Annotated in this window: 419 protein-coding genes, 9 tRNA genes, 3 pseudogenes and 1 riboswitch (1 of these 432 only partly in view); of the genes and pseudogenes, 248 read left to right on the top strand and 183 right to left on the bottom strand. The window is 72.4% G+C overall.

What is annotated here, in order from left to right; translation table 11 throughout:
* Positions 1 to 860 carry the 3' portion of a serine hydrolase domain-containing protein gene (locus tag ABD340_RS17460; RefSeq protein ID WP_344590027.1) on the top strand. Its footprint begins 529 nt before the window's first position, so 860 of the gene's 1,389 nt are visible here — the last part of the coding sequence; the start codon falls outside the window, past its left edge; it ends in the stop codon at positions 858 to 860.
* A gap of 214 nt (positions 861 to 1,074) precedes the next feature.
* Here ABD340_RS17460 and ABD340_RS17455 read toward each other — a convergent pair whose 3' ends face one another.
* Positions 1,075 to 1,209 (bottom strand): hypothetical protein, encoded by a 135-nt coding sequence (locus tag ABD340_RS17455; RefSeq protein WP_344590026.1) that lies wholly within the window; start codon positions 1,207 to 1,209, stop codon positions 1,075 to 1,077.
* Between the two features lie 129 nt (positions 1,210 to 1,338).
* A complete protein-coding gene (locus ABD340_RS17450) occupies positions 1,339 to 1,473 on the bottom strand; it encodes a hypothetical protein (protein ID WP_344590025.1) in 135 nt (44 codons plus the stop codon).
* Between the two features lie 395 nt (positions 1,474 to 1,868).
* Between ABD340_RS17450 and ABD340_RS47980 the strand changes: the two genes are divergently transcribed.
* Positions 1,869 to 2,057 (top strand): DUF397 domain-containing protein, encoded by a 189-nt coding sequence (locus tag ABD340_RS47980; RefSeq protein WP_425547384.1) that lies wholly within the window; start codon positions 1,869 to 1,871, stop codon positions 2,055 to 2,057.
* Here the strand turns inward: ABD340_RS47980 and ABD340_RS17445 are convergent.
* From ABD340_RS17445 to ABD340_RS17425, 5 genes are all read right to left on the bottom strand, one after another.
* Complete coding sequence (locus ABD340_RS17445) at positions 1,988 to 3,250, bottom strand: cytochrome P450 family protein (protein WP_344590024.1); 1,263 nt, start codon at positions 3,248 to 3,250, stop codon at positions 1,988 to 1,990. The two genes, ABD340_RS47980 and ABD340_RS17445, sit on opposite strands and share 70 nt — an antisense overlap.
* Positions 3,251 to 3,704: 454 nt before the next feature.
* The gene (locus ABD340_RS17440) at positions 3,705 to 4,322 is read right to left on the bottom strand and encodes a GTP-binding protein (RefSeq protein WP_344590023.1); all 618 of its coding nucleotides are present in this window, start codon (positions 4,320 to 4,322) and stop codon (positions 3,705 to 3,707) included.
* A complete protein-coding gene (locus ABD340_RS17435; RefSeq protein ID WP_344590022.1) occupies positions 4,303 to 4,665 on the bottom strand; it encodes a DUF742 domain-containing protein in 363 nt (120 codons plus the stop codon). The genes ABD340_RS17440 and ABD340_RS17435 overlap by 20 nt, the downstream gene beginning before the upstream one ends.
* Before the next feature lie 13 nt (positions 4,666 to 4,678).
* Positions 4,679 to 5,095, bottom strand: coding sequence for a roadblock/LC7 domain-containing protein (locus ABD340_RS17430; RefSeq protein WP_344590021.1), 417 nt, complete (start codon positions 5,093 to 5,095; stop codon positions 4,679 to 4,681).
* Positions 5,092 to 7,431, bottom strand: a complete 2,340-nt coding sequence (locus ABD340_RS17425; RefSeq protein ID WP_344590020.1) for a sensor histidine kinase — start codon at positions 7,429 to 7,431, stop codon at positions 5,092 to 5,094. Before ABD340_RS17425 ends, ABD340_RS17430 begins: the two co-directional genes overlap by 4 nt.
* A 284-nt stretch (positions 7,432 to 7,715) precedes the next feature.
* Here ABD340_RS17425 and ABD340_RS17420 point away from each other — a divergent pair, with 284 nt between their 5' ends.
* Positions 7,716 to 8,117 (top strand): roadblock/LC7 domain-containing protein, encoded by a 402-nt coding sequence (locus tag ABD340_RS17420; RefSeq protein ID WP_425547383.1) that lies wholly within the window; start codon positions 7,716 to 7,718, stop codon positions 8,115 to 8,117.
* 443 nt (positions 8,118 to 8,560) lie between these two features.
* Here the strand turns inward: ABD340_RS17420 and ABD340_RS17415 are convergent, their stop codons facing one another.
* The 3 genes from ABD340_RS17415 to ABD340_RS17405 form a co-directional block, all read right to left on the bottom strand.
* On the bottom strand, positions 8,561 to 9,388 hold the full coding sequence (locus ABD340_RS17415) for an SAM-dependent methyltransferase (RefSeq protein ID WP_344590019.1): 828 nt from the start codon (positions 9,386 to 9,388) through the stop codon (positions 8,561 to 8,563).
* 46 nt (positions 9,389 to 9,434) lie between these two features.
* Entirely contained in the window at positions 9,435 to 10,538 is a 1,104-nt protein-coding gene (locus ABD340_RS17410) for a DUF5753 domain-containing protein (protein ID WP_344590018.1), read from the bottom strand.
* A gap of 388 nt (positions 10,539 to 10,926) precedes the next feature.
* Positions 10,927 to 12,561, bottom strand: a complete 1,635-nt coding sequence (locus ABD340_RS17405) for a GMC oxidoreductase (protein ID WP_344590017.1) — start codon at positions 12,559 to 12,561, stop codon at positions 10,927 to 10,929.
* A gap of 169 nt (positions 12,562 to 12,730) precedes the next feature.
* Between ABD340_RS17405 and ABD340_RS17400 the strand changes: the two genes are divergently transcribed.
* Positions 12,731 to 13,807: an NAD(P)H-dependent amine dehydrogenase family protein gene (locus ABD340_RS17400; RefSeq protein ID WP_344590016.1), complete on the top strand. Its 1,077-nt coding sequence runs from the start codon at positions 12,731 to 12,733 to the stop codon at positions 13,805 to 13,807.
* Positions 13,804 to 14,286 carry a carboxymuconolactone decarboxylase family protein gene (locus ABD340_RS17395; protein ID WP_344590015.1) on the top strand — a complete coding sequence of 161 codons (483 nt, stop codon included), beginning with the start codon at positions 13,804 to 13,806 and terminating at the stop codon, positions 14,284 to 14,286. Before ABD340_RS17400 ends, ABD340_RS17395 begins: the two co-directional genes overlap by 4 nt.
* 1 nt (position 14,287) lies before the next feature.
* Here the strand turns inward: ABD340_RS17395 and ABD340_RS17390 are convergent, their stop codons facing one another.
* Entirely contained in the window at positions 14,288 to 14,794 is a 507-nt protein-coding gene (locus ABD340_RS17390) for a nucleoside/nucleotide kinase family protein (RefSeq protein ID WP_344590014.1), read from the bottom strand.
* A gap of 196 nt (positions 14,795 to 14,990) precedes the next feature.
* On the bottom strand, positions 14,991 to 15,335 hold the full coding sequence (locus ABD340_RS17385; RefSeq protein WP_344590013.1) for a hypothetical protein: 345 nt from the start codon (positions 15,333 to 15,335) through the stop codon (positions 14,991 to 14,993).
* Positions 15,336 to 15,427: 92 nt separating this feature from the next.
* Here ABD340_RS17385 and ABD340_RS17380 point away from each other — a divergent pair, with 92 nt between their 5' ends.
* Together ABD340_RS17380 and ABD340_RS17375 are read left to right on the top strand one after the other, a co-directional pair.
* On the top strand, positions 15,428 to 15,772 hold the full coding sequence (locus ABD340_RS17380) for a DUF397 domain-containing protein (RefSeq protein ID WP_344590012.1): 345 nt from the start codon (positions 15,428 to 15,430) through the stop codon (positions 15,770 to 15,772).
* A complete protein-coding gene (locus ABD340_RS17375) occupies positions 15,697 to 16,050 on the top strand; it encodes an MmcQ/YjbR family DNA-binding protein (RefSeq protein ID WP_344590011.1) in 354 nt (117 codons plus the stop codon). Before ABD340_RS17380 ends, ABD340_RS17375 begins: the two co-directional genes overlap by 76 nt.
* Here the strand turns inward: ABD340_RS17375 and ABD340_RS17370 are convergent.
* Genes ABD340_RS17370 through ABD340_RS17360 form a run of 3 tightly spaced genes read right to left on the bottom strand, consistent with a single transcriptional unit; the run spans position 16,040 to position 17,666 of the window.
* Positions 16,040 to 16,453, bottom strand: a complete 414-nt coding sequence (locus tag ABD340_RS17370) for a PIN domain-containing protein (RefSeq protein ID WP_344590010.1) — start codon at positions 16,451 to 16,453, stop codon at positions 16,040 to 16,042. The genes ABD340_RS17375 and ABD340_RS17370 overlap by 11 nt on opposite strands.
* Positions 16,450 to 16,707, bottom strand: coding sequence for a CopG family transcriptional regulator (locus ABD340_RS17365; RefSeq protein WP_344590009.1), 258 nt, complete (start codon positions 16,705 to 16,707; stop codon positions 16,450 to 16,452). Before ABD340_RS17365 ends, ABD340_RS17370 begins: the two co-directional genes overlap by 4 nt.
* A 29-nt stretch (positions 16,708 to 16,736) precedes the next feature.
* On the bottom strand, positions 16,737 to 17,666 hold the full coding sequence (locus ABD340_RS17360) for a hypothetical protein (RefSeq protein WP_344590008.1): 930 nt from the start codon (positions 17,664 to 17,666) through the stop codon (positions 16,737 to 16,739).
* Positions 17,667 to 17,710: 44 nt separating this feature from the next.
* Here ABD340_RS17360 and ABD340_RS17355 point away from each other — a divergent pair, with 44 nt between their 5' ends.
* Positions 17,711 to 18,547 (top strand): 2,3,4,5-tetrahydropyridine-2,6-dicarboxylate N-succinyltransferase, encoded by an 837-nt coding sequence (locus ABD340_RS17355; protein ID WP_344590007.1) that lies wholly within the window; start codon positions 17,711 to 17,713, stop codon positions 18,545 to 18,547.
* 45 nt (positions 18,548 to 18,592) lie between these two features.
* Here ABD340_RS17355 and ABD340_RS17350 read toward each other — a convergent pair whose 3' ends face one another.
* On the bottom strand, positions 18,593 to 18,970 hold the full coding sequence (locus ABD340_RS17350; protein WP_344590006.1) for a cupin domain-containing protein: 378 nt from the start codon (positions 18,968 to 18,970) through the stop codon (positions 18,593 to 18,595).
* A 294-nt stretch (positions 18,971 to 19,264) separates the two neighbouring features.
* Between ABD340_RS17350 and dapE the strand changes: the two genes are divergently transcribed.
* The 3 genes from dapE (at position 19,265) to ABD340_RS17335 (ending at position 22,258) form a co-directional block, all read left to right on the top strand.
* Positions 19,265 to 20,320: a succinyl-diaminopimelate desuccinylase gene (gene dapE / locus ABD340_RS17345; RefSeq protein WP_344590005.1), complete on the top strand. Its 1,056-nt coding sequence runs from the start codon at positions 19,265 to 19,267 to the stop codon at positions 20,318 to 20,320.
* A gap of 65 nt (positions 20,321 to 20,385) precedes the next feature.
* Positions 20,386 to 21,435 (top strand): hypothetical protein, encoded by a 1,050-nt coding sequence (locus tag ABD340_RS17340; protein WP_344590004.1) that lies wholly within the window; start codon positions 20,386 to 20,388, stop codon positions 21,433 to 21,435.
* Positions 21,410 to 22,258: a hypothetical protein gene (locus ABD340_RS17335; protein ID WP_344590003.1), complete on the top strand. Its 849-nt coding sequence runs from the start codon at positions 21,410 to 21,412 to the stop codon at positions 22,256 to 22,258. Before ABD340_RS17340 ends, ABD340_RS17335 begins: the two co-directional genes overlap by 26 nt.
* Positions 22,259 to 22,315: 57 nt before the next feature.
* On the opposite strand, the gene ABD340_RS17330 is transcribed toward ABD340_RS17335, so the two are convergent.
* Together ABD340_RS17330 and ABD340_RS17325 are read right to left on the bottom strand one after the other, a co-directional pair.
* On the bottom strand, positions 22,316 to 24,460 hold the full coding sequence (locus ABD340_RS17330) for a bifunctional polysaccharide deacetylase/glycosyltransferase family 2 protein (protein ID WP_344590002.1): 2,145 nt from the start codon (positions 24,458 to 24,460) through the stop codon (positions 22,316 to 22,318).
* Positions 24,461 to 24,462: 2 nt separating this feature from the next.
* On the bottom strand, positions 24,463 to 25,077 hold the full coding sequence (locus ABD340_RS17325; RefSeq protein ID WP_344590001.1) for a hypothetical protein: 615 nt from the start codon (positions 25,075 to 25,077) through the stop codon (positions 24,463 to 24,465).
* 92 nt (positions 25,078 to 25,169) lie between these two features.
* Between ABD340_RS17325 and ABD340_RS17320 the strand changes: the two genes are divergently transcribed.
* The 3 genes from ABD340_RS17320 to ABD340_RS17310 all read left to right on the top strand — a co-directional run bounded on the left by ABD340_RS17320 (position 25,170) and on the right by ABD340_RS17310 (position 28,066).
* Positions 25,170 to 25,976 (top strand): LOG family protein, encoded by an 807-nt coding sequence (locus ABD340_RS17320; RefSeq protein WP_344590000.1) that lies wholly within the window; start codon positions 25,170 to 25,172, stop codon positions 25,974 to 25,976.
* Positions 25,976 to 26,566: an LOG family protein gene (locus ABD340_RS17315; RefSeq protein ID WP_344589999.1), complete on the top strand. Its 591-nt coding sequence runs from the start codon at positions 25,976 to 25,978 to the stop codon at positions 26,564 to 26,566. Before ABD340_RS17320 ends, ABD340_RS17315 begins: the two co-directional genes overlap by 1 nt.
* 180 nt (positions 26,567 to 26,746) lie before the next feature.
* A complete protein-coding gene (locus tag ABD340_RS17310; protein ID WP_344589998.1) occupies positions 26,747 to 28,066 on the top strand; it encodes an alkaline phosphatase PhoX in 1,320 nt (439 codons plus the stop codon).
* A gap of 259 nt (positions 28,067 to 28,325) precedes the next feature.
* Here the strand turns inward: ABD340_RS17310 and ABD340_RS17305 are convergent, their stop codons facing one another.
* Entirely contained in the window at positions 28,326 to 28,652 is a 327-nt protein-coding gene (locus tag ABD340_RS17305; RefSeq protein ID WP_344589997.1) for a hypothetical protein, read from the bottom strand.
* A gap of 128 nt (positions 28,653 to 28,780) precedes the next feature.
* Between ABD340_RS17305 and ABD340_RS17300 the strand changes: the two genes are divergently transcribed.
* Together ABD340_RS17300 and ABD340_RS17295 are read left to right on the top strand one after the other, a co-directional pair.
* A complete protein-coding gene (locus ABD340_RS17300) occupies positions 28,781 to 29,206 on the top strand; it encodes a hypothetical protein (RefSeq protein WP_344589996.1) in 426 nt (141 codons plus the stop codon).
* Positions 29,207 to 29,235: 29 nt separating this feature from the next.
* Entirely contained in the window at positions 29,236 to 29,811 is a 576-nt protein-coding gene (locus tag ABD340_RS17295) for a DNA-3-methyladenine glycosylase I (RefSeq protein WP_344589995.1), read from the top strand.
* A gap of 7 nt (positions 29,812 to 29,818) precedes the next feature.
* Here the strand turns inward: ABD340_RS17295 and ABD340_RS17290 are convergent, their stop codons facing one another.
* Both ABD340_RS17290 and ABD340_RS17285 read right to left on the bottom strand, forming a co-directional pair.
* Complete coding sequence (locus tag ABD340_RS17290) at positions 29,819 to 32,395, bottom strand: FtsX-like permease family protein (RefSeq protein ID WP_344589994.1); 2,577 nt, start codon at positions 32,393 to 32,395, stop codon at positions 29,819 to 29,821.
* A gap of 5 nt (positions 32,396 to 32,400) precedes the next feature.
* Positions 32,401 to 33,168 (bottom strand): ABC transporter ATP-binding protein, encoded by a 768-nt coding sequence (locus ABD340_RS17285; protein ID WP_344589993.1) that lies wholly within the window; start codon positions 33,166 to 33,168, stop codon positions 32,401 to 32,403.
* Positions 33,169 to 33,512: 344 nt separating this feature from the next.
* Here ABD340_RS17285 and ABD340_RS17280 point away from each other — a divergent pair, with 344 nt between their 5' ends.
* The 4 genes from ABD340_RS17280 to ABD340_RS17265 are packed head-to-tail and all read left to right on the top strand — an operon-like array spanning position 33,513 to position 37,598.
* A complete protein-coding gene (locus ABD340_RS17280; protein ID WP_344589992.1) occupies positions 33,513 to 34,583 on the top strand; it encodes a glycosyltransferase 87 family protein in 1,071 nt (356 codons plus the stop codon).
* The gene (locus ABD340_RS17275; protein WP_344589991.1) at positions 34,568 to 35,683 is read left to right on the top strand and encodes a glycosyltransferase family 4 protein; all 1,116 of its coding nucleotides are present in this window, start codon (positions 34,568 to 34,570) and stop codon (positions 35,681 to 35,683) included. Before ABD340_RS17280 ends, ABD340_RS17275 begins: the two co-directional genes overlap by 16 nt.
* The gene (locus tag ABD340_RS17270) at positions 35,680 to 36,960 is read left to right on the top strand and encodes a sensor histidine kinase (RefSeq protein ID WP_344589990.1); all 1,281 of its coding nucleotides are present in this window, start codon (positions 35,680 to 35,682) and stop codon (positions 36,958 to 36,960) included. The genes ABD340_RS17275 and ABD340_RS17270 overlap by 4 nt, the downstream gene beginning before the upstream one ends.
* Positions 36,948 to 37,598, top strand: a complete 651-nt coding sequence (locus ABD340_RS17265) for a response regulator (RefSeq protein WP_344589989.1) — start codon at positions 36,948 to 36,950, stop codon at positions 37,596 to 37,598. The genes ABD340_RS17270 and ABD340_RS17265 overlap by 13 nt, the downstream gene beginning before the upstream one ends.
* On the opposite strand, the gene ABD340_RS17260 is transcribed toward ABD340_RS17265, so the two are convergent.
* Together ABD340_RS17260 and ABD340_RS17255 are read right to left on the bottom strand one after the other, a co-directional pair.
* Positions 37,595 to 38,380, bottom strand: a complete 786-nt coding sequence (locus tag ABD340_RS17260; RefSeq protein ID WP_344589988.1) for an enoyl-CoA hydratase-related protein — start codon at positions 38,378 to 38,380, stop codon at positions 37,595 to 37,597. The two genes, ABD340_RS17265 and ABD340_RS17260, sit on opposite strands and share 4 nt — an antisense overlap.
* A complete protein-coding gene (locus ABD340_RS17255) occupies positions 38,373 to 39,215 on the bottom strand; it encodes a PaaX family transcriptional regulator (protein ID WP_344589987.1) in 843 nt (280 codons plus the stop codon). The genes ABD340_RS17260 and ABD340_RS17255 overlap by 8 nt, the downstream gene beginning before the upstream one ends.
* A 158-nt stretch (positions 39,216 to 39,373) precedes the next feature.
* On the opposite strand from ABD340_RS17255, the gene ABD340_RS17250 reads away from it, so the two are divergent.
* Together ABD340_RS17250 and ABD340_RS17245 are read left to right on the top strand one after the other, a co-directional pair.
* Positions 39,374 to 39,541 carry a DUF3117 domain-containing protein gene (locus tag ABD340_RS17250; RefSeq protein WP_083952185.1) on the top strand — a complete coding sequence of 56 codons (168 nt, stop codon included), beginning with the start codon at positions 39,374 to 39,376 and terminating at the stop codon, positions 39,539 to 39,541.
* Between the two features lie 98 nt (positions 39,542 to 39,639).
* Positions 39,640 to 41,127: a leucyl aminopeptidase family protein gene (locus tag ABD340_RS17245; protein WP_344589986.1), complete on the top strand. Its 1,488-nt coding sequence runs from the start codon at positions 39,640 to 39,642 to the stop codon at positions 41,125 to 41,127.
* 19 nt (positions 41,128 to 41,146) lie between these two features.
* Here the strand turns inward: ABD340_RS17245 and ABD340_RS17240 are convergent, their stop codons facing one another.
* A complete protein-coding gene (locus tag ABD340_RS17240; RefSeq protein WP_344589985.1) occupies positions 41,147 to 41,752 on the bottom strand; it encodes a hypothetical protein in 606 nt (201 codons plus the stop codon).
* A 34-nt stretch (positions 41,753 to 41,786) separates the two neighbouring features.
* Positions 41,787 to 42,389, bottom strand: coding sequence for an O-methyltransferase (locus ABD340_RS17235; RefSeq protein WP_344589984.1), 603 nt, complete (start codon positions 42,387 to 42,389; stop codon positions 41,787 to 41,789).
* Between the two features lie 255 nt (positions 42,390 to 42,644).
* Between ABD340_RS17235 and sigE the strand changes: the two are divergent.
* From sigE to ABD340_RS17210, 5 genes and pseudogenes are all read left to right on the top strand, one after another.
* Positions 42,645 to 43,298, top strand: a pseudogene (gene sigE / locus ABD340_RS17230) (RNA polymerase sigma factor SigE); the annotation flags it as partial.
* A gap of 195 nt (positions 43,299 to 43,493) precedes the next feature.
* Positions 43,494 to 44,240, top strand: coding sequence for an anti-sigma factor family protein (locus ABD340_RS17225; RefSeq protein WP_344589982.1), 747 nt, complete (start codon positions 43,494 to 43,496; stop codon positions 44,238 to 44,240).
* The gene (locus ABD340_RS17220; protein ID WP_344589981.1) at positions 44,237 to 45,529 is read left to right on the top strand and encodes a sigma-E factor regulatory protein RseB domain-containing protein; all 1,293 of its coding nucleotides are present in this window, start codon (positions 44,237 to 44,239) and stop codon (positions 45,527 to 45,529) included. Before ABD340_RS17225 ends, ABD340_RS17220 begins: the two co-directional genes overlap by 4 nt.
* 193 nt (positions 45,530 to 45,722) lie before the next feature.
* Complete coding sequence (locus tag ABD340_RS17215) at positions 45,723 to 47,684, top strand: S1C family serine protease (protein WP_344589980.1); 1,962 nt, start codon at positions 45,723 to 45,725, stop codon at positions 47,682 to 47,684.
* Between the two features lie 105 nt (positions 47,685 to 47,789).
* Positions 47,790 to 48,149 carry a sec-independent translocase gene (locus tag ABD340_RS17210; RefSeq protein ID WP_344589979.1) on the top strand — a complete coding sequence of 120 codons (360 nt, stop codon included), beginning with the start codon at positions 47,790 to 47,792 and terminating at the stop codon, positions 48,147 to 48,149.
* 127 nt (positions 48,150 to 48,276) lie between these two features.
* Here the strand turns inward: ABD340_RS17210 and ABD340_RS17205 are convergent, their stop codons facing one another.
* On the bottom strand, positions 48,277 to 49,416 hold the full coding sequence (locus ABD340_RS17205; RefSeq protein ID WP_344589978.1) for an Mrp/NBP35 family ATP-binding protein: 1,140 nt from the start codon (positions 49,414 to 49,416) through the stop codon (positions 48,277 to 48,279).
* 59 nt (positions 49,417 to 49,475) lie between these two features.
* Between ABD340_RS17205 and ABD340_RS17200 the strand changes: the two genes are divergently transcribed.
* Positions 49,476 to 49,961 (top strand): MarR family winged helix-turn-helix transcriptional regulator, encoded by a 486-nt coding sequence (locus ABD340_RS17200; RefSeq protein ID WP_344589977.1) that lies wholly within the window; start codon positions 49,476 to 49,478, stop codon positions 49,959 to 49,961.
* Positions 49,962 to 50,000: 39 nt separating this feature from the next.
* Here ABD340_RS17200 and ABD340_RS17195 read toward each other — a convergent pair whose 3' ends face one another.
* Complete coding sequence (locus ABD340_RS17195; protein WP_344589976.1) at positions 50,001 to 50,498, bottom strand: DUF1003 domain-containing protein; 498 nt, start codon at positions 50,496 to 50,498, stop codon at positions 50,001 to 50,003.
* 44 nt (positions 50,499 to 50,542) lie between these two features.
* Positions 50,543 to 51,919 (bottom strand): magnesium transporter MgtE N-terminal domain-containing protein, encoded by a 1,377-nt coding sequence (locus ABD340_RS17190; protein ID WP_344589975.1) that lies wholly within the window; start codon positions 51,917 to 51,919, stop codon positions 50,543 to 50,545.
* A gap of 143 nt (positions 51,920 to 52,062) precedes the next feature.
* Between ABD340_RS17190 and ABD340_RS17185 the strand changes: the two genes are divergently transcribed.
* Together ABD340_RS17185 and ABD340_RS17180 are read left to right on the top strand one after the other, a co-directional pair.
* Positions 52,063 to 52,638 (top strand): carboxymuconolactone decarboxylase family protein, encoded by a 576-nt coding sequence (locus tag ABD340_RS17185; protein WP_344589974.1) that lies wholly within the window; start codon positions 52,063 to 52,065, stop codon positions 52,636 to 52,638.
* Entirely contained in the window at positions 52,635 to 53,600 is a 966-nt protein-coding gene (locus tag ABD340_RS17180) for an RNA polymerase sigma-70 factor (protein WP_344589973.1), read from the top strand. The genes ABD340_RS17185 and ABD340_RS17180 overlap by 4 nt, the downstream gene beginning before the upstream one ends.
* 16 nt (positions 53,601 to 53,616) lie before the next feature.
* On the opposite strand, the gene ABD340_RS17175 is transcribed toward ABD340_RS17180, so the two are convergent.
* Positions 53,617 to 54,156 carry a hypothetical protein gene (locus ABD340_RS17175; protein WP_344589972.1) on the bottom strand — a complete coding sequence of 180 codons (540 nt, stop codon included), beginning with the start codon at positions 54,154 to 54,156 and terminating at the stop codon, positions 53,617 to 53,619.
* Positions 54,157 to 54,199: 43 nt separating this feature from the next.
* Between ABD340_RS17175 and ABD340_RS17170 the strand changes: the two genes are divergently transcribed.
* Both ABD340_RS17170 and ABD340_RS17165 read left to right on the top strand, forming a co-directional pair.
* On the top strand, positions 54,200 to 55,141 hold the full coding sequence (locus ABD340_RS17170) for an HpcH/HpaI aldolase/citrate lyase family protein (RefSeq protein ID WP_344589971.1): 942 nt from the start codon (positions 54,200 to 54,202) through the stop codon (positions 55,139 to 55,141).
* A gap of 179 nt (positions 55,142 to 55,320) precedes the next feature.
* Positions 55,321 to 56,754, top strand: coding sequence for a CPBP family intramembrane glutamic endopeptidase (locus ABD340_RS17165; RefSeq protein ID WP_344589970.1), 1,434 nt, complete (start codon positions 55,321 to 55,323; stop codon positions 56,752 to 56,754).
* Positions 56,755 to 56,770: 16 nt separating this feature from the next.
* Here ABD340_RS17165 and ABD340_RS17160 read toward each other — a convergent pair whose 3' ends face one another.
* Together ABD340_RS17160 and ABD340_RS17155 are read right to left on the bottom strand one after the other, a co-directional pair.
* Complete coding sequence (locus ABD340_RS17160; RefSeq protein WP_344589969.1) at positions 56,771 to 57,430, bottom strand: hypothetical protein; 660 nt, start codon at positions 57,428 to 57,430, stop codon at positions 56,771 to 56,773.
* Positions 57,431 to 57,551: 121 nt separating this feature from the next.
* Complete coding sequence (locus ABD340_RS17155) at positions 57,552 to 57,926, bottom strand: NUDIX hydrolase (RefSeq protein WP_344589968.1); 375 nt, start codon at positions 57,924 to 57,926, stop codon at positions 57,552 to 57,554.
* Positions 57,927 to 58,023: 97 nt separating this feature from the next.
* Here ABD340_RS17155 and ABD340_RS17150 point away from each other — a divergent pair, with 97 nt between their 5' ends.
* Genes ABD340_RS17150 through ABD340_RS17135 form a run of 4 tightly spaced genes read left to right on the top strand, consistent with a single transcriptional unit; the run spans position 58,024 to position 61,247 of the window.
* Positions 58,024 to 58,671: a DUF6758 family protein gene (locus ABD340_RS17150; RefSeq protein ID WP_344589967.1), complete on the top strand. Its 648-nt coding sequence runs from the start codon at positions 58,024 to 58,026 to the stop codon at positions 58,669 to 58,671.
* Positions 58,672 to 58,709: 38 nt separating this feature from the next.
* Positions 58,710 to 59,561, top strand: coding sequence for a PHP domain-containing protein (locus ABD340_RS17145; protein WP_344589966.1), 852 nt, complete (start codon positions 58,710 to 58,712; stop codon positions 59,559 to 59,561).
* A gap of 55 nt (positions 59,562 to 59,616) precedes the next feature.
* Complete coding sequence (locus ABD340_RS17140; RefSeq protein ID WP_344589965.1) at positions 59,617 to 60,327, top strand: MBL fold metallo-hydrolase; 711 nt, start codon at positions 59,617 to 59,619, stop codon at positions 60,325 to 60,327.
* A 26-nt stretch (positions 60,328 to 60,353) separates the two neighbouring features.
* A complete protein-coding gene (locus ABD340_RS17135; protein WP_344589964.1) occupies positions 60,354 to 61,247 on the top strand; it encodes a RecB family exonuclease in 894 nt (297 codons plus the stop codon).
* A 295-nt stretch (positions 61,248 to 61,542) separates the two neighbouring features.
* On the opposite strand, the gene ABD340_RS17130 is transcribed toward ABD340_RS17135, so the two are convergent.
* Both ABD340_RS17130 and ABD340_RS17125 read right to left on the bottom strand, forming a co-directional pair.
* A complete protein-coding gene (locus ABD340_RS17130) occupies positions 61,543 to 62,517 on the bottom strand; it encodes an oxygenase MpaB family protein (RefSeq protein ID WP_344589963.1) in 975 nt (324 codons plus the stop codon).
* Positions 62,518 to 62,613: 96 nt separating this feature from the next.
* A complete protein-coding gene (locus tag ABD340_RS17125; protein WP_344589962.1) occupies positions 62,614 to 63,492 on the bottom strand; it encodes an alpha/beta fold hydrolase in 879 nt (292 codons plus the stop codon).
* A 69-nt stretch (positions 63,493 to 63,561) separates the two neighbouring features.
* Between ABD340_RS17125 and ABD340_RS17120 the strand changes: the two genes are divergently transcribed.
* On the top strand, positions 63,562 to 64,275 hold the full coding sequence (locus ABD340_RS17120; RefSeq protein ID WP_344589961.1) for a glycerophosphodiester phosphodiesterase: 714 nt from the start codon (positions 63,562 to 63,564) through the stop codon (positions 64,273 to 64,275).
* 98 nt (positions 64,276 to 64,373) lie between these two features.
* Here the strand turns inward: ABD340_RS17120 and ABD340_RS17115 are convergent, their stop codons facing one another.
* Positions 64,374 to 65,879, bottom strand: a complete 1,506-nt coding sequence (locus tag ABD340_RS17115) for a DEAD/DEAH box helicase (protein ID WP_344590709.1) — start codon at positions 65,877 to 65,879, stop codon at positions 64,374 to 64,376.
* Positions 65,880 to 66,496: 617 nt separating this feature from the next.
* Here ABD340_RS17115 and ABD340_RS17110 point away from each other — a divergent pair.
* Entirely contained in the window at positions 66,497 to 68,305 is a 1,809-nt protein-coding gene (locus ABD340_RS17110; RefSeq protein ID WP_344589960.1) for a serine/threonine-protein kinase, read from the top strand.
* Positions 68,302 to 70,131, top strand: a complete 1,830-nt coding sequence (locus ABD340_RS17105) for a serine/threonine-protein kinase (RefSeq protein WP_344589959.1) — start codon at positions 68,302 to 68,304, stop codon at positions 70,129 to 70,131. The genes ABD340_RS17110 and ABD340_RS17105 overlap by 4 nt, the downstream gene beginning before the upstream one ends.
* 253 nt (positions 70,132 to 70,384) lie before the next feature.
* Here the strand turns inward: ABD340_RS17105 and ABD340_RS17100 are convergent, their stop codons facing one another.
* From ABD340_RS17100 to ligD (ABD340_RS17065), 8 genes are all read right to left on the bottom strand, one after another.
* Positions 70,385 to 70,669, bottom strand: coding sequence for a GlsB/YeaQ/YmgE family stress response membrane protein (locus ABD340_RS17100; protein WP_344589958.1), 285 nt, complete (start codon positions 70,667 to 70,669; stop codon positions 70,385 to 70,387).
* 159 nt (positions 70,670 to 70,828) lie between these two features.
* Positions 70,829 to 71,068, bottom strand: coding sequence for a DUF3107 domain-containing protein (locus ABD340_RS17095; RefSeq protein ID WP_344589957.1), 240 nt, complete (start codon positions 71,066 to 71,068; stop codon positions 70,829 to 70,831).
* A gap of 145 nt (positions 71,069 to 71,213) precedes the next feature.
* Positions 71,214 to 71,840 (bottom strand): TetR/AcrR family transcriptional regulator, encoded by a 627-nt coding sequence (locus tag ABD340_RS17090; RefSeq protein ID WP_344589956.1) that lies wholly within the window; start codon positions 71,838 to 71,840, stop codon positions 71,214 to 71,216.
* Between the two features lie 161 nt (positions 71,841 to 72,001).
* A complete protein-coding gene (locus tag ABD340_RS17085) occupies positions 72,002 to 72,223 on the bottom strand; it encodes a hypothetical protein (protein ID WP_344589955.1) in 222 nt (73 codons plus the stop codon).
* Positions 72,220 to 72,615: a hypothetical protein gene (locus ABD340_RS17080; RefSeq protein WP_344589954.1), complete on the bottom strand. Its 396-nt coding sequence runs from the start codon at positions 72,613 to 72,615 to the stop codon at positions 72,220 to 72,222. The genes ABD340_RS17085 and ABD340_RS17080 overlap by 4 nt, the downstream gene beginning before the upstream one ends.
* A complete protein-coding gene (locus tag ABD340_RS17075) occupies positions 72,602 to 73,627 on the bottom strand; it encodes an FAD-dependent oxidoreductase (protein ID WP_344589953.1) in 1,026 nt (341 codons plus the stop codon). Before ABD340_RS17075 ends, ABD340_RS17080 begins: the two co-directional genes overlap by 14 nt.
* Before the next feature lie 89 nt (positions 73,628 to 73,716).
* Positions 73,717 to 74,619 (bottom strand): non-homologous end-joining DNA ligase, encoded by a 903-nt coding sequence (gene ligD / locus ABD340_RS17070; protein ID WP_344589952.1) that lies wholly within the window; start codon positions 74,617 to 74,619, stop codon positions 73,717 to 73,719.
* Positions 74,609 to 75,583 carry a non-homologous end-joining DNA ligase gene (ligD, locus tag ABD340_RS17065; RefSeq protein WP_344589951.1) on the bottom strand — a complete coding sequence of 325 codons (975 nt, stop codon included), beginning with the start codon at positions 75,581 to 75,583 and terminating at the stop codon, positions 74,609 to 74,611. The genes ligD (ABD340_RS17070) and ligD (ABD340_RS17065) overlap by 11 nt, the downstream gene beginning before the upstream one ends.
* A 115-nt stretch (positions 75,584 to 75,698) precedes the next feature.
* Here ligD (ABD340_RS17065) and ku point away from each other — a divergent pair, with 115 nt between their 5' ends.
* From ku to ABD340_RS17050, 3 genes are read left to right on the top strand one after another with little or no spacing between them, the layout of a single operon-like run.
* Positions 75,699 to 76,541: a non-homologous end joining protein Ku gene (gene ku, locus ABD340_RS17060; protein WP_344589950.1), complete on the top strand. Its 843-nt coding sequence runs from the start codon at positions 75,699 to 75,701 to the stop codon at positions 76,539 to 76,541.
* A gap of 34 nt (positions 76,542 to 76,575) precedes the next feature.
* The gene (locus tag ABD340_RS17055) at positions 76,576 to 77,112 is read left to right on the top strand and encodes a HEAT repeat domain-containing protein (protein ID WP_344589949.1); all 537 of its coding nucleotides are present in this window, start codon (positions 76,576 to 76,578) and stop codon (positions 77,110 to 77,112) included.
* A 50-nt stretch (positions 77,113 to 77,162) separates the two neighbouring features.
* A complete protein-coding gene (locus tag ABD340_RS17050) occupies positions 77,163 to 77,909 on the top strand; it encodes a hypothetical protein (RefSeq protein WP_344589948.1) in 747 nt (248 codons plus the stop codon).
* A 177-nt stretch (positions 77,910 to 78,086) separates the two neighbouring features.
* Here the strand turns inward: ABD340_RS17050 and ABD340_RS17045 are convergent, their stop codons facing one another.
* Positions 78,087 to 78,995, bottom strand: a complete 909-nt coding sequence (locus ABD340_RS17045; protein ID WP_344589947.1) for a PaaX family transcriptional regulator C-terminal domain-containing protein — start codon at positions 78,993 to 78,995, stop codon at positions 78,087 to 78,089.
* 78 nt (positions 78,996 to 79,073) lie between these two features.
* On the opposite strand from ABD340_RS17045, the gene ABD340_RS17040 reads away from it, so the two are divergent.
* The gene (locus ABD340_RS17040; protein WP_344589946.1) at positions 79,074 to 80,135 is read left to right on the top strand and encodes an alpha/beta hydrolase family protein; all 1,062 of its coding nucleotides are present in this window, start codon (positions 79,074 to 79,076) and stop codon (positions 80,133 to 80,135) included.
* Between the two features lie 82 nt (positions 80,136 to 80,217).
* Here ABD340_RS17040 and ABD340_RS17035 read toward each other — a convergent pair whose 3' ends face one another.
* Both ABD340_RS17035 and ABD340_RS17030 read right to left on the bottom strand, forming a co-directional pair.
* On the bottom strand, positions 80,218 to 80,736 hold the full coding sequence (locus tag ABD340_RS17035; RefSeq protein ID WP_344589945.1) for a hypothetical protein: 519 nt from the start codon (positions 80,734 to 80,736) through the stop codon (positions 80,218 to 80,220).
* 351 nt (positions 80,737 to 81,087) lie between these two features.
* A complete protein-coding gene (locus ABD340_RS17030; RefSeq protein WP_344589944.1) occupies positions 81,088 to 83,232 on the bottom strand; it encodes an MMPL family transporter in 2,145 nt (714 codons plus the stop codon).
* Between the two features lie 140 nt (positions 83,233 to 83,372).
* On the opposite strand from ABD340_RS17030, the gene ABD340_RS17025 reads away from it, so the two are divergent.
* The 10 genes and pseudogenes from ABD340_RS17025 to ABD340_RS16985 all read left to right on the top strand — a co-directional run bounded on the left by ABD340_RS17025 (position 83,373) and on the right by ABD340_RS16985 (position 89,602).
* Positions 83,373 to 84,098 (top strand): TetR/AcrR family transcriptional regulator, encoded by a 726-nt coding sequence (locus ABD340_RS17025; protein ID WP_344589943.1) that lies wholly within the window; start codon positions 83,373 to 83,375, stop codon positions 84,096 to 84,098.
* A gap of 203 nt (positions 84,099 to 84,301) precedes the next feature.
* Complete coding sequence (locus ABD340_RS17020; RefSeq protein WP_344589942.1) at positions 84,302 to 84,637, top strand: hypothetical protein; 336 nt, start codon at positions 84,302 to 84,304, stop codon at positions 84,635 to 84,637.
* A gap of 7 nt (positions 84,638 to 84,644) precedes the next feature.
* Positions 84,645 to 84,956: pseudogene (locus ABD340_RS47975) on the top strand (WXG100 family type VII secretion target); the annotation flags it as partial.
* A 579-nt stretch (positions 84,957 to 85,535) separates the two neighbouring features.
* Positions 85,536 to 86,027: a hypothetical protein gene (locus ABD340_RS17015; RefSeq protein ID WP_344589941.1), complete on the top strand. Its 492-nt coding sequence runs from the start codon at positions 85,536 to 85,538 to the stop codon at positions 86,025 to 86,027.
* Positions 85,924 to 87,183, top strand: a complete 1,260-nt coding sequence (gene mycP, locus ABD340_RS17010) for a type VII secretion-associated serine protease mycosin (protein WP_344589940.1) — start codon at positions 85,924 to 85,926, stop codon at positions 87,181 to 87,183. The genes ABD340_RS17015 and mycP overlap by 104 nt, the downstream gene beginning before the upstream one ends.
* Positions 87,180 to 87,560, top strand: a complete 381-nt coding sequence (locus tag ABD340_RS17005; protein WP_344589939.1) for a YbaB/EbfC family nucleoid-associated protein — start codon at positions 87,180 to 87,182, stop codon at positions 87,558 to 87,560. The genes mycP and ABD340_RS17005 overlap by 4 nt, the downstream gene beginning before the upstream one ends.
* 37 nt (positions 87,561 to 87,597) lie before the next feature.
* Positions 87,598 to 87,942 (top strand): YbaB/EbfC family nucleoid-associated protein, encoded by a 345-nt coding sequence (locus ABD340_RS47970; RefSeq protein WP_425547382.1) that lies wholly within the window; start codon positions 87,598 to 87,600, stop codon positions 87,940 to 87,942.
* Positions 87,943 to 87,949: 7 nt separating this feature from the next.
* Positions 87,950 to 88,612: a hypothetical protein gene (locus ABD340_RS16995; protein ID WP_344589937.1), complete on the top strand. Its 663-nt coding sequence runs from the start codon at positions 87,950 to 87,952 to the stop codon at positions 88,610 to 88,612.
* Positions 88,599 to 89,204 (top strand): hypothetical protein, encoded by a 606-nt coding sequence (locus tag ABD340_RS16990; RefSeq protein ID WP_344589936.1) that lies wholly within the window; start codon positions 88,599 to 88,601, stop codon positions 89,202 to 89,204. Before ABD340_RS16995 ends, ABD340_RS16990 begins: the two co-directional genes overlap by 14 nt.
* Positions 89,205 to 89,248: 44 nt before the next feature.
* On the top strand, positions 89,249 to 89,602 hold the full coding sequence (locus ABD340_RS16985; protein WP_344589935.1) for a hypothetical protein: 354 nt from the start codon (positions 89,249 to 89,251) through the stop codon (positions 89,600 to 89,602).
* 301 nt (positions 89,603 to 89,903) lie between these two features.
* Here ABD340_RS16985 and ABD340_RS16980 read toward each other — a convergent pair whose 3' ends face one another.
* From ABD340_RS16980 to ABD340_RS16970, 4 genes are all read right to left on the bottom strand, one after another.
* Positions 89,904 to 91,022, bottom strand: a complete 1,119-nt coding sequence (locus ABD340_RS16980; RefSeq protein WP_344589934.1) for a hypothetical protein — start codon at positions 91,020 to 91,022, stop codon at positions 89,904 to 89,906.
* A 184-nt stretch (positions 91,023 to 91,206) separates the two neighbouring features.
* Positions 91,207 to 91,401 (bottom strand): DUF397 domain-containing protein, encoded by a 195-nt coding sequence (locus ABD340_RS16975; protein WP_344590707.1) that lies wholly within the window; start codon positions 91,399 to 91,401, stop codon positions 91,207 to 91,209.
* A 3-nt stretch (positions 91,402 to 91,404) separates the two neighbouring features.
* Entirely contained in the window at positions 91,405 to 91,752 is a 348-nt protein-coding gene (locus ABD340_RS47965) for a Scr1 family TA system antitoxin-like transcriptional regulator (RefSeq protein WP_425547380.1), read from the bottom strand.
* Positions 91,753 to 92,129: 377 nt separating this feature from the next.
* Positions 92,130 to 92,519: a hypothetical protein gene (locus tag ABD340_RS16970; RefSeq protein WP_344589933.1), complete on the bottom strand. Its 390-nt coding sequence runs from the start codon at positions 92,517 to 92,519 to the stop codon at positions 92,130 to 92,132.
* A gap of 407 nt (positions 92,520 to 92,926) precedes the next feature.
* On the opposite strand from ABD340_RS16970, the gene ABD340_RS16965 reads away from it, so the two are divergent.
* Complete coding sequence (locus tag ABD340_RS16965) at positions 92,927 to 93,313, top strand: hypothetical protein (protein ID WP_344589932.1); 387 nt, start codon at positions 92,927 to 92,929, stop codon at positions 93,311 to 93,313.
* Here ABD340_RS16965 and ABD340_RS16960 read toward each other — a convergent pair.
* Positions 93,260 to 93,514 carry a DUF397 domain-containing protein gene (locus ABD340_RS16960; protein WP_344589931.1) on the bottom strand — a complete coding sequence of 85 codons (255 nt, stop codon included), beginning with the start codon at positions 93,512 to 93,514 and terminating at the stop codon, positions 93,260 to 93,262. The two genes, ABD340_RS16965 and ABD340_RS16960, sit on opposite strands and share 54 nt — an antisense overlap.
* A gap of 2 nt (positions 93,515 to 93,516) precedes the next feature.
* Positions 93,517 to 94,374: a helix-turn-helix domain-containing protein gene (locus ABD340_RS16955; RefSeq protein WP_344589930.1), complete on the bottom strand. Its 858-nt coding sequence runs from the start codon at positions 94,372 to 94,374 to the stop codon at positions 93,517 to 93,519.
* A 196-nt stretch (positions 94,375 to 94,570) separates the two neighbouring features.
* On the opposite strand from ABD340_RS16955, the gene ABD340_RS16950 reads away from it, so the two are divergent.
* The 3 genes from ABD340_RS16950 (at position 94,571) to ABD340_RS16940 (ending at position 95,749) form a co-directional block, all read left to right on the top strand.
* Positions 94,571 to 94,870, top strand: a complete 300-nt coding sequence (locus tag ABD340_RS16950) for a hypothetical protein (RefSeq protein WP_344589929.1) — start codon at positions 94,571 to 94,573, stop codon at positions 94,868 to 94,870.
* Positions 94,871 to 94,978: 108 nt separating this feature from the next.
* On the top strand, positions 94,979 to 95,236 hold the full coding sequence (locus tag ABD340_RS16945; RefSeq protein WP_344589928.1) for a hypothetical protein: 258 nt from the start codon (positions 94,979 to 94,981) through the stop codon (positions 95,234 to 95,236).
* Positions 95,237 to 95,272: 36 nt separating this feature from the next.
* Positions 95,273 to 95,749, top strand: a complete 477-nt coding sequence (locus ABD340_RS16940; RefSeq protein WP_344589927.1) for a Fic family protein — start codon at positions 95,273 to 95,275, stop codon at positions 95,747 to 95,749.
* A gap of 54 nt (positions 95,750 to 95,803) precedes the next feature.
* Here ABD340_RS16940 and moeZ read toward each other — a convergent pair whose 3' ends face one another.
* The gene (moeZ, locus tag ABD340_RS16935; RefSeq protein ID WP_344589926.1) at positions 95,804 to 96,985 is read right to left on the bottom strand and encodes an adenylyltransferase/sulfurtransferase MoeZ; all 1,182 of its coding nucleotides are present in this window, start codon (positions 96,983 to 96,985) and stop codon (positions 95,804 to 95,806) included.
* Positions 96,986 to 97,255: 270 nt separating this feature from the next.
* Between moeZ and ABD340_RS16930 the strand changes: the two genes are divergently transcribed.
* The 7 genes from ABD340_RS16930 to ABD340_RS16900 all read left to right on the top strand — a co-directional run bounded on the left by ABD340_RS16930 (position 97,256) and on the right by ABD340_RS16900 (position 108,015).
* Positions 97,256 to 98,035: a hypothetical protein gene (locus ABD340_RS16930; RefSeq protein WP_344589925.1), complete on the top strand. Its 780-nt coding sequence runs from the start codon at positions 97,256 to 97,258 to the stop codon at positions 98,033 to 98,035.
* A gap of 1 nt (position 98,036) precedes the next feature.
* Positions 98,037 to 99,401, top strand: a complete 1,365-nt coding sequence (locus tag ABD340_RS16925; RefSeq protein ID WP_344589924.1) for a S8 family serine peptidase — start codon at positions 98,037 to 98,039, stop codon at positions 99,399 to 99,401.
* A gap of 165 nt (positions 99,402 to 99,566) precedes the next feature.
* On the top strand, positions 99,567 to 99,875 hold the full coding sequence (locus ABD340_RS16920) for an MGMT family protein (protein ID WP_344589923.1): 309 nt from the start codon (positions 99,567 to 99,569) through the stop codon (positions 99,873 to 99,875).
* A gap of 261 nt (positions 99,876 to 100,136) precedes the next feature.
* Entirely contained in the window at positions 100,137 to 103,364 is a 3,228-nt protein-coding gene (locus ABD340_RS16915) for an ATP-dependent helicase (RefSeq protein ID WP_344589922.1), read from the top strand.
* 40 nt (positions 103,365 to 103,404) lie between these two features.
* Positions 103,405 to 106,779: an ATP-dependent helicase gene (locus tag ABD340_RS16910; RefSeq protein WP_344589921.1), complete on the top strand. Its 3,375-nt coding sequence runs from the start codon at positions 103,405 to 103,407 to the stop codon at positions 106,777 to 106,779.
* A 76-nt stretch (positions 106,780 to 106,855) separates the two neighbouring features.
* On the top strand, positions 106,856 to 107,647 hold the full coding sequence (locus ABD340_RS16905) for a class I SAM-dependent methyltransferase (RefSeq protein ID WP_344589920.1): 792 nt from the start codon (positions 106,856 to 106,858) through the stop codon (positions 107,645 to 107,647).
* 56 nt (positions 107,648 to 107,703) lie between these two features.
* Positions 107,704 to 108,015: a hypothetical protein gene (locus ABD340_RS16900; RefSeq protein WP_344589919.1), complete on the top strand. Its 312-nt coding sequence runs from the start codon at positions 107,704 to 107,706 to the stop codon at positions 108,013 to 108,015.
* A 6-nt stretch (positions 108,016 to 108,021) separates the two neighbouring features.
* On the opposite strand, the gene ABD340_RS16895 is transcribed toward ABD340_RS16900, so the two are convergent.
* Entirely contained in the window at positions 108,022 to 109,599 is a 1,578-nt protein-coding gene (locus ABD340_RS16895; protein ID WP_344589918.1) for an AMP-binding protein, read from the bottom strand.
* A 207-nt stretch (positions 109,600 to 109,806) separates the two neighbouring features.
* Between ABD340_RS16895 and ABD340_RS16890 the strand changes: the two genes are divergently transcribed.
* Complete coding sequence (locus ABD340_RS16890) at positions 109,807 to 110,283, top strand: hypothetical protein (RefSeq protein ID WP_344589917.1); 477 nt, start codon at positions 109,807 to 109,809, stop codon at positions 110,281 to 110,283.
* 22 nt (positions 110,284 to 110,305) lie between these two features.
* Here the strand turns inward: ABD340_RS16890 and ABD340_RS16885 are convergent, their stop codons facing one another.
* The 4 genes from ABD340_RS16885 to ABD340_RS16870 are packed head-to-tail and all read right to left on the bottom strand — an operon-like array spanning position 110,306 to position 115,849.
* Positions 110,306 to 111,442 carry a type III PLP-dependent enzyme gene (locus ABD340_RS16885; protein WP_344589916.1) on the bottom strand — a complete coding sequence of 379 codons (1,137 nt, stop codon included), beginning with the start codon at positions 111,440 to 111,442 and terminating at the stop codon, positions 110,306 to 110,308.
* Positions 111,443 to 111,456: 14 nt separating this feature from the next.
* The gene (locus tag ABD340_RS16880; RefSeq protein ID WP_344589915.1) at positions 111,457 to 113,094 is read right to left on the bottom strand and encodes an IucA/IucC family protein; all 1,638 of its coding nucleotides are present in this window, start codon (positions 113,092 to 113,094) and stop codon (positions 111,457 to 111,459) included.
* On the bottom strand, positions 113,085 to 114,656 hold the full coding sequence (locus ABD340_RS16875; RefSeq protein WP_344589914.1) for an IucA/IucC family protein: 1,572 nt from the start codon (positions 114,654 to 114,656) through the stop codon (positions 113,085 to 113,087). The genes ABD340_RS16880 and ABD340_RS16875 overlap by 10 nt, the downstream gene beginning before the upstream one ends.
* Complete coding sequence (locus ABD340_RS16870) at positions 114,653 to 115,849, bottom strand: ATP-grasp domain-containing protein (RefSeq protein ID WP_344589913.1); 1,197 nt, start codon at positions 115,847 to 115,849, stop codon at positions 114,653 to 114,655. The genes ABD340_RS16875 and ABD340_RS16870 overlap by 4 nt, the downstream gene beginning before the upstream one ends.
* A 124-nt stretch (positions 115,850 to 115,973) precedes the next feature.
* Here ABD340_RS16870 and ABD340_RS16865 point away from each other — a divergent pair, with 124 nt between their 5' ends.
* Complete coding sequence (locus tag ABD340_RS16865; RefSeq protein WP_344589912.1) at positions 115,974 to 116,606, top strand: HD domain-containing protein; 633 nt, start codon at positions 115,974 to 115,976, stop codon at positions 116,604 to 116,606.
* Positions 116,607 to 116,632: 26 nt separating this feature from the next.
* Here ABD340_RS16865 and ABD340_RS16860 read toward each other — a convergent pair whose 3' ends face one another.
* Entirely contained in the window at positions 116,633 to 116,902 is a 270-nt protein-coding gene (locus tag ABD340_RS16860; RefSeq protein ID WP_344589911.1) for a DUF4031 domain-containing protein, read from the bottom strand.
* Between the two features lie 88 nt (positions 116,903 to 116,990).
* On the opposite strand from ABD340_RS16860, the gene ABD340_RS16855 reads away from it, so the two are divergent.
* Complete coding sequence (locus ABD340_RS16855) at positions 116,991 to 118,379, top strand: dipeptidase (RefSeq protein ID WP_344589910.1); 1,389 nt, start codon at positions 116,991 to 116,993, stop codon at positions 118,377 to 118,379.
* A 67-nt stretch (positions 118,380 to 118,446) separates the two neighbouring features.
* Positions 118,447 to 119,346 (top strand): NAD(+) diphosphatase, encoded by a 900-nt coding sequence (gene nudC, locus ABD340_RS16850; protein ID WP_344590706.1) that lies wholly within the window; start codon positions 118,447 to 118,449, stop codon positions 119,344 to 119,346.
* A gap of 7 nt (positions 119,347 to 119,353) precedes the next feature.
* On the opposite strand, the gene ABD340_RS16845 is transcribed toward nudC, so the two are convergent.
* Entirely contained in the window at positions 119,354 to 119,641 is a 288-nt protein-coding gene (locus ABD340_RS16845) for a mycoredoxin (protein ID WP_344589909.1), read from the bottom strand.
* 149 nt (positions 119,642 to 119,790) lie between these two features.
* Between ABD340_RS16845 and ABD340_RS16840 the strand changes: the two genes are divergently transcribed.
* The 4 genes from ABD340_RS16840 to ABD340_RS16825 all read left to right on the top strand — a co-directional run bounded on the left by ABD340_RS16840 (position 119,791) and on the right by ABD340_RS16825 (position 124,838).
* Entirely contained in the window at positions 119,791 to 121,875 is a 2,085-nt protein-coding gene (locus ABD340_RS16840; protein WP_344589908.1) for an ATP-dependent DNA helicase UvrD2, read from the top strand.
* 281 nt (positions 121,876 to 122,156) lie between these two features.
* Positions 122,157 to 123,032, top strand: a complete 876-nt coding sequence (tesB, locus tag ABD340_RS16835) for an acyl-CoA thioesterase II (RefSeq protein WP_344589907.1) — start codon at positions 122,157 to 122,159, stop codon at positions 123,030 to 123,032.
* Between the two features lie 1,231 nt (positions 123,033 to 124,263).
* Positions 124,264 to 124,542 carry a WhiB family transcriptional regulator gene (locus ABD340_RS16830; RefSeq protein ID WP_344590704.1) on the top strand — a complete coding sequence of 93 codons (279 nt, stop codon included), beginning with the start codon at positions 124,264 to 124,266 and terminating at the stop codon, positions 124,540 to 124,542.
* 5 nt (positions 124,543 to 124,547) lie between these two features.
* Positions 124,548 to 124,838 (top strand): hypothetical protein, encoded by a 291-nt coding sequence (locus ABD340_RS16825; protein ID WP_344589906.1) that lies wholly within the window; start codon positions 124,548 to 124,550, stop codon positions 124,836 to 124,838.
* Positions 124,839 to 125,006: 168 nt separating this feature from the next.
* Here ABD340_RS16825 and ABD340_RS16820 read toward each other — a convergent pair whose 3' ends face one another.
* Entirely contained in the window at positions 125,007 to 126,359 is a 1,353-nt protein-coding gene (locus tag ABD340_RS16820; RefSeq protein ID WP_344589905.1) for an ABC1 kinase family protein, read from the bottom strand.
* A 203-nt stretch (positions 126,360 to 126,562) separates the two neighbouring features.
* On the opposite strand from ABD340_RS16820, the gene ABD340_RS16815 reads away from it, so the two are divergent.
* A complete protein-coding gene (locus ABD340_RS16815) occupies positions 126,563 to 127,351 on the top strand; it encodes an enoyl-CoA hydratase/isomerase family protein (protein WP_344589904.1) in 789 nt (262 codons plus the stop codon).
* Between the two features lie 7 nt (positions 127,352 to 127,358).
* Here ABD340_RS16815 and ABD340_RS16810 read toward each other — a convergent pair whose 3' ends face one another.
* Positions 127,359 to 127,727, bottom strand: coding sequence for a hypothetical protein (locus tag ABD340_RS16810; protein WP_344589903.1), 369 nt, complete (start codon positions 127,725 to 127,727; stop codon positions 127,359 to 127,361).
* Positions 127,728 to 127,943: 216 nt separating this feature from the next.
* Here ABD340_RS16810 and ABD340_RS16805 point away from each other — a divergent pair, with 216 nt between their 5' ends.
* Positions 127,944 to 128,681 carry a M48 metallopeptidase family protein gene (locus tag ABD340_RS16805; RefSeq protein WP_344589902.1) on the top strand — a complete coding sequence of 246 codons (738 nt, stop codon included), beginning with the start codon at positions 127,944 to 127,946 and terminating at the stop codon, positions 128,679 to 128,681.
* The gene (locus ABD340_RS16800; RefSeq protein WP_344589901.1) at positions 128,678 to 129,397 is read left to right on the top strand and encodes a hypothetical protein; all 720 of its coding nucleotides are present in this window, start codon (positions 128,678 to 128,680) and stop codon (positions 129,395 to 129,397) included. Before ABD340_RS16805 ends, ABD340_RS16800 begins: the two co-directional genes overlap by 4 nt.
* Here ABD340_RS16800 and ABD340_RS16795 read toward each other — a convergent pair.
* Genes ABD340_RS16795 through ABD340_RS16785 form a run of 3 tightly spaced genes read right to left on the bottom strand, consistent with a single transcriptional unit; the run spans position 129,387 to position 131,508 of the window.
* Positions 129,387 to 129,953, bottom strand: a complete 567-nt coding sequence (locus tag ABD340_RS16795) for an NUDIX hydrolase (protein ID WP_344589900.1) — start codon at positions 129,951 to 129,953, stop codon at positions 129,387 to 129,389. The genes ABD340_RS16800 and ABD340_RS16795 overlap by 11 nt on opposite strands.
* Complete coding sequence (locus tag ABD340_RS16790) at positions 129,950 to 130,132, bottom strand: hypothetical protein (protein ID WP_344589899.1); 183 nt, start codon at positions 130,130 to 130,132, stop codon at positions 129,950 to 129,952. The genes ABD340_RS16795 and ABD340_RS16790 overlap by 4 nt, the downstream gene beginning before the upstream one ends.
* On the bottom strand, positions 130,129 to 131,508 hold the full coding sequence (locus tag ABD340_RS16785; protein ID WP_344589898.1) for a zinc-dependent metalloprotease: 1,380 nt from the start codon (positions 131,506 to 131,508) through the stop codon (positions 130,129 to 130,131). The genes ABD340_RS16790 and ABD340_RS16785 overlap by 4 nt, the downstream gene beginning before the upstream one ends.
* A gap of 89 nt (positions 131,509 to 131,597) precedes the next feature.
* On the opposite strand from ABD340_RS16785, the gene ABD340_RS16780 reads away from it, so the two are divergent.
* Positions 131,598 to 132,680 (top strand): NAD-dependent epimerase/dehydratase family protein, encoded by a 1,083-nt coding sequence (locus tag ABD340_RS16780; protein WP_344589897.1) that lies wholly within the window; start codon positions 131,598 to 131,600, stop codon positions 132,678 to 132,680.
* A 64-nt stretch (positions 132,681 to 132,744) separates the two neighbouring features.
* Here ABD340_RS16780 and ABD340_RS16775 read toward each other — a convergent pair whose 3' ends face one another.
* A complete protein-coding gene (locus ABD340_RS16775) occupies positions 132,745 to 135,675 on the bottom strand; it encodes a UPF0182 family membrane protein (RefSeq protein ID WP_344589896.1) in 2,931 nt (976 codons plus the stop codon).
* 119 nt (positions 135,676 to 135,794) lie between these two features.
* Between ABD340_RS16775 and ABD340_RS16770 the strand changes: the two genes are divergently transcribed.
* The 4 genes from ABD340_RS16770 to ABD340_RS16755 all read left to right on the top strand — a co-directional run bounded on the left by ABD340_RS16770 (position 135,795) and on the right by ABD340_RS16755 (position 137,977).
* Positions 135,795 to 136,331: a PPA1309 family protein gene (locus tag ABD340_RS16770; protein WP_344589895.1), complete on the top strand. Its 537-nt coding sequence runs from the start codon at positions 135,795 to 135,797 to the stop codon at positions 136,329 to 136,331.
* Between the two features lie 9 nt (positions 136,332 to 136,340).
* On the top strand, positions 136,341 to 136,781 hold the full coding sequence (locus tag ABD340_RS16765; RefSeq protein ID WP_344589894.1) for a molybdenum cofactor biosynthesis protein MoaE: 441 nt from the start codon (positions 136,341 to 136,343) through the stop codon (positions 136,779 to 136,781).
* A gap of 27 nt (positions 136,782 to 136,808) precedes the next feature.
* On the top strand, positions 136,809 to 137,861 hold the full coding sequence (locus ABD340_RS16760) for a YlbL family protein (protein ID WP_344589893.1): 1,053 nt from the start codon (positions 136,809 to 136,811) through the stop codon (positions 137,859 to 137,861).
* A 42-nt stretch (positions 137,862 to 137,903) separates the two neighbouring features.
* A tRNA-Met gene (locus ABD340_RS16755) sits at positions 137,904 to 137,977 on the top strand.
* A gap of 440 nt (positions 137,978 to 138,417) precedes the next feature.
* On the opposite strand, the gene ABD340_RS16750 is transcribed toward ABD340_RS16755, so the two are convergent.
* Positions 138,418 to 139,416: an ArsR family transcriptional regulator gene (locus ABD340_RS16750; RefSeq protein ID WP_344589892.1), complete on the bottom strand. Its 999-nt coding sequence runs from the start codon at positions 139,414 to 139,416 to the stop codon at positions 138,418 to 138,420.
* 90 nt (positions 139,417 to 139,506) lie between these two features.
* On the opposite strand from ABD340_RS16750, the gene ABD340_RS16745 reads away from it, so the two are divergent.
* The gene (locus ABD340_RS16745; protein ID WP_344589891.1) at positions 139,507 to 143,358 is read left to right on the top strand and encodes a S8 family peptidase; all 3,852 of its coding nucleotides are present in this window, start codon (positions 139,507 to 139,509) and stop codon (positions 143,356 to 143,358) included.
* Here ABD340_RS16745 and ABD340_RS16740 read toward each other — a convergent pair whose 3' ends face one another.
* The 3 genes from ABD340_RS16740 to ABD340_RS16730 are packed head-to-tail and all read right to left on the bottom strand — an operon-like array spanning position 143,359 to position 145,831.
* A complete protein-coding gene (locus tag ABD340_RS16740) occupies positions 143,359 to 144,111 on the bottom strand; it encodes an SDR family NAD(P)-dependent oxidoreductase (RefSeq protein ID WP_344589890.1) in 753 nt (250 codons plus the stop codon).
* Between the two features lie 26 nt (positions 144,112 to 144,137).
* Positions 144,138 to 144,704, bottom strand: coding sequence for a TetR/AcrR family transcriptional regulator (locus ABD340_RS16735; protein WP_344589889.1), 567 nt, complete (start codon positions 144,702 to 144,704; stop codon positions 144,138 to 144,140).
* A gap of 32 nt (positions 144,705 to 144,736) precedes the next feature.
* On the bottom strand, positions 144,737 to 145,831 hold the full coding sequence (locus ABD340_RS16730) for a PucR family transcriptional regulator (protein WP_344589888.1): 1,095 nt from the start codon (positions 145,829 to 145,831) through the stop codon (positions 144,737 to 144,739).
* A 76-nt stretch (positions 145,832 to 145,907) separates the two neighbouring features.
* Here ABD340_RS16730 and ABD340_RS16725 point away from each other — a divergent pair, with 76 nt between their 5' ends.
* The 7 genes from ABD340_RS16725 (at position 145,908) to ABD340_RS16695 (ending at position 153,612) form a co-directional block, all read left to right on the top strand.
* Positions 145,908 to 146,798, top strand: coding sequence for a proline dehydrogenase family protein (locus ABD340_RS16725; protein ID WP_344589887.1), 891 nt, complete (start codon positions 145,908 to 145,910; stop codon positions 146,796 to 146,798).
* Between the two features lie 11 nt (positions 146,799 to 146,809).
* Complete coding sequence (pruA, locus tag ABD340_RS16720; RefSeq protein ID WP_344589886.1) at positions 146,810 to 148,438, top strand: L-glutamate gamma-semialdehyde dehydrogenase; 1,629 nt, start codon at positions 146,810 to 146,812, stop codon at positions 148,436 to 148,438.
* Positions 148,439 to 148,497: 59 nt separating this feature from the next.
* A tRNA-Met gene (locus tag ABD340_RS16715) sits at positions 148,498 to 148,571 on the top strand.
* A 558-nt stretch (positions 148,572 to 149,129) separates the two neighbouring features.
* On the top strand, positions 149,130 to 149,483 hold the full coding sequence (locus ABD340_RS16710; RefSeq protein ID WP_344589885.1) for a DUF3054 domain-containing protein: 354 nt from the start codon (positions 149,130 to 149,132) through the stop codon (positions 149,481 to 149,483).
* A gap of 296 nt (positions 149,484 to 149,779) precedes the next feature.
* On the top strand, positions 149,780 to 151,423 hold the full coding sequence (locus ABD340_RS16705) for an AMP-binding protein (protein ID WP_344589884.1): 1,644 nt from the start codon (positions 149,780 to 149,782) through the stop codon (positions 151,421 to 151,423).
* A 48-nt stretch (positions 151,424 to 151,471) separates the two neighbouring features.
* Entirely contained in the window at positions 151,472 to 152,830 is a 1,359-nt protein-coding gene (locus ABD340_RS16700) for a cytochrome P450 (protein WP_344589883.1), read from the top strand.
* Positions 152,827 to 153,612, top strand: coding sequence for an SDR family oxidoreductase (locus ABD340_RS16695; RefSeq protein WP_344589882.1), 786 nt, complete (start codon positions 152,827 to 152,829; stop codon positions 153,610 to 153,612). Before ABD340_RS16700 ends, ABD340_RS16695 begins: the two co-directional genes overlap by 4 nt.
* Here ABD340_RS16695 and ABD340_RS16690 read toward each other — a convergent pair.
* Complete coding sequence (locus ABD340_RS16690) at positions 153,588 to 154,412, bottom strand: oxygenase MpaB family protein (RefSeq protein ID WP_344589881.1); 825 nt, start codon at positions 154,410 to 154,412, stop codon at positions 153,588 to 153,590. The two genes, ABD340_RS16695 and ABD340_RS16690, sit on opposite strands and share 25 nt — an antisense overlap.
* A gap of 80 nt (positions 154,413 to 154,492) precedes the next feature.
* Between ABD340_RS16690 and ABD340_RS16685 the strand changes: the two genes are divergently transcribed.
* Positions 154,493 to 155,095, top strand: coding sequence for a TetR/AcrR family transcriptional regulator (locus tag ABD340_RS16685; RefSeq protein WP_344589880.1), 603 nt, complete (start codon positions 154,493 to 154,495; stop codon positions 155,093 to 155,095).
* 47 nt (positions 155,096 to 155,142) lie between these two features.
* Positions 155,143 to 155,217: transfer RNA gene (locus tag ABD340_RS16680), tRNA-Met, on the top strand.
* Here the strand turns inward: ABD340_RS16680 and lhgO are convergent.
* From lhgO to hisN, 3 genes are all read right to left on the bottom strand, one after another.
* On the bottom strand, positions 155,218 to 156,414 hold the full coding sequence (lhgO, locus tag ABD340_RS16675) for an L-2-hydroxyglutarate oxidase (protein WP_344589879.1): 1,197 nt from the start codon (positions 156,412 to 156,414) through the stop codon (positions 155,218 to 155,220). It abuts the tRNA gene before it with no gap.
* Positions 156,415 to 156,441: 27 nt separating this feature from the next.
* Positions 156,442 to 156,630 carry a hypothetical protein gene (locus ABD340_RS16670; RefSeq protein ID WP_344589878.1) on the bottom strand — a complete coding sequence of 63 codons (189 nt, stop codon included), beginning with the start codon at positions 156,628 to 156,630 and terminating at the stop codon, positions 156,442 to 156,444.
* 94 nt (positions 156,631 to 156,724) lie between these two features.
* On the bottom strand, positions 156,725 to 157,528 hold the full coding sequence (hisN, locus tag ABD340_RS16665; RefSeq protein WP_344590702.1) for a histidinol-phosphatase: 804 nt from the start codon (positions 157,526 to 157,528) through the stop codon (positions 156,725 to 156,727).
* A 125-nt stretch (positions 157,529 to 157,653) separates the two neighbouring features.
* Between hisN and ABD340_RS16660 the strand changes: the two genes are divergently transcribed.
* On the top strand, positions 157,654 to 158,490 hold the full coding sequence (locus ABD340_RS16660; RefSeq protein ID WP_344589877.1) for a hypothetical protein: 837 nt from the start codon (positions 157,654 to 157,656) through the stop codon (positions 158,488 to 158,490).
* Here ABD340_RS16660 and ABD340_RS16655 read toward each other — a convergent pair.
* The 8 genes from ABD340_RS16655 to ABD340_RS16620 all read right to left on the bottom strand — a co-directional run bounded on the left by ABD340_RS16655 (position 158,487) and on the right by ABD340_RS16620 (position 167,979).
* Complete coding sequence (locus ABD340_RS16655) at positions 158,487 to 160,031, bottom strand: FAD-binding oxidoreductase (RefSeq protein WP_344589876.1); 1,545 nt, start codon at positions 160,029 to 160,031, stop codon at positions 158,487 to 158,489. The genes ABD340_RS16660 and ABD340_RS16655 overlap by 4 nt on opposite strands.
* 57 nt (positions 160,032 to 160,088) lie before the next feature.
* Positions 160,089 to 161,603, bottom strand: a complete 1,515-nt coding sequence (locus ABD340_RS16650) for a serine/threonine-protein kinase (RefSeq protein WP_344589875.1) — start codon at positions 161,601 to 161,603, stop codon at positions 160,089 to 160,091.
* Between the two features lie 9 nt (positions 161,604 to 161,612).
* The gene (rsgA, locus tag ABD340_RS16645) at positions 161,613 to 162,575 is read right to left on the bottom strand and encodes a ribosome small subunit-dependent GTPase A (RefSeq protein WP_344589874.1); all 963 of its coding nucleotides are present in this window, start codon (positions 162,573 to 162,575) and stop codon (positions 161,613 to 161,615) included.
* 48 nt (positions 162,576 to 162,623) lie between these two features.
* Positions 162,624 to 163,916, bottom strand: coding sequence for a 3-phosphoshikimate 1-carboxyvinyltransferase (aroA, locus tag ABD340_RS16640; RefSeq protein WP_344589873.1), 1,293 nt, complete (start codon positions 163,914 to 163,916; stop codon positions 162,624 to 162,626).
* 112 nt (positions 163,917 to 164,028) lie between these two features.
* Entirely contained in the window at positions 164,029 to 165,501 is a 1,473-nt protein-coding gene (locus ABD340_RS16635) for a CHRD domain-containing protein (RefSeq protein WP_344589872.1), read from the bottom strand.
* Positions 165,502 to 165,759: 258 nt separating this feature from the next.
* Positions 165,760 to 166,563: an anti-sigma factor family protein gene (locus ABD340_RS16630; protein ID WP_344589871.1), complete on the bottom strand. Its 804-nt coding sequence runs from the start codon at positions 166,561 to 166,563 to the stop codon at positions 165,760 to 165,762.
* Positions 166,560 to 167,144: a sigma-70 family RNA polymerase sigma factor gene (locus ABD340_RS16625; RefSeq protein WP_425547375.1), complete on the bottom strand. Its 585-nt coding sequence runs from the start codon at positions 167,142 to 167,144 to the stop codon at positions 166,560 to 166,562. Before ABD340_RS16625 ends, ABD340_RS16630 begins: the two co-directional genes overlap by 4 nt.
* A 199-nt stretch (positions 167,145 to 167,343) precedes the next feature.
* Positions 167,344 to 167,979 carry a DoxX family protein gene (locus ABD340_RS16620; protein WP_344589870.1) on the bottom strand — a complete coding sequence of 212 codons (636 nt, stop codon included), beginning with the start codon at positions 167,977 to 167,979 and terminating at the stop codon, positions 167,344 to 167,346.
* A 71-nt stretch (positions 167,980 to 168,050) separates the two neighbouring features.
* Here ABD340_RS16620 and ABD340_RS16615 point away from each other — a divergent pair, with 71 nt between their 5' ends.
* On the top strand, positions 168,051 to 168,884 hold the full coding sequence (locus ABD340_RS16615) for an SOS response-associated peptidase (protein ID WP_344589869.1): 834 nt from the start codon (positions 168,051 to 168,053) through the stop codon (positions 168,882 to 168,884).
* Positions 168,885 to 168,963: 79 nt separating this feature from the next.
* Positions 168,964 to 169,296: a TraR/DksA family transcriptional regulator gene (locus tag ABD340_RS16610; RefSeq protein ID WP_344589868.1), complete on the top strand. Its 333-nt coding sequence runs from the start codon at positions 168,964 to 168,966 to the stop codon at positions 169,294 to 169,296.
* Between the two features lie 42 nt (positions 169,297 to 169,338).
* Here ABD340_RS16610 and ABD340_RS16605 read toward each other — a convergent pair whose 3' ends face one another.
* Complete coding sequence (locus ABD340_RS16605; protein WP_344589867.1) at positions 169,339 to 170,364, bottom strand: methyltransferase; 1,026 nt, start codon at positions 170,362 to 170,364, stop codon at positions 169,339 to 169,341.
* 424 nt (positions 170,365 to 170,788) lie between these two features.
* On the opposite strand from ABD340_RS16605, the gene ABD340_RS16600 reads away from it, so the two are divergent.
* From ABD340_RS16600 to bsaP, 8 genes are all read left to right on the top strand, one after another.
* A complete protein-coding gene (locus ABD340_RS16600) occupies positions 170,789 to 171,394 on the top strand; it encodes a sigma-70 family RNA polymerase sigma factor (protein ID WP_344589866.1) in 606 nt (201 codons plus the stop codon).
* Between the two features lie 3 nt (positions 171,395 to 171,397).
* Positions 171,398 to 171,709 (top strand): mycothiol system anti-sigma-R factor, encoded by a 312-nt coding sequence (rsrA, locus tag ABD340_RS16595; protein ID WP_344589865.1) that lies wholly within the window; start codon positions 171,398 to 171,400, stop codon positions 171,707 to 171,709.
* 216 nt (positions 171,710 to 171,925) lie between these two features.
* Entirely contained in the window at positions 171,926 to 172,867 is a 942-nt protein-coding gene (locus ABD340_RS16590; RefSeq protein WP_344589864.1) for an NAD-dependent epimerase/dehydratase family protein, read from the top strand.
* A 380-nt stretch (positions 172,868 to 173,247) separates the two neighbouring features.
* The gene (locus tag ABD340_RS16585) at positions 173,248 to 174,759 is read left to right on the top strand and encodes an HD-GYP domain-containing protein (protein WP_344589863.1); all 1,512 of its coding nucleotides are present in this window, start codon (positions 173,248 to 173,250) and stop codon (positions 174,757 to 174,759) included.
* A 57-nt stretch (positions 174,760 to 174,816) separates the two neighbouring features.
* Positions 174,817 to 176,193, top strand: a complete 1,377-nt coding sequence (locus tag ABD340_RS16580; RefSeq protein WP_344589862.1) for an HD-GYP domain-containing protein — start codon at positions 174,817 to 174,819, stop codon at positions 176,191 to 176,193.
* Positions 176,194 to 176,329: 136 nt separating this feature from the next.
* A complete protein-coding gene (locus ABD340_RS16575) occupies positions 176,330 to 177,703 on the top strand; it encodes an acetyl-CoA carboxylase biotin carboxylase subunit (protein ID WP_344589861.1) in 1,374 nt (457 codons plus the stop codon).
* Positions 177,704 to 177,765: 62 nt separating this feature from the next.
* Positions 177,766 to 177,978 carry a biotin/lipoyl-binding carrier protein gene (locus ABD340_RS16570; protein WP_344589860.1) on the top strand — a complete coding sequence of 71 codons (213 nt, stop codon included), beginning with the start codon at positions 177,766 to 177,768 and terminating at the stop codon, positions 177,976 to 177,978.
* A 2-nt stretch (positions 177,979 to 177,980) separates the two neighbouring features.
* Positions 177,981 to 178,196 (top strand): biotin synthase auxiliary protein BsaP, encoded by a 216-nt coding sequence (gene bsaP, locus ABD340_RS16565; protein WP_344589859.1) that lies wholly within the window; start codon positions 177,981 to 177,983, stop codon positions 178,194 to 178,196.
* Here the strand turns inward: bsaP and ABD340_RS16560 are convergent.
* Together ABD340_RS16560 and ABD340_RS16555 are read right to left on the bottom strand one after the other, a co-directional pair.
* The gene (locus tag ABD340_RS16560; RefSeq protein WP_344589858.1) at positions 178,165 to 178,743 is read right to left on the bottom strand and encodes a GNAT family N-acetyltransferase; all 579 of its coding nucleotides are present in this window, start codon (positions 178,741 to 178,743) and stop codon (positions 178,165 to 178,167) included. The two genes, bsaP and ABD340_RS16560, sit on opposite strands and share 32 nt — an antisense overlap.
* A 19-nt stretch (positions 178,744 to 178,762) precedes the next feature.
* On the bottom strand, positions 178,763 to 179,557 hold the full coding sequence (locus ABD340_RS16555; RefSeq protein WP_344589857.1) for a hypothetical protein: 795 nt from the start codon (positions 179,555 to 179,557) through the stop codon (positions 178,763 to 178,765).
* A 170-nt stretch (positions 179,558 to 179,727) separates the two neighbouring features.
* On the opposite strand from ABD340_RS16555, the gene bioD reads away from it, so the two are divergent.
* Positions 179,728 to 180,450: a dethiobiotin synthase gene (gene bioD / locus ABD340_RS16550; RefSeq protein WP_344589856.1), complete on the top strand. Its 723-nt coding sequence runs from the start codon at positions 179,728 to 179,730 to the stop codon at positions 180,448 to 180,450.
* 24 nt (positions 180,451 to 180,474) lie between these two features.
* Entirely contained in the window at positions 180,475 to 181,470 is a 996-nt protein-coding gene (bioB, locus tag ABD340_RS16545; RefSeq protein WP_344589855.1) for a biotin synthase BioB, read from the top strand.
* Positions 181,471 to 181,476: 6 nt separating this feature from the next.
* On the opposite strand, the gene ABD340_RS16540 is transcribed toward bioB, so the two are convergent.
* The 3 genes from ABD340_RS16540 to ABD340_RS16530 form a co-directional block, all read right to left on the bottom strand.
* Entirely contained in the window at positions 181,477 to 182,136 is a 660-nt protein-coding gene (locus ABD340_RS16540) for a Uma2 family endonuclease (protein WP_344589854.1), read from the bottom strand.
* A gap of 151 nt (positions 182,137 to 182,287) precedes the next feature.
* Positions 182,288 to 183,082: a GntR family transcriptional regulator gene (locus ABD340_RS16535; RefSeq protein WP_425547373.1), complete on the bottom strand. Its 795-nt coding sequence runs from the start codon at positions 183,080 to 183,082 to the stop codon at positions 182,288 to 182,290.
* A gap of 18 nt (positions 183,083 to 183,100) precedes the next feature.
* Entirely contained in the window at positions 183,101 to 184,294 is a 1,194-nt protein-coding gene (locus ABD340_RS16530) for an 8-amino-7-oxononanoate synthase (protein WP_344589853.1), read from the bottom strand.
* A gap of 64 nt (positions 184,295 to 184,358) precedes the next feature.
* Between ABD340_RS16530 and ABD340_RS16525 the strand changes: the two genes are divergently transcribed.
* Positions 184,359 to 185,954, top strand: coding sequence for a sensor histidine kinase (locus tag ABD340_RS16525; RefSeq protein ID WP_344589852.1), 1,596 nt, complete (start codon positions 184,359 to 184,361; stop codon positions 185,952 to 185,954).
* A 172-nt stretch (positions 185,955 to 186,126) separates the two neighbouring features.
* Here the strand turns inward: ABD340_RS16525 and ABD340_RS16520 are convergent, their stop codons facing one another.
* Complete coding sequence (locus ABD340_RS16520; protein WP_344589851.1) at positions 186,127 to 186,393, bottom strand: WhiB family transcriptional regulator; 267 nt, start codon at positions 186,391 to 186,393, stop codon at positions 186,127 to 186,129.
* 296 nt (positions 186,394 to 186,689) lie between these two features.
* Positions 186,690 to 187,622 (bottom strand): diacylglycerol/lipid kinase family protein, encoded by a 933-nt coding sequence (locus ABD340_RS16515; RefSeq protein WP_344590698.1) that lies wholly within the window; start codon positions 187,620 to 187,622, stop codon positions 186,690 to 186,692.
* Between the two features lie 115 nt (positions 187,623 to 187,737).
* On the opposite strand from ABD340_RS16515, the gene ABD340_RS16510 reads away from it, so the two are divergent.
* Entirely contained in the window at positions 187,738 to 188,187 is a 450-nt protein-coding gene (locus ABD340_RS16510) for a hypothetical protein (protein WP_344589850.1), read from the top strand.
* A gap of 20 nt (positions 188,188 to 188,207) precedes the next feature.
* On the opposite strand, the gene ABD340_RS16505 is transcribed toward ABD340_RS16510, so the two are convergent.
* The 4 genes from ABD340_RS16505 to sodN all read right to left on the bottom strand — a co-directional run bounded on the left by ABD340_RS16505 (position 188,208) and on the right by sodN (position 190,489).
* Entirely contained in the window at positions 188,208 to 189,023 is an 816-nt protein-coding gene (locus ABD340_RS16505; protein ID WP_425547372.1) for an RNA polymerase sigma factor SigF, read from the bottom strand.
* The gene (locus tag ABD340_RS16500) at positions 189,020 to 189,448 is read right to left on the bottom strand and encodes an ATP-binding protein (protein WP_344589848.1); all 429 of its coding nucleotides are present in this window, start codon (positions 189,446 to 189,448) and stop codon (positions 189,020 to 189,022) included. The genes ABD340_RS16505 and ABD340_RS16500 overlap by 4 nt, the downstream gene beginning before the upstream one ends.
* 114 nt (positions 189,449 to 189,562) lie before the next feature.
* Positions 189,563 to 190,033: a GNAT family N-acetyltransferase gene (locus ABD340_RS16495; RefSeq protein WP_344589847.1), complete on the bottom strand. Its 471-nt coding sequence runs from the start codon at positions 190,031 to 190,033 to the stop codon at positions 189,563 to 189,565.
* A 54-nt stretch (positions 190,034 to 190,087) separates the two neighbouring features.
* Positions 190,088 to 190,489 carry a superoxide dismutase, Ni gene (gene sodN / locus ABD340_RS16490; RefSeq protein WP_344589846.1) on the bottom strand — a complete coding sequence of 134 codons (402 nt, stop codon included), beginning with the start codon at positions 190,487 to 190,489 and terminating at the stop codon, positions 190,088 to 190,090.
* A gap of 193 nt (positions 190,490 to 190,682) precedes the next feature.
* On the opposite strand from sodN, the gene sodX reads away from it, so the two are divergent.
* Positions 190,683 to 191,081 (top strand): nickel-type superoxide dismutase maturation protease, encoded by a 399-nt coding sequence (gene sodX / locus ABD340_RS16485; protein ID WP_425547371.1) that lies wholly within the window; start codon positions 190,683 to 190,685, stop codon positions 191,079 to 191,081.
* Here the strand turns inward: sodX and ABD340_RS16480 are convergent.
* Together ABD340_RS16480 and ABD340_RS16475 are read right to left on the bottom strand one after the other, a co-directional pair.
* Positions 191,045 to 191,599: a CGNR zinc finger domain-containing protein gene (locus ABD340_RS16480; RefSeq protein ID WP_344589844.1), complete on the bottom strand. Its 555-nt coding sequence runs from the start codon at positions 191,597 to 191,599 to the stop codon at positions 191,045 to 191,047. The genes sodX and ABD340_RS16480 overlap by 37 nt on opposite strands.
* A gap of 222 nt (positions 191,600 to 191,821) precedes the next feature.
* Positions 191,822 to 193,015 carry an NAD(P)-dependent malic enzyme gene (locus tag ABD340_RS16475; protein ID WP_344589843.1) on the bottom strand — a complete coding sequence of 398 codons (1,194 nt, stop codon included), beginning with the start codon at positions 193,013 to 193,015 and terminating at the stop codon, positions 191,822 to 191,824.
* A gap of 348 nt (positions 193,016 to 193,363) precedes the next feature.
* Here ABD340_RS16475 and ABD340_RS16470 point away from each other — a divergent pair, with 348 nt between their 5' ends.
* From ABD340_RS16470 to ABD340_RS16455, 4 genes are read left to right on the top strand one after another with little or no spacing between them, the layout of a single operon-like run.
* Positions 193,364 to 194,269 carry an ABC transporter substrate-binding protein gene (locus tag ABD340_RS16470; RefSeq protein ID WP_344589842.1) on the top strand — a complete coding sequence of 302 codons (906 nt, stop codon included), beginning with the start codon at positions 193,364 to 193,366 and terminating at the stop codon, positions 194,267 to 194,269.
* A gap of 4 nt (positions 194,270 to 194,273) precedes the next feature.
* Positions 194,274 to 195,278, top strand: a complete 1,005-nt coding sequence (locus tag ABD340_RS16465) for an amino acid ABC transporter permease (protein WP_344589841.1) — start codon at positions 194,274 to 194,276, stop codon at positions 195,276 to 195,278.
* On the top strand, positions 195,275 to 196,081 hold the full coding sequence (locus ABD340_RS16460; protein WP_425547370.1) for an amino acid ABC transporter ATP-binding protein: 807 nt from the start codon (positions 195,275 to 195,277) through the stop codon (positions 196,079 to 196,081). Before ABD340_RS16465 ends, ABD340_RS16460 begins: the two co-directional genes overlap by 4 nt.
* A 47-nt stretch (positions 196,082 to 196,128) precedes the next feature.
* Positions 196,129 to 197,097 (top strand): zinc-binding dehydrogenase, encoded by a 969-nt coding sequence (locus ABD340_RS16455; RefSeq protein WP_344589840.1) that lies wholly within the window; start codon positions 196,129 to 196,131, stop codon positions 197,095 to 197,097.
* Positions 197,098 to 197,103: 6 nt separating this feature from the next.
* On the opposite strand, the gene ABD340_RS16450 is transcribed toward ABD340_RS16455, so the two are convergent.
* The 5 genes from ABD340_RS16450 to ABD340_RS16430 form a co-directional block, all read right to left on the bottom strand.
* Complete coding sequence (locus tag ABD340_RS16450) at positions 197,104 to 197,829, bottom strand: PadR family transcriptional regulator (RefSeq protein ID WP_344589839.1); 726 nt, start codon at positions 197,827 to 197,829, stop codon at positions 197,104 to 197,106.
* 1 nt (position 197,830) lies between these two features.
* Positions 197,831 to 198,658, bottom strand: a complete 828-nt coding sequence (locus ABD340_RS16445) for a DUF4097 family beta strand repeat-containing protein (protein ID WP_344589838.1) — start codon at positions 198,656 to 198,658, stop codon at positions 197,831 to 197,833.
* 472 nt (positions 198,659 to 199,130) lie between these two features.
* The gene (locus ABD340_RS16440) at positions 199,131 to 199,310 is read right to left on the bottom strand and encodes a DUF6104 family protein (RefSeq protein WP_344589837.1); all 180 of its coding nucleotides are present in this window, start codon (positions 199,308 to 199,310) and stop codon (positions 199,131 to 199,133) included.
* A 72-nt stretch (positions 199,311 to 199,382) separates the two neighbouring features.
* Positions 199,383 to 203,033: a multifunctional oxoglutarate decarboxylase/oxoglutarate dehydrogenase thiamine pyrophosphate-binding subunit/dihydrolipoyllysine-residue succinyltransferase subunit gene (locus tag ABD340_RS16435; protein WP_425547369.1), complete on the bottom strand. Its 3,651-nt coding sequence runs from the start codon at positions 203,031 to 203,033 to the stop codon at positions 199,383 to 199,385.
* Positions 203,034 to 203,247: 214 nt separating this feature from the next.
* Entirely contained in the window at positions 203,248 to 203,919 is a 672-nt protein-coding gene (locus ABD340_RS16430; protein WP_344589835.1) for an AIM24 family protein, read from the bottom strand.
* A 147-nt stretch (positions 203,920 to 204,066) separates the two neighbouring features.
* Here ABD340_RS16430 and ABD340_RS16425 point away from each other — a divergent pair, with 147 nt between their 5' ends.
* The gene (locus ABD340_RS16425; protein ID WP_344589834.1) at positions 204,067 to 205,221 is read left to right on the top strand and encodes a serine/threonine-protein kinase; all 1,155 of its coding nucleotides are present in this window, start codon (positions 204,067 to 204,069) and stop codon (positions 205,219 to 205,221) included.
* Here the strand turns inward: ABD340_RS16425 and ABD340_RS16420 are convergent.
* Together ABD340_RS16420 and ABD340_RS16415 are read right to left on the bottom strand one after the other, a co-directional pair.
* Positions 205,208 to 206,134, bottom strand: a complete 927-nt coding sequence (locus tag ABD340_RS16420) for a glutathione S-transferase family protein (RefSeq protein ID WP_344589833.1) — start codon at positions 206,132 to 206,134, stop codon at positions 205,208 to 205,210. The two genes, ABD340_RS16425 and ABD340_RS16420, sit on opposite strands and share 14 nt — an antisense overlap.
* 10 nt (positions 206,135 to 206,144) lie before the next feature.
* Positions 206,145 to 207,248: an NAD(P)H-dependent amine dehydrogenase family protein gene (locus ABD340_RS16415; RefSeq protein WP_344589832.1), complete on the bottom strand. Its 1,104-nt coding sequence runs from the start codon at positions 207,246 to 207,248 to the stop codon at positions 206,145 to 206,147.
* A gap of 279 nt (positions 207,249 to 207,527) precedes the next feature.
* Between ABD340_RS16415 and ABD340_RS16410 the strand changes: the two genes are divergently transcribed.
* The gene (locus ABD340_RS16410; RefSeq protein ID WP_344589831.1) at positions 207,528 to 208,430 is read left to right on the top strand and encodes an SDR family oxidoreductase; all 903 of its coding nucleotides are present in this window, start codon (positions 207,528 to 207,530) and stop codon (positions 208,428 to 208,430) included.
* Positions 208,431 to 208,439: 9 nt separating this feature from the next.
* Positions 208,440 to 209,249 (top strand): enoyl-CoA hydratase/isomerase family protein, encoded by an 810-nt coding sequence (locus ABD340_RS16405; protein WP_344589830.1) that lies wholly within the window; start codon positions 208,440 to 208,442, stop codon positions 209,247 to 209,249.
* Between the two features lie 307 nt (positions 209,250 to 209,556).
* Here ABD340_RS16405 and ABD340_RS16400 read toward each other — a convergent pair whose 3' ends face one another.
* A complete protein-coding gene (locus ABD340_RS16400) occupies positions 209,557 to 210,399 on the bottom strand; it encodes a sirohydrochlorin chelatase (protein WP_344589829.1) in 843 nt (280 codons plus the stop codon).
* Between the two features lie 197 nt (positions 210,400 to 210,596).
* Here ABD340_RS16400 and ABD340_RS16395 point away from each other — a divergent pair, with 197 nt between their 5' ends.
* The 13 genes from ABD340_RS16395 (at position 210,597) to ABD340_RS16335 (ending at position 226,275) form a co-directional block, all read left to right on the top strand.
* On the top strand, positions 210,597 to 213,143 hold the full coding sequence (locus tag ABD340_RS16395; RefSeq protein WP_344589828.1) for a sensor histidine kinase: 2,547 nt from the start codon (positions 210,597 to 210,599) through the stop codon (positions 213,141 to 213,143).
* Complete coding sequence (locus ABD340_RS16390; protein ID WP_425547402.1) at positions 213,143 to 213,559, top strand: roadblock/LC7 domain-containing protein; 417 nt, start codon at positions 213,143 to 213,145, stop codon at positions 213,557 to 213,559. Before ABD340_RS16395 ends, ABD340_RS16390 begins: the two co-directional genes overlap by 1 nt.
* Positions 213,560 to 213,639: 80 nt before the next feature.
* Complete coding sequence (locus ABD340_RS16385) at positions 213,640 to 214,236, top strand: GTP-binding protein (RefSeq protein ID WP_344589826.1); 597 nt, start codon at positions 213,640 to 213,642, stop codon at positions 214,234 to 214,236.
* A gap of 130 nt (positions 214,237 to 214,366) precedes the next feature.
* The gene (locus ABD340_RS16380) at positions 214,367 to 217,060 is read left to right on the top strand and encodes a sensor histidine kinase (RefSeq protein ID WP_344590696.1); all 2,694 of its coding nucleotides are present in this window, start codon (positions 214,367 to 214,369) and stop codon (positions 217,058 to 217,060) included.
* Complete coding sequence (locus tag ABD340_RS16375) at positions 217,057 to 217,497, top strand: roadblock/LC7 domain-containing protein (protein ID WP_344589825.1); 441 nt, start codon at positions 217,057 to 217,059, stop codon at positions 217,495 to 217,497. The genes ABD340_RS16380 and ABD340_RS16375 overlap by 4 nt, the downstream gene beginning before the upstream one ends.
* A gap of 1 nt (position 217,498) precedes the next feature.
* Complete coding sequence (locus ABD340_RS16370) at positions 217,499 to 217,930, top strand: DUF742 domain-containing protein (RefSeq protein ID WP_344589824.1); 432 nt, start codon at positions 217,499 to 217,501, stop codon at positions 217,928 to 217,930.
* The gene (locus ABD340_RS16365; RefSeq protein WP_344589823.1) at positions 217,911 to 218,525 is read left to right on the top strand and encodes a GTP-binding protein; all 615 of its coding nucleotides are present in this window, start codon (positions 217,911 to 217,913) and stop codon (positions 218,523 to 218,525) included. The genes ABD340_RS16370 and ABD340_RS16365 overlap by 20 nt, the downstream gene beginning before the upstream one ends.
* A 410-nt stretch (positions 218,526 to 218,935) precedes the next feature.
* Positions 218,936 to 220,117, top strand: coding sequence for an ROK family transcriptional regulator (locus ABD340_RS16360; protein WP_344589822.1), 1,182 nt, complete (start codon positions 218,936 to 218,938; stop codon positions 220,115 to 220,117).
* A gap of 25 nt (positions 220,118 to 220,142) precedes the next feature.
* The gene (locus ABD340_RS16355) at positions 220,143 to 221,768 is read left to right on the top strand and encodes a sugar ABC transporter ATP-binding protein (protein ID WP_344589821.1); all 1,626 of its coding nucleotides are present in this window, start codon (positions 220,143 to 220,145) and stop codon (positions 221,766 to 221,768) included.
* Positions 221,765 to 222,853: an ABC transporter permease gene (locus ABD340_RS16350; RefSeq protein ID WP_344589820.1), complete on the top strand. Its 1,089-nt coding sequence runs from the start codon at positions 221,765 to 221,767 to the stop codon at positions 222,851 to 222,853. Before ABD340_RS16355 ends, ABD340_RS16350 begins: the two co-directional genes overlap by 4 nt.
* A gap of 89 nt (positions 222,854 to 222,942) precedes the next feature.
* Positions 222,943 to 224,001 (top strand): ABC transporter substrate-binding protein, encoded by a 1,059-nt coding sequence (locus ABD340_RS16345; protein ID WP_344589819.1) that lies wholly within the window; start codon positions 222,943 to 222,945, stop codon positions 223,999 to 224,001.
* 100 nt (positions 224,002 to 224,101) lie between these two features.
* Positions 224,102 to 225,268 carry a Gfo/Idh/MocA family protein gene (locus tag ABD340_RS16340; RefSeq protein WP_344589818.1) on the top strand — a complete coding sequence of 389 codons (1,167 nt, stop codon included), beginning with the start codon at positions 224,102 to 224,104 and terminating at the stop codon, positions 225,266 to 225,268.
* Positions 225,268 to 226,275, top strand: coding sequence for a sugar phosphate isomerase/epimerase family protein (locus ABD340_RS16335; RefSeq protein WP_344589817.1), 1,008 nt, complete (start codon positions 225,268 to 225,270; stop codon positions 226,273 to 226,275). The genes ABD340_RS16340 and ABD340_RS16335 overlap by 1 nt, the downstream gene beginning before the upstream one ends.
* A 226-nt stretch (positions 226,276 to 226,501) precedes the next feature.
* Here the strand turns inward: ABD340_RS16335 and ABD340_RS16330 are convergent, their stop codons facing one another.
* On the bottom strand, positions 226,502 to 227,092 hold the full coding sequence (locus tag ABD340_RS16330) for a Uma2 family endonuclease (protein WP_344589816.1): 591 nt from the start codon (positions 227,090 to 227,092) through the stop codon (positions 226,502 to 226,504).
* A 202-nt stretch (positions 227,093 to 227,294) separates the two neighbouring features.
* Between ABD340_RS16330 and ABD340_RS16325 the strand changes: the two genes are divergently transcribed.
* Both ABD340_RS16325 and ABD340_RS16320 read left to right on the top strand, forming a co-directional pair.
* A complete protein-coding gene (locus ABD340_RS16325; RefSeq protein ID WP_344589815.1) occupies positions 227,295 to 227,867 on the top strand; it encodes a DUF1707 SHOCT-like domain-containing protein in 573 nt (190 codons plus the stop codon).
* Positions 227,868 to 228,012: 145 nt separating this feature from the next.
* Positions 228,013 to 231,174, top strand: coding sequence for a hypothetical protein (locus ABD340_RS16320; protein ID WP_344589814.1), 3,162 nt, complete (start codon positions 228,013 to 228,015; stop codon positions 231,172 to 231,174).
* A 204-nt stretch (positions 231,175 to 231,378) separates the two neighbouring features.
* Here ABD340_RS16320 and ABD340_RS16315 read toward each other — a convergent pair whose 3' ends face one another.
* The 4 genes from ABD340_RS16315 to ABD340_RS16300 form a co-directional block, all read right to left on the bottom strand.
* The gene (locus ABD340_RS16315; RefSeq protein ID WP_344589813.1) at positions 231,379 to 231,564 is read right to left on the bottom strand and encodes a hypothetical protein; all 186 of its coding nucleotides are present in this window, start codon (positions 231,562 to 231,564) and stop codon (positions 231,379 to 231,381) included.
* Positions 231,565 to 231,779: 215 nt separating this feature from the next.
* Positions 231,780 to 233,693, bottom strand: coding sequence for an endonuclease/exonuclease/phosphatase family protein (locus tag ABD340_RS16310; protein WP_344589812.1), 1,914 nt, complete (start codon positions 233,691 to 233,693; stop codon positions 231,780 to 231,782).
* 144 nt (positions 233,694 to 233,837) lie between these two features.
* Positions 233,838 to 234,926, bottom strand: coding sequence for an alcohol dehydrogenase catalytic domain-containing protein (locus ABD340_RS16305; protein ID WP_344589811.1), 1,089 nt, complete (start codon positions 234,924 to 234,926; stop codon positions 233,838 to 233,840).
* 82 nt (positions 234,927 to 235,008) lie between these two features.
* Positions 235,009 to 235,200, bottom strand: coding sequence for a ferredoxin (locus ABD340_RS16300; protein ID WP_344589810.1), 192 nt, complete (start codon positions 235,198 to 235,200; stop codon positions 235,009 to 235,011).
* 434 nt (positions 235,201 to 235,634) lie between these two features.
* On the opposite strand from ABD340_RS16300, the gene ABD340_RS16295 reads away from it, so the two are divergent.
* Entirely contained in the window at positions 235,635 to 236,282 is a 648-nt protein-coding gene (locus ABD340_RS16295; protein ID WP_344590695.1) for a class I SAM-dependent methyltransferase, read from the top strand.
* A 97-nt stretch (positions 236,283 to 236,379) separates the two neighbouring features.
* On the opposite strand, the gene ABD340_RS16290 is transcribed toward ABD340_RS16295, so the two are convergent.
* The 8 genes from ABD340_RS16290 to ABD340_RS16255 form a co-directional block, all read right to left on the bottom strand.
* Complete coding sequence (locus ABD340_RS16290) at positions 236,380 to 237,480, bottom strand: prenyltransferase/squalene oxidase repeat-containing protein (protein ID WP_344589809.1); 1,101 nt, start codon at positions 237,478 to 237,480, stop codon at positions 236,380 to 236,382.
* Positions 237,470 to 238,231 carry a class I SAM-dependent methyltransferase gene (locus ABD340_RS16285; protein WP_344590694.1) on the bottom strand — a complete coding sequence of 254 codons (762 nt, stop codon included), beginning with the start codon at positions 238,229 to 238,231 and terminating at the stop codon, positions 237,470 to 237,472. Before ABD340_RS16285 ends, ABD340_RS16290 begins: the two co-directional genes overlap by 11 nt.
* 64 nt (positions 238,232 to 238,295) lie before the next feature.
* A complete protein-coding gene (locus ABD340_RS16280) occupies positions 238,296 to 239,579 on the bottom strand; it encodes a glycosyltransferase family 4 protein (protein ID WP_344589808.1) in 1,284 nt (427 codons plus the stop codon).
* A gap of 28 nt (positions 239,580 to 239,607) precedes the next feature.
* Positions 239,608 to 240,855, bottom strand: coding sequence for a cytochrome P450 (locus tag ABD340_RS16275; RefSeq protein WP_344589807.1), 1,248 nt, complete (start codon positions 240,853 to 240,855; stop codon positions 239,608 to 239,610).
* Positions 240,856 to 240,922: 67 nt separating this feature from the next.
* The gene (locus tag ABD340_RS16270) at positions 240,923 to 242,167 is read right to left on the bottom strand and encodes a cytochrome P450 (RefSeq protein WP_344589806.1); all 1,245 of its coding nucleotides are present in this window, start codon (positions 242,165 to 242,167) and stop codon (positions 240,923 to 240,925) included.
* Positions 242,168 to 242,396: 229 nt separating this feature from the next.
* Positions 242,397 to 243,392, bottom strand: coding sequence for an MBL fold metallo-hydrolase (locus ABD340_RS16265; protein ID WP_344589805.1), 996 nt, complete (start codon positions 243,390 to 243,392; stop codon positions 242,397 to 242,399).
* A gap of 4 nt (positions 243,393 to 243,396) precedes the next feature.
* Complete coding sequence (locus tag ABD340_RS16260) at positions 243,397 to 244,557, bottom strand: steroid 3-ketoacyl-CoA thiolase (protein WP_344589804.1); 1,161 nt, start codon at positions 244,555 to 244,557, stop codon at positions 243,397 to 243,399.
* 106 nt (positions 244,558 to 244,663) lie between these two features.
* Positions 244,664 to 245,851 carry a cytochrome P450 gene (locus tag ABD340_RS16255; protein ID WP_344589803.1) on the bottom strand — a complete coding sequence of 396 codons (1,188 nt, stop codon included), beginning with the start codon at positions 245,849 to 245,851 and terminating at the stop codon, positions 244,664 to 244,666.
* Between the two features lie 192 nt (positions 245,852 to 246,043).
* Here ABD340_RS16255 and ABD340_RS16250 point away from each other — a divergent pair, with 192 nt between their 5' ends.
* From ABD340_RS16250 to ABD340_RS16225, 6 genes are read left to right on the top strand one after another with little or no spacing between them, the layout of a single operon-like run.
* The gene (locus tag ABD340_RS16250) at positions 246,044 to 247,045 is read left to right on the top strand and encodes a 3-oxoacyl-ACP synthase III family protein (RefSeq protein ID WP_344589802.1); all 1,002 of its coding nucleotides are present in this window, start codon (positions 246,044 to 246,046) and stop codon (positions 247,043 to 247,045) included.
* Between the two features lie 5 nt (positions 247,046 to 247,050).
* Positions 247,051 to 247,860 carry a glycosyltransferase family 2 protein gene (locus tag ABD340_RS16245; RefSeq protein WP_344589801.1) on the top strand — a complete coding sequence of 270 codons (810 nt, stop codon included), beginning with the start codon at positions 247,051 to 247,053 and terminating at the stop codon, positions 247,858 to 247,860.
* On the top strand, positions 247,857 to 249,023 hold the full coding sequence (locus ABD340_RS16240) for a cytochrome P450 (RefSeq protein ID WP_344589800.1): 1,167 nt from the start codon (positions 247,857 to 247,859) through the stop codon (positions 249,021 to 249,023). Before ABD340_RS16245 ends, ABD340_RS16240 begins: the two co-directional genes overlap by 4 nt.
* The gene (locus tag ABD340_RS16235) at positions 249,020 to 250,540 is read left to right on the top strand and encodes a class I adenylate-forming enzyme family protein (protein ID WP_344589799.1); all 1,521 of its coding nucleotides are present in this window, start codon (positions 249,020 to 249,022) and stop codon (positions 250,538 to 250,540) included. Before ABD340_RS16240 ends, ABD340_RS16235 begins: the two co-directional genes overlap by 4 nt.
* Positions 250,537 to 251,508, top strand: a complete 972-nt coding sequence (locus ABD340_RS16230) for an NAD-dependent epimerase/dehydratase family protein (RefSeq protein WP_344589798.1) — start codon at positions 250,537 to 250,539, stop codon at positions 251,506 to 251,508. Before ABD340_RS16235 ends, ABD340_RS16230 begins: the two co-directional genes overlap by 4 nt.
* Positions 251,509 to 251,540: 32 nt before the next feature.
* The gene (locus tag ABD340_RS16225) at positions 251,541 to 252,335 is read left to right on the top strand and encodes an SDR family NAD(P)-dependent oxidoreductase (RefSeq protein WP_344589797.1); all 795 of its coding nucleotides are present in this window, start codon (positions 251,541 to 251,543) and stop codon (positions 252,333 to 252,335) included.
* Here the strand turns inward: ABD340_RS16225 and ABD340_RS16220 are convergent.
* From ABD340_RS16220 to ABD340_RS16210, 3 genes are all read right to left on the bottom strand, one after another.
* The gene (locus ABD340_RS16220) at positions 252,311 to 253,519 is read right to left on the bottom strand and encodes an FAD-dependent oxidoreductase (protein WP_344589796.1); all 1,209 of its coding nucleotides are present in this window, start codon (positions 253,517 to 253,519) and stop codon (positions 252,311 to 252,313) included. The genes ABD340_RS16225 and ABD340_RS16220 overlap by 25 nt on opposite strands.
* Positions 253,516 to 254,118: a PadR family transcriptional regulator gene (locus ABD340_RS16215; RefSeq protein WP_344589795.1), complete on the bottom strand. Its 603-nt coding sequence runs from the start codon at positions 254,116 to 254,118 to the stop codon at positions 253,516 to 253,518. The genes ABD340_RS16220 and ABD340_RS16215 overlap by 4 nt, the downstream gene beginning before the upstream one ends.
* A 94-nt stretch (positions 254,119 to 254,212) precedes the next feature.
* Entirely contained in the window at positions 254,213 to 255,427 is a 1,215-nt protein-coding gene (locus ABD340_RS16210) for a lipase family protein (protein WP_344589794.1), read from the bottom strand.
* Positions 255,428 to 255,759: 332 nt separating this feature from the next.
* Between ABD340_RS16210 and ABD340_RS16205 the strand changes: the two genes are divergently transcribed.
* Entirely contained in the window at positions 255,760 to 257,169 is a 1,410-nt protein-coding gene (locus tag ABD340_RS16205; protein ID WP_344589793.1) for a tetratricopeptide repeat protein, read from the top strand.
* Here the strand turns inward: ABD340_RS16205 and ABD340_RS16200 are convergent.
* The gene (locus ABD340_RS16200) at positions 257,155 to 258,636 is read right to left on the bottom strand and encodes a PucR family transcriptional regulator (RefSeq protein ID WP_344589792.1); all 1,482 of its coding nucleotides are present in this window, start codon (positions 258,634 to 258,636) and stop codon (positions 257,155 to 257,157) included. The genes ABD340_RS16205 and ABD340_RS16200 overlap by 15 nt on opposite strands.
* Positions 258,637 to 258,741: 105 nt before the next feature.
* Here ABD340_RS16200 and uraD point away from each other — a divergent pair, with 105 nt between their 5' ends.
* Genes uraD through allB form a run of 7 tightly spaced genes read left to right on the top strand, consistent with a single transcriptional unit; the run spans position 258,742 to position 266,475 of the window.
* Positions 258,742 to 259,251 carry a 2-oxo-4-hydroxy-4-carboxy-5-ureidoimidazoline decarboxylase gene (gene uraD / locus ABD340_RS16195; protein ID WP_344589791.1) on the top strand — a complete coding sequence of 170 codons (510 nt, stop codon included), beginning with the start codon at positions 258,742 to 258,744 and terminating at the stop codon, positions 259,249 to 259,251.
* Positions 259,252 to 259,255: 4 nt separating this feature from the next.
* A complete protein-coding gene (gene pucL / locus ABD340_RS16190) occupies positions 259,256 to 260,131 on the top strand; it encodes a factor-independent urate hydroxylase (protein ID WP_344589790.1) in 876 nt (291 codons plus the stop codon).
* A 15-nt stretch (positions 260,132 to 260,146) separates the two neighbouring features.
* A complete protein-coding gene (locus ABD340_RS16185) occupies positions 260,147 to 261,013 on the top strand; it encodes an FAD binding domain-containing protein (RefSeq protein WP_344589789.1) in 867 nt (288 codons plus the stop codon).
* Entirely contained in the window at positions 261,013 to 261,486 is a 474-nt protein-coding gene (locus ABD340_RS16180) for a (2Fe-2S)-binding protein (RefSeq protein WP_344589788.1), read from the top strand. The genes ABD340_RS16185 and ABD340_RS16180 overlap by 1 nt, the downstream gene beginning before the upstream one ends.
* A complete protein-coding gene (locus ABD340_RS16175) occupies positions 261,483 to 262,850 on the top strand; it encodes an 8-oxoguanine deaminase (RefSeq protein WP_344589787.1) in 1,368 nt (455 codons plus the stop codon). The genes ABD340_RS16180 and ABD340_RS16175 overlap by 4 nt, the downstream gene beginning before the upstream one ends.
* Positions 262,850 to 265,159 carry a xanthine dehydrogenase subunit D gene (pucD, locus tag ABD340_RS16170; protein ID WP_344589786.1) on the top strand — a complete coding sequence of 770 codons (2,310 nt, stop codon included), beginning with the start codon at positions 262,850 to 262,852 and terminating at the stop codon, positions 265,157 to 265,159. Before ABD340_RS16175 ends, pucD begins: the two co-directional genes overlap by 1 nt.
* Positions 265,156 to 266,475, top strand: a complete 1,320-nt coding sequence (gene allB, locus ABD340_RS16165) for an allantoinase AllB (RefSeq protein WP_344589785.1) — start codon at positions 265,156 to 265,158, stop codon at positions 266,473 to 266,475. The genes pucD and allB overlap by 4 nt, the downstream gene beginning before the upstream one ends.
* Positions 266,476 to 266,547: 72 nt before the next feature.
* Here allB and ABD340_RS16160 read toward each other — a convergent pair whose 3' ends face one another.
* Both ABD340_RS16160 and ABD340_RS16155 read right to left on the bottom strand, forming a co-directional pair.
* Positions 266,548 to 266,784, bottom strand: coding sequence for a DUF397 domain-containing protein (locus tag ABD340_RS16160; RefSeq protein WP_344589784.1), 237 nt, complete (start codon positions 266,782 to 266,784; stop codon positions 266,548 to 266,550).
* Positions 266,785 to 267,072: 288 nt separating this feature from the next.
* Positions 267,073 to 267,669: a TetR family transcriptional regulator gene (locus ABD340_RS16155; protein WP_344589783.1), complete on the bottom strand. Its 597-nt coding sequence runs from the start codon at positions 267,667 to 267,669 to the stop codon at positions 267,073 to 267,075.
* A 262-nt stretch (positions 267,670 to 267,931) separates the two neighbouring features.
* On the opposite strand from ABD340_RS16155, the gene ABD340_RS16150 reads away from it, so the two are divergent.
* From ABD340_RS16150 to ABD340_RS16130, 5 genes are read left to right on the top strand one after another with little or no spacing between them, the layout of a single operon-like run.
* Positions 267,932 to 269,569, top strand: a complete 1,638-nt coding sequence (locus ABD340_RS16150; RefSeq protein WP_344589782.1) for an AMP-binding protein — start codon at positions 267,932 to 267,934, stop codon at positions 269,567 to 269,569.
* Complete coding sequence (locus ABD340_RS16145; protein ID WP_344589781.1) at positions 269,570 to 270,676, top strand: acyl-CoA dehydrogenase family protein; 1,107 nt, start codon at positions 269,570 to 269,572, stop codon at positions 270,674 to 270,676.
* A 1-nt stretch (position 270,677) separates the two neighbouring features.
* Entirely contained in the window at positions 270,678 to 271,850 is a 1,173-nt protein-coding gene (locus tag ABD340_RS16140; protein WP_344589780.1) for an acyl-CoA dehydrogenase family protein, read from the top strand.
* Complete coding sequence (locus ABD340_RS16135) at positions 271,847 to 273,166, top strand: OB-fold domain-containing protein (RefSeq protein ID WP_344589779.1); 1,320 nt, start codon at positions 271,847 to 271,849, stop codon at positions 273,164 to 273,166. The genes ABD340_RS16140 and ABD340_RS16135 overlap by 4 nt, the downstream gene beginning before the upstream one ends.
* The gene (locus ABD340_RS16130; RefSeq protein WP_344589778.1) at positions 273,163 to 274,326 is read left to right on the top strand and encodes a lipid-transfer protein; all 1,164 of its coding nucleotides are present in this window, start codon (positions 273,163 to 273,165) and stop codon (positions 274,324 to 274,326) included. The genes ABD340_RS16135 and ABD340_RS16130 overlap by 4 nt, the downstream gene beginning before the upstream one ends.
* Before the next feature lie 16 nt (positions 274,327 to 274,342).
* Here the strand turns inward: ABD340_RS16130 and ABD340_RS16125 are convergent, their stop codons facing one another.
* Positions 274,343 to 275,020 carry a TetR family transcriptional regulator gene (locus ABD340_RS16125; RefSeq protein ID WP_344589777.1) on the bottom strand — a complete coding sequence of 226 codons (678 nt, stop codon included), beginning with the start codon at positions 275,018 to 275,020 and terminating at the stop codon, positions 274,343 to 274,345.
* A 168-nt stretch (positions 275,021 to 275,188) separates the two neighbouring features.
* Here ABD340_RS16125 and ABD340_RS16120 point away from each other — a divergent pair, with 168 nt between their 5' ends.
* Positions 275,189 to 276,817, top strand: a complete 1,629-nt coding sequence (locus tag ABD340_RS16120; protein ID WP_344589776.1) for an MFS transporter — start codon at positions 275,189 to 275,191, stop codon at positions 276,815 to 276,817.
* 293 nt (positions 276,818 to 277,110) lie between these two features.
* Positions 277,111 to 277,404 carry a hypothetical protein gene (locus tag ABD340_RS16115; RefSeq protein WP_344589775.1) on the top strand — a complete coding sequence of 98 codons (294 nt, stop codon included), beginning with the start codon at positions 277,111 to 277,113 and terminating at the stop codon, positions 277,402 to 277,404.
* 13 nt (positions 277,405 to 277,417) lie between these two features.
* On the opposite strand, the gene ABD340_RS16110 is transcribed toward ABD340_RS16115, so the two are convergent.
* Positions 277,418 to 278,797, bottom strand: a complete 1,380-nt coding sequence (locus tag ABD340_RS16110) for a hypothetical protein (RefSeq protein WP_344589774.1) — start codon at positions 278,795 to 278,797, stop codon at positions 277,418 to 277,420.
* A 256-nt stretch (positions 278,798 to 279,053) separates the two neighbouring features.
* Between ABD340_RS16110 and egtA the strand changes: the two genes are divergently transcribed.
* The 4 genes from egtA to egtD are packed head-to-tail and all read left to right on the top strand — an operon-like array spanning position 279,054 to position 283,427.
* Positions 279,054 to 280,301 carry an ergothioneine biosynthesis glutamate--cysteine ligase EgtA gene (egtA, locus tag ABD340_RS16105; RefSeq protein ID WP_344589773.1) on the top strand — a complete coding sequence of 416 codons (1,248 nt, stop codon included), beginning with the start codon at positions 279,054 to 279,056 and terminating at the stop codon, positions 280,299 to 280,301.
* Positions 280,292 to 281,647: an ergothioneine biosynthesis protein EgtB gene (gene egtB / locus ABD340_RS16100; protein ID WP_344589772.1), complete on the top strand. Its 1,356-nt coding sequence runs from the start codon at positions 280,292 to 280,294 to the stop codon at positions 281,645 to 281,647. Before egtA ends, egtB begins: the two co-directional genes overlap by 10 nt.
* The gene (gene egtC, locus ABD340_RS16095; protein ID WP_344589771.1) at positions 281,647 to 282,453 is read left to right on the top strand and encodes an ergothioneine biosynthesis protein EgtC; all 807 of its coding nucleotides are present in this window, start codon (positions 281,647 to 281,649) and stop codon (positions 282,451 to 282,453) included. The genes egtB and egtC overlap by 1 nt, the downstream gene beginning before the upstream one ends.
* 23 nt (positions 282,454 to 282,476) lie before the next feature.
* Positions 282,477 to 283,427, top strand: coding sequence for an L-histidine N(alpha)-methyltransferase (egtD, locus tag ABD340_RS16090; protein WP_344589770.1), 951 nt, complete (start codon positions 282,477 to 282,479; stop codon positions 283,425 to 283,427).
* A 171-nt stretch (positions 283,428 to 283,598) separates the two neighbouring features.
* On the opposite strand, the gene ABD340_RS16085 is transcribed toward egtD, so the two are convergent.
* Positions 283,599 to 284,351 carry an SGNH/GDSL hydrolase family protein gene (locus ABD340_RS16085; protein WP_344589769.1) on the bottom strand — a complete coding sequence of 251 codons (753 nt, stop codon included), beginning with the start codon at positions 284,349 to 284,351 and terminating at the stop codon, positions 283,599 to 283,601.
* 173 nt (positions 284,352 to 284,524) lie between these two features.
* On the opposite strand from ABD340_RS16085, the gene ABD340_RS16080 reads away from it, so the two are divergent.
* Positions 284,525 to 285,703, top strand: coding sequence for an acyltransferase family protein (locus tag ABD340_RS16080; RefSeq protein ID WP_344589768.1), 1,179 nt, complete (start codon positions 284,525 to 284,527; stop codon positions 285,701 to 285,703).
* Between the two features lie 429 nt (positions 285,704 to 286,132).
* Here ABD340_RS16080 and ABD340_RS16075 read toward each other — a convergent pair whose 3' ends face one another.
* Entirely contained in the window at positions 286,133 to 286,687 is a 555-nt protein-coding gene (locus tag ABD340_RS16075; protein ID WP_344589767.1) for a cysteine dioxygenase, read from the bottom strand.
* 134 nt (positions 286,688 to 286,821) lie between these two features.
* On the opposite strand from ABD340_RS16075, the gene ABD340_RS16070 reads away from it, so the two are divergent.
* Positions 286,822 to 287,823, top strand: coding sequence for a LacI family DNA-binding transcriptional regulator (locus tag ABD340_RS16070; RefSeq protein WP_344589766.1), 1,002 nt, complete (start codon positions 286,822 to 286,824; stop codon positions 287,821 to 287,823).
* 153 nt (positions 287,824 to 287,976) lie between these two features.
* On the opposite strand, the gene ABD340_RS16065 is transcribed toward ABD340_RS16070, so the two are convergent.
* Complete coding sequence (locus ABD340_RS16065; protein WP_344589765.1) at positions 287,977 to 289,440, bottom strand: aromatic amino acid ammonia-lyase; 1,464 nt, start codon at positions 289,438 to 289,440, stop codon at positions 287,977 to 287,979.
* 193 nt (positions 289,441 to 289,633) lie between these two features.
* Here ABD340_RS16065 and ABD340_RS16060 point away from each other — a divergent pair.
* From ABD340_RS16060 to ABD340_RS16040, 5 genes and pseudogenes are all read left to right on the top strand, one after another.
* Positions 289,634 to 290,422: pseudogene (locus ABD340_RS16060) on the top strand (ABC transporter ATP-binding protein); the annotation flags it as partial.
* Between the two features lie 20 nt (positions 290,423 to 290,442).
* Positions 290,443 to 291,183, top strand: coding sequence for an ABC transporter permease (locus ABD340_RS16055; RefSeq protein WP_344589764.1), 741 nt, complete (start codon positions 290,443 to 290,445; stop codon positions 291,181 to 291,183).
* Complete coding sequence (locus ABD340_RS16050; RefSeq protein WP_344589763.1) at positions 291,180 to 291,878, top strand: ABC transporter permease; 699 nt, start codon at positions 291,180 to 291,182, stop codon at positions 291,876 to 291,878. Before ABD340_RS16055 ends, ABD340_RS16050 begins: the two co-directional genes overlap by 4 nt.
* Positions 291,879 to 291,955: 77 nt before the next feature.
* Entirely contained in the window at positions 291,956 to 292,867 is a 912-nt protein-coding gene (locus ABD340_RS16045) for an ABC transporter substrate-binding protein (protein ID WP_344589762.1), read from the top strand.
* Between the two features lie 169 nt (positions 292,868 to 293,036).
* Positions 293,037 to 293,516, top strand: a complete 480-nt coding sequence (locus ABD340_RS16040) for a MarR family winged helix-turn-helix transcriptional regulator (protein ID WP_344589761.1) — start codon at positions 293,037 to 293,039, stop codon at positions 293,514 to 293,516.
* 40 nt (positions 293,517 to 293,556) lie between these two features.
* Here ABD340_RS16040 and ABD340_RS16035 read toward each other — a convergent pair whose 3' ends face one another.
* Entirely contained in the window at positions 293,557 to 294,333 is a 777-nt protein-coding gene (locus ABD340_RS16035) for an IclR family transcriptional regulator (protein WP_344589760.1), read from the bottom strand.
* A gap of 107 nt (positions 294,334 to 294,440) precedes the next feature.
* Here ABD340_RS16035 and hutH point away from each other — a divergent pair, with 107 nt between their 5' ends.
* From hutH to ABD340_RS16000, 7 genes are all read left to right on the top strand, one after another.
* On the top strand, positions 294,441 to 295,991 hold the full coding sequence (hutH, locus tag ABD340_RS16030) for a histidine ammonia-lyase (protein ID WP_344589759.1): 1,551 nt from the start codon (positions 294,441 to 294,443) through the stop codon (positions 295,989 to 295,991).
* A gap of 12 nt (positions 295,992 to 296,003) precedes the next feature.
* Positions 296,004 to 297,662 (top strand): urocanate hydratase, encoded by a 1,659-nt coding sequence (hutU, locus tag ABD340_RS16025; protein ID WP_344589758.1) that lies wholly within the window; start codon positions 296,004 to 296,006, stop codon positions 297,660 to 297,662.
* On the top strand, positions 297,659 to 298,855 hold the full coding sequence (locus ABD340_RS16020; RefSeq protein ID WP_344589757.1) for an allantoate amidohydrolase: 1,197 nt from the start codon (positions 297,659 to 297,661) through the stop codon (positions 298,853 to 298,855). The genes hutU and ABD340_RS16020 overlap by 4 nt, the downstream gene beginning before the upstream one ends.
* Before the next feature lie 10 nt (positions 298,856 to 298,865).
* Positions 298,866 to 300,227, top strand: a complete 1,362-nt coding sequence (locus ABD340_RS16015; RefSeq protein WP_344589756.1) for a formimidoylglutamate deiminase — start codon at positions 298,866 to 298,868, stop codon at positions 300,225 to 300,227.
* 156 nt (positions 300,228 to 300,383) lie between these two features.
* Positions 300,384 to 301,256, top strand: a complete 873-nt coding sequence (locus ABD340_RS16010; protein ID WP_344589755.1) for a hypothetical protein — start codon at positions 300,384 to 300,386, stop codon at positions 301,254 to 301,256.
* An 85-nt stretch (positions 301,257 to 301,341) separates the two neighbouring features.
* Positions 301,342 to 302,505 carry an imidazolonepropionase gene (gene hutI, locus ABD340_RS16005; RefSeq protein ID WP_344589754.1) on the top strand — a complete coding sequence of 388 codons (1,164 nt, stop codon included), beginning with the start codon at positions 301,342 to 301,344 and terminating at the stop codon, positions 302,503 to 302,505.
* A gap of 46 nt (positions 302,506 to 302,551) precedes the next feature.
* Positions 302,552 to 303,097 (top strand): ferritin-like domain-containing protein, encoded by a 546-nt coding sequence (locus ABD340_RS16000; RefSeq protein ID WP_344589753.1) that lies wholly within the window; start codon positions 302,552 to 302,554, stop codon positions 303,095 to 303,097.
* On the opposite strand, the gene ABD340_RS15995 is transcribed toward ABD340_RS16000, so the two are convergent.
* The 3 genes from ABD340_RS15995 to ABD340_RS15985 are packed head-to-tail and all read right to left on the bottom strand — an operon-like array spanning position 303,087 to position 305,817.
* Entirely contained in the window at positions 303,087 to 303,590 is a 504-nt protein-coding gene (locus tag ABD340_RS15995; RefSeq protein WP_344589752.1) for a flavin reductase family protein, read from the bottom strand. The two genes, ABD340_RS16000 and ABD340_RS15995, sit on opposite strands and share 11 nt — an antisense overlap.
* Positions 303,575 to 305,290, bottom strand: a complete 1,716-nt coding sequence (sppA, locus tag ABD340_RS15990; protein ID WP_344589751.1) for a signal peptide peptidase SppA — start codon at positions 305,288 to 305,290, stop codon at positions 303,575 to 303,577. The genes ABD340_RS15995 and sppA overlap by 16 nt, the downstream gene beginning before the upstream one ends.
* Positions 305,291 to 305,307: 17 nt before the next feature.
* Positions 305,308 to 305,817, bottom strand: coding sequence for a PaaI family thioesterase (locus ABD340_RS15985; protein ID WP_344589750.1), 510 nt, complete (start codon positions 305,815 to 305,817; stop codon positions 305,308 to 305,310).
* Positions 305,818 to 305,920: 103 nt separating this feature from the next.
* On the opposite strand from ABD340_RS15985, the gene ABD340_RS15980 reads away from it, so the two are divergent.
* Positions 305,921 to 306,784 (top strand): NUDIX domain-containing protein, encoded by an 864-nt coding sequence (locus tag ABD340_RS15980; protein ID WP_344589749.1) that lies wholly within the window; start codon positions 305,921 to 305,923, stop codon positions 306,782 to 306,784.
* Here the strand turns inward: ABD340_RS15980 and ABD340_RS15975 are convergent.
* Complete coding sequence (locus ABD340_RS15975; protein ID WP_344589748.1) at positions 306,768 to 307,475, bottom strand: phosphotransferase; 708 nt, start codon at positions 307,473 to 307,475, stop codon at positions 306,768 to 306,770. The genes ABD340_RS15980 and ABD340_RS15975 overlap by 17 nt on opposite strands.
* A gap of 304 nt (positions 307,476 to 307,779) precedes the next feature.
* On the opposite strand from ABD340_RS15975, the gene ABD340_RS48290 reads away from it, so the two are divergent.
* Positions 307,780 to 308,202 carry a hypothetical protein gene (locus ABD340_RS48290; RefSeq protein WP_344589747.1) on the top strand — a complete coding sequence of 141 codons (423 nt, stop codon included), beginning with the start codon at positions 307,780 to 307,782 and terminating at the stop codon, positions 308,200 to 308,202.
* 256 nt (positions 308,203 to 308,458) lie between these two features.
* Here ABD340_RS48290 and ABD340_RS15965 read toward each other — a convergent pair whose 3' ends face one another.
* Positions 308,459 to 308,662, bottom strand: a complete 204-nt coding sequence (locus ABD340_RS15965; RefSeq protein WP_344589746.1) for a DUF397 domain-containing protein — start codon at positions 308,660 to 308,662, stop codon at positions 308,459 to 308,461.
* Positions 308,649 to 309,251 (bottom strand): DUF5753 domain-containing protein, encoded by a 603-nt coding sequence (locus ABD340_RS15960; RefSeq protein ID WP_344589745.1) that lies wholly within the window; start codon positions 309,249 to 309,251, stop codon positions 308,649 to 308,651. The genes ABD340_RS15965 and ABD340_RS15960 overlap by 14 nt, the downstream gene beginning before the upstream one ends.
* A 51-nt stretch (positions 309,252 to 309,302) precedes the next feature.
* Here ABD340_RS15960 and ABD340_RS15955 point away from each other — a divergent pair, with 51 nt between their 5' ends.
* Positions 309,303 to 309,557 carry a hypothetical protein gene (locus ABD340_RS15955; RefSeq protein WP_344589744.1) on the top strand — a complete coding sequence of 85 codons (255 nt, stop codon included), beginning with the start codon at positions 309,303 to 309,305 and terminating at the stop codon, positions 309,555 to 309,557.
* Positions 309,558 to 309,695: 138 nt separating this feature from the next.
* Here ABD340_RS15955 and ABD340_RS15950 read toward each other — a convergent pair whose 3' ends face one another.
* The 8 genes from ABD340_RS15950 to ABD340_RS15915 form a co-directional block, all read right to left on the bottom strand.
* On the bottom strand, positions 309,696 to 310,202 hold the full coding sequence (locus tag ABD340_RS15950) for a hypothetical protein (RefSeq protein ID WP_344589743.1): 507 nt from the start codon (positions 310,200 to 310,202) through the stop codon (positions 309,696 to 309,698).
* Between the two features lie 130 nt (positions 310,203 to 310,332).
* Positions 310,333 to 310,836 (bottom strand): DUF6879 family protein, encoded by a 504-nt coding sequence (locus ABD340_RS15945; protein WP_344590693.1) that lies wholly within the window; start codon positions 310,834 to 310,836, stop codon positions 310,333 to 310,335.
* Positions 310,837 to 311,143: 307 nt separating this feature from the next.
* The gene (locus ABD340_RS15940) at positions 311,144 to 311,506 is read right to left on the bottom strand and encodes an ACT domain-containing protein (protein ID WP_344589742.1); all 363 of its coding nucleotides are present in this window, start codon (positions 311,504 to 311,506) and stop codon (positions 311,144 to 311,146) included.
* 9 nt (positions 311,507 to 311,515) lie between these two features.
* Positions 311,516 to 313,774 carry a 1,4-alpha-glucan branching protein GlgB gene (glgB, locus tag ABD340_RS15935; protein WP_344589741.1) on the bottom strand — a complete coding sequence of 753 codons (2,259 nt, stop codon included), beginning with the start codon at positions 313,772 to 313,774 and terminating at the stop codon, positions 311,516 to 311,518.
* A 102-nt stretch (positions 313,775 to 313,876) separates the two neighbouring features.
* Positions 313,877 to 314,971 carry a GNAT family N-acetyltransferase gene (locus tag ABD340_RS15930; protein WP_344589740.1) on the bottom strand — a complete coding sequence of 365 codons (1,095 nt, stop codon included), beginning with the start codon at positions 314,969 to 314,971 and terminating at the stop codon, positions 313,877 to 313,879.
* Between the two features lie 6 nt (positions 314,972 to 314,977).
* Complete coding sequence (locus ABD340_RS15925) at positions 314,978 to 316,270, bottom strand: cytochrome P450 (protein ID WP_344589739.1); 1,293 nt, start codon at positions 316,268 to 316,270, stop codon at positions 314,978 to 314,980.
* Positions 316,271 to 316,367: 97 nt separating this feature from the next.
* Positions 316,368 to 317,783 (bottom strand): xylan 1,4-beta-xylosidase, encoded by a 1,416-nt coding sequence (locus tag ABD340_RS15920; protein WP_344589738.1) that lies wholly within the window; start codon positions 317,781 to 317,783, stop codon positions 316,368 to 316,370.
* Between the two features lie 496 nt (positions 317,784 to 318,279).
* Entirely contained in the window at positions 318,280 to 318,507 is a 228-nt protein-coding gene (locus ABD340_RS15915; protein WP_344589737.1) for a hypothetical protein, read from the bottom strand.
* Positions 318,508 to 318,699: 192 nt separating this feature from the next.
* Here ABD340_RS15915 and ABD340_RS15910 point away from each other — a divergent pair, with 192 nt between their 5' ends.
* Positions 318,700 to 319,464 carry a GntR family transcriptional regulator gene (locus ABD340_RS15910; RefSeq protein ID WP_344589736.1) on the top strand — a complete coding sequence of 255 codons (765 nt, stop codon included), beginning with the start codon at positions 318,700 to 318,702 and terminating at the stop codon, positions 319,462 to 319,464.
* Positions 319,465 to 319,640: 176 nt separating this feature from the next.
* Here ABD340_RS15910 and ABD340_RS15905 read toward each other — a convergent pair whose 3' ends face one another.
* From ABD340_RS15905 to ABD340_RS15860, 10 genes are all read right to left on the bottom strand, one after another.
* Positions 319,641 to 319,997 (bottom strand): hypothetical protein, encoded by a 357-nt coding sequence (locus tag ABD340_RS15905; protein ID WP_344589735.1) that lies wholly within the window; start codon positions 319,995 to 319,997, stop codon positions 319,641 to 319,643.
* Entirely contained in the window at positions 319,994 to 322,186 is a 2,193-nt protein-coding gene (locus ABD340_RS15900; protein ID WP_344589734.1) for a hypothetical protein, read from the bottom strand. The genes ABD340_RS15905 and ABD340_RS15900 overlap by 4 nt, the downstream gene beginning before the upstream one ends.
* Positions 322,183 to 323,514 (bottom strand): lipopolysaccharide biosynthesis protein, encoded by a 1,332-nt coding sequence (locus tag ABD340_RS15895; RefSeq protein ID WP_344589733.1) that lies wholly within the window; start codon positions 323,512 to 323,514, stop codon positions 322,183 to 322,185. Before ABD340_RS15895 ends, ABD340_RS15900 begins: the two co-directional genes overlap by 4 nt.
* Positions 323,507 to 324,328, bottom strand: a complete 822-nt coding sequence (locus ABD340_RS15890; protein WP_344589732.1) for a polysaccharide deacetylase family protein — start codon at positions 324,326 to 324,328, stop codon at positions 323,507 to 323,509. The genes ABD340_RS15895 and ABD340_RS15890 overlap by 8 nt, the downstream gene beginning before the upstream one ends.
* The gene (locus tag ABD340_RS15885) at positions 324,325 to 325,347 is read right to left on the bottom strand and encodes a glycosyltransferase family 2 protein (protein WP_344589731.1); all 1,023 of its coding nucleotides are present in this window, start codon (positions 325,345 to 325,347) and stop codon (positions 324,325 to 324,327) included. The genes ABD340_RS15890 and ABD340_RS15885 overlap by 4 nt, the downstream gene beginning before the upstream one ends.
* Complete coding sequence (locus ABD340_RS15880; RefSeq protein WP_344589730.1) at positions 325,344 to 326,414, bottom strand: GNAT family N-acetyltransferase; 1,071 nt, start codon at positions 326,412 to 326,414, stop codon at positions 325,344 to 325,346. The genes ABD340_RS15885 and ABD340_RS15880 overlap by 4 nt, the downstream gene beginning before the upstream one ends.
* A gap of 16 nt (positions 326,415 to 326,430) precedes the next feature.
* Positions 326,431 to 327,276, bottom strand: a complete 846-nt coding sequence (locus ABD340_RS15875; RefSeq protein WP_344589729.1) for a glycosyltransferase family 2 protein — start codon at positions 327,274 to 327,276, stop codon at positions 326,431 to 326,433.
* 537 nt (positions 327,277 to 327,813) lie between these two features.
* Positions 327,814 to 329,316 carry a maltokinase N-terminal cap-like domain-containing protein gene (locus ABD340_RS15870; protein WP_344589728.1) on the bottom strand — a complete coding sequence of 501 codons (1,503 nt, stop codon included), beginning with the start codon at positions 329,314 to 329,316 and terminating at the stop codon, positions 327,814 to 327,816.
* A 7-nt stretch (positions 329,317 to 329,323) separates the two neighbouring features.
* Positions 329,324 to 331,126 carry a maltose alpha-D-glucosyltransferase gene (gene treS / locus ABD340_RS15865; protein ID WP_344590691.1) on the bottom strand — a complete coding sequence of 601 codons (1,803 nt, stop codon included), beginning with the start codon at positions 331,124 to 331,126 and terminating at the stop codon, positions 329,324 to 329,326.
* A 50-nt stretch (positions 331,127 to 331,176) separates the two neighbouring features.
* Positions 331,177 to 333,363 carry an alpha-1,4-glucan--maltose-1-phosphate maltosyltransferase gene (locus tag ABD340_RS15860; RefSeq protein WP_344589727.1) on the bottom strand — a complete coding sequence of 729 codons (2,187 nt, stop codon included), beginning with the start codon at positions 333,361 to 333,363 and terminating at the stop codon, positions 331,177 to 331,179.
* Between the two features lie 352 nt (positions 333,364 to 333,715).
* Here ABD340_RS15860 and glgP point away from each other — a divergent pair, with 352 nt between their 5' ends.
* Complete coding sequence (gene glgP, locus ABD340_RS15855) at positions 333,716 to 336,400, top strand: alpha-glucan family phosphorylase (RefSeq protein ID WP_344589726.1); 2,685 nt, start codon at positions 333,716 to 333,718, stop codon at positions 336,398 to 336,400.
* 35 nt (positions 336,401 to 336,435) lie between these two features.
* Here glgP and ABD340_RS15850 read toward each other — a convergent pair whose 3' ends face one another.
* From ABD340_RS15850 to ABD340_RS15835, 4 genes are read right to left on the bottom strand one after another with little or no spacing between them, the layout of a single operon-like run.
* On the bottom strand, positions 336,436 to 336,996 hold the full coding sequence (locus ABD340_RS15850; protein WP_344589725.1) for a hypothetical protein: 561 nt from the start codon (positions 336,994 to 336,996) through the stop codon (positions 336,436 to 336,438).
* Between the two features lie 40 nt (positions 336,997 to 337,036).
* Positions 337,037 to 337,282, bottom strand: a complete 246-nt coding sequence (locus ABD340_RS15845; RefSeq protein ID WP_344589724.1) for a helix-turn-helix transcriptional regulator — start codon at positions 337,280 to 337,282, stop codon at positions 337,037 to 337,039.
* Between the two features lie 16 nt (positions 337,283 to 337,298).
* Positions 337,299 to 338,144, bottom strand: a complete 846-nt coding sequence (locus tag ABD340_RS15840) for an ABC transporter permease (protein ID WP_344589723.1) — start codon at positions 338,142 to 338,144, stop codon at positions 337,299 to 337,301.
* Positions 338,141 to 339,016, bottom strand: coding sequence for an ABC transporter ATP-binding protein (locus tag ABD340_RS15835; protein WP_344589722.1), 876 nt, complete (start codon positions 339,014 to 339,016; stop codon positions 338,141 to 338,143). The genes ABD340_RS15840 and ABD340_RS15835 overlap by 4 nt, the downstream gene beginning before the upstream one ends.
* Positions 339,017 to 339,116: 100 nt before the next feature.
* On the opposite strand from ABD340_RS15835, the gene ABD340_RS15830 reads away from it, so the two are divergent.
* The gene (locus ABD340_RS15830) at positions 339,117 to 340,322 is read left to right on the top strand and encodes a sensor histidine kinase (protein ID WP_344589721.1); all 1,206 of its coding nucleotides are present in this window, start codon (positions 339,117 to 339,119) and stop codon (positions 340,320 to 340,322) included.
* Between the two features lie 205 nt (positions 340,323 to 340,527).
* Here ABD340_RS15830 and ABD340_RS15825 read toward each other — a convergent pair whose 3' ends face one another.
* A complete protein-coding gene (locus ABD340_RS15825) occupies positions 340,528 to 341,325 on the bottom strand; it encodes an SWIM zinc finger family protein (protein WP_344589720.1) in 798 nt (265 codons plus the stop codon).
* Positions 341,325 to 344,324 (bottom strand): DEAD/DEAH box helicase, encoded by a 3,000-nt coding sequence (locus ABD340_RS15820; protein ID WP_344589719.1) that lies wholly within the window; start codon positions 344,322 to 344,324, stop codon positions 341,325 to 341,327. The genes ABD340_RS15825 and ABD340_RS15820 overlap by 1 nt, the downstream gene beginning before the upstream one ends.
* A 158-nt stretch (positions 344,325 to 344,482) precedes the next feature.
* Between ABD340_RS15820 and ABD340_RS15815 the strand changes: the two genes are divergently transcribed.
* The 11 genes from ABD340_RS15815 to ABD340_RS15765 all read left to right on the top strand — a co-directional run bounded on the left by ABD340_RS15815 (position 344,483) and on the right by ABD340_RS15765 (position 358,474).
* Entirely contained in the window at positions 344,483 to 345,265 is a 783-nt protein-coding gene (locus ABD340_RS15815; RefSeq protein ID WP_344590689.1) for an enoyl-CoA hydratase/isomerase family protein, read from the top strand.
* Between the two features lie 256 nt (positions 345,266 to 345,521).
* A complete protein-coding gene (locus tag ABD340_RS15810) occupies positions 345,522 to 346,463 on the top strand; it encodes an acyl-ACP desaturase (protein ID WP_344589718.1) in 942 nt (313 codons plus the stop codon).
* Positions 346,464 to 346,577: 114 nt separating this feature from the next.
* Positions 346,578 to 347,402, top strand: a complete 825-nt coding sequence (locus ABD340_RS15805; protein ID WP_344589717.1) for a serine/threonine-protein kinase — start codon at positions 346,578 to 346,580, stop codon at positions 347,400 to 347,402.
* A gap of 61 nt (positions 347,403 to 347,463) precedes the next feature.
* Entirely contained in the window at positions 347,464 to 349,416 is a 1,953-nt protein-coding gene (locus ABD340_RS15800) for a serine/threonine-protein kinase (RefSeq protein WP_344589716.1), read from the top strand.
* A gap of 39 nt (positions 349,417 to 349,455) precedes the next feature.
* Complete coding sequence (locus tag ABD340_RS15795) at positions 349,456 to 350,847, top strand: protein kinase domain-containing protein (protein ID WP_344589715.1); 1,392 nt, start codon at positions 349,456 to 349,458, stop codon at positions 350,845 to 350,847.
* Between the two features lie 221 nt (positions 350,848 to 351,068).
* Positions 351,069 to 351,848: an electron transfer flavoprotein subunit beta/FixA family protein gene (locus ABD340_RS15790; RefSeq protein ID WP_344589714.1), complete on the top strand. Its 780-nt coding sequence runs from the start codon at positions 351,069 to 351,071 to the stop codon at positions 351,846 to 351,848.
* 21 nt (positions 351,849 to 351,869) lie between these two features.
* Positions 351,870 to 352,820 (top strand): electron transfer flavoprotein subunit alpha/FixB family protein, encoded by a 951-nt coding sequence (locus ABD340_RS15785; RefSeq protein ID WP_344589713.1) that lies wholly within the window; start codon positions 351,870 to 351,872, stop codon positions 352,818 to 352,820.
* Positions 352,821 to 353,131: 311 nt separating this feature from the next.
* Positions 353,132 to 354,160: an AAA family ATPase gene (locus tag ABD340_RS15780; RefSeq protein WP_344589712.1), complete on the top strand. Its 1,029-nt coding sequence runs from the start codon at positions 353,132 to 353,134 to the stop codon at positions 354,158 to 354,160.
* The gene (locus tag ABD340_RS15775; protein ID WP_344589711.1) at positions 354,157 to 355,278 is read left to right on the top strand and encodes a DUF58 domain-containing protein; all 1,122 of its coding nucleotides are present in this window, start codon (positions 354,157 to 354,159) and stop codon (positions 355,276 to 355,278) included. The genes ABD340_RS15780 and ABD340_RS15775 overlap by 4 nt, the downstream gene beginning before the upstream one ends.
* Positions 355,278 to 357,269 (top strand): transglutaminase-like domain-containing protein, encoded by a 1,992-nt coding sequence (locus ABD340_RS15770; RefSeq protein WP_344589710.1) that lies wholly within the window; start codon positions 355,278 to 355,280, stop codon positions 357,267 to 357,269. The genes ABD340_RS15775 and ABD340_RS15770 overlap by 1 nt, the downstream gene beginning before the upstream one ends.
* 50 nt (positions 357,270 to 357,319) lie before the next feature.
* Positions 357,320 to 358,474, top strand: a complete 1,155-nt coding sequence (locus ABD340_RS15765; protein ID WP_344590688.1) for a cysteine desulfurase family protein — start codon at positions 357,320 to 357,322, stop codon at positions 358,472 to 358,474.
* 20 nt (positions 358,475 to 358,494) lie between these two features.
* Here ABD340_RS15765 and ABD340_RS15760 read toward each other — a convergent pair whose 3' ends face one another.
* Positions 358,495 to 359,613 (bottom strand): DUF695 domain-containing protein, encoded by a 1,119-nt coding sequence (locus ABD340_RS15760; RefSeq protein ID WP_344589709.1) that lies wholly within the window; start codon positions 359,611 to 359,613, stop codon positions 358,495 to 358,497.
* Between the two features lie 78 nt (positions 359,614 to 359,691).
* Between ABD340_RS15760 and mnmA the strand changes: the two genes are divergently transcribed.
* The 9 genes from mnmA (at position 359,692) to ABD340_RS15715 (ending at position 371,399) form a co-directional block, all read left to right on the top strand.
* The gene (mnmA, locus tag ABD340_RS15755; protein WP_344589708.1) at positions 359,692 to 360,768 is read left to right on the top strand and encodes a tRNA 2-thiouridine(34) synthase MnmA; all 1,077 of its coding nucleotides are present in this window, start codon (positions 359,692 to 359,694) and stop codon (positions 360,766 to 360,768) included.
* A 62-nt stretch (positions 360,769 to 360,830) separates the two neighbouring features.
* Positions 360,831 to 361,649 (top strand): LLM class F420-dependent oxidoreductase, encoded by an 819-nt coding sequence (locus tag ABD340_RS15750; RefSeq protein ID WP_344589707.1) that lies wholly within the window; start codon positions 360,831 to 360,833, stop codon positions 361,647 to 361,649.
* Entirely contained in the window at positions 361,646 to 362,656 is a 1,011-nt protein-coding gene (locus ABD340_RS15745) for a methionine synthase (protein ID WP_344589706.1), read from the top strand. The genes ABD340_RS15750 and ABD340_RS15745 overlap by 4 nt, the downstream gene beginning before the upstream one ends.
* A 102-nt stretch (positions 362,657 to 362,758) precedes the next feature.
* Positions 362,759 to 364,927 (top strand): NAD-dependent DNA ligase LigA, encoded by a 2,169-nt coding sequence (gene ligA, locus ABD340_RS15740; RefSeq protein WP_344589705.1) that lies wholly within the window; start codon positions 362,759 to 362,761, stop codon positions 364,925 to 364,927.
* Positions 364,928 to 365,186: 259 nt separating this feature from the next.
* Positions 365,187 to 367,322 (top strand): putative bifunctional diguanylate cyclase/phosphodiesterase, encoded by a 2,136-nt coding sequence (locus tag ABD340_RS15735; RefSeq protein WP_344589704.1) that lies wholly within the window; start codon positions 365,187 to 365,189, stop codon positions 367,320 to 367,322.
* A gap of 123 nt (positions 367,323 to 367,445) precedes the next feature.
* A complete protein-coding gene (gatC, locus tag ABD340_RS15730; protein ID WP_344589703.1) occupies positions 367,446 to 367,745 on the top strand; it encodes an Asp-tRNA(Asn)/Glu-tRNA(Gln) amidotransferase subunit GatC in 300 nt (99 codons plus the stop codon).
* 2 nt (positions 367,746 to 367,747) lie between these two features.
* A complete protein-coding gene (gene gatA, locus ABD340_RS15725; RefSeq protein WP_344589702.1) occupies positions 367,748 to 369,283 on the top strand; it encodes an Asp-tRNA(Asn)/Glu-tRNA(Gln) amidotransferase subunit GatA in 1,536 nt (511 codons plus the stop codon).
* A gap of 14 nt (positions 369,284 to 369,297) precedes the next feature.
* Complete coding sequence (gene gatB, locus ABD340_RS15720) at positions 369,298 to 370,779, top strand: Asp-tRNA(Asn)/Glu-tRNA(Gln) amidotransferase subunit GatB (protein WP_344590687.1); 1,482 nt, start codon at positions 369,298 to 369,300, stop codon at positions 370,777 to 370,779.
* A gap of 155 nt (positions 370,780 to 370,934) precedes the next feature.
* Complete coding sequence (locus ABD340_RS15715; protein WP_344589701.1) at positions 370,935 to 371,399, top strand: hypothetical protein; 465 nt, start codon at positions 370,935 to 370,937, stop codon at positions 371,397 to 371,399.
* Here the strand turns inward: ABD340_RS15715 and ABD340_RS15710 are convergent.
* Positions 371,396 to 372,514 carry a PQQ-dependent sugar dehydrogenase gene (locus ABD340_RS15710; RefSeq protein WP_344589700.1) on the bottom strand — a complete coding sequence of 373 codons (1,119 nt, stop codon included), beginning with the start codon at positions 372,512 to 372,514 and terminating at the stop codon, positions 371,396 to 371,398. The two genes, ABD340_RS15715 and ABD340_RS15710, sit on opposite strands and share 4 nt — an antisense overlap.
* A gap of 505 nt (positions 372,515 to 373,019) precedes the next feature.
* On the opposite strand from ABD340_RS15710, the gene ABD340_RS15705 reads away from it, so the two are divergent.
* From ABD340_RS15705 to ilvC, 4 genes are all read left to right on the top strand, one after another.
* The gene (locus ABD340_RS15705; protein WP_344589699.1) at positions 373,020 to 376,160 is read left to right on the top strand and encodes a putative bifunctional diguanylate cyclase/phosphodiesterase; all 3,141 of its coding nucleotides are present in this window, start codon (positions 373,020 to 373,022) and stop codon (positions 376,158 to 376,160) included.
* Between the two features lie 96 nt (positions 376,161 to 376,256).
* Positions 376,257 to 378,158 carry an acetolactate synthase large subunit gene (locus ABD340_RS15700; RefSeq protein ID WP_344590686.1) on the top strand — a complete coding sequence of 634 codons (1,902 nt, stop codon included), beginning with the start codon at positions 376,257 to 376,259 and terminating at the stop codon, positions 378,156 to 378,158.
* 5 nt (positions 378,159 to 378,163) lie between these two features.
* Positions 378,164 to 378,688 (top strand): acetolactate synthase small subunit, encoded by a 525-nt coding sequence (ilvN, locus tag ABD340_RS15695; RefSeq protein WP_344589698.1) that lies wholly within the window; start codon positions 378,164 to 378,166, stop codon positions 378,686 to 378,688.
* A gap of 81 nt (positions 378,689 to 378,769) precedes the next feature.
* Complete coding sequence (gene ilvC, locus ABD340_RS15690) at positions 378,770 to 379,753, top strand: ketol-acid reductoisomerase (RefSeq protein ID WP_344589697.1); 984 nt, start codon at positions 378,770 to 378,772, stop codon at positions 379,751 to 379,753.
* A gap of 58 nt (positions 379,754 to 379,811) precedes the next feature.
* Here the strand turns inward: ilvC and ABD340_RS15685 are convergent, their stop codons facing one another.
* Complete coding sequence (locus ABD340_RS15685) at positions 379,812 to 380,627, bottom strand: hypothetical protein (RefSeq protein ID WP_344589696.1); 816 nt, start codon at positions 380,625 to 380,627, stop codon at positions 379,812 to 379,814.
* Between the two features lie 165 nt (positions 380,628 to 380,792).
* On the opposite strand from ABD340_RS15685, the gene ABD340_RS15680 reads away from it, so the two are divergent.
* The 5 genes from ABD340_RS15680 to ABD340_RS15660 all read left to right on the top strand — a co-directional run bounded on the left by ABD340_RS15680 (position 380,793) and on the right by ABD340_RS15660 (position 386,857).
* The gene (locus tag ABD340_RS15680) at positions 380,793 to 382,001 is read left to right on the top strand and encodes an RNA-guided endonuclease InsQ/TnpB family protein (protein ID WP_344589695.1); all 1,209 of its coding nucleotides are present in this window, start codon (positions 380,793 to 380,795) and stop codon (positions 381,999 to 382,001) included.
* A gap of 214 nt (positions 382,002 to 382,215) precedes the next feature.
* Positions 382,216 to 383,736 (top strand): DUF2079 domain-containing protein, encoded by a 1,521-nt coding sequence (locus ABD340_RS15675; protein ID WP_344589694.1) that lies wholly within the window; start codon positions 382,216 to 382,218, stop codon positions 383,734 to 383,736.
* A 426-nt stretch (positions 383,737 to 384,162) separates the two neighbouring features.
* Entirely contained in the window at positions 384,163 to 385,752 is a 1,590-nt protein-coding gene (gene serA, locus ABD340_RS15670; protein WP_344589693.1) for a phosphoglycerate dehydrogenase, read from the top strand.
* A gap of 234 nt (positions 385,753 to 385,986) precedes the next feature.
* Positions 385,987 to 386,109, top strand: coding sequence for a hypothetical protein (locus tag ABD340_RS15665; protein ID WP_344589692.1), 123 nt, complete (start codon positions 385,987 to 385,989; stop codon positions 386,107 to 386,109).
* Positions 386,110 to 386,143: 34 nt separating this feature from the next.
* Entirely contained in the window at positions 386,144 to 386,857 is a 714-nt protein-coding gene (locus ABD340_RS15660) for a (2Fe-2S)-binding protein (protein ID WP_344589691.1), read from the top strand.
* A gap of 10 nt (positions 386,858 to 386,867) precedes the next feature.
* Here ABD340_RS15660 and ABD340_RS15655 read toward each other — a convergent pair whose 3' ends face one another.
* Together ABD340_RS15655 and ABD340_RS15650 are read right to left on the bottom strand one after the other, a co-directional pair.
* Entirely contained in the window at positions 386,868 to 387,632 is a 765-nt protein-coding gene (locus ABD340_RS15655) for a CbtA family protein (protein WP_344589690.1), read from the bottom strand.
* A gap of 23 nt (positions 387,633 to 387,655) precedes the next feature.
* On the bottom strand, positions 387,656 to 387,889 hold the full coding sequence (locus ABD340_RS15650; protein WP_344589689.1) for a CbtB domain-containing protein: 234 nt from the start codon (positions 387,887 to 387,889) through the stop codon (positions 387,656 to 387,658).
* 31 nt (positions 387,890 to 387,920) lie between these two features.
* A riboswitch (cobalamin riboswitch) is annotated at positions 387,921 to 388,105 on the bottom strand.
* 268 nt (positions 388,106 to 388,373) lie between these two features.
* Here ABD340_RS15650 and ABD340_RS15645 point away from each other — a divergent pair.
* Positions 388,374 to 391,025, top strand: a complete 2,652-nt coding sequence (locus ABD340_RS15645) for an AAA family ATPase (RefSeq protein WP_344589688.1) — start codon at positions 388,374 to 388,376, stop codon at positions 391,023 to 391,025.
* A gap of 213 nt (positions 391,026 to 391,238) precedes the next feature.
* On the opposite strand, the gene ABD340_RS15640 is transcribed toward ABD340_RS15645, so the two are convergent.
* Both ABD340_RS15640 and ABD340_RS15635 read right to left on the bottom strand, forming a co-directional pair.
* On the bottom strand, positions 391,239 to 393,926 hold the full coding sequence (locus ABD340_RS15640; protein WP_344589687.1) for a LuxR C-terminal-related transcriptional regulator: 2,688 nt from the start codon (positions 393,924 to 393,926) through the stop codon (positions 391,239 to 391,241).
* Between the two features lie 89 nt (positions 393,927 to 394,015).
* On the bottom strand, positions 394,016 to 394,636 hold the full coding sequence (locus tag ABD340_RS15635; RefSeq protein WP_344589686.1) for a hypothetical protein: 621 nt from the start codon (positions 394,634 to 394,636) through the stop codon (positions 394,016 to 394,018).
* A 193-nt stretch (positions 394,637 to 394,829) separates the two neighbouring features.
* Here ABD340_RS15635 and ABD340_RS15630 point away from each other — a divergent pair, with 193 nt between their 5' ends.
* The 4 genes from ABD340_RS15630 to ABD340_RS15615 all read left to right on the top strand — a co-directional run bounded on the left by ABD340_RS15630 (position 394,830) and on the right by ABD340_RS15615 (position 399,372).
* Positions 394,830 to 395,885: a 3-isopropylmalate dehydrogenase gene (locus ABD340_RS15630; RefSeq protein ID WP_344589685.1), complete on the top strand. Its 1,056-nt coding sequence runs from the start codon at positions 394,830 to 394,832 to the stop codon at positions 395,883 to 395,885.
* 160 nt (positions 395,886 to 396,045) lie between these two features.
* Positions 396,046 to 397,146: a branched-chain amino acid aminotransferase gene (locus ABD340_RS15625; RefSeq protein ID WP_344589684.1), complete on the top strand. Its 1,101-nt coding sequence runs from the start codon at positions 396,046 to 396,048 to the stop codon at positions 397,144 to 397,146.
* Positions 397,147 to 397,446: 300 nt separating this feature from the next.
* The gene (gene cimA / locus ABD340_RS15620; protein ID WP_344589683.1) at positions 397,447 to 399,024 is read left to right on the top strand and encodes a citramalate synthase; all 1,578 of its coding nucleotides are present in this window, start codon (positions 397,447 to 397,449) and stop codon (positions 399,022 to 399,024) included.
* Positions 399,025 to 399,090: 66 nt separating this feature from the next.
* The gene (locus tag ABD340_RS15615) at positions 399,091 to 399,372 is read left to right on the top strand and encodes a GNAT family N-acetyltransferase (protein ID WP_344589682.1); all 282 of its coding nucleotides are present in this window, start codon (positions 399,091 to 399,093) and stop codon (positions 399,370 to 399,372) included.
* 70 nt (positions 399,373 to 399,442) lie between these two features.
* On the opposite strand, the gene ABD340_RS15610 is transcribed toward ABD340_RS15615, so the two are convergent.
* Positions 399,443 to 399,796, bottom strand: coding sequence for an antibiotic biosynthesis monooxygenase family protein (locus ABD340_RS15610; RefSeq protein ID WP_344589681.1), 354 nt, complete (start codon positions 399,794 to 399,796; stop codon positions 399,443 to 399,445).
* Positions 399,797 to 400,083: 287 nt separating this feature from the next.
* On the opposite strand from ABD340_RS15610, the gene ABD340_RS15605 reads away from it, so the two are divergent.
* The 7 genes from ABD340_RS15605 to ABD340_RS15575 all read left to right on the top strand — a co-directional run bounded on the left by ABD340_RS15605 (position 400,084) and on the right by ABD340_RS15575 (position 403,976).
* Positions 400,084 to 400,476, top strand: a complete 393-nt coding sequence (locus tag ABD340_RS15605; protein WP_344589680.1) for a hypothetical protein — start codon at positions 400,084 to 400,086, stop codon at positions 400,474 to 400,476.
* A gap of 78 nt (positions 400,477 to 400,554) precedes the next feature.
* The gene (locus ABD340_RS15600) at positions 400,555 to 401,904 is read left to right on the top strand and encodes a cellulose binding domain-containing protein (RefSeq protein ID WP_344589679.1); all 1,350 of its coding nucleotides are present in this window, start codon (positions 400,555 to 400,557) and stop codon (positions 401,902 to 401,904) included.
* Positions 401,905 to 401,951: 47 nt separating this feature from the next.
* Positions 401,952 to 402,719 (top strand): fumarylacetoacetate hydrolase family protein, encoded by a 768-nt coding sequence (locus tag ABD340_RS15595; protein ID WP_344589678.1) that lies wholly within the window; start codon positions 401,952 to 401,954, stop codon positions 402,717 to 402,719.
* A gap of 67 nt (positions 402,720 to 402,786) precedes the next feature.
* Positions 402,787 to 403,422: a DUF2461 domain-containing protein gene (locus tag ABD340_RS15590; protein ID WP_344589677.1), complete on the top strand. Its 636-nt coding sequence runs from the start codon at positions 402,787 to 402,789 to the stop codon at positions 403,420 to 403,422.
* 112 nt (positions 403,423 to 403,534) lie between these two features.
* Positions 403,535 to 403,606: transfer RNA gene (locus tag ABD340_RS15585), tRNA-Gln, on the top strand.
* A 34-nt stretch (positions 403,607 to 403,640) separates the two neighbouring features.
* Positions 403,641 to 403,713, top strand: a tRNA-Glu gene (locus tag ABD340_RS15580).
* A 190-nt stretch (positions 403,714 to 403,903) separates the two neighbouring features.
* A tRNA-Glu gene (locus tag ABD340_RS15575) sits at positions 403,904 to 403,976 on the top strand.
* Between the two features lie 197 nt (positions 403,977 to 404,173).
* Here the strand turns inward: ABD340_RS15575 and ABD340_RS15570 are convergent.
* From ABD340_RS15570 to ABD340_RS15550, 5 genes are all read right to left on the bottom strand, one after another.
* Positions 404,174 to 404,572 (bottom strand): NUDIX hydrolase, encoded by a 399-nt coding sequence (locus tag ABD340_RS15570; protein ID WP_344589676.1) that lies wholly within the window; start codon positions 404,570 to 404,572, stop codon positions 404,174 to 404,176.
* 5 nt (positions 404,573 to 404,577) lie between these two features.
* The gene (locus ABD340_RS15565; protein WP_344589675.1) at positions 404,578 to 405,411 is read right to left on the bottom strand and encodes an SAM hydrolase/SAM-dependent halogenase family protein; all 834 of its coding nucleotides are present in this window, start codon (positions 405,409 to 405,411) and stop codon (positions 404,578 to 404,580) included.
* Between the two features lie 17 nt (positions 405,412 to 405,428).
* Positions 405,429 to 405,737, bottom strand: coding sequence for a DUF202 domain-containing protein (locus ABD340_RS15560; RefSeq protein WP_344589674.1), 309 nt, complete (start codon positions 405,735 to 405,737; stop codon positions 405,429 to 405,431).
* A complete protein-coding gene (locus ABD340_RS15555) occupies positions 405,734 to 406,129 on the bottom strand; it encodes a YidH family protein (protein ID WP_344589673.1) in 396 nt (131 codons plus the stop codon). Before ABD340_RS15555 ends, ABD340_RS15560 begins: the two co-directional genes overlap by 4 nt.
* 67 nt (positions 406,130 to 406,196) lie before the next feature.
* On the bottom strand, positions 406,197 to 406,832 hold the full coding sequence (locus tag ABD340_RS15550; protein WP_344589672.1) for a MerR family transcriptional regulator: 636 nt from the start codon (positions 406,830 to 406,832) through the stop codon (positions 406,197 to 406,199).
* A 74-nt stretch (positions 406,833 to 406,906) separates the two neighbouring features.
* Here ABD340_RS15550 and ABD340_RS15545 point away from each other — a divergent pair, with 74 nt between their 5' ends.
* Complete coding sequence (locus tag ABD340_RS15545) at positions 406,907 to 407,920, top strand: redoxin domain-containing protein (protein WP_344589671.1); 1,014 nt, start codon at positions 406,907 to 406,909, stop codon at positions 407,918 to 407,920.
* Between the two features lie 6 nt (positions 407,921 to 407,926).
* Here ABD340_RS15545 and ABD340_RS15540 read toward each other — a convergent pair whose 3' ends face one another.
* Positions 407,927 to 408,646, bottom strand: coding sequence for an IclR family transcriptional regulator (locus tag ABD340_RS15540; protein ID WP_344589670.1), 720 nt, complete (start codon positions 408,644 to 408,646; stop codon positions 407,927 to 407,929).
* A gap of 189 nt (positions 408,647 to 408,835) precedes the next feature.
* On the opposite strand from ABD340_RS15540, the gene leuC reads away from it, so the two are divergent.
* The 4 genes from leuC (at position 408,836) to ABD340_RS15520 (ending at position 411,795) form a co-directional block, all read left to right on the top strand.
* Complete coding sequence (gene leuC, locus ABD340_RS15535; protein ID WP_344589669.1) at positions 408,836 to 410,233, top strand: 3-isopropylmalate dehydratase large subunit; 1,398 nt, start codon at positions 408,836 to 408,838, stop codon at positions 410,231 to 410,233.
* A gap of 14 nt (positions 410,234 to 410,247) precedes the next feature.
* The gene (leuD, locus tag ABD340_RS15530) at positions 410,248 to 410,835 is read left to right on the top strand and encodes a 3-isopropylmalate dehydratase small subunit (RefSeq protein WP_344589668.1); all 588 of its coding nucleotides are present in this window, start codon (positions 410,248 to 410,250) and stop codon (positions 410,833 to 410,835) included.
* Between the two features lie 271 nt (positions 410,836 to 411,106).
* Complete coding sequence (locus ABD340_RS15525) at positions 411,107 to 411,358, top strand: SCO5555 family protein (protein WP_344589667.1); 252 nt, start codon at positions 411,107 to 411,109, stop codon at positions 411,356 to 411,358.
* A gap of 158 nt (positions 411,359 to 411,516) precedes the next feature.
* Positions 411,517 to 411,795: an HU family DNA-binding protein gene (locus tag ABD340_RS15520; protein WP_131900547.1), complete on the top strand. Its 279-nt coding sequence runs from the start codon at positions 411,517 to 411,519 to the stop codon at positions 411,793 to 411,795.
* A gap of 183 nt (positions 411,796 to 411,978) precedes the next feature.
* On the opposite strand, the gene ABD340_RS15515 is transcribed toward ABD340_RS15520, so the two are convergent.
* Both ABD340_RS15515 and cofC read right to left on the bottom strand, forming a co-directional pair.
* A complete protein-coding gene (locus ABD340_RS15515) occupies positions 411,979 to 412,185 on the bottom strand; it encodes a cold-shock protein (RefSeq protein WP_344589666.1) in 207 nt (68 codons plus the stop codon).
* Positions 412,186 to 412,202: 17 nt separating this feature from the next.
* Positions 412,203 to 412,868: a 2-phospho-L-lactate guanylyltransferase gene (cofC, locus tag ABD340_RS15510; RefSeq protein ID WP_344589665.1), complete on the bottom strand. Its 666-nt coding sequence runs from the start codon at positions 412,866 to 412,868 to the stop codon at positions 412,203 to 412,205.
* A gap of 65 nt (positions 412,869 to 412,933) precedes the next feature.
* Here cofC and ABD340_RS15505 point away from each other — a divergent pair, with 65 nt between their 5' ends.
* Together ABD340_RS15505 and ABD340_RS15500 are read left to right on the top strand one after the other, a co-directional pair.
* Positions 412,934 to 413,722, top strand: a complete 789-nt coding sequence (locus ABD340_RS15505; RefSeq protein WP_344589664.1) for a lysophospholipid acyltransferase family protein — start codon at positions 412,934 to 412,936, stop codon at positions 413,720 to 413,722.
* A gap of 49 nt (positions 413,723 to 413,771) precedes the next feature.
* Entirely contained in the window at positions 413,772 to 414,761 is a 990-nt protein-coding gene (locus ABD340_RS15500; protein ID WP_344590684.1) for an NAD(P)H-dependent glycerol-3-phosphate dehydrogenase, read from the top strand.
* On the opposite strand, the gene ABD340_RS15495 is transcribed toward ABD340_RS15500, so the two are convergent.
* On the bottom strand, positions 414,758 to 415,207 hold the full coding sequence (locus ABD340_RS15495) for a hypothetical protein (RefSeq protein WP_344589663.1): 450 nt from the start codon (positions 415,205 to 415,207) through the stop codon (positions 414,758 to 414,760). The genes ABD340_RS15500 and ABD340_RS15495 overlap by 4 nt on opposite strands.
* Between ABD340_RS15495 and ABD340_RS15490 the strand changes: the two genes are divergently transcribed.
* The 3 genes from ABD340_RS15490 to ABD340_RS15480 all read left to right on the top strand — a co-directional run bounded on the left by ABD340_RS15490 (position 415,197) and on the right by ABD340_RS15480 (position 419,083).
* Positions 415,197 to 416,468: a hypothetical protein gene (locus ABD340_RS15490; RefSeq protein ID WP_344589662.1), complete on the top strand. Its 1,272-nt coding sequence runs from the start codon at positions 415,197 to 415,199 to the stop codon at positions 416,466 to 416,468. The two genes, ABD340_RS15495 and ABD340_RS15490, sit on opposite strands and share 11 nt — an antisense overlap.
* Before the next feature lie 225 nt (positions 416,469 to 416,693).
* The gene (locus ABD340_RS15485) at positions 416,694 to 417,845 is read left to right on the top strand and encodes a substrate-binding domain-containing protein (RefSeq protein ID WP_344589661.1); all 1,152 of its coding nucleotides are present in this window, start codon (positions 416,694 to 416,696) and stop codon (positions 417,843 to 417,845) included.
* 122 nt (positions 417,846 to 417,967) lie between these two features.
* Positions 417,968 to 419,083, top strand: a complete 1,116-nt coding sequence (locus ABD340_RS15480) for a D-alanine--D-alanine ligase family protein (protein ID WP_344589660.1) — start codon at positions 417,968 to 417,970, stop codon at positions 419,081 to 419,083.
* 203 nt (positions 419,084 to 419,286) lie between these two features.
* On the opposite strand, the gene ABD340_RS15475 is transcribed toward ABD340_RS15480, so the two are convergent.
* A complete protein-coding gene (locus tag ABD340_RS15475; protein WP_344589659.1) occupies positions 419,287 to 421,149 on the bottom strand; it encodes a beta-propeller domain-containing protein in 1,863 nt (620 codons plus the stop codon).
* A 147-nt stretch (positions 421,150 to 421,296) separates the two neighbouring features.
* Between ABD340_RS15475 and ABD340_RS15470 the strand changes: the two genes are divergently transcribed.
* The 10 genes from ABD340_RS15470 to ABD340_RS15425 all read left to right on the top strand — a co-directional run bounded on the left by ABD340_RS15470 (position 421,297) and on the right by ABD340_RS15425 (position 428,840).
* The gene (locus ABD340_RS15470) at positions 421,297 to 421,971 is read left to right on the top strand and encodes an acetamidase/formamidase family protein (protein WP_344589658.1); all 675 of its coding nucleotides are present in this window, start codon (positions 421,297 to 421,299) and stop codon (positions 421,969 to 421,971) included.
* A 42-nt stretch (positions 421,972 to 422,013) separates the two neighbouring features.
* The gene (locus ABD340_RS15465) at positions 422,014 to 422,400 is read left to right on the top strand and encodes a winged helix-turn-helix transcriptional regulator (RefSeq protein WP_344589657.1); all 387 of its coding nucleotides are present in this window, start codon (positions 422,014 to 422,016) and stop codon (positions 422,398 to 422,400) included.
* A gap of 139 nt (positions 422,401 to 422,539) precedes the next feature.
* A complete protein-coding gene (locus ABD340_RS15460; protein ID WP_344589656.1) occupies positions 422,540 to 423,442 on the top strand; it encodes a metal-dependent hydrolase in 903 nt (300 codons plus the stop codon).
* Positions 423,439 to 424,494 carry a PDR/VanB family oxidoreductase gene (locus tag ABD340_RS15455; protein WP_344589655.1) on the top strand — a complete coding sequence of 352 codons (1,056 nt, stop codon included), beginning with the start codon at positions 423,439 to 423,441 and terminating at the stop codon, positions 424,492 to 424,494. Before ABD340_RS15460 ends, ABD340_RS15455 begins: the two co-directional genes overlap by 4 nt.
* A 47-nt stretch (positions 424,495 to 424,541) precedes the next feature.
* On the top strand, positions 424,542 to 425,681 hold the full coding sequence (locus ABD340_RS15450; RefSeq protein WP_344589654.1) for an NAD(P)/FAD-dependent oxidoreductase: 1,140 nt from the start codon (positions 424,542 to 424,544) through the stop codon (positions 425,679 to 425,681).
* A 65-nt stretch (positions 425,682 to 425,746) separates the two neighbouring features.
* Entirely contained in the window at positions 425,747 to 427,183 is a 1,437-nt protein-coding gene (locus tag ABD340_RS15445) for a protein kinase domain-containing protein (RefSeq protein WP_344589653.1), read from the top strand.
* Positions 427,184 to 427,412: 229 nt separating this feature from the next.
* Positions 427,413 to 427,486, top strand: a tRNA-Leu gene (locus ABD340_RS15440).
* Between the two features lie 4 nt (positions 427,487 to 427,490).
* Positions 427,491 to 427,565, top strand: a tRNA-Leu gene (locus tag ABD340_RS15435).
* A gap of 20 nt (positions 427,566 to 427,585) precedes the next feature.
* Positions 427,586 to 427,668: transfer RNA gene (locus tag ABD340_RS15430), tRNA-Tyr, on the top strand.
* A 191-nt stretch (positions 427,669 to 427,859) separates the two neighbouring features.
* Positions 427,860 to 428,840, top strand: coding sequence for a glycosyltransferase family 2 protein (locus tag ABD340_RS15425; RefSeq protein WP_344589652.1), 981 nt, complete (start codon positions 427,860 to 427,862; stop codon positions 428,838 to 428,840).
* Between the two features lie 12 nt (positions 428,841 to 428,852).
* On the opposite strand, the gene ABD340_RS15420 is transcribed toward ABD340_RS15425, so the two are convergent.
* On the bottom strand, positions 428,853 to 429,683 hold the full coding sequence (locus ABD340_RS15420) for a glycosyltransferase family 2 protein (RefSeq protein WP_344589651.1): 831 nt from the start codon (positions 429,681 to 429,683) through the stop codon (positions 428,853 to 428,855).
* Positions 429,684 to 429,714: 31 nt separating this feature from the next.
* On the opposite strand from ABD340_RS15420, the gene ABD340_RS15415 reads away from it, so the two are divergent.
* From ABD340_RS15415 to ABD340_RS15365, 11 genes are all read left to right on the top strand, one after another.
* Positions 429,715 to 430,311: an acyltransferase gene (locus ABD340_RS15415; RefSeq protein WP_344589650.1), complete on the top strand. Its 597-nt coding sequence runs from the start codon at positions 429,715 to 429,717 to the stop codon at positions 430,309 to 430,311.
* A gap of 204 nt (positions 430,312 to 430,515) precedes the next feature.
* A complete protein-coding gene (locus ABD340_RS15410; protein WP_344589649.1) occupies positions 430,516 to 435,375 on the top strand; it encodes a DUF4082 domain-containing protein in 4,860 nt (1,619 codons plus the stop codon).
* Positions 435,376 to 435,385: 10 nt separating this feature from the next.
* Positions 435,386 to 436,462 (top strand): Gfo/Idh/MocA family protein, encoded by a 1,077-nt coding sequence (locus ABD340_RS15405; protein ID WP_344589648.1) that lies wholly within the window; start codon positions 435,386 to 435,388, stop codon positions 436,460 to 436,462.
* Positions 436,459 to 437,430 (top strand): SDR family NAD(P)-dependent oxidoreductase, encoded by a 972-nt coding sequence (locus ABD340_RS15400; protein ID WP_344589647.1) that lies wholly within the window; start codon positions 436,459 to 436,461, stop codon positions 437,428 to 437,430. Before ABD340_RS15405 ends, ABD340_RS15400 begins: the two co-directional genes overlap by 4 nt.
* The gene (locus ABD340_RS15395) at positions 437,403 to 438,599 is read left to right on the top strand and encodes a glycosyltransferase (protein ID WP_344589646.1); all 1,197 of its coding nucleotides are present in this window, start codon (positions 437,403 to 437,405) and stop codon (positions 438,597 to 438,599) included. The genes ABD340_RS15400 and ABD340_RS15395 overlap by 28 nt, the downstream gene beginning before the upstream one ends.
* 5 nt (positions 438,600 to 438,604) lie before the next feature.
* Positions 438,605 to 439,714, top strand: coding sequence for a DegT/DnrJ/EryC1/StrS family aminotransferase (locus tag ABD340_RS15390; RefSeq protein WP_344589645.1), 1,110 nt, complete (start codon positions 438,605 to 438,607; stop codon positions 439,712 to 439,714).
* Positions 439,711 to 440,964 (top strand): glycosyltransferase family 4 protein, encoded by a 1,254-nt coding sequence (locus tag ABD340_RS15385; RefSeq protein ID WP_344589644.1) that lies wholly within the window; start codon positions 439,711 to 439,713, stop codon positions 440,962 to 440,964. The genes ABD340_RS15390 and ABD340_RS15385 overlap by 4 nt, the downstream gene beginning before the upstream one ends.
* Positions 440,961 to 442,496, top strand: coding sequence for an oligosaccharide flippase family protein (locus tag ABD340_RS15380; protein WP_344589643.1), 1,536 nt, complete (start codon positions 440,961 to 440,963; stop codon positions 442,494 to 442,496). The genes ABD340_RS15385 and ABD340_RS15380 overlap by 4 nt, the downstream gene beginning before the upstream one ends.
* Positions 442,480 to 443,154, top strand: coding sequence for an acetyltransferase (locus ABD340_RS15375; RefSeq protein WP_344589642.1), 675 nt, complete (start codon positions 442,480 to 442,482; stop codon positions 443,152 to 443,154). Before ABD340_RS15380 ends, ABD340_RS15375 begins: the two co-directional genes overlap by 17 nt.
* The gene (locus tag ABD340_RS15370; protein ID WP_344589641.1) at positions 443,151 to 444,248 is read left to right on the top strand and encodes a DegT/DnrJ/EryC1/StrS family aminotransferase; all 1,098 of its coding nucleotides are present in this window, start codon (positions 443,151 to 443,153) and stop codon (positions 444,246 to 444,248) included. The genes ABD340_RS15375 and ABD340_RS15370 overlap by 4 nt, the downstream gene beginning before the upstream one ends.
* A 17-nt stretch (positions 444,249 to 444,265) precedes the next feature.
* Positions 444,266 to 445,249 (top strand): right-handed parallel beta-helix repeat-containing protein, encoded by a 984-nt coding sequence (locus tag ABD340_RS15365; protein ID WP_344589640.1) that lies wholly within the window; start codon positions 444,266 to 444,268, stop codon positions 445,247 to 445,249.
* A 15-nt stretch (positions 445,250 to 445,264) separates the two neighbouring features.
* Here the strand turns inward: ABD340_RS15365 and ABD340_RS15360 are convergent, their stop codons facing one another.
* Together ABD340_RS15360 and ABD340_RS15355 are read right to left on the bottom strand one after the other, a co-directional pair.
* Positions 445,265 to 446,581: an O-antigen ligase family protein gene (locus ABD340_RS15360; protein WP_344589639.1), complete on the bottom strand. Its 1,317-nt coding sequence runs from the start codon at positions 446,579 to 446,581 to the stop codon at positions 445,265 to 445,267.
* Between the two features lie 11 nt (positions 446,582 to 446,592).
* A complete protein-coding gene (locus ABD340_RS15355; protein ID WP_344589638.1) occupies positions 446,593 to 447,348 on the bottom strand; it encodes a hypothetical protein in 756 nt (251 codons plus the stop codon).
* 122 nt (positions 447,349 to 447,470) lie between these two features.
* Here ABD340_RS15355 and ABD340_RS15350 point away from each other — a divergent pair, with 122 nt between their 5' ends.
* Positions 447,471 to 448,118, top strand: coding sequence for a hypothetical protein (locus ABD340_RS15350; RefSeq protein WP_344589637.1), 648 nt, complete (start codon positions 447,471 to 447,473; stop codon positions 448,116 to 448,118).
* On the opposite strand, the gene ABD340_RS15345 is transcribed toward ABD340_RS15350, so the two are convergent.
* The 4 genes from ABD340_RS15345 to ABD340_RS15330 form a co-directional block, all read right to left on the bottom strand.
* On the bottom strand, positions 448,081 to 448,923 hold the full coding sequence (locus ABD340_RS15345) for a WecB/TagA/CpsF family glycosyltransferase (protein ID WP_344589636.1): 843 nt from the start codon (positions 448,921 to 448,923) through the stop codon (positions 448,081 to 448,083). The genes ABD340_RS15350 and ABD340_RS15345 overlap by 38 nt on opposite strands.
* On the bottom strand, positions 448,920 to 450,155 hold the full coding sequence (locus ABD340_RS15340) for a hypothetical protein (protein WP_344589635.1): 1,236 nt from the start codon (positions 450,153 to 450,155) through the stop codon (positions 448,920 to 448,922). Before ABD340_RS15340 ends, ABD340_RS15345 begins: the two co-directional genes overlap by 4 nt.
* Complete coding sequence (locus ABD340_RS15335; RefSeq protein ID WP_344589634.1) at positions 450,152 to 450,778, bottom strand: class I SAM-dependent methyltransferase; 627 nt, start codon at positions 450,776 to 450,778, stop codon at positions 450,152 to 450,154. Before ABD340_RS15335 ends, ABD340_RS15340 begins: the two co-directional genes overlap by 4 nt.
* A gap of 278 nt (positions 450,779 to 451,056) precedes the next feature.
* Entirely contained in the window at positions 451,057 to 452,103 is a 1,047-nt protein-coding gene (locus tag ABD340_RS15330; RefSeq protein WP_344589633.1) for a TolB-like translocation protein, read from the bottom strand.
* Between the two features lie 347 nt (positions 452,104 to 452,450).
* On the opposite strand from ABD340_RS15330, the gene ABD340_RS15325 reads away from it, so the two are divergent.
* The gene (locus tag ABD340_RS15325) at positions 452,451 to 453,803 is read left to right on the top strand and encodes a sugar transferase (protein ID WP_344589632.1); all 1,353 of its coding nucleotides are present in this window, start codon (positions 452,451 to 452,453) and stop codon (positions 453,801 to 453,803) included.
* The last annotated feature ends 88 nt before the right edge of the window (positions 453,804 to 453,891 follow it).

Here is a 453,891-nt window from a genome sequence, read left to right as displayed (position 1 = left end):
TGCTGTTCGAGCCGCTGGGGATGTCGAACACCACCTACTCGCTCGACGAGGCGCTCACCCTGGGTTTCGCGGCCTCGCACCACCGCGACGAGGACGGCACGCTGTCGGCCCTGGCGTCGTGGAAGGAGAACCGCGCCAACAACCCCGGCGGCGGTGCCATCTCCTCGATGAGCGACCTGCTCCGCTGGGCCCGGTTCCACCTCTGGCACGGCCGCTCCGACACCGGCGCTCGCGTGATGCCTTCTCAGGTGCTGCGCCAGATGCGGCAGCAGACGGTCGAACTGCGGGGCACCTCGCTCGGCGACGGCATGGGCATCGGCTGGTTCCTGCGTGACACCGACGGCGTCCGCATCGTCGAACACGGCGGCTCGGCCAGCGGCCAGTTCGCCGATCTGCGCCTGGTCCCCGAACGCAACTTCGCCATCGCCGTCGCCTCCAACGAGGGCCCCGACGGCGGCCTCGCCCTCAACCAGGCCATCGTCCGCTGGGCGCTGGAACACTACCTGGGGGTGATCGACCGCGACCCCGAACCGCTTCCCTACGACCCGGCGCGCGCCCGCGAGGTCGCCGGGAACTACGAGAACGAAATGATGACGATCACCATCGACACCGAGGAGTCCGGGCTGACGATCGCTTGCGCGATCAAGCCGGAGATCCGCGCGGCGTCCGACGCCGAGATGCCCGCCGACCTGCCGGCGGCCGGTCTCGGCCTGCTGTCCGGCGACGGCGACGAGTACATCGTCACCAGCGGCGGCCTCCAAGGCCAGCGCGGCTTCTTCACCCGCGACGACAGTGGCACCATCACCGGGGCCGACCTCGCCGGCCGATTGTTCACCCGGGTTCTATCCACCGCCGAATGAGTCCGCGTATCCGATCTCGCACGAACCCCCTCATTGACCGCCACGTCCACACCGAGGACCTCGTCATGGGCCTTCCAGACCCGGCCGAATCCGCCGGGCCTCAGCTCCTCGACCAGCCGGTAACGGCCGCCGATCAGCTCCAGCACCGCTTCTGGGGCAACGGTCCCTCCGTATTCGGTTGGTGCGACGGCCGCAGGTGAAGGAGAGAAGCCGATCACGCTGAGATGGACCTGAGCGCCCAGACGATCTTCCCCTCGCCCGTCGCGGACCGACGGACACCCGTCTCCTCGGCATAGGCGACGATGGCCAGACCCCGCCCGTGCTCGTCCATCGCGAAGGCGTCGCGCACGACGGGAAGCGCAGGCGAGGGATCCCAGCACTCCAGAAGCACCGCCTGATCCCGCACGGCGCAACGAGCCGGATTCGCGCGCCCCGCGCGGCGGCGACGGAGTCGGTGACGCTCATCACCAGCATCGAGTCATGGACGAGATCTCTCCGATGACCCCACCCGGTAGAGGGCGTAGCGGACCAGCTCGCGAGCCAGAACCACCGAAGACGGTTCGGCCAACAACGTCAGCCGGATTTCCTGCGCGATCACTTCTTGATCGTTCATGGAGAGCCGTCCTGAAGTCGGGAAACGTGCCCTCACTCTGAGTGCTTTTGCGCGCTAACGTGAAGTGTATTGGAGGCCGTGCAAGACACTTGGGGGAATGATGAGCGTGAGAGGGTCCATCGACCCGAACTCCTCCCTGTGGTCCCGGTCGGCCTTTGACCTGGTTTTACCGGACCCGGCGGGGGCCCGTCGCTGGCGCAGATGGCCTTGATCGTCAAGGCGACGCGAGGAACCGTATCGAACTGGGAGGCGGGGCGGTTCCGCCCGACCGAAGCGTGCCTAAAGCGCCTGGACAAGGCGTGGAACACGGGTGGTCACTTCGAGCGGTTGCACATAATGGCTTTCCCCAAATCCGCTTCGAAGGACCTGATTGAACGGACGATGAGGAGGTACGAATGATCACCTGGCGTAAGAGTTCCTACACCGGTGGCGGAAACGATGAGGCATGCGTTGAGTCGGCGAAGCAGGCCTCGGTTCGGCCCGGCGGCCGGAGCCGCCGGGCCGGGGAGACGCATCAGGGCTTGACGGTGCCGAGGGTGACCGGAAGGGAGAGCGGGCCGACAGTGAAGAACGACGGGGAGTAGGGGATGTCGTCCGGGTCGATGGCGAGGGTGAGCTCCGGCAGCCGCCGGTACAGCGCGGCGAGTGCCAGCCGGCCCTCTAAGCGGGCCAGTGACGCGCCGACGCAGTACCGGGGGCCGTGGCCGAAGCCGAGACGTGCGCTCTGTTCCCGGGTGATGTCGAACCGGTCCGCGCTCTCGCCGTACTCCGCCGGGTCGATGCCGCTCGCCTGGTAGACCACGCCGACCGCCTGGCCCTTGGGGATGTGCACCCCGGCGACGGTCACGTTCTCCGCGGTGAAACGGAAGCTGGTCATCATCACCGAGTGGCGGTAGCGCAGGGTCTCCTCGACCACGTCGGCCCACCGATCCTCGGCCTTGGCCAGTGCGAGCTGGTCGGGGTTCTGAGCCAGCGCCACGATGGCGTGGCCGAGCAGGTGGACGGTGGTCTCATGGCCGGCGATGAGCATCAGCCACAGCACGCCGACCAGTTCTTCGGTGGTGAGCCTGTCGCCTTCGTCGCGTGCCTGCACCAGGCCGGACGTGATGTCGTCGCCAGGCGTCCGCCGTTTGCGCTCCACCAGTTCGTGCAGGTAGGCCTGAAGGGCGTCCTGCGTCGCGAACGCCTCCTCCGGCGGAGTCGTGTGCGCCAGCAACGCGGCGGTCCAGTTGCGCATCTGGAGCCGTTCCTCGGCAGGCACGCCGAACAGTTCGCAGATCACCCACATCGGCATCGCCTCGGTGAAGGCGGGAACCAGGTCGACGCCGTCACCGGCGGCGATCACATTGTCGAGCAGGCCGTCCACGATCTGTTGTACACGCGGCTCCAGCGCCTGTACCCGTGCAGGCGTGAAGGCCTTGCCGACCAGGCCGCGCAGGCGCCTGTGGTCGCCGCCGTCCTTGGTGGCCATGTGGCCGCCCTCGACGATGGCTCGCAGCGGCCAATCCTCAGGGATCGATCCGTCGTGCAGGGCGGGCCAATGTTTCGGATCCCGCAGGAAGGTCTTGTTGTCCCCGGCGAGGATCTCTCGTACGGCATTGTGGGTCAGTGCCAGGTAGGCGGGGACGCCGCCGGGGAACTCCACTTCGACCACGGGAGCGATCTCCCGCAGCCGGACGCAGGTATCGAGCGGCGTTTCGTCTGCGGCGGGGAAGGAGGGCAGGCTCGTTGACATCTGGTCCAAACAATTTGGCGGCGAGTGAGTGGTATGCGACATGCGGAACCATTGATATCTCCCTAGATCACCTCTAGGCAAGTCATTCAAAGAATCAATGTTGTGACGTGCCGCCTTGAACTTTCCGGGTCGTAGGTGCGTAAGCCCGTTTCCTGCTCGGCGACCACTGCCCTCAGCAGTGCCCGGCGGCCGGGTGGCAGCCGACTCCATTGAGGCCGGTCACAAACTTCTGAACGCGCTGCAGGCCGTCAGCCCGCCGCATGCGCAACCACAAAGAGGAAATCGCTGATGGGCCGGCGATCCCTCGGCGGCAGGAAAAGGAGTTCGATGGCGAGGGACGGGTTCGGCGCGTCCGGCCCCTGGCGGGAATGCCGGGGGCGGACTTCTCCAGGATCTTGGCCCGGCCGTACGCGCGATGTTCCCGTCGCGGGGCCGATCGTCCGCCAGGAGGATCCGGTGCGCCGGGCGCCGCGGCGGCGCCCGGCGGCGGATCCGCTCAGCGCCGGGACGTGGTCTTGGTGAGGACGTACTCGATCATGGTGATCAGCACCCGCTTGGCCGACTCCCGGTTGCGCACGTCGCACAGCACCAGCGGCACGTCCTCGTCCAGGTCCAGCGCGATCCGCACGTCCTCGGGATCCTTTCGCTCGCTGCCGTCGAAGCAGTTCACCGCGACCATGAACGGGGTGCGGCGGTCCTCGAAGTAGTCGACGGCGGCGAAGCAGTCGGCGAGGCGGCGCACGTCGGCGAGCACCACCGCGCCGATGGCGCCCAGCGCCAGTTCGTCCCACATGAACCAGAAACGCTGCTGGCCCGGAGTCCCGAACAGGTACAGCACCAGGTCGTCCGGGAGCGTGATCCGGCCGAAGTCCATGGCCACGGTGGTGCTGTTCTTGCCGTCGACGCCTGTGGTGTCGTCGACGCCCACACTCCGGTCGGTGAGGAGCTCCTCGGTGCGCAGCGGGCGGATCTCGCTGATCGAGCCCACCATGGTCGTCTTGCCGACCCCGAACCCGCCGGCGATGAGGATCTTCGCGGCGATCAGCTTGCCGCCGCCTCCGGTGGCGGCCGGGCCCGGTTCGTGGACGGCGGTGTCAGAGTGCACGTAGTCCATTCAGCAGCTTCCTTAGTACGAGCTCGTCCGGGACGTCGCCGGTGGGGGTCGCTTTCAGCACCCTGAGCAGGTTCTCGTCGCGCAGGTCGTCGACCAGGACGCGCACGACGCCGACGGGCAGGTTGATCTCGGACGCCAGGTCGGCGAAGGTGATCGGCCGCAGACAGATCGCCAGCAGCCTGCGGTGCTCAGGGTCGAGCCGCACCCGCCGGGGAACCGGCACACCGGTCGCCTCCAGCACCGAGATCAGGTCGAGGCTGTCGTCGCGGAGCCGCGTCCTGCCCCGCGTGACCGTGTAGGGACGGACGACCGGTCCCGCGTCCCCGTCAAGCCATTCGGTCATCGCTTACCCGGCCTCACCTGACGCTCGACCCCGACAGCCGGGGCATGACCGGCGGTCGCTCGGCGAGCCGCTCGGCGAGTTCGGTCATCGCGTAGACGACCGCGCCCGCGTCCGAGTCCGGGGGGCTCAGCACGGCGAGGCACGCGTGCTCCCCGGACGGCACCATGAACACCAGCATCGAGTCCATCTCGATGACGCTCTGCATCAGCTCGCCGCCGTCGAACCGCCGGCACGCGCCGCGGGCGAGCCCCTGCACGCCCGCCACCAGCGCGGACAGATGCTCGGAGTCCTCACGGCCGAGACCGGAGGAGCAGGCCACGACCAGCCCGTCCCTGGACAGGAGGACCGCACCGCCCACCCTCTCCGCGCTGCCGACCAAGCCGTCGAGGAGCCGGCGCACGCCCTCGGCCGTGATCGGTGATTCCGTCATCGCTCATCCCTGTCGTTCCGTTCGGCGGGCGGGACCTGCGGCGGCTCGGTACGCCCGCGCCGCCATCCGCTCTGCATCGAGGACATGACCGAACGGGCCCGCTCCGGCGAGCGCTCCACCCGTCCAGACGACTGCGTCTCGTCCGGGGCGGGCGGTGCGGCGTCGCGCAGCTGCGGGGCCAGATTCGCCCGGCGTACGCGGCGCGGCATCCCCGCGTGGGTACCCGCGGTCGTGGACGCCGTCTCCGCCGGTGCCGGCGCGGGCGCCGGCGCCGGCGGCTCGGGCGGCGGTGGCATGCCGAGCGGGGCGTGGTCGGCGCGGGGCTCGGTGCTGCCGCCGCGGTGCCGTCCAACGGAGTCCATCGCATACTCCTGCACGTCGTGGCCGGCGATGTCCCTGGGGTCGGAGCCCGCCGGCGGCGCGGTCTCGTTCGGAGCGGTGGCAGTCGGGGCGTTCGGGGGGACGCCCGCCGAATCGGTGCCGGTGTCGTTCGCACGGCCGACCTGGTCCGCTGACACGACGATCGAGTGCGGCAGGAGCACGACGGTCTTGATACCGCCGTAGGAGTTCGGCTCCAGCGCCACCTTGATCCCGTGCCGGTGCGCGAGGGTCCCGACGACGAACAGCCCGAGCTGGTCGCCGTGGGTCAGGTCGAACTCCGGCCTGCGGCTGAGCTGCTCGTTGATGGCCGCCAGCCTGTCCGGGCCCATGCCCAGGCCGCGGTCCTGGATCTCCACCACGAACCCCTGGCCCACCAACCCGGCGTCGATCTCGACCGGCGTGTTCGGCGGCGACAGGACGGTCGCGTTCTCGATCAGCTCGGCCAGCAGATGGATCACGTCGGCGACGGCCGGGCCGACGATGCCCTCCTCCGCGGTGCTGACCACCTCGACACGGGCGTAGTCCTCGATCTCGCCGATGGCGCCGCGCAGCACGTCCAGGACGCCGACCGGGTGGCGCCAGCCGCGACCGGGCGCGGCGCCGGACAGGATGATCAGACCCTCGGCGTGCCGCCGCATGCGGGTGGTGAGGTGGTCGATGGCGAACAGGTCGGCCAGGGCGTCCGGGTCGGAGGCCTTGCGCTCCAGCGTGTCCAGCATCGCCAGCTGGCGGTGCAGCAGCGACTGGTTGCGCCGGGCCAGGTTCTGGAACACCTGGTTGACCGCCGCGCGCAGCTCGGCCTGGCCGACGGCGGCCTCGACGGCGGTGCGCTGGACTGACGAGAACGCGGCCGCGACGTTGAACACCTCGGCCGTCCTGCCGACCTCCAGCGGCGGCGCCTCCGCCGCCACATCGACCTTGTCCCCGTGGCTCAGCCGCCGCACCACGTCGGGCAGCCGCTCCTCGGCCAGGGTGTGCGCGGTGGCCTGCAGGCCGAGCAGGTCGCGGCTGATGCGGCGGCCGAACCGGAGCATGAGGAACGCTGTCAGGACGATCGCGACCAGGCCGGTGGCGCCGATGAGGGCGAGGCGCAGCAGGGTGTCGTCGGAGGCCTTCTTGGCGCCGGCGCCCAGTATCGCCCGGGACTTTCCGAGCGCGCTGTCCATCTCCCCGATGGAGGCCGCCACGGCGGTCTTCCAGCCGGCCGGGTTGGTCCGCAGCCTGGCTCCGGGACGGGTCGCCAGGATGTCGTCCTCCACCGCGGTGAAGGACTTCACGGCGGAGGACGACAGCGCCTGCTGGTAGGGAGCGGCGAGGGCCGGTTCGAGCTCGGCGAGGCTCGAGGTCTCCAGGTACCGCCGTTCGAACACCAGCTTGGTGACCGCGGTGTACTCGGCGGCGGTCATCCGGCCCCCGCGGGCGAGCACGCCGCCCACCAGCGCCGCCTCGCGTCCGAGCAACTCGGCGGCGCGCGTCATGTTGGACAGGTGGAACGCCTGCTGGAGGCCGTCGCCGGCCACCAGCAGGTTGACGTACCGGAAGTGGGCTTCGAGGACTTCGTTGTAGGCGTTGAACGCCGCCAGCCCCGTCATGGCGCGGGAGTCGACCTGGCCCCGGAGTTCGTTGATCCGGTTGAGTTTCTCCATCAGCACCGACAGCCGCTGCTTCAACGGGCCGTTCAGGGTGGCCTGGAACCTGTCGGAGCGCACGTCTTTGTTCAACTGGACGATCGTGCCGTCCATCTTCTTGCGGACGGCGTCCATCGACGTGCGCGGGACGGCGCCGTCGCGGCTCAGCCAGACCACCGACTCCTGCCGCTCCTGCGCCAGGGTGATCAGCATCGGCTGCCCGGCGTTGCCGTAGATCTCGTTGGTGATGTCGAGGTTGCGCTGGTTGATGGCCTTGGACGCGGTGCTCTGCGCCGCGAAGGCCCACAACGTGACCAGTGAGATCATCGGGACGATGATCAGGCCGAAGAGCGAGAACCGAATCGAGCGCCGGCGTGAGCCCCTCACCAGACGAAACAGCCGAGGTCGGCGTGGATATGGCTGATGAGGTTGTGCATGGTGTCCTCTCTCAAGCTTGGTGTGCACCAGGCGGCCGAACTCGTGCCACCGTAGCCACAGATTTGATCATTTGTCTGGAATTCTGTGGATCTTGTCGGGTGTGAATGGAATCATGTGGCGGCGTTCGGCAAACCCCGGACTCTTACCCCCTGTCTCGGAAGAGGAGAACACACGTGACGCCGCTGCAGGGCGAATCGACCGACCGGCTGGACTGGCTGATCGACGGGCTCGTCGAACGCGTGCCCCAGGTGACCAGGGCGGTGGTGCAGTCGGCGGACGGGATCCTCATGGGGGCGTCCGCCGGCCTGAGCCGGGAGGACGCGGAGTACCTGTCCGCGCTGGCCGCCGGCCTGCAGAGCCTCGCGCAGGGCGCGCGAAGCCAGTTCGACGCGGGGGAGGTGCATCAGACGATCATCGAGATGCGCGACGTGTTCCTGTTCGTCACCGCGGCGGGCGAGGGCGCCTCGCTGACCGTGCTCAGCGACGCCGACGTCGACCCGGCGCAGATCAGCTACGAGATGACCCTCCTCGTCGGGCGGGTCGGCGAGCACCTCGCGTCCCACCCTCGGGACTGAGCCGGCCTTTGAAGCCGGTCTCGCCGACCGGCGCGGGAGGGGCGGTTGACGCTCCCTCCTCCGCGCCCCGCCTCCGAGACGTGCAGCTATCCGAGGAGGATGCGGTGGCGCAGGAGGCGAAAGCCTGCCCGGCCGTACATCTGTTCTCTTAATCAGTTTGATCTTGGTGCGAGCTTCGCCCATGTGCGTGAACGCCGAATGTCAAGCCAGGCCCCGCTTCCATTGAGTCCTCATATGATCACAAGCCGCCTGTGCGGGTTATCGGGTCTTGTGAGTCCGAGTCCGCGCGAGGTGTTTCTCCGGCTTGTTCATGGGGTCGCCGGCGAGAACTTCGACGCTTTGCCTGACCTGTTTGGCGAGGTCACCGATGTCCGGCATCCGATGCGTCGCTGCGGAAGGATGTTTCCTAAGGTCCCAGTGGCGATCCCCGGCAGGTGGCCGGCTCAGGGCTTGCGGGCTACGCCGCCGTAGGCGTGGGCTTCGGCGGGTGGGCCGAGTGGGCTGGGGTCGGGCTTCCAGCGCGGGAGCGAGACCACGCCCGGATCCAGCAGTTCCAGCCCCTCGAAGAAGCCGGCGATCTGGGCCGGGCTACGCAGCCGGTACGGGACGGCGCCGGTGTCGTCATAGCCTTTCTGGGCCTCCAGGAAGGCTTCGTCGGTGTCCGAGCCGTCCTCCAGGACCAGGTAGCCGCCGGACGGCAGGCCCTCGACGAGCCGGCGGACGATTGACAGGGCCTCCTCGTCGTCGGCCACGTGCCCCATGATGCCCATCAGCATGAGCGCGACGGGTTCGTTGAAATCCAGGTGGCGGCCCGCGAGTTCGAGGATGTTCGCGGGGTCGTGCAGGTCGGCCTCCACATAGTGGGTGGAGCCTTCGGGACGGCCGGTGAGCAGCGCCCGGGCGTGGACCAGTACGAGCGGGTCGTTGTCGACGTAGACGACGCGGGATTCGGGGGCGGCCCGCTGGGCGACCTGGTGGGTGTTGTCCTCGGTGGGCAGGCCGGTGCCGACGTCCAGGAACTGCAGGACGCCCCGCTCGGTGGCCAGGTGGCGCACGGCGCGTCCCAGGAATTCCCGGGAGACCCGGGCGACCTCCACGATTCCTGGGAAGACCTCCGTGTAACGGTCCCCGGCCTCCTGGTCGACCTGGAAGTTGTCCCGGCCGCCCAGCCAGTAGTTCCAGATCCGTGCCGAATGGGGGACGCTGGTATCGATGCCGGCCATCAGGTCCCTCTCCGCGGAGTGCCAAAATCCCTGCTCGTCGCTGGTCATGCCCCCTATGAGAGCAGACAATTCGCCCATAACCCAGGACGAAAGGTCATTGTGACCAAGCGGAGCGGATCGCGCGCAGGAACTCGGCGCTCTCCTTGGGCCGCAGCGCTTCGATCGCCAGGCGGACGAGCACTTGGTGGTAGTGGCTGACATCGGTGCTCTTCGGGGGGCAGAGGCCGTAGTCGTGCTGCTCGATGAAGGCGACGTCGGGAAAACCGCGCTCGGGGAAGCGCAGGAGGCTGACCGGCCCGCCGGTGGAGTCATGGCCGTGCGCGTGGCTCGGCATCACCTGGACGGTGATGTGCTGCATGCCGGAGACCTTCACGAGATGGTCGAGCTGGGCGCGCATCGTCGTGTGGCCGCGGGACTCGTCCCGGAGCACGCTCTCGTCGATCACGGCCCAGACCCGCAGCGCGTCCCGCCGCCACAGCGGCTCCTGGCGCCGCATCCGCAGGTGGACGAGACCGTGCAGCTCGGCCGGGTCGGCCTTCGGGCGGTCGCGCCGGATCGCGGACCAGGCATATCCCTCGGTCTGGAGCAGCGCCGGGATGGCGTGCGGCGCGTAGGTGCGGACCTCGCCGGCCCGGTGTTCGAGGGTGAGATGGTCCCCCAGCCATTCCGGGACCAGGTGGCTCCCGGAGTGCCACCAGGCCGTCGCCCGCGTCGCCGCGGCGGCGTCGAGCAGCCATCGGCGGTCGGCGTCCTCGTCCCGGCCGGGTGGAGCCCCGCCGAACGGGTCGTCGAGCATGGCGATCCCCGCGGACTCCGCGGGCCCGGTGGGGCTTGCCACGCGCACCCGTTCCGGGAGGTTGATCGCCTCGAGGCGGTTGCGCAGCTCGTCCAGCGCGTTCAGGCTCGGCGGGCGGGGCGTCCGCCCCTTCTCGGCGGCGATGTGGTGCAGGACGGCCCAGAGCGACTCGACCAGGTCCGGGCGGAGCGGTGGCGTACGGTCGTGCCGGAGCAGGTCGTGCACCGTCGACACGGGAAGCCTGGTGATCTTCACCCCTGACAGCACGGCCCGGGCGGCCGCGTGCTTCTCGGATTCCCTCTCGATGGTGACGAAGGACGGCTGTCCCGCCGATGATCGCAGTATCTCCAGATCGCTGATCAGGGCGGCGGCGAGTCGCCGGCGATCAGCGGGCACGATCATCGCCGGTCGCCGTGGTGCGGTGTTTCATGACACGGCACGATATCCCATGGAATCTCGCTTACTCCCGTTGTTCGTGGGGCCGCATTCAATACCAATTGGTATCCAAGCCCGCTCCGGGGTGAGGTCGAAGCGGAACCCCGGTGCGACGTACTGGTCGAACAGCATGCTGGACAGCACGGTCGCGAACGGCGCGGGATTCCGATCATGACTCCGGCGGCGGCCATCGGCACGGAGGCGACCCGCATTTTCTACAGCGGGCCCGTCGTTCTCTTCGAGCGCCACCGCCACACGCTGGCGGCGCTAGGGGGTCTTTGTATTCCGGCTGTTCCCCTGGAAGATCCGCATGGCCGGACGGCCGGCCACACGCGCCCGTGGCCGGGGTCCTGGGCTACAGATCGGTGTCGATGATCTTCTCGATGTTGCGTTCGGCGAGCGCCGTGATGGTGACGAACGGGTTGACGCTGGTGTTGCCCGGGATCAGCGCGCCGTCGATGACGTACAGGCCCTGGTAGCCGTGCAGGCGGCCGTAGTTGTCGGTGGCCTTGTTCAGGACCGCGCCGCCGAGCGGGTGGTAGGTGAGGTGGTCGCCCCAGATCTTGTACGTCCCGAAGAGGTCGGTCCGGTAGATCGTGCCCTCGGTGGAGTTGATCTTGTCGAAGATGGTCTTGGCGGCGTCGATGGACGGCTGCTTCCAGGCCGTCTGCCAGTTCAGGTCGACCCGGCCGGCCGCCGCGTTCCAGGAGAACTGGGCGCGGTTGGGGTTCTTGGTGATCGACAGGTAGAACGAGGCGAAGGTCTCGATGCCGGTGGGCAGCGGCGCGACCTCGGCGAACGCGCCGCCGGCGTCCCAGTTGTCGATGCCGCCGGTGGGCATGGACGACTGGAGCTGCCCGGTCGGGTCCCACGCGTGGTTGGCGCGGCCGCACATGACGTTGCCGTTGTCGCCCCAGCCCTTGCCGATCTCGCCGTTCAGGCTGGGCAGCGCGCCGGTCGCCTTGAGTTTGACCAGCAGCTTGGACGTGCCGACGCTGCCGGCCGCGAAGAAGACCCGGTCCGCGGTGACGGTCTTGGTGGCGGTGGTGCCTCCGGTGGTGTTGATCTGCTCGATGGTGACCGTGTAGCGGCCGCCGGACGCCGCCGCGACCGAAGTGACCTTGTGCATGGGCGAGATCGCGACCCGGCCGGTGGCCTTGGCCTGCGCCAGATAGGTCTTCTGCAGTGTCTTCTTGCCGTAGTTGTTGCCGTAGAGGACCTCGGCGTTCAGTGCCGACCTGGTGGCCGTCCCAGCGGCCTCCCGCTCCATGTAGCCGAAGTCGTACACGTTGGGCACGAAGACGAACGAGAAGCCGGAGCGTTGCGCGTGCTTACGGCCGACCCGGGCGTACTGGTAGCAGTCGGTGCTGTCGAACCAGGCCGGGTCGATGTTGTTGACGCCGAGGGCGGCGTTGGCGCGCGGGTAGTAGACGTTGTACATCTCGTTCACGTTCACCGACGGCAGGATGGCGCCGAACCGCTGCCGCAGGGGCGTGACCGCCATCCCGCCGTTGACGAGCGAGCCGCCGCCGACGCCGCGGCCCTGGTAGACGGTGATGCCGCTGAAGTCCTCGGCGTCCAGGATCCCGGTGTACCGGGGGACGTCCTTGTCGATCGGGAAGCCGAGGAAGTTGCTGATGGGCTGCTTGGTCCTGGTGCGGAGCCAGTAGGACCGGACGTCCGGGGTCCGGGTGCTCGCGAAGATCTTCCCGTCCGATCCGGGGGTGTCCCAGGCCATGCCCATCTCGACCATGTGGACGTCGACCCCCGCCTGGGCGAGCCGGAGCGCGGCGACCGAGCCGCCGTACCCGGTGCCGATCACCAGTACCGGGACGTGCGCCCCATGCGGGATCGGGGCCGGTACGGGTGCGGCGGCGGCACGGTCCGCGTGGGACAGTGCCCCCAGCGCCAGGATAGAACTCGTTCCAGCGATGAACCCACGGCGCGAGATGTCCGTGGAGCTGGTTCTTCGCCTGGCTGTCTCGTTCATATGACGATCCTCACTCGTGGCGCGATGTAGAACGAGTTCTACATCGCGATAGAGAGTACGTCACTACTTACTTACGAGTAGCTTTTCCGGAAAACGCCAGGTCATCGTGCATTCACATAAAGCAACCAAATGCTTGCTAGGGAAGCGTCGGGCTGTTAGCCTCCAGCGCATGATCCCCACGATCGTCTGGGGTACCGGAAACGTCGGCCGCCTGGCCATCCGCGCCGTGCACGCCCACCCGGCGCTGGAACTGGCCGCCGTGCTCGTCCACGACCCCGCCAAGGTGGGCCGGGACGCGGGCGAGCTCGGCGGCCTCGGGCACGACCTGGGCATCGCCGCGACCGGCGACCCCCGCGCCGCGCTGGCCGCCGGGCCCCGCGCCGTGGTGTACGCGGCGTCCGGCGACATCCGCCCCGACGAGGCCCTCGCCGACATCGTCGGGGCCATCCGCGCCGGGGCCGTGGTCGTCACACCCGCCCTCTACGCGTTCTACGACCAGCGCAACGCTCCGCCCGACCAGCGCGCAGCGGTGCTGGCGGCGGTCGAGGAGGGCGGCGGCGCGCTGTTCGTCTCCGGCGTCGACCCGGGCTGGGGCAACGACGTCCTGCCACTGCTGATCAGCGGCCTCGGCACCGACGTGGCCGCCGTCCGCTGCCAGGAGATCTTCGACTACTCCGCCTACGACCAGCCCGACTCCGTCCGCTACCTGGTCGGCATGGGCCAGCCGATGGACTACGAGCCGCCGATGCTCGCGCCGACCGTCCCGGCCATGGTGTGGGGCGGGCAGGTACGGCTCATGGCCCGCGCCCTCGGCGTCGAACTCGACGAGATCCGCGAGACGCTCGACCGCCGTCCGCTGGAGACCACGGTGACCACCCGCACGATGGGCGAGTTCGGCAAGGGGACCCAGGGCGCGGTGCGGTTCGAGGTGCAGGGCGTCGTCGACGGCGAGCCGCGGATCGTCATCGAGCACGTCACCCGGATCCATCCGTCCTGCGCGCCCGACTGGCCCGTCCCGCCCCGCGGCGACGGCGCGCACCGAGTGATCATCGAGGGTCGTCCCAGGATCGAGGTGACGGTCGAGGCCACCGACGACGGCAACATGGCCGCGGGCGGCAACGCCACCGCGGTCGGCCGGCTGGTGGGCGCCATCGACTGGCTCGTGGCCGCCGGACCCGGCCTCTACGACGCCCTCGACGTCCCGCTGCGCCCCGCGACCGGCAGACTGGGAAGGAGATCCTCATGAACATCGACATCCCCGAAGGCAAGGACCCGATCGGATACGCGTGGGGCGAGATGGTCCCCGGCATCGGCCCCGCCGCCTCCGCTTTCGCGATGTCGGTGTACACCCACACCACCCTCGGCCTCCGCGAGTTCGAGGCCGCCCGCCTCCGCATCGCCCAGATCAACGGCTGCGTCTTCTGCCTCGACTGGCGCACCGAACGCGACGGCCGGAAGGTCGAGGACGGCTTCGCCGACGCCGTGACCGACTGGCGCACCACCGACGCCTTCGACGACCGCACCCGCCTGGCCGCCGAGTACGCCGAACGCTACGCCCTCGACCACCACGGCCTCGACGACGAATTCTGGTCCCGGATGACCGCCTGCTACAGCCAGCTGGAGATCGTCGAACTGAGCATGTGCCTGGGCTCCTGGCTGGCCTTCGGCCGCCTCAACCACGTCCTCGGCCTGGACACCATGTGCCTGATCCCCAGGCCCCGGTGACTCAGCCGGGGTCGACGATCAGCGCGGGGCGGCGGGGGTCGTCCATCTTGACGACGACGTCCGCCGTCCGGAGCGGGTCCGCCTCCTGCTCGTAGCGTTCGAAAGCGGGCAGCGTCCAGGCGTCCTCACGGGACGTCCGGCGTGCCAGCGCCGCCGCGGACACGCTCAGGTGGACGGTCACGTCGAACGGCAGCCACCGCCCGAGGAGCAGCGCCCCGTCCAGGAGCAGCACGGCCCCGGCCGGAACATCCACATACCGTGCCCGCGTGGCCCGATCCCGTGCGCTGTCCCACAGGCTCGGCAGCACTTTGCCCGTCCCACCCGGATCCAGCGGCGCCAGCACCTCGCGCAGCAGCCCGCCCGAGTCGAGCCAGTCGTCGTAGAAGGCGTCCGGGTCATGCCGCCCGAACTCGTACCGCAGCGAATCGGGCCGCAGGAAGTCACGCGCCGACACCCTGAGAACGTCCCGCCCTAGTTCCCGCAGCGGCCCCACCAGTGCATCCGCCAACGCCCCAGGCTCCGCCACGTCAGCCCCGTCCACCGCCACCCGAACCCACTCACCGGGCAAGGTGGACGCCACCCGCTCACTCAGCTCCGCAACGAGCAGATCAGCCGAAATAGGTCGAACACGCACCCCTACATCCTGCCCGCTCACCTGGCCAGAGCGATCGAGCACCGTCGCCTGTCCGCCCCTGGGCACGGGCTCAGCCCGGCGCGTCGAAAAACGTCTCCGCGAGGTCGCGATGCCTGTCCGCGGCCAGCTTCGCCTGGGCGATGCTGATGGTCGAGCCGGGCATGCCGCCCAGGCGTTCGACCTGCTCCGCGAAGCACAGATGCTCGAGCCGCGCGTGCTCACGGCAGGCGAGGCAGGTGACAATCTCCGGGCGCGGAGAGGTCATCGCATACAGCACCCGCTGGCCGCATCCAGTGGTGACGATGCTCGGTCGGTCACCGACCAGCCCGAATGTGGATGCCAGCACGTTGCGGACATCCGCATCGTAGTCGGCCACCTTCGACTGGACATGGATGTGCGGACCGTCCCCGCCCATGCGCCCTCCTCGCCCCGGTGACGTCACTGACCGCAAAATGAGTCTGCCATGCGCCACCGCCACGCGTCGTGGCGCGGACCGCCTCAAAGGACATGAGACGAGGTCACCCCGCCATGGCAAGTCATGAGACGACCCCCGCCATCTGGCGTAAGAGCTCTCGTAGTGGTAGCACGGGCGGCGAGTGTGTTGAGGTCGCGCGAATCGGTGTTGTGAATGCGGTTCGGGATTCCAAGGATCCTGAGGGTGGTGTCCTGGCCGTGGGCGGCCAGGTGTGGGCGGGGTTGCTGGCGGAGATCAAGCGCGGGGCTTACGACAGCCGGCTTCGGCGGGAGTGTCGGAGGCGGCTGGTTTCATCCAGGCCATGGGTGTGGACGAGTTCCTGGACGTTATTCTGGGTTTGCCAGAGGTGGTTCAGCATGACGGGCATCCGACGCTGACCGGGTTCCGTGTTCGCGGCAAGGGGTTCTGCTACCTGGACGGGGCCGAGGCGACGATCATGCTCAAGGCCACCCTTGAGGAACAGGCGGCATTGGCGGCCGAGGAGCCTGAGGTCTTCAGCGCGTCCTGGTCCGCCGGGCGGTTCGGGTGGGTGTCGATCCGGCTGGCGAAGGTCGATCCGGACGAGCTGGCCGAACTGGTCACAGAGGGGTGGCGGCTATCGGCCCCCAAGCGGCTGGCCGCCTCTTATCTGTCCGAGAGCGGGCTCAAATCTTGATCACTGTGGCGCGTCGGCCGCACAGTGCGGTGATGTCGTCCGGGTCCGAGGTCAGCACGGTGGCCGGGCTTGCGGCGGCCAGCGCGGTGGCCGAGAGCATGGCGTCGATCGCATGCTTGTGGCCATGCCTGCCGCACTGGGACAGGAGTGCCGCGGCCTGGCGGGCGACGGTGTCGGTGACCGGCTCGATGACGATGCGCGACAACGTCCATTCCAGTGCGGCCCGGTTGATCCGGGGATGAATCACCTCGACGAGTGTCGCCGCACTGGTGATGACTCGCAGGTCGTCGGCTTGGGCGAGGGCCAGCCAGCCGGTGACTTCGCGATCGCGCAGCACGGCCTTGGCCAGGCCCTCGCTGTCGAGGACCAGCGTTCCCGCTGGGGTGGCCGGTGTGTGCGTCATGCCGCGCTGGAGCCGTTCTGCTCCTCGCGGGCGCGCAGCAGCAGATCGCGTTTGGCCTGTATCTCCTCGTCGGTGATCGGGCCGTGTTCGGCCTCGGCGACGGCGATCAGCTCATTGAGTTGGTCCCGCTCGAGCTGGCGGGCCACGGCGGTGGCCACATAGGAGGACAGGCCGGAGCGACCGCCTCGAGCACGCGCCGCTTCCGCGATGTCGCGGGGCAGAGTGATCGAATACTTCTGGGTAGGCTCGCTCATGCTCTCTATCCTACCTCGAATGCCACCGGTCAGCGGATGATGACGCGGTTGGCGGGGGCCTTTGGGTCGGGGGTCCAGCCGTCGTGGCCGGACCCGGCGTGCCAGCGCTTGCCGCCGTGGCGGATCTCGGTGAGGCCGTACGCCTGGGCGTGGGTGACGGTCCAGGTGGCGACGGCCCAGCCGGTGCGGGCGTTGGTCACCTTCACCGCGTCGTACGCGCGGGCGCCGGCGGAGGGCTGTGCCATCGCCTGGTTTTTGGATTTGGGCAGCGCGGCTTGTGGAGCGTCCAATTGGAGGCGGCCGCCGAACGCGCGGCGCATCTCGCGCAGCGCCTCCGTGCGGCGCGGCGCGGTCTTCTTCTTCGGGGTGAACCAGCACCTCACCGAGGACGCCTCGCGGCCCGTGAAGGCGCGGGCGAGGAGCTTGCCGTCCGGCTCGTGCTGGGCGTAGGCGTCGCCGTCCGCGCTGCGCTGGACGATCTGCGCCGCGTCGTGCAGGTCGCGGTCGAGGTAGTCCTTCACCTTGACCAGCGCGTCGTAGAACTTGCTGGTCGACTGGACGGGGTCGCGCAGCTTCTCGGGGCTGCCCCAGCCCTGCGAGGGCCGCTGCTGGAACATGCCGACCGAGTCGCGGTCGCCGTCGGGCAGGTTGCGGATGCGCGACTCCTGGATCGCGGTCGCGTACGCGATCACCGCGGCCCGCTCCGGCAGCTGCTTGCGGAACGCCACGGCGGCGATCGTGGCGGCGTTGGCGCCCTGCTCCAGATCGAGCGGCATCTTCCCGAGCGTCGTCTGCACCTCGCAGCTGGACCCTTGCAAATACGGGCGGGCACGGTGGAACAGCGTGTACCCGCCGACGGTCAGCGCGATCACCACCGCCAGCGCCGCGCCCGTCCAGCGCCATCGTTTGCTCTTCAGGACCTTGGGGGCCCGCGCCCTCAATCTCGCCCATGCTGCCACGCGACGACCGTACCGGGAGATGGCAACTACTAAGCTCAGGAGCCATGACCGAAACGTTCACCAGCCCGATCTCCGGCACCATCGACGAGCTGTGGGAGCGGCGCGCCGACCTGACGCCGGACGACGCCGACGCGCGCACCGCCATCGTCGCCGCCGTCGACCAGCTCGACTCCGGCGAGGCCCGGGTCGCTTTCATCGACCCCGCGACCGACCAGGTCCTCGTGGACGAGCGCGCCAAGCGGGCGATCCTGCTCAGCTTCAAGGTGCTCGGCATGGTGCGTTCCCAGGTCGGCGACTTCCGCTACCACGACCGGATCCCGCTCAAGAGCCGGCTGGAGGGCGTCCGCGTCGTCCCCGGCGCGATCGCCCGGTGGGGCGCCCACCTGGCGCCCGGCGTGGTGCTGATGCCCTCGTTCACCAACATCGGCGCCTACGTCGACTCCGGCACGATGGTCGACACCTGGGCGACCGTGGGTTCCTGCGCCCAGGTCGGCAAGAACGTCCACCTGTCCGGCGGCGTCGGCATCGGCGGGGTGCTGGAGCCGCCGAACGCGGTCCCGGTGGTGGTCGAGGACGAGGCCATGATCGGCAGCCGTTCCATGATCGTCGAGGGGGCCCGGGTGGGCCGCGGCGCGGTGGTCGGCTCCGGCACCAACCTGTCGGCCTCGATGCCGGTGATCGACGTGGAGACCGGCGAGGAGATCAGCCGCGGCCGCATCCCCGACTGGTGCGTGGCCGTCGGCGGCACCCGCACCAAGGAGTTCAAGGGCGGCACGTTCGGCCTGCCCGCGGTGCTGATCCTCAAGCGCCTGGAAGAGGGGCAGCGGCACAACAAGGCCGAGCTGAACGACATCCTCCGCGACCACGGCATCAACACCTGAACATAGGTGGAGGAGGGCCCGCGGGCCCTCCTCCACCTCATGTCGTCAGCGGCGTTTGGCGTAGTCGCCGACCTCCCCGAAGTCGAGCATCACGCAGGGCTCCTCGCCCACGACCTCGGCGTCGTGGCCCGGCGGGATGGCGTAGGTGTCACCGGGGCCGATCTCCTGCGACGAGCCGTCCTCCATCATCACCCGCAGCCGGCCCGACACGCAGTGCCCCATGTGCGACACCTCGCACAGGTCGGTGCCGGCGATCGGCTTGACGTTGCGCGACCAGCGCCAGCCGGGCTCGAAGGTCCCGCGCGCGACGTCGCGTCCGGCCAGTGTCAAGATCTCCACGCGGCCCTTGCCCTCGAACTCGCGGATCTCGTCCGGCCGCTGGAAGTTCTTGACCGCTACTCGCCTCGTCTCGAGCTTTGGCATCGTTCCCCCCGATTGTTCGCGGAATGTTCACGGAGCAACCCCGCCGTACCCGCCCGCGAACCAGACTTAACTGTGCGACCCGCACAAATACGGTCAGCAAAGCGGCGGCGCAGATTTCTTTCGCTTCCTGTCCGGTCAATGGAATTTGCTTGCGAAACCTTCCGCACGCCGGGCCTGGCCAGGCTCCAGGACTACCGGGTCTACGCCGCCTGTGAGCTCGACGCGACCAAGTGCGCGGTCAGGCCGCCTCCGCAACGCCCCCGGCGGCGGGCGAAGTGCGTACGCTGGGGCGTCATGCGGCTTGATCTGGGCTTGGACGTGGTGGACCTGACGGCGGCGATCGTCGACATCGAGTCGGTGAGCGGCGACGAGAAGGCCCTCGCCGACGCTGTCGAGGAGGCTCTCGCCCCCTTGCCGCACCTGGCCGTGGTGCGCGACGGGGACACCGTCGTCGCCCGTACGGAGCTGGGACGCGGCGAGCGGGTCATCCTCGCGGGGCACCTCGACACCGTCCCGCTGAACGGCAACCTGCCCTCCCGGGTGGAGGGCGGCCGGCTCTACGGGTGCGGCACCACCGACATGAAGAGCGGCGTCGCGGTGGCGCTCAAGCTGGCCGCCGCGCTGCCCGAGCCGAGCCGCGACATCACCTACGTCTTCTACGAGTGCGAGGAGGTCGAGGCCGACCGCAACGGGCTCAAGCGGCTCGTCGAGACCCGGCCCGACCTGCTCGCGGGCGACTTCGCGGTGCTGATGGAGCCGACCGGCGCGCTGATCGAGGGCGGCTGCCAGGGCACCCTGCGCGCCGAGATCACCGCAAGGGGCGAGCGCGCCCACAGCGCCCGGGCGTGGATGGGGTCCAACGCCATCCACACGGCGGGCCGGATCCTGGACGCGCTGCGCGCCTACGAGCCCGCCCGCCCCGTGGTGGACGGGCTGGAGTACCACGAGGGCCTCAACGCCGTGTACGTCCGCGGCGGCGTCGCCGGGAACGTGATCCCGGACGAGTGCGTCGTGACCGTGAACTACCGGTTCGCGCCCGACAAGTCGCTGGCGGAGGCCGAGGCGTTCGTCCGGGAGGCCTTCGCCGGCTTCGAGGTGAAGATCGTGGACGGGGCGGACGCGGCCCGTCCGGGACTGGACCACCCGGCCGCCGCCGCGTTCGTGGCGGCGAGCGGGGCGGAAGTGCGGGCCAAGCTGGGCTGGACGGACGTGTCCCGCTTCGCCGCCCTTGGCGTGCCGGCGGTCAACTACGGGCCCGGAGAGCCGACCCTGGCCCACACCAAGGACGAGTACGTGGAGATCCCCCTGATCGCCGACTGCGAGCGCCGCATGCTCGCCTGGCTCGGCTGACCGTTCGGGAAATTCCCTGGTTCCGTCGCTTGCGGAGATAGGCTATTTCCCGAACGGGGGTGCACGTGGAAGCGGAACCGCGAACCGAGGCTGACGTCCTGCGGGCCGGCGTCGCCGTTCTGACGCGCCGCCTGCCCCCGGGGTGGACGGCGCGGACCCTGGAGGTCGGTGACGGGACCCTGGTGGAGGTGACCGCGCCGGATGGTATCTCCGGACTCCTGGTGCTGGACGTCAAGCGTCTGGTGCAGGGGCGTGACGTGGCCGAGGCGCGAGAGCGTCTGGTCACCCGGCCGGGACGGTCGGGGGTCGTCCTCGCCCGGTACCTGTCACCTCCGGTTCGTGAGCGTCTGATGGACGCGGGATTGTCCTATGTCGATGCGACGGGGAATGTGCATGTGGCCCTTTCCCGCCCAGGGCTCTTTATCGCGGACAGGGGGGCGGATCGGGATCCCTGGCGTGGTCCTGGCCGGCCGCTGGGGACTTTGCAGGGGGCGCCCGCGGCGAGGGTCGTGCGTGCCCTTATCGATTACGACGTCTCGTGGCCGATCCGGTCATTGGTCGACGTCTCCGGAGTCTCGACGGGTTCGGTTTATCGGGTGATCAAGTTCCTGGAAGGCGAAGGGCTTGTGACGCGGGGCGGCTCGGGTGCCGTGACGGTCCCTGATTGGGCGGCGCTGTTGCGGCGCTGGAGCAAGGACTACGGGTTCGTGCGCAACGGCCATGTCACACGCTGGATCGCGCCCAGGGGGCTGCCGGACCTGGTGTCCCGCGCCGGGGAGAGCTCGGTGCGGTACGCCGTCACCGGGACCCTGGCCGCCGCCGAATGGGCGCCCCATGCCCCCGCCCGCTCGGCGATGATCTATGCGGCCGACGCGGAGGAGGCCGCGCGGGCATGGGGGCTCCGGCCCGCGGAGACCGGGGTGAACGTGATCGTGGCCGAACCCCGGATCGATGTCGTCTTCGCTCGTACGATCGTCGCCCGGACGGGTGCCACCACCGCGGCGCCGGCACAGGTGGCGGTCGATCTCATGACCGGCCCCGGGCGCGGTCCGTCGGAAGCCGAAGAACTCGTCGAATGGATGACCCACCATGAATCCGCATGGCGTCGGAAGTGACGATCTCCTCGTCAGGTCCCGCTCGGCGCTGCTCGACGCGCTGGAGGCGTTGGACGCCCACCGGAACGCGGTGATCGTGATCGGGGCCCAGGCCGTCTACCTGCGGACCTCCGGTTCCCCGGTCGCGCTCGCCGAGGCCACCAAGGACAGCGACCTCGCCCTCGACCCCAGGGAACTCGACGACGACCCGCGCGTCGAGGAGGCCATGAGCGGGGCGGGTTTCCGTCCCTCGGCCGACGGCCAGCCCGGCGCGTGGCGCAATCCCGAGGGGATCCCCGTCGACCTCATGGTGCCGGAGGCGCTGGCGGGGGCGGGCGGCAAGTCCGCCAGGGCGGCGCGCATCCCGCCGCACGACCGCCGGGTCGCCCGGCGTGCCCGCGGGCTCGAGGCCGCCGTCGTGGACAACTCGTTCATGACGGTCTCCGCCCTCGATCCGGCCGACCCGCGCGACTACCGGGTCAAGGTCGCGGGACCCGCCGCGCTGCTGGTGGCGAAACTGCACAAGATCGGCGAACGCGCGGGGAACCCGTCCAGGCTGAACGACAAGGACGCCCACGACGTCTACCGGATCCTGATCGACGTCCAGACCGCCGAGCTGGCGTCCGCGTTCGGCGTCCTGCGGGCCGACCCGGTCAGCGGTGCCGCGACCGAGACCGCGGTCGGCCATCTGTCCGCGCTGTTCGCGGCCGGTCCCGGCGCGCTCGGCGCGGAGATGGCCGGCCGCGCGGAGGAGGGCATCGGCGAACCCGAGACCGTGGCGATGTCCTCCTCCCTCCTGGCCGGCGATCTCGTTCAGGCGCTTCTAGGCGTCCAGGGCGGCTAGGAGGCGGCGGGCCTGGGCTTCGAGGCGGGGGCGTGGACGGGCCGAGGGTTCCGCGCCCTAGGGCACGCTCTGGCGGACGGGGGTGTCAGGGGTGCCGCCGAAGGTGCCCGCGCGGCGGATCGTGTGCCACCGCAGCCGCGCCCCCAGCACCGCCGTGACCAGCGATTGGACCACCACCAGGTACATCAGCTGCCGGTAGACCACCTGCTGGAGTGGCAGCACCCACAGGGCGCGGGCGGGCTCGCCGTCCAGCCGCAGCGCGTACCAGCCGGCCAGCGCCTGCATCACGGTGAAGAACATCCACGTCAACGCGAGCGTGCCGGGGTCGAGGAACAGCAACCCGTACACGGTGAACACGTCCACGGCGGGCGCGAACAGCGGCAGCACCACCTGGAACAGCGACAGGTAGGAGAGGCAGCGGCGGCCGAACCGGCCGGACGCGCCGCGTTCGACCAGTGCGCGCCGGTGCTTCCACATCGCCTGCAGCGTGCCGTAACACCACCGGTAGCGCTGCCGCCACAGCTGGCGGAGGGTGGCCGGAGCCTCCGTCCAGGCCAGCGCGGTCTCCTCGTACACGACCCGCCAGCCGGCACGGCAGACCGCCATGGTGAGGTCGGTGTCCTCGGCGAGGGTGTCGCCGGGCACGCCGCCCACGGAGGCGAGCGCCTCGCGGCGGAAGGCGCCGATCGCGCCTGGGACGGTCGGCATGCACTGCAGCACGTCGAACAGCCGCCGGTCCAGGTTGAACCCGATGACGTACTCGATGTGCTGCCAGCGGCCGATGATCCCGCCCCGGTTGGCGACCTTGGTGTTGCCGCTGACCGCGCCGACCCGCGGGTCGGCCATCGGCGCCACCAGGTTGCCGATGGTGTCGCGCTGGAAGACGGTGTCGCCGTCCACCAGCACCATGATGTCCGCACGCGCGTGCGCGATGCCGGTGTTGAGCGCGCTCGGCTTGCCGCCGTTGGGCTTGCCGATCAACCGGACCCCGGGGATGCCGGTGAACGACGAGGCGATCTCGGCGGTGCGGTCGGTGGAGCCGTCGTCGACGACGATCACCTCGACCGGCCCCGGGTAGTCGGTGTCCAGCAGCGAGCCGATGGTCGCCGCGATCCCGGCCTCCTCGTTGTAGGCCGGGACGATCAGCGACACCGGTGGCAGATACGGGTCCGCCCTGCGCCGGGCCCGTCGCCGCCGCGCCCGCCGCACGCCGGCGGTGTGCATCCGCGCGAACACCAGCAGCAGGACCAGCCGCAGTACCGTCAGGACGGCCGCGACCCCGAACAGCGCGGTCAGGCCGCCGACCACCCAGCCGCTGCCGCGCTGCCCCAGCACCAGCGCCTTCCCGGCCGCCTGCGCGGTGAACGAGGCGCGCGGGTTCCCGTCCCGCAACCCGATCGCCTCCGACACCGTGGTGAACCGGTAGCCGCGCGCGGACAGCCGCTGGAGGATCTCCTCGACCGCGGCCACGGTCTCGCGACGGTCGCCGCCCGAGTCGTGCAGCATCACGATCGCCCCGGGGCGGGCCCGTGCCTTCCCGGCGGGCTCGGTGGCGCGCCGGACGATCGCGGTGGCGCCCGGACGTGCCCAGTCCTCGGTGTCCCGGTCGGTGAGCACGGTCAGGTAGCCGCGCCCGGCGGCGGCCTTCGCCGCCCGCCACTGCGCCCCGGTGAGCGCGGCCGGGGTGCCCGAGAACGGCTGCCGGAGCAGCCGGGTGCCGCGGCCGGTCGCGCCCGCCAGCGCGCGCTGGCTCAGGTCGAGTTCCAGCCGGGCCCGCCAGGACGGCGTGTTGCCGAGGTCGACGTGGCTGTAGGTGTGCGACCCGATCTCGTGGCCCTCGCGCACCATCCGCCGCGCCAGGCCGGGATGCCGGGCGACCTGCGAGCCGACGGAGAAGAACGTGGCCTGCGCGCCGTGGCGGCGCAGCACGTCGAGCAGGCGCGGCGTCCATACCGGGTCGGGGCCGTCGTCGAAGGTGAGCGCGATCGTCCCGGCGGCGGGACGGGTGCTGCGCAGCGTGCCGTCGGTGAGGTTGAGCACAGGCCCGGCGCGGGTCGCCGCGGCCGGCGCCCGGCCGCCCGCCGGCCCCGGGCGCTCGACGCCCTCGCCCACCTGGCCGGCGGCGAATCCGTCGATCAGCAGTGCCGCGAACAGCGCGAGACCGGTCAGCAGAAGCAGGATCCAATGACCTTTGGGACGCACCGCTACCCGTTCTGTTTGGGCTTGTCGCGTAGCCGGCCGGGGGGTGTGGCGGGGGCCTTGCCGCGTGTCCTGGACGGTGCGGGCCTCGCCGAGGGCGTGGCGCCGCCGGTGTCCGGCGTGCCGCTGGGCGATGCCGAGCCGGGGCCGGAGCCGACGGCCGCGGTACTGGAGGCGGCCGGTGCCGGGCCGCCGGGGGCACGGGTGCTCGGCTTCCCGTCGCCGCCGGCGGGCCCGCGGGTCGCGCCGGCTTCGGCGGGCCAGGGCGTCAGCGGGACGTCCGCGCCCGTGGCGAGGTTGACGCCGATCATCACCAGGTACGCGATGAGCCCGCCGCCGGCGAGGATCCCGAGGCGCCGGACGAGCCGCGCGCGGCGTCCCGAGGCGTCCACGAACACCGGCGCGGCGTCGGCGACCGGCAGCACCGCCGTCCGCGAGTCGGGGGCGTCCGGGCCGTGGGCGGGTGGCGGGTCGGTGGCAACGGCCGCCGCAGGCTGCGGAGCCTCCGGCGGCAGCCAGGCCGGGACGAGTGGCGCGGGGGCCGCCGGGGCGGCGGGTCGCCGGGCCTCGCCGTGGACGGGTCGCGTGCGGCCGGCCTTGGAGCGGGGATTTCTCGGCACGTTCAGATCAGCGCCGCGCGCAAGGGAAGCGTCACTGCGATGGGGCGGAAACATGCGGCTCAGCACGTGGACCCTTGGCTACGGTGTGGGGCATGACATCCGATGTGAACCGGCCCAGCCGGCGGCAGGGGCCCGCCGTGCTGCGCGGAAGGGCCCTACCGCAGACGACCACCGACCAGCGCCTGCTCGACGGGCGCGGACCGGCCGACTGGGTGCACGCCGACCCGTGGCGGGTGCTGCGCATCCAGGCGGAGTTCGTCGAGGGCTTCGGCCTGCTGGCCGAGATCCCCCCGGCGGTCAGCGTCTTCGGCAGCGCCCGCACCAAGCCCGGCACGGAGGAGTACGAGCTGGGCGTGGACATCGGCCGGCGGCTGCACGAGGCCGGCTACGCGGTGATCACCGGCGGCGGGCCCGGGATCATGGAGGCGGCCAACAAGGGCTGCGACGACGCCGGCGGGCTGTCGGTCGGGCTCGGCATCGAGCTGCCCTTCGAGCAGAAGCTGAACGACCACCTCGACATCGGGCTGGAGTTCCGCTACTTCTTCGTCCGCAAGACCATGTTCGTCAAGTACTCCCAGGCGTTCGTGGTGCTGCCGGGCGGGTTCGGCACGCTGGACGAGCTGTTCGAGGCGATCACCCTCGTGCAGACCGGGAAGATCACCCGGTTCCCGATCGTGCTGGTCGGCACCGCCTTCTGGGGCGGGCTGCTGGACTGGGTGAAGGACGTCATGCTGTCCTCGGCCAAGATCTCCGCGGAGGACATGGACCTGTTCCACGTCACCGACGACCCGGCGGAGGTCGTCCAGGTGATCGTGGACGGGCACGTGAAGCAGGCGCGGCTGCAGGAGGAGAAGGCGGCCGCCCGGGAGACCGCCCGCGAGGGCGGGGACGGCACCTGATGCCCCTGGCCGTGTGCGTGTTCTGCGCGTCCAGCAGCAAGATCGACAAGGTGCATGTGGAGCTGGCCGCCGCGGCCGGTGCCGAGCTGGCCCGCCGCGGCCACAGCCTGGTCAGCGGCGGCGCCCAGGTGTCGTGCATGGGCGCGGTCGCCCGGGCCGCCCGGGCCGGCGGCGCCCGCACCGTCGGGGTCATCCCCGAGGGCCTGGTCAGCGTGGAGATCTCCGACGAGGCCAACGACGAGCTGGTCGTCACGCCGGACATGCGCTCCCGCAAGGGCGAGATGGACCGGCGCAGCGACGCGTTCCTGGTGCTGCCCGGCGGGATCGGCACGCTGGAGGAGCTGTTCGAGATCTGGACGGCGCGCGTGCTCGGCATGCACGACAAGCCGGTGGTGATCCTCGACCCGACCGGGGTGTACGAGCCGCTGCGCGAGCTGATGGCGACCCTGACCGACCAGGGCTTCGCCCGGGCCAAGATCTTCGACGCGATCGGCTGGACCGGGTCGGTCACCGAGGCGTTCGACCTCCTGGAGCGCACCCAGACCCGGATCGAGGCCACCCCCGAGGACTACGCCGAGGCCGAACTCTGACCCGGACCCGACGCACGGCGAACCTCCGTGCCCGTCACTTTGCGTAGTGGCGGGATCGGCCGGAGGTTCGCGGTGCGGAACTGTGTCCTGGCGGTTTCTCCCGAGGACCGTGCTCGTTCACCGATGGTTCAGGGCGGAACAGCAGGCTCCCCGTGATCGCATTGATGTGAAGGAGTCTCCATGCCCGTGTCACGTCGCGGCGTAGTGAAGGGCGGCGCCGCGGGCGCCATGTCCATCGCGCTCGCCGGCAGCCTCGACACGATCTTCCAGACCGCCGCCGTCGCCGAGGCCGGCGAGGCCTACGGCTACGGCCCGCTGGTCGCCGACCCCAAGGGCGTCCTGGACCTGCCGAAGGGGTTTTCCTACAAGGCACTCTCCGCCGAGGGCGACGTCATCTCCGGCGCCGTCAAGGTGCCCGGCAAGCATGACGGCACCGCCACGTTCGCCGGCTCCAAGCGCGACACCGTCCGGCTGGTCCGCAACCACGAGCAGACCGCCAGCGGCGTCAAGCCCGTCGCCGACGCCCGGCTGGTGTACGACCCGGCGGCCTTCGGCGGCACCACCACCCTCGAGCTGGACGGTGCCGCCAAGCTGCTGAAGCAGGAGATCAGCCTCGCCGGCACCGCCACCAACTGCGCCGGCGGCCGCACCCCCTGGGGCACCTGGCTGACCTGCGAGGAGACCGAGGGCTTCAGCGGGCAGACCAAGTCGCACGGCTGGGTCTTCGAGGTCGACCCGACCGGCCGGAAGACCAAGCCGGTGCCGATCACCGGGATGGGCCGGTTCGCGCACGAGGCCGTCGCCATCGACCCGCACACCCTGGAGGCGTACCTCACCGAGGACGCGAGCGGCCCGTTCGGGCTGTTCTACCGGTTCCGCCCGCGCGCGCACCGCGGCCAGTACCACGCCTACCTGGAGGGCGGGCGCCTGGAGGCGATGTACTGCCCGGGCCTGCCCGACCTCTCCCTGGCCCAGGAGCCGGGCAAGACCTTCCGCGTCCAGTGGAAGGCGGTGCCCGACCCGGCCGCCGCGTCCACCTCGATCCGCAAGCAGTTCGAGGACGGGCAGGTCACCCGCAGCCAGAAGCTGGAAGGCGCCTGGTGGGGGCACGGCAAGGCGTACTTCGTCGCCAGCTACTCCTCCAAGGAGGACGGCGCCGCGGCCGACCACGCCGGCCAGGTGTGGAAGTACGACCCGCGCAAGCAGACCATCGAGCTCGAGCTGGTCTTCAAGCCGGGCGGCCGGTTCGACGGCCCGGACAACATCACGGTGTCGCCGTACGGCGGCGGCGTGATCCTGGCCGAGGACGGCGACGGCGAGCAGTACCTGGTCGGCACGACCAGCGAGGGCGAGCCGTTCGCGTTCGCGCGCAACGCCTTCAACGACAGCGAGCTCACCGGCGTCACGTTCTCCCCGGACGGCCGGACGCTGTACGCCAACCGGCAGAGCCCCGGCGTGACCTTCGCGATCACCGGCCCCTGGCACCGCTTCCGCGACTGACCGGGGCGGCCCGGATCGCTGATGGAGCGTCAGGTCCTGTCTTGACGTGACCTCAGGTACCGCGCGAGCGCGCTACCTGGCCGGTGAGGCGATGCCGGAGGCGAGCCTCACCGGCCAGATCGCGAAGCGATGTCGCGCTCGCCAAGGCCCGGTTAGGCAGCGAGCCGCCAGGCGAGCGCCGTAGGCCGGGACTTTGAAATACAGCGTGGGCCCGCCGTCGCCCCCCGCGGCGGGCTCACGCGAGTTCTTTCAGGTTCTTTCAGGCGAGGCCGCGGCGGCTGAGGGCCGGGGGGCGGGTCCCCTTGATCGAGGCCACCATGTCCAGCACCTGCCGCAGCGCGGGCAACTGGTCCTCCGGCGCGCGGAACGCCCGCACGCCCAGCCAGGCGTAGACGGAGGCGGCGGCGAGCAGGCCCGGATCGGGCCCGGTTCCCCGCTCCGTGCCAATGGTGAGCGTGACCAGAACCGGTTTCCCCGTGGCCACCGACTTCGCGACCCGTTCCGCCGAGGGCGCGGATCCCGCATCCACCATGCCCTCCGGTACGGGCGCCCCCTCCGGCAGCACGCACGGTCCGTCCACGTCCATGACCCGATCGTGGCACAGCACGAAACCGGTCCCGCAGCCGCCCTGAGCGTTCGGGCGAGGTCATAGGCGCGAACGCACCGCCGCGCATGTGGCACGATCGGCTTGCGGAGACGCCGACAGATCGGAGCGTGATCGTGGTTGTGGTCCTCGTCCTGGCCTGCCTGGCGGTGCTGGGCACCGTCGTGGTCCTGGCGATGGGCCAGGGGGGCGAGCTGTCGGCGGCGCGGCGCGACCGGCCGCTTCCGCCGCCCGGCGATCCCGCTTACGGAGAGGTGCCGCCGGCGGGCCTGCCGCACGCGGTGTGGGGCTACCAGATCGACGTGACCGACCAGGCGATCGAGCGTCTCCGGCGCGCCCTTTACGAGCGCGACGTCCGGGTGGACGGTCTCGAACGGGAGAACGAGTGGCTGCGGGGCCGGCTGGAGGCCGGCGACGACCCGCGGCCGCCCGAGTCGCCCTGGGCGTCGCCGGGCGGTGCGGCCGTCGGTGCGACCGGGGTCGACCTGGTGAAGAACAACGGCAGCGCCGGCGATCCGGACGAGGCGCGTCCGTAACCGTCGGAGGCGTGCGGTAGAACGGGGCGGTGACCACCGCGATCCTCGGCGAGGACGGGCTGGCCCGCTGCCCTTGGGGGCTGTCGGCGCCCGACTACATCGCCTACCACGACGACGAATGGGGCCGTCCGGTCCGCGACGATCAAGGGCTGTACGAGCGGCTCTGCCTGGAGGCGTTCCAGTCCGGGCTGTCCTGGCTGACCATTCTGCGCAAGCGCGAGGGCTTCCGCGCCGCGTTCGCGGGCTTCGACATGGAGAAGGTCGCCGCGTTCGGTCCGGCCGACGTGGACCGGCTGATGGGGGACGCCGCGATCGTCCGCAACCGGGCCAAGATCGACGCCGCGATCGGCAACGCCCGTGCGGCCCTTGACCTGCCCGGCGGCGTGGCCGCGACGGTCTGGAAGTACGCCGACCGGGACGCCCCCGCGCCCAAGGCGCTGGAGGACGTCCCGGCTTCGACCAACGGGTCCAAGACCCTGGCCAAGGAGCTGAAGAAGAACGGGTTCCGCTTCGTCGGCCCCACGACCGCCTACGCACTGATGCAGGCGTGCGGCCTGGTCGACGACCACCTGGCCGACTGCCACCGCCGCGGCGCCTACACCTGACGGGCACTCATTCGGCCTTGGCCGCCTCCAGGACGGGGACTCCCGAGGCCCGGCGGGCGGGCAGCGCCGAGACGGCCAGGGTGATCACGGCGGCGCCGGCCACCACCAGCGCGACCAGCCAGAGCGGCGGGTTCGGGTTCAGGAAGGAACTGCCCGTCGCCGTGTGGAGCAGCGCCACCGTGCCGATGGCCGTGCCGAGCCCCATGAGGGTGCCCAGCAGCACGACCGCGGCCGCCTCCCAGCGGACGATCGCGCGGAGCTGGCCCACGGTGGCGCCGACCGCGCCGAGCAGCCCGAACTCCCGGGTCCGTTCGGCGACGCTCATCGAGACCGTGGTGGCCATCCCGAACAGCGCCAGCAGCAGCGACATGCCGATGAAGCCGTAGATCACCTGGAGCCCGTTCATCATCGCCTTGGAGGCGTGCTCGACGTGGGCGGCCCGGTCCAGCACCTTGGCGCCCGGCACCCCGGCCACGGCCTTCGCGAGCGCGCCGGGGTCGCCGCCGCGCACCAGGACCGCCTGTACCGGCGCGGCCTTGTCGAGCTGCCGCATCGTGGCGGCGGCGACGAGGGCCTGGTCGGCGAAGAGGTGGGACGGGTCGTGGTACGCGCCCGCCACGGTCAGCGTGACCCGGCCGCCCGTCCCGCGCACCACGATCCGCTGGCCCTTCTTGAGCCCGTACAGCTCCATGGTGGTGGACGTGAGCCCGATCCGGCCGGGCGCCAGCGCCGGGAGCCGGCCGCCGAGGTCCAGCACGGACGGCAGCGCGGCCTGGTCGATCCCGCTGACCGTGAAGTCGGTGGGCGCCGCCGAGTCGGCGCCCGGCGCCGGGTCGACCAGCGTGACCGACGTCGCCGTGAGGGCCGCGGCTTGCGTCACCCCGGGCACGGCGGCGGCCTTGGCGGCCGCGTCGGCGGGCAGCGGCGCGGTCCCCGAGGCGGTCTTGCCGGTCGCCGTCACCGCGTGGTCGGCCAGCATGACCTCGCGTCCCGCCTCGTCGAACCGGTTCTGCGCCGACAGCATCACCAGCGCGGTCGCGGTGACCAGCGCGACACCGAGCATCAGCGAGGACGCGGCGGAGGAGACCCGGCGGGGGCTGCGGGTGATGGTGGCGCGGGCCAGCCGCCCGGCCTCGCCGCCGGCCGCCGTCCCGATCCTGCCGACCAGGCCGCCCAGCGGGCCGACGAAGAACGGCGCGAGCACCGCCAGTGCCGAGACCGTGACCATCGAGCCCAGCAGGAGCAGGACGGAGATGCCGATGGTGCGCTCGGCCCCCGGCGGCTCCTCGGCGCCGACCGCGAAGGCCGGGCCGAAGAACATCCAGGCGCAGGCGAACACCGCGAACGCGCCCAGAAGGCGGGGCCAGCGACGTCCGGGCGTCTCGGCGGACGAGACCCGCAGCGCCTGCATGGGGGAGACCTGCGCGGCGCGGCGGGCCGCCCGCCAGGCGGCGAGCTGGGTGACCAGCAGTCCCGCCGCGGCCGGGATGCTCATCGCGATCCAGCCGAACTGGGCGTCGCCCGCGGAGATGTCGAAGCCGTCGGCCGCGAACAACCGGGTGAGCACCGCCGAGATCGGATAGCCGAGCGCCACCCCGAGCAGCGAGGCGACCAGGCCGAGCGCCAGCGCCTCGAACCGGATCAGCCGTTTGAGCTGCCGCGGCGTGGCGCCGATCGCGCTGAGCAGCGCCAGCCGCCGGGTGCGCTGTCGGACCAGCGTGCCGAAGGTGTTGGCGACCACGAACAGCCCGACGAACACCGACACCGAGGCGAGCATGCCGATCGCGCCACCGATCGAGGCGCCCATGGCCTGCGTGTCGGCCGACTGCTTGTCCCGGAGGGACGCCGCGGTCCGCACCGTGACCGACCCGCCGCGCAGCGCGCCGGCGAGGTCCTGGCTCAGCCGCGCCGCCGGGACGCCGGGGGCGGCCTTCACCCACAGGCTCTGCCAGGCGCCCTCGGGCAGCCCCGCCGCCCGCCGCACCGTCGCCGGCCCGGCCAGGATCAGGTCCCCGCCGGCCACCGCGCCGCGCCCCTGCACGGTCACGATGCCGACGACCTTCGTCCGCAGCGTCTCGCGGGGGAGCAGCAGGTCCAGGCCGGAGCCGGTGCCGAGCTTCCCGGCCCGCGCCACATGCCGGACGACGGCGACCTCGCCCTCTGCCGCCGGAGCCCGGCCCGCCACCAGCGTGTACGGGTTGAGCCGCGGGTCGGCCACCCACGGCCGCAGCTGCGTGAGGCCGCCGGCGGGGGCGAGGATCGGCTTGCCGTCCCCGCCGGCCGCGGTCACCGCGACCACGGCGTCCCCGGCCACGGCGGCGACACCCGGCCGGCCCGCCACCAGGTCCGGCCGAACCCGGCCGTCCGGCACGGAGAACGGGTCGTCGGGGTCGATCCTGCCGCCGTGCACCAGGACGTCCGTGCGGGCGTACTCGCTGGCGTCGCTGCCCGACACCGCGTCCTGCGCCCGCAGCGCGAACTGCATCGAGCCCGCGATCAGGCCGATCGAGAACACCGCCGCCAGCAGCGTCGCGATCAGCCGGGGCCAGCCCTCGGTGAACGAGCGTCGCGCGATCAGCCACATCGCCGTCAGCCCTCCATCCGGCGCATCACGGCGTGCACGGCCTCGGTCGTGGGGGCGGCCAGCTCGTCCACGAGGTGGCCGTCGGCCAGGAACAGCACCCGGTCGGCGTGCGCCGCCGCCGCCGGATCGTGCGTCACCATGATCACGGTCTGCCGGTAGGCGTCCACCGCCGTGCGCAGGAAGCCCAGCACCTCCGCGCCGGACCGGGAGTCGAGGTTGCCGGTGGGCTCGTCGGCGAACAGCACCTCCGGACGGGTCAGCAGGGCCCGCGCCACCGCCACCCGCTGCTGCTGCCCGCCGGACATCTCGGCGGGCCGGTGCCCGAGCCGCTCGCGCAGCCCGAGCGCGTCCACCAGCGTGCCGAACCACTCCGGGTCCGCGCGCCGCCCGGCCAGCCGGCCGGTCAGCCGGATGTTCTCCTCGGCGGTCAGCATCGGCAGCAGGTTGAACGACTGGAACACGAACCCGAGCCGGTCCCGGCGCAGCTTGGTGAGCCGGGTCCGCGACAGCCGGGTGAGGTCCACCTCGCCGATCAGCACCCGGCCGGAGGTGACCGTGTCCAGCCCGGCCAGGCAGTGCAGCAGCGTCGACTTCCCGGAGCCGGACGGCCCCATGATCGCGGTGAACTGGCCGCGGGTGAACGACGCCGACACACCCCGGAGCGCCGCCACCGCCCCTTCCCCTGAGCCGTAGGTCCGGACGAGATCGATAGCGGCGGCCACCTGGTCCTCGTGGACCAGGCCCGGGGCCGTCGCGGCGGATGTGAATGCCATGCCACAACCCAACGCCAGAAGGGCATGCGGCCACATTGGCGCGGACCGGAGATGTCGTCCTGGGGCCAGCCCTACTCAGGACCGGTGGAGCCCGGAGGTAGACCTGGCCCTACCTCCAAGTCGGCGGCCTGACCTAGAGATCTCCACGCGCCGCCACGGTTGCCTGGACTGAACGCGAATGCCCAGTTCACAGCCCAACCCCTCGGAGCGGAAAATCCATGACGTCGTCCCTTGCCCTCGTGCCATCCCACGCCCCGCCCAGGGGCACACCTGCGAAAGGGCGGCGACGATCCTCTCCTGCCGCCGAGCCCGCGCTCTACGCGGGGTTCGCCGTCTTTGCCGCTGTGACGGCCGTCGTTACCGGTCTTGCGCCGCATCGGGCTTGGGGGGCCGTTGCCGCTGTCGGGTACGGGCTCGGCGCGTTCGCCGCGCTCCTGCCCTGGGGGCGGCGGCACCCGACGTTCGTCGCCGGTGGGGTGCTCTCGGCCGCGGTGCTGCTTCCGCTGGCCGTCCTGATCGGTACGGGCCAGGCGCAGCCGGAGGTCGGTGTCGTGCAGCGCTCGGGCGTCCAACTGCTGGAACATGGCACGCCCTACCTTGGGCAGCTTGAGTTGGCGGCGCAGGGCGGCTACGAGGCGTACAACCCCTACCTGCCCGGGATGTCGTTGCTCGGCCTGCCCTGGGCGATCGCGGGAGTGGACGCGCGGCTGCTCTTCGGCGGAGTCTTCCTGCTGACGCTGGCCGCGAGCGGCGCGCTGCTGCATGGCCAGGGCTGGAAGCGTCCGTTGCTCCTGCTGGCCGCGTCGCCGCTGGTCGGGCTGCCGCTGGCCGTGGGCGGGGACGATCTGCCCGTCATCGGGCTGGTGTGCCTGGGCCTCGCGCTGGCCGTGCGGGACCGTCCCGGAGCGGCCGGTCTGGCCATCGGGCTGGCCGCGGCGCTCAAGGCCACGGGCTGGCCGGCCCTGCTGGTGTGCCTGGTCCTCGTGCACACCCGGGGCCGCACGGCCAGGTACGGGGTCGCGGCGGCCGCCGTCCTGGCGGGCGGGGTGCTGCTCCCGGCGCTTGTCGACCCGCGCGGGTTCCTTCTCAACGTCGTCGAGTTCCCGCTCGGGCTCGCCGGCGTGGCCTCGCCCGCCGACAGCCCGCTGCCCGGCCGCCTGCTCGCCGACCTCGGCCCCCATGGCCACGCCGCGGCCCTGGCGCTGCTCGGCCTGGCCGCGCTCGCGATGGCCGCCTCGCTGCTGCTGCGGCCCCCGGCCGACGCCCGGCAGGCCGCGTACCGGCTGGCCCTCGGGCTGCTGCTGGCCACCGCGCTGATGCCCGCCACCCGCTGGGGCTACCTGGTCTACCCGGCCGTCCTCGCCCTCTGGGCCCCTCGCCGGAAGAAGGAGGACGAGCTGTGCCTCGTTGCCTGATCATCACCAACGACTTCCCGCCCCGCCAGGGCGGCATCGAGACCTTCGTGTACGAGGTGGCCCGCCGCTTCCCGCCGGACGAGGTGGTCGTCTACACCTCGTCCGAGCCGGGCGCCGGGGACTTCGACGCCGCTCTGCCGTTCCCCGTCGTCCGCGATCCCGCGCACACTCTGCTCCCGACCCCGCGGGTCGCCCGTGTGGCGCGGGACCTGGCCGCCGTGCACCGCTGCGACAGTGCCTGGTTCGGCGCCGCCGCCCCGCTCGGGCTGCTGGCGGGACGGCTCGGGCTGCCCTCCGTCGCCACCACCCACGGCCACGAGATCTGGTGGGCGACCGTGCCCGGCCCCCGCCAGGTGCTGCGCCGCATCGGCGACCGGGCCGGGATCGTCACCTACCTGACCGAGCACACCCGCGCCAGGATCGCGCCCGCGCTCGGCCCGCGCGCCCGCACCGAACGGCTGGTGCCCGGCGTGGACGCCGAGGCCTTCCGCCCGGACCTGGACGGCGCCGCGGTCCGGTTCCGGCACCGGCTCGGGGACCGGCCGGTCGTCCTGAGCGTCGGGCGGCTCGTCCCGCGCAAGGGGCACGACCGGCTCGTCCAGGCGATGCCGCTGGTCCGCGAGGCCGTGCCGGACGCCACGCTGCTGATCGTCGGCGCCGGCCCGCAGGACTTCTGGCTGCACGGCCAGGCCGGCGAGGGCGTGGTCCTGGCCGGCGGTCGCCCGCACGCCGAGCTGCCGCCGTACTACGCCGCCGCCGACGTGTTCGCGATGCCGTGCCGCTCCCGCCGCCTCGGCCTGGAGACCGAGGGGCTCGGCATCGTCTACCTGGAGGCCGCTGCCGCGGGACTGCCGGTGGTGGCGGGCGATGCCGGCGGTGCGCCCGAGGCGGTGCGGGACGGCGAGACCGGCCACGTCGTCGACGGCACCTCCACCGAGGCGATCGCCGCGCGCCTCATCGAACTCCTGGACGACGCCCCAGGGCGCGCCGAAATGGGGCGGAAGGGCCGCGCCTGGGTGCAGGAGGAGTGGAGCTGGGACGCCTCGTACCGGCGGCTTCGTGAACTCCTGCGCCGTGCGTCCTCTACGGTCGGGGCATGATCCAGCAGCATCGGCGGGGCCGGGACGGGGTCTGGCGGGCCTTGGCGGGCAATCCGCTGCGGTTCCTGCTGTCGTCGTGGCCCTGGCGCTCGCTGGCCTACATCGTGACGGGCCCGCTTGTCGCCGCGGTGTGGCTGGCGGTCGCGGCCGCCCTGATCTTCGCCGGGATCCTGCTGGCACCGCTGGTGATCGGGCTCGTGCTGCTGGCGCTGGTGCCGGTGTCGGCGGTCGGGTACGCGGCCGTCGAGCGGCGCCGGGCGCGCTGGCTGGACCCCAGGCCCGCCCCCACCCCGCACCGCGTGCCCATCAGGCCCGGCCTGCGCCCCTGGCTGTCCTTCCGGCTCCGTGAGGCGGCGACCTGGCGGGAGTTCGGGTACGCGCTGCTGGCGTCCCTGCTGGCCTTCGTGGACGTCGCCGTGCCGTTCGTGCTTTTCGTGGGCTCGACGGTGGCGGTGGGGGCGCCCGCCCTGGTCGCCGGCGGCGACCAGCTCATGTACGGCAGCGCCGGAACCGTCGACCGCCAGGCCGAGGCGTGGCCGGTCGCGGCGGTCGGCGTCGCCCTCTTCCTCGTCTCCCTGTACGCCCTCGCGGCGCTGGCCGGGGGGCGTGCCGCGCTGGCCCGCGTGCTGCTGGTGCGTCCCGTGGACGAGGAGCTGGTGGAGGTGCGCGCCTCGCGGGCCCGGATGTCCGACGCGTTCGAGGCCGAGCGCCGCCGGATCGAGCGGGACCTGCACGACGGCGCCCAGCAGCGGCTCACCGGCCTGATCATGACGCTGGGCCTGGCCCGGCTGGACGGCGCCGACCCGGAACTGATCGACAAGGCGCGGGCGGAGGCCAGGGCCGCGCTGGCGGAGCTGCGCGACCTGGTCCGCGGCATCCACCCCTCGGTGCTCACCGACCGCGGCCTGGCCGCCGCCGTCGAGTCCCTGGCCGAACGGTCCGCGATCCCCGTCGAGGTGCGCGCGGACCTGCCCGCACGCCCGCCCGAGAGCGTCGAGTCGGCCGCCTACTTCGTGGTCGCCGAGGCCCTCGCCAACGTCGCCAAGCACAGCGGCGCCGCGCGCGCCCGCGTCACCCTCCGCGTCGCTCCCATTCCGCATGGGCCCGCGCTGGTCGTCGAGGTCTGGGACGACGGCGCCGGCGGCGCGGACCCGGGCGGCGGCAGCGGGCTGCAGGGCCTGGCCGACCGGGTCTCTGTGCACGACGGCACGCTCCGGGTCTCCAGCCCGCCCGGAGGCCCTACGATCCTGCGAGTGGAGATCCCATGCGCGTCGTGATCGCCGAGGACTCGGTGCTGCTGCGGGAGGGGCTCGGCCAGATCCTGGCCCGCTTCGACCACCGGGTCGTCGCGGCCGTGGCCGACGCGCCCGCGCTGGCCGCCGCCGTCGCCGAGCACGAACCCGACATCGTCGTCACCGACGTGCGGATGCCGCCCGGCTTCCGCGACGAGGGGCTGCGCGCCGCCCTCGCGCTCCGCGCCGACCGCCCCGGCCTGCCCATCCTCGTCCTGTCGCAGTACGTCGAGCAGTCCTACGCCGCCGACCTGCTCCAGACCGGCGACGGCGTCGGCTACCTGCTCAAGGACCGGGTCGGCGAGGTCACCGAGTTCGTCGAGGCGCTCGACCGGGTCGCCGCCGGCGGCACCGTCATCGACCCCGACGTCGTCCGCGGCCTGCTGTCCCGCCGCACCGGGGGCACGCCGCTGGAGCGGCTGTCCGGCCGGGAGCGCGAGGTGCTCACGCTGATGGCCGAGGGCCGCTCCAACGGCGCCATCGCCCGCGCGCTCGTCGTCTCCGAGGCCGCGGTGATCAAGCACGTCGGGTCGATCTTCACCAAGCTCGACCTGCACCAGACGCCCGACGACCACCGGCGCGTGCTGGCCGTGCTGACCCTCCTGCGGGACGCGTCCCGCTAGCGGCCTTCGAAGACGGGCTGCTGCTTCTTCAGGAACGCCTCGGTCGCGTTGCGGTGGTCGGCGGTCTTCTCGCACTCGTCCTGGAGCACCGCCTCCCGCTCCAGCGAGGAGCCCAGGTCGTGCGCGGCGGCGTGGTCGAGCGCGGCCTTGACGGCGGCGAACGCACGCGTCGGCCCGGCGGCCAGCCCGCGCGCCAGCTCGACCGCCGCCGGCGCGAGCTCGTCGGCCGGCACCACCCGGCTCACCAGGCCCAGCTCCAGTGCCTCCGGCGCCTTCACCGGCTCGGCCAGCAGCAGCAGCTCGGCCGCCTTCGCCCGGCCCACCAGGCGCTGCAGCGTCCACGACATCCCGCTGTCCGGAGCAAGCCCGATCTTGGTGAACGCGGTCGCGAACGACGCCTTCTCCGACGCGACGACCAGATCGCACGCGAACGCCAGTGCCGCCCCGGCGCCCGCCGCCACCCCGTTCACCGCCGCGAGCACCGGCTTGGGCATCGTCGCCAGCGCCTCGACGACCGGGTTGTAATGCTTGCGGACGGTGTCGTCCAAACCCTTGCCGGCGGCCAGGTTGTCGGCGTGCTCGCGCAGGTCCTGACCGGCGCAGAAGGCCCGCCCGGCACCGGTGAGGATCACCGCCCGCACCGCCGCGTCGCCCGCCGCGCGCTCCACGGCCCCGCCCAGCGCCTCCTTCATCTCCACCGTCAGCGAGTTCATCGCCTCGGGCCGGTCCAGTGTGATTGTGGCCACACCATCGGTCAGGTCGTACCGCACCGTCTCAGACACCCTGGTCCTCGCCTTCTCCGTGCCCGACCCGCTCGCGCGGATCCTCCAGGCAACGATCGACGAAACGGGAGGCCGCGGGCAAGAGACGCGCGGCGGCGTCGTCGAAGAAGCGGGCGGCCAGCGCCCCCGGCCACTCGGGCGGCAGCAGGTCCGCGGGCAGCCCCGGATCCTGGAAGAGGAACTTGCGCCACTCGTGGACGAGCCTGCTGCGCACCGCGAACGCCCGCTCGTCGGTGTCGGCCGGGCTGCGGTCCAGCAGCCTCCCGGCGTCGGCCAGCCAGCGTTCGTAGGCGCGGGCCAGACCGTCCAGGTCCCAGGCGCGGGCGACCAGGCCGTGCGCGTCCCCCTCGTAGGACGAACGGAACCGCTCCGCCCGTACCGACTCGGCTGCCAACAGCGGGTCCAGTTCCGGGTTGGCGCGCGGGCCGATCCACGTCGTCTCGTCCAGCCGGGCGTAGCCCAGATACGCCAGGCCCGCCGCGAGGCGCTCCCGGCGGGCCCGGTCCTTGACCCGGTCCACCACCAGGACGTGCCAGAGGCCGTCCCAAGGGCCGAGATCGCGGTAGATCCGGTGCGCGGCCTCGTCCAGGCGCCGCACGGCACGCGGCGTCAGCGCGTACCCGGGCACGTGCCCCGGGCCGCCGCCCGGACCCCTGGGCAGCCGCACCGGCTCCAGCCACTCCTGCCGGACCATCCGGGACACCGCGGTGCGGACGGCGGGCGCGGCCACGTCCAGCGCGGCCAGCAGCCTGACCAGGGCCGCGACCGGGGCCCGGCCGCCGCGTTCGCGGAGGTGGTCGCCGTACAGATCGAACAGCGCCGAGCGAGCGTTCATGTAGGTAGTCTCCTGGCCTCCGCGAGCTGATCGTTACCACTTCGCGCCCTGGACACGGGATAATGAACCACTACTGATGACGCGGATGCGACAGGCGGCCACGCGGCCAACGGTGCCCGGAGGCCCCACGCGGCCCTAGGCAGGAAGGGGATGCACGCATGGCGGCGATGAAGCCGCGGACGGGAGACGGTCCGCTCGAAGTGACCAAGGAGGGGCGCGGAATCGTCATGCGTGTCCCGCTGGAAGGCGGTGGTCGCCTAGTGGTCGAGCTGTCCGCCGATGAGGCCAAGGAGCTCGGCGAGGCGCTCAAGCAAGTCGTGGGCTGAGCCCGAGGGCGGGGGCCCGCGCCCGGTTCACCGGAGCGCCGGCCCCCGGCCCGGGGCTGCCGTCGAACGCCGAACCAGATCTGGGGGGACCCACCACCATGCCCATCGAGACCCGGGTGACGGGCGCCGGAACGGACGTCCTGGAGGCGGCCGTCCGGCTGGGCGCCGAAGCGGTGGCGGTCCCGGTGCGGTCCGGCCCGGCGGCGCCCGCGACCCCGGTCGCCGGCGCGCTGCCCTGCACGCTGGACGAGCTGCTCTCCCTGCACCGTGCCAAAGGCGAGGCGGGGGAGATCGTCTCCACCTCGGCACGGATCGGCGACAAGCCGCGCGAGCTGCTGCTGTACGGCGTCGGCGCGGGCGGTCCCGCCGAGCTGCGCCGGGCGGGCGCCGCGCTCGCCCGCCGCGGCCGCGGCCGGACCGCCCTGGCCGCGCAGGCCCCGGACGCCGATCCGGCGGGCCTGGCCGCGTTCGCGGAGGGCGCCCTGCTCGGCGCCTACACGTTCAAGATCGGCGCACCGCCCGCCCGGCCCGCGCTCGAGACCCTGGCGCTGACCGGCACCGACCCCGCCGCCCTCGACGCCGCCGTCGAGCGCGGCGCGCGGATCGCGGGGGCCGCGGCGCTGGCCCGCGACCTGGCCAACACCCCGTCCGGCGAGAAGGACCCGTCCTGGCTGGCCGACCGGGCCGAGGAGATCGGCGCCGCGGCCGGTCTCGCGGTCCGGGTCCGCGGCGAGAAGGAGCTGGCCGAGGGCGGCTTCGGCGGCCTGCTCGCGGTGGGCGCGGGGTCCGCCCGCCCGCCCCGCCTGATCGAGCTGTCCTACCCCGGTGCCGGCGGCGCCGAGGCCACCGGACGGCACGTGGTGCTGGTCGGCAAGGGCATCACCTTCGACACCGGGGGCCTGTCGCTCAAGCCCAACGAGGGCATGAAGACCATGAAGACCGACATGGCCGGCGGCGGCGTCGTCATGGCGGTCATGAGCGCGCTGCGCGACCTCGGCGTCCGCGACCGGGTGACCGGGCTGGTGGCGGCCGCGGAGAACATGCCGTCCGGGTCGTCGATGCGCCCCGGCGACGTGATCACCCACTTCGGCGGCACCACCTCCGAGGTCCTCAACACCGACGCCGAGGGGCGGCTGGTCCTGGCCGACGCGCTCGCCTACGCCGACGCCGAACTGGCCCCCGACGCCGTCGTCGACGTCGCCACCCTGACCGGAGCCGCCAAGGTGGCGCTGGGCCTGCGGCACGGCGCGCTGTTCGCCGGTGACGACGCGCTCGCCGGGGCGCTGACCGAGGCGGGCGCGACCGCGGGCGAGCCGCTGTGGCGGCTGCCGCTGGTCGAGGACTACCGGCGGGCGATCGATTCGGACGTGGCCGACGTCGCCAACATCGGGCGCGGCGGCCTCGGCGGCGGCGCCATCACCGCGGCCCTGTTCCTGCGCGAGTTCGCCGGCGACCGGCCCTGGGCCCACCTGGACATCGCCGGGCCCGGCCGCGCCGCCTCCGACGACGGCGAGCTGAGCAGGGGCGCCACCGGCTTCGGCGCCCGGCTGCTGCTGGCCTGGCTCACCGGGGCGGCCGCGTCCTGACCGGGGTCCCGCCGGCGGGTCACCGCTTGCGGCGGTCGATCACCGGGATCTCCCGGCGGCGGCGCGCCTGCGAGACGATCTCCCGCAGCGGGGCGTCCCAGCCCGGTTCCACCGCGAAGCACCACGGCGCCGCCTCGGCCGTCGCGGGGACGTCGGTCAGGGTCAGCGCCACCAGCTGCGGCCGTTCCGCCGTACGGGCCATCTCCATCAGCTCGTCCGACGGCAGGAAGACCAGGTAGTCCTGCTCGCCCCCGCGGGTGCCCGGCACGCCCCGGCGCAGCGCCGTCATCGCCGCGATCCGCGACCAGGGCAGCAGCCGGTCGGCTCGGCGCGGCAGCGGCCAGCGGGCGGGCCTGCACACCCCTTCGTCGGTCAGCTCCAGCACGGGCCGCCGCCCCAGCAGCCGCCCGGCCGCGCCCAGCAGCCCCACCCCGAACACCGCCAGGCCCATCGCCCCGAGCACCGCGAACACCGCGCCGCCGGTGCCGCCGCCGCGGATCAGCCCGCTCGCGACGAACCCGGCCGAGGCCAGCACCAGGATCAGGAAGGCGATCAGCTGTCCGGACGCGCGCCAGGTCGCCCTGATCCGCACCTGGAACGTCCCGCCACCGCCCGCTCCGCCCATGGATCCAGGTCCCCTCTCGAGGTGGCCTCGCCGCCTAGTCGCGTTTGAGCGCGCAGAGCAGGCCGTCGCCCAACGGGAGGAGCAGCGGCACCAGCCGCTCGTCGTCGCGGACCATGGCGTTCGCCTCGCGGACCGCCACGGTGTCGGGGTCGCGGTTGGACGGGTCGGCCACCCGGTGGTGCCACAGCGCGTTGTCGAACGCCACCACCCCGCCCGGGCGCAGCAGCCGCAGCGCCGCCGTCAGGTACTCGGGGTACTCGCGCTTCAGCGCGTCGCAGAAGACCATGTCGTACGCGCCGTCGGTGAGGCGCGGCAGGACCTCCAGCGCCCGTCCCGCGATCATCCGGGTGCGGGAGGCGCCCAGCCCGGCCTCGGCGTAGGCCTGCTTGGCCAGCCGCTGGTGCTCGGGCTCGACGTCGACGCTGGTGAGCACCGCGTCCCTGGCCATGCCGCGCATCAGCCAGATCCCGGAGACGCCGCAGCCGGTCCCGATCTCCACGACCGTGCGCGCCCCGATCAGGGATGCCAGGAAGCGCAGCGCCGCCCCGCCGGCCGGGCCGATCGGCTGCGCGCCGACCTCCTCGCCGCGGCGCCGCGCGTTCAGTAGCGGCTCGTCCTCGCGGACGAACTCCTCCACGTAGGCCAGGGTGGCCTGAATGGCGTCGATGGCTGCCTCCTCGCGGGACCCCCGCCTGGCTCATGCTGGAAAGACCATATCGCTGGTCGGGAACCAACCGGCCGTTCAGCGCGTTGTAGCCAGTGATCGCGCCGACCCATCGGGGGCCGGCGAGATCTTGATAGTCGAGCTCGGTACAGAACCGCCCCAGCCCAGGCGCGACCGTGTCGTTCCCAAGCGACAGCATTGGCCATCAGAGAGGAACAGCCCGGCACCATGGGAGTCGCAGCACTGACATTTAAGGGCGCGGTGGGGGTCGGCCCCCGGCAGGGCGGCGGTCTCGCCGCCGCGACCGGAAGAGGCCGGGCGGCCGCGGCGGCGCGGGAGAACGCCCCCGACGCCGAGTGGGCGCCGCCCTCCTGGGACGAGGTGGTCCGCGAGCACTCCGGCCGGGTGTACCGGCTCGCCTACCGGCTGACCGGCAACCAGCACGACGCCGAGGACCTCACGCAGGAGGTCTTCGTCCGGGTGTTCCGTTCGCTCTCGAACTACACCCCGGGCACGTTCGAGGGCTGGCTGCACCGGATCACCACCAACCTTTTCCTCGACATGGCGCGCCGCCGCCAGCGGATCCGCTTCGAGGGGCTGGGCGACGACGCCGCCGAGCGGCTGCAGGGCCGCGAGCCCACGCCCGCGCAGGCGTTCGACGACCGCAACTTCGACGCCGACGTCCAGGCGGCGCTGGACGCGCTGGCGCCCGAGTACCGCGCGGCCGTGGTGCTGTGCGACATCGAGGGCCTGTCGTACGAGGAGATCTCGGCCACGCTGGGCGTCAAGCTCGGCACCGTGCGCAGCCGCATCCACCGGGGGCGGGCGCAGCTGCGGGCGGCCCTGGAGCACCGCGCGCCGCGCCGCCGCGCCGCCGCCGGCGCGACCGTGGCCGATGCGGTCGCCGCCGAGGAACCGGTCGTGTCCGACGGGCAGCTGGTCGGGGCGCGCGCCGAGGCCGCGGGCGCCGTCCCGGCGACGGGTCCCGCCGGGCCACGGAACCGCGCGATGCCCGAGGGTGCGTGACCGGGCAGGGGCGAGAGACTGCGCGAGACTGGAACGGAACTAAGGAGCCGCGTGAGTTGTCTGGGGGAGCGTCTGACCGCTCTGGTCGACGGTGAGCTGGGGCACGAGGATCGCGACCGCGCGCTCGCCCATCTCGCCGGCTGCGAGCGCTGCCGGTCGGAGGCCGACTCGCTGCGCCGCCTCAAGGGCAGGCTGCGCGACCTCGGCGGGCTCCCGGCCGGCGACGGCGCCGACGACCTCCCCTCCGGTGACTTCATGGCCCGGCTGCGCGGCCTGGCCCAGCCGGACGCCGGGACTCCCGGCCCACCCGAATCCCCCGGCCTGTCCGAACCCGGCGATCCCCGGTGGGGCGCCGGCGCACCCGGACGTGATCTCGGCCACGACCCTCGACTCGACCCCCGCCGCGACCCGGATGGCGACCCCGCCGGCCGCGGGCCCGGCGAACCGCCCGCGCCCCCGTCGCCGGGCGCACGGCCACAGCGGGGGGTCGGCGCGTCCTCGGTGCTGTCGCGTCCCCGCGACAACCGGCCGGCGGGCCGTGCGGCCCTCGCCGGCGGCGCCGGGAGCGTCGCGACGGTCGGCCGGGGCTCCACGCGCCGCTATCTCGCCGTCGGAGCGGCCGGCCTGGTGATCGGGCTCGGCGCGGCTTCGTACGCCGCGGGAGCCCAGCCCGAGCCGCCGACGGTCAGCCCCGCCTTCGACCGGTTCGCCGTGGAGCACGCTGTGACCTCGGGCGATGTGCCGATGACCGATCCGGTCGACGGGCGCACCTCGGTCCCGCCCGCCACGGAGCCGTGATCGCGCGGATCCCGGCCGGGGGGCCAGGGCGGCGGATGCGCGCCGTGCTGGCGTGCGGGATCGCCGGAGCGCTGGCCGTGGCGGCCGCCCTGGCCGGCGACGTGGAGAACGCACGGCGCGCCCGCAACGACCCCGACGCGGTACGGCTGCTCCGGGCGGCGGCGGACGCCGCGGTCCGCGTGCGCTACACCGGCACGCAGTACCTCACAACCTGGAACGCCTCAGGCCAGGCCACCCACCGCGTCAAGGTGGAGCACACCCCCGGCGACGGCACCTACTTCACGCCCGATCCCGCCGGCGGGGCGCCCGACACCGCGCCCAACACCGAGGGGCCGTCCGCGCGACCGTCCCCGCAGACGAGCACGCAGGTCCGGACGCCGGGCCGGGGCGGTGCCCGGACGGGCGGGCCCGCCGTGCCGTCCCAGGACGCCAGGCGGACCTACCAGCCCGACAACCTGCCCGTATGGGGCGGGTCCGTGGGCTTCACCTCAGACATCCTGGGGCTGCTCATCCGCAACTACGAGGTCGTCCGCGGCCCCGAGGCCGTGGTCTGCGGCCGCCGCGCCCGCGTGGTGGAGGCCCGCCGCCCCGACGGCACCGCCGCGGGGCGCTTCTGGATCGACGCCGCGACCGGCCTCATGCTGCACCGCGAGCTGATCGACACGCGGGGCCGCGCGGTCGCGGCGGCGGGCTTCAGCGAGCTGCGCCTGTCGCCGGACGACGGCGGGGGCCGGCCGCTGGCGATGACCTCCACCAAGTCCCCGGTGCCGGCTCGCACCTCCGGTCCGGTTCCGGCCACCCTTCCGTGGGCCGACCGTCTCGAGGACGCGGAACTGGCCGCCCTGCGCGATCAGGGCTGGCCGGTCCCGGGCGCCCTGCCCGGACGGCTGACGCTGTACGACGCGCGCCGTCCCGTCCCGGCGGAGAAGAGACCCGGGAAATCGACGCCCAAGCCCAAGGCCGCGGTCGAGAACGGGGTCGTGCACCTGAGCTATTCCGACGGCCTCGCCGCCGTGTCGGTGTTCGTCCAGCGCGGGAGCCTCGACGAGAAGGCCTTCAGCGGTTGGCGGCGCAGCACCGCGCGCGGTCGGCCCGTGTTCCGGCGCGATTCGCTGCAGCACTGGGCGGTCTGGGAGCGGGACGGCTATGTTTTCACGGTCTTGACCGATGCCCCGCCGGCCACGGCGGACTCCGTGGTGAACTCCCTCCCGCACGGCGAGGACGCCTTCCGGGCGCGGCTGGGACGCGGGTTCCGCAAACTCACGTCCTGGATCAATCCGTTCGGCTGAGGCGCGGGCGGACGGGTTGCCGACGGGGACGAGGGTGGATTGGGCGAATTACGGGGATGTCCGGGGAATAGGGTCATGGAGCCTATTGTGGGATGGGCCCGTGAAACGGGGACTCGGGCCTTTTATGCTCATCACACGCCCGGCTGGGCAGGATGAGCGCATTGACGAGAACCATGCTCGGTAGGAGATGGGGATGACGGAAGAGAGCCGCGGGCCGGGCAGGCCGTCGTCGGAGGACGACGACCTCCTCCCGGGTCTCGGGCACGGCCGGCGCGACGCGGCCGGCACGGGGGCCACGGCGGACGGCCGGGAGGCCGTGGACGGTCCCCAACAGGCAAGCGATCTCGATGATGTTCCAGTGGACGACCCTCCGCCCGCCGGCCCGGAGACGGGCCAGGCCGGGCAGCCGGCGGGCCCCGGCCTGAGTCTGGACAAGGACCGCGAGCCCGGTGCGGGGGCGGCCGACGACGATCCGGCCTGGTCGCCCGCCCCGGGATCTCCCGGGGTGGCCGACCAGCTGGTCGCGGGCTTCGCCCCACCGGACTCCTACACCCGCGACACCGACATCCCGGCGCCGCCGCCGGCGACGGCGATCGACCAGCCGCTCTCCGCGGGCCCAGGCGGTCCCGGAAGCCCTGGCGGTCCCGGTGGGCCGGGTGCGGGTCCAGGCGCGGGTGAGCCGGTCGGGCATGAGATGGTCCCGGACGGGATCGTCCCGGACGGCCCCGTGCCGCCCGGCCCAGGGCCCGACCAGGGGCGCCATCGGCCCGGCTTCGTCCCGCACGGCTACGAGCCCGAAGGACGGATGCCCGCGGCCCACCAGCAGCCCGGCGACCCGCGCGCGGGCGGCCAGGGCACTCCCTACGGCTGGCCGCCGCAGCAGTCGCCGCAGCCTCCGCCGCTCGCCGGGCGTCCCCCGGCCGGCGGCCCGCCTCCGGGCGCCGTGCCGATGGGCATGCCGCCGGGCGGCCCGCGGCCGATGGGACCGCCCGGCGGTCCCGGCCAGCCGCCGGGCGGGGTGCCCAACTGGGCCCCGGTGCCCTCGCTGCCGTCCGCCTCGCGCGGCGCCCCCGGCCTGGGCGCGCTGGCCGTGGTCGCGCTGATCGTGGCGCTGGTCGCGGGCGGTCTCGGCGCCGGCATCGGGGTGATGGCCACCGGCGACGGCAGCGGGCCCGGCTCGGTGAGCCTCGGCGGCGACAACTCCGGGCAGGTCAAGAACCGTCCCCCGGACTCGGTCGCGGGGGTGGCCCAGAAGGTGCTGCCCAGCGTCGTGATGATCCGCGTGTCATCGGGCGGCGAGGGCGGTACCGGCGGTACCGGCTTCATCGTCAACGGCGGCTACATCATCACCAACAACCACGTGGTGGCCCAGGGCGGCGACATCCAGATCGTCTTCAACGACAAGAAGACGCTGCCCGGCACGATCAAGGGCCGCGACCCCCGCTCGGACATCGCCGTGCTCAAGCCGGAGGGCCAGCACACGCTGCCCCCGCTGACGCCCGGCAACTCCGACCAGCTCGCGGTCGGCGACCCGGTGATCGCGATCGGCTCGCCGCTGGGGCTGCAGGGCTCGGTGACCACCGGCATCGTCAGCTCGCTGAACCGCGCCGTCCCCACCGGCGGCGAGGGCGGCGGGGAGACCGCGTTCCTGAACGCGATCCAGACCGACGCGGCCATCAACCCGGGCAACTCCGGCGGCCCGCTGGTCGACGGCAAGGGCCGGGTCATCGGGATCAACACCGCGATCGTCAGCCTGGGCGGCGGCATGGGCGGCCAGGGCCAGGCCGGCAACATCGGGCTCGGCTTCGCCATCCCGATCAACCAGGGCAAGCGGGTCGCCGAGGCGATCATCAACACCGGCTCGGTCAAGCAGGCCATGATGGGCGTCGTGCCCGACCCGCGCTACCAGCAGGGCGGCGCGCGGATCATGGAGCAGGCCACCGGCGGGCAGGAGCCGGTGACCAAGAACGGCCCGGCCGACAAGGCCGGCCTGAAGCCCGGCGACGTGATCACCAAGATCGACGGGCGGCCGATCGAGGACGCCACCGACCTGATCGCGCTGATCCGCAGCAAGGCCCCGGGCGACCAGGTCAAGGTGACCTACACGCGCGGCGGCAAGGAGGCCACCGCCGACGTCACGCTCGCGTCGGGCTGACCGGCCCGTCCCGGCGACCGGTAGGCCGGCTGATCGGGAAGGCCGGATACGCTGGGGGGACCGGGCCGTTCAGGTCCGGCCCCCTGGGTGTTCGTGGAGGTCGGGTTGTTCGACGTCGGACTGGGCGAGATGCTGGTACTCGTCGTCCTCGCCCTGGTCATTTTCGGTGACAAGCTGCCCCAGGCGGCCGGTCAGGCGGGCCGGGCGCTGCGGCAGCTGCGCCAGATGGCCAACAGCGCCAAGGCCGACCTCCAGGACGGGCTCGGCCCGGAGTTCAAGGACTTCGACGTCGCCGATCTGAATCCCAAGACGTTCGTCCGCAAGCACCTCTTCGAGGACATCGACGACGACGTGCGCGCCAACTCCAAGGACGGCGGGATCTTCGACGACGAGCCCGCCTACGCGGTGGCGCCGGGCGGCCTGGAATACGGCGAGCGGCCCCCGTTCGACAACGAGGCCACCTGAACCACCTGAGGCGCTGAGCGCCGGCACGAGAAACGCCCGTGGACGGGAGCCGGGAGGCTCCATCCGTCCACGGGCGTTCGCGTTTGCGGTGGGACGCCGTCTCAGTGGCGCTTGTCAGTGTCGCTTGTCAGTGGCGCTTAGGAGAGATGCCGAGCGACATCCCGGCCAGGCCGCGGGAGCGCCCGGCCAGCGAGTCGGCCATCTTGCGCAGTTCCTTGGCCGCCTCGGCGTCGGGCTCGGCCAGCACCAGCGGCTCGCCGTTGTCGCCGCCCTCGCGCAGCCGCGCGTCGATCGGCACCTGGCCCAGCAGCGGCACCCGGGTGCCGAGCGTCTCGGTCAGCGCGTCGGCCACGGTCTGCCCGCCGCCGGAGCCGAAGATGTCCTGCCGCTCGCCGCAGTGCGCGCAGGTGAGGTAGGACATGTTCTCGATCACGCCGACCACCTGCTGGTGGGTCTGCGCGGAGATGGCGCCGGCCCGCTCGGCCACCTCGGCGGCCGCCTGCTGCGGCGTGGTGACCACCAGGATCTCCGCCGAGGGCAGCAGCTGCGCGACCGAGATCGCGATGTCGCCGGTGCCGGGCGGCAGGTCCATCAGCAGGATGTCGAGGTCGCCCCAGTAGACGTCGGAGAGGAACTGCTGGAGCGCCCGGTGCAGCATCGGGCCGCGCCACACCACCGGCTGGTTCCCGGCGGTGAACATGCCCACCGAGATCACCTTCACGTCGTGCGCGGACGGCGGCATGATCATGTCCTGGACCTTGGTCGGCGGGGCGTCCACGCCCAGCATCCGCGGCACCGAGTGGCCGTAGATGTCGGCGTCGACCACGCCCACCTTGCGGCCCTGCGCGGCCAGCGCGGCCGCCAGGTTCACCGTGATCGAGGACTTGCCCACCCCGCCCTTGCCGCTGGCCACGGCGTACACCTTGGTCAGCGAGTTGGGCTTGGCGAACGGGATCTCCTTCGCCGGCTCGCCGCCGCGCAGCTTGGTCTGCAGCGCCTTGCGCTGCTCCTCGCTCATCACGTCCAGCTCGACCGCGACCGACGAGACTCCCGCCAGCCGGGCCACGGCCTCGGTGACGTCCCGGGTCAGCGTCTCCTTCATCGGGCAGCCGGCCACGGTCAGGTAGAGCCCGACGCGCACCGCCCCGTCCGCCGCGATGTCGACGCTCTTGACCATGTCGAGCTCGGTGATGGGCTTGCGGATCTCCGGGTCGTTGACCGTGGCGAGTGCCTCGGTCACCTGCTCCGTCGTCAACTGGGAGGCCATGACCCCATGGTATGAACTGACGGGCCATGCCCGCGAACCCGGCCCGCTACGATCGGTGCGTGACCACCCGGACCGGTTCCATCTCCGCCGAGGAACTCACCGTCTGGCGCGCGATGCTGCGCACCCAGGTGCGGATCTCCCGGCGGCTCCAGGCCGATCTGCTGGCCGGCCACGACCTGGCCCTGGCCTCCTACGACGTGCTGACCCGGCTGGGCGAGGAGCCCGGCGGGCGGCTGCGGATGAACGACCTGGCCGACCGGGTGCTGCTGTCGCGCAGCGGGCTGACCCGGCTGGTCGACCGGCTGCAGCGGGAGGGCCTGGTGGAGCGGGAGTCCTGCGACAGCGACGCGCGCGGCCTGTACGCGGTGATCACCCCGCGGGGGCGGACCCGGCTCGCCGAGGCGGGCCCCACCTACCGGCGCGGCGTCCGGGACTACGTGCTGAGCCGCCTGGACGAGGCCGACCTCCGGGCGCTCGCCCTCATCATGAGCAAGCTGGCCGACGATCCGGTCCTGGACGCCGGCCCCGCCGCCCTGCCCGGCTGACGACGGCGCCCGTACGGGCCGCCGGTCACGGGCCGCCGGTCAGGAGAGCGTGGGGTGGGACTCCCTGCGCTCCCCGTCCAGCTCCCTGAGCATCTGCTGAAGCTCCGAGCGCAGGAAGTCGCGGGTCGCCACCTCGCTGACCGCCAGCCGCAGCCCCGCGATCTCCCGGGTGAGGTACTCGGTGTCGGCGATGCTGCGCTCGTTGCGGGCCCGGTCCTGCTCGTACTGGATCCGGTCGCGGTCGCCCTGCCGGTTCTGCGCCAGCAGGATCAGCGGCGCCGCGTAGGAGGCCTGCAGCGAAAGCATCAGCGTCAGGAAGATGAACGGGTACTCGTCGAAGCGCAGAAAGGGCGGCGCCAGCACGTTCCACCCGATCCACACCGCGACGAACGCGGTCATGTAGACCAGGAACCGGGCCGTGCCCAGGAACCGGGCGATCCGCTCCGAGAGCCGACCGAACGACTCCGGATCGTAATGCGGGCGGGGCAGCAGGCCGCGGCGCGGTTCGAGCGGCTGGTCCAGGCGTGGCGTCGTCATGAGTGCGTCCCCCCGAGTCGTGCTGCCGATGATCGTGCCGGTGGTCATGCCGGTGGTTCCGCGGGCCCGCCGTCCGGGCCGGTGCGGGCGCCGCGCAGCGCCTCCTCCTCCGGGTCGGCGGCGTGCTCAGGGGCGGCCTCCATCGCGCTCTCCCGCCAGTCCGCGGGCAGCAGGTGGTCGAGCACGTCGTCGATGGTGACCGAGCCGAGCAGATGCCCGTTCTCGTCCACGACGGCGCCCGCCACCAGGTTGTAGGCGGCCAGGTACGTCGCCACGGTCTGCAGCGACATGGTGGGCCGCAGCGGGTCGAGGCCGCTGTCCACGATCCCGCTGACCAGGGTCCGCGGGGGCTCGCGCAGCAGCCGCTGGAAGTGCACGGTGCCCAGGTAGCGGCCGGTGGGCGTGGCGCTGGGCGGACGGCACACGTACACCTGGGCGGCCAGCGCCGGGTTGAGGTCGGGGTTGCGGATCTGCGCCAGCGCCTCGGCCACCGACGCGTCCGGCGGCACCACCACCGGGTCGCTGGTCATCAGGCCGCCCGCGCTGTCGTCGGCGTAGGTCAGCAGCCGCCGCACCGGGGCGGCGTCCTGCGGCTCCATCAGGGTCAGCAGCCGCTCGCGCTGCTCGGTGGACAGCTCGCCGAGCAGGTCGGCGGCGTCGTCGGGGTCCATGGCCTCCAGCACGTCGGCGGCCCGCTCCGCCTCCAGCCGGTTCAGGATCTCGATCTGGTCGTCCTGCGGCAGCTCCTCCAGCACGTCGGCCAGCCGCTCGTCGTCCAGCGCGGCCGCGACCTCGCCGCGCCGTTTGGCCGACAGCTCGTGCACGACGCCGGCCAGGTCGGCGGGCTTCATCCGGTCGAACGCGGCGATCAGCCCGGCGGCGCCCTGGCCGTGCTCGACGGCCGAGAAGCCGTGCGTCGCCTCCCAGTCCACGACCATCGTCTCGCCGTACTTGCGCAGCCTGGCCGCCCGGCCCCGGCCGGCCCGCCCGCCCTCGCGCGCCCCGCGGCCCCGGATGCGGCGCACGGCCACCTTGTTCACCAGCCAGTCCCGGGTGCGGGTGGGCTCCATCGCCACGTCCACCACCGCGACGGGCTCGTCGGTCTCGGCCAGCCGGACGGTGCGGTCCAGCATCTCGGCGATCACCAGCGTCTCCGCCTCGCGCTGCTGGAACCGGCGCACGTTGAGCCTGCCGTCGAAGACGATCGCGTCCGCCTCGATCACGGTGACCCGGGTGATCGGCACGAACACCGGGCGGCGCGCCGAGACCTCCACCACCAGCCCCAGCACCCGCGGCGGCCGGGTGCCGAGCCGCAGCGCCACCACGACATCGCGGACCCGGCCCACCTGGTCGCCGGCCGGGTCGAAGACGGCGATTCCGGCGAGCCGCGCGATGAACACCCGCGCCGGGACTCCGGTCATGGCACGGAGGCTACCCACGAACAAAGCCGTCATCCGATGCCCACCCGGCCACCGGGGAAGGGATGTCACATACGGCCCGGTTCGCCCGTCAACGCTGGTGACGTCCCGCGAAGGACACCGGGACCGTGGAACGGAGGACCGTGATGACCCGCATCTCCCTGGACCCGCCGCGGACGCTGCGCTACCGCCTGGCCTCCTGGATCACCCGCCGCAAGTTCGGCGCCGAGCTCGACCCGGCCCGCGCGATGGGCCACCACATGGGCGTCTCCACCGGGTACGCGATGCTGGAGATGCGGGCGCTGCGCTGGAAGGCGGTGCCGCACCGGCTCAAGGACCTGGCCCTGATGGCCGCCTCGGTCAAGATCGGCTGCTCGTGGTGCGTGGACTTCGGCACCTGGGAGGCCAACACGCACGGCGTCCCGCCGGCGAAGCTGGAGGCCGTCCCGGCCTGGCGGGACAGCGACCTGTTCGACGAGGACGAGCGGCTGGTGATGGAGTACGCCGAGGCGATGAGCGCCGATCCGCCCGCGGTGACCGACGAGCTGACCGCCGCGCTGCGCCGGTACCTGGACGAGCGGCAGCTGGTGGAGTTGACGATGATGGTGGCGTTGGAGAACCTGCGCTCGCGCTTCAACGCGGCGGCCGGGCTGGCCGGTCAGGGCTTCAAGGACCGCTGCGAGATCCCGGCGCGGCAGGAGAGCGAGGCGGCGCGGCGATGAGCCGAGCGGGCGGCGACGCGGTCGACGCGGGTGACGGTGCGGGTGACGGCGTGGGCGACGGCGTGGGCGCGCGGGAGGACGCGGCCTTCGGAGAGCACCGCAACCTGCTCTTCGCCGTGGCGTACCGGATGCTGGGGGGCGCGGCGGACGCGGAGGACACCGTCCAGGACGCCTGGCTGCGGTGGTCGGCGGTGGACCGCTCGCGGGTCGCCGATCCCCGCGCCTACCTGGTGCGCGTCACCACCAACCTGGCGCTGGACCGGCTCCGGTCCGCGCAGGCGCGGCGCGAGACCTACGTCGGCCCCTGGCTGCCCGAGCCGATGCTGACCTCGCCGGACGTCGCCGAGGACGCCGAGCTGTCGGAGTCGGTGTCGATGGCGATGCTGGTGGTGCTGGAGACGCTGAGCCCGCTGGAGCGCGCCGTCTTCCTGCTGAAGGAGGTGTTCGGGTTCCCGTACGCGGAGATCGCCGCGGCGCTGGACCGCTCCGAGACCGCGGTCCGGCAGCTGGGCACCCGGGCCCGCAAGCACGTGCAGGCGCGCCGGCCGCGGTTCGAGACCGACCGGCAGGAGCGCCGCGAGGTCACCGAGCGCTTCCTGGAGGCGTCGCTCGGCGGCGACCTCAACCGGCTCATGGAGGCGCTGGCACCCGACGTGGTGCTGTGGACCGACGGCGGCGGGAAGGTCAGGGCGGCGCGGCGCACCATCCACGGCGCGGCGAAGGTGGCGCGCTGGATGGTCGCGGTGACGGGGGTGCCGTACGCCGGCGTCCGGCCGGAGGACATGCGGATGCGGATCGCCGAGATCAACGGCGTTCCCGGTCTGGTCGTCGACGGCCCGGACGGTCCCATCGGCACGATCAGCCTGGACGTCGACGACCACGGCAGGGTCTCCGCGATCCATCTCGTCGCCAACCCCGACAAGCTGCGCGCGATCAGCGAGAACAGCCGGCTGCCGATGTGACCCCGGCCGGCGGGGCTCAGCGGTCGACTTTGCGGCGCCTGCCGCCGAGCAGGCGCGGCGGGGGACCGGCGGTCGTGGCCGGGCTCGGCACGGGACGCACGGTGGCGTACTCGTCCGAGTACCCGCCCGGCCCCTCGGTCACCTCCGCGGTCGGGGTGAGCCGGACGACGTAGGACTCCCGCGCCCAGCGCTCCAGCTGCCCCTCGTGGGTCTGGGCGTTCAGGCGGTCCTTCACGAGCAGCGGCGCCACCTCGTCCCACAGGTCGCTGCCCGGCTCCACCAGCGCGCAGGACGCCACGAACGAGATCAGCCGCCCGCCCTTGTCCTTGCTGCGCAGCGTCACCGGGACCCGCTCGGCCTCCGGCAGGCCGGGCAGCGGCTGCTCGCCCTCACCGCCGGTCAGAACGTAGGCGGAGCCGTCGTGCCACAGGTGCCAGGCGGCGCGCGGCTGCGGCAGGCCGGGCAGGTCCAGCCACAGCAGCCCCGACTTCTTGGCCGCCTCCTCCACCAGCGCCGCGCGGCCCTGGCCGGCGGCGTCGTTCTCACCGGCAGGCATACCGGCAGCGTCCCACAAAAAGCCGGTGGATAGCATCCGCCCCATGCGCTCGCGACGTACCACCCTGGCGGTTCCCGGCAGCAACCCCCGATTCATCGAGAAGGCCCAAGGGCTCCCGGCCGACGAGATCTTCCTCGACCTGGAGGACGCGGTGGCGCCCAGCGCCAAGGAGGAGGCGCGCAAGAACGTCGTCGCCGCGCTCAACGAGGGCGACTGGGCCGGGAAGATCCGCGTGGTGCGGATCAACGACCTGGAGACGCACTGGGCGTACCGCGACGTGATCGAGGTCGTGGAGGGCGCGGGCGCCGCGCTGGACTGCGTGATGCTGCCCAAGGTGCAGGACCCGTCCCATGTGCGGTGGCTGGACCGGCTGCTCACCCAGATCGAGGGGGCGATGGGGTTCGAGCCCGGCCGGATCGGGATCGAGGCGCAGATCGAGGACGCGCGCGGCATGGTCGCCATCGACGCGATCGCCGCGTCCTCGCCGCGGCTGGAGACCCTGGTCTTCGGGCCGGGCGACTTCATGGCCTCGATCAACATGAAGACGCTGGTGGTGGGGGAGCAGCCGCCCGGCTACACCGAGGGCGACGCCTACCACTACATCCTGATGCGCATCCTCATGGCCGCCCGCGCGCAGGACCTGCAGGCCATCGACGGGCCGTACTTCAACGTCCGGGACGTGGACGCCTTCACCCGGGCGGCCCGGCGGTCGGCGGCCCTCGGCTTCGACGGCAAGTGGGTGCTGCACCCCGCGCAGATCGACGCGGGCAACGAGGTGTTCTCGCCCACCCAGGAGGACTACGACCACGCGGAACTGATCCTGGACGCCTACGACCACTACACCCGGGTGGAGGGGCGCGGGGCGGCGATGCTCGGCGACGAGATGATCGACGAGGCGTCCCGCAAGATGGCCTTGGTGATCTCGGCGAAGGGGCGGGCCGCCGGTCTGGCCCGCACCTCGGCCTTCGAGCCTCCCGGCGCCTGAACCGGTGCCGGACCGCCGCCGGACCGGTGCCTGACCGGTGCCTGACCGGTGCCTGACCGGTACGAGCGGCGCCGACCGGCACGTACGCTCTATCCAAGGGAGCGGAGGTCGTGGGGATCCGGGGGGTTCTGAGATCCTCGCAGCGATCTCAATCAGCCGTCTCACCAGGGAGGTCGCGCGTGTCGGATCCGGCGGACAACGGCTGGGCTCCGCCCGATCCCCCCATGGGAGGCGAGACGCCGCCCGCGCAGGAGCCCGTGCAGGAGTCCGCGCAGGAGCCTCGGCCCGTCCCGCCGCCCATGTCCCGGCCCGCGCCTCAGGAGCCCGCTGCGGCGGGACAGGCGGCTCACCCTGCTCCGGCACCGGGCTGGCCCGAGCAGCAGCCCCAGACCGGCGCTCAGGGCTGGACGGGGGCGACCGGCGGCTACCCGCCGCCCTACCCCCAGGCCTACGGGGCACAGCCCGAGCCGTACGGAGGCCAGCCCTACGGCTACGGCACGCAGGGGATGCTCTATGCGGGCTACGGCGTGCCGGTCAAGCGCCCGTGGGTGGTGCCGACGCCGCCCGGATCGCCCTACCACCGCATGGCCCGTACGGCGGCGCACCGCTGGTGGCGTCCCTGGGCGGGCACCCTCGCGATCCTCTTCGGCGGCTTCGCCTCGGTGATCGTGCTCGGCATCGGCGCGATGATCGTCGCCACCGTGATCAACGGCGAGCCGCCCGCCGGGACCGGCCGGACCATCCTCGGCAACGACCTCGCCGATCTGGGCTTCAACCTGGCCGCGCTGGCGCTCTTCCTTCCGTTCGCGCTGCTGGTGCCCTGGTGGGTGCAGCGGCGCCGGCCCGGCACGCTGTCCTCGGTCGCCGGCCGGCTGCGCTGGCGCTGGCTGCTGCTCTGCTCGGGGCTCGCGCTGGGGTTCTGCGCGCTCTCGTTCGGCACCTCGTGGCTGGCGGGCCTGGTGGTGGACGACCCGTCCGCCGCCGACGAGCACTGGGTCGGCTGGGGACGGTTCCTGATGGCCGCCGCGATCATCGTGGCGCTGGTGCCGTTCCAGGCGACCGCCGAGGAGTACGTGTTCCGCGGCTGGCTGCTCCAGGCCGTCGGCGCGTGCACGCTGGAGACCCGCCGGGGACGCGTCGGACAGGCGTTCAGCGTGGTGTTCCGCACGCCGTGGCCGGGGATCCTGGCCGGTTCGATGCTGTTCACCTCCGGGCACGGCTACACCGGCTGGGGGATGCTCGACGTCTTCCTGTTCGGCGCGATCGCGGGCTGGATGACGGTGCGCAGCGGCGGCCTGGAGGCGGCGATCGCGCTGCACGTGCTCAACAACCTGATGGCGTTCCTGCTCCCGGCGGCCATGGGGCAGCTCGACATCGTGCAGGGCGCGGTGCCGTGGCAGTACGTCCTGGCCGACGTGGTGCCGATGCTGCTGTACGCGGCGGCGGTGGCGTGGCTGGTGCGGCGGCTGAAGATCCAGACCGTGGTGGCCGACCCGGCGGTCCCGGCCGCCGCCGGCCACGTCCCGCCGCCCGTGCCGGTGGACGGCGTGCCGGTGGACGGCGTGCCGGGCGCCGATCACGTCGGAGGGCACCGGCCGCTGGACGGCGCGTAGCGCGGTCGCGAGCGGATCAGGGCCTGGCGGGATCGGCGGGGGCGACCGGGACCCGCACGCCGTCGACCGTGACGGCTCCGGCGGCCGGGTCGAGCGCGGGCGCGGGACGCCGGTCCCGGCCGAGATCGACGATGCCGACCTGGTCCCCGCCGGGCAGGACGATCCAGCCTCCGACGAGCCGGGCGCCGCGGACCGTCGAGACGGCGCGGTACAGCCCCGAGGGCGCCTTGACGGCCGGGGCGCGGAAGGCGAGCAGGTTCTCCTCGTCGAGGCCGGCCGCCACGATCAGGGTGTCGCCCTGGATCGACCCGGTGACGATGCCCTTCGGCCCCTGCAGCCGCACCAGGCCCTCGGGGTGGATCCGGCCGTACAGCCAGAGTTCCAGCCGCCGGCCGTCGCAGATGTAGGCGACCGCGGACCCGTTGCGGACGGCGAGCGCCACCACCGCGCGGGAGCCCCTGGCCCGGCCGGCGTAGGTGGCCGTGCCGGTGAAGGGCCGCGCGGTGGACGGCGGCGCGAGCGCGGGCGGCGTCGGGGGCGAGGGCGGTGCGGCGCCGGCGGGGCGTCCGGTGGCGTCGGGGTCCGAGGAGACCGTGCGGACGAGCACGACCGTGCCGATGACGATGAGGGCGAGCAGGCCGGCCAGCAGCGCCGGCGGCGAACCGGTCCTGCGCATGGTTCCCCGTCACCTGGATGAGTCACCTGGATGATTGCCTGCTCTTCAGCCCACCATCTCCCGTGAATCCCGGCAAGGGCGTGAGGTGTCCGGGATCGGGCAGCCGCCCGCGCGCCGTCCCTCAGAGCAGGTCCCATCCGGCGAGGGCGTCCAGCAGGCCCGGCGCGGTGGGGAGGGCGCGGAGCTCGCCGGGCGTGAGCCAGCGGGCCTCCGCCGCGTCGTCCCCGGCGCGCAGCTCGCCGCCCCGCACGGTCACCTCGTAGTCGTGGATCTCGTAGACGACGCCCCCGGGGCCCGGCCGTTCCACCGTCCCCACCAGGCGTCCCACCGCCACCTCGAGCCCGGTCTCCTCCCGCATCTCCCGGACGACGGCGGCCGGGTCGTCCTCACCCGGCTCCACCCGCCCGCCGGGCACCGACCACGTTCCGGCCGACGGCGGCCGGGCACGCCTGATCATCAGCAGCCGGCCGGATCCGTCCCGGGCGATTCCTCCCACACAACGTACGTTCACCCAACTATTTGTGCCCCTTTTCCACCGGGTTGAGCTGGCGCAACTTGACGTGGTGAGGTCCCACCACGCACTGTGGATACCCATGAGGGCGGAGCCCACGTGCCCGCGCTGCGGCGGGCCGCTGCACGCACCAAGCCTCTGGTCCAGCGACTGGAGCTGTGACGTTCACGGCGTGGTGCTGCCGAGGCAGGAACCCAAGAGGCCCAGCAGCGAAGGGCTCGCGGCCGTCCTGAGCGAGGCCGAGGTGCCGGTCTGGGTGCCGTGGCCGCTGCCGTTCGGCTGGCTGGTCACGGGCTTCTGCACGGTCGGCGACGAGCGCACCGGCGCAAGGGCGTGCACGGTCGCCCTGTCCGGGCCGGGCCTGCTCAGCGGCCCCGCCGACATGCTTGTGATCGCCGAGCAGCCCGGGATCGGCCTCGGCGCCTTCTACGCGGGCCTCGACGGGCCCGACCCCGGGCACGCCTTCGACGGCAGCCCGCCGCACGTCAAGGCCGACGTCCAGGGGCCCACCGCGACGGCCGGGCACGCGGTCCCCATGTGGGCGGTGCCGTCCAAACCCGACCGGGCCGTCTACGTGGGCGAGGCCATGGGCGACTGGCTGTGGGTGGTGCTGTGGCCCGCGGACGCGGGCGTCCTGATGCTCGAGCGGCCGCAGCTGATCGACCTCCGCGAACCCGGCATGGAAGTCGATCTCCCGTACGGCGCGTTCAGCCCCCGTCTCGGGGACTGACGGCGTCCCGGCCCGCGGGCTCCTGATAAAAACTGGGCATGCGCATCGATCTGCACACCCACAGTGACATCTCCGACGGGACCCGCCCGCCCGCCGAGGTCATGCGGCGGGCCCGGGAGGCCGGGCTCGACGTGGTGGCGTTGACCGACCACGACACGGTCGCGGGCTGGGACGCCGCCGCGGGGGAGCTGCCCGACGGGCTGGCGCTCGTCCCCGGGATCGAGCTGTCCTGCCTGCACGACGGCCAGAGCCTGCACCTGCTCGGCTACCTCTTCGACCCCGCCGAGCCCGCCCTGGCCGACGAACTGGTCAGGATCCGCGAGCACCGCCTCGTCCGCGCCCGCACCATCGTCCGGCGGCTGCGCGAGCTCGGCGCGGACGTCTCCTGGGACCGTGTGCGGGAACTGGCCGGCGGGGACGTCGTGGGACGCCCGCACATCGCCCGCGCGATGGTCGAGGCCGGGGTGGTGGCGACGGTGGACGAGGCGTTCACCGAGGACTGGATCGCGAACGGCGGCCGGGCCCACATCGGGCCGTACGCGCTGGACCCGCTCCAGGCCGTCCAGCTGGTCCGGCAGGCCGGGGGCGCCTGCGTGCTGGCCCACCCGCGGGCGCGGCGGCGCGGCTACGTCTTCGGCGACGAGGTGATCGAGGAACTGGCCGCGGCGGGCCTGGCCGGCGTGGAGACCGACCACCCCGACCACGCCCCCGAGGACCGGGCCCGGCTGCGCGACCTGGCCGCCGGGCTTGGGCTGTTCACAACAGGTTCCAGCGACGACCACGGCGGGCTGACCGGGGACCGGCTGGGCCGGGAGACCACCGCCGTGCCCGCCTACGAGGCCCTGCTGGCGGCGGCCTCGAGCGGATCGTCCAGCGTCCGGCGGGCCTGAGGACGGTCCGCTCGGGCTTCCCCGAGCGGTGGACGGCGCGCGATAGGGTGCGGGCGTGGACGTGCGCATCGAACAAGTGGTGACGTCGGGGACGATCACCCTGGACGAAACCGAGTACGACGTCGAGAGCAACACCTACATCGTCGGCGACGACGACGAGGTCATCGTGGTCGACCCGGCGTACGACGCCGACGCCATCCTCAAGGAGGTCGGCGAGCGGGAGGTGATGGCCGTCATCCTGACCGACGGCAACGAGCATCACCTCAACGTGGTGCTGGAGGTCGCCGCGGCCGGCGAGGAGGACGAGGACAACTTCGCGCCGATCGCGCTGCACCGCGCCGACCGGCTGCTGTGGCGCGACTTCTTCAGCCGCCTCGCCAAGGAGGAGGACGATGAGGACGACGCCAAGGCGCTGCGCTCGCTGGAGCCCGACATCTGGCTGGAGGACGGCGGCGTGTTCGAGATCGCCGGAGTCCAGCTGGAGATCGTGCACACCCCCGGGCACTCCCCGGGCGCGGTCTGCGTGATCAGCGAGCAGCTCGGCGTGCTGTTCTCCGGCGACACCCTGCACCGCAACCGGCCCGGTTCGATCGGCGGCCAGTTCGAGGACCTGCGCAAGCAGCTCAACTCGATCGGCGCGCTGCTGACCCCGCTGCCGAAGGACCTGCGGGTGCTGCCCGGCCAGGGTGAGGAGACCACGGTCGGCGAGGAGGACGCCCGCTGGGAGAGCTGGGGCGAACTCGCCCGCGACGGCGAGCAGGACTGACCCGCGACGGACGGACGGCTCGACTCATGGTCGCCGAGCAGCTCGGCTTCGAAGGAATGCCGCAGCGCCTGTACACCTGCACGCCGTCGCGGCTGAACAACTGGCTGGACTGCCCGCGCCGGTACCGGATGACCTACCTGGACCGGCCGTCGCCGCCCAAGGGCCCGCGCTGGGCGCACAACAGTGTGGGTTCCAGCGTGCACAACGCCCTGGCGGGCTGGTGGCGGCTGCCCGAGCACGAGCGCACCGCGGCGGCCGCCGGGACGCTGCTGGTCCGCGGCTGGCTGACCGACGGCTTCCGGGACGAGGCGCAGTCCGCCGAGTGGCGCGAGCGCGCCCGGGAGATGGTCGAGCGGTACGCCGCCCGCCTCGATCCCGCCGACGAGCCGCTGGGCGTCGAGCGGACGGTCGCGACCCGGACCGACCGGATCGCGGTGTCGGGCCGCATCGACCGGCTCGACGCGCGCGGCTCGGAGCTGGTCGTCGTCGACTACAAGACCGGGCGGCACGTCCTCACCTCCGACGACGCCCGGGGCTCGCTCCAGCTCGCGCTGTACGCCCTGGCCGCCGCGCGGGTGCTGCGGCGTCCGTGCCGGCGCGTGGAGCTGCACCACCTGCCCAGCGGCGAGGTGGCGGTGTGGGAGCACACCGACGAGTCCCTCCAGCGGCATCTGCGGCGGGCCGAGAGCATCGCGTCCGAGGCGGCCGAGGCCGACGCGGCGTACCGGGAGCGGCTGCGGCCGCCGACCGTGCCGCAGCCCCGCTCCGGGGAGGGCGGCACGGTCGACCACGCGCGATACGACGAGATGTTCCCGCCGCGTCCCGGCAACCTGTGCGCCTGGTGCGACTTCGCCCGCCACTGCCCCGAGGGCCGTGAAGCAGCTCCCCGCAAGGACTCCTGGGCAGCTCTATCTTCTTAGTCCCGGCCCAGGGTGCTCGCCTGGCGGCTCGCACCCTGACGGGCCTGGGCGAGCGCGACATCGCTCCGCGATCTGCCCGGTGAGGCTCGCCTCCGGCATCGCCCCACCGGCCAGGTAGCGCGCTCGCGCGGTACCTGAGGCCGCTTCGAGACATGCCGTAGAACCACACGCCACACGCCTTCGTTGTTGTCAGCTGAGGGGCCCGGCAGAAGGCAGAGTGAGGATGTTGGTCAGTCCGCTCTGCCGACTGACCGCCAAGAATGACGCTTGCGCACGCCGCAACCTGCCCGTTTGTTCACTGGTCGGCCCGGAGCGGAGCGCTAGCGGAGTGGAGGAGGCGTTTCGCTCCGGCCCAGGGGGTCTGGGGGGTCGTCCCCCCAGAATGACACGGCCAGCGGCGGGGGTCGCGTAGGCCGTTGAGGCCGTGGCTCAGGTCGTAGCCCTCGGCGGTGAGCCGTTGGCGGGCACGGGCGAGCATGTCGCGGGTGGGCTTGGCGAAGGCGTGGTCGTGCAGCCGTTCGGGGATGGTGCTCATCGCTGTCCGGAACGACCGCAGCGCGGCGGTGACGGCGGGCTGCGGGACCTCGGGGAGGACGCCGTACATGTGGCGGGCCCAGTCCGGGAGCGTGTAGTAGCAGAGGGCGCCGAACGGGAACCAGCCGGGCTTTCCGGGCGCCAGGAACTTCAGGTTCTCCGGCATCGTGGGCCACATCAGGAACCGGACGGTGGCGGCGGCCTCCTCGGTCACCCGCAGGCGCGGCCGCATCTCGGCCATGTACCTCTCCATCTCGGCGACGCTTCCGGGGACGTCCTCGGCGTGCAGGCCGACGAGGGTGGCGCTGCCGCGCTGCTCGTCCAGGTACCGGTCGGCCATCGCGTCGGTCACCGGCAGGCCCGCCCGCCGGACGACCTGAAGGTAGGAGTAGACCTCGGCGCAGTGCACCCACAGCAGCAGTTCGGGCTGGTCGAGGCGTTCCTTCCTGCCGGTGTCGCGGTTGAGGATCCGCAGGCTGCGGTGGATCCCGCGGACGCGGGCGGCGGCCTCGTCGACCTCCTCGCGGCCGCCGAACGTTCCCAGGCCCACGAAGTCGGACGTGCGCTGGAGCCGTCCGAAGGGGTCCTCCTGGAAGTTGGAGTTCTGCCAGACGCCCCACATGGCGACCGGGTGCAGGGCCTGCAGCATGAGGCCGCGCACTCCGCCGACCCACATGGCCCGGTCGATGTGAACGCGCCAGGTGACGCTCTGCGGGGGATGGATCGTCGCGGGCATGCGCACACCTCGCACTCGTGAGACAAATCCCAGTAAGTGTTTCATTACATGGGCGTGCGCGCACCACCGGCCCCGGCGAAGAGCGGAGCGGCCTGGTCAGCGGGTGCAGCGCTCGCAGTGGTTCCAGAAATCGGTGAGCGCGTGCGCGGTGGTCTCGGGCGCCTCGACCGCAGGGGAGTGCGCGGCGCCCGGGATCACCACCTTGGCCGCGTCGAGCCGCTCGGCCATGGCCGCCTGCTCGCCCGGGTCCCAGGCGTCGTCGTCCTCGCCGTACAGGACGAGGGTGCGCAGCCCGATGTCCTCGGCCAGCTTGGCGAGCTCGTCCACCCGGTCGGGGCAGGACAGGAGCTCCTGCGCCATCGTCACCAGGGCGGTCTCGGAGTTGCCGAGCGTGCGGTCGCGGAGGAAGTCGACGATCTCGTGCGGCAGGCCGCGCTTGCGGGCGTCCGGCTCCAGGCTGAGCGTCCAGATCTGCCCCATGCCCAGCTGCGGGATCGCGTCGCGCAGCGCCGTCGCCCGCGCGGCCACCGGGCCGGTGAGCCCGGCCGGGCCGGAGCTCATGAGCGTGTACGAGGCGGGCAGTACCCGCTCCGACAGGACCGCCTCCCGGGTCACCAGGCCGCCGAAGGAGTGCCCGACCAGGTGAACCGGCTCGGGGCCCAGGGCGTCGGCCAGCGCGGCGATGTCGTCGCCCAGCGCGGCCCGGGTGTAGGCGAGCGCGTCGTCGGGGCCGGGTGTCTGGTACTGGCCGCGCATGTCGACGGCCACGACCCGGCGCCCGGCGCGGGCGAGGGTCTGCAGCACCGCCAGGAAGTCCTCCTTGCTGCCGGTGTAGCCGGGCACCAGCAGGGCCGGACCGCGCTCGGGTACGCCCGAACCGGGCAGGGCCTCCAGCGCGGCGAAGGCACCGCGCGAGGTCTCGACCGACGTCCGGCGGACGCCGGGGGGCAAGGTCAGGAACCGGGGCGTACTCACAGGGTGCAACCCTACTCAATTCGCGTGGAAAGACACCGGTCAAGACGGTTGGCTGGTAGCGTCCAGGCCGTGGATCAGGGCGCTGCGCGGTCGTCTCCGAACGGAGTGCCGGCGATCTCGGCGCATCGCCGGGACGAGGCGGGCCTCATCGGACTGCGGGACGCGGTCGCGTCCGGCGCCGACTACGTGGAGGTCGATGTCCGCCGGACCGCGGACGGGGTCCTGGTCGTCCATCATGATCGTACCGTCGGCGGGGTGCCGCTGAGCCGCTGCACCTTCGCCCGGGCGCGGGAGCTGGCGCCGGGCCCGGTGCCGCGGGTGGCGGAGGCCCTGGAGATCATCCGGGGCCGGGCCCGCGGCCATGTCGACCTCAAGGAGCGCGGCTGCGAGCACGAGGCCGTCGCGCTGGCGCTGGAGGCCTTCGGCCCGGACGGGTTCGTGGTGACCAGCCGCGAGGCCGCCTCGGTGGCGCTGATCAAGCGGGACTTCCCGCAGGTGACGGCGGCGCTGTCGGTGGGGCGCGGGCTGTGGGAGCGCGGCGCGGTACGCGATTTCGTACCGCTGCGCGCGATCCGCGGGTGCGGCGCCGACATGGTGGCGCTCAACCACCGGCTGGCGCGGGCGGGGGTGCTGGCGCAGTGCGCGCGCGCCCGGATCCCGGCCATGGTCTGGACGGTCAACGCGGTGCCGCTGATGCGCCGCTTCCTGAGCGACCCCAGGGTCGCCGTGCTGATCACCGACCATCCGGGGACGGCACTGCGGCTGCGCCGCCACAAGAGCTGAGCGGCTGCGCCGCCACCGGGGCCGAAGGGCTCGGGACGGGGCACTGCGAGATCACGGCGGCCGGAACGTGATCTCGCAGTGGGACGTGGCGGTGCGGGTCAGGCGGTCTGCTGGGCCTCGCTCGCGGCCGGTGCCGCCTCGCCCTCGGCGACCGGCTGGCCGGACCGGGTGCGGCGGCGGCTCCGGGTGCGCTTGCGCCCGGTCGCGACGCTCCCGCCGGACCGCTCGCCCTCGCCCGCGGCCTCGCCGGCCGGGGCCGTCTCGTCGCGGGTGAGCGACCGCTCGGCGCCGCCCTCGTGCGCGGCCGCGTCGACCGGCTTGCCGCCCCGGGTGCGGGCACGGCTGCGCCGGCGCCGCCGCGCGGGACGGTCGCGGTCCCGGTCCCGGTCCCGGTCGCCGTGGCGGTGCGCGGAACGGGTCTTGCCGGTCTCGCCGATGTCCTCCAGCTCCTCGGCGTCCAGGCCGGCGCGCTCGCCGCGCTGCTCCTTGGGGAGCTTGCCGGTGGTGCCCGCCGGGATGCCCAGCGCCGCGTAGAAGTGCTCGGAGGTGGAGTAGGTCTCCTCCGGCGCCGCGAAGTCGAGCCCGAGGGTGCCGTTGATCAGCTTCCATCGGGCCAGGTCGGACCAGTCGACCAGGGTGACCGAGGTGCCCTCCTTGCCGGCCCGGCCGGTGCGGCCGATGCGGTGCACGTAGGTGTCGGCGCTGTCGGGACACTCGTAGTTGACCACGTGCGTGACGTCGTCGACGTCCAGCCCGCGGGCCGCCACGTCGGTGGCCACCAGCACGTCGATCTTGCCGTTGCGGAACGCGCGCAGCGCCCGCTCCCGCTGGCCCTGCCCGAGGTCGCCGTGCACGGCCGCGGCGGCGAAACCGCGCTGGGCCAGGTCGGAGGCGACCCGGTCGCAGGCCCGCTTGGTCTGGCAGAACACCATGGTCAGCCCGCGGCCGTCGGCCTGCAGCAGCCGCGCCACCATCTCGGCCTTGTCCATCTGGTGGGCCTGCCAGACATGCTGGACGACCTGCGGCGTGGCCTGCGACTCGTTGTGCGACTCGGCCCGCACGTTGGTGGGCCGGGTCAGGTACTTGCGGGACAGCGCCACGATCTCGCCCGGCATGGTGGCCGAGAACAGCATGGTCTGCCGCTGCGCCGGGATCCGCTCGACGATCCGCTCGATGTCGGGCAGGAAGCCCAGGTCGAGCATGCGGTCGGCCTCGTCCAGCACCAGGACGCCGACCTCGGAGAGGTCGAGCTTCTTCTGCTTGACGAGGTCGAGCAGCCGGCCGGGGGTGCCGACGACCACGTCGACCCCTTCGCGCAGCGCCTCGATCTGCGGCTCGTAGGCGCGGCCGCCGTAGACCGACAGCACCCGGGTGCCGAGCTTGCCGCCGGCGACCAGGAGGTCGTCGGTGACCTGCAGGGCCAGCTCGCGGGTCGGGGCCACCACCAGCGCCTGCGGCCGGGCGCGGCCGTGCGTGATGCGCTGCAGCAGCGCCACGCCGAAGGCCAGCGTCTTGCCGGTGCCGGTACGGGCCTGTCCGATGATGTCGTGCCCGCCCAGCGCGATCGGCAGGGCGAGCTCCTGGATGGGGAACGCGTCGACGATGCCCTCGCTGGCGAGGGCGTCGGTTATCTCGGGTACGACCCCGAGTTCAGCAAAGGTAGTCAGGGCTTTCAGCCTCCAAAAGTGCGGGGTCCTCGCTCCCGGGGCGGCGCTGCTCCGGGCCCCGGCGCCGCGATACCGCGGTGGGCCGAGTCGGTCGAACACACCGGCGCCGGGCGGGCCGTCCAGCCTGGACGGCCGCCGGTTCGCCAGATGTGGCCGCGCTCTCACGCGGGAGGGACCAGCCGTCGATCAAGATTCCTTCGGCGACCGCAGTCAGGGGTCGAAAGCAGTCACTCGCTGTGGCTGCGTGCGGTCACACTCCGCGACGCAGTGTACCGACCGTTGGTTCCGGACACCAATGGGCGATCTGTTGAGTGAACGCTTCCATCCGTCCCGGCTATTCCCGGGGGCGCCGGGGATGGTGTATATGAGGCGAATGGTTCGCGGTGGCGGGGCGCCGTGCGTGGGACCGATGGGCTACCGCGGCACCCGCGACGCGGTGTCTGGAACCGGACCAAAACGGCCACAGTTGGCCACCGAAACCCTCCGGAACGGGTGGTGGCCCGGATACCCGGCGTCACGGGCGGCACGCGAGCGATCCTGACATTCTTGGCTCCGTGAACGATGGCAGGGACATGACGGGCGGGACGGGACGGGCGTCCTGGCGGATCGGCGGCTTCACCGAGCTGCGCGAGCTCGGCGCGGGCGCGCAGGGCCGGGTGGTGCTGGCCCGGCACGACGAGAACGGCGGCCCGGTCGCGATCAAATACCTGGCCCGGCGGGACGGCGACGACGGCGACATCGCGCGGCTGCGGGACGAGGCGGCCATGCTCGCCCGGGTCACCGACCCGCACGTGGTGCGGCTCTACCGGTTCGTGACGAGCCGGCACGGGGCGGCGATGGTCATGGAGGCCGTGGACGGCGTGTCGCTGAAGCGGCTGCTGGCAGAGAACGGCCCGCTGGAACCGGAGTCCGCGCTGGCGATCCTGAAGGGGTCGCTGCTGGGGCTGGCCGCCGCGCACGCGGTCGGGGTGGTGCACCGCGACTACAAGCCGGCGAACGTGGTGGTGCGGGGCGACGGGCTCAGCAAGCTGATCGACTTCGGGATCGCGGTGCTGTCGGGGGAGGGGTCCCGGTCCGGGACGCCGGCGTACATGGCGCCCGAGCAGTGGCGCGGCGACGCGGCCTCCCCGGCCACCGACGTGTACGCGGCGACCTGCGTGTTCTTCGAGTGCGTGACCGGTGAGCGGCCGTACCGGGCCGAGGGCGCCGCGGGGCTGATGCACCGGCACCTGAACGAGGAGGCGCCGGTGGGGGCCGTCCCGGAGCGGCTGCGCGACCTGGTGGCGCGCGGCATGGCCAAGGAACCGGGCGCCCGGCCGCAGGGGGCCGAAACGTTCGTCGCCGAGCTGGAGTCGGCGGCGGTCGAGGTGTACGGCCCGGACTGGGAGCGGCGCGGCGTGCGGGCGCTGGCGGTGGCGGCGGTCGCGCTGGCCGCCCTGTTCCCGCTGGGCGCCGCCGCGATCGGGTCCGGCGGCGCGGCCGGGGCCGCGGGCGCGGCGGGCGCGTCGGGTACCGGCGTGGGCGCCGCCACCGGTGGCGGGGTGATGGCCGCGACCGGCACGAAAGTGGCGGTGGCGGTCGGCGCGGCCACCGTCGTGGCGGCCGGGGGCGGCACGGCCGCCTACGTCGCGTCCGACCGGGACGCGCCCGCCGCGCGCCCGGTCGCCGCGGTCGCCACCCTCAACCAGAGCACCCCGCTGCCGGGACGGCCCGCGCTCCAGATCCGGAACGCGCAGTTCGTCCGCGTCACCGGCCTGCCGGACGCCGCTCTGCTGCGGCGGGTCAACACCGCGCTGCGCGCGCCCCTGGACCGGCGGATCGCGGCGTTCCGCGGCTATGTCGCCGGCCCGCACAACAACTCCGTCAGCACGCCGCGTTGTGCGACCGTCGAGAGCCGCGCCACCGTCCGCTACAGCGGCCCGCGGCTGGTGTCGGTCCTGTACGAGTTCGACACCGCGACCTGCTCCGTCGCGGACGAGGACCTGGAGTACAAGGACGTCGTCAACGTCGACCTGCGCGCCGGGCGGGCGCTCGCCGCCGCCGACATTTTTCGCGACCTGGGCCCGTCCGGGATCTCCGCGCTGGCCCGCGAGATGCCGCCGCTCGGCGAGCAGTACCGCTACTGCCTGCGCGAACCCCTCAAGCGCGGCGACCTGGAAGCGGGCCGGGAGTCCCCGGTGGGCGTGGCGCCGATGCAGGTGACCTTCACCCGGGAGCGGCTGGAGCTCAACCTGGTCGTGCCGCACGTGGACTGCAGCACCGGCGCGGTGTGGCCCCTCCCGTACGCCGGAATCATGAACCTGATCAAGCCCGAGGTGGCCGCGCTGCTGCCCGGGGCGTCCCCGAGACCGGAGCGGACATGAGCGAGAACTGGCGGGTCGACGGCTTCACCGAGGTGCGGGAGCTGGGGGCGGGCGCCCAGGGCAGAGTGGTGCTGGCCCGGCACGACACCGCGGGCACCCCGGTCGCGATCAAGTACCTGACCCGGCGGGACGGCGACGGCACCGCGATCGAGCGGCTGCGCGAAGAGGCGGTGATGCTGGGAAAGGTCACCGACCCGCACGTGGTGCGGCTCTACCGGTTCGTGACCGCCGAGCACGGCGCCGCGCTGGTGATGGAGGCGGTGAACGGCGTCGCGCTGAAGGAGATCCTGGCCCGGCACGGGGCGCTGGGGCCGGAGGCGGCGCTGACCGTGCTGAAGGGGTCGCTGCTCGGGTTGGCCGCCGCGCACGGGGTCGGCGTCGTGCACCGCGACTACAAGCCGGCCAATGTCGTCGTCCAGAGCGACGGGCTGAGCAAGCTCATCGACTTCGGGATCGCGGGGCTGCCGGGGGAGGAGTCCCGGGCCGGGACGCCCGCGTACATGGCGCCCGAGCAGTGGCTGGGGGAGCCCGCGTCGCCCGCCACCGACGTGTACGCCGCGACGTGCGTGTTCTTCGAGTGCGTCACGGGGCGCCGCCCGTACGCCGCCGGCGAGGGGCTGGGCGCGCTCCGCGAGGGGCATCTGAACGCGGCCGTGCCGGTGGAGGCCGTGCCCGGTCCGGTTCGCGACCTGGTGCGACGGGGGATGGCCAAGGGCGCCGCGGAGCGTCCGCCCGGCGCGGCGGAATTCGTCACCGAGCTGGAGACCGCGGCGACGTCGGCGTACGGGCCGGGCTGGGAGCAGCGCGGGATCCGGGCGCTGGCGGGCGCGGCGGTGGCGCTGGCGGCGCTGTTCCCGCTGGTCGCGGCCGGTCTGGCCCCGTCCGCCAGCGGCGTGGCGGGCACCGCGGCCGCGACCGGCACCGCGGCCGGGGGGACCGCGGCGGGCACCGCCTCGGGCGCCTCCGGCGGCGGGATCTTCGCCGCCGCCTCCACCAAGATCGTGGCGACCGTGGCCGTCACCACGCTCGCCGCGGGCGGAGTCGGCGCCTACGCGGCCGGCACCCGCGACGACGGGCCGCCGGCCGCGGTGCGGCCGGCGCTGGTGAGCGCCCGCGTCGTGACCGCCGACCAGGCCGCGGGCGGCGGGGCGGCCGCCGCCACGCAGCAGTACGTGGCCATCAGCGGGCACCGGGACAAGGCCCTCGAACGCCGCATCAACGCCGCGCTGCGCGCCGCCTCCGACCGCGAACTGGCCAAGTACCGCAAGGAGTACGCGGGGCGGCCGGACGTCCAGGAGGTCACCGCCAGCGCCGAGGTCACGCTCAAGACCGGGCGGCTGATCTCGGCCGCCTACCTCTTCGGCGTCACGCCCGTCCCCGACGGGATGGGCAACTGGGTGAAGAACGCCACCAGCAACGCCACCATCGTCATCGACCTGGTCACCGGCCGCACGCTGGGACCGGGCGAGCTGTTCACCGCCGCCGCGCTCACCCCGGACGGGCTGGCCCGGCTCGCCGCGCGGCTCAAACCGTACGACAAGAATCGGTGCCTGAGCCCCACGCCGTTCCCGGGCGAGCGGCTCAAGCCGTTCCGGATCCGACCGGCCGACCTGCAGCGGACCGGCTCGCCGATCCAGGTGGCGCTGGCACCGCGCGAGGTGCGGTTCGACATCGCCGTGGAGCGTCTCGACATGACCATGGCCGGCGAGGTCTGCCAGGCCGCGGTGGCGGACGTGCCGCTGGACCGGCTCGCCGACCTCATGGTGCCGCGCGTGGTCACCGAGATGAGAGCGGCCACCCCGACCCCGAGGCCGAGCCCGTCCTGAGGGCCTTGGCCTGTCTAGAAGTGGCCTCCGGACCGCGCGAGCGCGCTACCTGGCCGGTGAGGCGATGCCGGAGGCGAGCCTCGCCGGGCAGATCGCGGAGCGATGTCGCGCTCGCCAGGCCCGGTTAGGGGCGAGCCGCCAGGCGAGCCCCGTAGGCCGGGACTTAGAAAACACAGCGCAGGAGAAGGCCCCCGTGTGCAGGGCACGGGGGCCTTCTCGTCTTTGTGGGCCTTCTGTTGGGGGTGTGCGGGCATCAGTGCGTGTGCCGGCGGGCGCCCCAGCCGCGTCCGCCGCGCCCGCGGGTGTTCACCGAGGTGAGCAGGGCCACGCCGAGCGCGGCGATCACGATCGCGAACACGATCGCGACGAGCGTGCCCGCGCCGAGGGCGTCGGCGATCACACCGCCGAGCAGCGCGCCGACGATCCCGACGAGGATCGTCAGCAGCATGCCGATGGGGTTCTTCCCGGGGACGATCAGTCGCGCCAAGGCGCCGATCACGGCGCCGACGACGATGAACCAGAGGATCGTCGTGAGCATGGTCGATCACCATCCGTTTCCTGGGGTCGCGTAGCAGGTAGCAGGTCCGCGACCCACGGTCGGCGATCGGTATGCCCGTTATGTCGATTTCAAACGTCGTAAACGCTCGCCGCAGGAGAACGGCCAGGTCAGGGCGGTCTTATCCGGGCCGATGCGGGGTCAGGCGTACTGGCTGCCGCCGCCGAAGCCCACCGTCTGCCGCTCCTCCTCGGCGATCTCCAGGTAGCCCACCCGGTCGGCGGGGATCACCACCCGGCCGCCGCGCTCGTCCCGGAGCACCAGGACGCCCCTGTCCTCGGCCAGCGCGTCGGCCAGCGCCGTCTGCACCTCGTCTGCGGACTGCGCGGTCTCGACCACGAGCTCCTTGGGCACGAACTGGACGCCGATGCGAACCTGCACGCGATCTCCCTGTGCTCACCCGTCCCGCCACTCCGGCGGGACGTCCTGCTCCGATGGTGACACGCGCGCGGAGCGAACCGCCCCCGGGACGCTTCGCCCCGAGTGAACGCCGCGTGGCCGGGCGGTTCGGTCAGCCGGTCCGGGGTCAGCCGGACGGGGTCATCGGGAAGCCGGAGATCCCGCGCCAGGCCAGCCGGGCGATGATCTTCTCCGCGGTGTCCTTGGGAATGGCCCGGTGCTGGGACAGCCAGTACCGGGCGCTGACCTCGGCCATGCCCACCAGGCCCATGCCGAGCAGGTGCGCCTCGTCGCTGGGCGCGTCGGTGTCCTCGGCGATCACGCGGGCGATCATCTCGGCGCACTGCTGGTTGGCGCGCTCCACCCGGGCCCGGACCGGGGCCACGTTGCGCAGGTCGGACTCGAAGACCAGGCGGTACGCCTCGCCCTCGCCGGCCACGAAGTCGTAGAAGGCCTGCATGCAGGCCTGCACGCGGAGCTTGTTGTCGGTGGTGGACTCCAGCGCCTCCCGGACGATCTTCACCAGGGCCTCGGCGTGCTCGTCCAGCAGTGCCAGATAGAGCTCGAGCTTGCCCGGGAAGTGCTGGTAGAGCACCGGCTTGCTGACACCTGCCCGCTCGGCGATCTCGTCCATCGCCGCGGCGTGATAGCCCTGGGCGACGAACACCTCCTGGGCCGCGCCGAGCAGTTGCCTGCGGCGTGCCAGTCGCGGCAGTCGCGTGCCACGAGGGCGGGCGTCCGGGGTCGCGGTCACCACACTCTCCGATCACCGAATCGATGCGACGGAACGGGGGACCCGCCGCTGGGAACCAATCCCATCATCCTACGCGCCGGTAACCTCGAGGGTCACCCGTAACAGAGGGCCGCCCGGCCGGACCTGGTCCGCGCGGCCGGCCGCGGGCCCCTCGCCGGGCCTCAGCGGTAGTCGTCCTCATCGAGCTCGACCACCCGGCGCTGCTCGGCCGCGTCGGCCTCGTCCGCGTCGAAGGGTACCGGCTGCGGCCACTCGGGGCGGTCGTCATCGTCACGCAGCGCGAACCGCTGCTCGGCCGCGTCGGCCTCGGGCGCGTCCGGGCTCAGCTCGTCGGCCGGCTCGTCGGCCGCGGGCACGGGCTCCACTTCGTTCATCTCGCTCATCTCGCACTCTCCCCTGGACGGACGGCCGCGGCCAGCTCCCGCAGCGGCGCCTCGAGCGACTCGCCGTGGCTGGGGAAGGCGTGCACGACGTCGGTGAGCAGGCTCAGCGGCGTGCGCGCGCGGACCGCCAGCGCGATCTCGCTCATCCACTCCTCCGCGTAGGGGCCGGCGGCGGCCGCGCCGATGAGCAGGCCGCGGGAGCGGTCGGCGTAAAGCTCCACACGTCCCCGGTCGTCGGCGCGGACCGCCGCACGGGCCGTGGCGGCGAGGTCGTACCCGGAGGTGAGGAGGTCTATGCCCAGCTCCGCGGCCCGATTGGGGGACAGGCCGACCGAGTAGACGGCGGGCGAGGTCAGCACCACGCGCGGGATCGCGCTGTTAGTCGGCCTCACGCCGCGCGCCCAGCATGTTCGCGACGACGACGCGCGCCTGGTAGCGGGCGGCGTGCGCGGTGCGGCCGATCCCGGTCACGTCGCCGGCCGCCCAGACTTCGCCGGCCGCCCAGACTTCGCCGTCCCACGCCTTCCCGCCGGAGCCTTCGTGCCTGACGGGCTCGTCGCGCACGACGCGGCAGGTCTCGTCCACCGGCAGGCCCTGGCCGGGACGCACCGCGATCCCGAGCGTCTCCAGGCCGAGGCCCTCGACCCGGGGCCGCCGCCCGGACGCGACCAGCACCCGGTCGGCCTCCAGCATGCCGCCGTCCGGCAGCCACAACCGCACCCCCGCGCCGCCCACCCGCTCGGCCTTGCCCGCCTCGGCGCCGAGCCGCAGGTCGACGCCCGCCCGGCGGAGCGCGTCGGCGAGGACCTGGCCCGTGAACGGGGCCTCGGCGGGCAGCAGCCGGCCGGCCGGCTCCACCACCGCGACCCGCGCGCCGAACGCCGCGTACACCTGCGCCGTCTCGCACCCGGCCGGCTCGCCGCCCAGCACCACCAGGCGGCGCGGCAGGTCGGCGACGGCGAGCGCCTCGTCGCCGGTCCAGGCCGGCACGTCCGGCAGTCCCTCGACGGCCGGGACGACCGGCTCGCCGCCCGTGGCGACGACCAGTTCGGTGAAGCCGTATCCGGTCCCGTCCACCTCGATCACGCCCGGGCCCACGACCCGGCCGTGCCCGCGCAGCACGGTCACGCCCGCCTCCACCGGCCGCGCCCCGGCACGCCGGTCCGCGCTGTGCCGGACGGCCTCGTCGCGGCGGACGACGGCCAGCTCCCAACTCTCCCCGCGGCGCGCGGACAGCAGCAGCGACTTGGCAGGCACGCTCGCGAAGCACGGTGACTCCTCGCCGGCGGGCCGCCGCTCAACGAGCGCCACCCCGCGCCCGGCCCGCGCCAGTTCCAGCGCCACCAGTTCCCCCGCGGTCCCCCCGCCCAGCACCACAACGTCGTAGTGATGGTTCTGCGACACCTGTCCCCACCCTTCCGCTCCGCTGCAACCATGTCACTCATAGTGACGAAAGTCGATCCCGGAGAGTGCTGGTTCGAACACGAATCCGTTTACGGGAGGGACTGCCCGTGCTCGCGCAGCAGCGGTTCCAGCAGATCGCCGAGGTCGTCGATCCGATCGAGCGCCTCTTCGGGGGAGAACCTCAGCGCGGCGGCGTCGTCGCAGTCCTCCAGCTCGTCCCAGGCGACCGGGGCGGAGACCGATGGGCCCTCGGCGGCCCGCAGCGAGTAGGGCGCGACGGTGGTCTTGGCGGGGTTGTTCTGGCTCCAGTCGACGAAGACCTTCCCCCTGCGCAGCCGCTTCTCCATCCTGGAGACCACCAGCCCGGGATGGTCGGCCGCGAGCCGCTCGGCGACCTTCTTCGCGTACTCCGACGTCCGCTCGCTCTCGTCGATCGGGACGTAGAGGTGCAGGCCCTTCTTCCCGCTGGTCTTCGGATACGACTCCAGCCCGTCCCCGGCCAGCAGGTCGCGCAGCAGCCGGGCCACCCCGCACGCCTCCACGATCGTCGCCGGCGCGCCCGGGTCCAGGTCGAACACCATCAGGTCCGGGCTGCGGATCCCCCCGCGCGGCCCCACGCGCCACTGCGGGACGTGCAGTTCCAGGGCGGCGAGGTTGGCGCACCACACCAGCGTGGGCAGGTCGTCCACCACCACGAAGTCGAGCGAGTCGCGCCCGGACGAACTGCCCGGCGTCGGGACGTTCACTGTGCGGACCCAGTCCGGGGTGTGCGACGGCGCGTTCTTCTCGAAGAACTTCTGCCCGTCCACGCCGTCGGGCCAGCGGATCCGCGTCGCCGGGCGGTCCCTCAGGTGCGGGATCAGCACCGGCGCCACCCGCGCGTAGTAGTCGATGACCTCGCCCTTGGTGAACTCCGGATACATGTTCTTGTCCAGGTTGGACAGGACAAGCTCCCGCCCGTCCACCCGCACGGTGGTCTTGCTAGGGCTCACGGATCACCTCGAGTGGGTCCTTGTCGTCGCGCAGACCGCGCCACGAGGGGAAGCGGAGCCGGCCGTCCCTGGTCCGCACGCTGTAGGCCACCTCCCCGACCAGGAGCGGCTCAACCCACTGCGCGTCGCGGGCGAACTCGCGCGGGATCGGCTCGTCGAACGGGTCGGCCGCGCGGCGCAGCGGCCACAGCGTCTCGTACAGCTCGTCCAGGACCCGGTCGCTGAACCCGGTGCCGACGTGGCCGATGAAGCACAGCCGGCCCTTGGCGTCGTACTCGCCGAGCAGCAGCGACCCCACACCGCCCTCGCGCCGCCCCCGGCCGGGCTTCCAGCCGCAGACGATCACATCGCGGGTGAGGAAGTTCTTGACCTTCATCCAGTGGTCCACCCGGCGGCCCGGCCGGTACGCCGAGTCCAGCCGCTTGACCAGCAGCCCCTCCAGGCGCTGCTCCTTGGTGAAGTCCAGCAGCTCGGCGACCTGCGCGGTGTCGCGGCCGTCCAGGTACGGCGGCACCTCGATCGGGCCGGTCCCGCCCAGGTCCAGCTCGGCCAGCAGCGCCCGGCGGTCGCTGTAGGGCACGTCGTAGAGCAGCCGGCCGTCCAGGAACAGCACGTCGAACACCACGTACCGGACGGGCACCTCGCGGATCAGCCGCGGGTCGGGACGGGCGACGTGCATCCGGCGCTGCAGCCGCTCGAAGCTGGGGCGGCCGTCCTCGAAAGCCACCACCTCGCCGTCCAGGACCACGTCGTGGTTGGGGAGGAGATCGGCCAGCGCGGACAGCTCGGGGTAGCGGCCGGCCAGTTCGGTGACGCGGCGCCCGCTGGCGCGCACGCCGTCGGCCGAGACGTAGCTGATCACGCGGACGCCGTCCCACTTGAGCTCCAGGGCCCAGCGTCCGGTGTCGTCGGGGAGTTCTCCGGTGGCGGCCATCATGGGGCGTACGGGCCACGGCATGGTCATAACCGCGTCTTACCCGTACCTCCGTTCGGAGAAAAAAGGATCAAGGGCGCGTTCTGGCGTAAATCACCACCGGTTGCGAGGCTAATGGGCACAGACCTCGGGGTAAGGACGGACCATGCGCAGTATCTGGAAGGGCTCGATCTCGTTCGGGCTGGTCACGATCCCGGTGAAGGTCTACTCGGCGACCGAGCAGCGGGACGTGTCCTTCCACCAGGTGCACCGCGAGGACGGCGGCCGGATCAAATACAAGCGGGTCTGCACCGTGGACGGCGAGGAGGTCCCCTACTCCGACATCGCCAAGGGCTACGAGCTGCCCGGCGGCGAGATGGTCGTGCTGACCGACGACGACTTCGCCGAACTGCCGCTCTCCTCCAGCCGCCGCATCGACGTGCTGCAGTTCGTGGAAGAGGCGGAGGTCGACCCGATCTACTTCGCCAAGTCCTACTACCTGGAGCCCGACGCGCAGGGCGCCAAACCGTACGTGCTGCTCCGCGACGCGCTCGAAGGCTCCGACCAGGTCGCGATCGTGAAAATCGCGCTGCGGCAGCGCGAGTCGCTGGCCACGCTGCGGGTCCGGCAGGGCGTCTTCGTACTGGAGACCATGCTGTGGCCGGACGAGGTGCGCGAGCCCGACTTCCCCTTCCTGGCAGAGGAGATCGAGCTGCGCAAGCAGGAGCTCAGCATGGCCACCTCCCTGATCGAGAGCATGCGGGGCGATTTCGACCCGGCCGAGTACAAGGACGCCTACCGGGAGGCGCTGCAAGCGGTGATCGACGCCAAGATCGAAGGGCGCGAGGTCACCCGCCCCGAGGCGGAGGCCGAGGAGGAGCCCGCCGCCGACCTGCTGTCGGCGCTGCGCGCCAGCGTCGACGCGGCCAAGAAGGAGCGCGCCGGGAGGAAGCCGGCGGCCCCGAAGAAGAAGACCGAGGCCAAGCCCCGCCGCCGCAAGTCCGCCTAGGCCGCATGATCGTTCGCCGGTACGCTCGGCGAGCATGACGCGGTCGCTGTTAGTGGAACTGCTGGGCCTCCTCCCCGCCTACGATCCGTGGGCACTGCGCGACGACCCCGACACCGATCTCGAACGGATCCGCGGGCTGGTCGGGATGCTCGTCCGGAGCACCGACCGCACGCTCGTCCCCGACCTGGAACGCGAGCTCGAACGCTGCGTGGACTCAGGGGACGACATCGGCCGGGACGCGATCGGCGAGGTGCTGGCCGGGATCGCCGGGCTCGGCGCGCTGCCCGCCCTGCTCCGCGCGTCCGCCCGCGACCTGGGCGACGACCAGGACTGGTTCCAGACCATCATCTGCGAGGACCTGCTCCGCGCGGATCCGGAGGGCGCGCGTCCCGCCGTCCTCGAACTGCTCGACGCGACCGACCCCGCGCTGCGCGCCACCGCCTTCTGGGCCCTGGACCACGTCCTCACCGACGACGACCTGCCGCGGATCCTGGCCGCCGCGGACGACCCCGACCCGACCGTCCGGGAAACGGCCCGCCACCTGCGCGACCGCCTCTCCAAAGGCAGGTAAAAACACCGGGGGAATGGTCTCCACACCCCCGTACCGGGAATCGCACCCGGGTGCAGAACTGGTTCGTCAGGGAGATCGTGGAGACCGGCAGGCTCCGCATGTTCTGCTTCCTGATCGCCTTCATCGCCGCGTTCCTGTTCATCCGGTTCAGCGTCCGCATGATCCGCCGCCAGGCGCGCTGGTGGCCGGGGAACGTCACGCCGGGCGGCCGGCACATCCACCACGTCGTCTTCGGCATGGTCCTCATGTGCGTCGGCGGCGTCGGCGGCCTGGTCGTGGACGAGGCCACCTCCGGCTGGGCCGCGGGCACCGCCGCGCTCTTCGGCGTCGGGACGGCCCTCGTCCTGGACGAGTTCGCCCTCGTCCTGCACCTCAGCGACGTCTACTGGAGCGAGGAGGGCCGGCTTTCGGTGCAGGTCGTGATGATCGCCGTCGCCCTCTCCGGCCTCCTCCTGCTCGGGCTGCGGCCGCTCGGCGTGAACGACACCGTCAACGAGGAGGGCGTCCCGGGCGCGCCCTGGCAGGTCGGTCTGGGCCTGCTGGTCAACCTGGCCATGTCGCTGATCGCGCTGCTGAAGGGCAAGACCTGGACCGGCCTGATCGGCCTGTTCATCGGGCCGCTGGCGCTGATCGGAGCCGTCCGCCTGGCCCGTCCGCGATCACCGTGGGCCCACCGCCGCTACTCCGAAGGCTCCCGCAAGCGCAGGCGCGCCGAGGTCCGCGACACGCGCCTCCGTGCCCCCGTGGAGAGGTTCGTCGACAGGCTGCAGGACTTCGTGGCCGGCCGTCCGGACTAGTTGGTGTGCGCGTACCAGCCGCAGCCGGCGGCCCTTGCGACGGCGATGGCGCACCGTCACCAAGTGCGGGATCACCGGGACCAACAAGTTGGACGCCTCATGGCGAGGTCCTCGGCCTCCAGGCGGGCGCGCCGGGGAGCAGGGATCGTCAGGGGCCGGGCGCGGTGGTGGGCTTGTTCATCTGTCGGGCTTTCTCTGCGAGGTCACGGGGTAGCCGGTGATTTCCTGGATGGCTTGGGCGTAGCGCCGGAAGAGACGTGGGACGGGGGCTGTCGCTGGGCGTTGCAGCAGTAGCGCCCAGCATTGGGCGACCAGGTCGCGGGCTTGCTTCCCAGGCCATGGCTGGGGAAGCAGTTCGGGCGGGAGCAAGGGGTCGGGGTCCATGGCGCGGCTGAACTCGGCGGCCAGTTCGATGGCGGTTGTCAGCGGCTCGGGTCGTTGCGGCACCGTCATGTCATCGAGGCGGTGCAGGCGGTCGCGCGCCACCGCGATCAGGCGCCGGTGGCCTTCGGCAAGGTCGTCAAGCGGCCAGAGCCGGGCGGCCAGAGCCGCCGGGTCGGTGGTGCCTGCGACGTTCAGGTCGGTGCTGGTGAGAAACGTGATGTACTCGCTCGCACCCAGGCGTGCGGTCGCGGCCGACACCAGGTCTTCCCAGGGGTTGGCGGCCACGTAGAGGCCTCCCTGTAGAGGGGCACCCCCGAGGTGGACGAGTGCGTCCCGCAGGGCATCGCGTGCGGGGCGGAGGGTTTCGGGGATGGCGAAGGCGACTAGATGCCAGGTGCCGTCCCAGGGGGCGTCCCCGCGGTCCTGGGCGTACATCAGACGAATGAAGTCCACCTCGGGTTCGATCGTGTGGCGGATCTGGGTGGTGGCGCGCAGGACCGCCTTGCGTCCCCGTCCTTCCTGGACGAACTGCCCGTCGCCGACAAGGCGCCGAATGCACAGGCGTACCTGCTGGTCGGTCATCCCCAGAGCCCCGGCGACCGCGTAGAGCTCGCCGGCGTCCACCGTCAGGTCCTCGCGGACCAGGCTTTCCACCAGCGTGCGCGTGGGGATCTCCACGCTGTGGCCATGACCGGACGTCATCCGCACCTCCTTAGTGCAATCATAGTACGGTCGTAATCAATACGATCGTTTCAGAAACGACCTAAAAAGGGGCTGCGTATGGTCTCACCTTCCGCTTCGGCGGGGCGGGCCGCCGCTCCGCGGCGCCGCTGGGTGCGGCGAGGGCTCGGGGCTCTGCTGGCGCTGGTGGTGCTGGCGGTATCGGTCTGCGGGTGGGTGATCCACCAGAACTCCTATGACCTGCGTGAGGAGCAGGTGACCATCACGGGCGGCCGGCAGCCGCTGAAGGGCGTGCTGGCCTGGCCCAAGAGCGGCCGGGGATCGTACGGGCTGGTGGTGTTCGTGCATGGGGACGGTCCGATCGATGCCACGGACAAGACGTTCTATCGGCCGATATGGGAGGGCTTCGCGAAGGCGGGGTACGCCTCGCTGTCATGGAACAAGCCCGGCGTGGGCGGCGCCCCGGGAAATTGGCTGGAGCAGACCATGGAAGACCGCGCGGCCGAGACCGTCGCCGCGGTCGCCTGGGCGAAGAGGCGTCCGGCCATAGACCCGCGCCGGATCGGGCTATGGGGGGCCAGCCAAGCGGGCTGGGTCCTGCCCAAGGTGGCCGTGCGGCTTCCGGAGCTGCGGTTCGCCATCGCGGTGTCCCCGGCGGTGAACTGGATGCAGCAGGGCCGTTACAACCTGCTGGCCGAACTGAAGGAGCAGAACGCCTCGCCCGCCAAGGTGCGGGCCGAGCTGGCACGGCGGGACAAGACCCTGGAGCTGCTGCGTCAGGATGCGTCGTTCGAGCAGTACAAAGCCGCGATCGGCGATCCTCGGGGCCTGACCCCCGACCGGTGGGGCTTCATCACCAAGAATTACACCAGCGACGCCTCACGGGACCTGGCGGCGATGCGCGTACCGGTCCTGCTGGTCCTGGCAGGCCATGACCGCAACGTCGACGTCGCCGACACCGAGGCCGGTTACCGGCGCGCGTTGCGCACTCCTGGGCAACTGCAGATCAGGCACTACCCGGGCGCCGCCCATGCCCTGGTCCGCAAGGGCATCGAGGACTCGAAGCCGAAGATGCTCGTGGTCGCTGTCGCTGCGCCTCGCTCCCTGTTCGCCGAGGGATTCCTGGACGACCAGCGTCGCTACCTGCAGCAGGTTCGTTAGGGCGTGTCTTACGGATTTGCGTTCTGTCGCACGACCTGGCGCGGCGGCGGACGCCCGGCGCCCGCCGCCGCTCTCCGGCCGGTCAGCGGCCGAACGGAACCGTGGTGCAGAACAGGCGCGCACCCGCCTCAGCCGAACGCGAGATGGTGGGCTTGCTGTGGATGACCAGCGAGTTGGCGTGCCCCCTGGGGATGCGCCACGGCACGACCGCCCTCGCGTGGCCGCGGCCGTCACGGCGGATCCGCAGGTCCATCCAGATCTCCCTCGCGCGCAGCGGCGTGCCCCGCCTGGCCTGACGCTGGTAGGCCCGGCCGGCCTGGACGGGCCTGGGGCCGCACTTGTTGCGGTGGACGTGCGCCCCGAAGCGCCTGCCGACGGCGGACCTCGGGAACCCCGACACGTACAGGTCGACGACCGTCCTGCCGCGCGCGCTGCGGACCGCGACCACCTCCTTCACCCTGGTGTAGCCCCGGTGGTAGGTGTACGTCGGTCCCTTCGCCTTGATCACGCCGGCCCGGTGCTGCGGGCACGCCGCGGCCGGCGTGGCGAGCAGGCCGAACACGGCCCCGGCCACCACGGACACGACGGCCGCGCGTCTCATTGTCGGCATCATCTTCCCCCTGTTCGGTTGAAGGACGGGGCCGATCATGCCGACGGGCACCCCCCGCACGCCCGCCGCGCGAACGTGCCTGGACGGCGTATCGCCAAGATTTCACCAATCCAAGACCAGGCGGCCCCGGCGGCCTGGTCTGTGCCGCCGGGGCCGCCGTTCCGCCCCCGTTCTCCCCTCGGGCCTACGCTGTGCTTATTCAACCCCGGCTCAGGGCGCTCGCCTGGCGGCTCGCGCCCTGCTTGGTACGAGCGCGACATCGCTTCGCGATCTGCCCGGTGAGGCTCGCCTCCGGTATCGCCTCACCGGCCAGGCAGCGCTGAGGCCGCCTCGCGGCAGGGCCTAGGTGCCCGCCGGCTCCAGCTCGCGCTCGGGAACGGGCGCCTCGTCGCCCTCGCGGATCCCGTAGCGCCGGTAGAGCCGGGCCAGCGGGCCGGGCGCCCACCAGTTGGCCCGTCCCAGCAGCCGCATGGTCGCCGGGACCAGCAGCGCCCGCACGATCGTCGCGTCCACCACGATGGCGATCACCATCCCCACCCCGGTCATCTTGATGAAGGTGATCCCCGAGGTGGCGAACGCCCCGATCACCACCACGAACAGCAGCGCCGCGCTGGTGATGATCCCGCCGGTCCGCTGCAGCCCGGCCGCGACCGCCGCGGTGTTGTCGCCGGTCAGGTCGTACTGCTCGCGGACCCGGGACAGCAGGAACACCTCGTAGTCCATCGAGATCCCGAACAGCATCGCCAGCATCAGGATCGGCATCGCGGGCGAGATCGAGCCGGTCGCGGTGAACTCCAGCAAACCCGCCAGGTTGCCGTCCTGGAAGATCAGCACCACCGCCCCGAACGTGGCCGACAGCGACAGCAGGTTCATCAGCACCGCCTTGATCGGCAGCACCACCGAGCCGAAGGCCAGGAAGAGCAGCACGAACGTGGCCGCGCCGACGGTGAGCGCCAGCCAGGGCAGCGTGCCGGCCATGCTGTCGAGCTGGTCCACGACCACGGCCGTGACGCCACCGACGTAGGCCTCGGCGCCCGGCGGCGGCGGCACGTCCCGCACCCGGACGACCAGGTCGCGGGCGGCGTCGGAGTTCGGATCGGCGTCGTAGCGCAGCGCGATCCGGGTGGTCTCGCCCTTCGCCCCGGTCAGCGCGGCGCCGGTCACACCGGGGATGTCCGACAAACGCCCCACGTACGCGCGGACCGCGCCCTGGTCGGCGGTGCCGTCCACGACGGCGACGATCGGGCTGGTCGCGTTGCGCGGGAATTGCGTCTCCAGCGTCTCGGCCACGATCCGCGACTCGGTCCCGGCGGGCAGCACCTTGGCGTCCACACCGCCCCAGTTGATCCGCAGGAACGGGGCGCCGACCGCGAGCAGCAGCGCCACCGTGGCGACTGTGTAGACGACCGGCCGCCGCATGACGCTCCGGCCCACCCGCAGCCACCCGCCGCCGGAACCGCCGTCCCGCTTGCGCACCGGCAGCGCGTTCACCCGATGCCCGAGCACGCCCAGCAGCGCCGGCAGGACGGTCAGCGCGCCGACCATGCAGACGAACACCGTCGCGATCCCGCCGTACCCCATCGACAGCAGGAACTGCTGATCGAACAGCAGCAGCCCGGCCAGCGACACCGCCACGGTGACCCCGGAAACGGCGACCGTCCGGCCCGCGGTCGCCATCGTCGCGGCCAGCGCCCGCTCGGTCGACGGATCGCGGCGCAGCTCCTCCCGGAACCGGCCGACCATGAACAGCCCGTAGTCGATCGCCAGTCCCAGCCCCAGGAAGGTGGTGATGTTGATCGCGAAGATCGACACATCCGTCACATAAGTGAGCAAATGAAGTGCCGTGAACGACCCCAGGATCGCCACCCCGCCCACCAGCAGCGGCAGGCTGCCGGCCACCAGCCCGCCGAAGATCAGGATCAGCAGCACCACCAGCACCGGCAGCGCCAGCCCCTCGGCCCGTCCGATGTCGGACGACACCCGCTCGTTGATCGCCACCTCGGTGGCCAGCTCCCCGCCGACCTGGGCGGTCAGCCCGCCACCGACCTCGTTCAGGTCATCCCGGATCGCCGCGAAGCCGTCCTGCCGCTCTTCCGCGTCCCCAGCCAGGCGCAGCACCGCATAGGTGGAGGTGCGATCCCGCGAGACCAGCTGCGGCGACCGAGTCGTCCAGTACGTGACGGCCGAGGCCACCTTGTCCCGCGGCAGCGCCGACTCGACAGCGCGCCGGTAGCCAGGATCGTCCACCCGGCGCCCGTCGGTGGACCGGTAGAGGATCACCACGTCTGCCGCGTCCCGGCCCAGTGCCCGCTCGGCGACGCGCTCGGCCTTGTCGCTATCACTGCCCGGCGTGTCGAAGCCCCCACCAGGGCTGAGCGCGCCGAACACCCCCGTCCCCCACACCGCGGCGGCGGCCACGAACAGCGCCGCCACCGCAAGGACCGCCCGGCGCCGCCGGTAGGTCCACCGCCCCCATCTCTCGAACATCCACACTCCCCGCTACACAGTGTCACTACAGTGAACGCCGTTTACTTGCGAACGCTGTTAACATTGCATGCATCGTTAGCTTTAGTCAACGGCGTTCATGCGGAATCATGTGGAGCCGGAGTGCGGCAGAGGAGGGCGGCTTGGGCGAGTCACGGCGGGACCGGCAGCGCGCGGCCACCGTCCAGGAGATCACCGACACGGCCCGGCGCATCCTGGTCGAGGAGGGGCCGGACGCGGTCACGCTGCGCGCGATCGCCCGCGAGATGGGCATGACGGCCCCCGGCCTGTACCGCTACTTCGACAGCCACGCCGAACTTTTGCGGCACGTGGTCGGCGACATCTTCGCCGATCTCACCGCCGAACTGCACAAAGGGCTGTCCGCCGTCCCCGAGGGCGACATGAGCGGCAAACTCCTGGCGGTGGCCCGCAGCTTCCGCCTCTGGGCATTCGCGCACCGCCGCGAATACGCCCTGCTTTTCGGCTCCCCGCTCCCCGACCTGGCCCACCGCAAGGAAGCCGACTTCGCCGAGGAAAGCGCCCAACGCTTCGGCGGGGTGTTCCTTTCCCTCTTCCTGGAACTGTGGCGAAAAGCGCCTTTCCCCGTCCCCTCCGACGACGAAATAGACCCCCGCCTACGCGGCCAGTTGCGCCGCTACCGAGACTTCACCGTCCCCGCAACCGACCTGCCCCTGGGCGTCGTCCAGATCTTCCTGCAGTGCTGGGTCCGCCTCCAGGGAGCCGTCAGCCTGGAAGTATTCGGCCACCTAGAGTTCGCCCTGGACAACCCCGAGCCCATGTTCGAACTAATGCTGGCCGAAATAGCCCCCATCCTGGGCCTCAAGTACCGCAAACCTGACCCCAGTTGATGATCACAGTCCCTGGCCGGCGCAGCGACATCCCGCGTATTCGCAGGTTGTAACCGTTATATCGCTCCAAGTCGCCAAGAACCTAGACAGCTGATCAGTCTCTCCACTACCCTCATCGCGCGGGTCAAAGGGTTTGTAACTGCGGATGACCTGCGCGGGGGCGGGAGGTTCGCTCCCCTGTTTCCATGCTGGGACGGGGTGGAATGTCCGAAGTAGAGGTCGTCCGGTCGGCGCTACGGCAGGCAGCCAAGAACCTTGACCGCACACTCCAGTCGTTCGAAGGCCTAGGTTCGCCCGATGATCTTCGTGCACGCGCGGCCATCACGGCACAGCACCTGGGGGATTGGGACGCCGGCCGAACCCTGGCCATCACCACTGATCAGGCAGCCCGCTACCTGGGAGGCTCCTACCGGGAGTTCCTGGACGAGTACAGAGCCGCGATCTCGGCACTCCTCAAGGTCGCCGACACCTATGGCGAGGCCGAAGAACTGACGGCGAAGCGGGTCCGCGACGTGATGAGCGGCACCGACGAGGGGTGATCTGGTCATGGGCAACGATTCGTATTCACTGCGGGGACCGCAGCCGACCGGTTCGGTGGACGGACTCAAGCTGGAACAGGTCCGTGCTCGTCTGAACTCGACGAGCCCGGAGAAGGTGGCCGCGGCAGGACATGCGTACAACGCAGCTGCCGCGAAGCTCTCAACCGCCCACCAGGAACTCGGTGAGGCGATCACCTACATCACCGAACGCTGGCGCGGCCCCGCCGCCAACGAGGCCGTGGCCGCGTTGACCAAGCTAAAAGTCACCGCCGCTGAACTGGCAGACAAGAGCGGACAGACCGGGAAGGCACTGCAACAGTACGGGGAGAAGGTCCTGCCCTGGTACAAGAATCATTTGCCTGGAGACGGCTTCGTCCGCTCTGGTCGGGACGACGAGTACGCCCAGAAGCTAATGGGCAGACTCAACACTCGGATCACGCAGACACACGCAGCCGTGCCCGAGGGACTCAGCGTCACGCTTCCGGGTATCGGGCAGGGAAGCGAGTCAGCCCGTAACGACTTGTCTCTTGGATCTGGCTCTCAACATGGAGGCTCACCTGCTGGACAGCCCGGAGGCATGCCTCTCTCCACGCCTGCGGCCTCAGCGCTTCCGCCATCGGCAGGGCCGGGGAGTAGCGGCGCCGGTTATGACCCGAGGGGTGCCGGCTGGGGCTCTGGACAGGGCAATGCGCCGGGGTTGATAGGCACTGACTTGGCATCGGCACCGTCGGGCATGCCGCCGGCGCCTGGGAACAATCCAGGGCTTGGCGCACCTCCCACCGGGGCGCCCGGGGCTGCAGGCGGCGGAGGCGCTGGGGGACTCACACTGCCGCCTTCGGGGATGGTGCCTCAAAAACCCGTGGGAGGCGGGGCCGGTCGAGGGCTCTCGCAAGGCGGCATGGGGACATTCGGACGCGGCACCAAGGTAGGCCCCACAGGGCTCATAGGCCCGGGCGGCAACGTGATCGGCGGCGGCCCGGGTGGCCCGGGCGGGTCGGAGGAGGAGCGCGAACGTTCGACATGGCTCGCTGAAGACCGGGACATCTGGGGAGCCGACGCTGAAGAATGGGCACCATCGGTCATCGGAGAGCTGAAGCCCACACGCCGAAACGAAGAGCGCCAGATTCGATCTGAACACGTCGATCAGCGCCCTGAGACCGATTCCGAGAAGCCGCGGATGTCTGAGGAGCCGGTCGAGAAAGATGATCTGGATGAGCTGCTGGACGAACTAGAGGCGGAGCTGGATCTCGAGATCGTTGATCTCGACGAGGAGGTACGCAGTGCCGATGAAGTGGAAGATGCGGCGCTGGACGATGATCTCGATGATCTGCTTGATGGCCTCGTCCATGACCACACCGGCTCTGGTGACGATCCCAAAGCCGCGCAGTGAGGAATGGTGGCTGCGTCAGTGGCAGATAGAAGAGAAGGTCTGGCCCATCACTCGAGGCAGGGGCGTCACCACTGCATTGCTCGATAGTGGAGTCAATGCCCAACTGCCCGACTTGGACGGCAATATCCTACCCGGCGGTGACACTCTAGGGGGTGGCACGAACGGCCTCAAAGATCTTGGTGCACGCCAGCATGGCACCAATCTTGCTGGATTGATTGCGGCGCATGGCCAAGGTGCCGGCATGGTCGGAGTCGCGCCAGAGTCTCGCATTCTTTCGATCCGGATGAACAATGAAACAAATGGATCCGGGTCGGCTGAAAATATGGCCAAGGCGATCAGGTCGGCTGTGCAACAGGGTGCCAAGGTGATCAATATATCGTTGGCGGCGCCTTCGGATACAGGACTCGTCTGCGATCCGCAGCGACAGGCCGCCGTTGACGAAGCCCTCCAACGCGATGTCATCGTTGTGGCCGGAGCGGGCAACAATATTCATGACCGGAACGCGCCTTTGCAACCGGCCGCGTGCCCTGGAGTTCTTGCCGTCGGTTCGGTTGACAAGAAAGGCCGGCCAGACCACTACTCTCAACCGCAATCCTATGTCGCGGTTGCGGCCCCCGGCGTGGAGATCACCTCGCTTAGGGCCGAGTCCTTCGCGCCGAAAGGATATATTGAGAAGGATTTGCGCGGAACCAGTCTGGCTACGGCACTTGTATCCGGAGTCATCGCTCTGATCCGCTCTAAGTATCCGCAGATGCCCGCACGCGAGGTGCTGCGTAGGATCACCGCCACTGCCAACGACGTCGCTCCAAAAGGCCGCGACATCAAGACTGGCTTCGGCGCGGTTCGTCCGTACGAGGCATTGACGGCGCAGATCTCCGCCAGCACGCCCAACCCTGTGTACGAAGCCTGGGAACGGTCCCGTCGTGAGCGTGCCCTGCACCCGCTTCCCACGCGCACGCAGGAGGTCACCCCAGACGTGGTTCCCCTCCGCACGCAGATGATCCAAATCGGGATGGCAGTGGGCGCGCTCCTGTTTGTTGGGATAGGAGGAGCGGTTGTTGTCGTCGTCATCACCCGACGGCGCGCCCGATCCCGACCATCACCTTTCCATATGCAGTCCCAGTCTGAAACTGAGAAAACGAAAGAGACAACGTGACGGTCGTTGACGAATCTGACTCCATTGGACCGCAGGGCGAAGAAGATAAAATTGTAAGATTGGAAGCTAAAGTAGCGGAGATGCGACGCCGATTCGAGCGGCTGGAACGGGCATTGCGACAGAAGGTCCTCACCGTAGAAGCTAAGGATGGACATGTACGAGTCAGAATCAATGGCATGGAGGAGATTGTGGAACTCGTAATAGCGCCTGACGCGCTACGGGACCCGCATATTTACGGGCTGGGAGCATCCGTCGTGGCGACGGTCGGCATCGCGCGCGCACGCGCACGCAGGCTTCGCGAAGCCGCGAAGGCCAAGGTGTTCGCCGACCTTGAAGGTGCTGGTGCCCCACCCGCCCCCCTCACGCAGGAAGTGTGATGTGAGCACTCCCCGGAGTGGCAACCGTTTCTCAATCATGCAACAGCGTGATCTCGCTGCCGATCGGATCATGCGCTTGGAGCGTCAGATGCGGGTGACCGCAGACGCAGTTGACGAGTTCGCCACTCGGGTGCGCCACCTCGACTCGAGTTTGGCGAAGAAGGGAGTGGTACAGGGAATTGAGCCCGGTCTGGGCGCCGTGATAGTCGATGGGAATGGAGAGTTGCAGGACGTCAAGTTTAATGTAGATGATGTTAGGACGACGGATCCGGCAAGGCTTGGCGACCGAGTGCTTTGCGCGATCAATGAAGCGAAAGATAAGATCCAGCTGATCCGTGAGCACGGGCTCCGAGATATCAGTAAATCCGTCAACAGGAAATAGGAGAGATATGCAACCCAAGCCGTCTGCTGGAGAACGCAGCTCACCGGAAACTGCACAAGCCTATCCTGAATATGGCGCTTCATCTTTGGTTCGGATGGCCAAATATGTGGCACTGGCTAATGAGGTGAAAGAAGAGCTCGAATATATCCGCAAGATGGAGCCAAATGGAAAGTCGATCCTCAAAGTGGCCGAAGGCTGGTACGCTGCATCGAATAAGTTGCAGGCGTCGATAGAGTTCATCGATTTCGCCTGGTATGCCCTCGACGTAAAATGGAATGGTGATGGCTACGACTCATTCGAAAAATATATGCGATTTAATGTGACTAAAGTGACGGAGGCCAATAGAGATGCCCTCTTTAGTGCAGCAAATCAGTTGATCGATCTCTATAATGATGCGGTCCAAGGTTATAATGACGCGGTAGAGCATATGGGTGCGGTCCTGGAAAAAGTATCAGGAATCGACCCAGAAAAGAGTACGGATGGGCTTTCGGCTATACTCGTCCAATTTGTTAAAAATAGTATGTCGCGAAGATCGTCACTAGAAAAAGCGTTGGCGGCCAAACAAGGAAAGATTGCCGAAATCGCCGGGCAGGTGGCTCAAATTCGCAGGCCTGGCGAGTTTCCGCAGGACGTCATTGATAGGAATAAGTGGTCTTATGATCCAAAATAGGATACCTGCTAATGCTCAAAAGAATGTGATCCGCTCATTTGGAGTGTCTTTGGTATTGGTGGCGCTCGCGGGAATCAGTGCATGCGCGGGCTTCGGTGGCGGGAACAATGGTTCGGACCTGGTGGATTCCGGCGTCGTCATCCCGGATCCATGCAAGCTCATCAGTGGTGCCACGGCCGATTTTCTGGTTGGAAAGACGCAGGGGAGTCGGACATCCAAGACCAAGAACATTGCCACCCCGGAATGCGAATGGGACAATCAGTCCGGGCGAGAGGAGGGGGAGAAGGAAGGGCGTCTTCACGCTTCAGTTTTTGCTCAGAAGAAGAGGCCGACCAACGGCGATAGATTTAAATACTCCAAGCAAGTCTACTCTGGATTCACTGCAAAACAAAAGTGCCAACCGCTTAACGTGAAGGCATCTGATTCGTGCTGGTACAACGATCCCGATGGTCGATTGGGCGTGGTCATCAGAAAGGGCAACGTTGTTGTCTGGTCCACGGTCTTCGGGACGAACTCTCCTGGTCTCATGGCGGCACAGCGTCCTGGGTCAGGTCAACGCATAGCAAACGATATCGTCCAGAGTTTGGACTGATGGGATCGTTATTTCACAATTCTGACCAAGGGAAGGATGTGGAAATGGGAAACAAGGATGAGAGTAAGTTTGATGTTTCAGCCATCCAGCGGAGTGGCGACAAAATCAATGATGCTGTCAACTTGTGGGCGGGGGCGGCTGCCGATATTTATAACGCCATACTCGAGGTCAATGCCCTTGGCATCTGTGGAGAAGGTGCTCGTGATGCCTACGTGCGCATGCGCAATGTCGCTCATGAGAAGATGAACGAAGCGACCACTGGGCTGATCGCGGTGCGGGATTCAGTCTACAAGGTCGCCGACGTTTATGCCGGAACCGAAGACGAGACCGAGCGCAGGGTTTCTGATGTCGGGCCGGCACGTACCCTTCCCGGAGACATCGTTAACCCGCCATCTTGATGGTACATACGGGTATCGGTTTGCGGCCGGGATCATCAGTTCTCGCCGGCCCGCTGATCCTGCTCTGGAATGCGGCCTGCCCGAGACCACCGACTGCCGAGGTGCCTGAGCCTCGCCCTGTTCACCGCGTTTTGGTTCCCCTTCCTCCGCCGCAGACGGGCCCGCCCAAAGGGCGAGGACGCCCCTCACGAAGACGCCCGCCATCACACGGGGCAACCAGATTCCTGACGAACGCTCAGTGACGCCTGGGGCGGTGGCATACCTGACAGAAATGGCGTGTGCCTGCGAAACGGGGAGCGGTTCAGCCGGTGCCGGGGTCCCAGGTGACGGTCTCCAGATCGCCCAGGTCGTCCACGGCCACGCGGTCCTCGCGGGCCAGGGTCCGGACCATGGTCGCGGCCTCGTCGCGCGTCACGTAGCCGCCTCGGGAACGGCGGTGGGCGGGCTCGGGCGTCTCCAGCCAGAGCCTCGGCTCGCCGGGCCCTTGCCACCTCATCTGGACGACGCCTTCCGACCTTCCGGCAAAGACCAGGTAGTTGCCGTCGAGGGGGGCAAGCGCGTCCAGCCAGCGCAGGCATTCCTCCAGGGAGGTCGGGTGGTCGTCACCGTCGTGGCGCCGGCGCTCGCGGTCGTTCACACGCATCATCAGCATGTGCTCGGGCGGCCGCTGCGCCTCCAACGCGGCGGGCTCGAAGTCGGCGCCTCCGAACAGCGGGCCGAAGACCTCCCACGCAGAAAGCCGAGAGATGTCCACATCGATGACCTCGGCCTTACCTGGGATCTGGAGTGTGCCGCGCAGCCGATCCCACTCGCGGTGCAGCCGCAGATCGCGGCCGCGCACGTCCATGACCGACAGCCGGACATCGTCCGGCAGGACGGGCAGATCCCGCTGCAACACCGTCCTCGCCTGCACCAGCGCGGGCTTCGAACTCCTGCGGCTGTGACGGTTGCGCCGGTACAGGCCACCTGCCCCATCGTCCAAGTGCCGCACATCGGCCCTCGGTGACGGCTCGCGGGTCCAGTCGTGGTGCCGGACGGCCAGGTTCTTGCCGATGACGCCCGGCCAGAAGGCTTCGTACTCCTCACCATCGACGGTCTCAGAGCGATGCACCGGGATGACCTGCATCCCGCGGTCGGCCAACGGCGTGTTCTTGAAGAAGTGGGTGTGCCCGGGACCGAGCAGGGCGGCCCGGTCCAGCGCGAACCCCGGGACCTGTATCGGGCGCAGCCGAACGATCGAACCGAGGTCGTCGGCGTCCGCGAGATCGTCCACGGCGTCCAGCAGCGCGGCGACGACGTCGTCGCGGTAGCCCTTGTTGGCATGGACCACCAAGACCCGGTCGCCGCGGATCTGGTACACGAAAGCCCCGACGAAGCCTCTCTCCATCAGGACGTCGTGGTCGCCGACCCGCGCGGGCACCGCGGGACTGGGACGGCCTTCCTGGATTAAGTCTGCGAGGGGAGCACCATCGACCATGCGAGACAGCCTAGCTTTTAAAAGGGCGGCCAAAGCTACAGGTGAAGGCGCACACGTCTTGCTTCCATGTGGTGATGTAGGTGTCGATGAGGATGTGCAAGCGACCGCCGACTGCAGGTGGCGTGCCTCACAGAGGTCGGGAGAAGAAGTCGAATTCGCTGGTGAGGGCGCCGGATAGGAAGGCTTCCCATTCGGGGCGGGTGTAGATGATGGTTTCGGCGTCGGGGTGGTGGCTGTGGCGTACGGCGACGCGTTCGGTGCCGTCGTTGAGGGGGGCTGCTTCGACGCAGTTGCCTCCGCCGTCAGAGCTGTAGGTGCTGATGTGTCAGGAGACGCGGGCAAGCTCTTGAGGGCTGAGTTCTTCGGCTGCCTCTGACATGCTTACTGCCATTCCTCTGCTGTCGCTGAAATCAGGTCGGCAGATTCGGTTGGCCCGAGGGCCATGCTCTTGTCCATCGTAAGCTCGAACGAACCGTTCGGTCTCGGGTGGTTCGACGTATATGGCGCCTGCCATCGACTCTGTGTACGCAACCTCCGGGAACGGGGCGGGCGTCTCGAAGATCGTGAAGGTCCCGCAGGTACTTGCCGGTGTTCCCGTGCGGAAGGGGACGACCTGGATGTTGATGGCCGACTTGGTGGAGCACTGGGTGAGATGGCGAAGCTGAGCTGTCATGGTCTGCGGGGTAGCTACCCCTGGCGGCGCAGGACGACAGGTGCGTAGGGGCATCGCCCGGGTCGGCCTGGGCTACCAGGGCGCCTCCGGCGACCCCGCACTCTAAAACGCGAGGCCTGTCTGCCTTGTTCTGGTCGCATCTGAACCTTTACGGCAGGTTCGAGCTGCTTATGAGCAGGCAGTTCGACCTCGGGCAACCGGCTGACCACTGCGAGGCCGGCGCCCTCGTAGATGACGTGATCGGGCTGGAGATTGCCGTGCGTCCCCCCGGCGGGGGCGCTGAACGTAAAACGGACCGGCTGTACTCCTCGTAAAGGAGTCTAGCCGGTCCGCGGTTGGTGACCGTTTCGGCTCGGTGCATCGACGGCTATTCGCGCCTAGCTATAAAGCTTGAGCTTGATGTGCGTGGTCCCTTCGCCAGTACTGCTGATCTCGAATGCTTCCGCACCCAGGCCCTTCAGCACCATTAGGTAGTGCTCGGCGTGGCCGTCCACCCTCGTGCCATCAATCAGGGCCGCCTCGATCTGCAGTACGTCCCAATCGTTTCGGAAGGCCACGTTGATCCTCGGGTTGCTTTGGCAATCGGCGAATTCGATCATGTTCGAAATGACCACATATGCCTGGGCGCGCATGGCGCGGCTCAGGTCATTTGCCTTGTCCAGAAGCTGCCAGATCAGGTCTTCCGACATGCGTTGGGCGTCGGGCAGGTGGACGATTTGCGCCGTCCCCGGCGAGGTGTTGTCGTGCCCGAACGGCAGTGCGAGCATGAGTTTATCTCCAAGGGCTTGGTTTTTAGAACTTCCTTCTCCTGTGACTGTCCAGGTGAGGTGGGAGGTGGCAAGAACTAGTTCCGCACACGGATAGAAGACCGTTGTCGGCAGTGCGCCGCTACAGGCACCGGGCCGGGCGCGTAGCAGCAGTAGAACGCCAGTTCGCGGGTGCAGCGCACCCGCGGTGGCGTGCCCATCACCGGTCAGCGGAGGGCAGGTGGATCGCGTTGGAGGCCATGGGCGGCCAGCCCGGCCGGGACGACGGCGGGAGACCTGCAGACCGCTGCGCAGGTGATCGAGACCCTGGATCGGTGCGGGCATTGGGGTAGTCAGAGGAATCGGCACGACTTCTCAAGACCGAACTCCGCGGGAGACTTCGCCGTGCAAGATCTTCCTCGGTGGCCGTGGAAACCACGCTGCGCCCGCAGCCGCGGCTGGATGATGCGCAGTTCGGCCGCTTGGAGGCCGAGTTGAACCGCGGCCCTGCCGCGCACCGCTATGCCATCGACCAGCAGATCTCTAAGAAAATGTATTTCGACGTCACCGCAGGACGGAAATGTCAGCCACTTGACGTCAAGGCATCTGCTTCTTGTTGGTACAACGAATCTGATGGCCGACTGGCAATGATCATTCGTGCGGGCAATGTTGTTGTTGTCTGGGTCATGGTCTTCGGGAAGGATTCCTGCTCTGGCGGCGGCCCAGTGCCCAGAATCTGGACTGATAGGATCAGCGTGGCGTCAGAGTTGGGGTGGGGGGAAGAAGTCGAATTCGCCGTTGCGGACGCCGGCTAGGAAGGCTTCCCATTCGGGGCGGGTGTAGATGATGACTTCGGCGTCGGGATGGTGGCTGTGGCGCACGGCGACGCGTTCGGTGCCGTCGTTCAGGGGGCCAGCCTCGACGCAACTGCCGCCGTGGTCGGGGCTGTAGGTGCTGATGTGCCAGGCAATGCGCGCTCGTTCCTCGGGGGCGAGTGCTTCGTTCTTCTCTGACATGCTCACTGCCATTTCGCTGCTATCGCTGAGATGAGCTCGATGGAATCTGCTGGTCCGAGGGCATTGGTCGTGTGTACATCGTATGTCCGGAGGAAGCGTTCAGTGTCGGGTGACTCGACGTAGAGGCCGCCTGCCATCGTCTCCACATATGCCACCTCGGGGAACTGGGCGGGCAGCTGGAAGATGGTGAAGGCGCCGTGTGTGCTGGCGGGTGTGCCCGCGCGGAAGGGGCAGACTCGAATGTCGATCGTGGGCTTGGTCGAGCATTGGCCCAGGTGGTGAAGTTGGGCGGCCATGGTCTGTGGGGTGCCGATCTTACGGTGCAGGACTGCCTCGTCCAGTACCACCGACAGGCGGGGCGGGGTTTCGCCGTCAAGCACTTGCTGACGGGTCATCCTCAGCTCGAGCCAGCGTTCGACCTGCTCGGGCGTCGCTCCTGGATCGTTGATCTGGAGAAGCTTCTCCGCGTACGTAGGAATCTGAAGCAGGCCAGGCACCACCATCGCGGCGAACGAGCGGATGTGGGTGGCCCGTGTTTCTAGCCAGACGAAGTCGATCATGGAGCCCGCCACGTCCTGCGCGTAGCCGTCCCACCAACCCTTCTGCCAGACGTCCTGGCTGAGTTTGAGGAGTGCTTCTCGGCGCTGGGGGTCGGAGACGCTGTACAGGTCGAGCAGTGCCAGCAGGTCGGGACGCCGGATCGGGTAGAAGCCGGTCTCGTACCGGCTGAGCGTTCCGGTGTCGCGCTGGAGGTATTCGGCGGCCTCCTTGAGCAAGATCCCTTTGGCGTCGCGTAGTTGTCGAAGCTCCTGTCCTAGCCATTGGGAGCGCAGGGTCGAACGTTGTAGCGCGGCGGCCATCTCCGTGTTCCCTCCTCAGAAAAATCATGAGCTAGTTGGCTCAGGCAACTTGTGGTACGCGTTGCGGACTGAAACTATACCGACTGTGCGGATCCAAGTGCAGAGAGTTATCAATTAGGTCGGAAAGAGGGGCCGGGACGCTGAGCGCGTGGTGGCGGAGGCGTCCCGGCCCGGTTGCTCGGAAGGGAGCACCCTGATGGATGGCATCCACGAGTCCGAACCATCGTCTGTCTACCACGTCGACGACCCGGACGGGAGCCGGGCCGCCGCTGAGGTGGCCGAGTTGGCCGGGGGTGCGGTGGCGCGCATGTTCGCGCTGGTGCAGGAGTACGACGACGACAACGACGAGCCGGTGCGCGAGGTCGTGGCCTACGGCATGGCGCTGCCCGGCGGGCACGTCATGACAGTTCTGCCGTCAGGTGCGGGTCTCTCCAAGTGGCAGAGTGTGGACAGCGCTTCGCGGAGGACCGGCTCGGAGTTGGTCTGGCTTGTGTGAGGCTGAAGGAGCGGCCCCGGAACCGGTGGCTCCGGGGCCGCTCTGGTTCGCTGCTGAACCGCGATGCTGTCGGCATGGAGATGATGTGATGACCGGGGAGGAAGGGCGGTGAATGAGCGTCTGGAAGAGGCCCTCGGTTTCACTTGGGATCGGGCGGGGGCGAAGTCGGGGATCGCGGAGCACTCGGTGGAGCGTGCTGCCTGGCGATACCAGCGCTCATTGCCCGAGTACGTATGGGACGCCGCGGTCCTCGAAGGTAACCCGTTCACATTTCCTGAAGTGCAGACGCTGATGGAGGGGATCACCGTCGGCGGCCGTAAAGTCAGTGATGAACGGCAAGTGATCAATCTCGCCGAGGCCGCGTAGCAACTCGTCAGTGTGGTGAAATCCGGAGAGTTCTGGATGGACAAGCCCACCTCGGACTATCTGCAGCTGCTGATCGCCCGCGATGAGGCCCTTGAGGCCGGTCACTTCCGTGGCGAAGGGGCGCTGACCCTCACGCCTGGCGTGAACCTCGGAGAGCACGGGCGATACATGCCACCGGAGACCGAGTCCGGCGGAGCGAATCTGCGCCGTATCCACAGTCGCGGCTTGGAAGCCATCGATGCATACGTCGATCATCCGTTCGAGCAGGCCCTCGCCTACTTCCTTTTTGCGGCGCTACAGCGGTTCTATTTTGACGGCAACAAGCGGACAGGCCGTTCTATGATGAACGGGCTCTTGATGTCGCACGGTATCGACGCGATCAGTGTTCCGGCCGCTCGGCGCCTTGACTTCAACACGAAGATGGTCGACTTCTACCGCACGCGGGACGCGACGGAGATGTTCGCGTTCTTGCGGTCGTGCCATCCCGACGTGGACCCGTCGACAAGCGGCTGACCCGATCGCCGCCCGGAGCCGTTACCGGGCCGCGATCGGGCCGCGTCCTGCGGGTCAGTAGGACGGGAGGGACGGGTCGATTTGCTTGACCCAGGCCAGGACGCCGCCGCCTACGTGGACGGCGTCCGAGAAGCCGGCGCTCTTGACCACGGCCAGGGCCTCGGCGCTGCGGACGCCCGACTTGCAGTGCAGGACGATCTTCTTGTCCTGCGGGAGGCGCTCCAGGGCGCTGCCGTTCAGGAACTCGCCCTTCGGGATGAGGGTGGCGCCCGGGATGGCGACGATCTCGTACTCGTTGGGCTCGCGGACGTCCACCAGGAAGATGTCGTCGCCGCGGTCCTGCATGGACTTGAGCTCGGTGGCCGAGATGGTGGAGTCCTTCACGGCCTCGGCGGCCTCGTCGGAGACCGCGCCGCAGAACGCCTCGTAGTCCTCGAGCAGTTCGGTCTGCGTGGGGTTCTTGCCGCACAGCGGGCACTCGGGGTCCTTGCGGACCTTGACCTGGCGGTAGTTCATCTCCAGGGCGTCGTAGATCATCAGGCGGCCGACCAGCGGGTCGCCGATGCCGGCGATCAGCTTGATGGCCTCGTTCACCTGGATGGAGCCGATCGACGCGCACAGCACGCCGAGGACGCCGCCCTCCGCGCAGGACGGGACCATGCCGGGGGGCGGGGGCTCAGGGTAGAGGCAGCGGTAGCAGGGGCCGTGCTCGGCCCAGAAGACGGACGCCTGGCCGTCGAAGCGGTAGATGGAGCCCCAGACGTAGGGCTTGCCGAGCAGGACGGCGGCGTCGTTCACCATGTAGCGGGTGGCGAAGTTGTCGGTGCCGTCGACGATCAGGTCGTACTGGCCGAAGATGTCCATGACGTTGTCGCGGTCGAGTGAGGTGTTGTGCACCACCACGTCGATCAGCGGGTTGATCTCGCGGACGGTGTCGGCGGCCGACTCGGCCTTCGGCTTGCCCAGCGACGACTGCCGGTGGATGACCTGGCGCTGCAGGTTGGACTCGTCCACGACGTCGAAGTCGATGATGCCGAGCGTGCCCACTCCGGCCGCGGCCAGGTACATCAGGGCGGGGGAGCCGAGGCCGCCCGCGCCCACGCACAGGACCTTGGCGTTCTTGAGCCGTTTCTGCCCGGCCATCCCGACGTCCGGAATGATCAGGTGTCGCGAGTAACGGTTGACCTCGTCGCGGGTGAGCTCCGCTGCGGGCTCGACCAGAGGTGGCAACGACACTGTGGGTGCTCCTGTGCTGACGCTCGGCTGTGACGGGGGCAGGACCTCATCGTCCCCTCACCGCACAACCTTGCCATGCCGCCGCGCATTCCCGAACCCCGTGCCCGGCTAAGCCGCACGTCAGCATGTGCGACCGGGACGAGTCTCTTGACTGATGACCCTGACGACAGGGCGCATCGGGGCAAACCGCAGCTAATCTTGACGGTTGTGGCGTTCTTGCCTCCCAATTCCCAGCCGCCGGGCCCTGCGGCGGATCCGACGACCGCGGTCGTGCCCGGACTCGGGCCTCGGCCCGTGGTCGCGGCGACCGTGCTGGGCCTTCGTGCTCGGCAGTGGATGGTCGTGGCGGCGGTGCTCGGCTGCTGCTACCTGATGGTCAGCGTGGTGGCGCTCACCGGCGCGTGGGCCGCGCTGAACCGCGAGCCGACCAATGCCGAGCTGCAGCGCGCCGCGAACGCGGAGGTGGCGCGGCGCTGGCAGGCCTGGCCCGCCGGGAAGATCTTCCCCGATCGGGTCGGGTACTCGCTGGGCCGGGGCAGGAGCGAGTTCGCGTCCCGGCTGGGCGTCGCCCCCCAGACGACCTGCCAGGGCGCGGTCGATCCCGAGATCTCCGCGGTGCTGCGCCGGCACGGCTGCCGCGCCGTGCTCCGCGCCACCTACGCCGACCAGCTCCAGGGCGTCGTGGTCACGGTCGGCGTGGTCGCCTTCGCGGACGCCTGGCGGGCGGACCGGGCGTTCCGCGAGCTGCCGTCCGCGGTGCTGCCCGACCGGTCCAGCGGGGTGCGGCCCGCGCTGCGCGCCGTCTCGTTTCCCGGGACGCCCTCGGCCCGGTTCATCGACGCCGCCCGGATGGACCGAACCGCCGACCGCGGCGGCCCGTACGTGATGTTGACCACCTCGGGCCACGCCGACGGGCGCCCGGCCGCCGCCGTGACCAAGGAGCATCCCGGTGACCCGTACGCGCTGGCGCCGCAGCTGGCGCGGGGGATCGCCCGGCCGCTGTCCCAGCAGGCCCTGCCGGACTGCTCCAGCCGCGAATGGCGGTGCTGAGGTGCGTCTGCGCAGACTCGCTGCCGCGGTGCTGCTGGCGGCCGTCGCCGTCCCCGGCCTGGCGCCCGTCGCGCACGCCGACGAGGTGCGGGCCCGCCAGCGGTCGGTGATGGCCACGCTGGAGGTCGAGACGGCGTGGAAGACCACCCGTGGGGCCGGTGTGACGGTGGCCGTCGTGGACTCCGGCGTGGACGCCCGGCAGGCCGACCTGGCCGGCTCGGTCATCAACGGCCCCAACATGCTGGAGGGCATCGACGCTGGCACCCGTCCGGCGCGGCTGCACGGCACCGGGATGGCCTCGCTGATCGCCGGGCACGGGCACGGCCCCGGCGGCCGGGACGGGGTCATGGGCATCGCCCCGGAGGCGAAGATCCTGGGGATCCGGTCCATCGCGGAGCAGGAGGACGCCGGCTACGCCGCCTACCGGACGTCCCCGCAGGCCGATGACTCGGTGGCGCGGGGCATCCGGTACGCCGCCGACAACGGCGCCGACGTCATCAACCTCTCCCTCGGCAAGAACGACGTCAACCCGGAGGAGCGCGCGGCCATCGGGCACGCCATCGGCAAGGGCGTGGTGGTGGTCTCGGCGGTCGGCAACGACGGCGACAAGCGGGGGCGGCTGGACGGCGACGGGTTCGCCCCGTACTCCTACCCGGCGTCCTTTCCCGGTGTGATCGGGGTGGCCGCCACTGATGCGCGGCACGGCCGGGCCGGGTTCTCCAACCGGAACTACTCGGTGGTCGTCTCGGCTCCCGGCTCGGGGCTGCCGGTGGCCGCTCCCGGCGGGGAGTACTTCCTGACCGACGGGACGAGCGACTCGTCCGCCCTGGTGTCGGGGATCGCGGCGCTGATCCGGTCGCGCCATCCCAAGATGCCCCCGACCCTGGTCGCGCAGGCGCTCATCCAGGGCACCAAGCACGGCCCGGGCGGTACTTACGACCCCGGGGTCGGCTTCGGCGAGGTGAACGCGGCCCGCGCCCTCTCGGCGGCCGACGGGCTGACCAGGCCGCGCGCGGGCGCGGCCGGGAAAGCGGCCGGGCAGCGTTTCGGGCCGGCCGATCCGGGGCCGGTGAACGTCATCGAGCGGCCCGGCTGGGTGACCGCCGTGATCGTGATCGTGACGACGGTGGGCGTGGCCGGCGCGGTGGCGGCCCTCGCCATCGCGATCACCCTGGCCCGCCGCCACCCCCGCAATGCCCTCCAGCCGGGCCTCGCCCTGGCCGCGACGGCGCCGCGCGGTCCGGCGGGTCCCTGGGGGGCGCCCGATCCTTGGCGGGCGCCGCCGCCGAACGGGCCGCCGCGCACGGCGCACGACATCAGCCCTTGGAACGCACCGCCTCCTGACGGGCCGCGCCGGCCCCAGTGACCTGGGCGCGGTTCCGGACCTGCCGTCGTGATCGTTACGAGACTCGTCGGCCAATCCTCGCGGGCCTGGCCGCGATCGGCTGTTCGCTCCGGCTCGCGCTGAGGCGCCCGCGCCGCGGCGTGCCCCCGGTGGCGGAGGTGCAGGGCGGGGCGTCAGAATCGGTGGATGGGAGCGGATCCTGATGACTACGCCGAGGCCGTGCTGGACGCGGTCGAGCGGATCCCGCCCGGCCGCGTCCTGGCGTACGGCGACGTGGCGGAAATGGTGGGAAGCGGCGGCCCGCGCCAGGTCGGCCGGGTGATGTCCTTGTACGGCGGCGGCGTGCCGTGGTGGCGGGTGATCCGCGCCGACGGCGGCCTGCTGTCGGGGCACGAGGTCCGCGCCTTGGAGGAGTACCGGGCGGAGGGGACCCCGATGCGTCCGGACGGCCGCCGCGTGGACATGCGCCTCGCCCGCTGGGACGGCCGTTCCTGAGCGGAGGCGTCGGCGGGGACGGCCCGTCTCGCACCCGCTCGACCCACCGCGGTGGCCGCGCGCGGATCATCTCGGTGGACGCCGGCACCGGAGCGCTGCTCGGTGTCCGCTGAGTCGCACGGGACGTCACCGGGCGTCCACGGATCGTCGCGTCGCGGTTTCGTATCGGGCGTCTCATCTGCGACATGCGGCGGATGTGGTCAGAGCAGGCCCGGTGATCTGCTCCAATGAAATGTTGTGCCACCAGCCTCCTACCGTCTCGTGCGCCGCGTGGGTCCCGCGCGGGCCGTCCCGCCGGTCCTCGACGAGCGGCAGCGGCGGGTCGTCGAGCATGCGGGCGGTCCGATGCTGGTCCTCGCCGGGCCGGGCACCGGCAAGACGACCACGATCGTCGAGGCGGTGGTCGACCGGATCGAGCGCCGCGGCGTCGACCCGGAGCGGGTGCTGGTCCTCACCTTCAGCCGGAAGGCGGCCGGTGAGCTGCGCGAGCGCATCACCGGACGGTTGCGCCGCACCACCCGCACGCCGCTGGCGCTGACGTTCCACAGCTACGCCTACGCGCTGCTGCGCCGCGACGCCGTCCTGAACGAGGAGCCCCCGCCGCGCCTGCTGTCGGGCCCCGAGCAGCTGCTGGAGGTGCGGCGGCTGCTGGAAGGCGAGCTGGCCGACGGGGCGCGCGACTGGCCCGAGCGGCTGCGCCCCGCGCTGGCGACCCGCGGCTTCGCCGAGGAGTTGCGCGACTTCGCCCTGCGCGCCGCCGAGCGCGGTTACCTCCCCGAGGACCTGGTCACGGTCGGACGGACCCAGGCCCGCGACGACTGGACCGCCATCGGGCGGTTCATGGAGCGCTACGCGGAGCGGTTCGCCGTCGACCCGGTGCAGACCTACGACTACGCCGAGCTGATCCACATGGCCGCGGGGCTGCTCGCGGCCGACGAGGACGCCCTGCACCGCGAGCGGGACGCCTACGACGCGGTGTTCGTCGACGAGTACCAGGACACCGACCCCGCCCAGGAGGCGCTGCTCAGCCGACTGGCGGGGGAGGGCCGCGACCTGGTGGTGGTGGGCGACCCCGACCAGTCGATCTACGGGTTCCGGGGCGCCGACGTGCGCGGGATCCTGGAGTTCCCGGCGCGGTTCCCGACCATCGACGGCGACCCGGCCCCGGTGGTGGCGCTGCGCGACTGCCGCCGGATGGGCCCGGAGGTCCTGGAGGCGTCCCGGCGGATCGCGCGCCGCCTGCCCGCCGGGGTGCCGGCCGCCGAGCACCGCGCGCTGCGTCCCGTGGAACCCCCCGAGGCCGCCGGCGACGCGATCGGCGACGAGGTGCGGGCTGTGATCGCGGACTCGGAGAGCCAGGAGTCGGCGCTGGTCGCCGACGAGCTGCGCCGCGCGCACCTGCTCGACGGCGTGCCCTGGTCCCGGATGGCGGTGCTGGTGCGCAGCGCCGTGCGGCAGGTCCCCATGCTGCGGCGCGCGCTCGCCCAGGCGGGCGTGCCCGTGGTCGTGGCGGGCGACGAGGTGCCGCTGATCGCCGAGCCCGCCGTGCGGCCCCTCCTGGTGCTGCTGCGCGCGGCGCTGAAGAAGGGCTACCTGGACGAGCTGATCGTCGAGGACCTCCTCACCGGCCCGCTCGGCGGCGCCGACGCGCTCGGCATGCGGCGGCTCAAGCGGGCGCTGCGCGACCTGGAGGACCTGTCGGGCGGGCACCGCTCGCTGAGCGAGCTGCTGGTGGCGGCGGTCGACGACCCGCGCGAGCTGGTCCCCGTCCACGAGAAGGTGCGCGCCCCCGCCGAGCGCATCGCCCGGCTGATCGAGCTGGCCCGGGAGAGCGCGCAGGGCGGGGGCACCGCGGAGGACGTGCTGTGGGCGGTGTGGCGGGAGAGCGGGCTCGCCGACGAGCTGCTGGAGCAGAGCGTCCGGGGCGGGACGCGCGGCGCCGCCGCCGACCGCGATCTCGACGCGGTCGTCGCGCTGTTCGATCACGCCGCCCGCTTCGTCGACCGGCTGCCGCAGGCGGGGCCCGAGCTGTTCGTCGACACCGTCGCCTCCCAGGAGATCGCCGGGGACACGCTGGCCGAGCAGGCCCCGCAGGGCGAGGCGGTGCGCATCCTGACCGCGCACCGGTCCAAGGGCCTGGAGTGGGACGTGGTCGTGGTCGCGGGCGTCCAGGAGGGCGTGTGGCCGGACCTGCGGCTGCGCGGCTCGCTGCTGGGCATTGAGGAACTGGTCGAGTTGTCGGCGGGCAGCGAGCTGGAGCGCGAGGCGCAGGCGCACGCCGAGGCCCTGGCCCGCGCCGGCGGCCGGGACGGCGGCGGCAGCGCCGCGGCGGCGGGCGCGTCGATGTCCGCCAAGATGATGGACGAGGAGCGCCGCCTGTTCTACGTCGCCGTGACCCGCGCCCGGCACCGCCTGGTGGTGACCGCGGTCGGCGGCGACGACTCCGAGGAGCGCCCCTCCCGGTTCCTCAACGAGCTGCTGCCCGGTGCGATCGAGCGGTCCCAGCTCGACGAGAAGACCCGCTGGCTGTCGCTGCCTGCGCTGGTGGCCGACCTGCGCTCGGTCGCGGGCGACCCGTCCCGTCCGGAGCCGATGCGGCGCGCCGCCGCGGGGCACCTGGCCCGGCTGGCGCGGGCGGGGGTGCGCGGCGCCCGTCCGGAGAACTGGTACGCCATCACCGCGCTCTCCGACTCCGGTCCCGCGTTCGGCGAGGACGAGCAGATCACCATCTCGCCGTCCCAGGTCGAGGCGTTCACCACCTGCGGGCTGCGCTGGCTGCTGGCCTCGGCGGTCGGCGCGCAGGAGGGCGGGCCGAACGAGTTCGCCACCATGGGCAAGGTCGTGCACGCGGTGGCGGAGATGGCCGGCGCCGACGACGGCGTCACCGAGGTCGACCTCGCCCGCCGCCTCGACGACATCTGGACCGACCTGGAGTTCCGCAGCTCCTGGTATTCGGAGAAGCAGCGCGAGCAGGCCACCGCGATGGTGGACAGGTTCCTCGGCTGGCACCGCGACAACCCCAACGAGGTCGTCGCGCTGGAGGAGTCGTTCAAGGTCGACCTCGGCCGGGTCGTCATCAAGGGCCGCATCGACCGCGCCGAACGCGACGAGCACGGCCGCGCCGTGATCATCGACATCAAGACCTCCAGCACCGCCGTCCCCAAGGACGACCTGGCCCGGCACCCGCAGCTCGGCGTGTACCAGTACGCGGTGATGCTCGGCGCGTTCGAGCGGCACGGCCTGATCGAGCCGGGCGGCGCCAAGCTGATCCAGGTCGGGAAGGCCGCGTTCACCGCGAAGGCGCGCGAGCAGGAGCAGCCGCCGCCGGGCGACGACGCCGACCCCGAGTGGCCCAAGAAGCTCGTCGAGGTCGTGGCGACCGGCATGGCCAGCGACGTGTTCCAGGCGCGCGCCAACGACAAGTGTCGGACCTGCCCCGTACGGTCCTGCTGCCCCGTCCACGACGAGGGCGGGCAGGTCGGTCCGTGACGCGGCGTTCCAGGGCCGGGGCGGGGGAGGGTGAGGGCGGGTGATCACTCCGGCGGAGCTGGCCCGGCTGCTGGAGATCCCCGAGCCGACCGGCGAGCAGGCCCGGGTGATCGAGGCGCCGCTGGCGCCGATGGCGGTCATCGCGGGCGCCGGGTCGGGCAAGAGCGAGACGATGGCGGCCCGGGTGGTGTGGCTGGTCGCCAACGGGTTCGTGCGGCCCGAGCGCGTCCTCGGCCTGACCTTCACCCGCAAGGCGGCGGCGGAGCTGGGGGCGCGCGTCCGCAAGCGGCTCGACCGACTGCGCGAGGTGCTGCCCGCCGACGAGCTGGCCCGGATCGGCGGGGAGTCGCTGTTCGACGGCGAGCCGATGGTGTCGACGTACCACTCCTACGCGGCCCGGCTGTTCGGCGACCACGCGCTGCGCGAGGCCCTGGAGCCGACCATGCGGCTGATCTCCCCGGCGGTGGCGTGGCAGATCTGCTCGCGGACCGTGGACGCCTACGACGGCCCCATGGACAAGATCGACTGGCAACCGGACACCGTCACCAAGGCCGTGATGGAACTGTCCGGCGACCTGTCGGAGCACCTGCGCACCGGCGACGACGTCCGGAAGGTCGGGGCCTGGCTGGACGAGCGGCTCGCCGCGCTGAAGAAGCCCCTGAAGGCGCAGAAGGACATCCTGGCCAAGCATTCGGTGCGCGAGCAGCTGATGCCGCTGATCGAGGCGTACCACCGGGCCAAGTCCGACCGGGAGGTCATCGACCACGGCGACCAGATGGCCCTGTCCGCGCGGATCGCCCACAAGCATCCCGAGGTCGGGATGATCGAGCGGTCCCGCTTCTCGGTCGTGCTGCTCGACGAGTACCAGGACACCAGCCAGGCGCAGCTCGTCCTGCTCAAGTCGCTGTTCGCCGGGGGACACCCGGTCACGGCGGTGGGCGACCCGTGCCAGTCCATCTACGGCTGGCGCGGCGCGAGCGCGGGCAACCTGCTGCGCTTCGCCTACGACTTCCCGCTGCAGCCCGCGATCGCGGGGCGCCGTCCCGACGCGGCGCCGGTGGTGCAGCTCAGCCGCAGCTTCCGCAACGGCGAACGGATCCTCGACGTCGCCGCCAAGGTCCAGGAGGAGCTGCGCGCGGAGACTACGGCGGTGCCGCGGCTCGTGCCGGGGGCGGGGCGGGAGGAGCGCGGGCGCGTCGAGTGCGCGCTGTTCGAGACCGTCGAGGACGAGGCCGACCGGATCGCCGCCCGCATCGCGCAGCTTCTGGCGGGCGACCCGGCGACCGCCCCGGACGGCGGCCCGTGGACCGGGGCGGAGCCGCTCCAGTACGGCGACATCGCGATCCTGGCCCGCAAGCGCTCCCAGTTCCCGCTGGTCCGGCGGGCCCTGGAGACCCGCGGCATCCCGGTCGAGGTGGTCGGGCTGGGCGGGCTGCTGACCGTCCCCGAGGTGCAGGACGTCGTCGCCACGCTCCGCGTCATGCACGACCCGACCGCGGGCGCGTCCCTGGCCCGGCTGCTGACCGGCCCGCGGTGGCGGCTCGGCCCGCGCGACCTGGTCGCCCTCGGCCGCCGCGGCCGTGCCCTCGCGCAGGAGGCCGCCCGCGACGTCACCCCGCCTGAGCCCCGTCCCGGCGAGGCGGCCGACGAGCCCGCCCCGGATGGTGAAGGGGAGGGGCTCGCCGACGACCCGCTGCGGCAGCTGGTCGGCGAGCTCAACCAGGAGACCGGCAGCCTCGTCGACGCGCTCGACGACCTCGGCCCGCCCGACGCGTTCTCCCCGGAGGGCTTCGGCAGGCTGCGCCGGCTCCGCGACGAGCTGCGCCACCTGCGCGGCCAGGTCGGCCTGCCCCTGCCCGACCTGGTCAACGAGGTCGAGCGCACCCTCGGCCTCGACATCGAGGTCGCCGCCCGCTCCGGCCTCGACCCGGTCACCGCCCGCGCCGACCTGGACGCCTTCATCGACGCCGCCGCCAGGTTCGCGGGCGACGCCGAGGACCCGACGCTCGGCGCGTTCCTGGCCTACCTCAAGGCCGCCGAGAGCGAGGAGTTCGGGCTCGAGGCCGGCCGGGTCGGCGAGACCAACAGCGTCAAGCTCCTCACCGTGCACGCCTCCAAGGGCCTGGAATGGCCCGTCGTGATCGTCCCCGGCCTGGCGTACACGGCGCAGAAGAGCGGCGGGCCCGCCAAAGGGTCGATCTTCCCGTCGCCGCCGCAGAACGCCACCCGCTGGACCGCCAACCCGCGCGTGCTGCCGTTCATGCTCCGCGGCGACCGCGCCGACCTGCCCACGCTGCGCGGACTGGAGAAGGACGACCTGACCGCGTTCGACGCCGCGTGCGCCGAACGCGACCTGCGCGAGGAACGCCGCCTGGCGTACGTGGCCGTCACCCGTGCGTCCAGCCTGCTCATCGCCACCGGGTACTGGTGGGGCGCGTCCGGCCGCCCGCTCGGGCCGTCGCCGTTCCTGGACGAGGTCCGCCAAGTGTGCCTCGCCGGGGCGGGCTCGGTCGCCATCTGGGCCGACCCGCCCGAGGAGGGCACCGCCAACCCGCTCCTCGCCGAGCCGGAGACCTCCAGCTGGCCGCCCGAGCACGGCTCCGCGCAGGGCGACGCCGCGTCCCGCGAACGGTACGAGGCGATCGTCGAGGCCGCCCGGATGGTCGAGGACGCCATGCTCGGCCGCCCCCGTCCCTGGGCCGGCACCGACGGGCTCGGCGCCGCCGACCGGGCCCGCATGAGCGCCTGGGCGCGGGACGTCGAGCTGCTGCTGGCCGAGCGCGACCGCGGCCGCGGCGGCGACGGCGCGCTCGTCGAGCTGCCCGCGCACCTGTCGGTGTCCTCGCTGGTCTCGCTCGCCCGCGACCCGGCCGCCCTGGCCCGCCAGATCCGCCGCCCGATGCCGCGCCCGCCCGCCCCGTACGCGCGCCGCGGCACCGCCTTCCACGCCTGGCTGGAGGGCCGCTGGGGGCAGCAGCGCCTGCTCGACCCCGACGAGCTGCCCGGTGCCGCCGACGAGGGCGCCGCCGACGACTCCGACCTGGGCGCGCTGCGCGACAGCTTCGAGCAGTCGGAATGGGCCGCCCGCGAACCGCTCGACATCGAGGTCCCGTTCGAGACGATCATCGGGGACCGGCTGGTGCGGGGCCGCATGGACGCCGTCTTCCGCGACCGCGAGGGCCGCTACGAGGTCGTCGACTGGAAGACCGGGCGCCCGCCGTCCGGCGACGACGCCCGCTTCGCTTCCGTGCAGCTGGCCGCCTACCGGCTGGCCTGGGCCGAGCTGGTGGGCGTCCCGGTCGACCAGGTCAGCGCCGCCTTCCACTACGTGCGCGCCAACGTGACCGTCCGGCCCACCGACCTGCTCGACGCCGCCGGGCTCACCGCTCTGCTGGAGGCCGTCCCCGCGGTGTGATCGGATGATCGCGAACCGCCCCCTGTTCACCGTGCGTGGTTTCGGAGATGATGCGCGCAACAAACCCCGCGGGTGAGTGGAGGCACTAGTGGTGGTGGCGCACGACGAGAAGGTCGTACGGGAGTTCTCCAAGCAGGCGGAGGCATTCGGGGATCCGCGGTTGAACACCGCGTTCACCCGGCATCTCGGCCGGCTGGTGGAATTCATGGAGCCGGAACTGGACCTGGAGGACGTCGTGCTGGAGGTCGCGGCCGGGACCGGGCTGGTCTCGCGCGCGATCGCCGGGCGGGTGCGGCACGTGACCGCGCTCGACCTCACCCCCGCCATGCTGGCGCAGGGCAAGCGCGAAGCCGACCGCGACGGCGTCACCAACGTCACCTTCACCCGCGGCGACGCCGCCGGGCTGACCTACGCCGACCGGTCGTTCACGCTGGTCGTGACGCGGTTCTCGCTGCACCAGGTGGCCGACCCGAAGGCGGTGGTCGAGGAGATGGCGCGGGTCAGCCGGCCCGGCGCCGCGCTGATCGTCGCCGACCTGATCCGCCCGGACGGCCTGGCCGGCGACCCCGACCGCGTCGAGCGGCTCCGCGACCCCTCGCACGGCGCCCTGCTCACCGAGGAGCGGATCACCGAGCTGGTCGCCGCGACCGGCGCCGAGGTGCGGCGGGTCGACCGGTTCGAGCTCGTCCGGCCGCTGGAGCCGTGGCTGGCGCTGGCGCACACCGAGCCCGACGCCGCGGCCCAGATCCGCAAGGAACTGGAGGACGAGCTGGCGGGCGGCGACCCCACCGGCATGCGCCCCGGCATGGTGGACGGCGAGCTGCACTTCACCCACTCCTACCTCTACCTGCACGCCAACGCGGCCTGAGGGATTTTCGATAGAACGTGCGACTGGTGTCGCTCATGTGTTCTATGTTGTCGAACATGAGTTCCAGTGTGCGTGCGGTGACCGGCCGGGAGCCGGCCGCGCTGGCGATGCGGATCGGGGTGGTCGCGGCCGAGGCGGCCCTGGCCACCTTCGCCCGCAACCTCGACCTCGACGAGGTCGAGTCCGGCGAGGTCGACTTCCGCGGCGCCATCGGCCCCGCGGAATGGCCGGTGTTCTCGCTGGTCATCGACACGCTGGCGGAGGCCGGCCCGGGCGACGACCGGCCGCTGGACGAGCGGCGCGTGGACGCGCTGAACGACCTGGCCCGGATCTGCATGGCGGCCAAGGGCCGCGCCGGCGCGGCCTGACCGGCGTCAGGTGGGCAGGGCGCGGGTGCGGATCTTGCCGGTGCCGGTGCGCGGCAGCTCGTCCACGAAGTGCACGTCGCGGGGCGCCTTGTAGCGGGCCAGCCGCCGCTTCACCAGGTCCTTGAGGTCGTCCCCGGTCACGGTCGCGCCCGGCGCCCGCACCACGTAAGCGGCCAGCCGCTGCCCCCACCGCTCGTCGTCCACCCCGGTGACCGCGACCTCGGCGACCCCGGGATGGCCGCCGAGCAGGTCCTCCACCTCGGCCGGGAACACGTTCTCGCCGCCCGACACGATCATGTCGTCGGCCCGGCCGTCGACGAACAGCCGGCCGGCCGCGTCGAAGTGGCCGAGGTCGCCGCTGCCGGTCAGGCCGTCCCGCACCCGCTTGCCGCCGCCCCCGGTGTACCCGGCGAACCGCAGCCCGCCGCCGGTGTGGATCTCCCCGACCTCCCCGGCGGGCAGCTCGTTCCCGTCCCCGTCCAGGATCCGGACGGTGATCCGGAACGACGGGCGGCCGACCGTCCCGGGGGCCTCGCGGGCGTCCCGGGGCGTGGCGATGGTCGCCCAGCCGGTCTCCGTCGCCCCGTACACGTTGTGGACGACCTCGCCGAACGCGTCCATGAACGCCTCCGACAGGTGCGGGTGCAGGGCCGAGCCGCCGCACACCACCACGCGCAGCGACGCGGGCCGCGGGCCGTCCGGGACGTCCAGAAGCCGCCGCAGCATGACCGGAACGGCGACCAGCGTCTCCGCCCCGTGCTCCTCGATCGCGTCCAGGATCTGTTTCGGGTCGAACCGGCGGAACAGCACCAGCGGCATACCCGTGCCCAGCGCGACCGACATGTAGGCGAACCCGAGCACGTGGAACAGCGGCGGCGCGACCACGATCGGGGCGCCCGACCGCACCGGCACCCGGACCATGTGGCTGAGCGCGACGGGCAGCAGCGACCCGAGCGACAGGTCGTGCCGGGCGCCCTTGGGCGTCCCGGTCGTGCCCGACGTCATCACGATGACCCGGCTGGGACGTTCCGGCCGCGGCCGCAGGGGCGCCGTGCCCGCGAGGTCGTCGATCGTCTCGTGCGCGCCCGTCCCGTCGTGCCAGGCGTGGATCCGCGGCCCGCCGAGGCCGGCCTCGTCCACGACGGGGTCGAACTCCGCGTCGTGGATCAGCAGGCCCACGCCCTCGCGCCGGGCGACCTCGCCCAGCTGCGCCCCGGAGAAGTCGGTGTTGAGCAGCACCACGTCGTTGCCGAGCCGGGACGCGGCCAGCACCGCCTCCACGAACCCCCGATGGTTGCGGCACAGCACCCCGACCCGCTCGCCGGGCCGGGAGAGGCGGGCGCGCAGGGCGGCGGCCAGGCCCGCGGCGCGCCGGTCCAACTCGGCGTGCGTCAGCGTGCCGCGCTCGTCGATGAGCGCCGTCCGGCGGGGGAAGCGCAGCGCCGCCATCGCCTCGACGGTGGCGGGCACCGGCCCGTACCGGAAGTACGGGAGCGGCAGCCGGACGGCCCGGTCGGGACGGACCGGACGGAGCGCCCCCACGTCCCACATCGCCTTCGTCGCGCGCGCTCCCAGGCTCGCCATCGTTCGTATCCGGTCGAGCGGCACGACACCTTCTCCTTCACGGGACGCCGGGGACGGCTCACGCCATACCCATACTCCTCTCCGATATGTGGTCGGCGTCCTCAGCGGGCGGCCCCGATGATCGCGGACGGCGCGCAGGCGCACGCCCAGTGGACGGATCATCGCGGAGCGCTAGGCTGCTGGTTTTCGCCGCCTTTGGGGGAGTCTGTGGGCAAAGCCGAACCGGCCGATGACCTTCCGCCGCTCGGGCTGCTGCCGCCCGAGGCGCGGGTGCGGGCGCTCGAACATGTCGCCGCCGGCAAGGTGCTGCTCGCCGTCAAGGCCGTCGTCGACGCCACCGGCCTCGACCTCAAGCAGGCCCGCGCGTGCGTGGAAGACCTCAAGGGCGAGGTGATCGCGCGCGGCGTCCCGCTGGAGGTCGAGCGGCGGGCGCTGGAACTGCTCGGCGACGGTGAACCGGCCGGGGCGGTCCGCGAAGTGCGGCGCCACACATCCCTGGACCGCCGCGACGCCAAGCGCTACGTCTCCGTCCTGCAGGCCGGGCGCGCCCGGCAGCCGCTGACCGCCCGGGTCAGGGCGTACCGCGCGGCGAACGACCCCGGCTCGGCGCTCCTGGCCGTCCAGGTGGAGACCGGGATGACCCGGGACGAGGCCGAACGCTTCATCGCCGCCCTCGACGACTAGTCAGGCCGGGTGAACCACCGCGTCATACCGGACGATCATCGTCCATGGCGACGTGACCGGACCGGTCGAGGTAATGGAACTCGGGTTTGGGGTGCATCAGGAAATCGTGGTGCGAGATGTTCCACGCGTAGGCGCCGGCCATGCCGAAGGCGATGAGGTCCCCGGGGCGCAGGGGCGGGACCGGGACGTCGCGGGCGAACACGTCCTTCGGCGTGCAGAGCTGCCCGACCAGAGTGGCGGGCCGCTCCTCACCGCGTTCGGCCGTGAGGACGGTGAAGGGCTGGTCGTGGCCCTTGGTCACGGGCGTGCGCAGGTGGTGCGTGCCTCCTCTTAGGACGACGTAGGTCTCGCCGTGGGTGGTCTTCACATCGAGGACGTCGGTGACGTACCAGCCGTGGTAGGCGGTCAGGGCGCGGCCGGGTTCGATGCGAAGCTTGGCCGGGCGGTCGGGGAGACCGCTGGTGTACGACTCCCAGTCGAAGCGGGACTCGGGGGAGCGGTAGTCCACGGCCATGCCGCCGCCCAGGTTGATTTCTGGGTCTTCAACGCCGTGCGCCTCCAGCCAGGGAAGGGCCCAATCGATGATGTGCCGTGCCAGATCGAGCATTGCGGGGGCGTTCAGGCCGGAGGCCAGGTGGGCGTGGACGCCTCTAAGGGTGAGATGTGGTGTGCCGGCGATGGTGTGCGCGCATGTGTTGAGCGCTTCCTCGTCCATGCCGAAGGGGCCGCTCATCTGAAGCGCCGCCCCGGCCGTACGGAGCGGGAGGTTGGCCCGGAGAAGGACGGTGGCGGGCCGTTCCATCTGAGCGAGACGGGCCAGCTCGCTGGGACTCTCCACGTGAATGCGTTCCACGCCGAGGTCGAGAGCCAAGGCCAGCTCCTCGTCCGTCTTGCCGGGGCCGCCGAAGGCGAGGCGTGCGCCGGGCAGGGTCTCGCGTACGTGCGTCAGCTCGCCCCCGGAGGACACCTCGATGCCGTCCACATGAGGGGCCAGGGCGCGCAGTATGGCCGCGTCAGGGTTGGCCTTGGCGGCGTAGAAGAGTTCAGGGCGTAGAGCACTCTTGATGGACGCTGCATGCTCGCTCAGGCCATCCAGGTCGTAGACGTAGGCCGGGAGCCGGGTGAGGCCCTGCGTGAGGTTGGATGGGGTCGGATTCAACGGATTCAACGGGTTCATGGTCCGGCGAAAGGGTTGGGGACGGGGACGTAGGTCGCGGTGCGATCGGCGGTGCGTGCCCAGCGCGCGCGCAGGTTGGCCTTGGCGGGGAAGGGGACACCGGCCAGGAGGGCGCGCAGTTGCGGATGGTCGCCGCAGGAGGAGAAGTGGGGCCGCGCCGTGGGCCAGAGGTCTTCGTCGATGCCGGGGTGGAGGTCGGCCACGGCCGCCGCTATCTCGGTCAGGTGGTTGACCAGGAGGCAGTACACGACACGGTTCCAGGCGCGTCCCGAGTCGTAGGTGATGGCTTCGCGTACGCGGGGTGGGAGAGCCGCGAGGCGGTCGTGCCAGGCGGGGGTGAGCTTGGTCCCTTCCAGGTCGCGGAAGGCCGTCTGTACCGGCATTCCCTCGTCGTCCACCGCGACCAGCACGTTCTGTAGGTGGGCCTCAAGGATGACCCCGTGTTCCAGGTAAGCGCGCAGCGCGGGACGTGCGACGTGCTGCACGTAGGCGTCCCACCAGGCGAGCGCGCCCTCTGGGGTGGCCAAGGCCGGGAGACGGGAGAGGGTGCTGCCGTAGGGGTCGGCCAAGGCGGCTGAGAGGAGGGGGGTGCCGTTGAGGCCGCCCACTCCTTGGCGCAGGATCACACCGAGTCCCTCATGCAGCCTCCGGTCGGCCAAGGCGACGCTGCGGTACGCGGGTTCGGCCAGGAACGTGCAGCCTTCCAGCGAGGCGAAGATGGGCTGGATGATGTCGTTCAGGGCCACCGCGCCGGTCAGCTCGTACCAGGCGTTCTTACGGACGCAGTTGGTTATGCGGATGTCCAGGCTGAACTTGCAGAACACATCGGCGGCGGGCACGTAGGCCGTCCGGACGGATGATGTGGGTGCCACCTCGGGGGCGGCGGACCCGAGGTCGTGCAGCAGCCCTTCGGCGAAGGCCTTGCGCAGGACGGGACGGTTGGCCAGGAGCGTGAGCTGCCACGGGTGGGCGGGCAGAAGGCGATGGCCGGGCGGGACGGCCGGGCCCAGCTCGTCCAGGCGCGCGAACGCGGCAGGATCCCCTTCCTCGATCAGGAGCTCTTCCCGTACGGCGAGCCAACGAGGGAGGAAACGCGCCCTGGCCTCCGGTGCGTACGGCAGCCATTGTGCGGGGCTGCCCTGCCGCGCCTTGGGCGAGGGATGGAAACGATGCCCGGACAGCAGCGACTGCTCCGACTCCAGGTAACAGGACACCGCACCCTGCGCCCCTTGGAGTTCCTCACGTGCGCCCTCACCCACGTCGCCACGCGCGGCCAGTAGCGCTCCCAACGTCGCACGGCTGTCCCGCACCTGTGTGAGGAACTCCGGGTTCGCCTGGCCGGTGACCAGCTCCAGCTCGCCCGCCACGAGATCGGCCAGGCGCTCCCAGCCGGTCGCGATCCAGGAGGCGGTCCGGCGTTCCTCGAACGGGGGAGCCAACCGGTAGGTGGGTCCGACCGGCGGCCTGGCCAGGCCGGTGCGCAGCGTGACCCCGACGCGGGGCAGCCGCATCACGAGGTGCCCGCCGTCGGCCCACACCTGCTGCTCGGGCGCGCACACCTCCCTGACGAGGCAGTTGAGCAGCGCTGTGGCGGTGGCGTCGTCGGCGGTGAGAGCCGGTCGTGTCAGCAACACGTGTCGTCCCGAAGGTAGTTGGGCCCCGGCGGGCCGTAGTGCTTGTTGATGTCGGCGGAGCCGGTGCGGGCCTTGTCGACGAGGGTTCCGGCGGTGACCATCGCCTTGGTCGGCAGGGTGCCGGCGTCCAGGGTGCGGGCCCGGAGGAAGGCGTCCTCAGGGCCGAGTGCCGCGTCGAGCCGTTCGCGGATCATCGCCAGGCCGGCCCGCAGCGGCAGCAGGCCCCGCTCGGCCAGCCCGAAGGCCGGCGCGGCGGCGCACAGGTGGAGCGTGATGGTGACGAAGACCCTGGCCAGTGCCTCCGGGTCGCGTGTCACCATGCGGGGATCGGCGAACGTGCCCTCGCCGGGCCGTCCCTCCCCGAGTACGAGAGTCCCGTCGTAGTCCTTGACGAGCAGCTTGAGACCGCCGTTGGGTAAGGAATCGCTGCGTAAGCCGTTGCTGGGCAGGGCGTCGTCCAGGACAAGGGACACGTTCTGTTGGTGGGCCTCCAGCGCGATGCCGCGCCGGAACAGGGTCACGTTCCAGGACAGCAGGGCGTCCAGGTAGGCGCCGAAGAGGGTGGGCACGTCCCACCGTTCGATGACGAGCCCGCCGCCGGGCTCGGTGGCGAGCAGGGCCGCCACCGGGACGACGTGCGCGTGCGCCGTCTCGGGCGGGAAACGGCGCACCAGGTAGGCGAGCATGGGTGAGCCCGCGTGCCCGTAGGTCTGTTCATCGGCCAGGAGTACGGGCAGGTGCGGCTCTTCCTCCAGGACGCGGTGGAGCAGGCGTTCGGCCAAGGCGCCGTCCGGCAGGGTGCGTGGGACGATCGTCCGCCGGTTGCGCAGCCCCAGCGTGCTGGTGGGCAACGGCACCTTCAGGTGGGTGAGCGTGTCCGTCGCCACTGCCATGCTGCGCATCGAGAGTGTTGGCGCGACCGACAGGTACGGCTCTGGGGCGAGTTGCACGTCCTTGAGATGTGGAACGGCCAGGGGGTGCACCGGGAAGAGGTCGTCGTCCGGCCACCAGTCGGGCCGGGTCCCCGCCTCCGTTACTTGCTCCTTGGGGACGGCCGCCCACCGCATCTGGAAAGTCGGCGCGAACTCGGGCGCGTAGCGCTCCAGGTCCTCCGGCTTCAGACCTATGCGGCAACGGCCCATCGGGTGGACGGGGTGGTCGGTGTAGGCGGCGAGCGTCTCGTAGTAGGTGCCAGGGCCGCGGCGTAGTCCGTCCGGGAGGCGGCGTAGTCGTTCCAGCACGGCAGGTTGGGCCGCCTGATGCAGCTGTCCGGTGGCGAGAGTCTCCCGGCATTCGCGGGCGAAGGCCGTTACATCGTCGCTGGGGTCGGCTAGCTCCTGCACCAAGGCGATGACGTCGTCCAGCCTCAAACGCTGTGCAGGGTCCACCTTGTGGGTCGACAGGAATCCGGAATGAAGCCCTTCGGTGGACCGGCCATCGAGGAGGCGCAGGCTCCCGTGGGGGAGTTCCAACGACTGTCCTTTGACGAAGCGCTGAAGGCCCGCGTAGTCCTCGCGGACAAGCGCGTCCAGCACCCGTGCCGCGAGCGTGGCCTCGTTCACTGGATCGTCCAGGAGTATGCGGCACGGAAGCGCTTCAACGTGGCTTCGACCTTGTCCTCCGATGGGCCGATGGCGCGGATCGTTCCCAGGTAGTCGCGGTTCGTGCGGGTGAGGGCTATCTGTTCGCCGACCTTGCGCTGCGGCCGGTACGACACAGTCACAGAACCGTCGGTCAGTTCCGTGGCATCGGGAGCCGCCGTTAGAACACCCGGCCGTTCGGCAAGGACGACCTCGGCGACGGCAGTCCGCCCCGCGTCGTTGGCAGGAGGTTCGTACGGCGGCAAGGGCTCGCCCATGTGCACGCGCAGGATCCAGTCGAAGAGAGGCGCGCCGAGCAGGTCGGCCATGAGGAAGTCGCAGTGGTCGCCGATGAGCCGGTAATTGACCTCGATCAGCCGTGCACGCCCCTCGTGCACGACGAACTCCGTATGGCAGGCGCCGAAGCCCACCCCCAGCGCGTCCAGTTGTGCGAGCACCTGTTCCGTCTCGGGAGGCGGCGGCGCCCATGCGAGGCGTTCCTCAATGAAATACGGAGGCGGTGAGACCGTGGTGTGGAAGGAGCCGAGGACGCGCAGCTCGCGGCCGTCCCCGAGGGTCTCCAGGGTGTGCAGCTCGCCGGGCAGGTACTCCTCCACGACCAGGGGGTCGGATCGCCTTGCCCGGATCTCCTCGCAACGGATGGCCAGTTCGGCGGCGTCCTGCACGAGAAAGACGTCCTCACTGGCCACCCCCTCGCGCGGCTTGAGGACCAGTGGGTACGGGGCGTCCTCGGGCACCCGCTCCGCCGCCGCCGAGAAGACCGGGTCGACACCTGCCAGATGGCGCCGCATGAGGGCTTTGTTCTTGGCGCGGGTGGCCGCCCTCCAGTCCTTGCCGGGCAGGCCGTGATAGGCGGCGGCGAGGGCCGTGGGGGCCTGCAGGAAGTCGCTGTTGGAGAAGAACGCGGCCGGCGCGAGGTCCTCGCACCGCGCGATGATCTCGCGGTAGTCGGTCACGTCGCAGGCGACGATCGGGCCGTCGAAGACCTCGGCGTGCTCCGCCGGGCGGTCGGTGAGCAGCGTGACCGGCGCGGTGCCCGCCATTGCCGAGAGCCGGGCGGCGGCGGGGAGGAAGCCGGACGTCACCGAGTCGGTGACCTTCCCGGCGACGAGAACGAGCGACAGCGACGCGGAGAGCGGGGCGCCCACGGCCACCTTCCGGATAGTGAGGTAAGGCTTGCCTAACTCGAAGAAGGCACCATAGTGGCGGTGCCGCATGCCCGGCGCAAGCAAGGCGCCGCGCGTGTCTCGCCCGCTCCCGTCCGACAGGATGGGCACCATGGATCTGGTCGATCGCTGGGTCGCGCTGGCCGGCCCGCAGACGCGCCGCATAGGGACCGAACTCGACGCGCGCTACGGCGAGGGGCACCGCCGCTACCACACGCGCGAGCACCTGGCCGCCGTCCTCGACCTGGTGGACGAGCTGGCCGCGCACGCCCTGCTCGCCGAACGCGACGCCGACACCGTGCGGCTGGCCGCCTGGTTCCACGACGCCGTGTACGAGCCCGAGCGCGCCGACAACGAGGAGCGCAGCGCCCGTCTGGCGGGCAGGATGCTCGCCGACACCGATCTGGCCGAGGACGTCGTCGCCGAGGTCGTCCGGCTGGTGGAGCTGACCGTGACGCACGCGCCCGCCGCGGACGACCGCAACGGCCAAGTGCTGTGCGACGCCGACCTGGCGATCCTCGGCTCCGAGCCCGAACGGTACGCCGCCTATGCCGTCGCCGTACGGGAGGAGTACGCGTTCGTCCCAGAGGATCTCTTCCGGGTGGGACGCGCCGAGGTGCTCGGCGGGCTGCTGGCGCTGCCCGCGCTCTTCCACACCCCTCTGGCCCGTGAACGTTTCGAGGCACGCGCCCGCCGCAACATCGAGACCGAGCTGATGCTGCTCAAGGCCGTCCCACCCTCCTAGGTCGTTTTCTCTGGGGGGCACACCGGTCACGCCTGAGCGCGCGCGAACTTGCGGCGGCGCAGCCCGGCGCGGGTCAGCCGGCTAAGGAGCTCCTGGCAGCCGACCTCCTCCGCCCCAAGGGTGACCGCCGCGCCGTAGAGTTCGGAAGGCACGTCGTAGTGGTCGCGCTCGAACGCCCGTGGGGGCAACCCGAGGTCGGCCGCGAACGCGTGCAACTCCTGGAACGACTCGTCGCTGACCATGTGCGACCACACGCGCCCGCGTGCGGGCCACAGGGGCGGGTCAATCAGGATCACGGGCCCTCCCGACGCTCGTTCGCCTGCCCATGTCCTATGCCGCGCCGACGCCTTCCGCAAGTCGGCCACATCTGCTCAAGGAGAGTGCGTGGACGTTACCGAGTACATCGGGGCGAGCAAGGAACGGTTCTTCGCCGACCTCAAGGAGTGGCTGGCGATCCCCTCCATCTCGGGGGACCCTGCCTACCATCCGGACGTCCTACGCTCGGCCGAATGGCTGGCCGGCCACCTACGCGACACGGGATTCCCCACAGTCGAGGTGTGGGAGACCCAAGGGCTGCCCGCCGTTTTCGCCGAATGGCCCGCCGCCGACCCGGACGCGCCGGCGGTCGTCGTCTACGGCCATCACGACGTGCAGCCTGTGGAGCCACTGGACGAGTGGGAGACCGACCCGTTCACCCCCTACGAGAAGGGCGACCGGCTGATCGGGCGCGGCACGTCCGACGACAAGGGGCAGGTGTTCTTCCACACCCTTGGCATCCGGGCAGGGCTCGCGGCCTCCGGCGCCACCGCGCCGCCCGTCACCATCAAGCTGTTGGTGGAGGGCGAGGAGGAATCGGGCTCGGTGCACTTCGCCGAACTGCTGCGCACGCACCGCGACCGGCTGTCCTGCGACGCCATCGTCATCAGCGACACGACGATGTGGTCGCAGGACGTCCCCTCCATGTGCACCGGCATGCGCGGCCTCATCGAGGTCGAGGTGGCGCTGTACGGCCCGGAGAGCGACCTGCACTCGGGATCGTTCGGCGGGGCCGTCCCCAACCCCCTGCACGCGATGGCCACGCTCCTGGCATCCCTGCACGACGCCGACGGCCGCGTCACCCTGCCCGGCTTCTACGACGACGTCGTCCCGCTGACCGAGGAAGAGCGCGAACTGTTCGCGCGCCTCCCCTTCGATGAGGCCGAGTGGCTCCGCACGGCGGGCAACAGCCAGGCGCCGCACGGGGAGAAGGGCTACACCACCCTGGAGCGGATCTGGGCACGCCCAACGGCTGAGATCAACGGCATGTGGGGCGGGCACACCGGCCCCGGGCGCAAGACCATCGTCCCCCGCGAAGCGCACGCCAAGATCTCGTTCCGGCTGGTGGCCGGGCAGGACCCGCACAAGACGCAGGACGCGTTCCGTACCTGGGTCCAGCAGAACACCCCGCCCGGCGTACGCGCCGAGGTCGTCATTCCCGGCGGCGGCGTGCGGCCCTGCTTCTCGCCGATCCGCTCGGCGGGCGTACAGGCGGCCAAGCGCGCCATGGAGCGGGCGTTCGGCAAGGAGGTGCTGTTCACCCGGGAGGGCGGCAGCGGTCCGGAAGCCGATCTCGCGGACATATTGGGAGCCCCGCTGGTGTTTCTAGCGGTGGGCCTCAACAGCGACCGCATCCACGCCCCCAACGAGAAGGTCGAGATGCCCTTGCTTCTCAAAGGCGCCGAAGCGGTCGCCTATCTGTGGCAAGAGCTCGCGACAGCGCTGCGATCGGCATGATGGGAGGTCAGGCCGTACACGAGGAGGTTCGTTGACTGACACGAAGACCGAGGCGCCCACCGAGTCGATGCTCGAATGGCTGGCGCTCGCACGCGGCACCCTGGACAGGGTCGCCGAACGCCGCCGCGACAAGGAATGGGTCGGGGCGGCCTGGGCCGATCCGCGCACGCGCGTGTTCACGATCGAGGGCGGACGCGCACTCGTCTCCTACGATCCGGGCCCCGGGCTGGTCTTCACGTCACCCGGCCAGGCCCCGGAGGGGGAGCGCTACCTCCTCGGCGTGGACGACGAGGGGGTCGCCTACTTCGCCGTACGGGGAGAGCTGCCCGCCATAGAGGGGGCGGAGCGAGCAGGGCTCAGGCGAGTCGGGGCGCTGCTGGGCGACCAGGACTCGGGCCTGCTCACCCACGCGGTCGCATTGGAGCACTGGCACGCGACCAACCGGCACTGCCCGCGTTGTGGCGCGCCAACCGAACTCACCGCCGCCGGCCACGTGCGCGTGTGCCCGGCCGACAAGTCCGAGCACTTCCCCCGGGTCGACCCGGCCGTCATCATGCTCGTCCGGGACGACGCCGACCGCGTCCTGCTGGCCCGCGGGCCCAGCTGGCCCGAGGACCGCCGGTCGATCCTCGCCGGATTCGTCGAACCGGGCGAATCGCTGGAGCAGGCCGTCGCCCGCGAAGTGCGGGAGGAGGTCGGCCTGGAGGTCGGCGACATCCGCTACCTGGGCAGCCAGCCGTGGCCCCTTCCGCAGAGCCTGATGCTGGGCTTCTTCGCCCGCGCGGAGGGCGTCCAGGAGCTGCGGCCCGATCCGGAAGAGATTCTGGACGCCGCCTGGTACACCCGCGACGAGCTGAAGGAGGCCATCGAGAGCGGCCGGATCGTTTCGCCCGGCCCGCTCTCCATAGCCGCACAGCTCATCCTGCGCTGGTACGGAGGCCCGCTCCCGGAAATGCCCCCGTTCTGAACGATGCTCAGACGCCGAGGAGGCGCTTGACCTCCTTGGCGCTGGGGTTGACCAGCACGTGCCGGCCTGCGTCAGGCGTGTCTACGACCACCGTCGGCACCGTCTGGTTGCCGCCGTTGACGCTCATCACGAACTCCGCCGCCGCGGGGTCGCGCTCGATGTCGACCTCGACCATCTCGATGCCGTCCCGGGCGAGCTGGTTCTTGAGCCGCCTGCAGAAGCCGCACCAGGTCGTGGTGTACATGGTGAGCGGGCCCGTGGGCGCGTCCGCCCGGTCCGCGGTGGGCGTGGCCATCGGCGCGTCGTCTCCCTCTGTGGCTGGTTTGTACGGATTTCGAACGATTGCGTCAACAGTCGTCCGCGGTCGAGCATTCCGGTGAAGGAGGTTATCCACAGATGCGGCGCGGTGCGGATTCGGTCCCCCGCTGCTGCCAGGATGGGGGCATGGAGGCTGAGGGCGTACTGGCGGGGCTCGACCCCGAGCAGCGGGCGGTGGCCGAGGCGGCGCAGGGTCCGGTGTGCGTGCTGGCCGGTGCCGGCACCGGCAAGACCAGGGCCATCACGCACCGGATCGCGTACGCGGCGCTGACCGGCAAGGTCGCCCCGCAGCGGGTGCTGGCCGTGACGTTCACCACCCGGGCGGCCGGCGAGCTGCGCGCGCGGCTCCGGCAGCTGGGCGCGCCCGGCGTGCAGGCCCGCACCTTCCACGCCGCGGCGCTGCGCCAGCTGACCTACTTCTGGCCGCGGGTGATCGGCGGCCAGCCGCCCAAGATCATCGAATCCAAGATCGCGCTGGTCGCGGACGCCGTCCGAGCCTGCCGGCTGGCCTTCGGCCGCACCGAGCTGCGCGACATCGCCGGCGAGATCGAATGGGCCAAGGTCACCCAGCACCGCCCGGAGGACTACGCCGGCGCGGTCGCCACCGCCTCCCGCAAGCTGCCCACCGACGTGGCCGAGGTCGCCCGCGTCTACGACATGTACGAGACGCTGCGCCGCGAGCGCAACCTGCTCGACTTCGAGAGCATGCTGGAGCTGACCGCCGCGGTGCTCACCGAGCACCGCGAGGTCGCCGCCCAGGTCCGCGAGCAGTACCGGTCCTTCGTCGTCGACGAGTTCCAGGACGTCAACCCGCTGCAGAAGATGCTCCTCGACACCTGGCTCGGCGACCGCGACGACCTGTGCGTGGTCGGCGACCCCAACCAGACGATCTACTCCTTCACCGGCGCCAGCCCGTCCTACCTGCTCGACTTCACCCGCCAGTTCCCGGACGCCAAGGTGGTGAAGCTGGTCCGCGACTACCGCTCCACCCCGCAGGTCGTGCGGCTGGCCAACGGCGTCATCGACCGGGCGCGCGGCGACGCCGCCCGCCGGCACCGGCTCGAGCTGGTCGCGCAGCGCGCCGACGGCCCCGACCCGGTCTTCAACGAGTACGACGACGAGATCGCCGAGGCCGACGACATCGCGCGCCGCGCCCGCAAGCTGATCGAGGAGGGCGTCCCGGCCCGCGAGATCGCGGTGCTCTACCGGATCAACGCCCAGTCCGAGGGCTACGAGTCGGCCCTGGCCGCCGCCGGCGTCCCCTACGTGCTGCGCGGCGCCGAGCGGTTCTTCGAACGGCCCGAGGTCCGCGAGGCGGTGATCCGGCTGCGCGGCGCCGCCCGCGCCGGGGCCGACGCCGAGACCGACGGCACCGGCCTGATCGCGACCGTCCGGCACGTGCTGTCGGGCGCCGGCTTCTCCGACCGCCCGCCCGAGGGCTCGGGCGCGGTCCGCACCCGCTGGGAGTCGCTGGCCGCACTGGCCCAGCTCGCCGAGGACATCGCCGCCGACGACCCGCGCGCCGGGCTGCCGGAGTTCGTCGCCGAACTGGAGGAGCGCGCCGCCGCCCAGCACGCCCCGCCGCTGGAGGGCGTCACCCTCGCCTCCCTGCACGCCGCCAAGGGCCTGGAGTGGGACGCGGTCTTCCTCGTGGGCCTGGTCGAGGGCACCCTTCCGATCATCTACGCGGAGACCGACGAGCAGGTCGAGGAGGAGCGCCGCCTGCTCTACGTGGGCATCACCCGCGCCCGCGAGCACCTGGCCCTGTCCTGGGCCCTGTCACGCTCCCCGGGCGGCGCCCGGCGCCGCAGCCCGTCCCGGTTCCTGGACGGCCTCACCTCCAAGGCCATGACCCCGACCCCGGCCCGGGTCGAACGCGGCGGGCGCCGCGTCGCCAAGGGCCCCCAGCCCTGCCGGGTCTGCGGCCGCCCCCTGACGGCCGCCATCGAACGCAAGCTGGGCCGCTGCGAGGACTGCCCCGCCGAGCTCAACGAGGAGCTGCTGCTGGCCCTCAAGGACTGGCGCTCCCGCACGGCGGCCGACCAGAAGATCCCCGCCTACGTCGTCTTCACCGACGCCACCCTCCAGGCCATCGCCGAACGCGACCCCGAATCCCTGGAAGAGCTCGCCAAGATCCCAGGCGTGGGCAAGGTCAAACTAGACAAATACGCCGAAGCGGTACTCGGCCTCCGCAACGACACCGTCTCCTGACCGACGGCCACGACCGGACGAAGAACGCCGGCCCGCGGTCGGTAGGGCCACAGGTCTGCCGTCCGGCGCGCGCGGAGCGGCACGGAGGTGTCTCACAGCCGTCAATGTCGCCGGACGCCCGCGCCGCGCGCGTCCCCTGAGGCAAGGCCCCCGGCGTCCCTTAAGAGGGACGCGGCCGGGCTCCGACCGTTGGGCTGGCTTGATAGGGGTCGGGTGCTGGTGTTGCGTAGTGGGGTGGGGGAGAGGCTGGTCAAAGGGAATTGTTTGGGACAATCGGCGGTGTGAAAGCTTCCCTGAAGGCACTGCTGGAGCTGCTCGACCTTGAGCAGATCGAGAACGACATCTTTCGCGGCCGCAGCCCCGAGGAACGCCGCCAGCGTGTCTTCGGCGGCCAAGTGGCCGGGCAGGCACTGGTGGCCGCCGGGCGGACCGTTCCGGTGAACCGGCCCGTCCACTCGCTGCACGCCTACTTCATCCGGCCCGGCGACCCGCTCGTGCCGATCGTGTACACCGTCGACCGGGTGCGGGACGGGCGGTCGTTCACCACCCGACGGGTGCTGGCGGTGCAGCACGGGAAGGCGATCTTCAGCCTCTCGGCGTCGTTCCAGATCGTCGAGGACGGGCCCGCCCACCAGGCGGCCATGCCCGACGCGCCCGACCCCGAGACGCTGCCGGACGCACTGGAGCGGCTCACCCCGCTGTTCGGAGAGCGCGGCGCGGTGGAGTTCGTCGAGGGGCGGCCCTTCGACGTCCGGCATGCCACGCCTCTCTCGTGGGAGGCGGCAAAGGACCCGGCGCTGCGGACACCCGAGTCGAAGGTGTGGCTCAAAGTGGACGGGGAACTGCCCGACGACCCGATGCTGCACGTGTGCCTGATGACCTACGCGTCCGACATGACACTCCTCGACACCGTGCTGCTCAACCACGGGCTCGCCTGGGGCGACCAGCGGACGATGGGAGCCAGCCTCGACCACGCCATGTGGTTCCACCAGCCGTTCCGCGCCGACGACTGGCTGCTCTACTACCAGGACACCCCGTTCGCCGGCGGTGCCCGCGGTCTCGCCCGGGGGCAGGTCTTCACCCGTGACGGCGACCTGGTCGTGTCGGTCATGCAGGAGGGACTCATCCGGACGACGAAACCCCCGTCGCGGTCCTAGGGTGCGGCGTCCAGGCACGCACCTCGCCGCGTTGTCGTCGGTCGACAGCCGCCTTGCGATGCACGCACCTGGACACCGAGACACGCCCTGGTAATCCCGCGCGATGAGTTCGATCAAGCGCTTTAGCAGGGGTGGCCAGGCCGAGAAGACCAGGTAGTCGCGGGAGCCCAGTGGCCAGGCGATGGTTCTCTCGATCACCCATAGCGGCTCCTAGGGCCTGTCTCGAAGTGGCCTCAGATACCGCGCGAGCGCGCTACCTGGCCGGTGATGCGATGCCGGAGGCGAGCTTTACCGGCCAGATCGCGGAGCGATGTCGCGCTCGCCCAGGCTCGGTCAGGGTGCGAGCCGCCAGGCGAGTGCCCTGGGCCGGGGCTGCAAAAAACACAGCCCAGCAGCCGGCGCTTGCGAGGCGGCGAAGGGTGTTGCAGGATCTTGCGCCAGGCGGGGTAGGTCAGCCTGAGGGGCGCGATGGCTTCCGAAACCGCAATGGAGCCCAAAACCGCCCTTAGACGGTGAAAACGGGGCTGCGGTTCCCCGTGAGGCCGGTGAAGTGACCCACAAAACCGCAGGTCAAAAATAGCTTGATTGATTTACGGAAGTCCCCGTACTCTCGTACGCGAGCGATCAGACGGCCCGCCGGTGGATCTTGGATCCGGTGGACGGGCCCCGAGGAGCCAGAGAGGTGGTGTGCGGTCCGGTGAACAGCATGTTGAACAAATCAGCGCAGTCCTGGACGCGCGCATGCCCGCTCGGCACTTCGACGAGAAGCGGCGGCGGCATAGCGTCCGTCGTCCGCCCGTGGCGCGCTCCGCAAACCGTGAGCCCGGAGGCTCTGCAGTCCGCGCGCCCGGAGGCTCTGCGGTCCGTGTGCACGGAGCATGGCGGTTCCGCGGTGCTGCGCGGCGGAGCCATCCGCGGTTCCGCGCGGTTCGAGGCCGGCGTGTTCGGCCCGCTACTGCGCGATCTGCGTGACGAGCAGCGAGTCCAGGATGAGCAGGGGCGGAGTGTCTTCGGCCTCGAAGACACCAACCCCAGTGCTCCGGCCACGGCCTACGTGGAAGCCATTTCCATGAAGGGTGGCTCGGGTCCGCACCCCTGGAGGCGACCGGTCTAGAAAACACCGGCAAGCCCCCAGGCCGCGGATCCAGACACCGGATCCGCGGCCTTCTTATTTGCCCGGAAAACCGACACACCCGTTGCGAACCAACGAGAGGAAACAAGGGTGACTGTGATGCAGGGGGCTCTCGCAGTAAGCGAGGAGGACCTCACTCTTCCGTGCCGGACCGACCCGGAGCTGTTCTTCGCCGAGGCTCCCGCCGACGTCGAGCTCGCCAAGGCCCTGTGCCTGGAGTGCCCGCTCCGCAAGGAGTGCCTCGCCGGCGCCCTCGAGCGCAAGGAGCCCTGGGGCGTGTGGGGCGGCGAGCTGTTCGTCCGCGGTGTGATCGTCCCGCGCAAGCGGCCCCGCGGCCGTCCGCGCAAGAACCCGCTCCCGGACGAAGTGACCGTGTGAGCCACATGACCACCGTTCCGACCTTCGACCGTGCGGAGACCGGGGGCACGGTCCCCGAACAGGGGCCGTGCCCCCGGGCCACCGGGGAGAACAAGATGAACTTGCTCAGCCATGACCTGTCCCGGGAACGAATACCCGGCGCCGAGGTGGAGCTGGCACAGCGCGTGCGCGCCCTGCGGCGCGCGCGCCGGGACGCCAGGACGCGGACCGCCCGCGTCCGGCGCGCCCTGCTGGCGCCCACCCGGGCCGGTGACCCGTACGTGTCCCGGCCCGTGCGCAAGACCGGGCACGAATAGGCGAAGCCCGTCCGGTGGCAGGCCGCCGTCCGCTCTTCTTGGATGGTTTGGCGGACGGCCGCCTCCCGGCCGGGCATCCGGGGGCGTGCCCGGCGACCCCCTCGCCGGGCACGCACGAAAAGCGGGGCCTCGCGCGTCTCATCAACGCGCGGGGCCCCGCTCGACGTGTCAGCCCGCGAGTTCGTCGTCGGAGTCGGCGGCGGTGAGCTCGGCCTCGTCGGCGAAGCCGGAGATCCAGCGCAGCGACTCGGCGCGGGCCGGGATCTCGCATTCGAGCTGGCACAGCACGCCGGTGCCGGCCGACAGCACGCGGTGCACGATCACGTACTCGGGCGGCAGGTTGAGCTGCCGGACGACGTTGGTCGGCCGCAGGTCGGTGACGCGGGCGGCCATGTCGCGCAGCCATTCGCGGTTGAACTTGAAGGTCTCGGTGACGAACGGCTCGGTGATCGGGGCGAGGAACGCCTGGAGGGACTCGGCGTCGATGTCCACGCCCTCCCGGATGAAGTCCTCCCGGCGCAGCGCGTCCTCGATCCGGTCGATCTCGGCCATGGTGCCGATGCGCAGCAGCCGGCCCATCCGGTGCTGGAAGTCCTCGGGGATGCGGTCGACGGCGCCGAAGTCGAGCACGCCGAGCCGGCCGTCGGCCATGACCCGGAAGTTGCCCGGGTGCGGGTCGCCGTGCAGCAGGCCGGACCGCTTGGGCCCCGACAGCAGGAAGCGGCAGTACAGCAGGGCGGCGTGGTCGCGCTCGTCCTGGTCCCCGGAGCTGATGATCTGGGACAGCGGGGTGCCGTCGATCCACTCGGTGACCAGCACGTCGCCGGCCTGGGCGATCACCTCGGGGATGTAGAAGTCGGGGTCGTCGGCCGGGTAGGCGGCGCGGACCGCGGTCTGCGAGGCCGCCTCGATGGTGTAGTCGAGCTCCTCGGCGACCCGTTCCTTCAGTTCGGCCAGCATCGACTTGACGTCGAGGCCGGGCATCAGCACGGAGAACAGCTTGGCCAGCCGGGACAGCTGGTTGAAGTCGCTGATCAGGGCCTTGCCGGCGCCGGGGTACTGGACCTTGACCGCGACCTTGCGGCCGTCCTTCCACACGCCGCGGTGCACCTGGCCGATCGAGGCGGCGGCGGCCGGATCGTCGTCGAACGACTCGAACCGGTCGCGCCAGTCGTCGCCGAGCCCCTCCGCCAGGACCTTGTGGACGGCGGCGGCCGGCAGCGGCGGCGCGGCCTCCTGGAGTTTGGTCAGGGTGGCCCGGTACGGGCCGGCGATCTCGGGCGGCAGCGCGGCCTCGAAGATCGACAGCATCTGGCCGAGCTTCATCGCCCCGCCCTTGAGCTCGCCGAGCACCTTGAACAGCTGCTCGGCGGTGCGCTGCTGGATCTCCATGGCGACGGCCTCGGCGGGTCGTCCGAAGGTGCGTTTCCCAACGCCCAGCGCGGTGCGCCCGGCGAAGCCGATCGGGAGGGACGCCAGCTTTGCGGACCGCGTCACCGCGCGGCGGGGAAGATCGCTCACGTGCACCATTGTCGGTGATCGAGTCCGGTTTGCGCCACAACGATAAGGGCATAAGAACGGGTCCTCATTTTGTCGTAAGACGGTGACCTGCGATAAAGTGGTAAGTGTGCGCTTTCTCACGCGGTACCGGATCTGTGGTATGCGCACGCGCGTGATGGGAGACCGCCGATCCGCATGATCGGGCCGCGCGATAGCGTGCGGCCATGCCCGATGAGCTGCTCCTGGAACGCCGTTCCGACGGCGTCGCCGTCCTCACCCTGAACGACCCGGACCGCCGCAACGCCATGTCCGACGAGATGACCGCGGCCTGGAAGGAGGCCATCGCCGGGCTGCGCGCCGACCGCGGGCTGCGCTGCGCGGTCGTCACCGGCGCCGGCACCGCGTTCACCTCGGGCGGCGCCCTGCCCTGGCTCGCCGACACCAACGCGATCGCCGTCCCGGCGCTGCGCGACCGGATGCTGGAGTTCTACCGCACCTGGCTGACGATCCGCGCGCTGGAGGTGCCGACCATCGCGGCGATCAACGGCCACGCCGTCGGCGCCGGCCTCGCGCTCGCGCTGGCCTGCGACCTGCGGTACGCGGCGGCCGACGCCAAGCTGACGGTGCCGTTCACCGCGCTCGGCCTGCACCCGGGCATGGCCACCACCTGGCTGCTCCCGGAGGTGGCCGGACTGCCGCTGGCCCGCGAGATGCTGTTCACCGGACGCGCCGTCACCGGCTCGCAGGCCGAGGCGTACGGGCTGGTCAACCGGGCCGTCCCGCGCGAGCTGGTGCTCCAGGAGGCGCTCGGGGCCGCCGCGCGGATCGCCGAGCAGGCCCCGATCGCGACCCGGCTGACCAAGGTCGCGCTGTCGAACGGCGGCCACCCCGACATGGAGTCGGCGCTGCGCTGGGAGTCCCTCGCGCAGCCGGTCACGATGGCGTCCAAGGACATGGTGGAGGGGCTGGCGGCCCAGCGGGAGAAGCGCCGCCCGACCTTCACCGGCGAATAGCCCGAGATCAGATCCTGATCGGGCCGGGCGGCTCGTCCGGCCCGGTGCCGACCGCGGCGAGTCTGGCCCGCGCCCGGCTCTTGACCAGCCGCGCCACGGCCATCGACACCAGTATCGGCGCGACGATCTCCGTCGCCCGGACCAGTGCGCCCTCCGGCAGCCCGTACCGGCGGGCCGCCTTGCGCGCCACCGGACGCAGCGCCCGGCCCGCCGCGCCCCCGGCCACCCCGCCTGCGACGGCGCCGCCCACGCGCGCCCCCAGGGAACGGGGAGGCGTGCCGAGACGAGTGCCGTCCGGACTCTCCAAGATCTCCGGCGCCGTCTCCGCCCCGGTCCCGCTGGCCTGCCGCCGTGCATGCCGTCCCAGCCTGATCACCCTGCTCTCCGCTCGTTCCGGTCACCGCCGCCCCCCGTCCTACCCGGCATGACGCCGATCAAGCGGAGCCGGGCGACGGACGAACGGGTTTAGGACCTGTCTCGAAGTGCCTCAGGCACCGCGCGAGCGCGCTACCTGGCCGGTGAGGCGATGCCGGAGGCGAGCCTCGCCGGGCAGATCGCGTAGCGATGTCGCGCTCGACCAGGCTCGGTCAGGGTGCGAGCCGCTAGGCGAGTGCCCTGGGCCGGGACCGCGGAAACACAGCTTGGTGTGGAAACCATCCGGAGACACTGTGGAAACATTTGGGGACGCTCGAAAACGGTCCGGCTGACCTGCGCAAACTCCCAACACCCCCTGTGGAGGAAGCAAATTTTTAGGTACGGTTCTGGGGTGCCCCCTAACGTAGAGGTCCGCCGCAGTAACCGCCGTCGGCGGACGGTGTCCGCATACCGCGATGGGGACAAGGTCGTGGTGATGCTGCCCTCCCGGCTCAGCAAGGCCGAGGAGGAGCAGTGGATCGCGACCATCCTCGAACGGCTCGAGGAGCGCGAGCGTCGCCGCCGCCCCTCCGACGCCGACCTGGAGGTGCGGGCCCGCGAGCTGTCCCGGCGCCATCTCGGCGGGCGCGCCGTTCCGGTGAGCGTGCGGTGGGTGGGCAACCAGCGGACCCGCTGGGGGTCCTGCACGCCCGACGACGGCACCATCCGGCTCTCGACCCGGCTGCGCGGGATGCCGTCCTGGGTGGTCGACTACGTACTGGTCCACGAGCTGGCGCACCTGCTCGTCCCCGGCCACGGCGCGGACTTCTGGAAGCTCGTCGGCAACTACCCCAAGGCCGAGCGGGCGCGCGGCTACCTGGAAGGCGTGGCGGCCGCCGCCCATCTCCCGATGGAGGGCGACGGCACGGCCGACGACGAGCTCCCGCCCGAATGCCACCACGGGGTCGCCGGGTGAGCCCTGGCTCAGCCCCGCCCGCGGCCCCCCGCCGCTACGCCGGCGTCCTGTCCGTACGACGTCCCGGCGAGGTCGCCGAGCCGCCGAGCCCGCCGGGGGTCGACCCCGAGGAGTTCCGCCTCGCCCTCCTAGAGGACACCTACGAGGTCGCCGCGGGCCTCGAACTGGTCATGCCGGCGCTCGTGCTCGACCCGCCCGCCCAGCCCGCCGCCGAGTCGATCACCTGGCCCGGCACCGCGGTCGTGCGGGAGCGGGGCCTGGCCGCCGCGTTCGCCGCGCTGCACGCCCTGGGCGCCGACGAGGCCGTGCTGCTCGCCCCCGACGCCCCCGACCTCCCGCCGCTGCTGATCGGCAAGCTCTTCCGCGCCCTCGGCAACGCCCCCGCCGCCGCCTGCCAGGCCGAAGGCCCGCGGAACCGGCCGGGACGCGGGACTTCGGCCGGGCTGGTCGCGCTGGCCGCCCGCCTGCCGCTGCCCGCATGGCTCGCCGCCGCCCTCGACGGCGTCGATCTCGACACGGCCGACGCGCTGGCCCGGCTGCGCGCCGCCGCGCCCCGTCCCGGGCTCGTCCCGCAGGGGCCCGGCTGGCACCGGCTCCGCACGCCCGCCGACGTGCGGCTCCTGGACCCCGGCCTGGAAGGCTGGGAGAACACCCGCGCCATCCTCGAAGGCCGTCCGCTGCCGGACCTGCCGGAAGTGCCCCCGCTCAACCCGTGACGAGCCGGGACGCCGCTCCGACCAGGCGGCGGACGACGTCGTCGGTCGGCTCGGGCAGGCCGTCCAGCGGGAACCAGCGCAGATCCGCCGACTCCGCGCTGATCGTGTGCCGGGCGCCGGGCGGGGCCAGCGCCACGAACTGCACGTCGAGATGCCAGGACCCCTCCGGATGGCAGCGCACCGCGTGCCGGTCGAGCCGGGCCGGGCCGGGCAGCGGCCGCAGCCCCTCGATCCCGGACTCCTCGGTCGCCTCCCGCAGCGCCGCGCCCGCCAGCGTCGCGTCCCCCGGCTCGCAGTGGCCGCCCAGTTGCAACCAGGCCCCGATCTTGCGGTGCAGGGTCAGCAGGACGCGGGCACGGGAGTCGTCGAGGACGATCGTGCTGGCCGTGACGTGCCCGGCGACGCACTCCCGGAGCGTGCCGTCCGGATGCTCGGCCAGATGGCGCAGGAACTCACGGCGCACCGCGTCCTGCGCCTCGTCGGGCGCCCGCCACCCGTCCAGCACCCGCACGGCGTCCGCGTGCGGGCCGCGCCCGCCCCCGGCCGGCTCCGTCATACGCGGCGGCCGACCCGCGGATACAGCGAGTTGGCCGGGTGCCGGCGCCGACGTTCCTGATCACGCGGCCGCTGCCAGCACAGCCCGGCGCCCGCCATCAGCCTTCTGAGCTGCGCGGACGCGGTCGCCGGCTCGAACCGGCAGCCGGGCACGCGCGAGAAGCCCACCCGCGACCTCACGTGCGGGGCTCCGGGCCGTCACCGGGCTCGCCGCCCTCGCCGCCGTCCTGCTCGTCCTTCTCCTCGCCCTTCTCGCCGACCTCACCGGTGAGCGCGGAGATGTCCAGGTCGGACAGGCCCTCGATCTCGTTCTTGCCGTGCACGAACCCCTCGGGGTCGTCCAGATCCTCGGCGGTCGGCAGCAGGTCGGGGTGCTCCCAGACCGCGTCGCGGCCCTGCACGCCGCGGTGCTCGGTGAGCCCCCGCCACAGCGCGCCCGCCTCGCGCAGCCGGCGCGGCCGCAACTCCAGCCCCACCAGTGTGGCGAACGTCCGCTCCGCCGGGCCGCCGGTGGCGCGGCGCCGCCGCACCGCCTCGGCCAGCTTCACCGAGCCGGGCAGCCGGTCGCCGGCGACCTGGTTGACCACGGTGTCGACCCAGCCCTCGACCAGCGCCAGGGTGGTCTCCAGCCGGGTCAGCGCGGCCTTCTGCTGCGGGGTCTCCTCCGGCGTCAGCTGCAGTTCGCCGCCCAGCGCCTGCTGGATCGCCTCCGGATTGCTCAGGTCGAGGCCCTGCACGGCCTGCTCGATGCCCGACAGGTCGACCGTGATGCCGCGCGCGTAGTCCTCCACCGCGCCCATCAGATGGGCGCGCAGCCACGGCACGTGCGCGAACAGCCGCTGGTGCGCGGCCTCGCGCAGCGCCAGGTAGAGCCGGACCTCGTCCTCGGAGACCTCCAGACCCTCACCGAACGCCGCCACCCCGGAGGGCAGCAGCGCGCCCACACCGTCGGGCGCCAGCGGCAGCCCCACATCGGCGGACCCGACCACCTCGCGGGCCAGCGCGCCCAGCGCCTGTCCCGCCTGGCCGCCCACCATCGCGCCCGCCATCTGCTTGACCATGCCGATCAGCGGACCGGCCATCGCCTGCATGTCGGCCGGGATCTCGCCGGAGCCCAGCGCGCCGCCCATGGACTCGACCATGCGGGCCGCGATCGGATCGCACACCTTGGACCAGACCGGCAGCGTCTGCTCGATCCACTCCGACCGGCTCCACGCCTGCGGGGTGCGGATCCCGGCGGGCAGCGTCGTGCCCTCGTCCAGCCACAGATCGGCCAGCCGCAGCGCCTCCTGGACCTGCCGCCGCTCGGCGTCCACCACCGACGGGTCGCCCTGCTCGGCGACCGAGTGGCGGGCGATGTTCTTGGCGAGATCCCAGTTCAGCGGGCCGCCACCGGCGCCCGGGGCGCCCTGGCTGCCGATCATGTCGGCGAAGCGGTGCAGCATGTCGGCGAACTGCGTCATGTCGCCGCCCATGGCCTTGAATGGATCCTGGGGCTTGTCGTCGTCACCCTCGCCGTTGCCGGGACGGTTGAAGCCGAACGGAGTGTCACTCATCGGTTTGCCCCTGGGATGCATGATGGGCTCATATCCGCAACGTTAGCCGGTCCTGGCGAAGTCGCGTACACAAGGAAGGGGGCACCTCCGTGGCAACGGGCAAGGTTCGCCCTGGGCGTATAAAGGGTCCGGTCGTCGCCGTCACCGGCGCGGCCACCGGAGCGGGCCGGCTGCTGGCCGCCCGGCTGGCCGGGCACGAGGCGATCCGCAAGGTCGTGGCGATCGACGACCAGCGCGGCGACGTACCGAACGTGACCTGGCGGGTGACCGACATCCGCGACCCCCTGCTGTCCAACCGGCTCTCCGACGTGGACGTGATCGTCAACCTCGACATCCGCCCCTCGCCCGAACTGGACCCGCGCGAGCGCCGCACCCACAACGTGCGCGGCGCCCAGACGGTGGTCACCGCGGCCGCGGCGGCCCGGGTGCGCCGGGTGGTGCTGGTCACCAGCGCCATGGTGTACGGCGCGGGCCCCGGCAACGAGATCCCGCTCGCCGAGGACGCGCCGCTGCTGGCCGAGGCCAACGCCAGCATCGCCGGCGACTACGTGGAGATCGAGGAACTGGCCGCCGGTGCCGCGCTGACCCATCCGGGCCTCGAGGTCACGGTCGTACGGCCGGCCGCCCTGGTGGGCCCCGGCATCGACACCGTGATCACCCGGCACTTCGAGGCGCCGCGGCTGCTGTCGGTCAAGGGCAGCACCCCCGGCTGGCAGTTCTGCCACATCGAGGACCTCGCCGCCGCGCTCGAAGTGGTCGTCGTCGAGGGCCTGACCGGCCCGATCGGCGTCGGCTGCGAGGGCTGGCTGGGCCAGGACGAGGTCGGCGAGATCACCGGCAAGCGCAGTTTCGAGCTGCCCGCCGCGGTCACCTTCGGCATGGCGCAGCGGCTGCACCGGCTCGGCATGACCCCGGCGCCCGCCACCGACCTGCACTACGTCGCCTACCCGTGGGTCGTCGACTGCGCCCGGCTCCGCACCGCCGGGTGGAAGCCCGCCTACGACAACGCCACCGCGCTGCGCGTCCTGATGGAGGAGAGCGCGGGCCGGCACGCCGTCGTCGGCCGCCGCGTCGGCGGCAAGGAGGCCACCATGGCCACCGCGGCGGGCGCCACCGTCGCCGCGATCGGCGCGGCCGCCGCCATCCGCCGCGCCCGCAAACGCCGCCGCTGACCACAGGTACGAAGGAGGGCCGTGCGGCTATGCCGCACGGCCCTCCTTCGGGTCAGGGGTCGGCTCAGTCCTGGTTCGGTGATCCGGACGGGGACGGCGACGGGGAACCCGACGGGGACGGGCTCGGGTTCGGGTTCGCCGGACGCCCCCCGGACTGCTGGGCCGCGGCCAGGGCGTCCCGCGCCTTCTTGATCCGGTCCCAGGCCTTGCCCATCTCCGTGTAGTTCAGCTCCTTCTGCGCCTTCTCGTAGTCGGCGACGGCGGCCTCGAGTTCGTCGATCGCCTGCTGTGCCTGCTGGGTCAGCTGCGGTGTGCCGCCCTGCTGCTGCCCCGGCTGGGCGTCGGACGGCGGCGGGGCCGCCGCGACACCGCCCAGCAGCTGCTCCAGCGCCTCGTCCATGTTGTTCCCCGAGGCGATCTTGTCGCCGAACCGGACCAGCACCTTGCCCAGCAGCGGATACGGCTGCTGCTCGGCCGTGCCCGCCGCCATGGCGTACATCGGCTCCACGTACAGCACCCCGTTGCCGAACGGGATCGTGAGCATGTTGCCCGCCACCGTCCGGGTGCCGCCCTGCCGCAACGCGAACAGCTCGTTCTTGACCTTCGGATCGGTCTCGAAGGAGTTCTGCACCTGCCCGGGGCCCTGCGCCGTCGAGTTCCGCGGCAGCTGCAGGATCTGGATCTGCCCGTAGTTGCGGCCCGGCGTCGAGCCGATCGACATGAACGCCGCCAGGTTCGGGTTCTCCCTCGGGTTGAACACCGTCGTCAGCGAGAAGTCGGCGCCGTCACTGCCCGGCATCCGCAGGCTCTGGTAGTACGGCGGCTGCCGCTTGCCCTTGAAACCAGGGTCCTCCGGCACCTCCCAGAAGCCCTCGCCGTTGTAGAACGCCGCGGCGTCGGTCACGTGGTACTTCGTGAGGATCTGCCGCTGCACCTTGAACAGGTCCTGCGGGTAGCGGAAATGGCTCTCCAGCTGCGGCGGGATCGTGTTGCGCGGTTGCACCGTGCCCTTGAAAACCTTCATCCAGGTCTTGGCGATCGGGTCCTTCTCGTCCCACTGGTAGAGGCGGACCGTGCCGTCGTAGGCGTCCACCGTCGCCTTCACCGAGTTGCGCATGTAGTTGATCCGGTCGTTGGCCTGCCGGGCCACCGCCGAGCGCGTGTCGGTGACGGTGTCGCGGGTCGCGTCCCCGAGGCTGGTCTGCTCCGAGTACGGGTAGGCGCCGGAGGTGGTGTAGCCGTCCAGGATCCACAGGATGCGGCCGTTCACCACGGCCGGGTACGGGTCGCCGTCCAGGGTGAGCCAGGGCGCGGCGCGCTGCACCATCTCGCGCGGCTGCCGGTTGTAGAGGATCTTGGCGTTCTTGTTGACCGCGCCCGACAGCAGGAGGTTCTTCTCCTGGAACTTGGTCGCGAACAGCAGCTTGTTGAAGAACGAGTCGATCGGGACGCCGCCGCGCCCCTGATAGGTGGTGTTCCGCTGCCCGGCCGCGCTGTTGTCGGGGTAGTCCAGCTCCTGCTGGCCCCGGCCGCCCACCACCGAGTAGCCCGGAGACCGCTCACCGAAGTAGATCTGCGGCCGGTCGACCTTGATCTGCGAGTTCGGCGCCTGCGGCATGTCCTTGGTCAGGAAGTCGGGGTAGCCGCCGTTGGCGAACTGCTCGCCCTGGGCCGACACGAACCCGTACCCGTGCGTGTAGACCATCCGGTCCTTGACCCAGCTGCGCTGCCCGGCCGGAGCGCCCGACAGCTCGCGCAGCGCCACGATCGCGTCCACGTTCCGGTCGCCCACCCGGTAGCGGTCGACGTCCAGCGTGTCGGGGAACCGGTAGAACGGGCGGATCCGCTGGAGCTGCTGGAACGTCTCGCCCACGACGTTCGGGTCGAGCAGCCGCACCCCGCCGAGCTGCTCGGCCTCCGACTGCAGCTTCTTGGGATCGGCCTCGGGACGCGCGCCGTACTCGGTGGTGACCTTGGTGCCGTCCACCCCGTACGCCCGGCGGGTGAACTCGATGTTGCGCTCGATGTACTGGCGCTCCTTGGCCAGCTCGTCCGGCTTCACCTGGAACTGCTGGATCAGCAGCGGGTAGACGCCGCCGACCAGCATCGCCGACAGCACCAGCAGCGTGAAACCCACGCCCGGCAGCATCATCCCGCGCCGCACGATGTTGCTGAAGAACAGCGCCGCGCAGATCACCGCGATGACCGCGAGGATCGTCTTGGCCGGCAGCAGCGCGTTGATATCGGTGTACGAGGCGCCCGTCGTCGCGCCGCGTTCGGAATGCACCAGGCCGTACCGGTCGAACCAGTACGCCACCGCCTTCATCAGCACGAACAGCCCGACCAGCACCGACAGGTGCGCCCGCGCCGGCGGGCTGGCCTTGTCACCGGGGCCCTGCAGGCGCAACCCGCCGTACAGGTAGTGGACCATCAGCGCGGCCAGGATCGAAAGGATCACCATCGCGAACAGCAGCCCCAGCACCAGCCGCAGGAACGGATAGGTGAAGACGTAGAACGACACGTCCTTGTGGAACTGCGGATCCTTCACACCGAACGGCGTGCTGTTGAGGAAGGCCAGGAGCATCGGCCACTGCCTGCCCACCGACGAGCCCGTCAGCAGCGCCAGCAGCCCCAGCAGCCCGCCCGCGATCAGCTTGCGGCGCGGATCCACGACCGCGCGGTACCGCTCCAGCCCCTGCTGCTCCACCGACAGCGGACGGTACGCCGGCCGCAACCGGTACGCGATCACCATGTTGGCGCCCACCAGCAGCGCCATCAGCGCGCCCGACCCGACGAACAGCAGCACCATGGCCCACAGCCCGGTCGAGTAGACCGACGAGAAACCGATCGAGCGGTACCAGAGGAGATTCGTCCAGAACGAGGTGAACAGCATGAAGGCGCCCAGCAGCACGGCCAGTACCACCAGGACCGGTAGCACCAGCCGGCTCCGGCCGCTCCCGAGCCGGCGCCCGAATGAGGGGGTCCGGAAGGTCAAGGGGCTCTCCGTTCAAAAGGTCGTGCCCACCGGCGGCCCGCCGGTGCTGTCTATGCAACTTACCGAGTAGACGGGGGGTTCCCGCATTTCCTCCCGCCGATTGGGGGAAAGATGGGCCCGTGAGTCTTCTGGAAGAAGTCGTACAGGACCTGGAACGCCACACCGCGCAGGAGGGCTGGGACACCGCCCCGCGCCTCTACGCCCTGGTGGAGAGCGCCGAACTGCGCCGCGCGGAACCGGAACTGGCCGACCAACTCGGCCTCAGCGCCGACACCGACACCCTCGCCGCCCTGGAACAGCCCGCCCTCCCCGAACAGGCCGCCGTCGAGGACGCCCTCGCCACCATCGCCTGGCCGGACGGGGTCGCCGGGTGCGCGCTCGTCCTCGAACGCGTCGTGCTCCCCCCGGAGGCCGAGGAGGAGATCCCCGAGGACGAGACCGAAGCCTTCGAATGGGCCGCCAAGCACCCCGCCCGCGAGGACGTCCGCATGATCGTCGGCGTGCTGCGGGACGGCACCCGGCACGCCGCGCTCCGGCTCCGCCGCCACGACGTCGACGACGAGGTGCTGCTCGGACCCGACCTCGTCCCCGGCCTCGCCGACGCCCTCGCCGCCACCTTCGAACCCGACGAACCCGACGTGTCGCCCGCCGGGTAGCCTGCGGACGTGAACCAGGACAGCGGGCAGGAAGCCATCAAACTGATCGGCGTCCGCGAGACGCCGCTGTCGATCGACGAGGTGTTCGCCGCCGTCGGCCACCCCGGCGCCGGCGGCGTCGCCCTCTTCGTCGGCACCGTCCGCGACAGCGACCACGCGCGCGCCGTCAGCCGCCTCTCCTACAGCGCCCACCCCACCGTCGAACGGGAACTGCGCGCCGTCATGGAGAAGGTCGCCGCCGACTTCCCCGTCAAGGCCCTCGCCGCCGTCCACCGCGTCGGTGACCTGGAGATCGGCGACCTCGCCGTCGTCGTCGCCGCGTCCTGCCCGCACCGCGCCGAGGCGTTCGCCGCCTGCCGCCGCCTCATCGACGACCTCAAGGCCCAGGTGCCCATCTGGAAGCACCAGCGGTTCGCCGACGGCGGCGACGAGTGGGTCGGGGCCTGCTGAACCCCCAAGCCCGCATAGAGTTTCCGCATGTCTCGTCGTGCCGCCACACTCGCCGTCTCGAGCGCGCTCGTCATGGTGCTGGCCCTCGTCGGCTCCCTCATGCCCGTGCCGTACGTCGCGCTGATGCCCGGCCCCACCACCAACACCCTCGGCACGAACGAGAAGGGTGAGCCGCTCATCAAGATCGAAGGGCGGCAGACCTACGACGACGGCGGCCGCCTCAACTTCACCACCGTCACCTACCGCGGCGGCCCCGGCAGCCGCATCGACCTCTTCAGCGCCCTGCAGGGCTGGCTGGACGGCGACGTCGCCATCGTCCCCGAAGAGACGATCTTCCCTAAGAACGAGTCGCAGCAGCAGGTCGACGAAGAGAACACCCGCCAGATGCGCAACTCCCAGCAGAGCGCCGAAGCCGCCGCCCTCCACGAACTGGGCATCAAGGTCCCCACCCAGGCCCTCGTCGACAGCGTCCAGAAGGGACTGCCCGCCGACGGCAAACTCCGCCCCGGCGACGAGATCACCGCCGTCGACGGCACCGCCGTCGCCAACGTCACCGCCGTCACCGACCTCATGGCCAAACGCAAGGTCGGCGCCCCCGTCGCCGTCACCTACAAACGCGGCGGCAAGGAAGCCAAGACCACCCTCACCACCGCCGCCGCCCCGGACGGCAAACGCCCCGTCATCGGCATCGTCCTCAGCGACCAGTACCGCTTCCCCTTCAAGATCAACATCAGTGTCGGGGACGTCGGCGGCCCCAGCGCCGGACTCATGTTCTCCCTCGCCATCGTCGACAAACTCACCCCCGGCACCCTCACCGGCCGCACCTTCATCGCCGGCACCGGCACCATCACCCCCCAGGGCGAAGTCGGCGCCATCGGCGGCATCCAGCAGAAAATGATCGCCGCCCGCCGCGCCGGCGCCACCGTCTTCCTCACCCCCAAGGACAACTGCGCCGACGCCCTCCGCGCCCGCCCCGACGGCCTCCGCCTCGTCCGCGCCGACACCCTCCGCTCCGCCATCGGCGCCATCGGCGCCATCAACAGCGGCAAAGGCACCGTCCCCTCCTGCGAAGCGAACTGAGTTGGCACTCCACCCCCGCACCCCATAGAGTTAAGACATCGCCGCGGGGTGGAGCAGTTCGGTAGCTCGCTGGGCTCATAACCCAGAGGTCGCAGGTTCAAATCCTGCCCCCGCTACTGGTCCTGGGGTCTCCTTGGTCGCAAGCTTTGCTTGCTCCCGAGGGGACCCTTCGCCATTCCCAGGGGGGCGACCCCCTGGAACCCCCGATGTGGGGGCTCCGCCCCCACGCCCCCGGGCGTGTGGCTGGGGTCGCTGGGCCCGTGCAGGCTGGCACGTGGTTCTGTTCGTGGGGCCTTAGGTCGGGCGCTGGGCGCCCTTCCTCGGCGGTTGTTGCGATTGCGTGTGGGCCGTTGGTCGGGCGCTGGGCGCCCTCCCTTGGCGGTTGTTGGGATAGTGCGGGTTGTTGCGTGGTAGGAGCGGCTTGCGTGGGGGCCGTTGGTCGGGCGCTGGGCGCCCTTCCTCGGCGGTTGTTGGGATTGCGTGTGGGGCGTTGGTCGGGCGTTGAACGCCCTCCCTTGGCGGTTGCTGGGGCGGGTCCATGGACGGCCGGAGGCCGTTACGGGCGGGTTTCCTTTTCCTCGGGTGCGGGGGGTCTTGCCCAGCCTCGGAAAGCTGCCTGCATGCCTGCTTGGAACCGGGTCTGTGCGCCTAGCCGCGTCATCAGCTCGCGCACGCGGCGCTGCAGCGTGCGATGGCTCAGCCCGACCTGGCGGCTGATCGCCTCGTCGCCCAGCCCCGCGGTGAGCAGCGCGACCAGGCGTGCCTCGAAGGGCGTCGGTGCGTTCTCCGGGTTCTGATCGGTCGGCGGCAGGGGCAGGCCGAGTCGCCAGAGCGTCTCGAACAGCGCGCTCAGGGCGTCCAGCAGCTCCGAGGGGTGGACGATCGCGCAGCTCTCGATGACCGAGGAGGTGATGCGCAGCGGGACGATGGCCAGCCGGTCATCCGCGACGACCATCTTCATCGGCACACCGGACATGACCCGGGACTGCTCACCGGCGGCGGCGATGGGCTCGTAGTGGCCCTGCCACCAGCCGTCCACCTCGAGGCTGGCGCGGTCGTACACCGCCCGGTAGGCCACTCCTCTGCCGAGGGCCTCCAGCTCGACGTGATTGGGGACGCTCGGGTCGTGCACGTACGGGGGGCGGTCGAAGACGCGCACCTCGCGGCGGGCACCGCGCTGCAGCTGGTCGGTCCGTTGTGCGACGGCGTCCCGGCCGACCACGATCTCGACGAGCTCGGTCGGATGCCGTGAGCCCAGCGCCCGCTGGTGGCTCTCCGCGTACTGCCGCGCGGTCGCCCGCGCCCGGCTGAGTTCCGCCTCCTTCTCCAAGATCAGCGCCTCGAGCGCGATCTCGGGAGCGGCGGCGAGATAGACCTCCCGCCGTCCCGGCTTCCGGCTGACCAGGCCGGCGGACTCCAGGACGCGGAGCGAGTGCCTGACCTGCCGCGGCGTCAGCCGGACCCGGGCGCCGAGCTCCTCCACCGCGGCGGGCCCGTCGATCAGGCCGCGGTAGACGACCTGATCGGCGGCGTCGAGACCCAGGGCATCCAGCACAAGAATGATCTTGGCCAAACTACGTCAATGTCGCGAACGCGCCACGCCGGGACCTTACCCCGCGGCCGAACCGCGGTTGATCATTCCAGGATGACCCCTCACCGCTGGTATGCCCGCCTGACCATGGCGGTCAGTGCCTTGGCCATGGCGATCAGCCCCGTTCCGGTCGCCGCGCAGGAGGCGCCGCCGCCCCCCGCGAGCGGCGCTCAGCCGGCCAAGCGGATCACGCTGATCACCGGCGACGTCGTCACCTACGGCGCGGACCTGAAGATCACCGCTGCGCCGCGGTCGCGGCCGGTCGCGTTCCACCAGCGCAAGCAGGGCGACGCCCGCTACGTCATCCCGTCGGACGTGCTGGGCCTGGTCGGCGCGGGCCGGCTGGACAAGAGCCTGTTCGACGTCGCCTACCTCGCCCGCAACGGCTACGCGGACGATGTGTCACCGCGCATTCCGCTGATCGTCCAGGGTGGCGATGCCAGGTCGCTGGCCGGCGACACGGCGCGTCCTCTCGCTTCTATCGGCGGGGCGGCGTTCGGTGTGAGCAAGGCCGAGGCGGGAACGTTCTGGGCCCGAGCGAGGGGTGGGCCGAGCAAGATCTGGCTCGACCGGAAGCTGTCCGCGAACCTCGACGAGAGCGTGCCCCGGATCGGCGCGCCGGACGCCTGGCGGGCGGGCCTGGACGGCAAGGGCGTCAAGGTGGCGGTCCTGGACACCGGCGCCGACCTCGGCCACCCGGATCTGTCCGGCAAGATCGGCACGACGGCCAACTTCAGCACCGACTCGTCCGTACGGGACGGCAACGGGCACGGCACCCACGTCGCGTCGACCATCGCGGGCAGCGGCGCGGCGTCCGGCGGCCGCTACAAGGGGGTCGCCCCGGGTGCCACGCTGATGATCGGCAAGGTGCTCGACAACCGCGGCTTCGGCAGCACGTCCCAGGTCATCGAGGGAATGCAGTGGGCGGTCGCGCAGGGCGCCGACGTGGTCAACATGAGCCTCAGCGGAAAGGTCGAAGACGGGCCCGACCCCGCGACCGAGGCGGTCGACGCCCTCACCGAGCAGTACGGCACGCTGTTCGTCATCGGTGCCGGAAACGACGGCCCGGGCCCACAGACGGTCGGCACACCGGGCACCGCGCGAGCGGCCCTCACCGTCGCCGCCGTCGACAAGAAGGACAAGCTCGCCGGCTTCTCCAGCCGCGGGCCCCGCCTGGGCGACTACGGCCTGAAGCCCGACATCACGGCCCCCGGGGTGGACATCGTGGCCGCCCGTGCGAGCGGCACGAGTCTCGGCACTCCGGTGAACCCCGATTACACCAGCCTCGACGGAACCTCGATGGCCACCCCGCACGTGGCGGGGGCGGCCGCCATCCTGGCGCAGCAGCATCCCGGACGGAAGGCGGCGTGGCTCAAGTCGGTGCTGACCGGCACCAGCCGCGACGGCGGCTACGGCGCCTACGAACAGGGCGCGGGCCGGGTGGACGTCAGCCGCGCCGTGAGCCAGCGGGTCCGCGCGGAGGGCGACCTCGACTTCGGATTCCTGTCCTCCCCGCAGAACGGGCCGGTGACCAAGACCGTCACCTATGCCAACGAGGGTGGGGCGCCTGTCACCTTGAGCCTGAGTTCCAGTCTCAGCGCGCACGCGGGCGGCACCGTCGGGGACGGCATGCTCTCGCTGGACCGCGACAAGATCACCGTGCCCGCCGGTGGGAGCACCGCCGTCAAGGTGACGCTCGACCCGGCGAAGGGCCCGGCGACCTGGTACGAGGGCGCGGTGCGCGCGACCGCCCCGAACGTACGGGTCGCCACGGCGGTCGGCGCGTACAAGGAGGACAGGAAGGTCTCGCTGAGCGCGCACGTGATCCCGCCGAACGGGGCCACGGAGGTGTGGTACAGCGGCTGGGGGTTCATGCGCGTCGACGACCGCGACGACCTCGACTACGGGGTCTCCACCGACGCCGGCCAGGATGCCACCGCGCAGGTCTATCCGGGCACCTTCAGCGTGAACACCTACGTCTCCTGGCGGGACGCCGGGGGAGAGCTCAACTCGGCGCTGGTCACCTCCCCCGAGGTCAAGGCGGACCGGGACATGACCGTCACCCTCGACCTGCGCAAGGCCGAGAAGGTCAGCGTCCGGACGCCCAAGCAGGCCGAGGGCTACGGGGCGAATTTCGGCTACCGGAGGGTTCCGGCGACCAAGAACGGCTACCTGGACCTGACGAGCAACCTGCCGTACGGCGCCCTGAACATGTGGATGCTGCCCACCAAGAAGGTCACCCAGGGCTCCTTCCTGGCGTTCAGCCAGCATCTGCTCGGCGTCTCGCCGGTCACGATGCGGGGCCGCCGCCTGCCGTCCCTGCATCCGCAGTACCAGCCGGGTTGGCGGCAGACCGACATCAACGAGGATCCCGGTATCCCGAAGCTGACCGGCCGGTCCAGGCTCCCCCTGGTCTACGGCGGGCGCGGTACCGAGGTGGGGGATGTGCGCGGCAAACTCGTGCTTCTTTCCTTGGACGACATCTGCGCCACCACCTGCACGGCGGACGCGCTCGACCGGGTGCAGAACGCCGCGAAGGGCGGCGCAGCGGCCGTGCTCGCCTTCGGCACCACCGGACGGTCGTTCTTCGATCCCGCGCGCTCGTGGCCGCGCTATCCCATCCCGACGATGAGCCTGACGGGCGAAGAGGGCCGGGCACTGGCAGCCGCGCTCCGCAAGGGGAAAACCGATGTGGACGTCACCGGCACCCCGGACACCCCGTACGTCTACTCCCTGAAGTTCTACGAATACGACAGGATTCCGGATCGCCTCCGCTATTCCGTGAACGGCAGGAACCTCGTCCAGATAGACGAGGGGTTCCACCTCGACGGGCCGGGAAAGGTGGCGGAGACCTGGGCCGCGAAGTCGAAGGGGGACGTCGGCGCCCTTGACACCACCCTCGTCCGCCCGGCTCCCAGCCGGCTCACCCAGTACGTGGGCCCCACCTCGTCCAAGACACTGTGGCAGAAAACCGTCCAGTCCTCCTACGACGGCGAGGGGGACCAGTTCGCACGGGCGGGGCGGAACTTCGCTCTGACCGAAGTGCACGGCAAGCCCGGCCGGATGTCCAGGCAGTGGGGCGCACAGCCCATGGTCCCCGGTGACGGGGTCCCTTCGGCCGGCCTGACCGGAGAGTTCAGCGTGGCCAGAAACTGCCTACCCTGCCGTTCCGGCGATCTGTTCACCGGAGCGCTCCCGGTCGTCGGATCCGGCGCTGCCCCGGCTGGCACCAGCGCGTTCACCTGGGGAGCAAACAGCTCTCCCCAGTACGGGGGCAAGGACGAGATGCACCTCTACCGCGACGGCGTAGAGGTGCCGCTCGTGGTCCGGAACGCGGTGATCTTCATTTTCCTCGTCCCCGTCCCGACCTTCACGCTGCCCGCGGAGAAGGCCCGCTACCGGCTCACGGACAAGTACCACGCTCCGAACCCGCACCAGCGGTTCGCCAGAGACGTGAACACCGAGTGGACCTTCGGCTCGGCCCGCCCGCGGGACGGCATGACGTCGCCGGACGACGGCCTGTGCTACGGCTGGCTCATCGAGGATCAGACCGTCAATCCATGCGCACCGACGCGCATGCTGCACCTCCGGTACGACCTCGGGCTCGACCTGGACAACCGGGTCTCGGCACCTGGCACGCACAAGGTGACGATCAGCGGTTACCACGGGTCCACGGAGGACTCCAAGGCCAGGCTCACCAGCCTCAAGCTCTGGGCCACCTTCGATGACGGAGCCCATTGGCAGCAGGTCGGGACCGGCAAGTCGGGGTCGGGCTTCACCGCCGAGATTCCCCACCCCGACCCTGGGACGTCCGGTGGCACGGTCGGTCTGCGCGCCCAGGCGCGTGACAGCGAGGGGAACACGATCGACCAGACCGTCGGCCGCGCCTACGGGCTCAAGCGGTAGTCAGGCCGTGGCGGCGCCGTCCAGGACCAGGTCGTGGCCCACGACGAAGCCGGACTCGGGGGACGACAGCCACAGGACGGTGGCGGCGGCCTCCTCCAGGGTGCCGGCCCGGCCGATCGGGAGCGCGTCCCGGAGGCGTTCGGCTCGCTGGGCCTCGGTCTCGCCGGGCCGCAGGGACATCGCGCTCTCGATCGGGCCTGGGCTGACGGCGTTGATGCGGATGCCCGCACCGATGTTCTCCCGGGCGGCGGTGCGGGTGAGCGCGCTGACCGCCGCCTTGGTGGCCGTGTACGCCCCGGTGCCTTCCATGCGCTTGTGGGCGCCGAACGTGGACGCCGTGTTGACGATCACTCCGCCGCCGTTGGCCCGCATGTGGGCGATCTCGTGCTTCATCGACAGGAAGACCCCGGTGAGGTTGATCGAGAGCGTGTGCTCCCATACGTCCTCGTCGATCTCGGCGACGGGGGCCATGGAGAAGACTCCGGCGTTGTTGAAGGCGATGTCCAGACCGCCGTGGCTTTCCACGGTGGTGGTGACCAGCCGCTGCACGTCGCGGGCCCGGGAGACGTCGGCGGTGATGCGGTCGGCCTTGCCGTTCTCGGATTCGATCAGCTTCACGGTCTCGTCCAGGGGATCGGCGTTGCGGCCCGCGACCACGACGGTGGCGCCCCTGCGGGCGAACGCGAGGGCCGTGGCGCGGCCGATCCCGCTGCCGCCGCCGGTGATCAGGACGACCTTGCCGGTGAAGTCCATACTGCTTCCTTTATTGGAATGATCGGTTAGTTATTGAGGAGGTTCTTGGCTTCCTTGGCCGCGTCCTGGAGGCGGGTCTCGGGGGACGGGGTGCGGGAGAGGACGCGCATGCCCTGGAAGAGGACCAGGAGGAGGCGTGCGAGCGTGGCGGGGTCTTTGCGGGCGGGGAGTTCGCCTTGGGCCTTGGCCCTGATGAGGGCGGAGGTCAGGGCGGCTTCCAGGTAGGTCCAGCTCGCCTCTACGACGCGCGCGGCCTCGGGGTCTCTGGGGGCCAGCTCCACCGCGGTGTTGACGATCATGCAGCCGTGCGGGCAGGGCTGTGTGTACTGGTCGATCATCGCCAGTACCGCGGGGAGCGCGGGCCCCGGTTGGGAGAGCGAATGGATCATGTCGCCGTTCGCCTCGCGGTAGCGGGCCAGGGCCTTGAAGTAGAGGTCGCGCTTGCTGCCGAACGTGGCGTACAGGCTGGCGCGGTTGATGCCGAGGTGTTCGACGAGGTCGGCCATCGAGGTGTTCTCGCAGCCTTGTTCCCAGAAGAGGGCCATCGCTCGTTCCAGGACGTCGTCCGGGTCGAACTCCTTGGTTCGGGCCATGCCGACGACCTTAGTGATTTTGGAATGGTCGGTCAAATATTGAGGTGGGGGTGCAGCGTCAGCGCCAGGTGGAGGGTGAGGCGGTCCTGGCCGTCGCCGAGCGTGAGGTTCGTGAGCTCCTCGATGCGGCGCAGGCGGTGGTAGAGGGTCTGGCGGTGGATGTTGAGGTCGCGGGCCGTCTCCTGGACGCCGCCCGCGTGGTCGAGATACGTGCGGGCGGTGTGCGCCAGCTCGGGGTGCTCGATGAGGGGCTTGAGCTCCGGCGGGAGCGCCGCGTCGGCGAGGGTGGCGTCGTCGGCGCAGCGCAGCAGGCGGAGGGCGCCCAGGGACGACCAGGTGCGGGTCTCGCCGTCGGCGGCGGCGCGGGCGGCGACGCGGGCGCGCAGCCAGGACTCGCGGATGTCGGCGAGGCTGGTGCAGGGGCTGAACAGGCCCGCGTAGGTCGGCCCCGGCCGGCGTTCGAGGAGGAGCCGGCGGGCCCGCTCGACGATGAGGGCGGCGTTGGCGGGCGGCGTCAGGAGGATGTGGTCCCCCTCCCACACCGTGGTCAGCGCGCTGCGGGGCAGCAGCCAGGGGTTGAGCGGCCCGATGTCCTCGCCGCGCAGGACGGCCACCGCGAACGGGGGAGTGATGATCTCCGCCAGCTCGCCGACGGCCTGGGCGCGGAGGTCGGGGCGGATGGTCAGCAGTTCGGCGAGCTTCCAGCCGAGATCGTCCCGGTCGCGGGTCTGGCGGGCCATGAGGAGGCCCGCGCGCTCGGTGAGGGGCGCGGCCTGGCCGGCCAAGCCTTCGGTGATGTGGCCGTCGTGGTCGAGCAGCCACAGGTAGCCGTAGGTGACGCCGTGCCAGCGGACGGGCAGGCAGAGCCTGGCCAGCAGGCCGGCCGCGGGATCGGCCGGGATGCGGACGGGGCCGGTGGCGCGGGCGATGCCGTACCGCTCGAAGCGGGTGCGGACCTCCTCGGTGGAACGGCGGTGCACGATCGACTCGGTGCGCACCGGGTCGATCGTCGGACCGTGCGCCGCGTAGGCGACCAGGTGGAAGTCGCGGTCCTCGAGGGTGACGGGCGCCTTGAGGAGGTCGGCGGCCGTCTCCACGATGTCCTGTAGATCGTCGCGTTCAGACATTTGTATGAAGAAGTCCCGGTCGGAAAGTGACGGTTGACTGTACACAGTCCAGGTGAACGGGACTTAACGTGCGGACATGCTCAGCCCTCTGCTGTCGGCCGCCGCGCGCAGCGAGCGGACCCGCCGCCTGGTCACCGCCATGCCGCCCACCAGGCGCGTCGTCGACCGGTTCGTCGCCGGGGAGGCGCTCGGCGACGCCCTCGACACGGCCCGGGAACTGGCCGCGGCCGGACTGGCCGTCACCCTGGACCACCTGGGCGAGGACACCCGCGACCGGGCCCGGGCGGACCGTGCGCGGGACGCCTACCTGGAGCTCTTCTCCGGGCTGACCGGGGACGCCGAGGCGTCGGTGAAGCTGTCGGCCCTCGGCCTGGCCCTGGACGATTCCCTGGCGCTCGACAACGCCCGGCTGATCTGCGCGGCGGCGGAGCGCGCCGGAATGACCGTCACCGTGGACATGGAAGACCACACGACGGTCGACGCGACGCTGGACCTCGTCCGCGAACTGCGCGCCGACTTCCCGTGGGTCGGCGTCGCGATCCAGGCGATGCTGCGGCGCAGCGAGGGCGACCTGCGGGACCTCGCCGGGTCGCGGGTGCGGCTGGTCAAAGGCGCCTACGCCGAGCCCGCCTCGGTCGCCTACCAGACCAGTCACGAGATCGATCGCGCCTACGCGCGCGGGCTGCGGCTGCTGATGGCCGGGGACGGGTACCCGATGGTGGCCACGCACGACCCCCGCCTCATCGAAATAGCCCAGCGCCTGGCGGACTCACGGGAGCCGCGCTCCTGCGAGTTCCAGATGTTGTACGGGATTCGCGTCCCAGAACAGCTGCGGCTGGCCGCCGCCGGTGAACGCATGCGCGTGTACGTGCCGTACGGCGCCGACTGGTACGGCTACTTCATGCGCCGGCTGGCCGAGCGCCCCGCGAATCTCACGTTCTTTCTCCGTTCGTTCGTATCCCGGTGATGGAGGTTCCCATGGACGCCGTGACCCACGTGCCGCAGCCGGTCAACGAGCCCGCGCGCACATACGCGCCGCACAGCTCCGAGCGGGCCCGGCTGGAGGCGAAACTGGCCGAACTCCAGTCGGCGCCGATCGACCTGCCGATGACGATCGGCGGAGTGCGGAGGATGGGCGCCGGCACCAAGGTCGAGGTGGTGCAGCCGCACCGGCACTCGGCCGTGCTCGGCACGTTCGGGACCGCGACCGCCGACGACGCGCGGGACGCCGTCGAGGCCGCCCTGGAGGCCGCACCCGCCTGGCGGGCGACGGCGTTCGACGACCGCGCGGCGATCTTCCTGCGCGCGGCCGACCTGGCGTCCGGGCCGTGGCGCGAGACGCTGCTGGCGGCGACCATGCTCGGGCAGGGCAAGACCGTCCAGCAGGCGGAGATCGACTGCCCCTGCGAACTGGTCGACTTCTGGCGGTTCAACGCGCACTTCGCGCGGCGGGCGCTCGAAGAGCAGCCGATCAGCGAGCCGGGCGTGTGGAACCGCACCGACCTCCGGCCCCTGGAAGGATTCGTCTACGCCATCACCCCGTTCAACTTCACCGCGATCGCCGGGAACCTGCCGACCGCGCCCGCCCTGATGGGCAACGTCGTGGTGTGGAAGCCGTCACCGACGCAGACGTACTCGGCCGTCCTGCTGATGCGGCTCCTGGAGGAGGCCGGCCTGCCCCCAGGCGTGATCAACCTGGTGACCGGTGACGGAATCGCCGTCTCGGAAGTGGCGCTGCCCCATCCGGAACTCGCGGGCATCCACTTCACGGGAAGCACGGCGACCTTCCAGAAACTGTGGCGGACGGTAGGCGAGAACATCGCCGGCTACCGGAGCTACCCGCGGCTGGTGGGCGAGACCGGCGGAAAGGACTTCGTGGTCGCGCACCCGTCAGCCGACCGCGCAGGCCTCAAAACGGCCCTCATCCGAGGCGCCTTCGAATACCAGGGCCAGAAGTGCTCGGCGGCGTCGCGCGCCTACATCCCGCGCTCCATCTGGGACCGCGGTTTCGCGGACGAACTGGCCCAAGAGGTCGAAAACCTGTCCATGGGAGACGTGACCGACCTGGGCAACTTCATGGGCGCCGTGATCGACGCGAAGGCGTTCGCGAAGAACCGCGACGCGATCGAACGGGCCAAGACCGACCCCGCCGTCGAGATCGTCGCCGGTGGCACCTACGACGACTCGGTCGGATACTTCGTGCGGCCCACCGTCCTGGTTTCGGACGACCCCGCCAACGACATCTTCAAGACCGAGTACTTCGGGCCCATTCTCGGCGTCCACGTGTACGACGACGACCGGTACGAAGACGTCCTCGCCCAACTGGAATCCGTCTCCGCGTACGCGCTGACCGGCGCCGTCATCGCCAAGGACCGGGCCGCGATCGCCCGGACCGCCGAGGTGCTCCGGTTCGCGGCCGGCAACTTCTACGTCAACGACAAGCCCACCGGCGCCGTCGTGGGACAGCAGCCCTTCGGCGGCGCCCGCGCCTCCGGCACCAACGACAAGGCCGGCTCGATGTTCAACCTCCTCCGCTGGACGTCCCCCCGCTCGATCAAGGAGACCTTCGCCCCGCCGACCGACCACCGCTACCCCCACATGGGCTGACACCCGCTGCCAAACGAGTTTGCCTAAGCCCCCCGCACCCCATAGAGTTAAGACATCGCCGCGGGGTGGAGCAGTTCGGTAGCTCGCTGGGCTCATAACCCAGAGGTCGCAGGTTCAAATCCTGCCCCCGCTACTGGTCCTAGGGTCTCCTTGGTCGCAAGCTTTGCTTGCTCCCGAGGGGACCCTTCGCCATTCCCAGGGGGGCGACCCCCTGGAACCCCCGATGTGGGGGCTCCGCCCCCACGCCCCCGTTGCGCGGGGCTGAGCTTGTTGGGTCCGTTTTGGGGCTCCGCCCCTTGCCCCCTTTGCGCGGGGTTGGGCTTGTTGGGCTGTGGGGGCTCCGCCCCCACGCCCCCGTTGCGCGGGCTGGGTTTGGGGCTTCGCCCTGCGGGCCTTTGCGTGTAGCTCGCTTCTTGCTGCGGAGGGCTGCCTCCGGACGGTACGTCCTGCGGGCAAAGCGCTCGTAAGGGATGGCCTTAGACCAGGAGGACAATCATGCGACAGCTCAACTGGGTGCTCGCCAACGGCTCGGACAACAAGGACGGCAACGGCGACATCGAGGACACGAAGACGGTCGTCATTCGGCCCAAGAAGTAGTACGTTGCCGGCCCTCCCGCCCTCTGCGGCGGGAGGGCCGGCCCTTTCGCTGCCGGTGTCCTGGCCCGTGGTGGGGGCTCATATTCTGGGCGGCATGCGGACTGTGGTGGCTGTTGGGCTTGATGTTTGCGTGGTGCTTGTTTTTGTGGGGATCGGGCGGGCCTCGCATGAGGAGGCCTTGGGCGTTGCGGGGTTTGCTGGGACGGCCTGGCCGTTTCTGGTGGGGCTTGGTGTGGGGTGGGGTGTGACGCGGGCCTGGCGGCGGCCTGAGGGGCTCCCTGTGGGGGTGGGGGTCTGGGGCGCGACCCTTGTCGTGGGGATGGTCCTTCGGGCGCTTTCGGGGCAGGGGACGGCGGTCGCGTTCATGGTGGTGGCGACGTTGTTTCTCGCTGCCGTCTTGCTGGGGTGGCGACTGTTGGCCACCTCTCTTGATCGTTCTGCTGGTTGACGGGCCGGCTTGAGTGTGGGGCCGTTCGTCGGGCGCTAGGCGCTTTTCCGCGGGCCTGTCTCGAATGGCCTCAGGTACCGCCGCGAGCGCGCTACCTGGCCGGTGAGGCAAAGCCGGAGGCGAGCTTCGCCGGGCAGATCGCGGAGCGATGTCGCGCTCGCCCAGGCCCGGTCAGGGTGCGAGCCGCTAGGCGAGTGCCCTGGGCCGGGATTGCAAAAAACACAGCATGGTTCTGCTGGTTGACGGGGCGGCCTCGCACTGGTGAAGTTACTCGCGAGTCGGACGAAGGGAACGAGATGGCTTCAGCGCTGCGGGATTGGCTGGACAAACCGAAGGCCGGTCGCGGCGTCCATCTCGCGGGGGACGACGGTTCCTGGGAGTTCCGCGAGTACAAGGCGCTCGCCGGTGCGGCTCGGCGGACGGCGGCGGCGCTGATCGAGCAGGGAGTGGCACCCGGCGATGTCGTGTGCGTCATCCTGCCCACGGACTACACGTGCATCGAGACGTACTACGCGGTGTGGGCGGCAGGTGCCACGGTCTGCCTGGTGACGCCGCCCTTGTTCCAGGACGGCGACGACTACGTGGCGCATGTGGCCGCGATCCTGCGGCAGGCGCGGCCTGTTCTGGTGGTGGCCTCGGATGATCTGGCCGGGCTGGCCGGGCGTGCGATGGAGAGCGCTGGGATTTCTGGGGTGCCTTGGCGGCCGCGTCAGGCGGACGCCGAGGCGCCGGTGCAGGAGGCCGGCGAGCTGGCGCTGCTGCAGTTCACCTCGGGGTCCAGCGGATCGCCTCGGGGTGTTGTCGTGACGTGGGAGAACCTGGAGGCCAACACCGAGCTGATCGGGCGCCTGGCCGGGTTCGAGGAGGGCGACGTCACCTCGTCATGGTTGCCGCTTTATCATGATATGGGGTTGATTGGGTGCTTTCTTACGCCGATCAGCCGGCAGGGCGATCTGCGGTTGATGCGGCCCGATCACTTCATCCGGGATCCCGCGCGGTGGGTGCGGACGTTCGCGGAGGCGGCGCACACGGCGGCGCCGCCTTTCGCGTTCGCCTACGCGGCGCGGCGAATCAAGGCCGGGCAGCTTGAGGGTGTGGATCTCGGCGGTTGGCGGACGGCGATCGTCGGGGCGGAGCCGATCGACCCGCATGCCCTGGAGGTGTTCGCGAGGGTGGCCGAGCCGTACGGGTTCGCGCGCGAGTCGTTCAAGCCCGCGTACGGGATGGCGGAGACGACGCTGCTGGTCACCCTGGACCAGGTGCGGCGCAGGCCGCTGGCGGTCCGTCCGGACGAGGCGTCGCTGGAGTTCGGCGAGCCCGTCCGGATCCTGCAGGAGCACGAGCTGGGCGAGGAGTCGGTCGGCGCCAAGGCCGGGTGGGTCGTCGGGTGCGGGACGCCCGAGGAGGACGTTCCGGTGGTCGTTGTCGATGGGGGAGTCGAGCTTCCTGAAGGGGCTCTCGGTGAGATCGTGGTGGGGGGCGAGTCGGCCTGCGGGGGGTATTACGCGGGGGCCGAGGGGAAGTCGACCCGGTTCGAGGGTGGGCTGGTTTATACGGGCGATGCCGGGTTCTTCCACCGCGGGCAGCTGTTCGTGCTCGGCCGGATGGGCGACAGCATCAAGGTCCGCGGACGGTCCGTCTACGTCGAGGACCTGGAGGCCAGGATCGCCGAGGTCAGCGGGCTGGGCAAGGGCCGGGTCGTCGTGGTCGGCGTGCCCGGGGCCGGGACGCGCGGGCTGGCGCTTTTCGCGGAGACCGGCGACGAGGGGTGGGTCCCCGAAGTGCGTGAGATGCTGCGGCGGCGGCTGGGGGCGGACGTCGAGGTGACCGTGGTGATCGGGACCGGGCTGATCCAGCGCACCTCCAGCGGCAAGCCGCGCAGGCGGTACATGTGGGAGCTGCTGCGCGGCGGGCGGATGGACGGCGCGCGGCGCCTGTGATGGGGTACAACAAAGGTACAGATTTCGTGCTTTTGTTGCGGAGGGTCCATGACCTCTATCCTCGCTCCGCCGCCTGAGGGCAGCGGCCTCAAACCCGTCCGCGGGCAGCCCGGGGTGCCTTACATCGGCAACACGCTCCAGGTCATGCGGCAGCCGTTCAAGGTCGCCCGCCGGCGGTACGACCAGTTCGGCCCGGTCAGCTGGGGTTGGCTGCTCGGGCAGCGGACGGTGACCGTCCAGGGCGCGGAGGCCGCCGAGGTCGTGCTGGTCAACCGCGACAAGGCCTTCGCCAACGGGCCCGCCTGGAACTACTTCATCGGGCCGTTCTTCCACCGCGGCATCATGCTCCTGGACTTCGAGGAGCACCTGCACCACCGCCGGATCATGCAGCAGGCCTTCACCCGGGACCGGCTCCGTTCGTACATGGCGGCGATGGCCCCGGGAATCAAGGGCGGCCTGGAGGCGTGGGAGCCCGGTTCCTCTTTCAAGGTCTACGACCACATCAAGCAGCTCACGCTTGATCTGGCCACCGACGTGTTCATGGGCGTCGAACTGGACCGTGTCGAGGCCGACCGGGTCAACGGCGCGTTCATCGCCGCCGTCCGGGCGGGCACGGCGTACGTCCGCTACCCGGTGCCTGGGCTGCGGTGGCACAAGGGCATCCAGGCCCGCAAGGTGCTGGAGGCGTTCTTCCGCCGGCATCTGGCGGCCAAGCGGCGGGACGGGGGTGACGACCTGTTCGCGGCGCTCTGCCAGGCCGAAACCGATGAGGGCGACCGATTCACCGATGATGATGTCGTCAACCACATGATCTTCGCGTTGATGGCGGCGCACGACACCACCACCATCACGCTCACGACCATGGCGTACTACCTCGCCAAGTTCCCCGAGTGGCAGGAGCGGCTGCGGGACGAGTCGCTCGCCCTGGGCAAGCCCGTGCTGCAGTTCGACGACCTGGACGCGCTGCCGTCGGCGGACCTGGTCATGAAGGAGGCGCTGCGGCTGGTGCCGCCCGTCCCGGCCCTGCCGCGCCGGGTGGTCAAGGACACCTCGATCCTCGGCCACCACATCCCCGCCGGGTCGCTGGTGGTGGTGCCGCAGCTCACCAACCACCGGATGGCCGAATGGTGGCCGGACCCCGAGCGGTTCGACCCCGAGCGGTTCGCGGCGGAGCGCCGCGAGGACAAGATCCACAAATACGCGTGGTCGCCGTTCGGCGGCGGCGCGCACAAGTGCATCGGGCTGCACTTCGCCGGTATGCAGGTCAAGAGCATCCTGCACCAGGTGCTGCTGCGCTATCGGTGGAGCGTTCCGGGCCGGTACGAGTGGCCGCTGGACACCACCTCCCTGCCTTCGCCGAGGGACGGGCTGCCCGTGCGACTCGACCGATTGGAGCATGGTTCATGAGCAAAGTGGTCGCGGTTACCGGGGCGGCGCGGGGGATCGGTCTTGCGACTGCTCGTGCGCTGAAGGCCAAGGGCGCGACCGTGGTGATCGGTGATGTTGATGAGAGCGCGGTCAGGGAGGCGGGGAAGCGGCTGGGAGTGGCGGCGCACGTGCTCGACGTCACTTCCCGCGAGTCGTTCACCGACTTCCTGGCCCGCCCGGTGGACGTGCTGGTCAACAATGCCGGGATCATGCCGATCGGCCCGGTGACGGGCGAGAGCGACGCCGACGCCCGGCGCTGCCTCGACATCAACGTGCACGGCGTGATGCTCGGCACCAAGCTGGCGCTGGAGGGGATGCTGCCGCGCGGCAAGGGCCACATCATCAACATCGCCTCAGTGGCGGGCATGCTCCCTACCCCCGGGCTCGCGCTCTACAACGCCAGCAAGGCCGCCGTGGTCGCCTTCACCGAGGCCGCCCGGCTGGAGGTGCTGGACCGGGGCGTGCACGTCAGCGCGGTGCTGCCCACGTTCACCAACACCGAGCTGGTCGCCGGCACCGCCGGCCCTAAGGGGCAGAAGAACGTCGAGCCGGAGGACGTTGCCGCAGCTGTTGTCGAGCTGATCGGCAGGCCGCGGGCGCAGGTGGTCGTCCCGGGCAGGCTGGCGCCGCAGCTTCGGCTCGGCGCGCTGTTCCCGGACCGGCTCAAACGGGCGATCGCCCGCCGGTACGGCCTGGACAAGATCTTCCTGGAGTTCGATCAGCAGGCCCGCAGGGCCTATGACGCGCGCATCCGCGCCTGAGCGAAGGCCCGGCGGGCGGGCGGCAGGTAGCGGACCGCCTCGGGGAGCAGCGGCCAGATCCTGTTCATCCGGCGGACGGCGGCGGCGAAGCGCCGGTGGCGGCGCTCGTCGTCGTCGCTCCACGGCAGGTCGAGCAGCTCGCGCATGCGCGGGTGCATGCCGCCGACCGTGAGGAAGCGGGCGACCGCGTTCAGCGGCGGGCTGACCGCCCGCCACAGCGGCCGGGGCACGCGCGATGGCCTGGGCAGGCCCTTGGTGACGTAGCCGACGCCGTAGCGGGCCGTCTTGTGCGCGGTGATCTCCTGGTCGAGCATCCGCTTCCAGTACGCCTGGAATGCCTCCCAGTCCTCCGGCATGGCCCGGTCGCTCACGCCGTACAGCCGGAACCAGGTTTTGGACTCTTCGTAGAGGCGGCGCTTCTCCGTGTCCGCGAGGGGGCGGACGAACGTCTCCACCCCGTAGATCATGTTGTCGAGGAAGGTCGCGTGCGCCCAGTAGTAGGTCTCCGGATCGAGCGCGTGGTAGCGCGATCCGTCCGGCATGGTGCCCTTGATGTTCAGGTGGTAGTCGCGTACCCGGTGGCCCGTCGCGTCGCCGCCGTACACCGTGTTCATGATCGGCCCGGCGGACCGCTTCAGCCGGGCGAAGGTCTCGGCGAAGAAGACCGAGTGGTCCAGGACGCCCTGGCCGAGCGCGGGGAGCATGTTCTGCAGCACGGCGGCGCGCGGCCCCACCAGCAGCATGCGGGTGTCGCCGAAGTAACGCCAGATGAGCGAGGCCGGGCCGAGCGTCTCCTGCATGTGCACCGCCGGAAGGGGGAGGAACAGAACTACGCAAATTGTAGCTATGTTTCGTCCCCTGGTTTGGCTAGTGTGCGGGCATGACCGAGCTTGCCGGGCTGCTGGCCGCCGGCCACGACGGTGACGATCTCGACGCCCGCATCCTGGACGCCGCGCTGGCCGAGTTCGAGACCTACGGGCTGCGCCGCGTCAGCGTCGAGGACGTCGCCAAGCGCGCCCGCGTCGCGCGCACCACCATCTACCGCCGGTTCACCGGCAAGGAGCAGCTGCTCCAGGCCGTGATCCTGCGCGAGTGCCGCCGCTTCCTCACCTCGATCGCCGAGGCCACCGAGAACCTGCCTGGCCCCGAGGACGCGATCGTCGAGGGCTTCGTCGTCGGGCTGCGCGGCGCGCGCACGCACCCGCTGATGACCCGGGTGCTGCAGAGCGAGCCGGAGGCGTTCCTGCCGCAGCTCAGCATGAACGGCGGCGCGGTGATGCTCGCCGCCCGCGACATCCTGGCCGACCGGCTGCGCCGGGCCCGTCCCGACGACCGCGAGGACCACGCCACCGTCGCCGAGGTGCTGCTGCGGGTGGCGGTCTCGCTGCTGCTCGTCCCGGGCGGCGGCCTGGCCCTGGACGACGAGGACGACATCCGCGCCTTCGCCCGCGTCTACCTCACCCGCATGCTCCGTCGCGATTAATTCGATTGCCCGGTCCCCGGCCCCCTGCCTAACGTGGAGGCACGCGATGCGGGGTGGAGGCAACTCGGAAGCCCACCGGTCTCATAAGCCGGGTTATGCAGGTTCGAATCCTGTCCCCGCCACTAATCGTCCAGGATCTGGGCGGCCAGGTGTTCGGCGATCGCCAGGGACGATGTGGCGGCCGGAGACGGGGCGTTGCGCACGGTCGTGACGGGCCCGATCCGGCCGATCCGGAAGTCGTCCACGAGGGAGCCGTCCGGGTCGACGGCCTGAGCCCGCACGCCGGCGGGCGCGGGCACCATGTCGGCGGCCCGCAGATCCGGGACGAAAGCCCGTGCCTCGGCGAGGAAGGCGCGCTTGACCGCCGAGCCGTACATCTCCTTGAGCCCCGTCCGCCAGTGCCGCCGGGCCAGGCGGCGGAAGCCCGGCCGGCGCAGCGTCTCCCACAGCTCCGCGGGGTGCACGTCGCGGCGCCGGTAGCCCTCGCGGGCCAGCGCGAGGACGGCGTTCGGGCCGATGTCGACGCCGCCGCCGACCCGCCGGGTGAAGTGCACGCCCAGGAAGGGGTAGCGCGGGTCGGGGACCGGGTAGATGAGCCCGCGCACGAGGCCGTCCCGGCCGGGGGCGAGCCGGTAGTACTCGCCGCGGAACGGGATGATCGCCGGTGCCGGGGAGTCGCCGGCCAGCCGCGCCAGCCGGTCGGACTGCAGGCCGCCGCAGATCACCAGCCGGTCGAACACCAGTTCCTCGGCGCCGGAGCCGACCACGACGGCGTCGCCGCGCCGGCCGACCCGGGTGACCTCGAAGCCCAGCCGCAAGGTGCCGCCCGCGGCCCGCACATCGTCGGCATAGGCGCGGGTCACCGCGGTGAAGTCGACGATGGCGGTGTGCGGCGAATGCAGCGCCGCGACCCCGGCCGCGTGCGGTTCGATCTCCCGCAGCTCGGCGCCAGTCAGGCGGCGCAGGCCGGGCACACCGTTGGCCGTGGCGCGCCGTTCGATCTCCTCCAGCGGCCCCAGCTCGGCCGCGTTCCGCGCCACGACGACCTTGCCGCACTCCTCGTACGGCAGGTCCCGCTCGGCGCAGTAGTCGCGGAGCAGCGCGATGCCGCGGCGGCATAGCGTCGCCTTCAGCGAGCCGGGGACGTAGTAGAGCCCCGCATGCGCCACTCCGCTGTTGTGGCCCGTCTGGTGGGCCGCTACACGGTCCTCCTTGTCGAGAACGGTGAGCCGCGCGCCAGGGCGCAGCTCCGTCAGCCGCCGTGCGATGGCCAGCCCCAGGATCCCGGCGCCCACCACTCCGATACGCGTCTCAGCCACACCCGCACCTTAGGGGAGCGCCGGGCGTCAGCTCCCCAGGCGCTTGCGGCCCTGCGCCCGGACGCGGCGCCGCTGCGACGGGTCGAGCATCATGTACGCCACCGCCGGCACGGCCATCACGCCGAGCAGGATGAGCGCGAAGGTCCACCAGCCCAGGATGGACAGGACCAGGAAACCGGCGACCCCGCCGATCAGGATCTTGGTCGGTGTCGACATCTTCCACCTCCGTACGGCCGCCCATCAGGAGAACGAGCGCACGCGGCCGGTCGTTCCACGATATGTCGCGAGCTGCCGGAAGTCACCTGCGCACTCAGATGCGCAGGGAGAGCTGGCCGCCGCCCAGCCGGCGCAGCACCTCGGCGTGCAGCCGGCCGTTGGTGCACAGCACGCTGCCGCCGTCCGGGCCCGGAACGCCCGACAGATCGGTGAACATCCCGCCGGCCTCCTCCACGATCACCTGGAGGGCGGCCAGGTCCCACAGCGACACCTCGGGCTCGGTGGAGATGTCGACCGAGCCCTCGGCGACCATCATGTGCGACCAGAAGTCGCCGAACGCGCGGGTCCGCCACACCGCCCGGCTCAGGTCCAGGAAGCGGTCGAGCCGGTCCTGCTCCTCCCAGCCGCTCAGGCTGGAGAACGACAGCGAGGCGTCCGACAGTTCGGTCACCGACGACACCTGCAGCCGGGTGGCCCGGGACAGGCTGCGGCCCGTCCAGGCGCCGCCGCCGCGCGCCGCCCACCAGCGCCGGTTCAGCGCCGGGGCCGACACCAGGCCGACCACGACCTCGTCCTCCTCCATGAGGGCGATCAGCGTGGCCCACACCGGCACGCCGCGCACGAAGTTCTTGGTGGCGTCGATCGGGTCGATGATCCAGCAGCGCTGGCTGAAGCCGGTGCGGCCGTACTCCTCGCCCAGCACGGCGTCGCGCGGCCGGGCCCGCTTGAGGGTGCCGCGGATCTGCTCCTCCACACTGCGGTCGGCGTCACTGACCGGGGTCAGGTCCGGCTTGGTCTCGATCTCGAGATCGAGCGCGCGGAAGCGCTTGGTCGTGATGTCGTCGGCCGCGTCCGCCAGTACATGCGCGAGACGAAGGTCATCGGAATAGCCCGCCACGGCGTGCCACGCTACCGTGATCACACCGTGCACCGACACACTTACCGGCGCGAATACGGTGAGTACGGCCTCCCAGGGGGCGCGTTGCGCGCCGGAGCGGGCCCGGCGGGTGGGAGCATGGGGGCATGTCGCACGACCTTCCCGGATGGGTCACCGAGCTGACCGATCCACGCCGGGCGCAGACGCTGGACGAACTCGCCGACCGCCTGGTCCCCATGGCCGAGCACGCGATCGACGTGTCGCGGCGGCTGCAGACCCTGCTGAACGAGCTGAACGACCCGTTCAAGCGGGAGGCCGTCCACGGCCGCGTCGACCGGCTGAAGGCGCGCTCGGCGGAGGCGCTGGACGAGATCACCGGCGAGATCGCCGCGTCCGGCCGGGAACGCGTCGAGCGGATCTGGGCGAGCTGGCTCGAACGCGCCGGGGACGAGAGCGGGCGGCTGCGCGGGCGGCTGGACGCCGACATCGTCCCGCTGGTGACCCGGCGCGAGCGGGAGGCCGCCGAACGGGTCGCCGCCGCCACCTCCACCGGGCTGGAGGAGGCGACACAGGTCCTGCTCACCCGCGTGGAGGAGCTGGCCAAGGCGGTCACCGACCTGATCCACGACGTGCTGCCGCTGGCCCGCGAGGGCCTGGCGCTGGCCGGCCGGATCTCGGCGCTGTCCACCCGGGCGCGGCAGGCGGGGCGGGGCCCGATCCCCGAGCCGCTGCGGGAGGAGGGCGCGGAGACGTCCCGGGCGTTCGACGAGGCGGTGGCGCGGCTGGAGCTGGAGTGGGCCGCGCTGGGCGCCCGCTCGGCGAGCGTGCGGGCCGCGCTGCGCGGGGCGGAGGAGGCGGCGTTCAGCCAGGTGACCAACGCGATGACGCGCTGCGTGGAGGAGCTGGCCCCCGAGCACGTGCGGGCCCTCGACGAGGCCGAGGGGAAGGCGCGCCACCTGCTGGAGGAACTCGCCGGCGACTAGCGGCTGCTGCCGATGGCCTGCGGGAAGCGGAACAGCGACCGCGGGTCGTAGGCGGCCTTGACCTTGGCGAGCCGGTCGAGATTGGTGCCGTAGTAGGCGCGGCCCCAGTCCCGCAGGTCGGGGTCTATGTAGTTGACGTACGCGGCGCCGCCCAGATGGGGTTCCATCGCGCGGTGCGTGGCGCGCAGCCAGTCCAGGTCGTCGCCGTTGGCCAGGTACTGGACGCAGAAGAGCGCCCGCCGGTGCGGGAACGCGGTCGCGCCGGGCGCCGTGCGGGCGATCGCGCCGCCCATCGCGTCCATCAGCACCGACCGCCCGCCGACCCCGTTGCCGTCGGTGAACCGTTTGGTGAGCACGTCGATCGCGGCGTCCTGGAGCGGCCGGAGCGCGATGTGGGACTTGCCGGAGTAGTCGGTGCGCGGGTAACTCCCCTCCGGGCGCTGGCCGGGCAGATCGCCCGGGGCGTGGCAGGCGGCGGTCGAGCGGCCCGCGCAGCCGCCGGTGAACTTCATCGCCTCCAGGTAGGAGCGGCTCTGCGCGTCCCGCCCGGACGGCTCGCGGCCGATGGCCGCGACCAGCCCGTCCAGGCCGGGGTCGCCGGACGCGACACCGGTGATCTCCACGGTCGGCCCGCCGCCCGACGGCTCGGTGTTGAGCTGCAGACCGGTCCATATCTCGTCGGGTGCGGACGGCGCCCACCGCTGCCAGCCGCGGATCACGTCCCCGGCCGCCTGCCACGGCCAGCGCAGCGAGAACGTGGTCAGGCCCGCGGCCCGGTGGGCGCGGAAGGTGAACTCGACCGCGACGCCGAAGTTGCCGCCACCGCCGCCGCGGCACGCCCAGAACAGCTCGGGTTCGCGGCGGGCGTCGCAGACCCGGACGCTGCCGTCGGCCGTGACGACCCGCACCGACTCCAGGACGTCGCAGGTCAGCCCGTGCGCGCGGGACAGCACGCCGAGGCCGCCGCCCAGCGCGAGACCGGCGACGCCCACGGTGGGGCAGGTGCCGGCGGGCACGCCCGCGCCCTCGGCCGACAACCGGTCGTAGAGGTCGATCAGCCGGGTGCCCGCGCCGACGACCGCGCGGCCGCCGTCCGCGCCGCCGTCGAGGGCGACCCGGTCCATCGGGGACACGTCGATGATCAGGCCGGTGCCGGTGGACCAGCCCGCGTAGTTGTGGCCGCCGCTGCGCACCGCCACCGGTGTCCGCGTCACGTTCGCGAACCGCACGCACTCCGCCACGTCGTCGGGGTTCTCGCAGTACGCGACGCCCGCCGGGCGGATCCGGTCGAAGCGCGGGATGTAGAGCCGCTTGGCCTCGTCGTACGCGCCGTCGCCGGGCCTGATCAGCCGCCCCTGTAAGCCGCGTTCCAGCGCGTTCCAGTCGGCCGGGCCGGTCGGAGCGGGCGCCGCCGCGACCCGGGGCCCGGCGCCCCGCGTGCCCGGCGGTCCCTGCTCCTCGGAGCAGGCGGCGAGCGTCACGCCCGCCGCGGCCGTACCGGCCGCCCCCAGAGCCGTCCTGAAGAACGCACGTCGCTCCATACGGCCATTCTCACCGCATTCGGGCGTCCTCCACTCGCCAATCGGCGATGCCGTACGTCAGGGCCGACGGAAGGTGCTGAGGAAGGTGTCGAAGTAGGGGGTGCTCGGCTGCCACTGGCCGGCGCGCGCCGTCATCGTGATCATGTAAAGCGAGGCGTCGAAGCTGAACAGCCGCACCCGGCAGCGGCCGTCGGCGCCGTTCCTGGTGTAGGTGAACTCGACCTGCGCCGCCTGGCCGCCCAGGTAGGGCACCGATCGGTCGAACGACACCCGCCGGTAGTTCTGGTACTTCTGGCGCAGCCCCTGCTCGGCCTGCGCCAGGTATGCGCCTTCGTTGCCGGTCGTGTTCGAGACCTTCTGCACGACGATTCCCCGGGTGGTGCCCTTCTGGGGATCGGTGAAGGTGACGCCCGGCCCGGAGCCGTCGCGCTCCTGCCTCCAGCCCGCGGGGACGGCGGCGGCGAACCGGTCGCCGCGGTAGTCCTGGTAGCCCTTGGGGACGGCGGTGGACCGAGCCGTCCCGCCGGAGGCTCCACTGGCCGACGGGTTGACCGAGTCCTGGCCGGTGTCGCCGAGGAACAGCACGATCACGACCGCGGCCGCCGCCATCACCGCGGCCAGCACGCCCGCCGGGACGATCAGCGCCCAGCGCCGTCCAGGGCCGCCCGAGTCCGGCGTCACGACCGTGGGCGCCGCGGGGATCGGCGGCAGCGTCACGTTCCGGGGCCCCGGTCCGGGCGGGCCCGGCGGCATCGGCGCGGACGAGCCCTGCGCGACCTCCCGCAGCAGCCGCTCCGCCTCGTCGTGCCCGAGACGCTGCTCCGGGTCCTTGCGCAGCAGCCCGTGCAGCAGCGGCGCCAGCGGACCGGCGAGGCTCAGCGGGTCGGGCTCGTCGGACAGGACGGCCGCCATCACCCCCCACACGTCCGGCCGCCGGAACGGGGGACGCCCCTCGACCGCCGCGTACAGCGTCCCGCCCAGCGACCACAGGTCGGAGGCGGGCGCGGCCTTCTGGTGCCGGGCCTGCTCGGGCGCGATGTAGGCGGGCGAGCCGACGACCGCCCCGGCCTGGGTGAGCGTCTCGTCCCCGGCCACGGTCGCGATCCCGAAGTCGGTCAGGACCGCCCGGCCCTGCGGGAGCAGGACGTTGCCCGGCTTGACGTCGCGGTGCACCACGCCGGCGTCGTGCGCGGCGCGCAGCGCGTCCAGCAGGTTCAGCCCGATCGAGGCGACCCGGCCCGGCGGCAGCGGCCCGTCCCGGCCGATCACCTTGTCCAGGGACGGCGCCCGTACCAGCCGCATGACGATCCAGGGCCGGCCGTCCTCCTCGATGACGTCGTGCACGGTCACGATCCCGGGATGGTCCAGCCGCGCCGCCGACCTGGCCTCCCGGAAGGTGCGCGCGTAAACCCGTCCCACCGCCGCCTCGTCCAGCCCGCGCGGCAGCGACACCTCCTTGATCGCCACCTCGCGGTCCAGCGTGCGGTCGCGGGCGCGCCACACCGCGCCCATCCCGCCGCGGCCGAGCAGCTCCACCAGTTCGTACCGGGTAGCGATCACTTGGGGGGCCATGGCAGGACTTTAATCGGATTCGCCCTCGCGGCTCGCCAGCAAGCGCCGGAGCGAGTCGAGCCGGCCGCGCCCGGCGTGCCCGTCGGCGACCCACCCGTCCAGCCCGCACGCCTCCTGCAGGTGGTCGCAGTGCGGCGGGCAGCGCTCCGCGGCGCCCTCGGCCAGGTCCTCGAACGCCTCGATCACGCTCTCCGGCCGGACGTGCGCCAGCCCGAAACTGCGCACCCCGGGGGTGTCGATGATCCAGCCGTCCGCGCCGGGCAGCTCCAGCGCGATCGCCGACGAGGAGGTGTGCCGGCCCCGCCCGGTGACCGCGTTGACCTGGCTGACCGCCCGTTCCGCCTCCGGGACCAGCGCGTTGACCAGCGTCGACTTGCCCACGCCCGAGTGCCCGACCAGCACGCTGGTGCGCCCGGACAGATGCCCGCGCAGCTCGGCGGTGCCGCCGCCGCGCCGGGTGACCACCGCGGGCACCCCCAGCGGCGCGTAGACCTCCAGCAGCCCGCCGGGCGGCGCCAGATCGGCCTTGGTCAGGCACAGCAGCGGGTCCATGCCCGCGTCGTAGGCGGCGACCAGGCAGCGGTCGATCAGCCGCGGCCGCGGCTCGGGATCGGCCAGCGCGGTCACGATCACCAGCCGGTCCGCGTTCGCCACGATGATCCGCTCGAACGGGTCGCTGTCGTCGGCGGTCCGGCGCAGCGCCGACGAGCGCGGCTCCACCCGGACGATCCGCGCCAGCGCGTCGGGATCGCCGGACACGTCCCCCACCAGCGCCACCCGGTCGCCCACCACCACGCCCTTGCGGCCCAGCTCGCGCGCCCGCATCGCGGTCACCGCCCGCTGCCCGCCGTCATCCTCGACCAGGCAGCGGTAGCGGCCCCGGTCGACGGCGGTCACGAACGCCCCGACCGCGTCCTCGTGCGCGGGACGGCGCCGGGTGCGCGGCCGCGACCCGCGGCGGCCGGGCCGCACCCGGACGTCGTCCTCGTCGTAGTCCCGTACTCGGCGCGGTGGCAGTGGTCAGCCCCTCTCGGCCGGAGGCACCTTCGCGAGCATGCCGTCCCAAAGATCGGTGAACCCCGGGAGCGTCTTGCCCACGGTGGCGACATTCTCGACCTCCACCCCCGGGACGGCCAGCCCCAGGACGGCGGCGGCCATCACCATGCGGTGGTCGTCGTAGGTGCGGAAGAGCCCGCCGCGCAGCGGCCGCGGCCGGATCTCCAGACCGTCGGGCAGTTCGCGGACGTCCCCGCCGAGCCCGTTGAGCTCGGTGGCCAGCGCGGCCAGCCGGTCGGTCTCGTGTCCGCGCAGGTGCGCGATCCCGGTGAGCCGGGACGGCGTCGAGGCCAGCGCGGCCAGCGCCGCCAGCACGGGGGTCAGCTCGCCGACCTCGTGCAGGTCGGCCTCCAGCCCGCGGACCGTCCCGGTGCCGCGCACGGTCAGGCCGCCGGGGCCGTGCGACACCTCGGCGCCCATCTCCGCCAGCAGCCCGCGCAGCGCGTCGCCCGGCTGCGTGGTGTCCCGCGGCCAGTCCGGCACCGTGACCCGGCCGCCGGTCACCAGGGCGGCGCCGAGGAACTGCGCGGCGTTGGACAGGTCGGGCTCGATGACCCACTCGCGGGCCTGGATCGCGCCGGGCGCCACCCGCCACACGTCCTCACCGGTCTCCACCGCGACCCCTGCAATGCGCAGCATCTCCACGGTCATGGCCAGGTGCGGGGCCGACGGCACCGGCGGGCCCTCGTGCCGGACCTCGACCCCCTTGCCGAACCGCGGGGCGGCCAGCAGCAGCCCCGACACCAGCTGCGACGATCCGGACGCGTCGATCGTCACCGCGCCGCCCGGGACCGCGCCCGAACCGCGGACGGTGAACGGCAGCGCCTCCCGGCCCGCGTCGTCGATCTCGGCGCCGAGCGCGCGCAGCGCCCCGATCATCGGGCCCATCGGCCGCTCCCGGGCGCGAGGGTCGCCGTCGATGTCGACCGGGCCCGCGGCCAGGGCCGCGACCGGCGGCAGGAACCGCATCACCGTGCCCGCCAGGCCCACGTCCACCTGCGCCGGACCGGCCAGATCGCGCGGCATCACCCGCCACTCGCCGGAGGGCTCCTCCACCACCCCGACGCCGATCGCGCGCAGCGCCGCGGCCATCAGCAGCGTGTCGCGGCTCCGCAGCGGGCGGACCAGCGTGCCCGGGCCGGCGGCGAGGGCGGCCAGGATCAGTGCCCGGTTGGTCATCGACTTCGAGCCGGGCAGCGGAACGGTGGCGTCCACCGGGGCGTCGGCGACCGGGGCGGACCAGTGCGGCGAGGACATGCCGCAAGGTTATCGGCTTGTGCACCGCGGGGCCCGCGGCGCTGCGGGCATGGCAGCGCCCGCCGTACGGGACACCGTGTACGGCGGGCGCGGTCCAGGGCTTCCTGGGGTCCTAGTCCAGGAAGAGGTAGTCGGCGCGGTAGGGGACGCGGGCCAGCGGCCGGGTGTTCGGGTCGCAGGCGCCCGCCGGGGCCACCCCGCCGATGGTGTTCAGCCGCAGGATCTGCGTGGTGCCGGAGAACAGGCCGTTCCGGGCGCCGGTCTGCGTGGCGTCCAGGACCAGCTCGGGGATGTTGCCGTCACCGTTGGGGGTCTTCGTCACGGCCTTCCCGGTGACCGCGCTGCGGTCGGGCGCGATCCACTGCGGCGGCCCCGCCGGGCCGGGCTTGGCGAACGAGTGCGCGATGCCGCCGGTCAGCGTCGCGGCGACGCCGTCCTGGGTGAACGCGTAGGTGCCGTCGGCCTGCCGGGTGCACCGGTAGATCTGCGCCCCCTGCAGCACCGGCCGCGCGAACGCCCGGGGGCTCTGGCCGGCGGCCGGGGCGAGCTGGCCGCGCACCGCCCCGCCGGGGAACTCGGCGGTGTGCAGGTTGGTGTAGAAGCCGCCGGGCGCGGTCATGATCCGCCGCGCCACGTCCGCGCGGACCGGGGACATCCCGGCCAGGCCGGTGACCGTCGCGGGCAGGCCGCCGGGCGCGCTGAACAGGTCGGCGACGACCGGCCCGTTCGCGCCCTTGGCGCCCTGGTGGACGTGCCCGATGGTGGGCGGCGCGACCGCCGACCAGGTGAGGCCCCACGACAGCATCCCGTCGTGGCTGCGCGCGAACGCGGCCGCCCGGCCGTCCGGGTCGCCGGTCGCCTTGCCGTCCTTGGCCGGCACCTCCTGCGCCCCGTCGGAGATCGACTGGAGCGTGGCCGGCGAGCTTCCGTTCAGGACGCCGTTCAGATCGGCCGGTCGGTTCAGCTTGTGGAACTGGCCGCGGACGGCCCCGCCGGGGAACTCGCCGGTGTGCAGGTTGGCGTAGAAGCCGTTCGGGTTGGCCTTCAGCTGCGCCAGCACGGCCTTGTCGGTCACCTGGACGGTCCCGGCCACGGCGCGGGCCGTGCCCGGCAGCGTCCCCATGAAGAACGGCACCTTGATCGCGCCGTTGGCGCCGGCTGGCCCGAGGTGGATGTGGCCCGCGGTCGGGGCGGCGACGTCCTGCCAGCGGATCGCGTACCAGAGGCGGTCGCCCTGGATCCGCACGAGGGCCCACGCGCGGCCGTCCCGGTCGCCGACGGCCTGGCCGTTGGCGGCGGGCACCTCGTTGCGGCCCAGCAGGCTGGCGGCCAGATAGGTGATGTCACCCTTGCCGCCCTTGCCGGCACCCTGGGCCTGGCCGCCGGCGGGCTTGTCGACCGGCAGCGCGGCCGGGGCGCCGGCGCCCCCGTGGGCTCCGTGGCCCTGGCCGGATCCGGCCTTCCCGGTGGCGGCCCCGGCGGAGGTGCCGAGGACGTCGGTGAGGGCGGCGACGCCCACTCCCGCGCCGGTGGCGACGAGCGCCGCGGCGGCGACGGCGGGCAGCACGAACGTGCGAACGGACATGATCGACACCTGGTCTCTCGATAGGCGGACCGCCGTGACCGGCGGCCCCTGGGTTCCTGAATTCGCAGGGCCCCGCAGCCCCGCACACCCAGAAGCACGCGGGCCCCGGAATAAAGGGTTCAAACCGCCCAGATAATTCTTTTCCTATATGTGTGATTCGGGATGCCTATCAATCCCTTTCTCGGCAAATGAAAAACCGCCCGGCGCGGTGTCGTCACCGTGCCGGGCGGTCTCGCCCGAATCACTTCCGGGGAATGGTCACGCGGGAATGGTCAGCAACCTGCCGCCGGTGCCCTCCAGCACGACCTCGAAGCGGTCGATCTCGTTCCGCGGGGTCGCGGTGCCGCCGTGCGTGATCAGCGGCGCCGGCGATCCGGGCACCCCGTACCCCTTCGGCGGCACCTGCCAGCCCGTGACGACCGTCCGTTCGCCGGTGCGGGAGACCGCCTCCAGCCGGCACCGCAACGGGCCGCGAATGCCGCGCAACTCCAGCCCGACATGCGTCCCCCAGCCCTTGCTCTCCAGCCCGACGGTGCCGGACGCGCCGGTCGCGGGGTCCGAGCCGGACTTCCGCTCGCCCCAGATGACCAGGGACTGCGCGGGGCTGCCGTGCGCGTGCCCGTCCGGTCCGGGCTTGGCGGTCTCGTCGCCGGTCACCGCCGACCCGATCGTGACGCCGGTCGCCAGCAGCACCGTGGCCGCCGCGGTGCCGATCACGTACGTGCCGCGGCGGGCGCGGCGCGCGGCGCGCTGCCGCCGCCGCACCAGGTCGATCACCTCGGCGGGCGGCGTGCCGGACCCCGGATCCCCGGCCGGCCCCCGATCCCGGCCGAACGCGGGCGCCTGCGCCTGCGTCTGCGGCGGCGCCGGTGCCGGGCCGTCGACGGCGTCGGTGAAATCCTTGATGCCGGCCAGCGCGTTCGCCGTCCCGGCCATCTCCCCGAGTTCCGCTGTGCACGACCCGCATTCACGAAGATGTGCCTCGAAGGCCCTTCGGTCGTCCTCTTCCAGCAGGCCCAGGGCATAGGCGCCGACATCGGTGTGCTCGACCTGCGAGCTCATGCCGTCACCCCTCTCTCTTCCAATGCGACACGCAACGCGCGCAGCGCGTAATAAACGCGGGACTTGACCGTCCCGACCGGAATTCCCAGCACTTCGGCGGCCTGGTTGACCGTGCGGTCGCGCAGCACCGTCTCGGTGAGGACCTCCCGGTGCGGCGCCGACAGCGCGTTGAGCGCCTCGGCGACCACCACCTTGCGCAGCAGCCCTTCCACCTCGTCGGCCATCGGCAGATTCTCCAGTACGCCGTCGCCCACCTCGGGCGGCCGCACATCGCGGTACCGCCGGTGGTCGATGACGATACGGCGGGCGACGGTCGCCAGCCAGGGCATCAGGGAACCGCCCCGGGTGTCGAGCCGGTCCGCGCTGCGCCAGGCGCGGATCATGGTTTCCTGGACGACGTCCTCCGCCCACTGCCGGTCCCCGCCGGTCTGCCGGAGGACGAAGGCGAGCAGGGGACGGTGGTACTCGCGATACAGCTCGTCGATGAGCCGTTCGTCGTCGGCCTCGGGCGTCGGCCGGGGGCGGCGGATCAGGCTCCGCAGCCCGCCGGTCGTGCGCCCGGCCGCTCCTGGTGCTGCCATGGCCGTGCGTCTCCGTTGGTCGGGGGGTCTCCCGGCGGCCGCCGCGCGGAGAGGGCGGCGGCGCCGGGAAGCCCGGAGGGACGGGCGGTCGGAAGGCAGTACGGTCCCGATTCGGCACGGGGTTCAATGCCTTTGAGCCTTTCTTAAGGCTCTCTTCGGGAACCAGGAGCGCCGAAGGCCTCGCCGGGGATCCGGCGGCTCAGCGTTTGATCGCCTTGGCCACCTTGGTCGCCTTGGCCTTCTTGGCCATCGTGCGTCCCGGCCCCTTGACCCGGCCCAGCGCGCTCCGGCGGCGGGCGTCCCGGACCTGCCGGGCGGCCTCCCGCTTGGCGTTCCTGATCTCGGCCGCGGTCTCCCGGCGCAGCGCCCGGTTCTCGGCGGCGGCCTTGACCGTGGCCTCCCGCGTAGCCCGGCGCAGCTCCGCGGTGCGCGGCGACCGGCGCGGCTCGGTGGCCGCCATGAGCAGCGCGCCGAACAGGCCGGCGCTCTTGAGCAGGTGCGAGCGCTCGCTGGCCCGGCGTTCGGGGTCGTCCTCGGTCCAGTACCGGTGCTCGGTCGCCAGCGCCGGGACCAGTTGGGCGGCCAGCAGGAGCGTGGTGGCCCGGCGGAACCGCCCGGTGAGCAGCAGCACCCCGGTGCCGAGGCTGAGCGCGCCCTGGATCCGCACCAGGGCCTCGGGGTCCTTGGTGGGCAGCCAGTCGAGCCGGTCCGCGATCGGTTTGACGGTGGGCGCCACCTGCTCCGCGCGCGGGCGTGGATCGCGGAGCGTCTCCAGCCCGGTCATGATGTACGGCGCCGCCACGAAAGGGCGGGCCAGGGTCGTGATGGGTCGCATGCAGGGCTACATGCCCACCGCTTGCGGGGCCAAGCACGGCGCGCTCTTACCGGGCGCGGCAGGATGGACTTATGTGCGGTCGATATGCCACGGCCCGGGCGCGCCAGGAACTGCTCGACGAGTTCCAGGTGCAACTGGACGCCGTAGAGAGTGATCTGCAGCCCGACTACAACGTCGCACCCACCAAACAGGTGCCGGCCATCCTGACCCGGGTGCCGAAGGACGCCGGGGCCCAGGCGGCGGGCGACGCGAAGGAAGAGGAGGCGGAGGCGGCCGTCCGGCAGCTGCGCGAGCTCCGCTGGGGCCTGGTGCCGTCCTGGGCCAAGGACCTGTCCATCGGCAGCCGGATGATCAACGCGCGGATGGAGACCGTCCACGAGAAGGCGTCCTTCCGCCGCGCGTTCGCCCGGCGCCGCTGCCTGCTGCCCGCCGACGGCTACTTCGAGTGGTACACGATCCAGGACCAGGGCGACGAGGAGCCCGCCGACCCTGCGCGGCAGCAGAAGAAGGGCAAGAAGAAGCCGCAGAAGCAGCCGTTCTTCATCCGTCCCAAGGACGGCGGCCTGATGGCCATGGCGGGCCTGTACGAGCTGTGGAAGGACCCCGAGGACGGCCAGTGGGTCTGGACCTGCACGGTGATCACCACCGACGCGCCCGACGATCTCGGCCGGATCCACGACCGGATGCCGATGATCGTCGAGCCGGAGCGCTGGGACGCCTGGCTCGATCCGGCCCTGACCGACACCGACCAGGTGCGCGGCCTGCTGGTCCCGGCCATGTCCGGGACGATGGACGCCCATCCGGTGTCCAAAGCGGTCAATAACGTGAGAAACAACGGCCCAGAACTCATAAAACCTTCGACGAACGGGGATAGTCCAGGCAACCGATCCGACACCTTGTTCTGACCGTCGGTGCGATGGCGGTCGGACGGCGAACCTTCGCGCCGGTCCTCCAGCGGCGCGCACCGGAGGGAGTTCCGGCATCGTGGACACCGCCACCGCCCGCACCCGCCTCGAGGCGACGCTCGCCGAGCTGGATCGCTCGATAACGATCCTCAAGGGCGAGCACCCCGAGCGCGAGCTCTCGGCCGCCGACGCGGGCTCCAACCTCTCCGACAGCGACCGCGTCGAAGCGGCGCTGGAGTCGTTGGGGCGCCACCGCAACGCGGTGGACGCGGCGCTGGCCAGGATCTCCGCCGGGACCTACGGGCGGTGCCTGGGCTGCGGCAAGCCGGTGCCGGAGGGGCGGCTGGAGGTCCGTCCCGAGGCCGCCCGCTGCGTCACCTGCCAGTCCAAGCACGATCGCGCCATGCGCTGACCGCGCCCCTTGACCCGGCGGCGCGGTCCGGCGCGGGACGGGTCAGCCGGGACGGCGGGCGCTGGCGAGCAGGTGGACGCCCAGCGAGTCGTCGTTCAGCGGCGCGTTCAGCTCGGTCCGCACCAGCCGCGGCAGCGCCCGCGGCGAGCCGGACAGCACGTGCTCGACGGTCGAGGGCGACAGCACCGTGCGCGGCCTGATCCACTCCACCTCCAGCCCGGCGTCGGCGAGCAGCTCGCGCAGCTGCTCGGCCCAGAAGCAGCGGGTGATGGTGCCGTCCGGCCAGGGCACCAGCAGCACCTCGGCGCTCGGCACGTCCGACAGGTGCGCCCAGCAGTTCTGCTCGGCCAGCAGCGCCATGCCCAGGGTCAGCGAGTCCACCGACAGCAGCACCCGGCCGCCCGGCCGCAGCACCCGGGCGATCTCCGCGACCGCCGCCTCGGTCACCAGATGCCGGGACAGCACCCGGTTCTCCGCGATCACGGCGTCCACGCAGCCGTCGGTGAGGAAGCCCAGCGCGCCCGAGTCGCCGATCAGCCGCTGCGGCGGGGCGGTGGAGTGCGGGCCGCGCCCGTTGGCCCCGTTGCGCGAATGGCCGTTCTCGCCGCCGAACGGGTGCACGGGGTCGCCGGCGCGCGGCAGCGGCGGGCCGTACCCGGCCGGCGCCGGGTCGGCGCGCCCCCGGTCGGCCGGCCTGGAGCCGGCGGACCCCGGATCCGCCGGCGCGGGGTCGGCCCGCTCCGGTCTCCGGTCCGCGGCCCCGGCCGCCCCGTCGGCCCTGGACGACCCGTTGACCCCCAGGGCGGAGGCGAGCGGCCCGGAGCTCCGCCGGCCCAGGTGCGGGTCCAGCACCTGGATCACCCGGTGCCCGGCGGCCGCGGCCTGTACGCCGCTGCGCCCCGGGCCGCCGGCCAGGTCCAGGATCCGCGCCGGCCGCCGGGGCAGCCAGCGGGCCAGCTGGGCCGCGGCGACCGCCCAGTAGAACGTCCAGTAGTGCGCGAGGGCCTCGTCCTCGCCCGGGGCATCGCGCAGGCTCGCGACGGAGGGCTCGGGAGGTCGCGCCGGCACCGGTAGCAACGGTTTGCTCCTGTTCTCGACGTGTATGTCATTGTTCCCCCTCGGGGCCCGGTCATCACCCTCCGTACAGATCCGGATGATTCCGTCCGGATCCGAAAGGAAATGCCCCCCAGCCCCGGCGCCGGGAATCGACGGGGCCGTACCGGCGTTGCACCGTCTCATAACGCCCGCGCGCATGCGCCGAACGACACGGGTTCCGGACGACCGGTTCCGACTCGGCACCCTCGGCGCGCGGCACGAAAGCGATCCGTCCAGCGGAGGGGCACCCATGACCACAGCCGTTGCCGAACACGCGGCGAGGCCCGCGGCGCCGGCGCGGGCCGGCGGCGCCCTCGCCCCCGGCGGCGTGAACAGGCAGCGAGGCCCGCTATCGTCTGTGCAACACGACGCAGAAGGCGTCGCCACAGCGGAGGGGGTGGGTCAGGTACCGGGCACCACGGAGACCGTGGAGCAACGCCAGGAGCGCTTTCAGCGCGACGTGCTCCCGTTCTTGGACCAGCTGTACTCGGCCGCGCTGCGCATGACGCGCAACCCGGCGGACGCCGAGGATCTCGTGCAGGAGACCTTCGCCAAGGCGTTCGGGTCCTTCCACCAGTTCAAGGAGGGCACGAACCTCAAGGCCTGGCTCTACCGGATCCTGACCAACACCTTCATCAACTCCTACCGCAAGAAGCAGCGGCAGCCGCAGCAGGCGGCCACCGAGGAGATCGAGGACTGGCAGCTCGCGCGCGCGGAGTCGCACACCTCCAGCGGACTGAAGTCGGCCGAGGCCGAGGCGCTGGAGCACCTGCCCGACTCCGACGTGAAGCAGGCGCTGCAGGACCTGCCCGAGGAGTTCCGGATCGCGGTCTACCTCGCCGACGTCGAGGGCTTCGCGTACAAGGAGATCGCCGAGATCATGGGCACGCCGATCGGGACCGTGATGTCGCGGCTGCACCGCGGGAGGCGGCAGCTGCGCGGCATGCTCGAGGACTACGCCCGGGATCACGGCCTGTCCCGGGCGAGCGGGAAGGGTGAGTGAGCCATGAGCTGTGGCGACCACCACGAGACGTCCTGTGAGGAAGTGCTGGCCCGCGTCTACAGCTATCTGGACGGCGAGCTGGACCAGGGCGGCTGCGGCGAGGTGCGGGAGCACCTGGACGAGTGCGGGCCGTGCCTGCGCGAGTACGGCCTGGAAGAGGCCGTGAAGAAACTGGTGGGCAAGTGCTGCCAGGCCGAGCACGCGCCCGACGAGCTGCGGGCCAAGGTGATGGGGCGGATCGAGGAGGTCTGCGGCGAGATCAGGTCCGCCGAGACCGAGAAGGCGCCCGAGTCCTCCGCCGGACCGCCCGCTTAACCTGCAATCCCGGCCCAGGACACTCGCCTGGCGGGCTGTGTTTGTTGCAATCACGGCCCAGGGCACTCGCCTGGCGGCTCGCACCCTGACCGTGCTTGGGCGAGCGCGACATCGCTTCGCGATCTGGCCGGTGCGGCTCGCCTCCGGCGTCGCCGCACCGGCCAGGTAGCGCGCTCGCGCGGTACCTGAGGCCGGTTGCATCGGTATCGTGCTCGCGTGCGCGTTCTCGTCACCGGTGCGGCCGGCTTCATCGGATCCCATCTGGTCGACCGGCTGCTGGCCGACGGCCACGAGGTCATCGCCCTGGACGATCTGTCGTCGGGCTCCAACACCCGTCCCGACGTCGAGCTGTGGCGCATGGACGTGGCCGATCCGGCGCTGGCGGACCGGGTCGCCGGCCGCCCGCCCGAGGTGATCTGCCATCTGGCGGCGCAGGTCAGCGTGCGCGCCAGCGTCGCCGATCCGCTCGCCGACGCCCGCACCAACGTGCTCGGCACCGCCAACGTGCTGGAGGCGGCGCGGTCCGCCGGGGCCCGCAAGGTCGTCTTCACCTCCAGCTGCGCGGTCTACGGCGTACCGGACGCGCTGCCCGTCCCGGCGGGCGCCGAACTGCGCCCCGCTTCGCCGTACGCGGCGTCCAAGGTCACCGGCGAGGTCTACGCGCGCACCTACCGCGCCCTGCACGGCCTCGACTTCACCATCCTCACGCTGGCCAACGTGTACGGGCCCAGGCAGACCCCCGAGGGCGAGGCCGGCGTCATCTCGATCTTCACCGACGCGCTGCTGGCGGGCCGTCCCACCAGGGTGTTCGGGGACGGCGGGCAGACCCGCGACTACGTCTACGTCCGCGACGTCGTCGATGCCTTCGCCCGCGCCGTCGACGGGCGCGGCGGGGGCGGCCGCTACAACGTCGGCACCGGCCTGCAAACGACCGACCGCGAGCTGCACTCACTGGTCGCGGCCGCGGCCGGCGCACCGGACGAGCCCGCGTTCGCACCGCCCCGGCTGGGCGACCTGCCGGCGATGGCGGTCGACCCGTCCGGCACGCGCGCGGACCTCGGCTGGACGCCCCGCACGCCGCTGCGCGAGGGGCTGGCCGCGACCGTCGCCTGGGCCAGGGAACGGGCCGGGAAGCCCGCGGATGATCACTCCAGGTGACGTTTGCTTCACACTTTGCTCACGATTCTCCGCTTGCCTGTGTGGCCTGGGCCGCGGGCGTTAGGCTTGTGCCGGAATCAGCGACGGGAACACATGCGTGCCCGGGCGGCGGGGAAGCGTTCGCCCGGGAGTGCCGGGCCGGAAGGTCCGGCGAGCCTGGGAAGCGGGGGAGGCGACGGGCCGTGCTCGTGCATGTGGTGACCGCCGGTCTCGACCGGATCGGGCATGCCATGGCGTCGCCGTCGCTGATCTTGACCAGGGGCGTGTCCTGGGTCTGACGCGCCGGAGCGGCGCGACCGGCCCAGGCGGCTGCCCGCGTTGAACCCCCGGGTGACACCGTGTCGGCCGGGTGGGGGACACGTCACTCCCGAGGGGGCGGCATGCGTGGACTACCTCTCGCTGCCTGGGCGTACGTCTGCGGCGTGGTCGCGCTGGCGGCCGGGCTGATCGCGACGGCGTCCTATGCGGGCATGGAATGGCGCACGCTGGCCGTGCTGGCCGTGCTGTTCCTCATCTGCGACTCGGCGCCCGCGCTGCTCAACATCGAGCGCGCCCGCGTCTCGCTGAGCTTCGCGGCGAGCCTGGCGTCGGTGGTGCTGCTCGGCCCGGCGGGCGCGGCGCTGCTGGGGCTGTGCGCGCTGGTCACCGGGCAGCGGCTGTTCGCGCCGGTGAAGCGGGTGTTCAACGGCGCTCAGTTCGCGCTGTGCGGCTACGCCTCGGGCGTGGTCTTCGGCGTGCTGGGCGGGCGGCGCTTCGAGCCCGGCCAGGCCGAGTGGGTGGAGCACGTGATCGGGCCGTTCCTCGGCGCGCTGGTCACCTTCGTCCTGGTGAACCTGCTGCTGGTGGCCGGGATCCTGCTGCTGAGCAGGCAGGCCACGCTGCGCGAGCTGCTGGGCGAGAGCGGCCAGCTAGCGTTCGGGTGCCTGGGTTACGGCACCTTCGGCCTGTTGATCGCGGGGTTGTGGTCGCGGGTGGGGATCGGGCCGTTCGCGGCGGTGCTGGTGTTGCTGCCGCTGTTCGTGGCGCGCTGGGCATTGGAGCAGACGCGGGCGCAGCAGGAGGCGCATGCGGCGACGCTGGCGGCGCTGTGCCAGGCGGTGGAGACCAAGGACTACTACACCCGCGGGCATTCGGAGCGGGTGTCGCGGGGGTCGGTGATGATCGCCCGGGAGATCGGGATGCGGTCCGACCGGGTGGAGGCGATCCGCTACGCCGGCATGCTGCACGACGTCGGCAAACTCGGAGTTCCGACCAAGTTCCTCCAGAAGTCGGGGTCGCTCACCGAGGAGGAGTTCGCGGCGATCCAGCTGCATCCGATGCGGGGACTGGAGATCGTGCGGGACATCGGGTTCCTGGAGGAGGCACTGGCCGGGATCATGCACCACCACGAGAAGATGAACGGGCGCGGCTATCCGATGGGGCTGGCCGGTGACGAGATCCCCGAGTTCGCCCGGGTGATCTCGGTGGCCGACGCGTTCGACTCGATGACCTCGACCCGCTCCTACCGCGCCGCCCGTACGGTCGACGAGGCCGTGGAGGAACTGATCCGCGGCGTCGGCGACCATTTCGACGCCGACATGGTCGAGGCGTTCCTGAGGGCCCTGGAGCGCGAGGGCTGGGACCCGCCCAAGCCCGTCGTGCTGCCCGATGACGACATCGTCGAGACCACCCAGCAGGACCACGACGACCCCAGCACCCCGCTCCGGGTCGCCGCCGAGGCGGGCGCCGACGGCACCGCCGGCCGAGCGCCGGAGGACGCGCCGCCCAACGAGGCGGACGGGCCAGTGGACGGCGACGTGGACGGCGAGGCGAACAGTGAGGCGGGCACGGACGCCGGCCGGCGGAGCGGGGACACGGCCAGGGACGTCGCGGGCGGCCGTGCCCGCGGCTAGCCGGGCCCGCTGCCCCGCTGCCCCGCCGCCCCGCCGTCCAGCAAGGAAAAGGAGCCGATGAGCACCCAGATGCGCACCCGCGAACGCGCCGCCTGGCAGACCATCGACTCGGGCCAGCTGCTGCTGATCGCCACCGCCGGCCTGGTCGTGGTGGTCGCGGTCACCCAGGTCGCCGCGGTCGGGCTGGAGCAGGCCGACGTCGCGGTGATCTTCGGCGTGCTGATCGCGCTGGGCGAGCTGTTCCGCATGGTCATGCCGGGAAACCGGGAGGTCGCGCCGATCGCCAGCGTGGGCGGCATCGGCTACGCGCTGCTGGTCGGGATCGGCCCGGAGGGCGCCCCGCCGGACGCGCCGCTCGGCGTCGTCCCGGCCGTGCACTCCCCGCTGCAGGTGATGGCCGTCACCGCGGTCGGGATGCTGGTCGGGTCGCTGCCGCACGTCGCGGTCGGGCGCACCCCCCGGCTGGACGCCATGGCCCGCCGGCTGTTCACCGTCGCCATGGTCGCGCTGTGCTTCCGCCCGCTGCTGTCGCTGCGGCTCGACTGGCAGGTGCTGCTGGGCCTGATGGTCGTGGTCGTGGTGGCCTCCTGCCTCTGCGACGTCATGATCGCCGCACTGATCCGGGCGGAGGCGGTGCGGGCCCGCTTCGGGATCGCGATGCGCGACGAGATCCGCGCCAAGATCGCGCTGTGCGCCGCCACCAGCGCCACCGCCATGCTGATCGCGGTCGCCACCACGGTGATGGGCCCCGCGGCGCTGCTGGTGTTCACCGCGCCGATCCTGGTCACCCAGTTCGCCTTCCGCCGCTACGCCGGGATCCGCGCCACCTACCTGCAGACCGTGCGCGCGCTGTCGCGGGTCACCGAGGTCGGCGGCTACGTGGAGACCGGGCACTCCCGCCGCGTGTCACGGCTGTCGGTCGCGATGGGACGCGAGCTGGGCATGTCCGAGGAGGAGCTGCTCGAGCTGGAGTACGCGGCGCTGATGCACGACATCGGCCAGCTCTCGCTCGGCGATCCGATCCCCGGCGGCGCCACCGTGCTGGCCTCGCCCACCGAACAGCGCCGCATCGCCGAGCTGGGCGCCGAGGTCATCAAGCAGACCGGCGTGCTGGACCGGGTCGCCGCGATCGTCCAGCTGTCCTCGCACCCGTACCGGACCGGGCACGGCGAGCCGCCCTCCGGCGAGCAGCGTTCCGGCGAGCAGCGTTCCGGCGAGCAGGGCGCCGCGGCCGCCGACCGTCCGGTGTCGCCGCCGCTGGCCAGCCGCATCATCAAGGTGGCCAACGCCTACGACGACCTGGTCGGCGACTCCGCCGACCGCGACCGCGGCGCGGCCGTGCTGGAACGGCTGCGGCTCGACTCGGCCGCCGAGTACGATCCGGCGGTCGTCGAGGCGCTCAGCCGCGTCGTCGACCGCCGTCCGCGGCTGTAGGTGAACGGCGGGTCCGGACAAAACTATGGGCGGGTATTGTCGCCCGCGCGGCCGGACCCGCCGACCGCCGCCGGGCTAGTCTCGGCCCAGCGAGCGGCGAAGCCCCGCCCGCCGATCGTGAAGGAGAGTTCCGCAGGTGTACGAGTCCGTGCTCGTGGCGAACCGGGGTGAGATCGCCAGCCGGATCATCCACACCGTCCGCGCGCTGGGCCTGAAGGCGATCGCGGTGTACTCCGAGGCCGACGCCGAACTGCCGTTCGTCGCCGAGGCCGACGAGGCGATCCTCATCGGCCCGGCCCCGCCCGCGCTCAGCTACCTCGACATCGCCCGGATCATGGAGGCGGCCCGCCGCACCAACGCCGGGGCCGTCCACCCCGGGTACGGGTTCCTGGCCGAGGACGCCGGGTTCGCCCGCCGGGTGGTCGACGCGGGCCTGGGCTGGATCGGTCCGCCGCCGCTGGCCATCGCCCGGCTGGGCGACAAGATCAACGCCCGGAACCTGATGAAGGAGGCCGGGGTCCCGGTCGCGCCCGGGGTGTGGGAGCCGGTGCCCGACGCCGACACCGCCGCGGAGGAGGCCGAGCGGATCGGCTACCCGGTCATGGTGAAGGCCGCCGCGGCCGGCGGCGGGATCGGCATGGGCGCCGCCTACGACGAGGCCGCGCTCCGCGAGGCCTACGAGACCGCCCGCGCCGCCGCCGAGCGCACCATCGCCGGCCGTTCCGGCGACGGTGCGGAGCCCGGCGGCGGGGCCGACATCATGCTCGAACGGTTCGTCGAGGGCGCCCGGCACGTCGAGGTGCAGATCCTCGGCCTGGCCGACGGCACCGTGGTCGCGCTGGGCGAGCGGGACTGCTCGGTCCAGCGCCGCCACCAGAAGGTCGTCGAGGAGACCCCGTCCACCGGTGTCACGCCCGCGCTGCGCGAGCGGATGCTGGCCGCGGCCGTGCGGGCGGGGGAGACGGTCGGCTACCGCGGCGCCGGGACGGTCGAGTTCCTGGTCGACCCGGCCGCGCGGGAGTTCTTCTTCCTGGAGATGGACACCCGGCTCCAGGCGGAGCACCCGATCACCGAGCTGGTCACCGGCATCGACCTGGTCGAGCAGCAGCTGCGGATCGCGGCAGGGGAGCCGCCGTCGTTCACCGAAGCCCTGCCGCACGGGCACGCGATCGAACTGCGCGTGTACGCCGAGGACCCGCGCGGGTTCCAACCCGCGCCCGGCACGATCGAGGTCTGGGAGGAGCCGGTCGGCGAGGGCATCCGCATCGACGCCGGATACGCCGAGGGCAACACCGTCACACCGCACTACGACCCGCTGCTGGCGAAGCTGTGCGTGCACGGCGAGACCCGCGCCGGCGCGCTGGCCCGGGCCCGCGCGGCGGTGGACGCGTTCCGCATCGAGGGAGTGCGGACCAACCTGCCGTTCCTGGCCGAGCTGCTCCACGAGCCCGGGTTCGCGGACGGCGCGTACGACACCGGCATCGTGGGCCGCATGCGCGCACCGTCGTGACGGCGGCCGCTCCGCACCCGCATTGTCCGTCCAATGCACACGCTCGTAGAAAGGAACCCGTTGTGGCCGAGGTCAGAGCGGAGATGGTCGCCAACGTGTGGCAGGTCGTGGTCGCCGAGGGCGACACCGTGGAGGAGGGCGACACGCTCGTCATCCTGGAGTCCATGAAGATGGAGATCCCGGTGCTGGCCGAGGAGCCCGGCACGGTCTCCAAGCTGGCCGTCAAAGAGGGCGTGGTCGTCCAGGGCGGCGACCTCATCGCCGTGGTGGACTGATCATGTCCGTTGATGTCCCGTCCTACTGCGACCGCTGCGGGGAGCCCGCCGATGCCGGCGGCCACCAGACGTGCCGTGCGGCGCGGCGGATGGAGCCCCCGCGCTACTGCGCCCGGTGCCGGCGGCGGCTGGTCGTCCAGGTGACCCCGGCGGGCTGGACGGCGCGCTGCTCCGAGCACGGCCCGCTCAGCCAGGCGCCCGTGCCGCCTCCGGCGTGAGGGCCAGCGCGTACGTCATCAGCTCGAGGCCGGGTACCGGGCTCCAGTCCCGTCCCGGTGTGCGCTCGAACCCCATCCGCTCGTACATCCGCTGCGCGGACCGCATGTTCGGCTGCGTCGACAGCCGCAACGCGGCCAGCCCGGCCGCCCGCGCCCGGTCGACGCACGCCTGGACGAGGGCCCGGCCCACGCCGCCGCCCCGGGAGCCTTCCAGGACGGCCAGCATGCGGAACTCGCCCTCGTCCGGCCCGGCCAGCTCGGCGTACGGGCTGTCGGACGGGCAGTAGGCGACGGCCCCGGCGATCTCCCCGGCCACCTCGGCGACCAGCAGCTCGGCCTTTGCCGCCCGGTCGGCGGCGTCGCCCAGCGTCGTCACGTAGGAGGAGCCGGACGGGATCAGACCGCCCCGCACGTACACCTCGACCGTCAGCTCGCCGACCCGCACGTAATCGGCGGGCAGGGCGCTCCGGACGAGCACGCTCCGCTCACCGTTCCCCAAGACCATGACCACGGGCAGATTCTGCCCCACCGGGATGTCGGCGTCCATACGGGGCGGTCCGCCCGGATCAGGTCTTGGCGACGTCCTGGCAGGTCCGCTCGTCGGGCAGCAACGGCCGCAGCCGCACCGAGTACACCTTGCCGCCGCTGCGCCAGCGGTGATCGCCGTCCGCGGTGGCGACATGCTTGACCGCCGTGTCCCGGTCGTCGCCGGTCACGACGGTGCACAGCGCGCCCGCGGCCTGCTCGCCCCGTCCCAGCGGACGCTTCAGCGGCCAGTCGGACACCCGCTGACCGCCCGCCGCCGGGCTCTCCCCGGCCAGCACCGCCACCCTGGAGGAGCGGTACGGACGGGACGGCTCCGCCTGGTCGGCGCGCGACCAGCCCCGGGGATCGAGCCGCTTCCAGAACCGCACCGCCGGAGCCCCGGCCTGGCTCTCGGGCTGGACGATCCTGGTACGGGCCGCGCCCATCCTGATCTCCAGGACCATCGCGTCGGCGATCCGGTCGGGCCCGATCGTGCGCGAGCGCTCCAGGCCGGCGGCGCGCGCCTCGCCCAGCAGCCGCTGCAGCGCCGCCGGTGTGAGCCGGTATTCGCGCTGCACCGGGAGCGGCGGTGGCGGCGCGCCGTCGCGGGGCCCGGTGATCGCCCGGCCGTCGCCGTACAGCGAGAAGTCGGGCAGGCTTCCCGGGCCGCCCAGGCCCGCGATCCCGCCGGTCATCCGCCAGCGCAGCACCGGCTCACCGGAGTCGGGCCGCGCCGTGCCGCGACCGCCTCCCGGTCCGGTCTCCGGCTCCTGCCCGCCGCACGCGACCAGGGCCACGGCCCCGATCAGGACGGCGGCGATCCCCCGATCGATCACGCTCACCAAGCGTACGTATGGATCGGCCATTGACCTTGGACGCCGCGCCCCCATGACCGGTTCCATGCCCTTACCCGTCACTTCACCGGCGGGCCGTACAAAGCCGGTGAGGGCAAGACTGTGGGGTCCGGCGGGACTGCGCCGCGACCGCGCACGCTAATGTGCCGCTCGTGAGCGTGCTCGTGGTGAGCGGAACCTGCACCGGGGTCGGCAAGACGATCGTCACCGCCGCCCTGGCGGCGCTGGCGGCCGCCCGCGGCGCGGCGGTCGCCGTCGTCAAGCCCGGCCAGACCGGGGCGGCGCCGGACGAGCCCGGCGACCTCGAGCAGGTGCGGCGGCTGGCCGGCATCGACGACCTGCACGAGCTCGCCCGCTTCCCCGACCCGCTGTCGCCCGCCGCGGCGGCCCGGCACGCGGGACTGCCCCCGGTGCGGCTCGCCGACGTCGCCAAACGCGTCCAGGAACTGTCCCGCACCCGGCGGCTGGTGCTGGTCGAGGGCGCCGGCGGCCTGCTGGTCCGCTACGACGAGGAGGGCGCCACCGTCGCCGACCTGGCCCGCTGGCTCGGCGCCTCGGTGGTCGTGGTGGCCCGTCCCGACCTGGGCACCCTCAACCACACCGCGCTGACCCTGGAGGCGATGGCGCACCGCGGCGTCCAGCTCGCCGGGGTGGTGCTCGGCTCATGGCCGGACGAGCCCGACCTGGCCATGCGCAGCAACCTCCGCGACCTGGAGACGATCGCGGCGCGTCCGCTGGCCGGAGCGATGCCCGCCGGCGCCGGCTCCCTGGACCCCGCCGAGTTCCTCCTCGCGGCGCACAGCGCGCTGGCGCCGCCGTTCGGGGGCGTGTTCGACTCCGTAGTCTTCCGCGAAGCCAACGGTCTTCCGGCGTGACCCATCGCAACTGAAGGAGATCTCGTGAGCGACATCCTCGAAGTGGCCCGCCGCCAGGTGCTCGACGAGGGCCGCGGGCTGACCGGCACGCAGGTCCTGGAGTGCCTGACGCTCCCCGACGACCGTCTCGAGGAGCTGCTCGCCCTCGCCCACGAGGTCCGGATGCGCTGGTGCGGGCCCGAGGTCGAGGTCGAGGGGATCGTCTCGCTGAAGACCGGCGGCTGCCCGGAGGACTGCCACTTCTGCTCCCAGTCGGGCCAGTTCACCTCGCCGGTCCGCGCGGTGTGGCTGAACATCCCCGAACTGGTCGAGGCCGCCAAGGAGACCGCCGAGACCGGCGCCACCGAGTTCTGCATCGTCGCCGCCGTCCGCGGCCCGGACGAGCGCCTGATGTCCCAGGTGCGCGAGGGCGTCAAGGCCATCAACGACGCCGTCGAGATCAACATCGCCTGCTCGCTGGGGATGCTCACCCAGGAGCAGGTGGACGAGCTGGCCGGGATGGGCGTGCATCGCTACAACCACAACCTGGAGACCGCCCGCTCCCACTTCCCCAGCGTGGTCACCACGCACAGCTGGGAGGAGCGCTGGGACACCCTCCGCATGGTGAAGGAGGCCGGCATGGAGGTGTGCTGCGGCGGCATCATCGGAATGGGGGAGACCGTCGAGCAGCGCGCCGAGTTCGCCGGCCAGCTCGCCGAGCTGGGGCCGGACGAGGTCCCGCTGAACTTCCTGGCCCCCAGGCCGGGCACCCCGTTCGCCGACTACCCGCTCGTGGAGGGCGGCGAGGCCCTCAAGACCATCGCCGCGTTCCGGCTCGCCCTGCCCCGCACCATCCTGCGCTACGCCGGCGGCCGCGAACTCACCCTCGGTGACCTCGGCACCCGCGAGGGCATGCTGGGCGGCGTCAACGCCATCATCGTCGGCAACTACCTGACCACTTTGGGCCGCCCCGCCGAACAGGACCTGGAACTCCTCACCGACCTCCAGATGCCCATCAAGGCCCTCTCCCAGACCCTCTGACCGAGGTCAGCTCTTCCACGGCTCCCACAGGGACGTGTCGACCTCGATGTCGAACGGCTCGGGCAATCGGATCGTCTCGCCGAACGGCCACGACTCCTCGTGCAGGTAGGCGCTCGAGTCTTGAGCGGGAATCGAATAGAGGGTCGTCTTGGCGGCCTTGGGGGAGCGATCGACGAGGAGGTAGTACGCGATCTTCACTTGGGCGTAGCCCGACCATTTGGTTCGGCCCGTCTCACTGTGGGGGTCCGCCGGTGGGCGATCGAGTGCCGAGCGACTGGGGGACGTGACTTCCACGACCATCTCGACCTCGTCGGGCATGAAGCCAGGGGCGTGGGCTTTGGCCGCCGCGGTGCGTACGTCCTGGGCCATCACCAGGAGATCGGGGATGTAGCCGTCACCGGTCATGATCCTGGTCAGGTTCGTGCCCTGCGATGACACCCACGGATACGCCGGGTCCATCAGGCGGGCCTTCACCAAGGCGTCGGAGATGTCCTGAATGATGTTGGCGTGTGGGACGACCGGTGCGGGGGACACGACGATCTCTCCTCCGATGATCTCTACTCGGGTTCCGTCATGCGGAAGGAGGAGGAGGTCGTGTAGCTCGCCGCTTTCCCACAGCGCGTACGGGGCGTCCGGAAGCACGGCGTTGTGCTTGGGGATCTCCACGATGTGCGGGGGATTTACCGTGATGTGCGGGGGGTTTGCTGTGATGCTCACTTTTTGTGACCTCTCGCTCACAGTCTGCTCCCGTCATCGTAGGGAAAGCTTGCACCCAGCGTAACCGTAACGTTCGAACTCGTGGTCGAACCGCTGCGGGTCAGTCGCGGCGGAGGCGGGTGATGAACTTGTAGCGGTCGCCGCGGTAGAGGGACTGCGCCCACTCGACGGGCTGGCCGGTGGCGTCGAAGGCGTGCCTGGACAGCAGCAGCAGCGGCAGGCCGACGTCCACGCAGAGCAGCTGGGCGTCGTGCGGCGTCGCCAGGACGGTCTCGATCGTCTCCTCGGCCTCGGTGAGGTGGACGTCGTAGGCCGTGGCCAGCGTCTCGTACAGGGAGTGGTGCCGGGGCAGCTCGCGGCGCAGGCCGGGGAAGCGGCGGGCCGGGAGGTGGGAGGTGTCGATCGACATGGCCTCGCCGTCGGCCAGGCGCAGCCGGTGGATCCGCAGCACCCGGCCGCCGGGCCGGATGCCGAGGAGCCCGGCCATGCGCTCGTCGGCGCTGACGTAGCCGATCTCCAGGATGCGGGTCTCCGGACGCAGGCCGTGGTGGCGCATGTCCTCGGTGTAGCTGACCAGCTGGAGTTCCTGCGAGACCTTCGGCTTGGCGACGAAGGTGCCCTTCCCCTGGATGCGCTGGAGCCGGCCCTCGACGACCAGTTCGGCCAGCGCCTGCCGCACCGTGGTGCGCGAGGTCTCGTACTTCTCCGCGAGGGTCCGTTCAGGTGGCAGCGGCGCCCCGGGCGGCAGCGACTGGATCAGCTCGACCAGCAGTTCTTTGAGCTTGTAGTACTTCGGGATGCGCGGTGCCTGGGCCGAGTGGTGCCTACCGAGGTCGCTCAGTGGTGCGCGCTCGTACCCGCCCCCGTGCCGGGGCCCGCCCCTGACCTCCGTCACGGCCTCTCCTCACGTTCATCATCGGTTGTCCCCGATGTTAACTGTGAGACTACGGCCGGTAGAGCCCGCGACGCCCGCCAGGGCCTCCTCGAGTGTTGTGAGGTCCGCCTCGCCCACCGTGGCGCGGGCGGTGAGCCGCAGGCAGGCGCGCCCCTTGGGCACCGACGGTGGCCGGAAGCAGCCGACCCGCGCGCCGTGCGCGGCGCAGATCTCCGCGCCCCGGACCGCGGCTTCCGGCTCGCCCAGAACCACCGGGACGACGGCGGCGGCCGGTGCGGCGGTGGTCTCCAGGCCGAGCCCGGCGGCGATCGCGGCCATCCGGCGGGCCCGTTCGCGGGCGCGGCCGGGCAGGTCCGGTTCGGCGTCCAGGACGTCCAGGGCGGCCAGCGCCGCCCCCACGGCGGGCGGGTTCAGCCCGGTGTCGAAGATGAACGACCGTCCCGTGTCGACCAGCGCCTCGACCACCTCGGGCGCGCCCAGCACCGCGCCGCCCTGCGCGCCCAGCGATTTCGACAGCGTCAGGGTCAGCACCACGTCCGGTTCTCCGGCCAGCCCGGCGGCGTGCGCGGCGCCCTGCCCGCGCTCGCCGACCACGCCCAGCGCGTGCGCCTCGTCGACGACCAGCAGCGCCCCGTGCGCCCGGACGACGCGGTGCAGCCCGGCCAGCGGGGCCAGGTCGCCGTCCACGGAGAACACGGCGTCGGTGACCACGAGGGCGTGCTCCTCCTCCCGCTCGGCCAGCGCCCGCTCGACGGCGGCGGTGTCGCGGTGCGGGACGATCTCCACCCGGGACCGGGAGAGCCGGCAGGCGTCCACGATGGAGGCGTGGTTGACCTGGTCGGAGACCACCAGGTCGCCGGGGCCGGCCAGGCCCGCCACCGCGCCCACGTTGGCCAGGAAGCCCGAGGAGAACACCAGGCCGGCGGCGCTGCCGGTGAACGCGGCCAGCCGCCGGTCCAGCTCGGCGTGCAGCTCGGTGGTGCCGGTGACCAGCCGGGATCCGGTCGAGCCGGTGCCCCACGCGCGGGCCGCCGCGATCGCGCCCTCGATCAGCCGCGGGTCGCGGGACAGCCCGAGGTAGTCGTTGGAGGCCAGGTCGATGAGGCCGCCGTGGTCGGCGGTACGGGGCCGCAGCCGCCGCCGCAGCCCGGCCGTCGCCCGCTGCTCGGCGGCCGTCCGCAAGCGGGCCAGGGGGTCCCGTCCAGAGGTCATGGGGGAATCCTGCCAGCCCAGGCGCGCGTGCCGGGCACCGAGTCCCTCCCCACATAATGAAACCGTGCCCACGTTGAGCGATCTGGTCCGCGACCACACCGATCTCACCGACACCGATCTGGAGTGGCTGCATGCCCTGGTGTCGGACTGGCAGCTGCTCGCGGACCTGTCGTTCGCGGACCTGCTGCTGTGGGTGCCGTTGCGCTCGCCGGACGCGCTGCCCGCCGAGGCGGGCCCGCGCCGCCGCGACCCGGGGATTCCGGGCGCGGTGCACGGGTGGGTCGCGATCGCGCAGATGCGTCCCACGACCGGGCCGACCGCCTACCCGGAGGACCTGGTCGGGAAGGTGGTGGCGAGCGGACGGCGCGGGTTGATCGACGTGGCGTGGCGGGAGCGGCGGATCGTCCGGGAGGGCGACCCCGAGTGGGGGAGCGGCATCCCGGTGCGCGAGGAGTCGATCCCGGTGCGGCGCGGGGTGAAGCTGCTCGGCGTCATCCAGCGCAGCACCAACCTCAGCTCGGCGCGGACGCCGAGTCGGCTGGAGCTGACCTACCTGCAGAGCGCCAGCGACCTCGCGCAGATGATCGCCGAGGGCCGGTTCCCGGTCCCCGGCGAGGAGCCCAACCTGGTGCGTTCACCGCGCGTGGGGGACGGCCTGATCCGTCTCGACCGGGCGGGCCGGGTGACGTACGCGAGTCCGAACGCGCAGTCGGCCTACCGCCGCCTGGGCTTCCCCGCCGACCTCGTCGGTGAGTCGCTCGGCGCGGTGACCACGCAGCTGTGCGACACCGGGGAACCGCTGGAGGAGGCGCTGACCGCGCTGCTCAGCGGCCGGGCGCCGCGCGAGGTGGAGGTCGAGGCGCGCGGCTCGGTGATGCAGCTGCGCACGATCCCGCTGGTGGTCGGCGGCACCCGGATCGGCGCGGTCGTGCTGTGCCGGGACGTCACCGAGCTGCGGTGGCGGGACCGGGAGCTGCTGACCAAGGACGCCACCATCCGGGAGATCCACCACCGGGTGAAGAACAACCTGCAGACGGTGGCGGCGCTGCTGCGGCTGCAGGCCCGGCGGCTGCAGATCCCCGAGGGCCGGGCGGCGCTGGACGAGGCGGTGCGCAGGGTCGGCTCGATCGCGATCGTCCACGAGACCCTGTCGCACACCCCGGACGAGCTGATCGACTTCGATGACATCGCCGATCGGGTGATCATGATGGCGGGGGAGGTGTCGATGCCGGAGACCCGGGTGACGCCCAAGCGCACCGGGAGCTTCGGCGTGCTGCCCGCCGAAGTGGCGACACCGCTGGCGATGGCGCTCACCGAACTGCTGCAGAACGCGCTGGAGCACGGCCTGGCCAACCGTTTCGGGACGCTGGAGGTGGTCGCGCACCGGTACGAGGAGCACGGCGGCCGCGACCGGGGCCGGGACGGCCCGGACGGCGAGGACCGGCGCCTGGTGGTCGTGGTGTCCGACGACGGGGTGGGCCTGCCCGCCGACTTCGACGTCGAGAGCACCGACAGCCTCGGGTTGCAGATCGTCCGGACGCTGATCGTGGGCGAGCTGGGCGGCAAGCTCGACTTCAGGCGGCGGCCCAGCGGGGGCACGGAGGTCGTCGTGGACGTGCCGCTCGACCACGACCACCGCCCGGGGCCGCCCCGTCGCTGAGAAAGGGGGGCGGGCATGCGGCGAGCGCCCTGCCGCCAGTGGGGCAAGGCGCTCGATGATCGCCGCTCGGGTGCCGTCGCGGGCGCGGATGCTTTCCGACCTCGGGGTTCGGAAGCGGTGCCCGCCGTTCCTGCGTCTTCGAAGGAGTGCGGTCGGAGCCGGACGGTCGGTGCTAGGCGGTCGCGTTCAGGTTGGCGCGGGTCCGGGCCCGGGCGGCGCGGCGCTTGAGGGCGCGGCGCTCGTCCTCGCCCATGCCGCCCCAGACGCCCGAGTCCTGGCCGGATTCCAGGGCCCAGGCGAGGCACGCTTCGGTGACATCGCACCGGCGGCATACCTGCTTGGCCTCTTCGATCTGCAGGATCGCGGGCCCGGTGTTGCCGATCGGGAAGAACAGCTCGGGGTCCACGTCACGGCAGGCTGCGCGGTGGCGCCAGTCCATGCGGTCCACTCCTTCGTCAGCGTGGAGGAAGACGACTCCACTTTGTGAACGGGTTCACATGTCGCGGCCACCCCGAGCCGCTCGGGTAGGGGGCTCTGGGGTGAATGTTCTGCGGCGCTTCGACCAGGAGGCTGACGGCGCTGGGCTTCCTGTCGGCGGGCGCGCTTTGAGCGTGTCAAAACGGCGGCGCCGGACGCAAGACCTTTGAGAAACGTTTCTCAAAGTATGAGTGTCGCATGTGTCACATCAGTGGGTCGCCGATGTTGCTTTCCCGTTAAACGGGCCCATGATCGCGCTCATATGACGACGCGCACGGCCTCCGGCACCGACCGGAACGTGATGGACTCCACCTCGCCCAGGTAGTCCCCGTCCAGCTGAAACGCCACCGGGCGATCCGCGCGCACCGTGATCTCCGCCGCGTCGTGCACGTTCAGCACCGCCCGTCCGCGGATCGGCCGGGACCGCGCGGTCAGCATCCCGGCCAGCCCTCCCAGGAACGCCGGCACCTCCATCGAACGTATCCCGAACGCGTCCAGCCCGGTCCGGAAGTGCGCCCGCGGACTCGGATTCACCGGAAGCGGGCCGAGGAAAGTCCAAGGCGCCGTATTGCTGATGAGTGTCAGAAAGACACCGGTTATGGCGGGCCGTCCCGGCACTTCGACGGCCAGTGCCGGATGCCGCCGGTCGGTGCCCGCGAAGAAATGCCGCACCGCCGTCCGCACGTACAGCGACGGGTACGCCCGCGCCCCCGACAGCCGCCGCCGCTCCACCTCCCGGACCACCTCGGCGTCGTACCCCACGCCCGCGTTGAAGGTGAAATACCGCTTCGCCGCGCCCGTGTGCGTAGCCGTCCCCAGCCCCACGGTGCGGTGCCGGCCCGCCCGCAGCGCGTCCAGCACCGCCCGCGTCGCGTCCACCGGATCGTTGGGCAGGCCCAGCGCCCGCGCGAACACGTTCGCGCTCCCGCACGGCAGCACCGCCAGCGCCGGCAGATCCGGCGACGGGCCCTTGGCCAGCAGCCCGTTGACGGCCTCGTTCACCGTCCCGTCGCCGCCGACCGCGATCACGACATCGTGGCCGTCCACCACCGCCCGGCTCGCCAGCTCGGTCGCATGGCCGCGGTACGCCGTCTCCACCAGATCCAGATCAAGATCGCCGGAGACCGCCCGCACCAGAAGGTCGCGGGCCCGCCGGGAGGACGAGGTCGCCTTGGGGTTGGCGATGAGCATGGCGCGCACGGCGTCAGCGTATCCATCGCGCGGCGGGCACCGGCCACGACCACCGCATTGCACTCGGCACCGGGCCGGGACAGGCCGCGCACCACGGGCGAGTAGGGTTTCGAACGTGCCCAAGCGTCCCCAGACCGTGAACGCCGCCGCCGCCCTCGAGGCAGCGGAGGGCGCCACCGCGATCGGATCCGGCCTCTTCGTGGGCTGGGAGGTGATCAACGGAACCGCGGTGGACCCGGCCACCGCCATCGGCGTCACCGTGTTCGCCCTCGGCGGCGGCGCCGGCATGCTCGCCTGCGCCCGCGGGCTCCTGCGCGCCGAACCCTGGAGCCGCGCGCCCACCGTGATCACCCAGCTCTTCGCGCTGCCGATCGCCTGGTCCCTGTGGCAGAGCGACCAGCCCGCCATCGCGGTCCCCCTCGGCCTGGTCGCCGTCCTCGCCCTGATCACCGTACTCAGCCCGCCCAGCACGGACTGGCTCGTCCAGCGCGCCGAGGACGACGACGAACCCGAAGAGACCCGCACACCCGCGACGCCACGCGAGGACGGCAAGGACAGTGGATAGTGAGCGGTCCGGCGGACCGCTCACTCGTCGGCGGTCAGCCCCTCCCGCAGCTGCGCCAGCGTCCGAGCCAGCAGCCGCGACACGTGCATCTGCGAGATCCCCAGCTCCGCCGCGATCTGCGACTGCGTCATGTTCCCGAAGAACCGCAGCAGCAGGATCTTCTTCTCGCGCGCCGGCAGCTTCTCCAGCAGCGGCTTGAGGGACTCCCGGTACTCCACGCCCTCCAGCGACTCGTCCACCATGCCGAGCGAGTCGGCCACCGCGGGCGCGTCCTCGTCGCCCGAGTCCGGCGCGTCCAGCGACACCGTGGAGTAGGCGTTGGCGGACTCCAGGCCCTCCAGCACCTCCTCCTCGCTCATCTGCAGATGCGCCGCCAGCTCGCTCACCGTCGGCGCCCGGCCCTCCCGCTGCGCCAGATCGCTGATCGCCTTCGTCAGCGACAGCTTCAGCTCCTGCAACCGGCGAGGCACTCGCACGGCCCAGCCCTTGTCACGGAAATGCCGCTTGATCTCGCCCACGATGGTCGGCGTCGCATAGGTGGAGAACTCCACCCCGCGCTCCAGATCGAACCGGTCGATCGACTTGATCAAACCGATGGTGGCGACCTGGATCAGATCGTCCAGCCACTCGCCCCGGTTCCGGAACCGGCGGGCCAGATACTCCACCAGCGGCAGATGCAGCTCCACCAGCTGGTCGCGGATGCGCTGCCGCTCCGGGTCGCCCTCCGGCAGCTCGGCGAGGCGCTCGAACAGGGCCCGGGCACGGGCCCGGTCCGGGACGGCGCCCTCGGCACGCTCGCTCCCGGTCTCACCTGCCACGGTCGTCTTCTCCGTCACGGGGCCCCCGCCGCGCCGCGGCGCTTCTGCAGCGTCACGGTGACCCGGTCGTCCGCACCCACCTGCGAATCCACCTCACCCGCCAGCGAGGACAGCACCGTCCAGGCGAAGGTGTCGCGGCTGGGCACGGCGCCGTCCACGGTCAGCACCGACACCGCGATGCGCATCGCCTCTCCCGTCAACTCGAACTCGCACGTCAGATCCGTCCCCGGCACCGCCTGCGCGAGCAGCATCGCGCACGCCTCGTCGACGGCGATGCGCAGATCCTCGATCTCGTCCAGCGTGAAGTCGAGGCGGGCGGCCAGCCCCGCGGTCGCGGTTCTCAGAACCGACAGATACGCCCCGGCGGCGGGCAGCTTCACCGTCACCACATCACGGACGGACAACTTCGTACTGGCCGGCATGGCCGCGGTCTCCTCGGTCACGTCACTCCCTCGCAGGATGGTCCCGCTGCCATCGAAACTACCGCCTAGGAGCCCCAGTCGGAGAATTAGGCGCGCGGTGATAATTCTCGGAGCTGTACTCGCTCGGGGCCGACCTCAGGTGTTGGCGAGTTTGGCGAGGGGATCGCCGGTCAGGCGGTAGGTGGTCCATTCGTCCTGGGGGCGGGCGCCCAGGGACTCGTAGAAGGCGATGGACGGGGTGTTCCAGTTCAGGACGGCCCACTCGACGCGGCCGTAGCCGCGCTCTTCGGCGATCTTGGCGAGTTCCGCCAGCAGGGCCTTGCCGTGGCCTTGGCCTCTGGTGGCGGGGTCTACGTAGAGGTCTTCCAGGTAGATGCCGTGGCGGCCCAGCCAGGTCGAGAACGTCAGGAACCACAGGGCGAATCCGACGACCTCGCCGTCGTGCTCGGCCACGTGCGCGAAGACCCTCGGCTCCTCGCCGAACAGGGCGGTGCGCAGGTCCTCCTCGGTGGCCTTCACCTCGTGCAGCGCGCGTTCGTACTCCGCGAGATCGCGGACCAGTCGCAGGATGGCGGGCACATCGTCAGGAGTCGCAGGCCGAATCATGCCTGACAGGCTAAACGGGGGCCGTCCCTGCCGGTACGGCCCCCGCCGGGAGCGTCAGGCCTGCTTGGTCTCCCAGAAGATCTTGTCGATCTCCGCGATGCGGCTCAGCAGGTCTTCGGCGGCCTTGACGTCCATGCTGCCCTTGGTGCCGCCGGCGCCGGCGAGCTTGGTCGCCTCGTTGAACAGCTGGTGCAGCTGCGGGTACTTCTCGAAGTGCGGCGGCTTGAAGTAGTCGGTCCACAGCACCCACAGGTGCTCCTTGACCAACTGGGAGCGCTGCTCCTTGATCGAGATGGCGCGCGCGCGGAAGACGGGGTCCTCGTTGGCGGCGTACTTCTCGCAGATCGCCTTGACGGACTCGGCCTCGATGCGGGCCTGCGCCGGGTCGTAGACGCCGCACGGCAGGTCGCAGTGCGCGGAGACCGTGGTCTTCGGGCGCAGAAGGTTGACGAGCACCTGCGTTTCCTTCCCTCGTTTCGGATCATGCTCAGGTCACCGACATTACTCTTGTGACGCGGGGTGCATGGCGGCAGGGCGCTCGGTATTTCGGCCTAGGACCTGTCACGAGGTGGCCTTAAGCGACGCGAGTGCGTTACCTGGCCGGTGGGGCGATGCCGGAGGCGAGCGTCACCGGCCAGATCGCGGAGCGATGTCGCGCTCGCACCAAGCACGGTCAGGGTGCGAGCCGCCAGGCGAGTGCCCTGGGCCGGGATTGCAAAAAACACAGCGGGGGCGAGGTATGCGGGCGATGGCGGTGACGGGGGACTCGATGCGGCCCGTGCTGCGGCCAGGCGACCTGCTGCTGGTCCGGGCCGGACGGGTGCGCGACGGTGATCTCGTGGTCGCCCGCCATCCGGGACGGCCCGAACAGCTCATCGTGAAGCGGGTGCTGCGCCGCGACGACGGCGGGTGGTGGCTGGAAAGCGACAACCAGGGCGCGTCCGGCAGGCAGGACAGCTGGGACTTCGGCGCCGTCCCGGACCGGCTGGTGGTGGGACGGGTCGTGGCGCGCTACTGGCCGCCGTCGCGGGTGACGGTGTTCCGGTGAGCCAGCGCGGTCACCATGCCGTTGGGACGGCCGGCGCACCGGTCGGAGCAGTAGCGGCGGGAGCGGCTCGCGGTGGTGTCGAAGAACACCCGGCCGCAGCCGTCGGCGCGGCAGACGCCGAGCCGGTCGATGCCGTGCTCGGCGACCTTGACGGCCAGGCCCATCGCGGCGCGGGCCGCGTACCGGTCGGGGACGGAGCCGGCCTCGTTGAGGCGCATGTGCCAGCCGTGGTCCTGGTGGCGGGCCAGTTGGGGGTGGATCGGATGCTGGATGAGCAGTGAGTTGAGGCGCTCGATCGCCTCGTCCTCGTCGCCGCCGCTGGCGGCGACGAACACCGCCCGCAACTGGGCGCGCAGGCCGCGCACGGTGTCCAGGTCCCGGTGGCCGATCCGGCCGTTGAGATGCGGGCGGCGGGCCAGCAGGGCGTGCAGTCCGTCCAGGTCCCGCAGCGCGTCGCCGGCGCGGTCCTGCGTGTTGACGAGCTCGATCGCCAGGTCGGCGTAAGAGGCGAGGTCCACGAGCGCGCTCCCGGTGGAGTCGACCTGAAGTTCATTCCCCCCTGTCGAGTATTACACCCCGTACCCCGAAGTACGGGGGAGTGGAGGATGGAATATCGTCCGGCCGGGACCGTGGCAGGCCGACAAATTCGCGGCAATCGCGTGATTCGGGCGAAGGTTCTTGATCGTCGAACGGCCCGTGCCTCCCGGTCGGGGAGGCACGGGCCGTCGGTGGGATCGGGGTCAGATCCGGTTGACGCCGTCCGCGCGGGCCTGGTCGGCCACGGCGGCGGTGACGGTGGGGGCGACCCGCTCGTCGAACGGGCCGGGGATCACGTAGTCGGCCGACACGTCGTCGCCGACGATGTCGGCGAGCGCGTCGGCGGCGGCCAGCTTCATGCCCTCGGTGATGCTGTGCGCGCGGACCTGCATCGCGCCCTTGAAGATGCCGGGGAAGGCCAGCACGTTGTTGATCTGGTTCGGGAAGTCGCTGCGGCCGGTGGCGACCACCCGTGCGTGCCGCCGCGCCGCGTCCGGGTGGATCTCGGGCGTGGGGTTGGACAGCGCGAACACGATCGCGTCGTCGGCCATGGTGGCCACCGAGGACTCCTGGACGGTGCTGCCGGACAGGCCGATGAACACGTCGGCGCCGCGCAGCGCCTCCTCGGTGGAGCCCTGCAGGCCGGCCTTGTTGGTGTCGGCGGCGAGCGCCTGCTTGATCGGGTTGAGGCCGTCGCGGCCCTGGTAGATGAGGCCCTTGCTGTCGGAGACGGCGATGTCGCCGATGCCGGCGTTCAGCAGGATGCGGGTCACGGCCACGCCGGAGGCGCCGGCGCCGGCGACCACGGCGCGCAGGTCCGACAGTGGACGGCCGGTCAGCCGGGCGGCGTTCTTGAGCGCGGCCAGCACGACGATCGCGGTGCCGTGCTGGTCGTCGTGGAAGACCGGGATGTCGAGGGCGGCGCGCAGCCGGTCCTCGATCTCGAAGCAGCGGGGGGCGCTGATGTCCTCCAGGTTGATGCCGCCGAAGCTGGGCGCGAGCCGGATCACGGTCTCGACGATCTCGTCGACGCCGGTGCAGGCCAGCGCGATCGGCACCGAGTCGACCCCGGCGAACTCCTTGAACAGCAGCGATTTGCCCTCCATGACCGGCATGGAGGCGGCCGGGCCGATGTCGCCCAGGCCGAGGACGGCGGTGCCGTCGGTGACGACCGCGACGACCTTGGAGGTCCAGGTGTAGTCGTAGGCCAGTTCGGGGTGCTCGGCGATCGCGGTGCAGACGCGTGCCACGCCGGGGGTGTAGGCCAGGGAGAGATCGTCCTTGTCCCGGACCGGGATGGTGGAGCGGACCTCCAGCTTGCCGCCGCGGTGCAGCGGGAACGCCGGATCGTCGTCGTACGAAGAATGCGGTTCGGTGGAATTGGGCTCTTCAGCCACAGCGACCCCTGATCAATGAAATGTGGATTCGATGCCGCCGCGGTGATGTGGTCTGGTGGCCGTCACCTGGTGGACATCTGGCGACGTACGGGGGTCACCCGTTGTCCGATTGTGCCACAGGCGTCCCGTCGTGCCGCTGGCCGGGGCCGGGTGGTGGCCGTCACGCGGGCGCCATGGCGTTATGGCGGCGACTACGGAGCGTGAGATGATCGGTGAAATGGGTGGGGTCCCGAACATCCTTGTTGTCCGATTGTTTCGGACCCTTTATCCAGATCACGACCGGTGTACGCAAAACTATGCACCGACCACGGATCCGCCGGATCCGCCGAACCAGACGGAGGGGGACCTGTGATCACTGGTTCTCTGCGTCGCCGCGTCGTCGCGGTGGGCGCGCTCGTGCTGACGGGCGCGCTCGCCCTGTCGGCGTGCGGCGAGAAGGACGAGGGCCCCGGGGCCGGTGACAAGATCACCCCGTCGGGCGGCACCGATGCCCGGCTGGCGGGCATGGTGCCCGCCGCCGTCAAGTCGGACGGCAAGATCGTCATCGGCACGGACGCCTCGTACGCCCCCAACGAGTTCCTCGACGCCGATGGCAAGACCGTCACCGGCTGGGACAAGGAGCTGTTCGACGCGGTGGCCACCAAGCTCGGCCTCAAGACCGAGTGGGTCAGCTCCAAGTTCGACGACATCCTCCCGGGCGTGCAGTCCGGCAAGTACGAGACCGGGGTGTCGTCCTTCACCATCAACCCTGAGCGCAAGAAGCAGGTACTGATGGTGAGCTACTTCAACGCCGGCACCCAGTGGGCCACCAAGAAGGGCAACCCGGGCGGCGTCCAGCCCGACAACGCCTGCGGCAAGAAGGTCGCCGTCCAGACGGGCACCGTGCAGGTCGAGGACATCCAGAAGAAGTCCGAGGCGTGCAAGAAGGCGAGCAAGCCCGCGATCACCATCGACCAGTACCAGGGGCAGGACCAGGCCACCGCGGCGATCGTGTCCGGCAAGGACGACGCCGGCCTGGCCGACTCCCCGATCATGGCCTATGCGGTCAAGCAGACCAACGGCCAGCTGGAGCTGGTGGGCGACATCTACGACGCCGCGCCGTACGGGTACATCTTGAAGAAGGACCAGACCCAGTTCGCGCAGGCGATCCAGGAAGCCACCAAGGCGCTGATGCAGGACGGCACCTACAAGAAGATCCTGGAGAAGTGGAACGTCCAGGCGGGCGCCCTGAACGACTCGGCAGTGAACCCCTGATCCCATGACCCACACAACCGAGGACACCTCGGCGGCGCGGGCACGGCCTGAGGCGATCAAGGCCGTGCCCGTCCGGCACCCCGGCCGCTGGGTGGCGGTGGCCGTCATCGCGGTGCTGGCCGCGATGTTCATCCACATGCTCGTGACGAACGAGAAGTTCCAGTGGTCGTTCATCGTCGACAACGCCTTCCGGCCCAACATCGTCCGCGGCGTCTACACCACGATCGCGCTGACCGTGCTGGCCATGCTGATCGGCGTGGCGATGGGCGTGGTCCTGGCGGTGATGCGGCTGTCGCCCAACCCGGTGCTCAGCGGGGTCGCCTGGCTCTACACCTGGTTCTTCCGGGCGGTGCCGCGGCTGGTGCTGGCGATCCTGTTCGGCAACATGGGCATCCTGTACGCCCAGTACCACGTCGGCGGGATCCCGTTCGCGCAGGCCTTCAGCGACCTGCTGGGCGTCGACCTCACCGGCACCCTCTTCACGCTGGACGCGCGGACGCTGCTGACCGGGTTCATGGCGGGCCTGCTGGCGCTGGCGCTGTCGGAGGCGGCCTACATGGCCGAGATCGTCCGCGCCGGGATCCTGTCGGTCGACCCCGGGCAGGGCGAGGCGGCGTCGGCGCTGGGCATGTCCCGGTTCCAGACGATGCGCCGGGTGGTGCTGCCGCAGGCGATGCGGGTGATCGTCCCGCCGACCGGCAACGAGACCATCGCGATGCTGAAGGACACCGCCCTGGTGGCGTTCGTCCCGGTGAGCAACGAGCTGTTCTTCCAGCTCCAGGCGGTCGGCAACCGGACCTTCCAGGTGTTCCCGATGCTGGTGGCGGCCTGCATCTGGTACCTGATCCTGACCAGCTTCCTGCTGGTCGCGCAGTACTTCATCGAGCGCCACTTCGCGCGCGGCGCGGCGGCGACCGGCAGGTCGCGGCGGCGCGACCGGGCCGGGACGGCCACAGCGGGCGGTCCTACCCTGAAGAAGGGCGACGCCGGGGAGGGGAAGGACCGATGAAGGAGCCGTCCGTGAGCGGCGCCGACACCGTGGACGTCCAGGACGACTTCATGGTGCGGGCCGAGAACGTGCACAAGAGCTTCGGCCGCCTGGAGGTGCTCCAGGGCATCGACCTGGAGGTGCGGCCCGGCGAGGTGATGTGCGTCATCGGCCCGTCCGGCTCCGGCAAGTCGACGTTCCTGCGCTGCATCAACCACCTGGAGAAGATCGACGCCGGGCGGCTGTCGGTGGCCGGGCATCTGGTCGGCTACCGGGAGAAGGGCGGCAAGCTGTACGAGCTGCGCGACCGCGAGGTGGCCGCGCAGCGCCGCGACATCGGCATGGTGTTCCAGCGCTTCAACCTCTTCCCGCACATGACGGCGCTGGAGAACGTCATGGAGGCGCCCTGCCGGGTCAGGCGCCGGCCCAAGGCGCAGGTCCGCGAGCGGGCGCTGAAGCTGATGGACCGGGTCGGCCTGGCCGACAAGACCGGCAGCTACCCGGCCCAGCTGTCGGGCGGCCAGCAGCAGCGCGTCGCGATCGCCCGTGCCCTCGCCATGGAACCCAAGCTGATGCTCTTCGACGAGCCCACCTCGGCGCTCGACCCCGAGCTGGTCGGCGAGGTGCTGGAGGTGATGAAGCAGCTGGCGCTGGACGGCATGACGATGGTCGTGGTCACCCACGAGATCGGGTTCGCCCGCGAGGTCGGCGACTCCCTGGTCTTCATGGACGGCGGCGTGATCGTCGAACAGGGCCCGCCGCGCGAGGTCCTGGCCAACCCCAGGCACCCCCGCACCCAGGACTTCCTGTCCAAGGTCCTGTGACGGACCCGGCGTCGGCCGGCCGCCGTGCCGCGGATTAGGGTTCGTTCATGTTCGCTGCCACGGCTACGCAATTCGACGCAGACAATCCGCTGAACGGCCTGACGCTGGGCGAGCGGCCCGAACCGGAGGTCCCCGACGGGTGGACCACCGTCACGGTGAAGGCGACCGCGCTCAACCACCACGACCTGTGGTCGCTGAAAGGCGTGGGGCTGCGCGCCGAGCGGCTCCCCATCATCCTCGGCTGCGACGCGGCCGGGGTGGACGAGGACGGCAACGAGGTCATCGTCCACTCCGTCATCGGCGACCCCGAACGCGGCGGCGGCGACGAGACCCTCGACCCGAAGCGGTCGCTGCTGTCGGAGACCTACGACGGCACCTTCGCCGAGCGCGTCGCCGTGCCCCGCCGCAACCTGGTGCCCAAGCCGGCCGAGCTGTCGTTCGCCGAGGCCGCCTGCCTGCCCACCGCCTGGCTCACCGCGTACCGGATGCTGTTCGACAAGGCCGGCCTGCAGCCCGGCTCGACCGTGCTGGTGCAGGGCGCGGGCGGCGGCGTCGCGACCGCGCTGATCGCGCTCGGCGCCGCCGCCGGCTACCGCGTCTGGACGACCAGCCGCAGCGACGCCAAGCGCAAGCGGGCGCTGGAACTGGGCGCCGACGCCGCGTTCGAATCCGGCGCGCGGCTGCCCGAACGCGTCGACGCGGTGATGGAGACCGTGGGGCAGGCCACGTGGTCACATTCGCTGAAGTCGCTGCGCCCCGGCGGCCGGATCGTGGTGTCCGGCGCCACCAGCGGCCAGGTGCCGCCGGCCGAGCTCAACCGCGTCTTCTTCCTCCAGCTGTCGGTGATCGGCTCCACCATGGGCACCCGCGACCAGCTCGAACGGCTCGCCCGGTTCCTGGTCAAGACCGGCACCCGGCCGCTCGTCGACCGCACCCTCCCACTTGCCGAGGCCCGGGACGGCTTCGCCGCCATGCACGACGGCGACCTCTTCGGAAAGATCGTCTTCACGCCCTGACCCGGCTTACTCGCCGCGGTCGCGGAAGACCTCGGTGCGAAGGCGCTCGCGCGTCTCCTCCAGCAGCGCCTGGACGGCGGCAAGATCATCGTCGTCCAGGCGGGCGTCCCCCGCCGCCGTCCGCACGTCCACCACGAACGAGCGCAGCAGCCGCTCCACCTTCAGCCGCGCCACATCGTGCCGCGACCCCGTGGCGGTCTTCCACGCGTCCTCCCACGCGTGCCACCACTCCACCTTCCAAGCCTGGCTCTGCTCCCGCCAGTGCTCCTTCTGCCGCTGCCACTCATCCTTCTGCCGCTCGGTGGACTCCCGCCACGCGTCCTTGGACGTGGTACGGCCCTGATCGCGCATGTTCCGGGCCGCCTGAGTCAACTCCTCGCGCAGCGACCGCACCGTCTGCCGCACGTCCTGCTGCACCTCGCGCGCGAACTCCTGCGCCGACGCCGAGATCTCCTCCTCCAGCTCGGCCAGCTCGTCCATCCGCCGCTCCAGCTCCTCCCGGCCCTTGTCGGTCAGGGAGTACACCTTCTTGCCCTTGACCACCTCATGGCTGACCAGGCCCTCCGACTCCAACCGCGCCAGCCGCGGGTAGATCGTGCCGGGCGAGGGCGAATACACCCCCAGGAACCGGTCCTGCAACAGCCGGATCACCTCGTACCCGTGCCGCGGGCTCTCCTCGAGCAGCTTGAGCAGGTACAGGCGCAGACGGCCGTGGCCGAAGACGGGGCTCAACTCACTTCTCCATTTCCGGTGTGCTGACGTCGGCGTCGCCGTCCCCCGCCCGGCCGAGCAGGGCGACGCCACCCGACACCGTGTTGACCGACAACCGGCCCGAACCGTCCCCCAGCCTGCCCGACACGCCCCTGGACACCGCCCGCTCCGCGCGATCCAGCTCCGGGAACGACGTCTCGATCCGGCCCGCAGCGGACTGCAACGACACCCGCACCCCCGCCGACTCCGGAATCCGCAGTGCCACCTCGCCCGAGACCGTGTTGACCTCGATCCGGCCCGACCCCGCCAGATCGATGTCCGCGGCGATCCGGCCGCTGACCGTACGGGCCGTCAGCGTATCGATGTCACCGCCGGCCAGCGCCAGATCCCCCGAGACCGACGTGAACGCGACCCTGCCGTCCAGCCCCTGCCCCTCGATCGCCCCCGAGACCGTGTTCGCGTCGACGTCACCGGTCACCCCGTCCAGCGTCACGTCCCCGGACCCGCTCCGGATCGACGTGCGCGCCGTCATCCCCGTGATCACCGCGTCCGCCGACACCAGATTCAGGGTCAGCGGGCAGTCCCGCGGCACCGTCACCGTGATCGCGGCACGCGCCTTGTGCGTGCGCAGCCAGCTCAGCACGCCCTCCAGCAACCGCTCATGGGTGATCGTCAGCATCCCGGCCTCGTGCCCGATCACCAGCGGCGGACCCTCCACGTCCCCGACCATGATCGAGGGCCGCTCGTCGGAGGCCAGCACCGAGACGCTCCCCGCGATCAGCGTGGCCTTGAAGGCGACCACACCATCGAAGTCGAGCGTGGCCGGTTCGTCGACAGTCCAACGCGCCATCATGACTCCTGTCTATCTGGGGGCGACCCCCAGACCCCACGCCGGGCCGCGCGTCCCCTTCAGTCGCTAGCGCTCCTTACGGGGCCGCCCGCCCCTTGGCAGGGGGCTCCCGCCCCCCCCGCACCCCCCGGCTGGGGGGCTCCGCCACCCCTCGTCCCCCCGTCCCCTGGGGGCTTCGCCCCCTTGCCCCCCATTACTGACGGGCTGGGGTGGGTGGTCTCCAAATGGGGTGTGCGACTCCTTCCTCTAGTAGACACGATATGTCGCGTTATTGGGAAGTCAAGATGTATCGTGTTGGGTCGGGGCTCTCCGTGGCCTCAGATACCGCGCGAGCGCGCTACCTGGCCGGTGAGGCGACGCCGAAGGCGAGCCGCACCGGCCAGATCGCGAAGCGATGCCGCGCTCGCACCAAGCACGGTCAGGGCGCGAGCCGCCAGGCGAGTGCCCTGGGCCGGGATTGCAAAAATACGGCCTATTCCACTTCGTCCTCGTCTAGACGGGCCAGCCAGGTCGCCAGGCGTTCGACGGGGGTCTCGAAGTCGGGGTTCAGGTCGACGAACTCGCGCAGCCGCTCGGCCAGCCAGCCCAGGGTGACCTCCTCGCCGCCGCGGCGGTCGGCCAGTTCCTCGATCCCCCGATCGGTGAAGTACATGTCGATCTCTTTCGGTTACGCCGAGGGCTCCGGCGCGCTCGTGCGCCGGAGCCCTCGGAACCCGTCCTGCGGTTACTCGTCCTCGCCGAAGATCCGGGCGAGCAGGGCCTCCTCTTCGGCCTCGTGGAGCTTGGCCGAGCCCACGGCGGGGGACGAGGAGGCGGGGCGGGAGACCCGCTTCATCGTCAGTCCCTCGATGTGGTGCGGGAGCTTGAGCGCCATGAACGGCCAGGCGCCCTGGTTGGCCGGCTCGTCCTGGACCCAGACGACCTCGGTGTGGTTCGGGTACTTGGCCAGCTCGGCCTTGATCTCGTCCACCGGCGGCGGGTAGAGCCGCTCGACCCGGACCACCGCGGTGTCGGTGGCGCCGTTCGAGTCGCGGGCCTTCACCACGTCGTAGTAGATCTTGCCGGTGGTGAGCAGCACCCGCCTGACCCCGGACGCGTCGATCGACGGGTCGCTCTCAGGGATGACCGGCTGGAACGCGCCGCCGGTGATCTCGGCGACCGAGGAGGCGGCGGCCTTGAGGCGCAGCAGCCGCTTGGGCGTGAACACGACGAGCGGCTTGTGCCGGCCGGACAGCGCCTGCCAGCGCAGCAGGTGGAAGTAGTTCGCCGTGGTCGTCGGGTAGGCGACCGTCATGTTGTCCTGGGCACACAGCTGCAGGTACCGCTCGATGCGGGCGGACGAGTGGTCCGGCCCCTGGCCCTCGTAGCCGTGCGGCAGGAGCAGCACGACGCCGGAGAGCTGGCCCCACTTCTGCTCGCCGGAGGAGATGTACTCGTCCACGATCGACTGGGCGCCGTTGCCGAAGTCGCCGAACTGGGCCTCCCACGCGACCAGCGCGTCGGGGCGGGTCATGGAGTAGCCGTACTCGAAGCCCATCGCGGCGTACTCGCTGAGCAGCGAGTCGTGCACGTAGAACTTCGACACGCCCTGCCCGAACTGCTTGAGCGGGGTGTACTCCTCGCCGGTCTTGCGGTCGACGAGGACGGCGTGCCGCTGGCCGAAGGTGCCGCGGCGGCTGTCCTGGCCGACCAGGCGGACCGGGCGGCCGTCGATCAGCAGGGAGCCGAAGGCCAGCAGCTCGCCGGTGGCCCAGTCGATCGCGTCGTCCTCGACCGACTGCACCCGGCGCTGCAGGATCGGCTGGAGCCGCGGGTGGACGTTGAAGCCCTCCGGCAGGCTCTGCTGCGACTCGATGAGCCGCTTGACCGTCTCCGCGCTGATCGCGGTGCCGGCCGAGGCGTGGTCGATCGGGATCTGCTCCTCGACGTCCGGCTTGACCACCGCGCCCGGCTCGAGCGGCTTCTTGATGGCCTCCCGGGTCTCGGTGAACGCCCGTTCCAGCTGCAGCTGGTAGTCGCGCAGCGAGGCCTCGGCCTCCTCGACGGTGATGTCGCCGCGGCCGATCAGCGCCTCGGTGTACAGCTTGCGGACCGAGCGCTTGGCGTCGATCAGGTCGTACATCAGCGGCTGGGTGAACGAGGGGTTCTCGCCCTCGTTGTGGCCGCGCCGCCGGTAGCAGACCATGTCGATGACGACGTCCTTCTTGAACGTCTGCCGGTACTCGAAGGCCAGCCGGGCGACCCGGGCGCAGGCCTCGGGGTCGTCGCCGTTGACGTGGAAGATGGGCGCCTGGATCATCCGGGCCACGTCGGTGGAGTAGACGCTGGAGCGCGAGTACTCCGGCGCGGTGGTGAACCCGACCTGGTTGTTGATGATCACGTGCACGGTGCCGCCGGTGCGGTAGCCGCGCAGCTGGGAGAGGTTCAGGGTCTCGGCGACCACGCCCTGCCCGGCGAACGCGGCGTCGCCGTGGAGCAGGATGGGCAGCACGCTGAACCCGGCCTCGCCGACGTCCAGGAGGTCCTGCTTGGCGCGGACGACGCCCTCCAGGACCGGGTCGACGGTCTCCAGGTGGGACGGGTTGGCGACCAGCTCGCAGCGGATCTTGGAGCCGTCGTCGGCGATGAAGTCGCCCGCGGCGCCCAGGTGGTACTTGACGTCGCCGGAGCCCTGGGCGCTGCGCGGGTCGAGGTTGCCCTCGAACTCGCCGAAGATCTGCCCGTAGGACTTGCCGACGATGTTGGCCAGCACGTTCAGCCGGCCGCGGTGCGCCATGCCGATGACGACCTCGTCCAGGTGCGTCTTGGCGGCGGCGGAGATCACCGAGTCGAGCAGCGGGATGACCGACTCGCCGCCCTCCAGCGAGAACCGCTTCTGCCCGACGAACTTGGTCTGCAGGAACGTCTCGAACGCCTCGGCGGTGTTGAGCCGGCTGAGCACGTGCAGCTGCTCCTCGCGCGACGGCTTCTCGTGCGGGACCTCCACGCGCTCCTGGATCCAGGCGCGCTCCTCGGGGTCCTGGATGTGCATGTACTCGATGCCGACGGTGCGGCAGTAGGCCATCCGCAGCACGCCGAGGATGTCGCGCAGCTTCATGGTCGGCTTGCCGCCGAACCCGCCGGTGGCGAACTCGCGCTCCAGGTCCCACAGGGTGAGGCCGTGCTGGAGGATGTCGAGGTCGGGGTGGCGGCGCTGCTTGTACTCCAGCGGGTCGGTGTCGGCCATCAGGTGGCCGCGGACCCGGTAGGCGTGGATCAGCTCGTGCACCCGGGCGACCTTGGCGACGTCGTCCTCGTGGGTGGCGGAGATGTCCTTGACCCAGCGGACCGGCTCGTAGGGGATCCGCAGCGCCTCGAAGATCTCGTCGTAGAAGCCGTCGTCGCCCAGCAGCAGCCGGTGGATGCGGCGCAGGAAGTCGCCGGACTGCGCGCCCTGGATGATCCGGTGGTCGTAGGTGGAGGTCAGCGTCATCACCTTGCTGACCCCCATCCGCGACAGCGTCTCCTCGGACGCGCCGGCGAACTCGGCCGGGTACTCCATCGCGCCGACGCCGATGATGGTGCCCTGGCCGGGCATCAGCCGCGGCACCGAGTGGACGGTGCCGATGGTGCCGGGGTTGGTGAGGCTGATCGTGGTGCCCTGGTAGTCCTCCAGGGTGAGCTTGTTGCCGCGCGCCTTGCGGACGATCTCCTCGTAGGCGGCCCAGAACTGGCGGAAGTCGAGGCTGTCGGCGGCCTTGATGCTGGGCACCACCAGCTGCCGCTGGCCGTCGGCCTTCTGCAGGTCGATGGCCAGGCCGAAGTTGACGTGCTCGGGCTTGACCAGCACCGGCTTGCCGTCGACCTCGGTGAAGGCGGCGTTCATCTCCGGCATCGCCGTCAGCGCCCGCACGATCGCGTAGCCGATCAGGTGCGTGAACGACACCTTCCCGCCGCGGCCGCGCTTGAGGTGGTTGTTGATGACGATGCGGTTGTCGATCAGCAGCTTGGCCGGGACGGCGCGCACGCTGGTCGCGGTCGGCACCGCCAGGCTGGCCTCCATGTTGGTGGCCGTGCGGGCCGCGACGCCGCGCAACCGGATCTCCTCCGCGCCCGCCGGAACGGGCGGGGGAGCGGGCTTGGCGGACTTCGGCTCGGCGGGCCTGCCCGCGGGCGCCTTGACCGGCGCGGCGGGCGGCTGCGGTGTTGGTGGAGCCGCCGGGGTGCCGTTGGCGGACTTCGGTGCCCCCGGCGTGGCGGGGGTCGCGGCAGGCCGGGTCTCCGGCTGGTAGTCCGCGAAAAAGTTCCACCAAGCCTCGTCAACGGAGTTGGGGTCTTCGAGGTACTTCTGGTACAGCTCGTCGACCAGCCACTCGTTGGCACCGAAGTCGGTCATCTTGGGGTCGGCACTTGATTGCGCTGACTCTGTCGACACGGCGGAGATCGCCCTCTTCCGCAGCTCGCAGGTGAGTTCTGAGACGAGTCAAGGCTACTCGCACTTGCGCCTCACCTTTGCACATGCCGGGCGACCTCCGCCGGAGTCCGACCGAAACGGCCGAACCTGCCGACCGGTACGGGACCGGTTCGGCAGGTTCCGATAGAGGTCCTGATCAGTGGGTGTGCGTGGGAACCGTCGGTCCCTCGCTGGCCTGGATCAGGACGAAGCCCTGGCCCTGGTAGGAGATCTGCACGGCCTCGCCGCTGCCCCGGCCGATCAGCGCGCCGGCCTTGAAGGTCTTGTTGATACCGGTCTGCAGGCTGGTGCTCCAGGCCACCGCGGACTGGCCGTCGGCGAACGTGGGGGCGCGGCTCGGGTCGAGCATGACCGGGGTGCCGTGGGTGGTCAGCGCGACCCAGCCGGTGCCCTGGAGGGTGGTGTTGAACAGCCCGCCCGCCATCATGCCGCCGCCCTGGACGCGCTGGATGTCGGACTGCAGGTGGGGGTCGTAGGCCAGGATGTTGGCGCCGTTGACGGTGATGCCCTCGTTCTCCAAGTAGAAGAGGTGGATGTCGTCGGCGTCGTTGGCCACGAACAGCAGGCCCTGGCCCTTCACCCGCATCAGCGGGACGCCCTCGCCGGTCACGGCCTTCTTGATGAACTTGCCGATCCCGCCGGAGCCCTCATAGTCGAACTCCATCTGCCCCTGGAAGGCGACCATGGAGCCCTGCCGGGCCAGGACCTCGCCGTTCAGGTGGATTCGGAGCATTTTGGAGTTCTGGAGCGCGAAGTGGCCGGGGAGTTGCTGGCCCTGCTCCATGTTGCCGAAGAAGTTGCTGCGCATCGGGTGGGGCCTTGCCTTTCCTGAATGAGCGTGCGGATGGGTGGGCTTCCAAGCACGACCCGTCAGCATAACGACAGGTCGTGGCCAGTCTTGAACCAATCGGGCTACTGGGGCAATCCGGAGGGCCCGTTCGTGCGAAGAACGTGTGTGAGAGACGAGTCGGCTCCCGCGGCCGAACGCGCGCGGACGGAGAGGCTGGTGGCCCACCGCTACCGGCTGCTGGCGGAGCTCGGACGGGGCGGGATGGGCGTCGTCTGGCGGGCCCGGGACGAGGTGCTGGACCGGGAGGTCGCCGTCAAGGAGATGCTCATGCCCGCCGGTCTGGCGGAGGTGGAGCGCTCGGCCATGGCCCGGCGGGCCGTCCGCGAGGCCCGGTCGGCGGCCCGGCTGTCCCATCCCGGGGTGGTGAAGGTCTTCGACGTGGTGGTCGAGGAGGCGCGGCCCTGGGTCGTGATGGAGCTGGTCAGGGGCCGTTCGCTGCACCAGGAGATCCGGCTGGGCGGGCCGCTGCGGCCGGACCGGGCCGCGCGGATCGGGCGGCAGCTGCTGGGCGCGCTGGGCGCCGCGCACGCGGTGGGCATCCTGCACCGCGACGTCAAGCCGGGGAACGTGCTGCTGGACGAGGCGACCGGCCGGGCCGTGCTCACCGACTTCGGCATCGCGGTGATCGAGGGGGAGGCGACCCTCACCCAGGACGGGGGCGTGCTCGGTTCGCCCGCCTACATCGCGCCGGAGCGGATGCGCGGTGGGCGGGCGCTGCCCGAGTCCGACCTCTGGGCGCTGGGCGCCACCCTCTATGCGGCGGTCGAGGGCCGTACGCCGTTCCACCGGGACGACCCGGTGGCGGTGTTCGGCGCGGTCCTCACCGCGGAGCCGGATCCGCCGGGACGGGCCGGGCCGCTGCGCCCCGTCCTCGACGGCCTGCTCCAGAAGGACCCGGCGCGGCGGATGCCGGCCGGTGTGGCGGAGGCACTGCTGCTCGTGGCGGGTGGTGACGACCCGGATCCGTCCTGGCCTGTGCCGGGTCGTCCTGCGGGTCCCGCCGCGGCGGCGTACCCCGTTCCTCCGCCCCCGGCCCCGTCCGCCGCGCCGGCCCCGCCGGCTCCGGCTCCGGTCGTGGTCGCCCCTCCACGGCCGGAGCCGGACACCGGGCCGGACACGGGGCCACGCACGGGGCCGCCGGGTGCGGTCTCCGGCCGCGGGCCGCTGCTGAGCGCCTGGCGGGTCGGCGGCGTGCTGTTCTATGTGGGGATGGCGCTGGTGGTGGCCGGGGCGCTGGTGGCGATGGTCATGTTCGGCTGAGCCGCTCCCGGCCGTGCGGCTCGTCCCAGTCGATCAGCGGGCCCTTGGGGACGATGCCGGACGGGTTCACCATGCGCTGCGTCACGTAGTAGTGGCGCTTGATGTGGTCGAAGTCCGTCGTCTCGCGGAAGGCGGGCCGCGAATAGAGGTCGCGGGTGTACGCCCACAGGGCGGGGTAGTCCACCAGGCGCCTCAGGTTGCACTTGAAGTGGGAGTAGTAGACCGCGTCGAAGCGCGCCAGCGTCGGGTACAACCGCACGTCCGCCTCGGTCAACTCGTCACCGAACAGGTAGCGGCGGTGGGCCAGGCGCTCCTCCAAGACGTCCAAGGTGGCGAAGAGGGCGTCGACGGCCTCGTCGTAGGGGCCCTGGGCGGTGGCGAAGCCGGCCTTGTACACCCCGTTGTTGACCGTGTGGTAGATCCGCTCGTTCAGCTCGTCGATCTCGGGACGCAGCCGTTCCGGGTACAGGTCGGGGGCGCCCTCGGCGTGCCATGCGGCGAACTCGGTCTCCATCGCGATCGTGATCGCCGGGAAGTCGTTGGTGACCAGCAGCCGGGTCTGGGCGTCCCACACGCACGGCACCGTGCAGCGGCCGTCGAACGAGGGGTCGGCGGCCAGGTACAGCTCCGACAGGAAGTCGGCCCCGGTCACCGGGTCGGGGCCGGGGAAGCGCCAGCCGCGCTCGTCCCGGATCGGGTCCACCACCCCGACGGAGATCGCCTCCTCCAGGCCCAGCAGCCGCCGGACGATCAGCGTCCGCTGCGCCCATGGGCAGGCGTAGGAGACCAGCAGCCGGTAGCGGCCCGGTCCGGCGGGATGCCCGCCGCTCCCGTCGGCGGTGATCCTGGCGGTGAACCGGTTGGGCTGCCGTACGAAACCGCCCCCGGAGATCTCCTTCTCGACCGTCGTCATGGAGAAGGTTCTACCCGTGATCGCAATTCTCAGTGGAGCCGAGGCAGGCGGAGGCGCGGCCGATGATCGGCGGGAGGTCCAGGAAGGTGCGGATGCCGGGTTCGGCGGCGCACACCACCGGGACGGCGTTGAGGGCGTGCGCGGCGGCGGCCGAGATGCCGTTGGAGACCCAGTCCTCGTCGGTGCTGAGCGTGACCGAGGGGCGGCCTTGCACGCGGACCGCGTATCCGGGAGCCCCCCATTCGGGCACCTGCGCGGCGTCGGCCTTGTGGATCGCCTCGATCGTGATGGCGGGCCGGCCGCCGGTCATCCCGCTGAACGTCCAGCGGGCCGCGGCGACGGTGCCGCGCTCGATCGTGCCGGAGGCGATGGTGAAGCCGGCGGGCGCCAGCCGGTAGTCGACGTCGGTGTCGACGTGGTCCAGCTCCAGGCCGAGCCCCGCGGCGACCAGGTGCAGGCTCTCGGCGGCCAGCGCCTGCATGACGCCGCGGGACGGGCGCAGCGCGCGCAGGTAGGACTCCTCGGACCTGCCGAAGCCGATCATCTGGCGGACCAGCCGCTGGGACGGGTGGCCGGAGAAGTCCGCGCACTCGCGCGCGTAGACATGGGTGATCCCCCGGGAGAGCCGGGAGAGCGTCAGCGGCATGAGGTCGGACATGAACCCGGGGTTGACTCCCGTGCCGTGGACGGAGGTGCCGCCGCGTTTGCAGGCGTCCTCCAGTTCGTCGGCGATGCGGCCGCCGTGCGCGCGGGGGTAGACGAAGCCGTGCGTGGCGATGATGTTCTTGCCGGAGGCCAGCAGCGCGCAGACGGTGTCGAGGTCGGCGTAGGGGCCGCCGTAGGGTCCGGCCGCGTACACCACGCAGTCGGCGTCCAGGTCGATGATGTCCTGCGGGTCGCCGGTGGCGGCGATGCCGGTGGGGGAGCGGCCGGCCAGCACGCCCGCGTCCGTGCCGACCTTGGCGGGGTCGTACACCAGCACCCCGGCCAGTTCGAACCCGGGACGCTCCAGGATGCCGCGGATGACGCTGCGGCCCAGGGCGCCGGTGGCCCACTGCACGATGCGGTGCGCGCGCGGCCCGGGTTCGGGTCCGGGCTGGTCAGATCCGGGCATCGTCGATCCTCCGTGCTCAGCACTGCGGATGGGGTGGTGGATCGGGCCGGGCGGCCGGTGGAAGCTTACGCCGAAGGTTGCAGCGAAAGGCGCATTTGGGGCAACTTCCTCCCTCATGGTCGGCTTTTCGTGGAAAAACTCCACGTGGTCGACTTCGGCAGGGGGCGCTTCCGAGCGGGATTCGGTCGGGTGGTACCACTGAGTAACCCCTGGGTGATTACCTAGGGGCAACCGGGTGGTGATCCGGGGAACGCAGCCGCTGCGATGTGAGGAGACAGGATGTCGGAACTGCGCTACGACGGACGCGTCGCCGTAGTCACCGGGGCCGGGCACGGTCTGGGCCGGCAGCACGCGCTGGAGCTGGCCGCGCGCGGCGCCAAGGTCGTGGTGAACGACCTGGGCGGGGACCGGGCCGGGGTCGGCGCCTCGGCCGGACCGGCCCAGGACGTGGTCGAGGAGATCAAGAAGAACGGCGGCGAGGCGGTCGCCAACCCCGACAACGTGGCCACCGTCGAGGGCGCGCAGGCGGTCGTCCAGACCGCGCTGGACTCCTTCGGCAAGGTCGACATCGTCGTCAACAACGCCGGCATCCTGCGCGACAGGTCGTTCAAGAACATGTCGCCGGAGGAGTTCGACAGCGTGATCGCGGTGCACCTGCGCGGCTCGTTCCTGGTGTCGAGCGCGGCCTGGCCGCACCTGCGCGAGCAGGGCTACGGCCGGATCGTCAACACCTCGTCCCCGGCGGGCCTGTTCGGCAACTTCGGCCAGGCCAACTACGCGACCGCGAAGATGGGCCTGGTCGGATTCACCAGGACGCTCGGGCACGAGGGCGCCAAGTACGGCATCAAGGCCAACGCGATCGCCCCGGTCGCCTGGACCCGGATGACCGAGGACCTGCTGCCCGCCGACGCCGCCGCGAAGCTGGGCGTCGACAAGGTCACCCCGCTGGTCGCCTTCCTGGTGCACGAGAGCAACGAGTCCACCGGCGAGGTCTACACCGTCGGCGGCGGCCGGGTCGCGCGGATCATGGTGACCGAGGGCCCGGGCTGGGGCAAGAACGGCGACCTGTCGGTCGAGGACATCCGCGACAACTGGGAGGCGATCAACGTGGCCGAGCCGCACAGCGTCTTCAAGAACGTGGCCGAGCAGATGGGCCCGCTCAACCAGCAGCTGCGCGCCTGACCGGCTCCGATGGGTGATCTCCGGATCGACCGGCGGGACGGGGTGCTGGTGCTCACCCTGTCCCGCCCGGACCGGCTCAACGCGGTCACGAGCGAGCTGACCGAGGAGCTCCTGGACGTCCTGAACGAGCTGATGCGCGACTCCTCGACCCATGTGGTGGTGCTCACCGGCGAGGGGCGCGCGTTCTGCTCGGGCATGGACCTGCGGGGCGGCGGCGCCGGCGACGCGGACGCCGCCGGCGACGGCACGGGGCGGCTCCAGCGGATCCACCACGGCATCACGCGCGGCGGCGAGGTCACCGCCCGGCTGCGGGAGATCCCGCAGCCGGTCGTCGCCGCGCTGCACGGCCCGGTCGCCGGCATGGGCGTCTCCTGGGCGCTGGCGTGCGATCTGCGGGTGGCCGACCCGACCACCCGGTTCGTGGTGCCGTTCACGAACCTGGGGCTGTCGGCGGGCGACTGCGGGCTGTCGTGGCTGCTGCCCCGGCTGGTCGGCGCCGCCCGGGCCGCCGACATCTTCTACCGGGCGCGGCGGTTGGACCTGGACCAGGCCCGCGAGCTCGGCCTCGTCACCGAGGCCGCCGCCCAGGGGCAGGACCTGGAGGGCGCGCTCGCCCTGGCCGCGGAGCTGCTGGCCAAGTCCCCGTACGGGCTGCGGCGCACCAAGGAGCTGCTCAACGTCTCGCTGGACGCGCCGGGCCTGCGGCAGCAGCTCGCGCTGGAGACCGGCGCCCAGACGATGGCCTTCTTCACCGAGGACCTCGCCGAGGGGATGGCCGCGACGATGGAGAAGCGTCCCCCCGAGTTCAAGAACCGCTGACCGTTCCCGGACGGTGCGCCCCGGGCGGTGCTCCCCGGGCGGCCGGTCCGGCCGTCCGGGGACGCTCGTACCGATCACATACCGGTCTCGTATCGATCGCATACCGGTGGTCATCGCGGCGGATCGTCGGGCGTGTCGCGATCCGGAACGGTCCGCTCGGGGCCGTCGCGCAGGGGCGCGGGGTGCACGCTGTGCGTGAGAGGCGCTCAGAGCGTCTGTGCGGGCCCGCGGGCATGCCGCGCCACGCCGAGGGCTGGACGCGGCCCATGCGGGGCCCTCAAGGGCATGCGGAGCCCTGAGGGGGCGCTCAGCCCGACAGTGCGCTGGCGAGTGCCTCGACGTAGCGCAGCGCCGCCACCCGGGCCAGCGCCGGGTGCGCGCCGAGCGGGGCGGAGTGCTCCGCCTGCGCCGCCGCGGCCGCGGCCGCGAGGTACTCGCCGCCCGGCTCCACCCCGATCAGGTGCGGGGCCACCGCCAGCCGCGCCACGCCGGAGGCGCGCAGCTGCGCGGCCGCCGCCTGGACGGACGCGCCGTCGTCGAGCCGCGCGGTGAACACCGGCGAGGCCAGCCGGGACGCCAGCAGCACGCTGGTGACCTCGGCCTGCCGCACCGCGGCCGCGTCGCCCGGGACGACCACGATGACCCCGCCGGCGGCGGTGACCATGGTCATCATCCGGATCCGGTCCGCGCGGGCCAGCCCGGCGTCGGCCAGCCGGTCGTGCAGCGCCTCGGCGATCAGCGGGTGCGGGCCCAGCGGCTCGGCCGGCACCATGTGCGCCGGCGCGTCCGCCACGATCTTGCGGGTCAGGCCCTCGGTCGCCGGCTCGGGGCCGGTGACCAGCGGGACGACCACGGCCGCCGGTTCGTCGGGTCGCTGCTGGTCGAGCGCCGCCAGCACGGCGCCCAGATGCCGGTCGTCCCCGTCCAGGTAACCGACCAGGGTGGGTTGGCCGGTGTGCTCGATCTCGATGAGCCTGGCGAGCTCCTCGGGGACCCCGCCGGCGCTCCGGGCGGACCCGGGAACGGCGAGGACGAGGACGGGGGAGCCGGGGGGCAGCTTGAAGGATTCGTCGCCGCGGTGCCGGCCGCCGCGCGGGGTTCGGCGGCGCCGTGACGGCAGTGCCTCGGATGCCTGGCTTTCGGGACTCACGGCGGGAATCGTAACGCCGTAACGGGCACATGGGTGATTCCACCGCCGTTTGTTCGCCCCGCGGGGGCCGCGGACCACCCCTGTTGAGGTGGTATTTGTACCGGAATGTAGGGAACTTGCGGGTGCGGACGCCCCAACCTCTATGATCGGTCCGCATCAGCAGTCCGGGGGGACATCCAGGCCAGCCACGAGGGGTCATGAATCCTCGAACGCGTTCGATCCGCTCCAGGATCGTGCTGCTGTTCCTGGTCCCCGTGCTGTCCCTGATCGCCCTGTGGGCCGTCGCCGCGAGCCTCACCCTGGGCGACACCCTGGACCACCGCGCGTCCGAGCGCTCCGCCGGCCGGCTGCGCGCGGCCGTCCAGGACGCGGTGTTCGCCCTCGGCACCGAGAGGCACGCCACCGCCGCGTTCCTCGGCGCCCCCGCCGGCGCCGCCAGGGACGAGGTGGACGCCGCCCGCGGCCGTACCGACGCCGTCGCCCGCACCTTCCGCGCCCGGGCGAACGAGGAGCTGGACGACCTAGGCGGTTCCCAGGAACGCGCGGCGGTCGCGCTGCGCGAGGCACTGCGCGAGTTGGACCGGCTGCCCGCCACCCGGAGCGCCGCTGACAGCCGAAACCTGGAGCCGGTCACCGCGATCGAGTCCTTGAGCGCACCGGTCGAGGCGATGTACGCCTTCACCGAGCACCGCGCCGCCGCCGGTGACGGCCGCCTCCGGCACTGGTCCACCGGGCTGGTCGCCGGCAGCCGCGCCATGGACCTGATGACGCGGCAGAGCGCGCTGGTCGCCGCGGCCGCCGCCGGGGACGGCAAGCTGACCGGGCCCGAGCACCGCCGCTTCGTCGAGACCGTCGCCGGGCAGCGGCGGCTGTGGGCCGACCAGCGCGCGCACATGCCCGCCGCGGTGCACGCGCGCGTCCTGGCCCCGCTGTTCACCTCGCCCGCCTACACCGAGTTCCGCGCGCTTGAGGAGCGCGTCGCCGGAGCGGCCGCGGACGAGGCCGAGGTGGACGCCCGCCGGTGGAGCGCCACCGTCCAGCCGCTGCTGGGCTCGCTGAACTCCGCGCACCTGCAGGCCGCCCGGATGCTGGGCCAGGAGCAGGACGCCCGCGGCGACGCGCTGCTGCTGCGGCTGTCGCTGGCGGGCGGGCTCGGGCTGCTCGCGGTGGTGGGCTCGGTCCTGGTGGCGTTCCGCTCCGGCCGCGGCCTGGCGCGCGAGCTGGCCGGGCTGCGGACCACCGCCGAGCCGGCCGGACGGCCGCCGGAGTCGCTGAGCCGCCTGGCCCGCGGCGAGAAGGTCGAGCTGGAGCCCGCCGCGCCCGTCCCGCCGCTCGCGCGCACCACCGAGATCAGGCAGATCGCCACCGCGGTCGGCGCCCTCCGGCGGACCGCGACGGAGGCGGCCGCCGGACGCGCCGAGATGCGCGCCGGGGTGGACCGCGTCTTCCTCAACATCGCCCGCCGCAACCAGTCGCTGCTGCACCGCCAGCTGGCCATGCTGGAGGAGATCCGGGCCGGTCGATACGGCGACGGGCACGGCGACGGGGACGACGACGGGGAAGGCGCCGCCGAGCTGCGTCGGCTCGGCGACCTCACCACCCGCATGCGGCGGCACGCGGAGAGCCTGATCATCCTGTCCGGGGCCGCCTCCGGGCGCGGCCGCCGCGGCCCGGTCCCGATGGCGGACGTGCTGGGCGAGGCCGTCGCGGAGATCGAGGAGCGCGACCGGGTGGCGGTGCTCACCCGCACCCGGGACGGGCTGGCCGGCGGCGCGGCGGCCGACGTGGTGCACCTGCTCGCTGAACTGCTGGAGAACGCCGCCGCGTACTCCCCGCCGAGCACCGAGATCCGGCTGCTGGCCGAGCGGGTCGGCAGCGGGTTCGCGGTGGAGGTCGAGGACCGCGGGCTCGGCTTGGGCGACGCCGAGCTGGACGAGCTCAACGGCCGGCTGGCCGCGCCGCCCGAGTTCGATCTGGGCGACACCGACCGGCTGGGCCTGTTCGTGGTCGCCCGGCTGGCCGCCCGGCACGGCGTGCGGGTGTCGCTGAGGCCCTCCCCGTACGGCGGCACCACCGCGATCGTGCTGCTGCCGCGGGAGCTGATCGTGCCGGCCGAGCGGATGCCGCGCGCGGCCCTGACGGGTCCGGCGGACGCCGACGACCGGCCGGAACCGATGGATCCGATGGACCCGATCCCCTCAGTGGAACGGATGGATGTGGCAGAAGAGGAAGCACCGCCCGAACCCGCGTCCGCGCCTGGTCCCGTGCTCAGGACGGGCCCGGCGCTGGTGCGCAGGACGGTGCAACGGAACGACCAAGATGCCCCCGAACCCGGCGTTTCGGGTGCGAAAGCCGCGTCGGCGGGCAATCCTTGGTTCGATGATGTCGCCGACCCCGCCTTCCAGGCGGCGGACGGGGACGTCGCGCCCCGGGAGGGCCGACCCCCTCCCTCGCCCGAAGTCGACGCCCGTGCCGGTGCCAACGGCGCGGGCGGGACGAACGGCCGCGGGCCGTCGCCGGGGCCGGCGGACACTCACGCCGGCCTGCCCCGGCGGCGACGCCAGGAGAGCCTGGCGCCGCAACTGCGAAGGAAGGACGGAACGCCGCCACCTCCGGCGGCGGAACAGGGGCCGGCCGGAGTCATCGTCCGGTCGCCCGAGGAGGCCCGTTCGATGATGGCGTCGATACAGCAAGGATGGCGGCGCGCCCGAGCGTCGGATCCGGGGGATGAGGAAGCCCGATGATGCACAACACCGCTACCGGTGAACTGAACTGGCTGCTCAACGACTTCGCCGGGCGCGTCCCGACGGTCCGGCAGGCGGTGATCCTCTCGCGCGACGGGCTCGCCGTCGCGGCCTCGCAGGAGCTGGGCCGCGAGGACGCCGAGCACCTGTCGGCGCTGGCGGCCGGCGTGCAGAGCCTGGCCCGCGGGGCCGGACGGCACTTCGGCGGCGGCAACGTGCGGCAGACCATCATCGAGATGGACACCATGCTGCTGTTCGTGACCGCCGCGGGGAACGGCACCTGCCTGGCGGTGCTGGCCGCCGCGGACGCCGACGCCGGCCTGATCGCCTACGAGATGGCCGTCCTGGTCAAGCGCGTGGGCCAGCACCTGCAGGCCAGCCCGCGGTTCGCCGGCACGGGCTTCGACGGAGGCTGACCGCGCATGGACGGCGCGGTGGCGCACGACCGGCGGCCGGGCCAGGGCCCGGCCGCCGGGCGGCCGCGGGCGGTGCGCCGGTGACGCCCGGGCCACTGGTCACCACCAAGATCCTGGTGGCCGGCGGGTTCGGTGTCGGGAAGACCACCATGGTCGGCTCGATCAGCGAGATCCGCCCGCTGCTCACCGAGGAGCCGCTGACCGACCGCGGCGCCGCCGTGGACGACGTGGCCAAGGTCGAGCGCAAGGGCACCACGACGGTGGCCATGGACTTCGGCCGCATCACGCTGACCGAGCGGCTGGTGCTCTACCTGTTCGGCACCCCCGGGCAGGAGCGGTTCTGGTTCATGTGGGACGAGCTGGCCTACGGCGCGCTGGGCGCGGTGGTGCTGGCCGACACCAGGCGGTTGAGCGACTGCTTCCCGTCCATCGACTACTTCGAGCAGCGCGGGACGCCGTTCGTGGTGGCGGTGAACTGCTTCGACGGGATGGAGTCGCACCGCCCCGAGGACATCGCGATCGCGCTCGACCTCGACCCCGGCGTGCCGGTCGTGCTCTGCGACGTCCGCCGGATGGACTCCTCCAAGGATGTTCTGATCCGGCTCGTGGAGCACGTGCTGAGCTGGTCGGACACCGAGGAGGACGCCCCTGCGGACACCCCCGCGAATACCGTTTGACATGGGCCCGCCACGCACGGCGTAGTAGGCTCCGGCAGTCCCCCGAAAGCTACATTTCGAGAGGTTTCCCCCGCATGTCGCGCCTCTGCCAGCTCACCGTCCCGGACGGGCGCGGGGGTCATCAGCGGTGATGGCCCGGCGCTTCTCCTCGATCAGGACCTGGATCGTCCTGCTGATCCTGGTCCCGCTGACCTCCCTGACCGCACTGTGGGCGTTCGCCACCGGCATCACCTACGGCGACGCCCGGCAGCTGCAGCAGAGCAACCAGTTCCAGGAGAAGGGGCTGCTGCCCACCCAGCGGCTGATCGACGCGCTGCAGAAGGAACGCCGGATCTCGCTCGGCCGGCTCGGCGGCTCCCGCACCGTGCCCCCGTCCGCGGTGGCGGCCCAGCGCGCCGCCACCGACCGGGCCCGGGCGGAGGTGCGGCGGCACGCCGCGGACCGGAGGCTGCGCAACGCGATCGACCCGCCGGTGGTGAAGCGGCTCGACGTGTTCGTGTCCCGGCTGCCCGGGCTGGAGCCGTTGCGCCGCGGCGTGGACGCCCGCACAACGGACCGGTCGCAGGTGCTGGAAGAGTTCTCCGGGATGATCGACGCGGCGTTCGCGCTCTACTCCTCGGTCGCCCCGGCGGACGCGCGGATCGCCAGCCAGGCGACCACGCTGATCGCGCTGGCGCGGGCGCGGGAGTTCCTGTCCAGGGAGGACGCGCTGCTGACCGGCGCGGCCCCCGGCGGCAACCTCACCGTCGCCGAGCGCGCCCAGTTCGCGCAGCTCGTCGGCGCGCAGCGGCACCTGTTCACCGACTACTCGCAGGGCCTGACCACCGACCTGCAGGAGCGGCTGCGCAACCTGTTCGCCACGCCGGAGTCGACCCACCTGCGCCGGCTGGAGGACCAGCTGGTGCGCGGCGCGGAGCCGACGGAGCGGACCGGGCAGCAACGGCAGAACGGCCCGAACGGCCGCGGCGGTGCGCCCGGCGGCCCGGACAGGTCCGACGGGAACGCCGTGAGCGGCGGGACGGGCGCGGCCGGCGCCGTGCCCGCGGTGGACGCCGCGTCCTGGCGCGCCGCCGCGGACACCGTCGCGGGACGGCTGTTCGCGTTCGAGAACACCACCCTCGACACGATCACCGAGCGGGCCGAGGGGATCGCCTTCGGGGTGGTCCGGCGGCTGGCGCTGGCCGGCGGGACGGGCCTGCTGGCCATCGTGTTCTCGATCGTCATCGCGGTCCGGATCTCCCGCCGGCTGCTGGGCGAGTCCCGGACGCTGGCCACCGGCGTGCGCGACTTCAGCCGCCGGACGCTGCCGATGATCAATGAGCGGGCCAAGGACGGGCAGCCGATCGAGCGGATCGACGACGACGTCCCCGACTACGACTACCGGATCAACGAGATCCGCGACATCTCCGAGTCGTTCCTGCGCGCCCGGGACGCGGTGCTGGTCTCCGCCGCCCGCGAGCTGGAGATCCGCAACGGGCTCAGCGAGGTGTTCGTCAACCTGGCCCGGCGCAACCAGGCGCTGCTGCACCGCCAGCTCAGCCTGCTGGACACCATGGAGCGCCGCACCGAGGACCCGGCCGAGCTGTCGGACCTGTTCCGGCTGGACCACCTGGCCACCCGCATGCGGCGGCACGCCGAGGGCCTGGTCATCCTGGCGGGCAAGTCCGCCGGGCGCGGCTGGCGCCGCCCGGTGCCGGTGGTGGACGTGGTCCGCGGCGCGGTCGCCGAGGTCGAGGACTACCCGCGGGTCCGGGTGCAGCCGCTGCCCCGGGTCGCCCTCCAGGGCACCGCGGTCGCCGACGTCGTCCACCTGCTGGCCGAGATCGTGGAGAACGCCACCACCTACTCGCCGCCGCAGTCGCCGGTGCGGGTCAGCGGCCACACGGTCGCCAACGGCCTGGTCGTCGAGGTGGAGGACCGCGGGCTCGGGATGACCGAGCACGATCTGATGGTCGCCAACGAGCGGCTGGTGGACCCGCCGGAGTTCGACCCGTCCGACAGCGCCCGGCTGGGGCTGTTCGTGGTCGCGCGGCTGGCCCGCCGGCACGGCATCACCGTCACGCTGCGGCAGTCCCCGTACGGGGGGACGACCGCGATCGCGCTGATCCCGGCGGAGCTCATCACCGAGGTCACCGACCCCGAGCCCGCCGCGCGGCGGGCCACCGGCCCGCTGGCGACGCTGCCGGAGCACGCCGGGGTCGCGGCGGGCGGCGCGGGGCAGGGGAGCGGGCCGGTGCGCCTGGTCTCCCAGCCGCCCCCCGCCGACCCGGGGCCGGCCCTGACCGCGGCCCCGCCGCCGCCCTCGGTCCCGCCCTCGGTCCCGCCGCCCGCGACGCCGCCGGCCGGACCGCCGATGCCCGTCCCGGAGCGTTCGGGCGACCGGCCGTCCGCAGGGAGCGAGGCCGGGCAGGAGCGGCCCCTGGCGGACGGAGAGCTGCCCAGGAGGCGCAGGCAGACGCATATCGCGCCGCAGCTTCGGGAGCGCGTGGACGCCGACCTGGCGGCCGAACGGGACGCCGCCGCGGGCCTGCCGGAACCGTCCGCGCCGCTGCCCGCCCCGGTCCCGCCGTCCGTGCCCGAGCCCGCGGTGCCGAATCCGCCCACGGCGGACGGCGCGACCCGGCATGATCGGGGGACGGAGGTTCCGGACGGACCGTTCGACCCAGATCCGGAATGGCCGGATCAGGTTGGCGAGCGGCCGCGCACGCCGGAGGAGATGAAGTCGATCATGTCCTCCATGCAACGCGGCTGGGAACGCGGACGTAGTGATTCAGGACAGGCGGAGACCGGCCGGTCCCGAGCCGAGGAGGACGACACCCCATGACCGAAGCCCAGCAGGCCGCCGCGGACGCCGGAGCGTCGGCGGGCGAGCTGAACTGGCTGCTCGACAGCCTGGTCCAGCGGGTGGCGCAGGTGCAGAACGCGGTGGTGCTGTCCAGCGACGGACTGCGCATGGCCGCGTCCAAGGGCCTGGCCAGGGAGGAGTCCGACCACCTGTCGGCGGTGGCGGCCAGCTTCCAGAGCCTGGCCCGCGGCGCCGGCGAGTCGTTCGGCGGCGGCCCGGTGCGGCAGACCATCGTGGAGATGGAGTCGTCGTTCCTGTTCGTCACCGCGGCGGGCAGGGGCGCCTGCCTGGCGGTGCTGGCCGACGCCGACGCCGATCTCGGGGTGATCGCCTACGAGATGGCGATGCTGGTGACCCGGGTCGGGCAGCACCTGTCCGCGAACCCGCGGATGGCCGCCGAGCGGGGCGGCGCCTGAGGTGCCCCGGTCATCGAGGCCGGGTGAGGGGGCTGCCTGGTTCGACGACGCGGCCGGGCCGGTCGTGCGGCCGTACGCCCTCACCGGCGGCCGCACCGACTACGACGCCGAGGTGCTCGACATGGTCGCGCTGATCGTGACCGAGGAGCGGCCGGCGGACGACGACGCTCTCGACGGCTTCGGCGGCCCCGCGGCCGGGACCGGCGGCTGGGCGCCCGAGCCCGAACATGAGGTGATCTTGGGGCTTTGTCGCACCCCGCTGTCGGTGGTCGAGATAGCGTCGGAACTTGAACTCGCCCTGGGCGTCGTACGGGTGCTGCTGGGCGATCTGCTCGACCACTCGCTGGTCCGCGTCCGGCGCCCGGCGCCCGTGGCGCAGTTCCCCAGCGAGCGCGTACTCAAGGAAGTGATCGATGGAATCCGTGCGCTCTGACTCGGCCGCGGCGGCCGGGGAATCCGCGCTGACCGTCAAGATCCTCGTAGCCGGAGGCTTCGGCGTCGGCAAGTCCACCCTGGTGAGCGCGGTCAGCGAGATCCGTCCGCTGCGCACCGAGGAGGCGCTGACCGAGAAGAGCATCGGGATCGATGACACCTCCGCCGTGGCCAACAAGACGACCACGACGGTGGCCATGGACTTCGGCCGCATCACGCTCCCGAACGGGCTGGTGCTGTTCGTGTTCGGCACCCCGGGCCAGGACCGGTTCTGGTTCATGTGGGACGAGCTGGCCAAGGGCGCCCTTGGGGCGGTGGTGCTGGTCGACACCCGCCGGCTGGCCGACTGCTTCGCCTCGGTGGACTACTTCGAACGCCGCGGCGTGCCGTTCATCATCGGGGTGAACCAGTTCGACGGGGCCGGGGCGCACTCGGCCGACCAGGTCCGGGACGCCCTGGACCTGGCGCCGACCATCCCGGTGATCAACTGTGACGTGCGGGAGCGGGAGTCGGCCAAGCAGGTGCTCATCACGCTGGTGGAGCACATCATGCGGTCGATGAGCAGCCGCCGCGACCCCGGAGCCCTCACCTACTAGACCTGTGTTTATTGCAATCCCGGCCCAGGATGCTCGCCTGGCGGCTCACACCCTGACCGGGCTTGGTGCGAGCGCGACATCGCTTCGCGATCTGGCCGGTGAGGCTCGCCTTCGGCATCGCCCCACCGGCCAGGTAGCGCGCTCGCGCGGTACCTGAGGCCGGCCCCGTCCCCCTTACCCCGACTTTCCCCGCCCCCTTCGACTCGGCGTCACCCGACCCTCGTCGGCCGCCGCAGGCCGGCGAGGGTCTTTTCGTCCCTGCTTTGTCCTCTCTCAGGAGAAAGTAAGGAACGATCTGATTAAAAGGTCTTCTCAACGGAACGAAAGCCGGTTACCTTCTCGCCAAGCCCGACGCTCGGGGACCGCCCCGCGAGCGTCCCGGGACATCCCGAAGGGACGGCGTGATGCGCATGACGGCACGACCGCAGAACGTGCACCAGGCACGGCTGCTGCGGCTGCTGCGGGACGAGGGGCCGCGGTCGCGGGCCGAGCTCGGCGACGTGGTGCGCCTCTCCCGGTCCAAGCTGGCCGTGGAGCTCGACCGGCTGGTCGCGCTCGGGCTGGTGGAGACCGCGGGGCTGGCGGCCTCGCGCGGCGGGCGCCGCTCGGGCATAGTGCGGCTGTCGCCCGGGCTGCGGTTCGTCGCCTTCGACATCGGGGCCACCTCGATCGACGTGGCGGTCACCAACGGCGAGCTGGAGGTGCTCGGGCACGTCAGCGAGCCGTGCGCGGTCCGGGAAGGCGCCACCGTGGTGCTGGACCGGGCCCTGGACCTGCTCGGCAAGCTGCGCGACGAGGGCCTGATCCGGCAGGTGCACGGCACCGGCATCGGGGTGCCCGGCCCGGTCAGCTTTCGCGACGGGATGCCGGTGGCGCCGCCGATCATGCCCGGCTGGGACCGCTTCCCGGTGCGCGAGGCGATCGGCCAGGAGCTGGGCTGCCCGGTGCTGGTCGACAACGACGTCAACATCATGGCGCTGGGCGAGCTGCACGCCGGCACGGCCCGCTCGGTGAACGACTTCCTGCTGGTCAAGATCGGCACCGGTATCGGCTGCGGCATCGTGGTGGACGGCGCGATCTACCGGGGCGTGTCCGGCAGCGCCGGCGACATCGGCCACATCCGGGTCGCCGACGACGGCCCGCTGTGCGCCTGCGGCAACAGCGGCTGCCTGGAGGCCTACTTCGGCGGCGCCGCGCTGGCCCGGGACGCCGCCGCGGAGGCGCGGGCGGGCCACTCGCCCCGGCTGGCGGAGATCCTGGCGAGCGCCGGCGAGCTCACCGCCCGGGACGTGGCCGACGCGGCGGCCGCCGGCGACCCCGCCGCGGTCCGGCTGATCCGCGCCGGCGGCCGGCACGTGGGGCAGGTGCTCGCCGGGCTGGTCAGCTTCTTCAACCCCGGCCTGGTCGTCATCGCGGGCGGCGTGGCGGGGCTCGGGCACACCCTGCTGGCCGAGATCCGCAGCGTCGTCTACCGCCGGTCGCTGCCGCTGGCGACCGGCAACCTCCCGATCGTGCTGTCCGAGCTCGCCGACGCCGCCGGCGTGATCGGCGGCGCCCGCCTCATCAGCGACCACGTCTTCGCCACCGCCTGACCCGACCCCCGGCAGAGGAGGCCCTGTGGGCCCTGCGAAGGACACCGACGACGGCCCCCCGGCCGCGACCCCCGACATCGAGGACCCCCCGGAGGACACCCCCGAGGACGCCGGCGCCGCGCCGCTGCTGCGGATGCGCGGGATCGTCAAACGGTTCCCCGGCGTCCGCGCCCTCGACGGCGTCGACCTCGACGTCCGCGCGGGCGAGGTGCACTGCCTGCTCGGCCAGAACGGGGCCGGCAAGTCCACCCTGATCAAGGTGCTGGCCGGGGCGCACCGCCCCGACGGCGGCGAGATCCTGCTGGGCGGGGAACCGTTCAGCCCGGCCGGCCCCACCGCCGCCATGCGCGCCGGGATCGCCACCATCTACCAGGAACTGGACCTGGTCGACGGCCTGTCGGTGGCCGACAACATCTTCCTCGGCCACGAGCGGGCCCGGCTCGGCTTCACCCGCCGCGCCGACGCCGAGCGCGAGGCGCGGGAGCTGCTGGCGCGGCTCGGGCACGGCGAGATACCGCCGCGCCGCGAGACCGGCCGGCTGCCCGCCGCGGGCCGCCAGGTGGTGAGCATGGCCCGGGCGCTGTCGCACGAGGCCCGCCTGATCGTCATGGACGAGCCGTCGGCCGCGCTGGCGCACGACGAGGTGACCAACCTGTTCCGGATCATCCGCGAGCTGACCGACGCCGGGGTGGCGGTGGTCTACATCTCGCACCGGCTGGAGGAGATCCGGGAGATCGGCGACCGGGTCACCGTCCTGAAGGACGGCCGCACGGTCGCCAACGGCCTGCCCGCCCGCAGCACGCCGACGTCCCGGATCGTGTCGCTGATGACCGGCCGCGACGTGGAGTACGCCTTCCCCGAGCGCTCCGCCGCCGCGCCCGAAGAGGACGACGACCGTCCCGAGGTGCTGCGGGTGGAGGGGCTGACGCTGGCGGGCTGGTTCGAGGACGTCTCCTTCTCCGTCCGGGCGGGCGAGATCGTCGGCCTGGCCGGGCTGGTCGGCTCCGGCCGCTCGGAGATCCTGGAGACCGTCTACGGCACCCGCAGGCCCACGTCCGGGCGGGTACTGCTGGACGGCGCCCCGGTCCGTCCGGGCGACACCGGCGCGGCGGTGCGGCGCGGCATGGGCATGGCGCCCGAGGAGCGCAAGAGCCAGGCGCTGCTGCTGCACGAGTCGGTCGCCGGGAACATCACGCTGGCCGGGCTTGGCCGCTACTCCCGGCTGGGCTGGCTGGACCGCGACCGCGAGACCGACGACGTGCGCGGGCAGATCGAGGCCCTCGACATCCGTCCCGCCGACCCCCGGCGTCCGGTGGCGACGCTGTCGGGCGGCAACCAGCAGAAGGTCGTCCTGGCCCGCTGGCTGGTGGGCGCCGCGGGCGGCGACGCGCGCCGCCTGAAGCTGCTGGTCCTGGACGAGCCCACCCGCGGCGTCGACGTCGGCGCCCGGGCCGAGCTGTACGCCGTGATCCGCGAGCTGGCCGACCGGGGCGTGGCGGTGCTGCTGGTCTCCAGCGAGGTCCCCGAGGTGCTGGGGCTCGCCGACCGCGTCCTGGTGGTCCGGGAGGGCCGCGTCATCCACCGCGCCCCCGGCCGGGACCTCGACGAGCACGCCGTGCTGAACATGATCATGGAGGGGAGGGCCCTATGACCGAGGCCGGAGTGGGAGCCAAGGAGGGGGTGGGCGGCGGCCCCTCCACGCGGGAGGACGCCGCCAAGGGCACCGCCGGAGGCGGTTCGGGCCCGCCCTGGGGCCGGCTGCCGTGGCGCCGTCCGAACGGCAACGGCGCGGTGGGCGCGTCCGGCGAGGTCCGCCACCTGGGCCTGGTCGCCGCGCTGGTGCTGCTGGCGCTGGTCGGCGTGATCACCCAGCCCGACAACTTCGCCACCTCGGGCAACCTGGTCGGCATCCTGGCGCTGGCGTCCACCATCGGCGTCATCACCGTCGGCATGACCTTCGTGATCATCGGGGGCGGGATCGACCTGTCGGTCGGCGCGCTGATGGCGCTGGCCTCGGTGTGGGCGACGACCCTGGCCACCCAGTCGTACGGGCCCGTGGTGATGGCGCTGTGCGCGATCCTGGTCGGCACCGGCGCCGGGCTGGTGAACGGGCTGCTGATCTCCTACGGGCGGCTGGTGCCCTTCATCGCCACCCTGGCGATGCTGGTGGCCGCCCGCGGGCTGGCGCAGCGCATGTCCGACCGGAAGACCCAGCTGATCCGTCCCGAGAACGACGCGATCGAGGCGCTGTCGACGACCAAGCTGCTGGGGCTGCCGCTGGTGGTGTTCATCTTCGCGGCGGTCGCGGCGGCCGGCTGGGTGCTGCTCAACCGCACCACGTTCGGCCGGCGCACCTTCGCGGTCGGCGGCAACCCCGAGGCGGCCCGGCTGGCCGGCATCAACGTGCGCCGCCAGACCCTGGCCCTGTACGCGGTGTCCGGGCTGTGCTGCGGCATCGCCGCGATCATCATCATGGCCCGGACCACCACCGGCTCCAGCACCCACGGCGACCTGTACGAGCTGGACGCGATCGCCGCGGTGATCATCGGCGGCACGCTGCTCACCGGCGGCCGCGGCACGCTGATCGGCTCGATCCTGGGCGTGCTGGTGTTCACCCTCATCACCAACCTGTTCATCCTGAACGGCCTGCAGACCAGCGACCAGCTGATCGCCAAGGGCGCGATCATCGTGATCGCCGTGCTGCTGCAGCGCCGGGGCCTGCGCGGCCCCACCTGATCGCGGGGCCGCGGTCCCCGCCCCGCGGCGCCCGCCGTCCCGTCCCGTTCGCCCGGCTCCCGCACCCACCCCCCAACCAGGAGCACGCCATGCGAGACAACAGCCGTCCCAGCCGCCGCAACCTGCTGTTCGGCGGTGCCGCCGTCGCGGCCGGCGGCCTCGCCGCCGCCTGCACCGGCAACGACCCCGAAGAGGACACCGCCCCGGCCGCCCAGGTCGGCAACAACGGCGGCGACAACGACAAGCCCGGCCAGAAGGTCACCGTCGGCTTCTCCGCGCCCGCCGCCGACCACGGCTGGATCGCGGCCATCACCAAGAACGCCGAGGCCCAGGCCAAGCGCTACTCCGACGTCACGTTCAAGCCGGTCGAGCCGACCAACGACATCAACCAGCAGATCTCCGCCGTGGAGTCGCTGATCGCCGCCAAGGTGAACGCGCTGGTGCTGCTGCCCAACGACGGCGAGCAGCTCAACCAGGTGGCGCGCAAGGCGATGGACGCCGGCATCCCGGTGATCAACCTGGACCGGGTGTTCCCCGACAAGCTGTCGTACCGGACCTGGATCGGCGGCGACAACTACGGCATGGGCGTCGCCGCCGGCCACTTCACCGGCCGCCGGCTCAAGGAGAAGGGCGTCACCAACCCGGTGATCGTGGAGATCCAGGGGATCGCCACGCTGCCGCTCACCCAGGACCGCAGCAAGGGCTTCGCCGACGCGCTGAAGACCTACGGCTTCAACGTGACCGCCAAGCAGGACGCCAAGTTCACGGTGGAGACCGGCAACCAGGTCGCCAGCAACCTGCTCCAGGCGCACAAGAAGATCGACGCGCTGTGGAACCACGACGACGACCAGGGCGTGGGCGTGCTGGCCGCGATCAAGCAGGCCGGCCGCAAGGAGTTCTTCATGGTCGGCGGCGCCGGCTCGGCCAACGCGATGCGGGAGATCAAGTCGGGCGGGGTCCTGGAGGCCACCGTCACCTACAGCCCCACCATGGCCGGCTCGGCGATCCGGGTCGCCCGGTTGATCGCGCAGGCCAAGGGCATGGCCGACCTGGTGGAGCAGCAGGTCCCGCAGTCGATCACGCTGGCCTCGGAGACCATCACCCGGCAGAACGTCGACAAGTACATGCCGCTCGGCTTCGAGTCCTGATCAGGGGTCCCGGGATCCGGGCGCGGCCGCCGCGATCCGGCGGCCGGCCCGGCCCCGCGCACGAACGCGCCGGCGACGGCGCACGAAAGGGGATGCACACATGACGACTGAGAGGGCGACGGTCGGCGTCGGGATGGTGGGGCACGCCTTCATGGGGCGCGCCCACTCCCAGGCGTGGCGGAGCGTCGGGCCGTTCTTCGACCCTCCGCTGACCCCGGTGATGGCCGTGCTGGCCGGGCGCTCGGCGGACCGGGCCGGGGCCGCGGCGCGGGAGCTGGGCTGGGCGTCGGTGGAGACCGACTGGAAGGAACTGCTGCGCCGCGACGACGTCCAGCTGATCGACATCTGCACGCCGGGCGACAGCCATGCCGAGATCGCGGTCGCCGCCCTCGAGGCCGGCAAGCACGTGCTGTGCGAGAAGCCGCTGGCCAACACGGTCGCCGAGGCCGAGGCCATGGTCGCCGCGGCCGACCGCGCCCGGGCCCGCGGGGTGCGCTCCATGGTCGGCTTCAACTACCGCCGCGTCCCCGCGCTGACGCTGGCCCGCCGGATGGTCGCCGACGGCCGGATCGGCGCGCTCCGGCACGTCCGGGCCCAGTACCTGCAGGACTGGCTGACCGACCCGCAGGCGCCGCTGGTGTGGCGGCTGCAGAAGGACCGCGCCGGGTCGGGGGCGCTCGGCGACATCGGCGCGCACATCATCGACGCCGCCCAGTTCGTCACCGGCCAGTCCCTCGTCGGGGTGTCCGCGCTGACCGAGACGTTCGTCCGGGAGCGCCCGCTGGCCGGCGGCGGCACCGGCCCGGTCACCGTGGACGACGCCGCGCTGTTCATCGGCCGCACCTCGGGCGGCGCGCTGGCCTCGTTCGAGGCGACCCGGTTCGCCACCGGGCGCAAGAACTCGCTCCGGATCGAGCTCAACGGCTCGTCCGGGAGCCTGGCCTTCGACCTGGAATCGCTGAACGAGCTGTGGTTCCACGACGAGGCCGACGCCCCCGGCACCGCGGGGTTCCGCCGGATCCTGGTCACCGAGGCCGAGCACCCCTACGCCGGGGCGTGGTGGCCGCCGGGGCACATACTCGGATACGAGCACACCTTCACCCACCAGTTCGCCGACCTGCTCGACGCGATCGCCGCCGGCACCGACCCGAGCCCGTCGTTCGCCGAGGGCCTGCAGGTGCAGCGGGTGCTGGAGGCCGTCGGGCGCAGCGCCGAGGGCGACGGCGGCTGGACCGCGGTACAGACGAACTCCGAGGGGAGCGCGTGATGGCACGACCGATCACCCTGTTCACCGGCCAGTGGGCGGACCTGCCGTTCGAGGAGGTGTGCCGGCTCGCCGCGGACTGGGGCTACGACGGGCTGGAGATCGCCTGCTGGGGCGACCACTTCGAGGTCGACAAGGCGCTGTCGGACGCCTCCTACGTCGAGCGCAAGCGGGAGACCCTCGCCAAGTACGACCTGAAGGCCTGGGCGATCTCCAACCACCTGGTCGGCCAGGCGGTCTGCGACCACCCCATCGACGAGCGGCACGAGGCGATCCTGCCCGCGCGGATCTGGGGCGACGGGGAGCCCGAGGGGGTGCGGCGGCGCGCCGCCGAGGACATCAAGGACACCGCCCGCGCGGCCGCCCTGTTCGGCGTCGACACCGTCGTCGGGTTCACCGGCTCGTCCATCTGGCACACCGTCGCGATGTTCCCGCCGGTGCCGCCGGCGATGATCGAGCGCGGCTACGCCGACTTCGCCGACCGGTGGAACCCGATCCTGGACGTCTTCGACGAGGTCGGCGTGCGGTTCGCGCACGAGGTGCACCCCGGCGAGATCGCCTACGACTACTGGACGACGGTGCGCACCCTGGAGGCGATCGGCCACCGGCCCGCGTTCGGCCTCAACTGGGACCCCTCGCACTTCGTCTGGCAGGACACCGACCCGGTCAACTTCCTGTTCGACTTCAAGGACCGGATCTACCACGTGGACTGCAAGGACACCAAGGTGCGGATGCGCGACGGCCGCCGCGGCCGGCTGTCGTCGCAGCTGCCGTGGGGCGACCTGCGGCGCGGCTGGGACTTCATCTCCACCGGCCGCGGCGACGTGCCGTGGGAGGACTGCTTCCGGGCCCTGAACGCGATCGGCTACGACGGCCCGATCTCGATCGAGTGGGAGGACGCGGGCATGGACCGGCTGCAGGGCGCCCCGCAGTCGCTGGAGTTCGTCCGCGCGCTGGCCTCCATCGAGCCTCCGGACACCTCGTTCGACGCCGCCTTCGCCAAGGACTGACGGGACGCCCGGCGGGGCGTTGATCGAACGTTGATCGGTTGTTGACCGGGACGGTGCATGCTGGTTCGCACACGGTCCGTAAGGGCGCGGTGCGGCGACCGCGGGGTTCGCGGGGTTCTTCCGCGGCGCCCGGCGCCCGATCCGGACCGTGTCGTCTTGTGCGGCGGGCCGGCCGGATCGGGGGATGCGGCCGCCCGCCCGCTTGGGCGGTCCCGGCGGGCGGCCCTCATTCCATCTCCGACAGCCGGGCCGGATCGAAACGGATCGGGAACGGCTCGGCGACCGTGATCTCTTCGCCCGCCCGCGCCTTCCCGCTCAGCCGGTAGCACGGCTGGGACCCCGCCAGCCGCAGCATCGTCACCGCCGGGCGCGGCTCCAGGTCGACGATCCAGTAGTGCGGGATGCCGGTCTCGGCGTACTCGGCGACCTTGCGCACCCGGTCGATCTGCTCGCTGCCCGTGCGGGGGGTCACGACCTCGGCCACCAGCAGCAGGTCGGGGCCGTAGTAGGTGCGGGACCGCTGTTCGAGGGCGGCGCGCGCCACGTCCCGCGCGACCGCGAACACGTCGGGCTTGCGGATGCCGGCCGGGGTGCTGACGTCCCGCGCGGATCCGGCGACGTGCACCTCGGCGCCGGCCTGGTGCGCGGCCTGGCGCAGGATGTCGGTGAGCCGCCCGGCGGCGTGGTCGTGCCACAGGTCGCCGGGCAGCTCGGTGAGCCAGCCGTCGGCCAGCTCGTACCGGCGCCCGTCCTCCGGCAGGGCGTCGAGGTCGTAGAGCGTGTACGGACCGTGGGCATGGCCGGCCGGTGCGCTCATGGCGTCAGTCCCCCCGATGATCATCTCCTTCACCGAATGTAGTGGACCGCTCCACGCGAGCGGTGCAGGCGGGCCGCGATGCGCCGTTCTGTCTCGAAAACCGAGCGGCGGCGAGTTAAGATACATCGCGACTCTCGGACTTGACCCTCCACCTTCAGGAGACCTCAGGCTCGGGGGCGACCCCCGCCTCGAAGGAGGAGCCGTGACGAACGCCGAGCGGACCGAGCCCGCCCCGCGCGCCTCCGACCAGGACCGGGACGAGGTGCTCGTCCGCCTGCACACCGCCTACGCCGAGGGGCGGCTGGACGAAGGGGAGCTCGACGAGCGCATCGATCTGGTCCTGGCCGCGCGCACCCATGACGAACTCGACCGGCTCGCCGCCGACCTCCCGGCCATGCGCGTGCCGGAGTGGCGGCCGGAGGCGGCCACGCCGCGCCGTTCCGGGGGCCGCTTCCAGATGGCCTACAAGAGCCGGATCCGCCGCTCCGGGCGCTGGCGGCTGCCCGAACGCTTCACCGTCGCCGCCTACAAGGGCGACTGCGTGCTCGACCTGCGCGAGGCCGAGCCGGCCGGCCCGGTGATCACGCTCCGGGTGCTGGCCTACAAATCGAACGTGCAGGTCATCGTGGCGCCCGGGGTTCGCGTCGAGGTCGGCGGCCTGGGCATCTCCACCGAGATCCGCAGCGCCCCGGACCCGGCCGCGCCGGTCGTGCACGTCCAGGGACTGGCCTATAAAGGTGCGATCGAGGCAATAGATCATCTTCGCCTACCCTGAGGCGATATAAACGCTCCCGCAACCCTTTCGGTACTGATCGCGCGGATGTCCCTACAGAGGCGGTTTCAGCGCGGTTTGATGGTGTGTCTCGCGCGCCCGGCGAACGGTCCGCCGGGCGTGCTGGCCAAGGTGCGAAGGAGCGGGCGTGACGGCAAGGACCCCGGAGCAGGACGATGCCCGGCTCTTGGCTGGGGCGGAACCGCCCGCCGGGGACGAGCTCTCCGGTCCCCGCGGATCCCGGCAGATCCGGCGGCGGCTGACGTTCCGTCCCGCCGAGGCGCTCAGAGAGCCCCCCGAGTCACGGGAGGCACGCGCGCCGGGCAAGCGTGGCAAGAAGGGCCCGTCCCCCTGGCAGCGCGCTCAGGAAGCATGGCGCAACGCAGGCGTCCCCTGGAGCGACGCGGACGCCGGTGAAGCGGCGGACACCCGTCCGCCGGCGAGCCCGGAGGCCAAGGCGGGCGCAAAGGACAGGAGCAAGCAGAAAGGCGAGCGGGCCCCGGCCGCTGCGACGGCAACGGAGGCCGCTCGTCCACCGGCAGAACCCAAGTCCAAGGACGGGGACAAGACCAAGAAGAAGGGCAAGTCGGCCCTGGCCGGCGCGGCGGCGCCGGAGGCCCCTCGCCCTCCGGCGGAACCCAAGGCCCGGACGGCCAAGGACGAGAACGAGGACAAGGGCGAGTCGGCCGTCGCCGGTGCGGCGACGGCGGACCCTCGTCCTCCGGCGGGCGGCAAGGACCAGGACAAGGGCAAGCGAAAGAAGAAGGGCGAGCCGGCGCTGGCCGGTGCGGCCAAGAGTGCCGCGACGACGGATGCGGCGGCCGAGGCGAGTGCCCCGGCGGTTCCGAAGCCCCGAAGTGCCGGCGAGGGCGGCGCCGCGGCGCCCCGGCGCGAGGTCGGGTTGCGGCGGCCCTCGCACAAGGCCGTCGCGCTCGGGGTCGGCGCGGTCGTCGCCGCCGGTGCGGTCGGCTATGCGCTCACCGGGGACGCCGACGAGGACGTGGTCCGTTCGGCGGTGGCCGCCGCGAAGCCGGCGGAGGGCTGGTTCGTGGCGGACCCGGCGGCCAAGGCCGACGGGCTCGTCCAGGACCTGTCGACCGTGGCCGCCTCGGGGCGCACCGTCGTCGCCACCGGCACGGAGACGGTGGGCGACGGCACGCCGGGGCGAGAGCGCGCCGAGTTCCTCGTCTCCCTGGACGCGGGCAGGACCTGGCGGCTGGCCGAGGTGCACACCCCGGACGGGGAGACGCCCGCCCCCGGGGCGAAGCCGCGGCTGCTGGCCGGCGGCGCGGGGGCGTGGACGGCGATCGGGCAGACGGCCGACGCGCGGGTCGCCGTGTGGACGAGCGTCGACGGCCGTTCCTGGACGAACGAGACCGCCGCCGTCTCCGCCTTCGGCCCGAACGATCGGGTGAACGCGCTGGTCCGCACCTCCTCCGGGTTCGTGGCGGCCGGGGTGGCCTCGTCCGCCGGGGCGGACCCGCGGGCCGTCGTGTGGACCTCGGCGGACGGGCGGGCCTGGCAGCGTGCGGACAGGCTCAACCTGCCGGACATGGCCGGGATCGGCGGGCTGGCGGCCTCGGGTGACACGGTCGTGGCGCACGGGTCGTTCAGCCGCAAGGTGACCAAGACGGTCAAGCGCAAGGGCAAGAAGAAGGGCACCCAGCAGGTCGCGCAGACCGTGCGGGGCGAGGCCATGTGGCGGTCCGCCGACGGCGGCCGCACGTGGGCGGCGGTGAACGTGCCGCAGGGCCAGGGCGCGTACGGCCCCGCCAAGGGCCTGACCGCCGGCCCCGGCGGCTTCTACCTGGCGCGTGAGGGACAGCGCACGACGGGGCCGAAGAAGAAGCGCAAGACGTCCCGGTACGGCGTGGTGTTCGCCTCCCGGGACGGCGCCGCGTGGGCTCCGACGGCGCAGTTGAGCGTCCCCGAGTACACCGTCCTGGAGCGGCTGACCGGCACGGGCGCCGGGCTCGCGGCGCTTGTCCGGGGCAAGGGCAACGTCGGCACGGTGCTGCGCGGCGGCGGCGGCTCGACGTGGCGTGCCACCGGGGAGGTGGGCGCGCCCGGCCCCGGCTCCGCGATCAGCGGGATGGCCGTGGCGGACGGCGGCGGCGCCGTGGTCACCGGCCGCCGCGGCGAGGACGGCTTCATGGCGCTGGCGGGCGCGCCCGGCCCGGTGGCCCCGGTGGACCTGACCAAGGTGCCGGGCGCGGTACGGGCGGAGCGGACGCTGGCCGCGTGCGCGTCCGACCCGTCCGGCCGGCTGGTGGTCGTGGGCAGCACCGGCGGCGACGCGGCGACCTGGACCGCGGCCGGCCAGGCCGGCTGGACCCGCGGCCGCGCGCCCGACTTCGGCGCCGGCCGCGCGGGCGGCCCCGGGCAGGGGCGGCAGCGCCTGACCGACGTCGCGCACGGCCCGCGGGGCTGGCTCGCGGTCGGCCGCACCGACGCGCCGTCGGGCGGCGCGTCCACCCCGCTCGTGCTGGCCTCGCAGGACGGCACGACCTGGCGCCGCGCGGGCTTCCCGGGCGGCAAGACCACCTCGGGCGTCGCGGCGGGCCCGGACGGCTACGTCGTCGTCGGCATGGTCGGCGGCTCGGCGGCGGCCTGGCGCTCGACCGACCTGAAGGCGTGGACGCGGGGCGGCAACGCGGGCAAGGGCGACCTGGACGGCCCGACCTGGATGCGGGACGTGGCCGCGACGGCCAAGGGGTACGCGGCGGTCGGCGGCCGGCGCGGCGCCGCCAAACCGGGGCAGAACGGGGCCAAGCCCGTGCCGCCCGGCGACCTTCCCGCGATCTGGACGTCGGCGGACGGGCGGAAGTGGACCGCGGTGCCCTCACCGGCGCTTCCGCCCGGGATCGCCTCGGGCGCGTTCTTCCAGGTCGCCGCGCGCGGCGACGCGCTGGTGGCGCTCGGCTGGGGGCGCACCGCCGCGACCGCGAACGCCCCGGGGCGCGCGGCCGCCTTCGTCGCGCACTCGTCCGACGGCGGCCGCACCTGGCGCACGAGCGTGCCGGAGGGGGCGGGGGAGACGACGGAGCTCACAGCCGTCACGGCGACGCCCAAGGCCTTCCTGCTCGCGGGCACGACGGGCGGGCCGGGGCGCCGGAACGTGGCGCTGTGGAAATCGCCCAGCGGCGCCGAGGGCTGGAATCGCGTTCGGGCGTTCGGTGCCGGGCTGGACGGGCGCGGCGATCAGCGGCTCACCGCACTGACCGCGGTGGGGAACCAGGTCGTGGGCACGGGCGTCAGCGCCGATCACCGGGGCGAGACGCCGATGCTGTGGCGCACCCCGGCGCCTTGATTCCGGACGCCGGGGGGCGGGTGGAGGGGTGGGTCAGCCGTTGCAGCCGCAGGAGCAACCCTTCGGGCACGAGCAACCGCCGCCATGACCGCAACTGCATCCGTCTTTAGCCATGCTCGGAACGTACTCCGCCCCTGGACGGAGGTCTATGGCCGCGGCGCGAGGTAGCACTCACGCCGCGGCCAGTTTCGCTCGCGATGCCGTTCAGGCCCGGATGTTGAGGTCGACGCCGAGCAGGACGAGGAACCAGAGGAAGACGGCCAGCAGCGCGCTGGCGACCTGCCGGACGAGACCGGCGTCGATGTAACCGCGGTCCCAGGCGATGAACACGCCGATGATGATGTAGATGAGGCCGACGAGGCCGATCCCGGATCGGTGCCTGACCGCCATGGGGTCTCTCCTCACGAGGGGGGCTCAGACGTCACGTCGGTGCCCCAGGGCGGCGGAACGAAACTTCGCGGAGCGTTCGGACCATTCTCGAATGGATCGGACGGAGCGAAAGAATCCGCGTTCGGATGTAGCGGATTGCGCACGGGCGGCGATAATCGAAATGTCGCTTCGGTGGCCGGCGGCTCTTTGGGCAGCGCGCGCCGGCCACCGCAGCTTCAGCCGCGGGCCATGTCGATGCGCACGACGGACGGGTCCCGGACGTCGGCCCGCGCCGCGAATTCCGCGTTGCGGTGCACGATGTCGAATTCGTGCTTGCGCTTGGCCAGCGACGGGCTGAGCAGGATGTGGTCCAGCGCGCGGCCGTTGCCGCCGGAGATCGTCGTGTAGCGGTCCTTGGGCGGCAGCGCGGCCGGGAGGTCGCGCAGGCCGGCGTTCTTGGCCAGCGTCTGGACGGGGCCGCCGAACTCCTGCTCGTTGAGGTCGCCGGCGACGATGACGGCGGCGTCGCCGTCCACGGCCCGCACCGACCGGACGAAGCCCGACACCGCCCGCGCCTGCGCCTCGCGCCGCCACTCGCTGGGACGCACCGGCGGCTGGTTGCGGCCCAGGAGGGGCTGGTCGTCGCCGGTGTTCGGGTACCACTGGGCGGCCACGACGATGAGCCGCCTGCCCTTCCAGTTCAGCTCGCCCGCGACGGGCTTCTGGGTACGGCTCCAGGCCGCGTCGCCGGGGGCGATCCGTCCCGGGCTGAGGGTGAGCCGCACGCCGCCCGAGCCGTCCGGCACGGCCTTGACGGGGGCGCCGGAGAGATCGGCGGGCGGGTCCGCCTCCGCGCCGTCCTGCTGGGAGGCGGTGGGACGGTCGACGAAGCCCAGCCCGCGGTCGGTCCGGAACAGGAAACCGACGTGGTCGTTGTCGCCCGGGTCGCCGCCGTCGGCGTTGTCGCGCGGCGGGACCGAGCGCCAGTCGTAGCCGGGGCCGCCCGCCGCGCTGATCGCGGTGATCAGCTCGGCCACGGTCTGGTCGGCGGCGACGGTGCCGTCGTCCTTGCCCCCGCTGTTGTCGCGCAGCCTGGTGACGGCGACCACGTCGGGGGACTTCAGGCCGGCGACCAGGTCGGCGGCCAGGTCGGCGAACCGGCCGGGGGGCGAGTCCGCGCTGAGCCCGCCCAGGTCGGCGGTGGCGACGGCGAGCTCGCCGGGACGGGTCGCCCGGGTGGTCTCCTGGGACAGGCGGCCGTCGCGCCGCCGCGGGGCGGCGGTGGGCAGCAGCCGGAACGCGCCGTAGGTGTAGTCGATCACGCCGTGCGCGGTGCCGGGGAGCCGGTCGCCGACGTTCATGCCGGGCAGCGCGGCGAGCGCGTCGTCCAGCAGGATCCGGTCGGGGTTGGTGTCGGCGGCGGTTTGGAGCAGCCCGCCCCGGGCGGTGCGCGGCGCGGCGCCCGCGCCGCCCGCCGGGAGCACCGGGATCTCCCCGTGCCGGGAGGGGCCGACGGCGACGGCGTCGGTGACGCCGGCCCGCATGCCCTCGATCGACTCGTAGAAGGCGAGCGCGTCGCGTGCGGGGTCGAACCGTCCGGCGGACTCGACGTTGCGCCTGGCGTCGAGGATGGGGTTGCTGCCGGCGACGGACCCGGGGGGCTTGCGGCCCTTGGGCCCGAGCATCACGGGCGCGGGGAGCGGGGCGCCGCGCGCCTCGGTCGCGGTGCGGGTCGCGTCGATCTCGGTGCGGCCGAGGAACGCGGACCGGGTCCCGCCGGGCCGGTACTCGCTGACCCGCCCGTCGACCCGGACGGAGTCGCCCGGCGACACGGCCGGCCGGGTGCGGGTGAAGACGAAGATCCCCTCGGAGGTGGCGGCGTCGCGGTCCGGTCTCGGGTCCTGCATCCAGAAGCCGTTGCCGGACACCGCGGTCACCACGCCGGGGACGCGGGCGACGGCCCTGCCGTTCAGCGGCGACACGTGCCCGCGCCCCTGGACGTCGCGGATCCGGGGCTCGGCCGCGTGGGCCTGCGGCGGGGCGAGGACGAGGGGTGCGCAGCCGACCGGCAGCGCGAGGGCCGCTCCGGCGGCGAGCGCCCGGACCCGCCGGGCGCGGCGGGCCGGTCCCGGCTCACCTGGGTACGCCAATCCATGCTCCATGGCGCGAAAGGACACGAAGGACACGAAGAAGGATGGCACAAGACGGGCCCGCCGCCGACCCGTACCGGCATTGCCGACAGAGTCGGAAACGCCGGCCGGGTCGGAAACGCCGGTGATGCCGGTTCCGCCGGGTCAGTCGAACAGCACGACCTGGCGGATCACCTCTCCGCTCTTGAGCGCCCGGACGGCGTCGTTGATCTCCTCGAAGCGGATCCGCCGCGAGATGAGGCCGTCGATGTCGAGCCGGCCGGCCCGCCACAGGTCGACGAAGCGCGGCACGTCGCGCTTGAGGTCGCAGCCGCCGTACACCGAGGGCTTGAGGTTCTTGCCGTCGAACAGCAGGGCGAACGCGCTCATCGTGAAGTCGTCGTCGGCGGCGCCGGCGCCGACCACGATCACGTCGCCGCCGCGCCGGGTGGCGTTCCAGGCGGTGGTGATGGCGGCGGCCTTGCCGACCACCTCGAAGGCGTAGTCGAAGCCGGCGCCGCCGGTGAGCAGCCCCTTGGCCTCCTCCAGGCCGTCGAGCGTGGCGGTGTGGGTGGCGCCGAACTGCTTGGCGACGGGGTGCTTGGCCTCGTTGGGGTCGATCGCCAGGATGGCGGACGCGCCGGCGATCTTGGCGCCCTGGATGACCGACAGGCCGACGCCCCCGGCGCCGACCACGGCCACCTTGGAGCCGGGCCGCACCCGCGCGGTGTTGATGGCCGCGCCGACGCCGGTGGGGATGCCGCAGCCGAGCAGCGCGGCGTACTCGAACGGGACGTCCTCGTCGACCTTGATGACGGCCTGCCAGGGCACCGTCATCTCGTCGGCCCAGGTGCCGCAGCCGGCCATTCCGAACGCGGGGGAGCCGTCGCCGAAGGTGAACCTGGGGTCGCCGAACGACTGGGCGAGGAAGGTCATGCACAGGTACGGCTCGCCGCGCAGGCAGTCGGGGCAGGTGCCGCAGTCGGGCGACCAGTTGACGACCACGTGGTCGCCGGGGGCGACGTTGGCCACCCGTGCGCCGACCTCGGCCACCACGCCCGAACCCTCGTGGCCCATCACGGTGGGCGGCATGGAGGGCAGCACACCGCTGATCGTCGACAGGTCGGAGTGGCAGACCCCGGTCGCCTTGATCTTGATCTTGACCTGGTCGGGACCCGGATCGACGGTTCCGACGTCGTCGCGCAGTTCCAGTTCCTCGTCGCCGACCGCGCGCAGAACCGCGGCACGTGCCATGTCAGCCTCCACAGAGAGGGCGGACGCCCCGCCTCGCACGGCGTCCTCGAACAGGGGTGTGCGCGGCGGGCGCCGCTCTCCGCTACTCGTCGAGGGAGAGCGCGGCCTTGGGGCAGGACCGGACCGCGTGCCGGACGCGGTCGGCCTGGTCTTCGGGCACTTCCGGCAGGAGGATGGTCAGCTCGTCGTCGTCGCTGAGGTCGAAGACGTCTGGCGCGAGCCCCACGCAGACGGCGTTGGCCTCGCACACCAATGGGTCGACGCTTACCTTCATCGTCGGTCGTCTCCGTTCCCACCGTCCCGGTGCACACGTGTCACCGAGTGAGTTGCCGTAGTCACAGTTTACGGCCAACCTACCGAACCGGGTTCGGGGCCGTCCTCGGAATCCCGTCCGCTCACGGCAAAAGTAGAACACGTTCCAGTGTGGTCGGGCAAGGCTCGGCGCGCACCCGGTCACGCCCCGTCCTGGCGGAAGTCGCGGCACGCCGGACGGTCCCAGATGCGTGCCGCCGACCCCGGGCGGGGACACTCTGATCAAGACCGGCGAATGTGGATAAAGTGCCGGGCTACAGTGCCCGGCAGAGGAGATCGATGACCAACAGCACGGCGTCCGCCCACGAGGGGACGACGCCACCCCCGACCCGCCCCCTGACCCCGCCCGCGGGCCCGTCGCGGGACGGGACACGACCGGCCGGGTCCGCCGCCCCGATGCCGGCCGACCTGCTGCGGGCCGCGCGCAGGGCGAAGGGCTTCATGCCCGACGCGGAAGGCCGGGCCCTGTACGAGACCGCCCTGGAGTACGGCGCCGGCCTCGGCGGCACCGCCCCCCTCCTGGAGATCGGCAGCTACTGCGGCAAGTCCGCGATCTACCTGGGCGCCGCGGCCCGGGCGACCGGCGCGACGCTGGTCACCATCGACCACCACCACGGCTCGGAGGAGAACCAGTCCGGCTGGGAGCACCACGACCCGTCGCTGGTCGATCCCCTCACCGGCCGCATGGACACCCTCCCGACCTTCCGCCGGAACGTGGGCGCCGCCGGCCTGGAGGACCACGTCGTCGCGATCGTCGGCACCTCCCGCACCGTCGCCGCGTTCTGGCGGACGCCGCTGGCCCTGCTCTTCATCGACGGCGGGCACGCCGAGGAACTCGCGCAGGCCGACTACGCCGACTGGGCGCCCTGGGTCGCCACCGGCGGCGCCCTGGTGATCCACGACGTCTTCCCCGACCCCGCCGACGGCGGCCAGGCCCCGTACCACGTCTACCGGCGGGCCCTGGCCGGCGGGGCCTTCACCGACCGCCGGGCGGAGGGCTCACTGCGCGTCCTGGAGCGCACCGCGGACACGCCCGTCGGGTAGGCCGGGCCGGCCGACCGGGCGGCCCGAGCGGGCGGACGGCGGCGCGCCACCGCCCGCCGGGCCGACGCAAAGCAGGAACACGTTCTAGGGGTATCCCCTAGGCGAACACCCCGCAGCCGCAGGCGACCGGGTCGGCGGCCGCGGAGGGGCCCAGCGGGTTGCCGGCAATCTCCTTGAACAGATGGGAGCCGGGTGAGGCGCCCTCCAGCACGTCCGCCGCCAGGATGACGGCGGCGGCCGTGTAGGTGGAGCGGTCGCCGGGAAAGTGCCGCCGGTTCTCGAACTGCCAGCCGGTCCAGTACGAGCCGTCCTCGTGCCGCAGGTGCTGGATCGTCCGGAACAGCTCCAGGGCCCGTGCGCGATCGCCCGCCGCGTCCAGGGCCATCACCAGTTCGCAGCTCTCGGCCGCGGTGACCCACGGCTGGTCGGCCACGCAGCGGCAGCCGAGCCGGGGCACCACGAAGGTGTCCCAGCCCTCCTCCAGCCGCCGCGCCGCCGCCTCGCCGCGCAGCGGACCGGCCAGCACGGGGTAGTACCAGTCCATCGACCAGCGGCTCTTGTCGGCGAACGCCTCCGGGTGCGCGGCCACCACGTGGCCGAGCTGGTCGGCCGCCAGCTCCCAGTCCGGCTCGGGCTCGCCCAGCGCCTCCGCCAGCGCCACCGCGCAGCGCAGCGCCTGGTAGATCGACGAGCAGCCGGTCAGCAGCGCGTGGTCGGAGGCGGCGCCGTCCGGGTGCCGGATCCAGATGACCTCGCCGCGGCCGGTCTGCAGGCCCAGCACGAAGTCGACGGCGCGCCGCACCGCCGGCCACATCCGCCGGACGAACTCCTCGTCCCCGGTCATCAGCAGCTCGTGCCAGACGCCCACGGCGAGGTAGGCGGCGTGGTTGGACTCGCCGCCGGGCTCGGTGACCTCGCCCAGCACCCACTTGGCGGGCCAGGAGCCGTCCGGCCGCTGCACCGACCGCAGCCACTCGTAGGCCCTGCGGGCGGGCTCGTGCAGCCCGGCCACGGTGAGGGCCATCGCGGCCTCGACATGGTTCCAGGCGTCCACGTGGCCGGGCACGCCGCCGGTGGGACTGAACCAGGGGATCGCGCCCGACTCCTCCTGCTGGGCGACGATGCTGCGCGCGGTCGCGACGACGTCGTCGGGGCTCAGAACGCCGGGCACGGCCGGGGGGGCGGTCTCAGACCGCATCCGTCTTCTCCTTCTCCACCGCGCCTGCGGCCTCCTGGGCGGGGGGCTTGGTGAAGTAGACGACGACGCTCTTGCCGATGACGGGGTTGAGGACGCGCTCGGCCAGGCGGGTGGCCAGCGGCCGCTTCACGATGTCCCACACCAGGAGCTGGTGGTAGGCCTTGGCGGCCGGGTGGTCGTTGTTGTCCACCCCGACCGCGCACTTGATCCACCAGTAGGGGGCGTGCAGGCCGTGCGCGTGGTGGTGGCCGTTCACCCGGAAGCCGGTGGCCTTCAGCTTGGCCTCAAGCTCGGCACGGGTATAGATGCGGATGTGCCCGCCGGGCGCGGTGTGGTAGTCCTCCGAGAGGGCCCAGCAGACCCGCTCGGGCAGCCAGGACGGCACGGTGACGGCCAGTCTCCCGCCCGGCCGCAGCACCCGCAGCAGCTCGCGCATGGCGCGCATGTCGTCCGGGATGTGCTCGAGCACCTCGGAAGCGACGATCTTGTCGAAGTGGCCGTCGGGGAACGGCAGCTCCAGCGCGTCGCCCCGCACGGTCTCGGCGGCGGCGTCCGCGGGGACCTCGCCCTCCAGCCGCATGGCCCCGAACATCTTCTCCACACCGGCCAGCTCGTCGGCGTCCTGGTCGAACGCCACGACGTGCGCACCCCGGCGGTACAGCTCGAAGGCGTGCCGCCCGGCGCCGCACCCCATGTCCAGGACGCGTTCTCCGGGCTTCACACGGAACCGCTGGAAATCCACGGTCAGCAGGGTGGTGCTCCTTCCGTACGGGGGACGCCGCCAGGGCGGTCCCCGGCGTGCCGGGCAGGGCCGGTCAGTCCCTGCCCGCGGCCATCCGCCGGTAGCGCTGCTGATCGATCGCGGCGCGGTAGTGCTCCACCGTTGCCCGCGCCACCGCCGGCCAGGCGAACCTCTTCTGCACCCGGGCCAGGCCCGCCTCGCCCGCGCGGGCACGTTCGGTGGGGGAGTCGTGCAGCCGCCGCAGCGTCGCGGCCAGTTCCTCCACATCGCCCGGCTGGACGAGGATCCCGGCGTCGCCGACCACCTCGGGCAGCGCGCCGGCACGGCTGGCGACCAGCGGGGTGCCGGAGGCCATGTGCTCCACGGCGGGCAGCGAGAACCCCTCGTACCGGGACGGCACGACGGCGATCTCGGCGGAGGCCAGCAGCTCGCCCAGCTCGTCGTCGCCGATGCCGTGCACGAACCGCACCCGCTCGCCGAGGGCCAGCTCGCGGACCAGCTTGGCGGTGGGGCCGTCCTGCTGCGGGCGGCTGACCACGATGACGTGCACGTCCCGCTCGGTGGCCACCTTGGCGACCGCGCGCAGCAGCACGTCCACCCCCTTGATGGGGGCGTCGGCGCTGGCCATGGCCACGATCCGGCCGGGGACGCGGGCGCCGCGCGGGTGGAAGATCCGGGTGTCGACGCCCAGCGGCAGGATCTCGATGTCGCGCGGGTCGACCCTGAAGTCCTTGACGATGTCGACCTTGGAGGACTCCGAGACCGTCAGCACGGGTCCGATCCGCCGCGCGACCTGCGACTGCATGGCGACGAAGCCGTACCAGCGGTGCTTGCCGAGCTTCTGCTTGAGCCCGCGGGCGGCCTCCAGCTCGATCCGGCGGTCCACGCTGATCGGGTGGTGGATGCTGGTGACCAGCGGCAGGTCGAGCCGGGCGATGCCGAGGTTGCCCAGGCCCAGCACCTGGTTGTCGTGCGCCACGTCGAAGTCGCGGCGGCGGCGCCGGAGCTCGCGCACCACCCGCAGGCTGAAGGTCAGCGGCTCGGGGAAGCCGCCGGTCTTCATGTGGGCGAACTCCAGCACGTCGATCCAGTCGCGGAACTCGCCGAGGGCGGGGGTGCGGAAGGGGTCCTCGTCGCGGTAGAGGTCCAGGCTGGGGATCCTGGTCAGAGTGATCTCGTCGCGGTCCAGCTCGGGGTACGGTTGCCCGGACAGCACCTCGACCGTGTGCCCCAGGTCGACCAGCTCGCGGCTCAGATGCCGGAGGTAGACGCCCTGGCCGCCGCAGTGCGGCTTGCTCCGGTACGAGAGCAGGGCCACGCGCAGCGGACCGCCCGGCGGCTCCCCTGGCTCAGCCACGCCAGTCCCTGATCACGCACCACTCCCGTCAGTCGCGGAACGCCGGGCGCAGGCGCACCGGCATCCCCTTGATGCCGTTGATGAAACTAGACCTTAGCCGCCGTACGTTACCGATGAGTTCAATATTGGGCACCGTGTCCAAAAGTGTTTCGAAGAGCACACTCAGCTCGAGCCGGGCAAGGTGCGCGCCGAGGCAGAAATGCGGTCCGCCGCCGCCGAAGCCCAGGTGCGGGTTGGGGGCGCGGCCCACGTCGAAGGTGAAGGGGTTCTCGAACACCCGCTCGTCCCGGTTGGCCGAGGCGTAGAAGACCACGACCTTGTCGCCCGCCTTGATCTGCTCGCCGCCCAGCTCGGTGTCCCGCATCGCGGTCCGGCGGAAGAGGTTGACCGGCGTGACCCACCGGACGATCTCGTCCACGGCCGTGCGGACCAGCGCCGGGTCGGCGCGCAGCCGCTCCCACTGGCCGGGGTTCTCGAAGAGCGCGAGCATGCCGCCGGACGCGGCGTTGCGGGTGGTCTCGTTGCCCGCCACCGACAGCAGCAGCACGAACAGCTCGAACTCGTCACCGGTGAGTTCGCGGCCGTCGGCGTCGGGCCGCAGCAGCCTGGTGACGATGTCGTCGCGCGGCTCGGCGCGGCGCCGCTCGGCCAGCTCGGCGGCGTAGGCGTACAGCTCGGTCGCCGCCGCCTCGCCGGCCCCGGGCGAGGGCTGCAGCTCGGGGTCGCTGCTGCCGATCAGCGTGTTGGACCAGTGGAAGATCTTGTCGCGGTCCGCCACCGGCGCGCCGAGCAGCTCGCAGATGACGTGCAGCGGGAGCGGGGCGGCGATGTCGCGCACGAAGTCGGCCTCGCCGCCCCCCTCCAGCGTCGCGGCGGCCTCCCCGACCAGGCCGCGGCAGATGTCGCGGACGTGCTCCTCCAGCGCCTTGATCGCGCGCGGCGTGAACCCCCGGTTGACGATGCTCCGCTTGGCGGTGTGCTCGGGCGGATCCTGGTTGAGCATCATCATCCGCTGCAGTGCCAGCGATTCGGGGGCGGGCTCGTCGAACAGCGCGAGCCGCTCGTACGAGGAGAACACCTCGGGATGCCGCGAGACGTGCACCACGTCGGCGTGCCGGGTCACCGCCCAGAACGGGGGGCCGCCCCGGCCCGGATCGCCGTGGTGCCGGTACACCGGGGCGTGCGCCCGCAGCGCGGTGAGCGCCTCGTGCGGGACGCCGCCCGCCTCGTAGACACCGGGGTCGACCAGTTCGATGTCGGGGAGGGTGCCGGTCATCGCCTTGACCTCTCGTCTATCGGGCGCTCGACCCGTCCCGGGGGACGCGGGGTCGCGCTCCCCACGGCTACGAGACGCGCGCGCTGGGGGTGAACTCCACCCGGAGTTCCTTGACGCCGTTGACGAAGTTGGACCGCAGCCGGCGAGGTTCCTCGACCGGCCGGATGTCGGGCATCCGCTCCAGAATCGTCTCAAAGACGATGTTCAGATTCATCCGCGCCAGGTGGGTCCCCAGGCAGAAGTGCGGTCCGCCGCCGCCGAAGCCCAGGTGCGGGTTGGGGTCGCGGCCCACGTCGAAGGTGAAGGGATCGTCGAAGACCCGCTCGTCGTGGTTGGCCGAGGCGTAGAAGAGCACGACCTTGTCGCCCGCCTTGATCCGCTTGCCGCCCAGCTCGGTGTCCTGGGTCGCGGTCCGGCGGAACTGGTTGATCGGGCTGACCCAGCGGACGATCTCCTCCACGGCCGTGGGCAGCAGGGCGCGGTCGGCCTTCAGCCGCGCCCACTGGTCGGGACGCTCGAAGAAGGCCTGCATGCCGCCCACGGTGGCGGTGCGGGTGGTCTCGTTCCCGGCGATCGACAGCATGATCACGAAGAGCTGGAACTCCTCGTCGCTGATCCGCCGCCCGTCCGGGTCGGGCTGCAGCAGCTTGGTGACGATGTCGTCGCGCGGGGTGGCGGCGCGGTCGCGGGCCAGCTCGCCCGCCCACTCGGCGAACTCGGCGGCGAGGGCGGCCGACTCGGCCCGGTCCCCGATGAACTCGGGGTCGTTGAACCCCACCAGCGAGTTGGACCAGCGGAAGATCTTCTCCCGCTCCTCCAGCGGGGCGCCGAGCAGCTCGACGATGGTGTAGAGCGGCAGCGGCGCGGCGAAGTACTCCACGAAGTCGCAGGTGCCCAGGGGCGCGGCGGCGTCGACCAGCCGGTGGCAGATCTCCCGGATGTGCTCCTTCAGCTTCCCGATCATCCGCGGGGTGAAGCCCTTGTTGACCAGGGAGCGCAGCCGGGTGTGGTCGGGCGGGTCCTGGAACAGCATCATCATCCCGTAGAGCGCGAGGTCGTCCTCCGAGAACTCCTCGAACATCGCCGACCGGGTGTGCGAGGAGTACAGCTCGGGGTGGCGGGAGACGTGCACGACGTCCTCGTGCCGGGTCACCGCCCAGAAGCCGGGGACGCCGTCGTTGGGGTCCGGGTGCCAGTGGACGGGGTCGTTCTCGCGCAGCCACGCGAACTGCCGGTGCGGGATCCCCTCCCGCTCGTACACGCCGGGGTCGATGATGTCGATCGCGGGGATGGTGCCGGTCTGGGGGGACATGTCAGATCCTTCTGGCCGGGGTGGGCGTTGAGGTGTTCTGAGGTGCTCCGCGCGGGATGTGAACTAAGCGCTTGCTTGGGGGATGGCTTAGAACACGTTCTAACATGAGACTGGAGTCTCATCAAGAGTCTCACGCGCGGAGTGACGTGGGTCGCATCGCCGCGCCGCGGCCCTGGAAGGGGCACGGAGGAGACCGGCGCGAGCGAACGAAGGCGAGAGCCAAGGAAGATCAGCGCGTGCGGACGAACAGGAGCGGATCGCCGTTCCCGACACGGCGGACGGTGCCGCGCCGCTCCAGCGTCCGCAGATGCGCCGCCGCCTCGCCCGCGGCCATCCGGCGCGCCGCGAGCGGCATCGCGTCCCACGAATCGCGCCAGGTCATCCCCGCGGCCACCGTCCACAGCGCGGCCGGCTCGGCGGACAGCACGCCGGCGACCTCGGCCAGCCGGGCCTCGTGGTGGGCGATGATCGCCTCGGCCCGTTCGGTCAGGCCGTCGAAGCGGTACTGGTGGGCGGGCAGCACCTCGCCCACACCCAGCCTCGCGACCCGCGCGAGCGAGCTCAGGAAGTCGCCCAGCGGGTCCACGTCCGGGACGTCGTACGGGTACAGCCCGATGTGCGGGGTGATGCGCGGCAGCACATGGTCGCCGGTGAAGATCCGGTCGGCGTCCTCCAGGTGCAGGCAGAGGTGGCCGGGGGTGTGGCCGGGCGTCCAGACCGCGCGCAGCGTGCGGCCCGGCAGGTCCACCAGATCGCCGTCGGCCAGCTCGCGGTCGGGCATGGCGGGCGGGTCCACGCCCTGGCTTCCGTCGTGGCCGGCCAGGTCGTCCTCGCCCGCGCCCGCCCGGCGCAGCGCGTCCCGTTCCCAGCCGCGGTCGCCGTCCCGGGCGACGAAGTCCCGGAAGCCGCGGATGATGGCGGCGTCGTCGCGGTGCAGCGCGATCCAGGCGCCCGAGGCGTCCCGCACCCGGCCCGCCAGACCGGCGTGGTCGGGGTGGAAGTGGGTGACCACCACCCCGTACACCTCGGACATGTCGATCCCGAACGTGGCCAGCCCGTCCTTGAGCGCAGACCAGGCGTCCTCGTGCTCCCAGCCCGCGTCGACCAGCACCGGGCCGCGCGGGCTGTCCAGCGCGTACACCAGCGTGCTGGCGAGCGGGTTGCCCGGGATGGGCACCGGCACGCTCCAGACACCGCCGCCGAGATCCTCCGGTCCCGCGGGCACCCGCTCAGATCCGTTCGAGGACGGTCGCGGTGGACAGGGCGCCGCCGCAGCACATCGTGATCAGCGCGGTCCCGGCGTCCCGGCGTTCCAGCTCGTGCAGCGCGGTGGTGACCAGCCGGGCGCCGGTCGCGCCGACCGGATGGCCGAGCGCGATCGCGCCGCCGTTGACGTTCACCCGGTCCAGGTCCGGCCGGTGCACCGACGCCCACGACAGCACCACCGAGGCGAACGCCTCGTTGATCTCGGTGAGGTCGATGTCGGCCATGGTCATGCCCGCGCGCGCCAGGACCCGTTCGGTGGACTGGACGGGGCCGTCCAGGTGGTAGTACGGCTCCGCGCCGACCAGCGCCTGCGTCCTGATCCGGGCGCGGGGGCGCAGGCCGAGTGCGCGGGCCCGGTCCGCGTCCATGATCAGGACGGCCGCGGCGCCGTCGGAGATCTGCGAGGAGGTGCCCGCGGTGTGCAGCGCGCCCTCGCCGAGCACCGGCTTGAGCCCGGCGAGGCCCTCGGCGGTGGTCTCGCGCAGTCCCTGGTCGCGGGTGACCGTGCGGGTCTCGCCGGTGGCGGCGCCCTCGGCGTCCAGGACGGGCGCCTCGATCGGGGCGATCTCGCGGTCGAAGCGGCCGTCCGCCCAGGCCTTGGCGGCCAGCTGCTGTGATCGGGCGCCGAAGGCGTCCAGGTCGGCGCGGGTGATGCCGCGCCGTTCGGCGATCCGCTCGGCGGCCTCGAACTGGTTGGGCATGTCGATCGACCAGTCGTCGGGCCGCGGGGCGGCGGGCAGCACGTTGCTGCCCAGCGGCGCGCGGCTCATCACCTCGACGCCGCCGCCGATGGCCACGTCCACCGCGCCCGCCGCGACCTGGGACGCCGCCAGGTGGACGGCCTGCTGGGCGGAGCCGCACTGCGCGTCGACCGTGGTGACGCCGGTCTGCCAGGGGAGTCCCGCGTACAGCCAGGCGTACCGGCCGACGTGGCCGCCCTGCTCGCCGGCCTGCGTCACGCATCCGGCGAAGACCTGCTCGACCTCGCCGCCGGCCAGGCCGGAGCGTTCGAGCAGCGCCCGGTAGGCGTGCGCGAGGACGGCCTGCGCCTTGAGGCCCGCGAGCCAGCCGTTGCGCTTGCCCAGCGGCGTGCGCACCGCGTCGACGATCACGGGAGTGCCCATGCGGTCTCCATTCCAGAACCCGATTCGCCTTAAATGTAACGTGTTCTAGTTTTTGGCGGAAGGGCGATCCGCCGAAGGAACAACTGGGAGACCATGGGCCCCTGCACTATGGCTGCACGGTGACCTGCAAACTCGCATAGGTCGGGACCAGCACCCGGGCGGCCGCCCGGCGGGCCACGATCCGGTAGGGACGTCCCTGTGAGAGCAGGTTCTGGAGCATCCTCGCGATCTGGACGCGGGCCACCGCCGCCCCCAGGCACAGATGCCGTCCCCCGCCGAACCACAACTGCCGTGTCTCGGGGACGTAGTCGCGCCTGATGTCGAACGGGCCGACGTTGTTGGTCGCCAGGTAGGTCACCAGCAGCACGCGTTCGCCTGCGCGCAGTCTCCGTCCGCCGATCGTCGCGTCGCGCGCCACGTGGCGGCCGATCACAGCCGCGGGCGTGGAGACGCGCAAGCCCTCGCGAACCGCGTTGTCCAGCAGACCCGGATCGGCCAGGAGCGCCTCCTGCTGGCCGGTGTCGTGCAGCAGCGCGACCGTACGGGACGTGCCCGACGCCCCCGTCTCGGTGCCGGCGATGGCCAGCAGGGTGGCCAGCCCGCGGGCCAGGGGGAGCCCCAGGTCCATCTCGCGGCAGCGGCCGAGGATGGTCTCGGGGCCGGCGGTGCGGTAGGCCTCGTCCACGCCGATGGTGATCTCGTCGACGACGGCGCGCGCCCGGGCGAGGACCCCGGGGGCCAGTTCCGTGGACGCCGCGGTGCCCATCGCCAGGCCGGCCAGGCGCTCGCCCGCGGCGAAGACCTTCCGGTACACCCCGTCCGGCCGGTCCGCGGGGAGCCCCAGGAGGTCGGACACCAGGCGTCCGGCCAGCACGCGGGTGGTATCGGCCACGTCCACCGTCTCACCGGCCGCCAGGCGTTCGGCGAGCGCGGCATGGTGCCCGCCCTGGGAACGTTCCACCAGGTGGCGGGCGCTCTCCTCGGTGAAGAGGTCGCGGGCCTCGGTCCGCACCTCGGTATGGCGCGCGCCCCCGAAGAACCGGGCCATCTCGTCGCCGAAGAGCTGCGCCCACATGTGGCCGACCCCGCCCTCCCCGACCATGCCGAAGCGGGCGTGGTCGTTGAGGACCCGCCGTGCCAGCAGCGGGTCGGTCACCACCCAGCCGAGTCTCGGGACGCGCGCGATGGGGCCGGTGTGCCGGGCGGCCTCCAGCAGGGCGAAGAGGCCCTTGTGGCCGTTCCAGAGCAGCCGGGCCTCGTGCCGGGCCGCCGCTGAGTACCTGATCCTGATCACAAGGAGAGTGTGCGGCCTGAAAGTACCGTTCTGTTCGGGCAAATCACCTAATCAGGGTGAGTAGTAGTACTCACAGGGAACCAGGGTAGAGCGCCCGCCCGCGGTTCCGTAGGGTCTCCCTGGCCGGGACGGGATGCGGCCGGTCAGGCTGGCCGCACACCCATCACGGATCTACAGGAACGAGTGCCGACCATGAGAGCCCGCATCGCAGGAGTCGCCACCCACCTGCCCGAGCGCACGCTCACCAGCGCCGAGGTGGAGGCCCTGATCGAGGCCCGCAGCACCGGCTTCCGGCCGCGCCCGACCATCGTCGCGCGGATGACCGGCATCGAGTCCCGGCACGTCATGGCCGGCCACGAGCAGGCCTCCGACCTCGCCGTCGCCGCCGCCCGCCGGGTGCTGGCCGAGCAGGGCCTGGGCCCGGACCGGCTGGACCTGCTGATCTTCGGGTCCGCCTCGCAGGACCTGGTGGAACCCGCCACCGCGCACATCGTCGCCGCCAAGCTCGGCGCGTCCTGCCCGGTCTTCGACGTCAAGAACGCCTGCAACGGCTTCCTCAACGGGCTCCAGGTCGCCGACGCGCTGATCCGCACCGGGCAGCACGAGCGGGTGCTGGTGTGCACCGGGGAGAGCCCGTCCCGCGCGATCCGCTGGTCGGTCCGGGACCGGGCGCAGTTCGTGGACGCCTTCGCCGGCTACACCCTTTCCGACGGCGGCGCCGCGATGCTGGTCGAGGCCGCCCCCGACGGCGGGATCTTCTACCGCGATTTCACCGCCGTCTCCACCGGCTGGGACATCGGCACGCTGCCGGGCGGCGGGTCCATGCACCCCCGCGACCCCGACCGCACCTACTTCAGCGGCGACGGGCGGCGGCTGAAGGACGCCTTCGTCGGCCACGGCCCCGAGATCTTCTTCACGGCCCTGGAGAAGACCGGCCTGAACTGGGACGACTTCGCGATCGTCGGCGTGCACCAGGTGACACTGCGCTATCTGGAGGTGCTGCGCTCGATCCTCGGCATCCCCGCCGACCGGCTCGTGGTGACGCTGCCGCGGCACGGCAACCTCGCCTCCGTCTCGCTGCCGTTCCAGCTCGACACCGCACTGCGCAACGGCCGGTGCGGGCCCGGCGACCTGGTCGCGTTCGTGGGGCTGGCGGGCGGCGTCAGCCTGGGCGTCACCTTCGCGGAGCTCTGAGCGGCGTGGACGGGACGAACCTGTGGGTCGTGATCCCGGCCTACGACGAGGAACGCTCGATCGGTGCCACCCTGCGCCGGCTCGCCGAGCAGACCGACCCCGACTTCACCCTCGTCGTGGTCGACAACGGCAGCACCGACGGGACCGCCGACGCCGTCCGCGCGTTCGCCGCCACCGCGTTCGCGACCACCGGGCCCGCGACCACCGGGCCCGCCGGGCCGCGGATCCGGATCGTCACCGAGCCGCAGAAGGGCACCGGCGCCGCCGCCGACACCGGCATCCGGCACGCCATCTCCGCCGGGGCCACGCACATCGCCCGCACCGACGCCGACTGCCTGCCCGGCCACGACTGGATCGCGGCGGTCAAGCGGGCGTTCGGCGAAGGGCTGGAGATGGTCAGCGGGCCGCTGCTGCCCCGTACCGACGAGTTCGAGCTGAAGCTCTGGGAACGGCGGCTGCTGCCGGCGGTGATCGGGATCGCCGCGCTGTTCGGGCGCTTCCGCCGGGGCAACCAGGACCCGGCCTACCTCGGCCCCTACCTGATGATGCCGGGCTGCAACGTCGCGATCACCGCCGACCTGTACGAGCAGGCCGGCGGCTTCCCGCGCACCCGCGTCGAGGACGTCCACGAAGACCGCGCGCTGGTCAATCGGGTGCGGCGGCTGACCGGCGCGTACGGGCTGCGCAAGGACATGGTCGTGCACGGCTCGGTCCGGCGGCTGCGGGCGTACGGCCTGGTCGGCACGCTGGGCTGGTACGCCGACCACCGCTACAAGCCCGAGATCGTCGACATCCGGATCGGGGACGTCCGATGACCCCCGGCTGGGAGCGGCGGTTGTACCTGGCCGCGCACCCCGTCGCGTACCCGCTGCTGCGCGCGCTCGCCCGGCGCGGCCCGGTCGTGCGGGTGCCCGGCGTCGGCGTGGTGGTGAACGACGCGGCGCGCGCCCGCGAGGTGCTGATGGACGGCGAGACGTACCGCAAGGACGGCCCCGGCTCGCCCGGCGACCTGTGGACGCCGGTGCTGGGCCCGTCCGTCCTGCTCAACATGGAAGGCGAGGCGCACCGGGCCCTGCGGCGCCGCCTCACCGAGCTGTTCACGCCGTCGTACACCGAGGCGCTGTGCGCCCGCGTCCTGGCGGAACCGCTGGAACGCCTCGCCGACCGGCTCGCGCGCGGCGGCGGCGTCGACCTGGTCGACACGATGCGGGTCATGGCCGGCGCCGTGATGTGCGAGGTCATCGGCCTGGGGACGCGGAACGAAGCCGACTTCCGGAGGCTGTTCGAGCAGGGCGAGCGGATCGTGTCGATGATCTCCCTGCGCACCCGCCGGCTGTCGCCCGCCCAGGTGGAACGTGCCAGGGCCGTGCTGGATCCGCTCGGCGACATCGCCGCCAAGGCGTACGCCTCGGGCGAGGAGAACACGGTGATGGGCCGGATGCGGGCGCTCGGCCTGTCGGAGGCGGAGGCGCGCGGGGCCGCCGGGGCGTTCTTCCTCACCGGCACCGAGACCGTCGCCACGCTCGTCCCGCGCCTGATCGCCCTGCTGCACGACGCCGGACGCCTGGACGGCACGGCCCGGACGGCCTCCTCGCCGACCGCGCTCGACCGGGCGATCGACGAGGCGATGCGCGTGACGACGCCCACGCCGGTCATGCTGCGCGGCGTGCACCGCCGGGCGGAACTGGGCGGGGTGCGGGTCGGACCCGGCGACCGGATCCTGATCGCCACGCACAACTGCTGCCGCGCTTACGGGCCGTTCGATCCGGACGGTCCACCGCACCCGCCCGAACTGCGCCGCCTGTGGTTCGGCGCCGGGCCGCACTTCTGCATCGGCTACCCGCTGGCCATGGCCGAGACCCGCGCGGTCGCCCGGACCGTCCTGGCCGCCGCGCCCCTGAAGATCACGCATCGCGCGGCCGCGCGCCGCGTGCTGATCCCGACCTACGCGCGCCTGGTCGTGCGGGGAAAGGCATGATGCTGGTCAGGCGCCTTCTGGAACAGGCTGCGGCCACGCCCGGAGCCGTCGCGCTGGTCGCCGGGGACGGGGCGGAACTGACGTATGGCGACTTGCGGCAAAAGGTGCTCGCGGTACGGCACGCCCTGGTCGCCTCGGGAATGGAGCCGGGGGACGGGGTGCTCTTCTCCGTACGGCCGTCCCCAGAGGCCCTGGTGCTGGCGCTGGGCGTGGTGGCGGCTCAAGGGGTCGTGGTCTTCGCCGACCCGGGGGCAGGGCCGGAGATGTTCACGGCACGCCTTCGCTTGGCCCGTCCCAAATGGTCGGCCGCGGAATCGCTTCTCTACATGGGGAGCAGGCTGGGGCCCGTCCGCGCCTACGCACGGCGCCGGGGGCTGCTGCTGCCCAACCTTGGCGACCTGGAAGTCGAGGGCGGGGGGAGGCTGCGGCACATCTATGTAGGACGGTGGCTTCCCGGAGTACCGCGCGGCGCCCTTTCCTACGCGAGGAGCACGCGTGGAACGGCTCCCGAGCCACTGGACCTCGGCGACCCCGACGCACCCGCGGCCGTGATCTTCACCTCCGGCACTACGGAAAACCCCCGCGCGGTCGTCCATACCCAGGCGTCCCTTTCCGCGGCCCTGGACCTGTTCCGGGAACGCCTTCCGCTGGACCCGGGCGACATCGTCCACACCGACCAGCTCATGCTGGGCTTGCCGACCCTCATCTCCGGGGCGTGCTGGTCGATGCCGCCTCTTTCGGCCTCGCCAGCCGATTTCGCACGACTTCTCAAGGAACGACGCGCGACCCACACGTTCTGCGTACCGATCCACCTGGCCGAGATACTCGACATCGACCCAGAACTTCCCGGCGCTCTGCGCTACGTTCTTCTAGGCGCAGCCCCCGCACCCCCCGCGATCCTGCGCCGTGCCCTGTCCGCAACCGCCCCCTCAGCCAAGGTCCTTTCCGTCTACGCGATGACCGAAATCCTCCCCGTGGCGATCGCCTCCGCCCAAGAGAAACTGGCCCACACCCGATCGGGTGCCGACGGCGACCTTCTGGGCGAACCCCTCGTCCGGACGCGCACCGCCGCCGACGGCGAACTGCACCTCTCCGGGCCCAACCTCTGCCGCGGCTACCTCGGCGCCCCGCCTCTGGACGAACTGCCCACCGGAGACCTGGCCCGCCTCGACGGCGCCGGCCGCCTCGTCCTCACCGGCCGCAAGAAGGACATGCTGATCCGGGGCGACTTCAACCTCTACCCCGGTCTGTACGAGCCCGCCATCGCCGCGCTCGACGGCGTCACCGAGGCCGCCATCGTAGGCTTGCGCGACCCCGAGACCGGCGACGAGCAGGTCGTCCTGGCCGTCGTGGGCGACGCCGAGCCCGGCCGCCTGCGCGACCGGCTCCCCAAGGTCATCGACCACGACGCGCTCCCGGACCGCATCGTCGTCCTGCCCGAACTGCCCCGTTCCGGACGGGCCCGCAAGCTCGACCGCGACCGCCTGCGCGAACTGGTGCGAGGAGCCGCCTCGTGAAGGTCGCGGTCACCGGAGCATCGGGATTCGTCGGCGGCGCGGTCTGCCGGGCGCTCGCCGACAACGGAATCGAAACGCACGCCTACGGGCGCCGCGGGGAAGTGGATCCCGCCCACATAGGGGGCGCGCTCTACCGCTCCTGGGACCTCACGCAAGGCCCCCTCAGCGACGCCCCAGAGGTCAACGCCGTCATCCACTGCGCGGGCAGTGTCACCGACTGGGGCCCCGCGTCCAGCCTTTTCGCCACCAACGCGACCGGCACCAAGCACGCGCTGGCGACGTTCCCGAAGGCGCGTTTCGTGCACGTGAGCACCGCCAGCGTGTACGACCCGTACAGCCCGACCGTCATGGCCACGGAAGACCAGGCCCCCGCCCCCCGCTACCTCAACGCCTACGGCGCGTCCAAGGCGGCGGCGGAACGGGCGGTGCTCGCGGTGATGCGAGGGCATGGCAGAACCCTCTGGCACGGCCCCAGCCGCCGCGAGGCCCTCATCCTCCGCCCCCACGCCGTCTACGGGCCCGGCGACACCACCCTGCTGCCGCGCGTCCTGTCCGCCGTGCACGGCCCTGTCCTCACGGCCGTCGGCGACGGGCGGCACCGGGTCAGCCTCACCTCCGTCGCCAACCTCGTCCAGGCCTGCCTCCTCGCCGCCCAGGGCCCGGTCGGCACCGGCGTCTACAACATCACCGACGCCGAGCCGGTCACCCTCGACCGGGCGTTCCGCGCCCTGCTCGCCGAACGCGGCGTCAAGGCCCGCCCGGTCTACCTCCCGGCCGCGCCCGTCGGGGCGCTCGCCGCCGCCGTCGAGGGCGCCTACCTGCTCGCCCGCCGGCCCCGGCCGCCCCGCCTCACCCGGTACGCCGTCGGCCATCTCGCGGTCGAGCGCACCCTCGACATCTCCGCCGCCCGCGCCGTCCTCGGCTACGAGCCGGCCGCCACGACCTTCGCGGGCGCAGCCACCTGGTAGAAGAGCCGCCCGGCGGGGGAAGGATCGACGGCATGGAGATCGAACTCACCGGACGCACCGCCCTGGTCAGCGGATCCACCAAGGGGATCGGCCGCGCCATCGCCGCCGGGCTGGCCCGGGCCGGCGCCCGCACCGTCATCAACGGCCGGTCCGAGACCGGCGTCACCGCCGCCCTGAAGGAACTCACCGCCGAACTGCCCCGCGCCGACTTTGTGGGGATCCCCGCCGACCTGGCCACCGCCGCCGGCGCGCACATCCTCCTCGAACGCGTGCCCGCGGTCGACATCCTGGTCAACAGCCTCGGGATCTTCGGCCCGCGGCCCGTCCTGGAGATCGACGACGCCGAATGGCGCCGCTACTTCGAGATCAACGTGCTGTCCGGGGTGCGGCTGGTCCGCCAGTACCTGCCCGGCATGATGGACCGCGGCTGGGGCCGGGTCCAGTTCATCGCCAGCGACTCGGCCGTCGTGACGCCCCAGGAGATGGTGCACTACGGCATGTCCAAGACCGCGCTGCTGGCCGTCTCCCGCGGCTACGCCAAGGCCGCCGCGGGCACCGGCGTCACCGTGAACACCGTCATGGCCGGCCCCACCCACACCGAGGGGGTCGAGGACTTCGTCGCCGACCTGGTCGGCACGGACCTGCCCTGGGACGACGCCCAGCGCCGCTTCATGGCCGAGCATCGCCCCAGTTCGCTGCTGCGCCGCCTCATCGAACCCGAGGAGATCGCCAACATGGTCGTCTACCTCAGCTCCGAGCACGCCTCCGCCACCACCGGCGGCGCCGTGCGGGTGGACGGCGGCTATATCGACGCCATCCTGCCCTGACCCACCGGCTCCTCCCAGTCGATCCTGAAGCGCTGCTCCGCGCCGAGCGCCCGCTCCGCCGTGAGGAACGTCCGCGTCGCCAGCGGCATCATCAGCTTCATCATCGCCAGCGCCGCCGGGCCGAGCGCCTTGCTGTTGTTGGTCCGTTTCGCCCGGGCCGCCACCTTCCGCACCCGGTCGCGCCGCAGCCGCTCGTACGCCGCGAACGCGTCCCCGGCATCGGGCAGGTCGCGCAGGCACCGGGCCAGCTCGACCGCGCTCTCGGCGGACAGCGACGCGCCCTGACCGGAACTGGGCGACGGCGCGTGCACCGAGTCACCGACCAGCACCATCCGGCCCCGATGCCAGCGCGGCACGTCCGGCATGATCTGCGTCGTGCCCAGCACGAACAGCCGCTCCACCGGGGTGCTCTCCACCAGCTCCCGGCCCGGCCGGTCGTCGGCGTAGATCTCCCGCAACCACCGCGTCCAGTCCTCGTTGGACGTCTCGCGGGCCTGCTTCGACGTCATCGGCTGCGGGTGCGGGATGTTGCCGAACCACGCCGTCTTCCCGTCCGGCTGCACCCAGTACCCCATGAACGCGCGCTTCCCGAACACGAAGTAGGCGGTCCGGGGCGCCGAGTCCACCGCGATGTCGGCCCTCCCGCCCAGGTTCAGCAGCGGCACGTGGTCCGGGCCGGGCGCCTCGCGGTCGATCAGCGTCCGGACCGTCGACCGGATCCCGTCCGCGCCCACCAGCAGGTCACCGGTGGCGGTGGTCCCGTCCGCGAACCGCGCGGTGATGCCGTCCGGGTGCTCGTCCACGTCCACGAGCCGCTTGCCGTGCTCGATCCGCACGCCCTCCGCCAGCGCCTTCTGGCGCAGCGCCTTGTTGAGGTCGGAACGCCACAGCGCCACCCCGGGCGGCAGCCCGTCCAGCCCGTGCATCACCCCGATGGACTTGCCGCGCCCGTCGACCATGGCCGAGTCGACCATGGGCTGCCCGACGCCCCGCAGCGCGTCTTCCACGCCGATGGCCCGCAACGCCGCCAGCCCGTTCGGCGCCAGCGTCAGCATGCCGCCCACGCCGTCCGCGGTGCCGGCGTAGGCCTCGTACACCACCGGCTCGATGCCCGCCCGCCGCATGGCCATCGCCGCGACCGTCCCGGCGATGCCGCCGCCGATGATCAGTGCCGTCCTCGTCATGATCGACTCCCGAAGATCCGTTGCCATTCCCGGACGTAGTCCGGGTCACTGAGCGACTCGGCGAGCCGCCCGACGAACCGGCGTTCGGCGTCCAGCACCTCGAGCCGGTACTCCTCCTCGACCAGGAACACCCACGCCACCCCCTGGTCGGTGGCCGCCTTGACCTTGGCGCGGGCCTCCTCCGCCAAAGCCTCCAGGGCCTCCGCCCGCCGCCCGAGCAGCTCCACCGCCTCCTCGGGCGCGAGCACGCCCACGAACGACAGCGCCGCCCCGAAGTGCGGGTACTCCTCCCGAGGCCGCGCCATCAGCTCCCGCAGCCAGTCGTAGAGCTCGGCGCGCCCCTCCTCGGTCAGCTCGTACACGGTGCGCTCGGGCCGCTGCGTGTCGCGGACGGTCTCGCGCTCGACGATGAACCCGGCCTTCTTCAGCTGGTTCACCACCATGTAGAGCGAGCCCCGGTTGTACTTGAAGTTGCGCTCCTTGTCGGTCTCCTTGAGCCGCCGCCCCAGCTCATAGGGATGCATCGGCTCCCAGAGCAGGAACGCCAGCACCGCCAGCCCCAGCGGATTGGAGACCGCCCGCCGCTTCACTCCGTCCATATAGTCAGCATCAACTATCAGCACACGATTAGTCAATACCAACTATCCAGTCATGACGAAGGGCGGCGAGCCGAAGCGCTCACCGCCCTGAGTGTCAGGAGCAGTTGGTGGTCGCGGGTTTGCCTGCGAGCCGGTCGGCCAGCCAGTTCTGGACGTCTCCTGTCGCGGCCACCGCTGTCAGGGCGTGCTCAGGAAGCAGGTACTCCTTCCATAGGAGCTTGGCCCCGGCCTCGCACCACTCCTTCCGGAGCGTCTTAGCCTGGCCCTTGGCCACCATCTCGTCGTACACGCCGTGGTACTGGAACACCGGTGTGGCGGGTGCCTCGCCCCCGCCCAGGCGGTTGGCGCGCAGCTTCTCCTGCCACGCGGGGGTGTTCATCAGGTCGACGTCCAGGTAGTCGGACATCTTCTTGAACGCGCCCTTGCCCGTCGCGATGGCTTCGCCGATGCAGTCGTCCCTGGCGTCGTCCATGAGCGCCTTGCCCGCGGCGTTGAGGTGCTCGGTGAACGGCAGCTCCGGGTAGGCCGAGGCCAATCCCACTGAGGCGGCCCCCAGCAGGATGAAGAAGAGGCTGCCATCGAGCGCTTTGGCCACCTCGGTCAGGTCGGCGGGCACTCCGCCCGCCGCGACGCCCTTGATGGAGAGTTCGGGAGCGTACGTCCGCTGCAACTGAGCGGCCCACCCGGCTGAGGATCCGCCCTGCGAGTACCCGGAGACGACCATGGGGGAGTCTGCCGCAACGTTGGCGTCGGCCAATCGTGTGGCGGCGCGCATCGAGTCCAGTACGGCCTGCCCCTGCGAACGGCCCACCATGTACGTGTGGTCCCCGGGCGTGCCCAGCTTCTCGTAGTCGGTCACCACCACGGCCCAGCCCTTGGCCAGGAAACCGTTGATGAGGGTGGCCTCATAGTCGAGCCCGGTCGTCAGGCCGTAGGAGGGCGCGCACTGGTCGCCTAGTCCGTGCGTCCCGATGGCGTACCCGACCAGGGGACGTTTCCCCGTGTAGGGCTTCTTCGGCACGAGAACCGTTCCCGTGACGGCGTTGCGCTGTCCCTTGGCGTCGTTGGACAGGTACATGACGCGCCATGCGTGGGCGTCCATGGCGATGCCGGGCACGATGTAGGCGGTGACCGGCTGGCGGCGGATGATGTCGCCCGGCTTTCCGGCGGGGAGCGGCGAGGGGGGCTTGTAGAACGGGTCGTCCTGCGGCGGAGCGGAGTACGCGGCGGGCGCGGTCAGCGTCAGCGTCACCAGGAGCGCGCTCACCAGCGCCGCGAGGAGCGACCCGCGTCTCTTGCCTGGTCTCATGGGCAGCCTCTCTTCACGGTCGCGCCGCCCCTGGGGGCGACGTCGCCGTGATGGTGCGCCAGATCACAGACGGCTTGCTATGCGGTCCGCCTAGGACTTCGAAGGCCGCGGCACTCACATCCGCCAAAAACGCGGCTCCCGGGACGGGAGATCACGGTTCCGCCAGGGCACATGGGGCCAGATGATTCACGACTTCGTGGATTCCGGGACGGTCGCCGGATTCCCGGACTTCGGCGTCCGACTTCCGCCGTCCGATCCCGGGCGTCGGAACCCTCGGGCGTGGCCGTGCGTCTTTAGCGGAGTTCTTTCTGCCGATCTTCGAGGGGGTTCCCATGAGCGACGCGCTTGAGCCGGACAAGGTGGTCGAGCTGTTCAACGGGGCTCGGGACCTGATCGCCGGCGGCCACCTGGACGAGGCGGCCGACGATCTGCGGACGATGCTGCCGTCGGCGCGGCGGATGTTCGCCGAGGATCCGTCCGGGACCCGGATGGTGATCGTGTTCGGGCTGGTCGCGCTGACGCAGGCGCTGGACGAGCGCGCTACCGAGGAACGGGCGGCGGCGCTGCGGGAGATCGACGCGACGACCTCCGGATACGACGAGGACGAGGTCCTTCGGGGCGTCCCGGCGCAGTTCCGGCCCTACCGGCTGCGGTCGCTGCGGCGGCTGGCGACGCTGCTGCTGGACACCGGGGACCTGGACGGGGCCCTCGCGGCGGCCACGGCGGCACGGGACGAGGCGCTGCTGATCGAGCCGGGCACCAAGGAGCGGGACGGGCTCGACCGCGAGGAGCAGGCGGCGATCTGCGAGGGCCTGCTCATCACGGTGCTGGTGCAGATGGGCCGTACCGAGGAGACGCTGGAGGCGGGGGAGCGCGTTGTGCGGTACGAGGAGGTGCTGTCGTCCCGTGATCCCGAGCAGAGTGAGCTGGGGAACGCCTGCCTCGACCACGGGCTGCGGCTGCTGGATGCCGGGCGCGGCGAGGACGGGGTGCGGTATCTGCGGCGGGCCGTCGAGGTCTACCGCGGGCAGATGGCGTCCGACGAGGTGCGGTTCAACCTGGCGCTGGCGGCGGACCGGCTCGGTGTGACGCTGGCGGTCGGCGGTGATCCCGAGGAGGGGCTGCCGTTCATGCGGGAGGCCGTCGAGGCGCAGCGCGGGATGGAGGCGCCCGGTCCGCGGGAGCTGGAGGCGCTGGGCGGTGGGTTGCGGAACATGGCGGTGTGCCTGGGCAGCCTTGACCGCGATGACGACGCGGTGTCCGCCGCGGAGGAGTCGGTGGCGGTGTTCCGGCGGATGGCCGAGTTGGAGCCGCAATGGGTGGACGAGGTCGTCTCAGGGGAGCGGTTGCTTGCCGAGTTCCTGGCCGGGGCGGGGCGCCTGGACGAGTCGCTGGAGCTGGGCGAGCGGGGTATCGCCGAAGAGGAGGAACGGCTGGCGAAGGATCCGGGCCGCAGCCGGTTGCAGCTTGCGGAGTCCCAGGCGCGCCTGGGGTTGCGGTTGGGCCGCTTGGGACGGCCTGAGGCCGGGCATCTTCAGGCTGCCGTGGCGGCCTACCGGGAGCTTGTCGCGGCCGGCTCTGACGACCTGGTGAGGAGCGCTGGGCGGCAGGCGGTTTCCTTGGAGGGGATGGCCGACCTCTATCGCGAACGGCAGGACGGTGAGCGTCTCGCCGAGGTGCTAGAGGTCCTGGAGAAGGTGCACGAGCTGGACGGGGCGTCCGAGAGGTCAGCGCAGGCGTAGGGCGAGGAAGAAGTCGACCCGGTCTTCCAGACGGGAGAGGTCGCGGCCGGTCAGTTCCTCTATGCGCTGGATGCGGTAGCGGACGGAGTTGACGTGCAGGTGGAGTTGCTCCGCGCAGCGCGTCCAGGAGCCGGAGTGCTGGAGGAACGTCTCCAGGGTGAGGATGAGGTCGGCCTTGTGCACCTCGTCGTAGGTGTGGAGGGGGTCGAGCAGGCGCTCCTTGAACATGCGCCTGACGTCGTCGGGGACGCTGGCTAGGAGGAGCATGTGCGTGGCCAGTTCGTCGTGGCCGACCACGCATACGGGATCGGTGCGGGCGGCGGCCAGGCGGCGGGCATAGCGGGCCTCTTCGACGATGCCTCTCAATTCCCTGGCGGCCGCCGGCTTGCTCACGCCTACGGCCAGGCCGGTCAGGCCAGGGGCGAGGGCCGAGAGAGCGTCGCGCAGGGATGCGGCCAGGTCGTCCGGGGTCGGCACCAGGGCTATGGCCTCGTCGCCAAGGAGTCCTAGGCGGGAATGGTCGGGGAGTATCTCGGCCAGGACGGTGCGTAGCTCGCCTGGGCGGAGGTCCGCGCGGGCGGTGGCGGCCACGGCGGTGAACGGGGCGTCCAGATCCAGGCCCGTGAGCTTGAGGTGGGGCAGGATCTCGTGGTCGCGTGCGGCGACGGTACGGATCAGCTCCTGCGAGAGGCGGCCCTCGGCGCTGAGGCGGTCGTCCAGGCGGGCGCGTTCCAGGGCGACGATCGCGGCCAGCTCGTCGGTGAGGGCGCGGCGCTCGGCGGGCCATTCGGTCCAGTCGCCCTCGCAGGCGATGAACCAGTCGGCCACCCGCGAGGTGGTCTCCTCGGCGACGGAAAGGATCGAGATGTCGGGGGAGACCCTGTGCGGGAGGCGGGGCGCGGCGAGGTAGGCGCGGGCGAGGGCGGCCGGGTCGGCGGCCGGCGGGTGCGGGCCGGCGACCAGGCGGCCGGTGGGGGTGAGCACCCAGCAGCGCATGCCGAGGTCGCGGCCGACCAGCTCCAGCACGGGGTCGAGCCCGGCACCGGCGACCAGCCGGCGGTGCCGGTCGAGGACGGCGCCGAGGTCGGCGGCGCGCGCGGTGGACAGGCGCCGGACGATCTGCTCGGTGATCGTGGCGAAGGCGACGTCCTCGGGCACCTGGAACAGCGGGATGCGGTGCCGCCGGCAGGCCGCCACCAGGTCGTCGGGGATGCGGCCGCGCTCGACGTCCCAGGCGGCCAGGCCGGACACGCCGGAGCGGGCCAGGGCGCCGGCGAACACCTCGGAGTCGGCGGGCCGGGACCACCAGACCAGGCCGGAGAGGACGAGCTCGCCGCCGCTGAGGTAGCGGCCGGGGTCGAGCAGGTCGGTGGTGACGACCCAGCGGATCTCGCGGTCCAGGCCGTCCTCGCCGGTGACGGCGCGCAGCCCCAGGTCGGGCATGGTGAGCAGGGAGCGCAGCTTCATGGTGCCTTTCTTGGAGCAACCCATGAAAAGTACCCGGTCAGCGGGGGCGCGTTTCGGAGGTCCTGCGTCTCGACCGGTGCGGGACGGGCTGTGTGTACTGGGCTGGTGACCCTGGAGGAGTTCAACGCGCTGCCCGCGGGCGAGGCGGCGGAAGGGCTGCTGGCCTGCTGCGCGTCGCGCCGATGGGCGGCGGCGGTCGCGGGCGGACGGCCGTACGGCGCCCCGTCGGATCTGCGGACGGCCGCGGCGGCGGCGCTGCACGACCTGGCGTGGGCCGACGTCGAGGAGGCGCTGGCGGCGCATCCGCGGATCGGGGAGCGGGCGGCGGGGACGGGCCGCGAGGCGTCCTGGTCGAGGCGCGAGCAGTCCGGGATGGACGCGGCGGAGCGGGCGGTCCGGGAGCGGCTGGCCGCGGGCAACCGGCGGTACGAGGAGCGCTTCGACCACGTGTTCCTGATCTGCGCGACCGGTCTCGGCGCGGCCGAGATGCTGGCCGCGCTGGAGCGGCGGCTGCGCAACGGCGCCGCGGCCGAGCGGGGGATCGTCCGCGCGGAACTGGGCAAGATCATGCGGTTGCGTCTGGACAGGCTGCTGAACGGGAAGACGGGGAGTTGATCGGGTGGGCATCGTGCTCGGCCCCAATCGGTACGGGAAGGCGGAGACGCGGGTCGTCCGCGTGCGCAGGGACGGCGACGTCCACCACATCCGCGATCTCAACGTGGGGATCTCCCTGTCCGGCGACATGGACGAGGCCCATCTGACCGGGGACAACGCGGCGGTGCTGCCGACCGATTCGCAGAAGAACACCGTGTTCGCGTTCGCCCGCGAGCACGGGATCGGGGAGATCGAGGAGTTCGCGCTCCTGCTGGCGCGGCATTTCACCGGTTCGCAGCCCACCATCCGGCACGCCCGCGTCGAGGTCGAGGAGTACGCCTGGTCGCGCGTTCCGTCCAGCAGCGGGCACTCGTTCGTCCGGTCCGGGACGGAGGTGCGCACGGCGCTCGTCCACAGCGAGGGGACGGGCGGGGCCGAGTCGGTCGTCTCGGGGCTGAAGGACCTGGTGGTGCTCAACTCCACCGGCAGCGAGTTCCACGGGTTCATCCAGGACGAGTACACGACCCTCCAGCCGACCCGCGACCGGATCCTGGCCACGGCGGTGACCGCGCGCTGGCGCCACCGCGTCCCGGGCGGCGGCGGGTACGGGGCCTCGTTCGCCGCGGCCCGCCGCTGCCTGCTGGAGGCGTTCGCTGAGACGCACAGCCTCTCGCTGCAGCAGACGCTCTACCAGATGGGCCGCCGCGTCCTGGAGGAGCGTGAGGAACTCTGCGAGGTACGGCTGGCGATGCCCAACAAGCACCATTTCCTGGTCGATCTGTCGCCGTTCGGGCTGGACAACGACAACGAGGTCTTCTTCGCGGCCGACCGCCCGTACGGGCTGATCGAGGGCACCGTGCTGGACGACGCCGCCCCGGCCGCGCCGGACGCCTGGAACTGAGACAGGGGACTTCTGATGGACTTCCTGCGCCCCGCTACCTGGGAGGATGCCCTCGCGGCGAAGGCGGAGCATCCGGGCGCGCTGCCGATCCAGGGCGGCACCGACGTGATGGTGGAGATCAATTTCGCCGCGCGCCGCCCGGACGCGCTGCTGGACCTGACCCGGATCGCCGGGCCGGCCGACTGGGACACCGCGCCGGACGGCCGGCTGCGGGTCGGCGCGGGCGTCACCTACGCCCGGCTGATCGACGGGCTGGGCGACCGGCTGCCGGGCCTGGCCCAGGCGTCCCGCACGGTCGGCTCGCCGCAGATCCGCAACCGCGGGACGGTCGGCGGCAACCTGGGCGCCGCCTCGCCCGCCGGCGACTCCCACCCGCCGCTGCTGGCGGGCGGCGCCGAGATCGAGGTGGAGTCGGCGGCGCGCGGCGTCCGGATGATCCCGGCGGCGGACTTCTACACCGGGGTGAAGCGCAGCGCGCTGGAGCCGGACGAGCTGATCCGCGCGTTCTGGACGGCGCCGGCGACCGGCCCGCAGTACTTCTCCAAGGTCGGCACCAGGAACGCGATGGTGATCGCGGTCTGCTCGTTCGCGATCGCGCTGCGCCCGGCGGAGCGGCGGGCCGGGACGGGGCTGGGCTCGGCCGCGCCGACGCCGCGCCGCGCGGTCGCCGCCGAGGAGTTCCTGAGCGCGGAGCTGGACTGGGAGGGCGGCGCCCCCGTCTCCCCGGCCGCGGCGCGGCGCTTCGGCGAGCTGGTGCGGGACGCCGCCGCGCCCATCGACGACGTGCGCGGCACCGCCGGCTACCGCGCGCACGCCCTCGCCGTCATGGCACGGCGCACCCTGGCGTGGGCCTGGAACGACTACACAGGAAAGGCGTCCTGATGCGTGTGCGGTTCACCGTCAACGGCTCGGAGGAGACCGTCGACGATGTGTGGGAGGGCGAGAGCCTGCTGTACGTGCTGCGCGAGCGGATGGGGCTGCCCGGCTCCAAGAACGCCTGTGAGCAGGGCGAATGCGGGTCCTGCACGGTCTATCTCGACGGCGTGACGGCGTGCGCGTGCCTGGTGGCCGCCGGGCAGGCGGAGGGTCGGGACGTCCGCACCGTGGAGGGCCTGGGGGACCGGGAGGAGGGGCTCGACCCCGTGCAGCGCGCGTTCGTGGACGCGGGCGCGGTGCAGTGCGGGTTCTGCACGCCGGGGCTGATCGTCCAGTCGCACGACCTGATCGAGCGGGTGCCGGACCCGTCCGACGCCGAGATCCGCGAGGCGCTCGCCGGCAATCTGTGCCGCTGCACCGGCTACGAGAAGATCCTGGACGCCGTGCGGCTCGCCGCCGGCCGGAGGAGGGGCGCGTGACCGTCGTCATCGAGAACGCCCACGTCGTCACCGTGTCCGGCGCTGAGTACCGGTCCGGGCACATCGTCGTCGAGGGCGACCGGATCACCGCGGTCGGCCCCGGCCCGGCGCCGGCCGTGCCCGGGGACGCCGAACGCGTCGACGCCGCGGGCCATCTCGCGACGCCCGGCCTGGTCAACACCCATCACCACCTCTACCAGTGGGCGAGCCAGGGCCTGGCCACCGACGGCACCTTGTTCGAATGGCTGACGACGCTCTACAAGCCGTGGTCGAAGATGGACGCCGAGGTGGTGGAGGGCGCGGCGAGCGCGGGGCTCGGCTGGCTGGCCAAGTCGGGGTGCACCACCTCCACCGACCACCACTACCTGTTCCCCAAGGGCCGCGGCGACCTGTTCGCGGCCGAGATCGAGGCCGCGGCCGAGCTGGGCGTCCGGTTCCATCCGTGCCGGGGCTCGATGGACCGCGGTCAGTCGCAGGGCGGGCTGCCGCCGGACGACATCGTCGAGGACCTCGACACGATCCTGGCCGAGACCGAGGCGGCGATCGACCGCCACCACGACGCATCCTTCGGCTCGATGCTGCGCGTCGCGGTGGCGCCGTGCTCGCCGTTCTCGGTCAGCCGGGAGCTGCTGGTGGAGTCGGCGCGGCTGGCGCGGGACAAGGGCGTGCGGTTGCACACCCACCTGGCCGAGACGCTCGACGAGGAGGAGCACACCCGCGAGCAGTTCGGCAAGACGCCGGTCGAGTACATGGACGGCTTGGGCTGGCTCGGCGGCGACGTGTGGCTCGCGCACTGCGTCCACCTGCACGACTCCGACATCGAGCGGCTGGCCGAGACCGGCACCGGCACCGCGCACTGCCCCAGTTCCAACGCCCGGCTGGGCGCCGGGATCGCTCGGATCGCCCACCTGCTGGAGGCGGGCGCCCCGGTCGGGCTGGGCGTGGACGGGGCCGCGTCGGCCGAGCTGGTGCCGCTGGCCGGGGAGATCCGGCAGGCCATGTACATGCAGCGGGCCCGGTACGGCCCTGCCGCGCTGACCGCCCGCCAGGCCCTGGAGATCGCGACCCTCGGCGGCGCCCGCTGCCTGGGCCGCGCGGACGAGATCGGCTCGCTGGAGCCGGGCAAGCTCGCCGACATCGCGCTGTGGCGGCTGGACGGGCCGGGCGCCGAGTTCTACCCGGCGGTGGACGACCCGGTGGTGGCGTTCGCGTTCGGCCGCACCCCGCCGCTGGCCCGGCTGCTGGTCGGCGGGCGCACCGTGGTGGAGGACGACGTGCTGGTCACCGTCCCGCAGGACGAGGTGGGACGCCGCGGCGCCGCCGCCCACCGCCGCCTCATGAAGCTGGCGGAAGAGGTGCTGTGATGACGGCTTCCAGCGAGGTGGAGGCGCGCGGCCTCGGCGGTGTCGGGGAGAGCGTGCGGCGGCCGGACGGCTCGCTCAAGGTGTCGGGGGAGTTCGCCTACGCCTCCGACCTGTGGATGGACGGGATGCTGTGGGGCGCCACGCTGCGCAGCCCGTATCCCCGCGCGCGGATCGTGTCCATGGACGTCGGCCCGGCGCTGGCCACGCCCGGGGTGCACGCCGTCCTCACCCACGAGGACGTGCCCGGCAGCAAGCTGTACGGCCTGGGCGACGTGCCCGACCAGCCCGTCCTGGCCGAAGGCGAGGTCCGGCACCAGGGCGAGCCGATCGCGCTCGTCGCCGCCGACCACCCCGAGATCGCCCGGAAGGCGCTGGCGCGGATCGCGATCGGGTGGGAGGAGCTGGAGCCGGTCACCGACCCGCGCGCCGTCGTCGCCGACCCCGCGCGCCACCGGGTGCAGCCGCTCGGCGGCATCACCCGCCACCAGCCGGTCCGGGTCGGCGACGTCGACCGGGCCAGGGCCGGGGCCGCGGTGGTGGTCTCCGGTGAGTACGAGGTCGGCATCCAGGACCAGGCGTTCCTCGGCCCCGAGTCCGGGCTCGCCGTCCCGGCCGAGGACGGCGGCCTCGACCTGTACGTCTCCACCCAGTGGCTGCACGGCGATATCCGGCAGATCGCCCCGTGCCTCAACCTGCCCGAGGACCGGATCCGGATGACGCTGGCCGGGGTCGGCGGCGCGTTCGGCGGCCGCGAGGACCTGTCGATGCAGATCCACGCGGGCATGCTCGCGCTGCGCACCGGCAAGCCGGTGAAGATGTCCTACGACCGGCGGGAGTCGTTCTTCGGGCACGTGCACCGGCATCCGGCGTGGATGCGGTACGAGTACGGCGCCACCGAGGACGGAAGGCTGCTGTACGCCGACGTCGAGATCATCCTGGACGGCGGGGCGTACACCTCGTCCACCCTGGCCGTGGTCGGCAACGCGGCCTCGCTGGGCGTGGGGCCGTACGAGATCCCCCACATCAGGATCGACGCGTACGGCGTCTACACCAACAACCCGCCGTGCGGCGCGATGCGCGGGTTCGGCGCCGTCCAGGCGTGCTTCGCCTACGAGTCGATGATGGACAGGCTCGCGGCGGCCTGCGGGATCGGCCCGCTGGAGGTGCGCCGCCGCAACGCCGTCACCCAGGGGTCGAGGCTGGCCACGGGACAGGTGATCGACTCCCCGGCGCCGATGGCCGAGATGCTGGACCGGCTGGAGGCCGTCCCGATGCCGCCGCCGCCGGACCACTCGGATCTGCGGGACCTGCCGGGCGGCGCGTCCCAGACCACGCACGGGGAGGGCGTGGTGCGGGCCGTCGGCTACGGCATCGGGATCAAGAACATCTGCTTCTCGGAGGGCTTCGACGACCTGTCCACCGCGCGCGTCCGGCTGGAGGTGATCGGCGGCGAGCCGGCCGCGCTGGTGCACACCGCCGCCGCCGAGGTCGGGCAGGGCCTGGTGACCTTGCAGGCGCAGATCGCCCGCACCGAGCTGGGCGTCGAGAAGGTCACCGTGCACACCGCCGACAACGCGGTCGGCGACGCCGGGTCCAGCTCGGCGTCCCGGCAGTCGTACATGACCGGCGGCGCGGTGCGGGCGGCGTGCGAGGCGGTGCGGGCGCGGCTGCTCGACCTGGCCCGGCGGCGGCTGGACGGGACGCACCGCGATCTCGCCGTCCGCGGCGGCAAGATCGTTTCGCCGTCGGCCGGGGTGCTGGCCTCGGTCGAGGAGGTCCTCGGCACGGAGGTGATCGAGGAGACCCGCGAGTACCGCCACCGTCCCACGGTGCCGATGGACCCGGTCACCGGGCAGGGCGACAGCCACACCCAGCTCGCGCTGTGCGTGCACCGCGCGGTGGTGGACGTGGACGTGGAACTGGGCCTGGTCAAGGTGGTGGAGCTGGCCGCCGTCCAGGACGTGGGCCGGATCATGAACCGGCAGGCGCTCGAAGGGCAGATCCACGGCGGCTCCGCGCAGGGCCTCGGCCTGGCGGTGCTGGAGGAGATCGTGGTGTCGGGCGGGACGGTCCGCAACCCCTCCTTCACCGACTACCTGATCCCCACCATCCTCGACATGCCGCCGATGAGGCTCGACATCCTCGAACACCCGGACCCGAACGCGCCGTACGGGCTGCGCGGCGCCGGGGAGCCGCCCACGCTCTCCTCGACGCCCGCGATCGTCGCGGCCGTCCGCGCCGCCACCGGCAGGCCGCTGGCGCGCGTGCCGGTGCGTCCCGAGCACATCGTCTTCGAGGCGGGCGGATGAGCGGTCACGACCTGGTGATCCGGTCCTCGCGGGTGGTGCTGCCCGGCGGCGAACGTCCGGCGGCCGTGGCCGTGGACGGCGGCCGGATCACCGCGATCGGCGCCCGCCTCGAGGGCGCGACCGAGATCGACCTGGGCGGCGCCGCGCTGCTGCCCGGCCTGGTCGACACCCACGTCCACATCAACGAGCCGGGCCGTACCGAATGGGAGGGCTTCGGCACCGCCACCCGCGCCGCCGCGGCCGGAGGCGTGACGACGCTGATCGACATGCCGCTCAACTCGCTGCCGCCCACCACCGCGCCCGGGGCGCTGGCGGCCAAGCGGGCCGCGGCGCGCGGGCGCGTGCACGTGGACGTCGGGTTCTGGGGCGGCGCCGTGCCCGGCAACGTGCCCGCCTCGCTGCGCCCGCTGCACGACGACGGCGTCTTCGGGTTCAAGTGCTTCACCTCCGACTCGGGGGTGCCGGAGTTCCCGCCGCTGCCGTACGCGGGGATGCGGGCGGCGTTCGGCGCGATCGCCGCGTTCGGCGGCCTGGTGATCGTGCACGCCGAGGACCCGGCGGCGCTGTCGGAGCCCGGTGACGGCGGCTACCCGGCGTTCCTGGCGTCCCGCCCGCCCGATGCCGAGCGCCGCGCCGTCGAACAGGTCGTCCGGCTGGTCGAGGAGACCGGCGTGCGCGCCCACATCCTGCACCTGTCGGCCGCCTCCTGCCTGGAACCGATCGGGAAGGCGCGGGCCCGGGGCCTGCCGGTGACCGCCGAGACCTGCCCCCACTACCTGACCCTGGCCGCGGAGGACGTCCCCGGCCCCGGCTCGACCGCCTACAAGTGCTGCCCGCCCATCCGCGGCACCGCCAACCGCGACGAGCTGTGGCGGGGCCTGGAGAACGGCGTGATCTCCTGCGTCGTCACCGACCATTCACCCTGCACGCCCGAGCTCAAGCGGGGCGATTTCGCGACGGCCTGGGGCGGCGTCTCCTCGCTGCAACTCGGCCTGTCCGCCGTCTGGACCGCCGCAAGCGCGCGCGGGCACGGCCTGAACGCGGTCGTCCGCTGGATGGCGGAGGGCCCCGCCGCCCTCGCCGGCCTCGGCGGCCGCAAGGGGCGGATCGAGGTCGGCGCCGACGCCGACCTGATCGCCTTCGACGCCGACCGGGCATTCGTCGTGGACCCGTCCGGGCTGCGGCACCGCCACCCCGTCACCCCGTACGAAGGGCGCTCGCTCCGCGGGGTCGTCCAGACGGCCTGGCTGCGCGGTCAGGTCGTCGATCTCGACGGCCCGCCGCGCGGCGAGCTGCTGCGCCGTCCCGGGCCCTGAACGCGTTCACGCCGCCCGGAACGGGGCGCGGACGGCCCTGTCCCGGACGGCGTGCGACCGGATCGCGCGGGTTCAGGACCCGGCGGGCGGCTCCTCCTCCAGGAGGTCGTCGAACTCGCCGTCCTTGACGCCCGCGACGAAGGCGTCCCACTCGGCTTCGGTGAAGTAGAGGATCGGGCCCTCGGGGTTCTTGGAGTCGCGCATGACGACCGCCCGCTCTCCGAAGTCCTTGTGGGCCACGGGCACGTCCTTGCCATCGATGAACTCGATGATGACACCGTCGCTGAGTATCGGCTGCTGATCGCTCACTTCGCCCCTTTTTCGTCCTGTCACTGGCTCTGCCACAAGGCTAGTGCGAACGCGGTGGCGCGCATCGGCGAAGGAGGGATGGACCATCCAACCCATCGGACGGGGGGCATTTCAACGAGGTGTTGTTCAACGCGGAGACCTACCGGTACGTCGGGCAGCGGTCCACCGAGGTCAAGGTTCCCGACAAGGTCATGCGCGACTGCGGAAGGTCGACCGCCCGCGGTCTCAACTACGGGTGATCGGCAGCGGGATCGTCGACAAGGCGGGGCAGCGACCCTAAGGGGGAGGTCAGAAGTCGGTGAGGAGGCGGTCGGCGACCGTCTCCAGCCGTTCCTGGATCTCCTCGGCGGTGGCGTGGCCGCGCAGCATCTCGAGCATCTCCATGGTCCAGACGCTGGACAGCGCCCGCGCCGCCGCCCGGCGCGGGTCGCCGTCGGGGACCTGGGTGCCGGAGCCGGCGGCGGCGCGCAGCAGCATCCCGGTCATCCGGTCGCCGAAGTCGGTCTTGACGTCCGACAGCAGCAGCGAGCGGATCAGCGCCTCGGCCAGCTCCGGCTCGCGCATCAGCCCGCGGGTGGCGCGCATCAGCACCTCCACCGCGCGCCGGGACGGGCTCTCGGTGCGCGGCGGGCGGCGCTCGATGCTGCCCTCCAGCAGGTCGAGCTCCTCGCTGACCACGGCCACGACCAGGTCCATCTTGGACGGGAAGTACCGGTACAGGGTGCCGAGCGCGACCCCGGCCCGCTCGGCGACCGTGCGCATCTGCATCGCCTCGACCCCGCCGCGGGAGGCGAGCGCGGCGGCGGCCTGGACGATGCGCTTGCGCCGCTGGTGCTGGCTGCGCGAGCGCGCGCCCTGCTCGGTCGCCGTGGGCTCTGCGGTCACGATCGTCTTCCCTTCCCCTGGCGAGCGCGCGTCGTGCGCTGCCGTGTTGCCCCGCCCAGCCTACCGCGTGAGCAAGAACGTGTTATCTGATTGTCCGCTTCCAGGATGCGGGGAGAGCGTCTCCGGGACGCCGGTCGACCCCGGCACGCATGTTGAAATGGCAACAACCCGGTAGTGATCTTACCGCTGGACAGTGACTAGAATCTGTTCTAGTTTTGCGCCCGAGGGAACGGGTGCGGCGCGGCGGTCGGAGGTGGACGCGGTGACGGTTGCGGAGCTGCTGCGGGCCCGCGCGGACGACGACCGCCCCGGGTTGCGCTGCGCCGACGACGGCCGCTCCTGGACCTGGCGGCAGGTCGCGGCGCAGTGCGAGGACCGGGCGCTCCGGCTGGCCGCCCGCGCCCGTCCGGACCGGCCCGCGCACGTCGGAGTGCTGCTCGACAACGTGCCGGAGATGGTCTTCCTGCTCGGCGGCGCCGCGCTGTCCGGCGCGGTCCTGGTCGCGCTCAACCCCACCCGGGGCGCCGCCGAACTCGCCGGGGACGCCGAGCGCGCCGACTGCGACCTGATCGTCACCCACGCCCCGCACGCGGAACTGGCCGCCGCCGTCGCGGCCCGCTCGCCCGTCCCGCCGCCCGTGCTGGCGATCGAGAACCCGTCCTACCGCGCCGACCCGCCGCCGGCGCCCCCGGCCGGGCTTGCCGAGCCCGGCCCCGGGACGCTGCTGATGCTGATCTTCACCTCGGGCACGTCCGGCCGTCCCCGCGCGGTCCGCGTCACCCATCGCAAGGTGACCGTCCCGGGCGAGAACCTGGCCGGACGGCTGCTGGGCCCCGGCGACGCCGTGTACTGCCCGATGCCGCTCTTTCACTCCGGCGCCGTCATGGCGGCGTACGCGCCCGCGCTCGCCGCCGGCGCCGAGCTGGTGCTGCGCTCCCGCTTCACCGCCTCCGGGCTGCTGCCCGACGTGCGCGCGCACGGCTGCACCTACCTGCACTACGTCGGAAAGGCGCTGTCGTACGTGCTCGCCACGTCCGCGGCCGGCGACGACGGGGACAATCCGCTGAAGGTCGCGTTCGGGAACGAGGCGGCGCCCCGCGAGCAGCAGGAGTTCGGCGAGCGGTTCGGCTGCGTGGTCGTCGACGGCTACGGCTCCACCGAGACCGCCATCACCTTCAGCCCCGATCCGTCCGGCCCGCCCGGCTCCCTCGGCCGGCCCGGTGAGGGGATCAAGGTGCTCGACCCCGGCACCGGGCGCGAGTGCCCGCCCGCGCGGTTCGACCGGTTCGGGCGCCTGGTCAACGGCGACGAGGCCATCGGCGAGCTGGTCAACACCAAGGACCTCGGGCTCTTCGACGGCTACTACAACGAGGACGCCGCCGACCGGCTCCGCGACGGGATGTTCTGGAGCGGCGACCTCGCCTACACCGACGCATACGGCTACGCCTACTTCGCCGGCCGCTCGGCCGACCGGATCCGGGTGGACGGCGAGAACTTCGGCGCCGCGCAGGTCGAGCGGGTCCTGGCCGACCTGCCCGGGGTGCGGCAGCTCGCGGTGTACGGGGTGCCCGACGCCGCCTCGGGCGACCAGGTCATGGTCGCCCTGGCCGCCGACACCTTCGACCCGGAGGGCTTCGCCGCGTACCTGCGCGGACGCTCCGACCTGAGCCCCAAGTGGCCGCCCCGGTACGTGCGGGTCGCGCCGGAAATGCCCGCCACCGCCTCCAACAAGATCCTCAAGCGGGCCCTGGTCCGGGACGGCTGGCACACCGGCGACCCGGTGTGGTGGCGTCCCGGCCGCGCGCTCGACTACCGGCCGATGACCCCGGACGACAAGGCCCGGCTCCGCGCCGAGTTCGAGCGGCGCGGCCGGCTGCACCTCCTGGAAGGGAGTGGATGAGTGGACTTCAATCTCGACGAGACCCGGCAGGAGCTGCGGGGCCTCGCCGCCGGCCTGCTGGGACGGGAGGCGTCCCGGGACCGGCTGGAGGCGTTCGAGAAGACCGGCGCGCCCTACGACGCGGCGGTCTGGAAGGCCCTCGGCCAGGCCGGGCTGCTCGGCGTCTGCCTGCCCGAGGAGGTCGGCGGGGCGGGGCTGGGCGCGATCGAGCTGACGGTGGTGCTGCGGGAGATCGGCGCGCACGCCGCGGCCGTCCCGGCGTACGCCTCGCTCGCGCTGGCCGCCGTGCCGGTCGCCGCGCACGGCACCGCCGCGCAGAAGGCCCTGCTGGCGCCGCTGAACGACGGCGAGGCGGTGTTCACCGGCGCCTACCGGGAGGTCGGCCCGGCCGGGACGGTCGCGGCGACCGCGCGCCGCGACGGCGACGGGTACGTGCTGGACGGGGTGAAGACGTTCGTCCCGTACGCGGCCGAGGCGTCCCGCATCCTGATCCCCGCCCGCGTCGACGACGCCGATATCGGGATCTTCCTGGTCGAGCCTTCGAGGGTCGGGCTCGCCCCGCAGCCGTCGGCGACCACCGAGCCGCTGTCCCGGGTCGCGCTGGACGGCGTACGGGTGGACGCGGACGCCCTCCTCGGCGGCGCCGCGGACGGCGCGGCCTGGCGCACCTTCCGCCGGTCGGCCGTCGCCGGGGCGGTGGCGCTGTCGTCCGGCGCGATCGAGGGCGCGCTGAACCTCACCACCGAGTACGTCAAGACCCGCGAGCAGTTCGACCGCAAGCTGGCCCAGTTCCAGGCCGTGACCATGCAGATCGGCGACGTCTACATCGCCAAGCGGGCCCTGGACGTGGCCGTCTGGGCGGGCGCCTGGCGGCTCGCCGAAGGGCGGGACGACGTCGACGAGGTGCTGGCCATCGCGTCCTACAACGCCTGCGACCCGGTGGTGAAGGCGCTCTACACCTGCCAGCACCTGCACGGCGGGATCGGGCTGGACGTGACCTACCCGCTGCACCGCCACTTCGCCTGGGCCAAGCACGTCGGGCACCTGCTCGGCGGCGCGGAGGACCAGCTCGACACCCTCGGCGTCCTAGTTGCCCAGGAGGCGTGAGTTGTTCATCGATCTGACCGCCGAGCAGAAGAGGCTCCGCGCCGAGCTGCGCGAGTACTTCCTGAACTGCCTGGACGCCGAGCGGCGCGCGGCGATCGCCGACGACCCGTTCGGCACCGCGTACATGGCGCACTGCAAGCGGCTCGGCGCCGACGGCATGCTGGGCGTCGCGCTGCCCAAGGAGTTCGGCGGCCGCGGCTACGGCCCCATGGAGCAGCAGATCTTCGCCAACGAGATCGCCCGCGCCGAGGTGCCGTACCCGATCATCACGCTGAACTCGGTGGCGCCGACGATCCTGCAGTACGGCACCGACGCCCACAAGGAGTTCTTCCTGCCCAGGATCCTGGCGGGGGAGTGCCACTTCGCGATCGGCTACAGCGAGCCGGGCGCCGGAACCGACCTGGCCTCGCTGCGCACCACCGCGGTCCGGGACGGCGACCACTACGTCGTCAACGGCCAGAAGATCTTCACCTCGGGCGCGCACTACGCCGACTACGTCTGGCTGGCCGCGCGCACCGACCCCGGCGCCAAGAAGCACAAGGGCATCTCGATGCTCATCGTGGACTGCGGGGACCCGGGGTACTCCTGGACGCCGATCGTCACCATGGACGGCCGCCACCACACCAACTCGACCTACTACCAGGACGTCCGCGTCCCGGCCGACATGCTGATGGGTGAGGAGAACAAGGGCTGGGACCTGATCGTCAACCAGCTCAACCACGAGCGGGTGACGCTCGGCCCGGCGGGCAACATCGGGCACACCTACGACCGGTTCGAGCGCTGGGCGCGCACCGCCAGGGGCCGCGACGGCGAGCCCTTGACCAACGAACCGGCGGTGCGCCGCGCGGTCGCCCAGGTGTACGCCTACCTGCGCGTCAACGAGTTCCTGAACTGGCAGGTCGCGGCCAACCAGGACCTGGGCTGGCTGGGCGCCGCGGACGCGTCCGCCACCAAGATCTACGGCTCGGAGCGGATGCAGGACGTGGGCCGGATCGTCGGCGACGTGCTGGCCCGCTACGGCGACCCCGGCGATCCGGCGACCGCCGAGTTCATGGACCGGCTCGACCACGGCGTCAAGGGCGCGGTGGTGCTGACCTTCGGCGGCGGCGTCAACGAGATCCAGCGCGAGCTGATCGCCATGATCGGCCTCGGCCTGCCCAGGGCGCCGCGGTGACCGAGGACGGCGGCGTCCACGCCCGGCTGACCGCGCTGGCGGCGCGGCTGGCCGCCGCCGGCGAGCGCCCCTCGCCGCCCTGCCCCGACCCCGTCAACAAGCCCATGATCCGGAACTGGACGCAGGCGCTCGGCGACCCGGACCCGGCGTGGCACTCCGGCGGCCTCGCGCCCCCGGCCATGATCCAGGTCTGGTCGATGGCCGGGCTGGGCGCGGCGAAGGGCGGCTCGGCCGGGGAGGCCGTGCTGGGCCTGCTGGACGAGTCCGGTTACACGGGCGTGGTCGCCACCAACTGCGAGCAGACCTACGACCGCTACCTGCGGCACGGCGAGCGGCTCCGCTCCACGATGCGGTTCGACGGCGTCACCGGCCCGAAGCGGACCGCGATGGGCGAGGGCTACTTCGTCACCTGGTACCAGACCTGGTACGACGAGCGGGACGAGCGGGTCGCCGAGATGCTCTTCCGGGTACTGAAGTTCCGGCCGCGCGAGCGCGCGGGACGCGCAAGGCCCGCGAACTCCGGGCGGTACCCGTTCCAGCCGGCCGTAGGGCCGGACACGGCCTTCTTCTGGGACGGTGTCAAGGCCGGTGAGCTGCGGATCCAGCGCTGCGCCGACTGCGGCGCCCTGCGCCACCCGCCCGGCCCGATGTGCCCGTCCTGCCACTCGGTCAAGCGGGACTTCGCCGTCGCGAGCGGGCGCGGCGAGGTGCACAGCTACGTCGTCCACCACCATCCGCCGATCCCGGGCCGCACGCCGCCGTTCGTGGTGGCCGTCGTCGAGCTGGAGGAGGGCGTGCGGATCGTCGGGAACGTCAACGGCTGCCCCCCGGACGAGGTGACGGTCGGCATGCCGGTCGAGCTGGCCTTCGAGCGCATGGACGACGACCTCACCCTCCCGCAGTGGATCCCTGCGAACGCGTCCGCCGCGATCGAGCCGGAGCCGGAGCCGGAGGCCGACGACGGCCGGCCGGCCCTGGAGATCCCGCTGACCCCCACGTTCGTGATCGCGACGGCGCTGGCCACCCGCGACTTCACCCCCGTCCACCACGACACCGCGCTGGCCCGCGCCCAGGGCACCAAGGACATCTTCGTGAACATCCTCACCACCATGGGGCTGGTGCAGCGGGCCGCGCTGGAGGTCGTGCCGGGCGCCGAGCTGGCACGCGTCGAGGTCCGGCTGGGCGCGCCCGCCTACGCCGGGGACACCCTCCGGCTGCACGCCGAGCGCGCGGACGCGACCACGGTACGGGTGCACGGCACGGTCTCCCTCGGCGACCACGTCACGGCCACCGTCACGATCAAGGAGGGCGCGTGACCCTCTCCGGCAGGACCGCGATCGCCGGGATCGGCGCCACCGAGTTCTCCAAGGAGTCGGGCCGCTCGGAGCTGCAGCTGGCCGCCGAGGCGTGCCTGGACGCCGTCCGCGACGCGGGCCTCGCCCCCGCCGACGTCGACGGCCTGGTCACCTTCGCCGCCGACGCCAACGCCGAGATCGCCGTGCAGCGCGAGCTGGGCATCCCGGCGCTGCGGTTCTTCTCCCGCGTCGACTACGGCGGCGGGGCCGCGTGCGGGACGGTCGCGCACGCCGCGATGGCCGTGGCGACCGGGCAGGCCGACGTGGTGGTGTGCTACCGGGCGTTCAACGAGCGGTCCGGGCACCGGTTCGGGCAGGCCGCCGCCTCGGGCCGGGCCGACTCCACCGGGCTGGAGTTCTCCTGGCACCTGCCGTACGGGTTCGCCACCCCGGCCGCGTGGGTGGCCATGCAGGCCCGCCGCTACATGCACGAGTACGGCGCCACCAGCGAGGACTTCGGCCGGGTCGCGGTCGCGATGCGCCGGCACGCCGCCACCAACCCCCGGGCCTGGTTCCACGGCCGCCCGATCACCCTGGAGGAGCACCAGGCGTCCCGCTGGATCGTGGACCCGCTGCACCTGCTGGACTGCTGCCAGGAGTCCGACGGCGGGGTGGCGATCGTGGTGACCTCCGCCGAGCGCGCCCGCGACCTGCCCCGCCCGCCGGTGCTGATCAGCGCCGCCGCGCAGGGCACCGGCCCGGACCAGATGATGATGTTCACCTACTACACCGGCGACCTGGCCGCGCTGCCCGCGATCGGCAACGTCGGCGCCGACCTGTGGCGGCGCTCCGGGCTGACCCCGGCCGACGTGCAGACCGCGATCCTGTACGACCACTTCACGCCGTTCGTGCTGGTGCAGCTGGAGGAGCTGGGCTTCTGCGGGCGCGGGGAGGCGCGCGAGTTCGTCCGGGACGGCGGTATCGAGCTGGGCGGACGCCTGCCGGTCAATCCGAACGGCGGCCAGCTCGGCGAGGCCTACATCCACGGCATGAACGGCATCGCCGAGGGCGTCCGGCAGGTCCGCGGCACCTCGGTCAACCAGGTCCCGGACGTGCGGAACGTCCTGGTCACGGCCGGGACCGGCGTCCCCACCAGCGGCCTGATCCTCAGCGCGGCCTGAAGCGGGTCGCGCCCGGTCACTCTGGGCGGGCGCCCTCGGAGGGGTAGTTGAGGCCCGCCTCCAGGAGTTCGAACGCGGCGTCCACCGCGTCCGACAGGCGTTCGAACCCCAGGCCGTCCGTGGTGAGCGCGTCGGCGGCGGCGTGGAAGGCCGCGATGACCGACGAGGCGACCACGTGCGGACGCAGGTCGGTGGCCGGGTCGGTGCCCATCCGGGCCGCGATCGCGCGGGTCAGGATGGCCTGCTTCTTCTGCGCGTGCTCCAGGCTGCCGGCCATCAGGTTGTCGCTGTCGGCGGTCAGCGTCATCATGCACTCGAAGCGGTCGGGGTCGAAGCCCAGGTCGCCGCGCTCGCAGGCGACGGCGATGCCCACCACGGCGCGGCGCACCGCGGTCAGGACGGGTTCGTCGGCGGGCCGGTCGGTGAGCGCCGACAGCATCGCGGCGTGCTGCTCTTCCTGGAAGGTGAGCGCCACGTCCTCTTTGGACGCGAAGTAGCGGAAGAAGGTCCGCGACGACACGTCCACCGCGTCGGCGATCTCCTCCACCGTGGTGCCGTCGAAGCCCTTCTCGGCGAAGAGCCGGAACGCGGCGTCGACCAGCGCCTCCCGGGTGCGCTGCTTCTTGCGTTCGCGCCGGCCCGCGGGGTGGGGGCCGGGACCCGCGGGGTGGGCCTCGGGGGCGGTCGCGGTCATGGCCGAAGTGTAACGACGCGGCGACCCGCTGCCAATCGTTCACCGGCGCGTATTGTCCGAAAGTGAAGCATGTCTCATGCTGACTCTTGTCCATTGACGACAAGTGTCACTTCATGACACTTTAGCCGCGTACTCGACCGCCTTCTCCCGTCCTGGAAAGGACGCCACATGTCGCAACCACCCGGGGCCGGCGTAGCCACGCCCGGCCCTCCGCTGCCCGCCGCGCCGCCCGACCGGGGCCGGCGCCGCGGCGGGCAGGGCCGCGCCGGTCATGGCCACCCCTGGCTCACCCTGGTCGCGGTCGCGCTCGGCGTGATGATGGTCGGCCTGGACGCCACCGTGGTGTCCATCGCCAACCCCGCCATCGCCCGAGACCTCGGCGCCGACCTGTCCGGGCTGCAGTGGGTCACCAACGCCTACCTGCTCACCATCGCGGTCACGCTGATCCCGGCCGGCAAGATCGCCGACCGGTTCGGCCGGCGCCGCACCTTCCTGGCCGGAGTGGTCGGCTTCGCCGTCTCCTCCGTGCTGATCGGGCTGTCCGGCGGCCTCGGCGCGGTCATCTTCTGGCGGGTCGTGCAGGGGTTCGCGGGGGCTCTCCTGCAGCCGGCCAGCCTCGCCATCCTGCGCAACACCTTCCCGGCCGAACGGCTCAACACCGCCATCGGAGTCTGGGGCGCCACCGTCGGAGTCTCCATCGCGGGCGGCCCCATCGTCGCCGGGCTCCTGATCGAGCACGTCAACTGGGAGTCGGTCTTCTTCCTCAACGCCCCGCTCGGCCTGATCGCCCTGGCCGTCGGCCTGTGGGTGATCCGCGAGTCCCGGGACGAGGACGCCGCCGGCTCGTTCGACCTGCCCGGCGTCGCGCTGCTCAGCGGCGGGCTGTTCGCCCTGGTCTGGGGGCTCATCAAGGCGGGCGAGGACGGCTTCGATGCGACCGTCCCGCTGGTGTCCTTCGGTGCCGCCGTCGTGCTGGGCGCCCTGTTCGTCCTGAACGAGCTGCGCGCCGAACGCCCGCTGCTGCCGCTGGGGCTGTTCCGCTCGGTGTCGCTGTCGGCGGCGACCGGGCTGATCGTGCTCGGTTTCTTCACGATGTTCGGCACGATCTTCTTCATCACCCTCTACCTGCAGCAGGTGCACGGGATGAGCCCGGTGGACGCGGGCGTGCGGCTGCTGCCGATGACCGCCGTGTTCATCGTCGCCTCACCCCTCGCCGGCGCGCTGACCAGCCGGTTCGGGCCACGGGTGCCGCTGGCGCTGGGAATGGCGTTCACCGGCACGGCGATGTTCGGCCTTTCCCGCATCGGGGTGGACGCCCCCTACGTCCAGCTGTGGCCGTGGTTCGTGCTGGTCGGGCTGGCGTTCGGGTTCGTGATGGTCGCCGGCACCGAGGCGATCGTCGGCAACGCCCCGCCCCAGCTGGCCGGCGTCGCGGGCGGCCTCCAGCAGACGGCGGCACAGGTCGGCGGGGTGCTCGGCACCTCCGTCCTGGGCACGATCCTGTCCACCCGCGTCGGCGACGTCCTCTTCACCCGGCTCACCGAGGCCGGCGTCCCCGCGCCCGCGGCCGGGCGGCTCGAGAGCACGGGCGGCCTGGTCTCCCAAGGCGTGGCACCCGTCCCACCCGGGACACCCGCACCCGCGGCCGAGGCCATCACCACCGGCAGCCACCTGGCCTTCATGGACGGCTTCCAATCGGCCCTGACCGTGGCGGGCGCCGTCGCGCTGGTGGCGATCCTGGCCGCGCTGCTCGTCCGCCGCGGCCAGTCGCCGGTCGAGGGCGCCGCCGCCCTCTGACCCCCGTCGTGACCGCACCCCCATGACCGGCGCGCCGCCCGTACCATGGCCGCCCGCTTGAACGGGCGGCGCGCCGCACCCAACGTCCGGCCGGAGTTACCCAAGTGCCGGCAAAGTACTTCTGGGGCGCCATAGACTGCCGCATGAGCGGAGGCCGGGGGCCGCGTAGGAAGGTCCATGATGGGCAAGCACAGCAAACCGCCCACGCGCACATGCCCAGGCTGCAACGGTTCTGGCGTCCACAGAGGCAACACCTGCGGCGTCTGCCGAGGCGAAGGGATGATCTGAGTTCGATGGCGACCTACCCCCCGGACGGATGCACGTTCGAGGTCACCTACACCCTCGGACGGCGCGGGATGGGGCATGAGTCGTTTCCCGACGTGTACGCACTCGGGCGCTGGTTCAAGGAGATGGAACGCCGCGGGGCGCTGGCGCCCGAGGACTTCCGCACTCCTGACGAGGACGGGCGCAACGGCTACCGCATCGTCTGCGTGACCGACAGCGAGCGCGTCGCCATCAGCTACTTCCACCCGCGGCTCGTGATGGGCCGCATCGAGGGCGCCGCCCACGCCGCGGCCGCCGACTGATCCGGGGGGCCGGTCAGCCGCTGGTCGTGGGGCTGGGGGCCGGGCCCGACGCCGGGCCCGGGTCCGGTTCGGGGCTGCCGGCCGGCGGGTCCGCGGGCGGCTGTGACGGGTCCGCCGGCGGTGCGGACGCGTCCGGCGGCTCCGAGGGCGCCGGGGAGTCCGAGGGCGCCGGGGAGTCCGAGGGCGCCGGGGAGTCCGAGGGCGTCGGCGGATCGGTGTCGTTGCCGGGGTCGGACGGTGCCGGGTCAGTGGGGGCCGGGTCATCGGGCGCCGGGGAACTGGGCGCCGGGGAACTGGGCGCCGGGGTGCTAGGTGCCGGGGCGCTCGGCCGGGTCGGCGAGTGCCGTGACGGCGGGGCGGCCTTCTCGGGTGTGCCGCTCCACGGCTGGTACGGAGCACCGCCCGTCCCGCTGTTCCCCTGCCCGCTGTTCCCCTGTACGGCGGGACGCCAGTTCTCGGTCGCCGGGCTGGGCACAGGGGCGGGGCCGCTGCCCGAGCCGCCACCCGAGCCGCTGCCGCCGCCGGTGTCGGGCTCGGGGGTCGGGTCGCCGGAGTCGGTGTCGATCCCGGACGGCGGCACCGCCTCAGTCTCCCCGTTCCCGGTGGACGGGACGGACGGGACGGACGGACCGCTCGCGCTGACGTCGTCGGTCTTGGCCGACGGCCACGCCACCAGCAGGCCGACCGCGACGGCGACCGACGCGGCCATCCCGGCCGCGCCGATCCCCTTGAGCCGGTTGCGGCGGGCGCGGTCCAGGTCCCGGTCCAGGTCGGACGGTGTGCCCGCGTCGGAGTCGATCACCACCAGCGGGTGAGTGGCGGCGGCCGCGCCCGCGGCCAGCACCTGGTCGCGCAGCCGGGACGGCGGCCGGGCGGGCGCGCGGCGGGCCAGCAGGTCCGGCAGCCGGTCCTGCTCGAACGCCGCGATCACGTCCGCGTGGTCGCCGGAGGCGCCGCTCATGAGCTGCTCCAGGACGGCGTGTTCCAGCCGGATCCGGGCGGCGTGCAGGAGCCCGAGGGTGGTTTCGGGCGCGATGCCGAGGACGCGGGCGATGTCGGGCATGTCCAGCCATTCGCCCGCGTACAGCAGCAGCGCCTCGCGGTGGGCGGGGCGCAGGTCGTCCGCCGCGCGCAGCAGCGGGTCGGCGGCCGCGGGCCGGGCGGCGCCGTGGAGAGGGCGGGCCGTTTCGCTGAACGCGCCGCGCCTGGCGCAGGCCGAACGTGACAGAGCGTAGAGCCGGAGCACGCTGTCGTCCCGCTGCGGTTGCCGTACCGTCGCGACGAAGGCGTCCCGGACCGCGTCCGCCGCGCCGTCGTCGCCGAGCAGTGACCAGCAGTGGGCCAGTAGGCGATCGGCGTGCGCGTCGTAGAGGGTTCCCAGGTCCGCACGCATGTGACCTCCCTGATGATCCTTTCCCGGCGCCCGCCTGGGGGTGGGGCTGTACCGGTGAGTAGCGGACTCTAGTGCATGAGGCGCAAGTCTGAGAAGTCCGAAATGTAGGAAGGTGTCTGATATCACGGAGGGTAATGGTTTGCCTGGCCCAGACCACGTTCACCGAGATTTCGGCAAGTTTCCGATGAATGTCTGATTGCTGATCCGGTTCACCAGGGAAGGTCTCGAACTCGCTGTCGGAGAAAGGGGGAGTTCCGTGACCCGACTCACGGTGGACGAGGTCTACCAGCACATACGCGGGGTCTGCTTCAAGAACGGCCCGCCCGGGACGGTCGGCGCGGAGACCGAGTGGTTCGTCCTCGACACCGCCGACCCCGCGGCCCCGGTCCCCGCCGCGCGGTCGCGCGCCCTGCTCGAGGACGCCGGACCGCTCCCGAACGGCTCGAAGATCACCTACGAGCCGGGCGGGCAGCTGGAGCTCAGCTCCGTCCCGTTCGCCGGCCCGGCCCGGCTGCACCGGGCGCTGGCCGCCGATCTCGACCACGTCCGCCGCGTCCTGGCCGGCGGCGGCCTCGCGCTGGCCGGCCACGGGGTCGACCCGGTGCGCCCGCCGCACTTCCAGGCCGACCACCCCCGCTACGCGTCCATGCGCAGCTACTTCGACTCGGGCGGGTTCGCCGACGCCGGGACGGCCATGATGTGCTCCACCGCCTCGGTCCAGGTGTGCCTGGACATCGGCGCCGACCCCGCCGACGCGGCGCGGCGGTGGCGGCTGGCGCACGCGCTCGGCCCGGTGCTGGTCGCGGCCTTCGCCAACTCGCCGCTGCACGCCGGGCGCCGCACCGGGCTGCGCTCGACCCGGCAGGCCGTCTGGAACGCGCTGGACCCGTGCCGCACGCTGCCCGTCCAGGCCGTCCGGGGCCGGGGGCCGGGCGGGGACGGCGACCCTTCGGCGGCGTGGGCCCGGTACGCCCTGGACGCCCGGATCATGGTGCTGCGCAGGCCCTCGGGCGAATGGGTGGCCGATCCCGGCATGACCTTCCGGGAGTGGCTGGCGACGGGCGAGCCGCGCCTGGAGGACTTCGACTACCACCTGTCGACCCTGTTCCCGCCGGTCCGGCCGCGCGGCTGGCTGGAGCTGCGCATGATCGACGCGCTGCCCGACCATTACTGGCCCGTCCCGGTCGCGGTGGCCACGGCCCTGCTGGACGATCCGCGGGCGTCCGCGGACGCGGAGGCCGCCACCGAGCCGGTCGCGGCCCTGTGGGACGAGGCGGCGCGGTGCGGGCTGACCAGTCCCGCCCTGGCCGAGGCCGCGCGCCTGTGCTTCACCGCCGCGCTGGGGGCGCTGCCGAGGCTGGGCGCGTCCGGACTCGTCCCGCTCGTGGACGAGTACACGCGGCGCTACGTGGAGAGAGGCCGATGCCCCGCCGACGACGTCCCCGGGGCCTTCGCCGGGGAACCCGACCTGCCCGAGGAGACGGAGACACTGACATGGCCGTGATGAGCGCCCCGGGCTCGCCCGGATCGCTGGACGAGCCCGCGCTGAAGGAGCTGATCGCCGACGAGCTGGCCGCGGTCCGGGACCGCAGCCTGGGGCTGACCACGGGGGCCTTGGACGCGGTGGGGCTGACCGAGCAGGTCTCGCCGCTGATGTCCCCGCTGGTCTGGGACCTGGCGCACGTCGGGAACTATGAGGAGCTGTGGCTGCTGCGGGCCGCCGCCGGCGTCGAGCCGATGCGGCCCGAGATCGACGACCTCTACGACGCGTTCGAGCATCCCCGCGCGGAGCGGCCGGCGCTGCCGCTGCTCCAGCCCGAGGAGGCCGGCGCCTACATTTCCGCGGTCCGTTCCAAGGTGCTGGACTCGCTGGGCTCGGTTCGCTTCGACCGGGCGAACCCGCTCACCAAAGGCGGTTTCGTGTACGGGATGGTCGTCCAGCACGAGCATCAGCACGACGAGACCATGCTCGCGACGCACCAGCTGCGCAAGGGGGCGCCGGCCCTGCTCGACCCGCCCGGCGCCCTCCTGGACGACCACAGCACCGGCGGGGCCGGCGAAGTGCTCGTCCAGGCGGGGCTGTTCGAGATGGGCACCTCGGACGACCCCTGGGCCTACGACAACGAGCGCCCCGGCCACTTGGTGGACCTGCCTGCCTACTACATCGACGTGGAACCGGTGACCAACGCCGCCTACATCGCGTTCATGGAGGCGGGCGGCTACGACCAACCGGACCATTGGGATCCCAAGGGGTGGCAGTGGCGGAACGAAAGCGGCAAGCGCGCACCGGCGTTCTGGTCGCGTGACGGGGGCGGGCATTGGCTGCGGCGCCGTTTCGGGCGTACCGAGCCCGTGCCGCTCAACGAGCCTGTGCAGCACGTGTGCTGGTACGAGGCGGACGCCTACGCGCGTTGGGCGGGCAAGCGCCTTCCCACTGAAGCGGAGTGGGAGAAGGCCGCACGCTGGGATCCGCTGGGCGGCCGTTCCCGCCGTTACCCGTGGGGCGACGTCTATGAGAACGGCCGAGCCAACCTGGGACAGCAACTGCTGCGTCCCGCAGAGGCGGGATCGTACGAGTCGGGGGCCTCGGCCTACGGAGTGCGCCGCCTCCTAGGGGACGTCTGGGAATGGACCTCCTCGGACTTCCACGGCTACCCGGGGTTCCGCTCGTTCCCCTACAGGGAGTACTCGGAGGTCTTCTTCGGTCCCGGCTACAAGGTTCTGCGGGGAGGCTCCTGGGCGACCCACCCGCTGGCCGTCCGGGGGACGTTCCGGAACTGGGACTACCCGATCCGGCGGCAGATCTTCACCGGTTTCCGCTGCGCCCGCACGGCCGAGGAGGTCCGCTGATGTGCCGGCATGTGGGATACCTGGGGTCGCCGCGCACGCTCGCGTCCCTCTTCTTCGAGGGGGAGTACTCGCTGGAGCACCAGTCGTACGCACCCCGCATGACCCAGGGCAACCTTCTCAACGCCGACGGGTTCGGCGCGGGCTGGTACCACGGCGACCGGAGCCGCGCGGTGCGGTTCCGGCGGGCGCAGCCGATCTGGGCCGACCCGTCGTTCCGCGAGATCGCCGAGGTGGTGGAGACGGGCTGCGCGGTCGCGGCGATCCGGTCGGCCACCGTCGGCTTCCCGGTGGACGAGTCGTGCGCCCAGCCCTTCCGCGCCGGCACCCCCGGCCGCTTCTTCAGCCACAACGGCAAGATCGAGGGGTTCGCGGGGATCGAGGGCAAGCTGCGCGAGCTGGCCGGGGACCTCGCCGCCGTCCCGGACGCGCGCGCCCCGGTCGACTCCGCGCCGCTCTTCGCCCTGGCCGCGCGGCTGTGGCAGGACGGCCGCCCGCTCGGCGAGGGCCTGGCCGAGGTCGTCGGCGAGGTCACCGCGCTGGCGCCCGGCCGCTACAACCTGCTCGCCGCCGACGGCACGGCGCTGGCCGCGACCACCTGGGGCGACTCGCTGTTCGTCCGGGAGCGCGGGCACACCTCCTGGCGGGTCGACGAGGCCACCGGGGCGCCGGTGAAGGACCGGCCCCGGCTCGCGGAGGTGTGGATCTCCTCCGAGCCGCTCGACGACGACCCCGGCTGGCGGCCCGTGCCCGAACGCTCGCTGGTGACCGCCGACCTGGAGTCCGGCGTCCGCATCACCCCGCTGTGACCCGACTCGCAAAAGGAGACGCCGTGGACCGGTTCCTGACCGCCGACGACCTCGCCAAGACGCTTCGCCAGGACGTCCGGGAGGGCCTGGAGGCCGTCCCCAAGACCCTGCCGCCCAAGTGGTTCTACGACGAGCGGGGCAGCGGGCTCTTCGAGGAGATCACCAAACTGGAGGAGTACTACCCGACCCGGCGCGAACGCGAGATCCTCATCGCCCGCGCACCCGAGATCGCCGCGGCCACGGGCGCGCGGACGCTGCTGGAGCTGGGCGCCGGCTCCGGCGAGAAGACCCGGCTGCTGCTGGACGCCCTGCACGGCACGCTCCGCTCGTACGTGCCGGTGGACGTCAGCGGCGACTTCCTGGAGGACGCCGCCCTGCAGATCGCCGCCGACCACCCCGGCGTGGCGGTGCGGCCCGTCGTCGCCGACTACGAGCAGCACCTGCACCTGCTGCCCAACGGGGAGCGGCGGCTGGTGGCCTTCCTCGGCGGGACGATGGGCAACATGCCGCCCGCCGCCCGCGCCGGGTTCCTGGCCGGGCTGCGCGCCACGATGGGCCCCGAGGACGCGCTGCTGCTGGGCGCCGACCTGGTCAAGGACGAGGCCCGGCTGGTCGCGGCCTACGACGACGCGGCCGGGATCACCGCCGAGTTCAACCGCAACGTGCTGCACGTGATCAACCGGGAGCTGGACGCCGACTTCGTGCCCGGCGCCTTCGAGCACGTGGCGGTGTGGAACGGCGCCGAGGAGTGGATCGAGATGCGGCTGCGCGCCACCGCCGGCCGGGCCGTCCGGATCGGCGGCCTGGACCTGGAAGTGGAGTTCGCGGCCGGGGAGGAGCTGCGCACCGAGATCTCCGCCAAGTTCCGCCGGGCCCGGCTGGAGGCCGAACTGGCCGCCGCAGGGCTGGAGCTGTCCGACTTCTGGACCGACGCCGCGGGCGACTTCTCCCTCAGCCTGGCCCGCTGTGTCTGATTCAACCCCGGCCCAGGATGCTCGCCTGGCGGCTCGCACCCTGACCGTGCTTGGTGCGAGCGCGACATCGCTTCGCGATCTGACCGGCGAGGCTCGCCTCCGGCGTCGCCTCCCCGGCCAGGTAGCGCGCTCGCGCGCCACCTGAGGTCACTTTGTCCGCGTGGGGACAGCTCAGGAGGACGTGGGGTGCTGGAGGCCTAGGCGCTTGAGGCTCTCGACCAGGCGGGTCGCCAGGTAGCGGTGGCCCTCCTGGTTGGGGTGCGTCCCGTCGCGCTGGATGAAGCGGGACGCGTTGCCCGTGCCGTGCGCCCGGTTCCCGGTGATCCACTGCTCGGCGATCGGGTCGATGAACGGCATGCCGAGTTGGTCGGCCACCCCGCGCAGCGCGTCCCGCACCGCGAGCGCCCCCCGCGGCGGCGCCTGGCTGCCCCAGATCGGCCCGAGCAGGGCGATCCGGGTGTTCGGCCAGCGCTGCCGGGCGCGTTCCAGCAGCTCGCGCGCCGCCGCCGCGACCTGCGGCGGCGGGTACGACCAGTCGTTGTGCCCGCCCGACACGATCAGCAGGTCGGGCGCCGGGCGCCAGCCGAGCTGGCTCTCGTACAGTGTCCCGAACGACTGCTGCACCTGGCCGCCGGCGAGGAACCCGGTGCCGCCGCGCCCCGCCAGGACGGGCTGCCAGCCGAGCAGCCGGGCGGTCGCGGCGGCGTAGGTGTACTCCGGGAGGCTGCCGCGCTCGCCGACGGTGTAGCTGTCGCCGAGGAACATCACCACCGGCGTGGCCGCCGCGACGGGCTTGGCGCCGGCCGCCACCGGGCTGGACCGCCGGGTCGGCTCGCCGGCGAACGCGCCGCACCCGGTCGCCGGAAAAGAGGCCAGGCACAGCGCAAGGATCGCCGCGCCGCGGCGGGCGCGGCGAGTTGTCATGGAGTGTCCACCCGGGTTTCCGTGATGAGGGTCGCCATGATTTTAGGAGAATCCGTGGCCGCGTGCGCACCGTCCGCGAACTCCCGTCCCGCCGGTCAGCCCTCACCTTCCGTTCACCGGGGGCTCACGCCGAGGTACCGATGTCGCCACCCGGCGGCGCAAAGGTCTCGCGGGTGATACGACACGACCGCCTCCGTGAATTGGACCTGCTGCGCTTCCTCGCGGCCATGGGGGTGGTGCTCTTCCACTTCACCGGGTTCAAGGGCGCGGGGCCCTGGCCGGAGCCGTCGCTGGAGCTGTTCCCGGGTGTGGGCGCGGTCACCCGGTACGGGTACCTGGGCGTCGACCTGTTCTTCATGATCAGCGGCTTCGTCATCCTGATGAGCGCGTGGGGCCGCAGCCCGGGCGAGTTCGGGGTCTCCCGGGTGGTGCGGCTGATGCCGGCGTACTGGGCGGGCGTCCTGCTCGGGCTGGTGGTCTACCTCGGGTTCCGGCTGGGCAACGGGGTGCCGGGGCTGGTGATGCCCAACCTGACCATGCTGCAGGCCGGGCTGGGGTTGAAGAACGTCGACCCGGTGTTCTGGACGCTCTGGGTGGAGCTGCACTTCTACGTGCTGATCGCCGTGCTGGCCGCGATCAAGATCAGCTATCGCAGCTGCCTGGTCTTCATGGCCGGCTGGACGCTGGCCGGGGTGTTCGCCGACGAGGCCGACAACAAGCTGCTCCAGGTGATGCTGATGCCGACCTGGAGCCCGTACTTCGTCGCCGGTATGGCGCTCTTCCTGATGTACCGGTTCGGCCCGACCCTGCTGCTGTGGGGGTTCGTGGGCGTGTCGTGGCTGCTGGCGATGCACTGGAGCGCGTGGCGCACCGGGCACGTCTTCACGACGGCGGACGAGAACGTCGTCGCGGTCGTGGTCACGCTGATCTTCGTGGTGATGATCCTGGTGGCGACCGGGCGGCTGCGGCGGCTGCGCTGGCGCGGGCTGACCGTGCTCGGGGCGCTGACCTACCCGCTGTACCTGACGCACTCGCAGGTCGCGCTGCCGCTGCTCGAGCACGCCTACCCGGGGCTGAACCGCTGGGCCGCCCTGGCGCTGGCGACCGCGGTCTCGCTGGCGGTGGCGTACGCGGTGTACCGCCTGGTCGAGAAGCCGGGCCAGAAGTGGATGCGGGCCAAGCTGCGCGAGTCGCTCGCGCCGATCCGCGCCGGCGATCGCGGCTCCGGGCGCGCGTCCGGGGACGAGGACGGCAAGGGCCGGGACAAGGCCGCCGTCCCCCCGCCCCGGCCTCCGGGCGTCCCCGGCGATGCGGCCGCGGACGGCTCCCCACCGGAACTCGTCCGCCCCTGACGTCCATCTCCGAGTTCCGCATGGCCTGGGGCGTGCCCTAGTTCGACGAGCCATGGTCATGGTTGAGCGTGCGGGACGGAGTCCGCGGTGAAGGGGCTCTTCCACCGGCGGCGGCCGGAACCCCGCCGTCCGGACGGCGGCGAGCGCCTGATGGTCGACGCCTGCGCGCACGACCCCGTGGCCGCCGACCTCCACGAGGCGCTGCTGCTCCAGGACCGCTGGTGGGTTTGTACCGGCGTCACTCTGGTATTACCACCGGCCCGACCCGCTGCTGGCCTTCCGGGAGTTGCGGGACCGCGTGCTCCGGATGTGATCGTCCGAAGAAAGTTCGCGCGAGGTGTGACGTTCTGGATGCGGAGCGCGCTGTGTTGAGTAGAGGGCGGGCCAGTCCGGTCAGAGCGGGGATCGGACGGCGCGCCCTCCCTAATGTCAGGTGGGGGTGTCCCGGGGGCGGAGCTCGTCGGCGTAGCTGACCGAGACGCGGCGCATGAGGCCGCCCTCCGTGATCGTGTACTGGCCGAGCCGCCACAGGGGCGGTGAATAGGCGTGGATGGACACGCTCGTGTCCGCCGCGCCCACGAGCCTGTGGATGTGGTCGGGGCCGAAGCAGAACGAGGTGTTCTCCGGCACCACCGTCTGGACGTGGGCCCCGCCTATGCGCGGGTTGCACTCCTCTAGGGCCCCGGACACGACCCGTACGGCTCCAGAGGACGTGTCGTGGTCGTGCCAGCCGGTGTCGTTCCGCGGGGTCCAGCACAGCACCCACACGTCGACGTGTTCGTCCCGGTGCAGCGAGGCATAGTGCCGCTCATCGTCGGAGAAGCGGACGTGCTGCCGCCACAGGTCGGGCCGTTCGGCCAAGGCGTCGACCAGGTCGCGCAGCTCGTGCTTGTCGAGGACTCGCCCAGGCAGCTTCCCCAGGCAGTCCGCCGCCGCCACGGGGGCGGCGTGGCCGGAGGTGCATCGGATGGCCTCAGCTGGCACTTTCGCTCCTTTCCAACCGCTACTGAACCGCATCAGTTAACCGTTTCAGTGAACCGGTTCAGAAGGCCGCGCGTCAACCGCCGCGCGGGTCGGGTGACAGCGTTCCGGCGTCCGGACCATTTAGGGTTGGAGGCGTGCCAGAACGGCGCAAGCGCGCGACCATCAGGGAGGTGGCGCAGGCGACGGGGCTGTCGCCTGCGGCCGTGTCGTACGCGCTGCGCGGCATCCAGACCTCCGAGGAGACCCAGGAGCGGGTCCGCGCGGCCGCCGACGAGCTGGGCTACGAGGCCCATCCGATCGCCCGCGCGCTGGCCAGCGGGCGCACCGGCATGGTCGGCCTGCTGTGCGGCTCGCTGGAGGACTACTGGCAGCAGTCGCTGGCCGTCGGCATCAGCCGCTCGCTGCTCGCCCGCGACCGCTACGCGCTGATCGTCGACGCCTTCAACGACCCGGACCGGGAGCTGGCGCTGGCCCGCCAGCTGCGCGACCAGCGGGTGGACGGGCTGATCGTGCAGTCCCTCGACCCGTCCGCGCCGCTGTGGCCCGAGCTGTCGGAGTCGCTGCCGGTGGTCTCCATCGGCGACGCGCTGCACGGCGGCCGGTCCCAGGGCGAGGTGGTGTTCGACAACCGGCGCGGCGTCACGCTCGCCCTGGAGCACCTGCGCGACCTGGGCCACCGGCGCGTCATGGTGCTCACGCCCACCCTGGACAGCACCCCCGACCGTCCCGCCGACGTGCACGTCAACGCCGAGGCGGAACGGCTAGGCCTGGAGGTCCGCGTCGTCGTGGCGCCCCAGTCGCTGGCCGAGACCACCGAGGCCGCCGTACGGGCCCTGCGCGGCCCCGACCGGCCCAGCGCCGTCTTCTGCTTCTCCGACTCCATCGCCTACGGCGTCTACGCGGCGACCCGCGTGCTGGGCCTGGCGGTGCCCGGCGACGTGGCGGTCTGCGGCTACGACAACCACCCGATGTCGGCCCTGCTGACCCCGCCGCTCACCACCGTCGACTGGGACATCGACGGCATCGTGCACTCGGCGGTGCGGCTGGTCGTCGACGTCATCGACGGCAAGCCGCGCAAGCGCCGCGTAGTCCGGGAGCCGTCCCTCCGCGTTCGCGAGTCCACCACAGGCGCCTAGCCTCAGGTGCCGCGCGAGCGCGCTACCTGGCCGGGGAGGCGACGCCGGAGGCGAGCCTCACCGGCCAGATCGCGAAGCGATGTCGCGCTCGCACCAAGCACGGTCAGGGTGCGAGCCGCCAGGCGAGCATCCTGGGCCGGGATTGCAATAAATTCAGGGCAGGAGGCGGGCCAGGGCGGGGAGGAGGTCGGCGGCGATGGCGATGTCGGTGTCCAGCGGACGGTCGTCCACCCGCGGGTCGAGGGCCTCGGCGGCCAGGTCGTAGGCCGCGCGCAGCGGGCCGCCCGCCGGGGGGCGGCCCTGCGTCCGCAGCGCGCGGACCGCCGCGACCACCTCGCAGCCCAGCGCGATCCGGTACGCCCCGAGGGCCTCGGTGGTGGCCCGCGCGGACTGGGTGGAGAACCCGGCGTGCTCCTCCACGCCGCGCGACAGCACCGCGCTGCCCAGCGCCGCCGGGGTGGCCAGCCGGCGGACGTCGGCAAGCGCGGAGTGCGCCACATACTCCAGGATCATGATTCCGGACGACGCCTCGGTCTCGCCCTGGAACGGGTAGAGCCCGGTGAACGACGGCTCGGACAGCGTGCCGAGCCGGGCCGCCGACAGCGCCATGGTCTGGAAGAGCGCGGCGCGGGCGGAGTCCAGCGCCAGCCCCGCGTAGGCGGTGTGGAAGTTGCCGTTGTGCCAGACGGCGTGGCCCGCCACGTCCACCAGCGGGTTCTCCGCCGCCGCGTTGATCTCCCGGGTGACGACGTCCTCGGCGTAGCCGCCCGCTTCCAGCGCGGGGCCGTGCACCTGCGGGAACGCCCGGTAGCCGTAGGGGTCCTGGATGCGCATCGGGGCGGGCAGTTCGAAGGCCAGCAGCGTCCGCATCGCGGTGGCGACCTCCTGCTGGCCCGGGTGCGGGCACGCCTCGTGCACGGCGGGCGCGTAGGCCTCCTCCGAGCCGTGCACGGCGTGCAGCGACAGCGCCGCCACGACGGTCGAGGCGGCCAGCAGGGTGCGCAGGTCGGTGACCGCCAGCGCGGCCTCCCCGAGCGTGGCGGCGTTGGAGCTGATGAAGGCCAGCGCGTCGGCCGAGCGCAGGGTGAAGCCCGGCCCGCGCTGCGGGGCGCCGTCCGGGGCGGGGAGCCAGTCGCGCTCGCCGAGCAGGCACAGCGCGGTGGAGGCCAGCGCGGTCAGGTCGCCGGTGCCGATCGCTCCGTACACCGGGACGGGCGGGAGCAGCCCCAGGTTGAGCGCGTCGGCGAGGGCGGCCAGCACGCCGGGGTCGACGCCGGAGCCGCCGGCGGCGATCTGGTTGAGGCGGACGGTCAGCATGGCCCGGACGATCTCCGGCGCGACCAGCGGCCCGGCGCCCGCCGCGTGGCTGCGCAGCAGCCGCAGCCCGTGCGCGTCGGTGTCCTCCCACTCCACGTCGACCTCGCGGTTGGCGCCGACCCCGGTGGTGCGGCCGTAGACCGGCCGCTCGGCGGCCACCTCGCGGGCCGTCCGCCAGGCCGCGCCGGCCCGCCGCACGCCCTCGGGCGACATGACGACCGTCACGTCCGCGCGGGCGGCGCGGGCGACGTCGGCACAGGTCAGCTCCGTGCCATCGATAACGATTCGGCTGTTCTCCACGGCTTTAAGGTACTTTCTTGGGTATTCAGGTCATTAAGCTGTAGATGCCACTTCCGGCTCCGACCGCTACCGGCGGTGCGTGGGACAGACAGTGTCGAAGCACTACGGTTGGGTGAAAACCGGATCCGAACATCACCATGACAGCGAGCGGACGAACGGCGTTGCACCAACGCCCAACGAGGACGTGAAACGTTTGATCACCTTTGCGGGCGTGACCAAGCGCTACCCCGACGGCACCGTCGCCGTCGACCATCTCGACCTGGAGGTCCCCGCGGGCCGGATCACCGTCCTGGTCGGCCCCTCGGGCTGCGGCAAGACCACCTCGCTGCGCATGGTCAACCGCATGGTGGAGGCGACCGAGGGCACCGTCGCGATCGACGGGAAGAACGTGCGCGACATCGACCCGCCCACGCTGCGCCGCGGCATCGGCTACGTCATCCAGCAGGCCGGGCTGTTCCCGCACCGCACCATCGTCGACAACATCGCCACCGTGCCGTACCTGCTGGGCTGGGACAAGAAGAAGGCCCGCGCCCGCTCGCACGAGCTGATGGAGCGGGTCGGCCTCGACCCCAAGCTCGCCGGCCGCTACCCGGCGCAGCTGTCGGGCGGGCAGCAGCAGCGCGTCGGGGTCGCCCGCGCGCTGGCCGCCGATCCGCCGATCATGCTGATGGACGAGCCGTTCAGCGCCGTCGACCCGATCGTCCGCGCCGGGCTCCAGGAGGAGTTCCTGCGGCTGCAGGACGAGCTCGAGAAGACGATCGTGTTCGTCACCCACGACATCGACGAGGCCGTCAAGCTCGGCCACCGCATCGCGGTGTTCCAGGTCGGCGGGCGGCTCGCGCAGTACGCCACCCCCGAGGAGCTGCTGGCCGATCCCGCCGACGACTTCGTCCGCGACTTCCTGGGCGGCGAGCGCGGCATCAAGCGGCTGCGCTTCTTCCAGGAACTGGACGCCGAGCAGGCGCGGGACGAGGCCGCCGACCCCGCCGCGGTGGCGGACCGGTGATCCCGCTGACCCTCGCCCAGGACGGCGAGCCGCTGATCCGGTGGGACTGGATCGGCCGCAACCTGGACGGCGACATCGCCGAGGCGTTCCAGGAGCATCTGATCCTGTCGTTCACCCCGGTGCTGCTCGGGCTGCTGATCGCGCTTCCGGTCGGGCTGGCCTGCGCGCGCTGGCGGCGCGCCTACCCGCCGGTGCTGGCCGCGACCAGCGTGCTGTACGCGGTCCCGGCGATCGGGCTGTTCGTGATCTTCGTGGCGTTCACCGGGCTGACCTACCCGACCGTGATCGTCCCGCTGGCGCTCTACACGCTGTCGGTGCTGGTGCCCAGCGTGGTGGACGGCCTGCGCGCGGTGCCCGACCACGTGCGGCAGTCGGCGGTCGCGATGGGCTTCGGGCCGCTGCGCCGGCTGGTGCGGGTGGAGCTGCCGATCGCGGTGCCGGTGGTGATGGCCGGGCTGCGGGTGGCCACGGTCGCCAACATCAGCCTGGTGAGCGTGGGCGCGCTGATCGGGATCGGCGGGCTGGGCCAGCTCATGGTGAAGGGGATGAAGTGGCCCGGCGGCGGGTTCACCACCCCGATCGTCGTGGCGATCATGCTGATCATCCTGCTGGCGCTGGTCGCCGACCTGCTCCTGCTGCTCGTCCAGCGGCTGCTCACGCCCTGGGAACGCGCCGGACGCGTCCGCAGGCCCAGGCGTGACAGCGCCGGCGCCGCCGAGCCGAAGGGGATCCGGTGAACGCGATCTGGGAGGCGCTGGGCTGGTTCGGCCAGTCGGCGCAGTGGTCCGGGGCCGACGGCATCCCCACCCGGCTGCTGGAGCACCTGTGGTACTCGCTGCTGGCGTTCGCGGTCACGACGGTGATCGCGCTGCCGCTCGGCCTGGTCCTCGGGCACCTGCGCCGGGGGCGGCCCGCCGCCGTCGCGGGGTTCCTGGTGCTGTCCTCGGCGAACGCGGCGCGCGCGCTGCCCACCCTGGGCCTGCTCATCCTGGCGGTGATCGTCACGACCGCCGGCGACCTGGTGCCGATCCTCATCCCGCTGGTCGCCCTCGCGATCCCGCCGGTGCTGGTCAACACCTACGCGGGCGTCCAGCAGGTGGAGGCGGGGCTGCGGGACGCGGCCGAGGGCATGGGCATGACCGGCCGCCAGGTGATGCTGCGGGTCGAGCTGCCGGTGGCGCTGCCGCTGGTCCTGCTGGGCCTGCGCACGGCGCTGATCCAGATCATCTCGACCGCGACCATCGCCGCGTACGTCGGGCTGGGCGGCCTGGGCCGCTACATCGTCGACGGCTACTCGCGGCAGAACTACGACAGCATGGCGGGCGGCGCGATCCTGGTGATCGTGCTGGCCGTCCTCACCCAGGTCGCCTTCGCCGGCCTGTACCGGTACGCCGTGTCAGCGGGGGTGCGGCAGCGTGCGGCGGTGTCCTGACGCCGGAGCCCGCGCCGTTTCAGCATCCCGACCCCGGGCGCGCAGGAGCGTCCGGTCCCCGGAGGAAGGAACACCAGATGTCCCGGAAGATTCGTGGTGCCGCCGCGCTGGCCGCCGCCGTGCTGGCGCTGGCAGGCTGCGGCGGCGGGGGCGACAGCGATCCGCTGAGCGGCGGTGACGGGGGCGGCTCCAAGATCACCATCGGCGGCGCGGACTTCCCCGAGAGCGGCCTGATCGGCGAGATCTACGCGCAGGCGCTGGAGGCCAAGAAGGTCAAGGTCGAGCGCAAGTTCCAGATCGGCTCGCGCGAGGTCTACTTCGACCAGGTCAAGAGCGGCGCCATCCAGGTGTTCCCCGAGTACAACGGGGCGCTCCTGGCCCACGTCGACAAGGAGAACCCGGCCAGCACCACCCAGGCGGTGGACACGGCGCTCCGGCAGAAGCTGCCGCCCGAGCTGGAGGTGCTGGAGCCCTCGCCGGCCGAGAACAAGGACTCGCTGGTGGTCACCTCCGCCACCGCGACCAAGCACAAGCTCACCACGATCGAGGACCTCAAGCCGGTCGCCGGCCAGCTGGTCGTGGGCGGGCCGCCGGAGTTCAAGGAGCGGCAGCAGGGCATCGTCGGGCTGGAGAAGGTGTACGGGCTGAAGTTCAAGCAGTTCAAGTCGCTGGACACCGCGGGCCCGATCACCGTGTCCAACCTGCAGAAGGACCAGATCCAGGCCGCGGACCTGTTCTCCACCGACGCCGCCATCAAGAAGAACGGCTTCGTGGCGCTGCAGGACCCCAAGAACGTGTTCGGTGCCCAGAACGTGCTGCCGCTGGTCTACAAGTCCAAGGTGAACGACACGGTCCGCAACACGCTCAACGCCGTCTCGGCCAAGCTGACCACGGCCGGGCTGCTGGAGATGAACACCGAGATCTCCGAGAAGAAGACCGACCCGGAGACCGTGGCCAAGAACTGGCTCAGCAAGAACGGCCTCGGCTGACGGTGGCGGGCGGCCACCGAGCCCGGCGGCGGCCGCCCGCCCGCACCACCCCGACCAGGGCGGGACGGCCCTCCCGCCAGAACCAAGCGGACCCGCTCTGGGTCACAGGTCGTACGTGCCGCTCACCACGCGGAGATGGAACGCGCGCCACTCTGCTTTGCTGGGACGCATGCTCGACGACATGCTCGAACGCCTTCTGTCCGGGGACGGCGGCCTGGCCGCCGATCACGTGGGGCTCGGCATGCTGCTGGCCGAGGCCCACAACCAGAGCCGGGAGCGGCTGGACCAGGCGCTGCGCCCGCTGGGAATCAACGTCCGCGGATTCGCCGTGATGCTCGCGCTGCCGATGTACGGCCCGGTCAGCCAGCGGGACCTGATCGGCCATATCGGCATCGACAAGTCCACGATGGTCCGGCTCATCGACGAGCTTGAGGACAGGGGGCTGGTCTCCCGCGAGCGGGTGCCGCAGGACCGGCGCGCGTACTCGATCGCGCTGACGCGCCGCGGCGAGCAGACCCTGACGAGGGCACGGCGGGCCGCCGAACAGGTGGGCGGGCACATCTTCGGCCGGTTCACCGAGCCAGAACGCCGGCACCTCGTCGATCTGCTACGCCGCCTGGCCGAGCCCACCGACCCGCACCCGCCGTGATCACCCGATCGCGCCGCAGCCAAGCGACGTCCCGTCGGGCTCAGCGTTCGGTACTTGCCTGGGGTGGGTGGCCGCCGAGGCGGGTGGTGAGGTCGGCGGCGGTGGCGCGGATCTGGGCGGCGAGCCGCGGCCAGCCCTCCTCGGGACGGCTCTCCCGCCGGAACGTCACCGTGATCGCGGCCGTGGGATGCCCGGTGTGGTCGAACGAGCAGGCCGCGATGCTGGCCAGGCCCTCGGTGATGTAGCCGTCCTCCGTCGACCAGCCGCGCCGGGCGTCCTCGGCCAGGCCGCGGCGCAGCTCGCGGAGGGACGTGGGGCCATGGCCCGTGCGGTCCACGAATGGCCCGGGGAACAGCGCCCTGACCTGCGCGGGCGGCAGGTGCGCGAGCATCGAGCGGCCGCTGGCGGTGAGCTGTGCGGGCATCCGCACGCCCACGTCGGTGACAAGGGTGGCGTGTCTTGGGGGTTGCTCTTTCAGCAGGTAGAGGGTCTCGGAACCGTGCAGGACGCCGAGCTGGGCGATCTCGCCGACCCGGTCGACCAGGCGGCGCAGCAGCGGGCGGGCGAGCCGTTCCAGAGGGCCGTGCCGCAGGTAGGCCGAGCCGATCTCGAACGCCGCGACGCCCAGACCCCAGCGCCGGTCCTCGGGCACGTAGGCGACGAAACCGTCCTCGGCCATCGCGGTCAGGAGGTGGTAGGTGCTGGAGCGCGGGAGCCCCAGCTCGCGTGCGATCGCGGAGGCGGGCAGCGGGCCGGCCGCCCCGGCCAGCAGCCGCAGCACCGCCAGCGCCCGCCGAGCTGCCGGAACCTGTCCCATCCGGGCATTGTCTCGTATTTGAGACACAATGCGCGCTGCGGGCCTCCTCCTGGCCGTGCGCCCGCCGTTCCAATGGTGGGTATGGAGGTCGTCGAGGGGGGAGTGCGGTGAGCAGCGGGAAAGCGCGCGTCGAGGTCGGCCCGGAACCGCCGGCCTTCGATCAGGTCGTCGCGGTGGCACGGGACGGCGCCGGCGTCGAGCTGACCGACGAGGCGCTCAAGCTGATCGGGGCGTCCCGCGCGCACATCGACGAGCTGGCCGCGCGCCCGACCCCGGTGTACGGGGTGTCGACCGGCTTCGGCGCGCTGGCCACCCGGCACATCGCGCCCGAGCTGCGCGCACAGCTCCAGCTGAACATCGTCCGGTCGCACGCCGCCGGGTCCGGGCCGGAGGTGGAGCGGGAGGTGGTCCGGGCGCTGATGCTGCTGCGGCTGCGCACCCTCGCCACCGGGCGCACGGGCGTCCAGCCGGTCACCGCGCGGACCCTGGCCGCGCTGCTGAACGCGGGCATCACGCCGATCGTCCACGAGTACGGCAGCCTCGGCTGCTCCGGCGACCTGGCCCCGCTCGCGCACGTCGCGCTCGCGCTCATCGGCGAGGGGGACGTGCGGGACGCCGCCGGCGAGCTCAGGCCCGCCGCGGAGGCGCTCGCCGCCGCCGGGATCGCCCCGGTCACGCTGGGCGCCAAGGAGGGCCTCGCGCTCCTCAACGGCACCGACGGCATGCTCGGCATGCTGGTCCTGGCCATGCACGACCTGCGCCGCCTCCTCACCAACGCCGACCTGGCCGCCGCGATGACCGTCGAGGCGCTGCTGGGCACCGACCGGGTCTTCGCCGCCGACCTGCAGGAGCTGCGCCCGCATCCCGGGCAGGGCGTGTCGGCCGCCAACCTGCGCGCGCTGCTGGCCGACTCGGAGATCATGGAGTCGCATCGCGGGCCCGACTGCACCCGCGTCCAGGACGCCTACTCGCTGCGCTGCTCCCCGCAGGTGAACGGGGCGGCCCGCGACACCCTCGCGCACGCCGAGCTGGTCGCCTCGCGCGAGCTTGCCTCGGCCGTCGACAACCCGGTGGTGCTGCCCGACGGGCGGGTGGAGTCCAACGGCAACTTCCATGGCGCGCCCATCGCCTACGTGCTGGACTTCCTGGCGATCCCCGTCGCGGACGTGGCCTCGATGTCCGAGCGGCGCACCGACCGGATGCTCGACCGGGCCCGTTCGGGCGGGCTCCCGGCGTTCCTGGCCGACGACCCCGGCGTCGACTCCGGCCACATGATCGCCCAGTACACCCAGGCCGCGATCGTGTCCGAGCTCAAGCGGCTGGCGGTGCCCGCCTCCGCCGACTCCATCCCCAGCTCGGCGATGCAGGAGGACCACGTCTCGATGGGCTGGAACGCCGCCCGCAAGCTGCGCCGCGCGGTGGACGGGCTCGCCCAGGTCGTCGGCATCGAGATCCTCACCGCCGCGCGCGCCCTCGAACTGCGCCGCCCGCTGCGCCCCGGGCCCGCCACCGCCGCGGTCGTCGCGGCGCTGCGCGAGCACGTCCCCGGCCCCGGGCCCGACCGCCACCTGGCCCCCGAGATCGCCGCCGCCACCGCACTCGTCCGGGACGGCGGCCTGGTCGCGGCGGCCGAAGCCGTCACCGGCCGCCTCTCCTAAGGAGCGTCTGACATGTCCGGTCCACGACCTGTGGCCGCCCCGCGCGGCACCACGCCGTCCAACGCCAAGGGCTGGCCGCAGGAGGCCGCCCTGCGCATGCTCATGAACAACCTCGACCCCGAGGTCGCCGAGCACCCCGACGAGCTGGTCGTCTACGGCGGTTCCGGGAAGGCGGCCCGCGACTGGGCCTCCTTCGACGCGATCGTCCGGTCGCTGCGGGGCCTGGAGGGGGACGAGACGCTGCTGGTCCAGTCCGGCAAGCCGGTCGGGATCTTCCGCACGCACGAGTGGGCGCCGCGGGTGCTCATCGCCAACTCCAACCTCGTCCCGCAGTGGGCGGACTGGGCGGAGTTCCGGCGGCTGGAGTCGCTCGGGCTGACGATGTTCGGGCAGATGACCGCCGGTTCGTGGATCTACATCGGCACCCAGGGCATCCTGCAGGGCACCTACGAGACCTTCGCCGCCGTCGCGGCGAAGCGCTTCAATGGTTCGCTCGCCGGGACGGTCACGCTGACCGCCGGGCTCGGCGGGATGGGCGGCGCCCAGCCGCTGGCCGTCACCATGAACGGCGGCGTCGCGATCTGCGTCGAGTGCGACCCGTCCCGCATCGACCGTCGCGTCGCGCACCGCTACTGCGACCGCAAGGCCGGGTCCCTGGACGAGGCGCTCCGCCTGGCCGAGGAGGCCAGGGCGGAGCGGCGGCCGCTCTCCATCGCCGTGCTCGGCAACGCCGCCGACGTCGTCCCCGAGCTGCTGCGCCGCGGCGCCCCGATCGACATCGTCACCGACCAGACCAGCGCGCACGACCCGCTCATGTACCTGCCGCGCGGCGTGCCGTTCGAGGACTGGGCGGCCGAGCGGGACAAGGACCGCGAGGCCTTCATCACCAGGGCCCGGGAGTCGATGGCCGCGCACGTGGAGGCCATGGTGGGTTTCCAGGACGCGGGCGCCGAGGTCTTCGACTACGGCAACTCCATCCGCGGCGAGGCGCAGCTCGCCGGATACGAGCGGGCGTTCGCGTTCCCCGGCTTCGTCCCCGCCTACATCCGGCCGCTGTTCTGCGAGGGCAAGGGCCCGTTCCGGTGGGCCGCGCTGTCCGGCGACCCCAAGGACATCCACCGCACCGACCAGGCGATCCTCGACCTGTTCCCCGACAACGAGCCGCTGAGCCGGTGGATCCGGATGGCGGGGGAGAGGGTGCACTTCCAGGGCCTGCCGTCCCGGATCTGCTGGCTCGGGTACGGCGAGCGCGACAAGGCCGGGGCCGTGTTCAACGACCTGGTCGCCCGCGGCGAGATCAGCGCGCCGCTGGCGCTGGGCCGCGACCACCTCGACACCGGCTCGGTCGCGTCCCCGTACCGGGAGACCGAGGGCATGGCCGACGGCTCGGACGCGATCGCCGACTGGCCGCTGCTGAACGCCATGCTCAACACCTCGTCCGGCGCCACCTGGGTGTCGATCCACCACGGCGGCGGCGTGGGCATCGGCCGGTCGATCCACGCCGGGCAGGTCTGCGTCGCCGACGGCACCGAGCTGGCCGCGCGCAAGCTGGAGCGGGTGCTGACCAACGACCCCGGGTCGGGCGTGATGCGGCACGTGGACGCGGGCTACGACCGCGCCGCCGAGGTGGCCGCCGAGCGCGGCGTCCGCATCCCCATGAAGGAAGTATGAGCTTCGAGGAGATGTGGGCGGCGCTGCTGCCCGTCGGACGGGACCCGGGCACCGGCGGCTACCACCGGTTCGCCTGGACGCCGCCGGAGCTGGAGTGCCGTGCCTGGTTCCTGGACGAGGCGCGCCGCCGCGACCTGGACGTCGAACGCGACCGCAACGGCAACCTGTTCGCGTGGTGGCGTCCAGGCGGGGCGCGGGACGGCGCCGTGCTGACCGGCAGCCATCTGGACTCGGTGCCCGGAGGCGGCGCCTATGACGGCCCGCTCGGCGTGGTCTCCGCGTTCGCCGCGATCGACCTGCTGCGGGAGCGCGGCGTCCGGCCCGGCCGCCCGATCGGGGTGGCCGCGTTCGCCGAGGAGGAGGGCGCCCGCTTCGGCGTGGCCTGCCTCGGCTCGCGGCTCCTCACCGGCGCGATCGCCCCGGACCGCGCCCGCGGGCTGCGCGACCGCGACGGCCGCGCGTTCGGCGACGTGCTCGCCGCGCACGACCTGGACCCGGACCGGATCGGACCGGACGAGGACCTGCTGGGACGGGTCTCCTGCTACGTCGAGCTGCACGTGGAGCAGGGCCGTGCGCTCACCGCTCCGGTCGGCGTCGCGAGCGCGATCGTCCCGCACGGCCGCTGGCGGTTCGGCTTCGCCGGCGAGGGCAACCACGCGGGCACCACGCGGCTGGAGGACCGCCGCGACCCGATGCTCCCGTTCGCGCGGATGGTGCTGGCCGCGCGGGACGCCGCCGAACGGCACGGCGCCTTCACCACCGTCGGCAGGGTCGAGGTGACGCCGAACGGCGTCAACGCGATCCCGTCCGCGGTCACCGCATGGCTGGACGGTCGCGGCCCGGCCGACGACCTCGTGCGGCGGACGGTGGCCGAGGTCCACGAGGCGGCCCGGGACGCCGCGCGCGAGCACGGCGTCGCCGTCGAGCTGGCGGAGGAGTCGTACTCGCCGGTCGTGGACTTCGACACCGCGCTCCGCGACCGCCTGGCCGGCGCGCTGGGCGGAGTGCCGGTGCTGCCCACCGGGGCCGGGCACGACGCCGGGATCCTGGCGGCGCGGCTGCCCACCGCGATGCTGTTCGTCCGCAACCCGACCGGCGTCTCGCACGCGCCCGCCGAGCACGCCGAGCCGGCGGACTGCCTGGCGGGTGTGGAGGCCCTCACCGCGGTGCTGAAAAACCTGGCCTGCGGGTAGGAAATCCGTTATGCAGTGGCATGCCGAGTTCGCCTGGCTCGGAGACGAGGTGGCCGCGGATGTGCTCCTCGAGACCGATGGCGAGCGTTTCACCGCCGTGACCCCCGGCGTGCCGGCCCCGCCCGGCACGTCCCGCCTGCCCGGGCTCACCCTTCCCGGGCTGGCCGACGCCCATTCCCACGCCTTCCACCGCGCCCTCCGCGGCCGCGTCCAGGCGGGCAGCGGCACCTTCTGGACGTGGCGCGAGCAGATGTACAAGGTCGCCGACCGGCTCGATCCCGGCACCTACCGTGCCCTCGCCACCGCCGTCTACGCGGAGATGGCCCTCGCCGGGATCAGCTGCGTGGGCGAGTTCCATTACCTCCACCACCGGCCCGGCGGCGCCCCCTACGACGACCCGAACGCGATGGGCGAGGCGCTGATCGCGGCCGCCGCCGACGCGGGCATTCGCATCACCCTGCTCGACACCTGCTATCTGGCGGGCGGCATCGGCCGTCCACTCCAGGGCCCCCAGCTGCGCTTCGGCGACGGCAGCGCGGGCAACTGGGCGCGCCGCGTCGACAGCCTGCACGAGCAGACCGGCAAGGCGGGCGGCCTGCACGCCCGGGTCGGCGCCGCGATCCACTCCGTCCGCGCCGTGCCGCGCGAGCAGATCCGCGCCGTGGCGGACTGGGCCAAGGGCCGCGGCGCGCCGCTGCACGTCCACCTGTCCGAGCAGACCGCCGAGAACGAGGCCTGCCAGGACGCCTACGGGATGACCCCCACCCGCCTCCTGGCCGAATGCGGCGCGCTCGGCGCCCGCACCGTCGCCGTGCACGCCACCCACCTCACCCCCGCGGACATCGGCCTGCTCGGCGGCACCATGACCGGCGTGTGCATGTGCCCCACCACCGAGCGCGACCTGGCCGACGGCATCGGCCCCGCGCGCGACCTTTTCCGCGCCGGGTCCCCGATCTGCCTGGGCTCGGACCAGCACGCGATGATCGACCTGTTCGAGGAGGCCCGCGCGGTCGAGCTGGACGAGCGGCTGCGCACCCGCGAGCGCGGCCACTGGACGGCGGGGGAGCTGCTGGCCGCCGCCACCTGGAACGGCCACTACGGCCTCGGCTGGCCCGAGGCGGGCCGGCTCGAGCCCGGCGCCTACGCCGACCTGGTCGCGGTCTCCCTCGACTCCGTCCGCACGGCGGGCGCGGGGCCGGCCTTCGCCGCCGAGACCGCGGTGTTCGCCGCCACCGCCGCCGACGTCCGGGCGGTCGTGGTGTCCGGCCGCGAGATCGTCCGGGACGGCAGGCACCTGCTGGTGGACGACGTTCCCGGCGCCCTCCGCCGCGCCGTCTCGATGATCACGGAGAGAGACGACGGATGCGAGTGAAGTCACAAGAGTGATCTGGGGGGTTTTCTGGCGCGAGCAGGGCCGGATGTGGTTCTCTGCTGGGTCAGGTTTGAGGAAGATATTCGCTTTACGGGGACGTGGGCCATGTTGCGGCGGTTGCTGCTGCTTTTGGGTGTCATGATTACAGGCTTCGCCGTGACCGGTACGGCGCCGGCCGTCGCGGCGACCGGACCGGCGCTGGTATTGGACATGGCGGGCGTGCTGAGGACCGCCGAAGTACGCCGCATCGCCGATACGCTGCCCGGCTCGACCAAGATCTACACGGCGCGGACGCCGAGCACCAAGGTCGCGTTCGAGCAGTGGGTGAAGAGCCGGCGCTCGTCGACCGACTCGGTGATCCTCGGGTACAACCCGTCGCTGGACTACCTCTACATCACCGCCAGCGCGTCGTCGGGCTACACCAACGCGGACCTGTCGGCGGCCACGTCGGCGTTCGGGCGGACCGCGCGCACCACCCGCGACCCCACCCGCGCCATCACCTCGCTGCTGCTCTCCCTGCGCGGCTCGGCGCCGAGCACCACCCCGTCGACCGATGTGCCGACGCCGACCTACTCGGCGCCGACCTACGACCCGCCGGACATCGACACCGACCCCGACGTCAGCACCGGCCGCAAGCGCAAGGGGGGCGGCATCGGCAAGCTGATCGTCCTCGGCGTGGTCGCCCTGGTGATCGCCGGCATCGGCGGCATCATCGGGCTCGCCAAGAAGGGCGGCAGCAAGCCGCCGCCGCCCGGGGGCATGCCCCCCGGCCCCGGGATGCCCCCCGGCCCGGGGATGGCACCCGGCCCGGGCATCGCACCCGGCCCCGGTATGCCGCCGGGCCCCGGCGGGCCGCCGCCCGGCCCCGCCGGGCCGTACCCGCCCCAGCCCGGCCCGGGGGCCCCGCCCCCGCCGCCAGGGCAGGGCTACCCGCCCGCGCCGCCGCCCGGGCCCGGCTACCAGCAGCCGCCGCCCGCGCCGCCCGGCCCGGCCTACCCGCCCCCGCCGCCGCAGCAGGGCGGCTGGTGAACCCCCGCCGGTGGTGTCTCGCATCCGAGACACCACCGGCACCGGCGTCCGGTCCCGAACGCGCCGCGGGTGCGATTCTGGACCGGTGAGCATCGCCATCACCAACATCGGGGAACTGGTCACCAACGAGCCCGAGCTGGGCGAAGGCCCGCTCGGGCTCTTGCGCGACGCGGCGCTGGTCCTGGACGGCGGCACCGTCGCCTGGGCCGGCCCGTCGGACGCCGCGCCCCCGGCCGACGAAACGTACGACGCGCACGGCCGGGCGGTGCTGCCCGGCTTCGTCGACTCGCACGCGCACCTGGTCTTCGCCGGGGAGCGGGCCGAGGAGTTCGCCGCGCGGATGAGCGGGCTGCCGTACGCGGCGGGCGGCATCCGCACGACCGTCGCGCGCACGCGCGCCGCCGCCGCCGAAGAACTCCGCGCCAACCTCCGCCGCCTGGTCGCCGAGATGGCCCGGCAGGGCACCACCACCGTCGAATGCAAGTCCGGCTACGGGCTGTCGGTCGAGCAGGAGGAACGGGCCGTACGGATCGCCGCCGAGGTCGTCGAGGAGGTCACCTTCCTCGGGGCGCACGTCGTGCCGTCCGAGTACGGCGACGACACCGCCGGCTACGTGCGCCTGGTCTCCACCGAGATGCTGGCCGCCTGCGCCCCGCACGCCCGGTGGGTGGACGTCTTCTGCGAACAGGGGGCCTTCGACGCCGACCAGGCCAGAGAGGTCCTGGAAGCAGGCGTCAAAGCAGGGCTGATGCCCCGGCTGCACGCCAACCAGCTGCACGCGGGCCCGGGCGTCCGGCTGGCGGTCGAACTGGGGGCGGCATCCGCCGACCACTGCACCTACCTGACCGACGCGGACGTGGAAGCGCTGGCGTCCTCGCGCACTGTCGCGACCCTCCTGCCCGGCGTCGAGTTCTCCACCCGCCAGCCCTACCCGGACGCCCGGCGCCTGATCGACGCGGGCGCGACCGTAGCGCTGGCCACCGACTGCAACCCCGGGTCCTGCTACAGCTCCAGCATGGCGTTCTGCATAGCGGTCGCCGTACGTGACATGCACATGACCCCCGCGGAGGCAGTGTGGGCCGCCACCGCCGGAGGCGCCCGCGCACTACGCCGCACCGACGTGGGACACCTTGGAACAGGCGCACGCGCAGACGTCCTGATGCTGGACGCCCCCTCCCACATCCACCTCGCCTACCGCCCAGGCGTCCCCCAGGTGGCCGCCGTCTGGAAGGCAGGCCGCCAAGTGTGAAACGCGTGTGCCGGGTAGGAGCCTCCGTGCCGAAAGGGAGGACCGCATGGCGGAGTTCTTGACCGACATCAAGACGCTACGCGACCGGGCCCGGCACGAGATCGACAAGGGGCCGGTCACCGAGGCGTACGGGGCGGACCTGGAACGGGTGATCCAGGTCTGCAACGAGGCCCTGGCCACAGAGATCGTCTGCACGTTGCGCTACAAGCGGCACTACTACACCGCGACCGGCATCCACGCCGAGGCGGTCGCCGCCGAGTTCCTCGAGCACGCCCAGGAAGAGCAGCAGCACGCCGACTGGCTGGCCGAGCGGATCGTCCAGCTCGGCGGCGAGCCCGACTTCTCGCCCGACACCCTGACCACCCGGGCGCACGCCGAGTACGACGCCAGCCTCGACCTGATCGAAATGATCAAGGAGGATCTGGTCGCCGAACGGGTGGCGATCATGTCCTACGCCTCGATCGTCCAGTGGCTGGGCGACGGCGACCCGACCACCAAGCGCATCTTCGAGCGCATCCTGGAGCAGGAGGAGGAGCACGCCGACGACCTGCGCGGCCTCCTCGAACGCCTCCCCCGCGACCTCACCACCTAGCCCCCAGGTAGGCGCTGTTCACGCGGATCAGCGGGGTTTGTCTGCGGGCTATGTAGTCGGCCGACAGCACCTCCGCGACGAAGAGGGTGTGGTCGCCCGCCTCGATGCGCTGCCGGGTCTCGCATTCGAGGGCGGCGACGGCCTCGTCGACGATGAGGGCGTCCGAGAGCGGGCCGCGGTGGTGCGGTTCGCTCGCCAGCAGGATCCGGGCGCCGGGTCGGCCCTCGGCGGCGAACCGGCCGGCGAGGGCGCGCTGGCCGGCGCCGAGCACGGTCGCGGCCCAGCGGTCCTGCCGGGTCAGGACCTCGGCCAGGTAGGAGGCGGACGCGACCCCGGCCAGCACCATCGGCGGTTCCAGCGACACCGACATGAACGAGGTGACGGTGGTGCCCAGGTCGTCGCGGCCGTCCTTGACGGTCAGCACGACCACGCCCGTGGCGAACCCGGCGAGCGCCTCGGTGAAGTCGGTGACGCCGGTCAGCGGATCTCCCACGAGCCCGGCAGGGTGAGCGGGCCGGCCGCGGGCAGCCCGAGCCGGGCGGCGAGACCGCCCAGGGAGCCCCAGGCGTCGATGCGGGCGCGGGCGGCGGTGCGGTCCTCGCTGGACTCCGGCGGGCGCAGCCGGTCCAGCGGCGAGGCGTGCGGGAAGGATCGGACGGGCGCGTCGGCGGACAGCCCGGCGCGCTTGCGGGCCAGCTCGAGGGCGAGGTCGAGGCCGCCGAGCTCGTCCACCAGGCCGTTGGCCTTGGCGTCCGCGCCGGTCCAGACCCGGCCGCGGGCCAGCTCGTGCACCCGGTCGCGGGACATGCCGCGGCCTTCGGCGGCCTTGGCGGTGAAGTCGTCGTAGATGCGGTCCAGCGAGGCGTTGATCCGCTCCCACTCCGATTCGCTGAAGTCCTTGGTGGCGCTGAACATCCGGGCGTGCTCGCCGGCGGCGACGCTGCCCAGCCCGACGCCGAGCCGTTCCAGCAGCTCGTTGATCACGGCCTTGCCGACGACGACGCCGATGGAGCCGGTGATGGTGCCGGGCTGCGCGACGATGGCGTCGGCGGCCATGGACACGTAGTAGCCGCCCGAGGCGGCCACGTTGCCCATCGAGACGATCACGGGCTTGCCGGCCTTGCGGGCCAGGACGACCTCCCGCCAGATCGTGTCGGAGGCCACCGCGGAGCCGCCGGGGCTGTTGACGCGGAACACGATCGCCTTGATCCGGTCGTCGCGGACGGCGGCGCGCAGCGCGGCGCCGACGGTGTCGGAGCCCATCGCCGGGCCCTGGTTGGGCAGGGGGCCGCCGCGGCCGCTGCGGCCGAGCTTGATCGGGCCCTGCCCGTTGATGAGCGCGATCGCGTCCTGCTTGCCGGGCTGGGGGAGGCGGCGGGCGAGGCCGTGCGCGCGGTTGTAGCGGGAGACGTACCGGAGCAGGGGCTCGGTGCCGTCGAGCGGGCCGACCTCCTTGCGGATCTCGCCGTACACCTCGTCGCGGTAGGCGAGCCCGTCGACCAGCCCGGCCTCCAGCGCCTCGGGCGCCAGCAGCGGGCCGCGGTCGGTCAGCTCCCGGACGCGGTCCTCGGTGAGCCCGCGCGCGGCGGCGATGCCGGCGGTGACCTGCTCGCCGAGGGAGTCGACCAGGCGCCGGGACGACTCCTCGTGCTCGGGCGTGTAGGTCTTCTCCATGAAGGTGTTGGCCATCGTCTTGTACTCGTGCCGCTTGCCGAACCGCGGCTGGACGCCGGCCTTCTCCAGCGCGCCGGCCAGGAACGGCTCCTCCAGCGCGACGCCGGTCAGCCCCACGTCCCCGGACGGCTGGAGGTAGACGCGCTCGAACGCGGTCGCCAGGTAGTAGGGGACGGTGCCGCGGCCGGACTCGCCGAACGTCTCGGCCCACGCGACGGTCAGCTTGCCCGCCTCGCGCAGCCCTTGGACGGCTTCCCGCAGCTCCTGTGCCATGGCCAGGCCGACGCCGCCGGACACCTTGACGAGCAGGGCTCGGACCCGGGCGTCGCCGCGGGCGCGGCGGAGCCCGTCCAGCACGTCACGCAGGTGGTTGCGGCGGATCGACATGAGGGCCGTCAGCGGGTCGGCGGGGGCCGACTCCACGAGGCCGTCGGTGAGGTCCAGTTCCAGGATCAGCGGTGCGGTGCGCCGATCGCGGGCCTGCTTGATGACGTTGACGACTGTGCCGGGATCCACCATGGGCCCAGCCTATGCGCTCAGCGCGCGAACGCCTGGTTGGGCACCAAGGCGGCCGACGCCTGGGCGACCGGGCGTCCCCGGGCGTCGGTGACGACGGCGTTGGAGACCAGCCGGGTGCGGCCGGGGTGCACGCAGGTGCCGACGACCGTGTAGGTCTCGCCCGCGCTGACGCCGCGCAGGTAGTCGACGTTCAGGTTGAGGGTGATCATCGGGATGAAGCGGTCGCACGTGCTGGAGCCGGCCAGGCACGCCGCGTTGTCGAGGACCATCGCGATGTAGCCGCCGTGCACGGAGCCGGCGGCGTTGCTCAGCTGCTCGCCGGGCCGCCATTCGAGTTCCACCCGGCCGGGTTCGGCGTGCTTGGCCGCCTGGCCGATGAAGGTGATGATGTCGGAGGGCTCGACGTACCGGCCATCGGCCATGGCCTGGATCAGCTCGGCCCCCGTAAGGGTGTCCCACAGGTCGTCGGCGGTGTTCGCACGGCCGTCCGCGGCGTCCACGCTCAACTGGGACCCCCTCTTGATCATCGGGCTGCGGCACCCGAATCGTATTCCGTCTGCGGGGCGGCGACGGGCTCGGGTGGCTGTGCGGTTCGTCACGGGACGGACGGGAGGGGCTAGGGTCGCCGTCATGGGAGGCGACGGTGACGGCTGGGCGCGGTGCGCCAGGGGCCATACGCACTGGGGCCGGTTCGGCGCGTCCGGGCTGCTGGCGTACCACCGCGGCACGGACGGCCAGGTCCAGGTGCTGCTCCAGCAGCGCGCGTGGTGGGGCACCGGCGGCGGCACGTGGGGGATGTTCGGGGGCGCGCTGCACAGCCATGAGGACCCGGTGACGGGCGCCCTCCGCGAGACCGCCGAGGAGTGCACGCTCGACCCCGCCGGCGTCCGGGTGCAGGGCATGCGGGTCGAGGATCACGGCGGCTGGCACTTCGCCTCAGTCGTCGGGGCCGTCCGGGAGATGCAGGAGGTGCGGCCCGCGTCCAGGGAGACGCGCAAGGCGGCCTGGGTGCCCTTGGAGAAGGTGGAGGAAATGCGGCTCTTCCCGCCGTTCGCCGCCTCTTGGCCCCTGCTGCGCGGTGCTCTGAAACGCCTGGTGCTGGTGGTGGACGCGGCGAACGTGGTCGGCGCGCGCGCCGACGGCTGGTGGAAGGACCGGGCGGGCGCCAACGCCCGCCTGCGCGACGATCTGGACGTCCTCAAGGAGGGGATCTCGGGCCTGCCCGACGAGGTCCTCCCGCTCGACAGCTGCTTCCCCGAGGTCGTCCTGGTGGTGGAGGGCGCGGCCAGCCGCATCGCCGGGGAGCCCGCCGGGGAGGTGCGTGTGGTGGCGGCTCCCGGCAGCGGCGACGACCAGATCGTGGAGCTGGTGAGCCGGCCCGATCCCGACGCCGCCTACGTCGTCGTCACGGCCGACCGTGAGCTGCGGGCGCGCAGCGAGGCCGCCGGCGCGGCCGTGGTGGGCCCCCGCTGGCTCCTCAACTGTCTTCATTAGGAATTCCTAGATCGCTTACGGCCAGGAGCTTCTGCGTGTGGTCCCGTACGAGGGGTGCGAGGCGGGCGTGGACGGGGTCACGGTCGGCGGCCTGGAGCACGCTGGCACCGACAACGAGTTCGGCCAGCCACCCGTCGGGAGTGCCGAGGATGTCGGAGAAGGTACACCGGACCTGTCGGGCGACGTCCGGGACGGGCAGGGCGTAGGCGTGCAGGTTCGCGGCGTCGAAGCCGAAGGGGGCGGGGCCGAATCCTTCCCAGTCCAGGATGGTCAGCTCTGGCGCGGTGAGGTTGGCCCATTGCAGGTCCCCGTGGGCCAGCGTCCACCGCCTCACGGTGGTGTCGATGTGGCGGGCGCCAAGGAAGGCCGGGATGGCGCGGTTGACGTATGCCTGGCTGATCACCGGCTCACGTCTGGTGGGAACGGGGGTGGCCATCACCGCGTCCAGCGCGCCGCGCAGTTGCGACCACCATGGGGTGGGCGCTTCCGCGCGGCGCGGCAGATCTGGTGTGTTGGAGCACGTGGGCGTGGTGACGTAGGTGGTGAGTTCGGCGCGGTAGGCGTACTCGTCGGTGGCCCAATCGGTCACCTTGAGCAGCGCGGGCCTGGGCACATGTGGGGGCAGCACGGTGGCGGCCAGTTCGGTGCCGAACCATAGTTTCCCGCCACGCTTGTTCTGCGGGGTTTCCATGAGGCGAAGCCATGCGCCTCCAGCCTGATGGTGCACGAGTCCGCCGAGGGTGCGTGCGGAATGCCCCCATGCCTCGTAGGTCCCGGGCTCAGGGATGCAGCCGAATCGAATGGCCGCACGCGTGTAAGCGGCGCGCATCCTCGAACGCAGGCGATGATCTTCAGGCACGGAGAACAGCGCAGATCTCCCGGAGTCGAGCAGGCGGAACAGGCGGCAGCGAAAAAGCCGTCGCTGCCTCGTTCCAGTGTGCCGGGGTCGAAGCGGACAGTACTGCACCGGACAGACCCGGCGTGGAGGCGACCACATGCAGCGCCGCCTGGACTGGGGTAAGACCGGGTTGGATCAACCGGGCGAGTTCATCGTTCACCAAGCGACCGAGTTCACCGCCGTGCAGAGGTGCCGATGCCCATACTTCCAGGCCACGAGCGGCTGCCTCGACCACGGTTCCATGGCCGCTGGCCGCTGCGGCAATCGCCTTGATCTGCACCAGGCTGATCGGAAGCTGCACGGCAGCCAGGCAGGTGTCCTGGCCACCGGCCGCATTACGGGCGGCGGCGACAAGGTCGGCCATGGTGAAGGCTTCGTGCGCGAATCCGTTCCAGGTGGCGACGCCGTAGCCGCCGATGCGCCCCGCCGCGGCGGCCTGCTCGCATGCCGCGAAGGCAGCGGTGATCTCGCGGAGCAGGTGATGACGGTCGCCGTCACGACCGTATTCGGGATTATGTAAATAGCGCAGATCAATCCGGCTGCGGCGCAGTTCGGCGGCGTTAACGGCGAGCTGGTGGTTTAGGTACGCGGGAGCGATCGAGTGCCGGGTGGCTCCGGCCGCCCGGCGTGCTGACCGTATCGGCGTGAGTGACTCCAGGAACCGTGACAGCGGACTGTTCGTATTCGGTCACGGTGAATGGCAGATATTCGCTCGGGCCCTGAAAGCCGGCGAGTTCGACCTGTCGCGCTGAGTGGCGAGGACTCTGCGCCGACGTTTACAGGTCGTATTTCTTAGCCTTCACGTCGTCCAGGAGTGAGCGCATCCCCTGGGGGGAGAACGCCAGCACGGGACCGTGTGGGTCCTTGGAGTCGCGCAGGGCCGTAATCTTGTCGACTTGTGCCACCTCGACACAATTGCCATTACCGCCACTGTGGGCACTTTTGCGCCACACTGCGCGGGACGGATCAAGCGTTTGCATCCCGCACTCCTCTCACTTGGCTTCCTCTGGTCAGGTCGGCCAGGAAGACTTCGGTTTGACCCGGGCTGTGCGCGCTGGCTCGTAGATGCTCGAACGTCTCGCGATACTGGGCGATGCTCGTATCGTCGTCCAAGAACAGGTCTTTGGTCAGCCCTTCCGTATAGACGATATCGGGCGCAACCGGTTCGTCAAACTTGAGGATGACGAACGCCCCGAGCATGGCGGGATGAGGGCCGGAGTCGAATGGGAGGACTTGGAGCGTCACCTCGGGGCGGAGCGTGGCCGCACGGAGATGCTCAATCTGGGCACGCATCTCGCCGGCTGAACCGACCTGGCGGCGCAAGGCCGCCTCGTCCACGATGGCCCACAACCGCACCGCGTCCTGCTTGGCGAGCACCTCTTGCCGCTTCATGCGGGCATCGACACGTCGCTCAACCTCCTCCTGGCTTGCGTGAGGGAGCATGCCCTTGATGACGGCGCGTGCGTAGCCTTCGGTCTGGAGCAGTCCAGGGACCAGGGTCATCTCGTACGTCCAGACCGCGCGAGCCTCAGTCTCGAAGCCGATGAACGTGTTGTACTCCCAGAGCACCGCTCCGACGCTGGCTCCGCCTCCACCCCCTGCCACAGGAGTAGATCGGTCATGTCTGTCACCACGCCCGCTCGACCCGACCTGTACATGGAAGGCTCCAACAACTGCCTGAAGCTGGCGGCCATTCCGGACGCGCCGCGGATCGCCCGGCGGTTCGCCCGTGCCGTCCTGAAGAGTTGGAGCATGGACGCACTCGTGCCCACGGCGGAGCTCGTCGTCTCCGAGCTCGCAACCAATGCCGTGCGGGCAGTGGGCATCATCGAGGCGTACCCGCAGCCGACGCACGCCCAGATTCGCCGGGCGTGAAGCTGATCTCGGTATGCCTTTACCGGCAGGACGCACTGCTGGTGGTCGAGGTCTGGGATCCCAGCATCGATCCGCCCGTGCTCAAAGAAGTCGACCTCGAGGACGAGGGCGGCCGCTGGTTGCTGCTCGTCCAGTCCCTCACCGAGAACTTTGGTTACCGCAGGCCGCGGACGGGCGGCAAGATCGTCTGGTGCACGGTGGCTGGCCTGGAAGCGTGAACACCTTCGCGGCCTTCGGCTGCTCGTGCTCCTGGTCCCGGATTTCCCAGGCGGTCTGCACGACCTGGTGGCCGACCACTTTCAAGGTCGCCGCCTGGGGGAATCGGTCGCCATCCTCAGAGTCCTCGGGGACTTCCGGTGCAAAATCATCTATCGCCTGGTTGATGATTGTTCGGACACTTCGTCCATTGCTGGCTATAGCGGCTAGCGAGTCGAAGATGCCGCGGTACAGGACGATTTCCTGCGGCTGGGCGAGGTTCAGCTCGGCCGAGAAGGTATCGACCATCACGCGGTTACCGTCGAGCAGGCAGAAGCCGTGAGCGGGCGCGACCACATACTCCGGCTCTGCTTCGCTGCCGGTTGCCTGCGCCCACTGACGGACGTCGTCATCGGTTGGCGTCTGTCGGCTGTTCTCCAGCTTGGACACCTTGGAAGGTGGTCACGACAACGACTCCGCGAGCTGCCGACCGCTCATGCCGGCTGCCTGGCGAAGCTCACCGAGTCGTCTGCCCAGCGCGTCACGCGCTTCATGAACGCTGGTGACGCCGGTGGTTCTATTAGGTGGCAAAGTCGTCCCGTTGGGCAGCGCGGTGCCATGCGGCATCACGCCAATGGTTGTGGTCTACGACCACAGCAGGATCATCAATGATCTCACCGCCAAGGAAATTCTCGTCCTTGTCGAAGTGCATCCGTACCAGCTTGCGCGAGTCGAACAGCCAGTAATCGTAATCCGGTAGGCCGGTGGCTTCATCGCGCCGCAGATAGCGGATGTCCTCACCGGCCGTGTTGGTGTACTTGGAACAGAAGACGCCGAAGCGGCTGTAATCCGTGAGCGGCATGGTGACCACGCGCACGCGCATGAAGCGCCGCCCCTCGGCTGTGGCGTCGCGGATCATGTTCAGCCAGTTATCGAACCAGCCCATGTCAACAGGCTCGCCCGCGACGAACTGACGCAGTGCTTCCGTCTCGTTGGTGGACTTGTACTCGTCGCGCGTTTCCAGACGAAAGGCGGTGTGCTCGAAGGTACGGAAGAGCTTGCCGAACTCGGGGCCGGGTGGGATGTGCGGACTCAGTGCTGACCCTCCTCGTCCAGTTAACGGCGGGCGTACATCTTGAGCACGTCTTCCGGGATCTTGATCAGGGTTTCGTGGTCGGGCACTGGGCCGATGTCCGCGAGCGCCTGGTGGTCGGTCACCTTCCACCATTGAGCGATGTAGGTGATCCGGTCGGTCCGGTCGGTGGCGAACAGGGTAGGTGACTGCCCTTCCTGGGAGTCCGGGTCTTTGCCGAGGAACCGAGCGGTGGGTTGGCGGGAAGCGTGAACACGTTCGTGGCCTTCGGCTGTTCGTGCTCCTGGTCTCGGATTTCCTAGGCGGACTGGGCGACCTGGTGGCCGGCCTCCTTCAGGGCCGCTGCGGCGTCGGGCACCTGCCGCTCCGGGACCATGACCAGGTCGGCGTGGAAGGTGGAGGCGACGAAGACCGGGATACCGGTCTCGGCCAGCGGCCCCACGATCGCGGCCAGCATCCCCGGGGTGTCGAGGGAGTGCGGCTCGTCGGCGTAGAAGCCGACCCAGCGCTCCGCCTCCACGAACGGCGGGACCTCCCGGACGACGGTCAGGCCCTCCGGGGCGCGCACCATCGCGATCCACTCGTCGTCCTCGGGCAACGTGGCGTTCGGCAGGTGCTCCACGATGAACTGCGACGGGACGATGCGGAGGCGCTGAGACATGCCGCCACCCTATGCGCCGTTCTGCGCTCCGTCCTCCTCTGGGACGAGGAACACCGCGCCGAGCGGCGGGACGCGGACGAGCGCGGAGGCGGGCATGGCGTGCCGCGGCTCGTCGGTGGCCTCGACGCGGCCCATGTTCCCCACGCCGCTGCCCCCGTACTCGTAGGCGTCGGTGTTGAGGATCTCGCGCCAGCCGCCCGGCCGGGGGAGTGCCAGCCGGTAGTCCTCGTGCGCGCCGCCGGAGAAGTTGACCACGCAGGCCAGCACGGGCGGCTCCTCGCCGGGAACGGCGGCGGACCCGACGCGGAGGAAGGACATGGTGTTGCCGCTCGCGTCGTTGGCGTCGATCCAGCGGAAGCCGTCCGGGACGGCGTCCATCGTGTAGAGGGCCGGGTGGGACCGGTAGATCCGGTTCAGGTCGCGGACCAGTTTCTGCACGCCCAGATGGTCGGCGCCCTCCGACGCGTTGTCCAGCAGCCACCAGTCGAGGGAGCGTTCCTCGGCCCACTCGGCGCCCTGGCCGAATTCCGAGCCCATGAACAGGAGCTGCTTGCCCGGATGCGACCACATGTAGGCCAGCAGGGTGCGCAGCCCCGCGAACCTCTGCCACGTGTCGCCGGGCATCTTCGCCAGGAGCGACCCCTTGAGGTGCACCACCTCGTCGTGGGAGAGGGGCAGCACGTAGTTCTCGGAGAACGCGTAGATGAGGGAGAAGGTGATCTCCCCATGGTGGTAGTGGCGGAAGACCGGTTCGTGCCGGAGGTACTCCAGCGTGTCGTGCATCCAGCCCATGTTCCACTTGAAGCCGAAGCCCAGCCCGCCCAGGTGGGTCGGGCGTGACACCCCGGGCCAGGCGGTGGACTCCTCGGCGATCGTCATGACACCGGAGTTGCGCTTGTAGACGGTCGCGTTCATCTCCTGCAGGAACGAGATCGCCTCCAGGTTCTCCCGGCCGCCGTAGATGTTGGGCGTCCACTGGCCTTCCTCGCGCGAGTAGTCCAGGTACAGCATCGAGGCGACGGCGTCCACGCGCAGCCCGTCGACGTGGAACTCCTCCAGCCAGTAGCAGGCGTTGGCCACCAGGAAGTTGCGGACCTCGGCGCGTCCGAAGTTGAACACCAGCGTGCCCCAGTCGGGTTGCTCGCCGCGGGTCGGGTCCTCGTGCTCGTACAGGGGGGTGCCGTCGAAGCGCGCCAGTGCCCACTCGTCCTTGGGGAAGTGCGCCGGGACCCAGTCGACGATGACGCCGATCCCCGCCTGGTGCAGGCGGTCCACCAGATGGCGGAAGTCGTCGGGGTTCCCGAAACGCGCGGTGGGCGCGTAGTAGGAGGTGACCTGGTAGCCCCAGGACGGGCCGTACGGATGCTCGGCCACCGGCAGGAACTCCACGTGGGTGAACCCCATGTCGTCCACGTAGCGCGTCAGCTCCTCGGCCAGTTCCCTGTAACCGAGGCCCGGCTTCCAGGAGCCGAGATGCACCTCGTACATGCTCATGGGCTCGTTCACCCAGGACCGCTCCTTGCGCAGGCCCATCCACTCGCCGTCGCCCCACTCGTAGGTGGACGTGAAGACGCGCGACCCCGTTGCCGGGGGCAGCTCGGTGGCCTGCGCCATGGGGTCGGCCTTGATGCGCCACTGCCCGTCCGCACCGAGGATCTCGAACTTGTAGGTGTCGCCGTCGCCCACTCCTGGGATGAACAGCTCCCACAGGCCGGTGGAACCCAGCGAGCGCATCGGATGCGCCCGCCCGTCCCAGTGGTTGAAGTCGCCCACCACGCGTACCCCGCGCGCAGTGGGCGCCCATACGGCGAAGCCTGTACCGGACACTGGACCGAACGCCGACGCATAGGTGCGGACCCGCGCCCCGAGCGCGCGCCACAGCTCCTCGTGCCGGCCCTCGCTGATCAGGTGCAGGTCCAGCTCACCCAGCGTGGGCAGATGGCGGTACGGGTCGTCCTGCAGAATCTCCTCGTCGTTGCCGTACGTGACCGCGAGCCGGTAGTCGGGTACCGCGAGCGGCGCCGCGTCGGGGTCGTCCCCGGACAGCGACGCGCCCTCGGGCAGCATGCCGGTGAAGACGCCTTCGTGGTAGTGCCGCAGCGGGTGCCGGTCCCCGTTCGGCAGGACGACCTCCACCCGCTCGGCCAGCGGACGCAGCGCCCGTACCGTCACCCCCGAGCGTCCCGGATGCGCGCCGAGGACGCTGTGCGGATCGTGGTGGTCGCCCCCCACCAGCTTGTCGATCTCCTCACGCGTCACCCGTGCCATGAGATCGTGGCCTCCTCGTTCCCAGGATCAGAGGTACGCACCTAGAAGTGCCCCGGGAACGGCATATCTCACCTAAGAGGCACAGCGGTCGAACGCGCCTTCTCATCGGGCCTTCGACCGCCACCGGCCATAGCCGCGCATGGCCCGGTCGGCCATCCCGTACAGCGTCCGGTTGCCGAGGACGAGATCGCGGCCGCGAGCGATCGGGGCGTGCCTGAGCCAGTGCGCCGCGCCGCCCGGCGAACGCCGCCGCACCACGCCCTCCGCCACGGTGATGGAGTGGTTCTGCAACTCCTGCTTGTAGCGCCACCCGACGGCCGGGCCCATGTCGATGTGCTGGACGCCCAGGGCCGCCGCCTCCTCCGCCATGTGCAGGTGCAGGACGAGCCCAGGGGAGAACTTGGCGAACTCCGGATCGTACACCGGGAACCAGGTCACCAGCGTGTGGCCGCTGCGCAGCCCGAAATGCCCCGCGACCGGCTCGCCGCCGGCGTACAGCATCGACAGCACCCCGGCGAACCCGTCGTCATGGGTGTGGTGCAGCCGCTCGACCAGCTCCACCACCCACGGCCGCGCGAACCGGTCGGTACGGCCCATCGCGCGGTACTGGGCGGACTTCCACGACTGGACGAGCGCCAGCGACGCGTCATCGCGCACGTCGAACGCGAACGACACCTCGCCCGCCTGGCGGCCCATCTTGCGCTCCTTGTAGCGGGTCTGCTTCACCACCTTCGAGCCCTTGGCGCGCAGCGACTCGGTGAAGGCGTCGAAGCCGCCGCCCAGGTCCATGACCGCCGAGTCCAGCCGTTTGGTGGCGAACGGCGCGAACCACGGCTGGTCGGGCACCAGCGTCCCGAACGCGAAGGCCGAGAGCCCGCACGAGCGCAGCAGCTCGCGCGCGTCCAGCTCCAGCCCCGCCGCGTGCACCAGTCCCTGGCCCAGCGACAGCCACCCGCCGATCGCCCCGGCGGCGCCGCCCCGGCCGTGCAGCTCGTACGGCAGGAACCCGACGATGTCGCCGCCCGCCCGCTCGCTCAGCACGGCGACCCGCGCCCCTGGGACCACCCGGTCGACCGCGATCGCGTACCCCGCCGACATGAACGGGTTGGCCAGATGGGGCAGCGCGTCCTGCATCTTGCGCCAGGACGCCAGCTCGGCCGCGCCGAGCTCGCCGGGACGCACCACGGCGACGTGCATGGGAGGTCACCTCGCGAACGTGAACGGAAGCCTGGTGATGCCGTTGTCGAAGCTGGAACGCAGGTACTCGGGCTCACCGTCGGCCCGCAGCCCGGGCAGCCGCCCGTACAGCTCCCGGAACATGATCTTCAGTTCCATCCGGGCCAGGTTCGCGCCCAGGCACAGGTGCGGGCCCGGCCCGCCGAACCCGACGTGCGGATTGGGCGAGCGGGTGATGTCGAAGGCGTCGGGATCGGCGAACACATCCGGGTCGCGGTTGGCCGCCGGGTAGAACAGCACCACCTTGTCCCCGGCCTGGAACGGATGCCCGCCCAGCTCGTGGTCCTGCGTGAGCGTCCGGCGGAACTGGATGATCGGCGAGGTGTACCGGACGATCTCCTCGATCGCCCCGCCGATCCGCTCGTCGTAGCCGGCCAGTTCGTCGCCGATCAGCAGCTCGCGCTGCGCGGGGTGGTCGGTGAGCAGCTTGAGGCCGTGCGCCAGCGCGTTGCGGGTGGTCTCGTTGCCGGCCACCAGCAGCAGATCGAAGAACGACCCCAGCTCCCGCACCGACAGCCGCTCCCCGTCGGGATTGGCGTTCACCAGCGCCGACACCAGATCGCCGGCCGGATTCGCGCGGCGCGCCCGGCCCAGCCGCGCCACCAGCCGGTGCAGGTCGACGATCGCCCTGAGGTTGCCGTACAGCAACCGCAGCGTGCGGGGACTGGCCAGCGAGCCGCGCACCCCCGAATACTCGGTCATCGCGTCGATCCGGCTCAGCACGTACGGGCGGGCCCGCTCCGGAATGCCCATCATCGCGCAGATCACGTTGATCGGCAGCCGGGCCGCGACCTGCTCCACGAAGTCGCGCGGGCCCACCGCGAGCACGTCATCGACGATCCGGGCCGCGGTGGCCCGCACGTCCTCCTCGATCCGGGCCAGCATCTTCGGGGTGAACGCGCGGAACACGATCCGGCGCAGCCGGGCGTGCGCCGGATCGTCCATGTTGACCATCGGCGTGCCGAACAGCGCCGACAGCCACGACGGCGGCTCCGGCGACGTCGCCGCCGGCTCGCTGCTGAAAACCTTCGCGTTGCGACTGGCCTCCACCACGTCCGCGTGCCGCACCAACGCGTGGAAGCCCTTGCCCGACCGGACGAACGGCACCCGCGGCTCGGCGAAGTACACGGGCCGCCCCAACTCGCGCAGCCGGGCGAAGTCGGCCAGCCGCTCCTGCGGCGGCCTGTCCCAGAACGCCATCCCCACCAGGTCGAAGTCCGCGACCCCCGCCGCCGTCACCGCCGCCCTCTCTTCGGTCATCGCCGTGCCCCTGAGTTCACCGCTGTGCCCTCTTCGGTCATCGCTGTGCCTCTTCGGTCATCGCTGTGCCTCTTCGGTCATCGCTGTGCCTCTTCGGTCATCTCGCAACCCACTTCACCTCGTAGGGGCCCAGCTTCAGCGGCTCACCGTCGATCTCCGGCCGGGCGGCCTTCGCCGCGCCGTTCACCACGACCATCCGCTCCTTCTGCGCGAGCACCCGCACCGCCGGATCGGACGCCTTCACGTCCTCCAGTTCCGTGCCGGGCGGGAACCAGCGGGCGAAGTTCTGCAGCATGGCCAGCGTCGGGGTGGCGCCGCCCGCGGCCGACCCCGACCACAGGCAACCGGCACAGTCACCCGACATGGTGGTCTGCGGGCTCCAGTAGAAAGCACTGGCCGCCCCGCCGCGCACGAACTCGATCATCGCGGCCGTGTGCACGGCGGCGCGGCGCTCGTTCGTCCAGTCGGACGGGACGGGCTCGACGTACCATTCCGCCCACCAGACGGGCAGGTCCTTGTCGAGCCCGCGCAGCCACCGGGTCACGTCCGAGAACTTCGTCAATGCCTGGAAATCGTTAAGTTTGACCTCGCGCTGGACGGGCTGGCTGTGCCCGTCGATCGCGATGAAATCGGCGCCCTTCTTATGCTTCGCCCAGTACTTGACGGCGTCCAGGTTGCGCTGGTCCATGCTGCCCCACGAGCCTTTCAGCTCCGATGGCGGACCGTACTGGCGGCCGGGCGCGTTGCTGTTCATCACCATGTACGGGCCGCCGACCCGGATGTCCTTGTCGACCTTCTTCAAGGCGGTGTAGACCTTGTTGTAGAGCCGGGTGTAGCCCTCATAATCCCAGCGGTTCCCGGGCGGATACCAGAAACCCTTGAACTCGTTCCATACGGTGTAGTACTTCACCTGCGGATAGCGCTTGGCGACCGCTGCCGACATCTCCGCGAACGCGTCGAAGAACTCGGGCTCGACGGCCAGTTCGAGCCTGCTCCAGTCGGTCTCGCCGGCGGGGCCGCCCTTCATCCAGTCGGGGGCGCAGCACAGCGTGACGACCGGGGTGCCCTTGGTGGCCCGGATGGTCTCCATCCGGCGGTCGAGCGAGGCCCAGTTGTACTCGCCCGGCCGCGGCTGCGGGTTGTCCACGCCCCAGCCCATGATCGGCGTGACCTGGACGACCGGGCCGCCGGAGAGGTCGGCGAGGGCCCGCTGCGGGCCCTGCCGCACGTCGACGGAGTTCTGCGTGTGGGTGAAGCCCCACGAGGGCCAGCCCTCCGGGGCTCCGGCGCCGACCCGGGCCGCGGTCCCGGCCGGGGAGTCCACCGTGCCCGCACCGCTCCCGGGCCGCCGGCCGCTCACCCCCAGGACGATCGCGGACGTCAGCACGCCCGCCAGCGCGCCCACGAGCGCGACCAGGAAAAGGCGCTGGCGGGGCGGGCGGCCGTGCCGGCCCTGGCGGGTGCGGAACAGCGCGGAGCGGGATGTATCGCGGGTCCTTGACTGCACGTCCAAGGGGCCCTCCTGAAAGGAGCGGGCAAAGGCGCCGGGGACTCATCCGGCACATTCCTTAGAACGCCGCGGGCGAGAGGGAAGTTCGGCCGCCGGGTCGACCTTTCCGTGACACCTGCCTTACTTCTTTTCCGCCCTACATCCGAACGGCTCGCGAGGCAACCCGCAACGGGGTGAGAAGTCCTCGCGAAAACCGATGATCGAAATGGTCCTGTTTCGTCGCGGTATCGGTCGCGACCGCACGGACGGCACGTTTCCTGACGGAGGGGTCGCGCCGAGTGCCGCCCGTGCGGCCACGTTCCGCCGGCCTCCGTGGTGCCATCGACCACGCCGACCAAGTCTCCACTCCTGTGTCACCTCAGCGCCACAGGTATCTTGCGTCGCGCGCCGCCCGGGCCCGGTCCGCCCCCGTGCGCGGACCGGGCCGTGCGGCCTCCTCCGCTCCGGCGCCGCCGCCCGCCCGAAGCGGCGCCGGCGCCGCCCGGACCGGGGAGCGCCCTCACCGCTCCCCGTCCGTACAGTCCTCGCGGCGCGTCTGTTCCAGCAGAAGCTCGCGCAGCCCGGCGGCGTCGTCGGCCGCGACCGTCATCGCGTACCCCGCCTGCAACTGCGCGTCGGTGAGGTCGCCGCCGCGCGTGGCGTACCAGCGGCCGGCGTCGCTGCGCCACACCAGCCACCCCGGGTGCTCGCTTTCGATGGCCGTCTTCAGATCCTCGAAGTCGCCCATCAAGGTCGTCCTTTCCCCGAGGCGGTTCTTCTGTATACAAAAGTCTTACTCGGTCAAAGAGGTGTCAAGCTATCCGTAAGCGGACCGTCCCCCTCGGGTTAGCGAAGGGAATGATGCAGGGCGGGAGCGACGGCCCGGGATCGAACGGCTCATCGATCCGGGGAACGGTGGGCCGGGGGACGAGAGAAGGTGATGCCGGTGCCGGACCGTCCGGCCTACCTCCGTATTGCCGAGCACTTGCGGGACCAGATCAGGGAGGGCCGCTACCCCCAGGGCGCGCGGCTGCCGACGATGTCGGAGCTGCGCGCAGAGCACGGGGTCTCGGAGATCGTCGTGCGCCAGGCGATCGCCCTGCTGCGCGGCGAGGGACTGGTGGAGACCCGCCGCGGCGGCGGGACGATCGTGAAGGTGGCACCCCCGGTGCGGCGGGTCGCGATGGACCGCTACCGCGTCGTGACCGCGCCGATGGCCGTCCCCGCGACCACCTTCACCCACGACCAGCGGATCTCCTGGAACGAGTACCGGCTGGACCGGGAGTTCTCCCGCACCCGCGCCGACGCCGGGCTCGCCGAGCTGTTCGAGGTGGCGGCGGGCACCGAGCTGCTGCGCCGCCGGTTCGTGTTCTACGCCCGGGGCGAGCCGCAGCAGATCTCGGTGAACTACCTGCCGTGGGACGTGGTCGGCGACACGCCCGTGGCCGACCCGGCCAACGAACCCTGGCCCGGCGGCACCCTGGCCCAGCTGAGCTTCCTCGGCCATCCGCCGACACGGGTGGAGGAGTCGGTGACGTCCCGGATGCCGACCCCGGAGGAGGCCGAGACGCTCCGGATGGGCGGCGGGGTGCCGGTGCTCACCATCACCCGCCGGCTGCTGTCGGGCCCCCGCATCCTGGAGGTGTGCCGCGAGATCGTCATCCCGGCCGACCGCGTCATCCTGGATTTCGCGATCGACCTGTAATTGTGGGGGACGACCCCCCACACCCCCCGGGACGGAGGAAAACGCCTCCTCCGCTCCGCTAGCGCTCCGCTACGGACCCGCTTCCCTCCGCCTGCCCGTCCTCTCCACTCCGCTAGCGCTCCGCTCCGGGCCGGACAGTGAAAAAAGCGGGGTTGCCGTGGGCGGGCTGGGTGGGGTCATTCCTGGTAGAGCCAGGCGTCCTCGTCCTCGTCGGTGGCGGGCAAGTCGTGGCGGGTCGCGGTGGGGTCAGGTGGGGCGGGGGCCGCAGGGGACGAGGGCGGGGCGGGGCGCGGGCGGGGGCGGCGCAGCAGGGCCGGCGCCGCCGCGACCGTGCCGAGGACCAGCACCGCGACCAGCCCGCCGCCCGGGGACCAGACGCCGGCCATCAGCATGAGCTGGGCCGTCGCCGCCACCGTCACGATGCTCGCGGCGGCGGCGGCCACCAGCCGGCCGAGCGGGTCGAGCCCGCGCACCAGCGTCCAGAACGCCGCGCCCGGCACGGCGAACAGCGACACCACCAGCAGGGCCCTCACTGGATGATCACGAACCTCTCCACGATCACCGCGAGCACGCTGACGAACAGCGGGATCGCCAGGACGGTCAGCGGCCGCAGCCGGTTCAGCTCGCCCGGCGGCACCCGCAGCCGGCGCAGCTCCCGGGTCAGCAGCACGCCCAGCAGGACGGGCAGGTAGATCAGCCCGGCCGGGGTCCACGGCGAGGACCGCAGCCCGATCCCGGCCGGAGGCGGCACCTGCGCGACCGGCTCCGGGGGAGGGTTCCGCAGCCGGAACACGGCCGCGTCGCGGTCGGCGTAGACCGTGCGGAGCGCCGGATGTGACGCCAGCGCGCGCCGCATCCGGGCCCCGTACTCGGGTGCCAGGCCCGCGCTGAGCACCTGGAAGTCCTCGTGGCTCCGGGTGGTGACGAAGAACCCGCCCGGCCCCTGCTCCCCGAGCCGCTGGATGATCTGCGACACGTCGGTCGGGTCGTTCCGGTCGGCGATGACGGGCGAGTAGGTGAACCGCTCCCAGCTCCGGTACGACCACGGCATCACGGGCGTCCCGCCGGCCAGGTCGGGGTTCTCCGCGCTCAGCCACACCACGCCGATCGCGCCGTCGTGCTCGCGCAGCATGACGTCGAACGCGGTCACATCGCTCGGCCGGACCTGCTCGTAGCGCTCGTTGCCGTACCGGACCGCCAGGAAGCCGCCGGTGAGCAGCAGCGCGAAGACCGAGGCGGCCGCCACCGCCGGCCAGTGCCGCCGCGGGCCGGTGCGCAGCCGGCCGAGCCGGAGCCGCACCTTCGGGTCCCGTACCGCCGGGGCGTCGAACGGCGCCGGGAAGAACAGGTAGGCGATCAGCAGGCAGGCCGCGGGCAGCATGAAGAAGTAGATCCGCAGCGCGATCTCGCCGCCGTAGTTCTGCAGCCCGAACGAGGAGAACGGCACCAGCATCAGCACCAGCGCGACCCGGTCGTCGATCCCGCGGGCGCGGCGCCGCAGCAGCCCCACCAGCGCCAGCGCCATGACGGTCACGGCGATGAGGATCCGCAGCATCTGGATGTCCTGCGTCTCGCCCGCCTGGTCGCCGATCCGGCCGCCGGTGCTCTGCTGGACGTTGGTGAACACCTTGCCGAGCCCGCCGAAGATCTCGCCCTTGCGGCCGGACCAGTAGCCGACCGTCATGAAGCTGACCCACGCCGCGTACACGACCCCGGCGATGAACGGCAGGCCGCGCAGGTTGCAGCGGCGCACCAGCACCAGCCCGGCGCACGCGGCCGTCATCAGGAACGGGGTGAGCTGGTGCGCGGCCGTCCCGGCCAGCAGCAGGAAGAACAGCAGGAACAGCAGGATCGACCGCTCCCGCACCGGGACCTTGGGCGCGGGCAGCTCGCCGGGGTCCTTCGGGCCGAACAGCCAGTTGTACAACCGCCAGACCCCGCCGGTGCGCTCGCGGGTGGCGGCGGTACGGCGCCGTCCCGCCCGCTGGGTGGTCTCGTCGTGGTGCCGGAACCAGTTGACCAGGATCGCGACGAAGTACAGGTAGAGCAGGTAGGCGAACGCCTGCGGGGACAGGTAGTCCTGCCCGACCCAGTTGGCGGCGATGAACAGCCAGGCGGCCAGCCACTTGGCCCGCCAGGTCGCCCGCAGCACCCGCAGGATCAGCACGTACGGGACCAGGTACATCAGGTTGGTGACCGTGGGCGCCCAGCGCAGGATCGGCTCGATGTCGTTCTGCCCGACCGCCTTCATGGCGAAGGCGACGAACGCGAAGAAGCCGGGGGTGGAGAAACGCGCGTCCAGGTCCCAGCTGACGGTCTCGTTGCGGGTGATGTACTCGATGAACCCGGCGGTCTGCCAGGCGGTCGGGAAGCGGGCGATCGGTTCCAGCGCCAGCGTGACCCCGTGCAGCGAGACGATCAGCACGCCGATCTGCACCGCGAGCAGCAGCCGGTACGGCCGCGGCAGCGCCAGCGTCACCATGAAGGTCAGCACGAGCACGGCCGCCCCGGCGAGCGTCGCCGGCGGGAGGACGCCGATCAGCCCGTACCCGCTGAGCGCCTCCAGGTCGACGCCGCGCAGCGGCGCCCAGAAGAGCGCGACGCCGGCCAGCAGGGCCGCGACCAGACCGGCCAGCACCGGAAGGGAGGTGCGCGGGGGCGCCGGGGGCGCCGCCGGGACCTCTCCCTCGGGCCGGCGGGCCGCGCGTACCATCACGCTCAAGGGATATCCCGCCCTCCGGGGGCCGTGGAAGGCGTCGCCCGGGTGACGTTCAGCAGCCCGGGCAGCACAAGGGCCGCGACGATGGTGTTCACGCCGACGATCACCAGGCCGATGGTGGCCAGCAGGTCCGGATCGACCACCACCGGGACCAGGGCCAGCACGCCGGCGAGCCGGGCCGCCTGCAGCGCCGCGATCAGCCGGGTGCGGTTCTGCACCCGCAGCACCCCGATGTAGAGCTCGATGAGCGCCTTGGGCAGCACGGCCAGCGCCAGCACCTGCAGCAGCGGCCCGCCCCGCTCGGCGTACTCGTGCCCGAAGAACCGCAGCCCGATCGGTGCCGCGATCGCGACCAGCACCATCACCGGCGTCATCAGCGTCAGCGTGCGGCGCAGCGCCGCCCGCGCCGACTCGGCGAGCCGCCCGTGGTCGAACGCCCCCTCGACGGTGAGCGACATCGACAGGGTGAGGGCGAGCAGGTCGAGCATCATGCCCAGCGCCCAGGCCATCTGGAAGTAGGCGTTGGTGGACGAGCTGAGGTGCGCCGCCACGACCACCGGGATCAGGCTGATCGAGGCGTACTGGAACGCGCCGCCCAGGTAGGCGCCGCCGGCGTACCGGGCGATGTCGCGGTGGGTGGGACGGGCGCCGCGGCCGAAGTTGCGCCGCCGGTGCTCGGGGAGCATCCGGCCGAAGATGAACAGGCTGACCGGCACCAGCATCACCATCGCCGGCACGAACCACGACAGCGTCACCCCGTCGTCGGGGAACGCCCGGAACAGCGCGACCAGCAGCGCCAGCTTCGCCACGCCGAAGAGCACGTTGACGACCGGGACCCAGCCGGCGTGCCGCAGCCCGGTGAACACGCCCTCCTGCTGGTTCCACAGGTTCCACGCCACCGCCATGGCCAGGAACCACAGCGCCATCTTCCAGTTCCGCAGATGGCTGAACGACTCGCCCCACAGGTCCAGCGTGAGCAGGAAGCCGAGCGCGAGCACGGCCGCCGCGACCGCGCCGGCGGCGTAGCAGGCCAGCACCAGCGCGCGGGTGTGCCGGGCGGTCTGCGGCACGAACCGGATGAGCAGGAAGTTGAGCATGGTCACGCTGCCCACGAACATGATCGCCTGAATCACGGCCCAGTTGCGGCCCATGTCGTCGGGCGAGTACAGCTTGGCGCCCAGCGCCCAGTACGCCAGGCCCAGCAGCCCGGTGAGCCCGCCGTTGGCGACCAGCGCGTAGGCGTTGCGGAACAGCGGGTTGGACAGTTCGCGGCGCAGCCAGCCGGGGGCGTCCGGCGCGAGCACCTCCCGGGGGGCGGAGGCTTCAGACACGGCGGGTCACCCTCCGCAGCGCGTAGCGGGTCCGCCGGACGGCGGCGTAGCCCTTGGTGAGCACGCGATCGCTGAAGAAGATCAGGGGGATCCGCCTCCCGTCGGCGACCCGGGCGAACGTGGCGAGCGTGGTCGATGCGCGCACGGTCAGCCGGGGGATCGCCAGCGCGTCGTACCCGCGCGGAGGGCCGCCGGCCTGGGATGGGACGGGGGAGAGGCGGTTGGCCACCGCGCAGGCGCTGTCATACCCCGCGGCGCGGACGGCACGCCGTACCCGGGCGCTGGAGTAGCCGTACGGATAGGCCATCGTGGTGACCGGCGCGCCGAGCCGGTCCTCCAGCAGCCCCCGGCTGCGCGCGAGCTCGTCGTCCAGCGCGGCGCCGGGCAGCTGGTCGAGCTGGGGATGGCCGTGGCTGTGCGCGCCGATCTCGACGCCGGACGACGCGCACTCGCGCACCTGGGACCACGCCATCATCGCGTCGAGGGGCCGTCCGGCCGCGTGCCGACCGGCATCGGCCAGCCAGCCGGTGGTGACGAACACGGTCGCCGCGAAGCCGTGCCGAGCCAGGACGGGCAGCGCCGCCGCGTGGAAGTCGGCGTAGCCGTCGTCGAAGGTGATCACGATCGGCCGCCGGGCCGGGAGCCCGCCGCGCGCCAGCGCCGAGAACGGGACGGGCGTGAAACCCTCGTCCGCCAGCAGCGCCATCTGCTCGGCGAACGCGCCGGGGGTCACCGCCAGCCCGGCCGTTCCCCGCGGCGGGCTGTCGGCGATCGAGTGGTACATCAGGACAGGAACGGTCGGAAGCACGGTCATGACGCCCCGCGGGCGCCGACCGCGTAGCCCCAGGCCGTGCACGCCAGGCCGACCGAGATGGCGGCGGCGCGGCCGAGGCCGGACGGGTCGCCGCGGAAGGCGTCGCCGACGCCGTGCAGCGCGCCGAGCGGCAGCGTCTTCAGCGCGTGGGCGCGCTCGCTGGCCAGCCCGTCCCGGCTGCCGACGCTGCGCGTGACCAGCGCCTTGGACAGGCCCTCGGCGTAGCAGCGTTCGCGGAAGTAGGCGAAGCGGGCGCGCTCGGCCGGGACGCGGTGCCAGATCACGGCCCGGTCGTCGTACACCAGCTCGGAATCGGGGCTGCGCTGCCGGAGGCGGATGCAGAACTCGGTCTCCTCGCAGCCCAGTGGCCGAGGTCGGGGGTGGGCCCCCTTCAGGGGGCTGGAATCAACGCTGTGGAAGCTGCGCCCGATGCCGCTGTCGAAGCCGCCGGCGATCGGGAACACCTCGCGGCGGAACGAGGCGTTGCCGCCCATCAGGTTCCGCACCGGCCCGGGGGCCAGGCCGCGGTACGTGCAGCCGACCGTCCAGTCGAACTCCTCGGGGAACCAGCGCGGGCGCCGTCCCGTGGACGCGGGCCCGGAGGCGGGCATCGGGTAGGCCGCCAGTTCGGCGGACGGCGTCGACCCCGGCCACATCGGCAGCGTCAGCCCGCCGGCGCCCGCGACCCGCGGGTCGGCGTAGCGCCCGGCGAACGCGGCCAGCCAGTCCGGCGCCGCCACGGCGTCGTCGTCGAGGAAGGCGACCGCGTCGCCGCGGGCGGCCTCGACGCCGGTGTTCTTGCCGCCCGACAGTCCGCGGGCCTCGCGGTTCTCCAGCACGGTGACGTCCGGGAGGGACTCCTTGAGGCGGGCGTGCAGGCCCGGGTTGTGGTCGACGACCAGGATGATCTCCTCGGGCGCGTGCCGCTGCGCCCGCACCGAGGCGACGGCGGCGTGCACGTCGTCCCAGCGCCGCTCGGTGAAGGCGCAGATGACGACGGAGAAGCGGAAGCCGGTCATCGCGTCCGCCCCCTCAGCTTCGCGTAGGTCTTCAGTGCGCGGTCGGCGTGCTTGTACAGGGCGGGGTTGTCCAGGACGGCGCCGCGCGCCCTGTTGAGCGGCGTGGCGCGCACCCAGTGCAGGCCCGCGCCGGGGGTGCGGCGCGCCACCCGGCCCTCGGCGATGGGGATCTCGCGGCTCTTGAAGCCCTCCTTGAACTCCTTGCCGCCGCGGCCCAGCGCGATCTCGGTGATCCCGGCGTCCGCGCAGCCCCGGGCCAGCCGCAGATGGCCGATCATGCCGGGCGAGTACTTGCCGAAGCGGACGTCGTAGGCGGGGAACCAGCCCGCCATCACCGTGCCGTGCCGCAGCCCGAAGTGCGCCGAGACCGGCTCGTCCCCGGCCCACAGCACGCTGAGCACGCCGAAGCCGGTCTCGTGGAAGTACCGCACCAGGCGGACGATCCACGGCCGCGCGAACCGGTCGGTGCGGCCCGTCCGGGTGTACTGGGCCGACTTCCACTTCATCAGCCGGCGCAGGTCGGCGGTGTCGGCGGAGGCGAACTCGTACCGCACCTCGCCGACGTCGCGGCCGAGCTTGCGCTCCTTGTAGCGGATCGTCTTGTGGGTCTTGGGCGCCGCCCGCCGCATCTCCTCCTCGAACGCGGCGAACCCCCCGCCCAGGTCCATCACCGGCTCCACTCGCCGCGCCGCGTGGTACGGCGCGAACGCGGCCTGGTGCGCCAGCAGGTGGTCGAAGTCCCAGACGCCCAGCCCGCAGGCCCGGAGCAGGGCGCGGGCGTCCAGGTCCAGTCCGGGTGCGGCGACGATTCCTTGCAGGTCGGTCAGGCCGAACCCGATCGGGTGGCCGATGCCGGCAGGGCCGCGCTCGTGCGGGAAGAACGCGACGGTCCGCGTTCCGTCCTCGACGACCGCGACCCTGGCGGCGTTCCGGAAACGGCCGACCCCGAGGGTGAACTCGGGCGCCAGGAAGGGGCTGCCCAGCTCGGGGTCGGTCAGCTGCAGCTCGCGCCATCGCCCGATCTCGGTCGTGCCGAGATCGCGCGGGCGGACAACGGTGATCTTCACGGCAGGGCGGTCCCGGTCACTCCGTGCCGGTGCGGCTGAGGGCCGCGGCGGGCAGTTCGAGCGCGATCGGCGCGGGCGGCGGCGCGGCGCCGCCCGGCAGCGGCGCCAGCGCGCCGCGGAAGCGCAGCCGGACCATGGTCCTGAGCACCCGCCAGCCGTCCCGCCAGGTGTTGAGGTTGGAGTCCCCGTACCGGCGCTCGGTCTCGTGGCTGGCGACCTCGGCGATCCGCAGCCCGGCCCGGACCGCGTTCACGCACATCTCGGTCTCGATCTCGAAGCCGGTGGACTCCAGCCGCAGCCGCTCGACCGCGTTCCGCCGCATGGCCACGTAGCCGTAGCACAGGTCCGACCAGCGCTGCCGGTAGAGCCGGTTGGCGAGCGCGGTCAGCGCCGAGTTGCCCAGCCGGCGCAGGCCGGTCAGGTCGTCCGAGCCGCCCCCGCAGCCGTACCGGGTGCCCTTGACGAAGTCGTAGCCGCGGCACAGCAGTGCCAGGAACGCGTCGAACTCGACGGGGTCCATGCTGCCGTCGGCGTCCAGCATGATGATCATCTCCGAGGTGGCCGCGGCCATCCCCGTCCGCATCGCGCTGCCCTTCCCCGTGGGCGGCTCGATGATGATCCGGGCGTCCGGGCGGACCGACAGCACGTACTCGACGGTCCCGTCGGTGGACTGCCCGTCGACGATCACGATCTCGTCCACCGCGGTGAGCCGCGGCATGAGCCATCGCAGGTTGTCGGCCTCGTTCAGGGTGGGGATGACCGCCGTGACGGTCGGCCAGCGGGGTGCGGGGTGCTGCGTGAGCCGGTGCGGTAGGGGGGCCGCCCCCGGCGCGCCCTCGGCGTGCGCGAAGGAGTCGCGCACGGAAGACTCAGGAGTTTGCATGGGATTCCCCGTTGTGTCGGCGTCTTGCCCGGTTTAGATGTCGGGTGCGCCCATCATGTTTGGAGGAACTCGCGAAGCACTCCCATAAGTTGCGCAGGCGGCCCTACGCACCTGGTACCGCTCCCGCAGGTAAGGGCATCGTCACGTATTGGAACGCCCCCGGACGCCGCAAAAGCACAATTGGTTATCGAAACTCCCTGGCCGCTTCCGGTCAGGGCCCGTCCCGCGCCGGATCCCGCGCGAAGCAGCCGGGGTAGGGGTGTCGCCGCTGATCAAGGGGTCCATGATCGAGAAAGTGAAAGATCGTCGAATGGCGTTTCCGGGGCGTTCCCCGGAACATCCGTAGCCCTTGCCCGGGCGCGTCTCCTTATCCGTGCACTAAGCGATCTTCGGTGCGGTGAAAGGGGGACGCCTGGTGCGTCTCGGGATGGTATTGCCGACCGCGGAGGATAACGCAATGCCGCATTGGAACGGTCCTGAGGATTATTGGGAAATCGCCCGCGGGCCGGTCGGCGGTCAGCGCGCGCCGGCGGAGAAATGCTCCAGCGACCGCAGCGGCACCGGAAGCCACGACGGCCGGTTCCGCGCCTCGTACCTGATCTCGTAGACGGCCTTGTCCAGCTCCAGCGCGCGGATCAGCACCTCGTGCGCCGCCGGATCGGCCCCGCCGGCCTCGGCGTAGCCGCGGCAGAACGCCTCCCGGTTGCGCTCCGCCCACGCCCGTGCGCGCAGCTCCAGGCCGTGCGCGGCCTCCGCGGACAGGGTGCTGTCACCGGCCGGCAGGAAGCGCGCCGCGTACTCGAAGGAGCGCAGCATCCCGGCCACGTCCCGCAGCGGGTGCGCCATCGCGCGGCGCTCCCCGGGCGGGCGGGCGGGCTCGCCCTCGAAGTCCAGCAGCACCCAGCCGGTGTCGCTGCGCATCACCTGCCCGAGGTGGTAGTCGCCGTGCACCCGCTGCAACGGGATGTCGACGGCGTGCTCGCCCAGCTCGTCGAACGCGCGGCCGATCGCGTCCGCGTGCCCGGCCAGCTCGGGCACCGCGGCGCTCACCTCGTCGAGCTGGCGGTGCATGCCGCGGGCCATCGCGCGCACCTCCGCCGCCCGCGCCGGCGTCACCCCGAACGCCGTCGCCAGGTCGCGGTGCACCGCCGCGGTCGCCGCGCCCAGCCGCTCGGCCTCCGCCGCGAAATCGCCGCCCGCCGCGCCCGCGTCCAGCGCGGCCGGCTCCTCCGGCTCCCAGGCCCCGCCGCCGCTGGGAAGGCGGCCGTGGCCGTCCGGGCCCGGATACGCCAGCCAGTCGCGCACGCTGGTGACCGCCAGCTGCCAGCCGTCGGTCGCCGTCCGCAGGTACTCCGACAGCAGCGCCAGCGTGACCGGCTCGCCGCCCTCGCCCGGCTCCAGCTCGATCCAGCCGCGCACCCCGGCGATGTGCTCGCAGCCCGCCCGGGTCAGCGCCAGGTTCACCTCCAGGTCGGGGTTCACCCCCGGGGACAGCCGGCGGAACAGCTTGCAGATGTAGGCGTCCCCGAAGACCAGCGAGGTGTTGCTCTGCTCCGCCGCGCCGGGCAGCGCCCTCAGCCCGGTCTCGATCTCCGCCCCGGGCGCCCGGCGGAACCGCAGCGGCCCCACCCCGGCCTCGCGGGCGACGCCGTCCAGCAGCACCCGGGTCAGGTCGGGGTCGTGGACGGCGTCGTACAGGTGCGCGCCGTCCGGCGTCCGGACGATCTCGCCGGGACGCAGCCGCTCCGGCAAGGTCTCGCGGGACCCGATCAGCAGCTGGTACCGGTCCACGTCGTCGCCCTGCCGGACGTCCACCACCAGGTGCCGCAGCGTCGGCGCGCCTTCCAGAGGCACCGGCGGCTCGGTGCCGGCTCCGATCAGCTCGGTGTCGGCTCCGATAAGCTCGGTGTCCGAGCCGATCGTCACCTCGCCGATCGGCCGGTCCTTGCCGCCGAACCACCGCTGCCGCGGCAGCCAGTCGGCGAGCGCTCCGGTCAGGGCACGGTCCAGCGGCCGCATGACGTCATCACCTCATCACCTGGTCCCCGATGGGGACGGGCGGGCCCGCGGGATCGGGCGGTTCGGGCGGCGGCGGAAGCAGGAACCAGTAGAAGCCGTGGCCCGGCAGGGTCAGCAGGTACGGCAGCTCGCCGATCGCCGGGAACCGCACCCCGCCCATGCACTCGATCGGCGCCGATCCCTGGAACCTGCGCAGATCCAGCTCCACCGGCTGCGGGAAACGGGACAGGTTGTTGACGCACAGAACGGTGTCCATGCCGCCCCAGTGGTTGGCCTCGCCCTCGCCGATCTCCCGGACGAAGGCCAGCACGCTCGGATTGGACGCGGTCAGCTCCACGTACGACCCCACCCCGAACACCGGATGCCGCTGCCGGATCTCGATCATCTTCCGGGTCCAGTGCAGCAGCGACCCCGGATTGTTGCGCTGCGCCTCGACGTTGACGGCCTGGTAGCCGTAGATCGGGTCCATGATCACCGGCAGGTAGAGCCGGGCCGGGTCGCACTGGGAGAACCCGGCGTTGCGGTCCGGGGTCCACTGCATCGGGGTCCGCACCGCGTCCCGGTCGCCCAGCCAGATGTTGTCGCCCATGCCGATCTCGTCGCCGTAGTACAGGACGGGCGAGCCGGGCAGCGACAGCAGCAGCGCGGTGAACAGCTCCAGCTGGTTGCGGTCGTTCTCGAGCAGCGGCGCCAGCCGCCGCCGGATCCCGATGTTGGCCTTCATCCGGGGATCCTTGGCGTACTCGGCGTACATGTAGTCGCGCTCTTCGTCGGTGACCATCTCCAGCGTCAGCTCGTCATGGTTGCGCAGGAAGATGCCCCACTGGCAGCCCTCCGGGATCTTCGGGGTCTGCGTCATGATCTCCGAGATGGGGTAGCGCTGCTCGCGCCGTACCGCCATGAAGATCCGCGGCATCACCGGGAAGTGGAACGCCATGTGGCACTCGTCGCCGCCGACGCCCGGGTCGCCGAAGTACTCGACCACGTCCGCCGGCCACTGGTTCGCCTCGGCCAGCAGCACGCGGTCGGGGTAGAGGCGGTCCACCTCGGCCCGGACCTTCTTGAGGTAGGCGTGCGTCTCGGGGAGGTTCTCGCAGTTGGTGCCCTCCCGCTCGTACAGGTAGGGCACCGCGTCCAGCCGGAACCCGTCGATGCCGAGGTCGAGCCAGAACCGCAGCACCTCCAGCATCGCCTCCTGGACGGCCGGGTTGTCGAAGTTCAGGTCGGGCTGGTGGGAGAAGAACCGGTGCCAGTAGTACTGGCCGCGCACCGGGTCGTAGGTCCAGTTGGAGGTCTCGGTGTCGACAAAGATGATCCGGACGTCGGAATACCCGTCATCCGTCTCCGACCACACGTAGAAGTCGCCGAACGGGCCGTCTGGATCGTTCTTGGACGCTTGAAACCAAGGATGCTGGTCGCTGGTGTGATTCATGACCAGGTCGGCGATCACCCGGATGCCCCGGGCATGCGCCTCCTCGATCAGCTCCACGAAGTCGCCGAGCTCCCCGAACTCGGGCAGGATCTTGGTGTAGTCGGCGATGTCGTAACCGCCGTCCTTCAGCGGCGACCGGTAGAGCGGCAGCAGCCACAGGCAGTCGACGCCCAGCCACTGCAGATGGTCCAGCCGCTCGATCAGGCCGCGCAGGTCGCCGTACCCGTCCCCGTTGGAGTCGGCGAAACCGCGCACCGACACCTCGTAGAACACGGCCGTCTTGAACCAGTGCGGATCGCGGGGGGTCTCGGGGTCGAAGGCGTCCGGAACGGGCTCGAACGGCGTGTTGCCGAGGGCTTCGGGCGGGACCTCGACGATCGGCTCATCGACGGGCACCGTCCCTGGCGGCGGGGGATTGGTCGTCTCACTCAACTCTCGTCTCTCCGCAGCGTGAGGATGTGGGCCGGCCGGACATGCGGATCGAGGCGCACGTAGTTGGACCGCCCCCAGCGGTAGGTCTCGCCGGACAGCTCGTCGACGACGTCGAACGACGCCTCCTCCGGCAGCCCGAGCGCGGGCAGGTCCAGATGGACGGTGGCCTCGCGGACCTGATGGGGATTGAGGTTGACGACGGCCAGCACCACGTCGTCGAACCCGCTGAGGGAGTTCGCCTCCCCCGCGCCCCCCAGGGCGTGCACGGCTGTGCCCGCGGCGCCTCCGGCCGCGTCGTTCCCGGCGCCGTGCGTCTTCGAGAACGCGATCAGTTCGGGCTGGTCGGGATGGTGGAACCGGAGGCCGCGCAGCCAGTGCAGCGCCGGATGCGCCCGCCGCAGGTCGTTCAGCCGGGTGAGCAGCGGCGCGATGCTGCGCCCCTCCCGCTCGGCCCCCTCCCAGTCCCGCGGTCTGTACTGGTACTTCTCCGAATCCCGGTACTCCTCGCTGCCGGGCCGCACCGGGACGTTCTCGATCAGTTCGTAGCCGGAGTAGACGCCCCAGGTGGGGGAGAGCAGCGCGGCCAGCACCGCCCTGATCTCGAAGGCGGCGCGCCCCCCGTGCACCAGGTACTCGTTGAGGATGTCGGGGGTGTTGACGAAGACGTTCGGCCGCATGTACGTGGCCGCGTCGCCCGCGAGCTCCCGGAAGTAGTCCTCCAGCTCCTCGCGCGAGTTCTTCCAGGTGAAGTAGGTGTAGGACTGGTGGAACCCGATCTTGCCGAGGGTGTGCATCATGGCCGGCCGGGTGAACGCCTCGGCCAGGAACAGCACGTCGGGATCGGTGCCGGCGACCTCGGCCAGCAGCCGCTCCCAGAACGGGACGGGCTTGGTGTGCGGGTTGTCCACCCGGAAGATCCGCACCCCGTGGTCCATCCAGTGCCGCACCACCCGCAGCACCTCGCGGTAGATCCCCTCCGGATCGTTGTCGAAGTTGAGGGGGTAGATGTCCTGGTACTTCTTGGGCGGGTTCTCGGCGTAGGCGATCGTCCCGTCCGCGCGCGTGGTGAACCACTCGGGATGCTCGGCGACCCACGGATGGTCGGGCGAGCACTGCAGGGCCAGGTCGAGCGCGACCTCTAGGCCGAGGTCGCGGGCGGACGACACGAACGCGTCGAAGTCGTCGAGCGTGCCCAGGTCCGGGTGGACCGCGTCGTGCCCGCCCTCCGCGGAGCCGATCGCCCACGGCGAGCCGGGATCGTACGGCCCGGCCTCCAGCGTGTTGTTGGGACCCTTGCGGAAGGTGCCGCCGATCGGGTGGACCGGCGGCAGGTAGACGACGTCGAAGCCCATCCCGGCGATGGCGGGGAGCCGCTTCATGGCGGTGCGGAAGGTGCCCGACATCGGCCCGCGGCGGCCCATCGGGTCGTACGAGGCGCCCTCCGAACGCGGGAAGAACTCGTACCACGCCCCGGTCAGCGCGCGCTCGCGATGCACGACCAAGGGCAGCCAGTCGCTCGTGGTGAGCAGGTCGCGCAGCGGATAGCGCCGTTCGAGGTCGAGCACGTCGGGGTGGCGGGCCGCGTCCATGCGCTCGTCGGGCGAGCAGGTCCGGTCGGCCAGCAGCTCGGCCAGCCGCACGAACGTCTGGCGGTGGACGGCGGGCAGCCCCTCGGCGGCGCGCTCGAACAGCAGCGCCCCCTCGGTGAGCATCAGCTCGACGTCCTGGCCGCGCGGCACCTTGATCTCGGCGTCGTGCCGCCAGTGCGCGATCGGGTCGCCCCACGCCTCCACCCGGAAGTGCCACAGCCCGGTCCCGGTCGGGGTCGCGGGCGCGGTCAGCCGGTCGAGCCCGGGGACGGCCTCGGCCATCCGGACGGGCGGGCGCGTCGTGCCGTCGGGGGCGCGCAGCACCACCTCGGCGCCGAGCGTCTCGTGCCCCTCCCGGAACACGGTCGCGGAGATCTCGATCGTCTCGTCCACCACGGCCTTCGCCGGCCAGCGCCCGCAGCCCACCTGCGGCTCGACGTCGAGGATGGGGATGCGGCCCAGCTTCGGCTCGGGCGGCTGCGCCGCTGAAGCCCGATCCGTTCCGGCCCGGTCCGCGGACGATCCCGCGGGCCTGCGCGTGCTCGCGGCCGTTCGCGCGGAGGTCGTCGCGGGAGTTCCGGACCGTGCCTCCATGCGCCATCCCCTACCCGTTGGTGGATTCCAAAACGTCCCATGCCCGCGATTCCGCCCTTACCGTCCCGTAGCTTTCGATAACTTTGTGTAATTGGCCGGGTGCTCGGCGCACCCGCCCTGGCGTTCCCGCCGGATGCCGGCTCGGCGCCGCGGCGGAGCCGGGGACGAGGCGATGACCGCCTCCGGCCAGCCGTTCCCGGACCCTGGAGGGCGTCGCGGTTCAGTCCCGGTGGTCTCGAGGCGGCGCTGGGGTTGCTCCGCCGTCGCGTTCTTGACGAAAACCGGACCGTGGGGTGACCGTCTTCTCGTGCGGCTCGCGATCACCGGTGAATCTTGTCTAGCGTGACGGTACGTGAAGGCCATTAGACGATTCACCGTGCGCACCGTCCTGCCCGAGCCACTGCGCGGGCTGGAGGACCTGATCCACAACCTGCGCTGGTCGTGGCACCACGAGACGCTCGACCTGTTCCGGTCGGTCGACCCGACCCTGTGGGAGGCCGTCGGGCACGACCCGGTGCGGCTGCTGGGCGAGGTCTCGGCGGAACGGCTGGCGGCGCTGTCCGAGGACCGCCGGTTCCTGCGGCGCCTGCAGGACGCCGCCGACGAGCTCGACGAGTACCTGACCGCGCCGCGCTGGTACCAGCGCCTGGCCGCCGAGGCACAGGAGGGCGGCTCCGGGGCGGGCGGCGCGGCGGAGGACGCGCCGCCGCGGGCCATCGCCTACTTCTCACCCGAGTACGGGATCACCGCGGCCCTGCCGCAGTACTCCGGCGGCCTGGGCATCCTGGCCGGCGACCACCTGAAGACCGCCAGCGACCTGGGCGTGCCGATCATCGCCGTCGGGCTGCTCTACCGGCACGGCTACTTCTCCCAGTCGCTGTCGCCGGACGGCTGGCAGCTGGAGCACTACCCGGCGCTCGACCCCAACGGGCTGCCGCTGCGGCTGCTGCGGGACGGCACCGGCGCACCCGTCCGCGTCACCATCGGGCTCCCCTCGGGGGCGGTGGGGCGTAGCCATGGGGGTGAAACAGAGACGCCGGGGCAGGACCTGCACGCCCAGGTTTGGGTGGCGCAGATCGGACGGGTTCCGCAGCTGCTCCTGGACTCCGACGTCGAGGAGAACGACCAGGCCGCCCGCGACATCACCGACCGGCTCTACGGCGGCGGCGGCGACCACCGGCTGCTCCAGGAGATGCTGCTGGGCATCGGCGGCGTCCGCGCCATCCGCGCGTACTGCGAGACCACCGGCCATCCCGCCCCCGAGGTGTTCCACACCAACGAGGGCCACGCCGGGTTCCTGGGCCTGGAACGCATCCGCGAGCTGGTCTCCGGGGCCGGGCTCACCTTCGACGAGGCCCTGGAGGCGGTCCGGGCCGGCACCGTGTTCACCACGCACACGCCGGTGCCCGCCGGCATCGACCGGTTCCCGCGCGAGCTGGTCCGGCGCTACTTCGGCGGCGCGAACGAGACCACCGGCGTTCCGGTCGACCGGGTGCTGGAGCTGGGCGCCGAGAGCTACCCGGGCGGCGACCGCGCGGTGTTCAACATGGCGGTCATGGGCATGCGGCTCGCCCAGCGCGTCAACGGGGTCAGCAAGCTGCACGGCTGGGTGAGCCAGGAGATGTTCGGCGGGCTCTGGCCGGGCTTCGACACCTCCGAGGTCCCGGTCGGGTCCATCACCAACGGCGTGCACGCCGGCACCTGGGTCGCCCGCGAGATCCTCGACCTGGCCGCGCGCGAGGTGCCCGCCCTCGTCGAGAGCGGCCGCGGCTGGGACGGCGTCCGCGGCGTCCCGGCCGGGGAGATCTGGCGGGTCCGCCGGGTGCTGCGCGAGCGGCTCGTGCACGACGCCCGGCGCCGGCTGCGCGAGTCGTGGCGGCAGCGCGGCGCCGGCGAGGCCGAGACCGCCTGGATCGACGACGCCCTCGACCCCGACGTGCTCACCATCGGGTTCGCGCGGCGGGTGCCGTCCTACAAGCGGCTCACACTGATGCTGCGCGACCCCGAGCGGCTGCGCGAGCTGCTGCTCGACCCCGTCCGCCCGGTGCAGATCGTCATCGCGGGCAAGGCGCACCCGGCCGACGAGGGCGGCAAGCGGCTGATCCAGGAGATCGTCCGGTTCGCCGACGCCGAGGACGTCCGGCACCGCATCGTGTTCCTGCCCGACTACGACATGGCGCTGGGCCGCGCGCTCGTCCAGGGCTGCGACGTGTGGATGAACAACCCGCTGCGGCCGCTGGAGGCGTGCGGCACGTCCGGGATGAAGGCCGCGCTGAACGGCGCGCTCAACCTGTCCATCCGGGACGGCTGGTGGGACGAGTGGTACGACGGCCGGAACGGCTGGGCGATCCCGTCCGCCGACGGCCTGGCGGGCCCCGACCAGCGCGACGCGCTGGAGGCGACCGCGCTGTACGAGCTCATCGAGGACCACGTCTCGGTGGCGTTCTACGACCGCGACTCGGCCGGGTTGCCGCGCCGCTGGCTGGAGATGGTCAAGCACACCATCGCCACCCTCGGGCCCAAGGTGCTGGCCACCCGCATGCTCCGCGATTACGTCGAGGGCTACTACGTCCCGGCGGCGCGGTCGGCGCGGGCGATGGCCGCCGACGGGTACGCGGGCGCCCGCGTCCTCGCCGCGTGGAAGCAGCGGGTCGTCAAGGCGTGGCCGGGGGTGGCGGTGGAGCACGTCGAGTCCAGCGGGGAGGACAGCCCGCACGTCGGGGCCCGGTTGTCGATCCGGGTGGTGGTCGACCCGGGCGGGCTCGATCCGTCCGATATCGCCGTGGAGGCGGTGTACGGGCGGGTGGACGAGGCCGACGCGCTGATCGGGCCGTCCTCCCTGGAACTGACGGGTGCCGAGCCGGTCGACGGCGGCGGGCTGCGCTACGTCGGGGAGGTGCCGCTCGCCCGCAGCGGCGCGTTCGGGTACAGCGTGCGCGTGGTGCCGCGGCACCCGCTGCTGTCCGGCCGGGCCGAGATGGGCCTGATCGCGCTGCCGCCCGAGCCGCCCGGCATGACCAACGGCGACCTCCGGTAGGCCGGGCCGATCAGGCCGGGCTCAGCGGGGCGTGCTCACGCGGTGCGGGCCGGGACGTCGAGGTCCTCGTCGTCCTCGTCGCCGGCGGGCGGGTCGGTCTGCCGCCATGCCGCGATCAGCAGCGGCAGTGCCCAGACCGTGGCCAGCAGCGCCACGAAGAGCACCGCGACCGCCGCGCTCGGCACGTGATCGCCCTCGGGTGACTTGGGCAGCGCCTGCAGGAAGACGAAGCAGGTCAGCGCGAGCAGCAGCAGCGTGGCATGCTGCGCGACGGCCTGTGCGCGCAGCCGGTCCTCCCGCTGGCGTTCGTCCAGCAGGTGCACCGGCAGCCCCACGGTGCCCCGGGTGCCGATGACCAGCGTGTGCCGCACGGACAGCCCGGCCAGGACGGAGATCGGCGTCAGCACGAAGGTCACGATCATCGCGGTGTCGCTGGGCGCCAGCACCCACGACACCGCCGCGGCGGCCCACAGCAGTGCCAGGCAGGCGGCGCCCGCCCCGACCATCAGCCGCCGCCCGCGCCGGTCGGCGAACCGGCCCCCCGGGCGCTGGACGGCCTCCAGCAGCTTGGCCTCGCGCTCGTTGCGGGGTTCCATCCTGCGATCCTCCTTGGTAGCGAGTTCGTTCCAGCTTGTATCAGTTCGTACTGCCGAGCCGCGGGAAGGGCGCCAGCGAGAAGACGACCTCGACCGGGACCTCGAAGTAGGCGGCGATGCGCAGGGCCAGGTACAGGCTCGGGCTGTACTCGCCGCGTTCCAGGTAGCCGATCGTCTGGTAGTGGACCCCCAGGGCCGTCGCCAGCTCGCGCCGCGACACCCCCCGCTCGGCCCGCAGTACGGCGATCCGGTTGTGGACGTGCTCTTTGTCCGTGGACACCGGCACAGTCTCCCGTAGCCGATCAGCGGCCGGCCCCCGCGAGCCGTTCCCGGCGCCCGGCCCCTGTGCGGGCGCCCGACTCGCGGGCCGCGGTCCGGCGCAGCACCCACGGCGCCAGCGCCAGCCCCGCCACCGTCCACGCGCCCAGCACCGCCGCCGTCTCCACCGGACGCCAGCTCCCGCCGATCTCGGCCGCGAGCATCGAGTCCGGGAGGAACACCGACCGCAGCCCCAAGCCCTGCCAGTACAGCGGGAACGCCTGCGCCGCCCACTGCACCGGTGCCGGCATGACCGTCACCGGGAACATCACCCCGGACACGATCATCAGGCCGGTGATCGGCAGCGCGACGATGCTCGCGGCGTTCCGCGGGCCGGGCAGCAGCACGCCCAGCACCGCCCCCAACGGCACGACCGCCAGCGTGCCCAGGACCAGCACCCACGCGAGCGTGAACCAGTCGCCCACCGCCGTGGGCAGGGACAGCCCGGCGAACGCGAGCCCCGCCGCCAGCATCAGCACCACGTACGTGGCGATCTGCGCCAGCAGCGACACCCCGCGCCCGACCAGGTAGGCCCGGACCCCGCCCGGGACGGCCCGCAACCGCAGCAGCGCCCCCTCCTCGCGGTCCGCCGCGATCGTCATCGGCAGGTTCATCAGCGCCACCGAGAACACGCTGAACGCGATGAACCCCGCCGCCATCAGCACCGCCCTGGACGCCGTCGTTCCCTCCACCGGCACACCCGCCTGCCAGCGGGCCAGCGCGACGAACACCCCCACGGTGCCGATCAGGCTCCCGACGACCTCCCGCCGGTCGCGCAGGTAGTGCACGTACTCGGCGCGGCCCCGCCGCAGGCCGATCGCCATGCTCATGCCGCGGTCCTTTCAGGCTCGGTGGGGACGCCGGCGGTGGTCAGCCCCAGGTAGGTCTCCTCCAGCGAGGGACGGCGGATCTCCAGCCCGGGGACCGGACCGCCGAACCGCTGGTGCAGCTCCCAGGCCAGCAGGGACGGGTCGGGCGTCGTGGCGGCGCGCTCGGTGCCGTCCTCGATCCAGCGCACCCAGGAGCCCGCGCGGACCCGGTCGGCCAGGCCGGCGGGCGTGCCGCAGACCGCGACCGCGCCGCCGACCAGGATCGCGATCCGGTCCGCCAGGCGCTCGGCCTCGGCCAGGTCGTGCGTGGTGAGCAGGATGGTCATGCCCTCGTCCCGGGCCAGCCCGCCGATCAGCCCGTGGAACTCGTGCCGCGCCCGCGGGTCGAAGCCGGCGGTGGGCTCGTCGAGGAACAGCAGTTCGGGACGGCCGACGATGCCGAGCGCCACGTCCAGGCGGCGGCGCTGCCCGCCCGACAGCCGGCCCACGGTCTGCCCGGCCTGGGCGGTGAGGCCCATCGTCTCGAGCAGCTCGTCGGGGTCGCGCGGGTCGGGGTAGAAGCCGGCCATGTGCGCCAGGAGCTGCCGGACGCCCCAGCGGGGATGGTCGCGCCAGTCCTGCAGGACGATGCCGAGGCGGCCGCGCCACCGCTCACCGGCGCGTTTCGGGTCGGCGCCGAGCACCGTGACCTCGCCCCCGGACCGGCGCCGGAACCCCTCCAGGATCTCGATCGTGGTGGTCTTTCCCGCCCCGTTCGGCCCGAGCAGGGCGAACACCTCGCCGCGCGCGATCTCCAGATCGACGCCCCGCAGCACCTCGGTACGGCCGTACCGCATCCGCAGGCCGCGTGTTCGGATGGCCGGACCTGTCATAACCCTCTCCCTCTCTAGCGTATGTCTGTGATTGAAGATAGCAGAAGTACTACATCTCGTCGCATGGCAGCGATGTGGAGGAAGCTGGCAGGATGGGGCGGTGCGTGTACCGATCCGGCCCCCGCGCGGCCGGTCCGCCGACGCGGCCTGGGCCCTGTGCTGCCTGGTGATCGTGCTGGGCGCCACCCTCTGGGCCGACGCCGGCGGCGACGACCGCGCGCCCGTCCCCGGACTGGGCTGGGCGCTGATCGTGACCGCCTGCGGCGCGCTGTACCTGCGGCGCCGCCACCCCGCCGCGGTGCTGGTGATCACCATGGTCGCGGCCGCCGTGTACTACCCGACCACCGAGCCGGACGGGCCGATCATGATCGCGTTCGTGGCGGCGCTCTACACCGCCGCCGCCGAGGGCCGCGTGCGCGCCGCGGTGCTCGTCGCCGCCGTCGCGATGGGCGTGGTGGCCTACGGCGAGGCGGGCAGCAGCGTCAACCACCTGGAGGACGCCGCGATCTGGATGCTGGCCGGCTGGTTCGTCGCCGTCGTCGCCGTCGGCGGGGTCGTCCACAACCGGCGCGCCTACCTGCGCGAGGCCGACCGGCGCGCGCTGGCCGCCGAGCACGGCCGCGAGGAGGAGGCCCGGCGCCGCGCCACCGAGGAACGGCTGCGCATCGCCCGCGAACTGCACGACATCCTCGGCCACAACATCTCGCTGATCAACGTGCAGGCCACCGCCGCCCTGCACGGCGGCGACCCCGCCGCCCACCAGGCCGCGCTCGACGCGATCAAGCAGGCCAGCAAGGAGACGCTGCGCGAGCTGCGCACCACCCTCGGCATGCTGCGGCAGGTCGACGAGCAGGCGCCCACCGCCCCCGCGCCGGGCCTCGCCCGCCTGGGCGAACTCGCCGAGCGCAGCACCGCCGCGGGGACCGCCGTCCACGTCGAGATCGAGGGCGAGCCGCGCATGCTGCCGCCCGAGACCGACCTGGCCGTGTACCGCATCGTGCAGGAGGCCCTCACCAACGTCACCCGGCACTCCGACGCCGCCTCCGCCGCCGTCCGCGTCCGGCTCGCCCCGGCGGAGGTGCTCGTGGAGATCGTCGACGACGGCCGTCCCGTCCCGGGCGGGCAACACGCCGGATCCGGCAACGGCCTGCGCGGCATGCGCGAACGCGCCGAGGCGCTCGGCGGCGCCTTCGAGGCGGGCCCCGCCGACGGCGGCTACCGCGTCAGCGCCCGCCTCCCCGTTGCTTACCTGGGGAGCCACCCCCCAGACCCCCAGGCGGGGCGAACGGCCCCCTCCGGTCGCTAGCGCTCCCTCCAGGGTCCGCCCACCCCGGCGGCGCCCCCCGGCAGGGGCTCCGCCGCCACACCCCCTTGAGGCGCCGCCCCTTGCCCCCAGGACGGCACGGGCGCGTCCCTGCGCTCACCTGAGCGTTCGCTCTGGGACACCCCCATCCCAGCGGGGCTCCGCCCCACACCACCGTGGGGCGCTGGCCCGGCGGTGAACAGGGTGGTCAGTTTTCGGAAGAGAGGGCGTTATATGCGGGGGCTAGAACGTCGGTGAGGTCGCTTCGGCGTACTCGGACTGCCGGGGGTGTTGCGACCTGGAGGATGAACCCGGGCGGGACGGGGGGCGTGGGGCGTCTCTCCCGTAGCGCTGCGAGGCCCGACGGAGGCGTCCAGAAACCGGCGGCCGTCAACGGCTCGGCCTCCATCTCCAACGGGTCGGGTGCCGCGCCCGGCCTGCGCCGCAGCGCTTTCAGCAGCTGGTCCTTGGTGCGGCCGTTCCACGCCAGGATGAGGAACGGGTCATCGTCGAACGCCTCGGCCAGCAGGTAGAGCACGGCGGCGGCGTGCTTGCACGGGTCGCCCCAATCGGGGCAGCTGCACATCATGTGCAGCTCCTCCGCCGAGCCCGGGAAGAGGGCGAAGCCCAGCTCGGCGAACACCCACTCGATCTCCGGCGGCATCTCACCGGCCAGCAGCCGAGCCTGGAACACCGCCCGCGACGCCAACTCCTCCTCGACCCGGCGCCAGCCGGACTCGGGAATGGCCTCGATGCCCAGGGCGACCTCGTAGGGCTCCTCGACCGACCCCTGCACCCGCGCGGTCACCTCGAACCGCTCCACCCGCAGGTCGAGCACCTGGCCCTTGCGCGCGTACGACCGGCCCCGCTGCAGCCGTCCCGAGTCGGCGAACGACTCCACCAGGTCGATGAACCGCCGCGACCACCACGCCGACCCGATCGACCCGCGCCGTGTCCGCGCGCGGATCCCGTCGGCCTCGATCGGCTCGCGCCACTCGAAGTCCATCAGGCGCTCACCGCCTCCGGCGACAGGCGCAGCACATCGCGCAGCTCGGCCACCGACAGCTCGGTGAGCCAGTCCTCCCCGGTGCCGACGATCGACTCGGCCAGCGCCTTCTTGCGCTCGATCATCTCGTCCACCCGCTCCTCCATCGTGCCGACGCAGATGAACTTGCGGACCTGCACGTTCCTGGTCTGGCCGATGCGGAACGCGCGGTCGGTGGCCTGGTCCTCGACCGCCGGATTCCACCAGCGGTCGACGTGCACGACGTGGTTGGCCGCCGTCAGCGTCAGCCCGGTGCCCGCCGCCTTCAGCGACAGCAGGAAGATCGACGGCTCGTCCTCGCCCTGGAAGCGCTGCACCAGCTCGTCCCGCTGCTCCTTGGACGTGCCGCCGTGCAGCCACAGCACCGGCCGCTCCAGCCGTGCCGCCAGATACGGCCGCAGCATCGACCCGAACTCCGCGTACTGCGTGAAGACCAGTGCCTTCTCGCCCTGCTCCAGGACCTCCGCGCAGATCTCCTCAAGCCGCTCCAACTTCCCGGACCGGCCGGGCAGCCGCGAGCCGTCCTTGAGCAGGTGCGCCGGATGGTTGCAGACCTGCTTCAGCTTCGCCATCGTCGCCAGCACCAGCCCGCGCCGCTGCCGCTCGTCACACTCGGCGATCTGCGCGAGCATGTCGTCCAGCGTCGCCTGGTACAGCGAGGCCTGCTCGGTGGTCAGGTTGCAGTAGACCTTGATCTCCTGCTTCTCCGGCAGGTCCGAGATGATCGACCGGTCGGTCTTCAAGCGCCGCAGGATGAACGGCTGGGTCGCCCGTCGCAGCGCCTGCGCCGCCCGCTCGTCGCCCTCCCGCTCGATCGGCACCGCGAACCGCTCGCGGAACGCCGACCGCGGCCCCAGCAGACCGGGATTGGCGAACTCCATGATCGACCAGAGTTCGGTCAGATGGTTCTCGACCGGCGTCCCGGTCAGCGCGATCCGCGTCCGCGCCGGGATGCTGCGCACCGCCCGCGCCTGCCGCGTCCCGCTGTTCTTGAGGGCCTGCGCCTCGTCGCACACCACCCGCCCCCACTCGATCCGGGCCAGCGCCTCCGCGTCGCGTGCCGCCGTCCCGTAGGTGGTGAGCACCAGGTCGGCCCCGCCGACCGCCTCGACCAGCTCGTCGTCCCGGTGCCGCGCCGTGCCGTGGTGGACGTACACGCGGAGCTTCGGCGTGAACCGGGCCGCCTCCCGCTGCCAGTTCCCCACCAGCGACATCGGCCCGATCAGCAGGGTCGGCGCGGGAGCTTCCTTGCCCTCCCGCTCGGCGGCCAGCAACGCCAGCGTCTGCGCGGTTTTCCCCAAACCCATGGAATCCGCCAGAATTCCGCCGAGTCCGATTCGTTCGAGGAAGGCGAGCCAGGCGAGGCCGCGTTCCTGGAACGGGCGGAGGGTGCCGTTGAAGCCCTCGGGGGTCTTCATGGGGGTGAGGCGGCGGTCGGACTCGCCGCTGAGCAGGTCGCCGAACGTGCCGTCGGCGTCGACCTCGGCCAGGGGGAGGGTCTCGTCGCCGGCGTGGATGACCGCGCGCATCGCCTCGGCGGCGGTCATGGAGCCCTGACGGGGGCGGCGGAGGAAATCGAGGGCGGCCTCGAGCTGCTCCTCGTCCAGCTCGACCCACTGGCCGCGCAGCCGGACCAGGGGCGTCTTGAGGCGGGCCAGCTCCTCCAGTTCGGCCTCGTCGATCGTGTCGTCGCCGATCGCCAGGTCCCAGCGGAAGTCGACCATGCCCTGGAGGTCGAACCCGGACGAGGCGGCGGCGCCGGAGCCCTCGGCGTCCTCGGTGCGGGTGGTGAGCTTCATGCCGAGCCTGGCCTTGCCCGCCCACTGGGGGAGCAGGACGCCGAAGCCCGCGGCCGACAGCAGCGGGGCCGCCTGGCGGAGGAACCGGAACGCACCGGCGGTGTCGAGGGGCAGTTCGAAGGGGGTCGGGGTGTCCAGGGCCGGGGCCATGTCGGGGAAGAGGCGCAGCGCCCGGCCCAGGCCGCCGAGGAGGGTCTCCTCGGCGTCGGGGATCGAGGCCGCCTCTCCCGCCCACAGCGTCGCCGCCGGGACGTACAGGCTCGGGTCGTCGGTGCCCTGCAGCGCGAACTCCACCCGCCACGCGTCGTGCGGCTGTTCCTTGCGGTCGGCGGGCTCGCCCGGCTGCGGTTCGGCCAGGCGGAAGCAGACGCGGAGGGGGCCGGTCGGACGGCGCGCCGCGGCGGCCCAGGCGTCCAGTTCGGCGATCAGGTCGTCGGCGTCGTCGCGGGGCTCGCGGGCCACCTCGGGGGACGGGCCGGTCAGGGCCTCCACCCACCGTTCGGCGAGGGGCAGGCGGTCGGGGGCCTTGCCGCGGCGGGGCGGCAGGAGCGGGTGCGGGACGACCCCGCGCACGGCGGTGTCGACCAGGCCGGACAGGGCCTCGCGCAGGACGTCGGCGGCGGGGCGGCCCCCGTCCGCGGCGCGGCAGGCGGACGGCATGGCGCCGACGAGGTCGGCGAGGCGGCCGGCGTCGTCGAGGACGGGGTGCCAGCGCGCGACCAGGTCGCCGTCCTCGCGCAGCAGCCGGGGCAGCACCCGGCCGCGCTCGGCCAGGTGCACGGCCTCGTCGGCGAGCAGGCACAGGTAGCGCAGGTCGGAGCCGGGGATCACGTCGGCGGCGTGCTCCGCGGTCTGGAGCAGGGACATCGCCGGGAAGGGCTCCAGCACCAGCGCGGGCACCCGCCAGTCGCGCAGCTCCGGGTCGTCGTCCATCGGGCGCGGGCCGAGCTCGGCGGACGGGACGGGCTGCCCGGCGTGAGTGGGAAGCGTCATCGTCAGCTCGACCCGTGCCGCGCCCTTGACCAGCGGCTCGTAGGAGGTGCCGGTGAAGTCGCGGGTGGCGAAGGGGTGGGCCTCCGTGGCCCCGGCGTCGCCGGGGCCGGTGCGCTCGGCCCACAGGCACAGTGCACCGCCGTGCCATGTGGCGTGCGCGACGAGCATGACGCAGATCCCCCGGACGTGCAGGTGAGGCGGGCGGTCCTGAAGCTACCAGCGGGGTCCGACAGGCAGGGCCGGGGCGGGGCGGAGAGAGGCCGGGAAGTTAGGCTCTGGGGCAGTCTCGGGAACGGTTCTGTAACGAGTGCCCTGTGGAGGACGTTGTGGCGGAGTTCGTGCGCGTCGAGGTCGAGGACGGCATCGCGACGATCCGGCTGGACCGGCCGAAGATGAACGCGTTGGACGCGCAGATGCAGCGGGAGCTGATCGAGGCGGCCCGGGAGGTCACCCAGGACGACGAGGCCGGCGCGGTGATCCTCTACGGCGGTGAGCGGGTGTTCGCGGCGGGCGCGGACATCAAGGAGATGGCCGGGATGTCGTACGCGGAGATGGCCGGCGGCCATTCGCGGCTCCTGCAGGACTTCGCCAAGGCGCTGGCCGGGATCCCCAAGCCGGTGATCGCGGCGGTGAACGGGTATGCGCTGGGCGGCGGCCTGGAGGTGGCGCTGACCGCCGACTTCCGGGTGGCGGGCGAGGGCGCCAAGGTCGGGCAGCCGGAGATCCAGCTGGGGATCATCCCGGGCGCGGGCGGCACGCAGCGGCTGGCGCGGCTGATCGGCCCGGCCCGCGCCAAGGACCTGATCTTCTCCGGGCGGCACGTGTCGGCCGCGGAGGCGCTGGAGATCGGTCTGGTCGACAAGGTCGTGCCGGACGCGGAGGTCTACCCGGCGGCCAGGGAGTGGGCGGCGACGTTCGTGGGCGGCCCGGCGATCGCGCTGCGGGCGGCCAAGCAGGCGATCGACGCGGGCTGGGAGGTCGATCTGGGCACCGGCCTGGAGATCGAGCGGACGCAGTTCGCGGCGCTGTTCTCCACCGACGACCAGAAGAACGGCATGCGCAGTTTCATCGAGGAGGGTCCGGGCAAGGCCAAGTTCACCGGCCGGTGAGGTCCGCGTCGGCGCGTGGCTGACGGAGTGCTTCGCCGGGCGGCCGGGCCGAGCCGGGGCCGTTGTTTCGTGTACGCCTACAAGAAATGGCGCGCTCTGCTTGTTCGTGGGGTGACTTGACGCGGGCGGTGGGGCTCGCGAGCATCGAACCTACGGTTAAGTAGGTTGTGTTGTGCCTGCTCGGGACCGTTTTCCGAAGCCGTGGGACGGTGGTCGCGCCGCCCGGCGGCCACTCCGTACAGCGAAGGAAGCGCGTATGCCCCTGCCGTTGCAGACCAAGCTGATGCTCGACCTCGAGCCGGTGGTGGAGAAGGAGCTCGACCGCCACCTCTCGATGGCCAAGGAGTGGTTCCCCCATCAGTACGTCCCGTGGGGGCAGGGCCGCGACTTCGACGGCCCGCTCGGCGGGGAGGGGTGGACGCCCGAGGACTCCAAGCTCGCGGTGGAGGCGCGCGAGTCGCTGATCGTCAACCTACTGACCGAGGACAACCTGCCCGGCTACCACCGCGCGATCGCCGAGGTGTTCGGCCGCGACGGCGCCTGGGGCACCTGGGTCAACCGGTGGACGGCCGAGGAGAACCGGCACGGCATCGTCATCCGCGACTACCTCACGGTCACCCGGGCGGTCGATCCGATCGCGCTGGAGCGGGCCCGGATGCACCACATGGAGGAGGGGTTCGAGGCGGCGCACGGCACCGAGTTCCTGCACGGCGCCGCGTACGTGTCGTTCCAGGAGCTGGCGACGCGGGTGGCGCACCGCAACACCGGCAGGGCGTCGGGCGACCCGATCTGCGAGCAGATGCTCGCCCGGGTCGCCGCCGACGAGAACCTGCACATGATCTTCTACCGGAACCTGATGGCGGCCGCGATGGAGATCGCCCCGAACGAGACGGCGCGGGCGATCACCGAGGTGGTCAAGGCGTTCCAGATGCCGGGGCACGGCATCGACGGGTTCCTGCGCAAGTCGGTGATCATCGCGAACGCGGGGATCTACGACCTGCGGCTGCACCACGACGACGTGCTGATCCCCGTCCTGCGCAAGTGGGGGCTGTTCGACCGCACCGACCTCACCGGCGACGGCGACAAGGCCCGCGACGAGCTGGCGGAGTACCTGGAGCACCTCGACACGCAGGCGCGCAAGTTCGAGGAGCGCCGGGACGCCCGCCGGGCCCGGCAGGCTGCCCGCCGGTCCGGCTGAGAACCGGCTCTGGGGGAGCGGGGGTGTCGTGGCCGGGGAGCGTCACGGCGGTATCTCGAGTCACGGAAGTATCTCGTTAGGAACGACCGCCCTACTTCTGGCGTCAAAGGGTGTATGGGGACGCAACGGCGACTGGGCGGGTATCGGTTGCTGGACGAGATCGGCCGGGGGACGACCTCTGTCGTCCACCTGGCCATGGACTCCGCGGGCCGCGAGGTCGTGCTGAAAAGGCTGCGGCCCGAGTACGCCGCCGAGCCCGCGGGGCGCCGTGCCCTGGCCATGGAGATGGCGGTGCAGTCGCGGGTCCGCAGCGACTACGTGGCGCGGCTGCTGGACGGGCAGGTCGACGCCGACCAGCCCTACCTGGTGATGCAGTACGCCCCCGGCAGCCCGCTCGGCGACCTGGTCGCCGAGTACGGCCCGTTCGGCGGCGAGCGGCTGCCGCGGCTGGCCCGGCGGCTGGCGCTGGCGCTGGCGGCGGTGCACGACGCCGGGGTGCTGCACCGCGACCTGGCCCCCAAGAACGTGATCGTGCTGGGCGACCGGCCCATCCTGATCGACTTCGGGATCGCCCGGGAGCGGGGCGCCGCCCAGACCACCGCGCGCGGCGTGCTGGCCGGGACCCCGGCCTTCCTGGCGCCGGAGCTGATCGAGGGGGAGCCCGCGACGGCGGCGTCGGACGTGTTCTCCTGGGCCGCCACGCTCGCCTTCGCCGGTACCGGGCGCCCGCCGTTCGGCGCCGGGACGGTGCCCGCGGTCTGCTTCCGCATCCTGCGCGGAGAGCACGACCTGGCCGGGATCGGCGAGCCGCTGGCCTCGCTGCTGCCGCTGGGGCTGCGCCGCGACCCGACGCGGCGGCCGACCGCCCGCTGGTTCGCGGGGGCGCTGGCGGAGGGCAACGTGGGCGTCACCGATCGAGAAGGGGCGTCCGTCGCATAGTGCCGGATACGGCCGTGGCGATCGGCCCGGCCCACGAGGCGAAGGTAGGGTTTCGTAAACGATGGAGGGGGTTGCCACGTCCGGGGACCGTATCGGCCACTACCGCGTCCTGAAGACCCTGGGGGAGGGCGGGATGGGCGTCGTGTACCTCGGCGCCGACCCGGAGGGACGCAACGTCGCCATCAAGGTGCTGCGCCCCGCCGTCGCCGGGGACGCCACCGCACGCCGCCGGCTGGCCCGCGAGGTCGACTCGATGCGCCGCGTGCACAGCCCCCACGTCGCGGAGATCCTCGACGCCGACGTCACCGCCGACCGGCCCTACATCGTCACCCAGTACGTGCCGGGGCGCACGCTGGAGGAGCTGGTCGAGGACGGCGGCCCGATGCACGGGCACGCGCTGCAGCGGCTGGCGGTCGGGCTGGCCGCGGCGCTGTCGGCCATCCACGGCGCCGGGATCATCCACCGCGACCTCAAGCCCGGCAACGTGATGCTGGTCGACACCGAGCCGGTGGTCATCGACTTCGGCATCGCGCAGGGCGCGGACGCCACCCGGCTGACCGCCACCGGCATGGTGATCGGCACGCCCGGCTACCTGGCCCCGGAGATCATCGAGGGTGAGGACGCGGGCGCGCCGTCGGACGTGCACGCCTGGGCGGGCACGGTGGCCTACGCCGCCACCGGCCGGCCGCCGTTCGGCTCCGGCACCTTCGAATCGATCTTCTACAAGATCATGTCGAGTACGCCGGACCTGGACGGGGTGCCGCAGGCGCTGCTGCCGGTGCTGCGCTCGGCGATGGCCCGGCACCCGGCCGAGCGGCCCACCGCGGTCAGCCTCGGCCAGCTGACCCGGCGGATCCACTTCGAGACGACCATCACCGACACGACCCGCGTCGACGACCACTACACGCTGCCCGATTCCGGGCCGGCCGCCTCGCAGCCGGTGGAGCGGCCGCCCACCGATCACGCGCAGACCTTCTCCCTGCCGCCGGCGGAGTCGCAGGAGGCACGGCCGTCCGCGGCGGCCGAGACCGCGACGCCCCCGCCGGTGCCCGCGCCGGCGCCGGTCCCGGCCCCCGCGCCGTCCCAGCCCAAGGACTTCAAGGGGATGCTGCCCCCGGCCGCGCCGCCGCCGGTGCCGCCGCCGGGGCCGAGCCCGTACGACACCGGCCCGCGGTACGACCAGGGCTGGTACGAGCAGGCGTCGTACGCCCCGTACCAGGCGCAGCCCTCGCAGGGCGCGCTGCAGCGCGGTGACCAGCAGGGCGCGCCGCCGCCCGGGCCGCCGCCGGCGCCCGCCCCGTATGATCCGTACGGCCAGGGCACCCATCCGCGCCCCGACCAGCGGCCGGCTCAGCGTCCCGAGCGGCGCCCCGACAAGCCCCCGCGTGAGGCGGAGCGGCGCAAGCCGTACGGCTGGTACCGGTTGCTCAGCTTCCTCGTCCTGGTCGCCCTGCTGGGATTCGCGCACATCGCCCCGCTCCTCGCCCTGGGCGTCACGGTGGCCGGCGTGCTGGTGCTCCGGATGGGCGACAAGGCCGCCAAGGGGATGGAGAGCAAGCAGACCCGGCGCGGCCCGCGGTCCGGCGACGCGGTGGCGGCGGCGTTGAAGTCGCCGCTGCACCTGCCCGGAGCCGTGCTGATGACGCTGCTCCTGGCGGGGCTGGGCGCGCTGGCGGGGATGATCCTGCTGGGGGTGCTCATGTTCGCCCAGTCCGGCATGAGCGCGTCGCGGGCGATCGCGTACTCGTCCATGGCGGTGATCCTCCTGCTGTGCCTGGCGCCGGGGAGCGGTGCGCCGCGCCGCCAGATGGCGCGGCTGTGGGGCGCGATGCTGCCGCGCACCGAGGCGGCGATGGCGGCGGCGCTGATCCTGGGGATCTTCGCCGTCGTCCTGGTCGCCCTGTCGCAGCAGCAGCCGCCCGACACCACGCCGATCGACGGCATGAGCCAGGACCTGGAAGACCTGCGCACCGATATCCGCGAACTCTTCACCGGCGGGCTCCCCTTCATGTGACGGCCCCGGGCACACGTGATCGATAGGGTGACGAGCCTTATGGGCAGGGAAACGAACACCGCCGGAATCCGGCACCTCGGGCAGTACCGGCTGCTGGACCGCGTCGGCGGCGGGGTCGGGGTCGTCCATCGCGCGGCCGACGCGTCCGGCCGGGACGTCGCGATCAGAGTGCTGCCGCCCGGGGAGTACGACCTCGCGCGCATGAAGGAGGTGCGGAGCCCGTACGTCGTCGACGTCCTGGACGGCGACGGTGACGGCGCCCCGCCCTACATCGTCAGCCGCTTCGTCCCGGGACGCCCCTTGGGCGAGTGGCTGACGGCCCCTCTCCAGGGCGCCGAACTGCGTCGGCTGGCGCTGGGCCTGGCCAAGGCCATCGCCGCTCTCCACCGGACCGGCCTGACCCACGGCGATCTGCGCCCCGACCACATCCTGGTGGTGGACGGAGCGCCGGTCGTCATCGACTTCGGCCTGGTGCCCGGCGGGCCCGCGGCGGACCTGCGCGCCTGGACGTGCAACGTCGCCTTCGCCGCGACGGCCGATCCGGAATGCTTCGGCGAGGACTACCCCGCCGCCGCCAGAGGGGAGGCCATCCCTGAGCCACTCCGCCTGCTGCTGCGCGCCGCGTGGACCTGTTCCATCACGCCCGAGGGGCTCGCCGAAGCGCTCGCCGCCGTCGAACTCACCTCACTCGAAGAGCCGGAACCGCACCTGACTCCCGCACCGCCGGACCGGGCCGCGGCGTCCGCTGCCCCGCGTTCAGAACATGCGCCCGCAGAGGAGGCGCGCCTGACGCCTGCTGCTTCGCGTCCCGTGCAAGCGCCAGGAGAAGAGGAGCGCTCTGCGGTTTCTCCTCCTGCGTCGGAGGCCTCGCGTCTGGCGGCGCCGGACCGGCGTGCGGCGCATGAGATGGCGGTCGCGCGGGCTTGGGCGCGGCTGCTCACGGTCATGGTGATGGTCATCGCGGTCGGGATCGCCATCGCGCTGCCGCTCGCGGGGATCTTCCTGTCGCTGGTGGCGGTCACGGTGCTGCGGGCGGGCGCGGACGGTGCGGCGCGGGCGCTGGTGCGCACCGCGCTGAGCGTGCCGTACGCGGCGGCGGCCGCCGTCCTGGTCACGCTGGGCCTGGCCGGGATGTCGGCGGTCAAGGTGGAGGTCGACCCGCTGGGGGCCTGCGCGTTCGGCGCGGGCGCGGCGGTCGGCGTCCTGTGGGCGGGGCCGGGGGTCAGGGGCCCGCGCCGGGGGCTGGAGGCGGCGTTCGCGTCGGTGGTGCGCGCGCCGCGCCGGATCGCCCTGGCGGGGATCGTGCTGGGCGTGCTGGCGCTGTGCGCGGTGGTCGCGGCGATCTCGCTGACCCCGAGCCTGGCGCCGTTGTACGGCCTGCAGAGCGGTCTGGAGAACGCCGTCGGCCGCTTCCAGAGTGCTCTGCTCTGACGTGGGACATCTCTCAGTGGCGGAGATTTTGCCCACAGGCTACCGGCGGGTAACATAAGGGTGGCACGGCTAATCGGGGACCCGGGGCCGAAGCGTGTTCGGGTCTTTGGCAGGCTGTGAGGTGCTAACGCATTCCAGACCGCGTCGACCCGCCATGGGCGGCGCCCCTCTGCCGCTCCCGCAGCGGCCCAGAAGAGTGCATGGGAGGTCGGCCACCGGCCATGAACATCGTCGTCCTGGTGAAGCAGGTTCCCGACACGGAGAGCCCGCGCAAGCTGAAGTCCGAGGACAGCACGCTCGACCGTGCCGCCGCGGACGGTGTCATCAACGAGCTCGACGAGTACGCCATCGAGGAGGCGCTGCGCGTCAAGGAGGCCCACGGCGGCGAGGTGACCGTCCTGACCATGGGGCCCGACAAGGCGACCGACTCGATCCGCAAGTCCCTGGCCATGGGCGCGGACAAGGCCGTGCACCTCGTCGACGACGCCCTGGTCGGCTCCGACGCGCTGCAGACCTCGTACGCCGTCCAGCAGATCCTCGGCCGCACCGGGTTCGACCTGGTGATCCTGGGCTCGGAGTCCACCGACGCGCGCACCGGCGTGCTGGCCGCGATGCTCGCCGAGCGCCTGGGCGTGCCGCAGCTGTCGCTGGCCAACAAGGTCGAGATCGACGGCACCGCCATCAAGATCCAGCGGCAGACCGACTACGGCTACGACAAGGTCGAGGCGAGCCTGCCCGCCGTGGTGAGCGTGGTCGAGAAGATCAACGAGCCGCGCTACCCGTCGTTCAAGGGGATCATGGCGGCCAAGAAGAAGCCGGTCGAGACGCTCGGCATCGCCGACGCGGGCATCGACGCCGGCCAGGTCGGCCTGGCCGGCGCCGCCACCGCGGTGGTGGACTTCGCCGAGGCCCCGCCGCGGGAACAGGGGCAGATCGTCACCGACGAGGGCGACGGCGGCGCGAAGATCGCCGAGTTCCTCGCGTCGAAGAAGTTCGTCTGAGCGAGGAAGGGAAGCACGACAATGGCTGAGATTCTCGTCCTCGTCGACCACGTCGACGGCGAGGTGAAGAAGGTCACCCTCGAGCTGCTGACGCTGGCCGGGCGGTTCGGCGAGCCGGCCGCGGTCTGGATCGGTCCCGGCTACGAGGGCGCCAAGGACAGGCTCGGCGAGTACGGCGCCGCCAAGGTCTACGTGGCCGCCGACGAGGAGCTGAACTCCTACGTCGTCGCCCCGAAGGCGGCGCTGCTCGCGCAGCTGGTGAACGAGAAGTCGCCCGCCGCGGTGCTGGTGTCGGCCACCGCCGAGGGCAAGGAGGTCGCCGGGCGGCTGGCGGTCAAGACCGGTTCCGGCGTCCTCACCGACGTGGTGGACGTCGCCGAGGGCTTCGTCGGCGAGCACTCCATCTTCGGCGGCGGCATCATCGCGCACGCCAAGGTGAACACCGGCACGCCGATCATCGCGGTGCGGCCGAACTCGGTCGCGCCGGAGCCGAACGCGGTCACGCCGGCCGAGGAGCAGGTGTCGGTCGCGCTGTCGGACGCCGACAAGGCCGCGAAGATCGTGGAGAAGGTCGTCCAGGAGAAGGGCGAGCGCCCCGACCTGACCGAGGCCGCGATCGTGGTCTCCGGCGGCCGCGGCGTCGGCGGCGCCGAGAACTTCACCATCATCGAGGGCCTGGCCGACTCGCTCGGCGCGGCCGTGGGCGCCTCCCGCGCCGCGACCGACGCCGGCTGGTACCCGCACCAGTTCCAGGTCGGCCAGACCGGTAAGACCGTGTCGCCACAGCTGTACATCGCGGTCGGTATCTCCGGCGCCATCCAGCACCGGGCCGGCATGCAGACCTCCAAGACGATCGTCGCCATCAACAAGGACCCCGAGGCGCCGATCTTCGAGCTGGTCGACTACGGCGTGGTCGGCGATCTGTTCCAGGTGGCGCCGCAGCTCACCGAGGAGATCACCAAGCGCAAGTGATCACCGCGCACGCGGTGCGAGCTGCTGGAACGGCCGGGACGGGCGACCGTCCCGGCCGTTGCGCGTTCCGGGGTCCGCGGCCGCTCGCGAGGTGCCGGGTGATACTTCCGCTCTGTGGGGCTTTAGGTGCTTTTTCGGTGAGGGTGGGAAGACTGCCGACGCGGGACGGGGCCGCGGTGCCGTCCCGCCCTGCGCACGGGACGGGCTCCGGGCGGCCGTGAACGCCGCCCGCGCCGCGTGCCGTATGGAACAGTGCGGCGCCTCGTCCGCGTTGTGAGTGCGAGCGGTGACCGAAGACCCCCAAGGGAGCCATGGAAGCGATTCCCGAAAGCAACGGACACACTCGGGCGGCGCCGCACGGGCGGCTGACCCCGGCGCCCCGGCCGCTGTCGGTCACCCCCCGCGAGCGCGTTCCACTGACCGTGGACGAGGTGGCCCGGCTCGGCGACCGCCTCCGCGACAGCATCGCCGGCGCGGTCCGCATGCCCGCCGACGTGCTGGAGGTCGTCCTCGCCACCGTGCTCGCGGGCGGCCACCTGCTGGTGGAGGACCACCCGGGCGTCGGCAAGACGCAGCTCGCGCGCAGCCTGGCCCGCACCCTCGACGGCCGCTTCGCCCGCGTGCAGGCGACCGTCGACCTGCTGCCCGCCGACATCGTCGGCGCCAACGTGTGGCGCGCCGACAGCGGCGAGTTCGAGTTCCGCGCCGGCCCGGTGTTCGCGAACGTGGTGCTGGTCGACGAGATCAACCGGGCCACCCCCAAGACGCAGTCCGGGCTGCTGGAGGCGATGGAGGAACGGCAGGTCACCGTGGACGGCGAGAGCCGCCCGCTGCCCGCGCCCATGGTCGTCATCGCCACGCAGAACCCGGCCGCCGGCTACGACGGCACCTACCCGCTGCCGCCCGCGCAGCTCGACCGGTTCCTGTCGCAGGTCTCGCTCGGCTACCCCACCGCCGACCAGGAGATGGAGCTGCTGCGGGCGGGCCCCGAGCCGGGCGCGGCGGCGGTCACCGACCCGGAGCGGCTGCTGGCGGCGCAGCAGGCGGTCGCCGGCGTGCACGCCGCCGACCCGCTGCTGCGGTACGTCGTCGAGCTGCTGGCCGCGACCCGCGACCACCCGCTCGCCGAGGTGGGCGCCAGCCCGCGCGCCGGGCTGCTGATCCTGGCGGCCGCCCGCGCCCGCGCGGCGCTCAACGGCCGGGCGTTCGTGCTGCCCGACGACGTGCAGGCGCTCGCCGTCACCGTCCTCGCGCACCGGCTGCAGCCGACCGCGGCGGCGCCGGCGAGCGCGGCCCGGGAGATCGTCGAGGACGCGGTCCGGCAGGTCCGCGCGCGATGAACGGCTCCGCCGCCCCCGGCCCGCTCCGCCGGGCGCTCGCGTCCCTGCCCGCGTCCGTGCCCGCGTCCGTGCCCGCCCCCCGGTTCCGGCCGCGGCGGCGGCCCGACCGCGTCACCGGGCGGTGGGCGCTGTGGCTGCTGGCGGCGGCGATGCTGATCGCGCTCGCGGGCGCGCTGCCCTCCCTCACGGTCTTCACCCTCGCCATCGGGCTGGTCCTGACCGTGGCCGGCGCCGCCGCCGTGGTGCTGCTCGCCGCCGGACGGCCCGCCATCGTCCGCACCCTGCCGGTCCGGGAGGCGCGCGAGGACGAGCCGCTGCCGCTGGAGTTCCGGGTGCGGATGCCGTCCTGGCTGCCGATCCGGCTGGAAGTGCGCACCGGCCCCCACACCTGGGTGCCGCTGGACCGCGATGGCGGCACCGTGGAGCTGTTCGTCGAGCGGCGCGGCGCGCACGTCGTCGGCCCGTCCCCGATGCGGCTCGGCGACCCGCTCGGCATCCTGCGCAGGCCGGTGACCGCCGGGGTGCCCGAGCCGGTGCTGATCCTGCCCGAGCCCGGCACCGACGCCCGGATCGTCCCGCCGCGCGGCGCCCGCGCCGACGATCTGGAACCCGACGGGCTGCGCCCCTACGTGCCGGGCAGCCCGATCAGCCGGGTGCACTGGCCGTCCCTGGCGCGCGGCGGCGAACTGCAGGAGCGGCGGATCGCCGCACCGCCGACCGGGCTGCCGCTGGTCATCGTCGACACCTCCGGTGCCACCGATCCGCGCGCGGTCGACTGGGTGGCGCGGGCCGCCGCCGGATGCGCGCTGTCGCTGGCGCGCAGCGGCGGCTGCGAGGTCCTGCTGCCCGGCGCCAAAGCCCCCATGGCGGTCGTGGACGGCGCCACCTGGCGCGCCGTGCACCGCCGGCTCGCGCTGCTCGAACCGGGGCGGCAGGGCGGGGCGCGCCGGCCCCCGGGCGGGCGCGGCTCGTCGGTGGTCCATGTGCCGCCCGGCCTCGACCTCGGCCCGGAGCGGCCGCCGCTGCCGCCCGGGGTCGTCCCGATGCCGACCGGCCACGACCTGGCCTTCGTCGCCACCATCGGCACGGCGTCCAGGGAACCGGAGCCGGTGCGGTGATGCGCGCCGCGGGTCTGCTGCTGGCCGTCGCGGTGACGATCGCGGCCTGGGCGCCGCTGCTCGGCTGGCGGGTGCTGTGGATCGGCCCGGCCGCCGCGTTCGCGGCCGTCGCGCTGGCCGTCCGGCGGCTGCCGCCCGCGCCGGCGATCGCGGCGCAGCTGCTCTGGCCGCCCGCGGCGCTGCTCGCGGGCGGCGCCCCGGCCGGCTGGCTGTGGCCGAGCGGGTGGGACAGCGTCGCGCACGCGCTGGCGGACGGCGTGCGCGAGCTGGCGCTGCTCGTCCCCGGGCAGAGCGCGGGCGACATCAACACCCGCTCGCTCTGGCTGCTGGGCGCCGGCGCGCTCTACCTGCTGGCCGCCGCGCTGGCCGCGCCCGCGCCCGCGAGCCGGCTGCGGTCGGGCACGGCGTTCGCCGTCCTGACCATGCCGTGGGTGGTGGCCGCCGCGATCCGGCAGACCGACGAGACGGCCTGGCCGGGCGCGGCGCTGCTGCTGGCCGGGCTGCTGTGGTTCGCGCCGCGCCGGGCCGCGCTGCCGGTGCTGGTGCTCGGCACGTCCGCGGCCGTCGTCGCGACCGTCTCCGCGCAGGCGCTGGGCCCCCGCTCGCAGTGGCTGAACTTCGACGAGATGGTCGGCCGCGAGGAGCAGTTCCAGACGCTCAACACCACCCAGTCGTACGGCCCGATCACCGACCGGCGCAGCGGCGCCACGATGCTGGAGATCACCTCGCCGCGTCCCGCGCTGTGGCGGATGCAGGTGCTGGAACGCTACAGCTGGCGCGGCTGGGAGGTCGGCGGCGGCGTGCTGCGCGAGCGGCTGCCCGAGCCCGCCGCCGAACCGGTCGACATCGAGGTGCGGGTGCGCGGCCTGCGCGACTCCCAGGTGGTGTCCCCTGGACGGATCATGTCGGTCGAGTCGTCCGGCAAGGTCGACACGATGCCGGGAGAGGCGCAGCGGGTGATCCCGCAGCCCCGGCAGGACGACGTCTACCGAGTCGAGGCCGAGATGGTGCGGGCAGACCCGCGGGCACTGCGGCTCGCGCCGGCGCCGAGCGATCCCGCGCTGTACCCCTACATCAACCTCATGTACCGGTGGGGCGGCGAACGGCTGTCGGGCAACCTGGGGCAGTTCGGGACCTCGCCTGAAGTGACGCCGGGGGTGGCGCGGTTCATCGCCCGCGTCCCGGAGATGGGCCAGGTGATCACGCTCGCCCGGCAGCTCGGCAGCGGGGCGCGGTCGCAGTACGAGGTCGTCGAGCGGGTCGAGCGGTACCTGTCCGAGGGCGGCCGCTTCCGCTACTCCACCGAGGTGCGGCAGAACGTCGGCTTCCCGCTCGTCGACTTCCTGGTGAACAGCCGCACCGGCTACTGCCAGCACTTCGCCGGCGCGGCCGCGCTGCTGCTGCGGCTGGCGGGAGTGCCGACGCGGGTGGCCGCCGGGTTCGCGACCGGCAAGCCCGAGGACGGCATCTACAAGGTGCGCGACACCGACGCGCACGCCTGGATCGAGGTCTACTTCGAGGGCGTCGGCTGGGTGCCGTTCGACCCGACCCCGGCGGCGGACGCGCAGGTGGCCGCGGAGATCGACCCGCTGTCGCCGCCGCCCGCCAAGGACTCCGGCGGCGTCGCGCTGGCCGGCCCGGCCACGGTGCTGTCGCTGGTGCTGGCCGCCGTCCTCGGGCTGACGCTGCGGCGCCGCTCCAGGCGCGGCCGCGGGCACGGCGGCGAACTGCTGGAACGGCTCGCCGTCCGGACCGGCGGACCGGTCACGCCCGCGACCACGCTCAGCGACCTGCGCACGCATCTCGTCCACATCGGCCCGCACATGGCGGAGGTGGCCGCCGACGCCGAACGGGCGCGGTACGCGCCGGGCCCCGCGCCGCCGGGGTCCCGGCGGCGGATCGCCCGCGCCCTGGCCGCCGATGTCGGCAAGCCGCGCGCGCTGCTGCTCCTGGCCACGTCCGCCGTGGCCCGCCCGGAGGACGAGCGGTAGCGGTGGTCCCTCCGGAAGGCGCACGCGTCCCGGATATTGTTGAGCGCGTGGTGACCTACCTCGATCATGCGGCGACCACCTCGATGCGGCCCGAGGCGGTCGCGGCGATGACGGCCGAACTGGGACGTCTCGGCAACCCGTCCTCGCTGCACGCGGCGGGGCGGCGGGCGCGCCGGGTGGTGGAGGAGTCCCGGGAGGTCATCGCCGAGGCGTTCGACGCCCGCCCCAGCGAGGTGGTGTTCACCTCCGGCGGCACCGAGGCCGACAATCTCGCGGTCAAGGGCCTGTACTGGGCCCGGCGCGCCGCCGACCCGGCGCGCACCCGGGTCCTGGTGGGCGCGGCCGAGCACCACGCGGTGCTCGACAGCGTGCAGTGGCTGGCCGACCGCGAGGGCGCGCGGATCGAGCGGATCCCGGTGGACGACCGCGGCCGGATCCTGCCCGAGGCGCTGCGCGGGCCGGTCGGCCCCGATGTGGCGTTGATCACTGTGATGTGGGCCAACAACGAGGTCGGCACCGTCCAGCCGGTCGCCGAGCTGGCCGCCGTCGCCCGCGAGCACGGGGTCCCGTTCCACACCGACGCCGTCCAGGCCGCCGGCCACCTCCAGGTCGGCCTGCACGCCTCCGGCGCGCAGGCCGTCAGCCTCAGCGGGCACAAGATCGGCGGCCCGCTGGGCGTGGGCGCCCTGCTGCTGGCCAAGGGCGTCGACCCGGTGCCCGTGCTGCACGGCGGCGGCCAGGAGCGCGACGTGCGGTCGGGGACGCTCGACACCCCCGCCATCGCCGGGTTCGCCGCCGCCGTCCAGGCCGTGGCCGCGCGCCGGGACGAGGAGGCGCGGCGCCTGGCCGGGCTGCGCGACCAGCTGATCGAGGCCGTGCTGGCGGCCGTGCCCGACGCGATCGTGAACGGCGACCGCGCCGACCGGCTGCCCGGGAACGCGCACTTCTCCTTCCCCGGCTGCGAGGGCGACGCGCTGCTCATGCTGCTGGACGCGCGCGGCATCGCCTGCTCGACCGGCTCGGCCTGCTCGGCCGGGGTGTCCCAGCCCAGCCACGTGCTGCTGGCCATGGGCGCCGACCCGGCCCTGGCCCGCGGCTCGCTGCGCTTCACCCTAGGCCACACCTCCACCGAGGAGGACGTCAAGGCCCTGGCCGAGGCCATCGGGCCGGTCGTCGAGCGGGCGCGCCGCGCCGGGCTCTCCTGAACCGGGCCGTCAGGGCCGGTTCAGGGCTGGTAGGGGGCCAGCGCCCGCCATCCGGGGTCGCTGGTCGAGGCGACCTTGGCCTTCCCCTCGGCCCAGCCCGCCGCCATCTGGTCCAGCTCGGCGATCACCCCGGAGTCGGGGTCGGCGTACAGGTGGAACACCCGCAGCCCGTCGCCGGTCTCCCGGACCGCCAGCACCGCCCGGTCGCCCAGCGACGCGAGCTTCTTCTCGAACTTGCGCAGCGCGCCCGACGACGGCTCCACCGGGAGCCGGTCGGGGTTGCTGTGCGCGTACGGCACCGAGATCGCCACGTGCAGGTCGCACAGCGGGTAGTCCTGGCGGTGCAGCGGGAACCGCGCGCCCAGCCGCGCCGGATGGCCGCGCGGGGTGCGGCTCTCGCCGGTCAGCCAGGTCGGCTCCCCGAACGGCTCGGCGATCTGCTCCACCACGGCGGGCAGCATCGACGGCGGCAGCGCGTCCACCGGCGGGTCGGTCGCGATCGTGACCTCGCCGATCCAGCGGGCCACGTCGTCCTCGCCCATGGACCAGTCCAGGACGTGCAGCGCGACCTGCATCCGCTGCTCCTCCGACACGAACAGGAAGTCGGGGTGGTAGGCGGAGATGTGCACCCGGGCGCGGCCCGCGTCGGCCCGCATGCCCAGCTTCACGTAGTCGAGGTCGAACTCGTGGTCGCCGAGGACCAGCTTGTGCTCCAGCATCTCCGGGTCGGCCTGGCGGGCCGGGAAGTACCGCCAGCCGCCGGCCGCGGCGGCGCGCGGCACGGCCCGGTGCCAGCGCTCGGCCAGCCCGCGCAGCTCGGGGTCGCCCCCGCCGGTGACGGTCAGCGTCGGGGCGTCGTCGTCACCGCCGCCGATCTCCCACTGCAGCCCGGGATGGATCTTGTGGACGCGGCGGGAGAGCTCCTCCACGATCTCGGCCGGGAGCCCTTCGCCGTGCTGGTCGCCCTCACCGGCGGCGTCCGCGCTATCGGCGGGGGCGTCGTCCAGGGGCACGGCGTGCGCGGAGGCGCTGATCGACGCCTCGATCTGCGTGCGCGCCCGCTCCCACCACTCCCAGAACTCGCTGATCGAGGCGGGCGTGGCGGCGGACGGCTCGCGGTCACGGCGGAAGATTCCCATAGCGGGCTCATCGTACGCGGAAACACGGTGGTCGGGCCGCAGCGACAAGGCATCGGCAGCGCTTAGTCTGGGATGGTTATGACTTTGCGCGTACTCGCCGCCATGTCGGGCGGCGTCGATTCCGCCGTGGCCGCCGCTCGTGCCGCCGAGGCCGGGCACGAGGTGACCGGTGTGCACATGGCGCTGTCCAGCAATCCCCAGTCGTACCGGACCGGGGCGCGCGGCTGCTGCACCCTGGAGGACTCCCGGGACGCCCGCCGCGCCGCCGACGTGATCGGCATCCCGTTCTACGTGTGGGATCTGGCGGAACGGTTCCACCGCGACGTGGTGGAGGACTTCGTCGAGGAGTACGCGGCGGGCCGCACGCCCAATCCCTGCCTGCGCTGCAACGAGAAGATCAAGTTCGCGGCGCTGCTGGACCGGGCGCTGGCGCTGGGCTTCGACGCGGTCTGCACCGGCCACTACGCCCGGCTCGACGACGGCGTGCTGCGGCGCGGCGTCGACGCGGGCAAGGACCAGTCGTACGTGCTGGCGGTGTGCACGCCCGAGCAGCTCGCGCACGCGATGTTCCCGCTGGGCGACACCGCCAAGGCCGACATCAGGGCCGAGGCGGAGCGGCGCGGCCTGCAGGTGGCCGACAAGCCCGACAGCCACGACATCTGCTTCATCGCCGACGGCGACACGCGCGGGTTCCTCGCCGACCGGCTGGGCACCGCGCCCGGCCCGATCGTCGACGCCGACGGCAACGAGGTCGGCGAGCACGACGGCGCCTACGCCTACACGGTGGGGCAGCGCAAGGGCCTGCGGATCGGCCGTCCCGCGCCGGACGGCCGGCCCCGCTACGTGCTGGACATCTCCCCGGTGGACAACACCGTCACCGTGGGGCCGCGCGAGGCGCTGGACGTCCACGAGATCGTGGGGGAGCGGCCGGTGTGGCTGTCGGAGCGGCCGTCCGGGGCGTTCGGCTGCCGGGTGCAGCTGCGGGCGCACGGCGAGGTGCACGACTGCACGGCCGAACCCGAGGGCGACCTGCTGCGGATCCGGCTGGCGGCCCCGGCCCGGGGAGTGGCGCCGGGGCAGGCCGCGGTGCTGTACGAGGGCGACCGCGTGCTGGGCTCGGCGACGATCGCGGAGACCGCCCGCGTCCCCGCCTGAAGGGGCCGGGCCGATAAGTTCCGTTGCCGGTAGCTTCCGTGCGCGCTTCGCGAGGAGGATCTGTGAGATTCGGTGTGTCCACGTTCGTCACCGACGAGGGCATCGGCCCCGCCGAGCTGGGCCGTGCCCTTGAGGAACGCGGTCTGGCGGCCCTCTACGTCGCCGAGCACACCCACATCCCGGTGAAGCGGGAGTCCCCGTGGCCCGGCGGCGACAAGCTGCCGCGCTGGTACTACCGGACGCTCGACCCGTTCGTGGCGCTCACCGCGGCCGCGGTGGTCACCGAGCGGCTGGAGGTCGCCACCGGCATCGCGCTGGTCGTCCAGCGGGACCCGATCGTGCTGGCCAAGGAGGTCGCCTCGCTCGACCAGGTGTCGGGGGGACGCGCCGTGCTGGGCGTCGGCGCCGGCTGGAACCGCGAGGAGATGCGCAACCACGGCACCGACCCGCGCACCCGGATGCGGTTGCTGGAAGAGCGGGTGCGGGCCGTCAAGGCGCTGTGGACGCGGGACGAGGCCGAGTTCCACGGCGAGTTCGTCGACTTCGACCCGGTCTTCCTCTACCCCAAGCCCGTCCAGAGCCCGCATCCCCCGGTCATGCTCGGCGGTGCGGGGCCGACGACGTTCGACCGGGTTGTGGCGTTCGGGGACGGCTGGATGCCGATCTACGGCCGCGGCACCGAGGCGCTCGCCGATCAGATCGCCGACCTGCGCGAGCGGGCCGGGCGGCGGGTGCCGGTCACGGTGTTCGGCGTCCCGCCCGAGGCGGCGGTGGTGGCCGAGCTGGAGGCCGCGGGCGTCGACCAGGTCCTGTTCAATCTCAAGACGCTCCCGGAGGCGGAGACCCTCCGCGAGCTCGACCTTCTGGCCGGTCTGCTGTGAGCGGGGCATTCCCCTGGGGGGCGGGGACCGCGACCGGCGTCGGCTCGTACCCCGGCGGCGACCCGGCGGAAACGCTGCGGATCGTGCTGGGCGAGCTGCCGGAACTGCCGCACCTGCCGGAGCTGCCGGCGCGCGGTCCGGGCGCCGATCTGATCGGCCGGACGGCGGGGCTGCTGGTCGACCTGGCGGTGCACGTGGAGCCGTCAGGGTGGCGGTTCTCCGACCGTCCGGGCCGCGACACGCGGCGCAGCCTGGACCATCTGGCGCGCGATCTGGACGTGCTGGAGGAGGCGGCGGGCGGCCACGACGGGCCGTTCAAGATCCAGGTCTGCGGCCCGTGGACGCTGGCGGCGGGGATCGAGCTGCGGCACGGCGACCGCACCCTGAAGGACCCGGGCGCGGTGCGGGATCTGACGGCCTCGCTGGCCGAGGGCGTGGCCCGGCATGTGGCGGACGTGCGGCGGCGGCTTCCGGGCGCCCGCGTCCTGCTGCAGATCGACGAGCCGGGGCTGCCCGCCGCGCTGGCCGGGCGGGTGCCGACCGCCAGCGGCTTCTCCCGGCTGCCGCCGGTGGAGGCGCCGCTGGCCGAGGACGGCCTGCGGCAGGTGATCGAGGCGGTGGGCGACGACGCGTTCCCGGTGGTGCACTGCTGTGCGCGGTCGGTTCCTTACGCACTGTTGCGCGGGGCCGGGGCCAGGGCGATCTCGGTCGACCTCAAGCTGGCCCCGCAGCGGGACGACGACGCCGTGGGCGAGACGATCGACGCAGGAGTCGGGCTGTTCTTCGGCGTGGTGCCGGGCACGGACGCGTCGCTGCCGTCGCTGGAGGCCACCGCGGCGCCCGTCCGGGAGCTGTGGCGGCGGCTGGGCTTCCCTTCGGCGCGGCTGGCCGAGCAGGTCGTGATCACACCCGGGTGCGGCCTGGCGGGCGCCTCGCCGCGCTACGTGCGGGCCGCGCTGAAGCGCTGCCGCGACGCCGCCCGGATGCTGCACGAGGCCGCCGAGTAGCGCCGGAAGGCCGTGACCGACCCGTCTCGGACGGTATCCGGGCACGTCGGACGGGGTGCGGCGGCCGTCCACGACGTCGCCGGCAGGGGACAGAATGGGGGCATGACCGCTAGCGAGGGTGTGCCCACCGAGGCGGCTCAGCGCCACCGGCGGCTGAGCGAGGAGATCGACGAGGCCAACTACCGGTACTACGTGCTCGACGACCCGACGCTGAGCGACGCCGACTACGACCGGCGGATGCGCGAGCTGAAGGCGCTGGAGGACGGGCATCCGGAGCTGGTCACGCCCGACTCGCCGACGCAGAAGGTCGGCGCCCCGATCTCCACCGACTTCGCGCCCGTCGAGCATCTGGAGCGGATGCAGAGCCTCGACAACGCGATGAACGCCGACGAGCTGCTGGCCTGGGACGACCGGGTGGTCAGGGAGGCGGGCAAGATCGCCGCCTATCTGTGCGAGCCGAAGATCGACGGGCTGGCGATCGCGCTGGTGTACGAGGACGGCCGGCTGGTCCGGGCGGTCACCCGCGGCGACGGCCGCACCGGCGACGACGTCACCCTCAACGTCCGCACCATCACCTCGGTGCCGTCCCGGCTGGCCGGCGACGGCTGGCCGGGGCTGCTGGAGGTGCGCGGCGAGATCTTCCTCACGGTCGAGGGGTTCGAGCAGGTCAACGAGATCCAGATGGAGGCGGGCAAGGACCCGTTCGCCAACCCGCGCAACGCCGCCGCCGGGTCGCTGCGGCAGAAGGACCCGCGGGTCACCGCGCGGCGGCCGCTCGACATGCTGATCCACGGTTTCGGGCGCTGGCAGGGCGGCAGGCAGCCCGACAGCCAGGCCGAGTCGTACGAGCTGATGCGCGAGTGGGGCCTGCCGGTCAGCGACCTCTACAAGGTCGTCGATTCGATCGACGCCGTCCGGGAGTACATCGAGTACTACGGTGAGCACCGGCGCGACCCGGCGTACGAGATCGACGGGGTGGTCGTCAAGGTCGACCAGTTCCCCTTGCAGCGGCGGCTGGGCTCGACGTCGCGGGCGCCGCGCTGGGCGATCGCCTGGAAGTACCCGCCGCAGGAGGTCAACACCAGGCTGCTCGACATCAAGGTCGGGGTCGGCCGGACCGGGCGGATCACCCCGTACGGCGTGATGGAGCCGGTCGAGGTCGCCGGGTCCACGGTGGCGTTCGCGACGCTGCACAACGCGAGCGAGGTCAAGCGCAAGGGCGTGCTGATCGGCGACATGGTGGTGCTGCGCAAGGCGGGCGACGTGATCCCCGAGATCGTCGCGCCCGTGTCGGCTCTGCGCGACGGGTCCGAGCGCGAGTTCACGATGCCCGCGCAGTGCCCCGAGTGCGGCACCGAGCTGGCGTACGAGAAGGAGGGCGACGCCGACATCCGCTGCCCGAACGCCCGGTTCTGCCCCGGGCAGCGGCGCGAGCGGCTGTTCTTCCTGGCCGACCGCAGGGCCCTCGACATCGAGGCGCTCGGCTACGTCGGGGCGACCGCGCTGACCCAGCCGCTGGAGCCCGCCGACCCGCCGGTCAAGAACGAGGGCGACCTGTTCCACCTGACGGTCGAGAAGCTGCTGCCGATCCGCACGGTGGTGCGCGACCCGCGCACCGGCCTGGCCCGGGTCGACCCCAAGACCGGCGAGGAGAAGGTCGTGACCTTCTTCGCCAACAAGGAGGGCGAGCCCAAGAAGACCGTCGAGATCCTCTTCGAGGAGCTGGAGAAGGCCAAGGAGCAGCCGCTGTGGCGGGTGCTGGTGGCGCTGTCGATCCGCCACGTGGGCCCGAGCGCCGCGCAGGATCTGGCCCGCGAGATGCGCTCGATGGACGCCATCCGCGCCGCGAGCGAGGAGGAGCTGGCCGGAGTCGACGGGGTGGGCCCGGCGATCGCGGCCTCGATCAAGCGGTGGTTCGAGGAGGACTGGCACCGGGAGATCGTCGAGAAGTGGGCGGCCGCCGGGGTGCGGATGGAGGACGAGGGGCAGGCCGGTCCGCGCCCGCTGGAGGGCGTCACGGTGGTGATCACCGGGTCGCTGGAGGAGTTCAGCCGCGACTCGGCCACCGAGGCGGTGCAGCGGCTGGGCGGCAAGGTCAGCGGGTCGGTGTCCAAGAAAACGGGCTTCGTCGTCGCGGGCGACAGCCCCGGGTCGAAATACGACAAAGCGGTCAAGCTTGGCGTTCCGCTGCTAGACGAGGCCGGCTTCCGCGTCCTGCTGGACGAGGGGCCGGAAGCGGCCAAAAGCGTGACCCAGAGCGGGGGCGCATGACCGGCCCGTGGTCGTTGCGCGGTTAACCAGGCTGAGGTTACCCAACGGTACAGTACGACTACCCACAGCCGGAGTCCTGGTGCAGAATGGGCATAACGGAACGTACCCAATCGGTTTCGCGAAGTTGAGTGAAGGTCGTACCCTCCCTGTCATCACGACCCACCAGAACATCCGGTCGTAACACAGGGGAACGCCCTCCAGCCGCCGGCGGCCGCGCCGGCCGGGGGGGACGGCCCTCGAGCTTCCCCCCGAGGATGTGATGAAGGACCCGAACAACACGCGGAACACGATGCCGCGGCGGGGCTCCCCGCTGTGGATCTACTTCGTGGTCGTCGTCCTGGCGGGCGTCGCCGCGTGTGCCGGCTCGCTCGCCGGGCTGTCCGGCGCCGACGTCGACGCCCTCGTGGGCAACCCGCTCTTCTGGATCCTGGGCTGCTTCATCGTGTTCGGCGAGCTCCGCCCGATCATCACGCCCGGCTCCACCGAGAACAACGGCGCCACGACGTCGACGACGTTCTCGTTCGCGGCGCTGCTGTACGCCGGGCTGCCCATCGCCGCCCTGCTCCAGGCCGTCGCCGCCGCCACCTGCGGCATCCTGCGCGGCCGCAGCCCCCACCGCATCGCGTTCAACGTCGCCCAGTACACCCTCAGCCTGGGCGCCGCCCAGCTGGTCCTCATGCTGTTCGGGGTGCACGCCACGCCCACCTCCCTGTGGGTGCCGGAAGGCCACGACCTGCCCGCGATCGCGCTGGCCGGCGCCGTCTACTTCGCCTGCAACGACACCCTGGTCGGCGCCGCGATCGCACTGCACGAACGGGTCTCGCTGCTCAAGGCGCTGCGGTGGGACCTGGGCTACCAGGTACTGGTGCATCTGGCGCTGCTGGGGCTGGCGCCGCTGATGGTCGTCGCGATGGACCGCTCGGCCGCCTTCGTGCCGCTGATCGTGCTGCCGTTCATCGCGGTCTACCTGAACGCCTCGGTCTCGGTGCGGCGCGAGCACCAGGCGCTGCACGACGGGCTCACCGGGCTGCCCAACCGCAAGCTGCTGATCGTGCGCACCGAGGAGGCGCTCGCGGAAGCGCGCGCCGCGGGCGCGCGATCCGCCGGCGCCCGCTCCTCCGGTCGCCGGTCGCGGCTGGCCGACGCCGCCGCCCGCCGCCGCAAGGGCGCCGGCGAGCCCGTCCGCCGCGCCGGCCTGTTCCTGCTGGACCTCGACCGGTTCAAGGAGGTCAACGACACCCTCGGGCACCCGACCGGCGACCGGCTGCTGCAACTGGTCGCGCACCGGCTCACGCACAGCGTCCGCCCCGGCGACCTGGTGGCCCGGCTCGGCGGCGACGAGTTCGCGGTGCTGCTGCCGACCGTCCGCGACGCCGCCGCGGCCCGCGAGGTCGCCGCCCGGCTGCGCGCCGCCCTCAGCGAGCCGGTGCGGCTGGACGGCATGTCGTTCGACCTGGAGGCCAGCGTCGGGATCGCGCTGTTCCCCGACCACGCCCCCGACTTCGAGCTGCTGCTGCAACGCTCCGACGTGGCGATGTACAACGCCAAGGGCAGCCGCACCGGCGTCGAGGTCTACTCGCCGGCCAAGGACCGCAACTCACCGGCCCGCCTCACCATGCTCGGCGACCTGCGGCGCGCCGTCGACCGCGGCGAGCTGGAGCTGTACTACCAGCCCAAGGTCTCGCTGCACGACGGCCAGCTGGTCGGCATGGAGGCCCTGGTGCGCTGGCGGCACCCCGACAAGGGCCTGCTGGAGCCCGAGCACTTCCTCCCGATCGCCGAGCAGACCTACCTGATGCGGTCGATCACCCAGTGCGTGGTCGAGGCCGCGCTGGCGCAGGCGGCCGCCTGGTGGCGGGAGGACCTGACCGTCCAGGTGGCGGTGAACGCCTCCGGCCGCGACCTGCTCGACACCGGCCTCGTCGAGGCCGTCGAGAGCGGCCTGCTGAGCCGCGGCCTGCCGGCCGCCTCGCTGCAGCTGGAGATCACCGAGAAGATCCTGATGAACGAGCAGGCCTACGCCTCCGACACGGTGGCCGCGCTGGCCGCGCTGGGCATCCCGCTCAGCCTGGACGACTTCGGCACCGGCTACTCCTCGCTGGTCCGGCTGAAGCGGATGCCGGTCGAGGAGATCAAGATCGACGCCTCGTTCGTGTCCCGGATCACCACCTCCACCGACGACGCGGTGATCGTCCGGTCCATCGTCGACCTGGTCCGCACCCTGGGACTGCGCTCGGTCGCGGAGGGCGTGGAAGACCCGCAGACGGCCGTGCTGCTGCGCGAGATGGGCTGCGACGCCGCGCAGGGCTGGCACTTCGGCCGCCCCATGGACGCCGCCACCGCGACCGACTGGCTGCGCCGCCGCATGGAACGCGCCCCGGAACCGGCCGCGTGACCAACCCCTGACGCCCGCGCACCCGGGCCGCGCGCCTCGCCGGGCCGCGAAAGCGGTGGGGGACGGCTCGCCGGGGCCCATAGGATGGCAGCTAACTTCATCGATCGCAGGAACGGTTCTCACATGTCCGCCATCACCCGTGACGAGGTGGCGCACCTCGCTCGGCTGTCCCGGCTGGCGCTGGCCGATGACGAGCTCGACCATCTCGCCGCCCAGCTCGACCAGATCATCTCCGCGGTCGCGCGGGTGCAGGAGGTCGCCGCGGAGGACATCCCGCCCTCCTCGCACGCGCTGCCGCTGACCAACGTCTACCGGGCCGACGAGGTCCGGCCCTCGCTGCCGCCGGAGCAGGCGCTGTCGGGCGCCCCGGCGGCCGAGCAGCAGCGCTTCCGCGTCCCCCGGATCCTGGACGAGGAGGCCTGACCATGGCAGAGCCGAGTGAGTCGGGGGGACGCGGCGATCTGGTCAGGCGGACCGCGGCGGAGCTGGCGGAGCTGATCGCCTCCGGCCAGGCGTCCGCGGCCGAGGTGGCCCGCGCGCACCTGGACCGGGTGGCCGCCGTCGACGGCGCGGTGCACGCGTTCCTGCACGTGGACGAGGACGCCGTGCTCGCCCAGGCGCGCAAGGTGGACGAGCGGCGCGCGGCGGGGGAGGAGCTCGGGCCGCTGGCCGGGGTGCCGATCGCGCACAAGGACGTGTTCACCACCACCGACATGCCCACCACCGCCGGGTCGAAGATCCTGGCGGGGTGGCGGCCGCCGTACGACGCGACGGTCACCGCCCGGCTGCGCGAGGCCGGGCTGGTCATCCTCGGCAAGACCAACATGGACGAGTTCGCGATGGGCTCGTCCACCGAGAACAGCGCCTACGGCGTGACCCGCAACCCGTGGGACGGGCAGCGGATCCCGGGCGGGTCGTCCGGCGGGTCCTCGGCGGCGGTCGCCGCGTTCGAGGCGCCGCTGGCGACCGGCACCGACACCGGCGGCTCGATCCGGCAGCCGGCCGCGGTGACCGGGATCGTGGGCACCAAGCCGACCTACGGCGGGTCGTCCCGGTACGGGGTGATCGCGTTCGCGTCGTCGCTGGACACGCCGGGCCCGTTCGCGCGCAACGTGCTGGACGCGGCGCTGCTGCACGAGGCGTTCTCCGGGCACGACCGGATGGACTCCACCTCGATCGACCGGCCGGTCCCGCCGGTCGTGGAGGCCGCCCGGCGCGCCGACGTGACCGGCCTGACCGTCGGCGTGGTCAAGGAGTTCGGCGGCGACGGCTACCAGTCGGGCGTGCTGGCCCGCTTCAACGAGGCCGTGGAGCTGATGGAGTCGCTGGGCGCCAAGGTGGTGGAGGTGTCCTGCCCCCACTTCTCCTACGCGCTGCCCGCGTACTACCTGATCGCGCCGTCGGAGGCGTCGTCCAACCTGGCGCGCTTCGACGCCATGCGGTACGGGCTGCGGGTGGGCGACGACGGCTCCCGCAGCGCCGAGGAGGTCATGGCGCTGACCCGGGCCGAGGGGTTCGGCGCGGAGGTCAAGCGGCGGATCATGCTGGGCACCTACGCGCTGTCCTCGGGCTACTACGACGCCTACTACGGCAAGGCGCAGCAGGTCCGCACGCTCATCGCGCGCGACTTCGACGCCGCGTTCGGGCAGGTGGACGTGCTGGTCTCGCCGACCACGCCGACCACCGCGTTCCCGATCGGGGAGCGCGCCGACGACCCGATGGCGATGTACCTGGCCGACCTGTGCACGATCCCGGCCAACCTGGCGGGCACCGCGGCCATCTCCGTGCCGTGCGGCCTCGCCGAGGACGGCCTGCCGGTCGGGTTGCAGATCATGGCGCCGGTGCTGGGCGACGACCGGGTGTACCGGGTCGGCGCCGCGGTGGAACGGGCTCTGGAGGACCGCTGGGGCGGCCCGCTGCTGGCCAAGGCCCCCGAGCTTGCGGAGGTGGCGGCCAAGTGAGCACGCCGACGGTGATGGCGTACGACGAGGCGCTGGCCAGGTACGAGCCGGTGCTGGGCATCGAGACGCACATCGAGCTGGGCACCGAGACCAAGATGTTCTGCGGCTGCCGCACCGCGTTCGGCGCCGAGCCGAACACCCAGGTCTGCCCGGTCTGCCTGGGGCTGCCCGGGGCGCTGCCGGTGACCAACCGGGCCGCGATCGAGGGCATCATCAAGATCGGGCTCGCGCTGGACTGCGAGATCGTGGAGTGGTGCAGGTTCGCCCGGAAGAACTACTTCTATCCGGACATGCCGAAGAACTTCCAGATCTCGCAGTACGACGAGCCGCTGTGCGTGGACGGCCGGCTGGACGTCGAGGTCGAGGGCGAGACGTACCGGATCGAGATCGAGCGCGTCCACATGGAGGAGGACACCGGCAAGTCGCTGCACATGGGCGGCACCGGGCGCATCCACGGCGCGGACCACTCGCTGGTCGACTACAACCGGGCCGGGATCCCGCTGGTGGAGATCGTCACCAAGCCGATCCCGGCGACCGGTGACAAGGCGCCGCTGGTGGCCCGCGCGTACGCGACCGAGCTGCGCGAGCTGGTCCGCTCGCTGGGCGTGTCGGACGTGCGGATGGAGCAGGGCTCGATGCGCTGCGACGTGAACGTGTCGCTGATGCCGCGCGGCGCGACGGAGTGGGGCACCCGCACCGAGACCAAGAACGTCAACTCGCTGCGGTCGGTGGAGCGCGCGGTGCGCTCGGAGATCGAGCGGCAGGCCGGGGTGCTGGAGTCGGGCGCCCGGGTGATCCAGGAGACCCGCCACTTCCACGAGGAGACCGGGGCCACCACCAGCGGGCGCAGCAAGGAGGAGGCGCAGGACTACCGCTACTTCCCCGAGCCCGACCTGGTGCCGATGGCGCCGGCCCGGGAGTGGGTGGAAGAGCTGCGCGCCACCCTGCCGGAGCCGCCCGCGGCCCGCCGGGCGCGGGTGCAGAAGGAGTGGGGCCTGTCCGACCTGGAGCTGCGCGACGTCGTCAACGCCGGCGCACTCGACCCGATCGAGGAGACGATCAAGGCCGGCGCCGACGCGGCCGCGGCCCGCAAGTGGTGGATGAACGACCTGTCGCGGCGCGCCGGCGAGCTGGGCGTGGAGCTGCCCGACCTGCCCATCACCCCGGCGCAGGTGGCGCGGATCCAGGAGATGGTCGCGGCCGGCGAGCTGAACGACAAGCTGGCCCGGCAGGTGTTCGCGGGCGTCCTGGACGGCGAGGGCACGCCCGACGAGGTGGTCGCGGCGCGCGGTCTCAAGGTGGTCAGCGACGACGGCGAGCTGACCGCGATCGTCGACCAGGTGATCGCCGACAACCCGGACGTGGCGGACAAGGTCCGCGGCGGCAAGGTCAACGCGGTGGGCGCGCTGATCGGCCCGGTGATGAAGGCGACCCGGGGGCAGGCCGACGCGGGCCGGGCCCGGCAGCTGATCCTGGAGCGTCTCGGAGTGTCCTGAAGCATCCTTGAGGGGCGCCCATAAAGCGCCCCTCAAGGGTGACATTTCCCTTATCGCCCGGCGCTCCGGCGGTCCCGGCAAATAGCAGCGCCTGCGGACGGACGGTGCGATATCGTCCGTCACTGATCGTGCCCGCCGGGACGAAGCAGGAAAAGTTGAACAAGAACCTGACCACGCTGCTGGCCACCGCGTCACTGGGCCTCATCGCCTTCGGAACGGCCGCGTGCGGCGGCGACGACGGTGAGAAGGCCGCGCCGCCGTCCGCGTCCGGTACGGCTACCGCGCCTGCTTCGCCGGGGCAGGCCCCGGGCGCGCCGTCGTCCGGCGCCCCGACCGCGCCGGGCGGCGACACCGCCGCGCCGGGCGGTGCCCCGCCCCCGCCGCCTCCACCGCCCGGCCTGCAGGTCGTCATGATCGACGCCAAGGGCGCCAAGTACGGCCGCCAGCTGGTGGTGGACACGACCTCGCAGGCCGTCGCCCAGACAGGCGGCAAGGCCCCGGCGAACTTCTGCGAGTCCGGCTACCAGAAGCTGGTCAAGGAGGGCGCCAAGTTCCCGGCCGGGAAGCAGCCGTACATGGACGCGTGCCAGCAGGGCGTGCGCCAGGGCTCCACCGGTTAACGGAGCGGGACGACGAGGATCTTGTCGTCCCCCTGGCGCGGATCGCCGCGGCCGTCACGGTTGCTGGTGGTGATCCACAGGGAGCGTCCGTCGGGGGTCGCCGCGGCGGCGCGGATGCGGCCGTACCGGCCCTCGAAGTGCGCGATGGGACGGCCCGCGCCCCCCTTGCCGTCCAGCGGCACCTGCCACAGCCGTTCGCCGCGCAGCCCGGCCGCCCACAGCGAGCCGCCCGCGTAGGCGAGACCGGACGGCGACGACTCCGCGGTGGCCCAGGTCAGCAGCGGATCGGTGTACTGCCGCTGCCCGCCGACGCCCTCCACCCGCGGCCAGCCGTAGTTGGCGCCCCGCTCGATGCGGTTGATCTCGTCGAAGCGCTCCTGGCCGAACTCGGTGGCGTACATGCGCTTGCCCTCGTCCCAGGCCAGGCCCTGGACGTTGCGGTGGCCGTACGACCAGAGCCTGGTGCGGTAGGGGTTGCCCGGCGCCGGCTTGCCGTCGGGCGTGACGCGCAGGATCTTGCCGCCGAGCGAGTCGCGGTCCTGGGCCAGCTCGAGCTCGTACCGCTCGCCGGTGGCGATGTAGAGCAGCCCGTCGGGGCCGAAGGCGATCCTGCCGCCGTTGTGGTTGCTGCCCTTGGGGATGCCCGTCACGATCGGCTGGAGCGCGCCGACGCGGTCGTCGTAGCGGAAGCGGACCACCCGGTTGTCATCGGCGGCGGTGAAGTACAGGTAGACGTACCGGTCGCGGTCGAACGACGGCGACACCGCCACGCCCATCAGGCCGCCCTCGCCCTCGGCCGCCACGCCGGGCACCTTCCCGACCTCGCCGACCCTGCCCTGCGGGGTGACCCTGAGCAGGTCGCCGCTGTTGCGTTCGGTCACCAGGGCGTCGCCGCCGGGGAGGAACGCGACGCCCCACGGGACCTCCAGGCCGGTGGCCAGCTCGCGCGCCGCGCCGATCCGCGCCGCGCCGGGAACGGTTCCGCCGCCGCTGGACGCGATCGGTGCGGGGGTGCGGGCCGCGCCGCCGCCGCCACCGCCCTCGGCGCCGGACGAGCAGGCGCCCGCAAGCAGGACCGTGGCCACCGCGACCGCGCTGATCGAGTGCTGTCTCATGGATCGCCTCTCCGTCACTTAATCTCTACTACGGATGTGACGTCGATCGCGTTCCGGTCCGCCGCGCGGCGTGCACGTTTTCCGCGGCGCGTTCGGGAGCCGCCCCCATAATGAGGGCTGTGCCGCACAACGGCCGGCCCCGGCGCCGCGCGATCGCGCCGGTCAGGGGCCGACTCGCCCGGGCGCGGACGTCCGACAAGGTCGTTCGTCTCCGGGTGGACGCCCAGCCTCAATCGGTCCGTGACCTAGGGAACGTACATTGAGCGACACGGTGATCCCGCACTGCAGCAACGTCGCTGACCTACAGTCGGCGCAGCGATGCGCGCGCCGCGATCCCGGTGCCCAACCCCGCGCGGGGCACGTTCGACCGCGCGCCGGCGTTGACGGGTGACCGGCGTGGATCGATCAACCGGCATGGAGCAAAGAAGAGCACGAACAACCCCCGGGACGCGGCGCCGCCGTGGCGTCGGCGGCTCTGGGGACGGTCAGGAGGGGACACGGCGCGATGGGCGGCGACAGGGCCAGGTGGTCGCCGCGGCGGGTCCCGCCGCGGGCGCTACCGGTCGGCATGGTCGCGATCGCCGGTGTGCTCTACGCCATCGGCTCGCTGCTGGGCTGGGGCGGCACGGCCTTCATCTCCTGGGGTGAGGCGGCCGCCGCCGTGATCGCCGCCGGGACGCTGCTGGCCGCGTCCCGGCGCCCGTCCGGCACCGGTTCCGCGACCGGCGCCGCTGACGACGACCCCGCCGGCGACGTCGCGGACTCCGAAGGGACGCCGCCGCCGTCGGTGTGGCGGGCGTCGTGGCGGTGGTTCGGGATCGCGGCCGCGTCGTGGTGCGTCGCGGCGTTCGGCAGCGCGGTGTCGTCCACCGTGTCGAGCCGCAGCGCGCTGTCGCTGTCGGTGACCGACCTGTTCTACCTGGTAGCGGTGGGGGCGCTGGTCACCGGCCTGATCGTGCCGATCCGCCTGCCCCGGGACGCCTACCCGTGGGTGCGGTACGCGGCCGACACCTACGTCTGCGCGGGTGCTCTGTTCGTGCTGGGCTGGGTGGCGCAGTTCAGCGGGCTGTACCACCGGTCGGGGGAGACCCCGTCGGAGTTCCTGCTGGAGTTGCTGTACCCGCTGATCGACATCGTGCTGGTGTGCGGGGCGCTGCCGTTCGTGCTGAGCTCGTCCCGGGGCCACCGGCGCACGGCCTGGACGGCGTACGGGGCGCTGGTCGCCTTCGCCGCGGCCGACATCGTGACCACGGTGGTGCGGCTGCGCGGCGGCGCGCCCGTCGACGACCCGGCCGACATCCTCCGGCTGGGCGGCCTGCTGCTGCTGATCCTCATCCCGCTGACCGGCGCGGCGCCGGCCGCGCCGGGGGAGGTGGACGACCCGCCCGCCGGCGAGCCCGCGCAGGGGCCCGTCTGGGATGTGCCGGGCGATCCGGCGATGGGGCCGGCCGGCGCGGACGGGACCGACGGCCCCGGCGGCGGCCGGCTGATCGGCCCGGGCATCGCCACCGCCGCCGCGGCGGCCGCGGCGGCGCTGTTCGTCGCCGGGCACTCGCTGACCGGGGCCAACGGCCTGGAGCCGGTGGTGCCGCTGGTCGCCGGGACGGCCACGCTGGTGGTGCTGGCCCGGCTGGCCGGGCTGCTGCGGGAGAACCAGCTGCTGCGGGGCGCGGTCGGCGCCGGCGAGGAGCACTTCCGCGCGCTGTCGGAGAGCATCAACGACGCGGTGCTGATCTGCGACCTGAGGGGCATCGTCCAGTACGTCAGCGCGGGCGCGCTGCGCACCTACAGCTACACGCCCAAGGAACTGCTCGGCCGGTCGCTGCACGAGATCGTCCACCCGGAGGACCTGCCGCGGGTGCGCGCCGGGTTCGCCGAGTTCCTGGCGGGCGAGGACGCCGATGACACCGATGACGCGGAGGAGGGCTGGGGCGCCGCCGCGGACGACCCGGTGGACGATCCGGTGGACGACGCCGTCCCGGGCTCGGCGGACCAGGCCGACGCGGTCGCCCCGGTGGTCCGGGAGCTCGGGGACGGCACGTTGCGGCTGGCCTGCCGGGTCCGGGCGGCCGACGGGACCTGGCTGCCCACCGAGTCGACGATCACCCGGTACAGCGGCACCGGCGACGCCCCCGGCCGGCTCCTGATCATCACCCGGGACCTGAGCGAGCAGGCCGCGCTGCGCCGCCAGGTCACCCATCTGACCTTCCATGACGGCCTGACCGGGCTGCCCAACCGCGCCTACTTCGAGGAGCGCACCCGGGAGCTGCTGTCCCGGCAGCCGTCCGGCGGCCGGGTCGCGGTGCTGTTCGTGGACCTCGACGGCTTCACCGCCGTGAACGACTCCGCCGGGCACGCGGCCGGCGACCAGGTGCTGGCGCAGGCGGCGCGGCGGCTGCGCGGGACCGTCCAGGCCGATGACACGGTGTGCCGCTGGGGCGGCGACGAGTTCGCCGTGCTGGTGCAGCTTCCGGCGGACGGGGCGGGGGGCGGCGCGGAGGCGGCCGAGACTCCCGCGGCGGTGGAACTGGCGGAGCGGATGCTGCGGGTGCTGACGCTGGAGCCGTACAAGGTGGGCGGGAAGGGCATCGCGCTGACCGCCAGCATCGGCATCGCGTTCGCGGGCGACGAGGAGGCCGGCGCGACCGCGGCCGGCCGGGCGGGGCGGTCCGGGACGGCCGCGGGACGGCGGCTGCGGCGCAGCGCCGCCGACCTGATCCGCAACGGCGATCTGGCGATGGCCCGGGCCAAGGAGCTGGGCGGCGGCCGGGTCGAGGTGTTCGCCCCGCACATGCACTCCGACGTCGTGCGGCGGCTGGAGCTGGGCGGCGATCTGCGCCGGGCGATGGCCGAGGAGCAGTTCGCGGTGGAGTTCCAGCCGGTGGTGGAGCTGGCCACCTCCCGGGTGACCGGGGTGGAGGCGCTGCTGCGCTGGTGGCGGGGGAGCGAGAGCGTCCCGCCGGAGCGGTTCATCGGCCCGGCGGAGGAGTCCGGGCTGATGGTGCCGCTGGGCGACTGGGTGCTGCGCGAGGCGTGCCGGGAGGTGGCGGGCTGGCGCGGCGAGGCGTGGGACATCGGGCTGTCGGTCAACTTCACCGCGCGGCAGATCGCGGCGCCCCGGTTCGTGGAGTCGGTGGCGGCGGCGCTGGAGGAGACCGGGCTGCCGCCCAGCGCGCTGACCCTGGAGGTGCGCGAGGAGGTGCTGGTCGAGGACGCCGGGCAGAGCGTGGCGCGGCTGTCGGAGCTGCGCGACCTGGGCGTGCGGCTGGCCATCGACGACTTCGGCACCGGCTACGCCTCGCTGGCCTACCTCGGGCAGCTCCCGGTCGACATCATCAAGATCGATCCGTCGTTCGTGGCCGGGCTGGGCTCGGACGAGACGCTGACCCTGCTCACCCGGACGATCGTCCGGCTGGGCAGCGACCTGGGGCTCACGGTGGTGGCCGAGGGCATCGAGCGGCCCGAGCAGTTCGAGCTGCTGCGCGAGATGGAGTGCCCGCGCGGCCAGGGCTACCTGGTGGCGCGGCCGATGGGGGCGGGCCGGGTGGAGTCGCTGGTGCGCACCAACCTGGAGGCCCGCGACCTGCCCGGCGAGATCGCGCTGCCGCTGGACGAACCGCCCATGCCATCTCGCATGGTGAGATAATTTGTCCAGGGATTTGACCACGGGCGTGAAGTCGGCGAAAGTGGGGCCCGTGCAGAGCAGTTCCATCATTCTCGTAGTACTTGGTCGGCGCGCAGGCTGACCAAGCACCTCGTCCTGCGCGCGCCCCTCGACCGCCATCCGGCGGCGGGGGTTTTTTGTTGGCCGTGTGACCTGAGAACGGGTGGCCCGCGGACCCCGCGCTCCCAGCGAGCACAGACTTCTCCAAGGAACTGGAACATGACGACCGAACAGATGACGGGAGCCCAGGCGCTGGTCCGCGCCCTGGAGAACGTCGGCGTCGACACCGTGTTCGGGATCCCGGGAGGCGCGATCCTTCCGGCCTACGACCCGCTCTACGACTCCAAGAAGCTCCGCCACATCCTGGTCCGGCACGAGCAGGGCGCCGGGCACGCCGCCCAGGGCTACGCCATGGTCACCGGCAAGGTCGGCGTGTGCATGGCCACCAGCGGGCCGGGCGCGACCAACCTGGTCACCCCGATCTCCGACGCGTACATGGACTCGGTCCCGCTGGTGGCGATCACCGGCCAGGTGGCCAGCAAGGCGATCGGCACCGACGCCTTCCAGGAGGCCGACATCGCCGGCATCACGATGCCGATCACCAAGCACAACTTCCTGGTGACCCAGGCCGAGGACATTGCCCGCACCATCGCCGAGGCGTTCCACATCGCCGCCACCGGCCGTCCCGGCCCGGTGCTGGTCGACATCGCCAAGGACGCCCTCCAGTCCACCTTCGCCTTCGAGTGGCCCGTCAGCACGCACCTCCCGGGCTACCGCCCGGTCACCCGGCCGCACTCCAAGCAGGTGCGCGAGGCGGCACGGCTGATCGTGGAGGCCGAGCGCCCGGTGCTGTACGTCGGCGGCGGCGTCCTGAAGGCCGGCGCGTCCGCGGAACTCAAGGTGCTGGCCGAGCTGACCGGCGCCCCCGTCGTCACCACCCTGATGGCCAAGGGCGCGCTGCCCGACAGCCACCCGCAGCACATGGGCATGCCGGGCATGCACGGCAGCGTCGGCGCGGTCGGCGCCCTGCAGAAGGCCGACCTGCTGGTCACCCTCGGCGCCCGCTTCGACGACCGGGTCACCGGCAAGCTGGACGGGTTCGCCCCGCACGCCAAGGTCGTGCACGCCGACATCGACCCGGCCGAGATCTCCAAGAACCGGCACGCCGACGTCCCGATCGTCGGGGACGCGCGCGAGGTGATCGCCGACCTGATCGTCGCGGTCCAGGTCGAGCACGACGCGGGGCGCAAGGGCGATTACGCCGACTGGTGGCGCCAGCTGAACGCCTGGCGCGAGACCTACCCGCTCGGCTACGACGAGCCCGACGACGGCTCGCTGTCGCCGCAGTACGTCATCGAGCGGATCGGGCGGATGGCGGGTCCGGACGCCTACTACGTGGCGGGCGTCGGCCAGCACCAGATGTGGGCCGCGCAGTTCATCAAGTACGAGCGGCCCGGCGCGTTCCTCAACTCCGGCGGCGCGGGCACGATGGGCTACGCCGTCCCGGCCGCGATGGGCGCCAAGGTCGGCGCGCCCGGAACCCAGGTGTGGGCGATCGACGGCGACGGCTGCTTCCAGATGACCAACCAGGAGCTCGCGACCTGCGCGATCGAGGGCATCCCGGTCAAGATCGCGGTGATCAACAACGGTAACCTCGGCATGGTGCGGCAGTGGCAGACGCTCTTCTACGACGGGCGCTACTCCAACACCGACCTCCAGTCGAAGGAGACCAGGACCGTCCGCGTCCCGGACTTCGTCAAGCTGGCCGAGGCCTACGGCTGCGTCGGGCTGCGCTGCGACCGGGCCGAGGACGTCGACGCGGTCATCGCCAAGGCGATGGAGATCGACGACACGCCGGTGGTCATCGACTTCGTCGTCCACCAGGACGCGATGGTGTGGCCGATGGTCGCCGCCGGCACCACCAACGACGACATCAAGATCGCCCGGGACATGGCGCCCGACTGGGAGAACGGAGACTGACCGCGATGAGCCTGCACACCCTGTCGGTGCTGGTGGAGAACAAGCCCGGCATCCTGGCCCGGGTCGCGGCGCTGTTCTCGCGGCGCGGGTTCAACATCGAGTCGCTGGCCGTCGGCGTCACCGAGCATCCCGAGATCTCCCGGATGACCATCGTGGTGAACGTGGCCGAGCTGCCGCTGGAACAGGTCACCAAGCAGCTGAACAAGCTGGTCAACGTGCTCAAGATCGTCGAGCTGGACCCGTCCGCCTCGGTGCAGCGCGAGCTGGTGCTGGTCAAGGTGCGCGCCGACGCCGAGACCCGGTCGCAGGTGCTGGAGACCGTCCAGCTGTTCCGCGCCAAGGTCGTCGACGTGGCCCCGGACGCGGTCACCATCGAGGCCACCGGCAACCGCGACAAGCTGGACGCGCTGATCCGGGTGCTGGAGCCGTTCGGCATCAAGGAACTGGTGCAGTCCGGGATGGTGGCCGTCGGCCGCGGCGCCCGCTCCATCACCGACCGTTCGCTGCGTGCCATCGAGCGCAGCGCCTGAGCCCGCGCGTCCGGGAGCGACCCCGGACAATCCGGGATCGCCCCGATATCAACAACGAAAGGCAGCAGCACAGTGGCTGAGATGTTCTACGACAACGACGCGGACCTGAGCGTCATCCAGGGCCGGCACGTGGCCATCATCGGGTACGGCAGCCAGGGCCACGCGCACGCGCTCTCGCTGCGCGACTCCGGCGTGGACGTCCGGGTCGGGCTGCGCGAGGGCTCGCCCAGCCGGGAGAAGGCCGAGGCCGAGGGGCTGCGGGTGGTGACCCCGGCGGAGGCGGCCGAGGAGGCCGACCTGATCATGCTGCTGGCGCCCGACCACCACCACCGGGAGATCTTCGAGAAGGACATCAGGCCCGCCCTGGTCGAGGGCGACGCGCTGTTCTTCGGGCACGGCTTCAGCATCCGCTACGGCCTGGTCCAGCCGCCGGAGGGCGTGGACGTCTGCATGGTCGCCCCCAAGGGCCCGGGCCACCTGGTGCGCCGCCAGTTCACCGCGGGCCGCGGCGTGCCGGTGATCGTGGCGGTGGAGAAGGACCCGAGCGGCAACGGATGGCCGCTGGCGCTGTCGTACGCCAAGGCCATCGGCGGCCTGCGCGCCGGCGGCATCAAGACCACCTTCACCGAGGAGACCGAGACCGACCTGTTCGGCGAGCAGGTCGTGCTGTGCGGCGGGCTCTCCGAGCTGATCAAGAACGGGTTCGAGGTGCTCACCGAGGCCGGCTACCAGCCGGAGGTGGCCTACTTCGAGACGCTGCACGAGGTGAAGCTGATCGTCGACCTCATCTACGAGGGCGGCATCTCCAAGATGTACTGGTCGGTGTCCGACAACGCCGAGTACGGCGGCTACAGCCGCGGCTCGCGGGTCATCACCTCCGAGACCAAGGCGGAGATGCGCAAGATCCTCGCGGAGATCCAGTCCGGCGAGTACGCCAAGGAGCTGGTGGCCGAGTTCGAGGGCGGCCAGGTCCAGTTCGGCAAGTACCGCGAGCAGCTGGCCGAGCACCCGATCGAGAAGACCGGTGCGCAGCTGCGCCCGATGATGAGCTGGCTCAACGACTGAGCCCGTGCCGTCCGTCGCCTCGGGGCCGCCCGCTGCCGCAGCGGGCGGCCCGAGCGCGTCAGCGCACGTTGAGCTGAAAAGACAGCAGGCGCCGGACGAGGCCGCGCGGCCCCAGGCCCTCGGCGCGGTCCTGTGCACGGCCCGCCGCACGGTCCTCGACGAGCAGCGCCAGGTGGCCGTCCTCGGTGAAGTGGAGCGTCGCGGCGGTGCCGTCGCCGAGCCCGCGCCGCTGCGGCCCCGCCTTGAGCCGGGCGCCGCGCACCGCGCCCAGCCGCGCCTCCCGGCGCACGCCCAGCGCCGACGCGGCCACGTGCACGTCCCACAGGCCGGGGCCCGGGACGGCCACGTCGGCCTCGAAGCCCTCGTCGCCGACCACCGCCGGGACGCGCCGCTCCGCCCGCGTGCCCCGCTCGCGCAGGATGATCTCCACGCCGGTCTCGCGCGCCTCGACCCGTTCCAGCGCCGCCCGGCCGCGGAGCCGCGCCCGCCGGCCCTGCCAGCCCGCCGCGTCCAGCCGGTGCGCCACCCCGACCTCGGCGGTGATGTCGGCGTCCTGGCGCGGGACGCCGCGCAGGTAGGGGTACACCGCGTACACCCGGCCGCCGACGACGACCGCGCCCGCCGGACGGCCTTCCACCTCGTCGCGGATCAGCCGCTCCAGCTCCGCGCGCAGGCCGTGCCGGATGCAGAACGCGCGCAGCCGGTGCCCCGAGGGCAGCGCGGCGCGGGCGGCGTCGCCGAGGGCCTCCTCGCCGAGCACCCGCCGGGTCCCTTCCACCAGGCGCTCGCGCTCCGGCCCGTCCAGGCCCAGGAACCGGTGGTCGTACACACGCAGGAGGTCCTGCAGCACACTGATCGCGCACTCCGAGTTCACTGGAAATCTCCGAGGATGCCTCGGCCTTCAGGTCGGGGAGGAATCGGACCCTTGCGGAGCAGGGCGGAGAAAAAGCATCTGCCCTCCAGCGCGGATGGTGGTCGAGCAGGCGTGATGCGGCGCATTTTCGCTCCTTTGTTCGAGGTCTAACGGTATGGTCATCGCGTGTCCCGGTACCGTCTTGATCCCACTTCCGAGCAGGAGGAACTGCTGTTCGGGCATTGTGCGCATGCGCGGTTTGTGTGGAATTTGGCGGTGGAGCAGCAGGGTTGGTGGTCCCGTTTCCGGGGCAGGGCGCCGGGGTTCGCTGAGCAGTGCCGGCAGTTGACCGAGGCCCGTGCCGCGTTCGGCTGGTTGGCCGCTGGGAGTGTGACGGTGCAGCAGCAGGCGCTGCGCGATTTCAACCAGGCGATGGCGAACTTCTTCGCCGGTACCCACAGGCGGCCCACCTGGCGCAAGGCCGGGCTGCATGAAGGGTTCCGGCAGGTCGGGCTCAAGCCTCACCAGGTGCGGCGGTTGTCGCGCAGGTGGGGTGCGGTGCAGGTCCCCAAGGTGGGGTGGGTGCGGTTCCGGATGTCCCGGCCGGTTCCCGAAGGGGTGAAGTCCTACCGGGTGACCCGCGACCGGGCGGGCCGCTGGCATGTCGCTTTCGCGCACGTCCCCGATCTGGTCCCCGGTCCCGGCAACGGCGCGGTGGCCGGTGTCGACCGGGGTGTGACCGTGGCGGCCGCGACCTCGGCCGGGGACCTGTTGAGGGTCCCCGGCTTGACCCCGGGCGAGTCGCGGCGGCTGGGCCTGCTGCGCCGCAAACTGTCGCGCGCCAAGCCCGGCGGCAGGCGTCGGGCCCGTCTCAAGGCCGCGATCGCGCGGCTGATGGCACGCCAGGCCGACCGGCGCAAGAACTGGGTCGAGCAGACCAGCACCGCTCTGGCCCGGTCCTTCGATGTGATCGGCGTCGAAGACCTCGACATCCGTGCGATGACGGCCTCGGCCCGGGGCACGCTCGAGCGGCCGGGCCGCAACGTGCGGCAGAAGGCCGGGCTGAACCGGGGCATCCTCGCCTCCGGGTGGGGCCTGCTGGTGGCCCGGCTGGAGCACAAGGCACCCGGCCGCGTCGTGCGGATCGACCCCGCCTACACCAGTCAGCGTTGCTCGTTGTGCGGGGTCGTGGATCGGGAGGCGCGTGAGAGCCAAGCGCGGTTCCGGTGCCGGTCCTGCGGCCACGCGGGCAACGCCGATGTGAACGCGGCACGCAACATCGCCCACGCAGCGCGTCAGTCTGCGTCGGCCGCCGGACCGGCGGTCGCTGCGCGGGGACGCCCCGGAGTATCGGGACGGACGAACCGCGAACCTCAACTCGTCCTCCTCTCCTGAGGCCACGGGTTGGAATCTCCCTCCCTCGGGAGGGGGAGGAGGTCAAGCGGCTCTCCAGGTAGGTCGTAGTTACGGTAAGGCGTGGAAAGATCGCTCACAGTGACCGCCGTGCTCCGTGTCCCGCGGGACGGAGAAGTGTGGCCCCGCGGTGTTGTCTTTTCGTGCGCGCCACGGCCCGTCCTGACGCGGCGCGGATGGGGTAGCGTTCGGGCACGTGGCGGAGGCAGTGGCGGCGGGGCGCGCGACGGTACCGGAAACCCCCGCGGGGCCAGCGCCCGGACGCCCCCGGCACGTCCCGGCCCTGGCCGCGCTCGTCACCCTGTCGGCCCTGCTGTACGCCGCGTCCTCGCTGCTGCGGATGCGGGCGTTCCAGGCCAGCACCTACGACCTGGTCATCTTCGACCAGGCGCTGCGCTCCTACAGCCGGTTCGGCGCCCCGGTCGCGATGGTCAAGGGCGTGCACAACGGCTTCGGCCCGGACTTCTCCGTCCTGGGCGACCACTTCTCCCCGATACTGGCGGTGCTGGCCCCGCTGTACTGGCTGCACGACGGCCCCGAGACCCTGCTGGTCGCGCAGGCGGTGCTGTTCGCGCTGGCGGCCGTCCCGATCTGGCGGTACGCGGCGCGGCGGTTCGGACCGTCCTCCGCCCACCTGGTCGCCGGGGCGTACGCGCTGTCGTGGCCGGTCGCCGAGGCGCTGGCGTTCGACTTCCACGAGGCGGCGTTCGTGCCGCTGCTGTCGGCGCTGCTGGTGGAGCGGTACGACGCGGGCCGGCGGGTCCAGGCCGCCGCGGCGGCGCTGGCGCTGCTCATGGTCAAGGAGGACATGGGCCTGCTCCTGGTCGGGTTCGGGCTCGTCCTGCTCGCCCGGCGGGGCGAGCGCCGGGCCGGGGCGGGCTACGCGGCGGCCGGGCTCGTCGCGGCCTGGGCGTCCTCGCGCGTGCTGATCTCGCTGTTCGGCGGCGACAACGACTACTACTGGGCCTACGGCTCGCTCGGCGACGACATGGCCGGCGCCGCCGTGCACGTTCTGACACGGCCGTGGATCCTGTTCGGCACGCTCGGCTCGCCGCCGATCAAGCTGCTCACGATGGCGCTGCTCGTGCTGCCGCTGCTGCTGCTCCCGCTGCGGTCCCCGCTGGTGGTGGCGGCCCTGCCGCTGCTGGCCGAGCGGATGCTGGCCGACCGCTTCGCCAACTGGTGGGAGCCGCGCTACCACTACAACGCCTTCATCGTCGCGATCCTGGTCATGGCGGCGGTGGACGGCGCGTACCGGCTGCGCGGCGGCCGGGCGTCAGCGGTGCTCCGCCGGGCCCGTCCGGGCGCCGTCCTGCGCCGGCTGCCGCGCCGGCTGCGTCCGCACCTGCCCGCCGCCGCGCTGCTGGCGGGCGCGGCGGTGACCGTGCCGTTCTTCGCCCTCGGTGACCTGGCCGATCCGGACCTCTACCGGCGCGACGCGCGCGACCGCGCCGCCGCGGCCGCCGTCGCCGCCGTCCCGGACGACGCGCTCGTCGAGACCGCCAACAACCTGGGGCCCGCGCTCTCCGCCCGCACCCGCGTGCTGCTGTGGGACCGCGAACCCCGCCGCGCCCCCTGGGTGGTCGCCGACATCGGACGGCACACCTTCCCTTTCAAGTCCCTGGACGAGCAGCGGCGCCGGGTCGACGCGCTGGTCGCCGAGGGCTACCGGCCGGTGTTCCGGCAGGGCGGATACATCGTCCTCACCCGCCGATAGACCGGCTGTGACCCCGGTGTGATCTCCGCCTCCCCGCGGGGCGCGGGCGGGCCGGGAAGCCCCGGAGCGCGGCGGCCGGACGCGGCCCCGTCCGGATGCGGCCCCGCCGTGCCGGACCGGGCGGCGGGGCGCGGCGGACGCCCCGACCTGCGCGGACGCGGCGGCTGTCGGCCCGGGGCGGCCGGCCGCGCCGGTCGAACAGGGCGCTTCTTCGCGGTACGGGGCGGCCGGGCACGACCCGGGGGACTGGGGTGCCTACGGGGACAAAAGGGGTGTTCAGGCGTCTGTCGCCCGGCTCGCGAGGGGCGCGTCCGGCGGAGGATAGACTCAGGGACGAGCCGAGGGCACACCGTGGTGACTCGCGACTTATCCCGCACCCACAGCATTCCCTTTCCTCTGCACATCCACGTTCATAAGGACCCTTCCTTGAGCAAGCCTGTCGTCCTCGTCGCAGAAGAACTCTCCCCGGCCGGCATCGCCGTCCTCGAATCCGACTTCGAGGTCCGCCAGGTCGACGGCGCCGACAAGGCGGCGCTGCTGCCCGCCGTCGCCGACGTCGACGCGCTGATCGTGCGCAGCGCCACCAAGGTCACCGCGGAGGTGTTCCAGCACGCGCGCCGGCTGCGCGTGGTCGCGCGGGCGGGCGTCGGGCTCGACAACGTCGACGTCGAGGCCGCCACCAAGGCCGGCGTCATGGTCGTCAACGCGCCGACCTCCAACATCGTCACCGCCGCCGAGCACGCGATCGCGCTGCTGCTGGCGACCGCCCGGAACGTGCCACAGGGCCATTCCGCGCTCAAGCAGGGCGAGTGGAAGCGCTCCAAGTACACCGGCGTCGAGCTGCAGGGCAAGACCGTCGGCGTGCTGGGCCTCGGCCGGATCGGCGTGCTGGTGGCCCAGCGGCTGGCCTCCTTCGACATGAACGTCGTCGCCTTCGACCCCTACGTGCAGGCCGCCCGCGCCGCCCAGCTCGGGGTGAAGCTGGTCACGCTCGAGGAGCTGCTGGCCGAGAGCGACTTCATCACCGTGCACCTGCCCAAGACCGCCGAGACCCTCGGGCTGATCGGCGACCGGGAGCTGCAGCGGGTCAAGCCGACCGTGCGGATCGTCAACGCCGCCCGCGGCGGGATCGTCGACGAGGCGGCGCTGGACCTGGCTCTCAAGGACGGCCGGGTGGCCGGCGCCGGCATCGACGTGTTCAGCACCGAGCCGTGCACCGAGAGCCCGCTGTTCCACCACGACAACGTGGTGGTCACCCCGCACCTGGGGGCCAGCACCCACGAGGCGCAGGAGAAGGCCGGCACCCAGGTCGCCCGCTCGGTGAAGCTGGCGCTGTCGGGCGAGTTCGTGCCGGACGCGGTCAACGTCCAGGGCGGCGCGGTCGCCGAGGACGTCAAGCCCGGCCTGCCACTGGCCGAGAAGCTGGGCCGGATCTTCACCGGGCTGGCCGGCGGCGTGCCGGTCCGGCTGGACGTGGTGGTCCGCGGCGAGATCGCCGAGCACGACGTCAAGGTGCTGGAGCTGGCCGCGCTCAAGGGCGTGTTCGTGGACGTCATCGAGGAGGCGGTGACGTTCGTCAACGCCCCGCTGCTGGCCCGCGACCGGGGCGTGGAGGTCACCCTCACCACCTCCGACGACAGCCCCGACTGGCGCAACGTGGTGCAGGTGCGCGGCACGATGGCCGACGGCTCGGTCGTGTCGGTGTCGGGCACGCTGACCGGGCCCAAGCACATCGAGCGGATCATCGAGGTCAACGGCTACCAGATGGAACTGGTGCCGACCGAGCACATGGCCTTCTTCGTCTACTCCGACCGGCCCGGGATCGTCGGGGTGGTCGGCCGGCTGCTCGGCGACGCCGGGGTCAACATCGCCAGCATGCAGGTCGGCCGCGACACCAAGGGCGGCCGGGCGCTGATCGCGCTGACCGTCGACTCGGCCATCCCGGCCCAGCTGCTCGATGTGATCAAGAACGAGATCGGCGCCGACACCGGCCGCCGGGTCGACCTGGACGGCTGAGACGCGGGAGCCCGTGGCCGGGCGACGTCTCGGCATGTGAGAAGTTCGGCCACGGGTCAAGACAGTCAGGTGAACGCCAGGTAACGTGGTATTGCCATGCGGCGCTTCGTAGTGATCCTTCGCCGCCGCGACGGGGCCCGATAGGCGGGCCACCCCCGTCGCGGAGTCCGGCACTGGCCGTAAGCCCTGTCAGCCATCGCCACCCGTTCCACGCGACGCTACGGAGCACACCCCATGAGCACCCTGAACTCCCTGAGCATGACCACCGCCGCCTCCGACGACGCCGACGAGGAGGCCGCGCGGGCACTGCAGACCGCGCTGGACCGCCGCGACAACGGCGGCCGCCCCGCCAGCTGACCGCCCGGCCGTCCCCGATGAGATCATGGGGGGCATGACGGCGGAATCCACGGTGGAACGGGCCGAACCGCGCGAGGTCACCGCGGCCCTGGCCGAGGCCGCCGCGCGCGGCCCGTTCTTCGAGATCGTCACCGATCCCGACCAGGAGGTCGACCCGACCTGGCGCCCGATGCCCGAACGCGACACGGCACGCCTGATCGGGCTGACCGAGGCGTACGCGGAACGGCTCGGCACCACCGAGCGGCGGGTCGCGGCCTCGATCCTCTTCCAGGGGCTGGCCGCGCGGCTCTGGTCGCCGATGGTCACGGCCGCGGCGCGCGGGATCGTCCCGGAGCTGTCCGGCCTGCACTGGCGCTGGGCGCCCGGCGCGCCGATCGCGCTCTGGCTGGCCGCCCCGGCGGGACGCCGCGCGGGCACCACCGCCGAACGCGCCGAACTGGTCCACCGCGAGGTCGTCGACGGCCAGCTGCGGCCGCTGCGCGAGACGATGCTCGGCTTCGTCCGGCTGGCCGACGGCCTGCTGTGGGGCAACGCCGCGTCCGCCTTGGCAGGAACCGTTGCCGGAACCCTGAACGCCGGGCCGGCCGCGCCGGTACGGCCCCTGGTCGCCGAGCTGTTCGCGCGCGAACCGCTCGCGGGCACAGGGACGTTCGACCGGCGCGGCTTCGTCCGGCGCAGCTGCTGCCTCTACTACCGGGTACCGCCCGGCGGCGAGATGTGCGGCGACTGCTGCCTGCTCCGCCGCTGAAGCGCTCGCACTAGGCCGCCGGGACGGGTTCGCCCTCCGCCTCGGCAAGGGGCGCCCGGTGCCGCTGGAACGCCCGTTCGGTGAGGGCGCCGAACAGCAGCCCGAGCGTCGCCCACAGCACCACATGGACGCCCAGCGACGCGATCCGGAAGTCCCACAGGACGGTCGCGGGGAAGCCCTCGGCCACCGCGTCGGGGCGGGGCGTGAGCCGGAACACCACCGCGACCACGGCCGCGAACCCGGCCGTCGAGACGATCGCGGCGCTCCAGGTTCCCAGCCGCGCCGCCAGCCGGCCGAAGACGATCACGGCGGCGACCGTGGCGAGCACGCCCAGCGCCACCATGCCGAAGTAGAGCGCCGTGCGCCCGCCGATGGTGCCGGGATTCCCGACCGCCGGGGGAGTGGGCGGGTACTTCAGGAACGGCACCAGCACCACCGCCGTGAATCCGAGCAGCGCCACGAGGCCGGACGTGGCGCGGGCGCCGAGCGTCCCGATCCGCCCGTGGGCGAACGCGAACGCGATGGAGAACAGGCCGCCGATCGCCGTTCCGTACACCGCCATGGCCGTGACGAGCCCGACGGTCTGCTGGACCGTCCGGCTCACCACCTCCTCTTCCTCGGCGTGGCCGGCCGCGCCGTGCTCGGCGGCCGCCTGGGCCTCCTCGAAGGAGATCGCGTTCGCGACCTGGGGTTCACCGTAGATCCACGCGACCAGCAGCCCGGCCGCCGCCGCGACCAGACCGGCGATCATGCCGCGGACCAGCAGGGGTCTCATCGCCGGCGATCGCTCCGCGGCCATCAGTGGCAGGGGAAGCCGAGCAGGTGCCGGCCGTCGTGCGTGAACTCGTGAACCCACGTGCCGCCGATCAGCGAGGTGGCGCCCTGCTCGGCGCCGACGAAGTAGAGCAGTGCCGCGCCCAGGACCAGGGCGAACAGGGCCCAGGGCAGGATCTCGCGGACGGGGACGCGCTGCGGGACGGCGACCGGGCGCGACTGCGCGGCCTGCGTCGGGGGAACGGCGGGCTGGGCCATGGCGGATCTCCTCACGGGGTGCACTCGCCCCGGTACGGGAGGACGACGGGTCAGTCTCCTGACTCCCAGATCACCGCCTCCCGCCGACCTTCCAGCCGTTCGGCCGTGGTCGCGTGGGGGGAGACTCCCTGGTCACAGTGGCGGGACCGTCCTGGAATCGCACCAGGTTCCTGCGCACCGTCGCCTCATTTGTGAACTTGTCGCCCTGAGGGTCCCCTTTGACCGCCCTTCACGTCAAGTCGTGAGAGAGGGGACACCGTTCGCATCTCCCCCCGCTGGAGATACGGACGGTGCCCCCTCCCGAAACCGGCGGCGGTGAATCGGCCGGCCGCCACCGGGGCGTACAGGGCGCCCCTCCGGAGGGCTGGCAGGCGTACCGGAAAAGCTCCCTGTAATGAGAGTGGAGCAGCGGGCCGCGAGGCACATGAGTAGCCCCTACTCAATTCGCCATGGCCGCGCCGGGCGGGCGTCGTACGATCCTGTTGTGCGTACCTCCTGGCCGTTCACAGGCCGTACGTCGGCGCTCGATGAGGTGGGTTCCCTGCTGTCCGAACGGACCGTGCAGGGCGTGGTGGTGGCGGGCGACGCCGGGGTGGGCAAGACGCGGCTGGTCAAGGAGGCGCTGGACCGGCTGGAGCCGGCGGCGTTCACGGTCGTGCGGGCCTGCGGGACGGTCGCCGACGCGGGCATCCCGTTCGGGGCGTTCGGGCACGTCCTCCCGGTCGAGGGCGTGGCGACGGCGATCGTCAACCCGCTGCGCTGGGCGAGCGAGGCGCTGCGTTCCCTCGCCGCCGCCCCGCTTCTGGTCACGGTGGACGACGCCCACCTGCTCGACCCGACCTCCGCCGCCCTGGTGCACCATCTCGTCCTGCACCGGGAGGCGCGGGTCGTGGCGACCGTACGGACGGGTGCGGCCGTGCCCGACCCCGTGACGGCGCTCTGGAAGGACGACCTGGCCCGGCGCCTCGATCTGGTCCCGCTGACGATGGCCGAGAGCCAGGCGGTCGTGGAGGCCGCGCTGGACGGGCAGCTGGGCGCCGCCACCGCCCGGCGGCTCTACCACAGCACCCAGGGCAACCTGCTGTTCCTGCACGAGCTGGTGCTGACGGGACTGGGCGAGCGGCGGCTGGCCGAGGCCCGCGGGGTCTGGCACTGGCACGGCGACCTGCCGCTGAGCCCCCGGCTGCGCGAGCTGATCGAGGCGCGGCTGGGCACGCTCGACGAGGCCGAGCGCGAGGTCCTGGAGTACGCGGCGCTAGGCGAGCCGCTGGGCGCCGCCACGCTGGCCGCCCTGACCTCCGAGGACGCCGTGGAACGTGCCGAGGCCCGGCACCTGATCGCCTCCTCCGGCGTCGGCCGCCGGCTGGAGATCAGAACCGCGCACCCGCTGTACGGGGAGGTCGCGCGGGCGCACGCGGGCCCCGAACGCGTCCGGGAACGCCTGGCCGCCCTCGCCGCGGCGCTGCAGGGCACCGGCATGCGCCGGCACGGCGACGTGCTCCGGGTCGCCGCGTGGCACCTGGACGCCGGCGCCCCCGCGGGCGGCGACCTGCTCCTGGCCGCGTGCGGGCAGGCGTGGACGCTGCACGACATGGACCTGGCGGAGCGCTGCGGGCGGGCCGCGCTGGCCGCGGGCGTCGACGCCGCCGCGACCGTGCGGATCGCACCCGTCCTGCTCCTGGCCGGACGGCACGACGAGGTCGAGGAGCACCTCGCCCGCGCCGCCGCCGAGCCGCTGGACGAGCCCACCCGCGCGGGCCTGGTCTCCATGCGGGCGTTCAACCTCGCCATGGGGCTGGGCGACGAGGAACGCGCCGAGCGGATGCTGGACGAGGCCGCCGACCAGACCGCCGAACCCGCGTCCCGGCAGAGCCTGCTGGGCTACCAGGCCCTCGGCCGGGTCTACGCCGCCCGGTTCGACGAGGCGGAGGCGACGGTCGCCCGGGTCCGCGCGGCCGGGCCCGTCCGGCCCGAGGCCGCCGCGCTGACCGGCGCGGCCGACGCCCTCCGGCTCATGCTCACCGGACGCTACGACGAGGCCGTGGCCCTGGCGAGCAACGCGCTGGAGGACCCGAGCGGCTGGCTGGAGTACATGCCCAGCCTCGTGGCCGCCTTCAGCGACGCGCGCGCCGCCGCGTCCGTCTTCGCGGGCGACCTCGCCGCCGCCGACGGCTACATCGCCTACGGCGAGGCGCTGTTCACCGAAGACCACCTCTCTCCCGTCGCCGCCACGACCTCCCGGACGCTGCGCGTCGAGTACTGCCTGCTCCGCGGGGACGTCCGGCGCGCCGTCCGCTGGGCGCACGAGGCCGCCTCGCACGGGTCCAGGACGATCCGGGCGATGTCCGGGCACGGCCACGAGGAGCTCGCGTACGCGGCCGCCGTCGCCGGCGACGCCGCCACCGCGACCACCGCCGCGCGGGTGGCCGAACGGCGCCGCATCGGCGGCGGGCGGATCTTCCACTTCCGCGCCTACCTCGCCCGCGCCTGGATCCGCGCCGCCGCCGGCGACGTCGCGGGCGCCGCCGAGACCGCCCTGGACGCCGCCGCCCGCTTCGAGGAACGGTCCCTGCGCCCCTACGCCATGTTCGCCCTGCACGACGCCGTACGGCTCGGCGCCCCCGGTCCCGCCCGCGACCGGCTCGCGGCGCTCGCCGACCGGACCGGCGGGCGGCTCGTCCGGCTCTGCGCCCGGCACGCCGACGCCGCCGCCCGCCGGGACGCCGCCGCCCTCGACGAGGTCTCCGGAGCGTTCGCGGACGCGGGCCTCACCCTCTTCGCCGCCGAGACCGCCGCCGAGGCCGCCCGCGCCCACGGGCGGCGCGCCGCGCGGTCCCGCGAGGCCAACGCCGCCGCGACCCGGGCCTGGCTGCTGGCCGGGAACTGCCCGGGCGCCCGCACTCCCGTCCTCTCCGGCCTCGCAGCCCCCGAACTCACCGCCCGCCAGCTGGAGATCGCCCGGCTCGCCGCCTCCGGCCTCGGCCACCGCGAGATCGCCGACCGTCTCGTCCTGTCCGTCCGCACCGTCGCCAACCACCTCCAAGCCGTCTACGACAGGCTCGGCGGGGTTTCATTGTGGGGGGACGACCCCCCACACCCCTCGGGACGTAGCGAAACGCCTCCTCCGCTCCGCTAGCGCTCCGCTACGGACCCGCTTCCCTCCGCCTGCCCGTCCTCTCCACTCCGCTAGCGCTCCGCTCCGGGCCGGACAGTGAAAAAGCGGGGTTGCCGTGTGGTGCGGGTCGTCCCACACCCCCGGGACGGAGGAAAACATCTACTCCGCTCCGCTCCGGGCCGGACAGTGAAAAGCGGGTTGTTGCGGGGTGCGGGTCATCCCACACCACCGGGGTCAGGGGGTGTTGTCGGTGGTGGTGAAGAGGTGGGCCAGGGACTCGCGGTCGCTGGTGCCCAGGCGCTCGTAGATCATCACCAGGTGGTTGCCGACGGTGCGGATGGAGATCGAGAGGCGGTCGGCGATCTCCCTGTTGCTCAGCCCCTGGGCGGCGAGTTGCGCGATCTGCCGTTGGCGGGAGGTGAGCTGGGGCGCGGCGAGGGGGGCCAGGGCGGGGGTCACGGGATTGCCGCAGCGGCCGGCCAGCGTGCGGGCGCGGGCGGTGGCGCCGGCGGCGGCGCGGTCCTCGCCGGCGGCCTCGTACGCGGCGGCGGCCTGGGCGGCGGCCTCGGCCGCGTGCAGCGACATGCCCAGCTCCTCGAACGACGCCGACGCCGCCGCGAGGGCGGGACCGTCCGCGCCGGCGGCCGCGGCGGCGCGGCGAGCGCACAGCGGGGCCAAGAAGCCGTCCATCTCGCCGGCCAGCGCCGCCAGGCGTCCGGCGGCGCGCCCGGCCGCGCCCAGGCGGACGGCGTCGTCCAGCGCCAGCATCGCGTACCCGCGCAGCCCGCGGGCCTCGGCGTCGTCGGCGGCGGCGAGCGCGGCGGTCACCGCCTCGGCGCTCTGCCCGCGCGCCGCGAGCACCCACGGGCGGGCCAGGGCCAGCGAGAACTCCACCCCGAGCCAGGCCGGCCGGGCCAGGTCCTCGCCCCGGCGCAGCGCCTCCTCCGCCTCCCCGGCCCGGCCCAGCTGGGCGGCCGCACAGGCCAGCTCGCCGAAGCAGAGCCCGGCGAACATCGTCGACCGCTCACCGATCTTGACCGTGCCGTCGCGGGCCCAGCGCACCGCCTCGGCCAGCTCCCCGCGCAGCCGGTGCAGATGGGCCCGCCAGCCGCTGAAGGAGGCCTCGATCCGGTTCCCCCGGCCGAACTCCGCCACCAGGTCCAGGCCCTGGGCGGCGCCCGCCAGCCCGTCGGCCGGTTCCCCGGCGAACAGGTGCGCGACCGTCCGGGCGTGGGTGAGGGCGGTCATCACGATCGGGACCTCGTCCCGCCAGCGGGCCTGGTCGTCCATCGACGCCCGGGCCACCGCCACCGCGAGCGAGTGGTGCCCGTCGTAGGCGCGCAGCAGCGCCTCGGCGGCGTCGGTCTGGGCGGCGATCGCGGCGGGCGCCGGGCCCAGCGCGCGGGAGCGCTCCACCGCGGCCAGGCCGTCGGCCACCCGGCCCGCGAACAGGGCGATCCACCCGGCGAGGGAGTGGACGTGCTGCCGCCAGGCCGGGTCCCCGATCGTCGCGGCGGCCTCGGCCAGGACGGTCTCGGCATCGCGGTCGCGGGCCAGGCCCCACGCCAGGACGAGGGCGCGCGCGCCCGCGTGCAGGCCACGCTCGCGGTCGTCGCGCAGCCTGCCGGCGACCTCGCGCAGCGCCGCGTCCGCCTCGTCGTCCCGGTCGGAGAAGTGCAGGACGACCGCCAGCAGCGCGGCGGCCTCGCCGGCGCTCCCCGGACGCCGCCCCGGACGGGACAGGTAGGCGTGCAGCGCCGCCGACGCCAGCCGCGCGGCCGGCTCCAGGGCCAGCCCCGCCCAGGCGATCCTGGCCGCGCGCAGCAGCAGGTCGGGGTCGGTGTCGCCGCCCGAGTCGAGCCGCCAGGTGGCCAGCCGCAGGACGTCCTGGCGCCGCCGCGGGCCCGTCTCCTCCAGCGCGTCGGCCAGGTGCCGCAGCCGGGTCCGCGTGGACAGCGTCCCCAGCCCGGACCGCACCGCCTCCCCGTACAGCGGGTGGGCCAGCCGCAGCCGCAGGCCGGGGGCGCTGTCGGTGGGCTCGCCCGCGATCGTGACGAGCTGCCGCACGGTCAGCCGGTCGATCGTCTCGGGGCCCGCCAGGCGGCGCAGCAGGGCGGTGTCCATGGGCTCGCCGAGGGACAGGTACTCCAGCGCCCGCCGCTCCCGGTCGTCCAGCGCGCCGATCCGCGCCTCGATCAGCTCCCGCAGCCGGGGCGTGAGCGTGGGGCCGGGGGCGCAGCGCCACACGCCGCCGCTCTCGGTGAGCATCCCGGCCAGCACCAGCTCGCGCAGGAACAGCGGGTTCCCGCCGGTGATCCGCCACATCCGCCGCGCGCCCGCGTCCTCGACCTGCCCGCCGACGGCGGCCTCCAGCAGCCGCGCCGTCTGGGCGTGCCCCAGCGGGCCCAGTTCCAGGCGGTGGACGCGGCGCTCGGCGTCGCCGACGCGCTCGTCCCAGAACGCGGCCAGGCGGCCGGGCGCCCGCGCGCCGGTACGGGCGGTCGCCAGCAGCCGGGCCTCGCCGCGCTCCAGCAGGTCGGCGATCAGCGCGGCGGAGGCGGGGTCGAGGCTGTGCGCGTCGTCCACGGCCACGACCAGGCGTCGCCGCGGGCCCAGGGCCTGTTCCGGGACGAGCCGCGGCTCGCCGCCCCGGTCCGGGCCGGCGGGCAGCAGGTGGGCCAGCGCCCCGTACGGGATCCGCGCCGCGGCCTGCGTCGCCTTCGCCCGGACGACCAGGTTCCGGCCCGGGTCGAGGTCGGCGGCGACCTTGGCGGCGAGCCAGGACTTGCCGACCCCGGCGTCGCCGACCAGCACGGATCCCGAGCGGGAGGGGTCGAGCAGCGCGGACCGTGCCGCCGCCAGTTCTGCGGTGCGGCCGACGAAGGGCCAGCCGCCGGGCGGGAGCGGGGGCGATGCGGCCACGCTCTAGATCGTACGAGCGTCCCGGCCCGGCATCCACTCGAACGCGCGGTCCGGTCAAGGAACCCGTCAGGACGGGCCCTGCCGGCTCGTCACCGGGACGCCGCCACATACCCCGACACGCGGTGCACGACCGCGCGATCGGGCCCGGACAGCAGCGCCGGGTCCTCTCCGGGGAGCAGCTCGGTGGAGTTCACGGCCTTCTCCGTCCGCGCGAGCGCCTCCAGCGAGACCGCAAGGTTCACCACGGCGCAGGAGCGGGCCTCCGGGTCCCACAGGGCGAAGCCCTGGACGAACCCCGGGACGGTCCGCAGCGCCGGGGCGATCCGCTCGCGCTGCGCGAAGAGGGCCGAGTCCATCCAGTCGACGTCGCGGGGGCCGTCGAAGAACAGCAGCACGGCCGCGCCCGGCGCGCGCGCGGAGTCGGGGCCCGCGTAGCCGCCCGGCACCTGGTAGATCCGGTCGCTCGCCAGCTCGACCGGCCGCGGGCCGGGGCGCGCGGCGGCGGTGCGGTCGGCGGCCAGCCGGGCGTCCTCGACCGTGCGCCAGAGGGTGAGCAGCGCGCCGGCCGCGGTGTCCTCGACGGCGGCCATCAGGCACAGCCCGGCGAAGCCCGGATGGCGGGCGACGATCTCCAGCAGCTCGCGCTCCACAGGCCCGGCCTCGGCCGGGTCCGGCATGCCCCGGACGGTCTGCAGCCTGGCGTACAGCATGATCGGCTTCCCTTCCGCGGAAGCCGTGTCGCCTCCGTCTTCCGAGCCTGCTCCGGTGCGGCGCCGCCCGCCTGAGTACCCCTTACTCAACCGCGTTCCGGGACAGGCCCGACGCTAGCGGCGGCGCGAGACATCCGTACCGGAATCTGAGACGGATGCTCAGGAACTGAGACGTTTGCAGTAGAGTGCGCGCATGGCATCCCGCAGCATTCACCTGGCCGTCATCCCCGGTGACGGGATCGGCCCCGAGGTGGTCGCCGAGGGGCTGAAGGTCCTCGACGCCGTCGCCCCCTCGTCCGGGCTGGCGTTCGAGCGCACCTCCTACGACCTCGGCGCCGCCCGCTGGCACCGGACCGGCGAGACCCTGCCCGACTCCGTGCTGGCGGAGCTGCGCGGGCAGGACGCGATCCTGCTCGGTGCGGTCGGCGATCCCAGCGTGCCGAGCGGCGTGCTGGAGCGCGGGCTGCTGCTGAAGGCCCGGTTCGAGCTCGACCACTACGTCAACCTGCGGCCGGTCAAGCTGTTCCCGGGCGTGTCCACCCCGCTGGCCGGGGTGACCACCGAGGACATCGACATGATCGTCGTCCGCGAGGGCACCGAGGGCCCCTACACGGGCGTCGGCGGCGTGCTGCGCAAGGACACCCCGCACGAGGTGGCCACCCAGGAGAGCGTCAACACCGCCCACGGGGTGGAACGGGTCGTCCGCTACGCCTTCGAGCAGGCCGCGAACCGGCCGCGCAAGAAGCTGACCCTGGTCCACAAGGACAACGTGCTGACCTTCGCCGGTGATCTCTACCAGCGCGTCCTCAAGCGGGTCGCGCAGGAGTACCCGCAGGTCAGCACCGACTACTGCCATGTCGACGCGGCCACCATGTTCTTCGTGAACCAGCCGGCCCGCTTCGACGTGGTCGTCACCGACAACCTGTTCGGCGACATCATCACCGACATCGGCGCCGCGATCGCCGGCGGCATCGGGCTGGCCGCCTCCGGCAACGTCAACCCCGACGGCACCGCCCCGTCGATGTTCGAGCCCGTGCACGGCTCCGCGCCCGACATCGCCGGCCAGGGCAAGGCCGACCCGACCGCCACCATCCTGTCGGTGGTCATGCTGCTGGACCATCTGGGCGCCGCCGAGGCCGCCCGCCGGGTCGAGCGGGCCGTCGCCGAGGACCTGGCCGAGCGGGCCGGGCAGGGCGCCCGTTCCACCGCCCAGATCGGTGACGCCATCGCCAAGCGAGTATCCGGCTAGCGGCGCACCCCTCAGGCTCAGACCGGGCGCGCCTCCGCGGCGCGCCCGGTTTTTCGTGTGCGCCGGGACGGAGGAGTGAGCTGGATGAAGTACGACAATAAGGATTAATGGGAGCCGCCGGCGACGGGGCCGGGGCGGCGATCCGGGAGAGGACCCCACGATGAGCATGCTGGACTTCGAGATCTCGCGCAGCGAGCGGCCCACGCCGGCCGCCGAGCGCGAGGCCGTCCTCGCCGACCCCGGCTGGGGCCAGCACTTCACCGACCACATGGTCACGATCCGTTACGCGGCGGGGAAGGGCTGGTACGACGCCCGGCTGGAGCCGTACGGGCCGATCCCGATGGACCCGGCCAGCCAGGTGTTCCACTACTCCCAGGAGCTGTTCGAGGGCCTGAAGGCCTACCGGCAGGCCGACGGGACGATCGTCACGTTCCGCCCGTACGCCAACGCCGCCCGGATGAACCGCTCGGCCCGCCGGATGGCGATGCCCGAGATCCCCGAGCAGCTCTTCGTGGACGCCCTGGAACTGCTGGTCGGCACCGACCGCGAGTGGGTGCCGACCACCGACGGCTACAGCCTCTACCTGCGGCCTTTCATGTTCGCCACGACCCGCGCGCTCGGCGTGAACCAGCCCGCCGACGAGTACATGTTCGTGGTCATCGCCTCCCCGTCCGGCAACTACTACGCCCGCGGGATCAGGCCGGTCTCGGTGTGGCTGTCGCGCGACTACACCCGCGCCGCCCCCGGCGGCACCGGCGAGGCCAAGACCGGCGGCAACTACGCCGCCTCGTTCGCCGGGCAGGCGCAGGCCGTGCGGAACGGCTGCGACCAGGTCGTCTGGCTCGACGCGGTGGAGCACCGCTGGGTCGAGGAGGTCGGGTCGATGAACCTGTTCTTCGTGTACGGCGCGGGCGACCGGCCCCGGCTGCTCACCCCGGCGCTGACCGGCACGCTGCTGCCCGGCATCACCCGCGACTCGATGCTCAAGCTGGCCCCCGACCTGGGCCTTCCGGTCGAGGAGGGCAAGATCAGCGTCGACGAGTGGCAGGCCGGCTGCGCGTCCGGCGAGATCACCGAGGTGTTCGGCTGCGGCACCGCCGCGGTGATCAGCCCGGTCGGCCAGGTCAAGGGCCCCGACCGGGAGTGGAGCATCGGCGACGGCGAGCCCGGGGAGATCTCGATGCGGCTGCGCGAGGAGCTGATCGGCATCCAGTACGGCGCCCGTCCCGACCCGTACGGCTGGGTCCACAAGATCGTCTGAGCCGGTCTCCGCGACGGTCCGTGACCGCGCCCGGCCCCGCGCCCGCGGGGCCGGGCGATACGTCCGTCTCGAATGCTGAGACCAATGTCCCATCGCCGTGGCCCGTATGGCAGACTGTCGTCATCATGCGCCACAGCCTCGTGATTATCGGCTGGCGCGCCGGCTGACAACGGGACACCGCCGGCGCGCAGACCTCTCACGTCCGTGAGGGGTCTTTTTGCGTTCCAGGGCTCCCCGCCGCGGGGGAGCGGCACGGACGGCAAGCGGCGCGCCAGCCCAGAACCCTGAGGGGGAACGACGATGCAGGGTGACGCCTTCCACGTTTACGACACCACGCTGCGCGACGGCTCGCAGCAGGAGGGGCTCAACCTCTCCGTGGCCGACAAGCTCGCCGTCGCGCGCCATCTCGACGACCTCGGCGTCGGCTTCATCGAGGGCGGCTGGCCCGGCGCCAACCCCAAGGACACCGAGTTCTTCAGGCGGGCTCTGACCGAGCTCGACCTGAGGCACGCGCAGCTCACCGCGTTCGGCGCGACCCGCCGGGCCGGAGTGCAGGCCGCCGACGACCCCCAGGTGGCCGCCCTGCGCGACTCCCGCGCGCCGGTCGTGACGCTCGTCGCCAAGAGCCACGACCGGCACGTCGAACTGGCCCTCCGCACGACCCTGGAGGAGAACCTCGCGATGATCCGCGACACGGTCTCCCACCTGCGTGCGGAGGGCCAGCGAGTCTTTCTGGACGCCGAGCACTTCTTCGACGGCTACAAGGCCAACCGCGCCTACGCGCTGGAGGTCGTCCGCACCGCCGCCGAGGCCGGCGCCGACGTCGTCGCGCTGTGCGACACCAACGGCGGGATGCTGCCCGACGAGCTGGCCGAGGTGGTGCACGAGGTCGTCTCGGCCGGCGCCCGCGTCGGCATCCACTGCCACGACGACTCCGGCTGCGCGGTCGCCAACTCGCTGGCCGCGGTGAAGGCCGGCGCCACCCACGTGCAGGGCTGCGCCAACGGCTACGGCGAGCGCAGCGGCAACGCCAACCTGTTCACCGTCATCGGGAACCTGCAGCTCAAGCGGGGCCTGCGGCTGGTGTCGGACGAGCAGATGGCCGAGATGACCCGGATCGCGCACGCGGTCTCCGAGGTCACCAACGTCACGCCCGGCTCCCAGCAGCCGTACGTGGGGCTGTCGGCGTTCGCGCACAAGGCCGGGCTGCACGCCTCGGCGATCAAGGTGGACCCCGACCTCTACCAGCACATCGACCCGGCCACGGTCGGCAACGACATGCGGATGCTGGTCTCCAGCATGGCCGGGCGCGCCTCGGTCGAGCTCAAGGGCCGCGAGCTGGGCTACGACCTGTCCGGCGAGAAGGCCAAGGACGTCGTGGCGCGGGTCAAGGAGCTGGAGTCCACCGGCTACACCTTCGAAGCCGCCGACGCCTCGTTCGAGCTGCTGCTGCGCGAGGAGCTGACCGGCGTCCGGCAGCGGCACTTCGAGGTCGAGTCGTGGCGGGCGATCGTCGAGCGCCGCCCCGACGGGTCCATGGTCAGCGAGGCCACGGTGAAGCTGCACGCCAAGGGCGAGCGGATCGTCGCCACGGGCGAGGGCAACGGCCCCGTCAACGCCCTCGACAACGCGCTGCGGGTGGCGCTGGGGCGGCTCTACCCGGAGCTGGGACGGCTCGAGCTGGTCGACTACAAGGTCCGGATCCTGGAGGGCACGCACGGGACGGGCGCCCGCACCCGGGTCCTGATCGAGTCCAGCGACGGCGAGCGCGAATGGGGCACGGTCGGGGTCGAGGACAACGTCATCGCGGCGTCCTGGCAGGCGCTGGAGGAGGCCGTCACCTACTGCCTCCTGCACGCCGGCTACGAGGCGAGCTGACGGGCGCCGGGCGGGCCCGCCCGGCCCTGAATGGAATCTTTGCGTCCGGATGGGCATAGTCCGGGCATGAGCAAAGAGGTCACCGACAACGCCGAGGCGAGCCGCTACGAGATCCGGGTGGACGGCGAGCTCGCCGGGTTCGCGCAGTACCGGACCCGGCCGGGCAAGATCGTGTTCACCCACACCGAGGTGGACGGGGCGTACGAGGGCCAGGGCGTGGGCGGCGCGCTGGCCCGCGGCGCCCTGGACGACGTCCGCGCCAAGGGCCTGGCGGCGGTGCCGCTGTGCCCCTTTATCGAGGGCTGGATCGACAAGCACCCCGACTACCGGGACCTCGTCGCCGACTGAGCCGCCGATCCGGCCGGGGCCGGGGCGATCGTGACCACGACCGTCCCGGCCCCGATCACCCGGGCCCGGGTCAGGACTTGGGACCGGCGCTCTCGATCACGTCGAACGACCAGACCTCGGACCCGGTGGAGGCAGGGCCCCGCCCGTGCCCGTGGCCGTGCCCCTCGGCGGCCCGCGCGTCCTTCATGGACTCGGCGTGCCCGCGCTGGAACGCCTGGCCCTCCGTCCAGCGCTGGAAGGCTTCTTCGCTTACCCAACGCGTGTAGACGAGGTAGCGGTCGGTGCCGTCCACCGGGCGCAGCAGCTCGAAGTGCTCGAAGCCGTCGGCGGACTCGACCAGGCCGGCCCGGTCCGCGAAGCGCCGTTCCAGCTCCGCGCGCATCTCCTCGGGGACGGTCAGTACGTTGATCTTCACCACGGACACGGTCGGACTCCTTCGTCGATCTTCAGCACGACCCTATCCGGCCGTCCCGGCGCGTCCCGGGGCACCCGGGGCGGCGCGCCGCGGCCGAAAGGCTCATTTCTGACATGAGGAATGACTCGGGTAAGGGACCTTTCATAGAAAATTTCGCCGATACTGTCTAAACAAGTGGCGAAAGCGCGGGCCGGCCGTCATGATGTTGACCTCGTGGCCACGGCCGCGCCGCAGCCGTTCCCCGGCGCCGCGACCGTCCCGCCGTTCCCGTACGTTCCCATTCCTGGAGTGATCGCATGTCCGTCCGACCCGTGCCTCCCGAGCCCGCGGACCACCGCGGCACGGGCGGGTGCTGCGGCGGTTCCGGCGGCTCCTGGGGCGACATCGCCTTCGGCCTCGGCATGCTGTACGAGAGCGAGGGCGACCTCGACCGGGCCGCCGGCTGGTTCCGGCAGGCCGCCGAGTCCGACCGGCCCGGCGCCGCGATCCGGCTGAGCGCCGTGCTGGCGCGGCTCGCCGACCGGAGCGGCGCCGCCGACTCCGAGGAACTGCTGGCCGAGGCGAGCCGCTGGCTCAGCGAGGGCCTGGACACCACCCGTCCCGACGCGATCGGGCTGATCACCGACATGCTCGACCGGCACCAGCGGGCGGCGGCCCGGCGCGGTCTGGAACCGGCCGCCGCGGGCTGATCCGAACCTCACCGCCCCCGCGGTCGTCGGACTCCATGAGGCCGGCCATCGGGCCGCCGCTATGGGAAGGTGACGGAGTTGAGCGCCCAGGAGCCCGGGTACGTCCCCCCGGACCACAAGAGCACCACCGAGTTCGAGATCCCGAAGGTCACGGGCGCCGTCCAGGACGAGACGGGCCCCGAGCCCACCGATCTCGCGGGCGACACCGTCGTGGACCGCCCGCTCCCCCCGGCCCCGGCCGACCCGGAGGAGACCGGCCGCGACCTGCGGGCCGACGACTCCACCGATTCCGCGAGCACGGTCGTGGAGACGCCCGAGCCACCCTCGACCGTGACGGACTTCACGGCCGAACCCGAGGCCGTGGAGACCGACCCCGAGCCGGAGGTACCCGGGACGCCCATCCAGCTCCCGGTGCCCCCCTTCGCCCGGTTCGGCCTGGACGCCGAAGGCCCGGAGCCGTCCCCCTCCGCCGAGGAGCCCGCGCCCGCCCAGACACCGTCCGAGCCGCCGCCCGTCGTCACCGCCGCGGCCGCCGAGCAAGGGCCCTGGACCGAGCAGTTCGGCGCCGAGGAGGCCACCGGGAACGCGCAGGCCGCCCCGCCGGCTCCGGACGCGCCCACCGGGCCGACCATGCCGCGGCGGGAGTCCGGCCCGGCGCCTGCCGAAAGCCCGACCTCGCCCGCGCCGCCGCCTGCGCCACTGCCCGCGCTGTCGCCCTCGGTCGGACTGCCGCCCGGCACCCCGGTCGGCCCCGCCGCGCCCGCCGCCACCGCGGCCGCGCCGGCGGGCAAGCCGCGCCGCCCCGTGCTCCTGGCCGCCGTCATCGCCGCGATGCTGGTGATCGGCGTCGGCGCGATCGTCACCGCGATCATGGCCTCCGGCTCCGACGACCCGGACGGACGGCCCGCCGCCCGATCGGCCCCGCCCGCCACCGGCCCGGCCCCCTCGTCCCCACCGGCGAGCGGGCCCTCCGGCGCGCCGTCCGGCCCGCAGTCGCCCGGCGCCACCGCCGCCCCCGCGCCCGGCGCCGACCCCGGCGCCTCCGAGCCCGCACAGGCCCCCGGCGGAGCGGGCGGCGCCGTACCGCCCCCGCCCGCCGCGCCCGCCGGCCCCGTCGTGCAGGGCGACGGCATCACCTACCAGCTCGTCCAGAGCGACCCGGGCTACTACGAGGGCAAGTTCGTCTTCACCAACCGCTCCGGCCGTCCCATGAACGACTGGACAATCACGTTCGACGCCCCCGGCGCCAACGTCAAGAACATCTGGGGCGCCCGGCTGACCCGCGGCGGCGACAAGGTGGAGATCCGCAACCTGGAGAACGCCCCGCCCGTCCAGCCCGGCGCCACCTGGGAGATCCAGTTCGGCGCCGAGGGCACCGCCGCCAACCCGCGCACGTGCCTGGTCAACGGCGCGCCCTGCGGCTTCTGACCGACCGGTGGGACGGCTCCCACCGGCCTGGTACTAGGCTCTTGACCATGCGTATCGCGAGGTTCTCCACCGACGAGGGCATGTCCTTCGGGGTGGTGGAAGAGAACACCGTCGCCGCCGTCGCGGCCCATCCGTTCGGGGAACTGACCTTCACCGGGCAGCGCCACCCGCTCGCCGACGTGCGGCTGCTGGCACCCATCCTGCCCAGCAAGGTCATCGCGATCGGCAAGAACTACGCCGACCACGTCCGCGAGATGGGCGGCGACGAGCCCCCCGCCGAGCCGGTGGTCTTCGCCAAGCCGTCCACCGCGGTGATCGGGCCCGGCGAGGCCGTGGCCTACCCGGAGAAGCTCAGCCGGCGGGTCGACTTCGAAGGCGAGCTGGCGGTCGTGATCGGCCGGATGTGCCGCGAGGTGCCCGCCGCCCGCGCCGCCGAGGTCATCCTCGGCTACACCTGCGCCAACGACGTCACCGCCCGCGACCTGCAAGAGAAGGACAAGCAGTGGACGCGGGCCAAGGGCTTCGACACCTTCTGCCCCCTCGGCCCCTGGATCGAGACCGAGGCCGACCCGTCCGACCTCGCCATCACCACCACCGTCAACGGTGAGATCCGCCAGGACGCGCGCACCTCGCTGCTGCTGCACGACGTGCCCTCGCTCGTCGAGTACGTCAGCCAGGTCATGACGCTGCTGCCCGGCGACGTCATCCTCACCGGCACCCCCGCCGGAGTCGGCCCCCTGGAAATCGGCGACGAGGTCACCGTCGCCGTCGAGGGCGTGGGCGAACTCACCAACCGCGTCATCGCCCGCGAATGACCTGCGGCACCCCCCGGGTTGTCGTACGGCCTCCCTAGGCTGGAGGTCGTACGACAGGGGAGGCGCCATGGCATTCAGCGGATTCACCGAGGAGACTTTCGCCTTCTACGAGGGCCTGCTCGCCGACAACTCCAAGAGCTACTGGACCGCGCACAAGGACGACTACCAGCGGTACGTGCGCGAACCGGTCGCCGAACTGTGCGCCGAACTCGAACCCGAATTCGGCCCGGCCAAGCTGTTCCGCCCCTACCGGGACGTTCGCTTCGCGGCCGACAAGACGCCGTACAAGACCCACCAGGGCGCCCATGCCCAGGGCGGCCTGTACGTCCAGATCGACGCCGACGGCCTGATGGTCGCCGGCGGCATGTTCGCCCCCGACGCCGAACGGCTCCGCCGCTACCGTGCCGCCGTCGACGCCGACGCCACAGGCAAGGAACTGGAGGCGATCGTCGACGCGCTGCGCGCCGCCGGACTGGAGATCGCCGGAGACCGCCTCAAGACCCGGCCCCGCGGCAGCCGTCCCGACCACCCCCGCCTCGACCTGCTCCGGCACCGCTCCCTGTACGCGCACGAGGGCTGGCCCGCCGACCCCTGGATGGGCACCCCCGAGGCCGTCGACCGCGTCCGCGCGTCCTGGCGGCGGCTGCTGCCGCTCGTCCAGTGGGGCAACGAGCACCTGGGCCCGCCCGGCTTCGCCCGATGAACGGCTCTCCCGGCCCCGCGGAATCGTTTTGGTTCGACTACCAAGGTCCTGTATTCTCTTCGAGGCGCGAGCGACCGGACGGCCTGCAACCAGAAGGATCCGCTTACCGCAGTGGGGTATGGTGTAATCGGCAGCACGACTGATTCTGGTTCAGTTAGTCTAGGTTCGAGTCCTGGTACCCCAGCTGGGCGGCTTCACCGAAGTCTCCCTTTGTTTCTGCCCCCGTCGTCTAGTGGCCTAGGACGCCGCCCTCTCAAGGCGGTAACGGCGGTTCGAATCCGCTCGGGGGTACGGTGCTGGGCCATCCTGCTCGTTGCCCTTCGGGGCAACTTCGCCGGAGCTCGCAGTGCTAGCCCAGGGGGGCGACCCCCGCAGTGCTAGCCCAGGGGGGCGACCCCCTGGAACCCCCGTTGTCCCCCGTTGTGAAGGCTTCGCCTGCACGTGCGGGGTTGGAGTTTGCGCTCCATGTTTTTTTAGTCCGGCCCCCGTCGTCTAGTGGCCTAGGACGCCGCCCTCTCAAGGCGGTAACGGCGGTTCGAATCCGCTCGGGGGTACGCGTGGGCCCCTCTGCTCGTTGCCCTTCGGGGCAACTTCGCCGGGGCCCGCTGTGCTAGCCCAGGGGGCGACCCCCTGGAACCCCCGCTGTGAAGGCTTCGCCTTCACAGGAGGTCCCGATCACGTGGTGGTCGGGGCTTTCGCGTTTTAGGGGCAGGCGGGGGCGAAACCGCGGCGAGGGCCTGGGGTGGACGTCTCAGGGGCTCAGGAGGCCGTGGGTGGTTGCCAGGTCCAGGGCTGCTTGGGCGGCCGGGGCCAGGAGGGACCGTTCGGCGCGTCCGACATAGCGGTACTCGTCGATCTCGCCTGCGGCGGACATGTCGCCCGCGTAGCCCGCGGTGAAGCACGCCATCCGCACCTGGGCGAAAGCGGGCTGGTCGTGGGCGGCGGCGCGGATCACGCCGAGCTCCCGGAACGAGCCGGGGTCCAGTTCGAGCGCCAGTTCCTCGCGGACCTCGCGGGACAGCGCCGACCAGTCGTCCTCGCCCGGCTCGCGCTTGCCGCCGGGCAGGTACAGCAGGTCGCGGCCGCGTGACCGTACCGCCAGCAGCCGGTCGCGGGAGACGTGCACCCAGGCGACGACGTCGAGGTCCATGGCGATCAGTGTGCCAGCCGGACGGTCAGCGTGCCGCCGGCCCCGAGGCCGAAGCGCTCGGCGGCCGAGCCCTGGTTGACCGCCAGGCCGAGCAGGCCCGAGGAGTCGATCCAGAGCAGCCCCGCGCCCTCGGGGACCCGGCCGTAGGTGGCTTCGTACACGACGCGGGCCGATCGGAGCTGGCCGTCCCTGCCCGTCCAGGACGTCTCCAGGACGGTGCCGTGCTCCAGCGGGCCGAGGGAGATGGTGAGATCGGTCTCCTCGGCGGAAGTGATCAGGCTGCCGAAGCGGTCGGTGTAGAGGACGGCCGCCGTCAGCTCGCCGTCCCGCACGGCCGGGACGGGGATGTCGAGGGCCGTCAGGCCGGCGACGTCGAGCCCGGGGCCCAGCGCGGCGAGGTCGGCGCCGGCGGCAATGTGGGCGGCGGCGGGGGCGAAGACGTCCCGGCCGTGGAACGAGGACGACACCTGGGGCAGGCGGAAGTCGGGGTTGCGCAGCTCGTGGGCCCGGACGGCGCCGCCGAGCCGTTCGGCGGCGGGCGGGAGCAGGCCGTTGTCGGGGCCGACCAGCACGTCGCCGCGCACCGTCGCGATCGCGACCGGGCGGCGCGGTGTGCCGACCCCGGGGTCCACGATGCCGACGTGCACGCCGCGCGGCAGGTAGGGCAGCGCCTGGCGGAGCAGCAGCGCGCCCTCCACGATCGCGTACGGCGTCACCTCGTCGCTGAGCACCAGCACGTTCGCCGCCGGGACGATCGTGTGCACGACCCCGGCGCAGATCGCGGTGTAGGCGTCCCCGAAGTCGGTGGTCAGGCTGATGAACGGGCGGTCCTCCGGCACAGAGCTTGAGCGTACCCTCAGCCGAGCAGGAAGAACGGGCCGAGCATCCCCAGCATGACCGTCACGGCGGTCGCCAGCAGGACCGATACAGGGTCGGCCGTAGGCGGGGGGCCGGGGCGGCGGCCCGGATGCCGCCGGAGCGCGCGGCGCAGCTGCAGCGACGCCGCGCCGCACACGGCCGCGGCGGCGAGCGCGGCGGCCGCCGGGGACGGGGCGAACCGGACGCACAGCAGGCCCGCCACGATCAGTGACAGCGTGGTGCGGGTCCAGGCCAGCGCGGTGCGCTCCGGCTGGGCGCCGCGGTCGTGCAGGCCGGGCCGGGTCATCGGGTCGCCAGCAGTGCCACCAGCAGCACGACCGCGGCCAGCGCGAGCCCGTACGACATGATCGGGGCCAGTGCGGGCGGCGGCAGCGTCTCGGCCCGGCGCAGCGCCCGCTCGGCGCGCAGCCAGCGGCGGAACGCCAGCACGGCGATCAGCGCGCCGGTCGCCGAGAACGCGATCGCCAGCCCGTTGCGCAGCGGGGCGGCCAGCGCGTCGCCGCTGAGCGCCGCGCCGACCCCCGCGGCGATCACGGCCAGCGCGGTACGGATCCAGGCGAGGAAGGTCCGCTCGTTGGCAAGGGTGAACCTGGGGTCGGGGTCGTCTCCCTCGGCCAGCAGCCGGTCCGTCCACCGGCCGCGCGCCTCCGGCGCCTTCTGGGAATCCGTAGCGGTCATCGAGACCATATTAGGTGATGAGGAATTTAAATGACGAATTAGTCGTCAATGGTGCAATTCCGACTTATCATGGCTGGAATTCACCGAATCGGCGGGCCGAGGCGTCCTCCTGGGCCAGGCGGTGCAGCGCGGTGAGGACCTGCTCGGACAGGACGGTCGAGACGAGCATCGAGTGGACGGTGCGGGCGCGCGGGGCGCCGTCGGTGACGCCGCCGATCTCGTGTTCGGCGACCTCGGCGGCGGCGCGCACGTACGGCCGCAGGTCGGTGAGGGTGACCGGGAAGCCGAGCCGGCGCAGCGCGACGAAGGTCTGGGCGAGCAGGTCGCGGGCGGGGGCGCGGTCGGTGACCCGCCAGCCGAGTTCGGCGATGAGCGCGTCGACGTCTTCGCGGGCGGCGCGCCAGTGCGGGTCGTCGGGCGGGGTGACGTGCGGGCCGATGGCGTACTGCGTGGTGCCGAACAGCTCGTGCATCCCGATGCCGTCGTCCTCGACGGCGGCCAGGATCCGGCGGATGGCGGCGACCGGCAGGTCGCCGACCTCGCGCAGCGCGCGGATGAGGCGCAGCCGCTCGAGATGGTCCTGGTCGTACTCGGCGCGGGTGGCGCCCGACGGGGTGCCCTTCGGCAGCAACTCCTCGCGGATGTAGAACTTGATCGTCTGGACCGTCAGACCGCTGCGGTCGCTCAGTTCGGAAATCTGCATCGCCGTCACCTCTTGACTTGGATACTACGGCTATCCAAGTATTGGATACTGTTGCTATCCAACAGGAGGGTCCCATGTTCACCGCCGTGGAAGCGGGCCGGGAGCACCCGCTCGACGCCCGTATCGACGATCGGGGACGGCTGCTCGCCCCGATCGACCGTCCACTGCTCGGCTGGGTGCGCAAGCCGCACGGCTGGTGCCGGGCGGAGGCGTGCCTGCCCGCCGCCCGCGCGGCCGCCGCAGAGACCCCGGAAGGCGTGGACGTCGCCGCGTTCGCCGCGCTGGTCGGCAAGATCGCCGTGATCGATCCCGTGGAGCGGGCGGTGGCGTTCGGCGCCGGAGAAGGGCCCTTCGCGCAGGCCCTCAGCGTCGACGACGCCCCCGACTTCACCCTGGACGGCGTCTCACTGTCGGACCTGCGCGGCCGCAAGGTCGCGCTGGTCTTCTGGGCGTCCTGGTGCGGCTGCCGCTACGACCTGCCCGCCTGGCAGGAACGGCACGCGGAGCTGGAGAGCGCCGGGCTGACCGTCGTCAGCGTGGCCCTCGACCGCTCGGCGGACGACGCGCGGCGCTGGATCGAGGAGGCCGGGGCCACCCATCCGGCTCTGGTCGACGCCGAGGGCACCGTCGCCGAGCTCTACAACGTGATCAACGTGCCGACCGTGGTGTGGATCGACGAGGAGGGGCGGATCGCCCGGCCGCAGGACACCCAGACCGCCACCGACCTGTTCCGCTCCATGAACGGCCTGGACCCGGAGGTCTCCCGCGCCGCGTTGCGCCGCTGGGTCCTGGACCGCGACCCGGGACTCACCCCCGGTCAGGTCCGCGAGCGGCTGCGCGTGCCGACCGCCGCGGAGCGGCGGGCGCGGACGCACGCGCGGCTCGCGGTCTGGCTGGCCCGCGCCGGCCGGGACGGCGCCGCCCGCCGCCACCTCGGCGAGGCCGCCGCGCTCGCCCCGCACGACGTGTCCATCCGGCGCGGCCTCATGAGCCTCACCGGCGAGGACCCGTTCGGGGACGCCTACTTCGAGCTGCGCGAGGAGCTGGAGCGCGCGAACATCCCCATCTACCGGCCGCTGGAGGCCTAGAGCAGGTCAGGAGGTGGTGCGGCGCATCGACTCGGAGATCTTCTCGGCCGCGGCCATCACCGGACCGGCGTGCAGCCTCCCGGGGGAGCGGGTGAGGCGCTCCAGCGGCCCGGAGACCGAGACGGCCGCGATGACCCGCCCGCCGGCGCCGCGGATCGCCGCCGACACCGAGCCGACGCCCTGCTCGCGCTCGCCCACGCTCTGCGCCCAGCCGCGCCGCCGCACCGTGGACAGCGTGGTGGCCTCGAACTTGGCGCCGCGCAGGCCGCGGTGCAGCCGGTCGGGCTCCTCCCAGGCCAGCAGGATCTGCGCGGCCGAGCCGGCGGTCATCGGCAGCGCGGCCCCGACCGGGATGGTGTCGCGCAGCCCGCTGCTGCGCTCGGCCGCCGCCACGCACACCCGCACGTCGCCCTGGCGGCGGAACAGGGAGGCGCTCTCGCCGGTGAGGTCGCGCAGCTGCACCAGGACGGGCTGCGCGATGGCCAGCAGCCTGTCCTCCCCGGCCGCCACGGCCAGCTCGGCGAGCCGCGGGCCCAGGATGAACCGGCCCTGGGTGTCGCGGTGGACGAGCCGGTGATGCTCCAGCGCGACGGCGAGCCGGTGGGCGGTCGGACGCGCCAGCCCGGTGGTCTGGACGAGCTGTGCCAGCGACGCCGGGCCGGCTTCCAGCGCGTTCAGTACCAGAACCGCTTTGTCAAGTACGCCGACTCCGCTAGAGTTGTCCATGTCTTGATATTGCCGTCTCGTAATTTGAGATGCAACTCGGGTAGTGTGCTCATTGCGCTGCGTGCGCTTCGCCGCTGCCCGCGGTGCCGACCCGGGGGCGACCGCCGGAACCCCCGATCGAGACGGCGGCAAGGTGACCGATACCACGGCGCGCCGGCGCGCCGGAACCGAACCAGGCGAGGTGGAGCGATGGGCCGCACATTGGCCGAGAAGGTGTACGACGCGCACGTCGTACGACGAGCCGAGGGTGAACCGGACCTGCTCTACATCGACCTCCACCTGGTCCACGAGGTCACCAGCCCGCAGGCGTTCGACGGCCTGCGGATGGCCGGCCGCAAGGTGCGCCGCCCGGAGCTGACGATCGCCACCGAGGACCACAACGTCCCCACCACCGACCTGCTCAAGCCGATCGCCGACCCGGTCTCCCGCACCCAGGTCGAGACGCTGCGCAAGAACTGCGCCGACTTCGGCGTCCGGCTGCACCCGATGGGCGACGACGGCCAGGGCATCGTGCACGTCATCGGCCCCCAGTTGGGCCTGACCCAGCCCGGCATGACCGTGGTCTGCGGCGACTCGCACACCTCCACGCACGGCGCGTTCGGCGCACTCGCGTTCGGGATCGGCACCAGCGAGGTCGAGCACGTCCTGGCCACCCAGACGCTCCCGCAGATCAAGCCCAAGACCATGGCCGTGACCGTGGACGGGGAACTGCCCGAAGGCGTCACCGCCAAGGACCTGATCCTGGCGATCATCGCCCGGATCGGCACCGGCGGCGGCCAAGGCCACATCATCGAATACCGCGGCGAGGCGATCCGGTCGCTGTCGATGGAAGGCCGGATGACGGTCTGCAACATGTCCATCGAGGCCGGCGCCCGGGCCGGCATGATCGCCCCGGACGAGACCACCTTCGCCTACCTCAAGGGCCGCCCGCACGCCCCGCAGGGCGCCGACTGGGACAAGGCCGTCGAGTACTGGACGTCCCTGCGCACCGACGACGACGCCGCCTTCGACAAGGAGGTCGTGATCGACGCCGCGGAGCTGACCCCGTTCGTCACCTGGGGCACCAACCCCGGGCAGGGCCTGCCGCTGGCCGACTCGGTGCCCGACCCGGCCTCCTACGACGACCCGACCGACCGCCAGGCCGCCGAGCGGGCCCTGGAGTACATGGGCCTGACCGCCGGCACGCCGCTGCGCGAGATCGAGGTCGACACCGTCTTCGTCGGCTCCTGCACCAACGGCCGCATCGAGGACCTGCGCGCCGTCGCCGGCGTCCTGGCCGGCCGCAAGGTCGCCGACGGCGTCCGGATGCTGGTCGTGCCCGGCTCCATGAAGGTCAAGAAGCAGGCCGAGGAGGAGGGCCTGAACGAGGTCATCTCCGCCGCGGGCGCTGAGTGGCGCGAAGCCGGCTGCTCGATGTGCCTGGCCATGAACCCCGACAAGCTCACCCCGGGGGAGCGCAGCGCGTCGACGTCCAACCGCAACTTCGAAGGCCGGCAGGGGCCCGGCGGAAGGACCCACCTGGTGTCGCCGACCGTCGCCGCCGCGACCGCCGTCACCGGCCGCCTGACCGCGCCCGCCGACCTGTAAGGAATCTCACGACCATGGAAGCGTTCACCACCCACACCGGCCGCGGCGTGCCGCTGCGCCGCAGCAACGTCGACACCGACCAGATCATCCCGGCCGTCTGGCTCAAGCAGGTCAGCCGCACCGGCTTCGACAAGGGCCTGTTCTCCGCCTGGCGCGAGGACCCCGGATTCGTGCTCAACCAGCAGCGGTACGAGGGCGCCAGCATCCTGATCGCCGGGCCCGACTTCGGCACCGGATCGTCCCGCGAGCACGCCGTCTGGGCCCTGCAGCAGTACGGCTTCCGCGTCGTCATCGCGCCCCGCTTCGGCGACATCTTCCGCAACAACTCCACCAAGATGGGGCTGCTGCCGGTGATCCTCCCGGCCGAGACCGTCGAGGCGCTCCAGGCCCAGGCGGAAGCGGACCCGACCGCGGAGATCACCGTCGACCTCGGCGCCCGCGAAGTGCGCAGCGGCGACATCGCCGCCCCGTTCGAGATCGACGACTACACCCGCTGGCGGCTCATGGAGGGCCTGGACGACATCGGCCTCACCCTCCGCCACGCCGACGCCATCGCCGCCTTCGAGGAACGCCGCACCCCCTGGCTGCCCGTGACCGCCTAGGCTGTGTTAATTCAACCCCGGCCCAGGGCACTCGCCTAGCGGCTCGCACCCTGACCGGGCCTGGGCGAGCGCGACATCGCTTCGCGATCTGGCCGGTGAAGCTCGCCTCCGGCATCGCACCACCGGCCAGGTAGCGCGCTCGCGCGGTACCTGAGGCCACTTCTAGACAGGCACGGCCTAGCAGGCGCCCCGGATGTACGAGCGTGTCTCCGCACCAAGGACAATTCAGTTAGTGCGGAGACACGCTCGACTCGTAATGGGGGCTTGGACATTGACTGAACCGGAGGCACGGGACAGGGACCCGTGGACCGGTCCTGAGTGGGACGACCCGGCGCTGACCCGGCTGGCGGAGCAGCTGCGAGCCGCCCACAAACTGGTCGCACCGCTGCCCCGGGAGACCCGGCGCCGGCTGATCCGGCAACTGCTGGCGATCACCGATCTGGCCAAACGCGACCCCGTACTGGCCGCACGCAGGCTGGACAGCTTCCTCGCCGATTTCCGTGGGGCACCCGAGGCCCGCTAGCGTGCGAGGTGGCCGGATCCGGTCCGGCTGCCCGGCGAGACGGGGGCGAGACCGACAAAAACGCCAGCGACACGGGAACTCTTGCTTCCAGGTGATTGTGTCGGTGCTATGGGTCCTTTAGTTTCGTTCGGGCAAGGGGGGAACTAGAGGAGTAACCCATGAACAAGCGTGAGCTGGTCGACGCCATCTCTGACCGGCTGGGCAGCAAGAAGGCCGCAGCCGAGGCCGTCGACGCCATCCTGGAGACGATCCAGACCGCCGTCGCCAAGGGCGACAAGGTCGCGATCACCGGGTTCGGTTCGTTCGAGAAGGCCGACCGGCCTGCCCGTACGGCCCGCAATCCCGCAACGGGCAAGACCATCCAGGTTCCCGCGACGTCCGTGCCGAAGTTCAAGGCCGGCGCCGACTTCAAGAACCTGGTGGCAGGCAAGAAGTAGAGGCGAGCACGGGGCTTGGGGGCAGTGTGTCCGCGGAAAGCGCGGACCGCTGCCCCTTTGCCGTGTCTACCTGGGGGCCACCCCCCAGGCCCCCAGGCCCCCCGGCAGGGGCTCCGCCCCCACACCCCCATTGGGGCTCCGCCCCTTGCCCCCGGGATGGGCGGGTGCACCCCGAGGTGGAGGTCATCTGGGCGGTAGCGGGAAGGTTGAGAGGGTGATCACGGTGATGCGCTCTCCTTCGACGGCCAGGTTGACTCGCTGGCCCAGGCGCAGCAGGCGTAGGCCGCCCGCGTCGAATGCCGCCGTGTCGAAGAGCAGCTCGGTCCCGTCGTCGAGCAGGACGCTGCCCGAACGGGTCTCGGCGTCGTAGGTCCGCACCGTCCCCTGCATGCCCGGCACCCTACCGGTCAGGCCGGGGCGCCCAGTGCGGGCAGCAGTTCGGCGACCGCCGCCGTGCGCGGCCCGGTGCCCAGGGTGAGGGCGGCGCGGAGATCGTCCAGGGTGTCGACGTCGCGGCGCACGCTGTCGATGCCGTCCAGCAGCAGTTCCCGGGCGCCGCGGGCGCGGTGTGCGGCGCGGGAGTCCCCGCCGAACGCCGGGGAGAACGGCACCCCCGGGCGGGCCGTGTAGAGCGTCGTCCCGACCCCGGCGGCGTCCGGCACGAACGCCTCCGGCGACCGCGACGCGGCGTCCAGGACGCGGCCCAGCTCCCCGGGGCGCAGCGCGGGCAGATCGGCCGAGATCGCCCCTACCCCGGTCTCGGGGGCGCTCTCCCGGCTGCGCGACGCGCCGTGCACCAGGGCGGGATTCAGCCCGGCGTCCGGCTCGTCGGGCACCACCAGGGCGCCGAGCGCGGCCAGTTCGGCGGCGGGCACCGGATCGTCGGTGACCACGATCACGCGCGACACCCGGTCGCAGCGCAGCGCGGCCGCCACGGTGTCGGTCGCGACCGCGAGGGCGAGGGCCTCGCGATGGCGTCCGGCCGCTTCGGACATGCGGGTCTTGGCCCTCGCCAGCACCTTGACGGGCACGACGAGTGACCAGCGGGGCGTGCTGCGTTCTGCTGTAGACATGGCAACTCGACACTATGCGCACGCAACCGCGAAACTGAGCACACCCCACGTTCACGAAGGAGGGCATGGGCATGAACCACGCGTACTCGCCGCGCTGGCGGAAGGTGACGATCGTCATCCTGCGGCCCCTGCTCAACGGACTCCTGAAGAGGGAGTGGCGAGGACGTGAAAACGTGCCCGGAGAGGGCGGCGTCATCATCGCCGCCAACCACATCTCGGTGGCCGACCCGCTCGCGCTGGCGCACTTCGTGTACGCGTCCGGGCGCTACCCCGTCTACCTGGCCAAGTCGACGCTGTTCGAGGTGAAGCTCATCCGGAACGTGCTTCGCGGCACCGGGCAGATCCCCGTTCACCGTGGTCATGCCGACGCCGCCATGGCCCTCGAGCACGCCGAGGAGGCGCTGCGGGCGGGTGAATGTTTGATGTTCTACCCGGAGGGAAGCTGCACCCGCGACCCCGAGCTGTGGCCGATGACCGGGCAGACCGGGGCGGCCCGGATGGCGCTCAAGACCGGCGCCAAGGTCGTGCCGGTCGCCGGCTGGGGCGCGCACGAGCTGGTGCCGTACAAGAAGGGCGAGCAGCGCGGGCTGGCGGGGTCGCTGAAGAAGGGCTTCCACCCGTTCCCGCGCAAGACGATGCGAGTGATCGCGGGGGCGCCGGTCGATCTGTCGCGGTACGAGGGCCGCCCTCTCTCCAAGGAGGTCCTGCGCGAGGCCACCGACGACATCATGCGGGCGATCGCCGGGCTGCTGGGCGAGCTGCGCGGCAAGGAGCCGCCCACCGAGTTGTACGACCACCATAGAGTGCTGGAGGAGCGGCGCCGTGGTTCGAGCGCCGCGGAGGAGGCGTCATGAACGAGTGGAGCGGCGCCGAGGGGGCGGTGTGACCTTTCGTGTCGCCGTCATGGGCGCGGGGTCGTGGGGGACCACGTTCGGCAAGCTGCTGTGCGACGCGGGCGGCGAGGTGACGGTCTGGGCGCGCCGCCCCGAGCGGGTGGAGGCGATCAACGAGCGGCACGAGAACTCCGAGTACCTGCCGGGTGTGGAGCTACCCGCCGCGCTGCGCGCCACCGCGGACGCGGCCGAGGCGCTGGCGGGGGCCGACTTCGTGGCGCTGGCGGTGCCCGCCCAGACGCTCCGGGAGAACCTGGCCGCCTGGGTGCCGCTGCTGCCGCCCCGGTCGGTGCTGGTCAGCCTGATGAAGGGGGTCGAGCTGGGCACCTGCCGGCGGATGTCGGAGGTGATCGGGGAGGTCGCGGACGTGCCCGCCGAGCGGGTCGCGGTGTTCTCCGGACCCAACCTGGCCCGGGAGATCGCCGCCGGGCAGCCCGGCGCGGCCGTCGCCGCGTGCGCGGACGAGGAGGCCGCGCGGCGGCTGCAGGCGGCCGCGATGACGCCCTACTTCCGCGTCTACACCAGCACCGACGTGGTGGGCGTGGAGCTGGGCGGGGCGGTGAAGAACATCGTCGCGCTGTGCGTCGGGATGGCGGTCGGGCTCGGGTTCGGCGACAGCACCCGGGCGCTGCTGATGACCCGCGGGCTGGCCGAGATCGCCCGGCTGGGCGCGGCGCTGGGCGCCGACGAGCACACGTTCGCGGGGCTGGCCGGGATGGGCGACCTGATCGGCACCTGCAGCTCACCGCTGTCGCGCAACCGGACCTTCGGCGAGAACCTGGGCCGGGGCATGACGCTGGACGAGGTCGTCGCGGTGACCAAGCAGACCGCCGAGGGGGTGAAGTCGTCGGGCGCGGTGCTGGAGCTGGCGCGCAAGCACAACGTGGAGATGCCGATGACCGAGGCGGTGGTGGCGGTGCTGTACGAGGGCGTCCCGATCGCGGACGCGGCCAGCTCGCTGATCTCACGTTCGCCCAAGCCGGAGCGGTACGGCCTCTAGCTTCGCCGGCGCACGAAGGCGATCACCGCGGGGGGCACCGCCAGTGTGGCCAGGAGCACCAGTGCGGGGAGCACGCCGGGCCCCGGCAGGGCTGGACCGTTGAAGCCCACCGGGCTGACGCCGCGGCTCTGCCCGTCGTTCGCGCCCGCGCCGGTCGTTCCGGTCCCTCCGGTCCCGGCTCCGGCCGAGGCGCCGGACGAGGCTCCGGCGCCGGCGGACGGGCCCGCCGACGTGCTGGTCCCGCTTCCGGGGCCGTTGTTGCCGTTCAGTTTGTCGAACGGGTCGCCGGGGGCCTGGGCGCCGGCGCCCAGGCTGCCGGAGAGCGTCGGGTTGGCGCAGTTGCTTCGCGACAGCCGCTCGGGTGACCGTCCGGTCATGCGGCCGATGGAGTTCGCCATCTCCTGCGAGAGGTTCGGGGGGAGCGGCGAGTAGCCGATGCGGGCCATCTTCGGCCAGTGGCCGGCGCCGTCCTACGGAACCGCCAAGCGGCCCGCCTACATCGACCATCTCCGGCTCACGCCCGAGCAGGCCGCCGAGCTGATGGTCGACACGACCGCCTTCGACACCGGCCGGCACGCCGCGGCGGTGCAGGCGGCCAACCCGCAGCTGGCCGCGATCGGCGGCTCGCAGCGGGGCGCCACGACCATCGCCGCGTATGCCACGCGTGAGGTGGGGCACTGGGTGCTGTCGCGCTACCTGGCCCGGCACGCACCGCAGGATTGGCGCTACCCCGACGTGCCCGGCCAGTACGACAAGCCCGGCGAGGCGATCGGTGAGCTGTGGCGGCTGGACGTGCTGAACCCCGGCGGCGGCGACAACATCTCGATGGCCGGGGACCGGGTGGGCCTCGGCAAGATCCTCTACAGCGACGCCTTCTTCGGCGAGTGCGACTCGGTGGAGGCGGGCTGCCTCAACCTGGTGCTCACCGACGCGGCCACCGCGGCGGAGCTGAAGCTCCCGGTGGTGAAACTGCGCAACGCCGCGGGCGAGTACGTGGCACCCACCTCCGCGAGCATGCAGGCCGCGGCGGGGCGGATGCAGCGCCTGCCCGACGGCACCCTGGTGCCCGACCCCGGCGCCGACGGCCGGGGCGCCTACCCGCTGACCTTCGTCGAGTACGCCCACGCGCCGGCCTGCACCGGCCTCCAGGGCGCCGATCGGGTCCGGGACGTCCTCGGCTACATGACCGGCGCCGGTCAGCAGCGGCTGCCGGAGGGGATGGCGGCCTTGCCGGGCGGCCTGAAGAGCGGCGCGGCGGGCGAGGTGGCCAAGGTCGGCGCGACGGCCACGGGCGCGTGCGCCGACGGTGGCGGTGACAGAGGCGGCGATGGCGGTGGCGGCGGCGGAGGCGGAGGACTGCCCGGCGGCGGGGGGCCGAACAACGCGGCCCCGGCCTCGGGGACGGGCACCGGCGCCCCGGCCGCGGCCGGCGCGGCCGGAGACCATCCGACGCGGCCGGTGACGCCGGGCGGGCAGCAGCAGGCGCTCGCCGGGGCGCAGGGCACCCGGATCCCGCTGTTCGCCGGGCTGGCGGCGCTGGTGCTGATCGTGCCCGTCTCCGCGCTGGTGCTCACGAACGCGATCACCTCGGGAACCGCGTACGGGACCTCCGGCCGGCACCGGGGACGCGACCTGCTCGCGTGGTGGGCGGCGCTGCGCGCCCGGACCCGGTGGCTGGCCCGCCGGGCACGTCTCATCAGGAGATGAGCGGCGGACGATGCCCGGACGGCGGTGGTCCCGCCGTCCGGGCATCGTCGCGTTCTCCCAGGCCTCCGTTTCGCCTCCCGACGACACCTGTCCCAGGGTCGTCGGGCCTGAACGGTCAGGCCGTCGGCTGTCCGCCCGTCGGCCCGTCGGGCGTTACCCGCGGACCTCTGAATGAGACCTGGCTCCGGGCAACAGGGTCCGGGCCGGAGAAACCGAGAGGATGTCATGAGACTTGGCATCAGGCGGGCGCTGCTCGTGGGAGCCGCCATGCTGACGCTGGGCGGCGTCATGGCGGCGCCCGCGAACGCGGTGGAGCCCTCCGACGGCATCACGCAGACGCTGGCGCTGGGCGGCTCGGACACCACCGAGGACGTCATGGGCGCCCTTGCGGCCGCCTACAACAACAACGCCACCTACAACCCCACCCCCGGCAAGGACAACGCGGTCAACGTCCCGGTTCAGGCCGAGGCGGGATCCCCGGGCTTCACGGCGGCTGCGGACGCCAACTGCACCCAGCGCACCTATGTGAACAAGGACGAGGCCAACCCGCCGACCACGTACCCGGCGCCGAACGGGTCGACCGACGGCAAGAACGCGCTGCGGGGCGTCGCGCCCTTCCCGACGGACAACCTCACCACCGGCTGCTTCGACGCCGCGCGGTCCTCCTCGGGCCCCTCCAGCAGCGACCCGGCGCAGTTCGAGTACTACGCGTTCGGGCTGGACGCGGTGAGCTGGGCGCGCTTCCCCGGGAACGCCCCCGTCTCACTGAGCATTCAGGAGATCCGTGACATCTACTCCTGCACCAAGACCAACTGGAACCAGGTGGGCGGTTCCGCCGGCACCATCATCCGCTACATCCCGCAGGCCGGGTCGGGCACCCGGTCCTTCTTCCTCGGCACGATCCTGAACAACGTGCCGCCGTCCACCAACTGCGGGCCGGTCAAGGAAGTCCAGGAGCACGACGGCGCGGCCGTTCCCGCGGCCGACCGGTCGAACGCCATCGTGCCCTTCTCGGTGGCCCAGTGGGTCGCGCAGGGCAACGGCGTGGTCGACGACAAGCGCGGCGGGATCGTGATCGGGCGTCAGGAGACCACCACAGGTGTCCTGAACCCGGTGTCGGGGACCGCGGGCGACTTCACGCCCAACGCCAATGTGGTGAGGGAGCCCTCGACCTTCCTCGGCGTGCGCCGCGTCTACAACGTGGTCGACACCCGGCTGCCCAAGGTGGGCCAGACGGTGCGGTTCGTCGGCGAGGACGCCGCCGGCCCGGGCTACATCTGCGACCCCGCCTCCGGCGCCGCGTCCATCATCACCCGGTTCGGCTTCGGCCTGCTGCCCGAGGACCCCGGGACCGGGAGCACCTGCCGCATCCAGTGACCCCCGGATAGGGATCGAGGTCGGCGAAGAGCGCCGGGCCCGGAGCGGTTCTCCGGGCCCGGTGGCATTCGTGATCGCCGCTCGTCGCCGATCCGGGCTGATCAACGGTAGGGTCGGGCGTCATGTCGCAGGTTTCACCCAAGATCCGCGTGGCCGTCGTGTTCGGCGGACGCAGCTCAGAGCACGCCATCTCCTGCGTCACCGCCGGCGCGGTCATGGCGGCGATCGACCGGGACCGCTACGAGGTGGTGCCGGTCGGCATCGCCCGCGACGGCCGGTGGGTCCTGGCGCCGGACGACCAGCGGCTGGAGATCGAGGACGGCCGGCTGCCCGAGGTGACGGGGGAGGGCGCCGCCGCGCTGGCGCTGCCGTTCGACCCCGACGACCGCGGCCTGATGGTGATCGAGCCCGGCCGCGTCCCGTCGACGCTCGGCGAGGTCGACGTGGTGCTGCCGCTGCTGCACGGCCCGTACGGCGAGGACGGCACCCTCCAGGGCATGCTCGACCTGGCCGGGGTCCGCTACGTGGGCGCCGGGGTGCTGGCCAGCGCGGTCGGGATGGACAAGGGCTTCATGAAGCTGGTGTGGCAGGCGCGCGGCCTGCCGGTCGGCCCGTACGTCCTGGTCGGCGACCGCGAGTGGCGCCGCGAGCGCAAGCGCAAGATCGACGAGATCAAGGAGCTGGGCCTGCCGGTGTTCGTCAAGCCGGCCCGCGCCGGGTCGAGCATGGGCATCACCCGGGTCGCCGCCGAGGCCGATCTGGAGGCCGCCGTGGAGGCGGCCCGCGAGCACGACCCCAAGGTGATCGTCGAGGCGGCGATCGAGGGCCGCGAGATCGAGTGCGGGGTGCTGCAGGGCCTGGACGACGGCCCGCCCGAGGCCAGCCTGCCCGCCGAGGTCGTGATGGGCGGCGAGGCCGACTTCTACGACTTCGAGACCAAGTACCTCGACAGCTCGCTGCGCCTGGACATCCCGCCGGACCTGGACCCGGCGGCGCTCGGAGAGGTGCGGCGGCTGGCCGCGCAGGCGTTCGACGCGCTGGACTGCGAGGGCCTGGCCCGGGTCGACTTCTTCTACACCTCCGACGGCCGCTGGATCCTGAACGAGATCAACACGATGCCGGGCTTCACGCCCGCCTCGGCGTTCCCGCAGATGTGGGCCGCCACCGGGCTGGACTACCCGGCCCTGGTCGACCGCCTGATCCAGACCGCGCTGCGGCGCTCCACCGGCCTGCGCTGAGCTGTGTTTTTGCAATCACGGCCCAGGGCGCTCGCCTGGCGGGCTGTGCTTTTTTGCAAGCCCGGCCCAGGGCGCTCTCCTAGCGGCTCGCACCCCGACCGTGCTTGGTGCGAGCGCGGCATCGCTTCGCGATCTGGCCGGTGAGGCTCGCCTACGGCATCGCCCCACCGGCCAGGTAACGCGCTCGCGCGGTTCCTGAGGCCTCAGAAGCGGACTCGGCCGCGTTCGTCCAGCGTGGCGGGGTCGGTGGCGCGGGCGCCGGTCTCCGAGACCGTCCACAGGGTGTCGCCGACGATCAGGGAGCGCCGGATCGGCCCGTCGTCGCCGGAGTTCTCGACCGTCCCGACGCGGCGCAGGCCCGAGCCGTCGACCCGCAGGACGAGCGCCTCGTTCCCGCCGTCCCGGCGGCTGATCGGCAGCACGGTCAGGCCCGAGGCCGGCCAGTGCAGGAAGGCGTGCGGCTCGTACTCGGCGGCGGCGCTGGAGCCGGGCAGGCGGTGGACGCCGACGCGGCGGGGCGGGCCGTTGACGTCGAACAGCGACACCTGGGTGCCGCTGGTACGGCCGTCGGGGTCCGCCTCCTGGCCGACGCCGAGGAGCCGGCCGCCGGCGACGGGGTGCAGGTAGGCGGAATACCCCGTGATCTTGAGTTCGCCGGTGACCCGGGGCCGCCGCGCGTCCCTGAGGTCGACCACGTAGAGCGGGTCGACCTGCCGGAAGGTGACCACGTAGGCGGTGGTGCCGATGAAGCGCACGGAATAGATCCGCTCGCCCTTGCCGAGGCCGTCCACCTTGCCGACCACGTCCAATGCGGGGCCGAGGACGTACACCGCGCTCTGCGAGCGGACGGCGGTGCTCGACGCGGCGGGGCCGTCCGGGCGCGCGGTGGCCGACGGGGCGCGCGTCGTGGCGATGCGGAGCCTGCCCTCCAGCTCCGACATCGAGTACTGGTTGAGCAGGCGGCCGGGCACCGAGCCGGACGCGACGTAGCGGGGGCGCTTTCCGCCGGTCACGTCGAACTTGTGGATGTGCGTGCTCCGCGTCGGCGCCGTCTCGGAGCGGCCGGTGACGTAGAGGCTCCGGCCGTTGCCGTAGACGGTCTGGCCGTCGCCGGCGACGGCCACCGGCCGGGGGTCGCCGAGGTCGCGGGCCAGGTCGAGGGTCAGCACCGACAGCACGGTCGTGCCGTGCTGGGCGCCGGGACGGCTCACGTTCTCGCACGGCGTCCGGTACGTCCGCGTCTGGGGGCCGCGGACCTCGAAGGACGGCAGCCAGGCGTCCAGCGGGGCGGACCGCACGATCCGCCGGTTGCGTTCCAGGGCCTGCCGCTCGGCGTCACGGCCGCCCTGGGGCGCTTCGGGGAAGTCGATCCTGGGCGCGGATTTCACCATGACGTGCACCGTCGAGCCGGTCTGCCGCGCGTCGACGTACTCGCTCGCGGTCGTCAGCGAACCGACGACGCGGGGCGTGCCCGCCAGGCTGATCAGGGTCAGCGTGGTCTTCCCGGGCGACGGGACGGGCTTGCCCTCCATGGAGGGCCGGTCGAACGCGATGTCGCCGATGCCCCGGCTCAGGACGAGGACGCGGTCCCCGCTGAGCAGCAACTGCTCCTGCCCGGACGAACCGCCGAGGTCGAGGCGGTGCACGATCTTGCGGGATCTCGCGTCGACGACCTGGAGCCGTCCCCTGGCGAGGGTGACGATGCGGTTCCCGTCGGTCTTCACCAGGTCGGGCTCGTCGGCGCCCGGCTCGTGGGTGTTGGTGCCGGAGTACCCGGGCGCCTTCTCCTTCGCCGAGGACGCGCCGGGCGCCGATTCCCGGGCGCGTGCCGCGCCGTCCGGCAGCCTGCCGGGCGGGAGGTCCCGGGTGCCGTCGAGGCCGTACGGCCCGACCTTGCGCTCGGCGGCGGCGCGCAGGCCCTTCAGCAGGTCGTCGCAGCCGTTGTAGGAGACCAGCGCCACCGGGGGAGCGACTGGGCGGGGGTCGACGATGGGTTCCTCGCACGCGCTCGCGAGGACGGCCAGCGGGACGCAGGCGATCCACAGTGCGCGCCTTCGGGATGGCATTGCCCTTAGACGCTCACTCTCCGCGAAAGGTTCCGGGAAAGCTTGGTGATCGGGGCCTTACTCAACTGTCAGAACGCTGAAATCAGCTCGAAACAGCGCGGTCGGCAGGATCTCTCTGACCGCTCTTCGCTCTGGAAGGATCCTGCCTTGGCGCCCACGCTCGCCGCCGCACCGCCGGTCGTCCGCTTTCCAGGCCCGCCCGCCGCGGCCGGCTCCACCGCCCGCTCGGTGCCCGGGCACGACCGCTGGCATCCCGACATCCCCGCCGTGGCCGAGGTGATCACCGGCGGCTCGGTGCGGATGGAGTGCGAGCGCCGCGACCCCGGCGACGACGCCGTGCTGTGCGGCCCGCTGGTGGTGGTCGGCGCGGAGCCGGGCGACGTCATCGTGGTGGACGTGCTCGGCGTGGGCCGCTCCGACGGCGTGTACGCCCCGCACGGGCACCCCGGCGTGATCGGCTGCGCGCCCATGTCCGGGAGCGTCCGGCCGTCCGGCGGGGACGGCGCGCTGCTCGGCCGGATCAGTTCCGGTTCGCCGACCTTCGGCCGGGTCGCGGCGGAGGCGGTGCGCAGCGCGGAGCGCGGCCGGGAGATCGGCGGCTGCGGGATCGCGCGACTCGGTGCGGGCGCGCGGATCCTGCTGCCCGTCCACGTGCGCGGCGCCAAGCTCTCGGCCGGCGACCTGCACTTCCCGTCCGGCGGCGCGGACGACTGCCGGTTCGAGGGCCGTCCCGGCTGGATCGATCTGCGGGTCAACCTCACCCGGCGGGGCGTCGAGCGGTTCGGCGTGACCGGCCCGCTCCTGATGGCGGGACCGGCCTGAGCGGCGCGGCGCCCTGTCCTGGCCCCGGGTAGGCTCCCGAGCGTGGACGTGAAAGCCGAGGGAGCCGACCCGCTGAGCGACGTCTTCCGGAGCGACTGCCCGGGGCGGGCGGTGTTCGAGCACATCGCCGGCCGCTGGGGCATGCTCGTCCTGCTCGCCCTGCGCGACGGGCCGCTGCGGTTCTACATGCTGCGCGACCGTATCGGCGGCATCAGCGAGAAGATGCTTTCGCAGAACCTCAAGGTGCTGACCCGGGACGGGATCATCGAGCGGGAGGTCGAGCCGTCCAGCCCGCCGCGGGTGTCGTACCGGCTGAGCCCGTTCGGGCAGGATCTGGCCGGGTCGCTGGAGCGGCTGGTCGACTGGATCTCGGTGAGCATGCCGGCGATCCAGGAGGCGCAGCGCCGCTACGACGAGGGCGCGGGCTGAGCGGTCCCCGTCCCGTCCGGAAGCGCGAGCGGCGGCCGGTCGGTCGTGCCGGGTGACCGGGTTCACTGTTGTTCGGGCCGGGGTGGGCGGAGTAGCGTCTTGGACCAGTTGTCAATAGGCTGTACCGTCCGGAGCGCTCATGTCACTCGCCGAGCCAGAGAACGTCGTCCTGCGCGCCCGCGAGGTCCGTTTCGACTGGTCCGGGGTGCCGCTGCACTGGATTCCCGGCGATCCCGCGGCCACCCACCTGATCAACGTCCTGCACCTGCTGCTGCCGGCCGGCGAGAAGTGGTTCGCGGTGGTGCTCAAGGAGGCCCTGCCGCATGTGCGCGACGAGCGGCTGCGCCAGGACGTGCTCGGCTTCGTCGGCCAGGAGTCGGTCCACGCCGACTCGCATGACGCCGTCCTCGACCACTTCCTCGAGCAGGGCCTGGACGTGCGGCCGTTCGCGCGGCAGATGGAGTACATGTTCATGAGCCTGCTGGGCGACCGCGGCCTCACCGGCCGGCGGCGCCGCGCCTGGCTGAACGAGCGGGTCTCCATCGTCGCCGCCATCGAGCACTTCACGGGCGTGCTCGGCGACTGGATCCTCGGCGCCGAGGCGCTGGACGCGGCGGGCGCGGACCCGGTGATGATGGACCTGCTGCGCTGGCACGGCGCCGAGGAGGTCGAGCACCGGCACGTCGCCCACGACCTGTTCATGCACCTGGACGGCTCGTACTCGCTGCGGATCCGCTCGATGGCCATCACGATCACCATGCTGACCTCGCTGTGGCGGCGCGGGCACCGCTTCCTCATGGCGTGCGACCCCGTCCTCAGGGAGGCGCGGCTGAACGGCGCGAAGGGCCGCCGCGTGAACGGCGGGCTCGTCTACCACATGTCGCGTGCCGGGAATGCCGGGCTGGTTCCCCAAGGCCGCCTGATCGGGGCTTCCATGGCGCGCTACCTCAGACGGACCTACAGCCCGCTGAACGAGGGCTCCACGAGCAGGGCCCTGGCGTACCTGGCGACCTCACCGGCGGCGCAGGCGGGACTGCGATGACCCCGATTCCGCCCGACCTGCGCGGGCGGCGCGGCCGCGACCGCTTCTGGGTGACGGTCGACGCGGTCTTGAAAGGCGTCCAGCGGGTGCGCATGATGCGCGAACCGGTGGTCCCGTCCGTGCGGCCGGTGGACCGTTCGCTGCGGCTGATCGTCCTGGAGGTGCGGCGCGAGGTCGAGGACGTGGTGAGCCTGCGGCTCGGCGCGCCCGACGGCGGTGTCCTGCCGCGCTGGCAGCCCGGCTGCCACCTGGACGTGCTGCTCCCCTCGGGGCGCCGCCGCCAGTACTCGCTGTGCGGCGACCCGGCCGACCGCCGCGCGTACCGGATCGCGGTGCGCCGCCTGCCCGGCGGCGGGGGCGGCTCCGTGGAGATCCACGAAGCGCTGGTCGAGGGCATGACGATCACCGCGGCGGGGCCCCGGAACGCGTTCCCGTTCCTGGCCCGCGACCGGTACCTGTTCCTCGCGGGCGGCATCGGCATCACCCCGATCCTGCCGATGGTCCAGGCCGCCCACCTCCTCGGCGCGGACTGGCGGCTGGTCTACACCGGGCGGACGAGCGGCTCGCTCCCGTTCCTCGACGAGCTGGCCGGGCTGCCGGCGGAGCGGATCGCCGTCCGCGCCGACGACGAGCGGGGCATGCCCGACGGCGCCGGGCTGCTGCGCGGGGCGCGGCCCGGCACGGCCGTGTACTGCTGCGGCCCGGCGCCGATGATCGACGCGGTGCGGGCGGCGTTCGTCCCGGACGGGACGTCCAGCCTGCACTTCGAGCGGTTCGCCCCGCCGCCGGTCACCGGCGGGCGGCCCTTCGAGGTGGAGCTGCGCCGCAGCGGGCTGACGCTGCGTGTCCCCGCGGACCGGACCGCGCTCGACGTCATCAGGGACGCCCTTCCGGACGTCGCCTACTCGTGCCGCCAGGGTTTCTGCGGAACGTGCCGCACCGGACTGCTCGCCGGCACGGCCGACCAGCGGGCGCAGGCCGACCCGGACGGCGACGCGATGCTCATCTGCGTGTCCCGCGCCACCGGCGGCCGGCTCACGCTCGACCTCTAGAAGGCCTTGGCATACTGCCCGTGCAGGCGTCGGGAAGGGGACCGTCCATGCGAATCGCCGTCATCGGGGCAGGTGTCGTCGGGGCCGCGGTCGCGGCCGGGCTGGGGCGGCGGGGCGCGCAGGTCGTCCTGCTCGACCGCGGTGAACCGGGCGGCGGGACGACCGCGACCACGGTCGCGTGGATCAACTCCAACAAGAAGGAGCCCGACCACTACTTCGCGTTCAACCACGCGGCCGTCCGGGCCCACCACGCCTTGGCCGCCGGGGGCGGCGACTGGTTCTTCCCCACCGGCAACCTGGAGTGCGCGGTCACGCCGGAGCACCGCGAGTGGCTCGCCGAGCGGGTCGGCAAACTGCGGGCGCGCGGCTACCCGGTGCGGCGCGTCACGGCGGACCAGGCCCGCGCGCTGGAGCCGGACCTGATCCGTCCCGAGGCCGCCGAGTACGCCTTCTTCCCGGAGGAGGCGCACGCCCAGCCGATCCGGCTGCTCGGCCGCTTCCTCGGCGAGGCCCGCGACCTCGGCGCCCGGGTCGAGACCGGGGCCGAGGTGCGTGCGATCGCCTCCTCGTCCACCGGTGTCACGCTCGCGCTCGGCGACGGCCGCACGGTGTCCGCCGACGTCGCGGTCACCTGCGCGGGCCGGTGGACGCAGGAGGTCGCCGCGTCCGCCGGGCTGACCGTGCCGATGCTCGACCCCGGGCCGGTCACCAACGCCTACGTGGGCGTGACGAGCGCCGTCCCGGCCCGGCTGTCGCGGATGCTGACCACCGGGCGGCTCAACCTGCGGCCCGACGGAGGCGGCCGGATCCTGCTGCACGCGCTCGACCTGGACGAGGCGGCCGACCCCGCGGCCGAGCCGCCGCCCGCGATCGGCGCGGAGATGCTCGACCGGCTGTCGCGCGTACTGGAATCGACGTGGGGCGCCCGGCTGGAGCGGCTCCGCGTCGGCGTGCGGGCGATGCCCGCCGACGGTCTCACCATCGCGGGTTTCGCCGACGAGCACGCGCGCGTCTACGTCGTCGCGACGCACAGCGGCATCACCCTCTCCGCGCTGCTCGCCGAGGAGGTGGCCGTCGAGGTGCACGGCGGCGAGTCGGCCTGGCTGGGCCCGTACCGGCCCGGCCGGTTCCGCGACGGCACCGCCGGGCCCGTCTCGTTCGCGGCTCGCCGCCCTGGCGAACAGTGACGCTCCCAGCACTCTGATATGCGAACCTTGTGAGGCTTACCACCCATGCAGGAGGAGAACGCATCGTGCCGGGCCCGTCACAACATGATCATCCGGCCCGCATCGGACCGTACCGGATCGTGGACCGGCTCGGCGAGGGCGGCATGGGCACGGTGTACCGCGGCGCCGACGCCTCCGGCCGCGAGGTCGCCATCAAGGTCATCCGCAAGGAGCACGCCGCCGACTCCAGGTACCGGGCCCGGTTCGAGTCGGAGGTCGCGGCGGCGCAGCGGGTCCGCCCGTTCTGCACCGCCCCGGTCCTGGACGCCGACCCGCACGCCGACCCGCCCTACCTGGTCACCGAGTTCGTCTCCGGGTCCAGCCTGCAGGACGCGGCCCCGCTGCGCGGCGCGGACCTGGAGGCGCTGGCCGTCGGGATGGCCTCCGCGCTGACCGCCATCCACGACGCGGGCGTGGTACACCGCGACCTCAAGCCCGCCAACGTGCTGCTGTCGCCGTTCGGGCCGCGGGTCATCGACTTCGGCATCGCCCGGGGCGTGGACGCCACCCGGCTCACCGCCACCGGCGGGCTGGTCGGCACGCCCGCGTTCATGTCGCCCGAGCAGCTCAACGGCCGCGACGCCACCCCGGCGTCCGACGTGTTCGCCTGGGGCGCCACGCTGGCGTTCGCCGCCAGCGGCAGGCCCTGCTTCGGCGGGAGCACGCTGCCCGCGATCATCCACCAGATCCTCACCGCCGAGCCGGTGCTGGACGGCCTGGACGGCACGCTGCTGACCGTCGTGCGGTCGGCGCTGGCCAAGGACCCCGCCGCCCGTCCCACCGCGCAGCGGCTCCTCGAACGCCTCATCTCCAGCAAGCAGCAGCCCTCGACGCAGCCGTCCGTGCAGGCCCCGGCGCAGCCGCCGTGGCAGGCATCCCCGCCGTCCGCGGCGGCGGCGCGGCCCGGACCGTCGATCCAGGCGCAGCAGCCGCTCCCGCCGCCTGTGATGGGCTCCGACGAGTCCGCCGCGCTGGTGGAACGTCACTACCGCCTGGCCGCCGAGGCCGGTGACACGGCGGCCATGTACAACCTGGGCGTCCTGCTCAACTGGCGCGGCCAGACCGCCGAAGCCGAGTACTGGTACCGCCGGGCCGCGGCCGCGACACAGGCGCCCGCGCCGCAGGGCTACGGCCAGCGCACCTACCACCAGACGGGCTACGCCCACCCGGGCGCGTACAACGCCCACACGACCGCGCACGGCCCCTCGCGGCCCCGCTACAACAGCGCCTCCGTCTACGCCCTCACTTTCGGCGTGCTCGGCCTGTTCACCTGCGGCCTCCCGTCGATTCCCGCCATCATCGCCGGCCATCTGGGATGGGCGCGGATGAAACGCAGCGGCGAGCGCGGCGCCGGAATGGCGGCGGCCGGTATCGCGCTCGGCTGGATCATGGTGGTGTTCTGGGTGCTGATCGCCATCGGCTGGGCGCTCAGCGACGAAAGCTCGACGAGTTCGAATCCGTGAAAAAGGGATTGCGCCGATCGGCGAATGATGGCACTGTAGAACCCGTCAGCCCGAACCGGGAATGACGCAGGACAGCGAGTCTTCAAGACATCGAGAGGAGGCCGGCCGTGCGGCGACTACTTTATCGACTGCCTGAGGCGTCACTCGCCCACTCCGGCCGGTATCCCCGCTCCTGAGCTTCTCCGGCCGCGCGGCCCGCAGTGACGCCCTACCTCGGTCTTCTTAGCGCGCGGCTCTACTCCAATAGGCAGAGAGGCCACTCTCAGGAAGTGGATGTTCCGGGTTCGACTCCCGGGAGCCGCACTATGCCCCCGTCGCCCAACAGGCAGAGGCGCCTGCCCGAGGAGCAGGAATGGTGCGGGTTCGAATCCCGCCGGGGGTACGCGGTAATTCATTTCGCCAGGGGCGGCGCCGACGCTGGAGAGTCGGGGCTGGCTGTAACCCAGTTGCTTCGCGCTGAGTGGGTTCGAATCCCACCCGCCCCACCCATTCTTTTCCTTTTACCGGAAAATCAATCCCGGTCCCTGTTCATGGGAAAGAACCGTTCCGTGCCGGCCCGCTCTCATGCCCGCATGAGTAACCCGCGCTTGACCACGACCGGTCAGGACGCCGGTCGCGGGCGGCGGATGCGGGACGCTGAGGGCGGAGGGCGGAGGGCGGGGCACGGGGGAGGTCGATGGTGGGGGACGAGGGCGGCGACGGCCGGTTCGCGGACGAGGAGCCGCCGCGGGACGAGGTGTCGATCATCGTCGTGACGTACCGCAGCGCGCGGCATGTCGAGCCGTGCGTGGCGGCGCTGCGGCGGGCGGCGGGCGATCGCGCCGCCGAACTGATCATCGTGGACAACGACTCCGACGACGGGACCGCCGAACTGGCCCGTACCGTGGCGCCGGACGCGCGGGTGATCGACAGCGGCCGGAACGGCGGCTTCGCCCACGGCTGCCACGAGGGCGCGGCCCGGGCGCGCGGCCGGTGGCTGGTCTTCGTCAACCCCGACGCCGTCCCCGCGCCCGGCAGCATCGCCGCCCTGCTCGACTGCGCCCGTGCCGAGCCGCACGCCGGGATCGTGGGCGGGCGCTGCATCGCCCCGGACGGGACGACCGATCCGCGCAGCTGGTGGGGCAGGCCGGGCCTCTGGTCGGCGTTCTGCTTCGCCACCCTGCTCAGTTCGCTGTTCCCGGGCAACCGGCTGTTCGACCCGGAGGCGCCCAGGCCGTGGTCGAGCGAGGTCCAGCGGGTGCCCGTGGTCACCGGCGGGTTCATGCTCGTCTCCAAGCGGGCGTGGGAGGAGACGGGCGGCTTCGACCGGTCCTTCTTCATGTACGGGGAGGACGCCGACCTGTGCCTGCGCGCGTCCGCCCTGGGACACCGGCCGATGGTGACGGGCCGGGCGACGTTCCGGCACGAGGTGGGCGGGTCGTCCACCAGCGCCGCCAAGCTCGTCATGCTCTTCACCGGAAAGGCGACGGTGATGCGGCGGCACGTGGGAAAGGGCTCGGTGCGGCTGCTCCTGATGGGCGTCTTCCTCCGAACCGTCCTCAGCCGGGTCGTCAGCGCCCGCCCCCACCGCCAGGGCAGACCCACCGCCAAGGGCGAGGACTGGCGCGAACTGTGGAAGAGGCGCCGCGATTGGTCCAAGGGCTGGCCCGCCCAATGACCCCCGAACCCGTCAGCTTCTGCTGCTTTCGTCGCGTTGCCAGGTGGTGGGGGCGGCCTTGCGGGCGCGGTGGCGGGCTAGGAGGGCGACGGTGAGGAACAGCGCGATGTGCGGGGCCAGCCAGGGCGCGCGACGGGCGATCGCGGCGAGGTCGGACACGCCGGTGCGGGCGGAGCCGCCTGGTTGATGCGGGGCGGCGCGTTCGAGCTGGTCGGTGCCCGCCGCGGCGCGTTCGCGGCGGCGCAGCAGGTCGCCCCACGTGCGCGGCGGGTGGACGACGACGCGCGCCGCGTCCGCGATGACGCGCTCGTGCGGGGCGAAGGCGAGGGAGGCGGCCAGGTCGTCGGCCATGACCCGGGGGAGAGCCGCGATCCGGGCGTGGCCCTCGGCGGTGACGCCGATGACGCCGCGTCCGAACAGGCCGCGGCGGATCTCGGGCAGCCGTGTCCAGACCGCGTAGTAGGACCGGACCGTCCAGGGGCGGCCGGTCATCCGCAGCGCGCGGGACGGGGCGGCGGCCAGCACGCCGGGGCGGTCGAGCGCGGCGGCCAGGGCGCGGACGTCCTCGGTGCGCAGTTCGACGTCGGCGTCCACGTACAGGCGCGGGAAGCCGCGGGCCGTGCCGTCGCCGAGGCGGAGCGCGGCGGCCTTGGACGCCTCGGGCGACTCCGCCACGCGGACCGCGGGACCGAAGCCGGCGGCGATCGCCGCGGTCGCGTCGGTGCAGCCGTTCGGCACGACGACGATGTCGAACTCGCCGGGCCGCGCCGACTCCAGCAGCCCGCGCAGCAGCCGGCCGATGACCTTGGCCTCGTTGTGCGCGGGGATCACGATGCTCACCACAAGTGGCGAGTATGAACCAGGGAGGAGATCCATGGGCGTCCGGATTCAGCCAAGCGCCGATGTCGACGAGCGCGCGGACATCGGGGACGGCTCGGCGGTGTGGCACCTGGCGCAGGTGCGCGAGCACGCCGTGCTGGGCCGCGACTGCATCGTCGGGAGGGGCGCGTACGTGGGGCCGGGGGTGAGGATCGGAGACCGGGTCAAGCTGCAGAACAACGCCCTGGTGTACGAGCCCGCGGTGCTGGAGGACGCGGTGTTCATCGGCCCGGCGGCCGTCCTGACCAACGACCTGTACCCGCGTTCGGTGGACGTGGACGGCAAGCTGAAGCGGCCGGAGGACTGGGACGCGCTCGGCGTCACGGTCCGCGAGGGGGCGTCGGTGGGCGCGCGGGCCGTGGTGGTGGCCGGGGTGACGATCGGGCGGTGGGCGCTGGTCGCGGCGGGCGCGGTGGTGACCCGGGACGTGCCGGACTTCGCGCTAGTCGTGGGCTCCCCGGCGCGCCGGGTCCGCTGGGTGGGACGGGCCGGGGAGCCGCTGGGGGAGGCCGGCGGCGGGCGCTGGAGGTGCCCGCGGACCGGCGAGACGTATGCGGAGGAAGCGGGGCGTCTGACCCTTCTGGCCGACTGACCTCTGACCGCCCTCAGGCCAGCACCGGCCACACCCTCATCAATCGGCGCGGGCAGCACTTATAGTCGAACCGCTTTCGGTGCGGGGTGCTTTTTCGAACTCGGTATTCGGGGCGGGGCCGGCCCTTAGTCGGGTGCCCGGTGGACCTGCTCACGGTGGGATCACAAGGGGGCACGCGGTGAGGTCACGGCTGTCATGAATGCGGTGCCGATTCGCCTCGGGCTCCGTGTGCGGGTTTGCCTGCTGCTGCTGTTCGCCCTGTTCGCTGGGGGTATGGCGGCGTTGGGCACGCCCGCGGTGCGGGCCGCGGCGGGGCCGTGCGACGCGGGTGGCAATCCGGTGGCCTGCGAGAATTCCAAGCCCGGTTCGCCGTCCGAGGAATGGGAAAAGGCGTCCGGAGGCGGCCAGACGATCGAGGGTTTCACGACGTCCTTCAGCGTGAACGTGGGACAGACCGTCCAGTTCAAAATCAACACGCCGGCCACCCGATACTCGATCAGCATTTACCGGATGGGATATTACGGCGGTAATGGCGCCCGTAAAATCGCGGAGATCGCGCCGTCGGCGGCGCTGCCGCAGCGGCAGCCGGCGTGCCTGACCGACGACGCGAGCGGGCTGGTGGACTGCGGCAACTGGGGCGTCTCGGCGAGCTGGCCGGTCCCGGCCACGGCGGTGTCGGGGATCTACTTCGCGCATCTGGTCCGCACCGACGGCGAGGGCGACGACAACCACGTGGTGTTCGTGGTCCGCGACGACGCGAGCCGGTCGGCCATGGTGTTCAAGACCTCGGACACGACGTGGCAGGCGTACAACAAGTGGGGCGGCAACAGCCTGTACGCCGGGGACAGCACGGCGGCGCCGGGCCGCGCGGTCAAGGTGAGCTACAACCGCCCGTTCGGGACGCGCGAGGACACCCCGTGGGGGCGCGACTTCGTGTTCGCGAATGAGTACCCGATGGTGCGGTTCATGGAGGCCAACGGCTACGACGTGAGCTACATCGGCAGCTGGGACGCCGACGCGCGCGGCCAGCTCATCAGGAACCACAAGGTCTTCCTGTCGGTGGGGCACGACGAGTACTGGTCGGCGGCCGAGCGCGCCAACGTGGAGGCGGCCCGGGACGCGGGCGTCCATCTGGCGTTCTTCAGCGGCAACGAGGTGTACTGGAAGACCCGCTGGGAGGGCGGCGCCGGAAGCCCGGCCGTCTCGCACCGCACGCTGGTGGCCTACAAGGAGACCCGCGCCAACGCCAAGATCGATCCGAGTCAGGAGTGGACCGGGACCTGGCGGGACCCGCGGTTCAGCCCGCCGCACGACGGCGGCCGGCCGGAGAACGGCCTGACCGGGACGATCTTCACGGTGAACTGCTGCGGGGTGGCGCTGAAGGTCCCGGCGGCGGACGGGAAGATGCGGTTCTGGCGGGGCACGGCCGTGGCGGGCCAGTCCGCCGGGTCGACCATGACGCTGGTCGACCAGACGGTCGGATACGAGTGGGACGAGGACCTCGACAACGGGGCGCGGCCGCCGGGCCTGGTCCGGATGTCGTCGACGACGGCGGAGGTGCCGGAGAAGCTCATCGACTACGGCTCGGAGGTCGCGCCGGGTACCGCCACGCACGCGCTGACGCTGTACCGGGCGGCGAGCGGGGCGCTGGTCTTCGGCGGCGGCACGGTGCAGTGGTCGTGGGGCCTGGACGCGGTGCACGACATGCCTTCCGACGGGCCGACCTCGCCCGATCCCAACATCCGGCAGGCGACGGTGAACCTGTTCGCCGACATGGGCGTGCAGCCGGTCACGCTGCAGAGCGGGCTGGCCAGGGCGGCGGCGTCCACCGACCGGTCGCCGCCGGTGTCGGCGGTGACCTCGCCCGCGCCGGGCGCCGACGTGGTGAACGGCCGCACCCTGACGATCTCCGGTACGGCGTCGGACGCGGGCGGCGGGCAGGTCGGCGGCGTGGAGGTCTCCACCGACGGCGGGACGACGTGGCGGGCCGCCAAGGGCCGGGCGACCTGGACCTACGAGTGGGACGCGACCGGCAACGGCCCGGTGACGATCAAGACCAGGGCGGTCGACGACAGCGGCAACATCGAGACACCGGGTGCCGGGACGACGTTCGACGTGGCGTGCCCGTGCCGCATGTTCGGTGATTCGGCGGTGCCCGCGCGGCCGTCCGACAGCGACACGACGGCGACCGAGCTCGGGGTGAAGTTCAAGGCGGCTTCGAACGGCTGGGTCACGGGCGTCCGCTTCTACAAGGGGCAGGGCAACACCGGGACGCACACGGGCACGCTATGGGACAAGGACGGGAACCGGCTGTCGTCCACGACGTTCGCTGGCGAGACGGCTTCGGGCTGGCAGACGGCGTCGTTCCCTACGCCCGTCCAGGTGCAGGCAGGGGAGACGTATGTCGCGTCTTACTTCGCGCCTAACGGCCGGTATGCGGCCGATCCCGCCTACTTCTCGCTCAAGGAGCACAGCACGCCGCCGTTGACGGGTCTCAAGGCGGACGCGCCCGGGGGCAACGGGGTCTACCGGTCGGGCTACTCGGGCTTTCCGCAGTCCACGTTCAACGGCGGCAACTACTACGTGGACGTCACGTTCGTCACGGTGAAGCCGCCGGACACGATGAAGCCGACGGTCGTGGACAACGCGCCCTACGCGGGCTCGTCGAGCGTGAAGACCTCGACCAGGCCGACGGTGACGTTCAGCGAGCCGATCCGGCAGGGCACGCCCTCGTTCACCTTGAAGGACGGCACGAACACCATCCCGGGCACGGCGAGCCTGGACGAGTCCAGGACGGTCCTGACGTTCACACCCTCGTCGGACCTGCCCGGCTCCAAGAAGCTGACGGCGTCGGTCACGGGGGCCGCCGATGACGCGGGCAACGTGATGGAGACCTTCGGCTACTCGTTCACGACGGCGAAGCCGGCGCCGATCCCGGGGCAGTGCCCGTGCAGCATCTGGCCGGACGACGCGGCCCCCGCGGTGGAGGGCGTCAACGACGCGAACGAGATCGAGCTGGGCGTCCGCTTCACCGCTGACCGGGACGGGTTCGTCAACGGCATCCGCTTCTACAAGGGGCGCAACAACGACGGCACCCACATCGGCACCCTCTGGAACAAGGACGGTGGGCAGCTCGCCACCGCGACGTTCTCGAACGAGTCGACCCTGGGCTGGCAGGAGGTCACCTTCTCCACACCCGTCCAGGTGCAGGCGGGGGAGACGTATGTCGCCTCGTACCACACGACCAAGGGCTGGTACTCGGCCACGTACGGCGGGCTGGGCGGTGTCGTGGACAACCCGCCGCTCCAGGCGCTCGCCAACGGGAGCGGCGGCGGGAACGGGGTCTACAAGTACGGGCCGCGCGGTTTCCCCAACCAGTCGTACGGGGCGACCAACTACTGGGTGGACCTGGTGTTCACGCCGCCGCCCGACACGACGCCCCCGACGGTTTCCAAGAGCAGCCCGGCGAATGAGGCCACCAGCGTCCCGACGGGCGCCAAGGTCAAGGTGACCTTCAACGAGCCGGTGCGGTCCGGCTCGCCGGTGTTCACCCTTGCCGGGCCAAGCGGCCAGGAGGTCGCGGGCAGTGCCGTCCTGGACGCGACAGGGCGGACGCTGACGTTCACCCCGTCCAGTGGGCTCGCCGCGGCCACCCGTTACACGGCCAGTGCCAGCGGTGCCAAGGACGCGGCGGGGAACACGATGGCCGGGACCACGCGGTGGTCGTTCACGACGTCGGGGGCGTGCCCGTGCACCGTCTTCCCGAGCGACGCCGTGCCCACGACGGCCGCCGACAGCGACACCCGGGCCATCGAGGTGGGCGTCAAGTTCACCGCCGACAGGGCCGGGTGGGTGTCGGGCGTCCGGTTCTACAAGGGGCCGGGCAACACGGGCACGCACACAGGGAGCCTGTGGCGCCAAGACGGCACCCGTATGGCGCAAGGGACGTTCACCAACGAGACGGCGTCAGGCTGGCAGACCCTGACGTTCTCTGCCCCGGTCGCGGTCGCCGCAGGGACGACCTATGTCGCCTCCTACCACGCCCCCAACGGCCACTACTCGGCCGACGCGGGCTTCTTCAACGCCGCCTACGACAACGCCCCCTTGCGCGGCCTCGCCACCGGAAGCACTCCAGGGGGCAACGGCGTCTACACGTACTCGGCGAGTTCCAGGTTCCCCAGCAGCACGTGGGGAGGGGCGAACTACTGGGTGGACGCCATCTTCACCGACGCCGACCCGGGCGACACGACCAAGCCCACTGCTGAAACGGTCGACCCCACCAACGGCGGGACCAGCGTTCCGCGTGCGGCGCGTCCTTCGGTGAGGTTCGACGAGCCTGTGCAGGGCGGCACCATCCAGTTCACAATGACCGGCCCTGGCGGCACCCAAGTGGACGGCGCGGTCAGCTACAACCCCGACACCCGGACCGCCACGTTCACGCCCACGAGCCCTCTCGCCTGGACGACCAAGTACACGGCGACGGTCCAAGGGGCCAAGGACCTCGCGGGCAACGCCATGGCCGGCGCGCGCACGTGGTCGTTCACGACGGCCAAGCAGACCACGCCGGGCCAGTGCCCCTGCTCCATCTGGCCGGACGAGGCGTCGCCGCAGATAGCGGACGTGGACGACGGCGGTTCCGTCGAGCTGGGCCTGAAGTTCCGTGCCGACTCCAACGGGTGGGTCACCGGGGTCCGCTTCTACAAGGGCGCGCAGAACACCGGCACGCACACGGGCAGCCTGTGGGACAAGGACGGCAACCGCCTGGCCACGGCCACCTTCACCAACGAATCGGCCGCCGGCTGGCAGGAGGTCCAGTTCGCCGCCCCCGTCCAGGTGACGGCAGGGACGACCTACGTCGTGTCCTACCTCGCCCCCAACGGCCACTACTCGGCGACCGTCGGCGGCTTCCAGAACCAGGGGGTCGACGCGCCGCCGCTGCACGCCCTGCGGTCGGGAGAGGACGGCCCCAACGGCGTCTACCGCTACGGCACCGGAGGGTTCCCCGCCACCGCGTCCGACTCCAACTACTGGGTCGACGCCATCTTCACCACGACGGCACCGTGAGGAGCATTCCTTGACCATCACCATCGGCGTAGAGGCGATCGGGCTGGCGGTGATAGGCGCCGGCTACTGGGGCCCCAACCTCGTCAGGACCGCCCAAGCCACCCCGGCCCTCCGCCTGGAATGGCTGTGCGACCTTAACGAGGAACGGGCACGCTCCGTGCTCGGCCCCTACACGACGGTGCGGGCGACGACGTCATACCAGGACGTCCTGGCCGACCCCGCCGTCAAGGCCGTCGCCATAGCGACCCCTGCCGCGACGCACTTCGATTTAGTGCGCGCAGCGTTGGAGGCGGGCAAGCACGTCCTCGTCGAGAAGCCACTCACACCCACCGTGCACGAGAGCGCCAAGCTGGTCGACCTGGCCCGCGAGGCCGGACTGGTGCTGATGTGCGACCACACCTACTGCTACACCCCGGCCGTCCAAAAGATCCGCGAGCTGATCCGCGGCGGCGAGATCGGCGACATCCAGTTCGTCGACTCGGTGCGCATCAACCTCGGCCTCGTCCAGCCCGACGTCGACGTGCTGTGGGACCTGGCCCCGCACGACCTGTCGATCCTCGACCACGTGCTGCCCGACGGCGTGGCGGTCGAGGCCGTCGCCGCGCACGGCAGCGACCCGATCGACGCCGGCCGGCTGTGCATGGCGCACCTGTCGGTGTGGCTGACCACCGGCGTGATGGCGCACGTCCACGTCAACTGGCTCAGCCCCACCAAGATCCGCACGACGGTGATCGGCGGGTCCCGGCGCACCATCGTGTGGGACGACCTCAACCCCGTCCAGCGGCTCGCGGTGTACGACCGGGGCGTCGACCTGGCCCCGGCGGGCTCCCTGGACCCGGCCGCGCGGCACCAGGCGCTCATCTCCTACCGGGTCGGCGACGTGCTCGTCCCGGCGCTGCCCGAACGGGAGGCGCTGCGCGAGGTGATGGCCGAGTTCGCGGCGGCGATCGCCGAGAGCCGCCCGGCCCGCACCGACGGCGGCGCCGGGCTGCGCGTCGTCACCCAGCTGGAGGCGGCCAGCCGCAGCGTCGCCGCGGGCGGCCGCCCGGTCCGACTCACCGAGCCGCAACCGAAGGAGAACGCATGATCGCAGGATCCCGCTGCCTGGTCACCGGCGGTGCCGGCACGATCGGCTCCACCATCGTCGACCAGCTCGTCGCGGCGGGCGCCGCCGAGGTCGTCGTGCTCGACACCTTCACCCGCGGCCGGCGCGCCAACCTGGCCGCGGCCCAGGAGGCGGCCGGCGACCGGCTGCGGGTGGTCGAGGGCGACATCCGCGACCGGGCGCTGGTCCGGGCGCTGCTGGACGGCGTGGACGTGCTCTTCCACCAGGCCGCGATCCGGATCACCCAGTGCGCGCAGGAGCCGAGGCTGGCGCTGGAGGTGCTCGTCGACGGCACCTACGAGGTGATCGAGGCGGCGGCCGACCGGGGCGTGCGCAAGGTCGTGGCGGCGTCGTCGGCGTCGGTGTACGGGACGGCCACCGCGTTCCCCACGCCCGAGGACCAGCACCCCTACGACAACGACACCTTCTACGGGGCCGCGAAGGCGTTCAACGAGGGCATGCTGCGCAGCTTCCACGCCATGCGCGGGCTGGACTACGTGGCGCTGCGCTACTTCAACGTGTACGGGCCGCGCATGGACGTCCACGGCCTCTACACCGAGGTGCTGATCCGCTGGATGGACCGGATCGCCGAGGGCAGGCCGCCGCTGATCCTGGGCGACGGACTGCAGACCATGGACTTCGTCTTCACCGAGGACATCGCCCGCGCCAACCTGCTGGCCGCCGAGGCGGACGTCACCGACGCGGTGTTCAACATCGGCTGCGGCGTCGAGACGAGCCTGCGGGAACTGGCCCGGGCGCTGCTGCGGACCATGGACGCGGAGGACCTCGGCCTGGAGTTCGGCCCGGCCCGCGCGGTGAACGGGGTGGCGCGGCGGCTGGCCGACGTCTCCGCCGCCGGCCGGCGGCTCGGCTGGAAGCCCCAGGTCGGGCTGGAGGACGGGCTGCGGCGGCTGGTCGACTGGTGGCGCGCAGAGTCGGAGACGCCGTGATCGTCTACTTCGGCGGCACCGCCTACGACGGCGTGGCCGGCACCGACCGGCAGCTCACCGACCGGCTCGCCGCGCTGGCGCCCGTCCTCTACGTCGATCCGCCGATCTCGCTCGCGACGCCGCTGCTGCGCCCGCACCTGGCCGGTTCGCTGGACGGCCCGCCGCTGCGCAGGCAGGCCCGGGACCTGTACCGGCTGATCCCGCGCGCCCTGCCCGGCGCGTACCGGCCCGGCATGCACCACGTCACGGCCGCGCTGGTGCGCCGCGCGACCCGGCAGGCGGCGGGCAGGCTCGGCCGGCGGGTCACCGCCGTCGTCATCGCCACCTTCGACGCCGGGCTGCTGGGCGCCGTCCCGGGCGCCCGCACCGTCTTCTACGCCACCGACGACCTGGTGGCGGGCGCCGGCCTGATCGGGCTGCCGGCGCGGCGGATGGAGAAGGCCCGCGACCGGCTGCTGGCCCGCGCGGACGCGGTCGCCGCCGTCTCGCCGCGCCTCCGGGACGACTTCCGCGACCGCGGCAGGGACGCCGAGATGATCCCGACCGGCTGCGCGCCCGAGGCGTACGAAGGGATCGACACCGCCCCGTGGCCGCCGGACCTGGCGGGCTTCGGCCGGGACCGGCCCGCCGCCGGGTTCGTCGGGCACATCAACGCCCGCATCGACATGGGCGTCCTCGAAGGAGTCGCCGCGGCCGGGCATCCGCTGCTCCTGGTCGGGCCGCACGACCCGGCGCACGAACCGGCCCGGTTCCGCGCGCTGACGGCCCGTCCGAACGTCCGCTGGACGGGCCGCAAGAGCTTCGCGGAACTGCCGCCGTACCTGCGGGCGATCAAGGTGGGGCTGACGCCGTACGCGCGCTCGGCCTTCAACGACGCCAGCTTCCCCATCAAGACCCTGGAGTACCTGGCCGCCGGGCGCGCCGTCGTCGCGACCGACCTGCCGTCCGCCCGCTGGCTGCGCGAGAGCGACCCCGAAGGCGCGGAGCTGATCAGAACCGAGGCCGCGGACGGGTTCGTCCGAGCCGTCGGCGCGGAGCTGGCCGCCGCCGACCCGGCGGGCGCGACCGGGCGGCGGCGCCGGTTCGCGGCCCGGCACGACTGGACGCACCGCGCCCGCGCGCTCGCCCGGCTGCTCGACATCGACCGAGAGGAGGTGCCCGCACCGTGATCCCCGTGATCAAACCAGTGCTGGGCGAGGAGGAGGCCGCCGCGGCGGCGGAGGTGGTGCGGTCCGGCTGGGTCGCCCAGGGGCCGCGCGTCGCCGAGTTCGAGAGCGCGTTCGCCGCCCGCGTCGCCGCCGGGCACGGCGTGGCGACGTCCTCCTGCACCACGGCGCTGCACCTGGCGCTGCTGCTGGCGGGCGTGCGCCCGGGCGACGAGGTGGTCGTCCCTTCGCTGTCGTTCATCGCCACCGCCAACGTGGTGCGGCACGCCGGCGCCGAGGTCGTCTTCGCCGACGTGGACCCCGTCACCGGCAACGTCACCGGCAAGACCGTCGAGGCGGCGCTGACCGGCCGCACCCGCGCGGTGATCGCCGTGGACCAGGCCGGGGTGCCGGTCGACCTGGACGGGGTCCGCGCGCTGTGCGACCCGCGCGGCATCACCGTGATCGAGGACGCCGCGTGCGCCGCCGGGTCGGTCTACCGGGACCGTCCCGCCGGGGCGGGCGCGGAGCTGGCGGCATGGTCGTTCCACCCGCGCAAGCTGCTGACGACCGGCGAGGGCGGCATGCTCACCCTGCCCGACGCCGAGCGGGCGCGGCGCGCGCGGCGGCTGCGCGAGCACGGGATGAGCGCGAGCGCCGCCGAACGGCACGCCGGCGCGCAGGTGGTCATCGAGTCCTACGACGAGACCGGCTTCAACTACCGGATGACCGATCTGCAAGCCGCGGTCGGGCTCGTCCAGCTGGCCCGGCTGGACGCGATCATCGGCCGCCGCCGTGCGCTGGCCGCCCGCTACCAGCGGCTGCTGGCCGAGATCCCCGGCATCGCGTGCGTGCGCGACCCGGCCCACGGCCGGACCAACTACCAGTCGTTCTGGATCCTGCTGCCGGACGACTTCCCGGTGGGCCGCGACGACCTGCTGCGCCGGATGCTGGCGGCCGGCGTGTCGGCCCGGCGCGGGATCATGGCGGCGCACCGCGAGCCCGCCTACGCCGGCGTCCGGGCCGACCTGCCGGTCACCGACCGGTTCACCACGCGCTCCCTCATCCTGCCGCTGTTCCACGAGATGACCGCCGAGCAGCAGGACCGGGTCGTCGAGACGATCGCGAGCGCCTCATGAACATCCTGGTCTACCCGCACGACATGCGGATCGGCGGGAGCCAGCTCAACGCGATCGAGCTGGCCGCGTCGATGCGCGCGCTGGGCCACCGGGTCGCGATGGTCAGCGAGCCGGGACCGCTGGTGGAGCGGGTCCGGGACGAGGGCATCCAGCATTTCGCGCTCGATCCGGGCCGGCGCCGTCCGGCGCCGTCGACCGTCCGCCGGCTGCGCGCGCTGGTCGCCGCGCGCGGCTTCGACATCGTGCACGGCTACGAGTGGCCGCCCGGCCTGGAGGCGTTCCACGCGGTGCGGACCCGCCGGGACGCCGCGGCCGTCTGCACCGTGATGTCGATGGCGGTGGCGCCGTTCCTGCCGCCGACCCTGCCGCTGGTGGTCGGCACCCGCCAGATCCAGCGGGAGGTCGTCGAGCGGCGTGGCCGCCGACCCGGTGCCGTCCACCTGATCGAGCCGCCGGTGGACGTGACGGCCAACGCGCCAGGCCACCCCTCCGAGGAGTTCCGCGCACGGTTCGGCCTGGATCCCGGACCGGTCGACATCGTGGTCGTGAGCAGGCTCGCGGCCGAGCTCAAGCTGGAGGGCCTGCTGACGGCGATCGAGGCGGTGGAGCGGCTGCCCGAGGTCCGGCTGGTGATCGTGGGGGACGGCGCGTGCCGGGACCGGGTCGAGGCCCGCGCCGCCGAGGCCAACGCCCGCACCGGACGGCGCGCCGTCGTCCTCACCGGCCAGCTGGACGATCCGCGCCCGGCGTACGCGGCGGCGTCGGTCGCGCTGGGCATGGGCGGGTCGGCGCTGCGTGCGATGGCGTTCGCCAAGCCGCTGATCGTCCAGGGCGAGCGCGGGTTCTTCGAGCCGCTCACGCCCGAGACCGCCGGGATGTTCCTGGAGCAGGGCTGGTACGGCGTCGGCGGCGCGGGCGCCGACCGGCTGGAGGCGATCCTGCGCCCCCTGATCGGCAGCGCGGATCGCCGCCGGGAACTGGGCGAGTTCGGCCGCGCCCTCGTGGTCGAGCGGTTCAGCCTGGAGAGCGCGGCGCGCGTCCAGGAACGGATCTACCGCGAGGCCCTCGACACCGCCCGCACCGGAGCGTCCGTGCCGGCCATGAGGCGGGACGCCGCGAGCACGGTCGGCCGCGTCCTGGCGTACAAGGCCGAACGCCGCGCCCGCCGCCTACGCGGCTCAGCCGCCCTGGACGACTTCAACGCCGTAGCGGGCAAACCCGAAACCGTCCCCCGAGGAACCCCCGGATGAGCCGAGTGTGGCGGCGGCTGGCCGTGGGGGAGGATGACTCCTTGTTCGGGAAGGCTTCGCGGGCGCTCGGGTGGAGTCTGTTCAACACGGCGGCGGGGCGGCTGGGCACGCTGGCGATCGGGATCGCGCTGGCGCGGCTGCTGGGGCCGGCCGAGTTCGGCGTGTTCGCGGTGGCGATGGTGGCGCTGCTGGCGGTGCTGAGCTTCAACGAGCTGGGCGTGAGCCTGGCGATCGTCCGGTGGCCCGGCGATCCGCACGCGATCGCGCCGACCGTCGCGACCATCTCGCTGGTGTCGAGCTGCCTGGTCTACGCGGGCTGCTTCGTGGCGGCGCCGGCGTTCGCGGCCGCGATGGGCGCGCCCGCCGCGACCGGGGTGATCCGGCTGCTGACCGTCAGTGTCGTGGTTAACGGGCTGGTGGCGGTGCCGGCCGCGCTGTTGCAGCGGGGCTTCCGGCAGGACCGCAAGATGCTGGCCGACCAGGTCAACAACTGGGGCGGGGCGCTCGTGTCGATCGTGCTGGCCGCCGCGGGGATGGGCGCGATGAGCCTGGCGGTCGGGCGGCTGGCGGGCGCCGGGGCGTCCGCGGTCCTGCTGGTGCTGGCCGCGCCCGGGCCGCTGCGGTTCGGGTTCGACCCGGCGGCGGCGCGGGCGCTGCTGCGCTTCGGGCTGCCGCTGGCCGGGTCGAGCGTGGTGGTGTTCGCGGTCGGCGGCGCCGACCAGCTGATCGTCGGGCATGTGCTGGGGCCGACCGCGCTGGGCTTCTACGTGCTGGCGTTCAACCTGTCCAACTGGCCGGTGTCGATGTTCTCGCAGCCGGTCCGCGGTGTCGCGCCCGCCGCGTTCGCCCGGATCCAGGACGATCCGGTGCGGCTGCGCCGGGCCTTTCTGACGACCGCCGGCCTGCTCGCCGGGCTCACGTTGCCGGTGTGCCTGCTGCTGGCGGGCGCGGCCGAGCCGCTGGTCCGGCTGGTGTACGGGACGACGTGGGAGCCCGCCGCGGCGGCGCTGCTGTTGCTGGCCGTCCTCGGCGCGCTGCGGATCATGTTCGAGCTGGTCTACGACTACTTCGTCGTGCTGGCCCGCTCCCGCGCGGTGTTCACCGTGCAGGTGGTGTGGCTGGCCGTGCTCGTCCCGGCGCTGGTGGCGGGGGCCCGCCTGGACGGGATCGCGGGGGCCGCCGCCGCGCACGTGCTGGTCGCCGCGTTCGTCGTGCTGCCGCTGTACCTGTGGGAGCTGCGTCGAGTGGGCGTCGCCCCGGCGGGCGTGCTGCGCCGCACCGGGCCGCCGGCCTTGATCGCGGCGGCGGCCGGGCTGGCGGCCTGGGCCGCGCAGGCCGCGATCCCCCTGGACGTGCTCGCGCTCGCGGTCGCCGGGACGGCCGCCGCGGCGGCACTCGCCCTGCAGTTCCGCCGGATGCGCGCCGCCCTGCGCGGGCTGCGCGACCTGGGCGGCCCTGCTGGAGAACCGAACGAGAGAGAACCGAACGAGAGAGAACCGAACCTGGAGGCGGCCGATGCCGGAACCGGATGACCTGATCATCGTCGGAGCGGGCGGGCTGGGCCGCGAGACGGCGCAGGCGGTGACCGCCATGGACGGCTGGCGGCTGCTGGGCTTCGCCGACGACGACTTCGACAAGCACGGCACCGCCGTCGACGGCGTGCCCGTCCTCGGCGGCGCGGAAGAGACGGCGAAGGCCCGCGAGGCACGGTTAGTGGTCTGCACGGCGAGCCCCCGCGACCCGGCCGTCCGGCGGCGCCTGGTGCGGCGGCTGGGGTTGCCCGCGCGGCGCTACGCCACGCTCGTCCACCCGTCCGCGTGGGTCGCGCCGTCCTCGCACGTCGGGGCGGGGTCGGTGGTGCTGGCGCAGACCGTGCTGACCGCGTCGGTCCGGGTCGGCGCGCACGTGGCGATCATGCCGCACGTGACGCTGACGCACGACGACCAGGTCGAGGACTTCGTGACCATCGCATCCGGGGTGCGGCTGGGCGGCGGCGTGCGGGTCGGGTTCGGCGCGTACCTGGGCGCCGGGGCACTGGTCCGGGAGGGCGTCTCGATCGGCGCGGGCGCGCTGATCGGGATGGGCTCGGTGGTGCTGCGCGACGTCCCGCCGGGGGAGGTGTGGGCCGGCTCGCCCGCCCGCCGACTGCGCCCCGCACCCGTTCGGGTTTTCAGGAAGGAGTCCGGATGAGCGAGGTGCCCTTCGTCGACCTGGCCGCCGCGCACGCGGAGGTGGAGCGGGAGGTGCTGGACGGGTTCGGCCGCGTCCTCGCCGAAACCGCGTTCGTGCAGGGCGAGGACGTGCGGGCGTTCGAGGAGGAGTACGCGGCGTTCGCCGGCGCCGGGCACTGCGTCGGCGTCGCCAACGGCACCGACGCGCTCGAACTGGCCCTGCGCGCCCTCGGTGCCGGGCCCGGCTCGGAGGTGGTGCTCCCGGCCAACACCTTCGTCGCGACCGCCGAGGCCGTCGTGCGGGCGGGCGCGCGGCCCGTCCTGGTGGACGCCGAGCCCGAGCACCTGCTGATCGATCCGGACCGGGCCGCGGCGGCGGTCGGCGCGGCGACCTCCGCGATCGTTCCCGTGCACCTGTACGGCCGGCTCGTCCCGATGGGCCCGCTGCTGGAGCTGGGCCCGCCGGTGCTGGAGGACGCGGCCCAGTCGCAGGGCGCCCTGCGGGACGGCCAGGGCCTGTTCGGCGCCGTCGCCGCCACCAGCTTCTACCCCGGCAAGAACCTCGGCGCGTACGGTGACGCGGGCGCGGTCGTCACCGGTTCGGCCGAGCTGGCCAGGACGGTGCGGCTGCTGCGCGACCACGGCGGCGAGCGCAAGTACCGGCACGAGATCGTCGGATTCAACTCGCGGCTGGACACGCTCCAGGCGGTCGTGCTGCGCGCCAAGCTGCGGCGCCTGGCCCGGTGGAACGACCAGCGCCGGGCCGCCGCCGCCCGCTACGCAGAGCTGCTCGCCGGCATGCCGGGCCTGACACCGCTCGAGCCTCCGCCGGCGGGTCGCGGACGGGAGCATGTCTGGCACCTGTACGTCGTCCGCGTGCCGAATCGGGACGAGGTGGCCGAGCGGCTGGGGGAGCTGGGGGTGCGCTGCGGCGTCCACTACCCGGTCCCGGTGCACCTGCAACCGGCGTTCCGGTACCTGGGGCACGGCCCCGGCGATTTCCCGGTCGCCGAGGCGGCCGCCGGGGAGATCCTGTCGCTGCCGATGTTCCCGCAGATCACCGCGGGGCAGCAGGAACGGGTCGCCGACGCCCTCCACAAGATCCTCGGCTGATCGCTGAAGGGAGCCACATGGCCCGGTCCAGAACGATCCCGGTGCTCGCGGCCGCGTGCCTGGCCGTGGCCGCGTCCGGCACGGCATGTTCGGGCGACGACCGGCCGGGCGCGCGCAAGAGCGCCCGGGCCGCGCAGTTGCCGCCGACCAACAGGCCCAGCGCGGCGCCCGGCGCGCCCGTCTCCGTGCCGCCGCTCCAGCTGAAGAGCCCCGCCCCGGTCGGCGGCGAGGGCTCCCGTGTCACCTGGCCGACCCTGGACACCGTCGGCGTCCCGCGCGGCAAGAAGCTGCGCCGCAGCGGCCCGATCACCGTACGGCGGAATGGGGCCGTCATCGACGGGCTGCGGGTCGCCACCGAGATCAACGTGGACGCCGACGACGTCACCATCCGCAACACCCAGGTCGTCGGCGCCGGGCAGTGGGCGATCATCCAGCGCAAGGGCCGGTCCGGGCTGCGGGTGGAGAACTCCGAGATCAACGGGGACGGCCGGACCAAGGTGCAGTACGGCATCGTCAACCACGGCGGCATGATGACCGTTCGCCGGGTGCACGTCCACACGGTCTCCAACGGCGTCAACACCGACCACGGGCTGGTCGAGGACTCGGTGGTCGACCGCCTGAAGGAGTTCCCGGCGGACCACGTGACCGCGGTGCAGTCCAACTCGGGCCCGGCGCCGGGGCTGTCGCTGGTGATCCGCAACAACGTGCTGCTGAACCCGGTCGCGCAGACCTCGGCGGTCTCGATCTACCAGGACTTCGGCCGGGCGCACGACGTCACGGTGGTCGGCAACCTGCTCGGCGGGGGCGGGTACGCGCTGTACGGCGGCCAGGGCCGGTTCGGGCCCTCGTCCAACATCAAGATCATGCGGAACGCGTTCAGCCGCCGGCACTTCAAGAAGGGCGGGGCGCACGGCCCGGTCACCGCGTTCGAGCCGTCCGGGCGCGGCAACGTGTGGCGCGACAACAAGTGGCAGGACACCGGCAAGCCCGTGCGCCCCTGATCAGCTCGCCCCTGATCAGCCCTTCCCGGCGGGACGGGTGAGCCGCCAGAGGGCGCCGATGCAGCCCAGGCACAGGAACGTCAGGTTCGCGGCCATCGGGAAGCTGAAGGCGTCGAACGTCGCGTACGCGGCCGCCGCCACCGCCATCGACGCCGCGAAGCACTGCGCCAGATGCCGGGTGACCGGGTCGGTGCTCGCCTTGCGCGCCTTCCGTGCCAGCACCCAGCCGGAGCCGAGCACCACCAGCAGCGCGAGCAGCCCGAACAGCCCGGTCTCCACGAGCGTGAGGAGGTACTGGTTGTCGAGGATGCGGTAGGTCCGCGGCAGGTAGGTCCCGAAGCCCTGCCCGAACCAGGGCCGTGGTGCCACCGCCTCCCCGATGACCGCGTAGTCGTTGGTGCGGGTGACGGTGCTGGAGTCGCTGCCGATCGACGACACCAGGCTGGTCAGCGTGCCGATCAGTCCGGGCACGACCGCGCGCAGCGCCACCGACAGCAGCCCGACCACCAGCACCGCCCACACCCGCCACATCGCGGGCCAGATCGGAAGCACGACCAGCCCGGCGACGACCATGCCCAGCACCGCCGACCGGGAGACCGTCATCGGCAGCACCACCATGATCAGCCCGACCGGCAGCCACGCCCGGAACCGTTTGCCCTCCTCGGCGTGGATCGCGCCGTGCAGCGCCAGCGGCAGCAGCATCGCCAGCACCACGCCGAACTCGATCGGGTGGGTGGCCGTGGCCATCGGCCGGTTGAACTCCTCGCGCTGCAGCACCGAGGTGTAGGAGGTGCTGGTCGACAGTCCCGGGAACGCCAGGTGCCCGGCCAGGTCGAAGCCGGTGAAGAACTGCACGGCGCCCAGCACCGCGATGAACCCGCCGCCCGCCACCAGCCGCCGCCGCACCGCCTCCAGCCGGTCCAGGGACGGGACCCCGTCGGCGGCCAGCAGCGCCACGCCGATCCAGCCCAGCGCCAGGATCAGCCCGCGGTCGGCGCCGTTGGCCTCCGGGCCGGGCAGCGCCCGGCCCATCGCGGCGGCGTAGGCGGCCAGGATCGAGCACCCGAACAGCACCACCACCGGACGGACCGGCTGCGGCCCCCGGATCGGCGTGGTCCGCGCCGTGATCATCGAGCTGGCGTACCAGCCCAGGCAGAGCACCGCCATGATCCCCGCGGGGGTGCCGGCCGCGCCCAGCGGGCCTACCACGAACCGCGCGGGCACCACGGTCAGCATCACCACGAAGACGCTGAGGACGGTGACCGCGTCCACCCGTCCGAGCGGAGGAGCGGCCGCCGGCGCCGGGGCGGCGGGCGTCGCGGGCAGGCCCATCGGCGCGCCGGTCAGTTTTCCGGCCTGCGGTAGCGCCCGGCGCCCGGGTTCTCCGCCCGGCCGGCCGCGCCGTTGGCGCTCTCGGCGAACGAGACGTCCGGCAGCGTCACCCCGTTCGGCCGGGCCTCCTTGGGCTCGGGCTCGGCGGACGACGCCCGGCCGCGCCTGCGCCGCTCGGACAGCACCTCGGCGAACAGCGGCACCGCCACCGTCAGCGCCAGGCCCACGAACAGGACCATCACCAGCATTCGCAGCTTGCCGGTGGCGGCCAGGGCCGCCTTCGGGCTCGCGGTGACCACGCTCGCCTTGATCTGGGCGCGCTCGGTCACCCCTTCCTTGGCCTGGATGTGCGTGAGCCGCTGCGGAATCGCGGCGACCAGTGCGTCCAGCGTCCCTTTGACGACGCGCGGGTCGTCGCCGGAGACGTCCACGGCCAGCACCGGGCCGGTGGAGTCCTGCGCGACGCCGACCTCGTACCCGGCGGTCAGCCCGCGGGCCCGCAGCCCGGCGGCGGTGCGGTCGTCCATCATCTCCCGGCCCACCACCTCGGCGGTGACGGTGAGGGAGCTGTCGAACACCAGCCACGGGTTGCCGCCCGCCTGCTTGGCCTGGAACGGCGAGGCGAGGAACACCACGCTCGCCTGCGCCTCGTAGGTCCACGGGGTCACCACCGCCGCGGCGCCGACGCCGCCGAGCGCGAGCAGGAGCAGCGGCAGCGTCAGCATCCACCTCCTGAGCAGGATGCCTAGCCAGTCCAGCAGATCCACACGTCCCCCTCGATGCGGCGCCCGGTCACCATCGTGCGGACCGGCCGCGCCGCCGTCACGCCGATGGCCACACCTGGCGAGGACGGGCCGGAGCGGCCGGCCGCGTGCCACCATGGCGATCTGTGACGATCCGGCATTTCGGGGGAGCGCTGCGCCGCCATCCGGTGGTGGCGCTGGCGGCGGCCGCGCTGACGCTGCTGATGGCCGCGCACGTGCTGACGGCCCGGCCCGAGTACGAGGCGCGCTCGGCCATCACACTGCTGTCGCCGCGCGCCCCGTTCCCGCGCAACTCCTACGCCAGTTTCACGCCCGCGCTGGTGACCAACGCGGAGATCTCCGCCCGGACGATGGGCTCGGCGGAGGGCCGGCGCCGGGTCCGCGCCGCCGGGGGCACCGCCGAGTACCAGGTGCTGCTGGCCAACCGCGGCAACCAGGAACTGCCCATCCATGATCAGCCGCATCTCACCGTGTCGTCCGTCGCGTCGAGCGCCGAGGAGGCCCGGCGCACCCACGCGGCCGTTTTGGGGGTGATGCTGGCGCAGCTGCTGGAGCGCCAGCGCGGCCAGGGCGCGCTGCCCGGCTCGCTGATCACCTGGCAGGTGACGGCCGGGTCCGGGCAGCCGGTGCCGGTGACGGGACGCCCGTCGCGGCGGCTGCTGGCGATCGGGTTGCTGGGCCTTGTGGCGACGCTGTACGCCGCGGCCGCCGCCGACCGCCGGCCGGCCCGCCGCGTCACCGGCCCCCCGCGCCCGGCGACCGCCGACGCCTAGCCCGGCGGGGCACAAGGCCGCGCAGCGCCTCGCCCGCCGCCGCGACCGCCACCAGCGCGACGAAGGTGAAGTTGGTGGTGAAGTAGCGGGGGCCGAGCCGCAGCGGCTCCTGGACGACCCGGTACAGCCATTCGAGCCCGTGCCGCTGCCACCACACGGGAGCACGCCGTACCTCTCCGGCGAGCACGTCGAACGTCCCGCCGACGCCGTGCGCGACGTACGCGCCCGTGCGCGGCGCCCAGTCCCGGATGAACAGCTCCTTCATCGGCGAGGAGACGCCGATGAAGAGCAGGTCGGTGCGCGCCTCGCGGATGGAGTCGGCGATCTCCGGCGCCTCGGCCGAGGAGAAGTAGCCGTGCCGCGAACCGGCGATGACCAGGTCGGGGAAGCGGCGGCGCACTTCCGCCAGCGTGCGTTCCAGCACCTCGGGACGGGCGCCGAAGAAGAACACCCGGTCACCGCGCCGCTCCGCCTCGGGCAGCAGCGCCAGCATCAGGTCGATGCCCGCGACCCGCTCGGGCAGCGGCTCGCGCAGCAGCCTGGACGCCCACACCACCGACTGCCCGTCGGCCAGCACCAGGTCGCAGTCCAGCACGGCGCGGCGCAGCCCGTCGTTCTTGCGCACCCGGACGATCTTGGCCGCGTTCAGCACCCCGATCGTGAGCGGCGCGCGCTCCTCGACGGCCTTGACGCAGGCGGCCACCGTCTCGTCGATGCTCAGCGGGTCCAGCCAGACCCCGAGGAAGTGCCGCCGGGACGGGCGACGCCGTTCGATCTGCAATGCGGTGTACTGCTCGCGCTTCATGCCTCGTCCTCCAACCAGGAATACAGCAGCCAGCCGAGTTCGTAGGGGCGGCACTCGCGGTCGACCGCCCCGGGCGGGAACGCCCGGTCGAGCGCGGCGGCCCGCCATCCGGGACGCAGCAGGGTGGTCGCGGCGCGCGCACCGCGCACCGCCTTGCGCGGGTCGCGGCGGGCGACCTTGCGCCAGGTCATGACGGGCTCGCCGGGCATCAGCGGCTCGCCGGTCTCCGGCGGCGCGGCCAGCCAGCCGATGCCGCGCGCGATCGCGCCGAGATGGTCGCCGCCGCCGGCCTCGGCCAGGTCCAGCAGCGCCATGGGCGCCATGGCGTGCTGGTGCACGCTGTAGACGGGGTAGCCCTCGACGACGCCGCCGGTGCGAGCGTCGTAGTGCCACCACCACTGGCCGTCCGGGCCCTGCGCCGCGCAGAAGGCGTCGGCGACCCGGTTCGCCGCCGCGAGCGCCTCGCCGTCACCGGTCCGGGCCAGCGCCTGGACGGGATAGACCTGGTCGGCGAAGCAGCCGACGTGCGCCCGGTAGCGGGGGACCAGGCCGCGCCCCCCGACCTCGTGGGAGTACAGGGCCCGGCCGCGCAGGCCGTCCAGCAGGCGGCGCCGTGCCCGTTCCAGATGCTCCTCGCTGGGGCCGGCGCCGGCCTCGCGGGCGGCGGCGAGGGCGGAGAGCACCCATGCGGCGTCGACGGTGTAGACGGGCCCGCGCCCGGGACGGTCTGCGGCGGCCAGCCGGTCCAGCGCCCGCGGCAGCCCGTCGTGCCCGGTCTCGGCGGCGGCCCAGCACACCAGCGCGATGTCGCCGAGCGAGGTGACCGCGGCCGCGCCGGTGTCGTCCAGCCGCGCCAGCAGCAGGCCGGTCAGCTCGGCCGCCGACTGCCCGGCCAGCGCGGCGCGCTGCGCGTCCGGCGGCAGCAGCCGCGCGCCGAGCGCCACGATCGCGCCGTACCGCAGGCTCTGCCCGGCGGGCACGGCGCGGTGCCGGGCCGGCGCGCCGCCGCCGGGTTCCCCGCGCATGGTGAAGACGAACGGGCGGCCTGGCAATGAAGGGGAGCGGTCCGGCCGCATCCGGGGCAGGCCCCGCACCGCCTGCCGGAGCAGCTCGTCGATGACGTCCCGGGCGGCGCCGTCGGCCGCGCCCAGCCGGCGCAGCCGCTCAGAGTTCGGCGCGTCGCCCGGAGCGTCCCGCGGCGGCGTGCCGGGCCCGGCCGCGTCGGCGGTCATGCGCGCTTCACCGCGATCAGCGACTTGGTGAGCCCGGCGACCCGCTCGGACACGATCCGCGAGTGCGGGAAGTAGGCCCGCATCTCGGTGCGGCTCAGCAGTTCCACCTCCAGCACGGCGCGCAGCGCCTCCGCGCGGTCGGCGGGCGGGGTGTGCACCAGCGGCCAGTGCCGCGCCACGGCGACCTTCGCGGGCGGTGGCAGGAACTGCATCCCCGGGCACACCCAGTGCGGTTCGACGGGGAAGTAGCGGTAGGGCGTCTGCACCCAGTGCCGGTCGGCGAGCCGGTGCACGGCGTCGGCGAACAGGCGGCGGCGGGCGTGCCCGCCCACGTGCTCCAGCACCGAGTTGGAGATCACCAGGTCGTAGCCGCCGGCCAGGATCTCCGCCGGCAGCTCGCAGGCGTCGGCGTGGTCGGCGCGCAGCCAGTTCGGCGGGTCCTGGGGCGGTTTCTCCAGGTTGACCAGGTGCACCCGGGCGGGGCGGACCGGGGCGCGGCGCCAGGACTCGGCGGTCCCGCCCAGGTCGACGACCGACATCTCGCCGAGGCCGGGAAAGGCCGCGCGCAGCCAGTCCCAGCGGCGGGACCGGTAACGCGCGCCCATGGATCCCGGCGCGTCCACGAAACGATTACGCAATGTGTGCAGTCGGCTCAACACATCTCCCCGAACCCGCTCCGCTTTGACGGCCCAATATTGCGGGCCTGTAGCCGGAAAAAGCCACCGGGTAAAGTGGCCTAATCAGGACATGGCCGGAAGTGTGCGAAAAGTGGTGCGGACCGTGCCGGGTGAATTATCAGGTGTCCAGGAACGGTCGCCGAATTTGTTGCACTGCGAATTCGCTTAGTGACGGGGGCCGGTGTCGGCCAGCGCCGGAAACGGCCGATTCAGGCCGGTCCGGATCAAGGAATCGGGGCAGGGGAGAAGGCGTCGGCCAGCAGCGTCCGGGGGGCGCCGGAGCCGTCGGCGGGCACCGTCCGGACCTCGGTCGACGAGCCGCGCAGCCGCCCGTAGGCCACCGTGCGGTCGTCCATCCAGACCACCTGGTCGTCCACCGACTCCCGCTCGGCCAGCGCGGTCTCCCGCATGCCGCGCAGCTCGAGCACGTGCAGCCGCCAAGGCCGGGCCGGGTCGCCGGTGGCCTTCTTGAACGCCAGCCGGGTGCCGTCGGGCGACAGTGAGGGGCACTCGACGTTCGTCCGCATCGTCCACATGGCCTGCGTGCTCACCCGGCCTTGCACCAGGTACGTGGTGCCCTTGGTCTTGGCGGTGGCGTAGAAGCGGTCGTCGTCGCGGGTGAAGGTGACGCCCCAGTAGTTGAGGTCGACATTGGTGTTGGGGCGGCCGTCCTGGAGCAGGGTGAATCGCTCCAGGTCAGGGATGACCTGGCCGGTGCGGGTGTCGAGGACGCCGGTCCTGGTCGACAGGTTCTCGCCCGCGTAGGAGTCGCCGCTGACGAAGACCGTCCAGGAGATCATCCGGCCGCTGGGGGACACCTGCGCGCGGCTGGGCGTGCCCGGGATCGGGATCTTGTGCGTGGTGCCCAGCCGGCCGTCCAGGGCGATCGCGTACGCCTGCGGATGGGCCGACCGCTCCACGGTGAGGCACACGCCCGTACCTCCCCTGGAGTGCACGCGCACGCAGGACAGGCCGCTGACGGTACGGGCCCCGCCGGGCGCCGCGAGCGGAACGGCGGCCAGCCTGCCCGCCTGCTCCGATCCCGCGGCGCCACTGGGGACGGCGTTGCGGAACAGCAGCTTGCCGGGCCGGTCCAGGCCGCCGAGGGCGCCTAAACCGGCGGCCGCGGCGGGGCCCGATTCCGCCTCCCCGGCGCCGCCGCCGGAGCCGTCCGGCGACGCGATCAGCCCCGCCGCCACGCCTCCGGCGACCACGGCCACCGCGGCCGCCGTGACGGCCGGGCGCCCGCGGAGCAGGGAACGGACGGTCACCGGGGTCGTCCCATAGAACGGCCCGTGAAGGTGTCGCGCATGGTCGCAAGGTTAAGTGCGGCATCCGCCTCCGTAGTTTATTCGTCCGAATCCGGCCAGCCGAATGGCCAGTGACCACGGATATCCCGCCGCGGCCACGTCCGGACCCGCCACATTACCTTCCCTTTAACTCTCTCGACTGGCAGCTTAACCTGCGGTCAATGTTCTTTCTGGCGACAGAGAGGGTGACGGGGGATGGCCGGGTGAGCATCATCGAGCGGCCTGCGGCCGAGCTTCGCCCTTACCGAGGAAGACCGGCGGAAGGACCGGACGGCTGGGTTTCACGCTATGTTCGTCTGGCCATTGCCGTGGATTTCTGCTGTGCCCTCGGCGCCGGGCTGGCCGGTTTCGTGTTCCGTTTCGGCGAGCACACCCTGGCACCCCGTCCGGACGCGGTGCTGGCCGCGGGGCTGCCGCTGCTGTGGGTGGCGTGGGCGGCGGCGGCGCGGGCGTACGACGCCCGGTTCTTCGGGATCGGGAACGACGAGTACCGGCGGATCCTCAGCGCCGGCAGCAGCCTGACCGCCGCCGTGGCCGTCGCGTCGTACGCCACCAAGGCCGAGGTCGCCCGCGGCTATGTCGTCATCGCGCTGCCGCTGGTCACGCTGCTGACCCTGGTCGCGCGCCACCGGCTGCGCAAGCGCCTGCACCGGCGCCGCACCAGGGGCGACTGCCTGCGCCGCGTGGTCGCGGCCGGGCACCGCGAGGCGGTGGCCGAGCTGGTCCGCGAGTTCGGGCGGGCGCCGTACCACGGCATGCGGATCGTGGCGGCGTGCGTCCCGGCGGGCGGCGGCGGGGACGTCCTCGGCGTGCCGGTCGAGGGCCGTCTCGGCGATGTCGCCGACGTGGTGGAGCGGACCGGCGCGGAGACGGTCGCGGTGCTGGCCTGTCCGGAGCTGGCCGGGGTGGAGCTGCGGCGGCTGGCCTGGCGGCTGGAGCAGGACGACACGGAACTGCTGGTCGCCTCGGCGCTGCTGGACATCGCCGGGCCGCGCACCACGATCCGGCCGGTCGCCGGGCTGCCGCTGCTGCATGTCGACCACCCGGAGCTGGCCGGGGTGCGGCGGCTGCTGAAGGGCGGCTTCGACCGGGTGGCGGCGGCGTTCGCGCTGGTGCTGCTGGGCCCGCTGTGGGCGGTGACCGCGCTGCTCATCCGGGCGGACGACCCGGGCCCGGCGATCTACGCGCAGGAGCGGATCGGCCGGGGCGGCCGCCGGTTCCGGATGCTGAAGTTCCGCACCATGGTCGTTGGCGCCGACCGCCTCCGCGACGAGCTGTCCGCCGCGGCCGGCGCACGCAACGGCCTGCTGTTCAAGCTCCGCGACGATCCCCGGATGACCCGGCTGGGCGCCCGGCTTCGCCGCTTCTCGCTGGACGAGCTGCCGCAGCTGGTGAACGTGCTGCGCGGCGAGATGTCGCTGGTGGGGCCCCGCCCGCCGCTGCCCGACGAGGTCGACCGCTACGGCGAGGACGTGTACCGCAGGCTGGCGGTCAAGCCGGGCATGACCGGCCTGTGGCAGGTCAGCGGCCGCTCGGACCTGTCGTGGGACGAGTCGGTACGGCTCGACCTGCGCTACATCGAGAACTGGTCGCTCACCCTCGACGCCCAGATCCTCTGGAAGACCATCGCCGCCGTCGTCCGCGGCTCGGGCGCCTACTGAACCGGAAGAAGGCGGAACAACCATATGGACATGGATCTGGTGGTCATCGGGCTCGGTTACGTCGGGCTGCCGCTGGTACGAGAGGCCG

It is taken from the genome of Actinomadura vinacea (assembly GCF_039532545.1).
Lineage (GTDB): Bacteria > Actinomycetota > Actinomycetes > Streptosporangiales > Streptosporangiaceae > Spirillospora > Spirillospora vinacea.
The sequence above is the reverse complement of the archived record's forward strand: the minus strand, read 5'-3'. Positions and strand labels throughout refer to the sequence as shown.

Bases quoted from the DNA above. Each gene is read 5' to 3' on its own strand.
- ABD340_RS17450 (WP_344590025.1), bottom strand. From the start codon at position 1,473: ATGAACGATCAAGAAGTGATCGCGCAGGAAATCCGGCTGACGTTGTTG.
- ABD340_RS47980 (WP_425547384.1), top strand. From the start codon at position 1,869: ATGATCACCTGGCGTAAGAGTTCCTACACCGGTGGCGGAAACGATGAG.
- ABD340_RS17445 (WP_344590024.1), bottom strand. From the start codon at position 3,250: ATGTCGCATACCACTCACTCGCCGCCAAATTGTTTGGACCAGATGTCA.
- ABD340_RS17440 (WP_344590023.1), bottom strand. From the start codon at position 4,322: ATGGACTACGTGCACTCTGACACCGCCGTCCACGAACCGGGCCCGGCC.
- ABD340_RS17435 (WP_344590022.1), bottom strand. From the start codon at position 4,665: ATGACCGAATGGCTTGACGGGGACGCGGGACCGGTCGTCCGTCCCTAC.
- ABD340_RS17430 (WP_344590021.1), bottom strand. From the start codon at position 5,095: ATGACGGAATCACCGATCACGGCCGAGGGCGTGCGCCGGCTCCTCGAC.
- ABD340_RS17425 (WP_344590020.1), bottom strand. From the start codon at position 7,431: ATGATCTCACTGGTCACGTTGTGGGCCTTCGCGGCGCAGAGCACCGCG.
- ABD340_RS17415 (WP_344590019.1), bottom strand. From the start codon at position 9,388: ATGACCAGCGACGAGCAGGGATTTTGGCACTCCGCGGAGAGGGACCTG.
- ABD340_RS17410 (WP_344590018.1), bottom strand. From the start codon at position 10,538: ATGATCGTGCCCGCTGATCGCCGGCGACTCGCCGCCGCCCTGATCAGC.
- ABD340_RS17405 (WP_344590017.1), bottom strand. From the start codon at position 12,561: ATGAACGAGACAGCCAGGCGAAGAACCAGCTCCACGGACATCTCGCGC.
- ABD340_RS17400 (WP_344590016.1), top strand. From the start codon at position 12,731: ATGATCCCCACGATCGTCTGGGGTACCGGAAACGTCGGCCGCCTGGCC.
- ABD340_RS17395 (WP_344590015.1), top strand. From the start codon at position 13,804: ATGAACATCGACATCCCCGAAGGCAAGGACCCGATCGGATACGCGTGG.
- ABD340_RS17385 (WP_344590013.1), bottom strand. From the start codon at position 15,335: ATGGGCGGGGACGGTCCGCACATCCATGTCCAGTCGAAGGTGGCCGAC.
- ABD340_RS17380 (WP_344590012.1), top strand. From the start codon at position 15,428: ATGAGACGAGGTCACCCCGCCATGGCAAGTCATGAGACGACCCCCGCC.
- ABD340_RS17375 (WP_344590011.1), top strand. From the start codon at position 15,697: ATGGGTGTGGACGAGTTCCTGGACGTTATTCTGGGTTTGCCAGAGGTG.
- ABD340_RS17370 (WP_344590010.1), bottom strand. From the start codon at position 16,453: ATGACGCACACACCGGCCACCCCAGCGGGAACGCTGGTCCTCGACAGC.
- ABD340_RS17365 (WP_344590009.1), bottom strand. From the start codon at position 16,707: ATGAGCGAGCCTACCCAGAAGTATTCGATCACTCTGCCCCGCGACATC.
- ABD340_RS17355 (WP_344590007.1), top strand. From the start codon at position 17,711: ATGACCGAAACGTTCACCAGCCCGATCTCCGGCACCATCGACGAGCTG.
- ABD340_RS17350 (WP_344590006.1), bottom strand. From the start codon at position 18,970: ATGCCAAAGCTCGAGACGAGGCGAGTAGCGGTCAAGAACTTCCAGCGG.
- dapE (WP_344590005.1), top strand. From the start codon at position 19,265: ATGCGGCTTGATCTGGGCTTGGACGTGGTGGACCTGACGGCGGCGATC.
- ABD340_RS17335 (WP_344590003.1), top strand. From the start codon at position 21,410: ATGAATCCGCATGGCGTCGGAAGTGACGATCTCCTCGTCAGGTCCCGC.
- ABD340_RS17320 (WP_344590000.1), top strand. From the start codon at position 25,170: ATGACATCCGATGTGAACCGGCCCAGCCGGCGGCAGGGGCCCGCCGTG.
- ABD340_RS17315 (WP_344589999.1), top strand. From the start codon at position 25,976: ATGCCCCTGGCCGTGTGCGTGTTCTGCGCGTCCAGCAGCAAGATCGAC.
- ABD340_RS17310 (WP_344589998.1), top strand. From the start codon at position 26,747: ATGCCCGTGTCACGTCGCGGCGTAGTGAAGGGCGGCGCCGCGGGCGCC.
- ABD340_RS17305 (WP_344589997.1), bottom strand. From the start codon at position 28,652: ATGGACGTGGACGGACCGTGCGTGCTGCCGGAGGGGGCGCCCGTACCG.
- ABD340_RS17290 (WP_344589994.1), bottom strand. From the start codon at position 32,395: ATGTGGCTGATCGCGCGACGCTCGTTCACCGAGGGCTGGCCCCGGCTG.
- ABD340_RS17285 (WP_344589993.1), bottom strand. From the start codon at position 33,168: ATGGCATTCACATCCGCCGCGACGGCCCCGGGCCTGGTCCACGAGGAC.
- ABD340_RS17270 (WP_344589990.1), top strand. From the start codon at position 35,680: ATGATCCAGCAGCATCGGCGGGGCCGGGACGGGGTCTGGCGGGCCTTG.
- ABD340_RS17265 (WP_344589989.1), top strand. From the start codon at position 36,948: ATGCGCGTCGTGATCGCCGAGGACTCGGTGCTGCTGCGGGAGGGGCTC.
- ABD340_RS17255 (WP_344589987.1), bottom strand. From the start codon at position 39,215: ATGAACGCTCGCTCGGCGCTGTTCGATCTGTACGGCGACCACCTCCGC.
- ABD340_RS17250 (WP_083952185.1), top strand. From the start codon at position 39,374: ATGGCGGCGATGAAGCCGCGGACGGGAGACGGTCCGCTCGAAGTGACC.
- ABD340_RS17245 (WP_344589986.1), top strand. From the start codon at position 39,640: ATGCCCATCGAGACCCGGGTGACGGGCGCCGGAACGGACGTCCTGGAG.
- ABD340_RS17240 (WP_344589985.1), bottom strand. From the start codon at position 41,752: ATGGGCGGAGCGGGCGGTGGCGGGACGTTCCAGGTGCGGATCAGGGCG.
- ABD340_RS17215 (WP_344589980.1), top strand. From the start codon at position 45,723: ATGACGGAAGAGAGCCGCGGGCCGGGCAGGCCGTCGTCGGAGGACGAC.
- ABD340_RS17205 (WP_344589978.1), bottom strand. From the start codon at position 49,416: ATGGCCTCCCAGTTGACGACGGAGCAGGTGACCGAGGCACTCGCCACG.
- ABD340_RS17195 (WP_344589976.1), bottom strand. From the start codon at position 50,498: ATGACGACGCCACGCCTGGACCAGCCGCTCGAACCGCGCCGCGGCCTG.
- ABD340_RS17190 (WP_344589975.1), bottom strand. From the start codon at position 51,919: ATGACCGGAGTCCCGGCGCGGGTGTTCATCGCGCGGCTCGCCGGAATC.
- ABD340_RS17185 (WP_344589974.1), top strand. From the start codon at position 52,063: ATGACCCGCATCTCCCTGGACCCGCCGCGGACGCTGCGCTACCGCCTG.
- ABD340_RS17180 (WP_344589973.1), top strand. From the start codon at position 52,635: ATGAGCCGAGCGGGCGGCGACGCGGTCGACGCGGGTGACGGTGCGGGT.
- ABD340_RS17175 (WP_344589972.1), bottom strand. From the start codon at position 54,156: ATGCCTGCCGGTGAGAACGACGCCGCCGGCCAGGGCCGCGCGGCGCTG.
- ABD340_RS17170 (WP_344589971.1), top strand. From the start codon at position 54,200: ATGCGCTCGCGACGTACCACCCTGGCGGTTCCCGGCAGCAACCCCCGA.
- ABD340_RS17160 (WP_344589969.1), bottom strand. From the start codon at position 57,430: ATGCGCAGGACCGGTTCGCCGCCGGCGCTGCTGGCCGGCCTGCTCGCC.
- ABD340_RS17150 (WP_344589967.1), top strand. From the start codon at position 58,024: ATGAGGGCGGAGCCCACGTGCCCGCGCTGCGGCGGGCCGCTGCACGCA.
- ABD340_RS17145 (WP_344589966.1), top strand. From the start codon at position 58,710: ATGCGCATCGATCTGCACACCCACAGTGACATCTCCGACGGGACCCGC.
- ABD340_RS17135 (WP_344589964.1), top strand. From the start codon at position 60,354: ATGGTCGCCGAGCAGCTCGGCTTCGAAGGAATGCCGCAGCGCCTGTAC.
- ABD340_RS17130 (WP_344589963.1), bottom strand. From the start codon at position 62,517: ATGCCCGCGACGATCCATCCCCCGCAGAGCGTCACCTGGCGCGTTCAC.
- ABD340_RS17105 (WP_344589959.1), top strand. From the start codon at position 68,302: ATGAGCGAGAACTGGCGGGTCGACGGCTTCACCGAGGTGCGGGAGCTG.
- ABD340_RS17100 (WP_344589958.1), bottom strand. From the start codon at position 70,669: ATGCTCACGACGATCCTCTGGTTCATCGTCGTCGGCGCCGTGATCGGC.
- ABD340_RS17085 (WP_344589955.1), bottom strand. From the start codon at position 72,223: ATGAGCGAGATGAACGAAGTGGAGCCCGTGCCCGCGGCCGACGAGCCG.
- ligD (WP_344589951.1), bottom strand. From the start codon at position 75,583: ATGACCATGCCGTGGCCCGTACGCCCCATGATGGCCGCCACCGGAGAA.
- ku (WP_344589950.1), top strand. From the start codon at position 75,699: ATGCGCAGTATCTGGAAGGGCTCGATCTCGTTCGGGCTGGTCACGATC.
- ABD340_RS17055 (WP_344589949.1), top strand. From the start codon at position 76,576: ATGACGCGGTCGCTGTTAGTGGAACTGCTGGGCCTCCTCCCCGCCTAC.
- ABD340_RS17045 (WP_344589947.1), bottom strand. From the start codon at position 78,995: ATGACGTCCGGTCATGGCCACAGCGTGGAGATCCCCACGCGCACGCTG.
- ABD340_RS17040 (WP_344589946.1), top strand. From the start codon at position 79,074: ATGGTCTCACCTTCCGCTTCGGCGGGGCGGGCCGCCGCTCCGCGGCGC.
- ABD340_RS17035 (WP_344589945.1), bottom strand. From the start codon at position 80,736: ATGAGACGCGCGGCCGTCGTGTCCGTGGTGGCCGGGGCCGTGTTCGGC.
- ABD340_RS17030 (WP_344589944.1), bottom strand. From the start codon at position 83,232: ATGTTCGAGAGATGGGGGCGGTGGACCTACCGGCGGCGCCGGGCGGTC.
- ABD340_RS17020 (WP_344589942.1), top strand. From the start codon at position 84,302: ATGTCCGAAGTAGAGGTCGTCCGGTCGGCGCTACGGCAGGCAGCCAAG.
- ABD340_RS17015 (WP_344589941.1), top strand. From the start codon at position 85,536: ATGGGGACATTCGGACGCGGCACCAAGGTAGGCCCCACAGGGCTCATA.
- mycP (WP_344589940.1), top strand. From the start codon at position 85,924: ATGAAGTGGAAGATGCGGCGCTGGACGATGATCTCGATGATCTGCTTG.
- ABD340_RS47970 (WP_425547382.1), top strand. From the start codon at position 87,598: ATGCAACAGCGTGATCTCGCTGCCGATCGGATCATGCGCTTGGAGCGT.
- ABD340_RS16995 (WP_344589937.1), top strand. From the start codon at position 87,950: ATGCAACCCAAGCCGTCTGCTGGAGAACGCAGCTCACCGGAAACTGCA.
- ABD340_RS16990 (WP_344589936.1), top strand. From the start codon at position 88,599: ATGATCCAAAATAGGATACCTGCTAATGCTCAAAAGAATGTGATCCGC.
- ABD340_RS16985 (WP_344589935.1), top strand. From the start codon at position 89,249: ATGGGAAACAAGGATGAGAGTAAGTTTGATGTTTCAGCCATCCAGCGG.
- ABD340_RS47965 (WP_425547380.1), bottom strand. From the start codon at position 91,752: ATGACAGCTCAGCTTCGCCATCTCACCCAGTGCTCCACCAAGTCGGCC.
- ABD340_RS16970 (WP_344589933.1), bottom strand. From the start codon at position 92,519: ATGCTCGCACTGCCGTTCGGGCACGACAACACCTCGCCGGGGACGGCG.
- ABD340_RS16960 (WP_344589931.1), bottom strand. From the start codon at position 93,514: ATGTCAGAGAAGAACGAAGCACTCGCCCCCGAGGAACGAGCGCGCATT.
- ABD340_RS16955 (WP_344589930.1), bottom strand. From the start codon at position 94,374: ATGGCCGCCGCGCTACAACGTTCGACCCTGCGCTCCCAATGGCTAGGA.
- ABD340_RS16950 (WP_344589929.1), top strand. From the start codon at position 94,571: ATGGATGGCATCCACGAGTCCGAACCATCGTCTGTCTACCACGTCGAC.
- ABD340_RS16940 (WP_344589927.1), top strand. From the start codon at position 95,273: ATGGACAAGCCCACCTCGGACTATCTGCAGCTGCTGATCGCCCGCGAT.
- ABD340_RS16920 (WP_344589923.1), top strand. From the start codon at position 99,567: ATGGGAGCGGATCCTGATGACTACGCCGAGGCCGTGCTGGACGCGGTC.
- ABD340_RS16900 (WP_344589919.1), top strand. From the start codon at position 107,704: ATGAGTTCCAGTGTGCGTGCGGTGACCGGCCGGGAGCCGGCCGCGCTG.
- ABD340_RS16895 (WP_344589918.1), bottom strand. From the start codon at position 109,599: ATGGCGAGCCTGGGAGCGCGCGCGACGAAGGCGATGTGGGACGTGGGG.
- ABD340_RS16865 (WP_344589912.1), top strand. From the start codon at position 115,974: ATGGATCTGGTCGATCGCTGGGTCGCGCTGGCCGGCCCGCAGACGCGC.
- nudC (WP_344590706.1), top strand. From the start codon at position 118,447: ATGCTCGAATGGCTGGCGCTCGCACGCGGCACCCTGGACAGGGTCGCC.
- ABD340_RS16845 (WP_344589909.1), bottom strand. From the start codon at position 119,641: ATGGCCACGCCCACCGCGGACCGGGCGGACGCGCCCACGGGCCCGCTC.
- ABD340_RS16840 (WP_344589908.1), top strand. From the start codon at position 119,791: ATGGAGGCTGAGGGCGTACTGGCGGGGCTCGACCCCGAGCAGCGGGCG.
- ABD340_RS16830 (WP_344590704.1), top strand. From the start codon at position 124,264: ATGCAGGGGGCTCTCGCAGTAAGCGAGGAGGACCTCACTCTTCCGTGC.
- ABD340_RS16825 (WP_344589906.1), top strand. From the start codon at position 124,548: ATGACCACCGTTCCGACCTTCGACCGTGCGGAGACCGGGGGCACGGTC.
- ABD340_RS16815 (WP_344589904.1), top strand. From the start codon at position 126,563: ATGCCCGATGAGCTGCTCCTGGAACGCCGTTCCGACGGCGTCGCCGTC.
- ABD340_RS16795 (WP_344589900.1), bottom strand. From the start codon at position 129,953: ATGACGGAGCCGGCCGGGGGCGGGCGCGGCCCGCACGCGGACGCCGTG.
- ABD340_RS16785 (WP_344589898.1), bottom strand. From the start codon at position 131,508: ATGAGTGACACTCCGTTCGGCTTCAACCGTCCCGGCAACGGCGAGGGT.
- ABD340_RS16760 (WP_344589893.1), top strand. From the start codon at position 136,809: ATGTCTCGTCGTGCCGCCACACTCGCCGTCTCGAGCGCGCTCGTCATG.
- ABD340_RS16745 (WP_344589891.1), top strand. From the start codon at position 139,507: ATGACCCCTCACCGCTGGTATGCCCGCCTGACCATGGCGGTCAGTGCC.
- ABD340_RS16740 (WP_344589890.1), bottom strand. From the start codon at position 144,111: ATGGACTTCACCGGCAAGGTCGTCCTGATCACCGGCGGCGGCAGCGGG.
- ABD340_RS16735 (WP_344589889.1), bottom strand. From the start codon at position 144,704: ATGGCCCGAACCAAGGAGTTCGACCCGGACGACGTCCTGGAACGAGCG.
- ABD340_RS16730 (WP_344589888.1), bottom strand. From the start codon at position 145,831: ATGTCTGAACGCGACGATCTACAGGACATCGTGGAGACGGCCGCCGAC.
- ABD340_RS16725 (WP_344589887.1), top strand. From the start codon at position 145,908: ATGCTCAGCCCTCTGCTGTCGGCCGCCGCGCGCAGCGAGCGGACCCGC.
- pruA (WP_344589886.1), top strand. From the start codon at position 146,810: ATGGACGCCGTGACCCACGTGCCGCAGCCGGTCAACGAGCCCGCGCGC.
- ABD340_RS16710 (WP_344589885.1), top strand. From the start codon at position 149,130: ATGCGGACTGTGGTGGCTGTTGGGCTTGATGTTTGCGTGGTGCTTGTT.
- ABD340_RS16705 (WP_344589884.1), top strand. From the start codon at position 149,780: ATGGCTTCAGCGCTGCGGGATTGGCTGGACAAACCGAAGGCCGGTCGC.
- ABD340_RS16700 (WP_344589883.1), top strand. From the start codon at position 151,472: ATGACCTCTATCCTCGCTCCGCCGCCTGAGGGCAGCGGCCTCAAACCC.
- ABD340_RS16695 (WP_344589882.1), top strand. From the start codon at position 152,827: ATGAGCAAAGTGGTCGCGGTTACCGGGGCGGCGCGGGGGATCGGTCTT.
- ABD340_RS16690 (WP_344589881.1), bottom strand. From the start codon at position 154,412: ATGCAGGAGACGCTCGGCCCGGCCTCGCTCATCTGGCGTTACTTCGGC.
- ABD340_RS16685 (WP_344589880.1), top strand. From the start codon at position 154,493: ATGACCGAGCTTGCCGGGCTGCTGGCCGCCGGCCACGACGGTGACGAT.
- ABD340_RS16670 (WP_344589878.1), bottom strand. From the start codon at position 156,630: ATGTCGACACCGACCAAGATCCTGATCGGCGGGGTCGCCGGTTTCCTG.
- ABD340_RS16660 (WP_344589877.1), top strand. From the start codon at position 157,654: ATGTCGCACGACCTTCCCGGATGGGTCACCGAGCTGACCGATCCACGC.
- ABD340_RS16655 (WP_344589876.1), bottom strand. From the start codon at position 160,031: ATGGAGCGACGTGCGTTCTTCAGGACGGCTCTGGGGGCGGCCGGTACG.
- ABD340_RS16650 (WP_344589875.1), bottom strand. From the start codon at position 161,603: ATGGCCCCCCAAGTGATCGCTACCCGGTACGAACTGGTGGAGCTGCTC.
- aroA (WP_344589873.1), bottom strand. From the start codon at position 163,916: ATGTCCTCGCCGCACTGGTCCGCCCCGGTCGCCGACGCCCCGGTGGAC.
- ABD340_RS16635 (WP_344589872.1), bottom strand. From the start codon at position 165,501: ATGTCCGTTCGCACGTTCGTGCTGCCCGCCGTCGCCGCCGCGGCGCTC.
- ABD340_RS16630 (WP_344589871.1), bottom strand. From the start codon at position 166,563: ATGAGCTCGCAGGTCGAGCACACCGATGTCGGCGCCTATGCCCTGGGC.
- ABD340_RS16625 (WP_425547375.1), bottom strand. From the start codon at position 167,144: ATGGCAGCACCAGGAGCGGCCGGGCGCACGACCGGCGGGCTGCGGAGC.
- ABD340_RS16620 (WP_344589870.1), bottom strand. From the start codon at position 167,979: ATGCGACCCATCACGACCCTGGCCCGCCCTTTCGTGGCGGCGCCGTAC.
- ABD340_RS16615 (WP_344589869.1), top strand. From the start codon at position 168,051: ATGTGCGGTCGATATGCCACGGCCCGGGCGCGCCAGGAACTGCTCGAC.
- rsrA (WP_344589865.1), top strand. From the start codon at position 171,398: ATGAGCTGTGGCGACCACCACGAGACGTCCTGTGAGGAAGTGCTGGCC.
- ABD340_RS16585 (WP_344589863.1), top strand. From the start codon at position 173,248: ATGCGTGGACTACCTCTCGCTGCCTGGGCGTACGTCTGCGGCGTGGTC.
- ABD340_RS16580 (WP_344589862.1), top strand. From the start codon at position 174,817: ATGAGCACCCAGATGCGCACCCGCGAACGCGCCGCCTGGCAGACCATC.
- bsaP (WP_344589859.1), top strand. From the start codon at position 177,981: ATGTCCGTTGATGTCCCGTCCTACTGCGACCGCTGCGGGGAGCCCGCC.
- ABD340_RS16560 (WP_344589858.1), bottom strand. From the start codon at position 178,743: ATGGACGCCGACATCCCGGTGGGGCAGAATCTGCCCGTGGTCATGGTC.
- ABD340_RS16530 (WP_344589853.1), bottom strand. From the start codon at position 184,294: ATGACCTCTGGACGGGACCCCCTGGCCCGCTTGCGGACGGCCGCCGAG.
- ABD340_RS16520 (WP_344589851.1), bottom strand. From the start codon at position 186,393: ATGGACTGGCGCCACCGCGCAGCCTGCCGTGACGTGGACCCCGAGCTG.
- ABD340_RS16515 (WP_344590698.1), bottom strand. From the start codon at position 187,622: ATGCTCATCGCCAACCCCAAGGCGACCTCGTCCTCCCGGCGGGCCCGC.
- ABD340_RS16495 (WP_344589847.1), bottom strand. From the start codon at position 190,033: ATGATTCGGCCTGCGACTCCTGACGATGTGCCCGCCATCCTGCGACTG.
- sodX (WP_425547371.1), top strand. From the start codon at position 190,683: ATGTCGCGCTCGCACCAAGCACGGTCAGGGTGCGAGCCGCCAGGCGAG.
- ABD340_RS16465 (WP_344589841.1), top strand. From the start codon at position 194,274: ATGACCCACACAACCGAGGACACCTCGGCGGCGCGGGCACGGCCTGAG.
- ABD340_RS16460 (WP_425547370.1), top strand. From the start codon at position 195,275: ATGAAGGAGCCGTCCGTGAGCGGCGCCGACACCGTGGACGTCCAGGAC.
- ABD340_RS16455 (WP_344589840.1), top strand. From the start codon at position 196,129: ATGTTCGCTGCCACGGCTACGCAATTCGACGCAGACAATCCGCTGAAC.
- ABD340_RS16445 (WP_344589838.1), bottom strand. From the start codon at position 198,658: ATGGCGCGTTGGACTGTCGACGAACCGGCCACGCTCGACTTCGATGGT.
- ABD340_RS16440 (WP_344589837.1), bottom strand. From the start codon at position 199,310: ATGTACTTCACCGATCGGGGGATCGAGGAACTGGCCGACCGCCGCGGC.
- ABD340_RS16435 (WP_425547369.1), bottom strand. From the start codon at position 203,033: ATGACCGACTTCGGTGCCAACGAGTGGCTGGTCGACGAGCTGTACCAG.
- ABD340_RS16430 (WP_344589835.1), bottom strand. From the start codon at position 203,919: ATGCGCAGCAACTTCTTCGGCAACATGGAGCAGGGCCAGCAACTCCCC.
- ABD340_RS16420 (WP_344589833.1), bottom strand. From the start codon at position 206,134: ATGACGACGGTCGAGAAGGAGATCTCCGGGGGCGGTTTCGTACGGCAG.
- ABD340_RS16415 (WP_344589832.1), bottom strand. From the start codon at position 207,248: ATGCCCGGATCTGACCAGCCCGGACCCGAACCCGGGCCGCGCGCGCAC.
- ABD340_RS16410 (WP_344589831.1), top strand. From the start codon at position 207,528: ATGTCGGAACTGCGCTACGACGGACGCGTCGCCGTAGTCACCGGGGCC.
- ABD340_RS16405 (WP_344589830.1), top strand. From the start codon at position 208,440: ATGGGTGATCTCCGGATCGACCGGCGGGACGGGGTGCTGGTGCTCACC.
- ABD340_RS16395 (WP_344589828.1), top strand. From the start codon at position 210,597: ATGAATCCTCGAACGCGTTCGATCCGCTCCAGGATCGTGCTGCTGTTC.
- ABD340_RS16390 (WP_425547402.1), top strand. From the start codon at position 213,143: ATGCACAACACCGCTACCGGTGAACTGAACTGGCTGCTCAACGACTTC.
- ABD340_RS16380 (WP_344590696.1), top strand. From the start codon at position 214,367: ATGGCCCGGCGCTTCTCCTCGATCAGGACCTGGATCGTCCTGCTGATC.
- ABD340_RS16375 (WP_344589825.1), top strand. From the start codon at position 217,057: ATGACCGAAGCCCAGCAGGCCGCCGCGGACGCCGGAGCGTCGGCGGGC.
- ABD340_RS16365 (WP_344589823.1), top strand. From the start codon at position 217,911: ATGGAATCCGTGCGCTCTGACTCGGCCGCGGCGGCCGGGGAATCCGCG.
- ABD340_RS16360 (WP_344589822.1), top strand. From the start codon at position 218,936: ATGACGGCACGACCGCAGAACGTGCACCAGGCACGGCTGCTGCGGCTG.
- ABD340_RS16350 (WP_344589820.1), top strand. From the start codon at position 221,765: ATGACCGAGGCCGGAGTGGGAGCCAAGGAGGGGGTGGGCGGCGGCCCC.
- ABD340_RS16345 (WP_344589819.1), top strand. From the start codon at position 222,943: ATGCGAGACAACAGCCGTCCCAGCCGCCGCAACCTGCTGTTCGGCGGT.
- ABD340_RS16340 (WP_344589818.1), top strand. From the start codon at position 224,102: ATGACGACTGAGAGGGCGACGGTCGGCGTCGGGATGGTGGGGCACGCC.
- ABD340_RS16335 (WP_344589817.1), top strand. From the start codon at position 225,268: ATGGCACGACCGATCACCCTGTTCACCGGCCAGTGGGCGGACCTGCCG.
- ABD340_RS16330 (WP_344589816.1), bottom strand. From the start codon at position 227,092: ATGAGCGCACCGGCCGGCCATGCCCACGGTCCGTACACGCTCTACGAC.
- ABD340_RS16315 (WP_344589813.1), bottom strand. From the start codon at position 231,564: ATGGCGGTCAGGCACCGATCCGGGATCGGCCTCGTCGGCCTCATCTAC.
- ABD340_RS16305 (WP_344589811.1), bottom strand. From the start codon at position 234,926: ATGGCACGTGCCGCGGTTCTGCGCGCGGTCGGCGACGAGGAACTGGAA.
- ABD340_RS16300 (WP_344589810.1), bottom strand. From the start codon at position 235,200: ATGAAGGTAAGCGTCGACCCATTGGTGTGCGAGGCCAACGCCGTCTGC.
- ABD340_RS16295 (WP_344590695.1), top strand. From the start codon at position 235,635: ATGCCGGCCGACCTGCTGCGGGCCGCGCGCAGGGCGAAGGGCTTCATG.
- ABD340_RS16290 (WP_344589809.1), bottom strand. From the start codon at position 237,480: ATGCGGTCTGAGACCGCCCCCCCGGCCGTGCCCGGCGTTCTGAGCCCC.
- ABD340_RS16275 (WP_344589807.1), bottom strand. From the start codon at position 240,855: ATGACCGGCACCCTCCCCGACATCGAACTGGTCGACCCCGGTGTCTAC.
- ABD340_RS16270 (WP_344589806.1), bottom strand. From the start codon at position 242,167: ATGTCCCCCCAGACCGGCACCATCCCCGCGATCGACATCATCGACCCC.
- ABD340_RS16260 (WP_344589804.1), bottom strand. From the start codon at position 244,557: ATGGGCACTCCCGTGATCGTCGACGCGGTGCGCACGCCGCTGGGCAAG.
- ABD340_RS16250 (WP_344589802.1), top strand. From the start codon at position 246,044: ATGAGAGCCCGCATCGCAGGAGTCGCCACCCACCTGCCCGAGCGCACG.
- ABD340_RS16240 (WP_344589800.1), top strand. From the start codon at position 247,857: ATGACCCCCGGCTGGGAGCGGCGGTTGTACCTGGCCGCGCACCCCGTC.
- ABD340_RS16235 (WP_344589799.1), top strand. From the start codon at position 249,020: ATGATGCTGGTCAGGCGCCTTCTGGAACAGGCTGCGGCCACGCCCGGA.
- ABD340_RS16225 (WP_344589797.1), top strand. From the start codon at position 251,541: ATGGAGATCGAACTCACCGGACGCACCGCCCTGGTCAGCGGATCCACC.
- ABD340_RS16220 (WP_344589796.1), bottom strand. From the start codon at position 253,519: ATGACGAGGACGGCACTGATCATCGGCGGCGGCATCGCCGGGACGGTC.
- ABD340_RS16215 (WP_344589795.1), bottom strand. From the start codon at position 254,118: ATGGACGGAGTGAAGCGGCGGGCGGTCTCCAATCCGCTGGGGCTGGCG.
- ABD340_RS16210 (WP_344589794.1), bottom strand. From the start codon at position 255,427: ATGAGACCAGGCAAGAGACGCGGGTCGCTCCTCGCGGCGCTGGTGAGC.
- ABD340_RS16205 (WP_344589793.1), top strand. From the start codon at position 255,760: ATGAGCGACGCGCTTGAGCCGGACAAGGTGGTCGAGCTGTTCAACGGG.
- ABD340_RS16200 (WP_344589792.1), bottom strand. From the start codon at position 258,636: ATGAAGCTGCGCTCCCTGCTCACCATGCCCGACCTGGGGCTGCGCGCC.
- ABD340_RS16185 (WP_344589789.1), top strand. From the start codon at position 260,147: ATGGACTTCCTGCGCCCCGCTACCTGGGAGGATGCCCTCGCGGCGAAG.
- ABD340_RS16180 (WP_344589788.1), top strand. From the start codon at position 261,013: ATGCGTGTGCGGTTCACCGTCAACGGCTCGGAGGAGACCGTCGACGAT.
- pucD (WP_344589786.1), top strand. From the start codon at position 262,850: ATGACGGCTTCCAGCGAGGTGGAGGCGCGCGGCCTCGGCGGTGTCGGG.
- allB (WP_344589785.1), top strand. From the start codon at position 265,156: ATGAGCGGTCACGACCTGGTGATCCGGTCCTCGCGGGTGGTGCTGCCC.
- ABD340_RS16125 (WP_344589777.1), bottom strand. From the start codon at position 275,020: ATGACCGCGACCGCCCCCGAGGCCCACCCCGCGGGTCCCGGCCCCCAC.
- ABD340_RS16120 (WP_344589776.1), top strand. From the start codon at position 275,189: ATGTCGCAACCACCCGGGGCCGGCGTAGCCACGCCCGGCCCTCCGCTG.
- ABD340_RS16115 (WP_344589775.1), top strand. From the start codon at position 277,111: ATGGCGACCTACCCCCCGGACGGATGCACGTTCGAGGTCACCTACACC.
- ABD340_RS16110 (WP_344589774.1), bottom strand. From the start codon at position 278,797: ATGCGTGCGGACCTGGGAACCCTCTACGACGCGCACGCCGATCGCCTA.
- egtB (WP_344589772.1), top strand. From the start codon at position 280,292: ATGGCCGTGATGAGCGCCCCGGGCTCGCCCGGATCGCTGGACGAGCCC.
- egtC (WP_344589771.1), top strand. From the start codon at position 281,647: ATGTGCCGGCATGTGGGATACCTGGGGTCGCCGCGCACGCTCGCGTCC.
- ABD340_RS16085 (WP_344589769.1), bottom strand. From the start codon at position 284,351: ATGACAACTCGCCGCGCCCGCCGCGGCGCGGCGATCCTTGCGCTGTGC.
- ABD340_RS16045 (WP_344589762.1), top strand. From the start codon at position 291,956: ATGTCCCGGAAGATTCGTGGTGCCGCCGCGCTGGCCGCCGCCGTGCTG.
- ABD340_RS16040 (WP_344589761.1), top strand. From the start codon at position 293,037: ATGCTCGACGACATGCTCGAACGCCTTCTGTCCGGGGACGGCGGCCTG.
- ABD340_RS16035 (WP_344589760.1), bottom strand. From the start codon at position 294,333: ATGGGACAGGTTCCGGCAGCTCGGCGGGCGCTGGCGGTGCTGCGGCTG.
- hutU (WP_344589758.1), top strand. From the start codon at position 296,004: ATGTCCGGTCCACGACCTGTGGCCGCCCCGCGCGGCACCACGCCGTCC.
- ABD340_RS16020 (WP_344589757.1), top strand. From the start codon at position 297,659: ATGAGCTTCGAGGAGATGTGGGCGGCGCTGCTGCCCGTCGGACGGGAC.
- ABD340_RS16015 (WP_344589756.1), top strand. From the start codon at position 298,866: ATGCAGTGGCATGCCGAGTTCGCCTGGCTCGGAGACGAGGTGGCCGCG.
- ABD340_RS16000 (WP_344589753.1), top strand. From the start codon at position 302,552: ATGGCGGAGTTCTTGACCGACATCAAGACGCTACGCGACCGGGCCCGG.
- sppA (WP_344589751.1), bottom strand. From the start codon at position 305,290: ATGGTGGATCCCGGCACAGTCGTCAACGTCATCAAGCAGGCCCGCGAT.
- ABD340_RS15985 (WP_344589750.1), bottom strand. From the start codon at position 305,817: ATGATCAAGAGGGGGTCCCAGTTGAGCGTGGACGCCGCGGACGGCCGT.
- ABD340_RS15980 (WP_344589749.1), top strand. From the start codon at position 305,921: ATGGGAGGCGACGGTGACGGCTGGGCGCGGTGCGCCAGGGGCCATACG.
- ABD340_RS15975 (WP_344589748.1), bottom strand. From the start codon at position 307,475: ATGGAAACCCCGCAGAACAAGCGTGGCGGGAAACTATGGTTCGGCACC.
- ABD340_RS48290 (WP_344589747.1), top strand. From the start codon at position 307,780: ATGCAGCGCCGCCTGGACTGGGGTAAGACCGGGTTGGATCAACCGGGC.
- ABD340_RS15965 (WP_344589746.1), bottom strand. From the start codon at position 308,662: ATGCAAACGCTTGATCCGTCCCGCGCAGTGTGGCGCAAAAGTGCCCAC.
- ABD340_RS15955 (WP_344589744.1), top strand. From the start codon at position 309,303: ATGTCTGTCACCACGCCCGCTCGACCCGACCTGTACATGGAAGGCTCC.
- ABD340_RS15940 (WP_344589742.1), bottom strand. From the start codon at position 311,506: ATGTCTCAGCGCCTCCGCATCGTCCCGTCGCAGTTCATCGTGGAGCAC.
- glgB (WP_344589741.1), bottom strand. From the start codon at position 313,774: ATGGCACGGGTGACGCGTGAGGAGATCGACAAGCTGGTGGGGGGCGAC.
- ABD340_RS15930 (WP_344589740.1), bottom strand. From the start codon at position 314,971: ATGCACGTCGCCGTGGTGCGTCCCGGCGAGCTCGGCGCGGCCGAGCTG.
- ABD340_RS15925 (WP_344589739.1), bottom strand. From the start codon at position 316,270: ATGACCGAAGAGAGGGCGGCGGTGACGGCGGCGGGGGTCGCGGACTTC.
- ABD340_RS15915 (WP_344589737.1), bottom strand. From the start codon at position 318,507: ATGGGCGACTTCGAGGATCTGAAGACGGCCATCGAAAGCGAGCACCCG.
- ABD340_RS15910 (WP_344589736.1), top strand. From the start codon at position 318,700: ATGCCGGTGCCGGACCGTCCGGCCTACCTCCGTATTGCCGAGCACTTG.
- ABD340_RS15890 (WP_344589732.1), bottom strand. From the start codon at position 324,328: ATGACCGTGCTTCCGACCGTTCCTGTCCTGATGTACCACTCGATCGCC.
- ABD340_RS15885 (WP_344589731.1), bottom strand. From the start codon at position 325,347: ATGACCGGCTTCCGCTTCTCCGTCGTCATCTGCGCCTTCACCGAGCGG.
- ABD340_RS15870 (WP_344589728.1), bottom strand. From the start codon at position 329,316: ATGCGGCCGCTGGACCGTGCCCTGACCGGAGCGCTCGCCGACTGGCTG.
- ABD340_RS15860 (WP_344589727.1), bottom strand. From the start codon at position 333,363: ATGGAGGCACGGTCCGGAACTCCCGCGACGACCTCCGCGCGAACGGCC.
- ABD340_RS15850 (WP_344589725.1), bottom strand. From the start codon at position 336,996: ATGGAACCCCGCAACGAGCGCGAGGCCAAGCTGCTGGAGGCCGTCCAG.
- ABD340_RS15840 (WP_344589723.1), bottom strand. From the start codon at position 338,144: ATGAGCATGGCGATCGGCCTGCGGCGGGGCCGCGCCGAGTACGTGCAC.
- ABD340_RS15835 (WP_344589722.1), bottom strand. From the start codon at position 339,016: ATGACAGGTCCGGCCATCCGAACACGCGGCCTGCGGATGCGGTACGGC.
- ABD340_RS15825 (WP_344589720.1), bottom strand. From the start codon at position 341,325: ATGGACTTCGAGTGGCGCGAGCCGATCGAGGCCGACGGGATCCGCGCG.
- ABD340_RS15820 (WP_344589719.1), bottom strand. From the start codon at position 344,324: ATGCTCGTCGCGCACGCCACATGGCACGGCGGTGCACTGTGCCTGTGG.
- ABD340_RS15810 (WP_344589718.1), top strand. From the start codon at position 345,522: ATGCCCCTGCCGTTGCAGACCAAGCTGATGCTCGACCTCGAGCCGGTG.
- ABD340_RS15805 (WP_344589717.1), top strand. From the start codon at position 346,578: ATGGGGACGCAACGGCGACTGGGCGGGTATCGGTTGCTGGACGAGATC.
- ABD340_RS15800 (WP_344589716.1), top strand. From the start codon at position 347,464: ATGGAGGGGGTTGCCACGTCCGGGGACCGTATCGGCCACTACCGCGTC.
- ABD340_RS15795 (WP_344589715.1), top strand. From the start codon at position 349,456: ATGGGCAGGGAAACGAACACCGCCGGAATCCGGCACCTCGGGCAGTAC.
- ABD340_RS15790 (WP_344589714.1), top strand. From the start codon at position 351,069: ATGAACATCGTCGTCCTGGTGAAGCAGGTTCCCGACACGGAGAGCCCG.
- ABD340_RS15785 (WP_344589713.1), top strand. From the start codon at position 351,870: ATGGCTGAGATTCTCGTCCTCGTCGACCACGTCGACGGCGAGGTGAAG.
- ABD340_RS15780 (WP_344589712.1), top strand. From the start codon at position 353,132: ATGGAAGCGATTCCCGAAAGCAACGGACACACTCGGGCGGCGCCGCAC.
- ABD340_RS15775 (WP_344589711.1), top strand. From the start codon at position 354,157: ATGAACGGCTCCGCCGCCCCCGGCCCGCTCCGCCGGGCGCTCGCGTCC.
- ABD340_RS15770 (WP_344589710.1), top strand. From the start codon at position 355,278: ATGCGCGCCGCGGGTCTGCTGCTGGCCGTCGCGGTGACGATCGCGGCC.
- ABD340_RS15760 (WP_344589709.1), bottom strand. From the start codon at position 359,613: ATGGGAATCTTCCGCCGTGACCGCGAGCCGTCCGCCGCCACGCCCGCC.
- mnmA (WP_344589708.1), top strand. From the start codon at position 359,692: ATGACTTTGCGCGTACTCGCCGCCATGTCGGGCGGCGTCGATTCCGCC.
- ligA (WP_344589705.1), top strand. From the start codon at position 362,759: ATGACCGCTAGCGAGGGTGTGCCCACCGAGGCGGCTCAGCGCCACCGG.
- ABD340_RS15735 (WP_344589704.1), top strand. From the start codon at position 365,187: ATGAAGGACCCGAACAACACGCGGAACACGATGCCGCGGCGGGGCTCC.
- gatC (WP_344589703.1), top strand. From the start codon at position 367,446: ATGTCCGCCATCACCCGTGACGAGGTGGCGCACCTCGCTCGGCTGTCC.
- gatA (WP_344589702.1), top strand. From the start codon at position 367,748: ATGGCAGAGCCGAGTGAGTCGGGGGGACGCGGCGATCTGGTCAGGCGG.
- gatB (WP_344590687.1), top strand. From the start codon at position 369,298: ATGGCGTACGACGAGGCGCTGGCCAGGTACGAGCCGGTGCTGGGCATC.
- ABD340_RS15710 (WP_344589700.1), bottom strand. From the start codon at position 372,514: ATGAGACAGCACTCGATCAGCGCGGTCGCGGTGGCCACGGTCCTGCTT.
- ABD340_RS15705 (WP_344589699.1), top strand. From the start codon at position 373,020: ATGGGCGGCGACAGGGCCAGGTGGTCGCCGCGGCGGGTCCCGCCGCGG.
- ilvN (WP_344589698.1), top strand. From the start codon at position 378,164: ATGAGCCTGCACACCCTGTCGGTGCTGGTGGAGAACAAGCCCGGCATC.
- ilvC (WP_344589697.1), top strand. From the start codon at position 378,770: ATGTTCTACGACAACGACGCGGACCTGAGCGTCATCCAGGGCCGGCAC.
- ABD340_RS15665 (WP_344589692.1), top strand. From the start codon at position 385,987: ATGAGCACCCTGAACTCCCTGAGCATGACCACCGCCGCCTCCGACGAC.
- ABD340_RS15660 (WP_344589691.1), top strand. From the start codon at position 386,144: ATGACGGCGGAATCCACGGTGGAACGGGCCGAACCGCGCGAGGTCACC.
- ABD340_RS15655 (WP_344589690.1), bottom strand. From the start codon at position 387,632: ATGAGACCCCTGCTGGTCCGCGGCATGATCGCCGGTCTGGTCGCGGCG.
- ABD340_RS15650 (WP_344589689.1), bottom strand. From the start codon at position 387,889: ATGGCCCAGCCCGCCGTTCCCCCGACGCAGGCCGCGCAGTCGCGCCCG.
- ABD340_RS15635 (WP_344589686.1), bottom strand. From the start codon at position 394,636: ATGCTGTACGCCAGGCTGCAGACCGTCCGGGGCATGCCGGACCCGGCC.
- ABD340_RS15630 (WP_344589685.1), top strand. From the start codon at position 394,830: ATGGCATCCCGCAGCATTCACCTGGCCGTCATCCCCGGTGACGGGATC.
- ABD340_RS15625 (WP_344589684.1), top strand. From the start codon at position 396,046: ATGAGCATGCTGGACTTCGAGATCTCGCGCAGCGAGCGGCCCACGCCG.
- cimA (WP_344589683.1), top strand. From the start codon at position 397,447: ATGCAGGGTGACGCCTTCCACGTTTACGACACCACGCTGCGCGACGGC.
- ABD340_RS15615 (WP_344589682.1), top strand. From the start codon at position 399,091: ATGAGCAAAGAGGTCACCGACAACGCCGAGGCGAGCCGCTACGAGATC.
- ABD340_RS15605 (WP_344589680.1), top strand. From the start codon at position 400,084: ATGTCCGTCCGACCCGTGCCTCCCGAGCCCGCGGACCACCGCGGCACG.
- ABD340_RS15595 (WP_344589678.1), top strand. From the start codon at position 401,952: ATGCGTATCGCGAGGTTCTCCACCGACGAGGGCATGTCCTTCGGGGTG.
- ABD340_RS15590 (WP_344589677.1), top strand. From the start codon at position 402,787: ATGGCATTCAGCGGATTCACCGAGGAGACTTTCGCCTTCTACGAGGGC.
- ABD340_RS15570 (WP_344589676.1), bottom strand. From the start codon at position 404,572: ATGGACCTCGACGTCGTCGCCTGGGTGCACGTCTCCCGCGACCGGCTG.
- ABD340_RS15560 (WP_344589674.1), bottom strand. From the start codon at position 405,737: ATGACCCGGCCCGGCCTGCACGACCGCGGCGCCCAGCCGGAGCGCACC.
- ABD340_RS15555 (WP_344589673.1), bottom strand. From the start codon at position 406,129: ATGACCGCTACGGATTCCCAGAAGGCGCCGGAGGCGCGCGGCCGGTGG.
- ABD340_RS15550 (WP_344589672.1), bottom strand. From the start codon at position 406,832: ATGCAGATTTCCGAACTGAGCGACCGCAGCGGTCTGACGGTCCAGACG.
- ABD340_RS15545 (WP_344589671.1), top strand. From the start codon at position 406,907: ATGTTCACCGCCGTGGAAGCGGGCCGGGAGCACCCGCTCGACGCCCGT.
- ABD340_RS15540 (WP_344589670.1), bottom strand. From the start codon at position 408,646: ATGGACAACTCTAGCGGAGTCGGCGTACTTGACAAAGCGGTTCTGGTA.
- leuC (WP_344589669.1), top strand. From the start codon at position 408,836: ATGGGCCGCACATTGGCCGAGAAGGTGTACGACGCGCACGTCGTACGA.
- leuD (WP_344589668.1), top strand. From the start codon at position 410,248: ATGGAAGCGTTCACCACCCACACCGGCCGCGGCGTGCCGCTGCGCCGC.
- ABD340_RS15520 (WP_131900547.1), top strand. From the start codon at position 411,517: ATGAACAAGCGTGAGCTGGTCGACGCCATCTCTGACCGGCTGGGCAGC.
- ABD340_RS15515 (WP_344589666.1), bottom strand. From the start codon at position 412,185: ATGCAGGGGACGGTGCGGACCTACGACGCCGAGACCCGTTCGGGCAGC.
- cofC (WP_344589665.1), bottom strand. From the start codon at position 412,868: ATGTCTACAGCAGAACGCAGCACGCCCCGCTGGTCACTCGTCGTGCCC.
- ABD340_RS15505 (WP_344589664.1), top strand. From the start codon at position 412,934: ATGGGCATGAACCACGCGTACTCGCCGCGCTGGCGGAAGGTGACGATC.
- ABD340_RS15500 (WP_344590684.1), top strand. From the start codon at position 413,772: ATGGGCGCGGGGTCGTGGGGGACCACGTTCGGCAAGCTGCTGTGCGAC.
- ABD340_RS15490 (WP_344589662.1), top strand. From the start codon at position 415,197: ATGCGGGCCATCTTCGGCCAGTGGCCGGCGCCGTCCTACGGAACCGCC.
- ABD340_RS15495 (WP_344589663.1), bottom strand. From the start codon at position 415,207: ATGGCCCGCATCGGCTACTCGCCGCTCCCCCCGAACCTCTCGCAGGAG.
- ABD340_RS15485 (WP_344589661.1), top strand. From the start codon at position 416,694: ATGAGACTTGGCATCAGGCGGGCGCTGCTCGTGGGAGCCGCCATGCTG.
- ABD340_RS15480 (WP_344589660.1), top strand. From the start codon at position 417,968: ATGTCGCAGGTTTCACCCAAGATCCGCGTGGCCGTCGTGTTCGGCGGA.
- ABD340_RS15475 (WP_344589659.1), bottom strand. From the start codon at position 421,149: ATGCCATCCCGAAGGCGCGCACTGTGGATCGCCTGCGTCCCGCTGGCC.
- ABD340_RS15460 (WP_344589656.1), top strand. From the start codon at position 422,540: ATGTCACTCGCCGAGCCAGAGAACGTCGTCCTGCGCGCCCGCGAGGTC.
- ABD340_RS15455 (WP_344589655.1), top strand. From the start codon at position 423,439: ATGACCCCGATTCCGCCCGACCTGCGCGGGCGGCGCGGCCGCGACCGC.
- ABD340_RS15450 (WP_344589654.1), top strand. From the start codon at position 424,542: ATGCGAATCGCCGTCATCGGGGCAGGTGTCGTCGGGGCCGCGGTCGCG.
- ABD340_RS15425 (WP_344589652.1), top strand. From the start codon at position 427,860: ATGGTGGGGGACGAGGGCGGCGACGGCCGGTTCGCGGACGAGGAGCCG.
- ABD340_RS15415 (WP_344589650.1), top strand. From the start codon at position 429,715: ATGGGCGTCCGGATTCAGCCAAGCGCCGATGTCGACGAGCGCGCGGAC.
- ABD340_RS15400 (WP_344589647.1), top strand. From the start codon at position 436,459: ATGATCGCAGGATCCCGCTGCCTGGTCACCGGCGGTGCCGGCACGATC.
- ABD340_RS15385 (WP_344589644.1), top strand. From the start codon at position 439,711: ATGAACATCCTGGTCTACCCGCACGACATGCGGATCGGCGGGAGCCAG.
- ABD340_RS15380 (WP_344589643.1), top strand. From the start codon at position 440,961: ATGAGCCGAGTGTGGCGGCGGCTGGCCGTGGGGGAGGATGACTCCTTG.
- ABD340_RS15375 (WP_344589642.1), top strand. From the start codon at position 442,480: ATGCCGGAACCGGATGACCTGATCATCGTCGGAGCGGGCGGGCTGGGC.
- ABD340_RS15370 (WP_344589641.1), top strand. From the start codon at position 443,151: ATGAGCGAGGTGCCCTTCGTCGACCTGGCCGCCGCGCACGCGGAGGTG.
- ABD340_RS15365 (WP_344589640.1), top strand. From the start codon at position 444,266: ATGGCCCGGTCCAGAACGATCCCGGTGCTCGCGGCCGCGTGCCTGGCC.
- ABD340_RS15360 (WP_344589639.1), bottom strand. From the start codon at position 446,581: ATGGGCCTGCCCGCGACGCCCGCCGCCCCGGCGCCGGCGGCCGCTCCT.
- ABD340_RS15345 (WP_344589636.1), bottom strand. From the start codon at position 448,923: ATGAAGCGCGAGCAGTACACCGCATTGCAGATCGAACGGCGTCGCCCG.
- ABD340_RS15340 (WP_344589635.1), bottom strand. From the start codon at position 450,155: ATGACCGCCGACGCGGCCGGGCCCGGCACGCCGCCGCGGGACGCTCCG.